Origin of the sequence: Embleya australiensis (genome assembly GCF_051903075.1) — a bacterium.
GTDB lineage: Bacteria > Actinomycetota > Actinomycetes > Streptomycetales > Streptomycetaceae > Embleya.
This window is the reverse complement of the sequence record NZ_CP182422.1, coordinates 4,654,827-5,116,199: the sequence shown is the minus strand read 5'-3', so window position 1 is coordinate 5,116,199 and position 461,373 is coordinate 4,654,827. Positions and strand designations below refer to the sequence as shown.

The 461,373-nt window shown below is 71.4% G+C and carries 396 protein-coding genes, 4 tRNA genes, 5 pseudogenes and 2 riboswitches (2 of these 407 running past the window's edge); of the genes and pseudogenes, 167 read left to right on the top strand and 238 right to left on the bottom strand.

The features are described 5' to 3' along the window. From ACMXN5_RS22270 to ACMXN5_RS22255, 4 genes and pseudogenes are all read right to left on the bottom strand, one after another. Nucleotides 1–1,518 (bottom strand): annotated as a pseudogene (locus tag ACMXN5_RS22270) (acetolactate synthase large subunit) (its annotated part extends 255 nt beyond the left edge of the window); the annotation flags it as partial. A 540-nt stretch (nt 1,519–2,058) separates the two neighbouring features. Beyond that, entirely contained in the window at nt 2,059–4,812 is a 2,754-nt protein-coding gene (locus ACMXN5_RS22265; RefSeq protein WP_439676679.1) for a putative bifunctional diguanylate cyclase/phosphodiesterase, read from the bottom strand. Nucleotides 4,813–5,396: 584 nt separating this feature from the next. Beyond that, nucleotides 5,397–6,965, bottom strand: coding sequence for a DUF2079 domain-containing protein (locus ACMXN5_RS22260; RefSeq protein WP_439676678.1), 1,569 nt, complete (start codon nt 6,963–6,965; stop codon nt 5,397–5,399). 89 nt (nt 6,966–7,054) lie between these two features. Then, the gene (locus tag ACMXN5_RS22255; protein ID WP_439676677.1) at nt 7,055–8,032 is read right to left on the bottom strand and encodes a 2-hydroxyacid dehydrogenase; all 978 of its coding nucleotides are present in this window, start codon (nt 8,030–8,032) and stop codon (nt 7,055–7,057) included. Nucleotides 8,033–8,126: 94 nt separating this feature from the next. Between ACMXN5_RS22255 and ACMXN5_RS22250 the strand changes: the two genes are divergently transcribed. Both ACMXN5_RS22250 and ACMXN5_RS22245 read left to right on the top strand, forming a co-directional pair. Then, nucleotides 8,127–9,287, top strand: coding sequence for a PQQ-dependent sugar dehydrogenase (locus ACMXN5_RS22250; protein ID WP_439676676.1), 1,161 nt, complete (start codon nt 8,127–8,129; stop codon nt 9,285–9,287). Between the two features lie 73 nt (nt 9,288–9,360). Beyond that, the gene (locus ACMXN5_RS22245; RefSeq protein ID WP_439676675.1) at nt 9,361–11,184 is read left to right on the top strand and encodes a hypothetical protein; all 1,824 of its coding nucleotides are present in this window, start codon (nt 9,361–9,363) and stop codon (nt 11,182–11,184) included. 2,364 nt (nt 11,185–13,548) lie between these two features. On the opposite strand, the gene ACMXN5_RS22240 is transcribed toward ACMXN5_RS22245, so the two are convergent. The 6 genes from ACMXN5_RS22240 to gatC all read right to left on the bottom strand — a co-directional run bounded on the left by ACMXN5_RS22240 (nt 13,549) and on the right by gatC (nt 20,828). Then, nucleotides 13,549–16,455 carry a helix-turn-helix transcriptional regulator gene (locus tag ACMXN5_RS22240; RefSeq protein ID WP_439676674.1) on the bottom strand — a complete coding sequence of 969 codons (2,907 nt, stop codon included), beginning with the start codon at nt 16,453–16,455 and terminating at the stop codon, nt 13,549–13,551. 159 nt (nt 16,456–16,614) lie between these two features. Then, entirely contained in the window at nt 16,615–16,839 is a 225-nt protein-coding gene (locus ACMXN5_RS22235) for a hypothetical protein (protein ID WP_126644110.1), read from the bottom strand. Nucleotides 16,840–17,257: 418 nt separating this feature from the next. After that, entirely contained in the window at nt 17,258–18,742 is a 1,485-nt protein-coding gene (gene gatB, locus ACMXN5_RS22230; protein ID WP_439678056.1) for an Asp-tRNA(Asn)/Glu-tRNA(Gln) amidotransferase subunit GatB, read from the bottom strand. A gap of 14 nt (nt 18,743–18,756) precedes the next feature. Beyond that, nucleotides 18,757–18,993, bottom strand: a complete 237-nt coding sequence (locus tag ACMXN5_RS22225; RefSeq protein ID WP_078975311.1) for a hypothetical protein — start codon at nt 18,991–18,993, stop codon at nt 18,757–18,759. 39 nt (nt 18,994–19,032) lie between these two features. Then, nucleotides 19,033–20,526: an Asp-tRNA(Asn)/Glu-tRNA(Gln) amidotransferase subunit GatA gene (gene gatA / locus ACMXN5_RS22220; protein ID WP_380037625.1), complete on the bottom strand. Its 1,494-nt coding sequence runs from the start codon at nt 20,524–20,526 to the stop codon at nt 19,033–19,035. A 5-nt stretch (nt 20,527–20,531) separates the two neighbouring features. After that, nucleotides 20,532–20,828, bottom strand: a complete 297-nt coding sequence (gatC, locus tag ACMXN5_RS22215) for an Asp-tRNA(Asn)/Glu-tRNA(Gln) amidotransferase subunit GatC (protein ID WP_078975313.1) — start codon at nt 20,826–20,828, stop codon at nt 20,532–20,534. A gap of 458 nt (nt 20,829–21,286) precedes the next feature. Here gatC and ACMXN5_RS22210 point away from each other — a divergent pair, with 458 nt between their 5' ends. Next, nucleotides 21,287–22,207, top strand: coding sequence for an alpha/beta fold hydrolase (locus tag ACMXN5_RS22210; protein WP_379995161.1), 921 nt, complete (start codon nt 21,287–21,289; stop codon nt 22,205–22,207). A gap of 580 nt (nt 22,208–22,787) precedes the next feature. On the opposite strand, the gene ACMXN5_RS22205 is transcribed toward ACMXN5_RS22210, so the two are convergent. Then, nucleotides 22,788–24,485, bottom strand: coding sequence for a penicillin-binding transpeptidase domain-containing protein (locus ACMXN5_RS22205; protein ID WP_439676673.1), 1,698 nt, complete (start codon nt 24,483–24,485; stop codon nt 22,788–22,790). Between the two features lie 112 nt (nt 24,486–24,597). Here ACMXN5_RS22205 and ACMXN5_RS22200 point away from each other — a divergent pair, with 112 nt between their 5' ends. After that, nucleotides 24,598–25,545, top strand: coding sequence for a LysR family transcriptional regulator (locus ACMXN5_RS22200; protein WP_439676672.1), 948 nt, complete (start codon nt 24,598–24,600; stop codon nt 25,543–25,545). Between the two features lie 74 nt (nt 25,546–25,619). Next, entirely contained in the window at nt 25,620–26,495 is an 876-nt protein-coding gene (locus tag ACMXN5_RS22195) for a serine hydrolase (protein WP_439678055.1), read from the top strand. 48 nt (nt 26,496–26,543) lie between these two features. Here ACMXN5_RS22195 and ACMXN5_RS22190 read toward each other — a convergent pair whose 3' ends face one another. After that, the gene (locus tag ACMXN5_RS22190; RefSeq protein ID WP_439676671.1) at nt 26,544–27,344 is read right to left on the bottom strand and encodes a phosphotransferase; all 801 of its coding nucleotides are present in this window, start codon (nt 27,342–27,344) and stop codon (nt 26,544–26,546) included. 148 nt (nt 27,345–27,492) lie between these two features. After that, entirely contained in the window at nt 27,493–27,720 is a 228-nt protein-coding gene (locus tag ACMXN5_RS22185) for a hypothetical protein (RefSeq protein ID WP_439676670.1), read from the bottom strand. Between the two features lie 129 nt (nt 27,721–27,849). Between ACMXN5_RS22185 and ACMXN5_RS22180 the strand changes: the two genes are divergently transcribed. From ACMXN5_RS22180 to ACMXN5_RS22165, 4 genes are all read left to right on the top strand, one after another. After that, the gene (locus tag ACMXN5_RS22180; RefSeq protein WP_439676669.1) at nt 27,850–28,665 is read left to right on the top strand and encodes a helix-turn-helix domain-containing protein; all 816 of its coding nucleotides are present in this window, start codon (nt 27,850–27,852) and stop codon (nt 28,663–28,665) included. A gap of 4 nt (nt 28,666–28,669) precedes the next feature. Then, nucleotides 28,670–28,864: a DUF397 domain-containing protein gene (locus ACMXN5_RS22175; RefSeq protein ID WP_439676668.1), complete on the top strand. Its 195-nt coding sequence runs from the start codon at nt 28,670–28,672 to the stop codon at nt 28,862–28,864. A 73-nt stretch (nt 28,865–28,937) separates the two neighbouring features. Continuing rightward, nucleotides 28,938–29,126 carry a DUF397 domain-containing protein gene (locus tag ACMXN5_RS22170; protein ID WP_439676667.1) on the top strand — a complete coding sequence of 63 codons (189 nt, stop codon included), beginning with the start codon at nt 28,938–28,940 and terminating at the stop codon, nt 29,124–29,126. A gap of 2,777 nt (nt 29,127–31,903) precedes the next feature. Beyond that, complete coding sequence (locus tag ACMXN5_RS22165) at nt 31,904–32,293, top strand: VOC family protein (RefSeq protein ID WP_439676666.1); 390 nt, start codon at nt 31,904–31,906, stop codon at nt 32,291–32,293. Between the two features lie 54 nt (nt 32,294–32,347). On the opposite strand, the gene ACMXN5_RS22160 is transcribed toward ACMXN5_RS22165, so the two are convergent. Further along, complete coding sequence (locus ACMXN5_RS22160; RefSeq protein ID WP_439676665.1) at nt 32,348–33,118, bottom strand: TetR/AcrR family transcriptional regulator; 771 nt, start codon at nt 33,116–33,118, stop codon at nt 32,348–32,350. A 132-nt stretch (nt 33,119–33,250) separates the two neighbouring features. On the opposite strand from ACMXN5_RS22160, the gene ACMXN5_RS22155 reads away from it, so the two are divergent. The 5 genes from ACMXN5_RS22155 (at nt 33,251) to ACMXN5_RS22135 (ending at nt 41,012) form a co-directional block, all read left to right on the top strand. Then, the gene (locus ACMXN5_RS22155; protein WP_439676664.1) at nt 33,251–33,853 is read left to right on the top strand and encodes an NADPH-dependent FMN reductase; all 603 of its coding nucleotides are present in this window, start codon (nt 33,251–33,253) and stop codon (nt 33,851–33,853) included. Nucleotides 33,854–33,915: 62 nt separating this feature from the next. After that, on the top strand, nt 33,916–35,424 hold the full coding sequence (locus ACMXN5_RS22150) for an MDR family MFS transporter (protein WP_439676663.1): 1,509 nt from the start codon (nt 33,916–33,918) through the stop codon (nt 35,422–35,424). A gap of 67 nt (nt 35,425–35,491) precedes the next feature. Then, nucleotides 35,492–36,502, top strand: a complete 1,011-nt coding sequence (locus ACMXN5_RS22145; RefSeq protein WP_439678054.1) for a methionine synthase — start codon at nt 35,492–35,494, stop codon at nt 36,500–36,502. A gap of 54 nt (nt 36,503–36,556) precedes the next feature. Further along, entirely contained in the window at nt 36,557–38,770 is a 2,214-nt protein-coding gene (gene ligA, locus ACMXN5_RS22140; RefSeq protein WP_439676662.1) for an NAD-dependent DNA ligase LigA, read from the top strand. 133 nt (nt 38,771–38,903) lie between these two features. Then, nucleotides 38,904–41,012: a putative bifunctional diguanylate cyclase/phosphodiesterase gene (locus tag ACMXN5_RS22135; RefSeq protein WP_439676661.1), complete on the top strand. Its 2,109-nt coding sequence runs from the start codon at nt 38,904–38,906 to the stop codon at nt 41,010–41,012. A 13-nt stretch (nt 41,013–41,025) separates the two neighbouring features. Here the strand turns inward: ACMXN5_RS22135 and ACMXN5_RS22130 are convergent, their stop codons facing one another. The 13 genes from ACMXN5_RS22130 to ACMXN5_RS22070 all read right to left on the bottom strand — a co-directional run bounded on the left by ACMXN5_RS22130 (nt 41,026) and on the right by ACMXN5_RS22070 (nt 54,242). Beyond that, on the bottom strand, nt 41,026–41,448 hold the full coding sequence (locus ACMXN5_RS22130; protein ID WP_439676660.1) for a VOC family protein: 423 nt from the start codon (nt 41,446–41,448) through the stop codon (nt 41,026–41,028). Nucleotides 41,449–41,779: 331 nt separating this feature from the next. After that, nucleotides 41,780–42,880, bottom strand: coding sequence for a tRNA 2-thiouridine(34) synthase MnmA (gene mnmA / locus ACMXN5_RS22125; protein ID WP_439676659.1), 1,101 nt, complete (start codon nt 42,878–42,880; stop codon nt 41,780–41,782). Nucleotides 42,881–42,958: 78 nt separating this feature from the next. Further along, nucleotides 42,959–44,146 (bottom strand): cysteine desulfurase family protein, encoded by a 1,188-nt coding sequence (locus ACMXN5_RS22120; RefSeq protein ID WP_395787941.1) that lies wholly within the window; start codon nt 44,144–44,146, stop codon nt 42,959–42,961. A gap of 13 nt (nt 44,147–44,159) precedes the next feature. Next, the gene (locus tag ACMXN5_RS22115; RefSeq protein ID WP_395787939.1) at nt 44,160–44,402 is read right to left on the bottom strand and encodes a hypothetical protein; all 243 of its coding nucleotides are present in this window, start codon (nt 44,400–44,402) and stop codon (nt 44,160–44,162) included. Nucleotides 44,403–44,464: 62 nt separating this feature from the next. After that, nucleotides 44,465–45,127, bottom strand: coding sequence for a trimeric intracellular cation channel family protein (locus tag ACMXN5_RS22110; RefSeq protein ID WP_439678053.1), 663 nt, complete (start codon nt 45,125–45,127; stop codon nt 44,465–44,467). Between the two features lie 48 nt (nt 45,128–45,175). After that, nucleotides 45,176–46,477: an ABC transporter ATP-binding protein gene (locus ACMXN5_RS22105; RefSeq protein ID WP_439676658.1), complete on the bottom strand. Its 1,302-nt coding sequence runs from the start codon at nt 46,475–46,477 to the stop codon at nt 45,176–45,178. Nucleotides 46,478–46,581: 104 nt separating this feature from the next. After that, nucleotides 46,582–47,682: an ABC transporter ATP-binding protein gene (locus ACMXN5_RS22100; protein WP_439676657.1), complete on the bottom strand. Its 1,101-nt coding sequence runs from the start codon at nt 47,680–47,682 to the stop codon at nt 46,582–46,584. After that, nucleotides 47,682–48,689: an ABC transporter permease gene (locus ACMXN5_RS22095; RefSeq protein ID WP_439676656.1), complete on the bottom strand. Its 1,008-nt coding sequence runs from the start codon at nt 48,687–48,689 to the stop codon at nt 47,682–47,684. Before ACMXN5_RS22095 ends, ACMXN5_RS22100 begins: the two co-directional genes overlap by 1 nt. A gap of 102 nt (nt 48,690–48,791) precedes the next feature. Beyond that, on the bottom strand, nt 48,792–50,558 hold the full coding sequence (locus tag ACMXN5_RS22090) for an ABC transporter substrate-binding protein (RefSeq protein WP_439676655.1): 1,767 nt from the start codon (nt 50,556–50,558) through the stop codon (nt 48,792–48,794). 37 nt (nt 50,559–50,595) lie between these two features. Continuing rightward, nucleotides 50,596–51,591: an ABC transporter permease gene (locus ACMXN5_RS22085; RefSeq protein ID WP_395787929.1), complete on the bottom strand. Its 996-nt coding sequence runs from the start codon at nt 51,589–51,591 to the stop codon at nt 50,596–50,598. A gap of 385 nt (nt 51,592–51,976) precedes the next feature. Continuing rightward, entirely contained in the window at nt 51,977–52,705 is a 729-nt protein-coding gene (locus ACMXN5_RS22080) for an enhanced serine sensitivity protein SseB C-terminal domain-containing protein (protein ID WP_439676654.1), read from the bottom strand. Nucleotides 52,706–52,763: 58 nt separating this feature from the next. Beyond that, nucleotides 52,764–53,480: an enhanced serine sensitivity protein SseB gene (locus tag ACMXN5_RS22075; protein ID WP_439676653.1), complete on the bottom strand. Its 717-nt coding sequence runs from the start codon at nt 53,478–53,480 to the stop codon at nt 52,764–52,766. A gap of 30 nt (nt 53,481–53,510) precedes the next feature. Further along, the gene (locus tag ACMXN5_RS22070; protein WP_439676652.1) at nt 53,511–54,242 is read right to left on the bottom strand and encodes an AAA family ATPase; all 732 of its coding nucleotides are present in this window, start codon (nt 54,240–54,242) and stop codon (nt 53,511–53,513) included. Between the two features lie 143 nt (nt 54,243–54,385). Continuing rightward, nucleotides 54,386–54,479, top strand: a riboswitch (glycine riboswitch). Further along, nucleotides 54,480–54,596, top strand: a riboswitch (glycine riboswitch). Nucleotides 54,597–54,809: 213 nt separating this feature from the next. Here ACMXN5_RS22070 and gcvT point away from each other — a divergent pair. The 3 genes from gcvT (at nt 54,810) to glyA (ACMXN5_RS22055) (ending at nt 57,670) form a co-directional block, all read left to right on the top strand. Then, on the top strand, nt 54,810–55,910 hold the full coding sequence (gcvT, locus tag ACMXN5_RS22065) for a glycine cleavage system aminomethyltransferase GcvT (RefSeq protein WP_395787923.1): 1,101 nt from the start codon (nt 54,810–54,812) through the stop codon (nt 55,908–55,910). A gap of 84 nt (nt 55,911–55,994) precedes the next feature. After that, entirely contained in the window at nt 55,995–56,369 is a 375-nt protein-coding gene (gene gcvH, locus ACMXN5_RS22060; protein WP_379995103.1) for a glycine cleavage system protein GcvH, read from the top strand. After that, nucleotides 56,366–57,670 carry a serine hydroxymethyltransferase gene (gene glyA / locus ACMXN5_RS22055; protein ID WP_379995101.1) on the top strand — a complete coding sequence of 435 codons (1,305 nt, stop codon included), beginning with the start codon at nt 56,366–56,368 and terminating at the stop codon, nt 57,668–57,670. Before gcvH ends, glyA (ACMXN5_RS22055) begins: the two co-directional genes overlap by 4 nt. 103 nt (nt 57,671–57,773) lie before the next feature. Here the strand turns inward: glyA (ACMXN5_RS22055) and ACMXN5_RS22050 are convergent, their stop codons facing one another. The 3 genes from ACMXN5_RS22050 to ACMXN5_RS22040 form a co-directional block, all read right to left on the bottom strand. Beyond that, nucleotides 57,774–58,547 carry an enoyl-CoA hydratase/isomerase family protein gene (locus ACMXN5_RS22050; RefSeq protein WP_439676651.1) on the bottom strand — a complete coding sequence of 258 codons (774 nt, stop codon included), beginning with the start codon at nt 58,545–58,547 and terminating at the stop codon, nt 57,774–57,776. Nucleotides 58,548–58,658: 111 nt separating this feature from the next. Then, nucleotides 58,659–59,930: a L,D-transpeptidase gene (locus ACMXN5_RS22045; protein ID WP_439676650.1), complete on the bottom strand. Its 1,272-nt coding sequence runs from the start codon at nt 59,928–59,930 to the stop codon at nt 58,659–58,661. Nucleotides 59,931–60,136: 206 nt separating this feature from the next. After that, the gene (locus ACMXN5_RS22040) at nt 60,137–60,589 is read right to left on the bottom strand and encodes an NAD(P)H-binding protein (RefSeq protein ID WP_439676649.1); all 453 of its coding nucleotides are present in this window, start codon (nt 60,587–60,589) and stop codon (nt 60,137–60,139) included. A gap of 446 nt (nt 60,590–61,035) precedes the next feature. Between ACMXN5_RS22040 and ACMXN5_RS22035 the strand changes: the two genes are divergently transcribed. From ACMXN5_RS22035 to ACMXN5_RS22025, 3 genes are all read left to right on the top strand, one after another. Continuing rightward, nucleotides 61,036–61,365, top strand: a complete 330-nt coding sequence (locus ACMXN5_RS22035; protein ID WP_380037676.1) for a hypothetical protein — start codon at nt 61,036–61,038, stop codon at nt 61,363–61,365. A 210-nt stretch (nt 61,366–61,575) separates the two neighbouring features. Continuing rightward, nucleotides 61,576–63,783 carry a glycogen debranching protein GlgX gene (gene glgX / locus ACMXN5_RS22030; protein ID WP_439678052.1) on the top strand — a complete coding sequence of 736 codons (2,208 nt, stop codon included), beginning with the start codon at nt 61,576–61,578 and terminating at the stop codon, nt 63,781–63,783. A gap of 130 nt (nt 63,784–63,913) precedes the next feature. After that, nucleotides 63,914–64,693 carry a tyrosine-protein phosphatase gene (locus ACMXN5_RS22025; RefSeq protein WP_439676648.1) on the top strand — a complete coding sequence of 260 codons (780 nt, stop codon included), beginning with the start codon at nt 63,914–63,916 and terminating at the stop codon, nt 64,691–64,693. A 42-nt stretch (nt 64,694–64,735) separates the two neighbouring features. On the opposite strand, the gene ACMXN5_RS22020 is transcribed toward ACMXN5_RS22025, so the two are convergent. The 4 genes from ACMXN5_RS22020 to ACMXN5_RS22005 form a co-directional block, all read right to left on the bottom strand. Continuing rightward, the gene (locus tag ACMXN5_RS22020; RefSeq protein WP_439676647.1) at nt 64,736–65,710 is read right to left on the bottom strand and encodes a hypothetical protein; all 975 of its coding nucleotides are present in this window, start codon (nt 65,708–65,710) and stop codon (nt 64,736–64,738) included. Nucleotides 65,711–65,913: 203 nt separating this feature from the next. Beyond that, entirely contained in the window at nt 65,914–66,510 is a 597-nt protein-coding gene (locus tag ACMXN5_RS22015; RefSeq protein WP_439676646.1) for a Uma2 family endonuclease, read from the bottom strand. A gap of 79 nt (nt 66,511–66,589) precedes the next feature. Continuing rightward, entirely contained in the window at nt 66,590–67,201 is a 612-nt protein-coding gene (locus ACMXN5_RS22010) for a hypothetical protein (RefSeq protein WP_439676645.1), read from the bottom strand. An 88-nt stretch (nt 67,202–67,289) separates the two neighbouring features. After that, nucleotides 67,290–67,691: a hypothetical protein gene (locus ACMXN5_RS22005; protein WP_395787905.1), complete on the bottom strand. Its 402-nt coding sequence runs from the start codon at nt 67,689–67,691 to the stop codon at nt 67,290–67,292. 150 nt (nt 67,692–67,841) lie between these two features. On the opposite strand from ACMXN5_RS22005, the pseudogene ACMXN5_RS22000 reads away from it, so the two are divergent. Further along, nucleotides 67,842–67,994 (top strand): annotated as a pseudogene (locus tag ACMXN5_RS22000) (enoyl-CoA hydratase/isomerase family protein); the annotation flags it as partial. Between the two features lie 178 nt (nt 67,995–68,172). On the opposite strand, the gene ACMXN5_RS21995 reads toward ACMXN5_RS22000, so the two are convergent. From ACMXN5_RS21995 to ACMXN5_RS21985, 3 genes are all read right to left on the bottom strand, one after another. After that, nucleotides 68,173–68,853, bottom strand: a complete 681-nt coding sequence (locus tag ACMXN5_RS21995) for a hypothetical protein (RefSeq protein WP_439676644.1) — start codon at nt 68,851–68,853, stop codon at nt 68,173–68,175. Between the two features lie 583 nt (nt 68,854–69,436). Next, nucleotides 69,437–70,117: a response regulator gene (locus ACMXN5_RS21990; RefSeq protein WP_439676643.1), complete on the bottom strand. Its 681-nt coding sequence runs from the start codon at nt 70,115–70,117 to the stop codon at nt 69,437–69,439. Beyond that, the gene (locus ACMXN5_RS21985; RefSeq protein ID WP_439676642.1) at nt 70,114–71,442 is read right to left on the bottom strand and encodes a sensor histidine kinase; all 1,329 of its coding nucleotides are present in this window, start codon (nt 71,440–71,442) and stop codon (nt 70,114–70,116) included. Before ACMXN5_RS21985 ends, ACMXN5_RS21990 begins: the two co-directional genes overlap by 4 nt. Before the next feature lie 349 nt (nt 71,443–71,791). Here ACMXN5_RS21985 and ACMXN5_RS21980 point away from each other — a divergent pair, with 349 nt between their 5' ends. Next, a complete protein-coding gene (locus ACMXN5_RS21980; RefSeq protein ID WP_439676641.1) occupies nt 71,792–74,098 on the top strand; it encodes an MMPL family transporter in 2,307 nt (768 codons plus the stop codon). Nucleotides 74,099–74,209: 111 nt separating this feature from the next. Here the strand turns inward: ACMXN5_RS21980 and ACMXN5_RS21975 are convergent, their stop codons facing one another. Together ACMXN5_RS21975 and glgP are read right to left on the bottom strand one after the other, a co-directional pair. Next, nucleotides 74,210–75,415, bottom strand: a complete 1,206-nt coding sequence (locus tag ACMXN5_RS21975; RefSeq protein WP_439676640.1) for a L,D-transpeptidase — start codon at nt 75,413–75,415, stop codon at nt 74,210–74,212. Nucleotides 75,416–75,697: 282 nt separating this feature from the next. After that, entirely contained in the window at nt 75,698–78,310 is a 2,613-nt protein-coding gene (gene glgP / locus ACMXN5_RS21970) for an alpha-glucan family phosphorylase (protein ID WP_439676639.1), read from the bottom strand. Between the two features lie 419 nt (nt 78,311–78,729). On the opposite strand from glgP, the gene ACMXN5_RS21965 reads away from it, so the two are divergent. From ACMXN5_RS21965 to ACMXN5_RS21920, 10 genes are all read left to right on the top strand, one after another. After that, nucleotides 78,730–80,991 carry an alpha-1,4-glucan--maltose-1-phosphate maltosyltransferase gene (locus ACMXN5_RS21965; RefSeq protein ID WP_439676638.1) on the top strand — a complete coding sequence of 754 codons (2,262 nt, stop codon included), beginning with the start codon at nt 78,730–78,732 and terminating at the stop codon, nt 80,989–80,991. Continuing rightward, nucleotides 80,988–82,682 carry a maltose alpha-D-glucosyltransferase gene (gene treS, locus ACMXN5_RS21960; protein WP_078975378.1) on the top strand — a complete coding sequence of 565 codons (1,695 nt, stop codon included), beginning with the start codon at nt 80,988–80,990 and terminating at the stop codon, nt 82,680–82,682. Before ACMXN5_RS21965 ends, treS begins: the two co-directional genes overlap by 4 nt. After that, entirely contained in the window at nt 82,679–84,130 is a 1,452-nt protein-coding gene (locus ACMXN5_RS21955) for a maltokinase N-terminal cap-like domain-containing protein (RefSeq protein WP_379995066.1), read from the top strand. Before treS ends, ACMXN5_RS21955 begins: the two co-directional genes overlap by 4 nt. Nucleotides 84,131–84,178: 48 nt before the next feature. Continuing rightward, nucleotides 84,179–86,455 (top strand): 1,4-alpha-glucan branching protein GlgB, encoded by a 2,277-nt coding sequence (glgB, locus tag ACMXN5_RS21950; protein WP_439676637.1) that lies wholly within the window; start codon nt 84,179–84,181, stop codon nt 86,453–86,455. A 222-nt stretch (nt 86,456–86,677) separates the two neighbouring features. Continuing rightward, complete coding sequence (locus ACMXN5_RS21945) at nt 86,678–87,004, top strand: WXG100 family type VII secretion target (protein ID WP_078975381.1); 327 nt, start codon at nt 86,678–86,680, stop codon at nt 87,002–87,004. Then, nucleotides 87,004–93,921 carry a toxin glutamine deamidase domain-containing protein gene (locus ACMXN5_RS21940; protein WP_439676636.1) on the top strand — a complete coding sequence of 2,306 codons (6,918 nt, stop codon included), beginning with the start codon at nt 87,004–87,006 and terminating at the stop codon, nt 93,919–93,921. Before ACMXN5_RS21945 ends, ACMXN5_RS21940 begins: the two co-directional genes overlap by 1 nt. Next, complete coding sequence (locus ACMXN5_RS21935; protein WP_439676635.1) at nt 93,918–94,424, top strand: SMI1/KNR4 family protein; 507 nt, start codon at nt 93,918–93,920, stop codon at nt 94,422–94,424. The genes ACMXN5_RS21940 and ACMXN5_RS21935 overlap by 4 nt, the downstream gene beginning before the upstream one ends. Next, nucleotides 94,421–95,431: an SMI1/KNR4 family protein gene (locus tag ACMXN5_RS21930; RefSeq protein ID WP_439676634.1), complete on the top strand. Its 1,011-nt coding sequence runs from the start codon at nt 94,421–94,423 to the stop codon at nt 95,429–95,431. The genes ACMXN5_RS21935 and ACMXN5_RS21930 overlap by 4 nt, the downstream gene beginning before the upstream one ends. Before the next feature lie 31 nt (nt 95,432–95,462). Beyond that, a complete protein-coding gene (locus ACMXN5_RS21925) occupies nt 95,463–95,885 on the top strand; it encodes a YwqJ-related putative deaminase (protein ID WP_395787878.1) in 423 nt (140 codons plus the stop codon). Beyond that, the gene (locus ACMXN5_RS21920; protein ID WP_439676633.1) at nt 95,882–96,625 is read left to right on the top strand and encodes an SUKH-3 domain-containing protein; all 744 of its coding nucleotides are present in this window, start codon (nt 95,882–95,884) and stop codon (nt 96,623–96,625) included. Before ACMXN5_RS21925 ends, ACMXN5_RS21920 begins: the two co-directional genes overlap by 4 nt. A 105-nt stretch (nt 96,626–96,730) precedes the next feature. On the opposite strand, the gene ACMXN5_RS21915 is transcribed toward ACMXN5_RS21920, so the two are convergent. The 3 genes from ACMXN5_RS21915 to ACMXN5_RS21905 form a co-directional block, all read right to left on the bottom strand. Continuing rightward, nucleotides 96,731–98,464, bottom strand: coding sequence for a DUF6114 domain-containing protein (locus ACMXN5_RS21915; protein ID WP_439676632.1), 1,734 nt, complete (start codon nt 98,462–98,464; stop codon nt 96,731–96,733). 76 nt (nt 98,465–98,540) lie between these two features. Further along, complete coding sequence (locus ACMXN5_RS21910; protein WP_380040347.1) at nt 98,541–99,164, bottom strand: DUF6230 family protein; 624 nt, start codon at nt 99,162–99,164, stop codon at nt 98,541–98,543. 528 nt (nt 99,165–99,692) lie between these two features. Continuing rightward, nucleotides 99,693–100,652 carry a tetratricopeptide repeat protein gene (locus ACMXN5_RS21905; protein ID WP_439676631.1) on the bottom strand — a complete coding sequence of 320 codons (960 nt, stop codon included), beginning with the start codon at nt 100,650–100,652 and terminating at the stop codon, nt 99,693–99,695. Between the two features lie 305 nt (nt 100,653–100,957). On the opposite strand from ACMXN5_RS21905, the gene ACMXN5_RS21900 reads away from it, so the two are divergent. Beyond that, nucleotides 100,958–101,599 (top strand): TetR/AcrR family transcriptional regulator, encoded by a 642-nt coding sequence (locus ACMXN5_RS21900; RefSeq protein WP_439676630.1) that lies wholly within the window; start codon nt 100,958–100,960, stop codon nt 101,597–101,599. Nucleotides 101,600–101,897: 298 nt separating this feature from the next. Here ACMXN5_RS21900 and ACMXN5_RS21895 read toward each other — a convergent pair whose 3' ends face one another. From ACMXN5_RS21895 to ACMXN5_RS21880, 4 genes are all read right to left on the bottom strand, one after another. After that, the gene (locus tag ACMXN5_RS21895; RefSeq protein WP_379995047.1) at nt 101,898–103,622 is read right to left on the bottom strand and encodes an acyl-CoA mutase large subunit family protein; all 1,725 of its coding nucleotides are present in this window, start codon (nt 103,620–103,622) and stop codon (nt 101,898–101,900) included. 146 nt (nt 103,623–103,768) lie between these two features. Continuing rightward, entirely contained in the window at nt 103,769–104,086 is a 318-nt protein-coding gene (locus ACMXN5_RS21890) for a DUF3817 domain-containing protein (RefSeq protein WP_379995045.1), read from the bottom strand. 50 nt (nt 104,087–104,136) lie between these two features. Next, nucleotides 104,137–104,463 (bottom strand): DUF3817 domain-containing protein, encoded by a 327-nt coding sequence (locus tag ACMXN5_RS21885; protein WP_078975393.1) that lies wholly within the window; start codon nt 104,461–104,463, stop codon nt 104,137–104,139. 67 nt (nt 104,464–104,530) lie between these two features. After that, entirely contained in the window at nt 104,531–105,136 is a 606-nt protein-coding gene (locus tag ACMXN5_RS21880) for a MarR family winged helix-turn-helix transcriptional regulator (RefSeq protein ID WP_439676629.1), read from the bottom strand. A 116-nt stretch (nt 105,137–105,252) separates the two neighbouring features. Here ACMXN5_RS21880 and ACMXN5_RS21875 point away from each other — a divergent pair, with 116 nt between their 5' ends. Continuing rightward, entirely contained in the window at nt 105,253–105,762 is a 510-nt protein-coding gene (locus ACMXN5_RS21875; protein WP_439676628.1) for a MarR family winged helix-turn-helix transcriptional regulator, read from the top strand. Nucleotides 105,763–106,241: 479 nt separating this feature from the next. On the opposite strand, the gene meaB (ACMXN5_RS21870) is transcribed toward ACMXN5_RS21875, so the two are convergent. Further along, complete coding sequence (meaB, locus tag ACMXN5_RS21870; RefSeq protein ID WP_395787862.1) at nt 106,242–107,192, bottom strand: methylmalonyl Co-A mutase-associated GTPase MeaB; 951 nt, start codon at nt 107,190–107,192, stop codon at nt 106,242–106,244. Nucleotides 107,193–107,332: 140 nt separating this feature from the next. After that, nucleotides 107,333–108,520: an acetyl-CoA C-acetyltransferase gene (locus ACMXN5_RS21865; RefSeq protein WP_078979219.1), complete on the bottom strand. Its 1,188-nt coding sequence runs from the start codon at nt 108,518–108,520 to the stop codon at nt 107,333–107,335. Between the two features lie 259 nt (nt 108,521–108,779). Here ACMXN5_RS21865 and mce point away from each other — a divergent pair, with 259 nt between their 5' ends. From mce to ACMXN5_RS21805, 12 genes are all read left to right on the top strand, one after another. After that, the gene (gene mce, locus ACMXN5_RS21860) at nt 108,780–109,217 is read left to right on the top strand and encodes a methylmalonyl-CoA epimerase (protein WP_379997255.1); all 438 of its coding nucleotides are present in this window, start codon (nt 108,780–108,782) and stop codon (nt 109,215–109,217) included. Nucleotides 109,218–109,565: 348 nt separating this feature from the next. Continuing rightward, a complete protein-coding gene (gene ccrA, locus ACMXN5_RS21855; protein ID WP_379995034.1) occupies nt 109,566–110,903 on the top strand; it encodes a crotonyl-CoA carboxylase/reductase in 1,338 nt (445 codons plus the stop codon). A gap of 138 nt (nt 110,904–111,041) precedes the next feature. Beyond that, nucleotides 111,042–115,799 (top strand): hypothetical protein, encoded by a 4,758-nt coding sequence (locus tag ACMXN5_RS21850; protein ID WP_439676627.1) that lies wholly within the window; start codon nt 111,042–111,044, stop codon nt 115,797–115,799. Between the two features lie 109 nt (nt 115,800–115,908). Next, on the top strand, nt 115,909–116,850 hold the full coding sequence (locus tag ACMXN5_RS21845; protein WP_020555437.1) for a cellulose-binding protein: 942 nt from the start codon (nt 115,909–115,911) through the stop codon (nt 116,848–116,850). Nucleotides 116,851–117,038: 188 nt separating this feature from the next. Then, the gene (locus ACMXN5_RS21840) at nt 117,039–118,571 is read left to right on the top strand and encodes an AI-2E family transporter (protein WP_439676626.1); all 1,533 of its coding nucleotides are present in this window, start codon (nt 117,039–117,041) and stop codon (nt 118,569–118,571) included. Nucleotides 118,572–118,749: 178 nt separating this feature from the next. Then, nucleotides 118,750–119,850 carry an ABC transporter ATP-binding protein gene (locus ACMXN5_RS21835; RefSeq protein ID WP_126637283.1) on the top strand — a complete coding sequence of 367 codons (1,101 nt, stop codon included), beginning with the start codon at nt 118,750–118,752 and terminating at the stop codon, nt 119,848–119,850. A gap of 3 nt (nt 119,851–119,853) precedes the next feature. Next, a complete protein-coding gene (locus ACMXN5_RS21830; RefSeq protein WP_439676625.1) occupies nt 119,854–120,819 on the top strand; it encodes an ABC transporter permease in 966 nt (321 codons plus the stop codon). 307 nt (nt 120,820–121,126) lie between these two features. Then, nucleotides 121,127–122,989, top strand: a complete 1,863-nt coding sequence (locus ACMXN5_RS21825; RefSeq protein WP_439676624.1) for an ATP-binding protein — start codon at nt 121,127–121,129, stop codon at nt 122,987–122,989. Beyond that, on the top strand, nt 122,986–123,441 hold the full coding sequence (locus tag ACMXN5_RS21820; RefSeq protein WP_078975402.1) for a roadblock/LC7 domain-containing protein: 456 nt from the start codon (nt 122,986–122,988) through the stop codon (nt 123,439–123,441). Before ACMXN5_RS21825 ends, ACMXN5_RS21820 begins: the two co-directional genes overlap by 4 nt. Continuing rightward, complete coding sequence (locus tag ACMXN5_RS21815; RefSeq protein WP_439676623.1) at nt 123,416–123,835, top strand: DUF742 domain-containing protein; 420 nt, start codon at nt 123,416–123,418, stop codon at nt 123,833–123,835. Before ACMXN5_RS21820 ends, ACMXN5_RS21815 begins: the two co-directional genes overlap by 26 nt. Before the next feature lie 46 nt (nt 123,836–123,881). Further along, a complete protein-coding gene (locus ACMXN5_RS21810) occupies nt 123,882–124,469 on the top strand; it encodes a GTP-binding protein (RefSeq protein WP_395788660.1) in 588 nt (195 codons plus the stop codon). Nucleotides 124,470–124,486: 17 nt separating this feature from the next. Beyond that, nucleotides 124,487–124,966 carry an SAM-dependent methyltransferase gene (locus ACMXN5_RS21805; RefSeq protein WP_439676622.1) on the top strand — a complete coding sequence of 160 codons (480 nt, stop codon included), beginning with the start codon at nt 124,487–124,489 and terminating at the stop codon, nt 124,964–124,966. 25 nt (nt 124,967–124,991) lie between these two features. On the opposite strand, the gene ACMXN5_RS21800 is transcribed toward ACMXN5_RS21805, so the two are convergent. The 3 genes and pseudogenes from ACMXN5_RS21800 to ACMXN5_RS21790 form a co-directional block, all read right to left on the bottom strand. After that, nucleotides 124,992–125,345 (bottom strand): hypothetical protein, encoded by a 354-nt coding sequence (locus ACMXN5_RS21800; RefSeq protein ID WP_439676621.1) that lies wholly within the window; start codon nt 125,343–125,345, stop codon nt 124,992–124,994. 331 nt (nt 125,346–125,676) lie between these two features. Continuing rightward, nucleotides 125,677–125,836 (bottom strand): annotated as a pseudogene (locus ACMXN5_RS21795) (TetR/AcrR family transcriptional regulator); the annotation flags it as partial. 4 nt (nt 125,837–125,840) lie between these two features. After that, a complete protein-coding gene (locus ACMXN5_RS21790; protein WP_439676620.1) occupies nt 125,841–126,920 on the bottom strand; it encodes a MerR family transcriptional regulator in 1,080 nt (359 codons plus the stop codon). Nucleotides 126,921–127,077: 157 nt separating this feature from the next. Between ACMXN5_RS21790 and ACMXN5_RS21785 the strand changes: the two genes are divergently transcribed. The 3 genes from ACMXN5_RS21785 to ACMXN5_RS21775 all read left to right on the top strand — a co-directional run bounded on the left by ACMXN5_RS21785 (nt 127,078) and on the right by ACMXN5_RS21775 (nt 129,777). Beyond that, nucleotides 127,078–127,512 (top strand): hypothetical protein, encoded by a 435-nt coding sequence (locus ACMXN5_RS21785; protein WP_439676619.1) that lies wholly within the window; start codon nt 127,078–127,080, stop codon nt 127,510–127,512. A gap of 2 nt (nt 127,513–127,514) precedes the next feature. Further along, the gene (locus tag ACMXN5_RS21780; RefSeq protein WP_439676618.1) at nt 127,515–129,197 is read left to right on the top strand and encodes an alpha/beta hydrolase; all 1,683 of its coding nucleotides are present in this window, start codon (nt 127,515–127,517) and stop codon (nt 129,195–129,197) included. A gap of 94 nt (nt 129,198–129,291) precedes the next feature. Continuing rightward, complete coding sequence (locus tag ACMXN5_RS21775; protein WP_439676617.1) at nt 129,292–129,777, top strand: hypothetical protein; 486 nt, start codon at nt 129,292–129,294, stop codon at nt 129,775–129,777. Nucleotides 129,778–129,812: 35 nt separating this feature from the next. Here the strand turns inward: ACMXN5_RS21775 and nucS are convergent, their stop codons facing one another. Further along, complete coding sequence (gene nucS / locus ACMXN5_RS21770) at nt 129,813–130,472, bottom strand: endonuclease NucS (protein WP_078975413.1); 660 nt, start codon at nt 130,470–130,472, stop codon at nt 129,813–129,815. Between the two features lie 382 nt (nt 130,473–130,854). On the opposite strand from nucS, the gene ACMXN5_RS21765 reads away from it, so the two are divergent. From ACMXN5_RS21765 to ACMXN5_RS21750, 4 genes are all read left to right on the top strand, one after another. Further along, nucleotides 130,855–131,247, top strand: coding sequence for an SCO5389 family protein (locus ACMXN5_RS21765; RefSeq protein ID WP_439676616.1), 393 nt, complete (start codon nt 130,855–130,857; stop codon nt 131,245–131,247). A 150-nt stretch (nt 131,248–131,397) separates the two neighbouring features. Further along, nucleotides 131,398–132,939 carry a long-chain-fatty-acid--CoA ligase gene (locus tag ACMXN5_RS21760; protein WP_439676615.1) on the top strand — a complete coding sequence of 514 codons (1,542 nt, stop codon included), beginning with the start codon at nt 131,398–131,400 and terminating at the stop codon, nt 132,937–132,939. Further along, the gene (locus tag ACMXN5_RS21755) at nt 132,936–133,685 is read left to right on the top strand and encodes an aldehyde dehydrogenase family protein (RefSeq protein WP_439676614.1); all 750 of its coding nucleotides are present in this window, start codon (nt 132,936–132,938) and stop codon (nt 133,683–133,685) included. Before ACMXN5_RS21760 ends, ACMXN5_RS21755 begins: the two co-directional genes overlap by 4 nt. Nucleotides 133,686–133,806: 121 nt before the next feature. Then, nucleotides 133,807–134,250, top strand: a complete 444-nt coding sequence (locus ACMXN5_RS21750; RefSeq protein WP_439676613.1) for a hypothetical protein — start codon at nt 133,807–133,809, stop codon at nt 134,248–134,250. Here the strand turns inward: ACMXN5_RS21750 and ACMXN5_RS21745 are convergent. Continuing rightward, nucleotides 134,234–134,533 carry a hypothetical protein gene (locus ACMXN5_RS21745; RefSeq protein ID WP_395787834.1) on the bottom strand — a complete coding sequence of 100 codons (300 nt, stop codon included), beginning with the start codon at nt 134,531–134,533 and terminating at the stop codon, nt 134,234–134,236. The two genes, ACMXN5_RS21750 and ACMXN5_RS21745, sit on opposite strands and share 17 nt — an antisense overlap. A 145-nt stretch (nt 134,534–134,678) precedes the next feature. After that, on the bottom strand, nt 134,679–136,454 hold the full coding sequence (locus tag ACMXN5_RS21740; RefSeq protein WP_439676612.1) for a 3-hydroxyacyl-CoA dehydrogenase family protein: 1,776 nt from the start codon (nt 136,452–136,454) through the stop codon (nt 134,679–134,681). Nucleotides 136,455–136,831: 377 nt separating this feature from the next. On the opposite strand from ACMXN5_RS21740, the gene ACMXN5_RS21735 reads away from it, so the two are divergent. Further along, entirely contained in the window at nt 136,832–137,851 is a 1,020-nt protein-coding gene (locus ACMXN5_RS21735) for an LLM class flavin-dependent oxidoreductase (RefSeq protein ID WP_439676611.1), read from the top strand. A gap of 42 nt (nt 137,852–137,893) precedes the next feature. Here the strand turns inward: ACMXN5_RS21735 and ACMXN5_RS21730 are convergent, their stop codons facing one another. Further along, complete coding sequence (locus ACMXN5_RS21730; RefSeq protein ID WP_439676610.1) at nt 137,894–140,320, bottom strand: hypothetical protein; 2,427 nt, start codon at nt 140,318–140,320, stop codon at nt 137,894–137,896. Nucleotides 140,321–140,851: 531 nt separating this feature from the next. Between ACMXN5_RS21730 and ACMXN5_RS21725 the strand changes: the two genes are divergently transcribed. Further along, nucleotides 140,852–143,839 (top strand): LamG-like jellyroll fold domain-containing protein, encoded by a 2,988-nt coding sequence (locus tag ACMXN5_RS21725; RefSeq protein ID WP_439676609.1) that lies wholly within the window; start codon nt 140,852–140,854, stop codon nt 143,837–143,839. 398 nt (nt 143,840–144,237) lie between these two features. Here the strand turns inward: ACMXN5_RS21725 and ACMXN5_RS21720 are convergent, their stop codons facing one another. The 4 genes from ACMXN5_RS21720 to murA form a co-directional block, all read right to left on the bottom strand. Next, the gene (locus tag ACMXN5_RS21720; protein WP_439678051.1) at nt 144,238–146,205 is read right to left on the bottom strand and encodes a protein meaA; all 1,968 of its coding nucleotides are present in this window, start codon (nt 146,203–146,205) and stop codon (nt 144,238–144,240) included. Between the two features lie 283 nt (nt 146,206–146,488). Then, a complete protein-coding gene (locus tag ACMXN5_RS21715; protein ID WP_380033784.1) occupies nt 146,489–146,794 on the bottom strand; it encodes an STAS domain-containing protein in 306 nt (101 codons plus the stop codon). Between the two features lie 159 nt (nt 146,795–146,953). Beyond that, the gene (locus ACMXN5_RS21710; RefSeq protein WP_078975422.1) at nt 146,954–147,802 is read right to left on the bottom strand and encodes a 3-hydroxyacyl-CoA dehydrogenase family protein; all 849 of its coding nucleotides are present in this window, start codon (nt 147,800–147,802) and stop codon (nt 146,954–146,956) included. Nucleotides 147,803–147,914: 112 nt separating this feature from the next. Then, nucleotides 147,915–149,195: a UDP-N-acetylglucosamine 1-carboxyvinyltransferase gene (gene murA, locus ACMXN5_RS21705; protein ID WP_439676608.1), complete on the bottom strand. Its 1,281-nt coding sequence runs from the start codon at nt 149,193–149,195 to the stop codon at nt 147,915–147,917. An 88-nt stretch (nt 149,196–149,283) separates the two neighbouring features. Between murA and ACMXN5_RS21700 the strand changes: the two genes are divergently transcribed. Further along, the gene (locus tag ACMXN5_RS21700) at nt 149,284–149,856 is read left to right on the top strand and encodes a cob(I)yrinic acid a,c-diamide adenosyltransferase (protein WP_078975424.1); all 573 of its coding nucleotides are present in this window, start codon (nt 149,284–149,286) and stop codon (nt 149,854–149,856) included. Nucleotides 149,857–149,886: 30 nt separating this feature from the next. On the opposite strand, the gene ACMXN5_RS21695 is transcribed toward ACMXN5_RS21700, so the two are convergent. From ACMXN5_RS21695 to ACMXN5_RS21575, 25 genes are all read right to left on the bottom strand, one after another. After that, complete coding sequence (locus ACMXN5_RS21695; protein ID WP_439676607.1) at nt 149,887–150,462, bottom strand: DUF2550 domain-containing protein; 576 nt, start codon at nt 150,460–150,462, stop codon at nt 149,887–149,889. Nucleotides 150,463–150,541: 79 nt separating this feature from the next. After that, a complete protein-coding gene (locus ACMXN5_RS21690) occupies nt 150,542–150,913 on the bottom strand; it encodes a F0F1 ATP synthase subunit epsilon (RefSeq protein ID WP_078975425.1) in 372 nt (123 codons plus the stop codon). A gap of 207 nt (nt 150,914–151,120) precedes the next feature. Next, nucleotides 151,121–152,569, bottom strand: a complete 1,449-nt coding sequence (atpD, locus tag ACMXN5_RS21685; RefSeq protein WP_379994985.1) for a F0F1 ATP synthase subunit beta — start codon at nt 152,567–152,569, stop codon at nt 151,121–151,123. Between the two features lie 5 nt (nt 152,570–152,574). Continuing rightward, on the bottom strand, nt 152,575–153,483 hold the full coding sequence (locus ACMXN5_RS21680; protein WP_078975427.1) for a F0F1 ATP synthase subunit gamma: 909 nt from the start codon (nt 153,481–153,483) through the stop codon (nt 152,575–152,577). A 20-nt stretch (nt 153,484–153,503) separates the two neighbouring features. Next, on the bottom strand, nt 153,504–155,147 hold the full coding sequence (gene atpA, locus ACMXN5_RS21675; protein WP_078975428.1) for a F0F1 ATP synthase subunit alpha: 1,644 nt from the start codon (nt 155,145–155,147) through the stop codon (nt 153,504–153,506). Between the two features lie 145 nt (nt 155,148–155,292). After that, a complete protein-coding gene (locus tag ACMXN5_RS21670) occupies nt 155,293–156,108 on the bottom strand; it encodes a F0F1 ATP synthase subunit delta (protein WP_078975429.1) in 816 nt (271 codons plus the stop codon). Then, the gene (locus tag ACMXN5_RS21665; protein ID WP_235618905.1) at nt 156,108–156,635 is read right to left on the bottom strand and encodes a F0F1 ATP synthase subunit B; all 528 of its coding nucleotides are present in this window, start codon (nt 156,633–156,635) and stop codon (nt 156,108–156,110) included. The genes ACMXN5_RS21670 and ACMXN5_RS21665 overlap by 1 nt, the downstream gene beginning before the upstream one ends. 62 nt (nt 156,636–156,697) lie before the next feature. Beyond that, nucleotides 156,698–156,931: an ATP synthase F0 subunit C gene (atpE, locus tag ACMXN5_RS21660; protein WP_201260819.1), complete on the bottom strand. Its 234-nt coding sequence runs from the start codon at nt 156,929–156,931 to the stop codon at nt 156,698–156,700. 76 nt (nt 156,932–157,007) lie between these two features. Beyond that, a complete protein-coding gene (gene atpB, locus ACMXN5_RS21655) occupies nt 157,008–157,823 on the bottom strand; it encodes a F0F1 ATP synthase subunit A (protein WP_439676606.1) in 816 nt (271 codons plus the stop codon). 87 nt (nt 157,824–157,910) lie between these two features. Next, nucleotides 157,911–158,093, bottom strand: a complete 183-nt coding sequence (locus tag ACMXN5_RS21650; RefSeq protein ID WP_078975432.1) for an AtpZ/AtpI family protein — start codon at nt 158,091–158,093, stop codon at nt 157,911–157,913. Nucleotides 158,094–158,211: 118 nt separating this feature from the next. Beyond that, a complete protein-coding gene (locus ACMXN5_RS21645; protein WP_379994976.1) occupies nt 158,212–158,577 on the bottom strand; it encodes a hypothetical protein in 366 nt (121 codons plus the stop codon). Between the two features lie 234 nt (nt 158,578–158,811). Continuing rightward, entirely contained in the window at nt 158,812–160,167 is a 1,356-nt protein-coding gene (locus ACMXN5_RS21640) for an MraY family glycosyltransferase (protein WP_439676605.1), read from the bottom strand. A 256-nt stretch (nt 160,168–160,423) separates the two neighbouring features. After that, nucleotides 160,424–161,707 (bottom strand): serine hydroxymethyltransferase, encoded by a 1,284-nt coding sequence (glyA, locus tag ACMXN5_RS21635; RefSeq protein ID WP_439676604.1) that lies wholly within the window; start codon nt 161,705–161,707, stop codon nt 160,424–160,426. Between the two features lie 138 nt (nt 161,708–161,845). Continuing rightward, on the bottom strand, nt 161,846–162,508 hold the full coding sequence (locus ACMXN5_RS21630) for an arsenate reductase/protein-tyrosine-phosphatase family protein (protein ID WP_379994970.1): 663 nt from the start codon (nt 162,506–162,508) through the stop codon (nt 161,846–161,848). Beyond that, entirely contained in the window at nt 162,505–163,152 is a 648-nt protein-coding gene (locus ACMXN5_RS21625; protein ID WP_078975437.1) for an L-threonylcarbamoyladenylate synthase, read from the bottom strand. Before ACMXN5_RS21625 ends, ACMXN5_RS21630 begins: the two co-directional genes overlap by 4 nt. Nucleotides 163,153–163,297: 145 nt before the next feature. After that, a complete protein-coding gene (gene prmC / locus ACMXN5_RS21620; protein WP_439676603.1) occupies nt 163,298–164,143 on the bottom strand; it encodes a peptide chain release factor N(5)-glutamine methyltransferase in 846 nt (281 codons plus the stop codon). A gap of 10 nt (nt 164,144–164,153) precedes the next feature. After that, nucleotides 164,154–165,221, bottom strand: a complete 1,068-nt coding sequence (gene prfA, locus ACMXN5_RS21615) for a peptide chain release factor 1 (RefSeq protein WP_078975439.1) — start codon at nt 165,219–165,221, stop codon at nt 164,154–164,156. A 180-nt stretch (nt 165,222–165,401) separates the two neighbouring features. Further along, the gene (gene rpmE, locus ACMXN5_RS21610; protein ID WP_078975440.1) at nt 165,402–165,626 is read right to left on the bottom strand and encodes a 50S ribosomal protein L31; all 225 of its coding nucleotides are present in this window, start codon (nt 165,624–165,626) and stop codon (nt 165,402–165,404) included. Between the two features lie 203 nt (nt 165,627–165,829). Further along, entirely contained in the window at nt 165,830–167,950 is a 2,121-nt protein-coding gene (rho, locus tag ACMXN5_RS21605; RefSeq protein ID WP_439676602.1) for a transcription termination factor Rho, read from the bottom strand. Between the two features lie 574 nt (nt 167,951–168,524). Further along, nucleotides 168,525–169,439: a homoserine kinase gene (gene thrB / locus ACMXN5_RS21600; RefSeq protein WP_380033763.1), complete on the bottom strand. Its 915-nt coding sequence runs from the start codon at nt 169,437–169,439 to the stop codon at nt 168,525–168,527. A 775-nt stretch (nt 169,440–170,214) separates the two neighbouring features. Continuing rightward, complete coding sequence (thrC, locus tag ACMXN5_RS21595) at nt 170,215–171,297, bottom strand: threonine synthase (protein WP_439676601.1); 1,083 nt, start codon at nt 171,295–171,297, stop codon at nt 170,215–170,217. A 6-nt stretch (nt 171,298–171,303) separates the two neighbouring features. Continuing rightward, complete coding sequence (locus ACMXN5_RS21590) at nt 171,304–172,596, bottom strand: homoserine dehydrogenase (RefSeq protein ID WP_439676600.1); 1,293 nt, start codon at nt 172,594–172,596, stop codon at nt 171,304–171,306. A 241-nt stretch (nt 172,597–172,837) separates the two neighbouring features. Beyond that, entirely contained in the window at nt 172,838–174,226 is a 1,389-nt protein-coding gene (gene lysA, locus ACMXN5_RS21585; protein WP_439676599.1) for a diaminopimelate decarboxylase, read from the bottom strand. Nucleotides 174,227–174,450: 224 nt separating this feature from the next. Further along, nucleotides 174,451–176,103, bottom strand: a complete 1,653-nt coding sequence (gene argS, locus ACMXN5_RS21580; RefSeq protein WP_379994955.1) for an arginine--tRNA ligase — start codon at nt 176,101–176,103, stop codon at nt 174,451–174,453. 52 nt (nt 176,104–176,155) lie between these two features. Then, nucleotides 176,156–176,554, bottom strand: coding sequence for a response regulator (locus ACMXN5_RS21575; RefSeq protein WP_379994952.1), 399 nt, complete (start codon nt 176,552–176,554; stop codon nt 176,156–176,158). 130 nt (nt 176,555–176,684) lie between these two features. Here ACMXN5_RS21575 and ACMXN5_RS21570 point away from each other — a divergent pair. After that, nucleotides 176,685–176,756: transfer RNA gene (locus tag ACMXN5_RS21570), tRNA-Arg, on the top strand. Nucleotides 176,757–176,966: 210 nt separating this feature from the next. Here ACMXN5_RS21570 and ACMXN5_RS21565 read toward each other — a convergent pair. From ACMXN5_RS21565 to ACMXN5_RS21525, 9 genes are all read right to left on the bottom strand, one after another. After that, the gene (locus ACMXN5_RS21565) at nt 176,967–177,101 is read right to left on the bottom strand and encodes a hypothetical protein (protein WP_439676598.1); all 135 of its coding nucleotides are present in this window, start codon (nt 177,099–177,101) and stop codon (nt 176,967–176,969) included. Between the two features lie 405 nt (nt 177,102–177,506). After that, complete coding sequence (locus ACMXN5_RS21560) at nt 177,507–177,941, bottom strand: MarR family winged helix-turn-helix transcriptional regulator (RefSeq protein WP_439676597.1); 435 nt, start codon at nt 177,939–177,941, stop codon at nt 177,507–177,509. Between the two features lie 967 nt (nt 177,942–178,908). After that, the gene (locus tag ACMXN5_RS21555) at nt 178,909–180,567 is read right to left on the bottom strand and encodes an amidohydrolase (protein ID WP_439676596.1); all 1,659 of its coding nucleotides are present in this window, start codon (nt 180,565–180,567) and stop codon (nt 178,909–178,911) included. 141 nt (nt 180,568–180,708) lie between these two features. Then, entirely contained in the window at nt 180,709–182,151 is a 1,443-nt protein-coding gene (locus tag ACMXN5_RS21550; RefSeq protein WP_439676595.1) for an amidase, read from the bottom strand. Between the two features lie 163 nt (nt 182,152–182,314). After that, nucleotides 182,315–183,163 carry an ABC transporter ATP-binding protein gene (locus tag ACMXN5_RS21545; protein ID WP_439676594.1) on the bottom strand — a complete coding sequence of 283 codons (849 nt, stop codon included), beginning with the start codon at nt 183,161–183,163 and terminating at the stop codon, nt 182,315–182,317. A 98-nt stretch (nt 183,164–183,261) separates the two neighbouring features. Continuing rightward, complete coding sequence (locus ACMXN5_RS21540) at nt 183,262–184,227, bottom strand: ABC transporter ATP-binding protein (protein WP_395787783.1); 966 nt, start codon at nt 184,225–184,227, stop codon at nt 183,262–183,264. Between the two features lie 7 nt (nt 184,228–184,234). Then, a complete protein-coding gene (locus ACMXN5_RS21535; RefSeq protein ID WP_439676593.1) occupies nt 184,235–185,122 on the bottom strand; it encodes an ABC transporter permease in 888 nt (295 codons plus the stop codon). Next, a complete protein-coding gene (locus ACMXN5_RS21530; RefSeq protein WP_439676592.1) occupies nt 185,119–186,069 on the bottom strand; it encodes an ABC transporter permease in 951 nt (316 codons plus the stop codon). The genes ACMXN5_RS21535 and ACMXN5_RS21530 overlap by 4 nt, the downstream gene beginning before the upstream one ends. Then, nucleotides 186,069–187,685, bottom strand: coding sequence for an ABC transporter substrate-binding protein (locus ACMXN5_RS21525; protein WP_439678050.1), 1,617 nt, complete (start codon nt 187,683–187,685; stop codon nt 186,069–186,071). Before ACMXN5_RS21525 ends, ACMXN5_RS21530 begins: the two co-directional genes overlap by 1 nt. A 167-nt stretch (nt 187,686–187,852) precedes the next feature. On the opposite strand from ACMXN5_RS21525, the gene ACMXN5_RS21520 reads away from it, so the two are divergent. From ACMXN5_RS21520 to recQ, 3 genes are all read left to right on the top strand, one after another. Continuing rightward, nucleotides 187,853–188,914 (top strand): LacI family DNA-binding transcriptional regulator, encoded by a 1,062-nt coding sequence (locus ACMXN5_RS21520; RefSeq protein WP_439676591.1) that lies wholly within the window; start codon nt 187,853–187,855, stop codon nt 188,912–188,914. 212 nt (nt 188,915–189,126) lie between these two features. Beyond that, nucleotides 189,127–190,632 (top strand): aldehyde dehydrogenase (NADP(+)), encoded by a 1,506-nt coding sequence (locus ACMXN5_RS21515; RefSeq protein WP_439676590.1) that lies wholly within the window; start codon nt 189,127–189,129, stop codon nt 190,630–190,632. Between the two features lie 76 nt (nt 190,633–190,708). After that, nucleotides 190,709–192,796: a DNA helicase RecQ gene (recQ, locus tag ACMXN5_RS21510; protein WP_439676589.1), complete on the top strand. Its 2,088-nt coding sequence runs from the start codon at nt 190,709–190,711 to the stop codon at nt 192,794–192,796. Between the two features lie 190 nt (nt 192,797–192,986). On the opposite strand, the gene ACMXN5_RS21505 is transcribed toward recQ, so the two are convergent. From ACMXN5_RS21505 to ACMXN5_RS21495, 3 genes are all read right to left on the bottom strand, one after another. After that, nucleotides 192,987–193,517, bottom strand: coding sequence for a F0F1 ATP synthase subunit B family protein (locus ACMXN5_RS21505; protein WP_126637333.1), 531 nt, complete (start codon nt 193,515–193,517; stop codon nt 192,987–192,989). Between the two features lie 124 nt (nt 193,518–193,641). Next, the gene (locus tag ACMXN5_RS21500; RefSeq protein ID WP_439676588.1) at nt 193,642–194,394 is read right to left on the bottom strand and encodes an anti-sigma factor; all 753 of its coding nucleotides are present in this window, start codon (nt 194,392–194,394) and stop codon (nt 193,642–193,644) included. After that, nucleotides 194,391–194,975: a sigma-70 family RNA polymerase sigma factor gene (locus ACMXN5_RS21495; protein ID WP_379994892.1), complete on the bottom strand. Its 585-nt coding sequence runs from the start codon at nt 194,973–194,975 to the stop codon at nt 194,391–194,393. The genes ACMXN5_RS21500 and ACMXN5_RS21495 overlap by 4 nt, the downstream gene beginning before the upstream one ends. Nucleotides 194,976–195,231: 256 nt before the next feature. Between ACMXN5_RS21495 and ACMXN5_RS21490 the strand changes: the two genes are divergently transcribed. Together ACMXN5_RS21490 and ACMXN5_RS21485 are read left to right on the top strand one after the other, a co-directional pair. Continuing rightward, nucleotides 195,232–196,824, top strand: coding sequence for a molybdopterin-dependent oxidoreductase (locus ACMXN5_RS21490; protein WP_439676587.1), 1,593 nt, complete (start codon nt 195,232–195,234; stop codon nt 196,822–196,824). Nucleotides 196,825–196,936: 112 nt separating this feature from the next. Continuing rightward, nucleotides 196,937–197,599 (top strand): fasciclin domain-containing protein, encoded by a 663-nt coding sequence (locus ACMXN5_RS21485; protein ID WP_439676586.1) that lies wholly within the window; start codon nt 196,937–196,939, stop codon nt 197,597–197,599. A gap of 253 nt (nt 197,600–197,852) precedes the next feature. Here ACMXN5_RS21485 and ACMXN5_RS21480 read toward each other — a convergent pair whose 3' ends face one another. Next, complete coding sequence (locus tag ACMXN5_RS21480; protein ID WP_395787763.1) at nt 197,853–198,551, bottom strand: hypothetical protein; 699 nt, start codon at nt 198,549–198,551, stop codon at nt 197,853–197,855. A gap of 116 nt (nt 198,552–198,667) precedes the next feature. Then, complete coding sequence (locus ACMXN5_RS21475) at nt 198,668–199,312, bottom strand: Crp/Fnr family transcriptional regulator (RefSeq protein WP_379994883.1); 645 nt, start codon at nt 199,310–199,312, stop codon at nt 198,668–198,670. A 307-nt stretch (nt 199,313–199,619) separates the two neighbouring features. On the opposite strand from ACMXN5_RS21475, the gene ACMXN5_RS21470 reads away from it, so the two are divergent. Beyond that, a complete protein-coding gene (locus tag ACMXN5_RS21470; RefSeq protein WP_439676585.1) occupies nt 199,620–200,258 on the top strand; it encodes a transcriptional regulator in 639 nt (212 codons plus the stop codon). Between the two features lie 19 nt (nt 200,259–200,277). On the opposite strand, the gene ACMXN5_RS21465 is transcribed toward ACMXN5_RS21470, so the two are convergent. Together ACMXN5_RS21465 and ACMXN5_RS21460 are read right to left on the bottom strand one after the other, a co-directional pair. After that, on the bottom strand, nt 200,278–201,525 hold the full coding sequence (locus tag ACMXN5_RS21465; RefSeq protein ID WP_439676584.1) for a CapA family protein: 1,248 nt from the start codon (nt 201,523–201,525) through the stop codon (nt 200,278–200,280). Between the two features lie 70 nt (nt 201,526–201,595). Continuing rightward, complete coding sequence (locus ACMXN5_RS21460) at nt 201,596–201,907, bottom strand: L-rhamnose mutarotase (protein ID WP_439676583.1); 312 nt, start codon at nt 201,905–201,907, stop codon at nt 201,596–201,598. 225 nt (nt 201,908–202,132) lie between these two features. On the opposite strand from ACMXN5_RS21460, the gene ACMXN5_RS21455 reads away from it, so the two are divergent. Beyond that, nucleotides 202,133–202,993, top strand: a complete 861-nt coding sequence (locus tag ACMXN5_RS21455) for a fumarylacetoacetate hydrolase family protein (RefSeq protein WP_439676582.1) — start codon at nt 202,133–202,135, stop codon at nt 202,991–202,993. Further along, the gene (locus tag ACMXN5_RS21450; RefSeq protein ID WP_439676581.1) at nt 202,990–203,844 is read left to right on the top strand and encodes an amidohydrolase family protein; all 855 of its coding nucleotides are present in this window, start codon (nt 202,990–202,992) and stop codon (nt 203,842–203,844) included. The genes ACMXN5_RS21455 and ACMXN5_RS21450 overlap by 4 nt, the downstream gene beginning before the upstream one ends. A gap of 116 nt (nt 203,845–203,960) precedes the next feature. Here the strand turns inward: ACMXN5_RS21450 and ACMXN5_RS21445 are convergent, their stop codons facing one another. From ACMXN5_RS21445 to ACMXN5_RS21420, 6 genes are all read right to left on the bottom strand, one after another. Further along, entirely contained in the window at nt 203,961–204,791 is an 831-nt protein-coding gene (locus ACMXN5_RS21445) for a sirohydrochlorin chelatase (RefSeq protein ID WP_439676580.1), read from the bottom strand. A 76-nt stretch (nt 204,792–204,867) separates the two neighbouring features. Then, complete coding sequence (locus ACMXN5_RS21440; protein WP_439676579.1) at nt 204,868–205,449, bottom strand: putative glycolipid-binding domain-containing protein; 582 nt, start codon at nt 205,447–205,449, stop codon at nt 204,868–204,870. Nucleotides 205,450–205,536: 87 nt separating this feature from the next. Further along, on the bottom strand, nt 205,537–207,291 hold the full coding sequence (locus tag ACMXN5_RS21435) for a hypothetical protein (RefSeq protein ID WP_439676578.1): 1,755 nt from the start codon (nt 207,289–207,291) through the stop codon (nt 205,537–205,539). 56 nt (nt 207,292–207,347) lie between these two features. Then, nucleotides 207,348–209,135 (bottom strand): hypothetical protein, encoded by a 1,788-nt coding sequence (locus ACMXN5_RS21430; protein WP_439676577.1) that lies wholly within the window; start codon nt 209,133–209,135, stop codon nt 207,348–207,350. A gap of 125 nt (nt 209,136–209,260) precedes the next feature. After that, a complete protein-coding gene (gene fmdA, locus ACMXN5_RS21425) occupies nt 209,261–210,523 on the bottom strand; it encodes a formamidase (protein ID WP_395787741.1) in 1,263 nt (420 codons plus the stop codon). Between the two features lie 45 nt (nt 210,524–210,568). After that, entirely contained in the window at nt 210,569–210,844 is a 276-nt protein-coding gene (locus ACMXN5_RS21420; protein ID WP_439676576.1) for an FmdB family zinc ribbon protein, read from the bottom strand. A 162-nt stretch (nt 210,845–211,006) separates the two neighbouring features. On the opposite strand from ACMXN5_RS21420, the gene ACMXN5_RS21415 reads away from it, so the two are divergent. The 4 genes from ACMXN5_RS21415 to ACMXN5_RS21400 all read left to right on the top strand — a co-directional run bounded on the left by ACMXN5_RS21415 (nt 211,007) and on the right by ACMXN5_RS21400 (nt 215,297). Beyond that, on the top strand, nt 211,007–211,750 hold the full coding sequence (locus ACMXN5_RS21415; protein ID WP_439676575.1) for an SDR family NAD(P)-dependent oxidoreductase: 744 nt from the start codon (nt 211,007–211,009) through the stop codon (nt 211,748–211,750). Then, on the top strand, nt 211,747–212,502 hold the full coding sequence (locus ACMXN5_RS21410; RefSeq protein WP_439676574.1) for an SDR family NAD(P)-dependent oxidoreductase: 756 nt from the start codon (nt 211,747–211,749) through the stop codon (nt 212,500–212,502). Before ACMXN5_RS21415 ends, ACMXN5_RS21410 begins: the two co-directional genes overlap by 4 nt. Nucleotides 212,503–212,658: 156 nt before the next feature. Beyond that, nucleotides 212,659–214,041, top strand: coding sequence for a hypothetical protein (locus tag ACMXN5_RS21405; RefSeq protein ID WP_439676573.1), 1,383 nt, complete (start codon nt 212,659–212,661; stop codon nt 214,039–214,041). Further along, nucleotides 214,038–215,297, top strand: coding sequence for an ABC transporter substrate-binding protein (locus ACMXN5_RS21400; RefSeq protein ID WP_439676572.1), 1,260 nt, complete (start codon nt 214,038–214,040; stop codon nt 215,295–215,297). The genes ACMXN5_RS21405 and ACMXN5_RS21400 overlap by 4 nt, the downstream gene beginning before the upstream one ends. Nucleotides 215,298–215,523: 226 nt before the next feature. Here the strand turns inward: ACMXN5_RS21400 and ACMXN5_RS21395 are convergent, their stop codons facing one another. The 3 genes from ACMXN5_RS21395 to ACMXN5_RS21385 form a co-directional block, all read right to left on the bottom strand. Beyond that, complete coding sequence (locus ACMXN5_RS21395; RefSeq protein WP_439676571.1) at nt 215,524–216,594, bottom strand: phosphotransferase family protein; 1,071 nt, start codon at nt 216,592–216,594, stop codon at nt 215,524–215,526. After that, nucleotides 216,591–217,883 (bottom strand): acyl-CoA dehydrogenase family protein, encoded by a 1,293-nt coding sequence (locus ACMXN5_RS21390; RefSeq protein WP_439676570.1) that lies wholly within the window; start codon nt 217,881–217,883, stop codon nt 216,591–216,593. Before ACMXN5_RS21390 ends, ACMXN5_RS21395 begins: the two co-directional genes overlap by 4 nt. Before the next feature lie 78 nt (nt 217,884–217,961). Continuing rightward, nucleotides 217,962–218,420 (bottom strand): MarR family winged helix-turn-helix transcriptional regulator, encoded by a 459-nt coding sequence (locus ACMXN5_RS21385; RefSeq protein WP_439676569.1) that lies wholly within the window; start codon nt 218,418–218,420, stop codon nt 217,962–217,964. A 115-nt stretch (nt 218,421–218,535) separates the two neighbouring features. Here ACMXN5_RS21385 and ACMXN5_RS21380 point away from each other — a divergent pair, with 115 nt between their 5' ends. Beyond that, nucleotides 218,536–219,102, top strand: coding sequence for a hypothetical protein (locus tag ACMXN5_RS21380; RefSeq protein ID WP_439676568.1), 567 nt, complete (start codon nt 218,536–218,538; stop codon nt 219,100–219,102). A gap of 9 nt (nt 219,103–219,111) precedes the next feature. On the opposite strand, the gene ACMXN5_RS21375 is transcribed toward ACMXN5_RS21380, so the two are convergent. The 9 genes from ACMXN5_RS21375 to ACMXN5_RS21335 form a co-directional block, all read right to left on the bottom strand. Continuing rightward, nucleotides 219,112–220,374 carry an ABC transporter substrate-binding protein gene (locus ACMXN5_RS21375; RefSeq protein WP_439676567.1) on the bottom strand — a complete coding sequence of 421 codons (1,263 nt, stop codon included), beginning with the start codon at nt 220,372–220,374 and terminating at the stop codon, nt 219,112–219,114. A gap of 4 nt (nt 220,375–220,378) precedes the next feature. Continuing rightward, a complete protein-coding gene (locus ACMXN5_RS21370; RefSeq protein WP_439678049.1) occupies nt 220,379–221,551 on the bottom strand; it encodes a branched-chain amino acid ABC transporter permease in 1,173 nt (390 codons plus the stop codon). A gap of 37 nt (nt 221,552–221,588) precedes the next feature. Further along, the gene (locus tag ACMXN5_RS21365; protein ID WP_439676566.1) at nt 221,589–222,479 is read right to left on the bottom strand and encodes a branched-chain amino acid ABC transporter permease; all 891 of its coding nucleotides are present in this window, start codon (nt 222,477–222,479) and stop codon (nt 221,589–221,591) included. Further along, a complete protein-coding gene (locus ACMXN5_RS21360; RefSeq protein ID WP_439676565.1) occupies nt 222,476–223,342 on the bottom strand; it encodes an ABC transporter ATP-binding protein in 867 nt (288 codons plus the stop codon). Before ACMXN5_RS21360 ends, ACMXN5_RS21365 begins: the two co-directional genes overlap by 4 nt. Next, nucleotides 223,339–224,148, bottom strand: coding sequence for an ABC transporter ATP-binding protein (locus tag ACMXN5_RS21355; RefSeq protein ID WP_439676564.1), 810 nt, complete (start codon nt 224,146–224,148; stop codon nt 223,339–223,341). Before ACMXN5_RS21355 ends, ACMXN5_RS21360 begins: the two co-directional genes overlap by 4 nt. Nucleotides 224,149–224,310: 162 nt before the next feature. Next, the gene (locus ACMXN5_RS21350) at nt 224,311–225,510 is read right to left on the bottom strand and encodes a PucR family transcriptional regulator (protein WP_439676563.1); all 1,200 of its coding nucleotides are present in this window, start codon (nt 225,508–225,510) and stop codon (nt 224,311–224,313) included. Between the two features lie 134 nt (nt 225,511–225,644). After that, entirely contained in the window at nt 225,645–226,463 is an 819-nt protein-coding gene (locus tag ACMXN5_RS21345) for an enoyl-CoA hydratase/isomerase family protein (RefSeq protein WP_439678048.1), read from the bottom strand. A gap of 63 nt (nt 226,464–226,526) precedes the next feature. Next, entirely contained in the window at nt 226,527–228,065 is a 1,539-nt protein-coding gene (locus ACMXN5_RS21340) for an MFS transporter (protein WP_439676562.1), read from the bottom strand. 265 nt (nt 228,066–228,330) lie between these two features. Further along, a complete protein-coding gene (locus ACMXN5_RS21335; RefSeq protein ID WP_439676561.1) occupies nt 228,331–229,224 on the bottom strand; it encodes a phosphatase PAP2 family protein in 894 nt (297 codons plus the stop codon). A gap of 315 nt (nt 229,225–229,539) precedes the next feature. On the opposite strand from ACMXN5_RS21335, the gene ACMXN5_RS21330 reads away from it, so the two are divergent. From ACMXN5_RS21330 to ACMXN5_RS21315, 4 genes are all read left to right on the top strand, one after another. After that, entirely contained in the window at nt 229,540–230,250 is a 711-nt protein-coding gene (locus ACMXN5_RS21330; RefSeq protein WP_078975482.1) for a response regulator transcription factor, read from the top strand. A 20-nt stretch (nt 230,251–230,270) separates the two neighbouring features. After that, nucleotides 230,271–231,308, top strand: coding sequence for a HAMP domain-containing sensor histidine kinase (locus ACMXN5_RS21325; protein WP_439676560.1), 1,038 nt, complete (start codon nt 230,271–230,273; stop codon nt 231,306–231,308). A 239-nt stretch (nt 231,309–231,547) separates the two neighbouring features. Then, nucleotides 231,548–235,366, top strand: a complete 3,819-nt coding sequence (locus ACMXN5_RS21320) for a multifunctional oxoglutarate decarboxylase/oxoglutarate dehydrogenase thiamine pyrophosphate-binding subunit/dihydrolipoyllysine-residue succinyltransferase subunit (protein WP_439676559.1) — start codon at nt 231,548–231,550, stop codon at nt 235,364–235,366. A gap of 111 nt (nt 235,367–235,477) precedes the next feature. Continuing rightward, a complete protein-coding gene (locus tag ACMXN5_RS21315) occupies nt 235,478–235,660 on the top strand; it encodes a DUF6104 family protein (protein WP_078979233.1) in 183 nt (60 codons plus the stop codon). 9 nt (nt 235,661–235,669) lie between these two features. Here the strand turns inward: ACMXN5_RS21315 and ACMXN5_RS21310 are convergent, their stop codons facing one another. Continuing rightward, entirely contained in the window at nt 235,670–236,557 is an 888-nt protein-coding gene (locus tag ACMXN5_RS21310) for a DUF4184 family protein (RefSeq protein WP_439676558.1), read from the bottom strand. A 203-nt stretch (nt 236,558–236,760) separates the two neighbouring features. Between ACMXN5_RS21310 and ACMXN5_RS21305 the strand changes: the two genes are divergently transcribed. Beyond that, entirely contained in the window at nt 236,761–237,627 is an 867-nt protein-coding gene (locus tag ACMXN5_RS21305) for a DUF4097 family beta strand repeat-containing protein (protein ID WP_395787707.1), read from the top strand. After that, nucleotides 237,624–238,511: a helix-turn-helix transcriptional regulator gene (locus ACMXN5_RS21300; protein ID WP_439676557.1), complete on the top strand. Its 888-nt coding sequence runs from the start codon at nt 237,624–237,626 to the stop codon at nt 238,509–238,511. Before ACMXN5_RS21305 ends, ACMXN5_RS21300 begins: the two co-directional genes overlap by 4 nt. A 546-nt stretch (nt 238,512–239,057) precedes the next feature. Here the strand turns inward: ACMXN5_RS21300 and ACMXN5_RS21295 are convergent. The 3 genes from ACMXN5_RS21295 to ACMXN5_RS21285 all read right to left on the bottom strand — a co-directional run bounded on the left by ACMXN5_RS21295 (nt 239,058) and on the right by ACMXN5_RS21285 (nt 243,014). Beyond that, nucleotides 239,058–240,656, bottom strand: coding sequence for an ABC transporter substrate-binding protein (locus ACMXN5_RS21295; protein ID WP_439676556.1), 1,599 nt, complete (start codon nt 240,654–240,656; stop codon nt 239,058–239,060). 86 nt (nt 240,657–240,742) lie between these two features. Continuing rightward, the gene (locus ACMXN5_RS21290; protein ID WP_395787693.1) at nt 240,743–241,705 is read right to left on the bottom strand and encodes a zinc-binding dehydrogenase; all 963 of its coding nucleotides are present in this window, start codon (nt 241,703–241,705) and stop codon (nt 240,743–240,745) included. A 145-nt stretch (nt 241,706–241,850) separates the two neighbouring features. After that, nucleotides 241,851–243,014, bottom strand: coding sequence for an NAD(P)-dependent malic enzyme (locus ACMXN5_RS21285; RefSeq protein WP_439678047.1), 1,164 nt, complete (start codon nt 243,012–243,014; stop codon nt 241,851–241,853). Nucleotides 243,015–243,390: 376 nt separating this feature from the next. On the opposite strand from ACMXN5_RS21285, the gene ACMXN5_RS21280 reads away from it, so the two are divergent. The 3 genes from ACMXN5_RS21280 (at nt 243,391) to ACMXN5_RS21270 (ending at nt 245,636) form a co-directional block, all read left to right on the top strand. After that, nucleotides 243,391–243,957 (top strand): CGNR zinc finger domain-containing protein, encoded by a 567-nt coding sequence (locus ACMXN5_RS21280; RefSeq protein WP_439676555.1) that lies wholly within the window; start codon nt 243,391–243,393, stop codon nt 243,955–243,957. Nucleotides 243,958–244,215: 258 nt separating this feature from the next. After that, nucleotides 244,216–244,659, top strand: coding sequence for an anti-sigma regulatory factor (locus ACMXN5_RS21275; protein ID WP_379994809.1), 444 nt, complete (start codon nt 244,216–244,218; stop codon nt 244,657–244,659). 92 nt (nt 244,660–244,751) lie between these two features. Continuing rightward, a complete protein-coding gene (locus ACMXN5_RS21270) occupies nt 244,752–245,636 on the top strand; it encodes an RNA polymerase sigma factor SigF (protein ID WP_078975490.1) in 885 nt (294 codons plus the stop codon). Between the two features lie 108 nt (nt 245,637–245,744). Here ACMXN5_RS21270 and ACMXN5_RS21265 read toward each other — a convergent pair whose 3' ends face one another. Then, entirely contained in the window at nt 245,745–246,179 is a 435-nt protein-coding gene (locus ACMXN5_RS21265; protein ID WP_379994807.1) for a hypothetical protein, read from the bottom strand. A 73-nt stretch (nt 246,180–246,252) separates the two neighbouring features. Here ACMXN5_RS21265 and ACMXN5_RS21260 point away from each other — a divergent pair, with 73 nt between their 5' ends. Together ACMXN5_RS21260 and ACMXN5_RS21255 are read left to right on the top strand one after the other, a co-directional pair. Continuing rightward, nucleotides 246,253–247,182, top strand: coding sequence for a diacylglycerol/lipid kinase family protein (locus ACMXN5_RS21260; protein WP_439676554.1), 930 nt, complete (start codon nt 246,253–246,255; stop codon nt 247,180–247,182). Between the two features lie 315 nt (nt 247,183–247,497). After that, nucleotides 247,498–247,752, top strand: coding sequence for a WhiB family transcriptional regulator (locus ACMXN5_RS21255; protein ID WP_020557388.1), 255 nt, complete (start codon nt 247,498–247,500; stop codon nt 247,750–247,752). A gap of 173 nt (nt 247,753–247,925) precedes the next feature. Here ACMXN5_RS21255 and ACMXN5_RS21250 read toward each other — a convergent pair whose 3' ends face one another. After that, complete coding sequence (locus ACMXN5_RS21250) at nt 247,926–249,404, bottom strand: histidine kinase N-terminal domain-containing protein (RefSeq protein WP_439676553.1); 1,479 nt, start codon at nt 249,402–249,404, stop codon at nt 247,926–247,928. A gap of 69 nt (nt 249,405–249,473) precedes the next feature. Between ACMXN5_RS21250 and ACMXN5_RS21245 the strand changes: the two genes are divergently transcribed. Both ACMXN5_RS21245 and nagA read left to right on the top strand, forming a co-directional pair. Continuing rightward, nucleotides 249,474–250,652 (top strand): 8-amino-7-oxononanoate synthase, encoded by a 1,179-nt coding sequence (locus tag ACMXN5_RS21245; RefSeq protein WP_439676552.1) that lies wholly within the window; start codon nt 249,474–249,476, stop codon nt 250,650–250,652. 179 nt (nt 250,653–250,831) lie between these two features. Then, nucleotides 250,832–251,965, top strand: coding sequence for an N-acetylglucosamine-6-phosphate deacetylase (gene nagA / locus ACMXN5_RS21240; RefSeq protein ID WP_395787685.1), 1,134 nt, complete (start codon nt 250,832–250,834; stop codon nt 251,963–251,965). Nucleotides 251,966–252,110: 145 nt separating this feature from the next. On the opposite strand, the gene ACMXN5_RS21235 is transcribed toward nagA, so the two are convergent. From ACMXN5_RS21235 to ACMXN5_RS21215, 5 genes are all read right to left on the bottom strand, one after another. Continuing rightward, a complete protein-coding gene (locus tag ACMXN5_RS21235) occupies nt 252,111–253,181 on the bottom strand; it encodes an SIS domain-containing protein (RefSeq protein WP_395788644.1) in 1,071 nt (356 codons plus the stop codon). A 205-nt stretch (nt 253,182–253,386) separates the two neighbouring features. Then, on the bottom strand, nt 253,387–254,853 hold the full coding sequence (locus ACMXN5_RS21230) for a glycoside hydrolase family 3 protein (protein WP_439676551.1): 1,467 nt from the start codon (nt 254,851–254,853) through the stop codon (nt 253,387–253,389). A 6-nt stretch (nt 254,854–254,859) separates the two neighbouring features. Beyond that, on the bottom strand, nt 254,860–255,693 hold the full coding sequence (locus ACMXN5_RS21225; protein WP_395787682.1) for a carbohydrate ABC transporter permease: 834 nt from the start codon (nt 255,691–255,693) through the stop codon (nt 254,860–254,862). Further along, a complete protein-coding gene (locus ACMXN5_RS21220; RefSeq protein ID WP_439676550.1) occupies nt 255,690–256,694 on the bottom strand; it encodes a carbohydrate ABC transporter permease in 1,005 nt (334 codons plus the stop codon). The genes ACMXN5_RS21225 and ACMXN5_RS21220 overlap by 4 nt, the downstream gene beginning before the upstream one ends. A gap of 220 nt (nt 256,695–256,914) precedes the next feature. Then, nucleotides 256,915–258,216, bottom strand: a complete 1,302-nt coding sequence (locus ACMXN5_RS21215) for an extracellular solute-binding protein (RefSeq protein WP_439676549.1) — start codon at nt 258,214–258,216, stop codon at nt 256,915–256,917. Nucleotides 258,217–258,583: 367 nt separating this feature from the next. On the opposite strand from ACMXN5_RS21215, the gene ACMXN5_RS21210 reads away from it, so the two are divergent. From ACMXN5_RS21210 to bsaP, 6 genes are all read left to right on the top strand, one after another. After that, nucleotides 258,584–259,327, top strand: a complete 744-nt coding sequence (locus tag ACMXN5_RS21210) for a GntR family transcriptional regulator (RefSeq protein WP_126637595.1) — start codon at nt 258,584–258,586, stop codon at nt 259,325–259,327. Nucleotides 259,328–259,585: 258 nt separating this feature from the next. Further along, nucleotides 259,586–260,311, top strand: a complete 726-nt coding sequence (gene bioD, locus ACMXN5_RS21205; RefSeq protein ID WP_395787676.1) for a dethiobiotin synthase — start codon at nt 259,586–259,588, stop codon at nt 260,309–260,311. 5 nt (nt 260,312–260,316) lie between these two features. Then, nucleotides 260,317–261,360, top strand: coding sequence for a biotin synthase BioB (gene bioB / locus ACMXN5_RS21200; RefSeq protein ID WP_380042695.1), 1,044 nt, complete (start codon nt 260,317–260,319; stop codon nt 261,358–261,360). A gap of 137 nt (nt 261,361–261,497) precedes the next feature. Further along, on the top strand, nt 261,498–263,189 hold the full coding sequence (locus ACMXN5_RS21195) for an acetolactate synthase (RefSeq protein WP_439676548.1): 1,692 nt from the start codon (nt 261,498–261,500) through the stop codon (nt 263,187–263,189). Nucleotides 263,190–263,212: 23 nt separating this feature from the next. Continuing rightward, nucleotides 263,213–263,776 carry a GNAT family N-acetyltransferase gene (locus tag ACMXN5_RS21190; RefSeq protein ID WP_439676547.1) on the top strand — a complete coding sequence of 188 codons (564 nt, stop codon included), beginning with the start codon at nt 263,213–263,215 and terminating at the stop codon, nt 263,774–263,776. 68 nt (nt 263,777–263,844) lie between these two features. Further along, a complete protein-coding gene (gene bsaP / locus ACMXN5_RS21185) occupies nt 263,845–264,039 on the top strand; it encodes a biotin synthase auxiliary protein BsaP (protein WP_439676546.1) in 195 nt (64 codons plus the stop codon). A 582-nt stretch (nt 264,040–264,621) separates the two neighbouring features. On the opposite strand, the gene ACMXN5_RS21180 is transcribed toward bsaP, so the two are convergent. From ACMXN5_RS21180 to ACMXN5_RS21155, 6 genes are all read right to left on the bottom strand, one after another. After that, nucleotides 264,622–265,977 (bottom strand): HD-GYP domain-containing protein, encoded by a 1,356-nt coding sequence (locus tag ACMXN5_RS21180; protein WP_439676545.1) that lies wholly within the window; start codon nt 265,975–265,977, stop codon nt 264,622–264,624. After that, complete coding sequence (locus tag ACMXN5_RS21175) at nt 265,974–267,377, bottom strand: HD-GYP domain-containing protein (protein ID WP_439676544.1); 1,404 nt, start codon at nt 267,375–267,377, stop codon at nt 265,974–265,976. The genes ACMXN5_RS21180 and ACMXN5_RS21175 overlap by 4 nt, the downstream gene beginning before the upstream one ends. A gap of 180 nt (nt 267,378–267,557) precedes the next feature. After that, nucleotides 267,558–267,875 (bottom strand): mycothiol system anti-sigma-R factor, encoded by a 318-nt coding sequence (gene rsrA, locus ACMXN5_RS21170; RefSeq protein WP_379994774.1) that lies wholly within the window; start codon nt 267,873–267,875, stop codon nt 267,558–267,560. Further along, nucleotides 267,872–268,597: a sigma-70 family RNA polymerase sigma factor gene (locus tag ACMXN5_RS21165; protein ID WP_235618548.1), complete on the bottom strand. Its 726-nt coding sequence runs from the start codon at nt 268,595–268,597 to the stop codon at nt 267,872–267,874. The genes rsrA and ACMXN5_RS21165 overlap by 4 nt, the downstream gene beginning before the upstream one ends. 58 nt (nt 268,598–268,655) lie before the next feature. Then, a complete protein-coding gene (locus ACMXN5_RS21160; RefSeq protein ID WP_439676543.1) occupies nt 268,656–269,294 on the bottom strand; it encodes an alpha/beta hydrolase family protein in 639 nt (212 codons plus the stop codon). A 43-nt stretch (nt 269,295–269,337) separates the two neighbouring features. Beyond that, nucleotides 269,338–270,108: an SOS response-associated peptidase gene (locus tag ACMXN5_RS21155; protein ID WP_395787663.1), complete on the bottom strand. Its 771-nt coding sequence runs from the start codon at nt 270,106–270,108 to the stop codon at nt 269,338–269,340. A 69-nt stretch (nt 270,109–270,177) separates the two neighbouring features. Between ACMXN5_RS21155 and aroA the strand changes: the two genes are divergently transcribed. Both aroA and rsgA read left to right on the top strand, forming a co-directional pair. Further along, complete coding sequence (aroA, locus tag ACMXN5_RS21150) at nt 270,178–271,455, top strand: 3-phosphoshikimate 1-carboxyvinyltransferase (RefSeq protein WP_439678046.1); 1,278 nt, start codon at nt 270,178–270,180, stop codon at nt 271,453–271,455. 13 nt (nt 271,456–271,468) lie between these two features. Next, nucleotides 271,469–272,524, top strand: coding sequence for a ribosome small subunit-dependent GTPase A (gene rsgA, locus ACMXN5_RS21145; RefSeq protein ID WP_395787661.1), 1,056 nt, complete (start codon nt 271,469–271,471; stop codon nt 272,522–272,524). A 25-nt stretch (nt 272,525–272,549) separates the two neighbouring features. On the opposite strand, the gene ACMXN5_RS21140 is transcribed toward rsgA, so the two are convergent. Beyond that, complete coding sequence (locus ACMXN5_RS21140; RefSeq protein WP_439676542.1) at nt 272,550–273,065, bottom strand: DUF2231 domain-containing protein; 516 nt, start codon at nt 273,063–273,065, stop codon at nt 272,550–272,552. Between the two features lie 267 nt (nt 273,066–273,332). Here ACMXN5_RS21140 and ACMXN5_RS21135 point away from each other — a divergent pair, with 267 nt between their 5' ends. Beyond that, entirely contained in the window at nt 273,333–274,109 is a 777-nt protein-coding gene (locus ACMXN5_RS21135; protein WP_439676541.1) for a DUF4097 family beta strand repeat-containing protein, read from the top strand. Between the two features lie 67 nt (nt 274,110–274,176). Here the strand turns inward: ACMXN5_RS21135 and ACMXN5_RS21130 are convergent, their stop codons facing one another. The 3 genes from ACMXN5_RS21130 to ACMXN5_RS21120 all read right to left on the bottom strand — a co-directional run bounded on the left by ACMXN5_RS21130 (nt 274,177) and on the right by ACMXN5_RS21120 (nt 276,063). Then, nucleotides 274,177–274,722 (bottom strand): DUF2087 domain-containing protein, encoded by a 546-nt coding sequence (locus ACMXN5_RS21130; protein WP_395787655.1) that lies wholly within the window; start codon nt 274,720–274,722, stop codon nt 274,177–274,179. Between the two features lie 73 nt (nt 274,723–274,795). Next, nucleotides 274,796–275,485 (bottom strand): HAD family hydrolase, encoded by a 690-nt coding sequence (locus tag ACMXN5_RS21125; RefSeq protein WP_395787653.1) that lies wholly within the window; start codon nt 275,483–275,485, stop codon nt 274,796–274,798. Between the two features lie 89 nt (nt 275,486–275,574). Continuing rightward, nucleotides 275,575–276,063 carry a hypothetical protein gene (locus tag ACMXN5_RS21120; RefSeq protein ID WP_439676540.1) on the bottom strand — a complete coding sequence of 163 codons (489 nt, stop codon included), beginning with the start codon at nt 276,061–276,063 and terminating at the stop codon, nt 275,575–275,577. A 192-nt stretch (nt 276,064–276,255) separates the two neighbouring features. Here ACMXN5_RS21120 and hisN point away from each other — a divergent pair, with 192 nt between their 5' ends. Further along, a complete protein-coding gene (gene hisN / locus ACMXN5_RS21115) occupies nt 276,256–277,053 on the top strand; it encodes a histidinol-phosphatase (protein ID WP_380042682.1) in 798 nt (265 codons plus the stop codon). Between the two features lie 160 nt (nt 277,054–277,213). Further along, nucleotides 277,214–277,615, top strand: a complete 402-nt coding sequence (locus ACMXN5_RS21110; protein WP_380042681.1) for a CBS domain-containing protein — start codon at nt 277,214–277,216, stop codon at nt 277,613–277,615. Between the two features lie 120 nt (nt 277,616–277,735). On the opposite strand, the gene ACMXN5_RS21105 is transcribed toward ACMXN5_RS21110, so the two are convergent. Continuing rightward, on the bottom strand, nt 277,736–279,199 hold the full coding sequence (locus ACMXN5_RS21105) for a catalase (protein ID WP_439676539.1): 1,464 nt from the start codon (nt 279,197–279,199) through the stop codon (nt 277,736–277,738). A gap of 118 nt (nt 279,200–279,317) precedes the next feature. Between ACMXN5_RS21105 and ACMXN5_RS21100 the strand changes: the two genes are divergently transcribed. After that, complete coding sequence (locus tag ACMXN5_RS21100) at nt 279,318–279,743, top strand: Fur family transcriptional regulator (protein ID WP_439676538.1); 426 nt, start codon at nt 279,318–279,320, stop codon at nt 279,741–279,743. 413 nt (nt 279,744–280,156) lie between these two features. Here the strand turns inward: ACMXN5_RS21100 and ACMXN5_RS21095 are convergent, their stop codons facing one another. After that, nucleotides 280,157–282,097, bottom strand: coding sequence for a tetratricopeptide repeat protein (locus ACMXN5_RS21095; protein ID WP_439676537.1), 1,941 nt, complete (start codon nt 282,095–282,097; stop codon nt 280,157–280,159). 144 nt (nt 282,098–282,241) lie between these two features. Then, nucleotides 282,242–282,318, bottom strand: a tRNA-Met gene (locus ACMXN5_RS21090). A gap of 366 nt (nt 282,319–282,684) precedes the next feature. On the opposite strand from ACMXN5_RS21090, the gene ACMXN5_RS21085 reads away from it, so the two are divergent. After that, nucleotides 282,685–282,900: a hypothetical protein gene (locus tag ACMXN5_RS21085; RefSeq protein WP_395787643.1), complete on the top strand. Its 216-nt coding sequence runs from the start codon at nt 282,685–282,687 to the stop codon at nt 282,898–282,900. Between the two features lie 155 nt (nt 282,901–283,055). Here the strand turns inward: ACMXN5_RS21085 and ACMXN5_RS21080 are convergent. Beyond that, nucleotides 283,056–283,129, bottom strand: a tRNA-Met gene (locus ACMXN5_RS21080). 111 nt (nt 283,130–283,240) lie between these two features. Next, nucleotides 283,241–286,357, bottom strand: a complete 3,117-nt coding sequence (locus ACMXN5_RS21075) for a UPF0182 family protein (protein ID WP_439676536.1) — start codon at nt 286,355–286,357, stop codon at nt 283,241–283,243. Nucleotides 286,358–286,510: 153 nt separating this feature from the next. Here ACMXN5_RS21075 and ACMXN5_RS21070 point away from each other — a divergent pair, with 153 nt between their 5' ends. Further along, on the top strand, nt 286,511–287,053 hold the full coding sequence (locus ACMXN5_RS21070) for a PPA1309 family protein (protein WP_439676535.1): 543 nt from the start codon (nt 286,511–286,513) through the stop codon (nt 287,051–287,053). A 22-nt stretch (nt 287,054–287,075) separates the two neighbouring features. On the opposite strand, the gene ACMXN5_RS21065 is transcribed toward ACMXN5_RS21070, so the two are convergent. From ACMXN5_RS21065 to ACMXN5_RS21045, 5 genes are all read right to left on the bottom strand, one after another. Further along, nucleotides 287,076–288,128, bottom strand: a complete 1,053-nt coding sequence (locus ACMXN5_RS21065) for a YlbL family protein (protein WP_439676534.1) — start codon at nt 288,126–288,128, stop codon at nt 287,076–287,078. Nucleotides 288,129–288,175: 47 nt separating this feature from the next. Further along, a complete protein-coding gene (locus tag ACMXN5_RS21060) occupies nt 288,176–288,412 on the bottom strand; it encodes a hypothetical protein (RefSeq protein WP_439676533.1) in 237 nt (78 codons plus the stop codon). A gap of 155 nt (nt 288,413–288,567) precedes the next feature. Further along, entirely contained in the window at nt 288,568–288,990 is a 423-nt protein-coding gene (locus tag ACMXN5_RS21055) for a molybdenum cofactor biosynthesis protein MoaE (RefSeq protein ID WP_439676532.1), read from the bottom strand. Between the two features lie 283 nt (nt 288,991–289,273). After that, on the bottom strand, nt 289,274–290,341 hold the full coding sequence (locus ACMXN5_RS21050) for an NAD-dependent epimerase/dehydratase family protein (RefSeq protein WP_126637598.1): 1,068 nt from the start codon (nt 290,339–290,341) through the stop codon (nt 289,274–289,276). A 220-nt stretch (nt 290,342–290,561) separates the two neighbouring features. Next, a complete protein-coding gene (locus ACMXN5_RS21045) occupies nt 290,562–290,726 on the bottom strand; it encodes a hypothetical protein (protein ID WP_439676531.1) in 165 nt (54 codons plus the stop codon). Nucleotides 290,727–290,751: 25 nt separating this feature from the next. Here ACMXN5_RS21045 and ACMXN5_RS21040 point away from each other — a divergent pair, with 25 nt between their 5' ends. Further along, nucleotides 290,752–292,197, top strand: a complete 1,446-nt coding sequence (locus tag ACMXN5_RS21040; RefSeq protein ID WP_439676530.1) for a zinc-dependent metalloprotease — start codon at nt 290,752–290,754, stop codon at nt 292,195–292,197. Then, a complete protein-coding gene (locus tag ACMXN5_RS21035) occupies nt 292,194–292,724 on the top strand; it encodes an NUDIX hydrolase (RefSeq protein WP_439676529.1) in 531 nt (176 codons plus the stop codon). The genes ACMXN5_RS21040 and ACMXN5_RS21035 overlap by 4 nt, the downstream gene beginning before the upstream one ends. Before the next feature lie 106 nt (nt 292,725–292,830). Here ACMXN5_RS21035 and ACMXN5_RS21030 read toward each other — a convergent pair whose 3' ends face one another. From ACMXN5_RS21030 to ACMXN5_RS21015, 4 genes and pseudogenes are all read right to left on the bottom strand, one after another. Beyond that, nucleotides 292,831–293,586 (bottom strand): AIM24 family protein, encoded by a 756-nt coding sequence (locus ACMXN5_RS21030; RefSeq protein ID WP_439676528.1) that lies wholly within the window; start codon nt 293,584–293,586, stop codon nt 292,831–292,833. 22 nt (nt 293,587–293,608) lie between these two features. Then, nucleotides 293,609–294,295: an AIM24 family protein gene (locus ACMXN5_RS21025; protein ID WP_379994729.1), complete on the bottom strand. Its 687-nt coding sequence runs from the start codon at nt 294,293–294,295 to the stop codon at nt 293,609–293,611. Between the two features lie 7 nt (nt 294,296–294,302). Continuing rightward, nucleotides 294,303–296,177 carry a TerD family protein gene (locus tag ACMXN5_RS21020; protein WP_439676527.1) on the bottom strand — a complete coding sequence of 625 codons (1,875 nt, stop codon included), beginning with the start codon at nt 296,175–296,177 and terminating at the stop codon, nt 294,303–294,305. Between the two features lie 431 nt (nt 296,178–296,608). Beyond that, nucleotides 296,609–297,121, bottom strand: a pseudogene (locus ACMXN5_RS21015) (M48 metallopeptidase family protein); the annotation flags it as partial. Between the two features lie 321 nt (nt 297,122–297,442). Between ACMXN5_RS21015 and ACMXN5_RS21010 the strand changes: the two are divergent. Then, the gene (locus tag ACMXN5_RS21010) at nt 297,443–298,549 is read left to right on the top strand and encodes a ThiF family adenylyltransferase (protein WP_395787625.1); all 1,107 of its coding nucleotides are present in this window, start codon (nt 297,443–297,445) and stop codon (nt 298,547–298,549) included. Then, a complete protein-coding gene (locus tag ACMXN5_RS21005) occupies nt 298,546–299,991 on the top strand; it encodes an ABC1 kinase family protein (protein WP_439676526.1) in 1,446 nt (481 codons plus the stop codon). The genes ACMXN5_RS21010 and ACMXN5_RS21005 overlap by 4 nt, the downstream gene beginning before the upstream one ends. A 102-nt stretch (nt 299,992–300,093) precedes the next feature. Here ACMXN5_RS21005 and ACMXN5_RS21000 read toward each other — a convergent pair whose 3' ends face one another. From ACMXN5_RS21000 to ACMXN5_RS20985, 4 genes are all read right to left on the bottom strand, one after another. After that, nucleotides 300,094–300,315 carry a hypothetical protein gene (locus ACMXN5_RS21000; protein ID WP_078975532.1) on the bottom strand — a complete coding sequence of 74 codons (222 nt, stop codon included), beginning with the start codon at nt 300,313–300,315 and terminating at the stop codon, nt 300,094–300,096. A gap of 59 nt (nt 300,316–300,374) precedes the next feature. Then, nucleotides 300,375–300,650 (bottom strand): WhiB family transcriptional regulator, encoded by a 276-nt coding sequence (locus tag ACMXN5_RS20995; protein ID WP_101897040.1) that lies wholly within the window; start codon nt 300,648–300,650, stop codon nt 300,375–300,377. Nucleotides 300,651–300,852: 202 nt separating this feature from the next. Then, complete coding sequence (locus ACMXN5_RS20990; protein ID WP_379994720.1) at nt 300,853–301,275, bottom strand: hypothetical protein; 423 nt, start codon at nt 301,273–301,275, stop codon at nt 300,853–300,855. Nucleotides 301,276–301,450: 175 nt separating this feature from the next. Continuing rightward, entirely contained in the window at nt 301,451–303,667 is a 2,217-nt protein-coding gene (locus ACMXN5_RS20985) for an ATP-dependent DNA helicase UvrD2 (protein WP_439676525.1), read from the bottom strand. 161 nt (nt 303,668–303,828) lie between these two features. Between ACMXN5_RS20985 and ACMXN5_RS20980 the strand changes: the two genes are divergently transcribed. Continuing rightward, entirely contained in the window at nt 303,829–304,098 is a 270-nt protein-coding gene (locus ACMXN5_RS20980) for a mycoredoxin (protein WP_078979247.1), read from the top strand. A 141-nt stretch (nt 304,099–304,239) separates the two neighbouring features. On the opposite strand, the gene nudC is transcribed toward ACMXN5_RS20980, so the two are convergent. Both nudC and ACMXN5_RS20970 read right to left on the bottom strand, forming a co-directional pair. Beyond that, nucleotides 304,240–305,160 carry an NAD(+) diphosphatase gene (gene nudC / locus ACMXN5_RS20975; protein ID WP_439676524.1) on the bottom strand — a complete coding sequence of 307 codons (921 nt, stop codon included), beginning with the start codon at nt 305,158–305,160 and terminating at the stop codon, nt 304,240–304,242. Further along, the gene (locus tag ACMXN5_RS20970) at nt 305,157–306,575 is read right to left on the bottom strand and encodes a dipeptidase (RefSeq protein WP_439676523.1); all 1,419 of its coding nucleotides are present in this window, start codon (nt 306,573–306,575) and stop codon (nt 305,157–305,159) included. The genes nudC and ACMXN5_RS20970 overlap by 4 nt, the downstream gene beginning before the upstream one ends. Before the next feature lie 96 nt (nt 306,576–306,671). Between ACMXN5_RS20970 and ACMXN5_RS20965 the strand changes: the two genes are divergently transcribed. Then, entirely contained in the window at nt 306,672–307,520 is an 849-nt protein-coding gene (locus ACMXN5_RS20965) for an endonuclease/exonuclease/phosphatase family protein (protein ID WP_439676522.1), read from the top strand. A 9-nt stretch (nt 307,521–307,529) separates the two neighbouring features. Here the strand turns inward: ACMXN5_RS20965 and ACMXN5_RS20960 are convergent, their stop codons facing one another. The 5 genes from ACMXN5_RS20960 to ACMXN5_RS20940 form a co-directional block, all read right to left on the bottom strand. Beyond that, entirely contained in the window at nt 307,530–308,690 is a 1,161-nt protein-coding gene (locus ACMXN5_RS20960) for a PP2C family protein-serine/threonine phosphatase (RefSeq protein WP_439676521.1), read from the bottom strand. 116 nt (nt 308,691–308,806) lie between these two features. Beyond that, nucleotides 308,807–312,295: a UvrD-helicase domain-containing protein gene (locus ACMXN5_RS20955; RefSeq protein WP_439676520.1), complete on the bottom strand. Its 3,489-nt coding sequence runs from the start codon at nt 312,293–312,295 to the stop codon at nt 308,807–308,809. Between the two features lie 69 nt (nt 312,296–312,364). After that, the gene (locus ACMXN5_RS20950; protein ID WP_439676519.1) at nt 312,365–313,081 is read right to left on the bottom strand and encodes a hypothetical protein; all 717 of its coding nucleotides are present in this window, start codon (nt 313,079–313,081) and stop codon (nt 312,365–312,367) included. Nucleotides 313,082–313,200: 119 nt separating this feature from the next. After that, the gene (locus tag ACMXN5_RS20945; RefSeq protein WP_439676518.1) at nt 313,201–316,446 is read right to left on the bottom strand and encodes an ATP-dependent helicase; all 3,246 of its coding nucleotides are present in this window, start codon (nt 316,444–316,446) and stop codon (nt 313,201–313,203) included. A 268-nt stretch (nt 316,447–316,714) separates the two neighbouring features. Beyond that, nucleotides 316,715–317,059, bottom strand: coding sequence for an MGMT family protein (locus ACMXN5_RS20940; protein ID WP_439676517.1), 345 nt, complete (start codon nt 317,057–317,059; stop codon nt 316,715–316,717). A gap of 232 nt (nt 317,060–317,291) precedes the next feature. Here ACMXN5_RS20940 and ACMXN5_RS20935 point away from each other — a divergent pair, with 232 nt between their 5' ends. Next, nucleotides 317,292–319,616, top strand: coding sequence for a lysylphosphatidylglycerol synthase transmembrane domain-containing protein (locus ACMXN5_RS20935; RefSeq protein ID WP_439676516.1), 2,325 nt, complete (start codon nt 317,292–317,294; stop codon nt 319,614–319,616). A 189-nt stretch (nt 319,617–319,805) separates the two neighbouring features. On the opposite strand, the gene moeZ is transcribed toward ACMXN5_RS20935, so the two are convergent. From moeZ to ACMXN5_RS20920, 3 genes are all read right to left on the bottom strand, one after another. Continuing rightward, nucleotides 319,806–320,987 carry an adenylyltransferase/sulfurtransferase MoeZ gene (moeZ, locus tag ACMXN5_RS20930; protein WP_379994695.1) on the bottom strand — a complete coding sequence of 394 codons (1,182 nt, stop codon included), beginning with the start codon at nt 320,985–320,987 and terminating at the stop codon, nt 319,806–319,808. A gap of 156 nt (nt 320,988–321,143) precedes the next feature. Continuing rightward, nucleotides 321,144–323,018: a DUF3152 domain-containing protein gene (locus tag ACMXN5_RS20925; protein ID WP_439676515.1), complete on the bottom strand. Its 1,875-nt coding sequence runs from the start codon at nt 323,016–323,018 to the stop codon at nt 321,144–321,146. A 10-nt stretch (nt 323,019–323,028) separates the two neighbouring features. Then, nucleotides 323,029–323,886 carry an alpha/beta fold hydrolase gene (locus tag ACMXN5_RS20920; protein ID WP_439678045.1) on the bottom strand — a complete coding sequence of 286 codons (858 nt, stop codon included), beginning with the start codon at nt 323,884–323,886 and terminating at the stop codon, nt 323,029–323,031. A gap of 340 nt (nt 323,887–324,226) precedes the next feature. On the opposite strand from ACMXN5_RS20920, the gene ACMXN5_RS20915 reads away from it, so the two are divergent. The 3 genes from ACMXN5_RS20915 to ACMXN5_RS20905 all read left to right on the top strand — a co-directional run bounded on the left by ACMXN5_RS20915 (nt 324,227) and on the right by ACMXN5_RS20905 (nt 325,735). Further along, the gene (locus ACMXN5_RS20915) at nt 324,227–324,472 is read left to right on the top strand and encodes a hypothetical protein (protein WP_439676514.1); all 246 of its coding nucleotides are present in this window, start codon (nt 324,227–324,229) and stop codon (nt 324,470–324,472) included. A 218-nt stretch (nt 324,473–324,690) separates the two neighbouring features. After that, the gene (locus tag ACMXN5_RS20910; protein WP_395787594.1) at nt 324,691–325,329 is read left to right on the top strand and encodes a TetR/AcrR family transcriptional regulator; all 639 of its coding nucleotides are present in this window, start codon (nt 324,691–324,693) and stop codon (nt 325,327–325,329) included. A 175-nt stretch (nt 325,330–325,504) separates the two neighbouring features. Further along, nucleotides 325,505–325,735 carry a DUF3107 domain-containing protein gene (locus ACMXN5_RS20905; RefSeq protein ID WP_439676513.1) on the top strand — a complete coding sequence of 77 codons (231 nt, stop codon included), beginning with the start codon at nt 325,505–325,507 and terminating at the stop codon, nt 325,733–325,735. A 95-nt stretch (nt 325,736–325,830) separates the two neighbouring features. On the opposite strand, the gene ACMXN5_RS20900 is transcribed toward ACMXN5_RS20905, so the two are convergent. Beyond that, on the bottom strand, nt 325,831–326,511 hold the full coding sequence (locus ACMXN5_RS20900) for a ferritin-like fold-containing protein (RefSeq protein ID WP_379994687.1): 681 nt from the start codon (nt 326,509–326,511) through the stop codon (nt 325,831–325,833). Between the two features lie 429 nt (nt 326,512–326,940). Here ACMXN5_RS20900 and ACMXN5_RS20895 point away from each other — a divergent pair, with 429 nt between their 5' ends. From ACMXN5_RS20895 to ACMXN5_RS20885, 3 genes are all read left to right on the top strand, one after another. Continuing rightward, nucleotides 326,941–328,554, top strand: a complete 1,614-nt coding sequence (locus tag ACMXN5_RS20895) for a DEAD/DEAH box helicase (protein WP_439676512.1) — start codon at nt 326,941–326,943, stop codon at nt 328,552–328,554. Nucleotides 328,555–328,678: 124 nt separating this feature from the next. Beyond that, nucleotides 328,679–329,572: an alpha/beta fold hydrolase gene (locus ACMXN5_RS20890; RefSeq protein ID WP_439676511.1), complete on the top strand. Its 894-nt coding sequence runs from the start codon at nt 328,679–328,681 to the stop codon at nt 329,570–329,572. 354 nt (nt 329,573–329,926) lie between these two features. Beyond that, nucleotides 329,927–330,502, top strand: a complete 576-nt coding sequence (locus ACMXN5_RS20885) for a class I SAM-dependent methyltransferase (RefSeq protein WP_439676510.1) — start codon at nt 329,927–329,929, stop codon at nt 330,500–330,502. 73 nt (nt 330,503–330,575) lie between these two features. On the opposite strand, the gene ACMXN5_RS20880 is transcribed toward ACMXN5_RS20885, so the two are convergent. From ACMXN5_RS20880 to ACMXN5_RS20870, 3 genes are all read right to left on the bottom strand, one after another. After that, nucleotides 330,576–331,004: a universal stress protein gene (locus ACMXN5_RS20880; RefSeq protein WP_379994679.1), complete on the bottom strand. Its 429-nt coding sequence runs from the start codon at nt 331,002–331,004 to the stop codon at nt 330,576–330,578. A gap of 23 nt (nt 331,005–331,027) precedes the next feature. Then, on the bottom strand, nt 331,028–332,221 hold the full coding sequence (locus ACMXN5_RS20875; RefSeq protein ID WP_439678044.1) for an MFS transporter: 1,194 nt from the start codon (nt 332,219–332,221) through the stop codon (nt 331,028–331,030). A 666-nt stretch (nt 332,222–332,887) separates the two neighbouring features. After that, entirely contained in the window at nt 332,888–333,769 is an 882-nt protein-coding gene (locus ACMXN5_RS20870; protein ID WP_395788634.1) for an NYN domain-containing protein, read from the bottom strand. A 527-nt stretch (nt 333,770–334,296) separates the two neighbouring features. Here ACMXN5_RS20870 and ACMXN5_RS20865 point away from each other — a divergent pair. Next, nucleotides 334,297–334,467, top strand: coding sequence for a hypothetical protein (locus ACMXN5_RS20865; protein WP_395787584.1), 171 nt, complete (start codon nt 334,297–334,299; stop codon nt 334,465–334,467). A gap of 90 nt (nt 334,468–334,557) precedes the next feature. On the opposite strand, the gene ACMXN5_RS20860 is transcribed toward ACMXN5_RS20865, so the two are convergent. The 5 genes from ACMXN5_RS20860 to ACMXN5_RS20840 form a co-directional block, all read right to left on the bottom strand. Continuing rightward, nucleotides 334,558–335,187: an MBL fold metallo-hydrolase gene (locus tag ACMXN5_RS20860; RefSeq protein ID WP_439678043.1), complete on the bottom strand. Its 630-nt coding sequence runs from the start codon at nt 335,185–335,187 to the stop codon at nt 334,558–334,560. After that, nucleotides 335,184–336,269: an S-(hydroxymethyl)mycothiol dehydrogenase gene (locus ACMXN5_RS20855; RefSeq protein ID WP_439676509.1), complete on the bottom strand. Its 1,086-nt coding sequence runs from the start codon at nt 336,267–336,269 to the stop codon at nt 335,184–335,186. The genes ACMXN5_RS20860 and ACMXN5_RS20855 overlap by 4 nt, the downstream gene beginning before the upstream one ends. Before the next feature lie 43 nt (nt 336,270–336,312). Then, complete coding sequence (locus ACMXN5_RS20850; protein ID WP_439676508.1) at nt 336,313–336,927, bottom strand: MarC family protein; 615 nt, start codon at nt 336,925–336,927, stop codon at nt 336,313–336,315. Then, nucleotides 336,924–337,772: a PHP domain-containing protein gene (locus ACMXN5_RS20845; RefSeq protein ID WP_439676507.1), complete on the bottom strand. Its 849-nt coding sequence runs from the start codon at nt 337,770–337,772 to the stop codon at nt 336,924–336,926. The genes ACMXN5_RS20850 and ACMXN5_RS20845 overlap by 4 nt, the downstream gene beginning before the upstream one ends. A 91-nt stretch (nt 337,773–337,863) precedes the next feature. Then, on the bottom strand, nt 337,864–338,499 hold the full coding sequence (locus ACMXN5_RS20840) for a DUF6758 family protein (RefSeq protein ID WP_439676506.1): 636 nt from the start codon (nt 338,497–338,499) through the stop codon (nt 337,864–337,866). A gap of 195 nt (nt 338,500–338,694) precedes the next feature. On the opposite strand from ACMXN5_RS20840, the gene ACMXN5_RS20835 reads away from it, so the two are divergent. Beyond that, on the top strand, nt 338,695–339,096 hold the full coding sequence (locus ACMXN5_RS20835; RefSeq protein ID WP_395787576.1) for an NUDIX hydrolase: 402 nt from the start codon (nt 338,695–338,697) through the stop codon (nt 339,094–339,096). Beyond that, the gene (locus tag ACMXN5_RS20830; protein ID WP_439676505.1) at nt 339,093–340,004 is read left to right on the top strand and encodes a ribokinase; all 912 of its coding nucleotides are present in this window, start codon (nt 339,093–339,095) and stop codon (nt 340,002–340,004) included. The genes ACMXN5_RS20835 and ACMXN5_RS20830 overlap by 4 nt, the downstream gene beginning before the upstream one ends. 97 nt (nt 340,005–340,101) lie before the next feature. Here ACMXN5_RS20830 and ACMXN5_RS20825 read toward each other — a convergent pair whose 3' ends face one another. Further along, a complete protein-coding gene (locus tag ACMXN5_RS20825) occupies nt 340,102–340,608 on the bottom strand; it encodes a MaoC family dehydratase (RefSeq protein ID WP_380037085.1) in 507 nt (168 codons plus the stop codon). A 320-nt stretch (nt 340,609–340,928) separates the two neighbouring features. On the opposite strand from ACMXN5_RS20825, the gene ACMXN5_RS20820 reads away from it, so the two are divergent. Genes ACMXN5_RS20820 through ACMXN5_RS20810 form a run of 3 tightly spaced genes read left to right on the top strand, consistent with a single transcriptional unit; the run spans nt 340,929 to nt 343,058 of the window. Next, nucleotides 340,929–341,237, top strand: coding sequence for a WXG100 family type VII secretion target (locus ACMXN5_RS20820; RefSeq protein WP_439676504.1), 309 nt, complete (start codon nt 340,929–340,931; stop codon nt 341,235–341,237). 13 nt (nt 341,238–341,250) lie between these two features. Then, nucleotides 341,251–342,849 (top strand): hypothetical protein, encoded by a 1,599-nt coding sequence (locus ACMXN5_RS20815; RefSeq protein WP_439676503.1) that lies wholly within the window; start codon nt 341,251–341,253, stop codon nt 342,847–342,849. After that, entirely contained in the window at nt 342,846–343,058 is a 213-nt protein-coding gene (locus tag ACMXN5_RS20810) for a hypothetical protein (protein WP_439676502.1), read from the top strand. Before ACMXN5_RS20815 ends, ACMXN5_RS20810 begins: the two co-directional genes overlap by 4 nt. 36 nt (nt 343,059–343,094) lie before the next feature. Here ACMXN5_RS20810 and ACMXN5_RS20805 read toward each other — a convergent pair whose 3' ends face one another. After that, nucleotides 343,095–343,703 carry a suppressor of fused domain protein gene (locus ACMXN5_RS20805; RefSeq protein ID WP_439676501.1) on the bottom strand — a complete coding sequence of 203 codons (609 nt, stop codon included), beginning with the start codon at nt 343,701–343,703 and terminating at the stop codon, nt 343,095–343,097. 490 nt (nt 343,704–344,193) lie between these two features. Here ACMXN5_RS20805 and corA point away from each other — a divergent pair, with 490 nt between their 5' ends. Further along, the gene (corA, locus tag ACMXN5_RS20800) at nt 344,194–345,270 is read left to right on the top strand and encodes a magnesium/cobalt transporter CorA (RefSeq protein ID WP_439676500.1); all 1,077 of its coding nucleotides are present in this window, start codon (nt 344,194–344,196) and stop codon (nt 345,268–345,270) included. 47 nt (nt 345,271–345,317) lie between these two features. Here corA and ACMXN5_RS20795 read toward each other — a convergent pair whose 3' ends face one another. After that, nucleotides 345,318–345,815 (bottom strand): general stress protein, encoded by a 498-nt coding sequence (locus ACMXN5_RS20795; RefSeq protein ID WP_439676499.1) that lies wholly within the window; start codon nt 345,813–345,815, stop codon nt 345,318–345,320. A gap of 233 nt (nt 345,816–346,048) precedes the next feature. Between ACMXN5_RS20795 and ACMXN5_RS20790 the strand changes: the two genes are divergently transcribed. Then, complete coding sequence (locus ACMXN5_RS20790) at nt 346,049–346,633, top strand: hypothetical protein (RefSeq protein WP_439676498.1); 585 nt, start codon at nt 346,049–346,051, stop codon at nt 346,631–346,633. A gap of 37 nt (nt 346,634–346,670) precedes the next feature. Here ACMXN5_RS20790 and ACMXN5_RS20785 read toward each other — a convergent pair whose 3' ends face one another. From ACMXN5_RS20785 to hutU, 6 genes are all read right to left on the bottom strand, one after another. Beyond that, the gene (locus ACMXN5_RS20785; protein WP_439676497.1) at nt 346,671–347,552 is read right to left on the bottom strand and encodes an alpha/beta fold hydrolase; all 882 of its coding nucleotides are present in this window, start codon (nt 347,550–347,552) and stop codon (nt 346,671–346,673) included. 306 nt (nt 347,553–347,858) lie between these two features. Next, nucleotides 347,859–349,055 (bottom strand): acyl-CoA dehydrogenase family protein, encoded by a 1,197-nt coding sequence (locus ACMXN5_RS20780; RefSeq protein WP_439676496.1) that lies wholly within the window; start codon nt 349,053–349,055, stop codon nt 347,859–347,861. Nucleotides 349,056–349,229: 174 nt separating this feature from the next. Further along, nucleotides 349,230–350,396 (bottom strand): imidazolonepropionase, encoded by a 1,167-nt coding sequence (hutI, locus tag ACMXN5_RS20775; protein ID WP_439676495.1) that lies wholly within the window; start codon nt 350,394–350,396, stop codon nt 349,230–349,232. A gap of 97 nt (nt 350,397–350,493) precedes the next feature. Beyond that, nucleotides 350,494–351,831 carry a formimidoylglutamate deiminase gene (locus ACMXN5_RS20770; RefSeq protein ID WP_439676494.1) on the bottom strand — a complete coding sequence of 446 codons (1,338 nt, stop codon included), beginning with the start codon at nt 351,829–351,831 and terminating at the stop codon, nt 350,494–350,496. Continuing rightward, nucleotides 351,828–353,015: an allantoate amidohydrolase gene (locus ACMXN5_RS20765; protein ID WP_395788631.1), complete on the bottom strand. Its 1,188-nt coding sequence runs from the start codon at nt 353,013–353,015 to the stop codon at nt 351,828–351,830. The genes ACMXN5_RS20770 and ACMXN5_RS20765 overlap by 4 nt, the downstream gene beginning before the upstream one ends. A gap of 17 nt (nt 353,016–353,032) precedes the next feature. Then, nucleotides 353,033–354,706, bottom strand: coding sequence for a urocanate hydratase (gene hutU, locus ACMXN5_RS20760; protein WP_380005087.1), 1,674 nt, complete (start codon nt 354,704–354,706; stop codon nt 353,033–353,035). Between the two features lie 244 nt (nt 354,707–354,950). Here hutU and ACMXN5_RS20755 point away from each other — a divergent pair, with 244 nt between their 5' ends. Beyond that, on the top strand, nt 354,951–355,271 hold the full coding sequence (locus tag ACMXN5_RS20755; protein ID WP_439676493.1) for a hypothetical protein: 321 nt from the start codon (nt 354,951–354,953) through the stop codon (nt 355,269–355,271). 28 nt (nt 355,272–355,299) lie between these two features. Here the strand turns inward: ACMXN5_RS20755 and ACMXN5_RS20750 are convergent, their stop codons facing one another. Continuing rightward, a complete protein-coding gene (locus tag ACMXN5_RS20750; protein ID WP_439676492.1) occupies nt 355,300–356,133 on the bottom strand; it encodes an ABC transporter permease in 834 nt (277 codons plus the stop codon). Next, on the bottom strand, nt 356,130–357,143 hold the full coding sequence (locus ACMXN5_RS20745; protein WP_439676491.1) for an ATP-binding cassette domain-containing protein: 1,014 nt from the start codon (nt 357,141–357,143) through the stop codon (nt 356,130–356,132). The genes ACMXN5_RS20750 and ACMXN5_RS20745 overlap by 4 nt, the downstream gene beginning before the upstream one ends. Before the next feature lie 65 nt (nt 357,144–357,208). On the opposite strand from ACMXN5_RS20745, the gene ACMXN5_RS20740 reads away from it, so the two are divergent. Continuing rightward, nucleotides 357,209–357,817: a TetR/AcrR family transcriptional regulator gene (locus ACMXN5_RS20740; RefSeq protein ID WP_439676490.1), complete on the top strand. Its 609-nt coding sequence runs from the start codon at nt 357,209–357,211 to the stop codon at nt 357,815–357,817. 471 nt (nt 357,818–358,288) lie between these two features. Here ACMXN5_RS20740 and ACMXN5_RS20735 read toward each other — a convergent pair whose 3' ends face one another. After that, the gene (locus ACMXN5_RS20735; RefSeq protein WP_439676489.1) at nt 358,289–358,804 is read right to left on the bottom strand and encodes an ATP-binding protein; all 516 of its coding nucleotides are present in this window, start codon (nt 358,802–358,804) and stop codon (nt 358,289–358,291) included. A 134-nt stretch (nt 358,805–358,938) separates the two neighbouring features. Between ACMXN5_RS20735 and ACMXN5_RS20730 the strand changes: the two genes are divergently transcribed. Together ACMXN5_RS20730 and ACMXN5_RS20725 are read left to right on the top strand one after the other, a co-directional pair. Continuing rightward, nucleotides 358,939–359,838: a helix-turn-helix domain-containing protein gene (locus tag ACMXN5_RS20730; RefSeq protein ID WP_380037061.1), complete on the top strand. Its 900-nt coding sequence runs from the start codon at nt 358,939–358,941 to the stop codon at nt 359,836–359,838. A gap of 17 nt (nt 359,839–359,855) precedes the next feature. Continuing rightward, entirely contained in the window at nt 359,856–360,044 is a 189-nt protein-coding gene (locus ACMXN5_RS20725; protein WP_439676488.1) for a DUF397 domain-containing protein, read from the top strand. 104 nt (nt 360,045–360,148) lie between these two features. Here the strand turns inward: ACMXN5_RS20725 and ACMXN5_RS20720 are convergent, their stop codons facing one another. Together ACMXN5_RS20720 and ACMXN5_RS20715 are read right to left on the bottom strand one after the other, a co-directional pair. Then, nucleotides 360,149–360,349 (bottom strand): acyl-CoA carboxylase subunit epsilon, encoded by a 201-nt coding sequence (locus ACMXN5_RS20720; protein WP_395787541.1) that lies wholly within the window; start codon nt 360,347–360,349, stop codon nt 360,149–360,151. 24 nt (nt 360,350–360,373) lie between these two features. Further along, on the bottom strand, nt 360,374–361,960 hold the full coding sequence (locus ACMXN5_RS20715; RefSeq protein ID WP_380005103.1) for an acyl-CoA carboxylase subunit beta: 1,587 nt from the start codon (nt 361,958–361,960) through the stop codon (nt 360,374–360,376). Nucleotides 361,961–362,063: 103 nt separating this feature from the next. Here ACMXN5_RS20715 and ACMXN5_RS20710 point away from each other — a divergent pair, with 103 nt between their 5' ends. After that, nucleotides 362,064–362,879 (top strand): biotin--[acetyl-CoA-carboxylase] ligase, encoded by an 816-nt coding sequence (locus ACMXN5_RS20710; protein WP_439676487.1) that lies wholly within the window; start codon nt 362,064–362,066, stop codon nt 362,877–362,879. 198 nt (nt 362,880–363,077) lie between these two features. Here ACMXN5_RS20710 and ACMXN5_RS20705 read toward each other — a convergent pair whose 3' ends face one another. Beyond that, nucleotides 363,078–363,818 (bottom strand): class I SAM-dependent DNA methyltransferase, encoded by a 741-nt coding sequence (locus ACMXN5_RS20705; RefSeq protein ID WP_439676486.1) that lies wholly within the window; start codon nt 363,816–363,818, stop codon nt 363,078–363,080. A gap of 120 nt (nt 363,819–363,938) precedes the next feature. On the opposite strand from ACMXN5_RS20705, the gene ACMXN5_RS20700 reads away from it, so the two are divergent. Continuing rightward, nucleotides 363,939–364,472, top strand: coding sequence for a PH domain-containing protein (locus tag ACMXN5_RS20700; protein ID WP_439676485.1), 534 nt, complete (start codon nt 363,939–363,941; stop codon nt 364,470–364,472). Between the two features lie 58 nt (nt 364,473–364,530). Then, a complete protein-coding gene (locus ACMXN5_RS20695) occupies nt 364,531–365,601 on the top strand; it encodes an adenylate/guanylate cyclase domain-containing protein (protein WP_380037043.1) in 1,071 nt (356 codons plus the stop codon). Between the two features lie 118 nt (nt 365,602–365,719). Here ACMXN5_RS20695 and ACMXN5_RS20690 read toward each other — a convergent pair whose 3' ends face one another. Continuing rightward, nucleotides 365,720–366,115 carry an SRPBCC family protein gene (locus ACMXN5_RS20690; RefSeq protein WP_395787533.1) on the bottom strand — a complete coding sequence of 132 codons (396 nt, stop codon included), beginning with the start codon at nt 366,113–366,115 and terminating at the stop codon, nt 365,720–365,722. Nucleotides 366,116–366,581: 466 nt separating this feature from the next. Between ACMXN5_RS20690 and ACMXN5_RS20685 the strand changes: the two genes are divergently transcribed. Next, on the top strand, nt 366,582–368,300 hold the full coding sequence (locus ACMXN5_RS20685) for a sensor domain-containing diguanylate cyclase (protein ID WP_439676484.1): 1,719 nt from the start codon (nt 366,582–366,584) through the stop codon (nt 368,298–368,300). 52 nt (nt 368,301–368,352) lie between these two features. Here ACMXN5_RS20685 and fdhD read toward each other — a convergent pair whose 3' ends face one another. Next, complete coding sequence (gene fdhD, locus ACMXN5_RS20680) at nt 368,353–369,201, bottom strand: formate dehydrogenase accessory sulfurtransferase FdhD (RefSeq protein WP_439676483.1); 849 nt, start codon at nt 369,199–369,201, stop codon at nt 368,353–368,355. Between the two features lie 142 nt (nt 369,202–369,343). On the opposite strand from fdhD, the gene hutH reads away from it, so the two are divergent. The 4 genes from hutH to ACMXN5_RS20660 all read left to right on the top strand — a co-directional run bounded on the left by hutH (nt 369,344) and on the right by ACMXN5_RS20660 (nt 372,824). After that, entirely contained in the window at nt 369,344–370,879 is a 1,536-nt protein-coding gene (gene hutH, locus ACMXN5_RS20675; protein ID WP_439678042.1) for a histidine ammonia-lyase, read from the top strand. Between the two features lie 146 nt (nt 370,880–371,025). Beyond that, nucleotides 371,026–371,886 carry a MurR/RpiR family transcriptional regulator gene (locus tag ACMXN5_RS20670; RefSeq protein WP_439676482.1) on the top strand — a complete coding sequence of 287 codons (861 nt, stop codon included), beginning with the start codon at nt 371,026–371,028 and terminating at the stop codon, nt 371,884–371,886. 114 nt (nt 371,887–372,000) lie between these two features. Then, on the top strand, nt 372,001–372,117 hold the full coding sequence (mmpB, locus tag ACMXN5_RS20665; protein WP_439676481.1) for a morphogenic membrane protein MmpB: 117 nt from the start codon (nt 372,001–372,003) through the stop codon (nt 372,115–372,117). A gap of 98 nt (nt 372,118–372,215) precedes the next feature. After that, nucleotides 372,216–372,824, top strand: coding sequence for a nucleoside triphosphate pyrophosphatase (locus ACMXN5_RS20660; RefSeq protein ID WP_395787525.1), 609 nt, complete (start codon nt 372,216–372,218; stop codon nt 372,822–372,824). A 247-nt stretch (nt 372,825–373,071) separates the two neighbouring features. Here the strand turns inward: ACMXN5_RS20660 and ACMXN5_RS20655 are convergent, their stop codons facing one another. Next, on the bottom strand, nt 373,072–374,850 hold the full coding sequence (locus tag ACMXN5_RS20655; RefSeq protein WP_439676480.1) for a hypothetical protein: 1,779 nt from the start codon (nt 374,848–374,850) through the stop codon (nt 373,072–373,074). Nucleotides 374,851–375,082: 232 nt separating this feature from the next. Between ACMXN5_RS20655 and ACMXN5_RS20650 the strand changes: the two genes are divergently transcribed. Continuing rightward, the gene (locus ACMXN5_RS20650) at nt 375,083–375,532 is read left to right on the top strand and encodes a hypothetical protein (protein WP_395787521.1); all 450 of its coding nucleotides are present in this window, start codon (nt 375,083–375,085) and stop codon (nt 375,530–375,532) included. 77 nt (nt 375,533–375,609) lie between these two features. Next, on the top strand, nt 375,610–376,446 hold the full coding sequence (locus ACMXN5_RS20645) for a helix-turn-helix domain-containing protein (RefSeq protein ID WP_439676479.1): 837 nt from the start codon (nt 375,610–375,612) through the stop codon (nt 376,444–376,446). A gap of 42 nt (nt 376,447–376,488) precedes the next feature. Here ACMXN5_RS20645 and ACMXN5_RS20640 read toward each other — a convergent pair whose 3' ends face one another. Beyond that, nucleotides 376,489–377,022: a GNAT family N-acetyltransferase gene (locus tag ACMXN5_RS20640; protein ID WP_380037024.1), complete on the bottom strand. Its 534-nt coding sequence runs from the start codon at nt 377,020–377,022 to the stop codon at nt 376,489–376,491. 223 nt (nt 377,023–377,245) lie between these two features. Here ACMXN5_RS20640 and ACMXN5_RS20635 point away from each other — a divergent pair, with 223 nt between their 5' ends. Both ACMXN5_RS20635 and ACMXN5_RS20630 read left to right on the top strand, forming a co-directional pair. Beyond that, nucleotides 377,246–377,458: a hypothetical protein gene (locus tag ACMXN5_RS20635; RefSeq protein WP_380005133.1), complete on the top strand. Its 213-nt coding sequence runs from the start codon at nt 377,246–377,248 to the stop codon at nt 377,456–377,458. 214 nt (nt 377,459–377,672) lie between these two features. Beyond that, complete coding sequence (locus tag ACMXN5_RS20630) at nt 377,673–379,439, top strand: acetyl/propionyl/methylcrotonyl-CoA carboxylase subunit alpha (RefSeq protein ID WP_439676478.1); 1,767 nt, start codon at nt 377,673–377,675, stop codon at nt 379,437–379,439. Between the two features lie 376 nt (nt 379,440–379,815). Here ACMXN5_RS20630 and ACMXN5_RS20625 read toward each other — a convergent pair whose 3' ends face one another. Then, nucleotides 379,816–380,634, bottom strand: a complete 819-nt coding sequence (locus ACMXN5_RS20625) for a DeoR/GlpR family DNA-binding transcription regulator (RefSeq protein WP_020552647.1) — start codon at nt 380,632–380,634, stop codon at nt 379,816–379,818. A gap of 544 nt (nt 380,635–381,178) precedes the next feature. Next, entirely contained in the window at nt 381,179–382,597 is a 1,419-nt protein-coding gene (locus tag ACMXN5_RS20620) for an NAD(P)H-quinone dehydrogenase (protein WP_126637467.1), read from the bottom strand. 36 nt (nt 382,598–382,633) lie between these two features. Between ACMXN5_RS20620 and ACMXN5_RS20615 the strand changes: the two genes are divergently transcribed. From ACMXN5_RS20615 to ACMXN5_RS20595, 5 genes are all read left to right on the top strand, one after another. Beyond that, nucleotides 382,634–383,074, top strand: a complete 441-nt coding sequence (locus ACMXN5_RS20615) for a gamma-glutamylcyclotransferase (RefSeq protein ID WP_126637468.1) — start codon at nt 382,634–382,636, stop codon at nt 383,072–383,074. Nucleotides 383,075–383,136: 62 nt separating this feature from the next. Further along, complete coding sequence (locus ACMXN5_RS20610; protein ID WP_439676477.1) at nt 383,137–383,541, top strand: hypothetical protein; 405 nt, start codon at nt 383,137–383,139, stop codon at nt 383,539–383,541. Between the two features lie 175 nt (nt 383,542–383,716). Beyond that, nucleotides 383,717–384,526, top strand: a complete 810-nt coding sequence (locus ACMXN5_RS20605; RefSeq protein WP_380005141.1) for a purine-nucleoside phosphorylase — start codon at nt 383,717–383,719, stop codon at nt 384,524–384,526. Nucleotides 384,527–384,596: 70 nt separating this feature from the next. Beyond that, nucleotides 384,597–386,291 carry a phospho-sugar mutase gene (locus tag ACMXN5_RS20600; protein WP_439676476.1) on the top strand — a complete coding sequence of 565 codons (1,695 nt, stop codon included), beginning with the start codon at nt 384,597–384,599 and terminating at the stop codon, nt 386,289–386,291. Nucleotides 386,292–386,517: 226 nt separating this feature from the next. Further along, nucleotides 386,518–386,853 carry a hypothetical protein gene (locus tag ACMXN5_RS20595; protein WP_439676475.1) on the top strand — a complete coding sequence of 112 codons (336 nt, stop codon included), beginning with the start codon at nt 386,518–386,520 and terminating at the stop codon, nt 386,851–386,853. Between the two features lie 29 nt (nt 386,854–386,882). Here ACMXN5_RS20595 and ACMXN5_RS20590 read toward each other — a convergent pair whose 3' ends face one another. Next, nucleotides 386,883–387,596 (bottom strand): nitroreductase family protein, encoded by a 714-nt coding sequence (locus ACMXN5_RS20590; protein ID WP_439676474.1) that lies wholly within the window; start codon nt 387,594–387,596, stop codon nt 386,883–386,885. Nucleotides 387,597–387,664: 68 nt separating this feature from the next. On the opposite strand from ACMXN5_RS20590, the gene ACMXN5_RS20585 reads away from it, so the two are divergent. Further along, nucleotides 387,665–388,063, top strand: a complete 399-nt coding sequence (locus ACMXN5_RS20585; protein WP_439676473.1) for a winged helix-turn-helix transcriptional regulator — start codon at nt 387,665–387,667, stop codon at nt 388,061–388,063. Between the two features lie 50 nt (nt 388,064–388,113). On the opposite strand, the gene ACMXN5_RS20580 is transcribed toward ACMXN5_RS20585, so the two are convergent. Beyond that, nucleotides 388,114–389,415, bottom strand: coding sequence for an MFS transporter (locus tag ACMXN5_RS20580; protein WP_439676472.1), 1,302 nt, complete (start codon nt 389,413–389,415; stop codon nt 388,114–388,116). Nucleotides 389,416–389,478: 63 nt separating this feature from the next. Between ACMXN5_RS20580 and ACMXN5_RS20575 the strand changes: the two genes are divergently transcribed. The 3 genes from ACMXN5_RS20575 to ACMXN5_RS20565 all read left to right on the top strand — a co-directional run bounded on the left by ACMXN5_RS20575 (nt 389,479) and on the right by ACMXN5_RS20565 (nt 392,319). Further along, nucleotides 389,479–390,426 (top strand): LysR family transcriptional regulator, encoded by a 948-nt coding sequence (locus ACMXN5_RS20575; protein WP_439676471.1) that lies wholly within the window; start codon nt 389,479–389,481, stop codon nt 390,424–390,426. A 160-nt stretch (nt 390,427–390,586) separates the two neighbouring features. Further along, nucleotides 390,587–391,720, top strand: a complete 1,134-nt coding sequence (locus tag ACMXN5_RS20570; RefSeq protein ID WP_439676470.1) for an adenosine deaminase — start codon at nt 390,587–390,589, stop codon at nt 391,718–391,720. Nucleotides 391,721–391,905: 185 nt separating this feature from the next. After that, nucleotides 391,906–392,319 (top strand): hypothetical protein, encoded by a 414-nt coding sequence (locus tag ACMXN5_RS20565; RefSeq protein ID WP_395787501.1) that lies wholly within the window; start codon nt 391,906–391,908, stop codon nt 392,317–392,319. A gap of 195 nt (nt 392,320–392,514) precedes the next feature. Here ACMXN5_RS20565 and ACMXN5_RS20560 read toward each other — a convergent pair whose 3' ends face one another. The 5 genes from ACMXN5_RS20560 to ACMXN5_RS20540 all read right to left on the bottom strand — a co-directional run bounded on the left by ACMXN5_RS20560 (nt 392,515) and on the right by ACMXN5_RS20540 (nt 397,001). After that, nucleotides 392,515–393,549, bottom strand: coding sequence for a trypsin-like serine peptidase (locus ACMXN5_RS20560; protein ID WP_439676469.1), 1,035 nt, complete (start codon nt 393,547–393,549; stop codon nt 392,515–392,517). A 133-nt stretch (nt 393,550–393,682) separates the two neighbouring features. After that, complete coding sequence (locus tag ACMXN5_RS20555) at nt 393,683–393,877, bottom strand: PspC domain-containing protein (RefSeq protein ID WP_380005164.1); 195 nt, start codon at nt 393,875–393,877, stop codon at nt 393,683–393,685. A gap of 99 nt (nt 393,878–393,976) precedes the next feature. Continuing rightward, nucleotides 393,977–394,657, bottom strand: coding sequence for a hypothetical protein (locus tag ACMXN5_RS20550; protein ID WP_439676468.1), 681 nt, complete (start codon nt 394,655–394,657; stop codon nt 393,977–393,979). Next, nucleotides 394,654–396,267 carry an ATP-binding protein gene (locus ACMXN5_RS20545; protein WP_395788625.1) on the bottom strand — a complete coding sequence of 538 codons (1,614 nt, stop codon included), beginning with the start codon at nt 396,265–396,267 and terminating at the stop codon, nt 394,654–394,656. Before ACMXN5_RS20545 ends, ACMXN5_RS20550 begins: the two co-directional genes overlap by 4 nt. 56 nt (nt 396,268–396,323) lie before the next feature. After that, nucleotides 396,324–397,001 (bottom strand): response regulator transcription factor, encoded by a 678-nt coding sequence (locus ACMXN5_RS20540; RefSeq protein ID WP_174861367.1) that lies wholly within the window; start codon nt 396,999–397,001, stop codon nt 396,324–396,326. A 166-nt stretch (nt 397,002–397,167) separates the two neighbouring features. Here ACMXN5_RS20540 and ACMXN5_RS20535 point away from each other — a divergent pair, with 166 nt between their 5' ends. The 5 genes from ACMXN5_RS20535 (at nt 397,168) to ACMXN5_RS20515 (ending at nt 400,613) form a co-directional block, all read left to right on the top strand. Next, on the top strand, nt 397,168–397,791 hold the full coding sequence (locus ACMXN5_RS20535; protein WP_126637481.1) for a SigE family RNA polymerase sigma factor: 624 nt from the start codon (nt 397,168–397,170) through the stop codon (nt 397,789–397,791). 361 nt (nt 397,792–398,152) lie between these two features. Next, a complete protein-coding gene (locus ACMXN5_RS20530; RefSeq protein ID WP_439676467.1) occupies nt 398,153–398,482 on the top strand; it encodes a hypothetical protein in 330 nt (109 codons plus the stop codon). Nucleotides 398,483–398,588: 106 nt separating this feature from the next. Further along, the gene (locus ACMXN5_RS20525; protein WP_439676466.1) at nt 398,589–399,281 is read left to right on the top strand and encodes a hypothetical protein; all 693 of its coding nucleotides are present in this window, start codon (nt 398,589–398,591) and stop codon (nt 399,279–399,281) included. Further along, the gene (locus tag ACMXN5_RS20520; protein WP_439676465.1) at nt 399,278–400,300 is read left to right on the top strand and encodes an endonuclease/exonuclease/phosphatase family protein; all 1,023 of its coding nucleotides are present in this window, start codon (nt 399,278–399,280) and stop codon (nt 400,298–400,300) included. The genes ACMXN5_RS20525 and ACMXN5_RS20520 overlap by 4 nt, the downstream gene beginning before the upstream one ends. A gap of 154 nt (nt 400,301–400,454) precedes the next feature. Continuing rightward, nucleotides 400,455–400,613: a hypothetical protein gene (locus ACMXN5_RS20515; RefSeq protein WP_439676464.1), complete on the top strand. Its 159-nt coding sequence runs from the start codon at nt 400,455–400,457 to the stop codon at nt 400,611–400,613. Nucleotides 400,614–400,782: 169 nt separating this feature from the next. Here the strand turns inward: ACMXN5_RS20515 and ACMXN5_RS20510 are convergent, their stop codons facing one another. The 3 genes from ACMXN5_RS20510 to deoC are packed head-to-tail and all read right to left on the bottom strand — an operon-like array spanning nt 400,783 to nt 404,070. Beyond that, nucleotides 400,783–401,661, bottom strand: coding sequence for an aldehyde dehydrogenase family protein (locus ACMXN5_RS20510; RefSeq protein ID WP_439676463.1), 879 nt, complete (start codon nt 401,659–401,661; stop codon nt 400,783–400,785). Next, entirely contained in the window at nt 401,654–403,090 is a 1,437-nt protein-coding gene (locus tag ACMXN5_RS20505) for an aldehyde dehydrogenase family protein (RefSeq protein WP_439676462.1), read from the bottom strand. Before ACMXN5_RS20505 ends, ACMXN5_RS20510 begins: the two co-directional genes overlap by 8 nt. 5 nt (nt 403,091–403,095) lie before the next feature. Continuing rightward, the gene (gene deoC / locus ACMXN5_RS20500; RefSeq protein ID WP_439678041.1) at nt 403,096–404,070 is read right to left on the bottom strand and encodes a deoxyribose-phosphate aldolase; all 975 of its coding nucleotides are present in this window, start codon (nt 404,068–404,070) and stop codon (nt 403,096–403,098) included. A 127-nt stretch (nt 404,071–404,197) separates the two neighbouring features. Between deoC and ACMXN5_RS20495 the strand changes: the two genes are divergently transcribed. After that, the gene (locus ACMXN5_RS20495; RefSeq protein WP_439676461.1) at nt 404,198–404,785 is read left to right on the top strand and encodes a PH domain-containing protein; all 588 of its coding nucleotides are present in this window, start codon (nt 404,198–404,200) and stop codon (nt 404,783–404,785) included. Nucleotides 404,786–404,908: 123 nt separating this feature from the next. On the opposite strand, the gene ACMXN5_RS20490 is transcribed toward ACMXN5_RS20495, so the two are convergent. The 10 genes from ACMXN5_RS20490 to ACMXN5_RS20445 all read right to left on the bottom strand — a co-directional run bounded on the left by ACMXN5_RS20490 (nt 404,909) and on the right by ACMXN5_RS20445 (nt 419,070). Beyond that, nucleotides 404,909–406,195: a thymidine phosphorylase gene (locus ACMXN5_RS20490; protein WP_439676460.1), complete on the bottom strand. Its 1,287-nt coding sequence runs from the start codon at nt 406,193–406,195 to the stop codon at nt 404,909–404,911. A gap of 57 nt (nt 406,196–406,252) precedes the next feature. Next, complete coding sequence (locus ACMXN5_RS20485) at nt 406,253–406,642, bottom strand: cytidine deaminase (protein ID WP_395787481.1); 390 nt, start codon at nt 406,640–406,642, stop codon at nt 406,253–406,255. 5 nt (nt 406,643–406,647) lie between these two features. Further along, nucleotides 406,648–407,964, bottom strand: coding sequence for an ABC transporter permease (locus ACMXN5_RS20480; RefSeq protein ID WP_395787479.1), 1,317 nt, complete (start codon nt 407,962–407,964; stop codon nt 406,648–406,650). Nucleotides 407,965–407,993: 29 nt separating this feature from the next. Then, complete coding sequence (locus tag ACMXN5_RS20475; protein ID WP_439676459.1) at nt 407,994–409,307, bottom strand: ABC transporter permease; 1,314 nt, start codon at nt 409,305–409,307, stop codon at nt 407,994–407,996. Continuing rightward, nucleotides 409,304–410,917, bottom strand: a complete 1,614-nt coding sequence (locus ACMXN5_RS20470) for an ABC transporter ATP-binding protein (protein ID WP_439676458.1) — start codon at nt 410,915–410,917, stop codon at nt 409,304–409,306. The genes ACMXN5_RS20475 and ACMXN5_RS20470 overlap by 4 nt, the downstream gene beginning before the upstream one ends. A 127-nt stretch (nt 410,918–411,044) precedes the next feature. Next, nucleotides 411,045–412,151 (bottom strand): BMP family protein, encoded by a 1,107-nt coding sequence (locus ACMXN5_RS20465; protein WP_395787473.1) that lies wholly within the window; start codon nt 412,149–412,151, stop codon nt 411,045–411,047. A gap of 410 nt (nt 412,152–412,561) precedes the next feature. Further along, the gene (locus tag ACMXN5_RS20460) at nt 412,562–413,767 is read right to left on the bottom strand and encodes an amidohydrolase (RefSeq protein ID WP_395787471.1); all 1,206 of its coding nucleotides are present in this window, start codon (nt 413,765–413,767) and stop codon (nt 412,562–412,564) included. A gap of 184 nt (nt 413,768–413,951) precedes the next feature. Further along, nucleotides 413,952–414,950 carry a methylmalonyl Co-A mutase-associated GTPase MeaB gene (gene meaB, locus ACMXN5_RS20455; RefSeq protein ID WP_395787469.1) on the bottom strand — a complete coding sequence of 333 codons (999 nt, stop codon included), beginning with the start codon at nt 414,948–414,950 and terminating at the stop codon, nt 413,952–413,954. Further along, complete coding sequence (gene scpA, locus ACMXN5_RS20450; protein ID WP_439676457.1) at nt 414,950–417,166, bottom strand: methylmalonyl-CoA mutase; 2,217 nt, start codon at nt 417,164–417,166, stop codon at nt 414,950–414,952. Before scpA ends, meaB (ACMXN5_RS20455) begins: the two co-directional genes overlap by 1 nt. After that, nucleotides 417,163–419,070 (bottom strand): methylmalonyl-CoA mutase family protein, encoded by a 1,908-nt coding sequence (locus ACMXN5_RS20445; protein WP_439676456.1) that lies wholly within the window; start codon nt 419,068–419,070, stop codon nt 417,163–417,165. Before ACMXN5_RS20445 ends, scpA begins: the two co-directional genes overlap by 4 nt. 394 nt (nt 419,071–419,464) lie before the next feature. Here ACMXN5_RS20445 and sdhC point away from each other — a divergent pair, with 394 nt between their 5' ends. Genes sdhC through ACMXN5_RS20425 form a run of 4 tightly spaced genes read left to right on the top strand, consistent with a single transcriptional unit; the run spans nt 419,465 to nt 422,869 of the window. Next, entirely contained in the window at nt 419,465–419,845 is a 381-nt protein-coding gene (gene sdhC, locus ACMXN5_RS20440) for a succinate dehydrogenase, cytochrome b556 subunit (RefSeq protein ID WP_078979260.1), read from the top strand. A 1-nt stretch (nt 419,846) separates the two neighbouring features. Continuing rightward, a complete protein-coding gene (locus ACMXN5_RS20435) occupies nt 419,847–420,293 on the top strand; it encodes a succinate dehydrogenase hydrophobic membrane anchor subunit (protein ID WP_126637499.1) in 447 nt (148 codons plus the stop codon). Nucleotides 420,294–420,332: 39 nt separating this feature from the next. Next, on the top strand, nt 420,333–422,090 hold the full coding sequence (gene sdhA, locus ACMXN5_RS20430; RefSeq protein WP_380005206.1) for a succinate dehydrogenase flavoprotein subunit: 1,758 nt from the start codon (nt 420,333–420,335) through the stop codon (nt 422,088–422,090). Next, on the top strand, nt 422,087–422,869 hold the full coding sequence (locus ACMXN5_RS20425; RefSeq protein WP_371863005.1) for a succinate dehydrogenase iron-sulfur subunit: 783 nt from the start codon (nt 422,087–422,089) through the stop codon (nt 422,867–422,869). The genes sdhA and ACMXN5_RS20425 overlap by 4 nt, the downstream gene beginning before the upstream one ends. A 72-nt stretch (nt 422,870–422,941) precedes the next feature. On the opposite strand, the gene ACMXN5_RS20420 is transcribed toward ACMXN5_RS20425, so the two are convergent. The 3 genes from ACMXN5_RS20420 to mfd all read right to left on the bottom strand — a co-directional run bounded on the left by ACMXN5_RS20420 (nt 422,942) and on the right by mfd (nt 428,496). Next, entirely contained in the window at nt 422,942–423,994 is a 1,053-nt protein-coding gene (locus ACMXN5_RS20420; protein WP_439676455.1) for a MazG family protein, read from the bottom strand. A 21-nt stretch (nt 423,995–424,015) separates the two neighbouring features. Then, a complete protein-coding gene (locus ACMXN5_RS20415) occupies nt 424,016–424,732 on the bottom strand; it encodes a SurA N-terminal domain-containing protein (RefSeq protein WP_439676454.1) in 717 nt (238 codons plus the stop codon). A gap of 206 nt (nt 424,733–424,938) precedes the next feature. Then, nucleotides 424,939–428,496, bottom strand: coding sequence for a transcription-repair coupling factor (mfd, locus tag ACMXN5_RS20410; protein WP_439676453.1), 3,558 nt, complete (start codon nt 428,494–428,496; stop codon nt 424,939–424,941). 266 nt (nt 428,497–428,762) lie between these two features. Between mfd and ACMXN5_RS20405 the strand changes: the two genes are divergently transcribed. The 3 genes from ACMXN5_RS20405 (at nt 428,763) to ACMXN5_RS20395 (ending at nt 432,367) form a co-directional block, all read left to right on the top strand. After that, nucleotides 428,763–430,229, top strand: coding sequence for an aldehyde dehydrogenase family protein (locus ACMXN5_RS20405; RefSeq protein ID WP_439676452.1), 1,467 nt, complete (start codon nt 428,763–428,765; stop codon nt 430,227–430,229). Between the two features lie 195 nt (nt 430,230–430,424). Then, a complete protein-coding gene (locus tag ACMXN5_RS20400) occupies nt 430,425–431,054 on the top strand; it encodes a hypothetical protein (protein ID WP_439676451.1) in 630 nt (209 codons plus the stop codon). 56 nt (nt 431,055–431,110) lie between these two features. After that, the gene (locus ACMXN5_RS20395; RefSeq protein ID WP_439676450.1) at nt 431,111–432,367 is read left to right on the top strand and encodes a nucleotide sugar dehydrogenase; all 1,257 of its coding nucleotides are present in this window, start codon (nt 431,111–431,113) and stop codon (nt 432,365–432,367) included. Nucleotides 432,368–432,490: 123 nt separating this feature from the next. On the opposite strand, the gene ACMXN5_RS20390 is transcribed toward ACMXN5_RS20395, so the two are convergent. The 7 genes from ACMXN5_RS20390 to ACMXN5_RS20360 form a co-directional block, all read right to left on the bottom strand. Further along, on the bottom strand, nt 432,491–432,646 hold the full coding sequence (locus ACMXN5_RS20390) for a hypothetical protein (RefSeq protein WP_380005224.1): 156 nt from the start codon (nt 432,644–432,646) through the stop codon (nt 432,491–432,493). A gap of 371 nt (nt 432,647–433,017) precedes the next feature. After that, complete coding sequence (locus tag ACMXN5_RS20385; protein ID WP_439676449.1) at nt 433,018–434,598, bottom strand: MBL fold metallo-hydrolase; 1,581 nt, start codon at nt 434,596–434,598, stop codon at nt 433,018–433,020. After that, a complete protein-coding gene (locus ACMXN5_RS20380) occupies nt 434,595–435,731 on the bottom strand; it encodes a DegT/DnrJ/EryC1/StrS family aminotransferase (protein WP_439676448.1) in 1,137 nt (378 codons plus the stop codon). Before ACMXN5_RS20380 ends, ACMXN5_RS20385 begins: the two co-directional genes overlap by 4 nt. Then, nucleotides 435,721–436,431, bottom strand: a complete 711-nt coding sequence (locus tag ACMXN5_RS20375; protein ID WP_439676447.1) for an acetyltransferase — start codon at nt 436,429–436,431, stop codon at nt 435,721–435,723. The genes ACMXN5_RS20380 and ACMXN5_RS20375 overlap by 11 nt, the downstream gene beginning before the upstream one ends. Further along, nucleotides 436,431–437,588: a DegT/DnrJ/EryC1/StrS family aminotransferase gene (locus ACMXN5_RS20370; protein ID WP_439676446.1), complete on the bottom strand. Its 1,158-nt coding sequence runs from the start codon at nt 437,586–437,588 to the stop codon at nt 436,431–436,433. The genes ACMXN5_RS20375 and ACMXN5_RS20370 overlap by 1 nt, the downstream gene beginning before the upstream one ends. A 102-nt stretch (nt 437,589–437,690) precedes the next feature. Then, nucleotides 437,691–438,659: an SDR family NAD(P)-dependent oxidoreductase gene (locus ACMXN5_RS20365; RefSeq protein ID WP_439676445.1), complete on the bottom strand. Its 969-nt coding sequence runs from the start codon at nt 438,657–438,659 to the stop codon at nt 437,691–437,693. Beyond that, on the bottom strand, nt 438,656–439,729 hold the full coding sequence (locus ACMXN5_RS20360) for a Gfo/Idh/MocA family protein (protein ID WP_439676444.1): 1,074 nt from the start codon (nt 439,727–439,729) through the stop codon (nt 438,656–438,658). The genes ACMXN5_RS20365 and ACMXN5_RS20360 overlap by 4 nt, the downstream gene beginning before the upstream one ends. 290 nt (nt 439,730–440,019) lie before the next feature. Between ACMXN5_RS20360 and ACMXN5_RS20355 the strand changes: the two genes are divergently transcribed. Continuing rightward, the gene (locus ACMXN5_RS20355) at nt 440,020–440,532 is read left to right on the top strand and encodes a YwqJ-related putative deaminase (RefSeq protein WP_439676443.1); all 513 of its coding nucleotides are present in this window, start codon (nt 440,020–440,022) and stop codon (nt 440,530–440,532) included. A 1-nt stretch (nt 440,533) separates the two neighbouring features. Next, on the top strand, nt 440,534–441,016 hold the full coding sequence (locus ACMXN5_RS20350) for an SUKH-3 domain-containing protein (protein WP_439676442.1): 483 nt from the start codon (nt 440,534–440,536) through the stop codon (nt 441,014–441,016). 75 nt (nt 441,017–441,091) lie between these two features. Here ACMXN5_RS20350 and pth read toward each other — a convergent pair whose 3' ends face one another. The 5 genes from pth to ACMXN5_RS20325 form a co-directional block, all read right to left on the bottom strand. After that, on the bottom strand, nt 441,092–441,688 hold the full coding sequence (gene pth, locus ACMXN5_RS20345; RefSeq protein WP_439676441.1) for an aminoacyl-tRNA hydrolase: 597 nt from the start codon (nt 441,686–441,688) through the stop codon (nt 441,092–441,094). A gap of 38 nt (nt 441,689–441,726) precedes the next feature. Further along, entirely contained in the window at nt 441,727–442,305 is a 579-nt protein-coding gene (locus tag ACMXN5_RS20340; RefSeq protein ID WP_439676440.1) for a 50S ribosomal protein L25/general stress protein Ctc, read from the bottom strand. 422 nt (nt 442,306–442,727) lie between these two features. Continuing rightward, the gene (locus ACMXN5_RS20335) at nt 442,728–443,705 is read right to left on the bottom strand and encodes a ribose-phosphate diphosphokinase (protein WP_380038889.1); all 978 of its coding nucleotides are present in this window, start codon (nt 443,703–443,705) and stop codon (nt 442,728–442,730) included. Continuing rightward, nucleotides 443,702–445,240 carry a bifunctional UDP-N-acetylglucosamine diphosphorylase/glucosamine-1-phosphate N-acetyltransferase GlmU gene (gene glmU, locus ACMXN5_RS20330; RefSeq protein ID WP_439676439.1) on the bottom strand — a complete coding sequence of 513 codons (1,539 nt, stop codon included), beginning with the start codon at nt 445,238–445,240 and terminating at the stop codon, nt 443,702–443,704. Before glmU ends, ACMXN5_RS20335 begins: the two co-directional genes overlap by 4 nt. A 173-nt stretch (nt 445,241–445,413) precedes the next feature. After that, nucleotides 445,414–445,486, bottom strand: a tRNA-Gln gene (locus tag ACMXN5_RS20325). A gap of 298 nt (nt 445,487–445,784) precedes the next feature. Between ACMXN5_RS20325 and ACMXN5_RS20320 the strand changes: the two genes are divergently transcribed. From ACMXN5_RS20320 to ACMXN5_RS20310, 3 genes are all read left to right on the top strand, one after another. Further along, entirely contained in the window at nt 445,785–446,762 is a 978-nt protein-coding gene (locus tag ACMXN5_RS20320) for an acyl-CoA desaturase (RefSeq protein ID WP_439676438.1), read from the top strand. Between the two features lie 55 nt (nt 446,763–446,817). Beyond that, entirely contained in the window at nt 446,818–447,420 is a 603-nt protein-coding gene (locus tag ACMXN5_RS20315) for a TetR/AcrR family transcriptional regulator (RefSeq protein ID WP_101897050.1), read from the top strand. Nucleotides 447,421–447,626: 206 nt separating this feature from the next. Further along, a complete protein-coding gene (locus ACMXN5_RS20310) occupies nt 447,627–449,063 on the top strand; it encodes an ATP-binding protein (protein ID WP_439676437.1) in 1,437 nt (478 codons plus the stop codon). Between the two features lie 73 nt (nt 449,064–449,136). On the opposite strand, the gene rocD is transcribed toward ACMXN5_RS20310, so the two are convergent. Further along, nucleotides 449,137–450,408 (bottom strand): ornithine--oxo-acid transaminase, encoded by a 1,272-nt coding sequence (gene rocD / locus ACMXN5_RS20305; RefSeq protein ID WP_439676436.1) that lies wholly within the window; start codon nt 450,406–450,408, stop codon nt 449,137–449,139. Nucleotides 450,409–450,585: 177 nt separating this feature from the next. Next, a complete protein-coding gene (locus tag ACMXN5_RS20300) occupies nt 450,586–451,500 on the bottom strand; it encodes a dimethylarginine dimethylaminohydrolase family protein (protein ID WP_439676435.1) in 915 nt (304 codons plus the stop codon). 337 nt (nt 451,501–451,837) lie between these two features. Between ACMXN5_RS20300 and trpS the strand changes: the two genes are divergently transcribed. The 3 genes from trpS to ACMXN5_RS20285 are packed head-to-tail and all read left to right on the top strand — an operon-like array spanning nt 451,838 to nt 454,514. Continuing rightward, nucleotides 451,838–452,866, top strand: coding sequence for a tryptophan--tRNA ligase (trpS, locus tag ACMXN5_RS20295; RefSeq protein ID WP_439676434.1), 1,029 nt, complete (start codon nt 451,838–451,840; stop codon nt 452,864–452,866). A gap of 10 nt (nt 452,867–452,876) precedes the next feature. Next, nucleotides 452,877–453,419 carry a 2'-5' RNA ligase family protein gene (locus tag ACMXN5_RS20290; RefSeq protein WP_395787418.1) on the top strand — a complete coding sequence of 181 codons (543 nt, stop codon included), beginning with the start codon at nt 452,877–452,879 and terminating at the stop codon, nt 453,417–453,419. Nucleotides 453,420–453,461: 42 nt separating this feature from the next. Further along, nucleotides 453,462–454,514 (top strand): YihY/virulence factor BrkB family protein, encoded by a 1,053-nt coding sequence (locus tag ACMXN5_RS20285; protein ID WP_439676433.1) that lies wholly within the window; start codon nt 453,462–453,464, stop codon nt 454,512–454,514. A 314-nt stretch (nt 454,515–454,828) separates the two neighbouring features. Here ACMXN5_RS20285 and ACMXN5_RS20280 read toward each other — a convergent pair whose 3' ends face one another. After that, complete coding sequence (locus ACMXN5_RS20280) at nt 454,829–456,037, bottom strand: D-alanyl-D-alanine carboxypeptidase family protein (protein ID WP_439676432.1); 1,209 nt, start codon at nt 456,035–456,037, stop codon at nt 454,829–454,831. Between the two features lie 107 nt (nt 456,038–456,144). Between ACMXN5_RS20280 and ACMXN5_RS20275 the strand changes: the two genes are divergently transcribed. Beyond that, nucleotides 456,145–456,378, top strand: coding sequence for an SCO4848 family membrane protein (locus ACMXN5_RS20275; protein ID WP_380038903.1), 234 nt, complete (start codon nt 456,145–456,147; stop codon nt 456,376–456,378). Then, nucleotides 456,375–457,667, top strand: coding sequence for a cytochrome P450 (locus ACMXN5_RS20270; protein ID WP_395787412.1), 1,293 nt, complete (start codon nt 456,375–456,377; stop codon nt 457,665–457,667). The genes ACMXN5_RS20275 and ACMXN5_RS20270 overlap by 4 nt, the downstream gene beginning before the upstream one ends. A gap of 651 nt (nt 457,668–458,318) precedes the next feature. Here the strand turns inward: ACMXN5_RS20270 and ACMXN5_RS20265 are convergent. Continuing rightward, the gene (locus ACMXN5_RS20265; protein ID WP_380005268.1) at nt 458,319–458,813 is read right to left on the bottom strand and encodes a MarR family winged helix-turn-helix transcriptional regulator; all 495 of its coding nucleotides are present in this window, start codon (nt 458,811–458,813) and stop codon (nt 458,319–458,321) included. A gap of 209 nt (nt 458,814–459,022) precedes the next feature. On the opposite strand from ACMXN5_RS20265, the gene ACMXN5_RS20260 reads away from it, so the two are divergent. Next, entirely contained in the window at nt 459,023–459,967 is a 945-nt protein-coding gene (locus ACMXN5_RS20260) for an ADP-ribosylglycohydrolase family protein (RefSeq protein WP_439676431.1), read from the top strand. Between the two features lie 161 nt (nt 459,968–460,128). Here ACMXN5_RS20260 and ACMXN5_RS20255 read toward each other — a convergent pair whose 3' ends face one another. Both ACMXN5_RS20255 and ACMXN5_RS20250 read right to left on the bottom strand, forming a co-directional pair. After that, nucleotides 460,129–460,434: a WD40 repeat domain-containing protein gene (locus ACMXN5_RS20255; protein ID WP_439676430.1), complete on the bottom strand. Its 306-nt coding sequence runs from the start codon at nt 460,432–460,434 to the stop codon at nt 460,129–460,131. A gap of 49 nt (nt 460,435–460,483) precedes the next feature. Beyond that, a pseudogene (locus ACMXN5_RS20250) lies at nt 460,484–461,373 on the bottom strand (nSTAND1 domain-containing NTPase); its annotated part runs 70 nt beyond the window's last position; the annotation flags it as partial.

The following is a 461,373-nucleotide window of genomic DNA, read 5'->3' as shown; positions in this document are numbered from 1 at the left end:
GTCGGTGTTGGAGTAGCGCTCGTTGTAGAAGAGCGTCTGCCACTGGCGGACCATGCCCAGGGTGCCGTTGTTGATGATGGCGACCTTGATCGGGATGTTGTTGACCGCGCAGGTGACCAGTTCCTGGTTGGTCATCTGGAAGCAGCCGTCGCCGTCGATCGCCCACACCGTGGTGTCCGGCATGCCGGCCTTGGCGCCCATCGCGGCGGGCACCGAGTAGCCCATGGTCCCGGCGCCGCCGGAGTTGAGCCAGGTGTACGGCTTCTCGTAGCGGATGAACTGCGAGGCCCACATCTGGTGTTGCCCGACGCCGGAGGCGAAGATCGTATCCGGACCGGAGATCGCGCCGAGGCGCTCGATCACCAGCTGCGGCGACAGCGAGCCGTCGGCCGGCAGGTCGTAGCCCAGCGGGTAGGTGTCGCGCCAGCGGTTCAGCGCGGTCCACCACTCCTGGTAGTCGCCGAACCGGCCGGCCTCGTGCTCGGCCTGGACCGCGACCACCAGATCGGCGATCACCTCGCGGGCGTCGCCGACGATCGGCACGTCGGCGGTGCGGTTCTTGGAGATCTCGGCGGGGTCGATGTCGGCGTGCACGATGGTGGCGTGCGGCGCGAAGGTGTCCAGCCGGCCGGTGACCCGGTCGTCGAAGCGGGCGCCCAGGGCGAAGATCAGGTCCGACTTCTGCAGCGCGGTGACGGCGGCGACGGTGCCGTGCATCCCGGGCATGCCCAGGTGTTGCGGGTGGCTGTCCGGGAACGCGCCGAGCGCCATCAGCGTGGTGACCACGGGCGCGCCGGTCAGCTCGGCGAGGATCTTCAGCTCGGCCGACGCGTGGGCCTTGAGCACGCCGCCGCCGACGTACAGGACCGGGCGCTTGGCCTCGCTGAGCAGCCGGGCGGCCTCGCGGATCTGCTTGGCGTGCGGCCGGGTGACCGGGCGGTAGCCGGGCAGTTCGGGGGTGCCGTTCCAGACGAATTCCGTGGTCGCCTGGAGGGCGTCCTTGGAGATGTCGACCAGGACCGGGCCGGGCCGGCCGGTGGAGGCGATGTGGAACGCCGCGGCGATCGTGGGCGCGATCTCGGCCGGGTCGGTGACCAGGAAGTTGTGCTTGGTGATCGGCATCGTGATGCCGCAGATGTCCGCCTCCTGGAAGGCGTCCGTACCGATCGCGGCGCTGGCCACCTGGCCGGTGATGGCGACGATCGGGACCGAGTCCATGTGCGCGTCGGCGATCGGGGTCACCAGGTTGGTCGCACCGGGGCCCGAAGTGGCCATGCACACCCCGACCTTGCCGGTGGCCTGGGCGTATCCCTCGGCGGCGTGGCCGGCACCCTGCTCGTGCCGGACCAGGACGTGGCGCACCTTCGTCGAGTCCATCATCGGATCGTAGGCGGGAAGAATCGCGCCCCCGGGGATGCCGAAGACCGTGTCCACCCCTGCGGCTTCCAGGGAGCGGATCAGCGCTTGGGCTCCTGTCACCTGATCGGTCATGCTGTCGTCTCTTCTCGATCTGAAGTCGGCATATCGAGTGGGGCGCGAGGCCCGGACCCGTCGGACTGCAACAAAAAACCCCCCGTGCCGTTAGGCAAGCGAGGGGGGCGCGCGAACCGACTCGGTGGTCAGTTCACGCGCTTCTCAAGTACGAGGATTCGGGTCTGCATGCCCGCGACTCTCCCTCTGCGCCGGTATACGTGTCAAGCCGAGCCCTTGCACGTCTCACTATTCGGGACGCGTTGTCCAGATTCGATCAAGCCCGCAGGCGAGCGGGGGGCCTGGGCGGTGGGACGCGGTCGGGGGCGGGACGGGACGGGCGGCGGGGGCGCGGAGCGGGCGGCGGCGTGGGGCGCGGCGTGCGCCGGCGTGGTGCGGCGTGCGGCGACGGGACGGGTGGGGCGACGGCCCGGCACGCGAGCGGCTGGAGGCGGGGGGTGGGGCGGCGGGCGAGTACGGGCGCGGGCCGCGCGGCGAGCGGTGGGACGGGCTGCGACGGGCGGATGAGAACGGGCGCCGGGCCGCGAGCAGTGAGGCAGGGCGCGGGGTGGTGGCGGGTGGGTGGGGTCAGGGTTGGGGGCGGGGGACTTGTAGGGGTAGGGGGGTGCGGGCTTCCGGGAGGGGCTCGGGTCTTGGGCCTCGGACGGCGCTGTTGCCCAGCGGGGTTTGGCCCAGGACTTCGAAGATGGCGTCGCCCGGGACCGCCGGGTGGAACCACGTGCCCTGGCCCTGCTGGCAGCCCATTTCGCGGAGTATGTCGACCTGCGCGTGGCTGTCGATGCCCGCCGCCACCAGGGTCAGCCCGGATTCCAGGCCGAGCCGCACGATCGTCGAGGTGAGCACGGTCAGATGCGGACACGTGCCGACCTCGGCCACGAACGAGCGGTCGATCTTGAGCGCGTCCACCGGCAGTCGGCGCAGGTAGGTCAGCGACGAGTGACCGGTGCCGAAGTCGTCCAGCGACAACCGCACGCCCAGCCGCCGCAACACCGCGATCCGGCCGAGCAACAACTCGTCGCCGTCGGGCAGGACGTTGTCGATGATCTCCAGGGTGAGCGCGGTGGCCGGCAGATCGGCCGCGTGCAACGTCTCCTCCAGCACCTCCAGGAAGCCCGGACCGGTCAACTGGCGGGCGGCGAGCCCGACCGTGACGCCGATCTCGTGGCCGCCCGCGCGCCAGGTCGCGGCGGCGAGCGCGCTCTCCTCGAGGAGGCGGCGGCCCACCGGTGACAACCGCCCGTCGACCCCCGCGGTCAGCCGCACGTGGTCGGCCCGGGCCGGCACCGCGCCGTCCTCGACCCGACACAGCGTCGCCTCGACGTCGCGGACACGCCCGGTGTCCAGGTCCACCACCGGCTGGTACGACACGGCCAGCCGTCCGTCGCGGTCCACCCGTCGGCGGCCCGCGGCCCGGGCCGCCCGGCGTTCGACGTCGGCGTCCATGTCCGGGGTGTAGACCTCGACGCGGCCCTTGCCGCCGTCCTTGGCCCGGTACATCGCGGCGTCGGCGTGCCGCATCAGGTCGGCCGGGGCGATCCCCGGCGCGGAGAAGGCGATCCCGATGCTGGCCGCGACCCGGACCTCGCCGTCGGCGATCCGGTACGGCGCGGACAGCGTGGACAACAACCGCTCGGCGATCTCGCGGATCGCGCGCGGACTGGGGTCGCCGACCAGGAGTGCGGCGAACTCGTCGCCGCCGAACCGGGCCACGGTGTCGCCGATCCGGACCGCGTGTTCCAGCCGGCGTGCGGCCTGGACGAGCAGTTCGTCCCCCGCGGTGTGCCCGTAGTTGTCGTTGACCGCCTTGAACCCGTCCAGGTCCACGAACAACACCGCGATGGTGGGGGTGACCCCGCGCCGCTGGGCCAGCGCGTGCTGGATCCGGTCCTCGAACAGGGCCCGGTTGGGCAGATCGGTGAGCCGGTCGTGGAAGGCGTCGTGTTCGAGCTGGGTCTGCAACTTGATCCGGTCGGTGACGTCGCGGCTGTTGAAGATCAGCCCGTCGCCGTAGCGATTGACCGCCGACTCGGTGTGCAGCCAGGTGCCGCCCGCCGAGCGGATCCGGCACTCCACCCGCACCATCGCCGGGTCCGCCTCGCCGGCCGGCAGCGTGCCGTCCAAGAACGCCCGCAACTCGCGCTGCACGCGGGCGCTCTCCTCCGGATGGATGAGCAGTTCGAGCCGGGTGCCGACCAGTTCCTCGGGCTCGAACCCGTACACCCGGCGCACCGCGTGGCTGACGTACTGGAGCACGCCGTCGCTCGCCGCGATCATGATCACATCGCTGGAGCCCTGGACCAGGGAGCGGAAGTGGCTCTCCTTGGCGGACAACTCCTGGGCCATGAAGACGTTGTCGACCAGCGTGATGCCCTGCCGCAGCACCAGCGTGACCAGTACGGTCGCGCCGACTCCGAGCACCACCTTGTCCGGCGCGTGGCCGGCCACCGCCCCGCCGAGCACACCGGCGGTACACACCGCGGCGGCGATGTACGGGGTGAGCGCGGACAACATCGAGATGGTCCGGTGCCGGGGCCGCTCGTGCGCCTCGACCCCCTGGCCCGTCCACGGCGCGATGGCGAGCAGCAGGCTGCCCGCGAACCAGCCCGCGTCGAGCAGGCCGCCGGAGCGATATCCGCTGTTCAGCCCGGGGGTGGTCCACAGCGCGTCGCTCATCACCGTGACCGCGAGCCCGACCAGGGCCAGATTCAGCGCCGCGCGATCTCCGGAACCCGCCCGAAAACGCAATCCGAGGACCATGCTGATCATCAGGATGTCGAGCACCGGATAGGCGAGCGTGAGCACGATCTTGATGATGTCCGAGCGGTCCCCGCTGGTACTGCGGGCCAGCGCCAGGCTCCACCCGAGGGTGAACAGCGAGCCGGCGATCAGCCAGCCGTCCAGGGCCATGCAGGTCCACGCGGCGATCCCGCGCGGGCGTTGCGCGACGAGCAGCAGGCCGACGATGGTGGGCGGCGCGAACAGCAGGAAGATCACGTCGGTCGGCCCCGGCGTGGGCACCGGGACGCCGAGCACGACCTCGTACCAGCCCCAGATGCCGTTGCCGAGCGAGACCATCGTGGCGGAGAACGCGAACAGCGCCCAGGACAACCGGGCCCGGCCGGCCTCGTGCACGGCCTTGAGCGCACACGAGACCGCCGCCACGGCCGCGGCGGCGGCCAGGCCGAAGTCGCCCATCGCAAGCGACAGTGTCGGATTGCCCCAGCCCTGGAGCGCACCGATCGCATACACGAGGCACAACGGCACGATCAGGTACTTCAACTGCCGCTGCGCAGGGGTGTCGGCCAAGGTCAGCAGCCGCACCGGGTCGTCGTGGCTCGGCCACTCCGGCAGTGGTCCCCCGGCATTCCGCACTCCCCTCTGCCCGAAGTCGCCGCCACGGCGCTTCACGGCACACCACCGGCCCTCATACCCCGGCCGTGAGGCGGGGCGGTCGGCGCCGGCGCGACGGGGGTGCGACACCCGACCGTGCGCGTCTCTCAACGCCCCACGACTCGGACGATACACCAACCCGTCACTGTGAGCTTGTCTTTCTCCACACAGAGTAACTAATGATGCCCAGCATGGGAGTCCCTTCCCGTGCATTTGTGACAAAGTCCCGACACTGGGCGGAAAGAGGGGCTCTGATCAGGGCAAACCTGGGAGTTTCAGGGAGCGCCCGAGGACCGTCACGGGCCCCGGGAGGGCATTCGGAGCCCTCCGGAGGGCATGGTGGGGCTCGATCGGGACCACCGATCGATGCCCGGCCCGGCGGCCGGCGGCGCGACGGGAGAACTCGGACGGCCGAGCGCGGAACCGGCGCGGACGGGCGCGGAGGGCTCGCGGGCGGAGCGGGACGGGGCTCGCGCAGGCTCGCCGGGTGGCCCCGGAGCCGACGCGGCCTCGCCTCAGTTGCGCTTGAGCAGCACCGCGCCCGGCTCCCGGGCCACCTCGGTGAACCCCTGTCCGATCAGGTAGGCGATCCAGTACCGGGCCCAGTCCTTGTTGTCGCCCCACACCTCGATCGCCGCATAGCCCGGACCGGGCAGGATCGTCGGGAAATCGGTCACCCGCGCACGTGCGGTCAACTGCGGCGAGAAGCTCATCGTCGCCGACACCGTGGCGTCGTCCGGGACCCGGTCGAGCACCTTGTGTGCGGAGTGCACCCGGTCCTGGACCATCCAGGTGCGCTTGTGCAGCAGGTCCATCAGCGGGAAGTCGCGCGCGAACGCCATCGACACCGCCAGCGGCACGATCGCCGCCTTGACCGCGTAGCGGCGCAGCCAGTCCACGTGCGACGCGCGCAGTTTCACCACGCCGTCCACGAACGCGGCGAACACGATGGGCATCAGGACCGCGCTGTAGTGGAAGTAGGTGCCCCAGTAGAACGTGTTGCTGGAGGTGAACCGCCACAGGATGGTGGGCGCGAGCATCGCCACCAGCGGCGAGCGCAGCGCGATGAACCCCGTGGGCAGCAGCAGCATGAACAGGGTCATCCACTTGACGCTGGGGAACACCATCGACTTGGGCAGTTCGATCACCAGATCGGTGAGCGGCACCTGGCTCAGCGAGGTGGACGGGTCGGCCGCGCCGGAGCGCTGGGACGAGTCGAGATTGCCCCAGAACGCGTAGGTGTCGTTGGGGTTGATCGCCGGCAGCAGGACGAAGATCGCCAGCGCGAACGCGGTGACGCCGATCAGCACGTGTACGAGGGCCAACTTCCAGCGGCGCAGCACGAGCAGCGGTACGGCCGCGGCGGCCAGGGTCAGTCCCAGGTCCTCCTTGACCAGGACCAGCGGCAACCACCAGGCCAGCGCCTGGACGTGCCGGCCGAGCAGGAACCGGTCGAGGCCGAAGGCGAGCAGCGGCACCGCGAACGCGATCTCGTGGAAGTCGAAGGAGATCGCCGACTGGATGCCCCAGGACAGCCCGTACGCGATGGCCACGCCGGCGGCGCCGAGGCCGCCGAACGCGCGCGCGGCGATCCGGGTGATCGGGACCACCGAGATCGCGACCAGGAACGCCTGGGCCACCAGCAGCGTGCCGGGGCCGGGGAAGATCCGGTAGATCGGGCCGAGCAGCGCCAGGATCGGGTGGAAGTGTTCGCCGAGCACGTTGAACCCGGGCGCGCGGATATCCGAAACCGGCGCCTCGAAGTGCGCGTAGGACCGGACCACCTGTTCGAACAGACCCAGGTCGTACGCGTGCGTCTCCATCCGGCGGTGGCGCAGCAGCGAGTGGGCCGTGTAGATCACGAAGAAGAGCGCGGCGAGCAGATACGGGAGGCCGCCGGGGCCGATCCGGTCCCGGGCGCGCTCGACCACGGTGCGCAGGCGGAGATCGTGTTCACTCGATCGGGGGGCGATGATCGCCCCCTCCGCGACCGCCGGGGCGGTTGGCGCATCGCCCGGCGCGGCCGGTCCCGATGCCTCGAACCGCTCGTGAACAGCGCCGTGCGCCATCCCCCTGTCGTCCATGTCTCTCCGTCCCGGTCGCGTGCGCGGGGCACACCGTATCGGTGCCGGCCCCACGCCCCAGCAGAGCGCGACCGGACGGTTTCGGTTGCTCAACGACGCACGATGTTGACCGGAGTCACCCCTTCGGACCAGCGTTCGAGCTGCCCACGGATCAATCGCAGGGCGCGTGGCAGGAAGGCGGACGAGCTGCCGCCGACGTGCGGGCTGATCAAGACGCCGGTGGCGAAGCGCAGCGGGTGGTCGGCGGGCAGCGGTTCGGGGTCCGTGACGTCCAGGGCGGCCCGGAGCCGCCCGCTCCGCACCTCGGCGAGCAGCGCCGCAGTGTCCACGACGGGGCCGCGCGCGACGTTGACCACCAGCGCGCCGTCGGGCAGTCGGGCCAGGAAGTCGGCGTCGACCAGGCCGCGGGTGTCCTCGGTGAGCGGGACGGTGAGGATGACCACGTCGGTGTGCGGCAGCAGGTCGGGCAGTTCGCTCATCGCCCGGACCGGTCCGTGTACTCCGTCGCGCGGGGTGCGCGCGACCCGGACCACGTCCACCTCGAAACCCTGGAGCCGGCGGTCGACGGCCTCGCCGATCGCGCCGTACCCGAGGATCAGCACCCGCTTGTCCGCCAGCGCGGGGTAGAACCCGGCGCGCCACTCCCCCGCGTCCTGGCCGCGGACGAAGCCCGGGATGTCGCGCAGTGCGGCGAGGGTCAGGGCGAGGGCGAGTTCGGCGGTGCTGGTCTCGTGGATGCCTCGGCCGTTGCACAGCAGCACGCCGGGTGGCAGGTACGGCAGCACGTGCTCGTAGCCGGCGGTGAGCGTCTGGATCATCCGGAGGCGGGGCATGTCCGCGATCCGCTCCAGCGTGTGCGGGGCGAAGGTGTAGGGCAGCACGTACAGCTCGACCTGGGCGGCGGTGTCGGGGATCGGGCCGTCGGCGCCGTCGTAGACGTCGATGCGGGAGCCGGTGCCGTCTGCGCCGCCCGCGCCGCCTTCGCCGCCTTCGCCGCTCAGCGCGGCGGGGATGGGGGCGAGTTGTTCGAGGCTGTAGGGGACCCAGATCCTGCCGTCGCTGACCATGGCAGGAACTGTAGATGTCGGGCGGCGATCCATCCGCCGGGGGGCGGGGGCGCATTAGGGTCGAGGAGTTCCGAGATGGTGGGTGGTGTTTGCGGTGCGCGGTAGGCGTCCGAGGGCCGGTTGGTCCTCCCTCGTGCTCGTCGTCGCGCTGGCGACCGGGCTCGCCTCGTGTGGGGGTGGCGGCGGGTCGGCCGATCACCAGGCCACGCCTGTGCGTTCGGCCACGCCCGGGGCCGGGACCGGGGCGCCGAACGTGCCGGCCGGGCCGACCGCGGCCAAGCCGCCCGAGCCGGTCGTCGCCGGGGAGTTGGCCCGGGACCTGAACACGCCGTGGGGTGTGGCGGTGCTGCCGGATCGGGACGCGCTGGTGTCCTCGCGCGACACCGGGACGATCACCCGGTTCGGGCCGGGCACGGTGCCGCCGGTGCCGGTCGGGACCGTGCCGGGCTTCGTGCATCGTGGGGAGGGGGGTCTGCTGGGGATCGCGGTGTCGCCGAAGTTCGCGACCGATCATTTCCTCTACGCGTACCTCACCACGGATCGGGACAACCGGATCGTCCGGATGACCTACGTGCCGGGGCAACCGCTGGGACAGCCCGAGGTGTTGCTCGACGGGATCCCGGCCGGCTCGAACCACAACGGCGGCCGGATCGCGTTCGGCCCGGACGGCATGTTGTACGCGGGCACGGGCGAGGCCGGGCACAAGGAGGCGGCGCAGGACAAGTCGTCGCTCGGCGGCAAGATCCTGCGGCTGACCCCCGACGGCAAGCCGGCGCCCGGCAACCCGTTCCCGAACTCGCCGGTGTGGAGCCTGGGACACCGCAACGTGCAGGGCCTCGCCTGGGACTCCACCGGGCGACTGTGGGCGAGCGAGTTCGGCCAGGACACCTGGGACGAGCTCAACCTGATCCGTTCCGGCGCCAACTACGGCTGGCCGGAGGTGGAGGGCGCGGGCGATCGGCCCGAGTACATGAACCCGGTCGCCCAGTGGGCCACCGACGACGCCTCGCCCAGCGGCATCGCGATCCTGGGCGACGTGGTCTACCTGGCCGGCCTCAAGGGCGAACGGTTGTGGCAGGCCCCGATTCTGGGCTCCACCGTGGGCGAGCCGAAGGCGTATTTCCAGGGCAAATACGGCCGGTTGCGCACGGTGGTCGCCGTGGGCGGCGAGTTGTGGTTGGTCACCAATATGACGGACGGCCGGGGCACGCCCCGGAAGGGCGACGACCGGATCCTGCGGCTGGTGCTGAGCTGAGGATCGGCCCGTGGGGCACCTCGGGTCGGCGTCCGAGGCGGGCGTTAGCGTGTGCGCCCGAGGGAGGACACACATGGACCGGGGCCTGGTGTTGGTGCTGCGCGAGCTTTCCGAAGCCGACGCGGCGGGAGTCTTCCCGCGCTTGGCGGGACTGCGCGGGATCGACGCGATGATGCCGAACGAGGTGTGTCTGTCGGACGCGCTGGTGGCCGAGATCGCCCGGATCGGCAGCGGCGCGGAGCTGGTACGGGCCGCCGCCAACCCACGCTTGACGGCGAGTCAGCTGTGCCGGCTGATCGAGGCGGGGGGCGAGGCGGTGGTGGCGGGGGTCTTTCCGCCGGACGTCGAGTCGCCGGGGGGCGGGGCGCCGGGGGGCGGGGCGTCGGCCGGTTCGGGCGGCGAGGGCTCCATGGGCGACGGTTCGGCGGACGTGCTCGATCGGGCGCGGGCGGAGCTGCGGCGGCCCGGCACATCCGCCGAGCGGGCCGTCGAGTTGTTGCGCGCCCATCCCGTCCTCGCGCACACCGCGCGCCAGGCCGGCAGCGTACGCCTGTTGCACTCGCCCGATGCGCCGGTGACCCGTACCGAGGCCCTGGACCAGGCCGGATCGGCCTTGCGGGCCGGGGTGTTGGCGCCGCGCGAGATCCTGCTCCGGATGCGGCCGGCCCGGGTCGCGGCCCAGGTGCTCGCGGTGGTCTCGCGCGAACACGCCTATGTCACCGGCGAGATGGCCGTGCACGAGCTGCTGCGGCCCGCGATCGTGGCGACCCTGGGCACGAGTTCGGCCGCGTGGGCACATCTGGCCCGGGCGCTCGGGCGGTTCACGGGCACGCTGCCCGAGTTGTTCGCCGAGTCGAAGGCACACACCGGCGAGGCCGCGATCCGGGTGCCGGCCGCCGTACGCCCCTCGGTGGGCTTCCTGCTTCGCCGCCTGAACGAGGACGAACTCACCTCCGTCATACCGCACTTGGACGATGCGACGGCCGTCGCGCTGCTCCCGGGCAACGTCCCGCCGCTGGCCCACGTCGCCGAGGCGGCGCTGCGGTGCGGCCACCCCGCGCTGTTGGCCGCGTTGGCCGAACACCAGCATGTGGGACGGCAGTACGCGAGCCGCCTTCGCGACCTCGGCGACGACGGCCTCGACCTGCTGCTGGTGAACAACGACTCGGGGGTCACCGCCGAGCTGCGCCGGGAGATCTACACCGGCCGGCGACCCGGGCGGCCCATCGCCCCGATGCACCCGGACCTGCGCATGCAGCTCATGGAGACTCCGGCCTACAGCGCCGAGTACGAGGCGATGGCCCGGTCCGGCGATCCGGCCGTGGTGGACTTCGCGCTGCCGCGCTGCGAGGCCCGCAAGCTGCGGCGCATCGACTGGATCGACGTGGTGCTGAATCTGTGGGAGCGCGCCGACCCCCTGGTCACGCGCGATGTCCTCACCCGCCACCACGACCTGTTCCCGGACCGGATCCGAACCACGGCCGAGGCGGCCCTGGCCGCCGAAGACCCCACGCCCCTGCGGGAGTTGCGCGCCAAGTGGGACCGAGGCCCACGCACCGAACCGCCCGTCCCGGAATACCGCCGCCCAGCGGGCGAGCGACTGCGGGACAGCCCCCTCGAACAGTGGCACTCCTGGCTCGTCACGGCGGCCTCGGACGGCGACGTCGACTGCGAGGAGATCGTCCAACACGCCCGCCCGGTCCGCTTCGCCCTCGAAGCCCTGGTCTCCGTGGACACCAACCACTGGTCCAAGGCAAACCCCCGCCCGGCACTCGCGCGACTCGCGAAACGAATCGGCCCCAACCCGGAGGCCTGGGTCGTCCTGGCCACCCTGACCCCCGACTTCGACGGCACCCTGACCGAACTCGCCGACGTCTGCGCGGCGGCGGCGGGTTAGCCCACAGCGCGCACCGAAGCCCCGTTGCCCGAAGGGGAACGGGGCTTCGCCCGTGCGCAGCCTTGCCGAGTGGGTCGAGTGCGTTCGGCGGGGGTTGCGCTTTGGGTTGCGGGTGGCTGGTGCGGGGCCGGTCAGAGTCGGTGGTGAGCCGCCGCCGGCGTGCGGGGCTCCGAGACGGAGGGGTTCCGAGACCGAGGGGTTCCGACGAGACGGGCGTGTTGGTCGGCGGAAAAGCGGCCTGCAGCGGCGGGCGGGGAGGGTGCTCGGGTTGAGTTCGCCGGGCGTGCGTTCTTGAGTGGGCCGGGCGTTTTCGGCGCACGTCGCGCTTTGGGTTGCGAGTGGCCCGTGCGGGGCCGGTCAGAGTCGGTGATGGGCCGCCGCCGGCGTGCGGGGCTTCGGGGCGGAGGGCTCCCGACGAGGCGTGAGCGTTGCTCACCGAAAACCGGCCGGCAGCAGCGGGCAGGAGGGCGCTCGGGTCGAGTCCGTGGAGGAGCCTTCCCGAGTGGGCCGGGCGCTTCCGGCGAGCGCTGCGCCTTGGGTTGCGGGTGGCCGGTCCGGGGCCGGTCAGAGTCGGTGATGGGCCGCAGCCGGCGTGCGGGGCTCCGAGAGTCGGGGCCCGACGAGACCACCCCGTTGCTCGGCGAAACCGGCCGGCAGTGGGGGAGCGGGTGAGGGATCGGGTCGAGTCCGCCGGGTGGCCTTCCCGAGGGGGCCGGGTGTTTCCGGCGCGAGCTGCGCTTGTGGTTGCGGGTGGCTGGTGCGGGGCCGGTCAGAGTCGGTGGTGGGCCGCCGCCGGCGTGCGGGGCTCCGAGACTTCGAGGTCCTGACGAGATGGGTGTGTTGGTGGGCGAAAAAGCGGCCTGCAGCGGCGAGCGGGGTGGGTGCTCGGGTTGGGTTCGCCGGGCGTGCGTTCTCGAGTGGGCCGGGTGTTTCCCGCGGGCGTTGCGCTTGTGGTTGCGGGTGGCTGGTGCGGGGCCGGTCAGAGTCGGGGGTGGGCCGCCGCCGGCGTGCGGGGCTCCGAGAGTCGGGGGCCCGACGAGACCACCCCGTTGCTTGGCGAAACCGGCCGGCAGTGAGGGAGCGGGAGGGCGGTTGGGTTGGGTTCGCCGGGGGCCTCTCGGGTGGGTCGGGGCGTTTCGGGGGTGTTTGGAGGGGGGTTGGGGTTCGGAACCGGATCGCGATGGGTGGTTGTGGGCTTCGAGGCTCGGTGACCTGCGGTTTTGCGGGGTCGAGGCGGAATGTCGGGCGACGGGTGCCGGTTTCGTGCGCTTCGACCCCTCAACGCCGGCGCGGAGACCGAAACTGCACACTCGGAGCCGGCTTCGAACGCTGCGGCCTTGCGGAGGTCGTCGAGGGGACCGGAAGTGCCCAGTGAGGGTCGAAACCGGATCCCGAGGCACCTCAAACGCTCCCCTTTTCGCGCTGACCTGCGGTTTTCTCTCACGCCGAGGTCACGGCGCCCCACGCCGTCCGGTTTTGTGAACCCTCGTCACCCACACGCCGACCGCACGCCGGAAACGCCCGGCCCACTCGGGAGGGCTCCTCGGCGGACTCGACCCGAGCGCCCTCCTGCCCGCCGCTGCCGGACGGTTTTCGCCGAGCGAGGCGCGGCGTCTCGTCGGGAGGCCCGGGTCTTGGAGCCCCGCGCGCCGGCGGCGGCCCACCACCGACTCTGACCGGCCCCGGACCGGCCACCCGCAACCCAAGGCGCAACGCCCGCCGGGAACGCCCGGCCCACTCGGGAAGGCTCCCCGGCCGGCTCGACCCGAGCACCCTCCCGCTCCTCGCTGCCGGCCGGCTTCGGTGAGCAACGCGCCCGTCTCGTCGAGGACTTCGGGTCTTGGAGCCCCGCACGCCGGCGGCGGCCCACCACCGACTCAGACCAGCCCCGCACCGGCCACCCGCAACCCAAGGCGCAACACGCGCCGGAAGCACCCGACCCACTCGGAAAGGTCGCCCAGGGAACCCGACCCGGCCAGCCTCCCGCCCCTGCTGCCGGCCGGTTTCGCCGACCGACGCGGCCGTCTCGTCGGGAGCCCTCCGCCCCGAAGCCCCGCACGCCGGCGGCGGCCCATCACCGACTCAGACCAGCCCCGCACCGGCCACCCGCAACCTAAGGCGCAACGCCCGCCGAAAACACCCGGCCCATTCGGGAACGCACGCCCGGCGAACCCGACCCGAGCACCCTCCCCGCCCGCCGCTGCAGGCCGGTTTTCGCCGACCGACACACCCGTCTCGCAGGAAGCCCCAAGTCTCGGAGCCCCGCACGCCGGCGGCGGGCCGAATGGCTCGCCGAGCCGGCCGATGTCACCGCTCGGCCCGTTTGTGGCTGGACCATCGCGGCACGGGCAGCAGGTGATCCCGCTAGCTGTCCACCAAGTGGAGCCGATGTGCCACCGCCGCTGCTTCGCCTCGGCCGGTGACCTGGAGTTTGGCCAGGATGTTCGAGACGTGGACGCTGGCGGTCTTGGCGCTGATGTACAGCTCCTCCGCGATCTGGCGGTTGCTGCGGCCGTCGGCGACCAGCCGCAGGACGTCGATCTCGCGTGGGGTCAGGGTCGGCAGCGTCGTGTCGGACTCGCCCTGGGTGGGCGGGCCGACCCGGGCTCGGCGGCTGAGCAGGTCTATGTGTTCGCGCAGCGTCTTGGCGCCGAGCCGGGCGGCCGTTTCGGCGGCTTCGGCCAGGCGGCGGGCGGCGGCGTCGCGGTTGCCGGTGGCGAGCAGGGTCTCGGCGTGGCGGAAGCGGACCCAGGCGGTGCGGTAGGGCTGTTCGGTCAGCTCCCAGGCGGCGGAGGCCAGGCCCCACAGTTCGGCGTCGTCGGTGCCGGCCGCCCGGGCCGACTCGGCCCCGACCAGCGCGGCGTAGGCCGCGTCGAGTGGGCAGTCGATCGCCAGCGACGCGGCCATCGCCGCGATCCGGTCGGCGATGTCCTGGCGGGTCTTGAGCTCCGATTCGCGGGGGCGCACGGTCGAGGTGCGGGCGTCGGCCTCGTTCGCGGCGGCGTCGGCGAGCAGGGGCCACATGTAGCGCTGGTGGCCGGGTGGGCAGCCGGCGGCCAGTGCCGCGACCAGCGCCTCGCGGGCCTCGTCCAGCCTGCCCTGCGCCTCGGCCACCCGGATCTCCGCGCGGGCCAGCGGGATCGCGTATTGCGCCTCGACGTAGCGCGAGCCGGCGGCCAGTCGGGACCGCCGCAGGTGCGCCTTGGCGCCCCGCACGTCGCCCCGCGCCAGGCACAGGCCGACGAGTTGCAGTTCGAGGTGGCGGGTGGTCTGCGGGCCCGGATCGAGATCGAGGGTCTTCTCCACCAGCGTCGCCAGATCGGCCCAGTCGCCGACCGACAGCAGCGACTCGGCCAGGTTGCCCAGCGCGAACGAGCCCGACGTGCGGGTGAGTCCGCGTTCGGCGGCCAGCTCCATCGCGCGTCGCGCGGCCACCGTGCTCTCCCGATGCCGGCCCAGGCCCTCCAGGAGCGAGGCCTTGTTGCTCAGAATGTGTACGAGGCTGTCCGGCTCACTGCTGCGGATCGCGGTCTCCTCGGCGAGGGCCAGCTGGGCCATGCCCTCCTCCACCCGACCGATCTGTACCAGGCCGCAGGCGAGCGTCTTGCGCGCCTCGGCCTCGATGTCGGGGCTGTCCACGAGCTGCGCGTGCTCCAGCGCGATCATCGCGTCGGCGACCACCTCCCCGCCCTCGCCGTCGAGCATCCGGTCCCGGGCGATGTGCGCCAGCACGCGGGCCTGTTCCTTCGACGGCGGCAGTCCGTCCAGGATCTCCTTGGCCCGGTTCAGCTCCGGCCGGCCCGACGAGCGGCACATCGTGCGCAGACCGCGGGCCTTCTCCCGCCACAGGAACGCGGCCAACTCGGGTTCGGCGACCGGGTCGACCAGTTCGATGGCGCGCTTGCAGAAGTGGATGGCCAACTCCCGCTCGCTGCCCAGCCGGGCCGCCGTGACCGCCTCGATGTAGATGTCGAGCAGCCGGCGACCGCTCAACCGCTCCGGATCGGGCACCTGCTCCCACAGCAGCAGGGCCCGCTCGAGCAGCCGGGTGCGCTCGTCGAAGGCATAGCGCTCACGGGCCGCCTCGGCCGCCGCGAGCACCGCCGGCAGCGCCTTGACCGCCTTGCCGGCGTGGAACCAGTACGTCGCGATGCGTCCGCGCAGTTCGTCGGCGCCGACCAGGTCGGGGCAGCGCTCCAGGGCCTCGGCGAAGGTCGCGTAGAGCCGGACCCGCTCGCCCGGCATCAGGTCCTCCCGGACGGCGGTGCGCACCAGCGCGTGCCGGAACTGGAACTCGTCGCCCGTCGGCACCAGGACGTGCGCGGACACCGCCGTGCGCAGCGCCTCCTCCAGCCGGTCGGGGTCGAGCCAGGAGACCTCGGTGAGCAGCCGGTGGCCGACCGTGACCCCGCCGATCGCGGCGAGCCGGATCACCTTCTGCGCGTCCTCGGACAACTCCTCGATCCGGATCAGCAGCAGGTCGCGCAACGTGTCGGAGATGCCCGTGAGCTGGCCGTCGCGGATGCTGCATGCCAGCTCTTCGACGAAGAAGGCGTTGCCCTCCGACTTCTGGAAGATCTGCCGGATCAGCCGGCGCGGCGGCTCCTCGCACAGGATGCCGCGCAGCTGGTCGCCGACCTGGGCCCGGGTGAGCCGGCTGAGGTCGATCCGGGCGACGTTGTGCACCCGGTCCAGCTCGGCCAGGAACGAGCGCAGCGGGTGGCGGCGGCCGACCGCGTCGGCGCGATATGTACCGATGATCAGGATGCGGCCGGTGCGCAGCAGGCGGAACAGGAAGCCGAGCAGTTCGCGCGTGGACGAGTCGGCCCAGTGCAGGTCCTCGATCGCGATGACCAGGGTGCGGTCGGTGCCGAGCCGCTCCAGCAGGCCGAGCATCAGTTCGAACAGGCGGACCCGGTCGAACTCGCCGTCGCGCGTGATGGTGCCCGGCGCCAAGTCGGGCAGCAGCCAGGCGAGGTCGCGCTCGCGGCCGGCGGCGGCCTCGGCCAGCTCGGGGCCCATCCGGCGCGAGAGGGTGCGCAGCGCCGCCGAGATCGGCGCGAATGGCAGGCTCTCCGCGCCCAGTTCCAGACAGCCGCCGACAGTGGTGACCGCGCCCTGCTCCTCGGCGCGCTGCAGGAACTCCTGGAGCAGCCGGGTCTTGCCCACGCCGGCCTCGCCGCCGACGAGCACCACGCCCGGCGTGCCCTCGTCGGCTTCGCGCAGGGCCGTGCCGAACCGCGCCATTTCCAGGGACCGGCCTACGAACACGGGAGAAACCGAAATACTCGCCACGATGCCGAGCATGTCACGTCCCTCCCCCTCGCAGCGGGGTATTTCACGCCCGGCGAAACCCGTTTGCGCAGGTCAGCCGCAGGGTTCCGCCGAGCGTGGCCGGCGTCACGTGCCTGCCTCGCGTCTCTCGCGCTTCTACCGCGCGAACAGGCGCAGATGGGATATCCGCCACCCCGATACGCCGCGATCGGAACTGAGACCGCCGGCACCGTGACCGCTTCGCCGCTCCTCGCGCCGGGCCGCCCGCGCGGCCTTGGCCGCCAACCGGCTCGTGCGCAGCGCCTCGCGGACCACGCGGTCGCGCTCGGCGGTGGCGCGCAGTTCGAGTTCGCGGGTGCGGAAGAGTTCGTATTCCAACATGGTGTTCGACCTCCGGGTCACCGAGCCGGTCCGTCCGGCTCGTGGTACGAGCTTCGCGTCCCAGGGGGGCCAGGGGCATCGGTCGGATGCCGCATCCGGGATCACTCGGCCCGCCCGATACCGATCTAAGGCGGCTCGGAAGAACCCGATAAGGGGGTCGAACAGACCTAGGGAGAACCCCGGTGGAACTTCAGGCACACCGAGGTACTTCCCAACCACGGACGGTGAAGAGCCGCTGAACGGAGGCCAAAGGGCGCCGAACACCGGCCCCTGACCGGGAATCGGGACGCCGAAGACCGGCGGACACCGACGCGAACAGCCTCGGGTCGGTCGGCGAAGGCCGGCCACGGACGCCGAAGAGCCCCCGACCGCACGCGGCGGTCGGGGGCTCTCGGCACCATCCGGGAAGGCGGCCCGGTCAGGACACGCCCAGGCGCTCCAGGATCAGCTCCCGCACGCGCGCCGCGTCGGCCTGCCCGCGCGTGGTCTTCATCACCGCGCCGACCAGCGCGCCCACCGCCTGCACCTTGCCGCCGCGGATCTTGTCGGCGATACCCGCGTTGGCCGCGATCGCCTCGTCCACGGCCGCGCCGAGCGCGGAGTCGTCCGAGACGACCTTGAGCCCGCGCGCCTCGACCACCGCGTCCGGCTCACCCTCGCCGGCCAGTACGCCGTCGATCACCTGGCGGGCCAGCTTGTCGTTCAACTCGCCGCCCTTGACCAGCGCCGCCACGCGGGCGACCTGGGTCGCGGTGATCGGCAGCGTGGCCACCTCGACGCCGCGCTCGTTGGCCCGCCGGGACAGCTCGCCCAGCCACCACTTGCGCGCCGCGTCCGCGTCGGCCCCGGCGTCGATCGTCGCCAGGATCACGTCGAGCACACCCGCGTTGACCATCGACTGCATCTCGAAGTCGTTGACGCCCCACTCGGCCTGGAGCCGGGCCCGGCGCAGCGACGGCAGTTCCGGCAGCGTGCCGCGCAGCTCCTCGACCCACTCGCGCGAGGGCGCGACGGGCACGAGGTCGGGCTCGGGGAAGTAGCGGTAGTCCTCCGCCTCCTCCTTGATCCGACCGGCGGTGGTGCTGCCGTCGTCCTCGTGGAAGTGCCGGGTCTCCTGGACGATGGTCCCGCCGTCGGAGAGCACCGTGGCGTGCCGCTGGATCTCGAAGCGGATGGCCCGCTCGACCGAGCGCAGCGAGTTGACGTTCTTGGTCTCGCTGCGCGTGCCGAACTTCTCCCGCCCCTTGGGCCGGAGCGACAGGTTCGCGTCGCAGCGCATCTGGCCGAGTTCCATCCGGGCCTCGGACACCCCGAGCGCGCGGATCAGCTCGCGGAGTTCAGCGACGTACGCCTTGGCGACCAGCGGGGCCAGCTCGCCCGCGCCCTCGATCGGCTTGGTGACGATCTCGATCAGCGGGATGCCGCACCGGTTGTAGTCGAGCAGCGAGTAGTCGGCGCCGTGGATGCGGCCGGTCGCGCCGCCCATGTGCAGCGACTTGCCGGTGTCCTCCTCCATGTGCGCGCGCTCGATCTCGACCCGCCAGGTCTTGCCCTCGACCTCGACGTCGAGGTAGCCGTCGAACGCGATCGGCTCGTCGTACTGCGAAGTCTGGAAGTTCTTCGGCATGTCCGGATAGAAGTAGTTCTTCCGGGCGAAGCGGCACCACTCGGCGATCGAGCAGTTGAGCGCGAGGCCGATCCGGATCGCCGACTCGACCGCGGTCGCGTTGACCACGGGCAGCGCGCCGGGCATGCCCAGACACGTCGGACAGACCTGGCTGTTGGGCGCGGCGCCGAACTCGGTCGAGCAGCCGCAGAACATCTTGGTCGCGGTGCCCAGTTCGACGTGGACCTCCAGGCCCATCACCGGGTCGTAGGTCTCCAGCGCGTCCTCGTAGGACATCAGGCTGGTGGTACTCACAGGGCGTCGGCCTCCGTCAGCTCGTCGTCGGTCTCGCGCATCGCCCGGATCAGCAGGGCGAAGCCGGTGACGACCGCGGCGGCGCTGATCACCGCGTCGGCCAGTTCGAGCTTGTCGTTCTTGCCGCGCGCCTCCTTGATCTGCTTGATCACGCCGAAGGCGCCGACGAGTTGCATGCCGACGCTGAAGACCTTGCCGATGTTGCTCTTGGGGGCTTTCTTCTTCTTGGCCATATCGACTCCTCGAAAAGTCGCCGGGAAAGTCGGGAAGGATCAGAGCGCGGGCGCGCGGTCGAGCAGCGGGGCACCCCAGCGGGAGAGGTAGCCGGCCTCGACGGCGGCGCCCACCTTGTACAGCCGATCGTCGGCCATCGCCGGCGCGATGATCTGCAGACCCACCGGCAGGCCGTCCTCGTCCGCCAGACCGCACGGCAGCGACATCGCGGCGTTGCCCGCGAGGTTGGACGGGATGGTGCACAGGTCCGCGAGGTACATCGCCATCGGGTCGTCCGCGCGCTCCCCGATCGGGAAGGCGGTGGTCGGCGTGGTCGGCGAGACCAGGACGTCGACCTGCGCGAACGCGGCCTCGAAGTCGCGCGTGATCAGCGTGCGGACCTTCTGCGCCTGGCCGTAGTACGCGTCGTAGTAGCCGGAGGACAGCGCGTACGTGCCGAGCATGATCCGGCGCTTGACCTCGGCGCCGAAGCCCGCCTCGCGGGTCAGCGACATGACCTCCTCGGCCGAGTGCTCGCCGTCGTCGCCGACCCGCAGGCCGTAGCGCATGGCGTCGAAGCGGGCCAGGTTGGAGGACGCCTCCGAGGGCGCGATCAGGTAGTAGGCCGGCATCGCGTACGTGAAGTTGGGGCAGGAGATCTCGACGATCTCCGCGCCCAGCTCGCGCAGCAGTTCGACGGCCTCGGCGAAGCGCGCCAGCACGCCCGCCTGGTAGCCCTCGCCGGCGAACTCCTTGACCACGCCGACGCGCATCCCGCGCACGCTCCCGGAGCGGGCGGCCTCGACCACGTTCGGCACCGGGGCGTCGATCGAGGTCGAGTCGAGCGGGTCGTGCCCGGCGATCGCCTCGTGCAGCAGCGCCGCGTCGAGCACGGTGCGCGCGCACGGGCCGCCCTGGTCGAGCGAGGAGGAGAAGGCGACGAGGCCGTAGCGGGAGACCCCGCCGTAGGTCGGCTTGACGCCGACCGTGCCGGTGAGCGCGGCGGGCTGGCGGATCGAGCCGCCGGTGTCGGTGCCGATCGCCAGCGGCGCCTGGAAGGAGGCGATGGCGGCGGCCGAACCGCCGCCGGAGCCGCCGGGCACCTTCGTGGTGTCCCACGGGTTGCCGGTCGGGCCGTAGGCGGAGTTCTCGGTCGAGGACCCCATGGCGAACTCGTCCATGTTGGTCTTGCCGAGGACGACCACGCCCGCGTCCTTGAGCCGGCGGGTCACGGTCGCGTCGTACGGCGGCCGCCAGCCCTCCAGCATCCTCGACCCGCAGGTGGTCGGCACGCCCTTGGTGGTGAACACGTCCTTGAGCGCGAGCGGTACGCCGGCCAGCGGGCCGAGGCGATCGCCGCGCGCGCGGGCGTCGTCGACGGCCTTGGCCGCGGCGAGCGCGCCGTCGGCGTCCACGTGCAGGTAGGCGTGCACCTTGGCGTCGACGGCCTCGATGCGGTCCAGGTGCGCCTGGGCGACCTCGACGGCGGTGACCTTGCCGTCGGCGATGGCGGAGGCGGTCTCGGCCGCGGTCCAGCGGATGGTCTCGGTCATGGCCGTCACTCCTCTCCCAGGATCCGGGGCACCCGGAAACGCTGCTCTTCGGCGGCCGGCGCACCGGACAGCGCCTCCTCGGGGGTGAGCCCGGGGCGGACGACGTCCGGCCGCATGACGTTGGTCAGCGGCAGCGGGTGCGAGGTCGGCGGGATGTCGTCGGCCGCGACCTCGGCGACGCGGGCCACCGCGCCGATGATGTCGTCGAGCTGGGCCGCGAGGTGGTCGAGCTCCTCGGCCCCGAGCTCGAGGCGCGACAGCCGGGCGAGGTGGGCGACCTCCTCGCGCGTGATGCCAGGCATGCAGGCGGGTTCCTTCGGTTTCGTCGGGTGTGGGGGCCAAGTCTATGGCGAAGCGGAAACGGATTCCGTGACGGCCGGACGGGCCGGCGGCGCGGTCCGGCGGCGGGGTGGTTCACGTGGAGCGCGGCCGGCTCCGAGTGGCTCGGCGGGTGCGCGACGGCCCGCTCGAAGCGGCTCGGCGGGTGCGCGAACGCGCGCCGAGGGCGCCGCGAGGGGCGTGGCGGGGGCGTGGCGACCCCGGGCAGGTGCGAATATTTCCGGCCGGATGGCACATCTCGTCGAACAACCCGGAAGTAACTTCACTCAAATGCCAACTTCCGTTACCGACTGGGTAAGAGAACCTTGCGAAGCCACTCTCCGGTCTGCGTCCCCCCGCGTCGATCGGCCCTTCGCACAACTCTTGGGCCCGGCGTCCGAGAGCGCGCTCGTCAAGGACTCGGGGCTTGGGAGGGGACACGATGGCCGCCATCGTGCTGGTACACGGGATCGCGCAGGAATACAGGTCGGCCCACACGCTCGAGGAGGAGTGGGTCCCACGACTGGCCCGGGGAGTGAAGGCCGCAGGTTTTCCCGAGGTCGCGGACCGTCTGTGGAAGTACCGCCACACCCGTCGCGGGATCGACGCGCGGATGGCGTTCTATGGTGATCTGCTCCGCCGGCACCCGTCGCAGAGCGAAATGATCGACGAGGACATCCAGCACGAGGTGACCGCGCGGATAGGCCGCGAATGGCTGGATCGTGCCGCGGTTCGCGGCTCGGTGCCGCCGGAACGGCAGCGCGCGGCACGGGAGATCGCCCGCCTGGAGGGCGGGCCCGGGGAGACGGGACGCACCGTCGTGCTCTCCCCGACGTGTGGACTCGCGGGGCTGCGCTGGTTCGCGGCCGACGGCCCGGGCTCGGCCGGCGGATTCGTGAACAAGGCGCTCACTCAGCTCACCCGCTACCTGACGGACGATCAGACCCGGAACCGGGTGCTGGATCGGGTCGGTGCCGAGATCGGTTTCGACACCAAGGTGGTGATCGGGCATTCGCTCGGGGCGGTGGTCGCGTACGAACTCGCGCACCGCTTGCGCAGACCGCTGCCGCTGCTGATCACGCTCGGGTCGCCGCTCGGCCCGGACACGGTGGTCGACTCGTGGGTGCGGCCGCAGCCGGCGCAGCCGCCGGCGTTCGTGGAGAACTGGGTGAACCTCGCCGACCGGGACGATCTCGTGGCGGCCGATCCCACGTTGGCGCGGATGTTCCCGGTGCCTATGGAGGGCGGGCCGGTGCTTCGGGGTGGGTACACCGGGGAGCATGGGGCGGAGCCGCACAAGGCGTGTTTCTACCTGCAGCGGCGGGAGATAGGGCGGTCTGTGGGGTTGGCCTTTGGGGTTTAGGTCTCCTTGGGCGGAGGGCTTGGTTGTCGCGGCGCGGGTGGGCTGCGGTCCGGCTGGTTTGGGGCGTGGCCGGGCTGCGGTCCGGCTGTTCGCGCGTGGCCGGCGTGCGGCGCGGCTGGTTGCGCGTGGCCGGGCTGCGGCGTGGCTGGTTGCGCGTGGCGGCCGGCCTGCGGCGCGGCTGGTTGCGCGTGGCGGCCGGCCTGCGGCGCGGCTGGTTGCGCGTGGCGGCCGGCCTGCGGCCCGCTTGTCCTCAAGCGCCGGACGGGCTACTTGGCCTCAAACGCCGGCCGGGCTGGATTTTGCTCGGTTGGCGTTTGAGGTTGGCGTTTGAGGTGGGCGCTTGAGGTCGGGTCTGAGGTGGGCGCTTGAGGTCGGGTCTGAGGTGGGCGCTTGAGGTCGGGCTTGGGGTGGGTGATTGAGGTTGGCGTTCGGGGGGCGGGTCCGGGAGTTGGGTCCGGTTCACGATCGCGGTCGGGGGTTGATTCGGCTCGCTGTGCGGTTCGGGGCGGCTATCGATGCTCGTGGGTCGGGAGTTCGGCTGCCTTCGCGGGCTGCGGCGGTGATCGGGGTCCCCGTCGGGTCAGGTCGTTGTCGACAGGATGTCGTGGACTATCGGGCCGGCCGAGCCGCTGCCAGTGATGCCGCCTTCGACCAGGCAGGCGATGGCGACGTTGCCTCGGTAGGCGACCAGCCAGCCGTTGTTGGGGCCGGACTCGGTCACCTCGGCGGTGCCGGTCTTGGCGCCGACGTCGCCGGGGAGGTCGGCCAGGACCTTGGCGGAGCCGTCGGTGACCGTGGCGCGCATCAGGCCGCGCAGGTCGGCGACCACCGACGCGGGCAGGTCACGGCCCTTCGCGGTGGGCCGTTGGCCCTTGATCACCACCGGCTGGCGGAACGTGCCGGACACCGCCGTCGCCGTCGCCGACGCCATGACCAGTGGGTTCGCCTGTACCGTGCCCTGGCCGAACATCGCCGCCGACTTGTCGGTCTCGTCCACCGGCAGCGGCACCCTGCCGTCGAACGAGGCGATCCCCGTCTTCCACTCCTGGCCGATCCCGAAATGGTCGTTCGCGAATCGGCTCAGCTCGTCGTTGCCGAGTTTGCCCCGCAGCGAGACGAACGCCGTGTTGCACGAGTGCTTGAAGTCCTCGCGGAACGTGGCACCGCGGATCTCCGACGTCTCCACGTTGTGGAACTGCTTGCCCACGGTCAGGTACTTCGGGCAGTCCACCACGTCGCTCGGCGTCACCGCGCCCTTGCTCAGCAGCGCCGCGGTGGTGATCACCTTCATCGTCGAGCCGGGTGCGTACCGGCCCATGAAGGCCCGATTCATGCCCGTGGTCGGCGCGTTCGCGAGCGCCAGCACCTCGCCCTTGTCGATGCTCACCGCGACCAGGCCGACCAGCCGCCCGTTCGCGTGCTTCGCCACCGCCGCGTCCGCCGCGCGCTGGAGCCTCGGGTCGATCGTGGTGGCCACCGGACCGCCGCCGGGGGTCGGCTTGGCCGCGCCGAACTCGGCCTCGGTCGACACGACTTCGCCGGTGGCCCGGTTGATCAGCTGTACCGATCCGCCACCGGCTCCGGCCCCGCCGCCGGCTGCGGCGAAGATCGGGGTCAGCGACGGGTGGTCGGCCGGGGACAGGACGCCGCCGTTGCGGTCCAGCACCTTCGCCGCCGGCGCGCCCGCCGCGCCCTTGGCCAGCCGGAACTTGGCCTCGGCGCCGAGCTTGGGGTGGACCAGGGCCGGCTGCCACTTCACAATCCAGCCCTTGTCGCCCTCGGCCAGCGTAAGCGTCGAGTCGTAGTTCCAGGCGCCGAGTCCGGCCACCGGCATCGCCGCGCCGAACGGCACCGTGACCGCGCCGGCCGCCGCCGTCCGGGCCGGGCCGGGAGTGAACGTGGGCTCGGTGATCTCCAGGCCGACGGTGAAGCTGCGCAGCGTGGTCTCGGCGGTCGGCGGATCGTCGGTCAGCCGCGCCGCCTCCGCCCAGCGGCCGGCGGCCCAGTGGTCGAGGAAGGTACGCGCGGCCCGGTCCGCCTCGCCGCTCGCCGTGCCCCGCGCCCCGGCCGGGCCGAGCCGGTCGTCGTCCCCGCCCGCGAGCCAGCGATCGGCGGCGGCCCAGCCGGTGCAGCCGAGGACCAGCGTGCCCGCCACCACGAGTGCCCAGGCGCGGCGGGGCCGCCCGGGGCGGCGCCTGGCTCGGGTCTGCGGTCCGGGTGATCCTGGCGACCCGGGGGATCCGGAGGATCCGGGTATCGCGTTCACTCCGTGCGTCATCTGCGTCCTCCCCGATCTGCGCGTGCCTCGACAGGAGAACAGGGATTCGACCGGGAGGTCCAAGAGTGTGATCGCACAGGGGCTGATAGCCCTACGGCTATCATTGCTGGTCATGGACCTCCTTCGGCATCTCCGGTACTTCCGGACCGTTGCCGAGGAAGGACACGTCGGCCGGGCCGCCGAGCGACTGCGGGTGGCCCAGCCGTCCCTGTCGCAGCGCATCCAGCGGCTCGAACGCGAACTGGGCGTACGCCTGTTCGATCGCAACAGCCGAGGGGTCGCGCTGACTCCGGCCGGCCGGGTCGTCCTGGCCGAGGCGGGCGCGTTGTTGGCCGCCGCCGATCGGCTCGGCGCGGCCGTGGCCGGGTTGCGCAGTGGGGCCACGGGCGCGATCCGGGCGGCCGTGCCGCCGGATCTGGGCGGCGCGGCCGTCGCGGCGATCCTGACCGGGTTCCGGGACCGCTCGCCGGGCGGCACGTTGGAGCTGCGCGAGCTGACCACCGCCGGGCAACTGCGCGAGTTGGCGGCCGGCACCCTCGACGTGGGCGTACTGCGTCACCCGTGCGCGGTGGCCGATCTGGAGCTGGGGCCGATGTCGTACCAGCCGCTCGGGGTGCTCCTGGCCGCCGGGAACCCGCTCGCGGGCTCGACCGAGATCGCGCTCGCCGACCTGACGGGGTGTGAGCTGGTGCTGTTCCCCCGGGAGTTCGCCCCGGCGCTGTACGACGAGACGCTGACCGCGTGCGCCCGGCACGGCTGTACGCCGGCGGCGGTGCACGACGTCCCGGCCGGCGACTTCGCCCGGGCGCTGGTGTTGTCCGGCGCGGCGGTGGCGCTGATGCCCGCGACCGCGCCCGAACCGGGCACGGTGTGGCGGCCGTTGGCCGGGACGCCGCTGGTGTGGCGTACCTCGACGGCCTGGCCGCGCGGCGCCGACGGGCCGGCCGTACGGGCGTTCACCGAGACCGCGCAGGACGCGCTGCGGCGCCACGCCGGGGTGCTCGCCGAACGTCCCGGCCGACCGCTCTTCCCGCGCCCCGCCTCGGAGTTCCCGCTGTGACCGATCCCCGCACCGCACCCGACGGCGACCCGGGCCCGGGCCGTCCGGGCCCCGGCAGCCCGCCGCCGCGCGTCCTGCGCGCCGTCCGTGGGCGCATCACCGCCGCCTTCGCCGACGCCGGCGTCACCGGTGCGCTGCACGCGGTCGACATCGACACGGGTCGCGAGGTCGAGGTGGGCGCGGACACGCTGTACAGCACCGCGAGTCTGCACAAACTGTGCCTGGTCACCACGCTGTTCCGGGAGGCGGCGGCGGGCCGGGTGGAGCTGACCCGGCGGCTCGAACTGCCCGCGGGCGCCGGGCGTTCGCCGGGCGGTACCGGTGTGGCCGCGATGCTGGATCCGGTCACGATGTCGCTGCGCGACCTGGCCTCGCTGACGGTGGCGGTGAGCGACAACGCGGCGGCCGACGCGCTGTGGGACGAGCTGGGCCTGGACACGGTGAACGCGACCATGGTCGAACTCGGCCTGACCCGGACGGTGGCGATCGAACCGCTGCGCGAGCTGTACGCGGGCATGCGGGAGGACGCCGGCCCGAACGGCCCGGCGGCGCTGGTCGACCCGGCCGTGGTGGCCCGACTGCGGGCCCTCGACCCGAACCGCTCGAACCGGGGCACGCCGCGCGACCTGACCCGGCTGCTCGCGGCGATCTGGCGGGACGAGGCGTGCGGGGGCGAATTCGGGACCGGGCTGCGCCGAGTGCTCGGCCTCCAGGCATGGTCGCACCGGCTGGCGTCCGGTTTCCCGTTCGACGACGTCCGGGTCTCCGGGAAGACCGGCACGCTGCCGACGATGCGACACGAGGCCGGCGTCGTCGAATACCCGGACGGCGGCCGCTACGCGATCACGGTCTGCACCCGCTCGGCCGACACGGCGGCGGCCTTGCCGGCCGCGGACGCGGTGATCGGGACGGTGGGGAGGTTGGCGGTGGATGCGCTGAGGGTGCGGTGAGGGTGGGGTGAGCGGGGGAGGTTCCGCCGGTGAGGGCGGCGTCGCCGGTCACTCGTCGAGCAGCGTCGCCCAGCGCGCGACGCCGGGGGCGGCGGCCTTGTCCCCCATGAGGTCGATCTCCTGCCGCTGCCGGGCCGCGACGAAGGCGCAGAGCGCGGCGCGACCGGCGTGCCGCCACACGGGGAAGCGACGCAGCCAGGCCCGAGCCGACTCGGGAGTGTGGCCAGGGAGGAGCAGTCGGTCGTAGAGCCCGGCGTACTCGGCCCATGCCGGCCCGATCGCCGCGTGACCCCAGTCGAGCAGGTACAGCCGGCGGCCGTAACCCGCGTACCTGATCAGCAGGTTCTCCGGATCCAGGTCCGTGTGCAGGAGCGCGTCGCCGGCCAGCAGGGAGCGCTCGTCGCCGGTGAGGTACTTCTCCCATCGTTCGGCGAGGGGCGGCAGTTCGACGCCGGGAGGCGGGTCGATGGTCTGTACGTCCTCCAACGTCTCGGCCAGCACGCCCAGTTCGCCGGAACCGGGCGAGAGGTCGAGATGCGCCCCGTCGACATACTCGAACACGAGCACGCGCCACCCGTCGACGGGGATCTCCCCGAGCAGCGTCGCCGCGAACCGCCCCACGATCGGCGACACCACCGCCTCCCGCCGCAACCCCTCCGCCGCGTCGGTGTCCCCGATCGGCGCACCCTTGGCGAACGCACGGCCGCCTTCCGCGGTGGCCAGCTTCGCCACGAACGGCGACGTGTAGCACGTGTCCGGACTCTCGGCCCCGACCACCGTCCCCACGACCGACTCGACGCCCCGCCGAACGGCGCCGGGCAGGTCGTCCCATACGTAATGCGTAGCCATGCACGTGCCTCTCGATTCGTTCACGGGATCGTGGGGATCACGAGGGTCGCGGGGCCCTCGACCGCGTAATCGGCGCCCGACTCCCAAGACTTGAGCCCCGACGCCGATTGGTGGGCGCCGCGCGAGGGACCCGGCTACGCCGGGAAGTTCACCGCATCGGGCAATCCGGCGAACACCGACACGGCGGATCCGGGGTGGGCCACGGATCCCGCGCCGAACGCTTGTGCCGCTCGCGCGGCACGACCACGCGCACTCCCTCCGGCCCGACCGTGTACACGGCGATCGTGATGCAGCTGCCCGGCGGCTCGGGGACGAACTCGGCGTCCGTGTCGATGAGATGCGATGGGGCGAGGGGCTTTCGCAGGGGATGGGTCATGCCGGGCCGCCTTTCGTTGACATACAAGCTCAATGCAGTTGTTTGTATGCCAAGCGTGACGAGGAGTGCCTATGATCGGCTGGGGCCGGGGTTGACTTCGTTCGCTTTCAACACGTTTCTGGGGGCACTGTGTCCGCCGCCACCGAACTGGACCCCTCGGCGTCCGTTCTGAAGTTCTACGCGACCGAACTGAGGCGCGAGCGCGAAAAGATCAAGATGACCCAACGCGAGATGGCCAAACGCGCCTGGATGGCCCCGTCGCTGCTCAACAAGATCGAGGCCGCGAAGCGCCTCCCCACCGAAGACCTGTCCAAGCTCGCCGACGAACTCTTCGAAACAGGCGACCGCTTCCAGCGGTTGTGGCCACTGGTGATCAGGTACGCGTACCCGACGTGGTTCAGGCCGTTCGTCGAACTCGAAGAGGCGGCGACGATCATCAGGTCGTTCCAGGTGCAGGTGGTCCCGGGATTGCTCCAGACGGAGCGGTACGCCCGCGCGATCCTGGCGGCCGGACGCCTGGACCTGAACGATCTGGACGAGCAGGTCACCGCCCGCTTGCAACGCCGCCGCATCTTCGAACGCCCGGACCCACCCGAGTTCCGTGCCGTACTGGACGAGAACGTATTGCGTCGTGTCTGGGGCGGCCGGGAGGTCATGCGTGAACAGCTCGAAAGACTGCTCGAGTTCGCCGATCAACCCCGCTTCGTGATTCAGGTACTCCCCTACGAATCAGGAGCACATGCCGGGGTGGATGGGCCGTTCGCAGCACTTACGCTGGACGAAGGACCAGACGTGGTCTACGTGGACGGATTTCTACAAGGGCAGATCCTGGCAACTCCGGCAGACGTTCGGGCAGCTCAGCGCGTCTACGATCTCCTGGTTGCCGAGGCCCTTTCGCCCACGCGGTCAATCGATCTGATCACCTCCGTTCTGAAGGATCTGTGAGCCCATGATCACAAACGCAACCACGCCCTCCGGTTGGCGCAAGAGCAGCCACAGCGGCAACAACGGCGGCGACTGTGTAGAGGTCGCAACCGCCGTCGACACCATCCCGGTCCGCGACAGCAAGGCCCCGGACCTCGGGCACCTCACCATCACCACCACCTCCTGGTCGACCATGCTGACCACCCTCCACACGACCTGACCAGCCGCCCAGCCTCCGCCGCCCCTCCCGGGACGGCGGAGCCCGGCCCGCCGACACAAGGACTCGTGATCCCATGCCACAGACCACGCCCTCCGGTTGGCGCAAGAGCAGCCACAGCAGCGACAACGGCGGCAACTGCATCGAGGTCGCAACCACCAACACCGCCGTCCCGATCCGCGACAGCGAGAACCGCAGCCTCGGCCACCTCACCGTCACCCAGGCGTCCTGGTCGGCCCTGGTGGCAGCCTTTCAGGCACCCTGACCCACCTTCCAGGCGCTTCGAGGGCCTGAACTTCTCGAAGAGACGTGGACGTTGCGTTGTCGGCGGACGCCACCAGCGGGCGGTCGAGTCGAGTCCGCCGGGTGGCCTTCCCGAGTGGTCTGGCGTTCCCGGCTGGCGTTGGGCTGCTGCTTCCGGGTGGCCGGTGCGGGGCTGGTCAGAGTCGGTGATGGGCCGCCGCCAGCGTGCGGGGCTCCGAGACCCTGAGCTCCCGACGAGACGAGCGCGTGGGTCGGCGAAATCCGGCCGGCAGCAGCGGGCAGGAGGAGGCTCGGGTCGAATCCCGGGGAGCGTTCCCGAGTGGGCCGGGCGCTTGCGGCGGGCGTTGCGCCTTTGGCTGCGTGGGCCGGTCCGGGACCGGTCAGAGTCGGGCGGTGAACCGCCGCCGGCGTGCGGGGCTCCAAGACCCGAGATTCCCGACGAGACGAGCGCCTTGCTCAGCGAAAACCGGCCGGCAGCAGCGGGCAGGAGAAGGCTCGGGTCGAGATCGCCGAGGAGCCTTCCCGAGTGGGCCGGGCACTTCCGGCACGCGTGGCGCCTTGGGTTGCGGGTGGCTGGTGCGGGGCCGGTCAGAGTCGGGCGGTGGGGCCGCCGCCAGCGTGCGGGGCTCCAAGACCAGAGGTTTCTGGCGAGACGGGCGCCTTGCTCGGCGAAAACCGGCCGGCAGCGGCGGGCAGGAGGGCGCTCGGGCTGAACCCGCCGGGGAACCTTCCCGAGTGGGTCGGGTGTTTTCGGTGTGCGGTCGGCGTGTGGGTGGCGAGGGTTTCACGGAACCGGACGCCGTGGGGTGCCGTGGCCTCGCCCTGAGAGAAAACCGCAGGTCAGCGGGCGAGAGGACCGTATGAGGTGCCTCGGGATCCGGTTTCGACCCCCATTGGGCACTTTGGCTTCCCTCGAAGGCCGCAGCGTCCGAAGCCGACTCCAACCAGGCACATTCTTTCTCCGCGCTCGCGTTGAGGGGGTCGGAGCGCATGAAACCGGCACTCGGCACCCGACTTTCCACCCCGACCCCACAAAACCGCAGGTCACAGACACCCGAAGCCCACAACCACCCACCGAAATCCGGTTTCGAACCCAAACCCCTCCTCCCAACACCACCGGAACACCCCAGCCCATCCCGCAAGGCTCCTCTGCGGACTCGACCCGACCACCCACCCGCTCCCCCGCTGCCGGCCGGTTTTCGCCGACCAACGCGCTTGTCTCGCCAGGAAACTCGGGTCTCGGAGCCCCGCACGCTGGCGGCGGCCCCACCGCCCGACTCTGACCAGCCCCGCACCTGCCACCCGCAACCCAAGGCGCTACGCACGCCCGAAGCACCCGACCCACTCAGGAAGACGCCCCGGCGGACTCGACCCGAGCGCCCTCCTGCCCGCTGCTGCCGGCCGGTTTTCGCCGAGCAACGCGCTCGTCTCGTCGGGAACTTCGGGTCTCGGAGCCCCGCACGCCGGCGGCGGCCCAACGCCGACTCTGACCGGCCCCGGACCGGCCCACGCAGCCAGAGGCGTGACGCGTGCTGGGAACGCCCGGCCCACTCGGGAAGGTTCGTCGGCGGACTCGACCCGAGCGCCCTCCTGCCCGCTGCTGCCGGCCGGTTTTCGCCGAGCAACGCGCTCGTCTCGTCGGGAACTTCGGGTCTCGGAGCCCCGCACGCCGGCGGCGGCCCAACGCCGACTCTGACAGGCCCCGGACCGGGCACCCGCAACCACAAGCGCAACGCCCGCCGAGAACACCCGACCCACCCGGAAAGGCCCCCCGGCGGTCTCGACCCGAGCCTCCTCCTGTCCGCCGCTGCCGGCCGGTTTTCGCCGACCAACGCGCTTGTCTCGCCAGGAAACTCGGGTCTCGCAGCCCCGCACGCTGGCGGCGGCCCCACCGCCCGACTCTGACCAGCCCCGCACCAGCCGCCCGCAACCCAAGGCACTACGCACGCCCGAAGCACCCGACCCACTCAGGAAGACGCCCCGGCGGACTCGACCCGAGCGCCCTCCTGCCCGCTGCTGCCGGCCGGTTTTCGCCGAGCAAGGCGCCCGTCTCGTCGGGAGGCCCGGGTCTCGGAGCCCCGCACGCCGGCGGCGGCCCAACGCCGACTCTGACCGGCCCCGCACCAGCCCCCGCAGCCACAAGCGCGATGCCCGCCGGGAACGCCCGACCCACTCGGAAAGGTCCCCCGGCGGACTCGACCCGAGCCCTCACCCGCTCCCCCGCTGCCAGCCGGTTTTCGCCGACCAACGCGCCCGTCTCGTCGGGAACCCCGGGGCTTGGAGCCCTGCACGCCGGCGGCGGCCCACCCACCGACTCTGACCGGCCCCGCACCAGCCACCCGCCACCACAAGCGCAACGCCCGCCGGAAGCACCCGACCCACTCGGGAAGGCTCTTCGGCGGACTCGACCCGAGCGCCCTCCTGCCCGCCGCCGCCGGCCGGTTTTCGCCGACCAACGCGCCCGTCTCGTCGGGACCTCGGGTCTCCGAGCCCCGCACGCCGGCGGCGGCCCACCACCGACACTGACCGGCCCCCGAGCGGCCACCCGGAACCAACCGCGCAACGCCTGCCGGGAGGGCAGCGGCCTGCCCGGAAGACTTCCGGGTCGCCCGAAGCTCCTCGGCTCCTCAGCCCCTCAGTTCCTCCACTCTTCAGCAGTCCTGCTCCCCCTGCCCGCTCATGCGACAGGGCCAACAGCTACGCTTGACGCAGCATCGCGTGTCGGTCGCCGGCTGGGCGAGACATGGAGGTGTCGGGAGTTGCCTTCGGAGGCATTCCTTGTCTGTCGATTTGAATCACACCATCGTCCACGCCCGGGACAACCGGGAGTCCGCCGAGTTCTTCGCGGATCTGTTGGGACTCGAAATCTCCGGCGAGTGGGGACCGTTCGTGGCGGTCGCGCTCGGCAACGGCGTCACGTTGGACTTCGCCGCCATTCCGCCGGACAAGATCACCCCGCAGCACTACGCCTTCCTGGTCTCCGAGGCGGAGTTCGATGCCGCCTACGCGAAGATCAAGGAACGCGGCATCGAGCATTACGCCGATCCGCACTGCCAACAGCCCGACGCGATCAACCACAACGACGGTGGCCGCGGCGTGTACTTCATCGACCCGGCGGGCCACTACATGGAGCTGATCACCGTCCCCTACGGCGGTTGGCCCACGTGACCACGACATCGGGCAGCGGGTCGACAGGGCCCTGATACGCGCCTCGGCGGTGGCTCAGAGGGCCAAGCGGGTGGCCAGGCCGTCGAGTAGGGCGTCGAGGCCGGTTTCGAAGCGCCACTGGTGGTCGTCCTTGCGTCGGGCGGTGGCCAGGTAGTCGCGGAAGGTCGGGTAGCGGCCGGTGTCGATGAGCCAGGTCATCTCCGGCGCCAGGGACGTGCGCAGGGCGTTGCCGTCGTCGGGGGCGCCCTGCGCCGCCATCAGGTGTCGCGTCGCGATCTCGGCGGCCGTGCGGCCGTGGACGTACGACCCGACCGCCTCGACGGCGGCCATCGCCTCGTCGGCGGACAACCCCACCGCCACCAGCGCGCGCAGGCCCCACTCGGCCACCGTGATCCGGTTCGGGGTCGGCGCCACCGCCGCCCGCGCCGAGGGCAGCCGTACCAACCACGGGTGGCGCAGTACCAGTTCGCGCGTGCCCACCGCCGGGCCCCGCAGCGTTTCGCGCCAGCCCGCGTCAGGGTTCGGCGCGACCAGTTCGCCGTACGCGCGGTCGACCATCAGCTCCAACAGGTCGTCCTTGCCAGACACATACCGATAGGCCGCCATCGGCGCGACGCCCAACTCGGTCGCCAGCCGCCGCATCGTCACCGCCTCGATGCCCTCCGCGTCGGCGATTCGGACGGCGACCTCCGCGATGCGATCCGGGGTCAGCACGGCCCGCACCGTCGGCGCCGGGGCCGCCAGCCGCTCCCACAGTGAGACGCGCGGCCCCTCGGCCTCCTCCCCCGCCGGTGGCGGGGTCGCCTTCTTTTTCTGGCCGGCCATGACGGCGGCTCCTCCCGGATACGAGCGCTCTGCCGCGTACAACGTATCAAGAGTGGACGACGTACACACAGCTGTGTACGTTGTATTTCTGTCGATACGACGTACACGAACCAGTCTGCTTCAGGGAGTCCCATGCCCACCCCCGCCGCCCCCCTTCGCCTCGTGATCCTGGTCGGCAGTACGCGCGAGGGGCGCTTCGCCCCGATCGTCGCCGAGTGGATCCGCGGTCACGCCGCCGCCCGCGACGACCTCCGCCTCGACGTCGACGTCGTCGACCTCGTCGAGACGCCGCTGCCCACCGTGTTTCCGGCGTTCGGGCAGCCGCCCGCGGCCGACTCCGTCGCGTTGCTCGCCGAGGTGTCCCCTCGGCTTGCCGCAGCCGACGCGTTCGTGATCGTCACGCCGGAGTACAACCACAGCTTTCCGGCCGCGTTGAAGAACGCCATCGACTGGCACGGCCCGGAGTGGCAGGCCAAGCCGGTCGGCTTCGTGTCCTACGGCGGACTCTCCGGTGGCCTGCGTGCGGTCGAGCAACTGCGGGTCGTGCTGGCCGAGTTGCACGCGGTCACCGTCCGGGACACGGTCAGCTTCCACGGGCACTGGGACAAGTTCGACGCCGACGGCGGCGCGATCGACCCGGCCGCGAACGACGCCGCCGACACCATGCTCGACCGCCTCGCCTGGTGGGCCCACGCCCTGCGCGACGCGAAAGCGGCCCACCCGTACGCGGCCTGACCCACCGTCACACCAGCCGACCCGCGCCGCACCCGCACCCGCACCACATCCCGGGGGTACCCATGCAATCCGACACCGCGCCGCCCGACAAGATCCCCCTCGCCGTCCTCGGCCCGATCCTCGGCATGTTCCTGGGCATGCTCGACGGCACCATCGTCGGCACCGCCCTGCCCACCATCGTCGGCGACCTCGGCGGCCTGGATCGGCTCTCCTGGGTGGTCACCGCCTACCTGCTCGCCGCCGCCGCGACCACACCCATCTGGGGCAAGCTCGGTGACCTGTACGGCCGCAAGGGCGCGTTCACGGCCGCCATCGGCATCTTCCTGGTCGGCTCGATGGCGTCCGGTCTGGCCCGGGACATGAACGAGCTGATCGTCTTCCGGGCCGTCCAGGGCCTGGGCGCCGGCGGCCTGATGGTCGGCGCTTTCGCCCTGATCGGCGTGCTCGTGCCGCCGCGCCGAAGTGGCCGCGTGCAGTCGCTCTTCGGCGCGATCATGCCGATCGCCATGGTCGGCGGGCCGCTGCTCGGCGGCTTCCTGACCGATCACCTGAATTGGCGCTGGGCGTTCTACGTCAACGTCCCGGTCGGCCTCCTGGCGCTCGCCGTCGTCGGGCTCGGCATCCGCATCGAGCATGTCCGGATCAAGGCCCGCATCGACATCGCCGGTGCCGCCCTGCTCACCACCGGGATCGTCGCGCTCACCCTGCTCGCGGGCTGGGCCGGCACCTCCCACGCCTGGACCTCGCCGCGGATCCTCGGCCTCGCCGCCCTCACCGTCGTCGCCCTCGCCTGCTTCGTCCCGGTCGAGCGGCGCGCGGCGGAGCCGATCATCCCGCCCCGGCTGTTCGCCGACCGCAACTTCACCCTCGCGCAGGTGCTGAGCTTCCTGGTCGGCGCGGTGATGATGGCCGCGATGAACTACCTCCCGCAATACATGCAGTTCGTCCGGGAGACCTCGCCGACCGCCGGCGGCCTGCTGCTCCTGCCGCTGATGTTCGGCATGCTCGGCGTACAGATCGCCACCGGGCGCCTGATCGGCCGCAACGGGCGCTACCGGGTGTACCCGATCCTGGGCGGCGGGGTGATGGTCGTCGGCGCGCTCGCCCTGCTCGGGCTGCGCGTGGACACCCCCACCGCCGTCGCCTCGGCGCTCACCGCGGTGGTCGGGATCGGCATCGGCTTCGTCATGCAGAGCACCATGCTGATCACCATGAACAGCGCCGACCGCCGCGACCTGGGCGCGGCGAGCGGTACCGCCACGCTGACCCGGACCATCGGCGGCTCGCTCGGCGTGGCGCTGCTCGGCTCGGTATACGCCCGCCACCTGAGCGGGGACACTCCCGCGGACCCGCGCGAGCTGCCCGCCGCCGCCCGGGACACCTTCCACGCCGCGGTCACCGGCGGCCTGCACGGCGTGGCGATCGGGCTCGCGATCCTGTCCGCGCTCGCGTTCGCGGTGTCCTGGCTGGTCCGCGAGGTCCCGCTGCGCGGCGCGCCCGACGAGCCGGCCGCGCCCGGATCGGCCGAGCCGGTCGCGGCGTCCGCCGGGGCCCGCGACGCGTCGAACTAAGCTTCCGGGCGTGGACACCCCAGAACGCACTTTTCCCTGGTCACCCGGCGCCACCGGGATCGGTTCGATGCCCGGGAGCAACATCCGCGAGACGGTCGAGATGACGCTCGAACTGCTGCCCGACCTGCCGCACCTGCCGGAACTGCCGGCGCGCGGACCGGGCGCGGATCTGACCGGGCGCTCGGCCGGGCTGCTGGTCGACCTGTACGCGGACGTACAGCCCTCCGGATGGCGTTTCGTGGACCGCCCGGGACGCGACCACCGTCGGGCCCGCTCGTATCTGAGCGAGGACCTGGACGCGCTGGAGGAGTTCACCCAGGGCTACACCGGCCCGCTCAAGGTCCAGGTCGCGGGCCCGTGGACGCTGGCCGCCACGATCGAACTCGGGCACGGCGACAAGGCGTTGGCCGACCCTGGCGCCTGCCGCGACCTGGCCGTCTCGCTCGGCGAGGGCATCCGGCTGCACCTGGCGGACGTGGCCCGTCGGATTCCCGGCGCGAACCTGCTGCTCCAGCTGGACGAGCCGGCGCTGCCGGGGGTGATCGCCGGCGAGGTGCCGACCGCGAGCGGGTTCGGCCGGTTGCGGGCGGTGGACAAGGCGGTGGTCCGGGACACGCTGCGGGACGTGATCGCGGCGGCCGGGACGCCGACCATCGTGCACTCCTGCGCGCCGGGCACCCCGATCACCCTGCTGCGCCAGGCCGGCGTGGTGGGCGTATCGCTGGACATGTCGCTCCTTGGCGAGGCCCAGGACGAGTCGATCGGCGAGGCGATCGAGGCGGGCCTGCGGCTGTTCGCCGGCGTGGTGCCGAGCCTGCCCGCCGAGCCGGCGTCCGCCGAGGCCACGCCCGGTGTGGGAGCGCGCCCACTGTCCGACCCGCCCGGTACCGTCAGGTCTGTCGGAACGTTGTGGAACAGACTCGGTTTTCCGCCGGAGTCCCTGGTCGAAGCCGTCGTGGTGACCCCCACGTGTGGCCTCGCCGGTGCCTCTCCGGCCTACGCCCGAGCGGCCCTGTCACACAGCGTGGCTGCCGGCCGGGTGCTTCGGGACGACCCCGAGAGCGCCATGCGGAGATAGCGCAACGCGACTTCGCGAACCTCATTCGAACTGGTGGCGCTGGAGGGCGACGACGTGGCTGGTGCGACGACCGGAGTGGACGAGATCCCGGCCGAGGTGCGCGAACGCGCCGCGACGCTCGCCCGTGAGCTGGAGGAGCACCGCTTCCGCTACTACGTGAAGGACGCGCCGGTCGTCAGCGACGGCGAGTTCGACGCGCTGATGCGGGAGCTGGAGGCGATCGAGGAGGAGTATCCGGCGCTGCGCACGCCGGACTCGCCGACCCAGAAGGTCGGCGGGACCTACTCGACCGACTTCGCCTCGGTCGACCACCTGGAGCGCCTGCTCAGCCTCGACAACGCGATGAACGAGGAAGAACTCGACGAGTGGGACGACCGCCTGGTCCGCGAGCTGGGCACGGGGACGTTCCACTACCTGTGCGAGTTGAAGATCGACGGGCTCGCGGTCAACCTCCTGTATGAGAACGGTCACCTGGTTCGGGCGTTGACGCGCGGAGACGGGCGCACCGGCGAGGACGTCACGCCGAACATCCGCACCATCGCCGAGATCCCGTCCCGGCTGCGTGACGACGGCGGGCACGACGTACCCGAGCTGGTGGAGATCCGGGGCGAGGTCTTCTTCCCGATCGAGAAGTTCGACGAACTGAACGAGCGCCTGGTGGCGGCCGGCGAGAAGCCGTTCGCCAACCCCCGCAACGCCGCCGCCGGATCGTTGCGGCAGAAGGACCCGCGCGTGACCGCGTCGCGTCCGCTGCACATGATCGTGCACGGCATCGGTGCCCGGCGGGGCTTCGAGATCGACTGCCAGTCGCACGCGTACGAGCGCCTGCACGCGTGGGGGCTGCCGACCGCGCGACACAACAAGGTGGTCGACACGATCGAGGAAGTGAAGGAGTTCGTCCGCTACTTCGGCGATCACCGCAACTCGGTCGAGCACGAAATCGACGGCATCGTGATCAAGGTCGACGAGATCCCGATCCAGGGCCGCCTCGGCGCCACGTCGAAGGCACCGCGCTGGGCAATCGCGTTCAAGTACCCGCCGCAGGAGGTCAACACAAAGCTGCTCGACATCGAGGTGGGCGTCGGGCGCACCGGGCGGGTGACGCCGTACGCGGTGATGGAGCCGGTCACCGTGGCGGGCTCCGTGGTAGCCCGGGCGACGCTGCACAACCAGCAGGTGGTCAAGGCCAAGGGCGTACTGATCGGCGACACGATCGTGCTGCGCAAGGCCGGTGACGTGATCCCGGAGATTCTGGGCCCGGTGGCCGATCTGCGCGACGGCAGCGAGCGCGAGTTCGTGATGCCCGCCACGTGCCCCGAGTGCGGGACCGAGCTGCGCGCGATGAAGGAGGGTGACATCGATCTGCGCTGCCCGAACGCGCGGTCGTGTCCGGCCCAGTTGCGTGAGCGGATCTTCTACCTCGCCGGCCGCAAGGCGTTCGACATCGAGGCGCTGGGCTACGAGACGGCGGCGGCGCTGACCCGGCCCGCCGCGGGTCCGTCGGTGTTGGCCACCGAGGCCGACCTGTTCGACCTGACCGCCGAGCAGCTGCGCGACGTCCAAATGTGGCGCAAGGTCAACCGCAAGGGCGCGGCCGAGGACGAGAAGGAACTCGTCCCCTACTTCTGGTCGAAGGCCATCTACGACAAGGAGGGCAACGTCAAGAAGCCCTCCGAGCCGAAGGCCAACACGCTCAAGCTGATCAAACAGCTGGAGAAGGCCAAGACCCAACCGCTGTGGCGTGTCCTCACCGCGCTGTGCATCCGCCACGTCAGCGACACCACCGCCCGCGCGATCACCACCGGCTTCCACGACCTCGACCGGCTCGCGGCGGCCTCCGAGGAGGAGATCGCGGCCGTGGACGGCGTCGGCCCGATCATCGCCAAGGCGGTCACCGAATGGTTCGCCGAGGACTGGCACCGCGAGATCATCGAGAAGTGGCGCGCCGCCGGTGTCCGGCTCGCCGAAGAGGGCGCCGACGAGGAGAAGGCCCCCGGCCCGCTTGACGGGATTGTGACGGTCGTCACCGGGACGCTCGCCGGCTACACCCGGGACAGCTCCAAGGAGGCCCTGGAGCAGCGCGGTGCCAAGGTGACGGGATCGGTCTCGAAGAAGACCGACTTCGTCGTCGTGGGCGACAATCCGGGCTCCAAATACGACAAGGCCGTGCAACTGGGTCTGCCGATCCTGGACGACGAGGGCTTCGCGGTTCTGCTCGCCGACGGCGCCGAAGCGGCCCGCGCGTGGGTGGCCGAGCGCGCCGGCTGATAACCCTCCCCAGTCGTGCCGGAACGACCTACCCTGGGCACGAGCTTGCCCCACCCGGGGGGCTCGGTGCCCCACAGGCGTACCCGTCCCGGCGCCCGGGATGCCGCCCGACGAGGCCGCAGGGAGCAGGCGCATGGGTCGGATCGGCAGGACGGACCTGTCGCGACTGGCACGACCGCGCGCGTTCTTCATCCATACCGGGATCGTCGCGCTGGCCGGTGTACTCGCGCTGGTCGTCCCGCCCACGACGCAGCTGATCGACGGTCGCAGTCCGGTCCCGTCGACCCCGGCCGTGTGGATCATGCTCGCCCTGGTGTCGATCGACGGGGTCTACACGGCGGTGACGCGCCGGGGGTTGTACATCCCCGGCGCGATGCCGTCGATCGCCATCACGTTCGGTCTGCTGCTCGTGCACGGGTGGCAGGTCGCCGCGTTGTGGCAGGCCGTTCCGGTCCTGGTGTCCGGGCTGCTCCGGGGTGATTCGTGGTGGCGGATCGGCTACACCATGGGCCATTACGTGCTGGGCTTCCTGGCCGCCGACGCGGTGCTCGGGGCGTTCGGGATGGATCCGGGGCCGGACTCCGCCCGGGCGCTGCACGTGGCCGACTTCCCCGTGGTCGCGCTGGCCGGTCTGGCGATGGCGGCCGTCTCGCAGACGTCGGGCTGGTTGACCAGGGCGAATTGGCGCGGGGTCAGTGTGCTCACGCTCGCCCGCGCGGAGATCCGGGCCCGCGCCGTCTCGCACGGCGCGCTGATCGGACTGTCCCCGCTGATCGCCGTGATCTGCGCCGAACAGCCTTGGCTGCTCCCGCTGTTCGTGGTCCCGCTGCACACCCTCTACCGCAGCACGATGGTCCGCTTCGACCGCGAGCAGGAGTCGCGGCACGACGCGCTCACCGGGCTGCCGAATCGGCGCCTGCTCCTGGAGCGCGGCGAGGAGGCGCTGGGGCGGGTCGGCGGTCGTGGTGGCCGGGTCGCGCTGCTGTTGCTCGACCTGCACCGGTTCCACGAGGTCAACGACACGCTGGGGCACGTCGCGGGCGATCGGCTGCTCCAGCAGGTCGGCGCACGACTGGCCACCCTGGTCCGCCCCGGAGATACCGTGGCCCGGCTCGGCGGGGACGAATTCGCGCTGTTGTTGCCGGGGTTGGACATGGGCGCCGACCGGCTCACCGCGCAGGAGGTGGTCCTCGGGCTGGCCCATCGCATCGTCGACCGGCTCGGTGAGCCGTTCGATCTGGACGAGTTGACCCTGGACGTGGAGGCCAGCGTCGGCGTGGCGATCTTCCCCGACCACGCCTCCGACGTGCTCGGATTGTTGCAATTCGCCGATGTGGCCATGTACTTGGCCAAACGCTCGCGCAGCGGGGTGGAACTGTACGACGACACGCGCGACGTGAACACGCGGGACAAGCTGCTGTTGCTCGGCGACCTGCGGCGGGCCTTGGACAACCACGAGGTCGAGCTGCATTATCAGCCGAAGATTCGGCTCGCGGACGGCCGGGTGGACGGCTGCGAGGCGCTGGTACGGTGGCGGCATCCGACCAGGGGGCAGGTCTCCCCCGAGGAGTTCGTGCTGCTCGCCGAGCAGACCGGCCTGATGCCCCGGCTCACCCGCTACGTGGTGGACGTCGCGCTCGACCAGGTCGCGCGCTGGCATGTGGAGGGCATCGACGTCACGGTCGCGGTGAACATCTCCGCGCGCGACATCCACGTGCCCTCGTTCGCCGACTCGGTGGCCGCCGGATTACGCGAACACGACGTCGCGGCGGGGGCGTTGCAACTGGAGATCACCGAGCGGGTACTGCTGGAGGAGCCGCAGCGCGCGGCCGAGTCGCTGGACGCGCTGCGCCGGTTGGGTGTGCGGTTGTCGCTCGACGACTTCGGGACCGGCTACTCCTCGCTCGTGCACCTCCGGCACATCCCGGTCAGCGAGATCAAGATCGACCGCTCGTTCGTGGCCCGGCTGACGATGAACGAGGAGGACGCGGCGATCGTCTGCTCGATCGTGCAGCTGGCCCACTCGTTGGGGCTGCGCGTGGTCGCCGAGGGCGTCGAGGACGAGGCGACCTACCAGCGCCTGCGCGAACTCGGCTGCGACGCGGCCCAGGGCTGGCTGATGTCCAAGGCACTGCCCCGCGACGAGGCCACGGCCTGGCTGCTCCGACACGGCGCGGGCGCCCACGCCACCCCGGCCGCCCCGACGGAGATCCACCACCACCGCCGCGCGGACGTGAGCTGACGCCGCTCCGCCCTCAGCCGCTCTCCGCCGCCTCGCGCTCGCGGAGCTCGACGGCGGCGCGGTCGGATCTGCTCGCCTCGACGCAGAATTCGTTCCCGGCCGGGTCGGCGCAGACGACCCACCCTCGGCCGTTGGGCTTGCGCATGTCGGCGACGACCGTCGCACCCAGGGCGAGTACGCGCTCCAGTTCCTCCTCGCGGGTGGTGTCCGGCTCCAGGTCGAGGTGGACCCGGTTCTTGCCGGCCTTGGCGTCCGGCACCCGCACGAACAACAACATCGGCCGGCCGTCGCCGGCGATCACGGCCGCCTCCGGGTCGCCCGGGAAGTCGTCGGGGCCGAGCGGGAGTTCGAGCACCCTGCTCCAGAAAAGGGCCAGGTCGTACGGCTCGTGCGGCGCTGCGCAGTCGATGGTGATGTGTCGGACGGTGGAACCCATGCGGTGTCTCCCGAGGTGCTGCGGCGGTGCGACAGGGCCCGTCATTGTCCACTTCCGGAGAAGGACCGACAACTTTCGGGCGCACATCAGCAACTTTCGCCGGTCGTGCGGCCTCGGCGCAGACCGGCATCGTGGTTGCTCCGGCGCGGATGTACCCCGTGATGCATTACGTCCGCGCCCGGTGCCCAGTGCCGTGCCCGGAGGGGGTTCACCGGTAACGGCCGGCTCGGCCTTCACCGCTGGGGTGGCGGCAACACCGAGCGGGCGCCGGCACGATCCCCGGGCCTCATCCCCCGGCCCGGGGATTCCTGCCGTCCCGCCGAGGCTGCGGCTACGCGGTGGCGTGGATCGTCGCCGAGCCGATCACGCGCGTCCCGGCGTACAGCACCACGGCCTGCCCCCGGGCGATGCCGCGGATCGGCTCCGCCAACCGCACCCGGACCTCCCCGTCGACCACCTCGGCGACCGCCGCCGTCTCCTCGCCGTGCGCCCGGACCTGGGCGGTGCAGTCCACCTCGCCCGCCGGGGCCGGACCGCACCACCGCGGCCGGATGCCGACCAGCCGGTCCACGTCCAGCGCCTCGACCGGGCCGACCGTGACCGTGTTGTTCACCGGCGAGATGTCCAGCACGTAGCGCGGCTTGCCGTCGGCCGCCGGGTGCCCGATGCGCAGGCCCTTGCGCTGGCCGATCGTGTACGCGTAGGCGCCGTCGTGCTCGCCGAGCTTGGTGCCGCTCGCGTCCACGATGTCGCCGCGCTCGGTGCCCAGATGCTTCGCGAGGAAGCCCTGGGTGTCCCCGTCGGCGATGAAGCAGATGTCGTGGCTGTCCGGCTTCTTCGCCACCGCAAGGTCGCGCCGCTCCGCCTCCAGCCGCACATCGCCCTTGGTGTCGCCGCCGAGCGGGAACATCGCGTGCGCGAGCTGGTCGGAGTCGAGCACGCCGAGCACGTACGACTGGTCCTTGCCCATGTCGACCGAGCGATGCAGCTCGCGCGAGCCGTCGGGGTGCTCCACGATGCGCGCGTAGTGCCCGGTGCACACCGCGTCGAAGCCGAGCCCGAGCGCCTTGTCCAACAGCGCGGCGAACTTGATCTTCTCGTTGCAGCGCAGACACGGGTTCGGGGTGCGCCCGGCCTTGTACTCGGCCACGAAGTCGTCCATGACGTCCTCGCGGAAGCGCTCGGCCATGTCCCACACGTAGAAGGGGATGCCGATCACATCGGCGGCCCGCCGCGCGTCCCGGGAGTCCTCGATCGTGCAGCAGCCCCGGGCACCCTCGCGCAGCGTCGCGGGTTTCGCCGACAGCGCGAGGTGGACACCGACCACGTCGTGTCCGGCCTCGACCGCTCGCGCGGCGGCAACGGCGGAGTCGACCCCGCCGGACATGGCGGCGAGCACCCGGAGGCGGCGGCCGTTGGCGGGAGGAAGCATGTGATCAGACATAGCGCCTCAAGAGTACGTGGTCACCCGGACGAGCCCCGAGCGGATTACCCCCCGGCCCCGGCGCCGCTACCGGCGCGCCGACACCGACCCCGCCGACCGGGCCCGGGTCACCACCGGCAGGATCGCCTCGCCCAGTTCGGCGACCTCCGCCTCCGTCGTGGTGTGCCCCAGGCTGAACCGCAGCGAGCCGCGCGCCCGGGCACTGTCCGCGCCCATCGCCAGCAGCACGTGGCTGGGCTGCGCGACGCCGGCCGAGCAGGCCGAGCCGGTCGAGCACTCGATCCCGCGCGCGTCCAGGAGCAGCAGCAGCGAGTCGCCCTCGCACCCGGGGAAGGAGAAGTGCGCGTTGCCCGGCAGCCGGTGGGCCGGGTCGAGCCGGCGGTCCCCGTTGAGCTGCGCGTCGGGCACCGCGGCCAGGATCCGGCGCACCAGTTCGTCCCGCAGCGCGCCCACCCGCCGTGCGTATTCGGCCTGTTCGCGCACCGACTCCTCGGCCGCGACGGCGAGTGCCGCGATCGAGGCGGTGTCCAGCGTGCCCGAGCGCACGTCGCGCTCCTGGCCGCCGCCGTGCAGCACCGGAATCGGGGTGATGCCGCGCCCGAGCACGAGCGCGCCGCAGTTGCCCGGGCCGCCGAGCTTGTGCCCGGTCACCGTCATGGCGTCCAGGCCGGTCGCGGAGAAGTCGACCGGGATCTGACCGACCGCCTGGACCGCGTCGGAGTGGAAGGGGATGCCGAACTCGTGCGCGATCTCGACCAGCTCGGCGATCGGCTCGACCGTGCCGACCTCGTTGTTGGCCCACATCACCGACACCAGCGCCACCGACGCCGGGTCGCGCTCGATCGCCGCGCGCAGCGTGTCGGGCTGCACCCGCCCGTCGGCGTCCACGTCCAGCCACTCGACCACCGCGCCCTCGGCCGACTCCAGCCACAGCACGGGATCGAGCACGGCGTGGTGCTCGACCGGGCTGACCAGTATCCGCCGCCGGGCCGGGTCGTCCGCGACCCGCGACCAGTAGATCCCCTTGATCGCGAGGTTGTCGGCCTCGGTTCCGCCCGCCGTGAAGACGATCTCGCTCGGCCGCGCGCCCAGCGCATGGGCCAGCGACTCGCGGGACTCCTCCACCGTGCGGCGCGCGCGTCGCCCGGAGGCGTGCAACGAGGACGGGTTCCCGAGTTGGGCAAGCTGTACGGTCATCGCCCGGATTGCCGAAAGGCGCATCGGGGTGGTCGCCGCGTGATCGAAGTAGGCCATCGCACTGCGAAGCTTAGTCGGGTACCCGCGGGCGCCGGCGGGGGCGGCCGTACACCCGTCCGTAGCGCGGCCCTCCGGGCAGGAATCGGTCGAGCCACAGGCGGGTGGAAAGCACCGACGCGGTCGCGTACGCCACGAGTCGCCGAAGCGGGCCCCTGCCCTTCGGATCGGGTTCGGTCGACCGGTGGTCGTAGGTCAACGGCTGCTGGATCTCCCACACATCCTGGTGCAACGCGTAGCGGGGCGTGTTGGGCACGGCCCACTCTTACGAGTGGCCGGGTTGGGCCCGGCGGCGCAGCCCGCGCCACACGCGCCGGGTCACTGCTCCTCGACGCTGGTGCCGGAGTTGCGGCGCCACGCGCGTGGCGCCCGCCACCCGCGCCGGAGCGCGAGTACACGAAGCAGGAAGGCGAAGGTGACCGCCGCGGTCGCGGTGACCGGGCCGAACAGGTCGAACTCGATCAGCGCGGCGGTGATGCCGGCGCCGAGCAGCGCGGGGAAGGTGTAGATCTCCTTGTCCCAGCGCAGCAGCGTGGGTACTTCCCGGGCCAGTACGTCGCGCAGCGCGCCGCCGCCGACGGCGGTGGTCACCCCGAGGGCGGCGGCCGGTATCGGATTGAGGCCGTACGCGTACGCCTTCGCGGTGCCGGTCACGCAGAACAGGCCGAGGCCGGCGGCGTCCAGCACGTCGATCGCCGACATGATCCGCTCGACCTGGGGATGCAGGAAGAAGACCAGTACGGCGGCGAGCAGCGGGGTGGTGAAGTAGCCGAGGTCGGTGAAGGCCGCGGGTGGGACCGCGCCGATGATCACGTCCCGTATCACCCCGCCGCCGAGGGCGGTGACCTCGGCGAGCAGGGTGATGCCGATGACGTCGAAGTTCTTCCGTACGGCCATCAGCGCGCCGGCCGCCGCGAAGACGAAGATACCGAGCAGGTCGAGGACCTGCTGAAGCTGATGGTGGAAGATCTCGGGCGGCACCTCGGGCGACATAACGGATGTTCTACACCGCCGGGCCCGACCCGATACTCATGGGGCGGGTGTGGGCGGAGTGTCCTCCCCGGTCGCCTCGCCGGGGGCCTTCGGGGAGGTCCCGGCGGAGTCCTCCGCGGGGGCGTCCGCCGCAGGCTCGGCAGGGGCCTTCGCGGCATCGTCCGCAGAGTTCTCTGCCGGCGCCTCGACGGCCGTCTCGGCAGGGCTCTCCGCAGCGGCCTCGGCGTCCTCCCCGGCGGCGACCGCAGGGGCCGCCTCGGCCGGTGCCGGCTTCACCAGCAGCACCGCCTCGCCCGCGCCGTCCTGCGTCGGCGTGTTCTCCGGGAAGTGGCAGGCCACCTGGTGCCGCGTGGTCAGCTCGGCCAGCGGCGGCTCCTGGGTCTTGCAGATGTCCTGCGCCTTCCAGCACCGGGTGTGGAAGCGGCACGCCGGCGGCGGGTCCATCGGGCTCGGTACGTCGCCCTTGAGCAGGATCCGGTCGCGGCTCTCGCGCCGGGCCGGGTCCGGCACGGGCACCGCCGACATCAGCGCCACCGTGTACGGGTGCTTCGGCGACGTGTACAGATCCTCGCGGTCGGCGATCTCGACGATCTTGCCGAGGTACATCACCGCCACCCGGTCGCTGGTGTGCCGCACCACCGACAGGTCGTGCGCGATGATCAGGTAGGTCAGCCCGAACTCGCTCTGCAGGTCGTCGAGCAGGTTGACCACCTGCGCCTGGATCGACACGTCGAGCGCGGAGACCGGCTCGTCGGCGACCACCAGCTTGGGCCGCAGCGCCAGCGCGCGGGCTATGCCGATGCGCTGCCGCTGGCCGCCGGAGAACTCGTGCGGGTAGCGGTTGTAGTGCTCGGGGCTGAGCCCGACCAGTTCCAACAACTCCTGGACGGCCTTCTTGATCCCGCCCTCGGGGGTGACCTTCTGCAACCGGAACGGCAACCCGACGATGGTGCCGACGGTGTGCCTCGGGTTCAGCGAGGACTGCGGGTCCTGGAAGATCATCTGGAAGTCGCGCCGCAGCGGCCGCAGTTGCCCTCGGGAGAGCTTGGTGAGGTCGCGCCCGCCGAACTCGATGGTGCCCTCGCTGGGCTCCAACAGGCGCATCACCATGCGTCCGGTGGTGGACTTGCCACAACCCGACTCGCCGACCAGGCCCAGCGTCTCGCCCTCGCGGATGTCGAAGTCGAGCCCGTCCACCGCCTTGACCGTGCCGGCCCGGCGCCGGGTCATCCCGGAGCGGATCGGAAAGTGTTTGCGCAGCCCGCGCACGCGCACCAGCACGTCTCCCGGCTCGCGTCGGGACGCGGCCTCCGGCTCGCCGGCCTGCGCAACGTTCACGTCGTCTCCCGCTCGGGCGCCCTCGGTCACTTCCGCGTTCCCGTTCCCGTTTCCATCCTGGTGACCAGTCACGTGCCCATCCGCTTTCCCGTTCGCCGTCCCGCTCACAGCCGCGGCCTGATGTCCTCGGTCCAGATCCGCTCGCGCTCCCCCGGATCGAGGTGGCACGCGGTGCGGTGGCCCGGTTCGATCTCGACCAGTCGCGGGACCTCGGTCTTCTCCCGCCCGTCGTTGCGGTCCGCGTACGGGCAGCGGGTACGGAACGCACAGCCCGAGGGCAGCGAGATCAGGCTCGGCGGGCTGCCCTTGATCGGCATCAGCCGTTCCTGGCGCGCCCGGTCGAGCCGGGTCAGCGAGCCCAACAGGCCCCAGGTGTACGGGTGTCGGGGCTGCTCGAACAGGGTGCGCGCGGGGCCGTGCTCGACCGCTCGACCGGCGTACATCACCAGGACGTCGTCGGCGAGTTCGGCGACCACGCCCAGGTCGTGCGTGATCATCACGACGGCGGAGTTGAACTCCGCCTGCAGGTCCCGGATCAGGTCCAGGATCTGGGCCTGGACGGTGACGTCCAGGGCGGTGGTCGGCTCGTCCGCGATCAACAGTTCCGGGTCGCAGCTGAGCGCCATGGCGATCATCGCGCGCTGGCGCATGCCGCCGGAGAACTGGTGCGGGTAGTCGTCCACCCGCCGGTCCGGGCGCGGGATGCCGACCCGTCCGAGCAGGTCGATCGCGTGTGCGCGGGCCTGCTTGGCGCTCACCTCGTTGTGCACCTGGTAGGCCTCGATGATCTGGTGGCCCACCGTGTAGAACGGGTGCATCGAGGACATCGGGTCCTGGAAGATCATCGCCATCCGGCGACCACGCATCAACCGGACCTCTTCGGCGGTGGAGCGCACCAACTCCTTGCCGTCCAGCCAGATTTCGCCGCCGATCCGGGCGCTGGTGCCGCCGTGCAGGCCCATCACGGCCAGCGAGGTCACGCTCTTCCCGGAGCCGGACTCGCCGACGATGCCGAGCGTTCGGCCGCGCTGGAGCGCGAAGTTCACCCCGTCGACGCTGCGCACCAGGCCGTCGTCGGTGGGGAAGTGCACGGTGAGTTCGCGTACTTCGAGGAAGTTGTCCGGCTCGGGCGGGGGCCCGGCCGGGGCGAGCTTGGGCAGTTCGGCCGCGGTGTCCCGCTTGCGGCGCGGTAGCAGTCGGGGCATCAGGTCCTCACCCGGGGATCGACGACCGCGTAGAGCAGGTCCACGACGAGGTTGGCCAGGATCACGAAGATGGCGGCGATCATCGTCACGCCGAGCACTTCGGGCAGATCCTGCTGTCCGATCGCCTCGACGGCGAACTTGCCGACGCCGTTGAGGGAATAGACCTGTTCGGTCAGGATCGCACCGCCGAGCAGCAATCCGACGTCCATGCCGAAGATGGTCAGGATCGGGGTGAGCGCGGCGCGCAGCCCGTGTTTGACGATGACCTCGCGTTCGCGCAGGCCCTTGGCCCGCGCGGTGCGGATGTAGTCCTCGCTCATCGTCTCGAGCATGCCCGCCCGGGTGAGCCGGGCGTACAACGCCGCGTACAGGAACGCCAGGGTCAACCAGGGCAACACCAGGTTCCAGGCCCAACTCGCCGGATTGTCCAGGAACGGCACATAGTGCACGCCCTTGAAGATCGGCCATTGATAACTGAACAACGCCAGGGCCACCAGGCCGGTGAAGAACGGTGGCAGCGAGACGCCCGCCAGCGCGAAGCCCATCGAGAACCGGTCCCACAGGCTGCCGCGTTTGAGCGCCGAGACCACCCCGATCGACACGCCGGCGATCAGCCAGATCACTGCGGCTCCCGCGGCCAGCGAGAGGGTGACCGGGATGCGGTCCTGTAGTCGTGGCCACACTTCCAGGTTGTTGCGGAAGGAGAAGCCCAGGCACGGCGGCGCGCAATGCACCTTGCGTACGCCGGTGTCGTAGTCCTTGCCGGCGACGATGCCCTTGACGAACCTTCCGTACTGGACGGGTACCGACTTGTCCAGGCCGAGGCTGTGCTTGACCTGTTCGATCGCGGCCGGGGTGGGCGACTTGCCGACGTAGCGCGCGGCGAGTTGGTCGCTTGTGGCGCCTCCCAGACGCGGAATCAGGAAGAAGATGGCGAAGACCGCCATGGTGACGATCAACAGGAGCACCACCGCTCCCGCCAGCCGCCTGAGCAGATAGAAAATCATGAGCCGGCGACCCGGTCCGGTGCGGGGAGCGGGATCACCGCTCCCCGCACCGGAACTGACGGGCCTTCACCTCTCCTTCGGGCTACTGACCTCGTCGCAGGCTTACTGGATACCGATGTTGAGGTAGTCGTACATCCCGGAGTACGCGGGCGTGACGACCAGGTTGGTCACGTTCGACGGGCGGTACAGCAGCGACTTGGTCCAGCCGAACGGGACGATCACCGCCGACTCCATCACCTTCTGGTCCAGCTGCTGCCAGATGGCCGCGCTCTGCGCCGGGTCGATGGTCCGGGTGGCCTGGTCGATCAGACCGTTGACCGCCGGGTCGTTCAGCTCGGACAGGTTCGTGCCACCGGCGGGCTTGATCGCCCGGCCGTCCACGATCTGCTGGAAGAAGCCGAACTGGGTGGGGAAGTCGGGGCCCCACTGCATGAACATGATGCCGACCTTGTTCTCCGCGACCCACTTCGGGACACCGGCGAACTGCGAGAAGTAGTCACCCGAGGGGTACTGCCGGATCTCGACCTTGACGCCGATCTTGGCGAGCGCGTTCTGCACCGACGTGGCGCCCGCGACCTCCTTGGGCCGGTTGGCGCGCGCGGTCAGCACGGTGCTGAAGCCGTCGGCCTTGCCGCACTGCTTCAGTTCGTCCTTGGCCTTGGCCACATCACCGGTGTGCTTGGCACCGTTGGGGTACATGTCGGTGACCTTGGAACCGGCCAGCGTCGGCGGCATCAGGTTGGTCGCGATGTCGGAGCCGACCTCGCCACCCTGCGCGCGCTGCAGTTGCGACTTGTTGACCGCGTACTGCACGGCGCGCCGGCAGTGCACGTTGTCGAACGGCGGGGTCTTGGAGCTGATCGCCAGGTAGGCCAGCGCGCCGGAGATCGCGTCGTCCGCGTTGTCCGCGAGCTTCTTGTCCGTGAGGATCTTGTTCTGCGCGGCAGCCTGGACGCCGGTGCCGACCACGTCCAACTGCGCCGTGCCGGCGAAGAGTCGGTTGTCGACGTCGTTCGCGTCCTGCTTCTCCAGCAGTTCGATCCGGTCCGGCAGCGCCTTGCGCAGCGGGTCGGTCGCCGGGTCCCAGTTCGGGTTGCGGATCAGGTTGACCGCCTTGCCGGGCTCGTACTGGCCGTCGACCATGTACGCGCCGGAGGCGAGGGGGTGCTTGACGTACTCCTTGCCGGTGTCCTTGGCGGGCGGGACCGGCGCGGTCTGCGGGAGCGCGGCGAGGTAGTTGAAGTCCGCGAACGGCTCCTTCATCTTGAAGATGATGGTGTAGTCGTCCGGCGTCTCGATCGCGCTCAGACCCAGCTTGTCCGGCGCGGAGTCCTTGTACGGACCCTTGTAGGTGCCGTCGGGGTCCAGGTATTGGGCGAAGTAGCCCGGGCCGTTGGGCAGGACCTCCTTGTCGAAGGTCCGCTCCACGGCGTACTTGACGTCCGACGCCTTGACCTCGACGCCGTCCTCGTACTTCACGCCCTTGCGCAGGTGGTACGTCCAGGTCTTGCCGCCGTCGTCGGTCTTGCCCACGTCGGTGGCCAGGTCCGGCGCGAACTCGTAGCTCGCGTTGCCCGGGGCGGGCTTGAAGGTGAGCAGCGGACGCGCCATCAGGCGGGAGAAGTTCCACGCCGAGGCGTAGTACATGTCGCCCGGGTCCAGCGAGTCGAACTTGTCCGAGCTGACCAGCTTGAGCGTGCCACCCTTCTTGGTGGACTGGTTGACCACTTCGGTGATCGCCTTGTTGCTCGGGCTGTACTTCTTCGAGCCGCCGCCACCACCGCCACACGCGGTGGCGGCCATCGCGGTGACAGCCACCATGCCGATCAGCGCTTGGGTCCTGCGCCTGCGAGTTACCGGGTGTTTCATCGCTGGTCGTGCCTCCTCGTGGGGACTTGCGGGATATTCAGCGGCTGCGCGGGTCGAGGGCGTCTCGAAGGCCGTCGCCGAGCAGGTTGAACGCGAGCACGGTGATGAAGATGGTGACTCCGGGGACGACCATGAACATCGGCGCGTCCTGGTACCGGGGGGTGGCCGCCGAGAGCATGCCACCCCACGAGGCGGTGGGTTCCTGTACGCCGACCCCCAGGTAGGAAAGGGCGGCCTCGAACAGGATGTTCGTCGGGATCAGCAGCGTGGAGTAGACCAGGATCGGACCCACCAGGTTCGGCAACAACTCCTTGAAGATGATGTGCCGGTCGGTGGCCCCGAGGCTGCGCGCCGCCTCGACGAACTCGCGTTCGCGCAGCGAGAGCGTCTGGCCGCGGACGATGCGAGCGATGTACGGCCAGCTGAAGAACCCGATCACGAAGATCAGCACGGTGATGCGGAGCGTGTCGCCGTGGAGGCCGAAGGCCTCGCCCTGGAGGCTGCTGCCGATGGCGATCGCGAACAGCAGCAGCGGGAAGGCCAGGAAGACGTCCATGGCGCGGCTGATCAGCCCGTCGATCCAGCCGCCGAAGTAGCCCGCCACGGTGCCCAGGACGACGCCGAGCACCACGGAGAGCAGGGTGGCGAGGAAGGCGACCAGCATGGAGACGCGGGCGCCGTAGCAGATGCGGGAGAAGATGTCCCGGCCGTTGACCGGCTCCAGACCCAGCGGGTGGTCCCAACTCGCGCCGCCGAAGCTGCCGTTGGGGATGTTCAGCACCGGGTCGAGCAGATCGTCGTGGTACTCGGTGGGTCCACCGCCGATCGCGTCGGTGATGAGCGGCGCGAAGATCGCGATGAGCACCATGAGGATGATCACCACACCACCGGCCATCGCGACCCTGTCGCGGCGGAATCGGGCCCACGCGATCTGACCGAGCGACCGACCCTCGATGCGTGCGCCGGCTGCCTCGGCGATCGCCTCGGGGTGCGCCTCTCGGGCCACACCGGTGGTCTCGATCGGTGCCGTCATGGATCGACCCTCCCCGCTCACGGATGCGACGGCGGCTCGGGATCGCCGCGTCCCGTCGCCATACCCGGCATTGCGATCCCGATGATCTTCGGGATCTGTCGTCCGGGTGAGACTCCTCCGTGACGCGGGTCACGAACAGGGGTGGAGGAATACCTTTACTGAACCGTGATTACGCAGACACGATTCACTGGTTGATCCGCGTAGATCGGTCACGAAATCACAACAAGGCAGCGGTTGATGACGTGACGTCAGTTTTTTGGGGGCATCACTGCCTGTTGCCCCGGCTCGCCACGTTCCGCCGATCTTCGCTCACTGCGCGTGGCGTGTGCCCGCGGCGGCCATGTGAATCACCGTGCGGGACGGGCGCCTTCGTCGAGCATGTCGATCACCCGCCGTGGCGGGCGGCCTCGTCGAGCATGTCGATGCCGATGAACGGCCGGGTGTGCTCGCGCATCCACGCGGCGATCGGGTCGAAGGGGTCGTCGAGCGCGACCGAGGAGAGCGTCAGACCGGGCGGCGCGGCGGCCGACGCGCGGGCCATCGCGTCGCGCATGCGCTGCATCGTGGCGGGCTGATTGTCCGTCAGGCGCAGCCCGATCACGAGGCGTTCGGGGCCGACGGTGGGGCGCACCCAGGCCCGGTGGGCGGCGCGCACCACCTGGGTCTGGAACAGCTGACCGCCGAGCAGGGAGTAGAACGCCGGGTCCCACAGGGTGGGTTCGCCGACCGCCAGGGGGCCGGCCATCAGTCGGTCCAGGCCGCCGACGATGCGGCGCAGGTCGAGGTAGGGCACGCCGACGCCACCGCCCTGGGCGTGCGGATTCAGCCACAGACCCCAGCGGTCGGTGTACAGCGAGGACGCGATCTCGGGGACCGGACAGATCTCGAACGAGCGGTCCCAGCCACTGAGACGCAGCTGTTCCTCGGACGTGAACGCCGGCGCGTAGCGCCATCCGGCCACGTCCATGTTCCCGTACTGCGCGTCCGGGCTGCCGGGTTGCCCCTGCCACAACAACATCCACACGGGCGCGCCGACGAGCGCTTGCAGCAACCGCTCGTAGGCGTCGTAGCGCCCGGGGGCCACCTGGCTCAACGCCTGCTCGACCTGGTTCACGACGTCCTCCCCGAACCCCATGTTTTTCGACACCGGTGCCGGCCGCGGCCGGACGGGCTCAGCGCTGGTCGGCCCGCAGATAGAACGGCTGCGTCCGCTCCAGCATCCAGTCCCCCACAGGATCCTGCGCCACGTCCAGAAGCACCACGTTGACCGGCCACGGGCACGCGGCGCGGCCGAGCGCACGCTCCAGGGCGCCGATCGCGGCCAGCCGGTCCTCCTCCTGCCACCGGTCCAGTTCGACGCCGACGAACAGGACCGGCGGATCGGACTCGACCTCGCCCAGGCCGCGCCGGGCGCTGAGCACCACGGGGACGTGGATGAACTCGGCGGCGGCGGCGATCAGGAAGTCCATCGGCTCCTGGTCGGGCTCGTACAACCGCACCCGTGCGCCGCGGCGGCCCGCGCCGGGCAGCCGGGCCAGCTCCAGCACACCCGGCGGCGGGATCGGGATGCCCACCTCGCCGCCCGGGTTGACCACGATGCCGATGTGCGGCGGCAGCCCTCGGGCGAACTCGCGCATCGGCGCCACGGTGCCCGCCATCGGCCCCGCGAGCCGGCGGAACTGCTCCTCCGAGGAGAACACGGGCACATACGGCCGACCGTCGATCTCGGCGGTGGGCAGGGTCAGTTCGGTGTCGGCGGCGCTGCCCCCCTCGGGCAGCGGCACCCACACGTCCGCCTCGGCGAGGGCCTCGAACAGGGCCTCGGCCCGGGACGGGTCGCGCATCGCCGCGACGAGCGCGCTCTCCACGGGATTGGCCGGGAACGGCATGGTGGTGCTCCTCTTGGTGTCCGGCGCAGTTTACGACTTGTCCGCATCCCGCCGTCGGGACTGTCCGGGTAGGGGGTCTGCGAAAACGATCCGGCGCAGCTGCCGCGCGGCCGGGCGGTCGAGCAGTACACACGAGGTGAAGCCGCCCGGGGCGGAGGCGAGGGCGGGTCCGGCGTCCAGCCACGGGGCGAGCCGGGCGAGCAGCGCGCGCCATTCCCGGTGGTGTCGGGCGAACACCGCGGTGGACACTCCGCGACCGCGCGCACGTTGGCCGGAAAGCGCCTGATGGGCCGTGACGTCAAGGAGCAGCGCGTGTGCCGGGATGCCGCGCCGCCGGGCCGCGCGCACCAGTACCCGGCGCAGGATCGGATTGCGGCCGCTGTCGTGCACCACCACCGCTCCGGGGCCGCGCAGCGCCCGGGCCACCTCGCCGTAGTGCGACAGCCGCACCAGCGGCCGGTAGGCCCGGTACGGCAGCCGCCCCACCCGCAGCGCCCAGCGGGCCCGGACCAGATCGGCGTCCAGGACCGCGACCGAGGGCCCGGCGGCGACCACCCGGGCCAGGAGCGTGCTCTTGCCCGCGCCCGGCAGGCCGGTCACCACGAGCACGCACGAGGCCGGATAGGACAGCACGTCCACCCGCCGGACCCCGTCCCGCTCCCCCTCCCGATGCCGCTCCTCCCGCAGGTCGTGCACGGACCGGGGGATCAACATGCCGCCCACCGCGGCGCCGGTATGCGCCCCCGCCGAATCCGTCTCCACGAATCCTCCCCTGATGTCCCGAACCCTCGTGCCCTGCGCATGGTGTCGCACCGAGGGCGCGAGCGGGCGCCGGCGCTCCCCCGGCACCGGCGGGGGATTGACGACACGCGCTAGCATGCCGGGCACAACCTCATAACGGCCGTCGACCCCACGCGGAAGAGTCCTCGCCATCGAGCGGGGCGCCGAAGGAGCAACTCCTCCCCGGAATCTCTCAGGCACCGATACCGCATGGGTCAGGCACTTCTGGAAAGCAGGCGCACCGTCGGTGCGGCTCACCCACGGTGCAAATCCCGGCCCGACGCGGCAGCGGCGGACGGGATGAAGCTCTCAGGTTCCGATGACAGAAGGGGAGGGCACCCCACTTTTCGACCGACTTTGGCCGAAAAGGGCTGAACGCCATGGCAGGGAGCCCCCTTTGTCCTCGAATTCGTTCTCGTACGGGCCGCAGCACCCGTCACCTTTCGTCGCACCTCGGGCCCGCGCCCGGGTCCGCGCCGTCCGGCATGCCCCGGACCGGTCCGCGCCCGCCGGGGGCTTCCGCCGGCGTCCCTTCGAAGGAGTCTTCGCATGACCACCGACCGCCGGACCCCGCTCGACGCCGTGCACGACGCGCTCGGGGCCACGATGACCGACTTCGCCGGGTGGCGGATGCCGCTGCGGTACGGAAGCGAGCGGGACGAGCACACCGCGGTGCGCACCACGGCCGGCCTGTTCGACCTCACCCATATGGGCGAGATCGAGGTCACCGGCCCGGAGGCCGCCCGCGCGCTCGACCACGCCCTGGTCGGTTTCGTCTCGAAGATCGGGATCGACCGCGCCCGGTACACGATGATCTGCACCGAGGAGGGCGGCATCGTCGACGACCTGATCGTGTACCGCCTCGGCGAAGAGCACTTCGTGGTGGTGGCCAACGCGTCCAACGCCGACGTGGTGGCGGGCAGCCTGAAGTACCGCGCGAGCGACTTCGACGCGACGGTGCGCGACGCGTCCGAGGAGTACACGCTGCTCGCCGTGCAGGGGCCCGCGTCGACGGAGATCGTCGGTTCGCTGACCGACGCCGACCTGCCCGCGCTCAAGTACTACGCGATCCTGCGCACCGAGGTCGCGGGCGTGCCCGTGCTGCTCGCCCGCACCGGCTACACCGGCGAGGACGGCTTCGAGCTGTTCGCCGCGCCCGGCGACGCGGTCGCGCTGTGGGACGCGCTGCTGGCCGCGGGCAAGCCGCACGGCTTGGTGCCGGCCGGCCTGTCCTGCCGGGACACGCTGCGCCTGGAGGCGGGCATGCCGCTGTACGGCCACGAGCTGACCCGGGACACCACGCCGTACGAGGCCAACCTGGGCCGGGTGGTCCGGCTGGACAAGCCCGAGGACTTCGTCGGCCGCGAGGCGCTGGCCGCGGCGGAGGCGGACGTGCGCCGCACGCTGGTCGGGCTGACCTCGCCGGGCAAGCGGGTCCCGCGCGCGGGCTACCCGGTGGTGGACGCGGACAGCGGCGAGCGGGTCGGCGAGGTCACCTCCGGCGCGCCGTCGCCGACGCTCGGCATGCCGATCGCGATGGCCTACGTGGCGGTGGAGCGGGCCGAACCGGGCACCCGGCTGGCGGTGGACATCCGCGGCAAGGCCGAGCCGGTCGAGGTGGTGGCGCTGCCGTTCTACAAGCGCGGCTGAGCCGAACCCTTCCCTATATCACCGGAAAACGTCCCAAATCATCCTGAGGGACGGACTTACCTCATTCGAATGGAGAATGGACCCGTGCACGCACCCCAGCACCTGCGCTACAGCAAGGAACACGAGTGGCTCGACGAGGCGGCCTCCCCCGCCGTCGTGGGCATCACCCAACACGCGGCCGAGGCGCTCGGCGACGTGGTGTTCGTTGAGCTTCCCGAGGTCGGCCGGGTGGTCGTCGCCGGTGAGCCGTGCGGCGAGCTGGAGTCCACGAAGTCGGTCAGCGACATGTACGCGCCGGTCTCCGGCGAGGTCGTCGAGATAAACGACGCCGTCGTCGAGGACCCGGCCCTGGTGAACTCCGACCCCTTCGGGGCGGGCTGGCTGTTCAAGGTGCGCATCGACGGCGAGGCCGAGGGCCTGCTGTCGGCCGACGAATACGCCGCGTTCTGCGGCGAATGATCGAGATCGACCCGATCGAGGAGCTGACAACCGTGACGATCCTGGACCGTCCCCTGGGCGAGGTGGACCCGCAGGTCGCCGCCGCCGTCGCCGACGAGCTGCACCGCCAGCAGAACACCCTGGAGATGATCGCCTCCGAGAACTTCGCCCCCGTGGCGGTGCTGGAGGCGCAGGGCTCCGTTCTCACCAACAAGTACGCCGAGGGCTACCCCGGCCGGCGCTACTACGGCGGCTGCGAGCACGTCGACGTGGTCGAGCAGCTCGCCATCGACCGGGTCAAGGAGCTGTTCGGCGCCGAGGCCGCCAACGTGCAGCCGCACTCGGGCGCGTCGGCCAACGCCGCCGCGATGTTCGCGCTGCTCTCCCCCGGCGACACGATCCTCGGCCTGGACCTGGCCCACGGCGGCCACCTCACCCACGGCATGCGGATCAACTTCTCCGGCAAGCTCTACAACGTGGTCGCCTACCACGTCGACGAAAAGACCCACCGCGTCGACATGGAGGAGGTCGAGCGGCTCGCCAAGGAGCACCGGCCGAAGCTGATCATCGCCGGCTGGTCGGCCTATCCCCGGCAGCTCGACTTCCCCGAGTTCCGCCGGATCGCCGACGAGGTCGGCGCCTTCCTGATGGTCGACATGGCGCACTTCGCCGGTCTGGTCGCCGCGGGCCTGCACCCCAGCCCCGTGCCGTACGCCGACGTGGTCACCACCACGACGCACAAGACCCTGGGCGGCCCGCGCGGCGGCGTGATCCTGTCCAAGGCGGAATACGCCAAGAAGATCAACTCGGCGGTCTTCCCGGGCCAGCAGGGCGGTCCCCTGGAGCACGTGATCGCGGGCAAGGCGGTGGCGTTCAAGGTCGCCGCCTCCGACGACTTCAAGGACCGCCAGAAGCGGACCCTGGAGGGCTCGGCCATCCTCGCCGAGCGGCTGACCCGCAAGGACGTCACCGACGTGGGCATCACCGTGCTCACCGGCGGCACCGACGTGCACCTGGTCCTGGTCGACCTGCGCGACTCGGAGCTGGACGGGCAGCAGGGCGAGGACCGCCTGCACTCGATCGGCATCACGGTCAACCGCAACGCGGTCCCGTTCGACCCGCGCCCGCCGATGGTCACCTCCGGCCTGCGGATCGGCACCCCGGCCCTGGCCACCCGCGGCTTCGGCAAGGCGGACTTCGAGGAGGTCGCCGACATCATCGCCGAGGCCCTGCTCCCCGACTTCGACGACACCCGCAAGGCCGCGCTCACCGCCCGGGTCACCACCCTGGCCGAAAAGCACCCGCTTTACCCGAACCTCTGATCCTGCGGATCGGGTTCGTCGACACGACGAAAACCGGGGCGCCGACTCGACACCTGCCGAGTCGGCGCCCCGTTTCGTCGCGGCCCCGCCGGGGTCGCCTCGGTCAGCGGCCGGAGAACTTGGGCTTTTCCTTGGCCACGAAGGCGCGCATGCCGGTGGTGCGGTCCTCGGTGGCGAACAGGGCGGTGAACTGGAGGCGTTCGATGTCCAGGCCCGTGTTCAGGTCGGTTTCGAGGCCGCGGTCGATGGACTCCTTCGCGGCGCGCAGGGCGTAGGCCGGGCCGTTGGCGAATTGCCCGGCCCACCTCACGGCCTCCGCGTAGACGTCCTCGGCCGGGACGACCCGGTCGACCAGGCCGATCGCGAGGGCCTCGTCGGCGGCGACGAAGCGGCCCGTGTAGATCAGGTCCTTGGCCTTGGACGGGCCGATCAGGCGGGGCAGGCGCTGGGTGCCGCCGGCGCCCGGGATGATGCCCAGCGTGATCTCGGGCTGGCCGAGCCTGGCGTTGTCGGCGCACACGCGCACGTCGGCGCACAGGGCCAACTCGCAACCGCCGCCGAGCGCGAAGCCGGTGATCGCGGCGACCACCGGTTTGGGGATCTCGGCGACGGCGGTGAACGCGGATTGCAGCGCGGCGCCCCGGTCGGCCATGTCCGTGTAGGTCATCTCGGCCATCTCCTTGATGTCCGCACCCGCCGCGAACACCTTCTCCCCGCCGTAGATCACCACGGCGCGCACGTCGGCCCGCTCACCCGCCTCCTGCGCCACCGCCCGCAGCTCCTCCTGGAGTTGCCGGTTCAGCGCGTTCATCGGCGGCCGGCTCAGCCGGATCGTGCCGACACCGTCGGCCACTTCCAGGTTCACGAATTCGCCCATGACGCTCTCCTCTGGTCAGCCCTGATGTGCCGATCCGACCATAGGCGTCGCCACCTCGGCGGGCGGTGAGCGGGGCCACGACATCCGCCGCGGCCCCGTCCGCCGGACGCCTCAGTGCGTGGGGGTCGTCGTGCCCTGCGTGGTGCCGGGCGTGCCGGTCGCGGTCCACTTGTCCCAGCTCAGGTTCCAGTCGGCGAAGCCGTTGTCGGCGTCGACCGTGCGCTCGTCGGAGCCGGAGATCTCGACCATGTCACCGGGGATCACCCGGTCGTACAGCCACTTGGCGTTCTCCTTGGTCATCGACACACACCCGTGGCTGGTGTTCTCGCTGCCGAAGACACTCGGGTCGGCCCAGTAGTTGCCGTGCACGAAGGTGCCCGAGGTGGTGACCCGCATCGCGAACGGCACGTCGTCGATGTCGTACTCGCTGCCCAGGCCCACCGTCTGCGAGTTCATCCGGGTCTTCTCGAACTTCTCGGTGATCGCCATCTTCCCGTTCCACGTGCTGTACTTCGGCGACTTGCCGGCCGTGATCGGGATGGTCTTGATCAACTGCTCGTTCTCGTAGACCTTCATGGTGTGCGCCTTCACGTCCACCATGGCGATCCGCTTGGTGGCGGCGACCTTGAAGCTGTAGCTCTTGAACTGGTTGGCGATCGCGCCGTTGCCCACGTCGACGCCGCGCAGGTTCAGGTTGACCTTCACATTCGTGCCGGGCGCCCAGTAGTCCCTGGGCCGGTAGTCCACCCGGGTGTTGTCGAACCAGTGCCAGGCGCCCTCCACCTTCGGCTCGACGTCGACCGACAGCGCCTTCTCCACCGCGGCCCGGTTCTTGACCGGGTAGTCGAAGGTCAGCGACACCGGGAAGCCGACTCCGACGGTGGCCCCGTCCTCGGGGCTGAAGCGCGCGGTGACCTTCTTGTCGCCGGAGAGCGTGTTGAACGTCGCCCGGGCCGTGGTCGGCGCGTTGTCGGCGTTGGTCGCGGTCGCGCTCACCGTGTACTTGCCGCCGAGGGTGAAGGCGACCTTGGGCTTCCAGGTCTTGCCGTCCGGGTCGAGCGTGCCGTCGACCGGCTCGTTCTGCGCGTTGACCACCTTGACCTCGCCGAGCTTCCCGCCGCCCACCACGATCGTGATCGGCGCCTGCGGGTCGATCGCGTTGGCACCGTCGGCCGGGGTGAGGGTGATCGACGCGGGATCCGCGCCCTTCTTCGAATCACCCTTGGTCGTGGTGCTGTTCGGGTCGCCGGGCTTCTTGCCGCCGTCGCCGCCGTCGTCCGAGCTACAGCCCGACACGAGCAGGAGCGCGCCGAGCAGCAGTGCGGGCACCACGCGCCATCGGGCCCGTGACCGCGTCGAGAGCGACTTCGATCCTGCTGACATGTACGGGCAGTCCCTTCATCCGGAGCCGGGTCGCGACCCGGCGGAGGCCGAAAGCCACATCCCACGTCTCATTCGACGAGCCGAACATCCGCCGCGGTTCCGCATTCCGGTCACGCGCGGGCAAATGAGGTGATCGGGGCGATCGTTGCCATCCTCGCGGACGACCGCGGGCCGCCTCGACCCGAAGCGCATCGCACCTCGATCCGTCATCCGGGCCGACGATCGGCCTCCACCAGGGTGCGAATCAGCGTCGGAGCCGCGAATCCGGGCCGATCCACGGCCTCGGCGGGAAACGGACGGACGATCAATTCGTACTCCCCGGGCGAAGAGGCGGTCGGAGGCTGTGGCAAGACCGTGACGATCCGCTGGACATCCGTACCCTCGACGGCCTCGAGAAACCATTCCCAGGTATCGGCGGGCGTCCCCCGCCCGTCGGGGCCACGATCGAGGTGCAGCACGGTGTGCGCGCCGGCGAGCACCGCGCCCAGTCGCAGCGGGTCGGACAGGTCGCTCACCGCGACCCGCACGCCCGCCGCGCGCAGCACACCGGCCGCGCCGCGATCGCGGACCGTGGCCCGTACCTCCCCACCGGACAGGGCGAGTTCGAGCGCGACGGCGCGACCCAGCGGCTGGTCGGCTCCGGTGACGACTACGGGCATGGCGGCAACCTTACTCAAACCCGACATTCGTGAAGCTCGGGTAAAGACGGGAGCGCACGTCTCGCCGCGCGGGCCCACGAATCGAGTTGAGGCACATTTCCGCGCTCCGCCGGTAGAGAACGCGCCGTCGGTCACGCGCTGTTCGTCGACAAATTAACCAAAATCGACAGAGTGGCCGAAACATTGCGCCGAATCGGCGGAAAATACCCCTCACCCGCAACCCTCCGTATCGGCGCTCGTTGGGGGTTCGGGGCTTCCATGTCACTCTCCCGAGGGAAGCCGGGCCGTACCGCTGGATTGTGCTCACCGTTTGCGACAGCTTGGTCACACGAAGTCGCCGTGGGGGTCGGATCGTTCGCCCCACACGACGGCCCGTGGCGTACCTGATGGCGCCTACCTGATGACACCCGGGCCCCGCCCGGATCCGCAATACACGGAGGATCCCCATGAACCGCAAGCTCGGCACCCTGGCCGTAGCTCCCCTCGCCGCCGGTCTGCTCTTCCTCGGTGCGGGCGCCGCGTGCGCCGACGGCGGCAACGGCACGCTCGGCGACAACGGCTCGAACGCGTCGACCACGACCTCCTCCACCACCAACAGCGGCAGCGGAAACGTCCTCGGCGGTGTCGACGGCAACTACAACGCCACCCAGCAGAGCGCGACCGGCGCGGGCGCCTCGAACCAGAACAACAACGCCGGGATCAAGGGCAACTCGGGCGTCGTGGTGATCAACCAGGGCAACGCCGACGTGCAGCACGCCTGGCACCCCTGGTTCTGAGTGGACCCGATCGGCTGCACCGACCCGGCCGATCGTCGCGCGCGGCGGCGGCATCCCTCGGGGGATGCCGCCGCCGCGGCGTGTACGTGTATGCGAGTGGGCCCGGCGGGAACATCCTGGTGACCGGGATGGGAGGCGGCCGTGACGCTCGAGTGGGAATCGACGGACCCCGAGGTCGACGCGCGCGGCGTGCTCGGCGAAGCGCGCGGCGTGCTCGGCGACGCGCTCGACGCCGTACACGGTGACGTGCGGTCGGGCAACGGCCGACTGCCGCCGCCGTGGCCCGGCCGCCGACTGCCGCTCGGCGCGCGCTTCGACGGTGGCGGCACCAACTTCGCGCTGTGGGCGGGTGACGCCGAGGCGGTCGAGCTGTGCCTGTTCGAGGACGGCCCCGACGGCACGTCGCGCGAGACCCGGCTGCCGCTGCGTGAGCAGACCTTTCGGGTGTGGCACGGCTATGTCCCCGGCGTGCGGCCCGGACAGCACTACGGCTATCGGGTACACGGGCGCTGGGAGCCCGAGCGCGGCGCGCGGTGGAATCCGGCCAAGCTGCTCCTGGATCCCTACGCCCGCGCCGTGGACGGCGAATTCCGGCTGGACGACGCGGTGTTCGGGCATGTGTACGGCGGACCCGACACCGTGCGCGACGATCGCGACTCGGCGGCGTTCGTGCCCAGGTCGGTGGTGGTGGCCGACGACGCCGACTGGTCGCACGACCGCCGGCCGAAGATCCCGTGGGCCGAGAGCGTGATCTACGAGCTGCACGTCAAGGGCTTCACCGCGCGCCACCCGCGCATCCCCGAGCACCTGCGCGGCACCTACGCGGGCCTGGCCCACCCGGCCGCGATCGACCACCTGGTCCGGCTCGGGGTCACCGCCGTCGAGTTGTTGCCGGTGCACCAGTTCGTCTCCGAGGAACACCTGTTGCGCGGCGGGCGGACCAACCACTGGGGCTACAACACGGTGGGGTTCTTCGCGCCGCACGCGGCGTACGCCTCGGCGGGCGGACGCGGCGGCCAGGTGCACGAGTTCCGGGACATGGTGCACGCGCTGCACGCGGCCGGGATCGAGGTGATCCTGGACGTGGTCTACAACCACACCGGCGAGGGCGGGCCGGGTGGGCCGACGTTGTGCTTTCGCGGGATCGACAACGGAGGCTACTACCGCCTGGCCGGCGGCGGCCGGCACTACACCGACTACACCGGGTGCGGGAACACGCTCAACGTGGTCCAGCCGCACGTGTTGCAGCTGATCACCGACTCGCTGCGCTACTGGGTGATCGAGATGGGCGTGGACGGCTTCCGGTTCGATCTGGCCGCCGCGCTCGCCCGGTCCATGCACGACGTGGACAAGCTGTCCTCGTTTTTGACGGTGATCGCGCAGGACCCGGTGTTGTCCCGGGTGAAGCTGATCGCCGAACCGTGGGACCTGGGCGCGGGCGGCTACCAGGTCGGCGCGTTCCCGCCGCTGTGGACCGAGTGGAACGACCAGTATCGGGACGCGGTGCGGGACTTCTGGCGCGGCGCCCGGCCGGACGTGCGGGGGCTGGCGTACCGGCTGTCCGGCTCCTCCGACCTGTACCAGCGCGACGGGCGCAACCCGTACGCCTCGATCAACTTCGTCACCGCGCACGACGGCTTCACGATGCGCGACCTGGTCACCTACGAGCGCAAGCGCAACGAGGCGAACGGCGAGGACAACCGGGACGGGACCGACAACAACCGGTCCTGGAACCACGGCTACGAGGGCGAGACGGCGGACCCGAACGTGGTGTCGCTGCGCAAGCGGCAGATCCGCAACCTGATGACCACGCTGCTGCTGTCCACCGGCGTGCCGATGATCACCTCCGGTGACGAGATGGGGCGCACCCAGGCGGGCAACAACAACGCCTACTGCCAGGACAACGAGCTGTCCTGGCTGGACTGGTCGGCCCTGGACTCGCCGGAGTGGCGGCCACTGGTCGAGCTGACCGCGCGGCTGATCCACCTGCGTCGCGCGCACCCGGTGCTGTGCCGCCGGGCGTTCTACTCGGGGCAGCCGGTCGCCCCGGACGGGCTGCGCGACCTGGCCTGGTTCACCCCCGGCGGTCGCGAGATGACCCGCCGGGACTGGTTCGCGCCGACCGCGACGCTGGGGATGTACCTGTCCGGTCTGGACATCGACCGGCGCGGCCCGCGCGGTGAGCGGATCGTGGACGACAGCTTCCTGTTCATCCTGCACGCGTCGTCGCAGCCGATGCGATTCATCCTGCCGGACGAGCCGTGGGCGCACTCGTACGAGGTGGTGCTCGACACCGCGCTGGAGGGGGATCCGATGGCCCGGTACAGCGAGCCGGTCGCGGGCGGCAGCGGACTGCGGCTCGCGGGGCGGTCGGCGATGTTGCTGCGGGTGGAGCACGCGGTGTGGGCGCCCACGTAGGGGCGGGCGAGGGAAGCCGTACGCTCGCGTAGGGTGGAGATACCGACGGTGTTGCGCACGCGTGTGGCGTCCCGCCGTCCGCCGGCCCGGCCCGGCCCGACATCCCCCTCGAAGCGAAGGACCGCGCACCATGACGTCCCCGACGCCGATCCTGGTCACCGCCCCGAATTTCCGTGACGCGGGCGGGCACGCCACCGCGACCGGTCGCAAGGTGCGCACGGGCCTCGTGTACCGCTCCGACGGCCTCGGCGAGGTGGACGCGACCGACGCCGCAACGCTGGTGCGGCTCGGGATCGGCCTGGTGATCGACCTGCGCTCGGCGACCGAGCGCGACCGCGAGCCGGACCGGGTGCCGGCCAGCGCCGAACTGCTGATCGCGGACGTGATGGGCCGGGAGAACGACGAGCTGTTCGGCGAGGTGTTCGCCGACCCGGACCGGGCTGGCGAACTGCTCGGCGGCACCGCCGGGCGCGAGCTGATGTGCGAGGTGTACCGGCGGTTCGTGACGAGCGAGGGTGCTCGGGTCGCGTACCGCTCGGTGTTCGCGCGGATGGCGAACGAGCCGGCGCCGACGGTGTTCCACTGCTCGCACGGCAAGGACCGGACCGGGTGGACGTCCGCCGTGCTGCTCACGCTGCTCGGGGTGCCCAGGGCGACCGTGGTCGAGGACTATCTGGCCAGTGCGGCGCACCTCGCGGAGAAGAACCGGGTGATTTTGGAGCACATCGCGGAGCGCGGCTTCGACCCCGCGCATCTGGCGCCGGTGTTCGACGTGCACGTGGAGTATCTGGACACGGCGTTCGCGGCGGCGGAGGAGCGGTACGGGTCGGTGGAGGGCTATGTGCGGGACGGCCTGGGGGTCTCCGACGCCGAGGTCGCGCGGTTGCGCGCGCGGCTGCTGACGGACTGAGCCGGGGCGGGTGGGTCCTGTGTGTCGGGTGGGCCCGGTGGGTCAGCCTCGGGGCGGGCCCCACGGCGGCGGCGGTTGGCGGTATTGGGGCTGCTGCCAGGCCGGGTGCTGATGCGGGTTGGCCTGCGGCGACGGGTACGGCGGGTACGGCGGGGCCGGTTGCCACGGGTTGGCCGGCTGCGGCGCCGCCCACGGGCCGGTCTGGTGCGGGAACCCCATCGGCGGCATCGGCGGCTCGGGGCGACGGGTCGGGTGCGGGCCGCCCCGGAAGGTCACGCCGTAGCGGCTGCGCACCCGGCGAATCTCCCACATCGACATCAGGGTGATCGTGATCGGGCCTCCGAGCGACCCGATCAGCCGTACCGCGGTCGGCAGCGCGCCCTTGCCGCCGTCGTCCCCGAGGTCGATCAGCGCGCCACACCACGAGAGCCAGGGTGCGATCACCGCGGGCAGCAGCGGGTGCCCGTCCACGGCGCGGAACAGGTGCTGCGGGATGGCGCGTACGGCGAGGAACCAGAAGCGCATCACCCACACGGACACGATCAGGCCGAGCGCGGTGAGCAGGAATGCCTGCACACTGGCGTTGGCGTTGACCTTGGTGGTGCCGTACGCGAACGAGCCCAGACCGCCGAGCGTGGCCACCGAGACGACCACGAACAGACCGAGCGAACGCAGCGGCAACATCAGGCTCTTGCGCGTCTCGGTCCGCATGTCGGGGCGGGTGAGCGCGATCATGATGCCCACCGCGATCGGGCAGGCGATGATCGCCACGAAGACGGAGGCGATGAAGCTCGCCATCCACCCCCGGGCGGCATCGTCGGTGCCCCCATAGGTGATCGCGATCCACACCAGCACGCCGAGCCCGAGCCAGGAGCGGATCGCCCGCACCCGCTCCAGCGTCACATCGCGCCCGATCAGCCGGTAGTCCGGCACGAAGTAGCGCTCGGCCACCCGTTTCGGCAGCGGAATCCAACCGAACACGAACATCGGCTTGCGCTCGATCCCCGAGTGCGTCACACGCAGGCCTTCCTCGACGACGCGCCCCCGTCAGGCGCCGACTCGCCCCGATGTTAGGGGGTCGCGCACCTCGAACCACCACATGCTGCCCGCAACGCCGCCGCGATCACCACGATGTCCCCCATCGAGCCGTCCGCCACGGCGACGATGAGATCGAAAAGCGCCTCCTCGTCGAGGGGTGCACGTCGATACCGCGGGGCGGGCTAATCGTTTTGCCGCGTCACTCGGCGCAGCCTGCGCAACTCGTCGGGCCGAACCGTCACCTCGAATGGCGCCGGTGGCATCGCCGCGTGCACTCCCTCGACTCGGGTCACGGAGCTGTACGCCCCGTCTCGAAGCTCGAACCCCTCCAGCACGGAATCGTTGGGCTCCAGCACCCAGTAGTACTCGATCCCCCACGACGCGTACTTCTTGAGCTTGTCGACGCTGTCTCGGCCTGCCTGTCCAGGCGAGACGATCTCGACCGCGAGCAGCACGTGCTCCGGGTCGAGCCAGATGTCGTCCTCGTCGGACTTCTCGCCGGCCCGGGCAGCGGCACCCTCGACCACTACGACGTCAGGTTGCGTGAAATCGTTGTCATGCCGCACGTTGATGTTCTCGTAGACGACGCAGTCCACACCGGCGTCCTCAGCGGCAGCCTCGAGCAACATGGCCAATCGCCGCGAGACCATCTGGTGCCGACGGGAGGGGGCGGGAGACATCATGAGTGCACCGTCCAGCAATTCGACACGCCATCCATCGGCATGGATCTCCAGAACGTCTTCGGGCGTCCACACGCGATCGAATGCGGGAAGGCTCACGGCACTCCTTCGATTGACCGGACTTGTCTGATTCTACGAGGTAGGCGCGCTCGCATCTCGTTTGGCCGATGATCCGCTGCTACTTCTTCGACCAGTCCTTTTGGGGGAGGTCGGCGCGGCCCTGGGGGGCTTCGGCGTTGGTGCGTAGGAGGAGGGCTGTGGGGGTGGTGTTCTTGGGGAGGTCGAACCACAGGTCTTCGACCAGGGTGTCGGAGGCGCCGAGGGTGAAATCGCGCAACTGGCGCTTGATCTCCATCGATTCGAGGTCCATGCCGAGTTGGGTGCCGTCCGAGAGGACCAGGCGCTGTTCCAGGTTGGCGACCTGCACGGTGGCCAGCGAGTTGTTGGCGATGGAGATCTTGACCCGGCACAGCCGGCCCTTGGCGAAGTGTTCGGCGTGTGTGCCGGTGATCCACTCGATGCCGCAGGTCAGCCCCTGCGCGGTGAACGTGGTCTGCCCGCTGAGCACGGGCGCCGCCTTTACCGGGATCTCCGTCTCGCGCATCATCATCTTCAGCGGCTTGTCCTTCTCCGGCCAGTACAGCGCCGCCGCCCCCGCCGCGACCCCCGCGCCGATCAACAACCCGAGTACGAACCCGATGGCGATCCACTGCCGGATCCGCCGCCGAGCCCCGAGATGGCCCGCCACCTCGCCCCGTAACTCGTCGATCCGCCGACCCACGGGAACCATTCGCCACCCCTGTCTCCGCAACCGAGGCACGCATCGTATGGGCGCGCTCCCACCGCTGACGAGAGCTTTACGAAGGGGCGCCCGGCCCTCAGTCGTGCTCGATCAGGGACGCCGCCGCGCGGGCGATGGCGGCGTCGAGCGGGCCCAGCGGAGTGGGCACGGCGTTCTCGCTCGGCGCGATGTACCAGACCAGCGGCCCGGATCCACCACGCGGCGGAGGAAAGGTCACCCAGGCCCCGAGACCGTGCCGACTCGGCCCGCGCTGATCTCGCAACCGCGTGCGATCCGGACCCGAGACCGGAACGAGGAAGCCCATCTTCGCGCAGCGCCGGTCGTAAATCACCGGCCCGACCCGAACTCCCGCCGCCCGCAGGTGCTTCACCACCTCGCGTCCCAGCCGCGCATCCACCTCGATCACGTCGAACGTCTGCCCGGCGGCCACCAGACGCGGAGCGTAGGGGTTGCCGCCGGGCTCGGCCGAGTCGTACATGGGGTGACACCTTCATCCATCGGATCGACGCCGCCCCCCGCACCCCCATCCCAACCCGCCACGCCCACCCGCGCCCCCCACACTCACGACTTGATGCCCTTCCGTCACCTGTTCGGCCCACCCGAACCGGCCCATCCACCCTGCGGCCGTCGTCGTGTCGACCGACCCGGCCCGGTGATCCACGGCGGGGAGAAGGTGTTCGCGGCGGGCGCGGACATCAAGGAGATGGCCGACATGACGTACACGGACATGGCCGACCGGGGCGCCGCGCCGCAATCCGCGTTCACCGCCGTCGCCGAGATCAATCGGATTTGGATGAACGCCTTCCGGACAAACCAGGCTCTCTGCGCATATGCGGAGGAACCAGAGCATTTGGGCTATTGATCAGAATGATCAAGATCCAGATAAGCACAAAAACCGGTACGCCGACTCCGATGCCAATCAGCGACCGCGCCCGCCTTTCTCCGATCGTCGAGGTTGATCAGCCGAACATCTTATGCCAGCCGTCCTTGAACGCATTCTTGAACGAAGGGGAGGAGACTGTCGCGAGTAGGTTCGCGTCGGAGACCGAGTCCCTGTAGGACGCGGTCTTTCGGCCGAGGGCGTCGTAGGTGTAGGCGAGTTTCTGGCCGCGGGCGTCGGTGGTGCCGATCACGCGGCCGACGAGGTCGTAGCGGGTGTCGGACGGGCCCTTGTCGGGGTCCTCGACGTGGGTTTTGCGGCCGAGGAAGTCGTAGGTGTACGTCCACGTGTTGCCGCCCGCGTCGGTGACGGTCTTCAGTTCCTCGCGCGGGGTGTAGGTGTAGGTGATCCTCGAGTAGTCGTCGCCGGTGGGGTTGCCGCCGTTGTACTCGCGCAGCTCGCCCGGCTTGCCGCGCGCGTCGGAGATCGACACGGTCGCGACACCGCCCGGCGGCGGGGTCACCCGCGTCTCGTCCGCGCCGGCGTAGGCAATCGACGTGCGCCACTGCTCGATGGTTTTGGACGCGAACACCTGGGCGGTGGTGCGGCCCATGCCGTCGTAGACGACCGCGTTCTGACCGGAGATCTCGTTGTCGTTGCCGACGAACACGGACGTGTCCGGACCCGATGTGCCGTCGAAATAGGGCTGGTTGGTCTTGACCGCGCGGCCGAGGCTGTCGTGGAAGGTGTCCGTGACCACGCGACCGGGGTCACCGGCGGCGGTCGTCGACTGGGTCTGCCGCTCCTGCGGGAAACGGTTCAGGATCCCGCTGCCCACCTCACCCCTGACGAAGCCCGGCGCGGAAACCGTCCTCGCCAACCTGACGATGTTGCAGAAACCGCTGGGCGTGGAAAACATCGACCCGGTCTATTGGACACTGTGGGTGGAACTGTGCTTCTACCTGATGTTCGCCGTCGTCGTCTGGCGTGGGGTCACCTACCGCCGGGTCGTCCTGTTCTGCGGTCTGTGGACCGTCGGCTCCGTCGTCGCGTACGGCATCCAGAACGACACGCTCACCATGCTCGTGAATCCCGTCTACTCGCCGTTCTTCATCGCGGGCATGGCCTACTACCTGATGTATCGATTCCGTCCGACCCCGCTGCTGTGGGGCATCGTCGGCATGTCCTGGGTTCTGAGCGCCCACTACGCCCTCACCAAGACTTCCGGCGCGATTCCGTGGAGCCAGTGGGAACCGCGCAGGGCGCGGATCCTGATCCTCCTCACCGGCATCTACGCCGTCGTGGCGATCGGCCCTAGCGGAACCATCGCCGTCGAACCGGGCCTACGTCGTCCGGCCCGCCTGGACCAGTCCCGATTCGTAGGCGAAGACGACTGCTTGGGCGCGGTCTCGGACGCCGAGTTTGGCGAACAGGCCGGTGGCGTGGTTTTTCACGGTCTGGACGCCGATGCTCATCGTCTGGGCGATTTCGGCGTTGTCCAGGCCCGCCGCGATCAGGCGTAGGACCTCCACCTCGCGAGGGGTCAGGTCGCGCAGGCCCGTCGCCGACGGTTGCGGGGCCGAGGGGGCCTTGACGAAGGACTCGATCAGGCGCGTGAGCAGCCGCGGCGCGACCGCGGCCTCGCCCAGGTGGACCGTGTGCACCGCCGCGATCAGGTCCTCGGGCAGTACGTCCTTGGGCAGGAAGCCGATGGCCCCGGCGCGCAGCGCGCCCACCACGTACTCGTCCATGTCGAACGTGCTCAGCGCGAGCACCCGGCACTCGGGCAGTTCCTCGGTCAACCGCGCGGTGGCCTGTACGCCGTCGAGCACCGGCATGCGGATGTCCATCAGGATCACGTTCGGACGCAGCCGATGCGCGGCCTCGATCGCCTGCGCGCCGTCGTCGACCTCGCCGATCACCTCGATACCGGGGTCGGAGCGCAGGATCAGCGCCAAGCCCCGACGCACAAGCGGCTGATCGTCCGCGAGCAGCACGGTGACCGGGGGTGCGTCCACGCTCATCGGTTCAAGTCCTCTCCTGGCTCCGCCGGCGGCAGGGGCACGAGTGCGGCCACCCGGAATCCGCCTTCGGGACGCCTGCCCGTCTCGAGCACACCACCATGCACGGCAACACGCTCGCGCATACCGAGAAGACCGTACCCGCCTCCCGCGACCGCGGCGCCCCCGCGGCCCGCGTCGCCGTCGTCGCAGACCTCCACCGCGACCAGGTCGGACCGGTATTCGAGCCTTACGAAGGCCCGCGCGTCACCCGCGTGCCGGCGCGCGTTGGTCAGCGCCTCCTGCACGATCCGGTACAGCGTGAGCCCGATCGCCAACGGCACCCGACGCGGCTCGCCCAGCGCCTCGAACTCGACGGGCAGCCCGGCCGCGCGCGACTCGGCGAGCAGCCGGTCGATCTCGCGGATCCCCGGCTGGGGTTCGGAGGGCGCGTCCTCGGCCGCGTCGGTGCTGCGCAGCACGCCGAGCAGTTGGCGCATCTCGCGCAGCGCGGTGCGGCCGGACGACTCCAGCGTGACCAGCGCCTCCCGGGCGGTGTCGGGATCGCGGTCGAGGGTGGCGCGCGCGCCGCCGGACATCAGGTACATGGTGGTGATGTGGTGCGCGACGATGTCGTGCAGCTCGCGCGCGATCCGCCGGCGCTCCTCGGTCACCGCCCGCTCCGCGAGCAGCCGCCGGTTCAGCGTCACCTGCTCGCGCCACCGGCGCAACCAGACGCCCACCGCGATCACCAGGGCGATGAACAGCGTGTCGCCGAACACCATCAGCGGGGTGGCCGAGTTCTCCTGCGTCGCGTGCGCCGCCTGACCCGCGAGCGCCGCGAGACCGGCCACACCGATGGCACGTGCGCCGCGATACCGGGCCACCGTGTACAGCGCGACCGCGATCGACAAGGAGAAGTTGTGCGCGTGCATCGTGACGACCGCGGACAACGCCACGTAGAGCGCGACCAGAACGCCGAGCACGGGCATCGGCCGGCGCTGGCGGAGGAACAGCGCACCGGCGCCGGCCGTGATCAGCAGCGCGCCGATCACGGAGGCGTGCGGCGCGGCCGTATGGCCGGCGCCGATGTACGAGGCGAGGTCGGCCGCCCCGCAGCCGAGCGCGATCAGCAGGTCGTTGCGGGTGCGCCGGCAGGCTTCGATCCGCCGACGGAGCAGCCCGACCAGCCCGGGGTACCGCCCCGGCCTCGGACCGGGACCCGAACCCGCGCCGGCCGACTCGACCGCCGACCCGATCCCCGGACCGGCCGGCGCCGGCTCCGCGGCCGGCGCCCCGATCGTGGTGATCGTCGCCGGCCCCGCCGCTGAGCGGTGCTCGGAGCCCATTCGCGGGCCTCCTTCGTGGTTGGTGCCGTTCGTTCGCCCGCGCCGCGGCCGGCGTCCCCCACCCCGCCCGCCCGGCACGTCCGCCCGGTCGTCCCATTCCATCGCCCGTGCCCGGTTTTCTGAACCTCATCGCAGATGATCCGCGCCCCGGACCCGAGTCCTGGTTCCGCGATCCGCCCGGACCGTGGTCCCGGTCCACTCCCCTTCCCCCGGTCGATGTCCGAGGGGGGTTTCGCATGATCAGCTTGAGGCATTCCGGAGTTCCGCATCGAACTCCCATGTTTCGATCCGACGGCGGAGAAGGAAAATGATCCGTAGAACAACCGCGTTCGCCACACGTCATCGATGGATGACGATTATCGTCTGGGCGATCGTCGGTATAGCCCTGACCGCCGTCGGCCAGCCGTTGATGAACAGCGTCACCGATTCGTCGACCGGCGACTTCCTGCCGAAGAAATACGATTCCGCGGCAGCGCTCCAGATCGCCGAGAAGAAGTTCGACGAAAAGCCCGACCCGAACGCGGTGACCGTGCTCGTGGCCCGCGCCGACGGTGCCAAGCTCGGCCCGCAGGACCAGAAGAAGATCGCCGACACGGCCACCGGCCTGTCCGCGAAGCGCATCAAGGCGGAGCCGGAGCAGTTCGCCAAGGACTTCTCCCAGACGCCGCGCTACACGGTCGGCGTGGTCGCGCCCGACGGGACGTTCCAACTGCTCACCCTGTCGCTGAGCGGCAATGCGACCGACACCGGTCTCCAGGACGTGTACCGGGACGCTCGTGATCTCGCGAAAACCGATTACCAGGCTGCCGGATTCCGGGTCGGATTCACCGGCGGTATCGCAAGCACGGTCGACAACATGGATGAGGAAAAGGACACCGAGGCACTCGTCGGCGCGTTGACGATGGGTCTCATCATCTTGCTGAACGTGGTGGTCTTCCGCAGCATTCTGGCCGCGATCCTGCCGCTGCTCGCGGTGGCGCTGATCGGCGGTGTAGCCACCGGCGCGGTCGCCGGCAGCGCGAAGCTCCTGGACATCAAGGTCGACCCGTCCGTGCCGTCCCTGATCACCGTCGTCCTGCTCGGCATCGTCGTCGACTACTTCCTGTTCCTGATGTTCCGCTTCCGTGAGGAGTTGCGGGCCAACCCGCAGATGGACAAGCGCGAGGCCGCCGCCAACACCGCCGGCCGGGTGGGCAACGCGATCACCTGCGCGGCGCTGACCATCGTGGCGGCGTTCGCCACCCTGGGCATCGCCAGCTTCGGTCAGTTCAAGGTGCTCGGCCCGGCCATCGCGGTCTCGGTGCTCGTCGCCCTGATCGGTAGCCTCACCCTGCTGCCCGCGCTGCTCGCGGTCACCGGTCGGGCGATGTTCTGGCCGGCCCGGGCCTGGAAGAAGGAGCGTCCGGCGGGCTTCGCCGCCCGACTGGGCGAGAACATCAGCGCGCGTCCGGTGCGCTACCTGCTCGGCAGCCTGGTCCTGCTCGGTGCGCTCGGCGCCGGCGCGGTCGGCGTGAAGATGAGCTACGACCAGCACGGTCAGCCCACCACCAACGCCACCAGGACCGCCGACGAGATCTCCCGCTCGCTGCCCGCGGGCGTGTCCGACCCGCACACCGTCTACGTACAGACCAAGGCCGGCGGCAAGCTCGATGAACGTTCGCTCACCGGACTGACCGGCGCGCTGGGCAAGGTCGAGGGTGTCGGCCAGGTCGCCAAGCCGGTGCTCAACCCGGACAAGTCGGCCGCCCGGATCGACGTGTTCCTGGCCGCCAAGGCCGACACCCAAAAGGCCCGTGACCTGATCACCGGCCCGGTCCGAGGCACCATCGCCAAGAACACGCCCGAGGGCAGCGAGGCGCACATCACCGGAACGGCGGCGATCTTCGCCGACGTGGCCACCGCGGTGAACAAGGACCTCAAGCTGGTCTTCCCGGTCGCCGCGATCCTGATCGCGCTGATCCTGTTCCTGCTGCTGCGCTCGCTGCTGGCGCCGCTGGTGCTGATGCTCGCGGTCGGGTTGGGCTTCGTGGCCACGCTCGGCGCCGGGACGCTGGTCTTCCAGCACATGCTCGACCGCCCCGGGGTGTCCTTCACCCTGCCGCTGGTGTTGTTCCTGTTCGTGGTCGCGCTGGGCACCGACTACAACATCCTGATGAGCGACCGGCTCCGGGAGGAGATGGAGAAGCCGGTCCCGGCCCGCAAGGCGGTGGCCGAGGCGGTCCGGCACACCGCGCCGGCGATTGCCACGGCCGGTCTGGTCCTGGCCGGCTCCTTCGCCAGCCTGGCGGCCAGCCCCGCGACCGCCGAGATCGGCTTCGCCACCGCGGTCGGCATCCTGCTCTCCTCGATGCTGCTCTCGATCGTGCTGGTGCCCTCGATCGCCGCGATCCTGGGCCGGGGCCTGTGGTGGCCGCGTCGGAGCAACAAAGGGCACGGGGACGGGGCGGGCGCGCCGACGGCGTACGGCCACCCGGACGCGGACCGCACGCTCGTGACCGAGCCGCAGATGGCCGGTGGCTACGGGCCCGCCCCGTACGCCGGACAGCAGCCCTACCCGGGGCAGCAGCCCTACTCGGGGCAGCCGTACCAGGCGCAACAGCCCCACCCCGGGCAGCCGTACGGGCAGCACCACCGCCCGGACCAGCCGCACGGCTGACCGAGCCGAGCGGAACACGACACGACCAGCAACCCCGAAGGGGGCGGCGCCGGGACACCGGCACCGCCCCCTTCGGGGTTGCGCGCTTCGCGAGTTCGGGCGATCGAACGATCAGTTCGCCGCCGTCCAGCCCGCCCAGTCCATCGCCCAGCCGCTCCAGCCGTTGTCGGGGTCGACCGTCTTCCTGGGCGAGTTGACCACCTCGACCACGTCCCCGATCAGCGACTCCTTGTAGAACCACGCCGCGTTCATGCTCGGGTCGCCGCCGCCCTTGACGTCCTGCAGGCTCACACAGCCGTGGCTGGTGTTCTCCTTGCCGAACGGCAGCGGGTCCGTACGCCAGTAGTTGCCGTGCACGTAGGTGCCGGTGTTGCTCAGCCGCATGCCGTGCGGGACGTCCTTGATGTCGTACACGCCCTTGGCCAGGCCGACCGTCTGGGAGTCCATGTGCACCGTGGGCTCCTTGGACATGATCGTCATCTTGCCGTTCCACGAGGGGTTCTCCGCGTCCCCCAGGCTGGCCGGCAGCTTCTTGAGCAGCGCGCCGTCGCGGGTGATCGCCAACGTGTGCGCGGTGTGGTCGGCGACGCTGGTCTGCGCGCGGCCGACGGTGAAGGTGACGTCCTTCTTCTGCTTGCCGTAGACGCCCGGGGAGGTCTGCTTCCCGTCCAGGTCCAGGTGCAGGGTCACCTTCGTGCCGGGCTTCCAGTACTTCTCCGGGCGGAAGTCCAGCCGCTGGTTGCCGAACCAGTGGCCCTTGACCTCGACGGCGGGCTCCGAGGTGACCTTGACCGACTGGTTCACCACCGCCTTGTCCGTGACCTTCTTGGTGAACTCCAGCGAGACGATCATGCCGACGCCGTACGTCTCGTTCGCGTCGATGTTGAACACGCCGTAGTTGGTGTTCGCCGGGGTGAGCGTGGTGAACGAGGACTGGAGCGCCGACACCAGCCCGGCGGCGTCGGTCGCGGTCGCGGACACCGCATACTTGGTGCCGGTCTGCAGAGCCGCCGCGGGCTGCCAACTCGCCCCGTCCGGCGAGATGGTGCCCTCGACCGGTTTGCCGCCCTCGGAGGAGGTCACGGTGACCTGGGTCAGCTTCCCGGCGCTCGCGCTCACCTTCAGCGCGCCGTCGGTGGCCACCTCCGTCGCGCCGTCCTTCGGCAGGATCGTGACCACCGCCTGGGACACCTTGGGAGCGCCGTCCGGGGCCTTGGTCTGCGCGATGGGCGCGACCTTGTCGTCCTTCGCGTCCTTCCCGTCCTTCTTCCCGCCGCCCCCGCCACACGCTCCCGCGCCCAGGAGCGCGACGCACACCGCGAGCGCCGGGAGGGCCCTGTGGATCCGCCGTCGCGAACGAGGTCTGTGTGCGCTCGAACCGGATGTGGCCCCTGCTGCCGTCGTCGACATGGATCTCCCTAAGTCGCTGCGCTACCGGAAGGGATGACCCTGTTGCCCACCCCCGCCGTTACGACCGGGGGGTATGAGTTCAATCACCACCCCGGAACGGAACCGCGGGCGCGGGCCGCCGCCGGCCGAAAAACGCCTCGGGCCCCGCCGTCCCGAAGGACGCCGGGGCCCGAGCCCGCGATCACCGCGTCAGCGCAGCGCGATGCCCTCCGCGAAGCCCTCGCTCTCCGGCGGGATCGCGATCAGGCCGAGTTCGGCGGGGCCGGCCAACAGCGGGTGGGTCGGCATGACCCGCACCGTGTAGCCGAACGGCCCGGTCCGGTCCAACGCGAGCGAACCCTCGTAGAACCAGCGGCCGTGCTCGTCCCGACGACCGGCCTTCAGCGGCGCGATCGTGCCGTCCACGATCCGGTCCGCGTCGTCGACCCGACCGTGCACGACCTGGACCTCCACGTCGGCGGGGGCGAGTTCGCCCAGCGAGACGAAGACCCGCAGGTTCAGCGTGTTGCCGACCTCGGGGGCGTCCCCTATCCCGCCCGACTCCACGTGATCGACCCGCACGCCCGGCCAGGACCGCCGCACGTGCGCCTTCCACTCGGCCAACTCCCGGGCGGCCGACCCGGTGATCGCCCGACCCGACAGCGCGGCCGGCGCGTACAGCACGTCGACGTAGTCCTTGACCATCCGGTCGGCCGGCACCTTCGGGCCGAGCGTGGCCAGCGTGTGTCGGACCATTTCCAGCCACCGGGTGGGCAGGCCCTCGGGGCCCCGGTCGTAGAACCTGGCCGCGACCGAGTTCTCGATCAGGTCGTAGAGCGCCGCCGCCTCCAAGTCGTCCCGACGATCCACGTCGGTGATCCCGTCGGCGGTCGGAATCGCCCACCCGTTCGAGCCGTCGTACCACTCGTCCCACCACCCGTCCAGGATGGACAGGTTCAGGCAACCGTTCAGCGCGGCCTTCATCCCGGAGGTGCCGCACGCCTCCAGCGGGCGCAACGGGTTGTTCAGCCACACGTCGCACCCGGGGTACAGGTGCTGCGCCATCGCGATGTCGTAGTCCGGCAGGAAGACGATCCGATGCCGGACGTCCTCGCCGTCGGCGAACCGCACCAGGTCCTGGATCAGCCGCTTGCCGCCCTCGTCGGCGGGGTGCGCCTTGCCGGCGATCACGATCTGCACCGGACGCTCCGGATGCAGCAACATCGAACGCAGCCGGTCCTGATCGCGCAGCATCAGGGTGAGCCGCTTGTAGGAGGGCACCCGGCGAGCGAACCCGATGGTCAGCACGTCGGGATCGAGCACCCCCTCGACCCAGCCCAATTCCGCCTCGCCGGCGCCGCGTTGCCGCCACGACGCGCGCAGCCGCAGCCGGGCCTCGGCGACCAGCTTCGCCCGCAGCGCGCGCCTCAACTCCCACAACGAGCCCGCCGACAGCCCATCGATCGCCGCCCACGCCGCCGGATCCTCGGCGAGTTCGACGCCCGCCTCGCGTGCGATCAGGTCGGTGACGTCGCCGTCCACCCACGTGGGCGCGTGTACGCCGTTGGTGATCGAGGTAATCGGTACCTCGGTGGTGTCGAAGCCCGGCCACAGGCCGTCGAACATGCCCCGACTGACCCGTCCGTGCAACTTGCTCACGCCGTTGGCCCGTTGGGCGAGCCGCAAGCCCATCACGGCCATGTTGAACACGCCCGGATCACCGTCCGGGTAGGTCTCCGCGCCGAGTGCGAGGACCCGATCCACCGGAACCCCCGGACACGCGAGGTCGCCGCCGAAATGCCGCTGGATCTGATCGCGACCGAACCGGTCGATGCCGGCCGGCACGGGCGTGTGCGTGGTGAACACCGTGCCCGCCCGGGCGGCTTCGAGGGCCGCGTCGAAGTCCAGCCCGTCGGTCCCGGTGAACTCGCGGATGCGCTCGATGCCCAGGAATCCGGCGTGGCCCTCGTTGGTGTGGAAGACCTCGGGCGCGGGATGGCCGGTGATCTCGCAAAAAGCCCGCAAAGCCCGCACCCCGCCGATGCCGAGCAGCATCTCCTGATGCAAGCGGTGTTCGCTCGTGCCGCCGTACAGCCGGTCGGTCACCTCGCGTTCGGCGGGCTCGTTCTCCTCGATGTCGGAGTCGAGCAGGAGCAGTGGCACCCGACCGACCTGGGCCTTCCAGATCCGCGCGTGCAACTCACCCGTCGGGAGTCCGATGACCACCCGTGCGGGTGCACCATCGGCACCCCGAAGGAGGGTCAGCGGCAACTCGTTGGGGTCGAGGAGGGGGTAACGCTCCTGCTGCCAACCGTCTCGGGACAACGACTGTCGGAAGTAGCCGTGGCGGTACATCAATCCGACCCCGACGATGGGCACACCCAGGTCGCTGGCGGCCTTGAGATGGTCGCCCGCGAGGATGCCCAAACCCCCGCTGTACTGCGGAAGTGCCGCCGTGATGCCGTACTCCGGCGAGAAGTACGCGATGGCCGCCGGCGGTGCGGCCAGGCTTCCGCCGGTATCCGAGAGGGTTTGATACCAGCGAGGTCCGGTCAGGTATTCGTGCAGGTCTTCGGCTGCGACCCGCAGGCGGGCAAGGAAGCGGCGGTCGTCGGCGAGCGCGCCGAGCTTGTCGTTCGGCACGGTGCCGAGGAGGCGGACCGGATCCCGGCCGACCGCCGCCCAGGTGTCCGGGTCGATCGACTCGAACAGGGCGCGGGTCTCCGCGTGCCAGGACCAGCGGAGGTTCATTGCCAGTTCACCCAGTGGCTCCAGCGGAGCGGGCAGAACCGTACGCACGGTGAATCTGCGGATTGCTCTCACGCTGCGACCCTAGCCGGAAGGCGGCAGAACTTGCGACAGTGGATGCAGTGCGCTTGCAAAGCCGGCAAGATCTTGCGGATGGGTCTGGGGGCGTTTTTACACCATATGGACCGTGCCCCGATCGACTTGACGATCGTTGAACAGCCGGGTCCTTCCGTCCCGCCGTACCGCGGACACACCAGACATCCGCCGTCCACGGTCGCGGGCCGGGCCCCACCCGGTCCCCGCCTGGTGGTCGCGTCACGAGCAATGGCCGCCGCGCAGCGGTGAGAGGTGGACCCGAGCGATCCCACCGGTCGCCGCCGGGTCGGTTCGTCGCCACTCCCGGGTCCGGCAATCGGGGTATCGAGTGGGTTTCCGTACGGGTGCATCGCGCGCGACGCGCACGGGACGCCCGTCCGTGGGTACAGGAGTTCGGCATGACCAGTTCGGCTGGGAAGGACCCCGGGGGCGCTCGCGCACCCCGGGCGGGGCAGGTCGCGGCCGACGAGGCCGCGGCACGGAAGACGACCGCCGGAGGGTCGCGGGCCACACGGGCCGCAGCCGCGCCGGCCGACACCACCGCGACGTCGACCGCCGCGAAGTCACCGGCGCGCGCCGGGAAATCCGGGCGGACCGCGGGCGCCGCGGGCGCCGCGGGCGCCGGGCGCAGCGGCGGGTCGACCAAGACGGCCAAGACGGCCGCGCCGCGGATCGGGCGGATCCCGATCATCGACGTCGAACCCGTGGTCGACGGCGGCACCCGCCCGGTGCGCGCGATCCCGGGCGAGACCTTCCGCGTCGGCGCCACGGTCTTTCGCGAAGGCCACGACGCGGTGGCCGCGGGCGTCGTGTTGCGCGACCCGCGCGGCCGGGCCGGCGCGCTCACCCCGATGATCCCGGGCACGCCCGGAACCGACCGGATGCACGCTACGGTCACTCCGACCGCCGAGGGGATGTGGTCCTACGCGGTCGAGGCGTGGGGCGATCCGATCGCAACCTGGCGGCACGCCGCCGGGATCAAGATCCCGGCGGGCCTGGAGGTGGGACTCGTCCTGGAGGAGGGCGCGCAACTCCTGGAGCGGGCCGCCGCCGGGGTGCCGAAAAAGGACGGCCGGCGGGCGGTCGTGCTGGCCGCGGTCGACGCGCTGCGGGACGAGACGCGCTCGCCCGCCGAGCGGCTGGCCGCGGCGCGCTCGGCCGAGTTGGACGAGGTGTTGGCCCGGCATCCGCTGCGCGAGCTGGTCACCTCATCGGCCCGCTATCCGCTGCGGGTCGAGCGCGAACGCGCGCTGTACGGCTCCTGGTACGAGTTCTTCCCCCGTTCCGAGGGCGCGGTGGTGGACCCCACCGGCGGCCGGCCCCCGCGCAGCGGCACCTTCCGCACCGCGATGGAACGGCTGACGCAGGTCGCGGCGATGGGCTTCGACGTGGTGTACCTGCCGCCGATCCACCCGATCGGCACCGCCTTCCGCAAGGGTCCCAACAACACCCTCGTGGCCGGCGAGCACGATCCCGGCTCGCCGTGGGCGATCGGCTCGCCCGAGGGCGGGCACGACGCGATCCACCCGGATCTGGGCACGATCGAGGACTTCGACGCGTTCGTGGCCCGGGCCCGCGAGTTGCGGATGGAGGTCGCCCTCGACTTCGCGCTCCAGGTCTCCCCCGACCACCCGTGGGTGGAGAAGCACCCCGAGTGGTTCCGGCACCGCGCCGACGGCACCATCGCCTTCGCGGAGAACCCGCCGAAGAAGTACCAGGACATCTACCCGATCGACTTCGACACCGACTTCGACGGTCTGGTCGAGGAGACGCTGCGGGTATTGCGGCACTGGATGGCGCACGGCGTACGGATCTTCCGGGTGGACAACCCGCACACCAAGCCGGTGATGTTCTGGGAGCAGGTGATCGCCACGATCAACGCGACCGATCCCGACGTGCTGTTCCTGGCCGAGGCGTTCACCCGGCCGGCGATGATGCGCACCCTGGCCAAGATCGGCTTCCAGCAGTCGTACACGTACTTCACCTGGCGCAACGGCAAGGACGAACTTCAGGAATACCTCACCGAGTTGACCACCGGCGAGGCGTCCGCCTACATGCGGCCGAACTTCTTCGTGAACACGCCCGACATCCTGCACGCGTATCTGCAGTACGGCGGTCCGGCCGCGTTCAAGGTCCGCGCCCTGCTCGCCGCCACGCTCTCCCCCACGTGGGGCGTCTACGCGGGTTTCGAGCTGTACGAGCACGTCGCCGTCAAGGCGGGCAGCGAGGAGTACCACGACTCGGAGAAGTATCAACTACGTCCGCGCGACTGGGCCCGCGCCGAACGCGAGGGGCGCTCGCTGGCGCCGTACATCACCACGCTCAACCGTGTGCGCCGCCGGCACCCGAGCCTGCAACGTCTACGAAACCTGACCTTCCATCACGTGGACGACGATGCGGTCATGGCCTTCTCCAAGCGCACCCGGGTGGGTGACGTCGACGACCTGGTCCTGGTCGTGGTGAACCTCGATCCGCACCACACCCACGAGGCGACGGTCCACCTGGACCTGCCCGCCCTCGGCCTGGACTGGCAGGACACCTTCGCGGTGCACGACGAGTTCACCGGAGCCGGTTACCGCTGGGGTCGGCACAACTACGTGCGTCTCGATCCCGCGCACGAGCCCGCGCATCTCTTCTCGGTCCGGAGGAACAGCCCGTGATCGTCAACGAACCCGTCCGCGACACCTTCGACGACACCCCGTCGCGGGATCGCGATCCCCTGTGGTTCAAGCGAGCCGTCTTCTACGAGGTCCTGGTCCGGTCCTTCCAGGACAGCAACGGGGACGGGGTCGGCGACCTCAAGGGACTGACCCAGAAGCTGGACTACCTCCAGTGGCTGGGCGTCGACTGCCTGTGGCTGCCGCCGTTCTTCGCCTCGCCGCTGCGCGACGGCGGCTACGACGTGGCCGACTACACCGCCGTGCTGCCCGAGTTCGGCGACCTCGCCGACTTCGTCGAGTTCGTCGACTCGGCGCACAAGCGCGGCATGCGGGTGGTGATCGACTTCGTGATGAACCACACGAGTGATCAGCACATGTGGTTCCAGGAGTCGCGGAACAACCCGGACGGGCCGTACGGCGATTACTACATGTGGGCCGACGACGACAAGGCCTACGGCGACGCGCGGATCATCTTCGTCGACACCGAGTCGTCCAACTGGACCTACGACCCGGTGCGCAAGCAGTACTTCTTCCACCGCTTCTTCGGCCACCAGCCGGATCTCAACTACGAGAACCCGCGCGTGCAGGAGGAGATGCTGGCCGGCCTGCGCTTCTGGCTGGACCTGGGCATCGACGGCTTCCGCCTCGACGCGGTGCCCTACCTGTTCGCGCAGGAGGGCACCAACTGCGAGAACCTGCCCGCCACCCACGAATTCCTCAAGCGGGTGCGCAAGGAGATCGACGACAAGTACCCGGACACCGTGCTCCTGGCCGAGGCCAACCAGTGGCCCGAGGACGTGGTGGACTACTTCGGCGACGGCGACGAGTGCCACATGGCGTTCCACTTCCCGGTGATGCCGCGCATCTTCATGGCGGTGCGCCGCGAGTCGCGCTATCCGGTCTCGGAGATCCTGGCCGGCACGCCGTCCATCCCGGACAACTGCCAGTGGGGCATCTTCCTCCGCAACCACGACGAGTTGACCCTCGAAATGGTCACGGACGAGGAACGCGACTACATGTACAAGGAGTACGCGAAGGACCCGCGCATGCGGGCCAACGTGGGCATCCGCCGCCGGCTCGCGCCGCTGCTCGACAACGACCGCAATCAGATCGAACTGTTCACGGCACTGCTGCTGTCACTGCCGGGCTCGCCCGTCCTGTACTACGGCGACGAGATCGGCATGGGGGACAACATCTGGCTCGGCGACCGCGACGGAGTGCGCACGCCGATGCAGTGGACGCCGGATCGCAACGCGGGCTTCTCCACGTGCGACCCGGGTCGGCTGTACCTGCCGAACATCATGGACCCGGTCTACGGCTACCAGGTCACCAACGTCGAGGCGCAGATGTCCAACGCCTCCTCGCTGCTGCACTGGACCCGCCGGATGATCGAGGTGCGCAAGCAGAACCCGGCCTTCGGGCTCGGTGTGTACAACGAGCTGACCTCGTCCAATCCCAGCGTGCTGGCGTTCCTCCGCGAATTCGAGGACGACATCGTGCTGTGTGTTCACAACTTCTCGCGCTTCGCCCAGCCGACCGAGCTGGATCTGCGGCAGTTCGAGACGTATGAACCGGTCGAGCTGCTCGGGGGGGTGACGTTTCCCGCGATCGGCGAGTTGCCGTATCTGCTCACCCTCGCGGGGCACGGTTTCTATTGGTTCCGCCTCACCCGTGGAGAAATGACGCTGTGACGGATTCCACCCGACCCCACGATCCGACTGCCTCCGCCGTGATCGCTCTGCTGCGCGACTGGCTGCCGCAGCAGAGATGGTTCGCCGGCAAAGGCCGGCCTCTTCGTGGGGTCGGCGTGGTCCACAGTCTCGAAGTGGTCTCCGGCGATCCCGCGCTGCACCACATGCTGCTGCGGGTCGACCACGGTGGCGCACCCGAGCACTACCAACTCCTCCTCGGCGTGCGCGCCGGTCTGCCGGACCGGCTCACGCACGCCCTGATCGGCCGATTGCCCAACGGCAGCAGCCTCTACGACGGCGTGCACGACGCGGAGCTGACCCGGTGGTTGCCGGAACGGTTCGTCGCGGCGGACACCGTCGGCCCGCTGGCCTTCCATCGCCCCGGCGCCCAAGCGCCCGATCCCGAGCACGTCGGCCTGGTGATCGGCGCCGAGCAGTCCAACACGTCGATCATCTTCGGCGACGACGTGATCCTGAAGTTGTTCCGCCGGGTGGTACCCGGGGTCAATCCGGACCTGGAGGTCTCGCTGGCCCTCGCCGGCGCGGGCTCGCGCCGGATCCCCGCGCCGATCGCCTGGTTCGACATGCCCTTCCCGGACGCGGACGGCGAGCCGACCACGCTGGGCATGCTCCAGGAGTACCTGCGCACCGGGACCGACGGCTGGGAGCTGGCCAAGACCTCGGTGCGCGACCTGTACGCGGGCCAGGAGGTACGCGGCGCGGGGCCGCACGCGCACGAGACCGGCGGCGACTTCGCCGGCGAGTCGTTCCGGTTGGGCGCGGCGACCGCCGAGGTACACGCCGACCTGGCCCGCTCGTTGCCCACCGCGGTGGCGGGCGAGCCGGAGCTGACCGCGATCGCCGACGACATGGAGCGCCGGTTGCACGCGGCGGCGGAGGCGGTGCCGGAGCTGGCCCCGTTCACCGATCGGTTGCGCGAGGCGTACCGGGACCTGCGCGCGCTGGGCCGCGACGGTCACCCCGTGCCGCTCCAGCGCATCCACGGCGACTTCCACCTCGGTCAGGTGATGCGTACCGCCACCCGGTGGGTGTTGCTCGACTTCGAGGGGGAGCCGGCCCGGCCGCTGCGCGAACGGCGCTCGTTGCACTCGCCGCTGCGCGACATCGCCGCGATGTTGCGCTCGTTCGACTACGCGGCCCGACACCTGCTGGCCGGCGGCGGCGGTTTCTGGGGGCGCGGGACGCCCGCGCCGCACCTGGTACGCCGTGCGGAGGAATGGGCCACCCGCAACCGGGAAGCCTTCTGTGCGGGGTACGCCGACGCGGGCTCGTTCGACCCGCACTCCGAACCCGTGCTGTTGCGGGCCTTCGAGACCGACAAGGCCGTCTACGAGGTCATGTACGAGTCGGGCAACCGCCCCTCGTGGTTGCCGGTGCCGATGTCGGCGATCCGGCGCCTGGCCGAACGTGCGCCGTTGCCGCACTGACGCATCGTCGATTCCCGTTCCGTACCAACGTCTCAGGAGGTCCCATCCGTGACGGCCCGTCAGGACAGCGCGTCAACCGAGGACGGCGGGGTCGCCGGCCGTCCTGCCAAGCGTTCGGCGGGGCGTGCCCGCCCCCGGCCGACCGGCCGACCCGGGGTGCCACCGTTGGCCGCCGAGGAGTTGCGCCGCCTGGTGGACGGCGGTCATCACGATCCGCACGGGCTGCTCGGCCCGCATCCGCACGTGCCCGGCGTGGACGGCGTGGTGGTGCGGGTGCTGCGGCCGTGGGCCCGTGAGGTGATCGTGGTCACCGGCGAGCACCGGGTGCCGCTCACGCACGAGGCGGAGGGCCTGTTCACCGGCCTGCTGCCCGGCAACGAGGTGCCCGACTATCGGCTGGAGATCCGCTACGACGGCACCGAACTGCACACCGACGACCCGTACCGCTTCCTGCCCACCCTGGGCGAGTTGGACATACACCTGATCGCCGAGGGCCGGCACGAGCGGTTGTGGGACGTGCTCGGCGCGCACGTGCGCTCCTACGAGACCGCCAACGGCCCGGTCACGGGCACCTCGTTCGCGGTCTGGGCGCCGAACGCGCGCGGGGTGCGGGTGGTCGGCGACTTCAACTACTGGGACGGCGTCGCGCACCCGATGCGCTCGCTGGGCTCCTCCGGGGTCTGGGAGCTGTTCGTGCCCGACGTCGGCGACGGCACCAAGTACAAGTACGAGATCCTGGGCCGGGACGGGGTCTCCCGGCAAAAGGCCGACCCGCTGGCCTTCGCCACCGAGCTGCCGCCGTCCACCGCGTCGGTCGTGCACACCCCGACCTACACGTGGTCGGACAAGGAGTGGTTGGAGAAGCGGGCCGAGACGGTCCACCACACCGCGCCGATGAGCGTGTACGAGATCCACCTGGGCTCGTGGCGGCCGGGTCTGAGCTACCTCCAACTGGCCGAGCAGTTGCCCGCGTACGTGGCCGAGATGGGCTTCACCCATGTGGAGCTGCTGCCGGTGGCGGAACACCCGTACGGCCCATCGTGGGGCTATCAGGTGTCGTCGTACTACGCGCCCACCTCCCGGTTCGGCAATCCCGACGAGTTCCGGCACCTCGTGGACGCGCTGCACCGGGCCGGGATCGGCGTCCTGGTGGACTGGGTACCGGCGCACTTCCCCAAGGACGCGTGGGCGCTGGCCCGGTTCGACGGGACCGCGCTGTACGAGCACCCGGATCCGCGCCGGGGCGAGCACCCCGACTGGGGCACCCTGGTCTTCGACTACGGCCGGCACGAGGTGCGCAACTTCCTCGTGGCCAACGCGGTCTACTGGTGCGAGGAGTTCCACATCGACGGGCTGCGGGTGGACGCGGTCGCCTCGATGCTCTACCTGGACTACTCGCGCGAGCACGGCGAGTGGGCGCCCAACCAGCACGGCGGCCGGGAGAATCTGGACGCGGTGGCCTTCCTCCAGGAGATGAACGCGACGCTGTACCGGCGGGTGCCCGGCGTGCTCACCATCGCCGAGGAGTCCACCGCGTGGGACGGGGTGACCCGCTCCACCGAAAGCGGCGGACTCGGCTTCGGGTTCAAGTGGAACATGGGCTGGATGCACGACTCGCTGGAGTACATCCAGAAGGAGCCGATCCACCGGCAGCACCACCACAACGAGATCACCTTCTCGCTGATGTACGCGTGGAGCGAGAACTACATCCTGCCGATCAGCCACGACGAGGTGGTGCACGGCAAACGCTCGATGGTGGACAAGATGCCGGGCGACCGCTGGCAGCAGATGGCCAACGTGCGCGCCTACCTGGCCTTCATGTGGGCCCACCCGGGCAAGCAGTTGTTGTTCATGGGCTCGGAATTCGGCCACGGCGCGGAGTGGTCCGAGGCGCGCGGTCTGGACTGGTGGCTGCTGGACCACGCCGAGCACCAGGGCATCCGGGAGTTGGTCCGCGACCTGAACTCGATCTATCGGGGACGACCGGCGCTGTGGACCCAGGACACCCGCCCGGAGGGCTTCTCCTGGATCGACGGCGGCGACGCGGCGTCCAATGTGTTGTCGTTCGTCCGGCACGGCGCGGCCGGCGAACAGCTGGTGTGCGTGTGCAACTTCTCCCCGGTGGTCCGGGAGGACTTCCGGGTCGGGCTGCCGCACGCGGGCCGGTGGCGTGAGGTGTTGAACACCGACGCGGCCGGCTACGGCGGGGCCAACGTCGGCAACCAGGGCGAGGTATGGGCCGAGGACGTGACGTGGCACGGGCGACCGGCCTCCGCGTCGATGACGCTGCCGCCCCTGGCCGCTGTGTGGTTTGTGCCCGAATAGGGGTTGATGTGGCTTCCGGGAGCCGACGTCGCAGGGGCGACGTCGGCTCCCGGTCTGCTCGCGGTCGGCTCCCGGAAGGCTCGCGGTCGGCTCGCAGAAACGTGACACTCCGGCGAACCGTGAATTAGTGTCTTGCCTTCATGCCCCCGGAAGACGTCCCTCCGGAACCTGCCGGGGTCGATGCGACAGCCAGAGAGACATGGAACACGGGGGTGTTCTCACATGACGGCGGACGCGGGTACGGGGTACAAGGCCCTTCCCTCGGACTTCAAGACGGCGGGCAAGGCTTTCACCGACGCGGGACGCCGCGTGGCCGAGATCCGAACGACGCTCAAGACGTCCATCGAGGGCCTGGGCGAGTGCTGGGGGGACGACGACCTCGGCAACGGCTTCGCCAAGTCGTACAAGCCCGCCCGGGACAAGGTGCTGGAAGCGCTCGAAGCACTCGCCAAGGGTCTCGGGGAGATCGGCAAGGGTCTCGACACGTCCGCCGGCAACTACCAGAAGACCGAGGACCACAACCGTGAGAGCTTCGGTGGCAAAGCCTGATGGCGGTCGAAGCGGGGGAGATAGTCGAGAAGGTCCTCGAACTGCTCGTCGGCGTCGACTGGCCGGAGGGCGACGAGGACAAGTGTGAGGCCCTGGGCAAGGCGTGGGAGCACGCCGCGAGCGAGCTCGGCAAGGTCGCGGGGGACCTCGCCGCGGCGGTGAACAAGCTCAACGCCGCCAACGAGGGCAAGGGCATGGAAGCCTTCCTTCGGATGTGGGACAAGCTGAGCAAGGGCGAGAAGGCGTTCTTCCCGGCCCTGGAGGCGGCGTCCAAGGCACTCGGCGGCGCCGCGGACGACACGAGTGACACGATCTACGCCACCAAGATCGAGTTCGTCACGATGGCCACCATCCAGGGCGCGGCGATCCTGGCCCAGATCGCGGCCGCGCCGATCACCCTCGGCATCACCGCCGGTACCGCGGCGGCATCGACCGCCGCGCTGCGGTTCTCGTTCATGCAGGTGCTGCGGCGGATGCTGGGCCGGATCGAGGCGTCGATGGTGCGCCGACTGCTCAAGAACGTCGCCCTCGAGGCACTGTCCGAGGTGCGCGACGACATCATCTCCCAGTTCATCCACATGACCTGGGGCTCGCAGGACGGCTACTCGATCAAGCAGACCGCGCTGGCCGCGGGCGGCGGCGCGGCGGGCGGGTTGGCCGCGATCGGCGTGAACGGGCTCGGCAAGAAGGTCTTCGGCGAGGGCGCCGAGTCCGGCATCAAGGGCGTCACCACGTCGCTGGCCTCCAACGTGAGCGCCGAGGTCGCGGGCACGGTGGCCACCGGCGGCCCGGTGAACTGGGAGACGTTCGCGAGCGGGGGGCTGGGCGGGGCAACCGACCACGCGGCGTCGAAGGCGGGCGATCGGGTCTCGAACGCGTTCAATGTCCCGAACATCGGCACGCCGAACCTGGGCGCGGGCGGGAACGTCGGCGGCAACAGAATCGATTCGACACTGAACCCGGATCGTGGGGGATCGGGGAACGGCGGGGGGAACGGGGGGAGTTCGGGCGGGTCGAACGGGTCCAACGGCTCCGGGGGGTCGCACAACTCCAATGGGTCGAACGGGTCCAACGGGTCCAACAGTGGATCCGGTGGGAATCAGAGTGGGGGTTCGCCGCACAGCAACTCCGGGAACCCGGGTGGGAATTCCGGGGGGCACTCGGGTGGCGACTCCGGGAACTCTGGAGGTAACTCCGGGAACTCCGGTGGCAATTCGGGGAGCACCGGGAACACCGGTGGCAACTCCGGCGGTGACCACAGGCCCACACACGCTCCGGTCGCGACCCAGAGTACGTCGACGGCCCCGCCTCCCACGGCGGATGCCTCGACGGCGCCTTCCGCGCCGGCGCCGGGCGCGCCGGCCCACAGCGGCGGGCCGGCGCAGAACACCACGACCTACGTGCAGGCTCCGCCGCCGGGCGGCGGTCAGCCGGGTGGCATGCCCGCGCCTGCCGGTGCGCCCGCCGGTGGCTCGCCGGCCGCGAGCGGTTCGCCGCACGGCGGTGGCGGGGTACAGACCGCCACCGCGGCGACCGGGGCTCCGGCCGCGACCGGGCCGTCCTCGGCCGGCTCGACGTCGAGTGGCGGGCCGTCGCCGTCCGGGCCGGGTTCTGCCACGACCAACGTGTCGGCGACGACTACGGCCGCGGCCACGGGTACGGCTGCCGCCGGGGCCGGGAACGCGCATCCCGGCGCGGGGTCGGCCACGACGGGCAACTCCGCCGCGGGCAACGGGAGTACGGCCGCGAACGGCACGGCGTCCGGCCCGACGGCGACCCGGCCTGCGGGCGCGACCACCAACTCTGGTGCCGGGCAAGGTACTTCACCGAACCACAACGCGCCGAGCAGCGGCTCGCCGGACACCACGAACCGCATTCCGGGTCAGCGCACGGAGGGCTCGGGCGCCCCCGACCGCCCGAACACATCCCCCGACACCACGCCGCACACCGACCACCGCCCGGACTCGGCCACCGACCCCACCCCGGACCGGACCACGGACCCGAAGCCGGACACCCGGCCGGACACCCACACCGAGCCCGGCCCGGACCCGACCACGGACGCACACCCGGACTCGGATGCCCGGCCGGACACGACCCCGGACACCCGGCCGGATCCGACGCCGGACACGAGCCCGGACACCCGGCCGGATCCGACCGGCGACGCCACGCCGGACTCTCGACCGGACCCGACGTCCGACACGACACCGGACGCCCAGCCGGACCCGACCGGCGACACCACGCCCGACACCCGGCCCGATCCGGGCAGCGATGTCACGCCGGATGGTCGGCCCGACGCGACGTCCGACGCGACTCCGGACACCCGGCCCGACCCGACCGGCGAACCGGTCCGGGACGGCTCGCCCGACCCGGACCGCGAGGCCGCGCCGGACACTCGGCCGGATGCCACGCCGGATCCGCAGCAGGGCACTGATCTCAGCGCCGACCCCTCGGCCGACGCACACACCGGCGACGCCTCGCCGCACCCGGCCCGGGACGCCTCGCCGACGCGGGACGGCTCGGACGGCGGCGTCGCCGTACTGCACCTGCCGCCCGTCGGCCCGCAGCGCGGCACTTCGATCAGCCCGGCTCCGGCCGGCCGGTTCGGCGATGCCCTCGACGGATTCGGCAACCGTGTCCGCAATCTCTTCGGCCGAGGCCCCGACGCCTCGCCGAACGTCGCCCCGGACACCGACCCGACCACCGACCCCGGGCCGAACCCCGGTCCGTTCCGGCCGAGTTCCGACTCGGGAACCACCTACGACTCGACGCCGTACGGCAATTCCCGCCCGGACTCCACCCGGCCGGACTCGCCGCAGAATCCGGCCGGTCCGCTGGCCGACCGCCCGCCGCTGAACGACGGCCGCCCGCTGTACGAGACCGGCGGCCTGATGCCGCCGAGCGCGCGCGACCGGTCGGCGCTCGTCGACGCCGTCCCGCGCACCTCCGACGGCGCTCCCGTGGTGCACCCGGATCCGCGCGTCGACGGCTGGCTCCCGCTGCAGAACGACGGCGGCATCGACGTGCCCGGTCGGGCCAACAACTGCATGGACGGCGTACTGGCCTTCGGCAACACCTGGTTCGGCCGTCCGGAGGTGGCCGCGCCGCGGATCCCCGGTGAGAACGGCGGCGAGACCAGGGCACCGGAGCGGGCCCAGCGCGAGATCGGCGGGAACTGGACGCCCCTGGGTCGACGTCCGGACGGCAGTACCGACATCGCCGGCGCGTACGGCGAGATCGAGGCGCGGCTGCGCGACGCGGGGCCGGGCGCGCTGACGTACATCGTCACCTCCAGGCCGACCGAACCGCGGATCCAACCGGACGGCACGATCGAGACCGGCCGGGTCTCGCACGCGTGGGCCGCGGTCAACGTGGACGGCGACGTCCTGTGGGTCGACCCGCAGTCGGGCGAGGTCATGCCCGAGCCGTACCCGGGTCAGAACCGCGTATGGGCGCTGCCGGTGGACGCGAACGCCCAGCCGATCGACATGTCGGTGCCCGCGACCACGCGCCCGGCCGACCCGACCCCGGACCCCACCGGACAGCCGAACCCGGCCCGCCCGGCCGCCGATTCGACCACGCCGACCACCCCCGACCACCACACCGACACTCCGGACACCACGCCGGAGCCGAGTGCGGACACGACACCGAAGTCGCCCCGCACGGAACCGAATCCGACCACGGACTCGACCCCCGACGCACAGCCGGACAGCACCCCGGACGCCCGACCGAAGCCGGAAACCGACACCGACTCGGACGTCATCCCGGACACCCACTCGGACACCCACCCGGACGCGGAGCCCGACACCGCGCCCGATCCTCGGCCCGACGCGAAGCCCGCCCCGACCTCCAAGGTCACCCCGGACTCCGACTCCCGTCAGAACACCACGCCGGACCCGTCCCCCGACCGGACGCCGGGTCGACACACCGAGACCGCCCCGTCCGGGGACGGCGCGCCCACCCCGGACGCGAACACCGATCCCACCCCGGAGCGGGACGCCACGCCGACCCCCGACCCCGCGGCCGAGCCCGACCCGGCATCCCACCCGACCCCGGACGCGACACCCGCCCCGGTCCGGGACGGCAGCGGCGACACCACCGTCGACGCGACCCCGCAGCCGGGCGGCCCGTTCACCACGACGCCGCCCGGCGCCCCCGTACGGCCCGATCACACCGGACCGTTCCGCAACACCCTCCAGAGCCTCGGCGACCGGATGCGCGGCCTCCTCGGCCAGGGCCCGGACATCGACACCGGCCCGAACCACCCCGGCCCGGCGGCTCCTCCGTTCCAGGGCGGCCCGTTCCACCAGAACCCCAACACGCCGTCCCCCTACAACGGGACGCCGTACGGCAACACCCCGGTGGCGAACAATCCGTACGCGCAACCGATGCCGCACCACGCGCCGCCGCCCACGCCCGGCGGTCCGATGGCCGGCCGCCCGCCGCTGTCCGCCGGGCGTCCGTTCAACCAGCCCGGCGGCCTGCTCCCGCCCACCTGGAGCGATGTAAGCGCGTTGAACAACGCGGTACCTCGCCACCCCGACGGCACACCCGTGGTGCACCCCGACCCGCGCCAGGGGCGCTGGTTCCGGCTGCAGAACGACGGCGGCCATCAGGTACCCGGCCGAGGCATCAACTGCCTGGACGGCGTACTGGCCTTCGGCAACACCTGGTTCGGCCGACCGGAGGTGTCCGCGGCCCGCATGCCGGGTGAGAACGGCGGCGAGACGTACGGCATGCGGCGCGCGGAGCAGGAGACCGGCGCGCCCTGGAACCGGCTCGACCTCAACCCGGACGGCTCGTCGAACCCGGGTGCCGCCTTCGCCCGGATCGACGCCGCCCTGCGGACGTCCGGACCCGGCTCGATCTCGTACATCGTCACCGAATGGCCCCCGCGCAACGAGGTCCAGCCGGACGGTTCGGTCCGGGTGGTGCGCAGTTCGCACGCCTGGGCCGCGATCAACGTGGGTGGCGACATCCTCTGGATCGACCCGCAGACGAACCAGATCATGAACCTGCCGCACCCGAACGCGATCACCGTCTCCGCGATCACGCTCGACCCGAACGCCCGACCGGTCCCCATGACGGCCCCGCCCGTCACCCAACCGGTCGCCCCACCTCCGCCGCCGCAGCCGCTGCCGCTGCCGCACAACCAGCAGCAGCCACCGGTGAACCCGTACACCCAGCACCAACCACCGCCGGTACAGCCCAACCCGTACATGCAGCCGCCTCCGGTGCCGCCCGCCCCGCACTTCCAGACGATGCAGCCGGGCCCGTACGCCCACCAGCAACAGCCGCTACCACCGGCCCCGTTCACCCACGAGCCGGTGGTCCAGCCCAACCCGTACACCCAGCAACAACAACCGGGCCCGTACAACCAGCCCGGCCCCCACACCCAACAGCCGGTGCACCCCAACCCGTACACCCAACAACCACCGGTACAACCCGCCCCGCCGCACAACCAACAACCGATCCAGCCCGGCCCGGTCCAGCCGACGCCCCCGCACACCCAGCAGCCCTTCCAAACGGGCCCCGTGCACCCCGCACCGCCGCACAACCAGCAGCCCTTCCAAACCGGCCCGGTCCACCCCGCGCCCCCGCACAACCAGCAACCCATCCAGTCCGGCCCCGTCCACCCCACGCCCCCGCACAACCAGCAGCCGTTCCACACCGGTCCCGTCGACCCCGGCAGCCACGGGCCCAATCCCAACCCCACCCCCGCTCCGACCCCGGCCACTCCCCCGCCGCCACCGCGGCACACCCAGGCCAATCCGCCCGGTCCGATCGACACCACGCCGCCCCTCGCGCCGCCGATGCAGGCCAATCCGCGCCCGCTCGGCGAGCCCGCGACCACGGCGAGTCCGACCGGCGATCGGCCCACCACGCACGACGGTCGGCGCGACGACATCGAGCGTGAGGTCGGCGACTTCATGGCAACCCGCCCGGCCGCGGAGAACTTCGACCCCAACGCCGCGCCCAGCCCCAACTCCCCTACCTCGCCCACCACTTCGCCGGCGCCGAACCCGAACCCGAACCCGCCGAAGCCGGACGACGTCCGAGGCGGCCAGTCGCCCTACGACCTCGGCGTCACGCGCGACCCGTCCTTCATGGCCGACCGCGCAAATCTGACCTGGGACACCCACCGCGGCGACGCCGAATTCGAGATGCCGCAGAGCGCCCGCTCGAACAACCCGCACCCGGACACCGGCGCACCGCCCCGCAACAACCTCAATCGGGCCACGATCCGCCGGATGTTCGACGCCTCCGGCATCGACGCGCTGGTCAACCACCCGAACCCGGACGAGCTGACCAGCGCCGAGCGCCAGGCCCGCGACGAGTTCGACCGCCTCCTGCGCGGCGCCGACGGACGACTGCTGACCGGCCCCGACCTGGCACAGCGCATGAACGACCTGGCACTGCGCGGCCGGGACATGACCGGCGCTCCCCGCTACCCGATCAACTCGGGATACGCGGGCCAGATCGTGCACTTCGCGAGCCCGACGCTGGACAACCACTTCCCCGACGGCGTCTACATCAACCTGCAGGGTTATCCGGACTTCACCACCTACGCGGTGCGCACCATCAATCTTCCGCACACCGTCGTCGCCCCGCCCAAGCGCAGCGATTTCCCGCCCGGCCCGGATGGCACCAAGAAATTCAAGGAAGCCCGCCAGGAAGCGAACGACGACCAGCGCAAGCTCGATATTCGCCAGGCCAACGCGGAATTCCGAAACGATCCGATGTGGGCCGGCGTCCGCCCGGGCCGCAGCGCTCCCGGATACGTCTGGCACCACGTCGAGGGCACACGCACCATGATGCTCATACCGTTCGCAGTACACTACGCGGTGAAACATCACGGTGGTATCGCCAGCGCCATGGCCCCCGATCCCGCGTCCGGCAACCCTGGAGTCCAGCCTTGACCGTCGAATTGACGCCGCGAGGAACCCTCTCGGAAGAAGCCCTGCGCGAACTCGAGGAAAAACTCGGGTTCGCCCTGCCGGCCGAATACCGTGCCTGGCTCGCCGCCACCAACGGTGCCGAGTTCCCGGTCGCCGCCCAGCTCATGCCGCGTGGCCTGGACCCGGAGGACGACCTCTACGGCCACCGCACCGGCGGCGATCCGCAGACCGAACTGCTCTACGCCCACGGCTATTGCCGCGACGTGCTCACCCTGGATTATCTGCCGGTCACCCGCCTCACCACCGGAATCGTGGCGATCAAGGTGACCGAACCCGAATGCGGCTCGCTCTGGTATTGGAGCGAGTCGACCCTCGACACCGACGAGGAATACACCCCCGAATACATCTCGACCCACCTGCTCCGCCGGGTGGCCGATACCTTCGCCCAATTCCTGGAGCTGTGGGAGATCGACCCGACCTCCCCGTTCCTGGATTCGGCAGATCCGGAACGGACCGCGCCATGACCGATATCGGTGCCGCGGCCGGCGACTCGCCGGCCGCCGAATTCGCGGGTTCGATCGTCGATTTCGGCCGCACCTCGCGCAGTCGGGTCTACCCCGACGGAGTCTTCGTCGACCTGTACGGATTCCCGGATTTCCTGCCGTACGCGCGGGTGGTGATCGAGGCCGCGCCGATCCCGCCGGGGCTCGGTGTCGACGAGGCCAGGGTCACCGACGTACTCGCGGCCAACCTCGCGGCGGCCGGCACCGGCGATCCGCTGTACCGGGACCTCGTGGAGACGGCGACCCCGCGCGGCTGGACCTGGCACCACGCGCCGCACGCGCGCCGGCTGTACCTGATCCCGGTGGACGTCAAGAACGCGATGCGCCACCACGGCGGGGTGGCCACGATGACGTCGGTCGACCGGGACCGCACCGGCCTGTGGAGCCCGGTCGAGCAGGCCCGGGTGCCGGTCACGCTGCACGTCGGCCGACCACTGACCGACGTCGACCTGACCCACCTGGAGGGCAAGTACCTCAAGTACCGACTCCCGGACGCCTACCGGGCGTTGCTGATCGACAACGGCGGCGGCCCGCCGGCCCGCCCGGCGGTGCACCCGCGCCACGGGTTCGTGGTCGACCAGCAGTTCTTCAACCTCTACGGCGCCTACGACCCGTACGACCTGCTGGACGTGGCGGCCCGGTTCACCGACCGGTTGACCGCCGACTTCCTGGCCGTCGCGTGGGTCCAGGGCGGCGCACTGGTGCTCAAGACCCAGGGGCAGGACGCCGGTTCGGTCTGGTACTGGGACAACGACGACCGCTACGCCCGACAGGGCGACACCCCGGAGGCGACCGTCGCGCTGCTGTCCCGGCTCGCCGACGACGTCGGCACGCTGCTGGCCGACGCGTTGGTCCAAGTGCCGGGCGAACTCGACGAGATCGCCCGCACCGCGGCCGCCGGCGGCCGCTACCGGCCGATCGTCGTCGACCACGCGGGCGCGGGTCTGCCCGCCGACCTGCGACCCTGACGCGGCATCACGAAGGGAACGGACGAGACCGATGTTCGACAATCAGCTGCCGCCCGGCGTCGGTGCGGCGTTGCAACGCCCCGGCCGGGAGCCGATGACGGCGGTGAGCGCGCACACCACGCTCGTGGACCTGCACCCGGCCGTGACCGCGCTCCTGGACCGGACCGAGCCCGCGATGCGCTCGGTGTTCCACGGGCGTTGCCCGGACGCGGCGTTGTTGTCCGAGGTCGCGGTCGAGGCGGAGGCGTCGTTGGCCGCCGAGGGTGTGCACGACCCCGACCACGACGCGGTGCTCGACCGGATGCGGCACCTGCTGCGCGGCGCGGCGCTGGCCGCGATCCTGCTGCGCGAGCCGAACGACCCCGCGCACGAGCGGCCGATCCCGCCGTGTTCGTCCTGCGCGCCCGCGCTGGCCGATCTGGGCGTGACGATCCTGGAGGTGCCCGCGTCATGAGCGATCGTTTTCCCGAGGCCGTGGCCCAGGCCCTGACGGCCACCGGCTGGCAGCCCGGCATCCACATCCCGGAAGAGGAACTGCTGCGCTGGTACCGGGCGTTGGGCACGGCCGGGATCGATGTCCCGCCGAGCGCGATCAAGGCCCTGTGGGAGTTCGGCGGGATGACGGTGCATCAGTACGGGCCCGGCACGGACATGTCGCGGATGCCGTTCCGGATCGACCCGCTGGTCGGGCTGTACGCGGGCGACGTGCTCGCGGCGTACGGCGCGGCGCTGGGCCGGCCGCTCACCCCGGTCGGCGAATACGACCTGGGGCGCGGCCGGTTGACGATGGATCCGCGCGGCGCGGTGTACCTGTGGTGGGGCGACCTGTGGCACGTGGCCGACACATTCGACGGCGCGCTGATCGCGCTGATCGAGGGCCGGCGGCCCACCCGCCTGAACCTGACGCCCGCCCGGGAGCCGCTGCCCCCGAAGCCGATCGACGAGCGCGAGGCCCGGGACAAGGCCCGACGGCACGTGGTCGGCGGCGGCCCGCATGCGCCGGTCGACTTCGTGATGAGCGAGTTCGAGTACGGCTGGCTGGTCCAGCCGATCTTCGCCGACCCCGACCCGATGGCCAACGTGGGCGCCGGCCAGTGGATCATCGACCGCCGCAACGGTCGGGTGACCCTGTGGCCGAGCCTGCCCCCCGAGAACATCCTGGCCCTGTTCCGCGAACGCCACGTGGACGTGTAGCGCCCGGCGGCAACCGGCCCCCACGCCGATGCGCCCCGGAACCGCGTGGGTTCCGGGGCGCATCGGTGGTTCGGTGCGTCGACCGCTCGTGTCGACTCGATCCGACTACTTCACGTTGACCTTGTTGAGGCCGTAGCCGGGGATGTGCAACTTCCCGCCCAGTTGGGCGTACATCGAACTCTCCACGTTCGTGAAGAAGACGATCGGCACGTTGATCGGCGGCGGGCTCTCGGGCGTGAAGGTGATCGGGATGATCCCGAAGATGTTGCCCTTGAGGTACTTCACGTACATCGTCGTCGGGATGTCCGCGTCCATCCAGGACTTGCTGCCCTCGTCGGACGAGATGACGACGTCCTTGCCGCCCTCCTCCTTCACCGTCATGGACATGTTCCAGATGTCGATGCCCTTGGACACCGTGAACTTGAGCGCGTTCTCCTCGACCCCGGTGAGCGTCCGGACCTTGACCACGCCCTCGTAGTTCAGCCCGGCCATGGCCAGCAGGCTGGACTTGAGGACCAGGGGGTCCACCGCGACCGGCGGGATCCCGTTGCCGCTCTTGGCGTTCACGGGACCCTGGACCGGACACGGGAAGGGCGACTTGCCGTCCTTCGGCGCGGCCGACGACGACGTGGCCGACGGCTTGGCCGACGTCGTCGTGGGCCTGGTCGAGGGTTTGCCCGACGCCGAAGCGGAGGGCGTCGACTTGGCCGCCGGCGGCGCGGCCGAGGCCGAGCCGCCCGAGGCCGCCAACGGCGCGGCGGGTGCGGCGGGTGCGGTGGGTGCCGTCGATGCCGGCGCGGACGGCTTGATCCCGGGCAGGCCGAGACCGGGCAACCCGGGCAGCGTCAACTCGGGCAGTTTCAGCTCCGGCAGCTTCAACTCGGGCAGCTTGAACGCCGGTTCCCCGCTTTCCGGTGCCTTGCCTTCCGGCGCCTTGGACGTGCCGGCCCTCGGGTCGGCCGCCGGGCTCTGCGCGGCGGTGGGTTGCCCCGCCGCGGACCGTGTCTGCGCCGCCTTGCCGGCGGGGGTCGAACCCGCCGACGGGGCGGCCGTGCTGCTCGGCGCCGCGCTCGACGTGCTCGGCGTGGCCGACGCCGAACCCGGCGACGTGGTGGGACTCGCCGAGGCGCACGGCCCGTCCGCGTACGGGTTCTCGGGCAGTGGGTCGCTGGGCGACGCACTCGCGATCCCGACCAGTCCGACCACGCCGGCCATCGCGGCCACGATCACGGCGAGCGTGACCCTGGGGGCGGCCGTTCCCGCCGCCTTGTCACCGGGCCGGTCGGTCTCCGACCCGGTCGACGCTTCCCCCGAGGCATCGGGGGCCTTTCCGTTCAACGCGTCGGCCAGGAAGCCGTCCTCGACGAGCGTGTCGTCGACGTCGGCGCGGCCGTCGTGTCCGTCCCCGGCGTCGTCACCACGGCGCTCGTCGTCCTCGTCGTCCGACTGCTCGTTGTACGTCCAGGAGGTCGCGAGCATGCCACCGACGAGGCCGAGCAACATGCCCACGCCGAAGCCGCCGAAGGTCGCCACGATGAAGGACACGAGCGATACGAGGATCACGAAGATCCCGAGGTAGACCCGCGCCGCCGGGGTCAACCAGAGCGCGATTCCACACATGATCAGGATGGCGCCGATGAACAGCGCCGAGACGCCGCCGAACTGCGTCAGCCTGACCGTGACGTCACCCGCGCTGACGGATGCGTACGGGGCCCACAGGATGGGTCCCGCAGCCAGGATGGTGAAGAGTCCGGCCCAGAACGGCCGGGCCGATCGCCACTCCCGAAACGCGCGCAGGCAGCGCACGACCGCATGGGGATGCCGCTGTTCTGCGGTCACTGTTCAACTCCCTGGAATGCCGCCTCGATACGACTGACCGGCTGTGGGCGACGAGGCGCCCACAGCCGACGGAACGTCAGAAGCACTCCTTGCTACCGCCGCCGACCTCCAGGTGGAGGTCCTTGAGGTAGAACCGGCCCGCCTGCACGAGCCAGGCCGACTGCTTGACGTCGGTGAACGTCGCCTTGTTGGCCTGCTGGCCGAACATCGTGGGGTGGCCGTTGCCGATGGTGGCCGGACCCTTGCCCCCCGAGCCCTTGGCCATGGTCGACGCGTCGACGCCGATGTCGATGTTCTCGAACACCGCGTCGCCGTCGAGGCCGTCCATCGAGAGGGTCATGTTGTCGGCCTCGGCCTTGGTGCCCTTGCCGCCGGCCTCGATCCGGAGCACGATGCCGAACGGCCCCTTGACCGACTGGCAGAGGTTGGTGATGTCGGCGTGGCCGATCGCGGCGGTCGCGACCGGCACGTCGGCGCCCTTGTTCCGCTTGAGGAAGTCCCCGAACTGGGAGAAGTCCGTCGCCTCCATCTTGTCGGCGCGGACCTTGAAGTTGCCGCCGCCCACGGTGATGTTCACCGGGACCACACCGTTCGCGACGCCCGCGAACATGCCCACGGTCATTGCCGCGACCGGCAGGAGCACGATGCCGAATCGCTTCCAGCGGGTCTTGCCGCTACCCGTCTGAACCTTCTTGTCCATGGTCCTCCTCGGGACAGAGTCCCCTCCTCATGCGGACCAGGGCCGCACGTGGCGGGGCATGGAGGGAGGGCCTGCCTGTCCCGGGAAGGACCGGCGCGGCCTGGATGGGGAGGTCCGCGTCCGCGCCACCGACCGGCTGCCGGGGCGAATGGGACACGGATCGAGCGGCCCGATCATCTTTCACGACCGGGTCGGCACACAAGAGGTTCGTTACCGGCGGGTAACGCGGTCCGTCGAACGCCGCTCGCCACCGGATCACAGCGCGGTATCGAGACGCATGTCCGTCGATCCGATTTTGTGGGATAAGTCCGTTAACGGATCACCCGGAGGTCACCAAAAGACACGCAGGGCGAGGGAAATGACCCATAGTCAAAGATGGGTAAAGACAACGCCCCGGCCGCTCTCGGAATCGAGAACGACCGGGGCTTCATCGACAAAGCGAGCGAGCGCGGCCGGCGGCCGGAACGGCGCCCGAAACGCCGCTCGGAGCGGTGTCCGACGCAACCGGACCGCGGTGCTGACGCAGACTCAGAAAAGCACGCCCGCAAGGGCCATGCGCGCCTTCGGCACCCGGGGGTCGTCGGCGCCGACGATCTCGAACAGCTCCAGCAGGTGCACCCGCGCCTTGTTCCGCTCGTCGCCCGAGGTCCGCCGCACGGTCTCCACGAGTCGGGCGAACGCCTCGTCGGCGCGGCCGTCCAGGATGTCCACGTCGGCGGCGAGGGTCTGTACGGCGACGTCGTCCGGGTGCTCGGCGGCGTCCGCCCGGGCCTTGTCCGCGTCCACACCCTGGGTGCGCAGCAGGAGTTCGGTATTGATCAGGCCGAGCTTGGCCTCGGCGTGCGCGGGGTGGTCGGAGAGCACGTTGCGGAACGCCTGGGCCGCGCCGTCCAGATCGCCGGCCTCCAGCGCCTCGTCGGCGGGCGCGAGCAGCGGGTCGCCGGGGGGCTCCTCCTCGGACTCGGCGTCGTCGGGGGCCTCGGCCGGTGCGCCGTCGACCACCACACCGGTCAGCCCGAAGCGCTCCTCGCCGAGTTGGACGAGCTGGTCGAGCACCTGGCGCGCCTGCTGCTCGGGCACCACGCCCTGGAACAGCGGGGCGAGCTGGCCGCCGAGCACCGCCATCACGGCGGGGATGCCCTGGATCCCGAACTCCTGGGCCAGGCGCGGGTTGGCGTCGACGTCGATCTTGGCGAGCACGAAGCGGCCGGCGTACTCCTCGGCCAACCGCTCCAGGAGCGGGCTCAGCTGCTTGCACGGCTGGCACCACTCGGCCCAGAAGTCGATCACGACGGGTGCCTGCTGGGAGAGCGCGAGCACATCGGTCTCGAAGGTGGCCTCGGTGACGTCGATGACGACCCGTTGGCCACCGGCCGCGGCGGCGGGCTTCCCGGCCGGGGCGGCCGCACGCTTGGCGGCATTGTCGGCGGCGGCCTTGACCGCCCCGAGATCGACTACTCCGCGCATGGACATGTTCCGTGGCTGCATGTAGACATCTTCCCCCGAGAGCAAGGCGAACGATGCACGGGGCGACCCACCGGCACACGCACGAGTTCCCGTCGCGCCCCGGTCCCCGCAGGATGCGGGCCCCGGGACGGACGACGACCCTTGACAGGTCGTCAGTCGCGATCGTGTGCTCGAATCCCCATCCAGGCACCGCGATTCGCTACGGCTCGTAGCGTAAGGGGAGCGCCGGGCGGAATGCGACCGTAGGATCCCCAATGGCGGATGTGAGTTGCGCCACCGGAGCGGATCGGGACCGGGAACCGTACCAGCCGGTAACATGACCGCCCGTGCACGACGAATCGGCGGAACCGGTGGAACGACGGGCGGTCGGCGCGCCCCCACAGCGCATCGGGCGCCCCCGCAGCACCACCGCGGACGACGCGATCCTGGCCGCGGCGCGCGCACTCCTCGCCGAGGGCGGCTGGGCGGGGCTGGCCATGGGCGACGTCGCCACGCGCGCGGGCGTGGCCAAGACCACGCTGTACCGCCGCTGGCACTCCAAGCACGACCTGGCCATCGCCGCCGTCGCGGAGATGCTGGACACGCTGCACCTGCCGGATCGGGGCCCGGATCTACGCGCGGACATCGAGGACGTGGTCCGCCGCTTCGCCGCACTCCTCGGCCGCCCCGAGATGCGCACGGCCCTGATGGGCCTGGTGGCCGACTCCACCAGCGACCCGGCCCTACGACGGCGCATCCGCGAGGAAATCGTCGACCCCCAAAAACGCCTGGTGGTCGAAGGCCGATCCCGAGCCAAAGCCAGAGGCGAAATCACCGCCCCGGGCGACATAGACGTAGACCTGATCTTCGACGTAATCGCCGGCACGGTGGTCCAACACATCCTGGTAAGCGCCGAACCCGCCTCCGACAACTGGGTCCAACGCTTCACCACATTCGTAGTAACCGGCCTACTCCCAGCCAACCCGTAAGCCCACCGCGCCCAAAAGCACCTCCAGCCCAAGCCCACCTCGACCGAAGCCCGGCTCAACTCCCCCAGGGGCCCACCCGGCCAACCCAAGCAAACCCAGCCCGGCCGGCGCTTGAGGCCACCTCGGCCAAAGGCCGGGTCGACTCCCCCAGGAGCCCACCCGGCCAACCCAAGCAAACCCAGCCCGGCCGGCGTTTGAGGCCACCTCGGCCAAAGGCCGGGTCGACTCCCCCAGGAGCCCACCCGGCCAACCCAAGCAAACCCAGCCCGGCCGGCGTTTGAGGCCACCCGGCTCGGGCTCAGAAGCGCGCGGGCTCCGTGTACGTGCCCCACTCCTCCCGAAGAACGTCACAGATCTCCCCGAGCGTCGCCTCCACCCGAGCCGCCGCCAACATCGGCGGCACCAGATTCCCCGACCCCCGCGCAACATCCCGCATCGCACCAAGCGCCGAGTCCACCGCAGCCTGATCCCGCGCGCCCCGCCGCTTCCCGAGCATCGCCACCTGGTCCCGCTCGACCTCGTGGCTGACCCGCATGATCTCCAGGTCCCCCGTCACCGACCCCTCGTGGCAGTTGACCCCGACGACCCGCTTGTCGCCCTTCTCCACCGCCCGCTGGTAGCGGAACGCCGACTCGGCGATCTCCCCGGTGAACCACCCGTCCTCGATGCCGCGCAGGATGCCCGACGTCATCGGCCCGATCGGGTGCGGCGAACTCTCGCCCAGCTCGCGGATCTTCGCGAACGTCGCCTCCGCCTCGGCCTCCAGCCGATCCGTCAATGCCTCCACGTACCACGACCCGCCCAGCGGGTCGGCCACCGCCGCGACGCCGGTCTCCTCCATCAGCACCTGCTGCGTGCGCAGCGCGATCTCCGCGGCCTGCGCACTCGGCAGCGCCAGCGTCTCGTCCAGCGCGTTCGTGTGCAGCGAGTTCGTCCCGCCGAGCACCGCCGCGAGCGCCTCGACCGCGGTGCGCACCACGTTGTTGTACGGCTGCTGCGCAGTCAGCGACACGCCCGCTGTCTGGGTGTGGAAGCGCAGCCACTGCGCCTTCGCGGTCTTCGCGCCATACACGTCGCGCATCCACCGCGCCCAGATCCGGCGCGCCGCGCGGAACTTGGCGATCTCCTCGAAGAAGTCCACGTGCGCGTCGAAGAAGAACGACAACCCGGGACCGAAGACGTCCACGTCCATCCCGCGCGACAGCCCGAGCTCCACGTAGCCGAACCCGTTGGCCAGCGTGTACGCCAGCTCCTGCGCGGCCGTCGCCCCCGCCTCGCGGATGTGGTACCCGGACACCGACAGCGGCTTGTACGCCGGGATCTTCTCGGCGCAGTACTCCATCAGGTCGCCGATCAACCGCAGGTGCGGCTCGGGCGCGAACAGCCACTCCTTCTGCGCGATGTATTCCTTGTAGATGTCGGTCTGCAGCGTGCCGTTGAGGGTGCCGATGTCCACGCCCTGCCGCTCCGCCGCGACCAGGTACATGCAGAACGCCGGCACCGCCGGCCCGGAGATGGTCATCGACGTGGTCACGTCGCCCAGCGGGATGTCGCGGAAGAGCACGTCCATGTCGGCCGCCGAGTCCACCGCGACGCCGCAGTGCCCGACCTCGCCGAGCGAGCGCTCGTCGTCGCTGTCCCGGCCCATCAGGGTCGGCATGTCGAAGGCGACGGAGAGCCCGCCGCCGCCGGCCGCCAGGATCATCCGGTAGCGCTCGTTGGTCTGTTCCGCGTTGCCGAAGCCGGCGAACTGCCGGATGGTCCACGCCCGGCCCCGGTAGCCGGTCGCGTACAGGCCGCGGGTGTACGGAAATTCGCCCGGCCAGCCGATCCGCTCGAAACCGGCGTAGGGCTGGTCCGCGGGCGGGCCGTAGACCGGCTCGACCTCGAGTTCGGAAAGCGTGGTGCGGCGCATGCCGTCGTTGCGGACCTTGTCGTAGCGGTCCTGCCAGCGCCGCCGACCCTCTTCGATGTCCTCGGTGTTCACGTGGCTCCCGTCCGATGCCGTCGTCGTAGGACCCATTCCCGCGCGGCACCGGAAAAATTACTAGGACGTCCTAGTAAATGTCCAAGCACCCCCGAAAATATGCCCACCTCCCGATAACGCCGAAGCCCCCGACGAGGTGTCGGGGGCTTCGTGGGCACGGCCGCGAGCGCGGCGGCGGCCGGTCAGGCGGTGGCCGGCGCCGCGGTCGGCTCGACCAGCTTGTGCTTCATCTTGTAGTCGAAGACGAACGGGCCGAACGGCGGGATCGCGGCGACGAACGCGAGCAGCGTGGTCTTGTTGTCCCACGAGAGCTTGGTGCGCGCGTCCATCATGGCCAGCAGGTACAGGATGAACAGGACCGCGTGCAGCAGGCCCAGCGGCATGACGAGGTTGATGTCCGAGATCCGGCTCAGCAGCGAGCCGAAGACGAGCAGGATCAGAAACGAACAACCCTCGGCGATCGAGATCACCTTGAAGCGGCCGGAGGCGGTGGAAAGCATGGGGGGATCCTCGGGGGAAGCGGGTACGGAACGGGCTGACTGCGAGCGGCTCAGGCGCCGGCGGCGGCGGTGGCGAGGCCGCGCTCGTGGACCGCCTCGACGGCCTTGCGCTCGGCGAAGAACGACGCGAGCGGAACGGTGCCGGCGAGCATCATCAGCAGCATGCGCTCGAACTTCCACTTCATCTTGCTGCTGAGGTCGAAGGTGACGACGAGGTAGATCATGTAGAACAGGCCGTGCGCCTGGCTGACGTAGAGCGTCGCCTTCTCGCCGGTGTCGAACCCGTACTTCAGGACCATGCACAGGCACAGGACCAGGAGCATGCACCCGGTGATCCAGGCCATCACTCGGTAGCGGGTCAATACGGCAGGCTTCACGGCAGCACCTTCGGTAACGGCGGGCTCGACGTCGTCGTCGACCGCTTTTCACAATGGCGCATGCAGCTTACGTCGCCGGCACCGGGGTCCCCGAATCCGCCCCCTCCCCCGCCGTGCCCCCGTCCCTCGCCTCGTTCTTCGCCTCGTCCTTCGCCTCCGCCTCCGGCTCGACCACGAAGTCGCCGGCGTCCACCCGCAACACCCGCAGCAGGTCGAACAGCTGGGCGCACTGCTCGGCGGTGTACGCGCCGAGCCCGAACTCGCGCGCGGTCAGGTCCCGGGTGGCCCGCTCGGTGACGTCGCGCCCCTTGTCCGTGATCACCGCGAGTACGCCGCGGCCGTCGCGCGGGTTCGGCCGACGGGCGACCAACTCGGCCTGCTCCAGGCGGTCGATCGTGTTGGTCACACTCGTCGGGTGCACCATCAGGCGCTCGCCGATCCGGGACAGCGGCAGCGAGCCGGTCCGGCTGAAGGTGAGCAGGACCAGGGCCTCGTAGCGGGCGAAGGTCAGGCCGTACGGCTTGAGCACCGCGTCGGCGCCGGCGAGCAGAATCTGCTGGGCACGCATGATCGAGGTGATGGCGACCATCGGCGGACACTCGCCCCAGTGCTCTCGCCAGTGCTCGTCGGCACGGGTGATCGGATCGAAGGGAAGGTTCAGTGGCTTCGGCACGGGCCGAGCGTAGTGGAGGTTACCGATCGGTCACGTGGCCGTCTCACAGCGTGCGGCGCGACGCGCGGCAACCAAAGGGTCATTCAAGTTTCAACTAACTCCGGTATTCTTGGTTCATGACCGATGTCGAGCCCAGATGGCTGAGCGATGAAGACCAGCACGTCTGGCGCCAGATCATCGCCGTGATCAACATGCTGCCGGCGCGGCTGGAGCGCGAACTCCAGCGCACGCACGGCCTGTCCCTGCACGACTACCAGATCCTGGTGCAGATCTCGGAGCACCCGCGGCAGGAGGTGCGGCTGAGCGATCTGGCCGAGGCGACCCAGCAGTCCAAGAGCCGGCTCTCGCACCAGATGACCCGGATGGAGAACGCGGGCCTGGTCGCGCGCCGCAACTGTCCGACGGACCGCCGCGGGGCCTACGCGGTGCTCACCGAGGAGGGCTGGGCCGCGCTCCGGGCCGCCGCGCCCACGCACGTCGAGAGCGTCCGCGAGCACCTGATGGACGTGATGACGCCGGCCCAAAAACAGATGGTCGGCGAAGCGTTCGGAGCGGTGGCCGCCCACCTGCGCCCCGCCGCCCGCGCCACGGTCTGCCCCTCCACAGAAGAATGCGGGACAGGCTGACGCCTGTGTCGACCCACCTCGTGCCGGCCGTCCTCAAACGCCGGACGGGCTGAGACATGTCGGCCCGGTTCGGCTCGCCGTCCTCAAACGCGGGACAGGCTGACGCCTGTCGACCCGGCTCGGATCGGCCGTCCTCAAACGCCGGACGGGCTGAGACATGTCGGCCCGGTCCGGCTCGCCGTCCTCAAACGCCGGACGGGCTGAATTGCTCGGCTCCCCTGCTTGAGCTGCGGTCACCGGATCGCAGCCTACGAGCCCGCCCAAACCAACCCCCAGCCCGTCCAAACCGCAGCCCACACGCCGGGCCAAAGCAACCCCAGCCCGTCCGGCGTCTGAGGACGGCAAGCCGACCCGCGCCCACCACGCGAAAAGCGAAACCGCAGCTCACGCACCAAACCAAGCCCCACCAAGCCCGTCCGGCGCTTGAGGACGGCGAGCCGAACCGGGCCCACCACGCGAAAAGCGAAGCCGCGAGGCCGCTAGGCGCCCAGGCCCGTGATCAGTTCGTCCGCGGCCGAGTACGGGTCCGTGGACCCGGACAGCACGTGGTCGGCCAACTCCTCCAACCGCCGCCCACCCCGCAGGTCGCCGATCCGCGCCCGCAGTGCGGTGACCGCGATCGCCTCCACCTCGTCCGCCACCCGCCGCCGACGCCGCAGCCGCAGTTCGCCGCCCGCCTCCATCCAGGCCCGATGCTTCTCCAGCGCCTCGACCACCTCGTCGACACCCTCCCCGCGCGAGGCCACGGTCTTGACGATCGGCGGACGCCAGTCCCCCGGCCCCCGCGCCTCGCCGAGCGAGAGCATGTGGCCGAGTTCACGCGCGGTCGTCGCCGCACCGTCCCGGTCCGCCTTGTTCACCACGTACAGGTCGCCGATCTCCAGGATCCCCGCCTTGGCCGCCTGAATCCCGTCGCCCATGCCCGGCGCCAACAGCACCACCGTGCTGTCCGCCATCGAGGCGATCTCCACCTCCGACTGGCCGACCCCCACCGTCTCCACGATCACCACATCGCACCCCGCCGCGTCCAGCACACGCAGCGCCTGCGGCGTGGACCAGGCCAGCCCGCCGAGGTGCCCGCGCGAGGCCATCGAGCGGATGTACACGCCCGGGTCGGTCGCATGGTCCTGCATTCGCACCCGGTCCCCGAGCAGCGCGCCGCCCGAGAACGGCGAGGACGGGTCCACCGCGAGCACGCCGACCCGCCGACCCAGCCGGCGATACGCGCTCACCAGCGCGGTCGTGGACGTCGACTTGCCCACCCCGGGCGAGCCGGTCAGCCCGATCACGTAGGCGTTGCCGGTCAGCGGCGCGAGCGCGGCCATCACCTCGCGCAGCCGCGGCGAGGCGTCCTCGACCATCGAGATCAGCCGGGCCACCGCCCGCGGCTTGCCCTCCCGGGCCTGGGCCACCAACGTCGCGACATCCATCCCCGACCTCATGCGCCACCGCTTCCCTGCTCGGATATGCCGAAACGACCCCGCAGTCGGCGAGGCGCCACACCGCAGTGCGCGTCCCGCGACTGCGAGATCGTTTCAGGTGGATCGATCACACGGAACCGTACGGTCGCTCAGGCGCCCGGAACGGTGAGGATCAGCGCGTCGCCCTGGCCACCGCCACCGCACAGCGCCGCCGCACCCGTGCCGCCGCCGCGGCGCTTGAGCTCCAGCGCCAGGTGCAGCACCACGCGGGCGCCGGACATGCCGATCGGGTGGCCGAGCGCGATCGCGCCACCGTTGACGTTGACCTTGTCCGTGCTCACCCCGAGGTCGCGCATCGACTGCACGGCCACCGCCGCGAACGCCTCGTTGATCTCGATCAGGTCGAGGTCGTCGACGGTCAGGCCCTGCTTGCCCAGCGCGTGCTTGATCGCGTTCGAGGGCTGCGACTGGAGCGAGTTGTCCGGGCCCGCCACGTTGCCGTGCGCGCCGATCTCGGCCAGCCACTCCAGGCCCAGTTCCTCGGCCTTGGCCTTGCTCATCACCACGACCGCGGCGGCGCCGTCGGAGATCTGCGAGGACGTACCCGCGGTGATCGTGCCATCCTTGCTGAACGCCGGACGCAGCTTGCCCAGCGACTCGGCGGTGGTGTCCGGGCGGATGCCCTCGTCGGCGGCGAACACGACCGGCTCGCCCCGGCGCTGCGGAATCTCCACCGGCACGATCTCGGCGTCGAAGATCCCGTTCTTCGCGGCGGCCGCGGCGCGCTGGTGGGACAGCGCGCCCACCGCGTCCTGCTCCTCGCGCGAGATGTCCAGCTTCGTGTTGTGGTGCTCGGTCGACTCGCCCATCGGGATGTTGTCGAACGCGTCGGTGAGGCCGTCGTAGGCCATCGCGTCGAGCATCTCGACCGCGCCGTACTTGAAGCCCTCGCGCGACTTGGGCAGCAGGTGCGGGGCGTTGGTCATCGACTCCATGCCGCCCGCGACCACGATGTCGAACTCGCCCGCGCGGATCAGCTGGTCGGCCAGCGCGATCGCGTCCAGGCCGGACAGACAGACCTTGTTGACGGTGAGCGAGGGCACGTTCATCGGAATGCCGGCCTTGACCGACGCCTGTCGGGCGGGCATCTGCCCGGCGCCCGCCTGGAGCACCTGGCCCATGATCACGTACTGGACCTGGTCCCCGGTGACGCCCGCGCGCTCGAGCGCGGACTTGATCGCGATGGCGCCGAGGTCGGTGCCGGAGAAGCCCTTGAGGGAGCCGAGCAGTCGACCCATGGGGGTACGGGCCCCGGCGACGATGACAGAACCGGCCATGAGGGTGGCCTCCACAACTTTATGGTCGGGGTGCCATCGCCAGGCGGGCCGGGCGACGTGCGGCATCCCCGCGACGGACGTGAAGTTGTTCCGGAACCTACCCGGAAGGGCGCCGACCGGTGCAGGGGGCCCCGATGTGACGGAACCCACCCTCACGCCCGGCACGAATCGGGTGTGCTCTCGCCCATAGTCTCGTGACGAAGGGTCGGGTATCTACTCGCAGGTAACCCGCATTTCTCGACGGCCTCGGGAGGCCATGGTGCTCACGCGTATCGATCACATCGGCATCGCCTGTCACAACCTCGACGAGACGGTGGACTTCTACACAACGACCTACGGATTCGAGGTGTTCCACACCGAGATCAACGAGGAGCAGGGCGTCCGCGAGGCGATGCTCAAGATCAACGAGACCTCGGACGGCGGCGCGTCCTACCTCCAGCTCCTGGAGCCGATCCGCGAGGACTCCGCGGTCGGCAAGTGGTTGGCCAAGAACGGCGAGGGTGTGCACCACATCGCGTTCGGCACCGCCGACGTGGACGGGGACGCGGCGGCGATCGGGGCCAAGGGCGTCCGGGTGCTGTACGACGAGCCCCGGCGTGGTTCGATGGGTTCGCGCATCACGTTCCTGCACCCCAAGGACTGTCACGGCGTGCTCACCGAACTGGTGACCTCGGCCGCGCCCGACACGGAGCACTGAGCCACCGGGCCCGGCGTCGACCACCGGGCCCGGGATTCGGCCCGCGACATCACGCGGCCACTCGTCACACAGCGCGCGACCGCGCGCGACCACCCGTGACAGCGCATGACCGCGCACGACAGCGCGCCGACCCGCGGCATCCCGCGGCGGCGCCCGACCGGCCGCGCCATCCCGCGGAGCCGGCGGCTCGTCAACAGACAGATCGTCAAAGCGGCGGCGCAGTTCCTGTGACTTCGCCCCTTGTCGCTTTTATGCCGAACGCCTAGCGTTACCAGCGAGTAAGTTCAGCGAAGCTCGGCAATCCCTCATGTTTCTCATGCTTCAACCGCCGACCCATGGAGGCCGACGATGAAGGAGATCCTCGACGCCATCCTCGCGGGGGACACCCCCAAGGAGGCGTACGCAGCGCTCCCGCTTCCCGACTCGTACCGCGCCGTCACCGTCCACAAGGACGAGGAGACGATGTTCGAGGGCGTGGAATCGCGGGACAAGGATCCGCGTCAGTCGCTGCACGTCGATGACGTGCCGCTGCCCGAACTCGGCCCCGGCGAAGCCCTCGTCGCCGTGATGGCCAGTGCGATCAACTACAACACCGTGTGGACCTCGCTCTTCGAGCCGGTCTCCACGTTCCGCTTCCTGGAGAAGTACGGCCGCGCGTCCGACCTGTCCAAGCGGCACGATCTGCCGTACCACGTGGTCGGCTCCGACCTCGCGGGCGTGGTCCTGCGCACCGGCGCGGGCGTCAACGCCTGGAAGCCCGGCGACGAGGTGGTCGCGCACTGCCTGTCCGTCGAGCTGGAGAGCCCCGACGGGCACGCCGACACCATGCTCGACCCCGAGCAGCGGATCTGGGGCTTCGAGACCAACTTCGGCGGCCTCGCCCAGATCGCCCTGGTCAAGAGCAACCAGCTGATGCCGAAGCCGGCGCACCTGTCGTGGGAAGAGGCCGCCTCGCCGGGCCTGGTCAACTCGACGGCGTACCGCCAGCTCGTCTCGCGCAACGGCGCGGGCATGAAGCAGGGCGACAACGTGCTGATCTGGGGCGCCTCCGGCGGCCTGGGCTCGTACGCGACGCAGTTCGCCCTGGCCGGCGGCGCGACGCCGATCTGCGTGGTGTCCTCCGAGGACAAGGCGCAGTTGTGCCGGGACATGGGCGCCGAGCTGGTGATCGACCGGCGGGCCGAGGACTTCCGCTTCTGGAAGGACGAGCACACCCAGGACACCCGCGAGTGGAACCGGTTCGGCAAGCGCATCCGCGAACTCACCGGCGGCGAGGACGTGGACATCGTCTTCGAGCACCCGGGCCGCGAGACGTTCGGCGCCTCGGTCTACGTCACCCGCAAGGGCGGCACCATCGTGACCTGCGCCTCGACGTCGGGCTACATGCACGAGTACGACAACCGCTACCTGTGGATGAGCCTGAAGCGGATCGTCGGCTCGCACTTCGCCAACTATCGGGAGGCCTGGGAGGCCAACCGGCTCGTGGCGAAGGGTAGGATTCACCCGACGTTGTCGCGCACCTACGCTCTGGAAGAGACGGGCCAGGCGGCCCGGGACGTCCACCGGAACCTGCACCAGGGCAAGGTGGGCGTACTGTGTCTCGCACCGGAGGAGGGCCTGGGGGTTCGGGACGTCGAGATGCGCGCGCGGCATATCGACGCCATCAACCGCTTTCGTAACGTCTGACGGCGGTCCCTGGATCTGAGACCATTCTCCCTGGTAGTCAATGCGGTACGGGCGGTTCCGGATGGTTTTCGGGGTCGTTTCGTCACCAACCGGTCGGAAACGGCCGATTTGCAGTACTGAAACGTACGCGGCCAGGGGATGGAGTGGGACCCCACAGTGCGGGGCTACGACCGCTACCAAGTCGACGAGCATCTCGAACAGCTCGACGACGAGATCAAGCGGCTGAAGAAGGAGCGCGACGACACCGTCGCCCACGCGGAGGACCTCGGCTATCAGGTCGAGGTTCTCCGCGCGAAGCTGCATGACCTTCGCCGCCAGCTCGCCACACCCCGATTCGACAGCATCGGCGGCCAGGCCGAGCAGATGTTGCGCAACGCGCAACTGCAGGCCGACCAGGTCCGTGCCGACGCCGAGCGCGAGTTGCAGGAGTCGCGCGCGACCACCCAGCGCCTGCTCCAGGAGGCCGCCGCCCGCTCGGCCCGGCTCGAGGCCGAGTGGCAGGCCGAGGTCATGGAGCGCCGCCGGCGCCTCGACGAGGAACTGGCCCAGGCGCGCCAGGCCACCGAGGCCCGGGTCAACGAGAACGTCGCGTGGGCCGAGCAGTTGCGCGCCCAGGCCGAGGAGCGCGCCCGCCAACTCCTGGACAACGCCCGCACCGAGGCCGAGCGGGTGGCTGCCGCCGCCCGCGAGCAGGCGGCCGGCACCAACGAGAGCACGCGCGCCGAGGTCGAGTCGCTGCTCTCGCGTGCGCAGAGCGACGCAGATCGGGTGGTCGCCGAGGCCAAGGCCCGGGCGAGCGCGGCCGTGGACCAGTCCGAGCAGTTGCGCACCGAGACCCGCACCCGCGCGGAGAGCCTGGTCGGCGACGCCCGGGTGGAGGCCGCCCGGATCATCGGCGAGGCCCGGGCCGAGGCCGAGCGGGTCACCGGTGAGGCCGGCGCCCGCGCCCAGGGCGCGTCCGAGAACACCGCGAAACTGCTCGAATCCGCCCAGTTCGAGATCGAGCGGCTGCGCGCCGAGGCGGCCGGCGAGGCGGACCGCCGCCAGGCGGAGGCCCAACGGCTGCTCCAGGGCGCCGAGGCCGAGGCGGGCGAGAAGCTCGGCAAGGCCGCGACCGACGCCGAGGCGCATCTGGCCAAGGCCCGCGCGGAGGCGGACAAGCTCACCGCCGAGGCCCGCGCCGCCGCCGAGCGGCTGCGCGCCGAGGCGATCGCCGAGGCGGACCGGCTGCGCGACGAGGCCCGCGCCGAGGCCGAGGCGCTGCGTACCGACACCCGCGCCGAGTTGGACACCGCCCGCGAGGAAACCCTGGCCCGGGTCGACGAGTTGGAGGCCGGGGCGCGCGCGGAGATCGAGCGCCGCCGGCAGGAGGTGGACCGACTGCGGGCCGAGGCACAGCAGTTGCTCACCAACGCCGAAGCCGGCGCGGCCGAGCGCCTGGAGACCGCCGCACGGGCCGCCGACGACCTGATGGCCAAGTCCCGGTCCGAGGCCGAGCGGGTACAGAGCGAGGCCCGCACCGAGGCCGACGAGTTGCGCGCCCGGGCCCAGGCCGACGCCGAGGCGGTCGAGACGCGCACCCGCGTGTCCAGTGACCGGCTGGCGCACGAGGCGCGCGAATACGCCGAGCAGGTGCGTGCCCAGGCTGCCGAGAGCGCGGAGGAGCTGCTCGAGGCGGCCCGCGCCGACTCCGGCAAGCTGCGCGAGAAGGCGGTCGCCGACACGCACCGCCTGCGCGAGATGACCAACCGCCAACAGGCGGAGGCCGCAGAGGAGTTGGAGCGCGCCCGGATCGAGGCGCAGACCCTGCGCAGCGAGGCCGCGGCCGCCGCCGAGCAGCTGCGCGAGGAATCCGCGGCGCAGGCGGCGGAGCGGGTCGAGGCGGCCCGCGCCGAGGCCGAGCGGGTGCGTACCGAGGCCGCCGAGAACGCCGGTCGTTCGCACGCCGAGGCCGAGGAAGTGGTGGCCAAGGCCCGGGCGGAGGCGCAGAAGGCCGGCGCCGACGCGAACCGCGCCGCCGAGGAGCTGATCCGCTCCGCCGAGCTGGCCGCGGCCGAGCTGCGCGACCAGGCCCAGGCCCGAGCCGAGGCGATGCGCGCCGAAGCGGAGCGGCAGGCCGCCGAGTTGCATGCCCGGAGCGAGGAACTGCGGTCCCGAGCCGAGCAGTCGGCCGCCGAGGCCGAGGCCGCGCTGGATCGGGCTCGGGCCGACGCCGAGGCCACGATGGAGCGCGCTCGCGCCGAGGCGGGCGCCCGTACCCAGTCGGCCGCGGTCAAGGCCGACGAACTGATCGGCAAGGCCCGGGAAGAGGCCGAGAAGGTCCGCACCGACTCGCGCCGCGAGGCCGACAAGGCCCTCACCGAGGCGCGGACCGAGGCGGAGAAGACCCTCGCCGACTCCCGCGAGGAGGCCGACCAGATGCGTTCGGCCGCGCGTCGCGACGCGTCCTCGATGCGCGAGGAGGCGGAGACCGAGACCCGCGCGCTGCGCGAGCGGACCGAGGCCGAGACCCGCGCGCTGCGTGAGCAGACGGAGACCGAGACCCGCGCGTTGCGCGAGGAGACCGAGCAGACCGCGCGGGCGCTGCGCGAGAGTTCGGAGAGCGCGGCGGCGGCCCTGCGCGAGGAGAGCACCGAGCAGGCCCGCGCCCGGCTGGCCGCGGCCGACACCGACGCGACCCGGATGCGCACCGAGGCGGAGGCCGCCGCCCAGGCGCTGCGCGAGAAGACCACCGAGACCGCCCGCTCGGTCCTGGAGCAGGCCGACGAGGAGGCCGAGCGCATGCGCACGGAGGCCGAGACGGCCGCCCGCACGCTGCGCGAGGAGACCACCGAGACCGCGCGTTCGGTGCTGGAACAGGCCGACGCCGAGGCCGAGCGCATGCGCACCGAGGCGGAGGCCGCCGCGCACACGCTGCGCACCGAGACCGCCGCGACCGTGCGCGCCGCGCTGGACAAGGCCGAGAAGGACGCCGCGCGGATGCGGGCCGAGGGCGAGGAGACCGCGCTCGGCATCCTGGAGCAGGCCGACGGCGAGGCCCGCGCGCTGCGCCAGGAGGCCACCGCCGCGCTGGCCGCGGCCAAGGCCGACGCCGACACGATGCGCACCCAGGGCGAGACCGACGCGGACCGGGCCCGGTCCGAGGCGCAGACCGCCGCCCGCGCGCTGTTGGAGCGCGCCGAGCGCGATGCCGAACAGGTGCGCGCCGACGCCGAGCAGGCGGCCGGGACGCTGCGCCGGGAGGCCGCCGAGGCGCTGGAGGCGGCGCGCAGCGAGGCGCAGCGCCTGCACACCGAGGCAACCGCGACGCTGGCCTCGGCGAACGCCGACGCGACCACGCTGCGCGAGGAGGCCGCCGCCGCGCTGGAGGCGGCGACCGCGGACGCGGAGCGTATGCGCGACGAGGCCGAGACGGCCGCGCTGAGTCGGCTGGAGCAGGCCGACACCGACGCCACGCGGCTGCGCGAGGAGGCCGAGGCCGAGGCGATCCGGCTGCGTACCCAGGGCGCCCAGGCGCTGGAGGAGGCGCGCGACGAGGCGGCCGAGTTGCGCGATCGCACCAAGGCGCGGGCCCGCGAGTTGCTGGAGAAGGCCGAGGCGCGGGGCACCGACCTGCTGGAGAGCGCCACCACCCAGGCCCGGCTGGCCAAGGAGGACGCGGCCCGCGCGGTCGCCGAGGCGCAGGCCGAGGCCGAGGCGGTACGCGCCGCGGTGGTGGGCATCGAGGACGCCGCCCGGGAGGAGTCGGACCGGCTCACCGCGCTCGCCGAACGCGACCTGGCCAAGGCCCGCGACGACGCGGAGACCACGCTGGTTCGGGCTCGTGCCGAGGCCGACGCCACGGTCACCGCCGCGCGCAAGCACGCCGACCGGATGAAGTCCGACTCCGACCGCGAGGCGGAGAAGACCCGTACGGCCGGCCGCGAGGCGGCGAACAAGGAGATGCGCGAGGCCGAGGAGGCCGCGGCGCAACTGCGCGAGCAGGCCCGCGCCGAGCTGGAGCGCGCCACGAACGACGCCGAGGAGCTGCTGGTTCGAGCCAAGGGCCGGGCCACCGAGATCGTCGGCACCGCCGAGCGCAAGGCCGAGAAGCGGCTCGCCGAGGCGACCGAGGCGGCGAACCTGCTGATCGCCGAGGCCGAGGCGGAGGACGAACGCCTGCGCGCCGAGGCGACCGCGGTGATAGAGAAGGCGCGCCAGGACTCCGACGCGATGATCGGCGAGACCCGGCGCGACACCACCGCCACGCGCGAGCGTTCCGACCGCGAGGCCGAGCAGGTCGTCGAACGTGCCCGCCGGCAGGCCGCGGAGGGTCTGAAGCAGGCGGGCAAGCGGGTCGACGACCTGGTGGCCGCCGCGGAGGAACAGGTGAGCGAGGCCCGCGTGGACGCCGAGAAGATGAAGGTGGCCGCGGCCGAGGAAGCCGAGCGGATTCGCGACAAGGCCGGTTCCGAGGCGGATAGGGTACGTATTGCCGCGGTGAAGAAGGCCGAGGCGCTGCTCTCGGAAGCGGAACAGCGGCTCGCCGACGCCCAGAAGGGCGCGGACGACCTGCGGGCGAAGGTGGCCGAACAGGTGGCCGCCGCCCAGCGGGAGGCGCAGGCGGTCCGTCGCAAGACCGCCGCGGACGCCGAGAAGGTTCTCGACGAGGCGCGGAAGGAGGCGGAGCGACTGCGCACCGAGGCGCGCAAGGAAGCCGACCGTCACCGCGCCGACGGACAGCGCAAACTCGACGAGTTGAACCGCAGACGCAAGGACATCACCGCCGAGATGTCGCGCGTGCAGGGCGTGTTGGACGCGCTCGCCGCGCCCGCGGGCCTCGGGGCCGGCAAGGGCAACTCCTCGTCGGGCAAGGGCCCCGCGGCGAAGGGCTCCGGTTCGTCGTCATCCGATTGAGCGATGCCGGCCGGTTCTTATCTCCCGGTCAGGTCGATGCTCCGCCCGATTCGTGCCAGGATTCCACCCGTCACCTCATTCACCGCACCCGTCATACGACAGGAACCCCATGAGCGACACTAACTCTCCGCACGGCTTCGACATCGTCCGTCGTGGGTACGAGCGTTCGCAGGTCGACGACCGCATCACGAAGCTCGTGTCGGACCGTGACAGCGCGCTCGCGAGGATCTCGGCGCTGGAGAAGCGGATCGAGGAACTGCACCTCGAAAGCCAGAACGCGCAGGCCCAACTCGCCGACGCCGAACCGTCCTACGCGGGCCTCGGCGCACGGGTGGAGAAGATCCTCCGCCTCGCCGAGGAAGAGGCCAAGGACCTGCGCGAGGAGGCCCGCCGCGCCGCCGATCAGCACCGCGAGTTGGCCGAGGCCGCCGCGCAGCAGGTCCGTTCCGACGCCGAGCAGTACGGCAAGGAGCGCAAGGCCAAGGCCGAGGACGAGGGTTCGCGGATCCTCGACAAGGCCAAGAGCGACGCCGCACAGCTGCGTGGCGAGGCGGCCAAGGACGCGTCGGCCAAGCGCGAGGAGGCCGAGGCCCTCTTCGAGGAGACCCGGGCCAAGGCCGCCCAGGCCGCCGCCGACTTCGAGACGAACCTGGCCAAGCGCCGCGAGCAGTCCGAGCGCGACCTGGCGGCCCGTCAGGCCAAGGCCGAGAAGCGGCTGTCCGAGGTCGAGCACCGGGCCGAACAGCTGCGCCTGGAGGCCGAGAAGCTGCGTACCGACGCCGAGCGCCGCTCGCGTCAGACGATCGAGACCGCGCAGCGCCAGGCCGACGACATCGTGGCCGACGCGCGGGCCAAGGCCGACCGGATCCGCTCGGAGTCCGAGCGCGAGCTGGCCGCGCTGACCCACCGCCGCGACAGCATCAACGCGCAGCTGACCAACGTGCGCGAGATGCTGGCCACGCTCACCGGCGCGGCCGTCGCCGCCGCGGGTGTCAGCATCGATGACGACGACGACAAGATGCCGGGTGTGCCGGCTCAGCAGAGCCGCTGACGCGCCTCGGCGGGGCATCGGCGACTGGTATTTCGGCCGGCTTCGGCGGCCGGGCGGCGGGCGGGTTCCATGGGGACCCGTCCGCCGCCCGGCCGCATTTTTCATGACGTGATCCCGGACGCGTCGGCGCGGGCACATCCGGATCCGGGCCGCCGACGGCCCGGCCAGGGGACGAGGAGTACGGGGCCATGGGCCGACTGGGCAACATCCGACCGCGCCGCAGACCGGGGAAGCCGACACCGGCCGGGGACGGGGACGGGGCATCCACGGGAGCACCTGCGACCGCGCCGAGCGCGGACGCGGGGCCCACCGGGGCGCCTTCGGCGGCGGACGCGGGCACGACCACCGCCGGACCGACCCCGGGCGGCACGCCCGCCGGGAGCACGGCGGAGGCGTCTCCGGGCGGTAGCGACAGCGGCGACACCACCGACGGGACGACCGACACGGCGGCGGCGCGGGCCTCCGTCGACGCGTCGGTCGGCGACCACGCCACCGGCAAGAGCACCGACGCGACCCCCGCCCGGGTGCCCGCCCAGGTCGCGACGGCCGAACCCGGCCCGGCGGCATCCCCGACCGCCCCGGACCCGGCCGCCGCCCCCGGCGTACCCTCCCCCGCCCCCGACGACGCCAAGGCCGCCACCCGGGTCCAGCCGTGGACCGGCGTCGGCTCACGGTTCGGCGAGCCGGGTCGCCCGCTGCGCCGGTCCTCGCCGTTCTACATCGGCTTCCTCGGCGGACTCGGCCTGATCACCGCGTGGTTCCTGGCCCAGGCCGTGATGGGTATCCAGCACGTCCTGATCATCATCCTGATCTCGTTCTTCCTGGCCGCGGGCCTGAACCCGTTCGTCGAACGCCTCGAAAAGCGCGGCATGCCCCGACGCTGGGCGGTGTGCACCGTCGCGTTCGGGTTCGTCCTCTTCGCCGCGGCCTTCGTCACCGCGATCGCCCAGCCGCTGGTCGAGCAGACGTCGAGCCTGATCAACTCGATCCCCGACAGCCTCACCGAGCTGCGGAACAACGAGAGATTCCGGCAGCTGGACGAGAAGTACGACCTGGTGAACCGGGCCAAGGACTGGGCCGCCAACGCCAACACGGCGGAGAACGTGGCGGGCGGTTTGTGGGGCTTCGGCAAGATGGTGCTGACCTCGGTGTTCGACACGCTCACCGTGATCGTCCTGACGCTGTACTTCCTGGGCGCGCTGCCCAGCATCAAGGAGCACCTGTACAACCTGTTCCCGAAGTCGCGCCGGGCCCGGGTGCGGCTGCTCGGCGACGAGATCCTGTCCGGGATCGGCGGCTACGTGAACGGCGCGCTGATCGTGGCCACCTGCGCGGGCCTGTCCTCGTTCATCTTCCTGATGATCCTGGGCAACGACTACGCGCTGCCGCTGGCCCTGGTGATCGCGATCACCGACCTGATCCCGATGATCGGCGCCACGGTGGGCGCGGCGGTGGTGTCGGTCGTGGTCTTCTTCGACTCCCCCGGCAAGGCGCTCACCTGCGTGATCTTCTTCCTGGCCTACCAGCAGTTCGAGAACTATCTGATCTATCCGCGTGTGATGAACCGCGCCGTGAACGTGCCGCCGGCGATCACCGTGATCGCGGCTCTGGTGGGCGGCGCGCTGCTCGGGGTGACCGGGGCGCTGCTCGCGATTCCGATCGCGGCGGCCGTCCTGCTCATTCTGCGCGAAGTGGTCACGCCTCGCCAGAATCAGGTCTGAGCTTGTCAATCGTCCTCTGGGATGACTTGCGGGACTTCCCTCGAACCCATGTCCCAACACGGGCCCGTCGTACGGCGGCCGTCGGCAGCGGGGGTTCGGGCCTAAGCTCGAAGCCCGGTCGGCTCGACAGTCGGTCCGGCACCATCCCCCCGAAGTCTTCCTGGGAGTGCGGCAACAGATGATCGAAGCAAGAGGGCTCACCAAACGCTACGGAAACAAGCTGGCGGTGGATCAGCTTTCCTTCCAGGTGCGTCCGGGCTCGGTGACCGGCTTCCTCGGCCCCAACGGGGCCGGCAAATCGACCACCATGCGGATGATCCTCGGGCTGGACACGCCGACCGGGGGCAACGTCACGGTCAACGGCCGCCCGTACGACCACGTCCAGGCCCCGTTGCGGGAGATGGGCGCACTGCTCGACGCCAAGGCGATGCACGGTGGCCGGACCGCGTACAACCACCTGCTGTGTCTCGCGCAGAGCAACGGCATCCCGAACCGTCGGGTCGACGAGGTGCTCGGGATGGTCGGCCTGACCCAGGTCGCCAAGAAGCGCGCGGGGGGCTTCTCGCTCGGCATGGGCCAGCGGCTCGGCATCGCCTCGGCGCTGCTCGGCGATCCCGGGATCCTGATGTTCGACGAGCCGGTCAACGGGCTCGACCCCGAGGGCATCCTGTGGATCCGCAACCTGATGAAGCAGTTGGCCTCGGAGGGTCGCACCGTCTTCGTCTCCAGTCACCTGATGAGCGAGATGGAGGTGACGGCGGACCACCTGATCGTGATCGGTCAGGGCCGGATGATCGCCGACACCTCGATGCGCGACTTCATCGAGACGAACTCCCAGTCGTTCACCGTGGTGCGCTCGCCGCAGGCGGAGAAGCTCAACGCGCTGCTCCAGGCCAAGGGCGCCACGGTCACGCCCGACCAGGCGGTGGCCGGCTCGTTCCGGGTGCACGAGTTGTCGCCCGTGGTGATCGGTGACCTCGCCGCCGAACACGGCATCGCGCTGCACGAGTTGTCGCCGCGCTTCGACTCGCTCGAAGAGGTCTACATGCGGATGACCCAGCACAGCGTGGAGTACCGCGCGGGCCTGCCGGGCGGTCCGCCGCCGGGCTGGGGTCCGCCCGGAGCGGCGCCGCCGCCCGGATACCCGCAGCAGGGCGGCCCGCAGTTCGCCGGTCCGCCGCCCGGGTACGCGCAGCAGGGCGCGCCCGGCGCCCCGTGGGGCGCGCCCGCCGGCGCCCCGTCCCCGTCCATGCCGCGATCCAACGGAAGCGAGGGCTGAGCGATGGCACAGAACACTCCGCCCCCGATGCCCCAGGGCCCGCCGCACCTACTCCCGCAGGGCCAACCGGCCCCGATGCACCAGCACATGCAGGCGCAGCAGGCGCCGGGTCAGCAGTTTCCCGGGCAGCAGATGCAGGCGCAGCAGCTGCCCGGTCAGCAGTTCCCGCCCGGGCAGCAGGCGGGTCATCCCCCGCACGTCGGCGGCAACATCGGCGGTGGCAACGCGGGCTTCGGCCGGGTGTTGCTCTCCGAGTGGACCAAGATCCGCACGGTGCGCTCCACGGTGTGGACCCTGATCGTGATGGTCGCGCTGATCCTGGGTCTGGGCATGCTGATCGCCGGGTTGGCCAACCCGAAGCCCGACGACGACTACGTCAGCATCTCGCTGATCGGCGTGATCGTCGCCCAGCTCGCCGCCGCGACGCTGGGCGTGTTGACCATCTCCGCCGAGTACACGACGGGCATGATCCGCACCACGCTGACCGCGTACCCGCGCCGCATCCAGGTGCTGGTCGCCAAGGGCGTGGTGTTCGCGGGCCTGATGTTCGTGGTCGGTCTGGTCACGATCGGGATCACCGCGGTGCTCGGCAAGGCGATGTTCACCTCCAGGATCGGCGACTCCACCGCCGACGTGGACCTTTTCCGCAGCGTCGTCGGCAGTTCGCTCTACCTGGCCGTGATCGGCCTGTTCGGGCTCGGGCTCGGGGTGCTGCTGCGGCACTCGGCGGGCGCGATCACCGCGCTGATGGGGGCCATCCTGCTGCCGATGATCATCGGGCCGTTCCTGCCGCACTCGGTGGGCTCGAAGGTCATGGAGTACTCGCCGATGTTCGCGCTGGGCAAGCTGATCGGCGGGGACGGCGACGACGGTGGTCCGGGCGCGTGGCCCTCGCTGTTGCTGATCGCGGCCTACGCGGCGATCGTGCTGATCGCCGGCGGGATCCGGCTGCGCTCGCGCGACGTGTGATCGGGTCGGTTGGGGCATTTGCCTGACCGATCGTCAAAAAAGTTGCTCCGTATACCGAAAAGGTCTCACCCGACATGTGTCGGGTGGGGCCTTTTCGGCCGTTTTCGGGCCGACTCGCGTAGCTTCGGAAACCACATCAAAAGAGGGTCCGACGATATGCTCACGTCTCATGTATGGGCAGGGGGATCCAGGAACACCCGACGCGGCGGACGCGGCACCCGTACGCGTTCCGGAACCCGTTCACCGGAGCCGGCGCTCGGCCGGCGGACCGGCCGCGGGGTTCGGTTCCGCGGCGGCCGTCTTCGCGTTGGCGGGGATCGCGACCGCCATCGTCCTGCTGGGGGACACCGACACACTGTGGGAGTCGGCCCTCGCGGGCACGCTGCTGACCGCCGCCGTCGCGCTGTCCTCGATCGCCGCGTGGTTGCGGCATCGCGTCGCCGAGCAGCGCATCGCCCGACTGCGTGAGTTGACCGTACGTCAGGCCGCGGAGAGCGCCCGCCTGGAGGCCGAACGCGCCCGGCTCGAGGCGGAGCACACCGAGCTGTTGCGCGGGCGGGCGGCGCTCGCCGACGAGGAAACGCTGATGCGCGGCCGGGTGCACGACGTGTTCGTCAACCTGTCGATGCGCACGCTGACCCTGGTCGAGCGCCAACTGGACCTGATCGAGAAGCTGGAACACGGCGAGGACGAACCCCAGCGCCTGCAGGACCTGTTCCGGCTCGACCACCTGGCCACCCGGATGCGCCGCAACAGCGAGAACCTGCTGGTCCTCGCGGACGCGGACGAACGGCGCGGCCGGCGACCGGCGATCCCGCTCCTGGACGTGGTCCGCGCCGGTGTCTCGGAGATCGAGCGCTACGAGCGGATCGACGTCGGCCACGTGCCGCGCGCCGACGTGCTCGGACGCGCCGCCGACGACGTGGGCCACCTGCTGGCCGAACTCCTGGAGAACGCCGCCGCCTACTCGGCGCCGGAGTCCCGGGTGGAGATCGGCGGCTGGACGCTGGAGAACGGCGAGGTCGTGTTGTCGGTGGACGACAACGGGATCGGCGTACCGGCGGACCGGCTCACCGAGTTGAACTCGCAGATCGAGCGGGACAGCACCGAGGAGGAGGCGGCCGGCGGCGCCGGCGGCCTGGGCGTGTTCGTGGTGGGCCGGCTGGCCCGACGGCACGGGATCAGGGTGCAGTTGCGGCCCCGCCCGCAGGGTGGCCTGAGCGCCGTCGTGGTGATCCCCGCCTCGACCTTCCACGGCCTGGGGCCCTCGCCCGCCGAGTTCTCCGCCGAGCGCGACCGCGAGCAGGAGCGCGAGCGGGACCGGATGGCCATCCCCGGCGTGACGCCGGGTGCTCGGGCCATCCCGCCCGGCGCGGCCCGGCTCGCGCTGCCCGCGACCGAGACGCCCGCGCCGGCCGGTGCCGCGCCGACTGCTGCCCCCGCCGCCGAACGTCCCCGGTCCGCGACCGCCGCGCCGCGTGGGCCGATCGTGCCCCGCGAGGACGCCGCGCCGCCGGTCAAGACGCCCAAGGGCCTGCCCAAACGCACCCCGGCGGCCAATCCGCCCGTCCCGGAGGCGCCGGCGGCGAAACTGGTCGCGCCGGGCGCGCTGTTCGAGGCGACCGGGTCGACGGCGCGCCCCGAGGCCGCGCCGCCCGCGCGTCGCGCGAACCCGGCGCCGGTGGCGAACGCGGCCGCGGCGCCGAGGACCGCCGCGGCGGAGGGCACGGCGGCGGGGACCCCGGCAGGCAAGGGCACGGCGGCGCGGAGTGCGACCGCGAAGAGCGTGGCGCCGAAGAGTGCGACGGCGAAGACCGCCGCCGCGACGCCGCCTGTCGCGCCGCGGCCGGCGATCGGCGGGGACGGCACGGGCCCCGCGGCCTCCGCGGTCGGTCGTACCCGGCGCGGTCTACCCAAGCGGCTGACGACGGGCGACGACAGCGGCGCGTTCGCGATCACATCCGCTGCGGACCCCGCCCGGGACACCGCAACGCTTTCGGCCGACGAACTGCGCCGACGGCTGACGGGCTTTCAGGAAGGTCTGGAGGCGGCCCGCCGGGAGGACGAACCGACCGGTCCGATCCGCTCGTCCGGGCCGATCGTGTCGACCGACGAAGAACCCACCTTCCCGCCGGACGTGCGGGAGGAGACAGGAGGTGGAGACCGGTGACCGGATCGAATGGCACCACGGCCCGCGATGTCGACTGGCTGGTGGCCGGGCTGGCCGGGGATGTCCCGGGGGTCCGCGAGGTGGTCCTGGTCTCCTCCGACGGCCTGATGCTGGCCAGCGCGCGCGGCCCGGAGGCGGCCGGCGCCGCCGGTGACGCCGAGGAGCAACTCGGCGCGATCGTCAGCGGCCTGGTGGCCCTGGCCGAGGGCACCTCGCGGGTGCTCGACATGGGCGCGGTCCGCCAGGAGATCGTCACGATGGCCGAGGGCTACGTCGTGGCGATGTCGATCAGCGACGGCTCCTGTCTGGGCGTGCACGCGGGCGGGTCCGCCGATCTGGGCGTGATCGCCTACCAGATGACCTCGTTCGTTCGGCGCGCCGGCCACGTCCTGACGCCGGCCCTGCGCGCACAGATGCACCAGGACCGTGGAGGTGGTCGCGTTGGCTCCTGACGGCGGTTATTCCGACTACGACGACGCAGGGGGTTTTCCGGCCCGTCCCGAACCAAGCGGTCGCACCTCGCGCGTGCGTCCCTACACGCTGACCCGCGGCCGGACCCGCTACGGCCACGTGCTGCTGGTCGAAACGCTCGTCACCACCCTGGACTGCCCGCAGGACGAGACCGGCGACATGCCCGAGGTGGCCCGCATCGTGCACCTGTGCCGCGGCGTGCGGTCGGTGGCGGAGGTGGCGGCGATCCTGCACATGCCGCTCGGTGTGGTCCGGGTGTTGATCAGCGACCTGGCCTCGCAGGGCCGGATCAGTGTGTACCAGGCCGAGCACGAGGCCGGCCGACCCGATCGTGCGCTGCTGGAGAGGGTGCTCGGTGGACTACGCAAGATTTGACCTCGGCGGTGTCGGCGGCCTCGGCGACGAGGTCCCGGCCATTCCGATGCCGGCCGCGGGCGCGTCCGGTCGGCGGATCGGCGAGGGGCCGCCGATCACCTCGACCAAGATCGTGGTCGCGGGCGGTTTCGGCGTCGGCAAGACCACGCTGGTGGCCGCCGTGTCGGAGATCCCGCCGCTGACCACCGAGTCGGTCATGACGGTGATGAGCGAGGACGTCGACGACCTGTCCGGCCTGCCGGAGAAGCGCACCACCACGGTCGCGATGGACTTCGGCCGGATCACCCTGGAAGCCGACCTGGTGCTCTACCTGTTCGGCACCCCGGGGCAGAACCGGTTCTGGTTCATGTGGGACGACCTGGTGCGCGGCGCGGTGGGCGCGATCGTCCTGGTGGACACCCGCCGGCTGGAGGACAGTTTCCCGGCGGTGGACTACTTCGAGCGTTCCGGGATCCCGTTCGTGGTCGCGGTCAACCTCTTCGACGGCGCGCCGCGCTATCCGGAGGAGGACCTGCGCGACGCGTTGTCGATCGGCCCGCGCACGCCGATGACCGAATGCGACGCGCGGGACCGGGAGAGCGCGGTGAACGCGCTGGCCGAGTTGGTCGTCCACGCCCTGGACCTGACCCCGTAACGGGAGGGAGCACACCCGTGGCACCGCTGCCCGACATCACCCTGCGTGCGATCGGGCGGGTGTCTGCCCCGCGCGTGGAACTCGTGGACGATCACTGGGGGAACGTATCCTCGGTGATCCGCCTGGACGGTGAACGCTTCGGCCCCGAGGCGCTGTTCGGCCTTGACGACTTCTCCCACCTGGAGGTGGTCTTCCACTTCCACCGGGTCCCGGACACCGCCGTCGAGACCGGCGCCCGCCGGCCGCGCGGCAATCCGGCCTGGCCGCTCGTCGGCATCTTCGCCCAGCGCGGCAAGAACCGCCCGAACCGCCTTGCCGTCTCCCGCTGTTCACTGGAGCGGGTGGACGGCCTGGACGTCCACGTGCGCGGCCTCGATGCGGTCGACGGCACGCCGGTGCTCGATCTCAAGCCCTATCTCGCCGAGTTCGGCCCGCGCGGCGAGCTTCGCCAGGCAACGTGGTCGAGCGAGTTGATGACCGACTACTACGCCGACTGAGCGCGGCGGTGTCGGGTCGTGGTGGTCAGGCGCGTCGGGTGGCCCACCGGTATCGGTTGGTGTGCCAGGGCCAGTTGGTGGTCACCCGCCCGTCGGCGCCCTTGTACCAGCTCGTACAGCCCGCCCCGAACGCGGTGCCCGCCACGCCGGCCGCGAGCGCCCGCCGGTCCGCTTCGTACTCGGCCGCGCCCACCTCGTGGACCCGCCCGTCGCGGATCCTGCGGACCACGTACGCCACCTGACTCTCGATCATGTAGATGATCGAGTTGTGGCCCAGGTTCGTCCCCGGCCCATACAGCAGGAACAGGTTGGGGAAACGCGGCACGGTCATTCCCAGTCGGGCCGCCGCCCCCTCCCGCCATACGTCGTGCAGCCGCACGCCGTCAGGCCGTTCATCCAGTCGGTGGTGAGCCGACGCAGTCGGCCCAACGCCGGGTCGGCAGCCACGAGTTGTGGGTCATCAGCGGCACGGCGCGCTCGACCGGCACGGCGAGCACGTACCAGTCCGCGTCGATCGTGCCGGTGCCGCCTCGGGGATCGGTGTAGCGGGCTCCGGTGATCCGGCCGCCCGCGAGGTCGAGCCCGGTGATCGTGTGGCCGAGCCGGAACTGCACGCCCAGTGCGGTCGGATGGGCGTACCCGGGGTCGATCCAGACCTCGTTGGTGGGCCCGGCCGGCACCCGGTCGGGGGCGCCGTCGGAGCCTCGGCACAGTTCGCCGATCTCGGGCACGGTCGACGACAGGTCGATCGCGGTGCGCATGACCGTGCCGTGCGCGTTCCACAGCTCGACCGTGCGCCGCACAGCCGACGCGACGGCCGGTCGCGGCTCGTCGTGCCGCGCGATGGCTAAGCGAGCGCTCCCACAGGTGCCCTTCAGGCGGAGCCATGCCGGTCGGGCCCGACCGGCATGGCCAGGGTGGTGAGATCACCGCGGTCGGCGGAGCGGATCGTGACGGGCTGGTCGGGTCCCCTCAGGTCGAGCATCACATCGGGGCCGATCGCGGTGCCGACGGCCGGGTAGAGGGTGGTCAGTTCGAACACGATGCGAAGGTCCCGCCCCGTCACGGCGGCCGGAATCGCGATATCCGGATGCCCGTCGCCGATCGACGGGACATCGATCCCGCGGCGGGTCACGTGCCACGTGATCCGCTCGCCGGGATGCTCCGCCAAGGCGCGCAGCAGTGCGTTCTTCCCGATCGTCAGGCGGGTGCCGGCCGCAGGCAGCGAGGCGAGCATCGACCGGTAATCCGGGAACTCCTCGGACAACAACCGGCAATGCCGGTCCTCACCGCCCGCCGGCCGTAGCCACATCCCATGCGCGGTCGCCTCGATCCGCACCAACGCGCTGCGCCGGACGGCCGCGGCGGCGGCTCGCAGATCGTCGCCCGCGACCGTCGCCGCCCACGGTGTGGTCGGCGCCTCGGCGGGCGCCAGGGTTCGTATCGAGAGGCGGTAGCGGTCGGTTGCGGTCAGAGTGATCGCCTCCCGGTTCGCCTCGACGCGCACGCCGCCGAGTACCGGCACGCCCGGCTCCCGTACGGTCGCGGTCAGGACTTGTTCGATCGCGTCGGCCAGTACCGGCCCCTTCAGGGCGGCGATCGGCACGCCGGTCGGCGCCCCCGCCAACGAGGACTTGACCACGGCGGCCTTCCGCCGCGCCGCCTCCGCATCCGCGAGCACCTTGGCGACATGCTCGTCGATCAGCCGCGACGCCTCCTCGGGTCCGGCATCGAGGACGGCGTCGACCTCGGCAAGCGGCATCGCGATCTCACGCAGTCGACGCAGCGCCGTGGCCCGCGCCACCTGGTCGGCGCTGTAGTAGCGATAGCCCGAGACGGGATCGACCTCGGCAGGGTGCAGCAACCCGGAGTCCGCATAGAACCGCAGCGCACTCGAGGTCAGACCACTGTGTCGGGCGAAGGCCCCGATCGGCATCAACTCGGTATCCGGCATCCCGACATCCTTGGGCTTCATCCGGCTCGAAGGTCAACACCGGTCGGGATCCGACGCCGGCCCGGCGATGCCGTCGAACGCTCGACCGACACACCTTCTGCTGAATTGTCAGATTTACCGGCAAATCCACACGGAAGGCGCGCGGGAGAATACCGGCATGCCCGAGCAGGAAATCGCCGACACAACCGTAAATCGAGCCCTGTCGCCGGAGTATTTTCGTACCGATCCGATGAGCGGCGCCCCGAAGAGCGGCATCATTCCGCCGGCGGAGCCCTCTCACGCCACCTTGGCGGCACCCTCGGATTCCTCCTTCCGGGTCAAAATCGAAGAGCTGGCCCCGGCCGCTGGCAGGGCGGTCTCGGTGGCCGTGGAACTGAGAAGTCTGGGCGCGGACATCAACCACGGCCCGCCGGCGGGAACACCGGGGTTCATGACCGGTTTCCAGCTGGGCGAGCTGAGCCGCGAGTGGGGCGGCGCGATCGCCCACCTCGCCGACCGGGCGCAGGCGGGGGCCGACAGGATCTACCGCACGCGAACGAAGTACGCGCAGACCGAGACGAACGTCGCCACCGACTTCACGGCGGGGTCGTAACCATGGTCGGCTTCACCGAGCTCAGGGCCGCGAACTTCGAGAGCTGGCGGGAATCCGCCCGCACCTGGAGGACCACCGCCGGCAAACTCGCCGAACTGGAGAACACATTCCGGACCGGGGTCAACGACGGTGTGGAAGCGGCCGGATGGAGGGGGCAGGCCGCCGGAACAGCCGACCGGGACCTCGAAGTGACGGTTCGACAAATCGCCGTCTCCGCAAGCCAGGCGCAGACCATCGGTATCGCGGCCGAACGTGCGGCATCCGAACTGCCCGCGATTCAGGCGATGTTCCGCGCGACCATCCAGGAGGCCGAGACCTCCGGTCTCCGGATCGCGGAAAACCCGGGCGGATACACCGTGTATGCCGTCCCGCCCGGAGCGGCCGGCAACCCCACTCCGGCGGACGCGGCACGGCAACAGAGCGCCATCGAAGGCTTCGTGGCCCGATTCGACACACTGTTGCGCCAGGCGAGCGAGGCCGACGCCAAATTCGCCGCGACACTGACCACGCTGATGCCGGCCGACGTCGCGGAAACCCGGCCGGACTCCTGGCAGAACAGCGTCGAGGACACTCGGCGCGTGGCCGGGCTCTACGGTGTGGGCCCGGTCCCGAACCTGGATCCCACGCAAACGGCGGCCTGGTGGCGCGGCCTGTCCGAGGAACAGCGAGCCCTGTACCTGGCCGCATATCCGCGCCGACTGGGCAGCATGGACGGCCTCCCGGCAGCCGTTCGCGACACGGCCAACCGCACCGCCCTGGACCAACGCCTGACCGAACTCGCCCCGGCACTGGCCGGCGGCAAATCCCCCGACCACGACAAACACGAGTGGGAAAACCTCACGAAGATCAAGAAGGTGTTGGTCGCCGGCTACGCTCGACCGCCGGGCAAGGAATTGATGCTGCTGAAGTTCGGGGACAAATTCCTCGACGGCCAGGTGATCATGTCCGTCGGCGATCCGGACAAGGAAAAGCACGTCGTTGTGCTGGTCCCCGGGACCGGCGCCACGGTGGCCGACAATCTCGCGGGCGGGATCACCCGGGCGGAGCGGATCCGGGACACCGCGGTGGGTTTGACGGACGGGAAAAGCGGTGTGGCGTCGATCTTCTGGCTCGACTACGACGCACCGGAGAAAGAGGGGATCGGCAGCATGGCCGGATGGGCGCGCTCCGAAGAAGGGGCCCCGCGACTGGACTCCTTCGTCGGTGGAGTCCGCGCCCAGGGCAACGATCATCACATCACGGTCATCGGCCACAGTTACGGAACCGCACTCGTCGGCGACGCGGCGAAGACCGGTGGACTGGCGGCCGACGACATCGTGGCCCTGGGCAGTCCCGGAATACACGTCAAACGCGCCGAGGACCTGAAAATCGACCCGGGCCACGTGTGGGCGGACCGCTCACCGGTAAAGCTCGACGAAGACCAGGCCGTCGTCGACCTGGGAAGCGCAAAACACGGCACCGACAAGGAGCCGAGCCTATTCGACATGGTCGCCGACGCCTTCATCGGCAGCGACGACCGGGTCGGCCCGACGGACGAGGCATTCGGCGGGAAGCTCCTGCAAGGCGATGCCGACGGCCACAGCGGATACTGGGATACCGGCGGCGAAAGCCTGCTCAACCAGGGCAAGATCGTGACGGGTATGTACAACGATCCGAATCCGCTGAACCGACCACACGTCAAGTAGGGCGCGCATCGTGATCGCACGCCGTCTGGCCGGCATATTCACGGCCTTGTCTGCGGTGTTGGTATTGAGTCCGGCTTCGGGGTGTGGAGATTCCGTGAACAGGCAGGAAGTCAAGGTCCCCGAAATGTCCGAGGATCAGGCCAGAGCCACCGCCGAGGAATACACGCGGCTGGTCATCGAGGGCATCAGAGCCCGCGCCGTCGATCGTGCGCCGTCGTTCAATGTGTCCCCGTGCGGAGAGGTGATGAGCGGGAAGGATTCGATCGAGAAGACCTTCACCGTACTGCGCATCCAAAACGTCACGGTGCCGGCACGGCAGCAGGAGACGGTATTCCGGCAGGCTCGCGCCACCATCGAAGGAATGGGATTCCGAGTACGAAAATTCGAGACGGCGACGACCGCCGGAAAAGGTGCGGGCAACGTGACGGCGATGAAGCCCGCGGATGGATTCTCGATCATTTTGCAATCGACGGCATCGGCGGAGGAAGTGATGATCATGGTTGCCGGCCCGTGCCTGGCCCGACCGACGGCATCGGCGGACGGCAGCCCTCAGGAGCCGCCCGCCGATCGAACCTCATAGGCGTGACGCGCCGGCGGGCAAGGCCCCGCCCGCCGTCAGAACAACTTCAGCTTGTCGTCCTCGGTGCCCCGCAGCGCGTTGTAGTCCAGCGTCACGCACGTGATGCCCCGGTCGACCGCCAGGACCCTCGCCTGGGGCTTGATCTCCTGGGCCGCGAAGACGCCCTTGACCGGGGCGATCAGCGTGTCCCGGTTGAGGAGTTCGAGGTAGCGGGTGAGTTGTTCGACGCCGTCGATCTCGCCCCGGCGTTTGATCTCCACCGCCACGGTGGTGCCGTCCGCGTCCCGGCACAGGATGTCCACCGGGCCGATCGGGGTGGGGTATTCGCGGCGGATCAGCGTCCAGCCCGCGCCGAGCGCGTCGAGGCGGTCGGCCAGCAGTTCCTGGAGGTGCGCCTCGACGCCGTCCTTGACCAGGCCGGGGTCGATACCCAGCTCGTGCGAGGTGTCGTGGAGGACTTCCTCGATCGTGATGATCAACTTCTCGCCGCCCTTGTTGATCACCGTCCACACGCCGTCCCCTTCCTTGAGGGTGCACGGCGGACTCATCCAGTTCAGCGGCTTGTACGCGCGGTCGTCGGCGTGAATGGACACGCTCCCGTCCGACTTGACCAGAATGAGCCGAGGGGCGGACGGCAGGTGGGCGGTGAGTCGCCCGACGTAGTCCACGGAGCAACGGGCGATGACGAGACGCATGCCCCGACGCTACCGCCTCCGAAGCCCCTCCCTCGGCCATCCCCCGGCCCCGGCCGCGACCCGTGTGACGCACCTCATCGTGCCGACCTTCGACCACGTCGAACACCACGCATGACCGCCGTCGCGGACACGGCACGACGATCGAACGGGGGAGTGGCCCGCCGGGCGCGTGCCCTCGCCCGAGCCGCGTTCACCTCCGGTTCGCTCTGGAGCAATGCGTAGGCGATGACCTACGGTGAGTCCGGAGACGGTGCGGGCCGGGCGGATGCGCGTTCGGGGCGTGCCGTGGGCTATGCACGTGTGCCACCAGCCACTGCCACGTACGAGACACGACCCGAACCGCCGGGCGAACTTGCGTACGTCCCGGCCGGAAGGAGCACCGATGTCGCTCGATGTGCCTCCGAAGCTGTTGGAGCAGGCCGAACAGGGTGAGGTCGACGAGGCGGAGTTCGTCGACTGCGTGCGTGACTCGCTGCCCTACGCCTGGAATCTCGTCGCCGCCCTGGCGACACAACTGCGGGTGGACGGCGGCCCGTTCGCGGACAACCAGGTGCCGCCCGCCACCGAGTCCGAGCGTGGGCAACTGTTGCGCGCCCTGGCCTCGGACGCGATCCGCGGCTCGATGGAACGGCACTTCGGGGTCAAACTCGCGTTCCAGAACTGCCACCGGGTCGCGGTCTTCCCGATCGAGGGCCTGGACGCGGACCGGTACGCGAAGTTCACCTCGATCCGCGGCCAGTTGCTCAACCAGTCACCGACCCTGCGCGACTGCTGATCCCGCATCGGCACCCTTCGGCGGCGCGGGCGGGCCCCATGGCTCGCCCGCGCCGCCGCATTCCCACCCGGCGCCCGAGCCCGCGAACCGGCCGCCGCCTCCACCGCGCCCCGTCGGCCACCCCTCCCCTCCCCCGCGAGGAGTCGTCCCATGGGAATCACCCTGCCGCTGCACCGCTGGGCCCAGCAGACCCCCGGCCGCGAAGCCGTCGTCGACGGCGCCGCGTCGACCACGTTCCGCGACCTCCGCGAGCGGGTGGCCAGGCTCGCGGGCGCGCTGCGCGGCCTCGGCGTCGGCCCCGACGACCGGGTCGCCGTCCTCGCCCTGAACTCCGCCCGCTACCTGGAGTGCCTGACCGCCGTCCCCTGGGCCGGCGGCGTGCTGAACCCGGTCAACATCCGCTGGAGCCCGGCCGAGATCGCCTTCTCCCTCGACGACTCGCGGACCGGCGTACTGATCGTCGACGACGCCTTCGCCGCCATGGTCCCCGCCCTACAGGCGGCCTCGTCGAGTCTGCGCGTGGTGGTGCACATGGGCGATCCGCCGGCCGATTCCGGCATGCACGGCTACGAGGACCTGATCGCCGCGACCGCCCCGATTCCCGACGCGCAGCGGGGCGGCGGCGATCTGGCGGGCGTCTTCTACACCGGCGGCACCACCGGCTTCCCCAAGGGCGTGATGCTCTCCCACGACAACCTGCTCGCCTCCGCCATGGGCGGCCTGGTCGCCACCGCCGCCTACCGGATCACCCCGAACGCCCGTGTGCTGCACGCCGCCCCGCTGTTCCACATCGCCGGGTTCGGGGTGTCGCTGATGACCTCGATCCTCGGCGTCCCCCAGGTGGTACTGCCGGTCTTCGACCCCGAACGGGCCGCCGCGATCATCGCGCGGGAGCGGATCACCGAGGTCTTCCTCGCGCCGACCATGCTCCGGATGACGCTGGACCACCCGAAGTTCGCCGACCACGACCTGTCCTCGCTGCGCATGTTGACCTACGGCGCCTCGCCGATCACCAGCGCGCTCCTGGAGCAGGTCCTGGCGGCGCTGCCGGGCGTCGCCCTGGTGCAGGCGTACGGTCAGACCGAACTGTCGCCGCTGGCGACCCTGTTGCTGCCCGAGGACCACCTGGCCGGCGACCCGGCGAAGTTGCGCTCGGCGGGCCGCCCCTGCCTGCACGCCGACGTACGCGTGGTCGGACCGGACGGGAACGAGCTGCCGCGCGGCGACATCGGCGAGATCGTCTCGCGCGGGAGCCACGTGATGACGGGCTACTGGAACCGGCCCGAGGAGACCGAACAGGCCCTGCGCGACGGCTGGATGCACACCGGCGACCTCGGCTTCATGGACGCCGACGGCTACCTCACCGTGGTTGACCGACTCAAGGACATGATCGTCACCGGCGCGGAGAACGTGTACAGCGCCGAGGTGGAGAATGCCATCAACACCCATCCGGACGTGGCCTGTTGCGCGGTGATCGGACTGCCCGACCCCCGGTGGGGCGAGCGGGTGCACGCCGTCGTGGTGCCGCACCCCGGCCACGAGCTGACCGCCGAGCGGCTCCGGGCCCACGTCAAGACGCTGATCGCCGGGTACAAGGCGCCCAGGAGCGTCGAGTTCGTCGACGCGCTGCCCCTGACGGCGGCCGGCAAGGTCCGCAAGTCCGTGCTGCGCGAGGGGACGAATCAGTGGTGAATCCGACCAATGTCGCGGACGCCGCCCAGGCCGCCCTGTGGGGTGCGCTGTCCAATGCCGGGCAGACCTGTGTGGGCATCGAGCGGGTCTTCGTCGAACGCTCGATCAAGACCGAGCTCCTGGCCGAACTCCGGGCGGGGATCGCCGACTTGGTGCCGGCCGGTGAGCCCGGCACGGCCTACGGGCCGATGACCATGCCCGCCCGGGTCGAGGTGGTGCGCCGGCACATCGACGAGGCGATCGCCGGCGGCGCGACGGCCGTGATCGGCGGGGTCGGCGCGATCCGGCCGCCCTACATCGACCCGGTCGTCCTGGTGGACGCGCCCGACGACAGCGGCGCGGCCCGCGAGGAGACGTTCGGGCCGTTGATCTCGGTCCGCACGGTGGCCGACGCCGACGAGGCGATCCGACTGGCCAACGGCGCGGGTTACGGCCTGGGCGCCTCGGTGTTCGCCCGGACCGGGCGGCTCGGCCTGGAGATCGCCCGCCGGCTGCGTACGGGCATGGTGTCGGTGGACGCGGTGATCGCGTTCGCGAGCATCCCCGCGCTCCCCTTCGGCGGGGTCGGCGAAAGCGGCTTCGGCCGGATGCACGGCCCGGACGGGCTCCGCGAGTTCGCCCGCCCCCAGGCGACCACCCGGCGCCTGTTCAAGGCCCCGATCGAACCCACCTCCTTCATCCGCACCCAGGGCACGCTGAAGCTGCTCGACCGCTACGTCACCCTCCGCTTCGGCCGCGGCGGCTGAAGCCCCGACCCCCGAACACCCGACCGACCCGACCCACCCGACCGACCCGCTCGGCCCGATCACCCCGACCTCTCGAACGCACTCTCGACAAACCCTCGCCCAACCGGCACGATCGCGCGTTATGACGTTCACCCGGGGGATCGTGACGTACGCGGCCATCGCGACCTTGTTCGCCGAAGCGGTGGCCGCGGTCCTCGGCTGCGGCGTGCTCGCGCCGATCCTGGTCCTGAAGACCCTGGACGACCGCGGCACCGACAACCGCGCGCTGGTCGGCTCGGTCGGCATCGGCTTCTTCGCGCTGCTCGGCCTGGTCGTCGCGATCTGGTCGGTCTGGGCCGCGCTCAACCTGCGCGACCGACTGCGTACCGGCGCCCGCTCCCGGGCCGGCCTTGTCGGCTCGGCCGGCCTGCACGTGGCCGTCTCCGCCGCCGCGCTGCTCGTGCCGCTCGTCCTCGCGGTGACCGTACCCGCGCTCGCCCTCCTGGGCGCCGCCACCGCCGCCACCCGACCGGCCCGGGGCACCCGGATGCCCGCCGTCGACGAGGCCGCTACCGCCGCCGGGTGATTCGCCGCTGCCCTCGGCTGTTCCAGCACGGCCGGTGCCAGTGCCGACGCTCCTCGACCCGCCCGTCGGCCGACCACGCCACCACGTGCGGCACACCCGGGGCGATCTCGTGGTCGCACCCCGGACACCGATAGGTCTTGGTCGCGGCCTGCCCGCTGATCGGGCGCACCAGCCACTCCCCGTCGGCCCCCGACTCGCGCTCCTCGAAACCGAGGCCGGGGTCGCGGGGCTCGCCCCGGTCGACGAACCGGGAGCGGCTGGTTGGCTTGTTACGACGCGGCACACAAAAAGGGTACGGGTGCACGCACCGCATGCGCCCGTACCCCTCTCGTACTACTTACCTCCGCCCGGCACGCCGCCCGGCGCGGTCCGGCGCGGTCCGACCGCCGGCTCGCCCGGCGACCGCCTACCGCTCGCCTACCGCTCGTCTACCGCTTCGCGTAGTCCCGGAAGCCCCGCCCGGTCTTGCGCCCGAGATAGCCCGCCGTGACCAGGTGTTCGAGCAGCGGCACCGGCGACCAGCCCGGCTCGCGGAACTCCGCGAACAGCACCTTCTGGATGGCCAGCGAGACGTCGAGCCCGACCACGTCGAGCAGTTCGAACGGGCCCATCGGATATCCCGCGCCCAGCTTGATCGCGGTGTCGATGTCGTCGGCGCCGGCGTAGTTGGCCTGGAGCATCCGCACCGCGTCGTTCAGGTACGGGAACAGCAGCGCGTTGACGATGAAGCCCGCCCGGTCCCCACAGTCCACCGCGTGCTTGCGGGTGCGTCGACACACCTCGTGGATGGTCGCCACCACGTCGTCGGAGGTGGCCACCGTCCGCACCACCTCGACCAGCTTCATCACCGGCGCCGGGTTGAAGAAGTGCATGCCGACCACGTCGGCGGGCCGCGAGGTGGCCACCGCGCAGTCGATCACGGGCAGCGAGGAGGTGGTGGTGGCCAGGATCGCGCCGGGCTTGCAGATCTCGTCGAAGTTCTCGAACAGGGCCTGCTTGACCGACAGTTCCTCGACCACCGCCTCCACCACGAGGTCGGCGAAGGCGAGATCGTCGAGCCGGGTGGTACCGGTCACCCGGGCCAGCGCCTCGGCCTTGGCCTCCTCGGTCAGCCGACCGCGCTGGATCTGCTTGTCCAGTGAGCGCACCAGCGCCCCGCGCACCCGCTCGACCTTGTCCTCGCCGCGCGCCACATAGACCACGTCGTAGCCGGACTTGGCGAACACCTCGACGATGCCCGTGGCCATCGTCCCGGTGCCGACCACGCCCACCGCGTGCACCTCGCGCGGGGTGCCGGCGACCGCCGCGGCCCCGCCCGGCTCGGCCACCACGACCGGCGATCCGGCCTGCTCGTAGGTGTAGAAGCCGCGACCGCTCTTACGCCCGAGCAGCCCCGCGGTGCGCATCTGCTTGAGGATCGGCGCGGGCGCGTGCAGGCGATCGCGCGACTGGCGGTACATCTGCTCCAGGATCTCGTACGCCGTATCGATGCCGACCAGGTCGAGCACCGCGAGCGGACCCATCGGCAGGCCGCAGCCGAAGCGCATGGCCGCGTCGATGTCCTCGCGCGTCGCGTACTTCTGCTCGTACATCGACGCCGCGTGGTTGAGGTAGGCGAACAACAAACCGTTGGCGATGAACCCGGCCCGGTCGCCGGCCACCACCGGCGACTTGCCGAGGCGTTCGGCGAGCGCGACCACGTCGGCGAGCACGTCGGGCTCGGTGACCACGGTGCGGACCACCTCGACCAGCTTCATCACCGGCGCCGGGTTGAAGAAGTGCAGCCCGACCACGCGCGAGGAGCGGGTGGTGGCCACCGACAACTCGGTGACCGACAGTGAGGAGGTGTTGGTGGCCAGGATCGTCTCCGGGCCGCAGATCTTGTCCAGCTCGGCGAAGAGCGCCTGCTTGTGCGCCAGCTGCTCGGGTATGGCCTCCAGGACCAGGTCGGCCGAGGCCACCGAGGTCAGGTCGGTGCCGAGGGTGACCCGCTCGAAGATGTCGTGCTGCTGCGCTTCCGTGAGCTTTCCGCGCGCGGCGGCGCGGGCGGTCGACTCGGCGATCCGGGCCCGGCCGCGCGCGACGGCCTCGGCGGAGACGTCCACGCCCACGACGGTCAGTCCGGCCCGGGCCAGGACCTCGACGATGCCGGCGCCCATGGTGCCCAGGCCGACCACGCCGACCGTGCTGATGTCACGGCTCATCTGCTGTGCTCCTCGCTGCTGAAATGGCGTCTCCCGACCGGGAGTACGCCTTGGTTACTGCGAAGTAGTACCGCGGGTTTCCAGGGAGTATCGCAGTCCCTGTCGAACAGGCACAGGCCGGTGGGATGTGCCGTTCGCCTCGATCCGTCCCGAACATGCGTTCGGACATTCGACCCCATGTTCGACGGATGACGTCGTGGGCGCCGATATCCGCCCGATCGGGTAAAAAAACCATCACGCGTGAAGGATTACCTACACGCGCCTTCACGCGTTGTGTTGTCGTGTGGGCGCCCTGTCCCCCACACCACCGCCCCCGCCGGCGACGTCCGGCGGGACCGGCCGGTCGGCAGCGGCCACGACACGACGAGGAGGACGCGATGAGGGTGGGCATCTTCCTGCTGGCGGCACAGTTCGACGCGGGCGACCACGGTGCGGTGCTCACCGCCGCCATGGACGCGGGAATCGCCGCGGAGGAGGCCGGATTCGACGAGGCGTGGATCGCCGAACACCATTTCGTGCCGTATGGGTTGTGCCCGTCGGCGGTCACCTTCGCGTCCATGCTACTGGGGCGTACCCATCGGATCGGGGTGGGTACGGCGATCAGCGTCCTGTCCAACCAGCATCCGGTGGCCCTGGGCGAGCAGACCGCGCTGCTCGACCAGCTGTCCGAGGGGCGCTTCACCCTCGGCGTGGGGCGCGGCGGGCCGTGGGTGGACCTGGAGGTCTTCGGCACCGGGCTGCGGCGGCACGACGAGGCGTTCGCGGAGTCGCTGGACCTGCTGATGCGCTGGCTGACCCACCAGCGGGTGGGCGCGGAGGGCGAGCACTTCTCCTTCCGGAAGGTGCCGGTGGTGCCCCGCCCGCGCACCTACCCGCACCCTCCGGTGATCGTCGCGTGCACCTCCCGGGAGACCGCGTCGCTCGCCGCCCGGCACGGGCTGCCGATGCTCCTGGGGATGCACGCGGACGACGCGGAGAAGGCGGCGATGGTCCGCACCTACGAGTGCGCGGCGTCCGCGTGCGGGCGGGACCCGAAGGCGGTCGAGCACGCCGCGGCGGCGGTCGCCTACGTCGCGGACACCCGGCGCGAGGCGGTCGAGGTACTGCGTCACGCGATGCCCAAGTGGCTGCGCCGGGGCCTGTCGGCGCACGTGACGGTGGACGGCCGGCAGCGGCACATGCGGGACCCGGACGAGTACACCGACTTCCTGTGTCGCATCCACCCGGTCGGCGCGCCGGCCGACTGCGTCCGCCGCCTCTCCCGCACCGCCGAGCGCACCGGCATCAACCGCTTCCTGCTGTTCGCCGAGGGCGCCGGAGTGGGCGCGAGCACCCTGGAGAACGTGGCCCGCCTCGGCAAGGAGGTACTCCCCGCCCTGCGCGAGGCGGCACACTGACCCGGGTCCGGACCCGCCCACCCCGGCCGGCGCGGGTGGTGGTCAGGCCCCGACCGGCACGTTCACGTCGCCGACGGGGGACTGCGGGGTCGTCGAGGTCGGCGACGGCGCGCGCGTGGTGGTGGGTGGAGCGCTCGTCGGGGCGGGACTCGTGCTCTGTGACGCCGAGTTGGCCGGAGTCGACGAGCGCGGCGCGGTGGCCGGGGCGCTCGTGTTCGGCGCCGTCGTCTCGCGGGCCGTCGTGGCGGCCGAGGACGTCGCCCCGCTTGCCCCCGGCTTGCGGCTGCCCGTCGGGGGCGGCGGTTTGTCCCGGTCCACCCTGGGGTCGGCCTCCGGCCCCCGGTTCGGCGTGTTCGGGTCGTACGTCGCCGAGCCCGTCGAACCCACCGGATTACGCTGATCGCCCCGGTCCGGCGAGTCCGAACCCATCGCGACCACCGCCGCCAGGGTGACCACCAGGACCACCGCCGCACCGGCCGTCATCAACACGCCGCGCCGACCGATGCCACCCCGCTCGGCCCCGGTCGCGCCTTCCTGGCCGACCGCCGCGACCGCCGTGCGATCGCCGCCGGCCAGCGCCAACACCCTCCGGTCAGCGGCCAGTCCGCGTTTGTCCGAGCCGACGTCGCGCATCCGGGTGGCGGCGACCGCCTCCTCGCGCGCGCCCTCCGGATCGCCCGTGCACAACGCCAGGACCGCCAACTCGTGGCGGAACCAGGCGTGTTCCACCGCCGCCGAGGCGCCCGCCTCGCGCGCCGAGGCCAAGCCCAGCTCCAGCACCTCGCCCCAGGTGTCCCACCGCGCCGAGGCACCGAACGCGGGCGCCGACGCCCGGGCCAGCGCCCGCGCCGAACCGGCCTTGCCCAGCCGCTCGGACTCGCGCAGGCAGGCCAGGATGGTGTCCGCCTCGCGGGCGATCTCGGCCGGGGTCACCGACGGGTGGGAGACCCACCAGGTGAAGTGCTGTATGGCCGCCACCGCCCACGAGGACGGCCCGCGCACGATCGAGGCGACCGCCTCGGCGGTGCCTCCGGTGAGCCGATACCGGCCGAACTCACAGGCGGCGAGCCCGGCTTCGACCAGCTCGTCGGCGGCGCCCACCGCGTCCACCGCACCGGTCAGGGCCGGCAGGTGTACCGGGTCCGGGAGTTCGCCGTCCAGCGCGGAGGCCAGCCGCAACACCTGCTGGGCCGACGCGGACACCAGCGGCACCAGGCGCGGTACGAACTGCCGGGGTTCGCCGGGCGAGGGCAACTCGGCGGAGCCGTCGGCCGCGCCGTCGTCGAGCAGCCCGTAACGGCCGCGCTCGCGCCGCGCAAGCAGCGCCCCCGCCTGGACGAACCGCCCCGGATGACCGCCCACCTGGAACCACAGGGCGGAGGCCCAGGACAGCTCCTCGTCGTCGAGTTCGCGCCCGGCGACCCGGCGCAGCAGATCGAAGGACGCCTCCTGCGGGAGGCCGCGCAGGGTGATCTCGTGCAGCGGCGAATCCCGGCGCGCGATCGGGTCGACCTGCTCGGGCCCGGCCACCAGGAAAGCGCATTCCGGAGCGATACGCAGAAGTTCGGCGATGTCCTCCTGGCCGATGTCCAGGTCGTCGATCACCACGAGGGCGGCCACGTCGGCGAGGATCCGGGCCAGTTGCACACGTGTCGGCCGGTAGGCGGGTCCGGCGAAGCACGCGTCGTGCAGTTGCTGGAGCAGATCGTCCAGGCCGCGCCGGCGCCCGTCGAGCAGGATCACCCCGTCCGGCGCCTGGGCGGGATCGAGCGCGGCGAGCCGGCGCAGCAGCGTCGTGCGCCCGCTGGAGGCGGGTCCGCCGATCCGGACCGACGTACCGCGTTGCAGCAGCCCGGTGAGTTCGGCGATCTCGACGCCGCGACCCAGCGGTTCGGGGCCGGTCGAGGGCACCGAACCGGGCAGCCTGGACGAGCGCGGCGGCCGGGCGCCGGCGGGCACCGGCGCGACGTCGGTGCCGTCCGCGCCGCCGAAGGTCAGGAGCAGGTCGCCCGCGTACAACCGGAGCACGCCCGGCCCGGGTTCGTCGGTGCCGGCCCGGCCGCTCGGGGCCGGGTCCGACCAGTCGTCGTCGATCCGGATCGGCTCGCCCCGCCCCGAAGGCGGTTCGCCCGAACCGTCCGTCCCGAACCCGGGGGCGCTCCCAGCCGACTTCGCGGCGTCGAAGCCCGCCATGCTCCCGCCGAACCCGCCCGCGCCGTCCGTCCCGAACCCGTCGGAGCCGTCCGTCCCGAACCCGCCCGAATCGTCCGCGTCCTGCCGAGGCGCCGACGCGGCTCGCCCCGGGCGCGGCCCGAACAACTCGTCCAGATAGGCGTCGTCACCCCAGGAGTCGCTCCACGGCTCGCCCCCGGAGACCTCCCGGTCGCCGGCCGTCGGCCGCGGCGGTTCGTCCCCGAGGTGCTGCTCCCCGTCCTCTTCCGGCCGTTGCCTGCCGCCGCCGCCGTTCATGCCACTCCCTGTGCTCCCCGTCGTGGTTCCTCGACGCACCGGTGCGACCTGGGACGAGTCCGGGCACCCGGGGGCGGAAACCGGTGATCAGTGTGCCGGGCGCGGCCGGCGCACCGATACCCGGCGCCGGGTTCGTGACAAGATCGTTGAGCACCGACGCGGCGCGCACCGAGGCGGCCGAGCATGGGCATCGTGTGTCCCCGTCGTACCACGTTCCACCTTGCCACCTCCCGCCGTCGAGCGGACCGTCTCCGGGTCGACCTTCGCTCCCTCTTCACAACAACAACGCGCGCGTCCGCAAGTGGTCACGGGGGCCGGCGCACGCGGGTGACCGGGGGCGGACGAGGTTGCCGAAAAGTCGGCCTACGCCCGGCGAGTCACCCTATGGTGCAGATGTGGCGCCACAACTGCCGGGCGCACAGGGGGAACAGGGGGACATATATGTCCGGTTCCATACACTCGCGACACGCGGGACGGCAGGTGCACCGGGGACGAACCCGGCTTGCGTGCGCCGTCGCGCTGTTCGCCTCCTTGGCACTGTCGATACCCTCGGCCGGCGCATCGCCGGCCGCGACCACGAGTACGAGTACGAGTACGAGTACGTCGAGCACATCCACGCGCCCACCCGGCCCCGAACTCTTCGGCTCCCCGACAACCGCGCGCGACGCGACGGCCCGAGCCGCCGCCGTACCGCCGAAGTTCGCCGACGAATCGGTACTGACCGGGCTGTCCCAGCCGATCGACGTGGCCTTCGCCAAGGACGGCCGGGTCTTCGTCGCCGAGAAGTCCGGCGTCGTCAAGGTGTACGACTCGATCACCGACACCACGCCCACGGTGTTCACCGATCTGCGGGCGCAGGTGCACAACTTCTGGGATCGCGGCCTGCTCGGCCTGGCCCTGGCCCCGAACTTCCCGACCGACCCGTCGGTGTACGTGATGTACGCACACGACGCGCGCCCCGGCGGCTCCGCGCCCTACTGGGGCACCGCCACCGGCGCCGACGACGGGTGTCCCGACCCGCCCGGCGCCCAGGCGAAGGGCTGTCTGATCACCGGCCGGATCAGCAGGCTGACCGCGACCGGGAACACCGCCGGTCCCGAGCAGGTGTTGGTCGAGGGCTGGTGCCAGCAGTTCCCGTCGCACTCGGTCGGCTCGCTCGCCTTCGGCCCGGACGGCTACCTCTACGCGTCTGCCGGGGACGGGGCCAGCTTCGACTGGGCGGACTACGGGCAGACCCCGGCGAGCGGCGCGATCCCGGGCAAGGAGCCGATACCGGCGAATCCGTGCGCCGACGGCACCGCGGCGGTGGGCACCGTACTGACCGCGCCGAACGCCGAGGGCGGCGCGCTGCGGGCCCAGGACTTCCGGACCCCGGGCGACCCGTTCGCGCTCAACGGCAGCATCATCCGGATCGACCCCGTCACCGGCGCGGGCGCGCCCGGCAACCCGCTCGCGGGCAACGCCGACGCCAACGCCCGCCGACTGGTGGCCGCCGGCCTGCGCAACCCGTTCCGGTTCGACTTCCGGCCGGGCACCAACGAGGTCTGGGTCGGCGACGTGGGATGGAGCACGTGGGAGGAGGTCGACCGGCTGACCCCGTCGAGCACGGCCGTGGCCAACTTCGGCTGGCCCTGCTACGAGGGCTCGGCCCGCCAGGGCGGCTACGAGGCGATCGGCCTGAACCTGTGCGCCGACCTGTACGCGGAGGGCGCGGGCGCGGTCAGGGCGCCCTACTACGCGTACCAGCACGGCGCGGTGGTGGCGCCGGGTGACGGCTGCCCGACCGGCAACGGCTCGGCGATCTCCGGGGTGACCTTCTACAGCGGGCAGCGCTACCCCGCCGCATACCGCAACGCGATGTTCTTCGCCGACCACAGTCGGCGGTGCGTCTGGAGCATGCGCGCGGGCGCCGACGGCCTCCCGGACCCGGCCACCCGCCAGGCGTTCGTCACCAACGCCAATCCGGTGCAGCTGACCACCGGCCCCGAGGGCGACGTGTACTACGTCGGCTTCGAGGACGGCGCGATCCACCGGATCCGCTACACCGGCAGCGCGCCCACCGCGGTCGCCTCGGCCACGCCGACCACCGGGAGCACCCCGCTGACCGTGGCCTTCACCGGATCGGCCTCCACCGACCCGGATCCGGGCGAGACTCTCACGTACGCCTGGGACCTCGACGGCGACGGCGCGTTCGACGACTCGACCGCGGCGAACCCGTCGTACACGTACACCGTGCCCGGCACCTATCGCGCCAGGTTGCGGGTGACCGACCCGGTCGGGCTGACCGGAGATTCGGCCCCGATCACCATCACCGCCGGCAACTCGCCGCCGGTACCGGTGATCGACTCCCCGGCGTCGACGCTGACCTGGAAGGTGGGCGACCCGATCGCCTTCACCGGGCACGCGACCGACCCCCAGGACGGCGCCATTCCCGGCAGCGGCCTGAACTGGCGCATCGTCATGCACCACTGCACCACGCCGACCAGCTGCCACGAGCACCAGATCACCGCACAGGACGGCGCCTCCGGCACCTTCACCGCGGTCGACCACGAGTATCCGTCCTGGCTGGAACTGCGGTTGACCGCAACCGACTCCGGCGGCCTGACCGGAACCACGAGCGTGCGCCTGGATCCGCGGACGGTGGACATCACCCTCGCCTCGAATCCGCCCGGCCTGACCCTGGGCCTGTTCTCGTCCCAGCGCCCGGCACCGTTCACCGGCACGGTGATCGTCGGCGGCACCTCGTCGATCGCGGCGCCGTCGCCGCAGACGCTGAACGGCAAACGCTACGAGTTCGCGTCCTGGTCCGACGGCGGCGCGGCGGCACACAACATCACCGCACCCGCGACCCCGCTCACCCTGACCGCCACGTTCCGCGAGGTCGACGGGCCGGTACCCGGGCTGATGGCGCAATACGGCTTCAACGCGTCGAGCGGCACGGTCCTGGTCGACGGCACCGGACAGGGCAACGACGGCACCGTTGCCGGCGCCACATGGGTACCCGGCCGCACCGGCAACGCCCTGTCCTTCAACGGCACTTCATCGATGGTCACGGTGCCGCACAGCGCCCGCCTGACCCTCACCACGGGCATGACCCTGGAGGCGTGGGTCAAACCCACCGCGATCACCGGCTGGCGCTCGATCCTCCTCAAGGAACGCGGGGGCGGCCTGTCCTACGCCCTGTACGCGAACGGCACCACCGCACCCAACACGTCCATCAACACCACAGGCACCAACAACGACACCTACGCGGACGGCACCGCACCACTGCCCACCAACACCTGGACCCACCTCACCGCCACGTACGACGGCACCACCCTGCGCCTCTACGTCAACGGAATCCAGGTCCGGGCGACCCCACACACCGGCCCGATCATCGACGAGGGCGGCGCCCTCAAAATCGGCGGAAACACCATCTGGGGCGAACACTTCGCAGGCCTGATCGACGACATCCGCATCTACAACCGAGCCCTGACCCCCACAGAAATCACCAAAGACATGACCACCCCGATCCCATAACCAAACCCCCAAGCGCCGGACGGACCATTCCCAGCCCGTCCGGCGCTTGAGGAAACAGAAAAACCCACCAACCCCACAAGGTCAGCCGCAAACCCGAGCCCAAACCAGCCCGTCCGGCGCTTGAGGACACAGGAAGCCCACCAACCTCACAAGGTCAGCCGCAAACCCGAGCCCAAACCAGCCCGTCCGGCGCTTGAGGACACGGGAAGCCCACCGACCTCACAAGGCCGGCCACAAGCCCGAGCCACCCATCCCAGCCCGTCCGGCGCTTGAGGACACAGGAAAACCCACCGACCTCACAAGCCCGGCCAAAAACCCGAGCCCACCCATCCCAGCCCGTCCGGCGTTTGAGGACGGCAAGCCGACCTCGGCCCACACCACGACCGAGCCCAACCCCCTCAGGCGGACAGCCCGTTCGCCTCCCGAATCACCGAAACAATCCGCCCCATGATCTCCGTGATCCCGAAGTCCTTCGGCGTAAACACGGCCGCCACCCCCTGCGCCAACAACGACGCCGCATCCGCGGCAGGAATGATCCCGCCCACCACCACCGGCACATCACCGATCCCCGCCCCGCGCATGCGCGAGAGCACGTCGGGGATCAACTCCAGATGCGACCCCGACAGGATGGACAGCCCCACACAGTGCACGTCCTCCTCCACCGCGGCCGCGACAATCTGCGCCGGCGTCAGCCGAATCCCCTGGTACACCACCTCGAACCCGACATCGCGCGCCCGAACCGCGATCTGCTCGGCCCCGTTCGAGTGCCCGTCCAGCCCCGGCTTCCCGACCAACAACCGCAGCCGCCCGCCCAGTTCCTCCCCGGTCCGGCGCACCGCCCCCCGCACCTCGCCGAGCCCGGCGCCGTCCTGCACACCGACCACCCCGGACACCCCGGTCGGCGCGCGATACTCGCCGAACTCCTCGCGCAGTGCCTGCGACCACTCCCCCGTGGTCACCCCGGCCCGTACACACGCCAGCGTGGCCGGCATCAGGTTCACCGCGTCGGCCGCCTTCCACGACCGGGCGTCCTCGCGCAGCCGCGCCATCGCCGCCTCCACCGCCTGCGGATCGCGGGCCGCCCGCCACGCCCGGACCTTCTCGATCGCCGAGCGCTCGGCGTCGGGGTCGGCGCTCATGATCGCCGCGTCCAGGTCCGCGGTGAGCGGGTTCTCCTCGGTGGTCTCGAACCGGTTCACCCCGACCACCACCTCCTCGCCCGCCTCGATCCGGGCCCGCCGGGCCGCGTGCGAGCCGACCAGCCGCGACTTCATGTAGCCCGACTCGATCGCCGCGACCGCGCCGCCCATCGCCTGCACCCGGTCGATCTCCTCGCGCGCGCCCGCCACCAGGTCCGCGACCTTGGCCTCGATCACATGCGAGCCGGTGAAGATGTCGCCGTACTCCAGCAGGTCCGACTCGTAGGCCAGCACCTGCTGGATCCGCAACGACCACTGCTGGTCCCACGGCCGGGGCAGGCCCAGCGCCTCGTTCCAGGCCGGCAGCTGTACCGCCCGGGCCCGGGCGTCCTTGGACAGCGTCACGGCCAACATCTCCAGCACTATGCGCTGGACGTTGTTCTCCGGCTGCGCCTCGGTCAGTCCGAGCGAGTTGACCTGTACGCCGTAGCGGAACCGGCGCTGCCGGGCGTCGCGCACGCCGTAGCGCTCCAGCGTGAGTTCGTCCCACAACTGCACGAACGCCCGCATCTTGCACATCTCCTCGACGAAGCGCACACCGGCGTTGACGAAGAAGGAGATGCGCTGGACCACGTCCCCCATACGCTCCTGCGGCACCTGCCCGGAGTCGCGGACCGCGTCCAGCACCGCGATCGCGGTGCACATCGCGTAGGCGATCTCCTGCACCGGCGTCGCGCCCGCCTCCTGGAGGTGGTAGCTGCAGATGTTGGTCGGGTTCCACTTGGGCAGGTGCGAGACGGTGTAGGCGACCGTGTCGGTGATCAGCTTCAGCGAGGGGCCGGGCGGGAACACATAGGTCCCGCGCGAGAGGTATTCCTTGATGATGTCGTTCTGCGTGGTGCCCGTCAGCTTGGCGACGTCGGCGCCCTGCTCCTCCGCGACCACCTGATACAGCGCGAGCAGCCACAACGCGGTCGCGTTGATCGTCATCGAGGTGTTCATGCCCTCGACGGGGATGCCGTCCAGGAGTTCGCGCATGTCGCCGATGTGCGAGATCGGTACGCCGACCTTGCCCACCTCGCCGCGGGAGAGTTCGTGGTCGGGGTCGTAGCCGGTCTGGGTGGGCAGGTCGAAGGCCACGGACAGACCGGTCTGCCCCTTGGCCAGGTTGCGGCGGTACAGCGCGTTGGACGCGGCGGCCGAGGAGTGACCGGCGTAGGTGCGCATGACCCAGGGGCGGTCGCGCTCGACCGGGGTCGGCTGCGAGGGCTGAGCTGAGGGCGTCTGGCTCGCCACGGAATACCTCCGGAGGTTCCGGGCCGACCGGATCTCGGCGACTACCGGCCTGGGCAACCCCGCTGGTCCGCTGTCACCGCGCCTGGTTCGGCCCTGCTTACCACGGAGTGTACTGACGGGTAACCGCTCCGGACAGGTGTGATCGGCCACAGCCCGCAAGTCGTTTCCCGGCCTGCCTGACAGTGTGTCGGTGCCGGTCGACGCACCGTCCCGATCAGGCGGCGGTGGGTTGGCGGAGGGTGAGGATGCGGTGCAATCGCGTCAACACCAGGACGCGGTGCACGTCGGGATTGACCCCGATCAGCACCAGTCGGCGCTCACGTCGGCCCGCACGTCGATGCGCGCCGACAATCAGACCCAGGCCGGTGGTATCCAGCGCGGGTACGTGGGTGAGGTTGAGAATCAGGTCGCCGTCACCGTGGTCCAGCGCGTCGTGCAGCGCCAAACGGACGTCGGCGGTGGACCGCACGTCGAGCACGCCTTCCAAGTGCAGCTCACGCGGGTCGCCCCAAACGCGCATCGTCTCCTCCTGGGGAGTCCGTCCGTTCGATGACGGTCCGACTCCCCAGCAGAACACCCAAAACCCGATAATCCTCACTCATCACAGCGGACTTCACTCGTACCGGTGACGATTGATCGGATGATGCGCCGATTGCGCACCACCCGTTGCACCACCCGCTCAGTAGGCGTAGAAGCCCTTGCCCGACTTCCGCCCCAGGTCGCCCGCGGCCACCATGCGGTTCAGCAGCTCCGGCGGCGCGAACTTCTCGTCCTTGGTCTCGGTGTAGATGTTGCTCGTCGCGTTGCGCATGATGTCCACGCCGGTGAGGTCCGCGGTGGCCAGCGGACCCATCGCGTGTCCGAACCCGAGCCGGCAGGCGATGTCGATGTCCTCGGCGGTGGCCACACCCGCCTCGTACAGCTTGACCGCCTCGACGGTGAGCGCGGTGATCAGCCGGGTGGTCACGAAGCCGGCCACGTCCCGGTTGACCACGATGCAGGTCTTGCCCATCTCCTCGGCGAGTTCCCGCGCGGCGGCCAGCGTCTCGTCCGAGGTCTTGAAGCCGCGGACCAGTTCGCACAGCTTCATCAGCGGCACCGGGGAGAAGAAGTGCATGCCGACCACCGCCTCCGGGCGGCCGGTGACCGCGGCGATCTCGGTGATCGGGATCGCCGAGGTGTTGGTCGCGAGCACCGCGTCGGCCTTGCAGATGCGGTCCAGTTCACGGAAGACGCCCTGCTTGATCTCGACCTTCTCGAACACCGCCTCGACCACGACGTCCGCGTCCGCCACCGCGTCCAGGTCGATGGTGGTGGTGATCCGGGCGAGCGCCGCCGAGGCGTCCTCGGCGGTCAGCGTGCCCTTGGCCGTGAACTTCTCGAACGAGGCCTCGATCCCGCTCAGGCCCCGGGCCAGCGCGGCGTCGGTGACATCGCGCAACACGACGGTGTGACCCGCCCGGGCGGCGACCTGGGCGATGCCCGATCCCATCAACCCGGCCCCGACGACGGCGATCTTCTTGGTCACTGCGCAACCTCTCCAGTACACGGTCCCGAGCCGGCGTCCGCGCACGAACGCCCTTCGCCCGGAGCGTAGCCGCAGCGGCCCCGGGATCCGCGCACCCCCACCTGACGACCCGTCAGAAACGCGAGGTACTCTCCGGCTCCGGCTCCCGGACGATCTTCGCGCCGAGCGACTGGAGTTGTACCTCCAGGCCCGTGTAACCGCGGTCGATGTGGTGCACCCCGCTCACCGTGGTATCCCCGTCGGCGACCAGACCGGCCAGCACCAGACCCGCGCCGGCGCGGATGTCGGCGGTCAACACCGGGGCGCCGGACAGCTGTTCCACCCCGCGCACGATCGCGTGGTGCCCGTCGGTACGGATCGACGCGCCGAGCCGGAGCAGTTCCTGGAGGAACACGAACCGTGCCTCGAAGAGGTTCTCGGTGATCATCGCCGAGCCCTCGGCGATCGAGTTCATCGCCGCGAAGAACGGCTGCATGTCGGTCGCGAACCCCGGGTACGGCAGCGTCACCACGTCCACCGCCTTCGGCCGCCGGTCCATCACCACCCGGAAGCCGTCCCGCACGTGCGAGACCTCGGCGCCGGCGAGGGTCAGCTTGTCGAGCGCGATCTCCAGATGCTCCGGATGCGCGTTGCGCACCGTCACATCGCCCAGCGTCATCGCCGCCGCGACCGCGAAGGTGCAGGCCACGATCCGGTCCGGGACGGTGCGGTGGCGTACCGGCTTGAGCCCGTCGACGCCCTCGATCTCCAGGGTGGACGAGCCCGCGCCCTCGATCCGCGCGCCCATCTCGGTGAGCATCGCGCAGATGTCCACGATCTCCGGCTCACGGGCCGCGTTGTCGATCACCGTGCGCCCCTCGGCCAGGACCGCGGCCATCAGGATGTTCTCGGTCGCGCCGACGCTGGGGAAGTCCAGCCAGACCGCGGTGCCCTTCAATCCCTTCGGCGCCTTGGCGATCAGCACGCCGTGCGAGTTCTCCACGGTCGCGCCGAGCTTGACCAGGCCCTCGATGTGCATGTCCAGACCGCGCGAGCCGATCGCGTCCCCACCCGGGTAGGCGACGTGCACCTCGCCGCAGCGCGCGAGCAGCGGCCCGAGCACGCAGATCGACGCCCGCATGCTGCGCACCAGGTCGTAATCCGCCTCGAAGCGCGGCGCGGCCGGCACGTCGATCCGCACCGTCCCGGTGGTCTCGCCCTCGACCTCGCACCCGAGGCGCCGCAACAACTCGCTCATGATCTCGACGTCGAGGATCCGGGGAGCCTCCTCGAGCACCGTGGTGCCCTCCGCGAGCAACGCGGCCGCCATCAATTTCAGCGCGCTGTTCTTCGCGCCCGTGATCCGCACCTCGCCGGCGAGCCGCTGACCACCTGTCACCCGGAACCTGTCCATCGGAGAATCGTACTGATTCCGGGACCCGCCCATGGACGGCACCAAGCCGGGACAAAGCCAGACGCAGGCGCGCCGTTAGGGTGCGTACATGGTCAACCTCACCCGGATCTACACCCGCACCGGCGACGACGGCACCACCGCCCTCGGCGACATGTCGCGCACGGCCAAGACCGACCCGCGGCTCGCGGCCTACGCCGACGTGGACGAGACGAACGCGGTGATCGGCGTCGCGCTCTCGCTCGGCAACCTCGACGAGGACGTCGTCACGCTGCTCACCCGCGTCCAGAACGACCTGTTCGACCTGGGCGCCGACCTGTCCACCCCGGTGGTCGAGGACCCGAAGTATCCGCCGCTGCGGGTCGAGCAGAGCTACATCGACGCCCTGGAGGCGGCCTGCGACGCGTACAACGAGAACCTGGAGAAGCTGCGCAGCTTCATCCTCAACGGAGGCACCCCGGGCGCGGCCCTGCTGCACCAGGCCCGCACCGTCGCCCGCCGTGCCGAGCGCACCACGTGGGCGGCCCTGGAGGTGCACGGCGACTCGATGAACCCGCTGACGGTGAAGTACCTCAACCGCCTGTCCGACCTGCTGTTCATTCTCGCCCGGCACGCCAACCGCGAAGTCGGCGACGTGCTGTGGGTACCGGGCGCCAACCGCTGAACCGACGGCGGATCGCGGCAGTGCGCGCCGCTAGGCGACGTTGACGCGTTGTCCCGGCGGTGCCGCTTCCAGCCAGGCCAGGAAGCCGGTCAACGCGTCGTCGCTCAGGGCCAGTTCGATCCGGTCGCCGGCGTGTTCGCAGACCAGGATCACCGCGCCGGCGAGCAGCGCCAACTCCTCTTGGCCGGCCGGCTCCCGCCGGCCGATCACATGGATGCCCGCGCGCTGCAACACCCGACGCGGGCGCGGCGCGTAGCTGAACACCCGGAACCACTCGATCCGGTCGCCGCTGTAGCGGGCGATCCCGAAGACCCAGCCCTTGCCGTGGTCCGGATCGGCCGACGGCGCGGCCGGATCGCCGTCCGCCGGTGCCTTCCCGACGCCCTCCGGGGACGACGACGCGGCGCCTCCCGGAGTCTGTCCGGGGGACGCCGCGGCGGTGGAACCGGCTGCGCCGGCCGGGGATACCGGTGGGCGCGTACGCAACGAACAGTCGAAGGTGCCGCCCGGTCGCTGGATGAGTCGACGACGCAACGCGAACGCCGCGACACCGACGACCAACACCACGACGACGGCCGACACCACGCTCAGCACGACGAGGACCATCCCGATCGACCTCCTCGTTCGCGCGTTGAGCAGTGGTCCCGGCCGTGTGTCGGTCCGGGCTCTGGTGCCGCTACCGGATCTAGCGCCGCTGGGCGGCGAGCAGACGCGTTTCCGCGCGCCGCTCGGCGCCCGCGTCCTTCGCCGCGCCGGCGCGCTCGAGCGCCCGCTCCGCGCGGGCGACATCGATCTCGTCGGCCAGCTCGGTGATCTCGGCGAGCAGCGAAAGGTTGTTGTCCGCGAACGAGATGAACCCGCCGTGGACCGCCGCGATGACGACCGAACCGTCGGCCTGACGGATCGTCACCGGGCCGGATTCGAGCACTCCGAGGACCGGCTGGTGACCGGCCTGGATGCCGATGTCACCGTCCGCGGTGCGTGCGATGACGATGGTGGCCTCGCCGGACCACACCTTGCGGTCGGCCGCGACCAGCTCGACGTGCAGCTCAGCCAACGTGGCTCCTCATGTCGGGTCGAAGACACGCGGGTCTTCGCCTCCGCCCTCGAGGGGCGGGTGGTGTCCAAGGATAGTGGCCCGGACGGGCCTGGCTCCAACCGGCTCGAACGCCGGCGGGTTTCCGGTACCCGCGCGCGGCGGGTACCGGGAACCGACACGAGGGGCGGACCCGTGCGGGACCGCCCCTCGTCGATCAGGCGATCGTCAGCCCTTGTTGAGCTCGGCGATCTTCTTCTCGAGGTCGTCCAGCCCACCGAGCATGAAGAACGCCTGCTCGGGAGCGTGGTCGTACTTGCCGTCGGCGATCGCGTTGAACGCCTCGATGGTCTCGGACAGCGGGACGTCCGATCCGTCGAGCCCGGTGAACTGCTTCGCCACGTGGGTGTTCTGCGACAGGAAGCGCTGGATGCGACGCGCGCGGTGCACGGTGAGCTTGTCCTCTTCGGACAGCTCGTCCATACCCAGAATCGCGATGATGTCCTGGAGGTCCTTGTACTTCTGCAGGATGCTCTTGACGCGCATCGCACAGTCGTAGTGGTCCTGCGCGACGTAGCGCGGGTCCAGGATCCGGGACGTCGAGTCCAGCGGGTCCACGGCCGGGTAGATGCCCAGCTCGGAGATCGGACGCGAGAGCACCGTCGTGGCGTCGAGGTGCGCGAACGTCGTGGCCGGGGCCGGGTCGGTCAGGTCGTCCGCGGGGACGTAGATCGCCTGCATCGAGGTGATCGAGTGACCGCGGGTCGAGGTGATGCGCTCCTGGAGGGTGCCCATCTCGTCGGCGAGCGTCGGCTGGTAACCCACCGCGGAGGGCATACGGCCGAGCAGCGTCGACACCTCGGAACCGGCCTGGGTGAACCGGAAGATGTTGTCGATGAAGAGCAGCACGTCCTGCTTCTGCACATCGCGGAAGTACTCCGCCATGGTCAGACCGGACAGCGCCACGCGCAGACGGGTGCCCGGGGGCTCGTCCATCTGGCCGAAGACGAGCGCCGTCTGCTCGAAGACGCCCGCTTCCTTCATTTCCTCGATCAGGTCGTTGCCCTCACGAGTGCGCTCGCCGACGCCGGCGAACACCGACACACCCTCGTGCAGACGGGCGACACGGACGATCATCTCCTGGATGAGCACCGTCTTGCCGACGCCCGCGCCACCGAACAGGCCGATCTTGCCACCCTTGACGTACGGGGTGAGCAGGTCGATGACCTTGATGCCGGTCTCGAACATCTCGGTCTTCGAGTCGAGCTGGTCGAAGGCCGGCGCCTGGCGGTGGATCGGCCAGCGCTCGGTGACCTCGAAGGTCGCCCGGTCCACGTCCAGGACCTCACCGAGGGCGTTGAACACGTGGCCCTTGGTGACGTCGCCCACGGGGACGGAGATCTGCGAGCCGGTGTCGGTGACGACCGCGCCGCGGACGAGGCCGTCGGTGGGCTGCATCGAGATCGCGCGCACGATGCCGTCGGCAAGGTGCTGCTCGACCTCGAGGGTGAGCGTGGTCTTGCCCTCCCCCTCGCCCTGGCCCTCGAGGTCCAGGTCGACGTGCAGCGCGTTGTACATATCCGGCATCGCGTCGACGGGGAACTCCACGTCGACGACCGGGCCGATGACGCGGGCGACGCGGCCCGTGGCAGCGGCCGTCTCAACAGTGGCAGTCATGATGTCTAATCACTCCCCGCGGTCGCGTCGGCCAAGGCGTTGGCGCCACCGACGATCTCGCTGATTTCCTGGGTGATCTCGGCCTGGCGGGCATTGTTCGCCAGTCGAGAGAGGGTCCGGATGAGGTCTTCGGCGTTCTCGGTCGCCGACTTCATCGCCCGCCGGCGGGCCGCGTGCTCGGAAGCGGCGGACTGCAGCAGGGCGTTGAAGATGCGACTTTCCACGTACCGCGGCAGCAGTGCGTCGAGAACACCCTCGGCCGAGGGCTCGAAGTCGTAGAGCGGGAAGGGACCGCCGGCCGGCGGCTCGTCCGTCTCCTCGACCGCCAACGGGAGCACCCGCACCGCGACCGGGTTCTGCGTGAGCATGGAGACGAACTCGGTGCTGACGAGGTGAATCTCGTCCACACCGCCCTCGTCGGTGGGCGTCACGAACGCGTCGATCAGCTCACCTGCCACCTTCTTGGCGTCGGAGTACTCGGGGCGGTCGGAGAATCCCTTCCACTGCCCGGCCAGGTCCACGTCGCGGAACTGGAAGAATCCGATGCCCTTGGCCCCGATCACGTAGCGGTCGACCGTCTTGCCCTCGTCCTCGAGCAGCTTGACCAGCTGCTCGGTGGCCTTGATGGCATTCGAGTTGTAGCCGCCCGCGAAACCGCGGTCACTGGTAACCAGCAGCACCGCGGCCCGGGTGGGCCGCTCCACCGAGGTGGTCAGCGGGTGCTGCGTGCTGGAGAAGGTGGCGACCGCGGAAACGGCGCGCGTCAGCTCGTCGGCGTACGGCTTGGAGGCCGCGACGCGCTGCTGCGCCTTCACGATCCGCGACGCCGCGATGAGCTCCTGGGCGCGCGTGATCTTCTTGGTCGCCGACACGGAACGGATCCGACGCCGGTAGACCCGAAGCTGGGCTCCCATTGGTCAGGGTTCTCCGTTCTTTACTCGGACTTGGCCACGTGACGGGTGATCTTCTCCTGGCCGACGTCTTCCTTCGTCAGACCGGCAGGCGCCACGTCCTGGATCAACGGCTCGCCGTCGAACTTGGTGAACGTCTGCTTGAAGGAGTCCACCGCGTCGGTGAGCGCCATCACAGTGTCGTCTTCCAGCTTGCCGGTCTCGACGATCCCGGTGAGCAGGCCCGCGTGCTTGTGCTGCAGGTACTCGTGCAGCTCCTTCTCGAAGCGACGGATGTCCTGCACCGGCACCTCGTCCAGCTTGCCGGTGGTACCGGCCCAGATCGAGACGACCTGGAGCTCGATCGCGAACGGCTCGAACTGACCCTGCTTGAGCAGTTCGACCATGCGCGCACCACGCTGGAGCGAAGCCTTGGAGGTGGCGTCCAGGTCGGAACCGAAGGACGCGAACGCCTCCAGCTCGCGGTACTGGGCCAGGTCGACGCGGAGTCGACCCGCGACGCTCTTCATCGCCTTGATCTGCGCCGAGCCACCGACTCGCGAGACCGAGATACCGACGTTGACCGCGGGGCGCACGCCCTGCAGGAACAGGTCGGACTCCAGGAAGCACTGGCCGTCGGTGATCGAGATGACGTTGGTCGGAATGTACGCCGACACGTCGTTGGCCTTGGTCTCGATGATCGGCAGACCCGTCATCGAGCCGCCGCCGAGGTCGTCCGAGAGCTTCGCGCAACGCTCGAGCAGACGCGAGTGCAGGTAGAAGACGTCACCGGGGTAGGCCTCGCGCCCCGGCGGACGACGAAGCAGCAGGGACACGGCGCGGTACGCCTCGGCCTGCTTCGACAGGTCGTCGAACACGATGAGAACGTGCTTGCCCTGGTACATCCAGTGCTGGCCGATGGCCGAACCGGTGTACGGGGCGAGGTACTTGAAGCCGGCCGGGTCGGAGGCCGGGGCGGCGACGATCGTGGTGTACTCCAGCGCGCCGGCCTCTTCGAGCGAGCGGCGCACGGACGCGATGGTCGTGCCCTTCTGGCCGATCGCGACGTAGATGCAGCGAACCTGCTTCTTCGGGTCGCCCGAGCGCCAGTTGTCGCGCTGGTTGATGATCGTGTCCAGGCACACCGCGGTCTTGCCGGTCTGCCGGTCGCCGATGATCAGCTGACGCTGGCCGCGGCCGATCGGGGTCATCGCGTCGATCGCCTTGATGCCGGTCTGCATCGGCTCGTGGACCGACTTGCGCATCATGACGCCGGGGGCCTGCAGTTCCAGGGCACGACGGCCCTCGGACTCGATCTCGCCCTGGCCGTCGATCGGCTGGCCCAGCGGGTCGACGACGCGACCCAGGTAGCCGTCACCGATCGGAACCGACAAAACCTCGCCCGTACGACGGACCTTCTGGCCCTCTTCGATACCGCTGAAGTCACCGAGGATGACGACACCGATCTCGCGGACGTCGAGGTTCTGCGCCAGACCGAGGGTGCCGTCCTCGAACTTGAGCAGCTCGTTCGTCATGACCGAGGGCAGGCCCTCGACCTTGGCGATGCCGTCGTACGCCTCGGTGACGGTACCGACCTCTTCGCGCGCGGCAGTCTCCGGCTCGTACGAGGCGACGAAGCGCTCCAGCGCGTCCCGGATCTCCTCCGGCCGGATCGTGAGCTCCGCCATCTGGTGTCCCTGCTCTCCTAGGTGGTGGGGTTAACGGTCCGCTGTCCGTCGCTTGTCGTACGGAACCGCGGTGCTGCTGTGGGGGTCGCCGGTCCGGTCCGGGGGTTTTCCCGGACGGTCGACGACACCCCTGTCGTCCGGTGTCTCAACCGGCGAGCCGTCGGCCCGCCTCTTCGAGACGTGTGGTCACGGTGCCGTCGATGACGTCGTCACCGATCTCCACGCGGACCCCGCCGATGACGTCGGCATCGATTTCCACGTTGAGGTGGATCTCGCGGCCGTACATCCGGCCCAGCGCCGCGGCCAGACGGGTGCGCTGCTCCTCGGTGAGGGGCAGGGCGACCGTGACCAACGCGACCATGCGACGCCGGCGATCGGCGGCGAGGCGCGCGTACGACTCGAGCCCGTGTTCAAGGTTACGGCTGCGCGGGTGTGCGACAAGCCTGGCGACCAGTCGCCGGGTGACGGGCTGGGCCCGACCCTCCAGCAGACCGGAGACCAGCTCCGCCTTGCGCTCGTTCGCCACGCCCGGGTCGGTCAGGGTCGAGCGCAGTTCGCGCTCGCCCGCCACGATCCGGCCGAAACGGAAGAGCTCGTCCTCCAGCTCGTCGAGCCTGCCGTCGCGCTCTGCGGCGATCAGCTCGGCGGACACCGAGAGTTCGGCGATCGTGTCGACCAGGTCGGTCGGCCGCGACCAGCGCGTACGCACGAGTCCGCCGAGCAGATCCGCCGCGGTTCCGGAGATCTGACCGGACAGAAGCTCTGCCAGGAAGGCCGCGCGGGCCTCCCCGGAGCGCGTCGAGTCGGTGAGGACCCGACGCAGCGACACCGTCTTGTCGAGCAGGATCACCACGGAGTGGAGTTCCTGGGCCAACGCGACCATGTCGGTACCGGTCGCGGTCGCGAGCGCGTCCAAGCGCTCACGAGCCGCGGCGAGGGATTCCCTGCTGGCGCCCTGCATCAGCGCACCTTCTCCGAGCTCGCTCCGGCGGAAGCCTTGACTTCCAGCTCCTCCAGGAAGCGGTCGACGACCCGACGCTGACGCGCCTCGTCCTCGAGCGACTCCCCGACGATGCGCGACGCGAGGGAGACGGCGAGCTTGCCGACGTCCTGACGCAGCGCGTTCTGGGCCTGGTTGCGGTCGGCCTCGATCTGGGTGTGGCCGGCGGTGACGATCTCGTCCTTGATCCGCTGGCCCTCGGCGCGCATCTCCGCGATGGCGACGGCACCCTGCTCGCGGGCGTCCTCGGTGAGGCGACCGGCCTCGCGACGGGCTTCGGCGAGCTGGGTGCGGTAGCGCTCCAACTCGGCCTGGGCCTCGGCCTGCGCCTCTTCGGCGCGCTTGAGACCGCCCTCGATGGCGTCCGTACGGTCCGCCAGCGTCTTCGCGATCTTGGGAAGGAGGACCTTCCACAGGAAACCGAAAACGATGAGGAACGCCACGCCACCGATGATGATCTCGTCGAGCGGCGGGAGAAGAGGGTTCATCTTCTCCTCGCTGTTGGCGAAGTCAATCACGGTGTGAGGACCTTCCGTCCGTAGCGGGTTGATCAGGTGCCGTAGACGAACGGCATGACGACGCCGATGAGGGCGAGCGCCTCGGCGAGGGCGAAGCCGAGCAGCATGTTCTGGCGAACCAGGCCGGCGGCCTCGGGCTGACGGGCCATCGCCTGGACACCGTTACCGAAGATGATGCCGATACCGATGCCGGGGCCGATCGCGGCGAGGCCGTAACCGATGGAACCGAGGCTGCCAGAAACGCCTTCGGCGGCGAGGTTCATCATGGGAACTGATCCTTTTTTCGAGGCCGATGGACGATCCACCGGACGACGGTCGAGGAGAGAAAGGTCTGCGGGTCTCTCAGTGCTCGGCTTCGAGCGACGTCGAGATGTAGGACGCCGCGAGCAGCGTGATGATGTACGCCTGCAGCGCCTGGATCATCAGCTCGAACGCGGTCAGCACGACGACCACGACGAACGAGGTGGCCGAGTAGAGCGCCCCGATGTGGAAGCCCAGGAGGTACCAGGCGCCGACGCTGAACGTCACGATCAGCATGTGTCCGGCGAACATGTTCGCGAACAGTCGGACCGCCATGGTGAACGGCCGGGTGATCAGACCCTGCAGCAGCTCGATCGGGGCGAGGAGGAAGTAGATCGCCTTCGGCAGACCGGGCGGGAACATCATGTTCTTGAAGTAACCGACGAAGCCCTGGTTCTTGATGCCGAGGACCAGGTAGGTCACCCACACGATGCCGACGATCGATGCCGGGAAGGCGATTCGCGAGGTCGCGGGGAACTGGGCGAACGGGATGATCGCCATCACGTTCATGACCCAGACGAAGAAGAAGATCGAGAACAGGAAGGGGACGTAGGGGTCACCCTTCTTGCCGATCGTTTCCCGCGAGATGTTGTCGCGAACGAACAGGTAGCCCAACTCGCCGACGTTCTGCGCGCCGCGCGGCACCATCTTGGGCTTGGCGAACGCGCTCCAGAAGAAGCCGATCACCAGCAGCATCGAGATGAGCGCGAGCAACATCGGCTTCGTGAAGTCGAAGGCCCCGATGGAGAAGATCGGCTTGAACTCGAAGACGTTCAGCCCGGGCGAGGGGAAGCCGCACCCGGAGAACAGGTGACATCCGCTCTCGCTGGCGAGCGTCTGGACGTCAGCAGTCACCACCGACTCCTTCGTCGTGAAGCATGTTTTCGGCTACCTCGATGTGTCGGCGTGGCGAGGGGCCACGGAGCGGCACGCAACAGGGCCCGGTCAGGAGGACCTGCCGTGGCGGACAAAGACCAGAACAAGGGCCAGAGCGATTCCGACGACCAGGCCGATCGGCAGGAACAGTGCGGAGTGGCCGGTCCACCGGTCGATCAGCCAGCCGATGCCGCCGTAGATGAGCATGCCGCTCAGCAGATAACCGACACTCGACCATGCGGCACCGTCCATCGCCCGATTCTCTCGGTCCGGTGGACGGGGGCCTCTCTCGCTCATGACGCCCCGGACATTAGCAGTACCGGCGGCGAGGCTGAACACCGCGCCGGCCCGGAAGGGCGCTGTGCGTATGTCATCGCTCTCCATCCGGTTCGACATAGGCGATCTTCAGCCGGGTGAAGACCCACACCTGCGAGGCGACCCAGACCAGCGTGGCCCCGAGGATGGTGAGCCCGAACACCTTCGTGTCGAACGCCTCGGTGTCCTTGAACAGGAACAGAACCAACCCCAGGAGCAGGATCTGCACGATGTAGGTGAACAACGCCATGTTCATCATCATCATGGGGTTGTCGCGCGAGATCCGACCGATCGCGACCTGGCCGATCACGAAGAAGGCCAGGACGACGACGGTGGCGAACACCGCGCCGAGAAGTCCTTTGCCACCGGCCGCGAGCAGAGCCGCAACTGCCGCGATCACTCCGGCGGCGGTCGTGGGCACGACCGAACCACGGAGAAGGCGGACGTCGTTGGCCTGCATGTCGGTGACTCCGGCATCAGTGGGGGGCAGGGGGCGGATCAGTCGTCCGAGCAGGGCTCGGAGCGACGCAACGCTCGGGATTGGCCGTGAAGGACCAGAACCCTCGTTGCTGGGGGTTCATCGGCCATTGATCCTGGTTCGTGAACGATATCACAAACTATTTGAGCAGAGCTTTACCCGTTCGTGTGTACAAGCTCACAGCCCTGCACCACCCTTTCGCGCCCCTCTCCCCGCAGGCAAATGCGCAGGTCGGGAGGGGTCCGTGGGATTTTCCGAGGACTCTGTTGCGGGTGTGGCGGTTGCCCCGTTCGGCCGTACGCCGTCTGATTCGCCGGGAACCATCGTGTCGGCCGGAACGTTCGCACCGCGCCTCCCGCGCCGGAGCCGCCGATAGCGCGGCGGAACCACGTTGTGCAGCTCCGTCGGCACGTGCGGCTTGAACCGCGGGAGCATCAGGAACACCAGGCCGATGGCGATCAGGCCCAGTCCCGCGTAGACGATCGGACGCCGTTCCGGCCGCACCGAGATGAGCACCGTGAACGACGCGATCAGCCCGGACCAGAAGTACATGATCAGCACCGCGCGACTGTGCGAGTGGCCGATCTCCAGGAGCCGGTGGTGCAGGTGCCCCTTGTCCGCCGCGAACGGCGAACGCCCGGCCCAGCCGCGCCGGCCGACCGCCATCACCAGGTCCATCAGCGGCACTATCAGCACCGCGAACGGCAACACCAGCGGAATGTAGACGGGCACCAGCTTGTGCGTGGTGAAGGCCATCGAACCGCCGTTTTGCGCGGTGATCGCCTCCGGGTCGATCCGCCCGGTGAGGGTGACCGCCGACGCGGCGAGCATCAGGCCGATCAGCATCGACCCCGAGTCCCCCATGAAGATGCGCGCCGGATGCAGATTGTGCGGCAGGAAGCCGACACACATGCCGATCAACAGCGCGCTGAACAGCGTCGGTGCCGCCGCCGACGAGACACCGTAACCGAACCACAATCGGTACGAATATCCGAAGAACGCGAGTGCGGCGATGCACACCATCCCGGCCGCGAGGCCGTCCAGGCCGTCCACGAAGTTCACCGCGTTGATCGTGATGACCACTATCCCGATGGTCAGCAGCGTGCCCTGGGTCGGCGTCAGGCTGACCGGGCCGTAGCCGGGGATCGGCAACCACAGGATCACGATGCCCTGCCAGACCATCACACCCGCGGCGAGCGCCTGGCCGAGCAGCTTGATGATCGCGTCGACGCCCCACTTGTCGTCGATCACCCCGAGCACCGAGATCAGCGCGCACCCGGACAGCAGCGCCTGCACGTCGGTCGCGGCGGTGAACACCTCGGAGAGCACCGGCAGATGCCGGGCCATCAGCAGGCCCGCGCACAATCCGCCGAACATCGCCAACCCGCCCAGGCGCGGCGTCGGCTCCTTGTGCACGTCGCGCGCGCGGATCTCGGGCATCGCCCCGGCGGCGATCGCGAAGCGGCGGACGGCGCCCGTCAGCAGGTAGGTCACCGAGGCGGCGACGAACAGCGTGAGCAGGTATTCGCGCAAGACTCAACCGTCCCCGGCTTCGGCACATCCCAGCGGCAGCACGGGCATCAGACTAGACGTGCCGCCGCTCACCGGGAGAATCGCCGAACCTGCACCGGCGAGGGACGATCGCACCAAGCTCGGTGGTGCCACCACCGGCCCGTCGCCCCACACGTAACCACAAACACCCTGATCCCAGCCACCCCGGAGGGCGATTGCGGCCCGTCGGTCGCATAGGTCTCGGCGGGCCCGCCGGCCCGAACACTCCCGCCGGCTCTCACCGCCCCGGGTAGGCCGGATGTGTGGCCACCAGCTCGCCGACCGCCGCCCGCACCTCGCCCAGGACCGCCGGGTCGTCCTCGCGCACCGCGCGGCCCAGGAGCAGGGCGATCTCCTTCATGTCCGTCTCGGTCATCCCCTGCGTGGTCACCGCGGCCGTCCCGACCCGGATCCCGGACGCGATCATCGGCTTGGCCGGGTCGAACGGGATCGCGTTCTTGTTCAGGGTGATCCCGGCCCGCTCGCAGCGGCGCTCCGCGTCCCGACCGCTCACCCCGATCCCCCGCAGGTCCAGCAGCGCCATGTGGGTGTCGGTACCGCCGGTGACCGGCCGCAACCCCTCGGCCTGCAAACCCTGCGCCAGGGCCTGCGCGTTGGCCACCACCCGGCGCGCGTAGGCGCGGTACGCCGGGGTGCCCGCCTCGCGCAGCGCGACCGCCTTCGCGGCCACCGCGTGCATGTGCGGGCCGCCCTGGCTGAACGGGAACACCGCGCGGTCGATCCGCTCGGCGAACTCCTCGCGGCACAGGATCAGCCCGCCGCGCGGCCCGCGCAGCACCTTGTGCGTGGTCGCGGTGACCACGTCGGCCCAGGGGACCGGCGAGGCCGTCGCGTCGCCCGCGACCAGTCCCGCGAAGTGTGCCGCGTCCACCATCAGGTAGGCGCCCACCTCGTCGGCGATGCGGCGGAAGGCGGCGAAGTCGACCAGGCGCGGATATCCGCTCGCACCGCACACGATCAGCCGGGGCCGATGCGCCCGGGCCAGGTCCCGGACCTGGTCGTAGTCGATCCGCTCGTCGCCCTCGCGGACCCCGTAGGCCACCGCGTGGAACCAACGACCGGAGAAGTTCACCCGCGAGCCGTGGGTCAGATGCCCGCCGTGCGGCAGCGACATGGCCAGGATCGTCTCGCCTGGGCTCAGCAGCGCCGCGTACACCGCCAGGTTCGCGGCGGTGCCCGAGTGCGGCTGCACGTTGGCGTGTTCCGCGCCGAACAGGGCCAGCGCCCGGTCCACCGCGAGCCGCTCGGCCCGGTCCGCCTCGGCGCAACCGCCGAAGTAGCGCCGCCCGGGATAACCCTCGGCGTACTTGTTGGCGAGCGTGCTGCCCAGCGCGGCGAGCACCGCCGGGGAGGTGAAATTCTCCCCGGCGATCAACTGGAGGCCGCCGCGCTGCCGGGCCAACTCGCCGAGCAACACCTCGGCGATCTCCGGATCCTCTCGCCGCAGCGCGAGGAAGTCCGGTCCCCAGAAGGGAGTTGACGGGGCGTCGGGAGTGCCCATGGCATCGCTCCTCAAGGCCGCAGGGACCTCTCCACGATAGGGCGGGGGTCCGGACACGGACAGGGCCTTCCGGGGGCGATTCCGCGCCGTTGTCGGGCCGTGCGCGCCAACGCTCCGGGGCCCGTGGGGGCGCGCCGGTCAGTGCGTGTGCGCGGGGTGCCCGGTGAGCGCGGTCAGGACCGGGTCCAGGGCCGAGCCGATGTCGGAGGCGCAGGCCCGGAACACGCTCAGCGGCGCGCCGTACGGATCGGCCACCTCGTCCCACTCCGGATCGGGCGCGGCCAACCGCCCGCGCAGCGCCGCGGCGGCCCGCACGAGCGAACGCCCGCGCTGGACCAGGTCGCGCTCGGGGTAGGGAGCCCGTTCCAGCACCGCGACCAGGCGGGTGAACTCCTTCAGCGTGAAGGTGCGCAGGCCCGACGCGTGCCCCATGGACACCACGTGCGCGCGGTGGTCCAGGGTCGCGGTAAGCACCAGGTCCGCCTCGGCGACATGCTCGTCGAGCAGCTCGCGCCCGTGGAAGTCGCCCGGGTCGGCGCCGTATTCGAGCAGCACCTCGGCCGCGTGCGGCTCCATCGGCGCGCCCTCGTGGCCCCAGGTCCCGGCGCTCTGCACGCTCAGCCGCACCGCGTCGTCCGCGGCGAGCCGGCGCTGCAGGCCGAGCCGCGCCAGCCGTTCGGCGATCGGGGAGCGGCAGATGCTCCCCGTGCACACGAACAGGATCCGGAACGAGTCGGCCGCGGAGCCGTAGGGCCCGTAGGTGTGCCCGAGGGGCCGGCCGACCGGAGGGGGCGCGGTCAATTCACGCCCTCCAGGTCGGGAACGACCTCACGCAACGTCTCCAACGACAGGGCACCCTCACGCAGCAGCCGGGGGCGGCCGGCGGTCAGATCGACGATCGAGGACGGCGCGGTGGAGGGGCAGCTGCCGCCGTCCAGGTACACCGACACCGAATCGCCGAGCTGCGCCTCGGCCTCGTCGACCGTGGTCGCCGCCGGGTTGCCGGACCGGTTCGCGCTGCTGACCGCCATCGGCCCGGTCTCGGTCAACAGCTCGATCGCCACCGGGTGCAGCGGCATGCGCACCGCGACCGTGCCGCGCGTATCGCCCAGATCCCACATCAGCGACGGCTGGTGGAAGGCCACGATGGTCAGCGCCCCCGGCCAGAACGCGTCGACCAGTTCCCACCCGACCTCGGGGAAGCCGGTGACCAGCCCGTGCAGCGTGTTGGGCGAGCCGACCAGGACGGGCGAGGGCATGTTGCGACCGCGGCCCTTGGCGTCCAGGAGCGCGTGCACCGCGTGCGGGGTGAAGGCGTCCGCGCCGATGCCGTACAGGGTGTCCGTCGGCAGCACGACCAGATCGCCGCGCTTGATCGACCCGGTCGCCTCCCGCAGCCCGAGCCCGCGGTCCATCGCGTCGGAGCAGTCGTAGCGTCGGCTCATCGGGCACTTACCTCCGGAAGCGGTACGGGCGGTACGGGCGAAGCGGGGGGTACGAGTGATGCGAGCAATACGGGTGATGCGGGTGGTGCCGGCGGTACGGGTGGTGCGGGCCGCGCGGATCCGGCCGCCGGGCGGGGCGCGCGGTTCACGCGCCTTCCTTGCGTGCGGTGGTGAAGCGGGGGCGGTTGGTCAGATCGCGGTGGTCGGCCGCGTCCACCCAGCCGGCCTCCTCGTTGAAGATCCACGGCACCGCGCCGCCCTGGGTGTCCGCGTGCTCGACCACCACGAGCCCCGCGGGCCGCAACAGGCGGTAGGCGGTCTTGGCCAGGACCCGAATGAAGTCGAGCCCGTCCGGCCCGGAGAACAGCGCCAGCTCCGGATCGTGGTCGCGCGCCTCGGGGGCCATCTCGTCCCGCTCCTCCAGCGGCACGTAGGGCGGATTGCTGATCACCAGATCGACCGTGCCGTCCAGCTGCGGCAGCGCCGAGAGCGCGTCGCCCCGGTGCAGGATCACCCGCGACCCGCTCGCGTTGCGTTCGGCGTAGGCGTAGGCGCCCGGGTCCAGCTCGACCGCGTGCACCACGGAGCGCGGCACCTCCTGCGCGACCGCGAGCGCGATCGCGCCGGAGCCGGTGCACAGGTCCACCACGAGCGGCTCGGCCACGTCCATCGCGCGCAGCGCGTCTATCGCCCACCCGACCACCACCTCGGTCTCCGGGCGGGGTACGAACACGCCCGGACCCACCTCGAGTTCGAGGTAGCGGAAGAAGGCGCGCCCGGTGATGTGCTGCAGCGGCTCGCGGGCCTCGCGGCGCGCGACGGCCTCCCAGAACCGCGCGTCGAAGTCCCCGTCGGCGACCGTGTGCAGGGCGCCACGCTTGACGCCGTGCACGTACGCCGCCAGTTCCTCGGCATCGAAGCGCGGAGAGGGAACGCCCGCGTCGGCCAGTCGCAGGGTGGCCTGGGCCACCTCGGCGAGCAGCAGATTCATCTCGTCTCCGTTATTGGTGGGCGAGCCGGGCGGCCATGTCGGCGTCCACACACGCCTGGATGACCGGATCGAGATCGCCGTCGAGCACCTGGTCCAGGTTGTACGCCTTGTAGCCCACGCGGTGGTCGGAAATCCGGTTTTCCGCGAAGTTGTACGTCCGGATGCGCTCGGAGCGGTCCACCGTGCGGACCTGGCTGCGGCGCACGTCGGAGGCTTCCTTGTCGGCCTCCTCCTGGGCCGCGGCGAGCATCCGCGCGCGCAGGATGCGCATGGCCGACTCCTTGTTCTGGAGCTGGCTCTTCTCGTTCTGGCAGGAGACCACGATGCCGGTGGGCAGGTGCGTGATGCGCACCGCGGAGTCGGTGGTGTTGACCGACTGGCCGCCGGGACCCGACGAGCGGTACACGTCGATGCGCAGGTCGTTGGCGTTGATCTCGACCTCGACGTCCTCCGCCTCGGGCAGGACCAGGACGCCCGCCGCGGAGGTGTGGATGCGGCCCTGCGACTCGGTGGCGGGGACCCGCTGTACGCGGTGCACGCCGCCCTCGAACTTCAGCCGGGCGTAGACGCCCTCGCCGGGCGCGGGGTTGCCCTTGGTCTTCACCGCGACCTGGACGTCCTTGTAGCCGCCGAGGTCGGACTCGTTGGACTCGAGGATCTCGGTCTTCCAGCCCGCGCGTTCGGCGTAGCGCAGGTACATCCGCAGCAGGTCGCCCGCGAACAGGGCGGATTCCTCGCCGCCCTCGCCCGCCTTGACCTCCAGGATCACGTCCTTGTCGTCGGCCGGGTCGCGCGGCACGAGCAGTCGGCGCAGCTTCTCCGCGCACTCCTCGCGGCGCTCCTCGGCCTCGGCCGCCTCGGCGGCGAAGTCCGGGTCCTCGGCGACCAGTTCGCGGGCCGCCTCGACGTCGTCGGCGGCGCTCGACCACTGCCGGTAGGCGTCCACGATCGGCCCCAGTTCGGCGTAGCGCCGCCCGAGGGTGCGGGCGCGCGTCTGGTCAGTGTGCACGGCCGGGTCGGCGAGTTGCCGCTCCAGGTCGGCGTGCTCGGCGAGCAGGTCGTCCATCGCCTCGAACACTGGGGGCTCCTCTGGTTGTGGCCGCGAACTCGGCGGGATCGGTGACGACGGGGCTACCGGAGCCGGACGGGCTTTCGGGACCGGCTTCCGGAGTACGGCTTCCGGAGACAAACGAACGGCGCCGGAGGGGCGGGGCGGACCTTGGACAAGGCCCACCGCTCCTCCGGCGCCGCAGGGTCGCTACTTCTTGCCGGCCACCGGCTGCGTACCGAAACGCTTCTCGAAGCGCGCCACCCGGCCGCCCGTGTCGAGGATCTTCTGCTTCCCCGTGTAGAACGGGTGACACTGCGAACAGACCTCGACGCGGATCTGGCCGCTCGTCGCGGTGCTGTGCGTGGTGAACGTCGAGCCACAGCCACAGGTGACGGTGGTTTCCACGTACTCGGGGTGGATGTCGGGCTTCACGGGAGTCTCCTTGAGGTTCGGGAGGGCGCCGGGTCGTACGCCCGAATGGGCATCACGTGAACCGGGGCCGACAGAGCAGTCTGCCAGGAGGGGGCGACCGGACCCAAATCAGGGTCTGTACCGCCCAACCACGATCGGGGTCGCGGCATTCCCTCCCGGCGGACGCGCTGCCATGTCTTGCGTACGACGACCAGTCGGATCGACTAGTCGTTCGGCATCGGCGTCGTCTTCTGGATCTGCATGAGGAACTCGCCGTTGCTCTTGGTCTTCTTCATCTTGTCCAGGAGCAGTTCGATCGCCTGCTGCTGGTCGAGCGCGTGCAGCACCCGGCGCAGCTTCCAGACCACCGCGAGTTCGTCCTGCGCCATCAGGATCTCTTCCTTGCGGGTGCTGGACGCGTCCACGTCCACCGCCGGGAAGATGCGCTTGTCGGCGAGCTTGCGGTCGAGCTTGAGCTCCATGTTGCCGGTGCCCTTGAACTCCTCGAAGATCACCTCGTCCATGCGCGAGCCGGTCTCGACGAGCGCGGTGGCGAGGATGGTCAGCGAGCCGCCGTTCTCGATGTTGCGCGCGGCGCCGAAGAACTTCTTCGGCGGGTACAGCGCGGTCGAGTCGACACCACCGGACAGGATGCGGCCGGAGGCGGGCGCCGCGAGGTTGTACGCGCGGCCCAGGCGGGTGATCGAGTCGAGCAGCACGACCACGTCGTGGCCCAGCTCGACCAGGCGCTTGGCCCGCTCGATGGCCAACTCGGCGACGATCGTGTGGTCCTCGGCGGGTCGGTCGAAGGTCGAGGAGATGACCTCGCCCTTCACCGACCGCTGCATGTCCGTGACCTCTTCGGGGCGCTCGTCCACGAGCACGACCATCAGGTGGCACTCGGGGTTGTTCACGGTGATCGCGTTGGCGATCGCCTGGAGCACCATCGTCTTGCCCGCCTTCGGCGGCGCGACGATCAGACCGCGCTGGCCCTTGCCGATCGGCGACACGAGGTCGATGATCCGCGTGGTCAGCGCGCTGGAGTCGGTCTCCAGGCGCAGCCGGTCCTGCGGGTACAGGGGGGTCAGCTTGTTGAAGTCGGCGCGCTGGCGGGCCTGTTCCGGCTCCATGCCGTTGACCGTGTCCAGCCGCACGAGGGCGTTGAACTTCTCCCGGCGCTCACCGTCGCGCGGCTGACGCACCGCGCCGACGATCGCGTCGCCCTTGCGCAGGCCGTTCTTGCGGACCTGGGCGAGCGAGACGTACACGTCGTTGGAGCCGGGCAGGTAGCCCGAGGTCCGCACGAAGGCGTAGTTGTCGAGGATGTCCAGGATGCCCGCGACGGGGACCAGGACGTCGTCGTCGGCCAGCACGGGCTCGTTGGTCTCGAAGCCCTCACGGCCGCCGCGACGACGGTTGCGGTCGCGGTAGCGGCCACGACGCCGACGGCCGCCGCCCTCGAAGTCGTCGTCGTCCAGCGGGCCGTTGTCCTGCTGCTGTTGTTGCTGCTGCTTGCCGCGCTCGCCGCGCTCGGCCCGGTCGCCGCGGTCGTTGCCGCGCTCGCCGCGCTCGTTGCCGCGGTCGCCACGCTCGCCGCGTTCCGCACGCTCACCGCGTTCCGCACGCTCACCGCGCTCGGTCCGCTCGCCGCGCTCGTTGTTGCGCTCGCCGCGGTCGCGCCGGTTCTGGCCGCGCTCGCGCCGCTCGCGGCGGCCCTCGCGCTCGCCGCCCTCGCGCTGCTCGCCCTGCTCCTCGGCGGGGCGCTCGGCGCGCTCGGTGCGCTCGGCCCGCTCGCCACGACGGCGCGTGCCGGTCTCGGCGACCTCGGCGGTCGGCTCGCCCTGCTCACGCCGTCCACGCCCGTTGGCGGGCGCCTCGGCGGCGGCCTGCTCCGGGATCTCGATCTGTGCGGCGGTCTCGACCGCCACCCGCGTGCGGGCGGCCCGGCGGGTCCGGGTGGGCGCCTCCGCGGCCGGCGCCTCGGCGGCGACGGCGGGGGCCTCGGCGGGCGCCGCGCCGTTGTCCGCCGCGGTGGCGGCGGCGGCCTTGGCCCTGGTCGCCCGGGCCGGCTTCGTGGCGGCAGCGGCGGCGGGAGCGGCGTCCGAACCACCCTGCTTCGCCTGGATGGCCTCGATCAGCTGGCTCTTGCGCATGCGGCCGGTGCCGCTGATGCCGAGACCGGTGGCGACCTGCTGCAGCTCCGCCAGCACCATGCCGTTGAGGCCGGTGCCCGTCGAGCGGCGGCGCCGCGTGGCGGGAGCGGGGGCGTCCGCGGTGGCAGCCGCGTCACCCGAGGCGGACGCGGCCTGCGGCGTTGCGTCCATGAGTTCGGTGGTGTCGCTCACGAAGGGTCCTTCCCTGGAGCGGGCGTCGGCCTTGAGGGGGCTCGGCGACCGGTTGTGCTGTCCGTCCCGCTTCCAGTGCGGTCCGGTGCGGTGGTCCGCCGGATGGCGGGAATCGTCGAAAATGTGCCCGGTACTGCGAGGATCGGGCTCATGTATGCCTGTGGGGGCTCGTATTCCTGTAGGGGCTCGATTTCCTGCGAAGGAACAGCCCTCGGGTCCCCGGGATGAGCTCGACGCGGCGCGGTGGTCCCGCCGGTCTGTATCGGGGAGCCACGTTCGTCACGAAGGACAGGCAGGAGGGGAAACTCCCAAAGGATCGTGGCCACAGAGCACCGAACGCGCCCAACCCTATGCGGGCGGGGGATCTGGTGCGGTGATGACGCTAACACTACCGGACCCAAGAGACATTCCCCCACCCCATCGCTCCCCCGGCGCAGCCCATTTTTCCTGCGGTAGTGCAGTGGAGTGAACGGATCCACCGCCGTCGCCGGCCCGCCGCCCGGCTGCGCCGAGTATGCCGTCGGTCCGGTTCCGACCTACCGGGCGTACTGCCAACGAACGGCGAGTACGCAGGTCACGCCAGTGGCATGACGCTTGCTCCGGCCCCGTCCACGTCCAATTGCCGAACCACCCAATCGGGCCCGGCAGTGCCGATCGCCTCGTCCACGCGGTCCGGTGTGACCAGGGCGAGTACGGTCGGCCCCGCGCCGGAGACGACCGCGGCCATCCCCTGTGCGCGCAGCTTGTCGATCAATTCGGCGCTCGCCGGCATCGCGGGCGCCCGGTACGTCTGGTGCAGTCGGTCCTCGGTCGCGGCGAAGAGCAGGTCGGGCCGCGAGGTGAGCGCGGTGACCAGCAGCGCGGCGCGCGCCGCGTTCGCCGAGGCGTCGCGATGGGTCACCTTGGCCGGCAGCAGACCGCGCGCGACCTCGGTGGACAGCGGGGTGGAAGGTACGAACACGACGGGAGATATACCCCGGTCGGGGCTCGATCGCACCGCCCGGGGGCCGTCCTCGTCGGTCCACGCGATGGTGAAGCCGCCGAGCAGACACGCCGCGACGTTGTCGGGGTGGCCTTCGAGTTCGGTGGCCAGGGCGAGCGCGGCCTCGTCGTCGAGCCGCTCGGCGCCGCCTATGGTCAGCGCCCGGGCGGCGATCACCCCGGCGCAGATGGCGGCGGCCGACGAGCCCAGGCCGCGGCCGTGCGGGATGCGGTTGGCGCAGACGACGTCCAGGCCGGGCGGACGGCCGCCCATCGCCTCGAACGCGGCGTGGGCCGCGCGAACGACCAGGTGGTTCTCGTCACGGGACAGGTCGTCGGCGCCCTCACCTGCGATGTCGATCGACAAGCCCTCGTCCGCGACCCGGATCGCGACGTCGTCGTACAGTCCGAGCGCGAGTCCGAACGCGTCGAACCCGGGACCCAGGTTGGCGCTCGTGGCCGGGATGCGAACCCGGACGGGGGCGGCACGGAATGCGGGGCCGGCCATACGCGTGGACACTCCTCCTCGTGGAGTTCCGGGCACCTTCGCGGGGCGGTCCGAACCGGTGACGCATTCGGGAAATCGCGGGTGCTGCGGAACGGCAGGAACAGACGCGAGACTCGGGCGGCATGCGCCGCGGAACGAGTGGAAGGTCGCGTCCGGTGATCAGCCTACCGAAGGTGCGTTCCCTCGCGGGACACCGTAACCACCGCGTCGTGGGATTGGTACCGGAAATGGGATCCAAAGGTCCGAGGGCGGTCGACGGTCGATCATGGGCCGACCTGATTCGATCTTGTCGCCGATCGTGCGCCGATCGGGTGTTCCTGCCGGCGGCGTGCCCGAACGGCCACGCCGGACGGCCGTCGTGCGGATCGGGTCGGGGCGCCGACCAGGCACTTCGGGCGGGTGCGCCGACGGAACGCCCGGGCGGGTGGCGGCATCGGGTACGCCCGCCGAATGGCTCGACGGGGCCGTGGTGGGGCTCGCCCGGGGGTGTCCCGCCCGGTCCCTCGACTTGTGAATTTTCCCGAGTCGCACGCTTGGTCGGCGGCTTTCCCGGCGGATATTCGGCGGGTGTGCGGCTTCGGAGGGAATTCGACTTCGGGAGTGTCGGCCGCGCGGGTATCGGCTTCGCGGGTGCGACTCGGCCTGTGTGGGCGTTACACGTATCCGTACCGAAGTCGGTGGTTGTCGCGCGTGTCGTCGGCGCGCGTGCGCGTCGGCCACCCGCTTTCGTGGGTGGCCGACGCGTCGTGGTCGCTGCGGGCGTGGTGCGGTGCGGTCAGCCCAGGCCGAGTTGCCCGGCCGCGGCGGCGGCGTCGATCGGGACGACGACCGGCTTGGGCGCGCCGGCGACGGCCCAGTCGGGGTCCTTGAGGCCGTTGCCGGTGACGGTGCAGACGATCCGCTGGCCCGGGTCGACCCGGCCCTGTTCGGCCGCCTGGAGCAATCCGGCCACACTCGCGGCGGACGCGGGCTCCACGAAGACGCCCTCCTGCGCGGCCAGGAGCCGGTACGCCGACAGGATCTGACGGTCGGTCACCGACTCGATGTGGCCGCCGGATTCGTCCCGCGCGGCGATCGCGAGGTCCCACGAGGCGGGGTTGCCGATCCGGATCGCGGTGGCGATCGTCTGCGGCGAGAGCACCGGCGCGCCCTTGACCAGCGGCGCCGAACCGGCCGCCTGGTAGCCCCACATGCGCGGGCGGCGGGCGGCGAGGCCGTCGGCGGCGTACTCGTTGTAGCCCTTCCAGTACGCGGTGATGTTGCCCGCGTTGCCGACCGGCAGCACGTGGATGTCGGGCGCGTCGCCGAGCATGTCCACGATCTCGAAGGCGGCGGTCTTTTGGCCCTCGATGCGCACCGGGTTGACCGAGTTCACCAGCGCGACCGGATACTTTTCGGCCAAATCGCGGGCGAGGGTCAGGCAGTCGTCGAAGTTGCCGTCGACCTGCAGGATGCGCGCACCGTGCACGAGGGCCTGGCCCATCTTGCCGAGCGCGATCTTGCCCTGCGGGACGAGTACGGCGCACACCATGCCGGCACGCACCGCATACGCCGCGGCGGAGGCCGAGGTGTTGCCGGTGGAGGCGCAGATGACCGCCTGGGCACCCGCCTCCTTGGCCTTGGAGATGGCCATCGTCATCCCGCGGTCCTTGAAGGACCCGGTCGGGTTGGCCCCCTCGACCTTGAGGTGAACATCACATCCGGTGCGCTCGGAGAGCACCTGGGCCGGGACCAGCGGCGTGCCACCCTCACGCAGAGTGACCACTGGTGTGCTCGCCGAGACCGGCAGTCGGTCGCGGTATTCCTCGATGACCCCGCGCCACTGCGTGGTGCGGACGCCTTCCTTGAGCGCGCTCACGGTCCTCTACTCCCCTTCGACCCGCATGATGCCTGCGATGTCACGGACGATGTCCATACCGCGCAGATCGGCGACGGTCGCCGCGAGCGCGGCGTCGGTGGCGGTATGGGTGACGATCACGAGTGTGGCATCCCCGTCCCGGCCCTGCTGACGCACCGTGTCGATGGACACGTCGTGCTGGGCGAAGACCGCGGCCACCTGGGCCAGGACACCGGCGCGGTCGGCCACGTCCAGGCTCAGGTGGTAGCGGGTGCGGGCGATGCCCACCGGCTGCGGGGTGAGCGCCGCGTAGGCCGATTCGCCGGGCCCGGTGGCGCCGGAGAGCTTGTTGCGGCAGACCGCGACCAGGTCGCCCAGGACCGCGCTGGCGGTCGGCGCGCCACCCGCGCCGGGGCCGTAGAACATCAACTGCCCGGCCGCCTCCGACTCGACGAAGACCGCGTTGTACGCCTCGCGCACCGAAGCGAGCGGGTGCGAGCGCGGGATCATCGCGGGGTGTACGCGAGCACTCACGCTCTGCCCGTCGGCGCCGCGCTCGCAGATCGCGAGCAGCTTCACCACGCAGTCCATCGCCTTGGCCGAGGCCACGTCGGCGGCGCTGACCTCGGTGATCCCCTCGCGGTACACATCGGCCGCGGTCACCCGGGTGTGGAACGCCAGGCCGGCCAGGATCGCGGCCTTGGCGGCGGCGTCGAAGCCCTCGATGTCGGCCGTCGGGTCGGCCTCGGCGTAGCCGAGCGCGGTGGCCTCGTCCAGCGCCTCGGCGAAGCCGGCGCCGGTGGTGTCCATCCGGTCCAGGATGAAGTTGGTGGTGCCGTTGACGATGCCGAGCACCCGCTCGACCTTGTCGCCGGCCAGCGACTCGCGCAGCGGGCGCAGGAGCGGGATGGCGCCGGCGACGGCGGCCTCGTAGTAGAGGTCCACGCCGTGTTTCGCGGCGGCGGCGTGCAGCGTCGAGCCGTCCTCGGCGAGCAGGGCCTTGTTGGCCGAGACCACCGAGGCGCCGTGCTCCATCGCGGACAGGATCAGCCCGCGGGCGGGCTCGATGCCGCCGATCACCTCGACCACCACGTCGATGTCGTCGCGTTTGACGAGTTCGACGGCGTCGGTGGTGATCAACGCGGGGTCGATGCCCGCGCGCTCGCGCCCGGCCCGGCGTACGGCCACGCCGGCGAGTTCGATGGGGGCCCCGATCCGGGCGGCGAGGTCGGTCGCGTGCGTCGTCATGATGCGGGCCACTTCGGAGCCGACCACACCACAACCGAGCAGCGCCACCTTCAGCGGCTGCGTACGCATCATCCGACCTCACTTCTCGAAGACAAAGGTTGTCCGAGTCTGCCGCCCCGGCGGGTTTCCGGCGACGGGCAGTGCCGACAAGTGTCGCTCGGATCAGGCCCCGAACCGGCTGCGGTCCAGGATCCGAGACGGGAATTCTTGCGGTTCGACTCGGTGTCGACGGGATTTTCTCCCGTGATTTTCTGCCGTGATGTTCTTCCGTGTGCGGGGCCGCCGAGCGGCGGCCCCGCACGAGGTGTCCCGCTCAGCCGACGTCGAGGGCCAGCAGGTCCGCTTCGGTCTCGCGGCGCACGATCACGCGCGCCTCGCCGTCTCGTACCGCGATCACCGGCGGGCGGGTCACGTGGTTGTAGTTGCTCGCCATCGACCGGCAGTAGGCGCCGGTGGCGGGCACCGCGATCAGGTCGCCGGGGGCCAGGTCGGCGGGCAGGTACGCGTCGCGCACGACGATGTCGCCGGACTCGCAGTGCCGGCCGACCACACGCGAGAGCATCGGCGCGGCATCGCTGGTCCGGGAGACGAGCGTCACGGTGTACTCGGCGTCGTAGAGCGCGGTGCGGATGTTGTCCGACATCCCGCCGTCGACGCTGACATAGGTGCGCAGGCCCTCCAGGGGCTTGATGGTGCCCACCTCGTACAGGGTGAACGTGCCCGGTCCGGCGATCGCCCGGCCGGGTTCGACCGAGAGCCGGGGCGCGGCCAGGCCGGCCGCCGCGCACTCGCGGCGCACGATGTCCAGGAGCGAGGCGGCGATGGTGGCGGGCTGCTGCGGGTCGTCGGCGGAGGTGTAGGCGATGCCGAGGCCGCCGCCGAGGTCGATCTCGGGCAGCTCGACCCCGTGCTCGTCGCGGACCGCGACCAGCAGGGCGACCACGCGGCGCGCGGCGACCTCGAAGCCGGCCGTGTCGAAGATCTGCGAGCCGATGTGCGAGTGCAGGCCGATCAGTTCGAGCGAGTCGAGCTTGCGGATCCGGCGCACCGCCTCGGCTGCCTGCCCGTCGGCGAGCGAGAAGCCGAACTTCTGGTCCTCGTGCGCGGTGGCGATGAACTCGTGGGTGTGCGCCTCGACCCCGACGGTGATCCGGACCAGCACCTTCTGCCGGACGCCGCGACGGTCGGCCAGGAAGGCGAGGCGGCTGATCTCCTCGAAGGAGTCGACCACGATCCGGCCGACGCCGGCCTCCAGGGCGCGGTCGAGTTCGTCGGTGGACTTGTTGTTGCCGTGGAAGGCGATCCGGGCCGGGTCCATGCCGGCGGACAGCGCGATGGCGAGTTCGCCGGCGGTGCACACGTCCAGGTTCAGGCCCTCCTCGGCGATCCAGCGCACGAGTGCGCGGCAGAGGAATGCCTTGCCGGCGTAGAACACGTCGGCGCCCTCGAACGCCTCGCGCCAGTCCCGGCAGCGGGCCCGGAAGTCGGCCTCGTCCAGGATGTAGGCGGGGGTGCCGAACTCGCGGGCCAGGTCGCGAACGTCCAGGCCGGCGACGGTGACCACGCCGTCGGCCCCGCGGGCGGCGGTGGTGGGCCAGATCTTCGGGTCGAGCAGGGCCAGGTCCTCCGGCGCGACGGGCGGTGCGCCGTCGGGCAGGACGTCCGCGTGGCGGGGACCGGCGGGGTGGGCGGAGCGGCTCATGTCGTGGTGCTCCCCTTGGAGTCAGGGCGTCGGTGGGTGTCGGGGGTGTCCGTCGGCGGGTGTCGGGGTGTCCGTCGGCGGGTGTCGGTGCGTGTCCGTCGGCGGGTGTCGGTGGGTGTCCGTCGCCGGCTGTTCGTCTGTGCGCCGGGGCGGATACGACCGAAGGCCGGGCAAGTACTTCCGCCCGGCCTTCGACCTGTCGCCTGTTGCGTTGTGACGAACCGTCACATGCGCTCGGGGGCGGACACCCCCAGGAGGGCGAGGCCGTTGGCCACCACGGTTTTCGCGGCTTCGGCCAGCCACATTCGGGCGTACGTCAGGTCGGTGACCGCTTCCTCGCCCTTCGGCAGGATCTGACAGTGGTCGTAGAAGCGGTGGTACGTGCCGGCCAACTGCTCGAGGTAGCGCGCGACGTGGTGCGGCTCGCGCATCTCGGCGGCCTTGGCGACCACGCGCGGGAACTCGCCGAGCATGCCGAGCAGGTCGGACTCCCACTCGGTGGAGAGCAGTTCCGGCTTGAACTCGCCCTTGACGATGCCGCGTTCGGCCGCCTTGCGCTCGACGGAGGACATCCGCGCGTGCGCGTACTGAACGTAGAACACCGGGTTCTCGTTCTTGTGCGACGTGAGGATGTCGATGTCGAGGGTGATGGTGGAGTCGGTGGACGAGCGGGCCAGCGAGTAGCGCGCGGCGTCGACGCCGATCCACTCCACGACGTCGTCGATGGTGATGATGTTGCCCGCGCGCTTGGACATCCGGACCTCTTCGCCGGCGCGCATCATCTTCACGAACTGGCCGACGATGACCTCGATGTTGTGCTCGGGGTCGTCGCCCGCGCAGGCCACGATCGCCTTGAGCCGCCCGACGTAGCCGTGGTGGTCGGCGCCGAGCATGTACACGGCGACCTCGTTGCCGCGGTCGCGCTTGTTCAGGTAGTACGCGGCGTCGGAGGCGAAGTAGGTCTTCTCGCCGTCGGACTTGATCAGGACGCGGTCCTTGTCGTCCCCGTAGTCCGTGGTGCGCAGCCAGATCGCGCCGTTGTCGTCGTAGACGTGGCCCTGCTCGCGCAGCCGCTCGATCGCCTTCTCCACCGCGCCGGACGCGTGCAGCGTGGTCTCGGAGAACCAGACGTCGAAGTGCGCGCCGAAGTTCTCCATGGAGCGCTGGATCTCGGCGACCATCAGCCGCAGTCCGGTGGCCCGGAAGATCTTCTCCTGGAGGGCCTCGTCCATGCCGAGCACGTCGGGGTGCTCGGCGAGGATGTCGGCGGCGATGTCGTTGATGTACGCGCCGACGTAGCCGTCCTCGGGCACGGGCCGCTTGTTCGCCGCCGCCATCAGCGACTTGCCGAACTTGTCGATCTGTACGCCGGCGTCGTTGATGTAGTACTCGGTCGTGACGTCGGCGCCGGACGCGCGCAGGATCCGCCCGAGCGAGTCGCCGACGGCGGCCCAGCGCACCCCGCCGATGTGGATCGGCCCGGTCGGGTTGGCGGACACGAATTCGAGGTTGATCTTCAGCCCGTCGAACGCGTTGTTGCTGCCGTAGTCGGCGCCGGCCTCGACGATGGCGCGGGCCAGCTCGCCCTGGGCGGCCGTGTCGACCGTGATGTTGAGGAAGCCGGGACCGGCCACGTCGACCTTCGCGATGCCGGGCACCTGCGCGATGCGCGCGGCCAACAGCTCGGCGATCTCCCGCGGCGCCCGCTTCGCCGGCTTCGCGAGCTGCAGCGCGATGTTCGTCGCATAGTCGCCGTGCTCGCGGTTCTTCGGCCGCTCCACCGTCGTGCTCTCGGGCACGGCAACGGCGAGCTCGCCCGCCTCGACGGCGGCACGAACCGCGGACAACACTGACTGCGAAAGCTCTGCGGGGGTCACGCGCACAAGGGTAGGCGACCCGCCGACCGACCCGCCCGGCGGGCGGGGTAGGTCATTCGGGTGACAGTTCCGGCGACAACGCCCGCACGAGGCGAATCAACTGCTCGGGATGAAACGGCTTGGTCAGATACCCGTCCACGCCCACCGCCCGGGCCCGGGAGAAATCCTCGTCCTGCGCACAGGCGCTGATCATCAGGATCTTCAACCCCTTGGTCCGCGGATCCGCCCGCAACCGCGCAGCCGTCCCGATCCCGTCCAGATGCGGCATGACCACATCGAGCGTCACCAGATCCGGCCGCACCTCGTGCACGAGCCGCAGACACTCCTCCCCATCGCGGGCGGTGCTCACCACGAACCCCTCCAGCCGCAGATTGACCGCGATCAGCTGCCGAATCACCTCGTCGTCATCCACGACAAGGACCCGCGCCGCCTCACCACCAATCCCGCCCACGCCAGTGAGGTTAGGCCCCCCACACCCGCGAGGGGGCCCGATCCGCACATCTCGTCCCCACCCCACCACCCCCCAACCCCAACCCCTTCGCAACCGCCCCCGAAGAACTGGTAATGTTCACGTCACCCGAGCCCCTGTAGCTCAGGGGATAGAGCAACGGCCTCCGGAGCCGTGTGCGCAGGTTCGAATCCTGCCAGGGGCACACCGTTTCACCAGCAGATATGGCCCCTCACTTGGGGCCATTACTGTTTGTAGGGTCTAGACCATGTGCGGCCGTAGGTCGCGATATGCAGCCCTGTGACGTGCGCCGTGGACTATTCGTGGACAGGCGTGCGGCCTATTCCCGCAGGTCAGACCCCGGAAAACGACGAAGGGCCCCGGGGAATCCCCAGGGCCCGCCATGATGCGTCGGTCAGCCTGCTTGGCGCAACAGCTCGTCCACCTTCGCGTTGTTGATCTCGTCCCGCCCGTCCAGGCACTTCACGTAGCGGCTCATCAGGACCTCCACCGAGTTGCCCGCCCGTCGGGCCACCTCCGCCGGGTCCATCCCCCGTTCAACCAGGATGACAACGCCGCGTGCCGCAGGGCGTATGGCGTCTCGGCCAACGGGGACTCCACCTGATGCGGGACGAACGCCAACCTGCGCGCCTCCTCCCAGGCTCGGGAGTAGGTGGAGGAGCTGATCACGTCTCCGCGCTCGGTGCCGAAGACCCGGCCGTCCTTCGCCGTACCGAAGATCTCCAGGTGTTCCCGGAGCAGCTTCACGAGGACAGGCGGGATCGGGACCTCCCGAGACTCCGCCTCCTTCTGGGAACGGTTGTTCAGGCCCCGGTCGTCGTGGACGTCGCCGGAGTCGGTCCAGCGCGGATATCTGCGACCACGAACCGGTTGCGGGCCGACGGGTCGACTGCCAGGCGGCGATGAGCGATCGGCTCGAACCATGGTCGACTGGCTATGCGTTGTTCCCGGTCGACAGGTGGCGTAGGGCTGCGAGGAGGGCTGGGCGGTCCGGGGTGGTGGCGAAGAAGGTGGTGTCGGCGGCTTCCACCGCCTCGATGGCTTCGGCGGCCAGGCGGGCGCCGGTGTCGGTGATGTGCAGCAGCTTGGCGCGGGTGTCGGTCGGGTCGGTGGCCCGGACCAGGAGGGACTTGGCTTCCAGGCGGCGGAGGACCTGGGAGGCGGTCTTGACGTCCATGCCCGCGTGGTTGGCGAGGGTGAGTTGGTTGGGGCGTACGTTCTGGCCTTCCAGCCACCACAGGCTTGCCAGCAGCACGAATTGAGGGTGGGTCAGGTCCAGCGGGCCGAGTGTGGCGGCCATTGTGCGCTGCCAGCGGAGGGTTGTGTGCCAGAGCAGGAAGCCCGGACTGTCGTCAGGGGCGAGCGGCATGGTGGGCCTCCGAGGGCGGCGGTGCAGTGCAGTGCAGTGCCGTGCGGTGGGGTGGGGTGCGGTGGGGTGGGGTGCGGTGGGGCGGGGGGTGTCGGGCAGGGGCGGAGGGATGGAGGGCGATTGGGGCCGAACGCCCAATGGTCGAAGCAGGCGTCCGGTCGTTCGGCGAGTCGGGCGGCCACCCGGCGAGCGCTGCCGCGCGGCGTCGTGCTGACGAGCGAGGCCACTGGGCGGTTCCTCCGCTGGCCGGCTGATCGGCGGGCGGGTGCGGCATGCAGTCGGCAGTCGGTAGTACACCCGTATGTCGGTCGGACGGCCCGGCGATCTACAAGCCCTGTCGATCGGACGAACCGCCGAATCGCTGACCATCCGACTCCCCGGGCAGACCCATCGACCGCCTGACCATGTGTGCCGTCCGGCCAACGGTCGATCAGCTCATCGACACCTCCGACCGACCGAACGATCGGACCACCGGCCGGACACCGCCCGGCCCGACCAAGCCCGCGACCTCCGAACGCGTGGCCTGTTGGGCGTTCGGGCGATCGACCAGATGATCGACTAGCCCGCCGACGGCACGCGTGGACCATCCAGGTGGACGGCTGTTCATCCAACTCACCACACCAGCCGACAGACCGAACAGCCCGTCGGGCCGTCGGGCCGACGGGCCGACGGGCCGACGGGCCGACGGGCCGTCGAGCCGTCGAGCCGTCGAGCCGTCGAGCCGTCGAGCCGTCGAGCCGTCGAGCCGTCGAGCCGTCGAGCCGTCGAGCCGTCGAGCCGTCGAGCCGTCGAGCCGTCGAGCCGTCGAGCCGTCGAGCCGTCGAGCCGTCGAGCCGTCGAGCCGTCGAGCCGTCGAGCCGTCGAGCCGTCGAGCCGTCGAGCCGTCGAGGGGGCAGATTATCTGCGCGGGGATAATCTTTACAAGGACTACCTGGCGGCCATGCCCTCTCGCGCACTCGACCCTGCCCTACAGGCCCTCTGCCGTGTACACCGCCTTGCCCTCCACGAAGGTGGCCAGTACCCGGGCGTCGGCGATTTCGGTTGGCGAGGCCGCGTATGGGTCGCGGTCGAGGACGACCAGGTCGGCGAGTTTGCCGGGCTCGATCGTGCCGGTGTCGTGGTCGCGGTGGTTCACGTACGCCGTGCCGATCGTGTAGGCCGCCAGGGCCGCCGTCAGGTCGATGCGCTGTTCGGGCAGGAAGATCGTGTCCGACGGCTCGGCGAAGGCGGGCAGCACTCGGTTGACCGCCGTGTGGATGCCCCACATCGGGTCGGGAGCGCTCACCGGCCAGTCGCTGCCGGCGGCGAGGGTCGCGCCGGAGCGGAGGAGGTCGCCGAAGGGGTATTGCCAGGCGGCTCGTTCGTCGCCCAGGAACGGGATGGTCAGCTCGTCCATCTGGGCCTCGTGGGCGGCCCACAGAGGCTGGAGGTTGGCGGACACGCCCAGTGCCGCGAAGCGCGGGATGTCGTCGGGGTGGACCACCTGGAGGTGCGCGATGTGGTGCCGCCGGTCGCCGGGGCCGTTGGTGGCGAGCGCCTGGGCAAAGCCGTTCAGGGCCTCGCGCGCCGCCCGGTCGCCGACCGCGTGTACGTGTACCTGGAACCCGTGCGCGTCGAGGAGCGTGACGTGTTCGCGCAGTTCGGCCGGGTCGACGAAGCTCAGGCCGCTGTTACCGGTGTGGCAGCCGCAACCGTCGAAGTACGGCTCGTTCAGCGCGGCGGTGAAGTTCTCCGCGACGCCGTCCTGCATGATCTTCACGCTCGTCGCGGTGAACCGGCCGACCGTCGAGGACGCGCGGAGCTCAAGCAGGCGTTCCAACTGCTCGGCGCCGCGGTCGCGTTCCCACCACAGCGCACCCACGACGCGCGCGGTCAGCTGCCCCGAGCGGGCCGCCGTCAGGTAGGCATCCAGCGGATCCAGGCCCGGATGCGCGGAGCCGACCATCGCGTCCTGCCACGACGTCACGCCGACCGAGTGCATCCGTGCCTGGCCGGCGAGCAGCGCGCGCAGGCCGTCCGCCGCGTCCAGACCCGGTACCAGGTCGCCGACCAGGGCGGCCGCGCCCTCGTGCAGGGTGCCCTGCGGCGTCCCGTCCGGCTCGCGCTCGATCCGCCCGTCGGCCGGATCCGGGGTGTGCCGGTCGAGCCCGGCGAGTTCGAGCGCGCGGGTGTTGACCCACGCGCCGTGGCCGTCGGCGTTGATCAGGAACGCCGGCCGATCCGGTACGAGCGCGTCCAACTGCCGCCGACTCGGCGTGCCGCCGGCGAACGCCTCCATGTTCCACCCGCCGCCGGTGATCCATTCCTCGTCGGGCCGATCGGTCGCGTACGCCCGGATCAGCGCGAACGTCGCGTCGGCGTCCCGGGCTTCGGAAAGGTCGCAGCGGATCAGCGTCATCCCCGCGAGGGCGGGGTGTACGTGCGCGTCCTGGAACCCGGGCACCAACGCCCGCCCCGCCAGGTCGATCACGTCGGTACGCGGCCCGATCAGGTCCCGCACGTCCGGATCATGGCCCACCGCCACGATCCGCCCATCCCGCACGGCCACCGCCGTGGCCCGGCGACGCACGGCATCGATCGTATGGACCGCACCACCTCGGAAAACGACATCGGCGAAGGCAGACATGTGGAACTCCCGGCGCTGTAACGGAGAAGGAGAGGATGGAGAGGAAGGACGGGAAGGAGGGGAGGGGAAGGAAGAAAGCTGAGAGGGCGACGGGGGCGAAGCGGGAGCAGACGATTCAGAGGACAAGACGCAGGCGCCCCCTCAACGCCCCGGCGTCCCCACCCCCGCGTAGTCCCACGGCCGAACCCGCTCCACCGCCGCCGCCACCCGGAACACCGTCGCGTCGTCGTAGAACCGCCCGACGATCTGCACCCCCGTCGGAACCCCGTTCGCCGCCCGCCCCGATGGCACGCTCAACACCGGGCACCGGCTCGCGATGTTGAACACCGTCGTGAGCGACGCCTCCAGGTAGTGCTCCAACTCGACGTCGTTGATCGTGACCTTGGTCGACGTGTAGTCGTCGTCCGCGAGGAACGCGGGAATGCCGGCCGTCGGGCACAGCAACACGTCGTATCGGTCCAGGAGTCCGCCGACCTCGGCCTGGATCGCCGCCTCGCGTTCCAGGCCCGAGAGCAGTCCGCGCCGGTCCGCCGCCGCGACCGTCTCCTCGGCGAACCTGAGAGTGTACGCGTTGAGTTGATCGCCGTAGTCGTTCGCGACCCCGGCCACCCACGAGCCGAAGATCGCGCCGAAGTGGATCATCGCGGTGTCCATCACGTCGCGTCGGCGGATGTCGACCGCCACCTCCTCGACGATCGCACCGGCCTCGCGCAACGCGTCCGCGACCGCTCGGGTGTTGGCCTCCACCTCGGGGTCGATCTGCCAGTCGCCCAGCCCGATCGACAACGCCACCCGCAGCCCCGCGACGTCCTCCGGCACGGTCGGCAGGGTCAGCTTGGGGCTGAGCGCGACGCCGTCGAGTGGATGCGGGCCCGCGATCACGTTCTGGAGCAGTACGCAGTCGGCGACCGTGCGGGTCATCGGGCCGTCGTGGCAGTACGTGTCGAGGTTGAACGGCGGCAGCGCCGGCACCCGCCCGTAGGGCGGCTTGTAGCCGACCGTGCCGGTGAACGAGGCGGGGATGCGAATCGAGCCGCCGATGTCCGAACCGGTCGCCAGCGTCGTACTCCCGGCCGCCAGCGCCGCGCCCGCGCCGCCCGAGGAACCGCCGGGCGAATAGGCCGGGTTCCACGGATTGCGGGTCACGCCCCACAACTTCGAGGCGGTGAACGCCGCGCAGCTGAACTCCGGGGTCGTGGTGCGCGCGTGCACGATGCCGCCGGCCGCCATCACCCGCTCGACCACGGGGTGGGTCGTCTCGGCGATCTCGGTCGCGAAGGGCAGCGAGCCCTCGGCGATGATCCGGCCGGCGATCGGCTGTTCCTCCTTGGTCGCCACCGCGAGCCCTTCCAACGGCCGTGGCGCGTCGCCCTTGCCGGCGTAGCGGGCCTCGGCCTCCCGCGCCGCGGACAGCGCTTCGTCGTACATCCGCTCGGCGAGGCAATTGACGACGGGCTCGACCGCCTCCGCACGCGCGATCACCGCGTTCATCAGTTCCACGGGCGACAGGGATCGGTCCCGGAAACGACGCAGGGCCTCGGTCGCGGGCAGATAGGCGAGTTCATCGACGGTGTGATCGGACATGGGAGGTCCTGGATCCTTTCGTTGTGTTTGCGTCGCGGCCGGCGCACGCGACAAGTTCGGGTTCGTCGAACGACAAGTGCGGGGGGTCGAACGACAAGTGCGGGGTCGTCGAACGACGAGTCCGGCTCCGGCGAACGACGAGTTCGGCTCCGTCGACCGGGGTTCAGTCCCCCGACGAGCCCTCCGCTTCCCGCTCCAACGCCCGCCGATCCGCCGCGATCCGCGCCGGATCCCACCCCACCCGCGGCACCGAATCGAGCAGCAGCCGCGTGTAGGCGTGCTGCGGATCCGTCAGCACATCGGCCGTCCGTCCCGCCTCCACCACCCGCCCGGCGCGCAGCACGACCACGTCCTCCGTGATGTGCCGTACGACCGCGAGGTCGTGGCTGACGAACAGGAAGCCGACTCCCGCGTCGCGCCGAATCCCGGCCAGGAGGTCGAGGATCTGCGCCTGGATGGACACGTCCAGCGCGGCGACCGCCTCGTCCAGGATCAGTACCTTCGGCTCCGCAGCCAACGCCCGCGCGATCGCCACCCGTTGGCGTTGTCCACCCGACAGCGCCTTCGGCAGCGCCCCCGCCTCGCGCTCGCCCAGCCCCACCTGGTCCAGCAACTCGTCGACGCGCGCGGACCGCTGATCCCGGGTCAGGTCGAAGTGCAGGCGCAGCACCTCGTCGATGCACTCGCGCACCACGATGCGCGGATCCAGGGACAGGTAGGGGTCCTGGAACACCATCTGCATCTCCCGGGCGCGGGCGAGGCGTTCGGCCCGATTGCGGGTACGCACCGCCCGCTCCCGACCCCCGATGCGGATGCTGCCCGAGTCGGGCGAGACGAGCCCCACGAGCATCCGCGCCGTCGTGGTCTTGCCGCATCCGGACTCGCCGACGATGCCGAGCGAGCCGCCGGGCGGGAGCGTGAACGACACGCCGTCCACGGCCCGATGCCCTCCGAACGCCTTGCACAGATCGGCGACTTCGAGCGTGCCTTCGACGGAACTCTCGGAGCCCATGGAACCCCCGGCACCCGTGGACTCCTTGGAGCCCCCCGAATCCCCGGCCCCCACGACTCCCCCGCCCTTGCCCCCGGCCTTCCGGGCCACCGAGCCGGTCACGTCACAATCCCCTCGTCGACCCGAAAACAAGCCGCGTACGCGTCGTCGGCCCGCACCAGCGCGGGCGGCTCGACCAGGCACTCCGGCCCCACCCGCGCACAGCGCGCCGCGAACGCGCACCCGGTCGGCGCCTCGGCCAGCGATACCGGGCGTCCCGGGATCGGCTTCGGCGGCCCGGCGTCCGGCTCCAGGCGCGGCGTGGACGCGAGCAGTCCGGCCGTGTACGGATGCCTCGGTCGCGCGAACAACCCCGCCGCGGTCTGCGTCTCCACGATCCGCCCCGCGTACATCACGTAGACCCGGTCGCACACCGCCGCGGCCAGCTCCAAGTCGTGCGTCACGAACAACATGCCGGTCCCGCGTTCGGCCTGAAGCCGGGTCAGGATCCCGATCACCTCGGCCTGCGTGGTCACGTCGAGCGCGGTGGTCGGCTCGTCCGCCAGCAACAACGACGGCTCCCCGGCCAGCGCCGCGGCGATCACCACCCGCTGGAGCATGCCGCCGGAGAAGTGGTGCGGATAGCGGCGCATCGCGCCCTCGGGGTCGCGAATGCCCACCGCTTCCAGCAGTTCGACCGCACGCCGCGCGGCGACCGCCGGAGCGGTCCCGGCCGCGCGCAGCCCCTCGGTGAGGAAGTCGCCGACCCGGCGCATCGGATTGACCGACGCCCTCGGGTCCTGGAAGACCATCGCCACCTCGCGCGCCCGCAGCGAACGCAACTCGGCGCGACGCAACCCCAGTACGTCGCGTCCGCCCACCCGCACCGCGCCGCTCACCGAGGCATGCTCCGGCAACAGCCCGAGCACCGAGCGGCACGCGACCGACTTGCCCGAGCCGGACTCGCCGACCAGGCCCACACTTTCGCCCTCGTCCACCCGCAGCGAGACGCCGTCCAGGATCGGCCGGGCGGCCCGTCCCTTGGGCAACCGCACGGTCAGCTCGTCGATTTCCAGAAATGCCATGGCCGGATCAGTGCTCCCGCTTCGCGACTCGGTCGGCGATGCCCTCGCCGACGATGCCGAACGCCACGACCGCGACGACGATGCACAGGCCCGGCGCGAACGACGGCAGCATGGCGTCCTGGAGCAGTGCGGCCTGACCCTCGTTGATCATCGATCCCCAGTCGGAGTCGGGTGGTTGCACGCCGAAGCCGAGGTAGGACAGCGCGGCCAGGTCCATCAGTGCGTAGCCGAAGTTGATCGCCGACTGGGCCAGCACGGTCGGGGTGATGTTGGGGATCAGGTGCCGCACGCAGATGGTCCATCCCGACCAGCCCTGGACGCGGTAGGACTCGATGTACGGCCGCGCCTTCTCCTGCGCGGCGATCGAGCGCACCAGGCGGCCGACGTACGGCGTGTACGCGACGCTCATCGCGATCACCGGCGCGGTCAGTCCGGACCCGAAGACGGCGACGAACAGGATGGCCACGAGCATGCCCGGGAACGCGAAGATCAGGTCCATCGAGCGGGACAACATCGCGTCGATCCACCCGCCGCGCCACGCGGCGGCGACGCCGAGCACGATGCCCAGGATCGTGGAGATGCCGACCACGAGCAGCGGGCCGAGCAGACCGGTGCGGGCGCCGTGGATGACGCGGGACAGGATGTCCCGGCCCGACTGGTCGGCGCCGAGCAGGTGATCGGACGACGAACCGGCGAGCGTGGCGGTCAGGTCCACGGCGTCGGGGTCGTACGGCGCGATCAGCGGCGCGAACACCGCGATCAGCACCAGCAGTACGAGGATCACGGCCGCGCCGGCGAACAGCGGGCCCTGCCGCAGCGCGCGCAGCGCCCCGAAGCCGGGCCGCCGGACCATCCCGCCGCCGCCGGCCTTGCGGTCGATGGGGATCGTACTCACGAGGCACCTCGCCCGGTCAGGGAAAGCCGCGGGTCCACCAGCGGCTGCAGCAGGTCCACCACGAGGTTGACCAGAACGAACGCGGCCACGGTCAGCAACGTGATGGCCTGTACCACCGGGAAGTCCTTGACGTTCACGGACGACACCAACAGCCCGCCGACGCCCGGTACGGAGAACGCGGTCTCCACGATCGACGTGGTCACCAACAGGCCCGCGATCATGGTGCCGACGACCGTGACGATCGGGCCGAGCGCGTTGCGCAGCACGTGTCGGCGCACCACGTCGGTCTCCGCGACGCCGCGGGCGCGGGCCACCTCGACGTGTTCCCGCGCGAGTTCGTCCAGCATCGAGGCCCGGGTCACCCGGGCCAGCAACCCGGACAGGGTGAACGCGAGCGCCACCGCGGGCAGGGTCAGGTGCTCGACGCGGCCCCCGAAGCCCTGGCCGCCACCGAAGGTGGGGAACCAGCCGAGCTTGACCGAGAAGAGCGAGACCAGCCCGATCGCGGCGACGAACGACGGTGTCGCGGTGGCCACTCCGGTGCCGATCAGCACGAACCTGTCCACGAATCCCGGGCGCAGCGCGGCCAGGATGCCCAGGAGCACGCCGGCGAGCACGATCAGCAGCGCCGCGTAGCCGATCAGGAACAACGTGGTGGGCAGCCGGGACGAGATCAACGCGCCGACGTCCTGCCGGAATTGCACCGAGCGGCCGAAGTCGCCGGTGCACACGTCGCCGAGCCACTGCGCGTACTGGGACAGGAACGGGTCGTCCAGGTGGTACTGGGCGCGCACGGCCGCCCTGGCCTCCGGCGTCGCCGGGTGGCCCTTGAGCAGGAAGGTCACCGGATCCCCGGGGGCAAGGTGGATCGCGCTGAAGACCAGGAACGAGGTCACCAGCAGCACCATCGCCAACCCGAGGAAACGGCCCAGGAAGTAACGCGCCATCAGCCCGCGGCCCCGACGGTCGCGGCCCACGGCCAGTAGAGCGCGGCGCTGCTGACCGTGGCGCCGGTGATCCGCTTGTTCATGTACAGGTTCGACGGCTGCTCGAAGAGCGGGATCGAGGCCAGGTCGCGCATCGCGATGTCCTGGAGCTTGCCGGTCAGGTCCGAGCGGGCGCCGGGGTCGGCGGTGGCCGCCGCCTGGTCGTAGAGCTTGTCGTACTCGGGGTTGGAGTAGTTGCCGTAGTTGGCGAACGCCCCGGTGACGAACGACTCGTAGAACTCCAGCGGATCGGGGGTGTTCGTGTATCCGTTGGTCACCACGAGGTCGATGCCCTTGCGTGCCTCGGGGTCGGTGAACAGCGCGGTGTAGGCGTCGGGGGTGACCGTCTTGAGCTCGATGTCCAGGCCGATCGACTTGCCGGCGGCCTGGATCGCCGTGGACGAGACGGAGATCTCGGGGGCGAGCACGCTGGTGGCCAGCACGATCTTCTTGTTCGCGCCGCCCGCCTCGGCGACCAGCTTCTTGGCCGCGGCGAGGTCCTGCTTGACCGGCGGCAGGGTCGCGTAATAACCCTGCGCCCGGTCGGGGGCCAGGCCCCAGGCGGTGATCGGGAGCAGGCTCTTGGCCTCGTTGGCGTAGCCGCTGGCCGCGGCCTTGATCAGGCCGGGCCGGTCGATCGCCATGGACAGCGCCTGACGCATCCTCAGGTCACCCATCGGGCCCTGCATGTTGGTGATGCCGAGCAGGTAGGCGCCGGTGCCGGGGCCGAAGTACATCTTGCCCTGGGGGGAGTTGAGCAGTCGGCCGTACGCGTTGGAGGGCACGGTGTAGCCGCCGTCGACCGAGCCGGACAGCAGCGCGTTCACCCGGGCGGCCGGGTCCTGGATGAAGACGAACTTGAACTGGTCGTTCTTCGCGATCAGCTTCGGATCCCAGTAGTTCGGGTTCTTCTTGAGCACGATCGAGTCGCCGGCGGTCCACTTGTCCAGCGCGTAGGGGCCGGTGCAGTTCACCCCGCCCTGCGGATTGCCGTAGTCCTTCCCGGCCTTGGCGATCGAGGCGGCGCTCTCCACCGTGCCGGGCGAGGCGGCGAGCAGCGAATTGAGCAGCGCGTCCGGCTTGTTCAGCTTGATGGTCACCTGGAGGGGGCCGGTGGCGTCGATCGAGGCGACGTTGCGGAACGCGGTACCCCAGGCGGAGGCGAGTTCGGGGTCCATGTGCCGCTTGAGGCTGGCCACCGCGTCGGCGGAGGTCATCGGCGTGCCGTCGTGGAAGGTGACCCCGGGCCGCAGTTCGTAGACCCAGGTGAGGGGGTCCGGGTTGGTGTACGAAGCGGCCAGTCCCGGCTCGATCTTCATGTCCGGCGTGGTGCGCAGGAACTGCTCGCAGACGTTGGCGAGCACGGTGTTGATCGGGAAGTCCCAGGCGTAGAGGTAGTCGAGGGTCTGCGGCTCGGCGTACAGCGACCAGGTGACCGAGGGGATGTTGCCCTTGGCCGCGGGGGTGTCCGGGCTGATCCGGAAGCCGCCGGCCGGCTTGGCCGAGTCGTTGGAACCACCGGAGCACCCGGCCACGGCGGCGGCCATGACGGCAACCGCCGCGACGGATCGGAGCATGCGCAAGGGAACCCACCTCTTCCAGGGGGTAGCGGGGACGCTGGGGTCGTCTGGAGTATTGATGCGGGAACGTTCCCGCACAAGGCTTTGCGGGAACGGTTTTCTGGAGGTCGCAGCGGGGTGGGAGGACGTGACGCAGCGCCGTCCGGCCGGCAGCATGTGGCGACATGACCACTTCACCGCGAAGCGGCGGCAATCGGCCTGCGCCCGTACCCCGGGTCCGCCTCGTCGATGTCGCCCGCGAGGCGGGGCTGTCCAAGACCACCGTCTCGGCCGCCCTGAACGGCACCGGCCGGCTGTCCGACGCGGTCCGCCTGCACGCGCAGGAGACCGCCCGCCGGCTCGGCTACCGCCCCAACGCCACCGCCCGGCTGCTGCGCGCGGGACACGCCAGGCTGATCGGTTACGCGGTACGCGAGTACGTGGACACTCCGTGGTCGTACATGGAGTCGCCCTACTTCGCCCAGCTCACCAGTGCCACCGCGCAGGCCGCGCTCGCCCATGGATACGCGCTGGTCCTGCTGCCCACCCAATCGGCCCGCGACGAATGGGCGGATCTGCCGCTCGACGCGGCCGTACTGGCCGATCCGCTCGCCGACGACCCGCTCGTGGCGGACTTCCTGGCGGCGCGCATCCCGGTCGTCTCGGACCGGCGCATCCAGGGCGAGCCGGGCGCACACTGGGTGGACATCGATCACGAGGTCGCGGTACGCGGCGTGCTCGACCACCTGGCGGCGGGCGGCGCGCGGCGGATCGGCGTGGTCGGCGCGGGGACCACCGCGCTGTTCTACGAATTGGCGCTGACGACGTATCACCAATGGTGCGCGGAACGCGGGTTCGCCCCGCTCGTGGAGCTGACCGACCGTCCGGGGAACCAGGCCACCCGCGCCGCGATCGACGCCATGCTGGCCCGATCCGACCGCCCCGACGCGCTGTTCGTACTCACCGAGGCCAGCCCGCCGCTGATCCTGGAGACGATCCGCGCCCGCGGCCTGAGCATCCCGGACGACCTGCTGATCGTCTGCGTCAGCGACGACCCGACGGCCGCCCAGACCGACCCACCGATCACCACCCTGAGCCTGCGCCCGGCCGAAATCGGCGCCGCCGGCGTCGAGTTGCTGATCAAGGCCCTGGAATCCGGCGACCGCTCCCCCACGGGCCGAACCATCGAAACCCGCCTGGAGGTACGCGGGACGTCACGCCGCGCCGACCCGCCGAGCCGAACGTAGCGGCGCGCCCGGGCGGCGCGAACCACGCAACTCGCGGCCCGCGGACCCGAATTACTCACGTCGGCGTGGTTCGATGGCTGTCGGCCGACGCATCCGCGTCCCGGCCGATCGCCCCGAACACCCGCGCCCGCTCGTCCCGAACACCCCCGAACCCGCCCGCTCGTCCCGAACACCCCCGAACCCGCCCGCTCGTCCCTTCCGGAGGAAATACCGTGATCGAGTCGACCCCGACCGTCCGTGCCGCCGTGCAGGGGTTCAGTCCGCGCACCGGGAAACCGGTGGGTGAGCCCATGCCGGTCAGTGGCGAGGCCGAGGTCGGCCGGGTCGTCGCGGCGGCTCGGGATGCGCTGCCCGAATGGGCCGCGCGGAGCGGGGCCGAGCGGGCGTCTGTGCTGGAGGCCGTCGCCGATGCGTTGGATGCGGCGCGGGACGAGTTGGTGGCCATCGCCGACGGGGAGACCGCGCTGGGTGTGGTCCGACTGGGCGGGGAGGTCGGGCGTACCTCGGGCCAACTGCGCATGTTCGCCGGACTGCTCCGGGCCGGCGCGCACGTGGGCGCGGTGCTCAGCCCGGCCGATCCGGCGCTCGGCCGGCCCGACGTGCGCCGCATGTTGCACCCGATCGGCGTGGTCGCGGTGTTCGCCGCGAGCAACTTCCCGTTCGCGTTCTCCGTGGTCGGCGGCGACACCGCGTCCGCGTGGGCGGCGGGGTGTCCGGTCGTGGTCAAGGTGCACGAGGCGCACCCGGCGACCTCGATCGCGGTGGCCCGGGTGGTCCGCGCCGCGCTGACCGCGGCCGGTGCCGCCGAGGACATGCTCGGCCTGGTCGTCGGCCCCGCCTCCGGCGCTCCGCTGGTCACCCACCCGGACATCGCGGCCGTCGGCTTCACCGGCTCGCTCGGGGGCGGCCGGGCCCTGTTCGACCTGGCCGCCGGCCGGCCCGACCCGATCCCGTTCTTCGGCGAACTCGGCAGCGTCAACCCGGTCGTGGTACTGCCCGGCGCGGCGGCCGAGCGGGCCGACGAATTGGCCCGGGGCTACCTCGGCTCGCTCACCCTGGGCACCGGCCAGTTCTGTACCAATCCCGGCCTGCTGTTCGTCCCCGAGACCGGCGGCCTCCCCGACGCCATCGCCGCGCACACCCGCACCGCGACCGGCGGCCCGATGTTGTCCGAGCGCATCCGGGACGCGTACGAGCGGGACACGGCGACGCACACCGGGCGCGAACTGGCCCGGGGTACCGCCGGCGAAGGCGCCTGGGCGGTCGCCCCCGTGGTCCGGCGCGCCGACCTCGCCGAGTTCGTCGCGCACGCCGCCGAGCTGACCGAGGAGACCTTCGGCCCGGCCGGCCTGGTCGTCACCTACCCCGACCCGGACGCCCTCCTCGCCGCCCTCGCCGTGCTCCCGGGCAGCCTCACCGGCTCGGTCCACGCCGTCGAGGCCGACCACCCGCTCGCCGCCCGGGTCGCCGCCGTCCTGCGCCCGCGCGTCGGCAGGCTCGTGCACAACGGCTGGCCCACGGGCGTCGCGGTGTGCTGGGCCATGCACCACGGCGGCCCCTGGCCCGCCACCACCGCCCCCGGCCACACCTCCGTCGGCGGCACCGCACTGCGGCGCTGGCTCGTCCCGACCGCCTACCAGGACTGGCCCGACGCCCTCCTGCCCCCGGAACTGCGCGACGCCAACCCGCTGGGCGTACCCCGCGAAATCCAGCCCTGACCCGTCGACGACCTCGACCCGACCACTTGTCCACAGACCGCCCTCGGCTGTCGCCGCAAGCTCTTAGACTGCTCGGATGACAGCGCTCGACGACGGTCCCCAGATCAGCGAAGCGCTGCAGGTTCTGCATCGCGTCTTCGGCTACGACTCCTTTCGCGGCAGCCAGCAGGAGATCATCGAGCATGTGATCGGCGGCGGCGACGCCCTCGTGCTCATGCCCACCGGTGGCGGCAAGTCGCTCTGCTACCAGATCCCCGCGCTGGTCCGCAAAGGCGTCGGGGTGGTGATCTCCCCGCTGATCGCGCTCATGCAGGACCAGGTCGACGCGCTGACCGCGCTCGGCGTGCGGGCCGGATTCCTCAACTCGACGCAGAACCCCGACGAGCGGCGCATGGTCGAGGCGGAGTTCCTGGCCGGCGAGCTGGACCTGCTCTACCTCGCGCCCGAGCGGCTGAAGGTCGACGCCACGCTGCGGCTCCTGGACCGGGGCGTCGTCTCGCTGTTCGCGATCGACGAGGCACACTGCGTGGCGCAGTGGGGCCACGACTTCCGGCCCGACTACCTCACCCTGTCCCAGTTGCACGAGCGCTGGCCCGACGTGCCGCGCGTGGCGCTCACCGCGACGGCGACCGAGGCCACCCACGCCGAGATCGCCTCCCGGCTGAACCTGCAGCAGGCCCGGCACTTCGTGGCCAGCTTCGACCGGCCCAACATCCAGTACCGGATCGCCCACAAGGACAAGCCCCAGAAGCAGCTGCTCGACCTGCTCCGGGCCGAACACGCGGGCGACGCGGGCATCGTCTACTGCCTGTCCCGGGCCTCGGTGGAGAAGACCGCCGCCTTCCTCGTCGACAACGGCATCGACGCGCTGCCGTACCACGCGGGCCTGGACTCGCGGGTGCGGGCCGCCAACCAGGCCCGCTTCCTGCGCGAGGACGGCATGGTGATGGTGGCGACCATCGCCTTCGGCATGGGTATCGACAAGCCCGACGTGCGTTTCGTCGCGCACCTGGACCTGCCGAAGTCGGTCGAGGGCTACTACCAGGAGACCGGCCGCGCGGGGCGCGACGGGCTGCCGTCCACCGCGTGGCTGGCCTACGGGCTGCAGGACGTCGTACAGCAGCGCAAGATGATCGAGGGCTCGGAGGGCGACGCGGCCCACCGCCGCCGACTCGGCACCCACCTGGACGCGATGTTGGCGCTGTGCGAGACGGTCGAGTGCCGCCGGGTGTGCCTGCTCGCCTACTTCGGCCAGCAGAGCACCGCTTGCGGCAACTGCGACACCTGCCTGTCCCCGCCCGCCGCGTGGGACGGCACGATCGCGGCGCAGAAGGTGTTGTCGACGGTGTGGCGGCTCAAGAACGAGCGGCGCGGGCAGAAGTTCGGCGCGGGCCAGATCGTCGACATCCTGCTCGGCGCGAAGACCGCCAAGGTGATCCAGTTCGACCACGACACGCTGCGCGTGTTCGGCATCGGTACCGAGCTGAGCCGGACCGAATGGATGAGCGTGGTGCGGCAGTTGCTCGCGATGAAGCTGCTCGCCGTGGAGCCGTCGTACAACGCCCTCGTGCTCACCGAGGGCAGCGACGAGGTGCTGGGCCGCAAGCGCGAGGTGATGTTGCGGCGGGAGCCCGAGCGGCCGGCGCGCGCGGCGAAGGCCGCGAAGGCGGCCAAGACCGGCAAGGGCAAGGCGGCGCCGGTCGAGATGCCGGCGGCGGCCGCGCCGATCTTCGAGGCGCTGCGGACGTGGCGCGGGGCGACCGCGAAGGAGCAGGGCGTCCCGGCCTACGTGATCTTCCACGACGCGACGCTGCGCGAGATCGCGACGGCCCTGCCGACCACGCTCGCCGAGTTGGGCACGATCAGCGGGATCGGCGAGAACAAGCTGGCCAAGTACGGGCAGCCGATCCTGGACACGCTGGCCGGCTCGGCCCCGACCGGCGCGGCCCCGGCGGCTGCGCCCACCGTGCCCGCACAACCGACGAAGCCGGCGCGGCCGGCGGCCGAGCTCACCCGCGAGCCCGTGCCCGAACTCATCCGCGAGCCCCTTCCGGACTACCAGCCGGACTATCAGGCCGACTACCCGCTCGACTACGAGCCGGACTTCGAGCCCACCCCGGAGTACGACCCGGACTTCGACCCGGATCCCGACTACCGGGGCTGACGAACCGGGCCGAGGGCCGGGCCGCGAGGATCACCCGTACCGAGCCGAGGGCCGGGCCGCAGGGACCACCGCGGCCCCCGGCCCGAATGCCTCGCCATCCGAAAAAACTCACACCACAGGCCCACCCCGAAACGAAACGACCGGCCCCGGGGAGTCCACCCCGGAACCGGTCGCCTCGAAAGCGTGTCGGTCAGCCCTTGTCCGCCGCGCCGCCTTCCGGCGTCTCGTCGAGCTCGGCCAGCTCCGCCATGAAGCGCTCGATCACGTCGCTGTCGGCCACCAGCGTGCCGACCGGCTCGCCGAGGACCTTGCTCGCCAGCTCGGTCGCGATCAGGCCCAGCTCCGCGTGCAGCGACGCGGTCGCGAGCGTGACGTCGCCGTTCAGCTTCTCGTGGCCGGTGGTCACCAGCTCCTCACGAATGCGCTGCCCCTCGGCGCGCGCCTCCGCGATCAGCCGGGCCCCCTCCTCGGCCGCCTGCTGCCGAACCAGCGCGGTCTCGCGCCGGGTCTCGGCCATCTGCGCCCGCAGCTCGGCCAGCGCGGCCTCGCTCTCGGCCTGGATGTCGGTCGCGCGGTCGAAGCCGCCTTCGAGCGCGTCGTGCCGTTCGGCGAGCGTCTTCCCGATCCGCGGCAGCAGGACCTTCGCGAAGACCGCGAAGACCAGCCCGAAAACGATGACTCCGAAGATCAGTTCGCCGACATCCGGCTTGAGAGGTCCCATGGTCCGAAATCCTCGAACACGACGGACCACAAATCAAGTCACGCCCACATCGCCGGTCACCCACCGTGACTCAGTGACTCCGATCCGCACCCCGAAAGGTCGCCCGAGCCGCCCGACTCACCGCTCACGACCGCCCCACCGGGAAGTCGATCAGCACGATCGGCGCCCCGGAGGGTTGCGCCGAGCCGCCCGCGGGCTCCACCGTCACCCCGACCCCCGACGCCCGGTCCAGCCCCGACGCCAACAGCGCCGTCCCCGGCCGGATCAGGCCGATCGACCGCATGCGGCCGTGGTCGTTGTACCACCCCTGGTACACCCGCGCGTCCGGCAGCGTCGGCAGCCCCGAGGTCAGCACCACGGTCCGGTCCAGCGCGGGCGAGGCGATCACCCGCACCGTTCCGCCGCCATCGACCGGCGCCGACCCCCCGACCGCGTCCGGCGCGGTGATCACGGCTTCGATCGCCGCGCCCCGCGCCCGCTGCTCGGCCACGGCCCGTTCGGCGTCGCGCGCGTCCCGGTACTGATCGATCGCCACCCCGCCCAGCGCGCCGATCGCCGCCAGGCAGGCCGCCAGTACCAAAACCGCCACCCGCCGGGTCCGGCGCGGCTCCACCGGGGTGGGCGAGGGCCGATCGGGCAGCTCCGGCGGCAGCTGACGCACGGTCGCGATCTCGTCCATCACCCGCCGCCTCAGCTCCGGGCTCGGCGTCTCGGCGACCGCGACGGCCAGTCGTGCCGAGGTCTCCCGGAACTCGCGCACCTCCCGCGCACACGCCGGACACTCGGCCAAGTGGCTCTCGAACTCCCGCCGTTCGTCCTCGTCGAGGGCGTGCAGGGCGTACGCGCCCGTCATCGTGTGCAGGTCGGCGGAGGTCATGCGCCCACTCCCAGGCAGTCGCGGAGGCGGATCAGACCGTCCCGCAGGCGGGTCTTGATCGTGCCCAGCGGTACGTCGAGCAGGCCGGCCACCTCACGGTGGGTACAGCCCCGGTAGTAGGCCAGGGTCACGGACTGGCGCTGCAACTCGGTGAGCGTGCGCAGGCAGCGCCGTACCTGCTCGCGTTCCAGCCGCGCCTCGACCTCCTCGATCACCTCGTCGTACTCCGGCGTGTGCTCGCGAAGCGCGGTGCGGTGCTCCCGATCGGTGGCCGCCTGGGCCGAGCGCACCCGGTCGACGGCGCGACGATGCGCCATCGTCAGGATCCAGGTCATCGCGCTGCCCCGATCGGGGCGAAAACGCGCGGCGCCGCGCCAGACGTCGAGCAGCACCTCCTGTGCCACCTCCTCCGACTGCGCGGGATCGCGGACCACCCGCCGGGCGACGCCGAGCACCGCGCCGATCACCGCGTCGTAGACGAACGAGAACGCTTCCTGGTCACCCTGCGCGACGAGGGCGAGCCGGTCCTCCAGCGTGGGCCCGCGCCCACCCGGCGCGGCGATGTGTACGACGGTCCTCACTCGGCCTCACCCCCCTGCCCGAGCCCGTCCCGGCGGCGGTGTCCGTGCCGATCGTCCATGTCCCACTCCCACTCGCGCCGACCCCGAGGCGGACACCCGCGCCGGGCATCCGGGACCCGCCCGGCCCCGGCCCCGTCACCGCACACGGCCATCCAAGCCACATTCGGCGCCGCGGACCGCCCGGATTGGTCCCCGCACCCGTCGATTTCCGGGCCGGGTCGCCACCCCGACCCGTTCGAGTGAACGACCAATCCGAATGGCCGACGGCGGCGAATGGCCCCACGTGAAGGCAAACGAAACCCGCCGATGGCTCCGGGCCGGAGCAGGCGCGCTCGGCGGACTGCTGTCCGCCGGCGTCGCGTTGGCCGTCGCCGAGTTCACGGCGGCGTTCGTTCGGCCCGAGGCGGGCCCCCTCCCGGCCGTCGGCGGAGCGGTGATCGACCGCACTCCGCCGGCGGTCAAGGACTGGGCCGTCCGCCACTTCGGCACCGACGACAAACTCGTCCTGCAGACGGGGATCCTGGTGGTCCTCGGCCTGATCGCGATGGGCCTGGGCGTCCTGTCACTGCGGCTGCGCCGCACGGCGATGGTCGGAGTGTTCGCGTTCGGCCTGGTCGGCGCATACGCGGCGGTACATCGCGCCGGCGCCGGCCTCGTCGACACGGCGCCCTCCCTGCTGGGCGGCGTGCTCGGCGCCGCCGCGCTGTGGTGGTCGACCGAGCCGGTGGTACGAGTGCGCGCGGAGGATCGCGCGCTCGACCGCCGGGCGTTCCTGATCACCGCCGGCGCACTGGCCCTCGGCTCGGCGGTGGCCGGTACCACCGGTCGGATCGTCACCAACGGCAGGCGGGCCTCGATCGCCGCCTTCCGCGACCGCATCCGGCTGCCCGCCGCGGCGGAGCCGGCCGCACCACTCCCGCCGGGCAGCGACCTGCGCCTGCCCGGACTGTCCGCCTTCACCACCCCCAACGCCGACTTCTACCGCGTGGACACCGCCCTGGTGGTCCCCCGCGTGGATGTGGAGAACTGGTCGTTGCGGATCCACGGCAAGGGTGTCCGCACCCCGCTGCGCTACTCCTACGACGACCTGTTGCGCCGCCCGCTGATCGAGCGCGACCTCACCCTGACATGTGTGTCGAACGAGGTCGGCGGGCCGTACACGGGCACCGCCCGCTGGCTCGGGGTACGCCTGGTCGACCTCTTGCGCGAGGCCGGCGTGCGTCCCCCGAGCCGGGGCGGGCCCGCCGATCAACTGGTCTCCCGGTCCATCGACGGGATGACCATCGGCACCCCGGTCGAGGTGGCCATGGACGGGCGCGACGCGCTGCTCGCAGTGGGCATGAACGGCGAACCGCTGCCGTTCGAACACGGCTATCCGGTCCGGATGGTGGTGCCCGGACTGTATGGCTACGTGTCCGCGTGCAAGTGGCTCGTCGACCTCGAACTGACCACGTTCGCCGGCTACGACGCCTACTGGGTCAAGCGCACCTGGGCCCGGGAGGCGCCGATCAAGACCCAGTCGCGGATCGATACGCCCAAGCCGTTCGCCCGCCTGCGGGTGGGCGTTCCGGTACCGATCGCCGGCGTCGCGTGGGCGCAGCACCGGGGCGTGGCCGGGGTCGAGGTGAGCGTGGACGGCGGGCCGTGGCAACCGGCCCGGTCGGCCGAGGTGCCCGGCCCCGACACCTGGCGGCAGTGGGTGTGGGAGTGGACGCCCACCCGGACCGGCTCGCAGCGGATCGAGGTCCGCGCGACCGACGCCACCGGCGCGGTGCAGACCGACAAGCGGGTCGGCACGGTGCCGGACGGTGCCACCGGACGACATTCGGTGGTGGTCACCGTCGCCTGATCACCCATCCCCCTCGCCGCCTGTCGGCTCCCCCGATCCCGTCACCCGTTCGATTCCGCGGCGTGTCCGTCGCGGATGCGATCCGCAGCAACTCGACCAAGGAAGTCACGCCATGACCGTCATCCGTCTCCCCCGCACCATCGCCACCGTCGCGTCCGTGGCCGCGCTCGCCCTCCCGCTGGCCGCCTGCGGCAGCGACGACAAGAAGGACGAATCCGCCTCGAAAACGGCGGCATCCGCACCGGCCGCGGCCTCCTCGACGGCGGCCGGCGCCCCCGGCACCACTACCTCGGCCGCCGCGCCCTTCGGCGCCGGATGTACCGCGGTCCCGGTCACCGGCGCGGGCAGCTTCACCGGCATGGCCCAGGACCCGGTCGCCACCGCCGCCTCGAACAACCCCGTGTTGTCCACGCTGGTGGCCGCGGTCAAGGCGGCCGGCCTGGTGGACACGCTCAACACCGCGCAGAACATCACGGTGTTCGCGCCGACCAATGACGCGTTCGCGAAGATCCCCAAGGACACCCTGGACAAGCTCCTCGCCGACAAGGACACGCTGACCAAGGTCCTGACCTACCACGTGGTGGGACAACGCCTGGCTCCCGCCCGGTTGGCCGGCGGCTCGTTCGAGACGCTGGAGAAGCAGCCGCTGAGCACCAAGGGTTCGGGTGACGCGTACACCGTCAACGACACCTCGAAGGTGGTCTGCGGCAACGTGTCGACCGCGAACGCGACCGTGTACATCGTGGACACCGTGTTGATGCCGCCGGCCTCCTGACCGGTCCACACGCCCGCCCCGGGGCGAGCCGGTGGACGGTCGGCCCCCGTGCGTGGGGGCGCGACCGTCCACGCGGGTGCCGTGCACTGCCGGGCCTCTCCCTCCCAGGCCCGGGGGTGCCGGCCGCCGCGCCGGTCGAAACCGCCCCCATCGGTCGGCCACATCGACCTCGCGCCCCGAGTCGTGTCCGCAAACCCCCGTCGGCTTCGTCGGGGGCTTGCGGACCCGACCCGGTTCGTCACCACCCACCACGTCACCCGGGCGAGCGAACCTCCCCGTCGAAGGTGAAGCCCCTGTCCAGCCCCCCGCGCCGGACAGTCGTCTTCTTCCCTCGCGGCGGATTCGCCGCCCGCTCGGTGTCCGTGGCGGGTGGGCGCTGATACCCGGGTACGTACACCCAGGCCGTCTCGTCGACCTCCTTGGCCCGCACGTGGACCTCCCCGTAGGCCGCGCTCTCCAGGCCGCCCCGCTCCGGGACGACCACCGCCTCGTGCCAGGGCTTGGAGACGATCAGCGCCAGACACGCACGCTCCGCGGCGGCCAACACGTCGCGCAGCGGGTCCGCGTTGACCAGCCGGCAGGCGGTGTTGATCGCGCTGCCCGACCAGCCCCGGGTGTCCTGCACCACGTCCCCCGCGTGCAGCGACACCCGCAACCGGATCCGTGCCTCGTCGCTCGCGTGCCGGTCGTGGTTGCGCAACCCGGCGTGCAGGCGATCGATGAACAGGTCGGTCAGATCCTCCTTCGGCACGTTCGCCGGGATCAGCAGGATCGCCCCGTCACCACGGTCCTCGACCACACACGCGTCCCAGGCGATGCCCGCCGATTCGAGGGCGGAGTGCAGCAGTTCGTACAGACGTCCCCGTACCCACTCCTGCGTCACGTCCGAGCGCCTGCCGAATCGCTCGACGTCGAGCACCAGGATCGACATGTATCGCGACTTGGCTCCCACGGAATCCCCCTATCGGGCCGTGCGCTCGCGCGCCCCGCTCGCCACTCCCTGCCTCCTGCCCCTCAAGGAGTACTCCGGCGCCGGCCGCTTGTACGCGTCAGATGACACACAACGCGTTATCCGTCGGCCCATTCCCGTAAAGCGGGTGGATCGGACACCACGATGCTGCCGCGCCGGGTCTGCACGAGGTCCGACTCGTGCAGCACGCGCAGCGCCCGGACCACCGATTCCCGGGAGATGCCGATCGCGTCCGCGAGTTCCTGCTGGGTGGTCCGGATCACACACGGACCCTCGGCCCGGCCCAACGTACGATCGGCCAGCGCCCGGGCCACCCGCCGCCCGGTGGCCAGCGCGCCGTACTCGACCCGCCAGCGGTCCGACTCGCGGATCCGCAACACCGTGCGGATCAACACCGCGTACACCAACGGGGCGTTCGTACTGAGCAGTTCGCGAAATCGGGTCAGCGGCACGAGCACCGCCACCACCGGACCGAGCGCGACCACCGTCGCCGAGCGGCCGCGCCCGTCGATACACGCGAGTTCGCCCACCAGCTCACCCGGCCCGCGTACCGCGATGGTCACCGCCGACCCGTCCGAGGTGGCCCGTTCGATCTTGACCTGGCCGTGTTCGATCAGCACCACGTGGCGCGGGTGATCGCCCTCCATGAACAGCGCGTCACCCCGGTCGTAGCCCAACCGGCGGCCCGATTCCCGCAGCACGTCCCGGAGTTCCTTGGGCAACGCCCTGTCTTCCTCCGCCACACCCGCTCCTCCGTCGCCCGTGCCGCCAGAGCTTAATCACGCGTGTCGGGGTTGGGCAGGCGTTCGGCGATCCCGCCGAACCGGCCCAACCGACCGTGCGTCGCCCCGCGCGCGGCCCATGATCCGCCCCGCCGACCGGTCACCCCTTCGATGGATTTCCGACGGTTTCCCGACGGGCTTTCGCGCTCGCCGCCACGATCGGGGAGTGAAACGGCCCGTTGCCGGGGAGGGATACGGCTCCCGCGCGAGGGCCGCGCCGAGGTCGCGTGAGCGTGAGCGCCGGGACCGACGAGTGGAACGGTGGACGATGGACGCACGAAAGCTCTATACCCAGGTCGTCCAGGACCTGACCGAAGGCGCCGCGAACCGGTTCGTGGACCGCGCCGAGGCCGGCCCGGTCGACATCGAGGCGTTGCGCCGGATCGCGGGCGAGGAGTACCGGATCATCTCCAGTGACGGGCGCTCCTTCGCCCTCCTGGCGGCCCGCTTCCCGGACGCCGCGCCGCTGTTCCTGGCGCTCGCGAGCGGCGAGGCACAGGCGCTGGAGTTGCTGACGCCGTACGCCGAGGCGGTCGGCATGGGCGGCGCCGAACTGCGCGGCTACCCGCCGGTGGCCGCCGCCCAGGGGTATCCGCATCACCTGGCCTGGTTGGCCCAGTTCGGCTCGCGGGCCGAGGTGGCGCTCGCCCTGTTGGTCAACTTCGGCTTCTGGGGCGGCTATTGCGGCCGCTTCGCGCAGGCGCTGCGCAGCCACCACGATCTGACCGAGGATCAGGTGGCCTTCTTCACCTTCTTCTCGGCACTGCCGCCGGGCTTCGAGGACGCGGCGCTGACCCTGTTGCAGACCGGCCTCGACGGGGGTGACGACCAGGAGGGCGCCAAGACCGCCGCCCGACTGATGCAGAGCTACGAACTGGCCTTCTGGGACGCCCTCCCGGCGTCGTAGCCGGCCCCCGCACGGGCCCTTACCGGTCCTCCACCAGCCCCGCCCCCGCCGCGCCCTCGGACAACACCGCGTCGACCACCGTCGACCGCGCCGTCTCCAGCAGCGCCCGCGTGGCGGCCGGCGTGCCCGGGTCGGCGAGTGCCCGGTTCACGTCCAGGATCCGAAACGGCGGGCCGGGGTGGGAGTACAGCGGCCGGAACCGCGCCTGGGTCACGCTCCACCGCCCCGCCGTGTCGCGCGTGAAGGTGAACATCCCGGCCGAGCTGTAGTTGCCGCGCGGCTTGTCCGGGAAGTTGGCCAGTTCGTCGCCCATGCCGTAGATCACCCAGGTGCCGTTGACCTTCTCATATGCCTGCGGCACGTGGTTGTGGGTGCCGACGATCAGGTCGACGTCCTTGACCCCGTTGTCCGTCGAGGCGGTCAACTCCCGGGACAGCGTGCGCTGTTGCTCGTCCGGCTCGCGCTGCCACTCGGTGCCCCAGTGCAGGCTGAGCAGGACCACCTCGGCGCCGGCCGCGCGGGCGGCCCGGGCCTGGGCGATGATCCGCTGCTTGTCGATCACGTTGACCGACCACGGTTTGCCGTCGGGCAGCGGGATCCCGTTGGTGTCGTAGGTCCAGGACAGATGGGCGACCTTGACCCCCTTGACCTCCAGGATGGTCGGCGCCGCCTCCTCCTCGGTGCGCGCGCTCCCGGCGTGCCGCACGCCCGCCGCGTCCAGTGTGTCCAGGGTGCGCCGAACCCCGGCGAAGCCGCCGTCCAGCGTGTGGTTGGACGCGGTCGAGCAGCCGTCGTAGCCGGTGTCCGCCAGCGTCGCGGCGATCTGCGGCGGCGCGGCGAAGATCGGATACCCGGTGAACGGCCCCTCGGGCGGCCCGTACGGGGTCTCCATGTGGCACAACGCGAGGTCGGAGCCCTGCACGAGCGGCCGGACGTCGGCGAAGATGCGATGGAAGTCGTACCCCGAACCGCCCGCGTCCTGCTGCGACTGGGCGATGATCGTCGGGTAGGCGAGTACGTCGCCCGTGGTGGTCAGGGTGAAGCTCATCGGTGCTTTCCCGGCCGGCCCGCTCCCCGGCACCCCGGATCCGGACGGCCCGCCCGCGGTCGCGCTCGGCGCCGCGATCGCATCCCGCCGCGCACTGCCCTCGGTGCGGTCCGCGTCCCAGACCAGGGTGATCAGCCCGGTGAGCAGGCCGACCACCACGAGCGCGACGCCGGCCCGGCGTCCGGTGCGTGCCGGGTCCCTCGTACGTGACGTATCCATGGCCCCGTGTTCCCCCCCATGCGCGACCGCAGCCGAAGAGCGACCGTTCGGCCGAACGCGCCGGGGACGCTCAGAGCCGCCACACCTCGGGGAGGCTCGCCTGCGCGCCCGTCGCCGAGTAGTCGTGGCCGACTTCGGTCAGCTCGGCCATCCGGGCCTGCCAGGCGACGTTGACCGGGAGTTCGGCCAGTTCGGTGAGCAGCCGAGAGTAGTCCTCGCAGTCGATCACATGGAACAGCTCCGAGCCGCTGCGCCAGATGCTCCACTCGCGCACTCCCGCCGCCCGGATCGCCGCGGTCAACTCCGCCGGCACCTCGCGGTGGGCCTGCTCGTACTCGTCCTCGTGTCCCGCCCGCAGTCGGGTGTGCAGTGCCACGCGCATGTCGGCGCCCTTCGGGTCCCGGATCGACGCCGGCGGCGGGTCGTGGTGCGGACGGTTTCCCTCCGACCCGACCCAACCTTGACATTGATCCGATCATTAAGTTTCAGTGGTCGAGTCAATCTTGCATATCGGCAGTATCAAGGCCAGGGTTCCGGAAAATCGAGTCCCATTGGTCCGATGACTGAGTCGCATGCAGACCTTTCCGTACCTCTGGAGTGACCTTCCGTGAAATTCCTGCGGGTCGGCGCCCCCGGCCTCGAACGTCCCGCCGTGCTCGGCCCGGACGGGGCGGTGCACGACCTGTCGTCGATCACCGCCGACCTCGACGGCGCGTTCCTCGCCGGTGACGGTATCGCCCGGGCCCGCGCGGCGCTCGCGGCCGGCGAACTGCCCCCGATCGCCGAACCGGGTCGGATCGGCGCGGCCCTGGCCCGCCCCGGGAAGGTGGTGTGCATCGGGCTGAACTATCTCGACCACGCGGAGGAGACCGGCGCCGAGGTGCCGGCCGAGCCGATCGTGTTCATGAAGGACCCCGGCACGGTGATCGGCCCCGACGACGAGGTCCTGATCCCCCGGGACAGCCACAAGACCGACTGGGAGGTGGAGCTCGCGGTGGTGATCGGCGCCCGAGCCCGCTACCTGGAGTCCGACGCCGAGGCCGCGGCCTGCATCGCGGGCTACACGATCAGCAACGACGTCTCCGAGCGCGAGTTCCAGTTGGAGCGCGGCGGGCAGTGGGACAAGGGCAAGTCCTGCGAGACGTTCAACCCGCTCGGCCCCTGGTTCGTCACCGCCGACGAGGTGGCCGACCCGCAGGTCCTGGATCTGCGGCTGTGGGTCGACGGGGTGCTGCGGCAGGACGGTTCGACGGCGAAGATGATCTTCGGCGTGCATCACCTGGTCCGCTACCTGAGCCGGTTCATGGTCCTGGAGCCCGGCGACGTGATCAACACCGGCACACCGGCCGGCGTCGCCCTCGGCCTGCCGGGCACGCCCTACCTGCGCGCCGGCAGCGTGGTCGAGGTGGAGATCACCGGACCGGGCGGCTCGCTCGGCCGGCAGCGGCAGCGGATCGGACAGGCGTGAGCGAGGCCGCGCGGCGGATCGACGCGCACCACCACCTGTGGGACACCGACGCCCACCCCGACGCGTACGGGTGGATGGACGGCCCGTGGGCCGACCCGCTGCGCGGCCGGTTCGGGCCGGACGAACTGGCCCGGGCGGCCGGCCCGGTCGACACGGTCGCGGTCCAGGCGCGCACCGACACCCAGGAGACCCTGGACCTGCTCGCGATCGCCGCCGATCCGGGTACGCCGGTGGTCGCCGTGGTCGGCTGGATCGACCTGACCGCCCCCGACCCGGCCGGGCGGGCGGCCGCGCTGCGGGCCGCGCCCGGTGGTGAACTGCTGGTCGGCGTGCGGCATTTCGTCCAGGACGAGGCGGATCCGCAGTGGTTGGCGCGCCCCGACGTGGCCCGCTCGCTGGAAGCGCTGGCCGCCGCCAGGCTGACCTACGATCTGCTGGTGCGCGAACCGCAGTTGCCCGCCGCGGTGCGGGTCGCGGAGCGGCATCCCGGGGTGTCCTTCGTGCTGGACCACCTGGGCAAACCCGCGATCGGCGCGGGCGCGTGGCAACCGTGGGCGGACACGATCGAGCGCCTGGCCGCGCTGCCGAACGTCGCGGTCAAGCTGTCCGGCCTGGTCACCGAGGCGCACTGGCGGGACTGGACGACGGCGCAGATCCTCCCGTACGCCCGACACGCACTGGCCTGCTTCGGCCCGGAACGCACCATGTTCGGCTCGGACTGGCCGGTGTGCACCCTGGCCGCGTCCTACGACACGGTGGTCTCGATCGCCGACCAGGCGTGCGCCGAGCTGTCCGACGCCGAGCGGGACCTGGTGTTGGGCGCGACCGCCCGCCGGGTGTACGGCCTCTGACGGCACTTCGGGCCGGTCGCTTTCGACGGCGCATGGCACGGGGGGAGCCATGCGCCGTCGGGTGCGACACGAGTGTCGCCCGCGACCAGGCCCTGTCCGGCGGATCTTGGCGGGGCCTAGCCGCAGGCCTCCAGATACTTGTGCAGGATCAGCTTGGCCACCGCGGTGTGCGCGCCGATCGGCTCGGCCGCGGTACAGCCGGCCTGTTCGGCGACCTCGGCGATCCGGCCCGCCTCCACGTCCGGTCCGAGTACGTGCGGCGCGAGCGCTATCGACGCCGCGCCCATCTCGCGCAGCCGCTCGGCCGCGGCCACCACCGTCTTGGGATCGCCCAGGTCGGCGGTCATCACCGGCAGCGCCAGCCGGGCCGCGAGGAGCACACCGGTCACCTCGGCGGCGGCCACCGCCTCGGGGCCCCCGTCGGTGACCAGCACGATGCCCTCGGCGGCGGTGGCCACACTGAACAGTCGGGCCCGGTCGGCCCGGGCCAGGCCGGCCTCGGACAGCCGCTCGTGCAGCACCTCGGCCAGCAGCGGGTGCGGGCCGAGCACGCCGCAGTGCCGGAACTCCCCCTCCGCGGCGGCGAGCGCCGCCTCGGTACGGGCCGTGGCCGCGGCGTTCGGGCCGAGCAGGAGCGGGACGACGACCGCCTCCGGGGCACCGTTGAGGACGGCGGCCAGATCGGTGCCGTCCTCCTCTATCACCACCGGTCGGAGGTCGAGACCGGGCAGATCGGCGCCGGCCAACAGCGCGACCTCGCCCACGAGGGCGAGCAGTTCGCCGTTCGCGGGTCCGGGCACGGCGAGAATCAACGGTTTGGCGGCCTCCGGGAGTTCATGGGAGTCGGGCCGACGGTGCCGTCCGCCCTGACGGGGTTGCGGCACCCGGGTGGGCAGACCTGGGGTGCGGGCGGGCAGCGGGGACGCTGCGTCCGAGGAGGAGCTCATGGGATCGGATTTTATGGAATCCGGCCAAAGCCTTCACAGCCGGACGCCAAGAGCAACAGGACTGTTACGGCCATGATCACCGGTACTGCGTGCGCTCGGCCCGGATTCGGGTGCCCAATTGCGGATAGTCCACGACCAATCCGTCGCGGTACACGGACAGATCACTGGCGAAGTCGCCCGATTCGTACCGTACCCGAGCCCCGTCGGGGGTCGTCTCCAGGTGCGTGTACGTCTGCGCGGACGGGTGCACCACCAACTCCGGCACGGCCACGAAGGCCATCAGGAACCGGTGCCTGCCCGGCCCCTCGTGCAACCCGTGGCGCCGGATCGGCATCGTGTTGGTCAGCGGGGACAGGCCCAGGTCGCAGTCCAGCGCGTCGGACAGGTCCGGGCGCGGGACGCCGTCCACCGTCCAACCCTCGGCCGTGCGCCGCAGGTCCAGTCGCCTGGTCTCGCCCGCACCCTGCGCAACCACGCGCAACCGGGTGGTCACGAACTCCTCCGCCGTCTCCAACTGGTAGGTGAGCCGATAGGACCGGGGCGACGTGCCCAGGGCCTCGCCCCGGGCGCTCAGCCGGGACGCGCCCAACTCGACCCACGAGGTCTCCTGCCCGCCGCTCTCGGTCACCTGCCACGTCAGTACGCGCTCATCCGTCACGTGTGCATCGGTACCCCGAATCGGCCGCCCGCACCAACGCTTTTCCCGGACCCGCACACGACTCGCACACCACCGACCCCCTCCCGTTCAGCCCGCCGCGGCGGCCGCGGTCGCCAACAACTCGGGCAGCGTCCCGGCGAACGAGGGAGCCAGTCGGGCCGCGACCACCCGGGCTTCGATGCCCTCGCCCAGGTATTCGCGGAGATACGCGGGCATGCGCTCCCGATGCTTGTCGACCAGCGACGCGTCGGCGCCGTACCGCTGGATGCGGTCGTAGACGTCCAGTGCCTTCCCGGCGGGCACCAGGCCGGAGAACACCTGCTCGGCCAGTCCCGGAATCTTCGCCAACTCGACGCGCAGCCGACGCGCCTCGTTCGTGTACACGTGGTCGTGCCCGGTCTTGGCACACCACCGGCCGCGGACCGGCCAGATCGCCCGCAGGACGGTGCCGTCCTCGGCGGCGGCGAGTATCTCCGCCGGGCAGCCGGGGAACGTGCTCAGCGTGCGCGCCCTCGCGCCGGCCAACGGCTCCTCGGCGTGCGCCGCCAGGAGCAGCGGCCACCCCGTTCGCGGATAGCCCGGGGCGCCGGCTCGAAAGCCCATCGGCTCCCCGAGCACCGCGTGCCGGGTGCGCTTGTCGAACGCCCGTCGACACTCCTCCCGCATCCGCGTCCGGCCCGCGTCCCCGTCCGCGCACATCGCCCGCAACTTCGCGGCCACACCCGGTCGCAGCGGCAGGTCGTCGATCAGCCGCTCCGCCTCCGCCGGCCCGTGCCGGTCCCACAGGCCCAGCAGCGCGCCGAGCAGCACACCGCGCTGCACCGGCGGCACGAACGGCTCGTGCTGCTTGTTCTCGTAGCGGTTGTAGAACAGCGGGCGCAGCGCCGCGATCCCGCCGCGCTGCCACGCCTCGACCGCCTTGGACACCACCACGCTCGAGTAGCGCACCCGCAACAGCGCGGCGCGCACCAGGGACGGGTCGCCGGACCACACCGCAGGGCGCCGGTAGCGCACGTTGTCCGAACCGATCACCCGCGCCACCGTGGTCGGATCCAGCGGGACCGTGCCCGCGGCGGCCATGATCAGGTTGCGCTCGCGGTCGCCCACCCGGGGGTTGGCGTAGACGACCGCGTTCAACCCGGGGTCGCCCAGCTCGATCAGCGCGTCGAACACCTCGGCGCGCGGGTATGCGGCGGCGGCCAGCGTCCGGCGCTGTCGGGCGGTCGCGCGGCGCACCGTCTCGGCGACCACCTCGACGGGCAACGCGGCGCCGAAGTGCACCAGGTCGAGCAGGGTACGCGGGCGTAGGTGCGGGATCAGCGCGACCAGGTGCTCGGGGCCGGCGCACAGCAGCAGTTGCCGCCACTCGACGGCGATCGCGGCCGGCGGCGCGGGAATCGCCTCGCGACCGCCCGACCGCGCGCCCGCCTCCTCGATGGTCTCGGCGACCGTGCCTCGCCCGTTCGGGAGCAGTGCGAGCAGCCGCGACCAGGCGCGCGGGTCGGCGCCCAGGTGCCGGTCCAACAGCGCGGTGACCTCGACCATCGGGCGCAGATAGGACAGCTCGTCGTGCGAGCCGCAGTGGCGCAGGAAGCGCAGTACCGCGACTGCCGGTCGCGCGTCGGCGAACACCTCGGCGGTGACCCGCTCGTGCGGGCTGCGCGCCGCGGCCTTCATCAGGTCCGCGCCGGAGCCGTGTCGGATCACCGAGCGGATCAGCGCGACCGGAAGGCCGCGCGTCTTGTTCAGGTGCGGGGCGTAGGTGCCGCGCACCCGGGCGAACACGTCGCCCTCGGCGTTGTCCAGCGCGGCCAGCAGCGCGAACGCGGCGGGGTATTCCATCTCGAAGGCCCTCTCGGGGTCGTGGCCCACCCGGCGACGGCCGGTGCCGGGCGTGGTCAGGTGCGGGCGGCGCCGGCCGCGGTGGTGACCAGTTCGGCCAGGCTGCCCTCGAAGTCCGGCAGCAGCCGCAGCGCGACCACGGCGAACGGCACGCGGTCCGCCGGGGCGACCCGATCCGCTATCAGGGCCCGGAAACGCTCCCGGAGTTCACGAGCGGCGCCCGCGTCGGGAGCGATCGCCTCGCAGCGGCCGAGGAGTTCGGCGGCGGCCGCCGCGCGCGGCCGGGTCAGCACCTCGGCGAGCGGCATCCGCCCCGTCGCCAACGCGGTCGCGGTGGTCTGCTCCTCGGGGGTGCGCCAGTGCACGCCGCGTGGATCGGTCCAGGTCACCGGCGTCGGCCAACAGCCGGGGCGCGGGCGGTACGGGGAGCGCGGCACGGCCTCGGCGGCGCGGCGCAGCTCGTTCGGGCACCCGTCCTGGTCGAGCAGCAGCGCCAGCGCCCGGTCGCCGAACGGGTTGCGCCGGTGCGACCGGCGGATCTCGGCCCAGTCCACGACGGGTGTCTCGATCATCGGCCAGCCGACCGCGGGCAGGTGGCCGCGCAGCCGCCGGGCGAGTCGACGGGTGCCGCCGGCGGCGGCGACCTCGGCCCGCAGTCGGTCGAGCGCGCCCGGTTCGGCGAGCAGTTCGCGGCAGCGGGCGGCCAGGGGTTCCGGCAGGCCCAGGTCGGCCACCAGGTCCAAGGCGGCGCGCGGTCCGGATCGTTCGGCCAGCCGAAGCAGGGTGATCAGCAGCACCAGGCGGTAGCGCGGGGCCCGAAACGGCTGCGCCTGCCGCCCGGTCGGCATCGGCACCACGTGGTGGGTGTACGGGCGCAGCCCCTCCACTCCGCGTTCCTGCCAGATCGCCAGGCACTCGGACAGGGGCAGGCCCAGCGCGCCGCGCCGCAGCAGCGCGGAGCGGACCAGGAGCGGGTCGCCGGACCACAGCGCGGGCAGCCGGATCGTGATCGCCCAGTCGCGGCACACCCGTTCCGCCACGGTCGGGTGCAGCGGGGTCGCCGAAGCCATGATCCGGGCCCGGATCGCCGGGCCGGTGCGCGGGTTGAGGTAGACCGCCGCGTTCAGCGCCGAATCGCCCAGCTCGATCAGCGTGCCGGCCACCTCGGGGCGGGCCCGCCTGGCCCGGGCCAGCGCGAGCCGCTGGGCCGGCGTCGCCCGGGCGATCAGCCCGGTCAGCACGGCCGGCGGCACCTCGGCGCCGAACCGCAGCAGGTCGCGCACGGTGTGCGGGCGCAGCGCGGGCAAAAGTTCGGCCAATACCTCCGCGGGCGCGAGCAGCAACAACTGGCGGAGATCGGCGCGCAGATCCGCCGGAACGCGCAGATCGGCCGCCTCCTCGCCGGGCCCCGCCGCCGCCTCGCCCGCCCCCGCCGCCTCGATGGCCGCGCCCAGGGAGGTCGTACAGGTCGGCAACGCGGCCAACAGTCGGCCCCAGGCCGCGGTCGAGTCGCCGAGATGACGCTCTATCAACTCGCCGAGCCCGCGCGTGACTTCGGTGTAGGCGCGGGGATTCTTCGGGGCCAGCGCCCGCAGCGCCCGCAGCGTCGGCAGGGCCGGTCCGGTGTACAACCCGGCGAGCGCGCCGCGCGGCAGCCCCAGGTTGCCGGCGATCGCGAACAGCGCGGCCTCGTCCGCCCGGCGCAGCGCGTCGCGTACCAGGGCCGGCGGCAGCGTCTCGGTCTCCCGGAGTGCCGCCGGCATCTCCTCCCGCATCCGTGCGAAGATCGATCCGTCGACATCGTTCAATTCGGCCAGCAGCGCGATGATGGCGGTCTTCGACACTCGTGCACCCTCCGTGGCGTCCTCACCAGGAAGCTACGGGGTCCGGCCGACAACCACTCGGCCGAGGTGCACCCCGGCGCCGAAGCGCGCGGAGTGCCCTCTCCCTCGGTTCGCCGACCCCCGGTTCAGTCGCTGGTCGTGGCGCACTGCCCCCGGTCCACGCGCACCGGTCCGGCCGCCGACGGGCGGATGTCGACGTCGAAGATCTCCGTCGGCAGATACAGCGTCGCGCAGGCGTTCGGGATGTCCACCACGCCGGAGAACCGGCCCTCGATCGGCGCCGCGCCCAGGATCAGATACGCCTGCTCGGGGGTGTAGCCGAACTTGGTCAGATAGGTGATCGCGTTCAGGCAGGCCCGCCGATACGCCAACGTCGAGTCCAGGTAGCGCTGTTCGCCGTCCTCGGTGACCGAGAACCCGGTGAAGGTCAGGTATTCGCTGTACTGCGGCGCCGACCGCCCGGGCATGAAGATCGGGTTGGTGGTCACCCCGTAGGTCTCCATGCCGCCCTTGATCACGTCCACGCGCAGGTCGATGAAGCCGCCCATCTCGATCGCGCCGCAGAAGGTGATCTCGCCGTCGCCCTGGCAGAAGTGCAGGTCGCCCACGGAGAGTTTGGCGCCGTCGACGAATACGGGATAGAAGATCCGGGATCCCGCGGTCAGGTTTTTGATGTCCTGGTTTCCGCCGTTCTCGCGCGGCGGCGCGGTGCGCGCGGCCTCCCGGGCGGCCTCGGCCGCGCGTGCGGCGTCCATCGAGCCGAGCACGGCGGCGATCGGCTCGGGCGGCAGCGCGAGCGGCGGCACCCGGTTCGGGTCGGTCGCGCGCAGCGCGCCCTCGCGGGCGTTCCACTCGGCGAGCAGTCGGGCCGAGGGGGCTGTGCCCATCAGGCCGGGGTGGATCATGCCCGTCAGTTCGACCCCGGGGACGTGCCGGGAGGTGGCGCGTTGCCCGTGGAAGTCCCAGACCGCCTTGTACGCGCCGGGGAAGTGGTCGGTGAGGAAGCCGCCGCCGTTCTCCTTCGCGAACAGGCCGGTGTAGCCCCAGCCCTGGCCGGCCACCGGGCCGGTCACCGCGAAGGTGTCGTCCTGCGGGCAGGCACCGACGTCGAGGATGTCCACGATCAGCAGGTCGCCCGGCCGCGCGCCCTCGACCCCGATCGGGCCGCTGAGCTGGTGCACCATGGTCAGGTCCGCGTCGCGCACGTCGTCGGCGCTGTCGTTGTTGCCGATCGTGCCGTCGAACCACTCGCGACACTCGATCCGGAACTCGGCGCCGGGCTTGACCACGGTCACCGGCGGCACGTCCGGGTGCCATCGGTTGTGGCCGAGCGTCTTCTGCTCCCGGAAGGGGCGGGACTGGTCGACACCGAACACGATCTCGGGCATGTGACTCCTCGAAGCCTCTTGGTGACGGCGGCCGGTGACGGTGTGTCAGGGCCGGGGCAGTCGGGCGTGTCGGGGGTCTCCCGGCGCGCGTACTCCGGGTCGGGGTGGTGGGCCCGAGGTCACGGTGGGGGCGTGGGCCGAGCGCTCCTCGGCGGCGGCGGCGCGCATCCGGACGCCGTTGCCGGCCAGTCGCGGTGCGGTCCATACCCGCCGACCGGGCGCCGCGCAGGCGGGACATCGTTCGCTCGGGCCGGCCTCGCCCAGCGGGCGGGTCAGCTCGAAGTCACCGCAGTCCGCGCATCGGTACACGTAGGTCGCCACGATCGCCTCCTCACCTGGTCACCGGGTCTGCCGGAAGCACAACACAGCGCCGGGCAAAAGGAAACGGACGACACGCGGATCGCACCTGACGCATGGTCAATTCGCCTGCTCCGTGGTTCCATCGCGCTGTCGATCACCAGTCGCCCCACCTTCGGAGGTCCCGTGGCGGAACAAGTCGCCCTCGTCGTGGGTGCGACCGGCCTCGGCGAGGCCGTCGCGCACCGGCTCGTGGCGGACGGCCGCGACCTGATCCTGTGCGACCGGGAGGAGGCGCGGGCATCGGATCGGCTCGCCGAGACCGCCGCCGCCACGGGGGCGTGCGTGGTCACCGCCCGGGTCTGCCTGGACACCCGGGACGTCTTCCGCGACGCCCTCCCCGACCTGCTGCGGCAGGCCGGCCATGACGCGGTCGACGCGCTCGTGTACACGCTGTTGCCCGACGACGCGTTCACTCCGCGCCCGCTCGCCGCGCTGACCGACGAGCAGTGGCGGCGGCTGGCCGAGGACCCGGTCCGGCACGGCCTGACGGTGCTCCAGGCCGCCCGCGAACTGCTCGCCCCGCGCCGGGGCCGCCTCGTCCTGGTGGTGCCCGCGATCGCCCTGGAAGGCGCCGCCGACCTGGTCCCGCTCGCCACCGCCGCCGAGACGCTGCGCGCGTTGGCCAAGTCGGCCGCGCGCCGCTGGGCGGCCGACGGGATCACCGTCAACCTCGTCACCCCGGACGTGTTCGCCTACGGCGCCGAGCACCTGCGCGGCACCGACGTGGACCGGGGCGAGGCGGTACTGCCCGGCCCGACCACGCCGGCCGACGTCGCGGACGCCGTGGCGCTGCTGCTCGACCCGGCGGCGGCCCGACTGACCGGCACCACCCTGATCGTCGACGGAGGAGCGCTGATGACGCCGTGACCGAACACGTGGCCCTGGTGACGGGTGCGGCGGCGGGCCTCGGCAGGGGCATCGCCCTGGCCCTGGCGGCGGCCGGCTCCACCGTCGTGGTGACCGCGCGCCGACTCGCGGCCGGTGCCGAGGTGGTCGACGAGATCGCCGCGCGCGGCGGCACCGCGTGGGCGACCACGTGCGACGTCGCCTCGGCGGAGTCGGTCCGGGCCGCGATCGAGGCGACCGCGGCCCGCTTCGGCCGGCTGGACGCGGTGGTGCACAACGCCACGTCGCGGCGCTCCAGCGAACCGGTGGACCTGGAGCACGCGGACCCGGCGCTGTGGCGCGAGCACGCCGACGTCTCGCTCACCGGCTCGTTCACCGTCGCCCGTGCCGCGTACCCGCATCTGCGCGCCACCGAGGGCGCGTTGTTGCTGCTGACCTCCCCGGCCGGGATGCGCGGCAGCGCGAACCTGTCCTTCTACGCGGGCGTCAAGGGCGCCCAGCGGGGCTTCGTCAAGGCGCTGGCCCGCGAGTGGGGTCCCACCGGTGTCCGGGTCAACGGGCTGGCGCCGCTGGCCGTGACACCCGCGCTTGCGGCCGCGTTCGAGGCGGATCCGACCATGGAGGGGCGGATCGCGGACAAGGTGCCGATGCGCCGGGTCGGCGATCCGGAGACCGACATCGGGGCGCCCGCGGTGTTCCTGTGCGGGCCCGCCTCCCGCTACGTCACCGGCCAGACCCTGATCGTCAACGGGGGCCGGGACACGTTCCTGTGAGCCGGGCCGGGCGATGATCTCCACCAAATCCCCTCAAGCAGCCCGTACTTAACACACGGCACCCTTTTCCGACAAGGGCCAACACCGTGTGGTAACCGGCCGATCACGCGTCTAACCTGACCGGGTTGCCGAGCGGAACGAGGGGGCGCCCGTTCCATGTCCAGCACCACAGCAGGCTCGATCGCACACCGTCCGTCGCGGGTCCGGCCCCGGCTGCCCGCCTCCACGCCGAGCCGATTGGTCGCGCTGGCAGTGCTGTTGGTGCTCGCGCTGATCCCGGTCTGCACGCTGTCCGTGCTGATAGCGGACCGCTCCCGGGCGACCACGGCGGAATTGCGCGACCGGCGCATCCCGGCGGCGCTGGCCCTCGACCAGGCCGCCGCCGCGCTGACCGAGGCCGACCGGGCGACGGCGACGAGCCTGGTGTCGGGCGCGTTCTCGTTGACCGGTCCGGGGCAGGACTACCAGGACGCGGTCAAGCGGGCGAACCAGCACCTCACCGTGGCCGCCGACCTGCACCGTGACGATCCGGGCGCCCGCGCGCGGTTGACCGGGGTCAACGCGCTGATGGTCGAGTACACGATCATGGTCGGCCTGGCCCAGACCGGGGGCGACGGGCCGCTGTCCCTGGCCAACGTGTTCTACGCGTCCGATCTGCGGCGGTCGATCGTCACCGGGCTCTACGACCAGCGTCGGGCCGACCTGGAGGACATCCGGGCGGCCCGCTCGACCTGGTGGGTCGGTACGTACGTGGCGGTGCCGTTCGGCGCGACCGCGTTCCTGGCCCTGCTGCTCCTGCTGTTCGCGCACAGGTACCTGCGCCGCCGCTTCCGCCGCCGCACCAGTCCCCCGCTGCTGCTCGGCGCCGCCGCGCTGGCCGCGCTGATCGCCTGGACCGTGCTGCACGCGCAGACCACCCACGACCGGCTGGCCGAGGCGGCCGGGCGCGGGCTCACCGGTCAGTCCGCGCTGTGGCAGGCGCGTACCGCGGTCCACGAGGTGGTCGGCAGCACCGCCCTGGACCTCGCCTCGGGCGGGGTGCCGCGCACGAGCGACGTCAAGGCCGGACTGACCCTGCGGGACCTGGCCGAGCCGCTGCCGTCGGTGGGCGACATCGACGCGGTGCGCACCGGCGCCGACCCCAGGTTCGGCGGCCTGATCGCCACCGCGCTGGCCCAGGACCGATCGGTGCCGCTGCGGGCGGCGGGCGCGCGGGCGCTGACCGCGCTCGGCACGCTGCGCCAGGCGGGCGAGCGGGCGCGGGCCGAGGCGCCGCGTGGGGGCACCCGGGACGGCGGTGCCGGGGCGGCCACGGTGACCGGCCGGTCCGAGGGGCTCATGTCGAGCGCGGCGGACGACGCCGAGGCGGCGTTGACCGACGCGCTGATCGCCGGCCGCCGGGAGGCCGACGCGGCGCTGGCCGAGGCGGCCGACGACGGCGGGCTGACCGTGGGCGGCCCGGTGGTGTGCGCGGCCGTGCTGGTCCTCGCCCTGACGGGGGTGCTGGTGCGCCGATTCGAATACGGGAGGCTTCGGTGATCACTGGCGGCGGGCCGCGAGCGGCCTTCGGCGTACTGCTCCTGATCGGGGCGGCGCTGACCCCGGTGGCGTGCACCACCGCGCCGCCGGCGCGCGTGGTGAACGTGCTGGGCACATGGGAGGACGCCGAGCAGCGGGCGTTCGAGGACGTGGTGGCGCCGTTCGAGCGGGAGACCGGGATCGACGTGCGCTACAAGGGAACCCGGGACGTGGCGGCGGTGGTGGCCGCTCGGGTGGAGGAGGGCGATCCGCCGGAGATCGCGGTGCTCAGTTCGCCGGGCGACCTGCTGCACTACGTCAAGACGAACAAACTCGCGCCGCTGGACGGGGTGCGCCCGCAATACGCGCCCGAGTGGCTGGCGCCGGGGCAGGTGAACGGCCGTCAGGTGGCGGTGGTGCTCAAGGCCGCGCTCAAGAGCACGATCTGGTACAACCGGGCCAAACTCGACTCGATCCACGAACCGGTGCCCACCACGTGGGAGCAACTGAAGGCCACCACGGCCAAGTTGCGGGCCGCGGGCACGACTCCGTGGTGCATGGGGCTGGCCTCCAGCAGCACGTCCGGCTGGCCCGGCACCGACTGGGTCGAGGATCTGGTGCTGGCCCGCTCCGGGCCGGACATCTACGACGCCTGGGTGCGCGGGCAACTGTCCTGGGAGGCGACGGAGATCAAGTCGGCCTGGCAGAGCTGGGGAGAGCTGGTGACCAATCAGGACAGCGTCCGGGGCGGGCCGATCAACGTCCTGCTGAGCGGGTTCGACAAGTCGGAGCAGGTGCTCGACGCCCGCGGCGGTTGTGTGTTCGACCACCAGGGCTCGTTCGTGGCCGGCACCTACGCGGCGCGCACCCCGCCGGGCGCGACCCGCGGCTACGACACGTTCGCCTTCCCCGGGTTCGACACACCGCCCTCGCGCGAGGTCGCGGGCGACGTCGCGGCGATGTTCCATCCGACCCCGGCGGCCCGAGAACTGCTCAACTACCTGACGGGTACCCGGGCGCAGGCGTTGTGGGTCGAGACGGGCACCGCCCTGTCCCCGGACCGCGACGTGCCGCCGGACGCCTATCGGGACGAGGTGACCAGGCGGCTCGGCACCGAGTTGGCCGGGGCGCGATCGATCCGCTTCGACGGATCGGACCTGATGCCCACCACGATGCGCAGCGCGTTCCAACGGGCGGTGTCGGCCTACGTATCGGATCCGTCGGCCCTGGACCGCATCCTCGACGACCTCGAACGGGTGCGGGCCACCGCGTACTGATCGGGTCGGAGATCGTTCGGTTCCGGGAGGGACGCGGCGGGCCCGCCCCGGCCGGGCCCGCCTCGTCTCGAAGTGTTCGCCACGCTCCCTGGCGAACACCTGCAATCTTGGCCCCTCGACCGGCTACTCATGCGTATCCGAGGCGAAGTTCTTGAGAATTTTACTTTTCTCCGCACAACCATCGAGGGATTTGCCCCGATTCTCGGGGTTCGTTCCAGGCAGAACCTCACTCCTCCAGCGTGTCCCGGGCAATGGCCGTCAAACCGGTCACGAGGGACCCGATGCGTTGCCGACGCTCACCCGACGGATCCGCCGCGCGACCGAGCGCACCCGCACACACGATCGCGAGCTTGATCACCGCGAAGGCTTCCCAGAACGGGATATGACGGATGTTCAGCTCATCCCGGGCGCCGCGGTCGGCGCCGTCGACAGCACGCTCGGCGGCCCCGCGCTCGGCGAGGTACGCGGCGAGCAACCCGTCCGCCGTGGGCAATCCCGGATGGGCGTCCGGCGCGTGCCCGCCCCGCCCGGCCGCCAACAACCGTCCCGCCGGCCCCCAGTAGGCGAGCAGTTGACCGACGTCCGCCGCCGCCGGGCCGAGCGCGGCCAGTTCCCAGTCGAGCACCGCGAGCACCCGCTCCGGGCGGGCCCGTTCGTACATCACGTTGGCCAGGTTGTAGTCGCCGTGCACGATCCGGTCCGGGCCCGCCTCCGGCACCCGGGCGGCCAGCGCGGCCAACACCTCGTCGACCGCCGGCACCGACCCCACGGCGGAGGCCGCCCATTGCCGCCGCCACCGCCGCAACTGGCGTACCGGATAGGGCGCGGGCCGGGCGTAGTCGCCGAGCCCCGCCGCCACCGGATCCACCGCGTGCAACCGGGCCAGGGTGCGCGCCAGTTCGCCGCCGACCGCCGCCGCCGTGTCCGCGGCCAACCCCCGCACCGACTCGGCCCGGCCGTACACCACCCCGTCCAGCCGCCCCATCAGGTAGAACGGCACCCCGATCACCGCCGGATCCGGACACAGCGCGACCATCGGCGCGACCGGGACCGCGCCGCCCGCGAGCGCCGCCTGGAACCGGTACTCCCGGTCCATGTCGTGCGCGGTGGGCAGCCCGCCGCGCCGAGGCGGCGTGCGCAACACCAGGTCGACACCGCCGCCCCGCACCCGGTAGGTGGGATTGGACGAGCCGCCCGCCAACGCCTGGACCCGGGGCTTTGTCCCCCGCACAAACAGCCCCCGCCCGGCCATCCAGTCGGCGAGCGCCCGCGCGTCCACCACCCCCGGCCCGCTCACGGCAGGTCCAGCAGCGTCGCGAAGCGCGCCTCGGCCGCCGCGCGACGGGTCGGGATGTGCTCACTCGGCCACCCCTCGACCGCCCGCCGGCCGCGCAGCGCGAGTTTGGCCACCTGCGCGACGTGCACCTCGTCCGCGCCGTCCGACAACCGGAAGTTGCGGGCCAGTCGGTACATCTCCTCCAGCGGCAGGTCGGCCGAGTAGCCCAGCGCGCCGTGCACCTGGATCGCCCGATCGACCACTTCGTGCAGGATCCGCGCGCCCCGATACTTGACCTCCGACACCGCCTGGCGGGCCGCCGCCGGCCCCTGGTGGTCCCAGATCCAGGCGGCTTCGAGGGTCATCAGCCGCAACGCCCGGATGTCGATCGCGGATTCGGTCACCATCGCCTGCACCAGTTGGTGCTCGGCCAGCGGCCGGCCGTGCGAACGCCGGGACAGGGCCCGCTCGCAGAGCATGTCGAAGGCCCGCCGGCACTGGCCGATCCAGCGCATCGTGTGCTGGATCCGACCGCCGTTCAGCCGCTTCTGGGCGAGTACGAACGCGTCCCCGGGCGCGCCGATCAGGTTCTCGTGCGGCACCCGGCAACCCTCGAAGAGCAGTTCCGCGTGACCGCCGAGGTGGTGGGTCGCGGCGCCGTCGTACGGGTGGTGCATGGTGGGCACGTCGCGCACCACGCGCATCCCGGGCGTCCCCCGCTCGACCACGAACATCGAGGCCCGCCGGTGGCGTTCGGCATCGGGGTCGGTGACCGCGAAGACCAGCACGAAGTCGGCCCGGCGCGCGTTCGAGGCGAACCACTTGTGCCCGTCGATCACCCAGTCCGCGCCGTCGCGCACCGCCCGGGTCCGGATCCCGGTCGGATCGGAGCCGGCCGTGTGCGGTTCGGTCAACGAGAACGAACTGGTCAGCCGGCCGTCCAGCAGCGGCCACAACCAGCGCTCCTTCTGCGCCTTCGACGCACCCACGGCGAGCAGTTCACCGTTGCCCGAGTCGGGCGCCTGATTGCCGAAGACGGCCGGCGCGGACGGCGTACGCCCCAGGATCTCGTGCATCAACGCGAGCCGGACCTGCCCGAACCCGCCGCCGCCCAGGGCCGGGTCCAGGTGTGCGGCCCACAGGCCCCGGTCCTTGACCGCCTGCTTGAGCGGGTCGGTGACGGCGCGCCAGTTGTCCGCGCTCATCCGGTGTTTCACCAGGTCGAGCGGCTCGATGTCGTCGACCACCATCCGCCGGATCCACGCCAGTTCGGCGGCGACCTCCGGATCGGTACTGAAATCCCATGCCATGACGGGACGTTAACTCTGTTAATTAACAGAGTCAATCATCTCGCGCGCGACGCCGACCACCCGCGCCGACCGCACCGCTCACTGCTCGTCCAGCGGCCCGCGCAGGTCGGCCACCAACCGCTGCATACGATCGGCCAGGTCGTTCAGCTCCTCCGCCGTCCACCCGGACAACTGCCGCGCCAACATCGCGTCGTTGGCGGCCACGAACAGCCGGTACGCCTCGCTCCCGCGCGCGGTCGCCTCAAGCAGCGCCACCCGACCGTCCTCGGGAGCGGTGACCCGGACCGTGTAGCCGCCTTCCTCCAGGATGCGGATCTGCCGACTCAACGCGGCCGGTTGGATGTCGGCCCGCTCCGCCAACTCCGTCGGCCGAATCGGCCCGAAGTCGATGATGCGATGCAACACTCCGATCGCGACCAGGCTCAACGGCACCCCGGACCGCTCCATGTGCAGCGCGTCCAGCCGCCGACTGCTCATCAGCCTGCGGACCGAGCTGATCGCCTCGTTGATCCTGCGTCGGCTCGCCTCGTCGGTCATGGCGTCAGCGTACGGGGACCGACGAGAGCCCCGACGGCGGCCCGCCGCCCACTCCTTCGAGCCAATCGGCCCCGTACCCCTGTCCCCACCGACGTTCGTCCCCAAGACTGATCTTGTGCATGCCGAGGTGGTCGTCGAAGGCCCGAAAAACGATTCCGCAGACCGCGCGTTCGCGCTCGCCACGCCCGAGGCCGGGGTCGTGGTGGCCGCCGCGTCGACCGAGCCGGTGGGCGGGTGCGGGCACGGCATGGGGTGGTTCCTGCGGCGGCTGGGGGTGCACCTGCTCGCCCGGCTGACCGATCGGCCGGAGCGCGGCATCGCCGACTGCCTGGCCGACACGATCGCCGAGACCGCCGCGCTGCACGGGGCCCGCTGCGACCTCGGGCACGAGGCCACCCCGGCTGCCACGGTGGTCGCCTGTCGGGTGCTGACGCACGAGTTGCAATACCTGGTGCTCGGCCCCGGCGTGGTCCACCTGCACCACGACCGGGGCCCGAGCAGCCGGATGACCGGCCCCGACGGCCCGTTGGCCGCCGCCCGGGCCCGCCCGGGCATCGCCGCCTACGCCGGCGTCGGCACCGCCCGCCTGTACAGCCTCAGCGGCGCCTCCCTGGCCGCCGACGGCACCGCCCGACCGCCGGCCGGGATCACCCTGACCTTCGGCCCCCCGGCCATCCGATAGGGCGGGCCGCTACCCCGCCGCCGGCAACTTGTACTCCCGCGCCGCCGGCACCTCGTACGCGTCCTTGGCCACCACCAGGTTGCCCGGCGCGGCCTTGCTCGGCTTGAGGATGTACGACTTGTAGGTGGCCGGCTTGGTCACGTCGGAGAAGTCCTCGGGCGTGCCGAGGCCGGTGTCCATCTGCTTCTGCTGCCGGTGCGCGGCGATGATCCCGGCGTGCGACAGGTCCTTCGCCGCGCACGCCGCCTTCAGATCCTCGCCGAAGATCTTCATCGCGTTGTACCCGGAGATCACCCCCTGGTCCAGGGTCCCGTCCGGATACTTCGCCTTGTAGTCGGCGGCGAGCTTCTTCACCGCCGGGATGTCCGCGCCGATCGCCGGCGCCGCGCTCACCACGTACAACAGTTGCTCCAGCGCCCCGGCCGCCGCGCTCGCCATCACCTGCGGGTGGAAGCCCGGCGCGCTGGTGAGCACCGGCACCCGCAGCCCGGCCACCGCGCCGAAGCCGACCAGGGTCGCGGTCTGCGTCGGCCCGGCGCTGATCAGGATCGCCTTGACGCCCGCGCCGCGCAGTGCGGCGATCTGCGCGGTGAGGTCGGTGTCGGTGGCCTTGATCTTCTGCTCGACGATCTGCACGCCGAGCTTGCCGCCCGCGAACTTCGCGCCCGCCAGCGCGTTTTCGCCGTACTCGCCCTCGAAGTAGACGTGCCCGACCCTGTCCCCGGACTTCAGCTGCGCCGCCTGGACCAGGAAGTCCATCCCGTTGATCATGTCGATGTCGTAGGTGGTGCCGACGATCTGGATCTCCGACCGGTTCAGCAGGGTCGCCGGCCAGGCCTGCGGGAAGGTCAGGATCCGGTCCTGTTTCAGGCTGTCCTGCAACGCGGTGACCACGGCCGAGCCGATCACCTGCGGAAAGCCCGCGACGCCGCCCTTGATCTCGGTGTAGGCGGCCACCGCCTTCTGCACGTCGTAGCCGTGGTCGCGCACGGTGATCGCCAACTTGCGTCCGCAGATCCCGCCCTGCGCGTTGATCTCGTCCACGTACAACTGCTGGGCGTTGACAATGCTCTTGCCCAACGGCGCGTAGGGACCGGACAGATCGGTCAGCGCGCCGAGCGTGATCGTCGTATCGGTGACCCCGGGGCCGGACTTGACCCCACCCGACTGCTTGTCCTTCTTGTCGTCGTCGCCCTTGGTGCTGCACGCCGTCGCCGCCAGCACGAGCGCCGCGAGCGCCGCCCCCACACGCACGCCGTTCCGAAGCCTCACGGTGCTACTCCTTGGAGCCGATACGGATGGAGCCCTGGGTACGTCCGAGTCGTCCGAGTCCTTCGCCGCGCCCGCCGGGGCCACCGCCCGCCCGACCGCGCAGCAGGCCGACCAGGCCGCCCGGGGCGAACAGCAGGACCAGCACGATCGCCGCGCCGTACAGGTAGCGCGCGGCTTCGCCCGGCCCCACCCCCGACTCCGGGCTGCCGGGCGCCACCACGAGCGGCAGCGTGTCCGCGTACTTGCTCAGCACCTGCGGCAACATCGTCACGAACGCCGCGCCCACCACGGCGCCGGTGACCGAACCGAGGCCGCCGATCACGATCATCGCGAGGTAGTCGATGGACAGCGCGAGGCCGAAGTAGTCCGGCACCACCCGGTTGAAGATCAGCGCGATCAGCGCGCCCGCGAGACCCGCGTACATCGACGACACCACGAACGCGGCGGAGCGGTACCGGGCCGGCGCGACCCCCATCACCGCGGCCGCGATCTCGCTGTCCCGGACCGCGCCCAACGCCCGTCCGGGCCGCCCGCGCAGCAGGTTGCGCGCGGTCAGCGCGGCGACCAGGACCAGGATCAGCGCGAAGTACCACAACCGTTCGAGCCGACCGAAGGGAATGCCGAGCACCTCCAGGCCGTCCGGCCGGCCGTCGGTGAGGGTGAGGTCGCCGACCCCCATCGAGGGCACCGAACGCCCGTTGAAGCCGCCGGTCACCGACGTCGCGTTGAGCATGACGTGGTGTCCGATGAACACCAGGGCCAGCGTGGCGACGCCGAGGTACATCCCGCGCAGCCGCCCGGAGATCGGGCCGAACAGGCCGCCGACCACACCGGTCAGCAGCACCGCGAGGACCAGCGCGAGCAGCGGTGGCAGACCCGCGCCGCTCAGGTGGTGCACCCCCACCCGACCCGAGTCGCCCGCGAGCCAGACGTAGCCGTAGGCACCGAAGGCCAGGAAGAAGGCATGCCCGAGGGAGAGTTGGCCGGTGGTGCCGGACAGCAGGTTGAGCCCGATCGCACCGATCGCGGCGGCCATCGCGAACAGGCCGGTCTGCAACCAGAACGCGGTCACATAGAACGGCAGCACCAGCAGCACTCCGACGACCACGACCACCGCGCCGGGCCCGAACCATCGGCGCGGCCCCGGGCGGGCCGCCGCGGCGTGTCGGGCCGGAATCGATTCTGCGGCCCGGCTCTCCGGCGCGGACAGGCGCTCAGACACGGGCACGCTCCTTCGAGCCGAGCAGGCCGGTCGGCCGCCAGATCAACACGAGCAACATCACGACATAGGGGGCGACATCGCCGAGGTTGGCGCCGAGCCAGCTCAGATCGCTCTGATAGCCCGCCGTCAGCGCCGAGGTCAGCCCCACCAGCAGGCTGCCGAGCAGGGCCCCGGCGGCCGAGTCCATGCCGCCCAGGATCGCCGCCGGGAACGCGGCGAGCGCGATCTGCCCGGTGGACCGGTCCAGGCCCGCGGACGGGAACGCGGCCAGGAACACCGCCGCGACCGCGGCCAGCGCGCCCGCCACACACCACGCGATCAACTGCACCCGCCCGAGCCGCACTCCCATCAGCGCCGCCGCCTCCCGGTCCTCGGCCGCCGCGCGCATCGACAACCCCCAGGCGGTAAGGCGGAACGCCGCGAAGAACGCGCCGATCAGCAGCACGGCCACCACGACGCAGGCGATCCGCGCGTCGGCGATGTGCACACCGCCCCAGTCCCGCACGCCCGCCTGCCACGGATCGCCCAGGCTCAGCACGTCGGAGCCGATCCGGCGGGTGAGTTCGGTGGTCAGCAGGATGTCCACGCCGATGGTCAGGATGGTCAGGGTGTGCACCTCGGTGCGGCCCAGGCCACGGATGAACAGCATCTCGACCAGGCCCGCCACCGCGGCCGTCACCGCCACCGCGACGAGCAGCGCGAGGGTGAAGCCGAGGCCGTCGTGCAGCTTGGCCACGGTGAACCCGCCGAGCAGCAGCAGCGACGCGTGCGCGAAGTTGATCACGCCCGACGCCTTGAAGATCACCACGAAGCCGAGCGCGATCAGCGCGTAGACCGATCCGAGCGCGAAGCCGTTGAGGACGATCTCGGCGAGTTTGGTCATCGGGACTCCTCGTGGCTCTCGCTCCGGCCGCCGTCGCCGCCCGGGTCGTGCTCGCCGCCCCCGCCACCGTCTTCGCCCTCGTCCCCCGCGCCGAGGTAGGCGCGGATCACCGCGGGGTCGCGCCGCACCTCGGCCGGTGTGCCGCTCGCGATCCGCCGGCCGAAGTCGAGCACGGTCACCGCATCGGCGATCCGCATCACCAGCCCCATGTCGTGCTCGACCAGCACGATCGAGATGCCGAGCGAGTCCCGGATCGAGGCGATCGTGTCCGAGGTCTGTGCCCGCTCCTCGGCGTTCATCCCGGCCACCGGTTCGTCGAGCAGCAACACCCTGGGTTCCATGCACAACGCGCGGGCCATCTCCACCCGCTTGCGCATGCCGTACGGCAACAGCGCGACGGAGCTGTCGAAGACCGCGCCCAGGTGCATGAACTCGGCGATCTCCCGGGCACGTTCGCGATGCCGGCGCTGCTCGCGGACCATCCTCGGCAGGCGCAGGGCGGTGGCCGCGAAGCCGGAGCGGGTCAGCACGTGCCGGCCGAGCATCAGGTTGTCCGCGACCGTGCCCCGGGTGAGCACGATGTTCTGGAACGTACGGGCGAGGCCGAGACCGGCGATCCGGTGCGGAGGCAGCCGGGTCAGGTCGTGCGCGCCGAGCCGCACGCTGCCGCGCTCGGCCCGGTACACCCCGGAAAGCACGTTGAAGCAGGTCGACTTGCCCGCGCCGTTCGGGCCGATGACCGCGTGGATCGTGCCCGGCGCGACGGTGAAGCCGACCGCGTCCAGCGCGAGCAGGCCGGCGAAGCGTACGGTCACCGCGCGCAGCGTCAGCTCGGGCACGTCCGGTGTCGCCGCGCCGCTCATCCGGTCCACCGTCCGAGCTCCCGGGGCGGAGCGGTCCGGACCGGTGCGGGTGCGCCCTCCGTCTCCACCGCCTCGCCCAGGTACAACCGGCGCACCTCGTCGGTGCGGGCGAGGTCGGCCGACGCACCGGCCAGCCGCACCTCGCCGACGTCGAGCACGTACGCCTTCTCGGCCAGGTCGAGGGCGATCGTCGCGTTCTGCTCGACCAGCAGCACGGCCGTGCCCCGGGCGGCGATCTCCCGGATCACCCCCGCGATCCGACCCACCATGCGCGGCGCGAGGCCGAGCGAGGGTTCGTCCAGGAGCAGCAGGCGCGGTGCGGCCATCAGCGCCCGGCCGATCGCCAACATCTGCTGCTCGCCGCCGGAGAGCAGGCCGGCGCGCTGCTCGCGCCGCTCGGCGAGGACCGGGAACAGGTCGAGCACCCGGTCGTGTTCGGCACGCATCCGCGCCGCCCGCCCGCGCCGGCCCAGCGTGCCCGCGCGCAGGTTCTCGGCCACCGTCAGGTTGGCGAACACCCGCCGCCCCTCCGGGACCTGCACCACCCCGGCGCGCACGATCGCGGCCGGGTCGCGGCCGCCGAGCCGGAAGCCGTCGTAGTGGATGGAGCCGCCGGCGATCGTGCCCCGATGCAGGGGCAGCGTGCCCGACACGGCCCGCAGGAGGGTGCTCTTGCCCGCCCCGTTCGCGCCGAGCACGGCCACCACGCCGCTGCCGGGCACGTCGAGGCAGACGCCGCGCAGGGCCCGGACGGACCGGCCGTAGACGACCTCCAGGCCCTCGACGAGGAGCGCTCCCGGTTCCACCGCACCCCTCCCCCGCTGTTGGAGTGACCGCGATCACAGCACGGGGGGTGCACGGAGTCCAGATCCGCCCGCGAGGTCGGGGCAGCCGACCAACGCGGCGGCGCACGCCTTGTGCAGCGGCACAGCCCGGACCGCGCGGCACACGGTGTCCCGGGCCCCTCCTCAGGCGCTCAGTCGATGCGCGTCCAGGGCCAACGCCAACTCCACCAGGTCGCGCGGCAGGCCCAGTTCGCGCCCGGTCAGCTGTTCCATCCGACGCAGCCGATTGAGCACGGTGTTGCGATGGCAGAACAACCGCCGGCCCGCGCGCACCGCCGAGCCGCCCGAGTCGAGCCAGGCACCGAACGTGCCGAGCAGCAGGTCCCGGTCCACCGCGTCCAGGGCCAGGATCGGCCCGAGCACCCGGGCCGCCAGATCCCGCGCCAGATCGGGCTGCGAGGCCACCAGGGCGGCGGGCAACCGCTCGTCCAGGCGCGCGCACTCACCGTCGGCGGTACACGTGCGCAGCGCGATCTCGGCGAGCCGCCGGGCCCGCCCCAACGCGGCCAACCCGTCCACGATCGGGCTGATCCCGGTCCGCGACCCGGCCACCGGGCCGAACGTTTCGGCAATCTCGTCCAACCCCGAGGTGCCGAGCAGGACCACCGCGAACTCCCCCTCCGCGCGCGCCCGCCAGACCACCCGCACCCCGTTCGGCGCGGCCCGCCGAGGCGCGTCGTGCACGCCGGTGCCGGGCAGCGGATGGCGCACCGCGACCACGGCGTAGCGGCCCCTCTCGGGCAGGTCCAACACCCCCGCCGCCGCGGCGAGGTCCGCCTCCGGCGCCCGGCCGTCCAGGAGCGTGTCCAACAGGGCGTGCACCCGCTCGTCGTGACGGTTGGTCAGCTCGCTCTGGACCCGCCGGTACTCGTCGGCGATCGCGCTCGCGTGCCGGTCGACGAAGTTCCACACGTCGGTGGCCACGTGTACCAACAGCCGTACCTCGTCCGGCTCCTGCTCCGCCGCGACCTCTACGAGCGTCTGCCACAACATCACCCCGCCGAGCCGGTAGGCGTGCAGCAGCGCCTCCAGCGGCACCCCCTGCTCGGCCCGCCGCCGGGCCAGGCGCCCCGACGCCCAGCGGCTGCCCTCCAGTTCGCGCGGCCAGACCGCGAGCGCGCCGACCGCGACCCGAAGCGCCTCGTGCGTGCTCTGCCACAACTCGTCCGGCGGCACCCCGCCCGCCACATAGGCGGGTTCGAGCTCCTGCAACTCCGCCACGAGCCGATCGGTCAGCTCCGGCAACCGTCCCGGCAGGGCCCGTGCCGCCCGCCGCAGCAGCGCGCTGTGTTTCGGCCCGTCGGACCCCTCCGCATCGACCATGGAACCCCACCCCACAAGGTCAAAGGACGCCGTCCGGGGCAACAGTGGCAGATCGAAACGCCCGACAGGCAGGGGACGAACGGGCCGCCGCCGAGCTGTGATGTGCCGGAGACGGAGGGCGGGCCCCCCGCGCCTCAGCCCTTCCAGGCGAAGCGCGGCGCGCGGCGCTCGGTGAAGGCCGCCAACCCCTCGCGGACGTCGGCCGAGCCGCGCGACTCCCGCTCCCACCGCTCGCGCCAGGCCTCGACCGGGTCGCCGTCGGCCCCCGGATCCGCGCCCGGGACACCGGAAAGGTCCATCGCCAACAGGTCCTTGGCGGCGCGTACCGTCAGCTGCGAGCGCGAGGCGATCGTGCGGGCGAGGTCGTACACACTCTTGTGCGCCTCCTCCGGCCCGAACACCCCGTCCACCAGACCCACCCGCAGCGCGTGCGCCGCGTCGATCAACTCGGCGGAGAACAACAGGTACTTGGCCGTGGACACGCCCACAAGGCGGGCCAGCCGCGCGGTAGACCCCGCGTCGTAGACGATGCCGAGCTTGGCGGGCGTCACCCCGAACCGGGCCGTGGTGTCCGCGAAGCGCAGGTCGCAGGCGGCGGCGAGCTGGCATCCGCCGCCCACGCACGGGCCCTGGACGAAGGCGATCGTCGGCTTCCCGAAGCCGGCCAGCGCCCGCTCCGCGGCCGAGTTCAGCGCGTGGTAGGCGTCCGCCGCCTCGGCCGTGGCGTAGTGCCCGCGCAGCTCGCGGATGTCGGCGCCCGCCGAGAACACCCCGCCGCTGCCGGTCAGCACCAGCACGCTCACCTCGGGGTCGGCGTCGAGCGCGGCCAGGGTGCCCGGCAGCGCCGCCCACATCGCCGCGGTCAGCGCCCCGCGCGCGTGCGGGCGATCGATCCGCAGCGTGGCGATCGGGCCCTCCGCCTCGACCACGAGCCCGTCGACCCCGGTGTCCATGGTGCCCATCCCGCCGCCTCTCCCGCGCCGACCCGCGCCGCCGACCCACGTCGCGAGGCCACGCTACGGTGCCGGCCGGCCCCGCCCCGGCACGCCCCCCGGTACCCGCTCGTGCCCCGGATCCAGCGGCGGCCCCGCCATGTCGCAGCCGACCCGCACACACGGCGCGGCGCGCCCACCCGGGACGTCCGGCTCGGTCGCGGCCAGCGCCCCGCTCGGCACGGTGAACCAGGCCACCGCCGAGCCGACCACAAGCAGCGCCGCGCAGATCCACAACGCGCGGCCGAAGCCGGTGTCCACCACATCCGGGTCCCGGTAGCCGTCACCGGACAACCCGACCAGCGCCGGCAGACCGGCCACCGCGAGCAGTCCCGCCGCCCGGGCCGCCGCGTTGTTGACCCCGCTCGCGATGCCCGCCCGAGCGACGTCGACCGAGGCCAACACGGTCGCGGTCAGCGGCGCGACCAGGATCGCCAGGCCCAGACCGAACACCACCACCCCGGGCAGCACGTCGGTGGCATAGGACGAGTGCGGACCGACCCGCAGCAGCGTCAGCAGTCCGCCCGCGCACACCAGCGGCCCCACGGACAACTGCCACCGCGGCCCGATCCGCCGGGCCAGATCGCCCGACCGGGCGGACAGGAACAGCATCACCACGGTGACCGGCAACAGCGCCAGACCGGCCTCCTGCGCCGAATAGCCCGCCACCGTCTGCAATTCGAGCACCAGGAGCAGCATGAACGCGCCCAGCGCGCCGTAGACGAACAACGTCACCACGTTGACCGAGGTGAACAGCCGGATCCGGAAGATGTCCAGCGGCAGCATGGGCTCGCGCGAGCGCTTCTCCACCAGGACGAACGCCACACCCGCCACCACCCCGGCCGCGGCCGCGAGCACCGCCGAGGTCGGGTTGGTCTGCACCTCCACCAGGGCCCACGTCACCCCCGCCAGGGCCAGCGCGGCGAGCGCCGCGCCGCTCACGTCGAACCGGCCGCGCGGTTGCGGATCGAAGGTCTCCGGGACGGTGCGCAGCGCCACCACGATGGTCACCACCGCCAACGGCAGATTGATCAGGAAAACCCATCGCCAACTGACCGCGTCCACCAGCCAGCCGCCCAGAAACGGCCCGATCGCGCTCGCCACGCCGCCGAGCCCCGACCAGGTGCCCACCGCCCGGGCCCGGTCGTCGGCGTGGAACGTGGCCTGGATGATCGCCAGCGAGCCGGGGGTCAGCAGCGCGCCGCCGATGCCCTGGAGCGCGCGGGCGGCGATCAGCGTCTCGACGTTCGGCGCGATCCCGCACAGCAGCGAGGCCAGCGCGAACCAGGCCACCCCGATCACGAACACGCGACGCCGCCCGTAGCGATCGCCCAGCGCGCCGCCGAGCAGGATCAGCCCGGCCAGGGTGAGCGTGTACGCGTTGACCGTCCACTGCAGCGCCGCGAGCGAGGCGTCGAAGGAGCGTCCGATGCTCGGCAGCGCCACGTTGACGACGGTCGAGTCGAGCATCGCCATGCCGGAGCCGAGCACGGTGGCGAGCAACACCCATCGACCGGCGGGAGTCTTGGCGCGGATGCCCCCGGAGGGGAGGGAGACGGACACCCGAGCATCATGCCCCTCGACGCTCCGCCGAAAGCCGCCGCACCCGGGTCCTGCGCCGAACGGCCGATCGACCCCGCCCTTGAACCGGGAGCGGTACGAGCTAGGTCCTGTCCGGCGAATCCTGGTGGATCAGGCCGCGTCGTCCGGTGCCGTGCATCGGCGTGCCGGAGAAGCAGCCGCATAGTGGTTCCATTCGGCTGTTTCTCCGGTGTGGCGAGGCGCGGTGCCGGGCGGCGCGGCCCCGCCAAGATCCGCCGGACAGGGCCTAGCGGGCTATCCGCGGCGCCGGGATCGCGCGCGGCGTTCTTTCGCGCCGCGGTTCACGATCCGGCCCGGGCAGTACGGCCATCGCGAAGATCATCAGCAGCACCGCGACCACGGCGTCCATCCAGTAGTGGTTCGCGGTCACCACGACCACGAGCAGCGTGATCGCCGGATGCAGCCACATCGCCCAGCTCGCGATCTTGCGACCGGTCCCGGCCGCGCGCCAGACCGAGGCCACCCCGAGCGCGACCACCACCGCCCAGCCCACGTGCAGCGACGGCATCGCGGCGAACTGGTTGGCGATCTTGGCGCCGGCACCGGCGTACGGCGAGTCGCCCGCGTCCATCCCCGTGTCGGTGAAGCCCGGCATCTTCCGCGGCGGCGCCAGCGGCACCAGGATGTGGATGATCAGCGCGGCGCCGGTCATCATCGCCAGGATGTTGCGCACCCACTTGTAGTGCTCGCGATGGCGGATCCACAACCACAGCAGGAACCCGACGGTCGCCGGGAAGTGCACGTAGGCGTAGTACTTGTTGCAGAACGTGATGGCCGCGTGCGACTGCATGAACCAGTGCTGGATCGACGCCTCGTCGGGCAGTCGCAGGTCCTGCTGCATGGTCAGCAGCTGCTTCGCGTTCGAGAAGGCGGTGGACGTCTCGCCCGAGGCCAGCCCGCGACCGAGCTTGTACACCCCGAACAGCAGCGCGACCAGCAGCAGCTCGCGGGCCGCGTCCTTGATCGTGCGCATCCGGCGGGCCTTGGCCGCGGCCGCCTCGTCCAAAACCGTCGTCGCCCCGCCGGCCTTCGCCACCGACCCCGCCTGCGTGGTCGGCGGCGACTGCTCGCGCCCCTCGACCTCGTGGGAGGGATCCTCCGTGACGTTGCCCTTCACCACGTCCCCCAAGCTGTCGGTTGAGCCGTCGGTCGGCCGATTCGATCGGATCCGTCACCACCCGGGTCGTGGACCACTCCCCGGATCCGCGCGGCGGATCGAGGGGTGCGTTGTCCGGCGGCAACGCTTCAGCCAGGGTAGACGGATCAGGTTAGACCGATCCTCCCCCTGAAGTACCAATCGGGGCCGGCTCGCGGGGGGTACCTCGGTACCTTGTCCCGGCCCCTTCTCCTCTGGACGTCGTAGGGGGTCTCCCCGGTTCGGGCGAGCCCGGCCAACTCGCGCACACCGCCCGCCGACGGTACGTAGGCTGCGGGTATGACCGACGCGACGGGGGAAAAGCGGCTCGTACTCGTGGTCGAGGACGAGCCCATGATCGCCGACGCGGTGGCCGCCCGGCTCCGGGCGGAGGGGTTCGGCGCGATCACCGCGCCCGACGGTCCCTCGGCGCTGACCACGGCCGCCGGCACCCGTCCCGATCTGGTCGTGCTCGACGTGATGTTGCCCGGCCTCGACGGCCTGGAGGTGTGTCGCCGGCTCCAGGCGCTGCACCCGGGGCTGCCGGTGCTCATGCTGACCGCGCGTGACGACGAGACCGATCTGCTCGTCGGCCTGGCGGTGGGCGCCGACGACTACATGACCAAACCGTTCTCGATGCGCGAGCTGGTGGCCCGGGTGCACGTGCTGCTGCGCCGGCTGGAGCGGGCCGAGGCCGCGGCCCGGGCGGTCTCCCCCGAGGCCGCGCTCCAGTTGGGCGTGCTGCGGATCGACCGCACCCAGCGCCGGGTCCGGCTCGGCGTCGACGAGGTGCACCTGACCCCGACCGAGTTCGACCTGCTGGTCTGCCTCGCCTCACGACCGCGGGCGGTGCTCTCGCGCGAGCAGTTGTTGGCCGAGGTGTGGGACTGGGTGGACGCGTCCGGGACGCGCACAGTGGACAGCCATGTGAAGGCGTTGCGCCGTAAACTCGGCGCCGAGTGGATCCGCACCGTCCACGGTGTGGGCTACGCGCTGGAGGCACCGTCCTGAACACCGCCGACCTCCGCCCCGTGCGGTCGCGCCGCCTGCGGCTCGGCCGCGGCAACCTGCGGCCGCTGGATCGATTGCGCTCGATCAAGGCCAAGCTGGGCGTGCTGGTGATCGCGTCCGTCTTCGTCTCGACGCTGCTGATCATCCTGGGGCTGCGGGCCGAGGTGCGGTTTCGGTACATGCTCGTGTTCACCTCGCTGGCCTGCCTGGCGGTCACCCTCGTGCTCGCGCACGGGATGACCTCGCCGCTGCGCGAAATGACCGCCGCCGCGCAGGCGATGGCGCGCGGCGACTACTCGCGCCGGGTACGCGCCACCTCGCGCGACGAGGTGGGCCGGCTCGCCGGCGCGTTCAACCACATGGCGGCCGACCTGGAGGCGGTGGACCGACACCGCCGCGAGCTGGTCGCCAACGTCTCGCACGAGTTGCGCACGCCCATCTCCGCCCTGCACGCGGTGCTGGAGAACCTCGTGGACGGCGTGCAGAAACCCGATCCCGACACGCTGGGCCTCGCGCTCACCCAGACCGCGCGATTGGGCCGACTCGTGTCACAACTTCTCGACCTTTCCCGACTGGATTCGGGGGCGGTCCCGCTCCAGGCGCGCGAATTCGCCGTACGGCCCTTCCTGGTCGCGCTCACCCAGGAGACCGGGGCGCTGGGCGGCGACGTTCGCTTCGAGGTCGACGTCCAGCCGGCGGAGCTGACCGCACGGGCCGACCCCGAGCGGCTGCATCAGGTTGTTACCAATCTGGTGGCCAACGCCTGCCGGCACAGCCCGTTCGGTGGCACGGTGAGTCTGCACGCACGACGCGACGACGGCATCGGCAGCCTGCGCCTGGAGGTCCTGGACGAGGGTCCGGGAATTCCGTCCGCCGAGCGCGGCCGGGTGTTCGAACGGTTCACCCGCGGCGGCGGAAGTTCGTCCACCGACGGGGGAACCGGACTCGGGCTGGCGATCGCCCGCTGGGCCGTGGATCTGCATGGGGGTGATATTTCCGTAGCCGAATCGAGCCATGGGTGCCGAATCCGAGTGCTCCTGCCCGGTGACCCGACGTAATCGGGTGATCGGCCACTAACTGCACGGGACGATCCCGACATGACGTTCCGTGACCACCAATACGGCGGGAAGCAACAAACGCGACTAAACAGTCAACCGTTTGTGATCTACGCGACGCGGAGGCCGAGGGGCCTGCGCGACACCGGTCAAAGGGCGTAGCCTTGTTTCCCGCTGTCCACCACCCCAGGAAGCGGAAGAGGGCGGTTGCCGCCGTGTCGTCACAGTCCCCTAGCAACCCGATGGCCAGCTTCGGCCCCAACGAGTGGCTCGTCGACGAGATTTACCAGCAATATTTGCAAGATCCCAACTCGGTGGATCGTGCTTGGTGGGACTTCTTCGCCGATTACAAGCCCAGCGAGCCGTCGACGTCGTCGACGTCCGCCGGTCAAGCCACCGTGGCAAGCCCGAGCGGCCCCACACCAGTGAGCGGTACCACGAACAACTCTGGAAGCATCCCCGCGCCGAGCACGGCGCAACCCGCGGTGTCGGCGGCGATTTCGTCGACCGCGACGGGGACGACGACTCCGGCCCCGGCCCCGAGCCACCCGATGATGACGACCGGTGTACAGGACGCGGCGCCTTCGCCGACTCCGATCCCGGCCGGCACTCCGGCCCAGCCCGCGCCCGCGAAGGCCGCCCCCGCGGCGCCGGCCAAGCCGCCGGTCGCCAAGGCGCCCGCCGCGCCGAAGCAGCCCACCGCGTCCCCCGAGGCCGTCCAGCTCAAGGGCCCGGCGGCACGTGTCGCGATCAACATGGACTCGTCGCTCACTATTCCGACCGCGACCAGCGTGCGGGCCGTACCGGCCAAGCTACTGATCGACAACCGGATCGTGATCAACAACCACCTCAAGCGTGCTCGCGGTGGCAAGGTCTCGTTCACCCACCTCATCGGCTACGCGCTGGTCCAGGCGGCGAAGTCGATGCCGTCGATGAACCACGCGTACGAAGAGCGTGACGGCAAGCCCTTCCTGGTCAAGCCGGCCCACGTCAACCTCGGTCTCGCGATCGACCTGACGAAGGCCAACGGTGACCGCCAGCTCGTGGTGGCGGCCATCAAGAAGGCCGACGAGATGGACTTCTTCGCCTTCTGGCAGGCGTACGAGGACATCGTCCGGCGGGCCCGGTCGAACAAGCTCACGGTGGACGACTTCGCCGGAGTGACGATCTCGCTGACCAACCCGGGCGGCATCGGCACCGTGCACTCGGTGCCGCGCCTGATGCCCGGTCAGGGCACGATCGTCGGCGTGGGCGCGATGGACTACCCGGCGGAGTTCGCGGGGGCGTCCGCGGACACCCTCTCCCGCCTCGCGGTCAGCAAGACACTCACGCTGACCAGCACCTACGACCACCGCATCATCCAGGGCGCCCAGTCGGGCGAGTTCCTGCGTCGGATGAACCAGCTGCTGCTCGGCGAGGACTGCTTCTTCGAGGAGATCTTCCGTTCGCTGCGCATCCCGTACGAACCCGTGCGCTGGGTGCAGGACATCTCCGCGACACACGAGGACGACGTCAACAAGACGGCACGTGTGCAGGAGCTGATCCACTCCTACCGGGTCCGCGGCCACCTGATGGCCGACACCGACCCGCTGGAGTACAAGCAGCGCCGGCACCCGGACCTCGACGTGGTCGAGCACGGGCTGACGTTGTGGGACTTGGAGCGCGAGTTCGCGGTCGGCGGCTTCGCGGGGCAGTCGCTGATGACGCTGCGCGACGTGCTGGGCGTGCTGCGGGACACCTACTGCCGCACCGTCGGCATCGAATACATGCACATCCAGGACCCGGACCAGCGCCGCTGGATCCAGGAGCGGGTGGAGGTGCCGCACGCCAAGCCGGACCGCGAGGACCAGCTGCGCATCCTGCGCCGGCTGAACGCGGCGGAGGCGTTCGAGACCTTCCTGGCCACCAAGTACGTCGGCCAGAAGCGCTTCTCCCTGGAGGGCGGCGAGACCACCATCCCGCTGCTCGACGCGATCATCTCGGCGGCGGCCGAGGACGGCCTGGACGAGGTCGCGATCGGCATGGCGCACCGCGGCCGGCTGAACGTGCTGACCAACATCGTCGGCAAGTCCTACGCGCAGGTCTTCCGCGAGTTCGAGGGCAACATCGACCCCAAGTCGATGCACGGCTCGGGCGACGTGAAGTACCACCTCGGCGCCGAGGGCACGTTCTCCTCCGAGGACGGCGCCCAGGTCAAGGTCTCCCTGGTGGCGAACCCCTCGCACCTGGAGGCGGTCGACCCGGTCCTGGAGGGCGTCGTGCGCGCCAAGCAGGACATCATCGACATGGAGGGCGCCGACTTCCCGGTCCTGCCGCTCCTGCTGCACGGCGACGCCGCGTTCGCGGGTCAGGGCGTGGTCGCCGAGACGCTCAACATGTCGCAGCTGCGGGGCTACCGCACCGGCGGCACGATCCACGTGGTAATCAACAACCAGGTCGGCTTCACCGCCTCCCCGGCCGCGTCCCGCTCGTCCATCTACGCGACCGACGTCGCGCGGATGATCGAGGCGCCGATCTTCCACGTCAACGGTGACGACCCCGAGCAGTGCGTGCGGATCGCGCAGCTCGCGTTCGAGTACCGACAGACGTTCCACAAGGACGTGGTGATCGACCTCATCTGCTACCGGCGCCGGGGTCACAACGAGGCCGACAACCCGTCGTTCACCCAGCCGCTGATGTACGACCTGATCGACAAGAAGCGTTCGGTGCGCAAGCTCTACACCGAGGCCCTGATCGGTCGTGGCGACATCACGGTGGAGGAGGCCGAGCAGGCGCTCAAGGACTACCAGGACCAGCTGGAGAAGGTCTTCTCCGAGGTCCGGCAGGCCACCGCGCCGCAGGCCCCGCAGGTGGCCCCGGCCGCCCCGGCGGCCGACATCGCCTTCCCGCGGATCGACCCGACCGGCATCGCGCACGAGACGGTCAAGCGGATCGTCGAGTCGCAGGTCTCGCTGCCCGAGGACTTCGCCGTACACCCGCGCCTGCAGCCGCAGTTGCAGCGTCGGGCGGCGATGGTCGAGGACGGCACGATCGACTGGGCGATGGGCGAGACGCTGGCGTTCGGTTCGCTCCTGATGGAGGGTCGCCCGGTGCGCCTCGCCGGTCAGGACAGCCGGCGCGGCACCTTCGGCCAGCGGCACTCGGTCCTGGTGGACCGCACCTCGGGCGCCGAGTACACCCCGCTCGCGCACCTGTCCGAGGACCAGGCCAAGTTCACCGTGTACGACTCGCTGCTCAGCGAGTTCGCCGCGATGGGCTTCGAGTACGGCTACTCGCTGGCCCGGCCGCAGTCGCTGGTGTTGTGGGAGGCGCAGTTCGGCGACTTCGCCAACGGCGCGCAGTCGATCATGGACGAGTTCATCTCCTCCGCCGAGCAGAAGTGGCACCAGCACTCCGGTGTGGTCCTGCTGCTTCCGCACGGCTACGAGGGCCAGGGCCCGGACCACTCGTCCGCGCGCATCGAGCGCTACCTGCAGATGTGCGCGCAGAACAACATGACGGTGGCCGCGCCGACCCTGCCGAGCAACTACTTCCACCTGTTGCGCTGGCAGGCGCTCAACCCGCACCACAAGCCGCTCGTGGTGTTCACCCCGAAGTCGATGCTGCGCCTGAAGGCCGCCGCGTCGAAGATCGAGGAGTTCACCACCGGGCAGTTCCGGCCGGTGATCGGGGACACCACGGTGGACCCGGCCAAGGTCAAGCGCGTGGTCATGTCCTCCGGCAAGTTCCACTACGACCTGGCTGCGGGCCGGGCCAAGGCGGGCCGCGACGACGTCGCGCTGGTCCGCGTGGAGCGGCTCTACCCGCTGCCGGTGGCCGAGCTGAAGGCGGAGCTGGAGCGCTACGGCCTCGACCGCTACGGCAAGGACCTGGAGCTGGTCTGGGCCCAGGAGGAGCCGACCAACCAGGGCGCGTGGCCGTTCATCGCGCTCAACCTGGTCGAGTACGGCCTCCCGGCGCCGCGGCGGATCGCGCGTCCGTCGTCCTCGTCGCCGGCGGTCGGTTCGGCCAAGCGGCACGAGGCCGAGCAGCAGGGTCTGGTCGAGGAAGCGATGAGCTGATCCACGGCTCGTAGGTCGATTCACCGGCTCCGCCCCGGCGCACGTACGATGCGCGCCGGGGCGGAGCCGCGTTCGGCGGTGGATCCCGCACACATATCGGAGTCGGAGAGCATGTACTTCACGGACCGTGGCATCGAGGAGCTGGAGAAGCGGCGCGGCGAGGAGGAGGTGTCCCTGGCCTGGCTCGCCGAGCAGCTGCGCACGTTCGTGGACCTCAATCCCGAGTTCGAGACGCCCGTCGAGCGGTTGGCGACCTGGCTGGCGCGGCTGGACGACGAGGACGACGACGAGTAGCGGGCTCGGTCAGGTCCCGGTGTCGGCGCGGCGCGGCGCGCGGGTGTGCCACGCGGCCCAGCCGAGGGCGTAGAGCACCAGTCCGACGGCGAGGCCGCGGCCGAATCCGGTCGCGGCGTCGAAGCCGAGCACCTCGAAGGCCGGTACCCGCCCGTCGGGGAACGGCAGCAGCGCCCTGGCCGCCCCGATCGCACCGACCAGCACCAGGGCGCCCAGCACCGCCCAGCGCCCCGCCACGGGCATGCGGGGGCCCGTGACGGGGCGTTGCGGCAGGCGGCCGATCCAGCGCCACGTCCACACCGAGCAGGCGACGAGCCCGACCACCGTGCTGATGTGCTGGAGCAGCACGTAGCCCGGCCGCAGGCCCAGGAACTCCCGGCGCAGCTCGGGCAGTACGTGTGCCACCCCCGGGTCGTCGTGGTGCGTCCAGGCGTCCCAGGCCAGGTGTGAGAGCCCGCCCAGCACGGCGGAGACCACGAACCACGCGCACACCCCGAGCATTTCCCGCAGGAACGGCCGTCGGGCCCGTGCGGCGACGTACCACCGGCCCGGCACGCGCGGGCGCAGCGGCTCCTCCAGGGCCGCCCGGATCCGGTCCGGAAGCAGTACGAGCAGTGGCCGCGCAAGCAGGTGGAACGCAAGCACGAGCAGCGCGGTGAGCACGATGTTCAGGCCCAGCACCCCGGGCCACACCTCGTGGGTGGCCCGGCGGTCGGCACGCATCGGCAGGAAGTCCAGGTTCACGAACAGGATCACGTCCGGGGCCATCGCGCCGAAGGCGAGCGCCGAGGCGATCAGCGGGCCGTGTCGACCCGCCCCGGCGCCGACCGTGGTGCCGGTGCGGGTCGCCCCCTGCAGCGGCAACACCGCGGCGATGTGGCTGAGCGTGAATGGCATGCGTGGCGCCCCCGGGATGCGATGCGGGCCCGCCGCGCGGGCCGCGCGGCGGGGCAAGGTCCGTCGGCATCGAAGAACGCCGAAAGCAGACCGGATGGTTCCCTTGACCTGTGGGACACGCGATATATCGTGAGTAGCAGAGCTTCGCGATATATCGCGTCCGGCACATCGCGTCCGGCACACCGACCCCAAGGGGAGGGTCCATGTCCCGATGGATGATCGAGGGACCGCAAGACCTCACACTCGACACCGTGCGGGTGCTGCGAGTGCGCACCATCGGCGGGCTGGTCGACGTCGTGGGCACCGACGGCCCACCGCGCCTGGAGGTGCACGCCGTCGAGGGTCCGCCGCTGCAGGTGACCCACGACGAGGTGAGCGGCGAACTCGTCGTCTCCTACCCGGACCTGACGGCCAAGCACCTGATGGACCGGTTCCAGAACGCCGGCAAACGCTCCGACCTGCGCGCGTTCGTGACCGAGGGGCGCGCGCTCGGTCGGCGGCACGCCGAGGTCTCGCTGGCCGTGCCGTGGGACTGCACGGTCGAGATCGGCGTGGTGTCCGCGCACGCGACCGTGTCCGGGATGCACGGCACCACCACGGTGCGCAGCATCGGCGGCGACGTGACCCTGGTCGGGCTGACCGGCACGGTCGACGCGAACACGATCTCCGGATCGGTCGACGCCGAATCGCTGGCCGGCGACCTCGGGGTGGTGACGGTGGCCGGCTCGCTCACCGTGATCGAGGGCACCGGCGGCCGGGTGCGGGCCAACTCGGTCTCCGGGTCGATGACCCTGGACCTGGACGAGGTCGGCCGCAGCCACGTGCAACTGACCACGGTATCCGGCGAGTTGACCGTGCGCCTGCCGCACCGCGGCGACATGCGCGTGGACGTGCGGACCGCGGCCGGCTCCGTCGACTCGGTCTTCGACGAGCTGACCACGAGCGCCAAATTCGGCGCGAGCCACGTGACGGGCAAGCTCGGCGAGGGCTCGGGCCGGTTGCGGATCAACTCGGTATCGGGCGACGTGACGCTGCTGCGCCGCGCGCCGGAGGGAAAGGTGAGCGCATGAACCCCGTCTTCGGCCACGGCCGGCTACGGCTCTACCTGCTGAAGCTGCTCGACGAGAGCCCCCGTCACGGCTACGAGGTCATCCGCCTGCTCCACGACCGCTTCCTGGGCCTCTACTCGCCCTCCGCGGGCACCGTCTACCCGCGCCTGGCCAAGCTGGAGCAGGAGGGCCTGGTCGAGCACGACGTCGAGGGCGGCCGGAAGGTCTACCGGATCACTGACGCCGGCCGCGCCGATCTGGCGGCCCGCCAGGAGGAGTTGACCCAGTTGGAGGCGCAGATCCGCGAGTCGGTCTACGAGCGGGCCCGGGAGATCCGGGACGAGGTGCGCACGTCGGCGCAAAACCTGCGGGAGGAACTGGGCCGCGCGGCCCGCGAGGTCCGCAAGTCCCCGCGCCCCGCCGTCGAACCGGAGGCGGCGGCCGAGGACCCGGACACCGACGACTGGTCCGACTCCCACAGGGCCGGCCGCCGCTCCTGGGAACCGATGTTCTCCCAGCGCATGGCCGACCTCGCCGAGGGCCTGGCCCACAACCTGGTCGACCTGGCCGCCAAACCCGGCCTGTTCGACCTGGAACGCGAACTCCGCCGCCGTTTCGGCGCCGATCCGGAACCCACCTCCGCCCGAGCCCGAGCCACCGACGCCTGGTCCAAGGAAACCGACCGCCCGACCCGCGACCCGGAGGGCGGCCTCGACCTGGAGGCCATCATCGACTCCATCCGCACAGAGGTATCCCCCTGGGCCCACCGAGCCGGCGTAACCCAGGACCAACTGACCGAAGCCCGCACCATCATCAAGACGGCGATCAAGGACCTGAAAAAGGTCTTCGATCCCCCACACCCCTCCGACAAGCCACAAAAAGACCCCGAAGCCCCCATCGAGTAGACGACCCGGGGCCGCACCACACACGCACACCCACGGGCCGAGCCACGCACGCGCCGCACGCGTCGGTCGCGTGGACAGCCAGGGCGGGGGTTCGGGGCGGGCGGGGCCGGGGCGGGGCGGGCCGGCGAGGCCGTGAGGTGGGCGCGGTGGGGCTGCGGGGCGCTGGGGTGGCTTGGTGCACCGGAGCAAGGCCGGGATCGCGATGTGAGCGAGGCGGGGCGGCGGAGTCGTGTCGGCGGCGTTGCTGCTTGTCGGGCGCTTCGCGCCGGCTCGCGAGGGGCCGCTTTTCTCTCTCCCCCGCTTCGCTCCTCCGAGAAAAAAGCGGCCCCTCGCTCGGGGTCGGGTGTCCCTCCGCTTCGCTCCGGGCCACCCGACCCAAAACTCGCGGCTCCGCCGCTCTCCGCGCTTCGCGCGTCGATCACGCGGGCGGACCGGGTCGGGGGCGCTGACGCGCCGACCGGGTCGGCCGGCGAGTCGGGTTGCCGGGGAAAGGCCGTGTGCGACGGTGGCCGGCTCGGGGGTGGGCCGCGTGGTGCGTCAGGCCCCCTACCCCCGCCGATGCAGCCGCGCCAGCGACAACCGCCCCGCCGCCAACACGCGCGTGTTCACCGACTCGACCCGCCCCGTCCGCCCCACCACGACCTTCGGATACACCGGGGGAAGCACCACCGCGTCCCGCGCGACGATCTCGCCCGCCACCCGCGTGAGCCGCGCCCGCCGCGCGTTGTCCGGCGTCGCCGCCGCCTCCTCGACCAGCCGATCCAGCTCCGGGTTCACATACCCCGTGCTCTCGCCCCCGGTCGACACCGCCGGCGCCAACGCCGCGAAGCCCGTGCGCCCCACCGCGTACCCCGACCCGCGCCGATCCACCAGCGCCGCGTCGAAGTCACCGACCCGCCGCCGCGCCGCCCACGTCGCCGCGTCCACCCGCTCGACCACGACGGTGAACCCGACCCGGTTCCACCCCTCGGCCAACACCCGCGCCACGTCCGGCAGTTCCCCGGCCTCCTCGACCACCGCCAGCAGCGTGAACCGCACGCCGTCCCGCGGCAACGGCACCGGCGCCTCGCCCAACATCGCGGTGACCCGCTCCGGCTCCACCGTCGGCCCCGCCGTCGCGCTCGGACTCGGCTTCGGCGACGCGGTCGGGCTGACCCCCCGCCCGTACGGGGTGTACTCCGGGTCCCACCCCTCGTTGCCCGGACCCAGCGGCCCCTGCCCGATCACCGCGTCGCCCCGGTACACGTCCCGCAGCACCCGGGTGCGATCCATCCCGAACCCCAGCGCCCGCCGCACCGCGACGTCGTCGAACGGCGGCCGGCGCAGGTTCGGCAGCACCACCAGGTCGGCCGGCCCGCTCGCGGTCTGCACGTACGTGTCGTCCGCCTTGCGCAACCGCCGCGCCTGATCGGGCGTCGGGTGCGGGTACACCGCGAGCCGGTGCGCCTTCAGATCGGCCACCGGATCGGCCGAGGCGCGGAACTCCCACGCGTCCGCCGGCGCGGCCTTGTCCCGATACCCCGCATCCCGGCGCAACACGACCGCACCGCCGTCCGCGCTCGCCAGCCGGAACGGCCCGGTGCCCACCAGCGCCCGAGGATCCCCCAGGCTCGCCTGATGCGGGATCGGCAGACAGGCCAGGAACGCCCGCAGCGCCCCGAACGCACGCGGCAGCTCGATCCGCACCGTCCGCGCGTCCGGCGCCTCGATCGCCCCGAACCGCCCCGCCAGCCACGGCGCCCAGTCCCCCGCCGTCGCCGGATCGTTCACCCGACGCAGACACGCCGCCACATGCTCGGCGGTGAACGGATCCCCGTTGTGGAAGCGCACATCCGCCCGCAGCCGCACGGTCCAGCTCAGCCCGTCCGGCGCGATCAGCGGATCGGCCGCGGCCAGCACCGGCCCGATCGTGGTGTCGTCTCGGTAGGTGTACAGCGCCTCGACCACCGGGTCGGAGATCCACCGGGTCGCCTCGGCCGTCGAGTGCACCGGATTGAGCACGTCGGGCAGCCGCGGCAGGCCCACCACGAGCGTGCCCCCCGACCGCGACTCGCGCCCGCCGCAGCCGGCGAGCAGGCCCGCGGACACCGCGACCACCCCCGTACCGGCCCCCAGGGCAAGCACACGGCGACGGGACAACGGCATCCGAAGGTCCTTCCGAAACAACCCAAGCAACCAACTACCGGCTACCGGCTACCGGCTACCGGCAACCAACAGCCGAATCAACCGAATCAAACAGCGAAAACGATCTTCCCGAACAACTCACCCTCCGCCAACCGCCGAAACCCCTCCACCGCCTCGCGCAACGGCAGCACCGAGTCGATCACCGGCCGCACCCCACCATGCGCGCACAGCCGAAGCAGCCCCGCGAGTTCGTCCTTGTCGCCCATCGTCGAACCGACCACGCGCAGTTCGTTGAAGAAGATCCGGGTCAACTCTGCGGCCGGCGGCCGATCGCCCGAGGTGGCGCCGGAGATCACGATCGTGCCGCCCGGCTTCAGGCTCTTGATCGAGTGCGACCAGGTGGCCGCGCCGACCGTCTCCATCACCGCGTCCACCCGCTCGGGCAACCGCGCGCCCGAGGCGAACGCCGCGTCCGCGCCCAGCTCCACCGCCCGCGCGCCCTTGGCCTCGTCCCGACTGGTCACCCACACGCGGTACCCGGCCGCCTTCCCGAGCACCACCAGCGCGGTGGCCACCCCGCCGCCGGCGCCCTGGACCAGGATCGTGCCGCCCGGCCGCACTCCCGAGTTGGTGAACAACATCCGATACGCCGTCAGCCACGCCGTCGGCAGGCAGCACGCCTGCTCGAAGCTCAGTTCGGCCGGCTTGGGCAGCAGGTTCCAGCGCGGTACGGCGACCTTCTCGGCGAAGGTGCCGTCGTAGCGCTCGGTCAGGATCGATCGGGGCTCGTCGGTCCCGAGCCCGCCGATCACCGAGTGCACGACGACCTCGTTGCCGTCCTCGTCGATCCCGGCCGCGTCACAGCCCAGGATCATCGGCAACTGCTTCTCGGTGATGCCCACACCCTTGAGGGACCACAGGTCGTGGTGGTTCAGCGAGGCGGCCTTGACCGTGACGGTCGTCCATCCCGGCGGCAGTGCCCCGTCCGCGCCGGGCTCGGGTCGTTCCCCGAGCCGGAGACCGGACAGCGGGTCCTGGGCATCGATGCGCACGGCACTCACGGCAAACATGCAGGCACCCTACTGACGCCGGCGACGAGCCGAGGGGCCCACCCGCCCGGGTGGGCCCCTCGGCTCTCGGCAGCCGTGGCCGCGCGTCGATCGTCGAACGGTCGGCGAGGAGCCGTCGGACGATCACCGATCCACGGACCGCGGCTCAGATGCGCGCCACACCGTCCCGGCGCGCGGCCTCCGCCACCGCCTTGGTCACCGCCGGCGCGACCCGCTCGTCGAACGGCGACGGAATCACCCGGTCGGGCGCCAGCTCGTCGGCGACGACCGCGGCCAGCGCCTCGGCGGCGGCCACCTTCATCCCCTCGGTGATCCGCTTGGCGCGCACCGACAGGGCGCCGGCGAACACACCCGGGAAGGCCAGCACGTTGTTGATCTGGTTCGGGTAGTCGCTGCGCCCGGTGGCGACCACGGCCGCGTACTTGTGCGCGACGTCCGGGTCGATCTCCGGGTTCGGGTTGGCCATCGCGAAGATGATCGCCTCGGGCGCCATCGTCGCCACGACCTCCTCGGGCACCTTGCCCGCGGAGACCCCGAGGAAGACGTCGGCGCCCTTCATCGCGACCTCGATGCCGCCGCGCAGCCCGGCCTTGTTGGTCAGTTCGGCGATCATCCGCTTGATCGGCGTCAGGTCGTCGCGTCCCTCGTGCACGATGCCCCGGCTGTCCACCACGCACAGGTCGCCGATGCCCGCCTCGATCAGGATCTTGGCGATCGCGATGCCCGCCGCGCCCGCGCCCGAGATGACCGCGCGCAGGTCGCCGAGGCCGCGCCCGGTCACCGTGGCCGCGTTGCGCAGCGCGGCCAGCGCGACGATCGCGGTGCCGTGCTGGTCGTCGTGGAAGACCGGGATGGACACCCGCTCCTGGAGCCGGCGCTCGACCTCGAAGCAGCGCGGGGCGCTGATGTCCTCCAGGTTGATCCCGCCGAACGAGGGCGCGAGCCGGGCGATGGTGTCCACCAGCTCGTCCACGTCGGTGCAGTCGAGCGCGATCGGCACCGCGTCGACGCCGCCGAACTGCTTGAACAGGATCGCCTTGCCCTCCATCACCGGCAGGGAGGCGGCCGGACCGATGTCGCCCAGGCCGAGCACGGCGGTGCCGTCGGTGACGACCGCGACCGTGTTGGACACCCATGTGTAGTCGTGGACCAGCTCCGGGTTCTCCGCGATGGCCGTGCAGACACGTGCCACACCGGGCGTGTAGGCCAGGGACAGGTCGTCGCGGTTGCGCACCGGGACGGTCGAGCGAACTTCCATTTTCCCGCCCCGGTGCAGGGCGAAGACCGGATCGAGTTCGTCCGTCGCCATGCTGTCCGTCGGGATGATCTCCGCTGCCACAGTGACCCCTCTTATCGACTTCATCGACATTGCTCAGTGGAAGTGCAGCTCTCGGAGCGCGAGCGCCGGCTGCTTACCTCAGCGGCATCGGCGCTTCGTGCAGCGCACATGATCCGGCTGAGGGTACGGGGGTCACCCGTGACGCCGATTTTGGCACACCCCCCGAACGGGGGTACGCCGGGGCGATGAACCGATTACCACCTTTTTGTGATGGACCGTCAGACCCTGGTGCACCCGGCCCAGACGCTAGTGCCACGGGCGGTACGCTGACAGTAACCGCCGCCACATCCGTCAGGTCGTTCCGGGCGAATCGCGCGCCGATCGTCCGCGCGAGGAAGGGCAGCCGTTGGACCTCTCCGCGTATGCCGAGCACGCGGTCCGCCTGGTCAACACCGAACAGCCGGCCCGCGGCGAGGATCTGCTGCGCACCCCCGACGACGTGCCCGCGCTGATCGCACCCGTTCGGCGGATCCCGTCCCGGGTGACCGACGGTGACGTGGCCCGGCTGCGCTCGGTCCGCACCCGCCTGCGCGCGGTCTTCACCGCCGCCGCGGCCGGACGCGAGGCGGACGCGGTGGCGACGCTGAACGGACTGCTCGCCGAATTCCCCGTCCATCCGCGTCTGACCGGCCACGACGCCAGTCCGTGGCATCTACACCTGGCGGGCGACGCGGTCGGTGCGGCCGAGGGCTTCGCCGCCATCGCCGGCATGGGCTTGGCCGTGCAGTTGACTACGCACGGTATCGACCGACTTGGCGTCTGCCAGGCCCTCCCGTGCCGGAACGTGTTCCTGGACCTGTCCGCAAATCGCTCCCGCCGGCACTGTTCGGACCGGTGTACCTCGCGCGCCAACGTGGCCCTGTACCGGGCCAGACGCCGGGCCCGGGAGCCGCAGCCCGACCGACATACCTGACATTTGCGGGTTGGCGCGCGGTCGACTGTGGGACATGTACATGGACGGCTTGATCTCCCGGTGCGAAATTACCGAAGTCGGGTACACTACGTACTCGTCAAATCACATATCGTGACGTACCGTCGGGTGGACGGCTCCCCGGTCGTTCCCGCCCACGTTCGCGCATCGATGACGACAGTTGTCGGCCGGCGCGGTAGCGTCGCTGGGGTTCCCCGACATCGGTGGTGACCGCCTCCGGCGGCCACCCACAGCAGCACCTTGGAGGTGAGGGTGTCCCAGCGATCCGCACACACCGCGGACGAAGCCGGCACCGGGCAGCGTGACTTCGTCGAGGTCCGACTGCCTGCCGAAGGTGCCTATCTCTCCGTCCTGCGCACCGCCACGGCGGGCCTCGCGGCCCGCCTCGACTTCACCCTGGACGAGATCGAGGATCTGCGCATCGCGGTGGACGAGGCGTGCGCGATGTTGCTCGATCAGGCGGTGGCCGGCGGGATCCTCTCCTGCGTGTTCAACCTGGTGGGAGACGCGTTGCACGTGACCGTGTCCGCGCCGACCACCGACGGTCGAACACCCGCGCGCGACACGTTCGCCTGGACCGTCCTGTCGGCGCTGGCCGGCGAGGTGGACGCCACCGTGAGCGACGACAAGGTGGTCGCCATCAGCCTGCACAAGAAGCGCGGTGGCGGGCCGGAGCAGACGTGAGCAGTGGTGTTGAAGGCGCGGCCAACGAACCGCAGCCGAGCGCGGCCTCACCCGACGAGGCCGCCGGGCGCGGCCGAGGGGAGGGTGAGGGCATGGTGAGCGACGCGAGTATGACGATGGACGGTGGCGTCGAGGCGACGGGGTCGGCGCAGCCTGCCGGAGCCGCCGGGCCCACGGGTCCCGCGGTGCCGAATCGGCGGCGGGCCGGTTCCGAACGCCACGCCCACGACCGCGAGGTCGCGCGGGGGCTGTTCGCGCGGTTGGCGGAGCTGGAATCGGATCCGCCGGCCCGGGCCGCGGTGCGCGATCGGCTGGTGGAGATGCATCTGCCGCTGGTCGAGCACCTCGCCCGCCGGTTCCGCAATCGCGGCGAGCCGCTCGACGACCTGATCCAGGTGGCCACCATCGGCCTGATCAAGTCCGTGGACCGGTTCGACTCGGATCGTGGGGTCGAGTTCTCGACCTACGCGACGCCGACCATCGTCGGCGAGATCAAGCGGCACTTCCGGGACAAGGGCTGGGCGGTGCGGGTGCCGCGCCGACTCCAGGAGCTGCGGCTCGCGCTGACCTCGGCCACCGCCGAGTTGTCCCAGCGCAACGGCAGGTCCCCCACGGTCGCCGAACTCGCCGTGCAGTTGGGGATCTCCGAGGAGGAGGTGCTCGAAGGCCTCGAATCGGCCAACGCCTACAGCACCCTGTCGCTGGACGTGCCGGACACCGACGACGATTCACCGGCCGTCGCCGACACGTTGGGCGCCGAGGACGACGCGCTGGAGGGGGTCGAGTATCGCGAGTCGCTCAAGCCGCTCCTGGAGCAGTTGCCGCCGCGGGAGAAGAAGATCCTGCTGCTTCGCTTCTTCGGCAACATGACCCAGTCCCAGATCGCGCAGGAGGTCGGCATCTCCCAGATGCACGTCTCGCGGCTGTTGGCGCGCACGCTCGCGCAGTTGCGCGAGCGCCTGCTGGTCGAGGAGTAGCACCGAAGCGGCACCGGTACGCCGGGTGCGCGCGGGTGTGGAAGTGCGGCGGCCCCGGACCGATGTCGGTCCGGGGCCGCCCGCTTCGCCGAGCCGGTGTCCGCGCGCTCAGGCCCGCCGGGCCTGGTGCCGCGTTTCGAGGGCCTTGTACATCCCGGGGGTGGCGAGCGTGCCGATGGTGGCCGCGCCCACGATCATCGTCAGGATCCCGATCGCCATCTGATCCGCCTTGATCAGATACCAACCCATGCCGACCACGATCAGATTGGCGGTGATCGCCGGCGATCGGCTCCAGCGCCGGCCGCGCACCATGCCGACGAAGGCGGCGACTATCCCGGCGGCGAGGATCAGCAGGTAGATGCCGATCGCCACGCCCTCCGACGAGTTGGTCGGATGGCCGAACTCGCTGCGGAAGGTCAGGTAGAGGGCGTAGCCGAGGAGCGCGAACGCCTCGACGCCGACCACCGCGGTACAGATGCGCCAGGTGAGCGGGAGGGCCCCGGCGGGGTCCGGCTGGTCCTGGGCGGAAGGGCTCTCGGTCACCCCAAGACTGTAACCTCGGGCCGGTGTGCTCCGGGCCGGGGGCGTCCTACCCGCCGGTAGATACCCTGTCGTCATGCGTGCCCTTCTCGTCGTGAACCCCAAGGCCACGACCACCAGTGAGCGGACCCGCGACGTGCTGGCACACGCGCTCGGCGGCGACCTCAAGCTCGACGTGGTGAGCACCGAGCACCGCGGCCATGCCGCGGAGCTGGCCCGACAGGCGGCCGACGACGGCATCGACCTGGTGATCGCGCTCGGCGGCGACGGCACGGTCAACGAGGTGGCCAACGGACTCCTGGCGGCGGGGCCGGCCCCCTCGCTGCCGGCGGTGGCGGTGGTCCCGGGCGGCAGTACCAACGTCTTCGCCCGCTCGCTCGGACTGCCCAACGACCCGGTCGAGGCGACCGGCCTGCTGCTCGACGCGCTGCGCGCGGGTCGTAGTCGGGAGATCGGCCTGGGCCTGGCCGACGAGCGCTGGTTCCTGTTCTGCGCCGGGCTCGGCTTCGACGCCGATGTGGTCGGACGGGTGGAGCACCGCCGGGCCGGCGGCCGGCGGGCCACCCCCGGGTTGTACGTACGCTCCGCGATGCACCACTTCCTCGGCGGTCGGGACGCCCGCAGGCACGGGCCGCTCACGCTGGAGGTCCCGGGCATGGACCCGATCGGGGGAATCTGCCTCGGCATAGTCCAGAACACGGTCCCGTGGACGTTTTTGCGCAATCGGCCGCTGAATCCCTGTCCGCAAGCGTCATATGACACCGGATTGGACCTCTTCGCGCTCACCCGGATGACAACACTGCCCACATTGCGCCATCTGGCCCAGATGCTGGGCTCCACGGGTAATGCTCCACACGGACGTCACGTCGTGTCCCTGCACGACTGCGATGCGTTCACTCTTCGGGCTGAAGAACCTGTTTCCCTTCAGGTCGATGGGGACCATCTGGGAGAACATCGGAGTGTGACCTTCAGGGGGGTTCCCCGTGCACTGCGTGTGATTGTGTGAGTGGAAGGGCCTTTTGGCCTTTCACTCGAACGCGAATACCCCGTTCACCCCTTCGATGTAGTGGTGTGACCTAGTCGACACCGATGATTTAAAAAATCCTGGCCCAAGGGGGTTGTATCGGCGGCCGAGGTTTGTAAGGCTCTACGAGGCGGCAGGGACGTGGCCGAAAGGTCATCTTCACCGCCCGAATCCACTGCCAAACCTGGGGACCGACTCCGTCGGCCCCATGCTTGTCGGGGGGTTCGTGAAAGCGTTCACATTCACAAGCCACAGCGGGGCCGGAAGCCCTTGCTGACCCACGAGGAGTTGGACCGCATGGACTGGCGCCACGTTGCTGCCTGCCGTGACGAAGACCCGGAGCTGTTCTTCCCGATCGGCAACACCGGTCCCGCTCTGCTTCAGATCGAGGAGGCGAAGGCGGTCTGCCGCCGTTGCCCCGTGATGGAGCAGTGCCTGGGCTGGGCTCTCGAGTCCGGTCAGGACGCGGGTGTGTGGGGCGGTCTGAGCGAGGACGAGCGTCGCGCTCTCAAGCGCCGCGCCGCCCGCAACCGCGCTCGCGCCTCCGCCTGATCACCACGACGGGCTGAACTCTCCGGAGACTTGGATCGCCGGAAAACAAAAGAGCTTTACCGCAGTTGCCCCGCCGGGGTCCGATCGGACCGAGGCGGGGCAACTGCTTTTTCTCGTGTGGGTGTTCGTCGCGTACGCGGGATCCGAACCGATCCGGAATTCGGCGGCGGCGCTCAGCGGCGCCGGCGCAGTTGTACGTCCAGCCTGACGATCGTGCCGCCGGCCGGATTCGGCACCATGTCGAAACGGCCCGCGAGTTCGCTGCCCACGAGGGTGCGCACGATCTGCAGACCGAGGTTGCCGGACGTCTGCGGATCGAAGTCGTCGGGCAGGCCGATCCCGTCGTCGGTGACGGTGATCAGCAGTCGTTCCGCCCACCGCTCCGCGTGCACCTCCAGGGTGTTGACCCGATCCGCGTACGCCGGGTCCTCGAACGCGTGCTCCAGGGCGTTTTGCAGCAGCTCGGTCAACACCATCGCCAGCGGCGTGGCGGTCTCCGCGATCAGTTCGCCGAAGTTGCCGTGCCGGGCGGTGCGCACCCGCAACGAGGACGCGGCGACCTCGGTGACCATGGACAACACCCGGTCGGCGATCTCGTCGAAGTCCACCCGCTCGTCCAGCGTCTGGGACAACGTCTCGTGCACGATCGCGATCGAGCCGACCCGGCGCACCGCCTCCTCGAGCGCGGCGCGGGCCTGCGGCGCGTCCATCCGGCGAGCCTGGAGGCGCAGCAGCGCGGCCACCGTCTGGAGATTGTTCTTCACCCGGTGGTGGATCTCCCGGATGGTCGCGTCCTTGGTGATCAGCTCACGTTCGCGACGGCGCAATTCGGTCACGTCGCGCAGCAGCATGATCGCGCCGATCCGCTGACCGCGCGGCTTGAGCGGGATCGCCCGCAGCTGCACCACCGCGGCCGGCGTCTCGACCTCGGTCTCGCGCGGAGCCCAACCGCTGGCGACGGCGGAGATCGCCTCGTCGACCGGTCCCTCGTGCGGGGCCAGTTCGGCGGTGATCCGGCCGAGGTGGCAGCCGACCAGGTCGGTGCTCAGGCCGAGGCGGTGGTAGGCGGAGAGCGCGTTGGGGCTGGCGTACTGCACGATGCCGTCGGCGTCGAGCCGGATCAGGCCGTCGCCCACACGCGGCGAGGCGTCCATGTCGAGCAGTTCGCCCGCATGCGGAAACGTCCCTGCGGCGATCATCTGCGCTAGGTCCGCGGCGCTTTGCAGATAGGTCAGTTCCAGCCGGCTGGGGGTGCGCGCGGTGAGCAGGTTGGTGTTGCGCGCGATCACCCCGATCACCCGCCCCTCGCGGGAGACGGGGATCGCCTCGACCCGCACGGGCACGTCGTCGCGCCACTCCGGGTCGCCCTCGCGCACGATGCGTCCCTCGTCGAGGGCGGCGTCCAGCATCGGCCGCCGGCCGCGCGGGACGAAGTCGCCGACCAGGTCGTCCTGGTGCGAGGTGGCGCCGGTGTTCGGCCGCATCTGCGCCACCGCCACGTACTGCTCGTCGTCGGTGGGCACCCACAGCACCAGGTCGGCGAAGGACAGATCCGCGAGCAGCTGCCACTCGGACACCAGCAGGTGCAGCCACTCCAGGTCGGCGGCGGACAGTGCGCCGTGGCGGCGGACGAGATCGTTCATGGAGGGCACACGCGCAGCGTACTTTCCACCCGGCCTGGGATCCTGGCCGCCCCACTCCGCCGCACCCGTGAGGTATGGATGTCCACCGAATCGCCCACGCCCGGCCGGCCCCTCCCCGGCGGCGGTCATCCGCTCGACTGGCTGGACCTGCGGGAGAAGGAACGGGAGGAGGCGGGGCTGCGGCGCCGGCTGCGCCCGCGTGAGGCGACGGTCGACGGGCTGGATCTGGCCGGAAACGACTACCTGGGGCTGACCCGCGACGCACGGGTGATCGAGGCGGGCGTACGCGCGCTGCGCACCTGGGGCGGCGGGTCGACCGGGTCGCGCCTGGTGACCGGGTCCACGACGCTGCACGCCGCGTTGGAGGCGGAGCTGGCCGAGCACATGGGGGCCGAGGCGGCGCTGGTGTTCTCCTCCGGCTACCTGGCCAACCTCGGGGTGATCTGCGGCCTGATCGGCAAGGGCGGACTGGTCGTCTCGGACGCGATCAACCACGCCTCGATCGTGGACGCGTGCCGGCTGTCCCGGGCCCGGGTGGCGATCACCCCGCACTGCGACGTCGAGGCGGTGGCCCGGGTGCTGGCGGAACGGGCCGAGGAACGGGCCCTGGTGGTCGTGGACGCGGTTTTCTCGGTCGACGGGGACATCGCCCCGCTCGCGGAGCTCGCGGCCGTCACACGGCGATATGGCGCCGTCCTGCTCGTGGACGAGGCGCACGGGCTCGGCGTGGTCGGCGCGGGCGGTCGGGGCGCGGTGCACGCGGCCGGGCTCGCGGGGGCCGACGACGTGGTGCTGACCGCGACGTTGTCCAAGGCGCTGGGCGCGCAGGGCGGCGCGGTGCTGGGTCCGCGCCGGGTGGTCGAGCACCTGGTCGACGCGGCCCGGTCGTTCATCTTCGACACCGGGCTGGCCCCGGCGAGCGTCGCGGCGGCCCTGGAGGCGCTGCGGATCCTGCGCGCGGAGCCGGATCTGGCCGCGCGGGTACGGGCGAACGCGCGCGCGCTCGCGGCCGGCGCCCGGGAGGCGGGGCTGCGCGCGACCGAACCCGAGGGCGCGGTGACGTCGGTGCTCGTCGGCGAGGCGCAGCTCGCGTTCGACACCGCCATGCGCTGCGCGCAGGCCGGGGTCCGGGTCGGCTGCTTCCGTCCGCCGTCGGTGCCCGACGGCATCTCCCGACTGCGTCTCGCGGCCCGCGCGGACCTGACGCCGGCCGATCTGGAGCGGGCCCTGACGGCACTGCGATACGCCACTTCGTGACCCGATAACCACCGGTATACGTGTCATGTCCCTCGACATTGGTCTAGACAACTGGGATTGGTCTGAACCAAAATGGGCGGCGGCCTCCCGGCCCGCACCGGGAGGCCGCCGAACGTTCGGCCGCGTAGCGGTCCCGCAGGGAAGGAAGGGCACGCGTGGCCGGCATAGGGGCACCTCGCGTGCTTGTGGACGGGAAGCTCGTGGGCCCGGCCGAGGTGGGGGTCGAGCAGGGCCGGATCACCGGCGTCACCGAGGGACCCGGCCGCCCCGACACACTCCGGCTGCCGCACGGCGTGCTCACGCCCGGCCTGATCGACGTGCAGCTCAACGGCGCGTTCGGACACGACTTCGTGGCCGCGGACGCGACCGCCTGGCGTGAGGTCGCCGCCCGGCTCCCGTCGACCGGGGTCACCGCCTTCTGCCCGACCTTCATCACCGGCGACCTGGACACCCTCACCGCGGCCCTCGTGCGGGCCGCGGAGTTGCGCGCCAAGCTCGCCACGGAGCCCATCGCGCGCGACCTTGGCGTGCACCTGGAGGGGCCGTTCCTGTCCCCCGCCCGGGTCGGCACCCACCCGCCGGAGTACCTGCGCGAGCCCACTCCCGAACTGATCGACCGGCTGCTCCTGGACGACGCCGTCCGCGAGGCGCTGACGCTGGTCACCCTGGCCCCCGAACTTCCCGGTGCGCTCGAGGCCATTCGACGCATCGTCGCCGCGGGGATCCGAGTCTCGGCCGGACACACGGACGCGACCGCCGCCGAGATGTCCGCCGCCGCGGACGCGGGCGCGACCATGGTCACCCACCTGTTCAACGCCCAGCGCGGCCTGGGCCACCGCGAACCGGGTGTGGTCGGCGCGGCGCTGAGCGACCCGCGCCTGACCCCCGGCCTGATCGCCGACCTGCACCACGTGGTGGGCCCGGTCTGCTCGCTGGTCCTGCGCGTGGCGGGCGAGCGCACCGCGCTGGTCACCGACGCGATGGCGGCCGCGGGCATGCCGCCCGGCCGCTACCGGCTCGGCGACGTGGACGTGACCCTGGTCGAGGGCGACGTGCCGCGCAACCCCGACGGCACCATCGCCGGCTCGGCGCTGACCCTGGACCTGGCCGTGCGCAACCTGATCGGCCTGGGCAACCCGCCGGCGCGGGTGCTCACCTCCGCGACCCGGGTCCCGGCCGACGCCCTGGGCCGCACCGACCTCGGCCGCATCGCCCCCGGCGCCACGGCCGACCTGGTCTGGTGGAGCGACGAGTGGACGATCCTCAAGACCTGGATCGGCGGAGTGGTCGCCTACGAGGCCACCACCGCCTGACCACCCCCACCCCGCGACGTGCGGAAGCCCCCGACCCGGTCCGGGTCGGGGGCTTCCGCACGTTCGGGCCGCGCTTTCCGGCCCCGGGCGCGGCCCGCGACGCGCCCTCGCCGAGCGCGTCCCGGGCCGCCCCCGGTCGTCGACGTCAGCGCGTCTCGGTCACCTTCGCCAGCGCCCGAGGGGCGTCCGGGTCGAGGCCGCGGGCCATGGTGACCTCGTACGCCAGCAGTTGCAGCGGAATGATCTCCAGGATCGGCTGCACCTCCTCGGCCACACCCTCCGGCAACACGAAGCCCGCCGAGGCCCGACCGACCTGGTCCGCGTTGCCGATCACCATCAGGTCCGCACCGCGCCCGCGCAGCCGCTCCAGGACCGGCTGGAGGGCGTCGCCGCCCTTGCCGTCCGGCACCACCGCGATCACCGGGCTGACGTTGTCGACCATGGCCAGCGGCCCGTGCAGCAGGTCCGCCCCGGAGAACGGCTGGGCCGGGATGTAGCTGGTCTCCATGATCTTCAGCGCGGCCTCGCGCGCCGTCGGGTAGCCGTAGCCGCGCGAGGTGATCACCAGGCGCTGCGCGAAGCGGTAGCGCTGCGCCAGCTCGGCGACCTCCTCGCGGCGGTCCAGCACGTCCTGCGCCAGCGCCGGCAGCTGGTCGGCCGGCGAGGTGTCGCCGCCGCGCAGGCCCTCGACGAACAGGTACAGCGCGAGCAGTTCCGCGGTGTACGTCTTGGTCGCGGGCAGCGCCTTCTCCGGGCCGGCCAGCACGTCGATGTGGAACTCGGAGACCGCGGCCAGCGCCGAGTCGGCGTTGTTGGTCACCGCGAGGGTGATCGCGCCGGCCTTGCGCGCCGCCTCGGTGGAGGCCACCAGGTCGGGCGAGCCGCCCGATTGGGAGACGGTGATCACCAGGCAGTCGGTCAGGTCCGGCTCCGCGCCGTACGCCGTGGTCGTGGACATGGAGGTGAGCCCGGCGGGCTTGCCGAGCAGCACCTCGATCAGGTACTTCGCGTACAACGCGGCGTTGTCGCTGGTGCCCCGCGCGGTCAGCAGCACGAACCGCGGGTTGCGCGCGGCGATCTCGGCCGCGACGGCGCGGATCGAGGGCGCGCCCTCGGCCAGGATCCGGCGCAGCACGGCAGGCTGCTCCGCCATCTCGGCGGACATGATGGTGCCCCGGTTCGGTGCCAGGACGTCACGGTCGTCGGTGGCGGACATGGTGCGGCCTTCCGTTGATTCCACGTGCTGATTCGGTTTCCACATACGGATGCGGAGGTCGGGCGGATCCGCGGGCCGGGGCCCGGGAACGCCCGCCTCCCCAGTGTCCGGTTTCCCGGTGTCGGGCGGGTTCACGGAGGCCGGACGCTCGGTGTCGAACGGATACCGGGCGTTCGGCCCCCCTAGGGTGTGTCCGGGGATGCCATCAGGCGAGCCGACGGCCGGTCAGGATCTCGGCGGCGGCGATCCCGCACACGGTGGCGGCGCCGTGCGTGGCGAGATGGGCGGCGCCCGGAGTGGCAGCTCCGGGGATGCCCATCTCGACCACGACGGCGTCCGGCCGCGCGGCGAGCAGGCCCGCCACGATCTCGGTCGCCCAGACGTGGTGCTCCAGGTTGCGCACCACGAGCACCAGGGGACGGTCCGCCCCCGCGCGCAGCACCTCGTCGATCAGCCGCGGCTCGGCGGCCCGGGCCCGGGTCACCGTGGTCCCGGGCAGCGCCTCGGCCAGCACCGGCGCCAGGCCCCACGGGGTCTGCTCGCCGACCGCGATGTTGGCGGTGGGCGACAGCTCCACCACGTGTGCGGGCCGGTCGATCGGGGTCACCGTACCGGTCACCCGGACCGCACGGCGGGCCGCGTCGAGCCCGAGCGCGTAGTCGACCGGCTCGGCCGCGCCGACCTTGGCCCACGCGGCCAGCGCGTGCACCCGCCCGGCCGCGTCGACCAGCCGCTCCTCCGCGAGCCGGCCCTCGCGCACCGCGTCCACCAGCGCGTCGCGCAGGTGCAGCACGGTGTCCTCGTCGCACAGCCCGCCGCCCACGCACACCGCGTCGACACCGGCCGCGATCGCGCGGACGGTGCCGTCGGCTATGCCGTAGGTGTCGGCGATCGCACCCATCTCGATGGCGTCGGTGACGATCAGGCCGGTGTAGCCCAGTTCCTCGCGCAGCAACCCGGTCATGATCTTCCGGGACAACGTCGCGGGCAGTTCGGTGTCGTACGCGGGCAGCAGGATGTGCGCGCTCATGATCGCCTTGGTGCCGGCCGCGATGCTCGCGTGGAACGGCACCAGCTCCCGGGCGGCCAGCGTCTCGCGCGAGACGTCCACCAGCGGCATGCCGTGGTGCGAGTCGATCGCGGTGTCGCCGTGCCCGGGGAAGTGTTTGACGCACGCGGCCACGCCGGCCGCCTGGAGCCCGGTGACGTACGCGGCGGTGTGCCGCGCGACCAGGTCGGGCTCGGCGCCGAAGGCCCGCACGCCGATGATCGGGTTGTCCGGGTTGGAGTTGACGTCGGCCGACGGGGCCCAGTTGAGATTGACGCCGCACGCGGCCAGCTCGCGCCCGAGCCCTCGCGCGACCGCCTCGGTGGTCGCGGTGTCGTCCACCACGCCCAGCGCCAGGTTGCCCGGCCAGCGGCTGCCGGTGTTCACGTGTATCCGGGTGACGTCGCCGCCCTCCTCGTCGATCGCGACGATGAGGTCGGGGTTCTCCCGGCGCAGCTCCTCGGTCAGGGCGGTGACCTGTTCGGGGGTCGCGACGTTGCGACCGAACAGGCCCACCGAGCCCAGCCCGCCGGCGATCCGGTGGCGCAGCCATCCGGGCGCGGTCAGGCCGTCGAAACCGGGCTGCAGGACGGCGAGCGCCAGGCGCTCGAGACGTTCGGACATGGTTGATCAGCCCTTTACCGCGCCGGAGGTGAGCCCGCCGGTGACCTTGCCCTGCAAGACCAGGAAGATCGCAAGCACCGGAAGCATGAAGAGGGTGGAGGCGGCCATGATGGCGCCCCAGTCGATGGTGAGCCCGTTGCTGAAGGAGTTGAGCCAGGTCGGCAGCGTGCGCTGCTCCGGCTTGTTCAGCAGCAGCGCGTTGGCGAACGCGAACTCGTTCCACGCGGTGATGAAGCCGAACAGCGAGGTGGAGAGCAGGCCCGGGGCCAGCAGCGGGAAGACGACCTTGCGGAACGCGGTGAAGCGCGAACAGCCGTCCACCCGGGCGGCCTCCTCCAGCTCCACCGGGATGCCCCCGAGGAAGCCGCGCAGGGTCACGATCGAGAACGGCAGCGTCATCACGAAGTAGATCGCGGTGAGCATCGGCAGCGAGTCGAGCAGGTCGTTGTCGCGCGCGATCAGGTACATCGGGATCATCAGCGCCTCCCACGGCGCCATCTGCGCGATGAACACCATGAGGATGAAGGGCGCCCGGCCCTTCCAGTGCATACGCGCCACCGCGAACGCGGCGAAGCACGCCACGACCAGCGCCAGGAGCACGCCGCAGCCCGCGACCAGCAGGCTGTTGCGCCAGTAGTCCCAGAAGTGCGGCGTGTTGACCGCCGTGTCGAAGTTGTGGAACGAGATCGAACTCGGCAGGAACTTCGGCGTCGACGACTGGATGTCCTTGGCCGGCTTGAACGCGGTGAGGATCATCCAGTAGACGGGGAAGATCGACACGGCGAAGACCAGCAGCGCCGCGATGTTGAGCGGAATCCGCTTCAGGGTGCGCGCCTTCACTTGTCGGCCTCCCGCTCCTGCTTGAACATCTGACGGAAGTAGAAGACGAGCATCACCACGAGGATGAGCACGGTGATCGTGGAGATCGCGCCGGCCATGTCGAACAACTTGAGCGACATGCCCTGCTGGTACGCGTACACGGGCAGCGTGCGGACGTCGTTGATCGGCCCGTTCTCGCCCGCGATCGCCCAGATCTGGGCGAACGACTTGAAGATCCAGATCACTTCCAGCGACGTCACCAGCGCGAAGATCGGGCGCAGGATCGGGAAGGTGATCGAGCTGAAGATGCGCACCGGACCGGCGCCGTCGAGTCGGGCCGACTCGTAGACGTCGGTCGACACGGTGGTCAGCCCGGCGTAGAGGGTCAGCGTCGCGAAGGGAATCGACTGCCACACGATGAGCAGGGTGACCACGGTCAGGGTGGAGGTTCCGTGCGCGAACCAGGTGTAGCCCTCGTAGTCGAAGCCGAGCTTGACCAGCGCCCAGTTGACCACGCCGTTGTCGGAGCGGAAGAGCCACTTGAAGATCGTGGTGGCCGCGATCACCGGGGTCGCCCACGCGGCGACCAGGCCGATCAGCACCACGATGCGCATGGCCTTGCCGAGCTTCATCAGCATCAGCGCGCACAGCGTGGAGATCACCATGATCGCCACGACGTTGATCGCGGTGAAATAGAAGGTCCGCCGGGTGACCTCCCAGAACTCGTCGTCCTTGACGACGGCCTGGTAGTTCTCCCAACCGACGTAGTCGGCCGACCGCGAGATCAGCTGCTTGAAGCGGTAATGCTGGAACGACAACATGACGTTCCGGACCACCGGATAGAACAGCAGGAAGGCGATCCCGAGAATCGCGGGCGCGACAAGAAGGTATGGGGTGACCGACTTGACGATCCCCGACGGCTTGCGTGGGGGCTTCGATGCGCGTCTGGCACCCGATGGTGCCTGCTTGCGCGGGGGCTGCGTAGGTGTCGCGACCACCGCGTCTGCCTTGGAGGCTGACACAGCTGCCTTCCCGTGGTTCGGTGTCGGGGGTCTCCGGCCCGTCCGGCCCGGTGGCAGGACGTGGCGAGAGCGCGGAGCCGGCGACGGGGGACCGCCGGCGGGCCGCGCCGGGTGGGCCGGGCCGGTCCCGCCGCGGAGGAGTACCCCGCGGCGGGAGCCGACCGTTCGGCCGAACTGTTCATCACCCGATCCGCTCAGCGGTCCGGGCGGGTGGTGCGGGTCAGTTCTTGGTGTTCAGCGTCTTCTCGATCGACGCGTTGGCTTCCTTGCCGGCCGCGGCCGCGTCGCCACCGGTCATCACCTTGGTGAGGTACGCCTTGATCGGGTTGTTCTCCTCGACGGAGGCCCAGTTCGGCGAGTTGGGGGTGGCGAAGCCGTTCTTCGCGCCCTCCATCATCGCCGCGCCGCCCGGGTCGGCGGTGACCGCACTGGCGAGCGTGGTCTTGTTCGGGAGCTGCTTGGTCGCCTGCGCGAGCTTGGTCTGCCACTCGTCGCTGTTGATCAGCTTGATGACGTCGTAGGCCAGGTCCTGGTTCTTCGACGCCTCGGGGACCATCAGGTCGGAACCACCGGTGAGGGTGGCACCGGCCTTGCTCGCGTCCTTGCCCGGGATCGGGAAGAAGCCGAACTTGTCCTTCAGGGCCGGGTTCGACTTGATGATCGTCTCGGCCTCGCCCGGAACGGCGATGAACTGGGCGATCTTGCCGCCGTCGGCCGCGAGGACCTCGGGCTGGGTCTTCTCGTCGCCGTCCTTGGCGGCCTTGCCGAGCGCCTGGAGCTGCTTGTAGAAGCCGGCGGCGGCCACGGCCGGGGCGCCGTCGAGGTTGGCCTTCCACGCGCTGCCGGACTTGGTCGCGATGTCCGCGCCCTCGTCCTTGAGCAGACCCGAGTAGAAGTACCAGTTCTGACCGGGCAGGTAGATGCCCTGCTGGTCGCCGGTGTTGAGGCGGGTGGTGACGTCGAGCCACTCGGCGCGGGTCTTCGGCGGTGTGGTGATGCCGGCCTTCGCGAAGAGGTCCTTGTTGTAGATCACGACACGGTTGGCGGCGTAGAACGGGATGCCGTAGGTCTTGCCGTCGACCTTGCCCGGGTCGGACAGGCCGGTCAGCCAGTCCTTGCCACCGAGCTCGTTGACCTTGGAGCTGAGGTCCTTCAGACCGCCCGAGGCGCCGTACTGGGCGATCTGGGTGTTGCCCGCCTCGACGACGTCGGGGGCGTCGTTGCTGGCGAGGGCGCCGGTGATCTTCTGACCGATACCGTTCCACTGCTGGATCTGCACGTCCAGCTTGGCGCCCGGGTGGTCCGCCTCGAACTTGGTCTTCAGCGCGGCGATGTAGTCGTCGGGGGCGGAGCCCTTCATCAGCCAGACGCGAACGGTCTTGCCGTTGCCCGCGGCCGGCGCGCTCGCGCCCGGTGCCTTGGTTTCCTTCTTGTTGTCATCGCTGCTGCTGTCGGACCCACAGGCGGCAACACCGGTCAGCGCCGCCGCGACACCGGCCGCGACGAGAAGACGACGCTTCACTACATCCTCCTCAGGATGTCGGGCACCGCAGTTCGGTATGAAGTCGTCGATATTCGCCCGTCGGATCCGTGAGGTGCGCGGACCGACCGAGTCCCCCACTGGGGAGGGGACTCGAAATGGGAAAACACCGACGCCCCAGGGACGAGGGTTGCGCGGTGACCATCAATGGTTTAGACCATTTCGGAGGTTGGCATAGACCAATTGGGGTGTCAAGGTTCCGTAGACGGCGAAGGCACGCCGTTATCGGACCGACATCCGCGCTCCTGGTCCTGGGGGGATCGGTGGTCGTGCCACGATGGGGACCGAACGTGTCAGGAGGGCACCGGTGACGGCGGAACACGTGATCACGACCACGGCGGACAGTGCGATGGCGGGAGGCGACGCCGGCCTCGAGCCGAGCGCTCGCGTGCCCAAGTACTACCGCCTCAAGCGCCATCTTCAGGAGCTGACCAACACCCAGCCACCGGGCACGCCCGTGCCACCCGAGCGCACCCTCGCGGCGCAGTTCGACATCTCCCGCACCACCGTGCGCCAGGCGCTTCAGGAGCTGGTCATCGAGGGGCGCCTGGAGCGCGCCCAGGGCCGGGGCACCTTCGTCGCCAAGCCCAAGGTGGCGCAGAGCCTCCAGCTGACGTCGTACACCGAGGACATGCAGGCCCAGGGCCTGGAACCGACCTCGCGGCTGATCGAGATCGGCTACATCACCTGCGACGACCACCTCGCGGAGCGGCTCGCCATCCGACCCGGCAACCGCGTGCTGCGCATCGAGCGCCTGCGGCTGGCCAACTCCGAGCCGATGGCCATCGAGACCACGCACCTGTCCACCAAGCGCTTCCCCGGGTTGCGCAAGCACCTGGCCAAGCACAACTCGCTGTATCGGGCCCTGTCGGCCGGTTTCGACGTCCATCTCGCCGAGGCCGAGGAGACCATCGAAACCGCGATGGCCACCCCGCGCGAGGCCGGACTGCTCGGTACCGACGTGGGCCTGCCGCTGCTGCTGCTGTCCCGGCACAGCTTCGACACCGACGGCGAACCGGTCGAATGGGTGCGATCCGTCTACCGCGGCGACCGGTACAAGTTCGTCGCCCGCCTGCGCCGCCCCCAGGAATGAGCCGGTGAGCGCGCCGGCGGTCCCTTCGAACACATGCGATCGGCCGGACGGCCCGGGCCCACCCGGACCGTCCGGCCGATCGCCGGAGGATTGCCGTTCACTCCCACAGCCCCGTGCAAAGGGCCGCTCGTCCGGTGTCGTGCGCGGCCCCGCCGGACCACGCACCCACCACTTCGATCATGCCTCGCCGGCGCGCCTCGCGGCCGGCGCCAAAGGTCCACGAACGGCGGGCCCAAGGTCCCCCTACCCTGGACCGTCATGAGCGTTCTCGTGGTGACCGGCACCGACACCGGGGTGGGCAAGACGATCGTCACGGCGGCCGTCGCCGCCATCGCCGCGGTGCGCGGCGGCTCCGTCGCGGTGGTCAAGCCCTCGCAGACGGGCGTGGCGCCCGACGAGCCGGGCGACCTCGCCGACGTGCGGCGCCTGGCCGGGGTGACCGACCTGCACGAATACTCCCGCTACCCCGACCCGCTCTCCCCCGCCGCCGCCTCCCGGGTCTCCGGTCTGCCGCCGGTGGACCTGTACGGGGTCGCCGACCGGGTCCGCGCGCTGGCCAAGGAGACCGACCTCGTGGTGGTCGAGGGCGCGGGCGGCCTGCTCGTGCGCTTCGACGACGACGGCACCACGATCGCCGACCTCGCGCACGAGCTCAGGGCGGGCGTGCTCGTGGTAGCCCGCCCCGACCTCGGCACCCTCAACCACACCGCGCTCACCCTGGAATCGTTGGCCCATCGGGGAGTCGACCTGGTCGGCGTGGTGATCGGCGCCTGGCCGAACGAGCCCGACCTGGCGATGCGCTGCAACGTCCGGGATCTGGAGACGCTGGCCGCCCGGCCACTGGCCGGCGTACTGCCCGCCGGTGCCGGTTCGCTGCACCCGGCCGACTTCCTGCTCACGGCCCGCGCGAGTCTGGCCCCCGCCCTGGGGGGTACCTTCGACCCGGCCGCGTTCCGCGCCGCACAGGATCCGACCGCAAGGTGAGCCACATGACGGAATCCCTCGACACCGCCCTCGACGACCGTACGCAGACCGGGACCGACGACATCCTGGCCGTGGCCCGACACCAGGTGCTGGAGCAGGGTCGCGGCCTGAGCGCCGAACAGGTGCTGGCCGTGCTGACCCTGCCCGACGACCGGCTGGAGGAACTGCTCCAGCTCGCGCACGAGGTTCGGGTCCGGCACTGCGGGCCCGAGGTCGAGGTCGAGGGCATCGTCTCGGTCAAGACCGGCGGCTGCCCCGAGGACTGCCACTTCTGCTCGCAGTCCGGCCTGTTCCCCTCCCCCGTGCGGGCCGCCTGGCTCGACATCCCCTCCCTCGTGGAGGCGGCGAAGGAGACCGCAGCGACCGGCGCCACCGAGTTCTGCATCGTGGCCGCGGTGCGCGGCCCCGACGCACGCCTGATGAAGCAGATGCGCGAGGGCGTCGCGGCGATCCGCGAGGTCGTCGACATCAACATCGCCGCCTCCCTCGGCATGCTCACCCAGGAGCAGGTCGACGAGCTGGCCGACATGGGCATCCACCGCTACAACCACAACCTGGAGACGGCGAAGTCGTACTTCACCAACGTGGTCACCACCCACACGTGGGAGGAGCGCTGGGACACCCTGCGGATGGTGCGCGCGGCGGGCATGGAGGTGTGCTGCGGCGGCATCGTCGGCATGGGCGAGTCGGTCGAGCAGCGCGCCGAGTTCGCCGGCCAGCTGGCCGAGCTGGAGCCGGACGAGGTGCCGCTGAACTTCCTCAACCCGCGCCCGGGCACCCCGTTCGCCGACCAGAAGGTGCTGGAGCCGCGCGAGGCGCTGCGGATCATCGGCGCCTTCCGGCTCGCCCTGCCCCGGACCATCCTGCGCTACGCGGGCGGGCGCGAGATCGCGCTCGGCGACCTCGGCACGCGCGACGGCCTGCTCGGCGGGATCAACGCGGTGATCGTCGGCAACTACCTCACCACCCTGGGCCGCACCGCCGACGCCGACCTGGCCCTGCTCGACGAACTGAGCATGCCGGTCAAGGCGCTCAACCAGACCCTGTAGCCACCTCGCCCGCCCGCGGCCCCCACCCCGACCCGGGGGCCGCCGGCGCCGGCCCCTCTACTGCCCGTCGGGCGCGCGCGGATAGGTTTCCCCCCGGCACACGAGGGTGGCGGCGTCTACGGCGACGGAGGCCGGGCATGCGCGCACGACGAGGGGCCGGGGGCCGGGTACCCGCGAGCGGGACGGTCGAGGGGCACGGCGGGGCGCTCGCGGTCGCCGCCGCCCGGGCACACGGGATCGACACCATGTTCACCCTGTCGGGAGGCCATGTCTTCCCGCTCTACGACGGCGCCGTCGGCGCGGAGCCGGCGCTGCGGGTGATCGACGTACGGCACGAGCAGACCGCCGTGTTCGCCGCCGAGGCGACCGCCAAGCTCACCCGCCGACCGGGCCTGGCCGTGCTCACCGCGGGCCCCGGCGTCACCAACGGGATCAGCGCGGTGGCCACCGCCTGGTTCAACGGCTCGCCGATGCTGGTCCTGGGCGGCAGGGCGCCGGCGTTCCGCTGGGGCTCGGGCGCGCTCCAGGAACTCGACCACCCCCCGCTGCTCGCGTCGATCACGAAACGCGCGGCCACCGTGCACGACACCGACCGGATCGCCACCGAGGTGGACGCCGCGCTGGTCCTGGCGAACAGCCCGCACCGCGGCCCGGTCTTCCTGGACGTACCGATGGACGTGCTCTACGACCGGGCCGAGGTGACGCTGCCGGCCGCCGCGCGGCCCGCGCCCGTACTGCCCGACCCGGACCTGGTCGCGGTGATCGCCGACCTGCTGGTGCGCGCCGCCCGCCCGGTCCTGGTGCTCGGCCAGGACGTGTGGATCGGCGGCGCCGAGCACGCCGCCCGCCGGGCCGCCGAAACGATCGGCCTGCCGGTAGTGGCCAACGGCATGGGCCGGGGCGTATTGCCGGCCGGCCACCCGCTGCTCGCCGGTCGGGCCCGGGTCGGCGCGCTCGGCGGCGCCGACCTGGTCCTGGTGGCGGGTGCGCCGCTGGACTTCCGGCTGTCCTACGGCGGCTTCGGCGGGCAGGGCGGCGGGCCGCCCGCCCGGGTGGTGCACCTGGCCGACGCGCCGCCCGAGGCGACCGCGCACGGGCACTGCGCGGTACGCGCCTGCGGCGACCTGAGCGCCCTGTTCGACGCGCTCACCGCGGCGTGGGAGCGGGTCGGGCGGGTCGGCATGTACCGCGACTGGGCCGCCCACGTGCGCGCCGCGGCCCGTACCGCCGCACAGTCCGACGCGCCGCTGCTCGCCGGCGCCGGCCGACCGATCCATCCCGCGCGCGTGCACGGCGAACTGCTGCGCCTGCTCGACGAGGACGCGGTGGTGATCGGCGACGGCGGCGACTTCGTGTCCTACGCGGGCAAGTACATCGAGCCCGCCCGCCCTGGCGGCTGGCTGGACGCGGGCCCCTACGGCTGCCTGGGCACCGGCCTGGGCTACGCGCTCGGCGCCCGGCTGGCCCGGCCCTCGGCGCAGGTGGTGCTGCTGCTCGGGGACGGCGCGGCGGGCTTTTCCCTGATGGACGTGGACACCCTGGTCCGGCATCGGCTGCCGGTGGTGCTGATCGTCGGCAACAACGGGTGCTGGGCCCTGGAGAAGCACCCGATGCGGATGCTCTACGGCCACCACGTGGCCGCCGATCTGGCGCCGAGCACCCGCTACGACGACGTGGTGCGGGCGCTGGGCGGCGCGGGCGAGACGGTCGCCCGGCCCGAGCAGATCGCCCCCGCGCTGCGCCGCGCGTTCGCCTCCGGGGTGCCCTATCTGGTGAACGTGCTCACCGATCCGGAGGCGGTCTACCCACGCTCGACCATGGGCGTGTGATTCGCGGCGTAAACTGGACGGCTATGAATCCCCCTGGCTCCGCCGCCGCGGCCCGACCCCACGACCATCACCCCGCGCCGACCGGCGTCCGCATCCGCCAGGCCCGTCCGGAGGAGTACGAGGCGGTCGGCGAGGTGACCATCGCCGGCTACGCGGGACTGGTCGCCTCCGACCAGGACTACGTCAACGACCTGCGCAAGGCCGCGCACCGCGCGGAGAACTCCGAACTGCTCGTGGCCGTGGACGAGCACACCGGCGAGATCCTGGGCACCGTCGCGTTCGTCCTGCCCGGCAGCGCCTACGCGGAGGTCTCCCGCGAGGGCGAGGGCGAGTTCCGGATGCTCGCGGTCGCCCCGTCCGCGCGCGGGCGCGGCATCGGCGAGGCGCTCGTCGAGGCGTGCCTGGAGCGCGCTCGCAAGTACCACTTCACCGCCGTGGCGATCTCCACCGTGTGGGACATGCGCGCCGCGCACCGGCTCTACGGCCGCATGGGCTTCCACCGCGCGCCCGAGCGGGACTGGTGGCCGGCGCCCGAGGTGGAGCTGATCTGCTACCTCAAGGACCTGCGCGAGACCCCGCAGGGCTGACCGCGGCCGGCCGTCGCGGCCGGGGGTGTCCGGTCGGGCCGCCGGGACCAGGGCCGTAATCTACGGCCGTGACCACCATTGCAGCCTTCTGCGACCACTGCGGCGAGCAGCTTGCCGGCGCCGCGCACGACGACTGTGTGCGGCGCCGCGAACTCGAGCCGCCGCGCTACTGCGGCCAGTGCCAGCGGCGGATGACCGTACAGGTGACCCCGCGCGGTTGGACCGCCAAGTGCGTCGAACACGGAGTGCTCACCGCGATCTGACCAACACTCGTCACGACCCGACGCACGTCCGCCCCGATCCGACGGTGCGCACGTCGCCCCGCCCGGCACCCACCGCAGCCCGACCGGGACTCGCCCGGTCCCACCGTTGACCACCTCGGCCCGACGGGTGCACCTCGCTCCGCCCGACGCCCATCGCGACCCGGCCGGGCCTCGTCTCGGCCCGACGCCTGTCCGGCCAGATCCGGCGGTGCGCGCCTCGATCCGGCCGGCGCCCACCGCAGCCCGACCGGGACTCGCCCGGTCCCACCGTTGACCACCTCGGTCCGACGGGTGCACCTCGATCCGCCCGACGCCCATCGCGGCCCGACCGGGACTCGCCCGGTCCCACCGGTGTCCACCTCGGTCCGGCGGGTGCACCTCGATCCGGCCGGCGCCCATCGCGGTCCGACCGGCAGCCGCCTCGGTCCGACCGGTGTCCGGCCCGATCCGGCGGGTGCACCTCGATCCGACCGACGCGCATCGCGGTTCGGCCGGGGCTCGTCTCGGTCCGGCCGGGGGCCATCGCGGCTCGGCTTGCGCACTCGGCCGGAGGCCCCGGCACTCGGCCGGAGGCCCCGGCGCTCAGCCGGCCCGTTCGAGCACCTGCGCCAGTGCCTCGACCACCCGCGGGTCGTAGGCCCCGGCCGCCTCCGCGCGCAGCCGGGCGAACACCTCGCGCCGCGCGCCGAGGTCGTCGGCGGACGCGAGCAGGTCGTCGTAGGCGTTGGCCACCCTGATGATCCGACTGGCCAGGGGCGGCGGCGGTGCCGCGCTCTCGTCGCGGTACGGATCGGCCTGCGCGGCCACGATGGTCGCCACCCGGTCCAGGACGCCGCTCTCCCGGATCACCTCCGCGCCCAGCCGGGCGATCCGACGCTGTTCGGCGACGGGCAGGTCGAGCGTGGTGCCGCCGGGCACCGGGTCGGCCAGCGCCAGCTGCCCGATGTCGTGCATCCGCGCCGCGTAGGCCAGTTCGCGCAGTTCCACCTCGCCCAGCCCCAGATCCACCCCGACCGCGTGGGCCAACTCGCCCACCCGGGCCGCGTGTCCGGGCGAGCCGCACCCCGCCGCCTCGGGCAGCCGGGACAGCGCCTCGACGGTCTGCCGGTGCACCTGCCCGATCGCGGCGCAGCGCCGGAAGGACAGCAACACCAGCAGCGACGGCACGCAGAACACCGGCACCGCCCACAGCCCCAGCGCGCCGGTGGACAGCGCGATCAGCATCCCGGTGGCGCCCACGGCGGTGCCGATCCCGGCCGGCCCGCCCGACACCCGACCGCCGTCCCCGCCGTCCGCCCCGATCCGCCCGCGGATGCCCGGGCCCGCGCCGAGCGCCCGCAGTTCGGCCAGCAGCGCGGGACAGAACGGACCGCCCACCCGGACCATGGCCACCACCACCGCGTCGCACAGCACGGTCAGCAGCACCACCAAGACCAGGAACGTGCCGTACGCCCAGCCGTGCGCCATCACCGGATCGAGCCCGCCCGCCGCGTACAGCGGCCGGAACAGCGTCGCGGCGAACGCCGCCGCGAGCAGGCGCCGGGCCACGTACGCGGGATCCGGCGCCCGCCCGCGCGCCACGTGCGGCAGGGTGCCCGCGAGCAGCGCGACGCCGACCACCGCGACCACCTGGAGCACGCCGTGCCGGGACACCGTGCCGTGCACGTCCGGCAGCAGGGCGTAGGCCAGCGCGCCGGCCGCGCCCAGTGGAGCGCTCTCCCGGCTGCCGGGCAGCGTCACCCGGGCCGCCTCGCCGACCGCGATCACCAGGCCGAACACCAGCGCGTACCAGGGCTGCACCACGCCCCGGGCCGCGGTGCCGGCCACCGCGGCCACCGCCGCGAGCGCGCCAAGCCCGAGCACGAGGGTGCGGGTATGCGCCCGCGACCGCGCGGCCGGACCGCCCGGCGCGCGCCGGACCCGGGTCACCGCGATCACGATCCGCCACCGACCCGCTCGCGCGCCACCGAATGGGTGTCCGAGACCCCGTCCCGGCAGGCGTCGGAGGAGGTGTCCGCCGAGGGGATCCCCGGCCGGCCCTCCGCACGCGGTTTCCCGCGCGGCGCGGGCACCCGGTCCCGCACCTCCCCCTCCGGCCAACCGTGTCGGTCCAGCGCCTCGGCCAACGCCTCGACCATCCGCGGGTCGAACTGGGTCCCGCTGCATCGGCGCAGCTCGGCCATCGCCGCCTCGGCGCCGCGCGCGGGCCGATACGACCGGGTCGAGGTCATCGAGTCGAACGCGTCCGCGACCGCGATCACCCGCGCGAACTCGGGGATCTCGGCGCCGGCCAGACCCGCCGGGTAGCCGCGTCCGTCCATCCGTTCGTGGTGGTGCAGGATGCCCGCGCGCGCCTCGCCGAGGAAGGTCAGGTCGGCCACCATCGCGGCACCGGTCACCGGGTGCCGCTGCATCTCGCGCACCTCGTCGGGGTCCAGCCGCCCCGGCTTGGTCAACACCCGGGTGGACACCCCCAGTTTGCCGACGTCGTGCAGGATCCCCGCGTAGCGCAGGCAGCGCACCCGGTCCTCGCGCATGCCGAGCCGGCGGCCGATCAACACCGAGGCGCGGGCCACCCGTTCACTGTGGCCGCGGGTGTAGCCGTCCTTGATCTCCACCGCCCGCACCAGGGTGCGCACCGTCGCCTCGTGCGCCGCCCGCTCGCAGGCCTGCTGCACGTAGGCCCAGAAGGCCACATACAGCGGGAGCAGCACCAACACGGCGGCGAACACGCCCAGTCGCTGCTGCCACAACACCGCCATCATCAGCGCTATCGGCACCGAGCCCAGTCGCCAGCCGGCCGAGCGCACGAACACCTCGCGCAGCACCTGCGGTCGCACGGCGCCCTCGGCCACACCGACCGCGACGGTGTCGAACAGTCCGCTCACCAGGTAGAGCGCCACCCCCGCCGCGGCCGGCGGCACCAGGCCCTCGGGCAGCTCGGCGGCGGACGGATACCGTGATCCGTCCAGGAGTTCGTACACTCGGGCGGCCACCGCGACGGCGAGCACCAGGTGGGCGGCGTGCGCCAGACGGGTGACCATGGTCGCGGTGCGCGACCGCGCGATCAGTACGCCGGGCACCACGACGGCCGCGGCGGGCCCGGCGGGCAGCAGCAGCACCCCCGCGCACACCAGCGGGAAGAGCACCCCGTCGGGGGCGCCGCACAGACCGCCGAGGCGGGCGCGGGCGACGGCTCCGAAGACGACGAACAACACCGCCAGCGCGCCCAGTCGATCGGGTTCGGCGCCGGTCCACGGAAGCAGGACGAGCGCGGACACGGACCCGCCCACCACGATCCCGACGTGGATTCGGGCGCTCGGCGGCAGCGTGCGCATGCGACTCCTCGACTGGTCGCTCGGACCACCGAGAATAGGCCGCCCCGGGAACGACGGAGGGGCGCATGCCCGGTTTGTCCCGACCATGCGCCCCATTTTTAGCCCGATGGAGTCAGTGGATCCGCGCGCCTCGACAGCCCGTTCGAGTCGGCGATCCGGTGCCTCCGGAGTCCGCTCGGATCAACGACCCGGTCGCTCCATCTCGATCGAGGACTCCTCGACCGAGACCCGCTGGGCGTCCACTTCGACGCGCACCAGCTTGATCCGCTCCAACACCTTGTTGCGCAGCTCCGAGGGAACCTCGTCGCGGCCGCAGCAGCGGTGCACCAACTCCTTCACCTGCTGCTCGAGGCCGTACTTGTCCAGGCACGGCGAGCACTCGTCGAGGTGGGTGCGGATGCTGGTGCAGTCCGCGTCGGCCAACTCGTTGTCGATGTACTCGTACAGGTGCCCGAGGATCTCGGAGCAGTCCACCTCGTGGTGGTCACCGCAGCTCATGAGTCCGAGCCTTTCCGGTCGGTGCCTGCGGGGACGAGGCCGCGCTCGCGGGCGTAGTCGGCCAGCAGATCGCGAAGCTGGCGACGCCCGCGGTGCAGGCGCGACATCACGGTCCCGATGGGAGTACCCATGATGTCCGCGATCTCCTTGTACGCGAAACCCTCGACGTCGGCGAGGTACACCGCGATCCGGAACTCCTCGGGAATGGCCTGGAGGGCCGTCTTCACGTCGGAGTCGGGCAGGTGATCGAGTGCCTGCGCCTCGGCCGAGCGCAGTCCGGTGGACATGTGCGACTCGGCGCGGTGCAGCTGCCAGTCCTCGATTTCCTCCGCATGCGATTCCAGCGGCTGCCGCTGCTTCTTACGGTAGGAGTTGATGAAGGTGTTGGTCAGGATGCGATACAGCCAGGCCTTGAGGTTGGTGCCCTCTTTGAACTGGTGGAACGACGCGTACGCCTTCGCGAACGTCTCCTGGACCAGGTCCTCGGCATCGGCCGGGTTGCGGGTCATCCGCAGCGCCGCCGAGTACAACTGATCGAGGAACGGCAGGGCGTCCCGCTCGAACCGCGCGTCTTGCTGCTCCAAGGTCTCCGTTACGAGACCCACCTCCTTCAGGCCAGGAGTCGACGATATCGCCCGAGGCTGATCGGTGCCCGCACCCCACTCGGGCCAGGCGAGAAACGGTGCCTCGTTTCGGACAACCGAACCGGCGGCCTTGAGCATGGGAGCGACCTCCACTCGTCGACGCTTGACAGTGGTGGGAACACGTCGCCGCAGCGGATCATTCCCGGGTGCTCGGCACCGTCAACCAATCGCCCACACCGGCCGTGATCAGCGCCAACGCCGCTTCCTGAGTGATCTCGACGCGCTTCGGTACGGCGAATCCGTGGTCCGCGAACGGCACGGGGAGCACGGTCGGACCGTCCTTCGGAAACTCGTTCGGCGCACCGAACGTGTCCCGTTCGCCCTGCACCACCAGGGTGGGTACGCCCGCCCCGAGCAGTTCAGCCAAGCGCGAACGCTCCGGTCGACCGGGCGGGTGCAGCGGGAAGGCGAGCGCCACCACGCCGGCCACCCCGGTCTCCGCCGCGGTGCGGCAGGCCACCCGGGCGCCGGCACTGCGGCCGGCCCCGAACACGGGCAGCGCCTCGGCGGTGTTGCGCCGGGCGATCTCCTCCAGCACCGGAAGCCAGCCCGCGTCCAACGTCTTGGGCGCCGGCGCGAGCCGGCGGCCGGCGACCCGCCACGGCTGCTCGACCAGGGCCACGTGCACCCCGCGCGCGGGCAGCGCGGCGGCCAGCGCCGCCAGGTCGCGCGCCTCGATCCCGCCGCCCGCGCCGTGGCTCGCCACGAACCAGGCACGCGCCGCGACGGTCGCCCGGTGCAGCGCCACCCGCGCGGTGCCGGGCGGCGTGGCCACCTCGAACACCTCGGGCACGGCGACCGCGGCGGGTCCCGCCGGTTCAGAAGAGCGTCGCGTCAACGGTGACCTCGTCCGGGGGAATCGCGTCGAGCAGGTGGGGCGCGTTGTTGCGCACGTTGTTCACGTCCGTGGAGACCGGGTGCGCCGTCATGAACCCGGCGGGCGGCGGCACGAGCAGCCCGCGTATCTCCTCCGGCTCGGTCCAGGCCGGGTCCAGCCACCCGTCCCACTTGTCCCGGGTCAGCACCAGCGGCATCCGCGGGTGGATCCGGGCCAGCTCGGGCTCGGCGTCCAGGGTCAGGATCGTGCACGTCCACAACCACGCGAGCGGGTCGTCCTCGGCCCGCCCACGATCGCGCCACCACTCGTACAACCCGGCGAAGGCGACCTCGCTGCCGTCGGCCGCGTGGATCCAGTACGGCTGCTTGCGCGAGCCGCCCTTGGGGCCGTCGGGCGCGGTCTCCGGGGTGTGCCACTCGAAGTAGCCGTCGGCCGGCAGCAGGCACCGCCGCGCGGCGAACGCCTTCCGATACGCCGGCTTCTCGTGCACCGTCTCGGAGCGGGCGTTGATCATCTTGGCGCCCATGCCGGGGTCCTTGGCCCAGGACGGCACCAGGCCCCACTTGACCGACCGCAGTTGCCGGGTGGGCGCGCCACCGGACTCCACCGGGCGCTCCAGGACCGCGTACACCTGCTTGGTCGGGGCGATGTTCCAGTCCGGCGGAAGCTCGTCCGCGGGATCGAAACGATCGACCTCGAACATCTCGACGAGGTCGTCGGGGCTCTTGCTGGACGCATAACGGCCACACATGGCGTCCAGAGTGCCACGTACCGAAACGAAATCGGGGGTGGGGCGGCAACGCACTAGGCTTGGTTCGTGATGTCTGCGCTGTGGTCCGCCCCTGTTGCCTCCGCTCCCGTGACCGCCACCGTCGAGGTGCCCGGGTCCAAGTCGGTGACCAACCGCGCCCTCGTGCTGGCCGCGCTGGCCGGTGGGCCGGGGTATGTGCGTCGTCCGCTGCGCAGCCGAGACACGCTGCTGATGGCGGCCGGGCTGCGCGCGCTCGGCGTGGTGATCGAGGACCGCGGCGACGACTGGTACGTACTGCCGGGGCGGCTGGCCGGCCCGGCAGTGGTGGACTGCGGCAACGCCGGCACGGTGATGCGCTTCCTGCCGCCGGTGGCCGCGCTCGCCGCGGGGCCGGTGCGCTTCGACGGCGACCCGCGCTCCTACGAGCGCCCGCTCGACGGGGTGATCAACGCACTGCGCGACCTGGGCACCCGGATCGACGACGAGGGCGAGGCCCGGCTGCCGATGACGGTGCTGGGCGGCGGCGGGGTCGAGGGCGGCGTGGTGCACATCGACGCGTCCTCCTCGTCCCAGTTCGTCAGCGCGCTGCTGCTGTCCGGGCCGCGCTTCAACCTCGGCGTCGAGGTCCGGCACACCGGCACCTCGGTGCCCTCGATGACGCACATCGCGATGACCGTGGACATGCTGCGCGCGGCCGGCGCGCGGGTCGACGACGGCGAGCCGAACGTGTGGCGGGTCGCCCCCGGCGCGCTGCTCGGCCGCGACATGGTGGTCGAGCCGGACCTGTCCAACGCCGGCCCGTTCCTGGCCGCCGCGCTGGTCACCGGCGGTTCGGTGACCGTGCGCGACTGGCCCGAGCACACCACGCAGCCCGGCGACCGGCTGCGCTCGATCTTCACCGCGATGGGCGGCTCGTGCCGGCGCACCCCGGCGGGGCTGACCCTGACCGGCGGCGGCGCGGTGCACGGCATCGAGGCCGACCTGCACGACGTCGGCGAGCTGACCCCCGTGATCGCGGCGGTGGCGGCGCTGGCCGACGGCCCCAGCCGGCTGACCGGCGTGGCCCACCTGCGGCTGCACGAGACCGACCGGCTGGCCGCGCTGGTCAAGGAGATCAACGACCTCGGCGGCGACGTGAACGAGATCGACGACGGCCTGGAGATCCGGCCGCGCGCGCTACACGGCGGGGTGTTCCACACCTACGACGACCATCGGCTGGCCACCGCCGCGGCGGTGCTCGGCCTGCTCGTCCCCGGGGTGGAGGTGGAGAACGTGGCCACCACCGCGAAGACCCTGCCCGACTTCACCGGCATGTGGACGCGCATGCTCGGCGCGCGCCGCGGCTGAGGGGTCGGGGACGATGGCGGGACTCGGCTCCAACCGACGCAGGGACCTCGACGAGGACGACATCCGGATCCGTCCGGGCAAGCACGGCTCACGCCCGCGCACCCGGACCCGACCCAAGCACGAAGACGCCCGCGAGGGCCGGGTGCTGACCGTCGACCGGGGCCGCTACACCTGCCTCCTGGAGGACGAGGACGCGCCCGACCGCTCGATCACCGCGATGAAGGCCCGCGAACTGGGCCGCAAGGGCGTCGTGGTCGGCGACCGGGTCGCCATCGTCGGCGACCTCAGCGGCGGGGAGGGCTCGCTGGCCCGGATCGTCCGGGTCGAGGAGCGCCGCAGCACGCTGCGCCGCACCGCCGACGACGACGACCCGTACGAGCGGATCATCGTGGCCAACGCCGACCAGCTCGCGATCGTCACCGCGCTGGCCGACCCCGAGCCGCGCCCGCGCCTGATCGACCGCTGTCTGGTCGCCGCCTACGACGCGGGCCTGGAACCGCTGCTGGTGCTGACCAAGGCCGATCTCGCCTCCCCCGACCCGCTGTTGGAGATGTACGGCGCCCTCGGCGTGGAGCACGTGGTCACCAAGAGCGAGTCCGCGTGGGACCTGGACCCGATCCGGGCCCGGCTGGCCGGCAAGGTCACCGTCTTCGTCGGGCACAGCGGCGTCGGAAAGACCACCCTGGTCAACGAGTTGGTGCCGGACCACCGGCGCGCCACCGGTCACGTCAACGAGGTGACCGGGCGCGGACGGCACACCACCACCTCGGCGCTGAGCCTGCGGCTGCCCCCGTTCGCGGGCGACACGAGCGCTCCGGGCGCCGACCGGGGCTGGGTGGTCGACACCCCCGGCGTGCGCTCGTTCGGCCTCAACCACGTCGACCTCGGGCGGGTGATCAACGCCTTCCCCGACCTCGCGGCCGGCACCGAGGGCTGCCCGCGCGCGTGTTCGCACGACGAGCCCGACTGCGGGCTCGACGCGTGGGTCGAGGCCGGGCACGCGGACCCGGCCCGGCTCTACTCGCTGCGCCGGCTGCTGCGCACCCGCGAACGCGACGAGGGCGACTGACCCTCGCCGGCCCGGACCCGCGCGATCAGCGCAGCGGACCGCTGCTGTTCTTCACCGTGTCGTGCCACACCGCCTTGGAACCCGACTCGCCCACCCGCACCACCTGCACCACCGCGAGCACTGCGGCGGCGGCGGTCAGCACGGCCACGATCGGCACCACGATCGGCGGTATCGTCCGCGGCCGGAAGGTGGCGGCGGCCCGGTGCCGGGCGACCAGGAGCAGCACCAGCGTGACGCCGAGCAGGCCGAGGGTGTACCAGAGCATGTCCGAGCCCCGGTCCACGTGCGTCTGCACGGCGGCGGCGCGTTGGCCGTCGGAGAGCCGGTCGAGCCGGGCGAGCAGCTTCTCGCCGCTCTCCTTGGCCACGAAGCAGGTCAGCGCGGCGACCGCGTCCAGCCCGACCACCCACCAGCCGACGCGCAGCAACCAGGGCCGCCGGACCGCCACGAGCACGCTCGCGACCGCCGCCGCCGGCACGATGACCACCGCCAAGTGCACGACCAGGACGTGAACGGGCAGGCCGGAGACGGTGTCGAACATGAAGCGGTTCTCCTGAACGGTCGGGGATCGCGGGGAAATCGCGGGGCGGGTGGGGGCACTCGGGGGAAGGTATCGACCCTCGCACAGATCAACGGTTCCCAGACTGCCCGGGTTCAGCCGCCGTCGAACACCCGCCCGGCCGGGCCGGTCACCGACCGCGCAGGGGGGACAGCCCTACCCCGGGTTCGGGTGACCGCCGGATGCCGGCCCCGGGACGCTCGCTCATACAGTTTGGGCAGCTTCGGATCACCTGTCGGGGAGAGTGTCATGAAAAGGCCGCTTCGGACGTCTTTGATCTTCTTCGGTGGGCTGTTCGCCATCGGAGGGATCCTGATGGCCGCGTGGACCGGGCTCACGTTGCTCTCCAGCCACGACGTCCGCGACCACCGCGACTTCACGTTGTCCACCGGTGATCTGATCATCGACACCGACGACGCCGGAGTCACCATCGAAGCGGGCGCGGCCGGGACGATCAGCGTGGACAGCAAGATCACGCACAGCGTCAACGGCGCGGAACCGTCCTGGAGCCTGATCGGCAACCGCCTCAAACTGCGGTTGAACTGCCCGACCTTCATCAACGTGGAGTGCGACGGGTCCTACCGGATCAAGGTTCCGCTCGACATCCCGCTGGAGGTGTCCTCGGACAGCGGCGCGATCAGCGCCAGCGGACTGCGCCAGAACATGAAGTTCAGCACGGACAACGGTCACATCGACGTGTCCGACAGCACCGGGAACCTGCAACTGTCCACCGACAACGGGGGCGTGACCACGTCGCGGGTGCGCGCCGACACGGTCATCGTCGACACCGACAACGGCGGGGTACGGCTGCGCCTGGACACCGCGCCGGCGAAGGTGAAGGTGACCACCGACAACGGCGGCGTGCGGGTCACCGTGCCCGGCGACGAGAACACGTACCGGGTGAGCGCCAAGTCCGGCAACGGCGGCATCGACAACGAACTCGGCGACGATCCCCGGGCGACCCGCTCGATCGACATCCGCACCGACAACGGCGGCATCACCGTCGACCGCGCTCCGGCGCACTGAGTCGCGGGTCGCGGATGTCCGACGGGGGGACGTCCGCGACCCGCCCCGGCCCCGGCCGGACGGCGGATCAGACCACGAACGATCCGCCCGTGCGCCAGTACACCCCGCCCTCGCGGCCCAGAAAGCCCTCGTCCACGAGGTGTCTGCGCAGCGCGGCGTGGTCGTCCATGAAGCGGCGCAGGGTCTCCACGATCTCCGCCTCCTCGTAGCGCACGCCGGGTTCGAAGCTGCCGGCGACGTGGTCGAGCACGACCAGGCGCTTGGCCCGCTGTACGGGCAACTGCCGGACCCGGCCACGCGCGAGGTAGGTCCGCAACACGGCCGCCTCGGCGGGGCCCCGGTCGGCGAACGCGTCGTCGGGCTCCTCGCCGATCCCCGCCGCCGCCTGGGCCAGCGCCTCGGGACACGCGTGCCACCCGTCACCGGCCCGCGCGGCCAGACCCACCGATTCGAACCGGGCCAGCACCTTGATCGTGTCCCGCAGAGGCAGGCCGGCCCGATCGGCGATGTCGGAGCTGAGACGAGCCTCCAGGACCAGTGCGGCGAACACCTTCAATCGGGCGTCGTCGGCGAGGAGACGGAGCAGTTCCGCAGGTTCGTCGGCCGGACCCATGTCCCCAGGGTAGGACGTGGCGCCCCGGCCGGGACGGCTTGACCGAACAGGATCACCCGGATGCGTGCGGGACTCAGTCGCCGCGTACGCCCAGCTCGTCGATGTGCGCCAGCATGTCGGCGGGCTCGTCGTAGACCCGGAAGGCGTGCGCGCGCTCCAGCTCGTCGGCACCGTAGCCGCCGGAGAGCAGGCCCACGCCGAGCGAGCCGGCGCGGCGGGCGGCGAGCAGGTCCCAGATGCTGTCCCCGACCACCACGCACTGGGCGGGGTCGACGCCGAGCTTGGCGGCGCCGGCCAGGAACAGGTCGGGGTCGGGCTTGGCCCGCGCGACCTCGTCGCGGGTGACCATCGGCAGGTCCGCGGGCGCGCCGAGCTTGGCCAGCATCGGCTCGGCCCCGGCCCGGCGGCCGCTGGTGGCGATGGTCCACGGGATGCCCACCTCGGTGAGGTGGCGCAGCAGTTCGGGGGCGCCGGGCAGCGGCTCCACGAACGGCACCCGGGCGGCATAGTGGCGCCCGTGCGCGTCGGTCAGCGCCTCGACCTGTTCGGGCGACAGGTCGATCCCCGTCTCGCGCTGGATGCCCCGGACGAACAGGCCGCCACTCATCCCGATCTTGCGGTGGATCCGCCACATGGCCAGGTCGATGCCGGCCTCGCGGAGCGCTTCCTGCCACGACATGACGTGGTGGTAGACGCTGTCGACGAGGGTCCCGTCGAGGTCGAAGACGAAAGCCGGCGGACGGGAGCGCACAAGATCGGTCATGCCGGAAATCTAGCCCGTGGCCGGCCGCCGAGGCCGTCCGCGCCGCATCCCGGGCACCCGGCGCGCCGTGCGGTGCCGGGCGCGCCGGGTCACTTGCGAGTGCCCTGCCCGGTCACGGACGTGCTCGGCACCGGCGGCGGGGTGCCCGGCTTGGCCGGTATCGCGGGCGCGGTCCTGGTCTGGGTGGGGATGGCCGCCGCGGGCGCGGGCGGGGTGCCGAGCCGGCTGCGCAGCCGCTGGCGGCGTCGACCGAGCGATCGGGTCGCGGCCGGACTGGCCCGCCGCACCTCCTCGGGCAGCGCGAACCACACCTCCACCACGGCCAGCGCCTGCGGGCGCTCACCGGCCCGCTCCAGCAGATCGGCCGCGCGCTCGTAGGTCCAGGCGGTGCGCATCTCGGCGCCGACGCCGTGCAACAGCGTGGCCAGCTCGCGCAGTTCCTCGCGGTCGAAACGATCCGCGAGCGCGGTGCCCTCCAGCGTCCACCCGTCCAGACTTCGACGCGGTTGGACCAGCCCCGGTCCCGGTACGGGCTCCCTGCCGTGTGTTGCCCTGCGCCCGACCCCGAACAGTGCCATCGCGGTCCCGCACCCCCTCCGCCGTCGACTCGTACCCGTAACACGCGCCCGACCGATGAACGGTTGTCGACTGTCGCCGTTCGCGCTTCCTTTCTGCATAACGAGCGTACGAGGCCACGGCGACGGCGCGTAAGTGTGTCCGTGGGCGCGGGACGCGCGGACCCGCCGACGCTCGCCGGTACTGTTCGTGTCATGCCCGGCTATGACGACGACCTGCGCTTCGCCCACGTCCTCGCGGACGCCGCCGACGCGACCACCATGGACCGCTTCAAGGCGCTCGACCTGCGGGTCGAGACGAAGCCGGACATGACTCCGGTGAGCGACGCGGACAAGGCCGCCGAGGAGATCATCCGGCACCAACTCGGTCGCGGCCGCCCGCGCGACGCGGTGCTCGGCGAGGAGTTCGGCTCGTCCGGACACGGTCCCAGGCGCTGGGTGATCGACCCGATCGACGGCACCAAGAACTTCGTCCGGGGCGTCCCGGTGTGGGCCACCCTGATCGCGCTGATGGACGGCGACGAGTCGGTCATGGGCGTGGTCTCCGCGCCGGCCCTGGGCCGGCGCTGGTGGGCCGCCAAGGGCGCGGGCGCGTGGACCGGGCGCAGCCTGTCCCAGGCGTCCCGCTGCCGGGTGTCGCAGGTGGCGGCGATCGAGGACGCGTCGTTCGCGTACTCCAGCATGGGCGGCTGGGAGGACCGGGGCCGCATGGACGACTTCCTGGACCTGACCCGGGCCTGCTGGCGGACCCGCGCCTACGGCGACTTCTGGTCGTACATGCTGGTCGCCGAGGGTGCGGTGGACATGTGCGCGGAGCCCGAGGTCAACCTGTGGGACCTCGCGCCGCTGGCGGCGATCGTCGAGGAGGCAGGTGGCCGGTTCACCTCGCTCGACGGCTCCCCCGGCCCGGCGGGCGGCACCGCCGCCGCGTCCAACGGCCTGCTGCACGACGAACTGCTTGCCCGGTTGGGCGATCCGCACGAGGGATTCTGAGCGCGCGGATCGCGCTACTCCCTTCGAGTGACTTGCCCGCTATACCTTCCGTTGACCTTCCCGGGCATGTGACCATGTGAAAACAAGGCTTGTGAACTTGTGAATTCTTTCTCGAGCGCTCACCCGCCCTGTACCCACACCCCGACGGAGGTGGTGTCACATGTTCGTCCGCGACGGCATGAGCACGATCGTGTTGACCATCGGCCCGGCCCACACCCTGCGCGCCGCCGCGCGCCTGATGTCCGCCCGCCAGATCGGCGCGGCGGTGGTGATCGACCCCGAGACGTCCGGCCTGGGCATCCTGACCGAGCGCGACATCCTGATGTCGATCGGCGCCGGCCAGAATCCCGACACCGAGTTCGCCGGTGACCACCTCACCTCGAACGTCGTCTTCGCGACCCCCTCCTGGTCGCTGGCCGACGCGGCGGCGGCGATGACGCGCGGCGGTTTCCGGCATCTGATCGTGCTCGACGACGGCGAGGTGCTGGGGATCATCTCGGTCCGCGACATCGTCCGCTGCCAGATCCACGAGGCACAGCGCACCGAGGAATTGGTGGGTTGACCCCGGCGGGCGCCCGTCGCGCGCCCGCGTCCCGCCCCCGGTCCGGGCGTGTGAAACGCCGCCCGGTACCGACTCGTGGTCCGGGTACCGGGCGGCGCGCTCATCGGGGGTGGATCGCCGTCAGGCGCGCAACTCCTTCACGGCCGCCGCGATCCGGTCCCCGTAATCCCGGTCGGCGGCCCGGAAGTGGCCCACGACCCGGTCGATGATGTCGTCCCGGGAGACCTTGGCCAGGAAGCCGGCGAGGTTGGCCACCAGGCGGGCCTGCTCGTCCGCCGTCATCAACCGGTACAGGTCGCCGGCCTGCACGTAGTCGTCGTCCTGCGCGTGCAGCGGGGCCGGGTGGGTGCCGGTGGCGCCGGACACCTCGGTCGACGCCCACAGCGGGGCGCCGCTCTCGTACGGGCCGCCGAAGCTGTTCGGCTCGTAGTTCTTGGCCCGACCGCCCGGGTTGGTCGCCATGTATCCGTCCCGCCCGTGGTTGTGGGCGGTCGCGGCGTGCGGCGCGTTGACCGGGAGCTGGGTGTGGTTGACGCCGAGGCGGTAGCGGTGCGCGTCGGCGTAGGCGAACAACCGTCCCTGGAGCATCTTGTCCGGGCTCGGTCCGATCCCGGGCACGAAGTTGGCCGGGTTGAACGCGGCCTGCTCGACCTCGGCGAACACGTTGTCGGGGTTGCGGTCGAGGGTCAGTCGGCCGACCTCGATCAGCGGATAGTCGGCGTGCGACCACACCTTGGTCAGGTCGAACGGGTTGAACCGGTAGGTCGCGGCCTCGGCCACCGGCATGATCTGCACCTTCAGCGTCCACGACGGGCTCACCCCGGCGTCGATCGCGTTCACCAGGTCCCGCTGGTGCGAGTCGGGGTCGGCCCCGGCCAGTTCGGCGGCGGCCTCGGCGGTCAGGTTCCGGATGCCCTGGTCGGTCTTGAAGTGGTACTTGACCCAGAACGCCTCGCCCTCGGCGTTGACCCACTGGTAGGTGTGCGAGCCGAAGCCGTCCATGTGCCGGTAGGACGCGGGGATGCCGCGGTCCCCGAACAGCCAGGTGACCTGATGGATGGCCTCCGGCGAGTGCGACCAGAAGTCCCAGACGTTGTCCGCCTCCTGGCTGCCGGTGTACGGGTCGCGCTTTTGCGTGTGGATGAAGTCCGGGAACTTCAGCGGGTCCTTGATGAAGAAGATCGGCGTGTTGTTGCCGACGAGGTCGTAATTGCCCTCCTCGGTATAGAACTTCACCGCGAACCCGCGCGGATCGCGCACCGCGTCGGCGGCGCCGAGGTTGCCGGCCACGGTCGAGAAGCGGGCGAACACCTCGGTACGGCGGCCGGGTTCGGCGAGGAAGTGCGCCTTGGTGAACCGGGACACGTCCGCCGTCACCTCGAACCGGCCGTACGCGCCGGACCCGCGTGCGTGCACCACCCGCTCCGGGATGCGCTCGCGGTTGAACCGGGCCAACTTCTCCAGCAGGTACTGGTCCTGGATCAGCAGCGGCCCGCCGGGGCCCGCGGTCTGGCTGTTCTGGTTGTCGGCCACCGGAGCGCCGGATTCGGTGGTGAGGGCGTGCGGCTGCGGCTGCTGCGACATGGTTCGTGACTCCCCTGGTGTTGCTGCTGTCGTCCGGCCCCCAACCTAGAGCCAGTTTTAGACTTTGTCCAGAACAACATTTAGACCAGATCTAACCCAAGACCTGTACCATTCACATATGAGCAACCTCCCGGAACGACTACGTGAGCGGGGTTGGCGCCTGACCGCACAGCGCCGGGTGGTGGCCGAGGTTCTCACCGGCGACCACGTCCACCTGACCGCCGACGAGGTACACACACGCGCGGCGCGGCAACTCCCGGAGCTCAGCAGGGCAACCGTCTACAACGTCCTCAACGACCTCGTGGCCATGGGCGAGATCCGCGAGGTAACCACCGATGCCCGAGCCAAGCGCTACGACCCCAACGCCCACCGGCCACACCACCACCTGATCTGCACCGAATGCGGCACCATCCGAGACGTACACCCACCATCCACCCCGGCACCCACCCCTCCGGAGGCCGCCCACCTCGGCTTCACGATCACCAAGACCGAAATCACCTTCCACGGCCAATGCCCAACCTGCACACAGCCACCCAGCACCTGAGAACACACCAAACGCCAACCTGCCCACCCAGGACGCCCCAACCCAGCCCGTCCGGCACCTGAGAACACACCAAACGCCAACCTGCCCACCCAGGCACCCCAACCCAGCCCGTCCGGCACCTGAGAACACACCAAACGCCAACCCACCCACCCAGGCACCCCAACCCAGCCCGTCCGGCACCTGAGAACACACCAAACGCCAACCCACCCACCCAGGCACCCCAACCCAGTCCGCCCGACGCCTGAGGACACACGAAACAGCCACCTGCCCACTCAGGCGCCCCAACCCAGCCCGTCCGGCGCTTGAGGACACACGAAGCAGCCACCTGCCCACTCAGGTGCGCCAACCCAGCCCGTCCGGCGCTTGAGGACAACACGGCCCCGGGCCGCATCGGCGAACCGGGCCGCCAACGGTCAACTCGCCAACGATTCCGCCCGCAACGCGTCCAGCAGCCGCTGCGCCTTCGCCGCGACCTCCGCAGGACCATGCGCCACCGCCGGCCCACACCAGTGCTCCGCATCGGCCAGATCCCCGCGCCGCAACGCCAGCACCACCAGCCGCAACGCCGCCCGCCCGTGCCCACCCCGCGCGGCCACCGTCAACCACGGCTCCGCGCCGTCGGAATCCCCGTGCCGCAGATGCAGCAGCGCCAGGTTCCACGCCCCCGACACACTGCCCGCCTCGGCCGCGACCTTGAACCGCCGCGCCGCCGGCTTGTCCTCACCCCGCCGCGCACACAGCACCCCGCACCGCAGCGCCGCCGTCACGTGCCCCGCGTCCGCCGCCACCGCGTACCAGCGCTCCGCCTGCTCCACCGCCCCCGCGTCCGCGAGCATCGCCCCGAGCCGGAACGCCGCCGTGGGCCGCTCCGCCCGCGCCGCCGTCTCGTACGCGCGCGCCGCCCCCTCGGCATCCCCCCGCCGCTCCAGCAACAGCCCCATCTGCAAAGCCGCGTCCGGGTGCCCGGCGGCCGCGGCGCGGCTCCAGCACACCTCGGCGGCGTCGTCGTGACCACCACGCGCGTGCAGGATGCCCAGGTTGTACGAACCGTCCACGCTGCCCGCCTCGGCGGCCCGCGCGAACCATATCCGCGCCTCCTCGTCGTCCCCGCGCTCGAGCAACATCCCGGCCAGCGCGTTGGCCGCGTCCCCGTGTCCCGCGTAGGCGGCCATCCGGAACCACCGCTCCGCGCCCGGCGCGTCCTCGTGCTCCGCGTGCAACAGCCCCAGATTGAAGGCCCCGTTGCACTCGCCCGCCGCCGCCGCCCGCTCGTACCACCGCGCGGCCTCGCTCGAACTCCCCCTGGACGCGAACCACGCGCCCAGCGCATTGGCCGCCGTGCCGTCGCCGGCTTCCGCCGCGACCTGCCACCATCGCACCGCGCCCTCGACGTCCCCGGCGTCCTGCAGCAGGAACCCGAGCGCCCGCGCCCCCTCGGCGTCACCCTCCTCGGCCGCCAGCCGATACCACCCGATCGCCTCGGCGGCATCCCCCGCCCGCTCCAGCGAGGTCGCGAGCCGTACCGCCGCCCGCACGTGCCCACACGAGGCCGCGCGCAGGAACCACGTGGACGCCGCGCGTTCGTCGTCCCGCTCCTGCCCCATCCGCCCGAGCCGGTAGGCCGCCTCCGGATGCCCCGCCTCGGCCGCGCGCCGATACCACCGCTCCGCCCCGGGGCGCCCGGTCGACTCGAAGAACTCGCCCAGCGTGAGCGCGGCCCGCACATGCCCCGACTCGGCCGCGTTGCGCAGCCAGTAGACGCCCTGCCCGGACAGGTCGTGATACGCGCCCACGTCGGCGCCCGCGCCCGCGCTCGCCCGCGCCGCGTCGGCCTGGTCCAGCAGCAGCGCGCCGAGCGAGTAGGCGGCGATCCGACTGCCCGCCTCGGCCGCCCGGTGCCACCACAACGACGCTGCGTCGTCCCGCCCCTGACGGTGCATCAGCACGCCGAGGTTGGTCGCCGCACCGCGATGCCCCGCCTCGGCGGCACGACGCAGCAACTCGGCCGCCTCGTCCGCCCCTTCCTCCTCGTCGCGTTCGAGCAACATCAGGGCGAGGCTGTTGGCGGCGGAGGGGCTGCGCGCGGCCCGCTCGCGGTAACGCCGTTCGAGTTCGGCCGATTCGTGCCGATCCAGCGCCTCGTGGCCCTCGACGCTGCCCCCGGGCCCACGCCGGCGCGGCCGGAACGGCACCAGGACCGCGTATTCGTCGGGATGCGCCGGAGACGTCGCGGCCGCCGCCCGCCCCCGGTCCAGGACCACCGTGTCGGGGCCCTCGGGCACGGTTTCGAAGACGTCGGGCTCCGGCGGTGGGTGCTCCCCCCGCCGTCCGCGATGTCCCTTCCACGCCCCCATGTGTCCATCGTGGCATCTCGGGCCACATCCATGCAGTCGCGATTCGGCAACAGCCGGCCCCACCCGGCGACGAATCGTCGGCGAACACCCGGTGTCCGAGGGCATGCACGAAGGGCCCGGCCGCAATGGCCGGGCCCTTCGATGTGGTAGCGGGGACAGGATTTGAACCTGCGACCTCTGGGTTATGAGCCCAGCGAGCTACCGAGCTGCTCCACCCCGCGTCGGTGAACACAACCTTACGGCAGCCCCGACCGGGCAGGCAAATCCCTTCCCCGCCGACTCCGAGCCGCCCGCCCCCACGCGTGGCACGCGTCACTCGTGAGTGTCGCGGCCGAATTCAGACCATGGAGTGAACCCGACTCACCCCGCCACGACTCCGAATCACTTCCCCTTTGGTCCCAATTACCCCTGGTTGCCCGGGAGTTCGATTGCGCCACAACCGGATTGTCGGCCATCGCCGGACACGATCCGGTCTCGGCTCGGGGCTGGAAGCCGTCACGGCGCGCCTCCGATGGGGTACGGTCTGCGTCGTGGTCATATCAGGATTGGACCATCCGAGCATGCCGCGCCGAGTCCCGGTTCCGCCGATGGACGCAGGCCGAACCGGCATGGGCGAGCGCCTCGACCGGCACCTCGCCCTGATCGGCCGTGCCTCCGTCCAGGAGACGGCGAACAGCGCCGAATCGGCCGCCATAATCCAGAGCCTGGTCCCGCGTGCCGAACAGCGCGGCACACACCGTCTGGCGCGCGTCACCCTGATGGCACCGCTGCGCGCCAAGCGCCGCCGCCAGATCGCGCTCTAGACCGCCACGCCCTCAGGCTCTAGACCGCCACGCCCTCAGCTCGTGCGCCACCCCCGGCTCCCCGAGCCGGGGCACCAAGCACAAACCATCAAGCAAAAACGCACAACGCGAGAGACCCGGTTCCTGAGAACCGGGCCTCTCGCGTTTTCACCGAGTAGCGGGGACAGGATTTGAACCTGCGACCTCTGGGTTATGAGCCCAGCGAGCTACCGAACTGCTCCACCCCGCGATGCGTTGTTCCTTGAGCTTACGTGACCCGGAGCCGCACACCAAATCGATAACACGACGGGCCCGCCCCCCCGAAGGAGACGGGCCCGTCGCGGCGGTCACCCCACCATGATCACGGCTTGGGCGGAGCCGAACTCCCCGGCGTCCCGTTCGCCGGCGGGGTTCCGTTCGCCGGTGGTGTCCCGTTCGCCGGTGGTGTCCCGTTCGCCGGTGGCGTTCCATTCGCCGGCGGCGTCGACGCGGTACCCGCGGGCGGGTTCTTCGCCGCCTGCTCGGCCGCCAGGGCCCGGTCCACGGCCGCCTGAAGGCGCTTCTGCGCCTCGCCGTACTTGGCGAAGTCACCCGCCTTCAGCGCCGCGTCGGCATCCTTGAGAGCCTGGTTGGCCTCGTCCAGCGCCTGCTTGACCGTCGGGTTCTGCGCCGGCGGTGTCGGGGTCCCCGTGCCGGGCGGCGTGGTACCGGTGTTCGGCGGCGTCCCTGTGTTCGGCGGCGTCCCCGTGGTCGGCGGAGCGGGTGTCGCCTCGCCGTTGAACACCGCCGCCAACGCCTCCGGCAGCGTGTTCTGCAGCGCGATCTTCCCGCCGAACGACACCAGCACCTTCTGCAGCACCGGATACGACCCGGCCGCGTTGGCCTGGAGGTACACCGGTTCCACGTAGAGGATGCCGCCGCCGACCGGAAGGCTCAGCAGGTTGCCGAAGACGACCTTCGAGTTGCCGATCTGGAAGACGTTCAACAGCCCGATCACGGACGAGTCGGACTTGAACTGACTCTGCATCAGGTCCGGCCCGTTGATCGCCGTGGCCGAGGGCAGCGTGAGCAGTCTGACCTTGCCGTAGTCCGGCCCCGGTTCCGAGTTGACGGCCATGAACGCCGCGAGGTTCTGCCGTTCCCTCGGCACGAACGTGGTCGTCAACTGGAACGACTGGTTCTTCGCCTGCTGGGCCTGGCCGTCGCCGGGGGCCGGGGGCAACTTCATGGACAGGTAGTACGGCGGCTGGTCGGCGCCGCCGACCCCGGTGCCCGTGGGGTCCTTGGGGACCTTCCAGAAGTCGGAGCCGTTGAAGAACGTCCGCGGGTCCGTCACGTGGTACCGGGTCAGCAGATCGCGCTGCACCTTGAACAGGTCCTGCGGGTAGCGCAGGTGCTCCATCAGAGTGGGCGGAATCGTGGTCTTCTTCTTGACCGTGTTCGGGAAGGCCTTCATCCAGGTCTTGAGGACCGGATCCTTCTCGTCCCACTGGTAGAGCTTGACCGAGCCGTCGTAGGCGTCGACGGTCGCCTTCACCGAATTGCGGATGTAGTTGACGTTGCCGGTGTTGCCGACCGCGCCCCGAGCCCGGTCCTCGGCGTTGAGCGAGTCGGCGGTGGCGGTGCCGAGCGTGGTGCGGGTCGCGTACGGATAGCCGTTGCTGGTCGTGTACGCGTCGACGATCCACTGCACCTTGCCGTCTATCACGGCCGGATACGGGTCACCGTCGATGGTCAGCCACGGGGCGACCGCTTCGACCCGCTCCTTGGGGGTGCGGTTGTACAGGATCCGGGAATCCTTGTTGATCGAGTCGGAGAGCAGGATGTTGCCCTCCTGGAACTTCGTCGCGTACAGCAGCTTGTTGAACATGCCGCCGATCGGGACGCCGCCCTTGCCCTGATACGTATAGGTCTGCTGACCCGTCGGGCTGTTGTCGAGCGGATAGTCCACCTCGGTCGCCGCGGCCTTCCTGGGGGCCCCGACGATGGAGTACTCGGTCGTCTGCTCGCCGAAGTAGATGCGCGGCTCGTACGGACCGATCGGACTCGGGCTCGACTTTTCCTGGGCGTCGGTCCGGATGTCCTTCTCGATGAAGACCGGCTTGCCCTCGGGGTCGCGAGCGGTGCCCTCGGCCGCGACCACGCCGTACCCGTGGGTGTACTTGGTGTGGTCGTTGACCCAGTTGTGGCTCTGGTTGCCCTTCGGGTTCAGCTCGCGCAGGGCGATGACCGTGTCCTGCATCTTGCCGCCGATCATGTAGCGATCGACGTCGAGAGTCGCCGGGAAGGCGTAGTACTGCCGCAGCTGCTGGAGCACGTTGAACGTCGGCGAGACGATGTTCGGGTCGAGCAGCCGGATGCTGGCCGTGGCCGAGGCCTCGTCCTTGAGTTCCGGTCGGGCGTCGACGTTGCCCGCATACGCCTCGGGCTTGACGTCGTCGATGCCGTACGCGTCCCGCGTCGCCGCGATGTTGCGCTCGATGTACTTGGCTTCCTTGGCCTGCTGGTTCGGCTTGACCTGGAACCGCTCGACGATCGCCGGGTACAGCCCGCCGATGAGCACCGCGGAGAGCACCATCAGGCCGAAGCCGATGATCGGCAGCGCCCACGTGCGGCGGAACACGTTGACGAAGAACAGCGTGGCGCAGATCAGCGCGACGATGAACAGGATCGTCTTCGCCGGCAATACCGCGTGCGCGTCGGTGTACCGCAGGCCGGTGAATTGCGAGGCCTGCTTGAAATCACCGGACGAGACCGCCAGCGAATAGCGGTCCAGCCAGTACGCGACGGCCTTGAACAACACGAAAAGGCCGAGCAGCAGCGAAAGATGCGCCTGTGCGGCGGGGGTGGCCCGCGACCCCGGGCTCTGCACCCGAAGTCCGCCGTAGAGGTAGTGCGTGATCACCGCGAGGACGAAGCCGACGACGACCGCGACGAACGCGAAATTGACCAGGAATCGATAGAACGGCAGATCGAACGCGTAGAACGAGACGTCCTTGTGGAACTGCGGATCCTTGGCGCCGAACGAGACGCCGTTCACGAACTGGAGCCACGTCTTCCACTGCCCCGACGCCGAGGTTCCGGCGATGATGCCGATGATCACCGACAGCGCGATCAGCAGCCAGCTACGGAACGGCGTGATGGCCGAGCGGTAGCGGTCGAGGCTCTGCTGTTCGAGCGACATCCCGCGGAACGCGGGACGCAGCCGATAGGCGACGTAGATGTTGGCGCCGACGGCCGCGGCCATGAGCAGACCGAACACCAGGAACAACCCGATGCGCGTCCACAGCTTGGTCGTGAATACGTTTCCGTAGCCGACCGACTTGTACCAGAGCCAATCCGTCCAGAAATTCGCGAACAGCACCCACGCGACAACGATCACCACGAGGATGGCCAGCGTCAGGAGCAGTGTTCTGGACCTGCGGGACGGGGCTCCCAATCTGATCCGACGGCCACCTGAGCCGCCTCGTTCGGGCATCTGAAAAACCAAGGGTGCGCACCTCGATCATTACCTGGACGCGCCCGGTCGGCGCTCGATGGGTCAACTTACCGAGACAGGACGTGGTTCCCCACAGACACGGCCGATACAGGCTCGTGATCCGTCGCGGGGCGGAGACGGGAAGATGGGGTCATGACCGTTGCACTCACCCAGGCCCTCGTCGAGATCGAACGCCACGTGGCGGGGTACGGCTGGGACCAGCAGCCCCGCCTGTACGCGCTCGTGGACACCGGGGAACTGGCCCGTACCGAACCCGATCTCGCCGCACAGCTCGGCCTGTCCGCCGACCGTGACGCGCCCATCGACACCCTTACGCCGATCGAGCAGGAGGAGATCCCGGAGCACGTCGCGATCGACGAGTTCCTGGCGAGCATCGCCTGGCCGGACGCCGTGCTCGGCTGCGCGCTCGTGGTCGAGCGGCTGATGTTGCCGCCGTCCGCCGAGGCGAACATGCCCACCGTCGGCAGCGACGAGGAGATCCACGACTGGGTGGCGGCGCACCCGGAGCGCCAGGAGGTGCGACTCGCGGTCGGCGTGCTGCGCGACGGCGCGCGCGAGTCGGCGGTGCGACTGCGGGCCAAGGACGACGATTCCGAGGTGCTCTCCGGCGCGGACCTGGTCCCCGGCCTGGCCGAGGCGCTGCTGGCCACGTTCGGCGACACCGACGAGGAGTAGGGGCCGAGCGGGTCCGCACCGGTCACGCATGACATTCCGTCAAAGTGCCCTGACCGGTGCGGATCGTCGCCAGCGCCTTGAGCGCGTCGTCCAGCGTCTCCACCTGGACGAGGGTCAGACCGCCCGGCCGGGTCTGCGCGGCGGCGGCGCAGTTGGCCTTGGGGGTGAGGAAGTACTTGGCGCCCTGGCGGCGGGCCCCGATGGTCTTCATCTGGATGCCGCCGATCGCGCCGACCTTGCCCGCGTCGTCGATGGTGCCGGTGCCGGCCACGAACTTGCCGCCGGTCAGGTCGCCGGGGCTGAGCTTGTCGACGATGCCGAGCGCGAACATCATCCCGGCGCTGGGGCCGCCGACGTCCTCCAGGTGGATCTCCACCTTGAACGGGAACTTCGGCAGGATGCCCGGGGTGATGCCGACCAGCGCGCGGCCGTCGTCCTCGGCCCTGCCGGTGACCACCTGCACGTCGCGCCTGGTGCCGCGGGCGTCGGCCGGGTCCACGGTGAGCGTGACCGATTCGCCGGCCTTGTGCTTGGTGATCGCCGCGGCGACGTCCTCGGTCTTGGTGATCGGCGTGCCGTCCACGGCCAGGATGATGTCGCCGGCGTGCAGCTTGCCGAGCGCGGGCGCGTCCTTGGCCACGGTCGAGACGATCACCTGCTTCTCGATCGGGATGTTCAGGGCGGCGAACGCGGCCACCTTGGCGTGCTCCTGCGAGGAGCTGAACTCCTCGGCGTTCTCCCGCTCGACCTCGGCCGCCGACTTGTCGTCGGGGTACAGCGACTTCTTCAGCACCACGTCCGCGTCGCCCTTGACCCAGCCGGCCAGCGCGTCGAGCAGCGGCATGTCGTAGGACTTGTTGGTCACCGACACGGTGGTCATGTTCAGGTGCCCGCTCGTGGGGTACGTCTCGTGGCCGGAGATCTCGATGACCGGCTTGCCGCCCTCGTCGCCGAGCGTGTTGTACGTGGGCCCGGGGCTCAACTCGGCGTAGGGCACCGGCGCGAACAGCACGGCGCAGGCCAGGGCCAGGAGCAGCAGCCCGGAGACGACCAGGGTGGCGGTGCGGCGCGACATGCGCCCGACCCTACGGCACCCGGATTCCCGCGGTGCGGGCCGGGCCGTCACGGGTTGTCGTGGGCCGTTCCCGGGAGCGTCGGGTCGGGCGCCTCGACGGTGGGGTCGTGCACGACCGGGGTGGCCGTGTGCACCCGGTCCAGCGCCGCGCTCCACTCCTCGAAGGCGGACATCGAGTCCCGCATGCTCGGCGTACGCCATGCCCGACACGTCCACCCGGCCCAGCTCACGGCGATCACGAGCGCGACGCCCGGGATGGCCCACCACCATGCGACAGCCGCCATGACGTACTCCATCGACACGAGAGGGAGGGTGACGACTTAAATCATATGTATGTGGTGGTGATGGTGCATTTCCGCTGCTCCGAGGCGTCCGGGGCGCCTGGTAACGGATGGGGTGAACGGGGTGAATGGGGCGTCGGAGCGGGTGCGCGCGGTGCTCAGCAGGCGCCGACCCAATCCGCGTCGCCGTCCGTGAAGTGCTGGAGCTTCCAGATCGGCACCTCGTGCTTGAGGTCGTCGATCAGGCGGCGGCACGCGGCGAACGCCTCCGCGCGGTGCGGGCAGGCGACCGCGACCACGACCGCCAGGTCGCCGATCTCCAGCCGGCCGACCCGGTGTACCGCCGCCATCGCCAGCACCGGCTGGTCGGCGGCGATCTTCTCCATCACCCGGCGCAGCTCGGCCGCGGCCGACGGGTGGGCGGAGTATTCGAGCGCGGTGACCGTGCGCCCGCCGTCGGCGTCACGGACCGTACCGACGAACAGGTCGATGCCACCGGCGGCGGGGTCGCCGACCGCGGCGAAAACCTCGTCGACGGACAACGGCGTGTCGCGGATCTCGGCGATGCGGATGACGTCCATACCGGGCAGTATCGCGCGCCGCGCCGCGGACCCGGACACCCCGGTCCCCCGACGACGCGGGCGACCCCGCGCCGGAACGGGCCGAAACCCGGTCGCCACGGGGCCGCGCGGCCAGGGCCTGGGTCCTGTCCGGCGGATCTTGGTGGATCAGGCCGCGTCGTCCGGTGCCGTGCATCGGCGTGCCGGAGAAGCAGCCGCATAGTGGTTCCATTCGGCTGTTTCTCCGGTGCGGCGAGGCGCGGTGCCGGGCGGCGCGGCCCCGCCAAGATCCGCCGGACAGGGCCTAGAACCCCCGGCGCCGGCGGCGCACCTTGCGCACGATCGCGGCCGTGCCCACCAGGGCCACGGTGGCACCGGCCGCGCCGAGCGTGGTGGCGTCCTTGCGGCCGAGCCGGCGGGCCACCAGCGCGTGCCGCCCGGCGACGTCCTCCAGGAGCGCGGCGAACGCCGCCTCGTTGGTCCACGCCGGCCGCCAGCCCGCGGCCCGCAGCCGTTCCGCGGAGACCACCCAGCCGTGCATCGTGTAGGCGAGGTCGCCCGCGGGGGCGGGCGTGATGCCGAGGCGGTGCAGCCGCTCGGCGGTGCCCAGGGCGAGCGAGGCGGGCAGCTCCATCCGGCGCATGCCGGACAACTCCTCGATCTCCTCCTGCTCCAGCCACCCCTCCGAGCCGACCGTGACCACACCCTCGACCCGGCCGAGCGCGGCGAATTCCAGCGCCGAGGCCAGGTCGTCCAGGTGGCAGAACTGCCAGCGGGGCTGCCCGCCGGAGACCACGAGCAGGCGCGGCGCCTCGAAGTGCCGGGTCATCACGCTGTCCGCCTCGGGGCCGCCGACCAGCGTCGCCGGCCGCACCACGGTGACCTTGACGTGCGGATGGGCGCGCGGGGTGCGCTCGGCGAGTTCCTCGATCTCCAGCAGATCGCCGACCAGCGAGGCGTCGGCCGTGGCGCGCAGCGGCGCGTCCTCGGCGAGCGGTACGTCGTTGTCCGGCAGCGCGCCGTAGACCATCGCCGAGGTGCACAACACCACGCGCGGCACCCGGGCCGCGGCGGCGGCGGTCAGCACGGTCTGGGTGCCGCGCACGTTGCGCGCGCCCCGGGACCTGGGCTCGGAGTCGAGCGACATGTCGAGCGCGAGGTGCACCACCACGTCCACGCCCTCCAGCCGACCGGCCAGCGCGGGGTCGCGGACGTCCATGATCCGCCACTGCGCGCCGGGGATCTCGCCGCGCCGCTCGTCGATCGCGATCAGACGTTTGACCTGGTCGTTCGCGGCCAGAAGCGAGGCGACGCGATGACCGAGCCCGGCGGCGGCGCCGGTGACCGCGACGACCGGGCGCACCCGGGGCACACTGGTGGCCGAGGGCTGGTCCTCGGGCCGGCCCGAGGACTGGGGATCGCTCTCCGGAGCGGTCTGCGCGGCATCGGTTCCGGTGCCTTCGCTCGTGCTCTCCCGCCCGCTCCGCCCAGAGCGAACGCGTGGGGGCTGGGAACTCACTGGCGGTCTCCCGTGGTTAGTTTGGTACGAGCGGTTCGTCAAGAAAGGTACGCGCGACTGCTTGCCTTTCCTGTCAGTGTCCGCGATCCATCCTGCCGGAGGTGTTGTTGTGATCTTCACGCCAGGCGCGTTTCGGCGCCTGCGCGGTGTCGCCTCCGGCCGGGGCGGCGGGCGGCTCGAACGAGACGAGGTAGCCGTGAGTCGGCATCGAATGGTCGGGCCCGAGGGCGCCGCGCACATGGAAAACGTAGAGGGGCCCCACCATGGCTGACTTCCCGTTCGGCTTCGGCAAGCCCTCGGGCGACGACGATCCCAACCGCCCCGGCGGCGGGTCCGGCGGTTCGAATCCGAACGACCCCTTCGGGTTGGGTGCTGCCGGCGGTGACCCGAACAACCCGTTCGGCGCGCTTTTCGGACAGATGAATCAGGCCGATCTCGGCGCGGCCTTCCAGCAGCTGGGCAAGCTGCTCTCCTACGAGGGCGGCCCGGTCAACTGGGACCTGGCCCGCGACATCGCCCGGCAGACCGTGGCGCAGCAGGGCGACGCGTCGATCGGCGCGGTGGAGCGCTCGGGCGTCGAGGAGGCGGTGCGGCTCGCCGAGCTGTGGCTGGACGAGGCCACCTCGCTGCCGTCCGGTGTGAGCACCACCGCGGCTTGGAGCCGTTCCGAGTGGATCGAGGCGACGCTGCCCCAGTGGCGCGCGCTGGTCGAGCCGCTCGCGACCCGGGTGGTCGCGGCCATGGGCGAGATGATGCCCGACGAGATGCAGAGCATGGCCGGGCCGCTGCTCGGCATGATGCGCGGCATGGGCGGCGCGATGTTCGGCGCTCAGGTGGGCCAGGCGCTCGGCGCGCTGGCCGGCGAGGTGGTCGGCTCGACCGACGTCGGGCTGCCGATCGGTCCGGCGGGCAAGGCGGCGCTGCTGCCGGCCAACCTGACCGCGTTCGGCGAGGGCCTGTCCCTGCCCCAGGAGGAGGTGCGGCTCTACCTGGCCCTGCGCGAGGCCGCGCACCAGCGCCTGTTCGTGCACGTGCCGTGGTTGCGGCAACACCTGTTCGGCGCCGTCGAGGCGTACGCGCGGGGCATCAAGGTGGACATGAGCCGCCTGGAGGAGGCCGCGGGTCGGATCGACCCGAGCAACCCCGAGGCGCTGCAGGAGGCGTTCTCGCAGGGGCTGTTCGAGCCCGAGGAGACGCCGGAGCAAAAGACCGCGCTGTCCAGGCTGGAGACGGCCCTCGCACTGGTGGAGGGCTGGGTCGACGCGGTCGTGCACAGCGCGGCGGCGCCGCGGCTGCCCTCGGCGGGCGCGCTGCGCGAGACGCTGCGTCGGCGCCGGGCCACGGGCGGTCCGGCCGAGCAGACCTTCGCCACGCTGGTGGGCCTGGAGTTGCGCCCGCGCCGGCTGCGCGACGCGGCCCGGTTGTGGGCCTCGCTGGCCGACGCGCGCGGCGTGGACGGGCGCGACGCGGTGTGGCAGCACCCCGACCTGCTGCCGACCGCGGCCGACCTGGACGACCCCGACGGCTTCGTGCACCACGCCGAGCTGGACCTGTCCGGTCTCGACGCCGAGTTGGACGCGGACCTGGACTCGCTGGAGTCGAAGGGCGAGGCGAAGGGCGAGCCGAAGGCCGACGACGCCGAGCCCGAGGCGAACGGCGACGACGACAAGCCGAAGGGCACCGACGGCGACAAGGGGCCCGCCGCGTGAGCCTTCGGGTCGCGACGGCCGACGCGTTGTCCGCGTGGCACGCGCCCGACGATCGTGCCGACGGGCTGCGCCGGGCCTACCTGGAGCATCTGGCCAGGTACGAGGACGGCATGCTCAAGGCCTGCCGCGCCGGGCACGTGACGGCGAGTGCGCTGATCGTGGATCCGGCCGGCGGTCGGGTGCTGCTGACCATGCACGCGAAGATCCTCCGGTGGTTGCAGACCGGCGGGCACTGCGAGCCGGGTGACCGCACACCGGCCGAGGCGGCGCTGCGCGAGGCGCATGAGGAGTCCGGGATCGCCGGTCTGACCCTGCTCGCCGACGGCGCGCCGGTCTACCTCGACCGGCACGACACGCCGTGCGCGGTGCACCTGGACGTGCAGTACGCGGCGCTGGCCCCGCCCGGCGCGACCGAGGTGATCAGCGAGGAGTCGCTGGACCTGCGCTGGTTCGCGTTCGACGCGCTGCCGGCGGACACGGACGACTCGGTCCGCGCGCTGGTGAACCGGGCCCGCGCCCTGGTCTGAGGCCCGCGCTCCGAGCAGCGGCCGCGAGGAAACCGAAGGGGCGCCCGACCGGTGATCGGTCGGGCGCCCCTTCGGCGTCGCTGCTGCCGGCTTCCCGGCCCGGGTGCTATTGGCCCCAGGTGTTGCCGCGGACCCCGCCGTCCTGGCCCAGGCCGCGGTTGGCGAGGTAGCCGCCGGGCTGGATGAACTCGACCGGCGGGAGCAGTTCGCTGGGCTGGACCACCACGTAGCCCTCGCCCATGAAGGCCATGTTCCAGCCCTCGCCGGTGCCCCGGCGGCGGCGGTAGATCCGGGCCGAGTTGGTCTGCGCCTGCATGCTGATCTGCAACCGGGAGCTCCACGCGATCACCGCGTCGGCGTCCGCGAACACCTCGGCGCCGTGGGTGACCCGCATGATCAGCGGCTTGCCCGAGGTCATCAGCGCGATCTTGCCGTTGCCGCTGATGTCGAGGTTGTACGACCCGGCGCCGGCGACCGACTGGGCGCTCTCGATCGCGACCACGTTCCAGCTCAGCGTGCTGTCCAGGGCCAGTACGTACTGCCCGTCCACGCTCAGTCCCTCGAAGTCGAGGTCGAGCACGTGGATCGACTGGGCCATGTTGGCCAGCCACATGGTGCCGGTGCCCTGCGCGCGCATCAGCTGGAGCTGTTCGCCCGTGGCCGCGGCGGCCTGCTGTTCGGCGCCGCTGCGCAGGTTTCCGTCGAAGTCGATCGCGCCCTGGTAGGCCACCATCGAGCCGACCCGGGCCAGGCAGTGGTCCGGGTGCCCGTTGCCGAGCTGGACCTTGAGCATGTGCTCGTTCTGCAAGCTGTACCGCTCGGGGTTGTGTACCGGCGCGTGGCCGAAAAGCGAGCTCTGCACGGTGTTCCTCCTTGGCTCGCGGTCAGCCGCGCACGTGGAAACGGTCGGTGGCGTCCTCGGCCGGTTGCACGACGACGAAGCCGTTGCCCTTGAAGGACACCTGCATCGCCTCGCCGGAACCGCGCCCGACGATGCCGCCGAGGCGCATCGAGCGTTTGGTGCCGACCTTGAGGCTGGTGCTCCACGCGACCAGCGCGTCGGGGTCGACGTAGGTCTCGCGCTCGGCCGGGTTGAGCACCACCGGGGTGCCGCGCGTGGTGATCGCCACCCAGCCCTGACCGGACAGCTCCATGTTGAACAGGCCGTTGCCGCTGAACTTCGCGGTGACCCCGCTCACCATCTTGATCCGGTGTTCCAGGTTCTCGTCGAACGCGAGGATGTTGCTCGCGTTGACCGACAGGCCCTCACCCGGATTGAGCTGCATGATGGCCACGTCGGCGCCGTAGTCGGCGAAGTAGATGTCGCCCTGTCCGGTGCACCGCATCAACTGCATACGCTCGCCGGTGATCCCACCGGTCACCCGGCGCTGCATGCCCTGGCCGTACCCCTCGAAGGTGATGTAGCCCTCGTAGGCGATCATCGAGCCCTGCTTGGCCAGCACACCGGGTGCGCCGGGCTGGATGTTGGCCCGGCAGATCTTGTGGCCGTGCGCGCTCATCCGCGCCTGGGGGGCGGTCTGCCCGTACGCGGCGATCAGTTGCTGATCCATGTTCCCCTCACACCTCGTAGGGCTGGACGACGATGAAGTTGTTGGCCTGCGGCGGGCAGCGGAACTGCAGGTTGACCGTCTCGCCGCTGTGCCCGGGGAACGCGGTACGGCGCAGCCGCATCTGGGTCGTGGTGGAGACCTGCATCTGGGTACCGGTCCAGGCCACGATCGCGTTGCTGTCCGCGAAGGTCGGCCCCTGTACCGGCAGCACCAGCGGGATGCCCCTGGTCTTGATCACCACCGTGCCCTGACCGGTGAAGGTCTGCGCGAACAGCGCGCCGCCGGGGATGCCCACGCCCTCGACGCGGGCCGGCTCCAGGGTCAGCCCCTCGTCGAACGCGAGCACGTTGGCCACGTTGACGAACAGCTTGTTGCCCTGGAGTTCGACCATGTGCAGGTGCGCAGCGTCCTCGGCGAGGAACACCTCGCCGTTGCCCTCGCAGCGCATCAGTTCGAGCGACTGGCCGGTCTGCCGGTTGTCGAACCGGTTGCGCAGGCTCTGCCCCTGGAACTTGAACTTCACATCGCCCTGGTAGGCCACCATGACGCCCTGGCGGGCGATCACCTTGCCGCCGGAGACGTCGACGCGGACCATCTTGGGGTTCTGCTGGCTCCAGCGACCGCCGGCGGGCACCTCGCGGTACTGGTCGATGCCGTACTGGAAGGCGGGCTCGGGCGTCGCGACGCCGACACCCTGCATGCCGGGACCGGGGGGCATCCCCGGACCGGGGGGCATGCCCTGGCCGGGCGGCGGCCCGCCCGGGCCGCCGGGGACCGGCATCTGGAGCGTGGGCTGCATCGGGCCGGGCTGACCCTGGCCGGGGTAGCCGCCGGGTCCGGGCGGGCCGGGCGGCGGGTAGCCCCCGGGGCCGGGCGGCGGCGGGTAACCACCGGGCTGACCCGTGCCGGGGGGCGCGGGCGGCGCCATGTGCCCCTGGTGCGGTGTCTGGTTCGGGTTCGGGTAGCCGCCGGGGCCGGGCGGGGGCGGGTAGCCTCCCGGCGCGCCGTGCGGCGGCGTGCCCGGGCCCTGCTGGTACTGCGGCGGGCCGGGCGGTGGCGGGTAGCCGCCGGGGGCGCCGTGCGGCGGGGTGCCGCCGTACTGGGGCGGGCCGTCGTGCCCGGGCGGACCGGGCGGCGGACCGCCGTGCGGCATCGCGCCGACCGGCTGGGGCGCGCCGGGCGGCGGCCCGAAGTTCGGCGTGGGCGCGGGCGGGGGCGGCGGCGGGCCACCACCGGGCGGGCCGAAGGACGGCGGCGACTGGTGCTGCTGCGGCGGCACGCCGGCGCCGGGCGGGGCGAATCCGGGTGCGCCGCCGGGCGGCACCGGCGCGGGCGCGGACGCCTGCTCCGGCTCGTCCTCGGCGACCTCGCCGCCGAAGTTCTCCAGGAGCGCGCGCAGTCCGCCGTCGAAGCCCTGGCCGACGGCGGAGATCCGCCAGACGTCCTTCTTGTAGATGTCGGCGATCATCACCGCGCGCTCGGTGCTGAACTCGCGCCCGGTGAACGAGTAGCGCGCGACCTCCTGGCCGCCCGCCACGATCCGCAGATAGCCGGACCCGACCTGGGACATCACCCCGTCGCCGTCGATCGTCGCGGTGAACGCGAGCTTGTTGACGTGCGGCGGGACCCGATCGAGGGTCACCCGGAAGGACTCGGTGTCGCCGGCCTGCGCGCCGAGGAGTTGGATCGACTCCTCGGGCGACTTGGGCTGGTTGAAGAAGACGAAGTACCGATCGTCGGACAACCGCTCGCCCGCGTCCAACCCGAAGCACGCGATGTCGAACGTCAGCCCGGGGGCGTCCAACCGCACCCCGACATACAGATCGGTCCCCGCGGTCAGGTCGGACAGCTTCGACTTCTGTCCCTTCCTGAACTCGACCACTGTGTGGCTCCCTTCCCCGCTTTTCCGCCGCCGGCGGTGCGGGCGCCCACCACCTGGGTCCCCGCCGCGCTCGGCACGCTACAACATCGGCTCCGCCCCGGTCGGGGTACGGCTGCGCGCCGGGCGGGCCGCTCGTGCCCCCCGGCGGGCGTGTTTCCGCGACCGCTCCGTCCGCGTACGCGCCTCACGCTATACGCCCGAATCCGGCGCCGCGACGACTGTGCCGACCCGGATCCCGGTCAGCCGCGAGGCTTGCGGGCCGCCCGATCGCGCGTTGTCCCCGCCCGGGTACCGTCCGCAGCGGCGGTGCCCTTGCGGGCGCCGCGCGCACCGGCCGCAGGGGTGCGTCCCCGGGTCGACGCCGGCTGTTCGGCCCCGGTGCGCGGCGGCTCGGCGGCGGCCGGATCGGTGTCGGCCTCGTCGCTCATCGCCAGCCCGCTCGCGGCCGCGACGCCCTCCAGATATCCCCGCGCGCGTTCGGTGCGCGGATATGCGGCGAGCAGCGTCCAAAAACGCGGTCCGTGTCCGGGCACCAGCAAATGCGCCAACTCGTGCAGCAATACATAGTCGACGACATAGGTCGGCATGCCGCGCAGGCGGGTGGAGAGCCGGATGGTGCCGTCGACCGGTGTGCACGAACCCCAGCGGGTGTTCTGGTTGGCCACCCAGCGAACGCTCGCGGGCTCGGCCCGACCGCCGAGATAGCGGGCGGACAACTCCCGGGCGCGCACGGCCAGGTCCTCGTCACTGGGCCGTCGGCGGCGCTCCTGGGCGGCCAGGCGCTCCAGCATCACGCCGACCCAGCGTTTCTCCTCGGTCTGCGTCATGCGGCCGGGCAGCAGGACCACGGTTCGGTCCCCGTCCCGGTACGCCGATACGGTTCGTTTCCGTCGGGCGCTGCGACGCACCTCGACGGCACCCTGGTACGGGGCTCCGGACAGCATGTCGTGTCCGGCCCCGGGATCCGCGACCACAACCAGGACGTTAACCGACGGCACCGACAGGGCGCGCCCGCTTCGGGCCGGCGGGGGGTATTCCGCATCGCTTTTCGCGGGCATATTCGCGGGTATAAGCACTATTCGCGCAATAGCTCCCATTCCATTGTTCTGTGCCTAATATTTCCAAATAGCATATTCATACGCGGGCTGTGGACAACGAAATACCCGGGCCGGTCGCCGCCGGGCACGCTGGGGCCGGTCGAGGCCGGTGTGTCGGGCCTCGGTCGTCGCCGTCCGTCCGCGCGTACCGTCCCCTCGGAGGCCGCCATGCGTCCGCTGCTCAAGCCCGCCCTGCGTCGGCTCTGGCGCGATCGACAGACCCTGCAACTGGGCCTGGACCCGGCTCGGGCGGTGCTGCTGGGCGGGCTCGATCCGGTCACCACCCGCTTCGTGGAACACCTGGACGGCACCCGGGACCTGGCCCGGACCTACGAACTCGCCGATCGGGTCGGCCTGCCCCGCGCCCGGGCCGCGGCGGTGCTCGACCTGCTCGCCAGGGAGGACGTGCTCGAGGACGCGTCCGGGCGGCCCACCCCGGTGCCGGCGCTGCCGCACGAGCGGGCCCGGCTCGGCCCGGACCTGACCTCGCTGGCCCTGGTGCACGGCAGCGGCGGCGCGGGCCTGGCCGCACTGGACCGGCGCTCACGGGCGGTGGTGGCGGTGCACGGCGCCGGTCGGGTGGGCGCGGCGGTGGCCGGGCTGCTCGCCGCCGCCGGCGTCGGGCACGTGGTGCCCGCGGATCGCCGACCGGTGCGGGCGGGCGACGCGGGGCCGGTGGCCTACGGCTGGGACGCGGAGCGGCCACGCCGGGAGACCACCGTGCGGGCCGCGCTGCGCCGGTTGGCCCCGGGGGTGCGCTGCGCGCTGCCCGCCGGGCGGGGCACGCCCGATGTCGCGGTGCTGGTCCCGGAGGGCCGTCCGGATCCGGCCCCCGGAGCCCGGCTGATCCGACAGCGGGTGCCGCACCTGTACGCCGACATCCGCGAGACCACGGGGGTGGTCGGGCCGTTCGTCCTGGTCGGCCGCTCGGCCTGCGGTCGGTGTCTGGACCTGGCCCGCAGCGACCGGGATCCGGGCTGGCCGCGCCTGCTCGCCCAACTCGCGGCCGCGCCCGGTCCGGGCGAGCCGCCGTGCGACGTGGTGCTGGCCACCGAGGTCGCCGCCCGGGCCGCGCTCCAGGTGCTCACCTTCCTCGACGGCGGGCTGCCCACCACCGTGGACGGGACGGTGGAGATCGAGCTGCCCGACGGGCTGACCCGGCGCCGGAGCTGGGCGCCGCACGCGCGCTGCGACTGCGGCGCCACCCGCCCGGCGCAAGACGTGGGCCCCATCACACATGCCGCGCCGCCGAGTCGGACACAATGGGTCGCGTGAGCGATCTTCCGCGCAGGGCCGTCACCCGCACCGCAAAGCTCGCGTCCCTCCCGCTGGGGGTGGCCGGCCGGGCGACACTGGGCCTGGGCAGGCGCATCGGCGGCAGACCGGCCGAGATCGTCGCGGCGGAGCTGCAGGCGCGCACCGCGCAACAACTCTTCAAGGTGCTCGGGGAGTTGAAGGGCGGCGCGATGAAACTCGGGCAGGCCCTGTCGGTGTTCGAGGCGGCGCTGCCCGAGGAGGTGGCCGGGCCCTACCGCTCGGCCCTGACCAAACTTCAGGACGCGGCGCCACCGATGCCCGCGCGCACCGTGCACAAGGCACTCGCGGACAACCTCGGCGACGACTGGCGCACGTTGTTCGAGGAGTTCTCCGAGACGCCCGCGGCCGCCGCCTCGATCGGCCAGGTGCACCGGGCCGTGTGGCACGACGGCCGCACGGTCGCGGTCAAGATCCAATACCCCGGGGCCGGCGACGCGCTGATCTCCGACCTCAACCAGCTCGGCCACGTGGCCCGCTTCGCCGGCGCGCTGATCCCGGGCATCGACGTCAAGCCGCTGATCGCCGAACTCAAGGCCCGGGTGGCCGAGGAGCTCGACTACCAGCTGGAGGCGGAGGCGCAGACCGCGCACGCCGTGGAGTTCGACGGCGACCCCGACATCTTCGTGCCGCACGTGGTGCACCAGACCGAACGGGTGCTGATCACCGAGTGGATGGACGGCACACCGCTGTCCAAGGTGATCGACAAGGGCACCCGGGAGGAGCGCGACCGAGCCGGGCACATGCTCACCCGCTTCCTGTTCTCCGGTCCGGCCCGCACCGGCATGCTGCACGCCGACTCGCACCCGGGCAACTTCCGGCTGCTGGCCGACGGGCGCCTGGGCGTGTTGGACTTCGGCACGGTCAACCGGTTGCCCGAGGGGCTGCCCGAGCCGATCGGCCGGGCCTTCCGCCTCGCGCTCGACGGCGACGCGGACAGCGTCATGCAGGTGTTGCGCACCGAGGGCTTCGTCAAGCCGTCGATCAAGCTGGACGCCGGCGAGGTGCTGGACTACCTGCTGCCGTTCCTGGAGCCGGCCGAGGTCGAGGAGTTCACCTTCACCCGGGCGTGGATGCGCGAACAGGGCGCGCGGATCGGCGACCCGCGCAATCCCGCCTCCGCGCTGGCCCGCCAGCTCAACCTGCCGCCGAGCTATCTGCTGATCCACCGGGTCACGCTGAGCACCATCGGCGTGCTGTGTCAGCTGGGCGCCACCGCCCCCTTCCGCGAGGAACTGGCCACCTGGCTGCCCGGCTTCGAAGACGACTACGAGGCCGAGGAGTTCGACTTCTCCCTCGAGGCGATCGAGGAGTTCGAGGACATCGAGGAGATCGAGGACGACCCGGCCGACCCACCGGCCCCGAAGAACGCGCCGGGCGACGCGGACACCGCCGGTCGTTAGGCACCGTCCGGCCGGTCGGCCCCGGCGCCGATCCGCGAACGCCGAAGGGCGGGCGCCCCCTTGGTGGGGTGCCCGCCCTTCGGCGTTCGCGGATCGGCTCGACTACATGACCGCGATGGCCAGCGCCCGGCGCGCCCGCATGGAGGCGACCTCGGCCCGACGACGCATCCTGCGCGCCATCCGGACGTGGTACGCCCTACGTTGGAGCTCCGCCTCGCGGAGCTCCTGATCCATCCGAGCCCTCGCCAGGGCTTCGTTGATCAGATGCAACTCCCGGCTCCTGTCCATGGGAAGAACTGCGTTCGTGTCGTGAATGTGCTTCATGGGTTCCTGCGCGTACGCGCGATCTCTGGTCCTGGTGCGTCGGGGTCCCGCCGGGGGGGTCACGCGGCGACCTCCGTCTTGCGCGGACGGCCACGGGGACGCTTGCGGGCGACGACGACGCCCTGCACGAAGAGCTCGCCACCCCACACGCCCCAGGGCTCGCGGCGCTCGAGCGCGCCCTGCAGGCACATCTCGCGCACCGGGCACTCGCGGCACAGGGCCTTCGCGTACTCGACGTCCTCCGGGGACTCGGCGAAGAAGACCTCGGGGTCGTAGGAACGGCAGGGGATCGTGGACTCGAGCTGCTCGACGTCCTCGAAACCGGTGAGGGTCATCAGGTCTACCTCCGATGTCGCTGTGGCTGTACTGCCGGGTGCGGGGGGTTTGCCGTGGGGCACGTGGTGCTCCTGTGATTCGTGGGACTCGCGTCCCCGGTGGTCGCTACTCGGTTTTTGCTGACAGCCGACAAAAGACAAGGGCCGCGGATCCCGGTGTTCGGGATTCCGCGGCCCTGGAGGGTGCCGACCTGACGTCTCGTCAGGTCCTGTTCCTCCAGGACGGATACCCGTTGTTCCCGGCAAAGCCGGCCATGGTCATGCCACTGGCCCGCTGCGATTCCTGCTTCTGCGCCTGCTCGCAAGCCGCCGCGCTCGACGGTCGCTCGTCGCGACGCGCCTTCGCTGCCTGCTCGCCTTGCCACGGACCCTCGGCGCTGTCCGCCAGACCGACGAGACCTGAGGCGCCCGCTGCTGCGGACACACCACTGCCGTTGCCGCGCAGTCGCGCGGAGGCGGTGATCAGGGCATCGGTCCCGGCATAGGACGTCACCACGGGGAGCCCGGCCAGGCCGGACGTGGACACGGAGAGATCGGCATGCGACAGCTTGGCGGAGCCCACCGACACCACGACCGGAGTGACGGCGAACGCCTGACGCTGGGCTTTCAGGTTCCTGGTAATCACGACGTTCACCTCCTTCCGAGAGGGTTTCGGGGCAACACCGCAGGGGTGCTTCCAGGTTTCATGGACGAGCACGGTCGAACGTTCCGACCGTGCTCGTGAGCGTAGATGCGGTTTGGAGCAAGGCGCAAACGATTTATTGCATGGCCCTCGTCACTCGAGGGAAACCCCTCGCATCTCACCCCGCGTCGGGGGCATCCTCGATGGCCGACTCGTGGTCCTGTTCGACCTCCGGAATGTGCCCATAGTCGTCCGGATCGGGCTCGATCGCCAGGTCGTGGCCGGCGCACAGCGCGAGCACGTCGTCACCGAATCGCTCCAGCTTGGTCCGGCTCACCCCCGGAATCGCGGCGAGTTGGCGCTCGTTGAGCGGACGGGTCTCGGCGATCGCGGTGAGCGTCGCGTCGGTGAAGACCACGAAGGCGGGCTGGCTGTGCTCGTCGGCCCGGCGCAGTCGCCACTCGCGCAGTCGGCCGAGCAGGAACTCGTCCACGTCCGACGGGCAGTCCAGGCAGCGACCGATCTTGCGCTCGGCGGCGTCCTGGAGTGCCCGCGCGCACACCCGGCAGCGCACCGGGCCGACCTTGCGCCGGGGCCGGGCCGCACCGCCCGGGCTCGCCCCGGTGCCGGGCGAGCGGTACGCGTCGGGCCGCGCCGAGCCGAGGCCGCGCCCGCCGTCGGGGCCGCGCAGCCCGTCCAGGAACCGCGACGCCGCACGCCCGCGCCCGCCCGGGGTGCGCGCCAGCGACCAGGACAGGGTCAACCGCTCACGCGCCCGGGTCACCCCGACGTAGAGCAGCCGGCGCTCCTCCTCGATCTTGTCCGGGGTGTCGGCGTAGGAGATCGGCATCATGCCCTCGTTGAGGCCGACCAGGAACACCGCGTCCCACTCCAGCCCCTTGGCCGCGTGCAGCGACGCGAGGGTCACGCCCTCCACCGTCGGCGCGTGCTGGGCGCTCGCCCGCTCGGCCAGCTCGACGGTGAAGTCGCGCAGCGACGCCTGCGGCCGCTTGACCGCGAACTCCTCGGCCAGCCGGACCAGCGCGGCCACCGACTCCCACGTCTCCCGGGCCTGGCCGGATCCCGCGGGCGGCTCCGCGCTCCAGCCGGTGCCGCCGAGCACCGCGCGCACCTCGGCGGCCAACGGCCCGGCCTCCGCGTCGGTGCCGCCGGAGATCGCGTGCGCGCGCAGGAAGCCCATCGCCTGCCGGATCTCGGGCCGCTCGAAGAACCGTTCGGCGCCCTTGAGCAGGTAGGCCACCGACTGGTCGGCGAGCGCCTGCTCGTAGGACTCGGACTGCGCGTTGGTGCGGAACAACACGGCGATCTCGGCGGGCCGCACCCCGTCGTCGATCAGCGCGCGGATGCGCTTGGCGGTGCTCTCCGCCTCGGCCTGTTCGTCGGCGTGCTCGACGAAGTCGGGCTCCGGGCCGGTGCCGCGCTGCGAGATCAGCTGCAACCGGTGCTTGGCCGCCTCGCCGCCGGCGCGCGCGAGCAGCCGGTTCGCCAGGCCCACCACCTGCGGGGTCGAGCGATAGTCGCGGACCAGCTCGACCAGCTTCGCGTCGGGATGGCGGCGGCGGAATCCGAGCAGGTAGGCGGGTGTGGCGCCGGTGAACGAGTAGATGGTCTGGCTCGCGTCGCCGACCACGCACAGGCTGCGGGCCCCGGTCGACCACAGGTCGAGCAGGCGCTGCTGGAGCGGGTTGACGTCCTGGTACTCGTCCACGGTGAAGTGCCGGTATTGCGCCTGTACCGCCTCGCGCACCTCGGGCCGCTCGTCGAGCAGTCCGATGGTGAGCAACAGCACGTCCTCGAAGTCCATCCGGCCCTTGCCGGACTTGATCTTCTCGTAGGCCGCGTAGACGTGCGCGATCTCGGCGGCGGCGCGCGGCGGCTTGCGGCCCGCCGCGAGCACCGCGCCCGGGTAGTCGTCGGGCGCGGTCTGGGTGGCCTTGGCCCACTCGATCTCGCCGGTGATGTCGCGCAGCTCGGCCCGATCGGCGCGCAGCCGGCAGTGCGCCACCGCGTCGCGGACCAGCATGATCTTGGTCTCGACCAGCTGCGGCGGCGGCCCGCCGAACACTTTCGGCCAGAAGTAGGACAGCTGGCGCAGCGCCGCCGAGTGGAACGTACGCGCCTGTACGCCCGGGACGCCCAGGTCGCGCAGCCGGCCGCGCAGCTCCCCCGCGGCCCGCGCGGTGAAGGTGACCGCCAGGGTCTGGCCCGGCTGCATCGCGCCGGAGAGCACGCCGTAGGCGATCCGGTGGGTGATCGCCCGGGTCTTGCCGGTGCCCGCGCCCGCGAGCACGCACACCGCGCCGTCGACGGCCTCGGCCACCCGCCGCTGCTCGGGATCGAGCGCGTCGAGGACGTCGTCGGGGGAAGCGATCATCGGCACATCCTCTCAGGCATCGCGCCGCACCGAGGCCGGTTGTGCACAGCGGCCCCGATGTCCACAGGTCGGCAGACCCGGTGGAATCAAACCGAGGGGGCGCACGTTTGGCTTGGGGACAGCCGTTCCCGGACCGGGCGAACACAAAGGAGCGCATGACGATGTCGGCCCCCGTGACGATGTACAGCACGACCTGGTGTGGCTACTGCCGCCGGCTGAAGAGCCAGATGGAACGCGAGGGCATCGCCTACACCGAGGTGAACATCGAGCAGGACCCCGCGGCCGCCGACTTCGTGATGAGCGTCAACGGCGGCAACCAGACCGTGCCGACGCTGGTCATCCTGCCCGCCGACGGCGGCGCGCCGCTGTGGACCGCGACCAACCCGAGCCTGGCCCAGGTCAAGGCCGCCGTGTCGGAACTGGCCGCCTGAGCACACCCCCCTAGCGCGTGTCTTCAGACCCCCGTCGTGGAGCCCGACGGGGGTCTGAAGACACGCGCTAGCACGGTCTCCCCGGCCGGGTCGGCGACGAGGACTCGTCGCCGACCCGGCAGGAGCGTGTTCACCCCGCGCTCACCAGTGGTTGTCGTCGTCCAGCGGGCCGCCGTACCACTTCTCGATCAGGTACCGGGCGATGGACAACGACCCGGGCATCAGTACCTCGCCCGTGTCGATCGCCTCCTTGAACTCGGCGCGGTCGAACCAGCGGGCCTCGGCGATCTCCTCGCCGTCCACGTGCACCCTGTCGTCCACCGCGTAGGCCATGAAGCCCAGCATCAGGCTGGAGGGGAACGGCCACGGCTGGCTCGCCACGTAGGTGGTGGCCGACGTCACCACGCCGACCTCCTCGTGCAGTTCGCGCGCCACCGCCTGCTCCAGCGACTCGCCGGGCTCGACGAAGCCCGCGAAGGTGGACCAGCGCCGCTCGGGCCACTGCGGTTGGCGGCCGAGCAGGCAGCGGTCGTCCCGGTCGAGCACGAGCATGATCACCGCCGGATCGGTGCGCGGGTAATGCTCGGTGCCACAGGCCGGGCAGCGCCGCACGTGCCCGGCCGCGGCCGACTCGGTCGGCTGCCCGCAGCGGGCGCAGAAGCGGTGCGTGCGATGCCAGTGGTGCAGCCCGGTGGCGTGCACGAGCAGCCCCGCGTCCCGGTCGTCGAGCAGCGTGCCCAACTCGCGCAGACCGCCCTCGTGTCCGTCCTCGGCGGGCTCCGGCAACTTCTCGACGTCCACCGCGAAGTACGCCACGCCGGCCTCGTCGAGGCCGAGCAACCGCCGCTCGCCCACCGGCGCGCTCGCCGCGTCGACCAGGAGCAGGCGGGGTTCGCCCGCCTCGCCCGACCAGCGCGCCCGGCCCTGCGCCAAAACCAGTACGCGCGTGTCGGGCCGCGCCCACGCCGCGTCCAGCCACGCCTGGTCCAGGCGGTGTTCGGACGCCCGGTCGAGCGCGGATCGGGCCAGTGCCTGCCCGGCGACGGGCTTGGGGCGGATCAACGCTCGTCCCTCCCCGCCGCGGCGTCGCGCCGACTCGCGGCCAGCTCTTCCCACAGATACGCGGCGGCCTCCGCGCCCTTGAGCAGCAGCGGCTTCTCCACCTTCTCGTCGATCGAGTGCCAGCCGTCGTCGGGCAGCGAGACGCCCAGGAAGACCACCGGCGCGCGCAGCACGTCCTGAAGATCCGCCTCCGGCCCGGAGCCGCCCTCGCGGGTGTACAGGATCTCGGTGTCGAACGCGCGGCCCATCGCCCGCACCACCGCCCGCAGCGCGGGGTGGTCGAGCGGGGTCAGGCAGGGCCGGACGCCGGTACCGAAGTCCAGCTCGCAGCGGATCCCGGCGGGCACCCGCTCGCTCACCCACGCGCGCACGACCCGCTCGATCTCGTCCGGGTCCTGCCGGTCCACCAGCCGGAAGGACACCTTCGCGTGCGCCGAGGTGGGCACGATGGTCTTGCGACCGGGGCCGATGTAGCCGCCCCAGATTCCGTTGACCTCGGCCGTCGGGCGCGCCCACACCCGCTCCAGGGTGCTGTAGCCGGCCTCGCCGGCCGCCGCGCCGGACTTGGCGTTGCCCAGCCACACGCTCTCGTCGAACGGCAGCTTGGCGAACGACTCCCGCTCGTACTCGGTGAGTTCGCCGACCCCGGAGTAGAAGCCGGGGATGGTGACGTGCCCGTCCTCGTCGTGCAGCGCGGCGATCAGCCGGGCCAGCGCGGTCGCCGGGTTGGGCACCGCGCCGCCGAAGGAGCCGGAGTGGATGTCCGCGCTCGGGCCGTGGAAGTCGATCTGCACCTCGGCGAGGCCGCGCATCCCGGTGCAGGTGCTGGGGGTGTCCGCGCCCCACATCCCGGTGTCGGAGACCACCACGACGTCGCAGGCGAGCCGGTCGCGACGCTCGCGCAGCAGCGCCGCCAGGTGCGGCGAGCCGGATTCCTCCTCGCCCTCCACGATCAGCTTCAGATTCACCGCGGGGGTGGTACGCCCGGTCGCCGCCAGGTGCGCGCGCACCCCGAGCAGGTGGAACAGGACCTGCCCCTTGTCGTCCGCGGCGCCGCGCGCGTACAGCCGGTCGCCGACGTCGGTCGGCTCGAACGGCGGCGTGCTCCATCCGTCGGCGAGCGCCGCAGGCTGCACGTCGTGGTGTCCGTACACGAGCACCGTCGGCGCGTCCGGGTCGGCCGATGGCCACTCGGCGAACACCGCCGGCAGCCCGGGCGTCTCCCACACCTCGACGGTGGGGAAGCCGGTGTCGAGCAGCGCGCCGCCCAGCCACCACGCGCTGCGGTCGACGTCGGCCGCGGCCGCGGGGTCGCCGGAGATCGAGGGGATGGCCAGCCAGGTGCGCAGATCGGCGAGGAATTCGTCGGCGTGGGCGCCTATGTATTCGACGACGCCGCGGTCGGTGATGCTCATGGATTCGACCATATGCCCGACCCCCGCGCAGGCGGGACGCGGCCGTCTCCGGGCGGAAAGCACACGGCAGGGCGGCGGGCGGGTTACCGTCGGCCGATGACCACGTTGCGTGTCGCGACCTTCAATCTCCTGCACGGCATGGACCTCGCCGACGGCGCGTCGGACCCGGACCGGCTGCGCGCCGCGCTGGCCGATCTGGACGCCGACATCGTGGCCCTGCAGGAGGTGGACCGGCACCAGGAGCGCTCCGGCGGCGCCGACCAGGCGGCGATCGCGGCCGAGGCGCTCGGCATGTCCCAGTGGCGCTTCCTGGCCTCGGTGCACGGCGTCCCGGCGCCGGTGTCGGGGTGGACGGAGGAGCCGCCGGTGCCGGGCGAGCGCAGGGTCTACGCGGCGGACGAGCGGGGCGAGGGCGGCCCCGGATACGGCATCGCGCTGCTGTCCCGGCTGCCGGTTTCGCGCTGGCGGGTCCGGCGTTTCCCGGCCGCGCCGCTGAGCCTGCCGCTGCGGGTGCAGGGCCGGCCCGGCCTGACCCGGGTGCCGGACGAGCCCCGGGGCGTGCTCGCGGCGGTGGTCGAGGGCCCGCACGGGCCGTTCACGGTGCTCGCGGCGCATCTGTCCTTCGTACCCGGCTGGAACATCTCCCAGCTCGCCCGGATCCGCCGCTCCACCGCCGACCTGCCCGGTCCGCAACTGCTGCTCGGCGACTTCAACCTGCCCGGCCGGATCCCGCAGGCGGTGGTCGGCCGGCGCGGACGCGGCGCGGGCGCGGTGCGCTGGCGCTCGCTGGCCCGGGTGCCCACCTACCCCTCGTACCACCCGAGGGTCCAGTTCGACCACGTGCTCGGACACGGCATCGGCCCCGAGGCGGTGCGCCGCACCGAGGCGGTCCGCCTCGGCGTCTCCGACCACTGCGCCCTGGTGGTCGAGTTGAAGGTGGGCTGAGCCCGGGCGTCAGGCGCTGAGCCGGGCCCCGCGCAGTTCCTCGTGGCGAACCACCACCGGGGTGTACTCCAGGAGCACCATCGCCGCGTCGTCCTGGAGCGGTCGGCCCACGTGTCGCTGCACGTCGGCCTCCAGCCGGTCGAGGGTGTCCTCCACGCCGGGCAGCGAATCCGGCGCCCGATCGGGCAGCGGGTAGAACTCGCCGGCCGGGTTGCGCGCCTCGATGATGCCGTCGGTGTACAGCAGCAGTCGGTCCCGCGGCAGCAGCGGCACCCGCAACACCGGCAGGTCGAGCCGGCGCAGGTCCATGATGCCCAGCGGCGGGGTCGGGGTCGGCGGGTCCAGCGCCTCCGCCCGCGCCGCGCGCAACAGCAGCGGCGCGGGGTGGCCGCAGTTGAGGATGTCCACGCACGCGGGCTCCGGCGGGAAGCCGAGCAGGATCAGCGTGACGAACTCCTCGTCGTTCTCGCCGAGTCGCCGCTCCAGGCTGGCCGAGAGCCGGCGGGCCACGCCGGGCAGGTCCGGCTCCTCGTAGGCCGCCTCGCGGAACGCGCTGAGCACGGCGGCGGCGGTGCGCACCGCGCCGAGGCCCTTGCCCCGCACGTCGCCGATCGCCACGCGGATGCCGAACGGCGTGGGCACCACCTCGTACAGGTCGCCGCCGATCCGCGCCTCGGCCGCCGCCGCGCGGTAGCGCACGCCGACGGTGAGCGGGCCCACCGTGCCGGGCACCTGGGGCAGCAGCACCTCCTGGGCCGCCTCGGCCACGCTGCGCACCTCCTCGATGGTGCGCTCCTGGCGCATGCGCACGTGTACGCCCAGCCACGCGGTGGTGGTCACCAGCGCGACCGAGACCAGCGTGACGTACGGTTCGCCGCCGCCCCGGCCCTGGCCGAGCGCGGCCAGCGCCACCGAGACCACGGCCGCGACACCGCCGGTGATCAGCGGGCCGCGCGGCGCCGTCTGGGTGAGCCCGGACAGCGCCGGCGCCACCGCGAGCAGCGGACCCACGTGCACGTTCTCCGGGGTCGCGGCGGCGAGCACGACGACCGCGAGGATCACCAGGAAGGGCAGCAGGCGCAGGATCAGGTCGATCACCGGCAGCAGCGGTCGATCACCCGCAACGCCGACGAGCCGCAGTGCCCGCCTCGTCTGTGCTGTTCCGCGCACCGGTGCCGTTTCCCGTCCCGTTCGAAGTTCGCCGTCGTGTCGATCCTCATAAACCATACGAGTGTCGGAATCCGGCCGCATCGGCCCATCCTCACCGTTGCCGGGTTTCCTCCGGATCAACGCGCCGGATCGTCGCCCGGTTCATCGGCTTCCAGGAACAACTGTTCCAATTCGTCCCGGCCGGGCAGCCCTCTGGGCCGGACGAGTTCCCCGGAGCGCACGTAGAGGAAGGCCGCCGATACCTTCTCCAGCGGCACGTCGGCGTATTCGGCCCAGGCCAGCCGGTAGACGGCGAGCTGGAGCGGGTCCGCGTCGTGGACCCGGTTGGTCTTCCAGTCGACCACCTCGAACCCGTCCCCCTCGCGGTAGACCGCGTCGATCCGGCCGCGCACGATCCGGCCGCCGAGGAACAGCTGGAAGGGCGCCTCGACCCGGTGCGGGGCGCGCCGACCGTAGGGCGTGCGCAGGAACGCCTCCTGGAGCGCGAGCAGATCGGCCTCGTCGGTGATCTCCTCGTCGGCCGCGCCCGGCAGGTCGTCGGGTTCGAGCAGCGGGCGCTCGCCGAACAGCGACTCGACCCAGGCGTGGAAGCGGGTACCGCGCCGGGCCGCCGGGGCGGGCGGGCGCGGCATCGGCCGGGCCAGCTCGCGCGCGAGCCCGTCGGGGTCGTTGGACAGGCGCAACATCTGGGACGCGGTCAACGTCGCGGGCAGCGGCACCTCGCGCACCCCGGACCGGCCGCGGCGCAGTTCCTCGGCCAGCCGGACCAGGTCCCGGTCCCACGACTCGATCAGGGCCAGCTCGTCCGGGGTCGGCCCCGGGTGGAACCCGGGCGCCGGGCCCTCCACGGCGGGGTGCCCGGCACGCACCTCGTCCACGTGCTCGGCGGCGTCGTCGTGATCGGGCGAGGGCAGCGAGGAACCGGGGCCGGCCTCGGGCTCGGGTTCCGGCTCGGAGCCCGGGTCGACCGGCGGCGGGGGCTCCTCCTCCGGCGGCGGCGCGTCCTGCTCCGGGTCGTCCGGGACATACGCCTCGTAGGCCTCGACGGGCACCTGCTCGTCGTACCCCCGGACCGGCCCGAATTCCGGCTCCACCGACGGATGCTCCGCCGCGTGGTCGACCCGGCGCGACGCCTCGCGCCGGGCCAGCTCCGCGAGTACGGCGTCGGCCGCCCGGCGGCGCTCGATCAGCGCGGTCGCATCCAGCGGCAGCGGCCAGGCGTGCTCGACGACGTCGGCCAGGTGGGGATTGGCCGACTCGGCGGGCTCGGGCGTCCACACCTCGACCGTGCCGTTGCCCGCCAGGCAGTGGTCGCGCAGTCGGGTGAGGAAGTCGGACGGCCCGCGCGGCTTCTTCTGGGTGGGGCCCCACCAGTGTCCGGACCCGATCAGGAGTTGTTTGGGCCGGGTGAAGGTGACGTAGCCCAGCCGCAGCTCCTCGGTCTCCTGGTGCTCGCGCATCGCCGCGTCGAACGCCTTGAAGCCCTTGGGGGTCAGGTCGGGCAACACCGCGAGCGCGGCGGCGTCGCCGCGCAGCGGGTGCGGCAGGGCCCGGCCGTTGGTGATCCACTTGGCCTGCGTGCGCACGCTCGGGAAGACGCCGTCGATCAGTCCGGGGACGGCGACCACCTCCCACTCCAGGCCCTTGGACTTGTGCGCGGTCAGCACCTTCACCGAGTCGCCGGCCGTGGGCAGGCTGCCGTCCAGGCCCTTGTCGTGCTCGGCGGCGGTGCGCAGGAACGCCAGGAACGCGGTCAGCGAGGGATCGCCGTCCAGGTCGGCGAAACCCGCCGCGACGTCCAGGAACGTGTGCAGCGTCTCCCTGCGGCGCGCGGCCAGCGCGCCCGGCGAGGCGGACAGCTCGACCTCCAGGCCGGTGCCCGCGAGTACCCGGTGCAACAGGTCCATCAGCGGCTCGCCCAGGTGCCGGCGCAGATCGCGGATCTCGGTGGCCACCCGGGCGAACCGGCGGCGGGCCTCGGCGGAGAACGGGTACTGCTCGCCGGGGTCGGCGAGCGCGTCGGAGAGCGAGACCACCTCGGTCGGGTCGATCCCGGCCACCGCCTCCTCCAGGCGGGCGTCGGCGTCGTCGGCGCCCGCCCGCTCGACCCGGACCAGTTCCGCGGCCCGGCGGCCGAGCAGGGCCAGGTCGCGCGGCCCGATCCGCCAGCGCGGCCCGGCGAGCAGTCGCACCAGCGCGGAGTTGGCCGTCGGGTCGTCCAGCACCTCGCAGGTCGCCACCAGGTCGGCCACCTCGGGCAGGTGCAGCAGCCCGGACAGCCCGACCACCTCGACCGGGATGTCGCGCCGCACCAGGGCGGCGTGGATGTCCGCGAAGTCGGCGGCGGTGCGGGCGAGCACCGCGACGTCCCCGGCGGTGATCGGGGCACCGTTCCGGTCCGGGACGGTGCCGATCGCGGTGCCGATCCGGTCCGCGAGCCAGTCGATCTCCTCGGCGTGGGTGGGCAGCAGCGCGGCGACCGTCCAGCCCTCGTGCTCGGCGCCGGGCCCCGCGCGCAGCGCCTCCACTCCGCTGTCGGGGGTGCGCAGCGGCGCCGACAGATCGTTGGCGAAGCTCAGGATCCGGCCGCCGCTGCGCCGGTTCTCGGAGAGCGAGTAGCGGGCGGCGGGGCTGCCGTCGCGGTGCGGGAAGTGCACCGGGAACTCGTGGATGTTGGCCACCGACGCGCCGCGCCAGCCGTAGATGGCCTGGCACGGGTCGCCGACCGCGGTGACCGGGTGGCCGAGCCCGAACAGGCCCTGGAGCAGCACACGTTGGGCCACCGAGGTGTCCTGGTACTCGTCCAGGAGCACCACCCGGTAGGTGTCGCGCAGGATCTCGCCGACCTCGGACCGCTCGCCGGCGATCCGGGCCGCGTAGGCGATCTGGTCGCCGAAGTCGAGCAGGTCGCGCCCGCTCTTGGCGCGCGCGTACGCCTCGACCAGTCGGCCCAGGTCGAGCCGGTTGCGGGCCGCGTCGGCGGCCTTGCGGGCGGCGGCGGAGGGTTTGGCGGCGGCCTCCGCCTCGGCCACGAAGGCCCGGTCCCACTCCCGCAGCTCCTCGACCGACACCAGGTGCTCGGCCAGTTCGCCGCCCAGGTGCAGCACGGCGGCCACCACGTCGGGCAGCCGGCCGGTGAGCGTGGGGAAGGGGCCGCGGGCGGTGCGCGCGGCCCGGGCGGCGAGCTGGAAGCGGGTGGCGTCGGCGAGCAGCCGGGCCGAGGGCTCCAGGCCGATCCGCAGGCCGTGCTCCTGGAGGAGGCGGCCGGCGAAGGCGTGATATGTGGACACGGTCGGCTCGCCGGCGTCCTCGTCGGCCGGGATCTCGCCGCCGCGCAGTTGCCCGATCGCCTTGCGCACCCGCTGGGCCAGCTCGCCGGCGGCCTTGTTGGTGAAGGTGAGGCCGAGCACCTGGTCGGGCCGGACCTGTCCGGTGCCCACCAGCCACACCACGCGGGCGGTCATCACCGTGGTCTTGCCCGACCCGGCCCCGGCCACGATCACGCCCGGCGCGAGCGGCGCGAGCACCGCGTCCAGCTGCTCCGGGGTGAACGGGATCCCGAGCAGCCGACACAGGTCGTCCGGGTCGGTCAGTACGGCGTGCACCGAGGAAGACTAGCCCCGCACGGCGACACGGACGGTCGCGGTGCGGGGCCGGTGCCTCGGGTGCGCCGGTCAGGCGTCCTTGAACTGCCCCTTCAGGTCTTCCTTGGTGAACGACTCGGCGGGAGCGGTGGGCTCGCACTTCTGCTTGCCCTTGGTGAACTTCGCCGTGGCGTTGTTCTTGCCCTCCGACTTGACCATGAACGGGTAGGGCTTGCCCTTCTCCTGGACGTAGAGGGTGGTGGTCTCGCCCTCGTCGTCCTTCTTGCTGAGCGGGATCACCTTCACGCCGTCGATCTTGACCGGCTCACCCTTGGTCACCCCGTCGGTGGAGCCGTCGAAGAAGTCGGTCATGGACGAGACGCCGTCGTCCTCCTCGTCGACCGGGGACTTCAGGTACTTGCCGGCCATCTTCGACACGACCTCGTCGAGCACGCGCTCCGGCACGAACTCGCCCATCATCATCTTCCAGAAGGGCGCCTCGGCCTTCATGTACTGGTCCTTGCCGATGAAGATCACCTCGACACGGTTGCCGTCGATCGTCATCGTGCCCTGCATGTCCGCACCGCTGCGGATGCACAGGTCCATCTCCATCTTCGTTTCCTCGTCCTGCCCGCTGCCGACCATCTTGAAGTCGGGGACCGACTTCAGCAGTCGCTGCGCCTCGTCGGCCAACGCCTTGGCGTCGGTGCCCGCGTTCGACTTCTGCTCCGAGCCGCCGCAGGCGGTCAGGCCGACGAGGGCGAGGGCGACGACGGGGACGATCGCGGCCATGCGTGAAGTGCGCACGAAACTCCTTGATGCGGGACCGGAACCCGGGAGCGGGGTTCCTGCGCACGAGTATGGCGATGGCAAAATCCGCACGTCCCACCACCCCCGCCCGGTATCGCCGGGCACCGGCGATCCGGCTACTCGACCGTCATCCGACCTTCCGGACGGGCACTGCAACAGCGACGGAAATCGCACCGGTCGCAGTGCGATCCCGCGGTCGGGGTGAACCGTTCGCCGATGATCCGACCGGCCACGTCGGCGAGCAGGCCGCCCACCCACGTACCCCCGTCCGGGTCGGGCAGCGGCGGGTCCTGGGCGAGCACCACCGGCTGCCCGGTCTCGCCCTTGTCCGCCGAACGCAACTGGATCAGCTCGGCGCCGCCGGAGCCGGGCCGGCCGTCGGCGAAGCCGGGCAGGTCGTCGAGCGCCCCGTTGGCGACCGCCACCTGGTACACCGCGAGCTGTGGATGCCCCTCGACCTCGGTCCGGGTCGGCGGCCTGCGACCGGTCTTGAAGTCCACCACGTACGCGAGCCCGTCCTCGCCGCGCTCGACCCGGTCCATCGAGCCCCGGACCACCACCCGGTACTCCCCCGCGGTCAGCTCGACCTCGAAGCCGTGCTCGGTGGCCGCGACGGTGCGGTGCCGCTCGTTGGTGTGCCACGACAGGAACCGCTCCAGGGCGGTGCGGGCCTCGTCCTTCTGCTGCTCGGACTGCCACGGCGCGTCGAACGCCAACGCGTCCCACACCCGGTCGAGCCGGTCCATCAGCACCGGCAGCTCCGCCGCGGTGGCACCCGTACCCACCTCGTCGGCGAGCGCGTGCACCACGTTGCCGAAGCCCAGCGCCGCCGAGCGCGGCGAGTCGGCGTGCACCTCACTGCCCAGGAACCAGCTCAGCGCACAGTCGCGCACCTTGGCCACCGAACTGCCGGACAGCCGCACCGGGTCCGCCGGGTCCCGGATCGGCACTCCCGGGTCGGTCGGCGCCACCAGGCCCCACCACCGGTCCGGGTGCGCGGCCGGCACCAGCGCGTGGCCCTCGTCGTCACGCAGATCCGCGAGCGCGGCCAACCGGCGCGCGGCGGCCCGGCGCAGCACGGCCGGCGCCAGCGGATCCACCGCCGCCGAGCGCAACTCGGCCACCAGCGCGGAGGTGGACAGCGGCCGCCGGGGCCGCTCCTTGACCTCCACCGGCGGCACACCCAGCTCCTCCAGGAACCGCGAGGGCTGATCGCCGTCGTCGTAGCTGGAGTCGACCGCGGTCACCACCAGCCGCTCCTGCGCCCGGGTGACCGCGACGTAGAACAACCGCCGCTCCTCGGCGAGCAGCGCGCCGGGCGAGAGCGGCTCGGCCAGCCCGTCCGAGCCGATCCGGTCGGCTTCGAGCAGCGAGCCCCGTCGGCGCAGGTCCGGCCACAGGCCCTCCTGCACCCCGTGCACCACCACCAGGCGCCACTGCAGGCCCTTGGCCCGGTGCGCCGTCAGCAGCCGCACCGCCTCGCCGCGCAGCGCGCTGTCGTCGAGGCGGTCGCCGGCGATCTCCTGGGCCTTCAACTCGGCCAGGAAGTTCAGCGCCCCCCGGTGGCCGGCCCGCTCCTCGGCCTTGGCCGCCACCTCGAACAGGGCCACCACCGCGTCCAGATCGCGGTCCGCGTTGCGCCCGGCGGTACCGCCGCGCAACACCGCGCGCTCCAGCCGGCCCGGCCACGGGGTGCCCTGCCACAACTCCCACAGCGCGTCCTCGGTGGTCCCGCCGCCCGCCAGCACCTCGCGCGCCTTGCGGATCAGCAGACCGAGCCGCAGCGCGCCGCCGCCGACCCGCTGCTCTATCCCCACCAGTTGCTCGGGCGAGGCCAGCGCGTCCCGGATCAGCTCGGCCGACGGCCGGGTGCCGGTCACCGTCGCGGCCGACGCGGCGCGCTCCTCGGCCCGCAACGCCCGCCCGAGCAGGCGCAGATCGCCCGCGTCGAGCCCGCCCAGCGGCGACTGCAACAACCCGCGCGCGGTCTCCGCGTCCAGCACGGTCGGGTCCGCCGCCACGTGCAGCGCGGTCAGCAGCGGCGCCACCGCCTGCTCGGCCGCGATCGGCAACTCGTCGCCGGCGATCTCGAGCGGCACCCCGGCGGCCGACAACGCCCGGCGCAGGCCCGGGATCGAGCGGGCGCCGGAGCGTACGAGCACGGCCATCCGCCCCCACGGCACGCCGTCCTCCAGGTGCGCGCGGCGCAGGATGTCGGCGGTGTTGTCCAACTCGGCGCCGGGTGTGGGATACGTGTACACCTCGACCCGGCTCGGGTCCTCGGCCCCCGACACCGACGGGATCAGCTCGCGGTGCGCGCGTACCCGATCGGCCGGCAGCCGGCTCAGCGCCATGCGCTGGGTGACCACGCGCGAGGCGGCGAGCAGGCCGGCCGGTGCCCGGCGCGAGGTGCGCAGCACCACGATGTCGGCGGGCTCGCCGTCGGCGCGCGGGAAGCGGTGCGGGAAGTCGAGGATGCCGTTCACGTCGGCGCCGCGGAACGCGTAGATGGACTGGTCCGGGTCGCCCACCGCGATCAGGTCCCGCCCGTCCCCGGCGAGCGCGGCCAACAGACGCACCTGTGCCGGATCGGTGTCCTGGTACTCGTCGACGAACACCGCCTTGTAGCGCCCGCGCAAAATCGCGGCGGTCTCCGGCTGCTCGGCCAGCAACACCGCGCGGTGCACGAGTTCGGCGTAGTCCACCACGCCCTGCGCGTCGATCACGTCCAGGTATTCGGCCAGGAAGTCGGCCGCGGCCCGCCAGTCCCGCCGCCCGGTGTCCTCGGCGAACCGGGCCAGCGCGTCCGGGTCGAGCCCTATCTCGCGGCTGCGTGCGATCACCGCGCGCACCTCGTCGGCGAAGCCGCGGGTGCCCACCGCCGCGCGCAGTTCGGTGGGCCAGGTCAGGCTGCCCTCCTCGACCCCGCCCGCGAGCAGTTCGCGCACGAACACGTCCTGCTCGGGGCCGGTGAGCAGGCGCAGCGGATAGCTGAACAACTCGGCCGGCTGGTGCTCGCGCACCAGGGCGTAGCAGAACGAGTGGAACGTGGTCGCGGTCGGCACCGTCGCGGTGCGTGCGCCGGCCGCGCGCAGTCGGGCGGTCAGCCGGTCGCGCAGTTCCCCCGCCGCCTTGCGGCCGAAGGTCAGGACCAGGATCTCCTCGGGCCTGATCCCGCGCGCGACCCGCTCGGCGACCGCCTCCACGAGCACGGTGGTCTTGCCGGTGCCGGGACCGGCGAGCACGAGCAGCGGGCCGCCCCGGTGCTCGATCACCGCCCGCTGGTAGGCGTCGGGGATCACGGGCGCGGGCGGGGCCACGGGAGTACGCCGCAGCCGGTACGCCGGGGTCGGGGTGGTCATCTGGCCGGGGGTGCCTTCGGGTCGCCGTCGAATCCTGCTGCTGCTCGGGCCGGGCCGGCCGCGTCACACGGGCCGTGCCGGGCGGCGCGCCGGGGCGAGCGTCGCCGGGCGCGGCACCGGGTCGCGACCTCGGAGAGGGTGGCCGCGCCCCGGTCGGCAGGGCGCGGCCGTTGCCCATCAGATCACATCCGGCTCTCCCGCCCGGGGAGCACACCCGCATCGCGGGTGCCCCGAGCACCGGCACGGCGCCCCGGTTCGTCCCCGATCGTCAGGGAATCGGGGGAAGTTCCGGCTCCTGCGGCACGTCCTCGGGGTCCGGCGTCCAGCGCGCCAGGGTCATGTCCACCCGCTCGCCGCCGGAGCGCAGCGGGGTGCCCTCGGCCCGGTAGTGCTTCGGCGCGCGCACCGCGTGACTCGGCGGCAGCGAGCCGTCCGCCCGCACCACCCGCCACCAGGGCACCCCGCCGCCGTACAGCGCCATCACCCGGCCGACCTGCCGGGGACCGCCGTCCTGAAGGGCCTCGGCGATGTCCCCGTACGCCATCACCCGCCCGGCGGGAATGCGCTCGACCAGGTCGAGCACCCGCTCGGCGAAGGGGTTAGGGTCACTCATCCGCACATGGTGACAGAGTCGTCGGACACCCGGTCCGGCAGCCGCCGATCCCCTTTCGGCCGCACTTCGGCGCGGCCGGGCGCGACCCGGGGCACGGGTCGTGGCACCATCGACGCGGCGGTGACGGGTGATACGAGACCATGACGAGACATTCGCGAGGGGTGCCCCCGGGAACGGGCGCGCCCTCGTCGTCGAGCCCTCGCAACCCCTGCGGGTACACCGTTCGTCCGATTTGATCCGAGTCCTGCTCGGCGTGCTCGCCCTGGGCGTGGTCTTCTTCCTGGCCAGTATCGCCCGCCAGACCACCTCCGGCCTGGAATCGGACATCGTGCGCGGCGCGCAGAACAGCACGCCGCACCTGCTGCTCAACCTGTCCGGTGGGGTTTTCGCCGTCGCGGTGCTCGTGGTGCCGGTGGCCTACGGCATCGAACGCCTGATCAGCCGGGACGGGTTGCGGGTCGCCGACGGGGTGATCGCCGCCGCGGCCACCTACCTGGCCTCGCTCGGCCTGGACTGGTGGATCACCGGCCCGGGCCCCGAGGCGCTGCGCGACGCGCTCACCCGCCCGCTGCCGCTGCCGCAGACCGGCTGGACCGATCCGGTGCACGGCTATCTCGCGCCGATCGTCGCCTACGTCACCGCGGTCGGCCTGGTGCGCCGACCGCGCTGGCAACTCGTGGTGTGGACGCTGCTGCTGCTGAACGCGGCGACGGTGCTGGTCGGCGGCTACACCACCCCCGTCGCGCTGCTCACCAGCGTGCTGTTCGGGCGCACCATCGCCTACGCCACGCTGTACGCGGTCGGCCTGCCCAACACCCGCCCGCCGGCCGAGTCGGTGGTCGCCGCGCTGCGCCGGTTCGGCCTGGTCGCGCTGTCGTGCGTACGCACCGACGACGGCCCCGAGGAGACCCGCCGCTACGCGGTCCGGTTGGCCGACGACCGCCTGCTCGACGTGACCGTGCTCGACCGCGACCAGCAGGCGTCCGGCGCGATCTACCGGTTCTACCGGCGGCTGGTGTTGCGCGGGGTCACCCAGCGCCGCACTGTGCTGTCCACCCGGCGCGCGCTCGAACAGGAGTCGCTGATGGCGTACGCGTGCGCCGACGCCGGCGTGCGCGCGCCGCGCCTGGTGGCCACCACCGAGGTGGGCCCGGACGCCGCGCTGTTGGCCTACGCGCACGTGCCGGGCCGTACCCTGGACACGCTCGACGACGAGGAGATCACCGACGAACTCCTGGCCCGGGTGTGGCAACTGCTCGGCCTGCTCCAGGCGCACCGGCTCACCCATCGCCGGCTGGTCGCGGAGAGCGTCCTGGTGGACGGCTCCGGCGAGCCGTGGCTGGTGGACCTGCGGGCCGGCGAGATCGCGTCGAGCGACCTGGCGCTGCGCATCGACACCGCGCAACTGCTCACCACGGTGGCGCTGCGGGTGGGCGAGGAGCGCGCCGTACACACCGCCGCCGAGGTGCTGGGCGCGGACACCGTCGCCGCGTGCCTGCCGCTGCTGCAAAAGGTCGCGCTCAGCCGCAGCACCCGCTCGGTGCTGCGCAAGGACAAGAACCTGCTCTCCAGGATCCGCGAACAGATCCTGGAACTGCGCCCCCAGGCCGAGGTCGAGCCGGTGCGTCTGGAGCGGGTGCGCGCGCGCACCCTGGTCTCCGTGGTGGCGAGCGCGTTCGCGGGCTACTTCCTGCTCTCCCAGCTCAGCCACGTCGATCTGGGCGAGATCTTCGCGAGCGCCAACTGGGGCTGGGCGGCGATCGGCCTGCTGGCCGCCTCGCTCAGCTACGTGTGCGCCGCGCTGATGTTGCTGGGCTACGTACCGGAGCGGTTGTCGCTGTATCGCACCACGATGGTGCAGCTCGCCGGCTCGTTCGTGAAGCTGGTCGCCCCGCCGGCGGTCAGCGGCGTCGCGCTGAACACCCGGTATCTGCAAAAGGCCGGGATTCCGCCCACCCTGGCCGCGGCCAGCGTCGGTGTCTCCCAACTGGGCGGACTGGTCTTCCACGTCGGCCTGTTGGCCTTCTTCGGCTACATCGCCGGCACCGCCGAGACGCCGTCCTTCGCGCCGTCCGGCGCGGTGATCGCGGGCCTGCTGGTCGTGGCCCTGGTGACCCTGCTGGTGATGGCCGTACCGCCGCTGCGGCGCTGGATCGTCAAGCAGTTGCGCCAGTTGTTCTCCGGGATCGTGCCGAGGCTGCTCGACGTGCTGCAGACGCCGACCAAGCTGGCGGCGGGCCTGGGCGGCACGGTGTTGCTGACGCTGACCTTCATCCTGTGTCTGGACGCCAGCGTGCGGGCCTTCGGCGGCTCGGCCAACTTCGCCGCGATCGCGGTGGTCTTCCTGGCCGGCAACGCGATCGGCTCGGCCGCGCCCACGCCGGGCGGCATCGGCGCGGTGGAGGCGGCCCTGATCGCGGGCCTGACCAGCACCGCACGCCTGCCGTTCGAAACCGCGACGGCCGCAGTCCTGCTCTACCGCTTCCTGACCTTCTGGCTCCCGGTCCTCCCCGGCTGGCTCGCCTTCACCCACCTACAACGCAAACAGGCGATCTGAACCCCCGGCACCCGAAAACGCCGAACGGGCCAAAATTCAGCCCGTCCGGCGTTTGAGGACACCCGAAACAGCAGGACCCTCGAAACAGCAGGCACCCCACCAAGCCGAGCCACTCCAGCCCGTCCGGCGTTTGAGGACACCCCCCGGCCGGAGGCCGGGCAAACGCCACGGCCGTCCGGCCCCGAGGACCTAGTACACCGGCTTCTCCGGCTCGATCTGGTTGACCCAACCGATCACACCGCCACCGAGGTGCACGGAGTCCTTGAAGCCCGCGGCGTGCAGCACGGCCAGCACCTCGGCCGACCGCACGCCCGTCTTGCAGTTGAGCACGATCCGCTTGTCCTGCGGCATGTCCTCCAGGGCCCGGCCCATCAGGAACTCGTTCTTCGGGACCAGCCGCGACCCCGGGATCTGCACGATCTCGTACTCGCCCGGCTCCCGCACGTCGATCAGGTCGATGTTCTCGCCCGCGTCGAGCCATTCCTTGAGCTGCCGGGGCGTGATCGTGGACCCGAGCGCGGCCTCCTGGGCCTCCTCGGAGACCACGCCGCAGAACGCCTCGTAGTCGATCAGCTCGGTGACGGTCGGGTTCTTGCCGCAGACCGCGCACTCGGGGTCCTTGCGGACCTTGACGGTGCGGTAGGTCATCTCCAGCGCGTCGTAGATCATCAGCCGGCCGACCAGCGGCTCGCCGATGCCCTGGAGCAGCTTGATCGCCTCGTTGACCTGGATCGACCCGATCGACGCGCACAACACGCCGAGCACGCCGCCCTCGGCGCACGAGGGGACCATCCCGGGCGGCGGCGGCTCCGGGTACAGGCAGCGGTAGCACGGCCCGTGCTCGGACCAGAACACGCTCGCCTGACCGTCGAAGCGGTAGATCGAGCCCCACACGTACGGCTTGTTCAGCAGCACGCAGGCGTCGTTGACCAGGTAGCGGGTGGCGAAGTTGTCCGTGCCGTCGACGATCAGGTCGTACTGCGCGAAGATCTCCATCACGTTGTCGGCCTCGAGCCGCTCCTCGTGCAGGACGACCTCGGTGTACGGGTTGATCTCCTTGACCGAGTCGCGCGCGGACTCGGCCTTCGAGCGGCCGATGTCGCTCTGCCCGTGGATGATCTGGCGCTGGAGGTTGGACTCGTCGACGGTGTCGAACTCGACGATGCCGAGCGTGCCGACACCCGCCGCGGCGAGGTACATCAACGCCGGCGACCCCAGGCCACCGGCGCCCACACAGAGCACCTTGGCGTTCTTCAGCCGCTTCTGCCCGGCCATCCCGACGTCGGGGATGATCAGGTGGCGCGAGTAACGACGGACCTCGTCGACGGTCAGCTCGGCGGCCGGCTCGACCAGAGGTGGTAGCTGCGACACGGAAACTCCGATGGTCGGACTGTCTAATCTCGGCTCTTTTCCTACCGCAACAGTGTCACGCTCGTCCCGATTCCCGGGCACCGGGTCCGGTCCGTGAGATGCGCGTGCGGCAGTGCCGCCGAGCACCCGCGAGGGCGCCCGGCGGACCGGATCCGACTACCTGGTGAGCTTGCCCGACGGGTACGGCCACGGGTTGGCCTCGCAGGTCTCACCCTTCATCGCGCCCTCGCTCGCGACCCGGGTCTTGGTCTGCTGCATCATCACCGGCGCCAGGCCGGCCCCGATGCCGCCCGCGCCGCACGCCTTCTCGTGGTTGTGTCCGAGCCGGTGGCCGACCTCGTGGTTGATCAGCATCTGCCGATAGCCGACGATGTCGTCGCCGTAGGCGGTCGAACCCTGGGCCCAGCGCCAGGCGTTGATCATCACCCACCGGGTGCCGTACGCGTCGCAGGAGACGTTGTCCTCGCTGGTGTCGCCGACCAGGGGGCTGCACGTCTTGTGCACCGTCCCCGGGCTGGCCAGCCGCACCACGAAGTCCGCCTGCGGCGAGTTGTCGGTGCGCTCGAAGGTCAGCCCGCCGCTCGCCCAACTGCGCTTGTCGTTCAGCGTCCTCTGCACCGTGGTGGCGAACAGTTCGCCGTCGAGTTGCAGGCCCTGCTCGATCTCCACCGCGTAGGTGTACTTGCGCCCCGGGCCGGGGGCGGCCTCCTTGCCGGGCACGGTGTCGAACTTGTTGCCCAGTCCCAGCTTCGGGTCCAGCGGAAAGCGCAGGGTGAGCTGGTCGGTGGTGGTCGGCGACTGGGGCGTGGGCAGCGGCAGCGCGGAGGCGCTGCCGGGGGCGACCGGGTCCCGCTCCGAACCCCGCGAGGCGGCCTGGTCGGTGGGCCGGTGGCCCGCGCCCGGCGCGGCCTGGTCGTCGCCGGACGCCTGGGTCGAGGTGCCCTCGTCGGGCATCTGCAGCACGACCGCGCCGGCGAGCACCGCGCCGGTCACCACCACGCCGCCCGCCGCGACCAGCGTGCGCCGTCCCTTGCGCGGCGCGGGCCGGTTCGCCTTGCGGGTCTGCGCGCGACCTCGCGGCGGGGCGTTGCCGGTGTCCGGTTCGAAGCCGTGCTCCGGCTCGGGTTCGACGTGCGGGGGCTGCGGGTCGGCGAAGTCGTCGCCCGGCTCGGTCGCGAACGAGAGTTGTTCCAGGTCGAGTTCGGGTCCCGAGCCGACCCACGACTCGGCCTCCATCGCGTACTGCCCCACTCCGGGCGGATCGACCTGCGCGGGCTCCGCGGGCAGGTCGTAGAGCGCGTCGACCGGCGGATCCTCGACCGGCGCTACGACCGGGTACGCGCCCGAGGTGTCGTAGCCGTAGCCGACGAAGCTCTGCGGCTCGAACGTGGTGGTGTCGTAGGTCGGCGCGGCGGGCGCCTCGACCGCGGCGTGCATCCCGCTCTGGTAGGCGTCCGCGGCGTACAGGTCGTTGGCGTAGCCCACAGCCGCGTAGCCGCCCGTGGCGTAGCCGTCGCCGCCGAAGGACCCGGTGTCGAACGTGCCCGTGTCGAACGCGGGCGCGCCGAACGTGTCGGTGCCGTACCCGCCGGCCGCGAAACCCTGCGCGGGGTAGCCGCCGGTCCGCGGCTGCGCGTCGTAGGGCTCCAGCGGGTCGTCCCAGTGCGCGGGCGCGCCGGGCATCGTCCCGGCCGCCACCCAGGTGCCGGAGTCGACCGCCGGTGCGGGGTGCTCCCAGCCGTGCTGCACGGCCTCGTAGCCGTAGGACCCGGTGTGCTGCCCGTCGGTGGGATATCCGCCGTAGCCCTGATCCACGGGGTACCCGTGGTAGCCGGTGTCCTGCTCGGCGTACCCGGAGGCATACGACGTGTCGGTCGGGCCGGCGGCCCAACCGCCGCCGTATCCGCCCTCGTGGACCTGTCCGTAGTCGCCCTGCTGCGGCACCGCCGCGTAGCCGCCGGAGAGTCCGTCGTCCGGCAGCTCCTCGCCGCCGTACTGCACGCTCGTCTGCACGCCCGAATGACGTCCCATGTGTCTGCGTTCACCCCACCACGTTCGACGGCGAGAGGGCCCCGTCGAGTAGTTCGCGGAAACCCCGGGCCACCACGCGGGGGTGTTCGAGCATGGCCACGTGCCCGGAGTCGGGCACCACGAGCAATCGGGCGTCGGGGAAGGTCTCGGTGGCCCGCTTGGCCATCCGCGGGTCGACCAGTCGGTCCCGACGACCGTAGACGAGCAGTGTCGACGCCCGCACCTCGGCCGCCTGCCGCCACAGCGCCCGGCTGCCGCGCTCCAGGTAGGCCCCGATCACCGATCGGGTCGAGTGCGAGAACGCGTCCATCATGTACGGGAGTTCGAGCCGGCGCCGATACTCGGCCGCGGCGTCGGCGAAGGCCTTCTCGCCGACCGCGCCCGGGTTGCCGTACATCATCGCGATCGACATCCGGGTGCGTTCCTCGGGTGTCATGTTCCGACTGATCCGCAACAGCGCGCGGCCCACGCCGGGCACCCCGAGCAGCGCCGTGGGCACCACCGACGGGCGCACCCGCAGGTCCGGCAGCGCGGGCGAGATCAGGGTCAGCGTGCGGACCAGGTCCGGTCGCCGGGCGGCGAGCCGGGTGGCCACCGCCCCGCCCATCGAGTTGCCGAACAGATGTACCGGGCCCTTGCGCAGCGACAGGATCACGCCCTCGACCGCACGACAGTGCGCGGAGATCGAGTAGTCGCCGTTGCGCGGCGGCGCGGAGTATCCGAATCCGGGGAGGTCGACCAGCTCCACGGAAAGATCCGACCGCAGTTCGGCGGCGAGTTCCGTCCAGTTCAGCGACGAACCGCCGAGCCCGTGGATCATCATCGCGGGCGGCAGGTCGGCGTCGCCGAGCGCGTCGCGGCGCACCACGACCTCGCTACCGCTCCCGACCTCGACCGTTCGCGCAGGCCAGGGCGTCGGGTCGGCGTCGCTTGCGGGGCTCAGGGTCGTCACGGTGGGCAATATTACGAGATGATCACTGGGACGGAAGGGGTGATGCCCCGACCGTCTTCGCTCGACAGGGTGGTCTCGGTGCCTTTGCCCGGTTTCATGACGTCACTCTAAACGCTTCCCACATCACGTTTCGACATCGATCCCTGAAGTGCGGCAGCGTTTTCGAGGCGGATCATGGACATGCGGGGTCTGCGCAGACTCACGGAGACATGCGGGAACACCGAATACCGGCGGACCGCACGGGCAGGGAGGCCGTATGTACGGAATCGACGATACCCCCGAGTTCCAGGACGTCACGCTCGGTGACGCCAACGTATCCGATGAAACGGTCGACGACCCCGAGATCCCGGTACCCGACGCGGTGGAGCAGCAGACCTCCGTGGCGGTGGACGACGGGGACGAGGAGCCCGTGTGGGAGTCGGTGCCCGACGGGGTGGATCCCGCGGACGCCACCGAACAGCGCCGCGGGGTCGGGCACGCGGAGGACGAGGACTACCGCTGACCGCCCCGATCACCCTGCCGACCGGGGCTCGCGCGGGCGGTCCGCGCACCTCACGCGCCCCCTTGCGAGGGGTGTCGAAGGCGCGGGATCCTGTTTCGTTGCGCCACGAAACTTACGCCCTGGGTTACCCGAAAGTAGGATGACGTGGTGGAAAGACCCGCCGGATCACCGAACCATCCGGTGTCCGCGACACGTTGAGCGACACCTTGAGGAGCCCCGTGACAGCCATCCAGGATGCGGACCCCCGTCCTCGCGGCACCCGGCTGCCCCGGCTCGCGCGCAGAACGCAACTCCTCGGCGCCGCCCAGGAAGTTTTCGTCAAGCAGGGCTACCACGCCGCCGCGATGGACGACATCGCCGAATGCGCCGGCGTCAGCAAGCCCGTGTTGTACCAGCACTTCCCCGGCAAGCTGGAGCTGTATCTGGCGTTGCTCGACCAGCACTGCGAGGCGCTGTTCGCGGCGGTTCAGCGGGCGCTGGAGTCGACGCACGACAACAAACTGCGGGTCGCCGCCACGGTCGACGCCTATTTCGCCTTCGTCGACGACGACGGCGGCGCGTTCCGGTTGGTCTTCGAGTCGGACCTGACCAACGAGAGCGCCGTGCGCGAGCGGGTGGAGCGGGTCAGCGAGATGTGCGCCGACGCGGTGAGCAAGATCATCGCCGAGGACACCGGGCTCGGTCAGGAGGAGTCGATGCTCCTGGCGATCGGGCTGACCGGCATGGCGCAGGTCACCGCGCGCTACTGGATCGCGCGCGGCGCGACCATCCCGCGCGACGCCGCGTCGCAGCTGGTGTCGTCGCTGTCCTGGCGCGGCATCTCCCGTTTCCCGCGCAAGGACGACCCGGCGCACTGAGCGGGCGGACCTGCGGATACGGGCGCCGGGCGATCTTGTTCCCGTGCGGCGTTCGCGTTGGGCGTACCCGTCATGGCGTTCGGTGACCCCGGCTCTCGACTAGCCTGCTGGGGAGGGTACGGCCCGCGAGTCTCGCGGCGCCGATCTCCAGAATTTCAAGGCCGGAGGGACAGCCGTGGAGATCAAGATCGGCGTACAGCACGCCGCGCGGGAACTGGTGCTGGAGAGCACGGACAACCCGGAGGACGTCGAGCGAGCCATCGCCGAGGCGCTGTCGGGCGAGTCCGCACTGCTGTCCCTGACGGACGAGAAGGGCCGCCGCGTGGTCGTGCCGGCCAAGCACCTGGCCTATGTCGAGATCGGCGAATCCTCGGCCCGCAAGGTCGGCTTCGGCGCCAACGCCTGAGCAAGGGTGCCGCACGCGGCACCGCACGAGCCCGGGGGTGGGCGATCCGAGCGCGGATCGCCCACCCCCGGGCTTTGTCCTGACCGGCGCCCGAATCAGGAGGCCAGGCCCAGGGCGGCCATGCGCCGCTGGTGCGCCTCGGTGATCCGGTTGAACATCCGGCCGATCTCGGCCAGGTCGAAGCCGGGGCCGGCCCCGCCGCCGATCAGCATCGTGGACAACACGTCCCGCTCCGCGGCGACCCGCTGGGCCTGGCTGAGCGCCTCGCCCATCAGCCGCCGCCCCCACAGCGCGAGCCGGCCCGCCACCTTGGGGTCGCGCTCGATCGCCGAGCGCACCGCGTCCACCACGAACGCCGAGTGCCCGGTGTCCCGCTGCACCTCGACGATCAGATCCCGGCTGACCTCGTCCAGGTGCGCGGCGACCTCACGATAGAAGTCGGCCGCGATCCCGTCCCCCACGTACGCCTTGACCAGGCCCTCCAGCCAGTCGGCGGGGGCGGTGTGCACGTGGAACTCGTCCAGCGGCGCGATGAAGGGGTCCATCGCCCGCGCCGGGTCCGCGCCGAGCGCGGCGATGCGATCACGCAGCAGGGTGAAGTGCTGGAACTCGGCGACCGCCATCGCGGCCAGCGCGGCCTTGTCCTCCACGGTGGGGGCCATCTTGGCGTCCTCGGCCAGCCGCTCGAAGGCGGTGATCTCGCCGTACGCGAGCACGCCGAGCAGCTCGATCACGGCCGCCCGCATCTCCCCCGTCGGCTCCGTACCCTCGCTCATGCCCACCCCTTCGCTCGTGGTCCCCCGGGCCGTGCGGCCCGATGTGCACAAGTACGCAGCGTAGTGAGCGCACCGCGGTCACGTGGGCGCCAGGTCCGGGCGGAGTCGCCCATCTCCGGACAAGCAGTAATGAGCATCACCCCACCGGCCGCACGTCGCCGGGTACAGTGGTAGTGAACGCGGATGCCCGGTCGGAGGACGACTGGCTCCGACCGACCCGCTCGGGTGGCCGCCCGAAGGCGAGAGGTCCCGTGCCGCGCCCCGCTTTTTCGATGGGCGCCTCGGTCTCGACCCGCTTTCGGTACTGACGGCCCCCACCACACAGAAGAGGCTGGACCCCTGACAACTTTTCGCGAACTCGGAGTACTTTCGGAGACGGCCGAGGCGCTGGAAGCGCTCGGCATCGTCGAGGCTTTCCCCGTCCAGGAGATGACCCTTCCCGTCGCGCTCTCGGGCAATGACGTGATCGGCCAGGCCAAGACCGGGACCGGCAAGACCCTCGGTTTCGGCATCCCGCTGCTGCAGCGCATCGTGGTGGCGGCTGACATCGAAGCGGGCCGCGCGCCCGCCGGCACGGTTGCCGGCCGCACCCCGCAGGCCCTGGTCGTGGTCCCCACGCGCGAGCTGTGCGTGCAGGTGACCAACGACCTCCAGGCCGCGGGCAAGCTGCGCAACGTGCGGGTGCTCGCCGTGTACGGCGGCCGGGCGTACGAGCCGCAGATCGACACCCTCAAGAAGGGCGTCGACGTGGTCGTCGGCACCCCCGGTCGACTGCTCGACCTGGTCGGACAGGGGCACGTGAACCTGTCCGAGGTCAAGATGCTGGTCCTGGACGAGGCCGACGAGATGCTCGACCTGGGCTTTTTGCCCGACGTCGAGAAGATCGTCGAGCGGCTGCCCGCCCGCCGCCAGACGATGTTGTTCTCGGCCACCATGCCGGGTCAGATCATCACCCTGGCGCGCCGCTACATGAGCCGCCCCACGCACATCCGCGCCTCGGAGCCGGACGACGCGGGCGCCACCGTCAAGTCGGTCCAGCAGCGCGTCTACCGCGCGCACGGCCTGGACAAGCCCGAGCTGATGGCCCGGGTCCTGCAGGCCAACGGGCGCGGCCTGGTCATGGTGTTCTGCCGGACCAAGCGCACCGCGGCCGACCTGGCCCAGGGCCTGGCCGAGCGGGGCTTCGCCTCCGCCGCCGTGCACGGCGACCTCGGCCAAGGCGCGCGCGAGCAGGCGCTGCGCGCGTTCCGCAACGGCAAGGTGGACGTGCTCGTGGCCACCGACGTCGCGGCACGCGGGATCGATGTCGAGGGTGTCACCCACGTGGTGAACTACCAGTGCCCCGACGACGAGAAGACCTACCTGCACCGCATCGGTCGCACCGGCCGCGCGGGTGCCTCGGGCACCGCGGTGACGCTGGTGGACTGGGAGGACATCCCGCGCTGGAGCCTGATCAACAAGGCGCTGGACCTGGGCTTCGCCGACCCGGTGGAGACCTACTCCACCTCTCCGCACCTGTTCACCGACCTGGACATCCCCACCACCGTGGGCAGCGTGCTGCCGCGCGCCGACCGCACCCGTGCGGGGCTGGGCGCGGAGGATGTCGAGGACCTGGGCGAGACCGGCAAGAACAGCCGGGGCGGGTCGGGCCGCAAGGGCGGCGCGGGCGGGCGGAGCCGGAGCGGTCCGGCCGCGTCCGGGCCCTCCACCGCCGGGCCGGCCGAGGCCGACGCCGAGTCGAGTGAGCCCAGCCGCCGTCGGGCGCCCGGGTCGCGCCGGCGGCGTCGGGTCAACGGTGCGGAGGCCGGGGATGCCGTGGCCACGGCCGTGGCGACCGGCGCGGCGCCGAGCGTGGCCGCCGAGTCGACCGGCGCGCCGGTCGCGGCCTTCGTCGAGCCGACCGCGGTGATCGTCCCGGCCCCCGCCGACGGTGGGGCGGACGCGGACGGTGACGGCGAGCGGGCGCCTCGGCGTCGCCGCCGGCGCACCCGGCGTCGTCCCGAGGGCGCCGAGGCGGGCGCGGTCGCGACCGACGAGGGCTGATTCGACGAGAGGTGAGCGGCCCCGGCCGCTCGTACGACGGCCTCCGGTGTGGAGTGTGGACGATCACGTCCGCGCTTCGCGGCGGGGGCCGTCGTCGTACCTGCGGGTAAGTAGGCTCGACGGCGTGAGTACGCCACGCTTTCTGACCTTGCCCGGGACCGTCCGCTCCCGTCGCCTGGCGACCGGGCGCGGACGATTCGCCGTCCTGGAGTCCACCCCGCCGGCCGCCGGACCGAGGCCGGGCACCGCCGTGCTCGTGCCCGGGTTCACCGGCAGCAAGGAGGACTTCATCGCGCTCGGCGAACCGCTGGCCCGGCGCGGCTTCCACACGGTGGCCGTGGACCAGCGCGGACAGTACGAGACCGAAGGCCCGGACGACCCGGCGGCGTACACCCGCGACGCGCTGGTCGACGACGTGCTCGCGATCGCGGACGCGGTGGCCCCGGGCGAGCCGATCCACCTGGTGGGGCACTCCTACGGCGGCCTGGTGTGCCGGTCGGTGGCGCTGCGCGCGCCGGAGCGGCTGGCCTCGCTGACCCTGATGAGCACCGGCCCGGCGGCGATCTGCCCGCCCGAGATCGAGCGGCTGCTGCTGCTGGAGGACGTGCTGCCGGTGCTCACCCGCCAGGAGGTGTGGGAGGCGATGCAGGCGGTCGAACTGGAGGCCGGCCTGCTCCCGCCCACCGATCCGGCGATCGCCGCGTTCCTGCACGCCCGCTGGCTGGGCACCGTCCCGACGGGCCTGCTGGCCATGGCCGAACAACTGCGCTCGGAGCCCGACCTGGTCGCCGACCTCGCCGCGGTCGTCGCGACCGGCCTGCCCGCGCTGGTGATCTCGGGCGTCGAGGACTACGCCTGGCCGGTGCCCTGGCAGGCCGAGATGGCCGAGCGCCTGGGTGTACCGCACGTGGCGATCCCGGGCACCCACCACTCCCCGAACGTGGAGGCCCCGGACACCACCGCGGCGGCGCTGGCGGACTTCTGGACGGACGTGGCGGCGTACGCGGATCGGGCCTGATCCGGAGCCCTCGGCCCTCGGCTCGCCGGCGGGCCGAGGGCTCCGATCGACCGATGTCCGCGAGTGGTTGGGCGGCATGGTCACCGGCGGGTTCGTCGAGTAGACCCCGGAATCCGCCACGTACCGGCTGCCGCCGGAGCACGCGGCCTCGCTGACCCGGGCCGCCGGGCCGGGGAACTTCGCGGGCTTCACCCAGTACCTGGCGCTGATGGGTGAGGTCGAGGAGTAGGTCGTCACGGCGTTTCGTCGAGGTGGCGGAGTGCCGTACTCGGCCTATCCGTGCTTCCAGGCGCTCCAGGCCGAGGAGTCGGGCCGGGGCTGGGACGCGGCCCTGGTGCGGGTGTGGTGCCGCTGGTGGACGGTCTCGGCGAGCGGCCGGCGGCGGGGATCGACGTACTGGATGTGGGGACCGGGCAGGGGCACGCGGTCAACGTGCCGGCCGAGGCGTTCCCGCGCAGCCGCTTCCGCGGCGTGGACATCTCCGTCGAGGGCATCGCCGCGGCCCGCCGTGAGGCGGAGCGAATGGGGCTGTCCAACGCGGAGTTCGTGGTGGTCGACGCGGCCGAACCGCTCGGCTTGTACGACCTGATCACCGCGTTCGACGTGATCCACGACCTGGCCCGGCCGACCCGCACGCCGGCCGCGATCGCCGAGGCGCTGCGTCCGGACGGGGTGTTCCCGATGGGCGAGATCGCCGCGTCCAGCAGGCTGGTGGAAAACCTCGAACACCCGTTGGGGCCGGCGTTGTACACCTTCTCCGTCTTCTACTGCATGACCGTCTCGCTGGCCGAGGGCGGCGAGGGCCTGGGCACGGTCTGGGGCGAGCAGGCGGCCCGGGCCAAGCCGGCCGAGGCGGGCTTCACCGACGTGCGGGCCCGCTCCCTGGAGGGCGACTTGCTGAACGTGTACTTCGTGGCCCGCAAGGGTTGAGCCCGGGAGTCGAGCCGGGAAGAGTCGAGCCCGGACGCCGACCTTCGGCATCCGGGCCCTGTGGGGCGTGCGATCAGGGAATCAGCAGCACCGGGCAGACGGAGCGGTGCGCGACGGTGTCGCTGACGCTGCCGAGGAAGAGACTGGCCACGCCGCCGTGTCGACGGGCGCCCAGGATCAGCAGGTCGGCGCCGAAGGCGCGGGCCTGGTCGAGGACCGCGTTCGGCACGTCGCCGCGCACGGTTTCCTCGGTCCAGCCCTCGACGTTGGTGACGCCGGCCGCCTTGAGCGTGTCGACGGCGCCGGTGACCACCTTGACCGCGGCGTCGGCGGTCTCGTCCTCGACCACGCCGCCGACTCCGCCGCCGTCCACCACGTCCAGGGTCTGCACGTGCAGGACGCGGACGGCCGCGCCGATCGCGCCGGCCAGTCGGGCGGTGTGCGCCAGGACGTCGTCGGCCTCGGGGGTGGAGTCGACGGCGACCAGAATGCGCTCGTACATGTCGTGCACTTCCTTCTATCGGTTCAGGCGGTGGCCGGAACGGGCCGGGGGGCGTTCAGCGATGCCGCGTCGGCGGCGGTGTCGGTGTCGCGGTGGTCGACCCCTGCGAGCATCCGGCGGGCGCCGAACAGCACGGCGGCGGCGACCACACAGGCCCCGCCGGCGACCAGGAACGGCACGTGCACGTTGAAGTGCTCCTCCAACTTGGGCGCCAGGAACGGCGCCGCCGCGGCGGCGAACCAGCGGACGAAGTTGTATCCCGCGCTCGCCACGGGTCGCGGCGAGTCCGAGACTTCGAGCGCCAATTCGGTGAACACCGTGTTGTTTATACCGATGAAGGCGCCTGAAACGATGACACCGGTCACAACGACCGAGGTCGAGCCGTACGCGAGCACCACCAGGTCCGCGGCGAACAGCAGCAGACTCGCGGCGGCCACGTTCGCCGAGCCGAACCTGGCCTGGAGTCGCGGGGCGACCAGGACCGAGCAGACGGCGAGCAGGACACCCCACGCGAAGAACACCGCGCCGCTGCGGTACGGGCTCATGTTCAGCACGAACGGGGTGAACGCGAGCACCGTGAAGAAGCCGTAGTTGTAGAAGAAGGCACCGGCGGCGGTGGTCGCCAGCCCCTTGTGTCCGAGTGCCTTGAGCGGATCGAGCAGACCGATCTTGCGCGCGGGCCGGGGTTGTTCCTTCAGCAGCCCGACGATCAGCGCGAAGCCGATCGCCATCAGCGCGGCGGTGCCGTAGAACGGGTAGCGCCAACTGGCGTCGCCGAGCACCGCGCCCAGCAGCGGGCCGCAGGCCATGCCGAGCCCGAGCGCCGATTCGTAGAGCAGGATCGCCGCGGCCGAACCACCGCTCGCCGCACCGACGATGACGGCGAGGGACGTGGACACGAACAGCGCGTTGCCCAGCCCCCAGCCGGCCCGGAAGCCGACCAGCTCGCCGACCGAGTCCGAGGTGCCGGCGAGGCCGGCGAAGATGACCACGAGGGCGAGGCCGAGCAGGAGTGTGCGTCGCCCGCCGATCCGGCTGGAGACGAATCCGGTCACCAACATGGCCACGGCGGTGATCAGGAAGTAGCTGGTGAACAGCAGCGAGACCTGGCTCGGCGAGGCGTCCAGCCCTTTGGCGATCGAGGGCAGGATCGGATCGACCAGCCCGATCCCCATGAACGCCACGACGGCGGCGAACGCGGTGGCCCACACGGACATGGGCTGTTTGAGGATTCCGGGCTTCGGGGTGGTGTGGTCGGCCTGGGCTTCGCCCCGGGTCGGCGCGCCTTCGGGATGGGACCGCATCCGAGACCTCCGAACAGTGTTTGTTAGCTCAGCTAATAAATGTACCATACACCAATCTTGCCGACGAGGCGGGGCATGCAGCCGCCGGCGGCGGAGTGCCGGGCGCCGGGCGCGGCGGGGCGGCAGGGCGCCGCGCCAGGCGCCGGGTGCGGGGGCGGCCAGGGCGGCGGAGGGCCGGGCCAGGCGCCGGGCGCGGGGGGAGGCGGCGGGCGACGGGAGGCGGCGGGCTGCGGGGGGCGGGCCAGGTGCGGCGGGGTGGCGGGGGGCGGGACTAGGCGCCGGGTGCGGGGGCGGCCGAGGCGGCGGGGGGCCAGGTCGGATGCCGGGCGCGGGGCGCGGGCGGCGACCGGGGCGGAGGGGGCCGGGGTGGACGCCGGGCGCGGGGCGCGGGCGGCGACCAGGGCGGAGGGAGCCGGGTTGGACGCCGGGCGCGGGCGGCGACCGGGGCAGAGGGGGCCGGGTTGGACGCCGGGCGCGGGGGGCCGGGCCAGGTACGGCGGGGGGCCGGGCTAGGGGCCGGGTGCGGGGGCGGCGGGGGCGGTCGGCCGGAGGCGCGCTTCGCAGGGGGGCGGGTCGGGTTCAGGACTCTGCGGGCTCCGTGCCGGAGAGGCCGAATTCGTGGTTCAGGCGGTCCCAGAAGCCGTTGCGCAGGGCACGACGCAGGTCCTCGTGGGGGCGCAGCGAGTATTGGAGGACACTCTCGGCGTCCACGAGCAGACCCCGGTCGATGGCCTGCGGCAACATCGGACCGGGCATCAGGTCGGCCAGGTTCTCCCGGCCGCGCACCACCAGCCAGCGCTCGGCGATCTCCTGGCCGATCCGCCACGCCTGTTCGGCGGTCGGCGGACCGCCGGGTTGCACGGTCAGCACGCCGGCGTGCGTCGGCGGCAACATCACCGGCGTCACGCACGTCTCGCAGAATTCGCGGTGCAACATTCGGGTGACGTCCGCCTCCCACACCAGCGGGTCGGCCTGGTTGGTGCCGTACGCGGGTTCGACGCCCCACAGGTGCACCCGTACGCCGTAGGACTGGGCGGCCTCGACCGCCGAGACCAGGTCCTCGTCGCCACTGATTACCACCGCGTCGTCGATCGCGTGGTTGCGGGCCAACGATTCGAGGTCGCTGCGGATCAGCGAGTCGACGCCCTTTTGCTGGTTGTGCGCGTTGAGATTGCCCAGTCGTACCTTCACGTCGGGGAGTTCGGCGATCTGTCGCTGCTCCACGGTGTGCACCCGCTCGCGCGCGCCGTCGTACCAGTACACCCGCAGCAGCCGGCCCTCCGGGAACACCCGGCGAGCCTCGTCGATCAGGCCGGTGATCAACTGCTCCGCATCCACCCGGAAGGCCCGGCGTTCGGCCGAGCCGGCGACGAGCAGGCCCATCGCCGCGTACACGTAGCCGACGTCGACGAACAGCGCGTGCGTCCCGAAGTGCAGCGGCGGCGAAACCGATCGCACCAAGACGGCCGGTCGGGTGAACGGGTCGGTCAACTCCGCCAGTGCTCCGGGGGCGCCCTCGAAGCCCGCGACCGGGTGGTCCTCCAGCGGACCGCCGTGCTCGGCGCCGAGGTCCTCGCCGGATTCGTGCACGACGGCGCCGAAGGCGGCCGTGGCACCCGTCCGGACGTCGTCCTCTCCCGGATCGTGCAAAGTCTCGTCCTCCCGTGGCGGCCGGGTGCCCGGCGCCTGGATGCGTGTCGATGTGTTCAGACCGCATTGTCCTATGCCGGCCGCCGTCGCGTCCTCGCTTGCCTCACGCGCGATGTCGCGTCATGCGTCACGTGTAAGCCATCGGATGTCAGGAAAGGAACATTTCAGTCATGGGAATGCTATCGGTGTGACCGCTGTTGTTCAGTGCGGTGCCGGTTGTGACCCCTGTCGGGTCTTACCCGATCCTCACGGATCCCGGCACCCATCCTTGTGAGCGGGGCTGTCGGCATGACCGTGTCGCCCCGCGCTACTTCGGACCGGAGGGAAGGGAGACGCACATGCGTTACCGAATCACCAACCTCAGCCGAGCCCAGGAATCGACCGGGTCCAACCCGGCCAACTGCGCCGTCGTCGACATCGACACCGTACAGGCGGCCCTGAAACGGGCCGAGGCCTACGGCGAGCGCCTGTACATCCGCCCCGTGAAGACGGCGGCGGACGTGGGTTGATTTTCGACTGAGGCTGAACCGAGGGCGCTCCCCCGTGCGGGGAGCGCCCTCGTCGTATCCGGATGCGATCGGGTCGGGGTGCGGGCCGGCTCAGTGGCCCCGGGTCACCCACGCGTCGTAGTCCGTCGCCTCCGCGCCGATCGTCGTCTCGTCGCCGTGGCCGGTGAGCACGCGCGTGCCCTCGGGCAGGCCGAGCAGGCGCCCCTTGATCGACTCCAGGATCACCGGGAACGACGAGAACGAGCGCCCCGTGGCACCGGGGCCGCCCTTGAACAGCGTGTCGCCGGAGAACAGCGCGGCCAGGTCCGGGGCGTACAGGCAGACCGCGCCCGGTGCGTGGCCCGGAGTGTGCAGGACCCGTAGGTCCAGGCCCGCGACGGTGATCACCTCGCCGTCGGTCAGGTCGACGTCCGGCGCACGGTCGGGATACACCGCGTCCCACAACATGCGGTCGCTCGGGTGCAGATGGATCGGCGCGCCGGTGCGTTCGGCCAACTCGGCGGCGGCGTTGATGTGATCGTTGTGGCCGTGGGTGAGCACGATGCCGGTCACCGTACGATCGCCCACGCCCGCCGCGATGGCCGCCGCGTCGTGTGCGGCGTCGATCACCACCACCTCGCGGTCGTCGCCGACGATCCACACGTTGTTGTCCACGTCGAAGTCCTGGCCGTCGAGCGAGAACACGCCCGAGGTGACCACGGGGTCGATGCCGGCCATCAGAGGATCACCACCGAGCGCAGCACGTCGCCGTGGTGCATCTTCTCGAACGCGGCCTCGACGTCGGCCAGGGTGATCCGCTCGCTGACGAACGCGTCGAGGTCGAAACGACCCTGGCGGTACAGGTCGATCAGCATCGGGAAGTCGCGCGAGGGCAGGCAGTCGCCGTACCAGGACGACTTGAGCGCGCCGCCGCGGCCGAACACGTCGAGCAGGGGCAGTTCGAGCGTCATGTCCGGGGTGGGCACGCCGACCAGGACCACGGTGCCGGCCAGGTCGCGGGCGTAGAACGCCTGCTTGTAGGTCTCCGGGCGGCCGACCGCGTCGATCACCACGTCGGCGCCGAAGCCGCCCGTGAGTTCGCGGATCGCCTCGACCGGGTCGCCCGACGTCGAGTTCACCGTGTGCGTGGCGCCGGCCCGGCGGGCCCACTCCAGTTTGCGGTCGTCGAGGTCGACGGCGATGATCCGCGCCGCGCCCGCGAGCCGGGCACCGGCGATGGCCGCGTCGCCGACCCCGCCGCAGCCGATCACCGCGACCGTGTCGCCGCGGCCGACGTTGCCGGTGTTCACCGCCGCGCCCAGGCCCGCCATCACGCCGCAGCCGAGCAGGCCGGCCGCGGCGGGGTCCGCCTCGGGGTCGACCTTGGTGCACTGTCCGGCGGCGACCAGGGTCAGTTCGGCGAACGCGCCGATCCCGAGCGCGGGGCTCAGCTCGGTACCGTCCTCCAGGGTCATCTTCTGCGTGGCGTTGTGCGTGGCGAAGCAGTACTGCGGACGGCCGCGCCGACACGCGCGGCAATTACCGCACACCGCACGCCAGTTCAGGATCACGAAGTCGCCGACGGCCACCTCCGTGACGCCCTCGCCGACCGACTCGACGATGCCGGCGGCCTCGTGGCCGAGCAGGTACGGGTAGTCGTCACCGATGCCGCCCTCGCGATAGTGCAGGTCCGTGTGGCACACGCCGCACGCCTGCACCTTCACCCGCGCCTCGCCCGGACCCGGGTCCGGCACCACGATGGTCTCGATCGAGACCGGTGCGCCCTTGGCGCGTGCGACGACGCCGCGTACCGACTTGCTCATGTCCTCCGCCTCTCCCCAACCACCGGCTGCTGCCTTTCGCACCCTATGGCTTCGCCTCGATGAAACCCCGGACCCCGTCCGCGCACAGCTGTACCGCGATCGCCGAGAGCAGCAGGCCCGAGAGCCGGGTCACCAGGACCACGCCGCTCTCCTTGATGATCTTGATGATGCCGAGCGAGAAGCGCATGGTCAGCCACAACACCACGTGGATCGCCACGATCGCGATCCACACTCCGAGGTACTGACCGGCGCCGTGCGCCTTCTGCACGCTGACGATCGCGGCCACGATCGCACCGGGGCCGGCCAGGAGGGGTGTGCCGAGGGGCACCAAAGCGACGTTGACGTCCTTGTTCTCGGTCGGCTCCTCGGCCTTGCCGGTGAGCAACGACAGTGCCACCAGCAGCAGGAGCAGACCTCCGGACACCTTGAGCGCCGGGATCGACACGTGCAGATAGTCGAGGATCTTCTGGCCGAACAGCCCGAAGACGGAGATCACGCAGAACGCGACGGTGGCCGCCTGCCAGGCCATGCGCTTGCGCACGGCCTGCGGTCGGCCACCGGTGAAGCTCAGGTACAGCGGGATGATGCCCGGCGGGTCCATGATCACGAAGAGGGTGACGAAGGACGAGCCGAAGAGAGTGACGTCGAACCAGTTCATGGGGTGAGGGGTCTTGCTCCTGTTGCCAGTTCCGCGATCGCCCCGTACGACTCTGGATCTGTAGTGATTTCTCCGAGATTGATCGTTTTGCGGGTGCCATGGTAGTCACTCGAACCGGTGGTGATCAGCCGCAGCTCGCCCGCGAGACCGCGCAGGTGCACCCGCATCGTGTCGTCGTGGTCCATGTGGTCCACCTCGATCCCGGCCAGACCCGCCTCGGCCAGCTCGGCGATCGTGGCGTCGGAGACGGTGCGCCCGCGCGTGACCGCGCCCGGGTGGGCGAACACCGCGGCCCCGCCCGCGCCGTTGATCAGCCGTACCGCGTCGGCGGCTTCGATCTCGTACTTGCCCACGAACGCCCGTCCGCCGTCCTTGAGCCACTCGGGGGTGAACGCGGCGGACACGTCCGCGACCACGCCCGCCTCGACCAGGGCGGTGGCCACGTGCGGCCGGCCCACCGCGCCGCCGCCCGCGATCTCCCGCACCCGCTCCCAGGTGATCGGCGCGCCCAGCTCGCGGCAGCGCGCCACCATCGCCTCGGCCCGGCGGACCCGGTCGGTGCGGACCAGCTCGCGCGCCCGGGCGAACTCCGGCTCGGCGGGGTCGAACAGGTAGCCCAGCATGTGCAGACTGATCCCGCCCTCGGCCACACAGGAGATCTCCGCGCCGCGCACCAGGGTCAGCCCGTCGGGCAGCGCCTCGGCCGCCTCCGCCCAACCCGAGGTGGTGTCGTGGTCGGTGAGCGCGACCACGTCGAGGCCGGCCGCCCGCGCCTTGCGGACCAGGTCGGCGGGCGCGTCGGTGCCGTCGGAAGCGGTGCTGTGGGTGTGCAGGTCGATACGCACGCGGACCTCGTCTGCGGGAGGGTCGATGGACGCTCCCGACCCTAGCCGGCGGGACCGGGCCCGTACCGCCCCGGGCCGGGTCCCCCGCGGGTCAGCGGTCGAGCAGTTGCGGGGACAGCGCCCCGCACGGCAACAGCTGCAACTCGGCCCCGGCGTCGCGCAGATCGGTGAGCACGACGTCGTCGTAGACCAGATGCCCCGCCTTGCCCGGCCACAGGATCGCCCACAACCACAGGCCCATCGCCTCGCCCGCGTACACCGCGCGGTCGGCCGGCGCGTCGGTCACGCACCACAGCGGGGTCGGCCGACCGGCCGCCATCACCTTCGCGGGCGCGGACTGGACGAAGTCGCCGCCCGGATCGTGACCGGGCAACCCGGCGTAGCGGGCGCCGAGTCCGACCCCCAGCTCCTCGGCCACGAGCACCAGTTCGCCGCGTCCGCCCAGCGGCGCGGGACCGGTACAGGCGACCGCGACCGCCCGCGAGCCGCCGCGATCGTCACCCGCGTGGGCAACGCCCGTGTAGAGCCAGCCGACCGGCAGCGGCCAGGGCAACCAGACCGGCACCCGGGAGCGGCGCACCACCGCGTCCAACGCCTCGACACTGGGCGGCACGACGGGTTGCAGCGGAGGCACGGCGCCATGGATCTCGCATTCCCACGTCTCCGAGAACAGACCCGGAGCGCGGACCCGGCCGCCGCAGCGGGGGCAGCTCGGCTCGCCCTTCATAGGACAAGACGGTCCACTGCCCGAGGCTTCGCGTCAAGGACGATCACTCCTTCGGTGCGTCCGGACCGCCGACCGGCGTACGACCGCGCACAGCACGCCGGATGAGCGCGCCCGCACGCCCCCCGCGCTGCTCGACACCGAATCCCGGCGGCGCGGCCCGTCGGGATCCGTTGGACGGGGGCTAGGCTCGGAGGCATGCGGCTCATTTCCTGCGTCGGTGCGATCGTCCTGGACTCGGAGGGACGGGTGCTCCTGGTGCGACGCGCGAAAATGCCCGGCGAGGGCCGGTGGTCGCTGCCCGGCGGGCGGGTCGAGGAGGGTGAGACCGACGCGGTCGCGCTGGCCCGGGAGATGGTCGAGGAGACCGGGCTCGAGGTGACCGTGGGACCGCTGGTCGGCTCGGTGTTGCGACCGGCGCCCGACGGCGGCACCTACGAGATCCGCGACTACGCCTGTACTCCCCACGGCGGCACCCTGCGCGCGGGCGACGACGCCGACGCGGTGCGCTGGATCGCCGCCGGCGAACTGGGCCGACTCGACCTGGTCGACGGCCTCCTCGACGCCCTGCGCGAGTGGAACGTCCCGGGGGTGGCATGAGCGGCCCCGCACGCCTGCTGGTGGTCGGCTCGATCAACGCCGACCTGGTGGTCCGGGTGCCGGCGCACCCCTGCCCGGGCGAGACGGTCCTCGGCGGCGACCTGGCGGTGCACCCCGGCGGCAAGGGCGCCAATCAGGCGGTGGCGGCGGCGCGGCTGGGCGCCGACGTGGCGCTGGCCGGCCGGGTGGGCGACGACGACCACGGCCGCATGCTGCTCGCGACGCTGCGCCGGGAGGGCGTGCGTACCGAGGCGATGCGCACCTCGCCCGGCGCCTCGGGCGTCGCGCTGATCACGGTCGACGACGCGGGCGAGAACGCCATCACCGTGGCTCCCGGAGCCAACGCCCGCTTCGGGCCGACGGATGTGGCCGACCTGGTCCCGGCGATCGAGGCCGCCGCGGTGGTCTCTCTGCAATTGGAGATCCCCCTCGACACGGTCCGGGCGGTGATCGAACGCTGCGCGGCGGCGCACACCCGGGTGGTGCTGAACCCGTCGCCGGCCGTGTCGAGGCACGTGCTGACCTCCGGGGCGCTGCTCGGGGCCTGCGACCCGCTGGTCCTCAACGAGCACGAGGCGGCCACGATCGCGGGCGAGGGCAACGCCCGCGACGCGCTGAAGGTGTTGCGGGCACTCGACCCGAGCCCACGTTCGATCGTCCTGACCCTGGGCCCCGCCGGCGCGCTGATCACCGAGGCCGGCGCGGAGCCGCTGCACATCCCCGCGCCGGCGGTGACCGCCGTCGACACCACGGGCGCGGGCGACGCCTTCACCGGCGCCCTGGCCTGGCGCCTGGCCGCCGGCGACGACCTGCCCACCGCGACCCGGTACGCGGTCCGCACAGGCGCGGCCGCGGTCCGCCGCGCGGGCGCCCAGTCCTCCTACCCGACACCCGACGAACTGCCGTGAAACGACCGTCCGTCCCTTCGCGTCGACCGGGCGGGTCGCGCGCTCCCCGCAACGACCCGCCCGCACTCGATCCCGCGGGTTCCCGCTCGGCCCTCGATCAGCCCTCGATCAACTCGGGTCGCCCGGGCTGCTCGCCGCCACGCTTCACCCCGTAGCTCTCCTTGGGCACCATGACCTTGCGCTTGAACACGCACACGAGCGTGCCGTCCTGCTTGTAGCCCTTGGTCTCCACGTAGACGACGCCCCGGTCGTCCTTGGACTTCGACTCCCACTTGTCCAGCACGAGGGTCTGCCCGTAGAGGGTGTCCCCGTGGAACGTGGGTGCCACGTGTCGCAGGGACTCGATCTCCAGGTTGGCGATCGCCTTGCCCGAGACGTCCGGCACCGACATGCCGAGCAGCAGTGAGTAGATGTAGTTGCCCACCACCACGTTCCGACCGAAATCGGTGGTCTTCTCGGCGTAGTTGACATCCATGTGCAGTGGGTGGTGGTTCATGGTGAGCAGACAGAACAGGTGGTCGTCGTACTCGGTCACGGTCTTCCCGGGCCAGTGCTTGTAGATCGCACCGACCTCGAACTCCTCGTAGTAGCGGCCGAACTGCATCTCGGTCCCCTCTCACCTGGTAACACATCGAACAGGACGCGTCACGTCGAACGCTCGTCGAACCCGATTCGGGTACCCGCCCCTGGGAGGTCGGGTGGCGACGGATCGACGGGCACGTCGACGGATGCGTTCGAGAATAGGGAGCCGACCACGCCACGCAGTAGGGGGCGCCCGGTGACGTGGGTCATGGACAAGCCCTGTGAACCCGGTCACCCGGTCGCGAACAGTCCTGCGACGGTCGGTGCCGCCGGGCTACCGTGAGAGGTCATCGTGTGTGCGCGTGCACACACCGTGATCATGGTCCGGCGGCGGGGGCTCGCATGGCGACGAAGGATTTCCGGGTCGATCCGGAGCAGATCAGGGGAACGATTCCGGCGTTCACCACTCAGGCGGAGCGACTGCGCGTCGCCGCCGAGACATTCAAGCGAGAACTCGCCGAACTGGGCGCCCCATGGGGCGACGACGACAACGGGCGAAAGTTCGGCACGCCCTTCCTCGAGAGCCAGGTCGCCATCATCAAGAGCGCGGACATCCTGGCCCAGGGCATGGCGAGCATCGGTCCGACGCTCGCGGCTCTGGCGGACAACGTCGTACGCACGGATCAGGCCAATGCCGAGAAGCTGAGCTGAGCGGGGCACCGCCATGGGCTGGGGGATCATCGAGGATGCCGTCGACGCGGTCGGCGACGGTTTGGACAAGGCGGAAGACGTCGTCGAGGCGGGTGTCGACAAGGTCGGCGACGCGGTCGACTTCGTGGTCGATCTCGCCGAGGCCACGCTCGACGAGTGCATGAGCGTGCTCAAGGGCCTGGTCAGTCTCGGCGATGACGCGGTCGAGCAGGTCGTCCGCTACCTGGGACTCCCCTGGCCCGCGGCGGATGAGGACAAACTGCGCCGGATGGCGGCGGCGTACGACCGCATGGCGGCGTCCCTCGACGGGGTCGCGTCGGGCGCCGCCCCGGCCGCACGGGCGGTCATCGCCGGCAACAAGGGTCTTCCGATCGACAACTTCGCCTCCTTCTGGAACCGGTACGAGGGCGGCCCCGGTGCGTGGCTGCCCGGCATGGCCGGATCGTGTCGCCAACAGGCCGACTCGTTACGCAAGTTGGCCGACGCCGTCGAGAAGCAGAAGACGGTGCTCAAGGCCGAGATCCTGGCGGTGGCCGCGACCATCCTGGTCGGTGTCGGGCTGCTGTTCGTCCCCGGCGTCAATGTGATCTCGGGCGCCGCGATCACGGCGGCCACCAACATCGCGCGCGGCGCCGCGATGGCCGCCGGGCTCGCCATCAGCGAGAGCGTACTGGCCATCATCGGTTCGATCGCCGGCTCCGCGGTCGTCGGCGCGGTCCTGTCGGTGACGCTGGACCTCGCCGTCGCGCAGCCCGTGAAGATCGCCCTCGGCGCACAGGACGGCATCACCCTCGATCACCTCGCCTCGACGGCGGCCTACGGCGCGGGCGGCGGAGCCTTCGCCGCCGGCTTCTCGTCCGGCGCCGCCCAGTTGCCCAAACTGGCCCTGCCGGCGCGACTCACCCCATTGGCCGGCAGGATCCCCACCGCTCTGGAGAGCCTCCCGGGGCAGACCCTCCTCGGGGCCGGTGGGGCCGCCACACTCGACCTTGCCACGGGCAACGACGTCAGCCTGCTCAACGTGATCGCGGGTGGGGCGGGCGGGGCGGGCAGTCGCATGGCCGCCGGGGGGCGCCCGGGTATCGGCGACGTCCTCGCCGGGGATCCGGGCGCACCCGTCGTACCTACCGAGCCGGGGGGTCCGGCGACGAGTCGACCCCTCCAGGTCTCGAACAGCGCGCGCGGAAGCGACCCGCTGACACCCGAACAGATCGCCGAGGCGCGGGAGATCGCCATCTCCATGGGGATGCCCGAGGAGGGCATCGTCTACAGCGACAACATGAACACCGCGTGGTCGGCCATGTTCGGCCAGGAGCGCCTGTACATCGGCACCGACGTCCTTCCGGGCACCCAGGACCATCCGAACTCGCAGATCTCGCTGCGCGGAGCCATCGCCCACGAGGTCGTCGGCCATCGCGAGGCCGAGTTGGCCGGGCGGGCGCAGACCGACGAGTACCTCGAAGAGGCGCAGGCCAGTCTGCGAGCGGCCGAACTGGCCCCGGGGCTCACTCCCGAGGAGCGGGCGATGCTCAGGGCGGATGCGATGATCCGGCTGCAGCACGCGGGTGTCGACCCGAAGGACTTCGAACCGTGGATGGGTGGTGGCTCGTGAGTGAATCGGCCGAGAACCGAGAGCGTGATCGTGACACGTTGGAGGCGATCATGCTGGGGATGGCTCGCGGAGAGCTGCCCGAGTTGACGTGTCGGGTGTGCGGGACCCCGATCCGGTATTCGCAGATCCTCCGCGACGAACACCGGGTGGTCAGCCTGCGGACGACCTGTTCGTGTGGGCATTCCAGCGGCGTGATCCGGGGCATCTGAGGTCGGCGGACGCGAGGTTCGGCCGGGCTCGGCGGCTCAGGTCAGCGGCACCGCGCGGCGGTTGGGGTCGCGGAGGTCGGTGGCGTGGTGGAGCCATTTCTCCTGGAGGGCCTCCGCGCCCTGGGCGCGTTTCCAGGCGGCCTCCGCGGGGGTCATCGGGAGCAGGGGGAAGAAGCGGACCGGGTCGGCGGGAGGCGGCAGCGGCAGGTCGGCGACCAGACCGCCGGGTTCGGCGACCAGAACCGCGTGGAACGCGCCGCCCTCCCACAGCGGGCCGCCCAGGTCGAGCGACGCGCCGGGGGCGATCACCAGGCCCTCCACCTGCGGGGTCGCACCAAGCACGGCCAGCGGGCGCAGCACCGAGTCGTGGCCGCCGCGCACCGAGAGCACCAGTTCCGCCCGCGGGCCCGCGACCGGATCGGCGAGCGCCGCCGCCGGATCGGCCATCGGCGCCCGGGACATGCCCACCGTGGCGTACCGGACCACACCCTCCGTGTCTGGACCGAAGCGCAACACCTCGATGCGATCGGCCCCCACGAAGGTGACCCCGGCACGGCCGGTCGGCTCGCCGAAGGCCGCCGTCAGATGCGCCTCGACCTGCGGAGTGGGGTCGATCGGCTCGGGTCCCGGCGTGAAGTCGAACATGCCCGCATGCTAATTCGCCGTCAGGAGCCGCACGCGCCAAGGCCGTCGCGGCCGTGGCGAGGTCACTCTGGTGTACTCTGCATAGTCGGCCCGCAGGACGTACGACGTGCTCGCGCGCCATCGGATGACGGATGCGTCCTCGCCCGACCCGCCCGGTCGGCGCCCGAGGACTTCCCCCAGCGGGGACCGGCCGTGGGAGGTGATCGTGGTGCATACCAGCACACCGTGCAGTACCGGCGGCTCACCCGATCTTCCCCGATCCAGTCGCACGCCCCGCCCTTTCTGAGGGTTTCCGAGACCTTCCCCGGATTCCGACCGCCCGCTCGTGGCGGCCCGGTTCCCGTTCTCCGAATGTCCTCCGTGACGGGGCGTCAGGATCTTTTGCCGTTCTTTCGGTGATTCGTTCCGCTTGCACGTGTCGACACTCCCCTCGGCCTGCCCGCCGCGGTGGTTCGGCGTCGGCGTGTGCCGGTCATCCCAGGAGCCCGTCATGTCGATGATCCGCGACCTCCGCGCCGCAGTCCGCCCGCACCGCCGCACCCCGCTGCCGTCGAACACGCCCGCGGCGACCGGGAACTGCGTGGTGGACTGTGCCGTGTATCGCGACGGCCATCGCCTGGACGGCTACGCGAACCCCGACTCGGCGATCCACGAGGTGCGCCGGGGCGGCGGCTTCGTCTGGATCGGCCTGCACGAGCCCAGCGCGCTCGAACTGTCCGGTATCGCCGAGCGGTTCGGCCTGCACCCGCTCGCCGTGGAGGACGCCGTCCACGCGCACCAGCGGCCCAAGCTGGAGCGCTACGACGACACCCTGTTCGCGGTGTTCAAGACGGTCACCTACGTCGAGCACGAACAGCTCTCCGCGACCAGCGAGATCGTCGAGACCGGCGAGATCATGGTCTTCCTCGGCAACGACTTCGTGGTCACCGTGCGACACGGCCGGCACGGCGCGCTCGGCGATCTGCGCTGTCGCCTGGAGAACGGCGCCGAACTGCTCGCCGCTGGGCCCTCGGCGGTGCTGCACGCGGTCGCCGACCGGGTGGTGGACACCTACCTCGACGTCGCCCAGCTCATCCAGGACGACATCGACCAGGTCGAGAACGACGTGTTCGGCGGCGGTGGCGCGGGCGACGCGGGCCGGATCTACCAGCTCAAGCGCGAACTGCTCGAACTCAAGCGCGCGGTCGCCCCCCTCGCCCGCCCGCTGCACGCGCTCGCCGAGCGGCCGATGCGCCAAGTGCACCCCGACATCCGCGAATACTTCCGCGACGTCGAGGACCACCTGTCCCGGGTCGGCGAACAGGTGGCGTCGTTCGACGAGTTGCTGACCTCGATCCTGCAGGCCAACCTCGCGCAGGTGACGGTCGCGCAGAACGAGGACATGCGCAAGATCTCGGCCTGGGTGGCGATCTTCGCCGTGCCGACGATGCTCGCCGGGGTGTACGGGATGAACTTCGAGCACATGCCCGAGCTGAAGTGGCGGTACGGCTACCCGATGACGTTGTCGGTGATCGTGGTCGTGTGCACGCTGATGCACCGGGGCTTCCGCCGCAACGGCTGGTTGTAGCGGGCGCGGCGGGCCTCGGGGCGGGTCGGCCCCGGGGCGCCGACCGCCTACAACTCCAGTCGGCCCACCAGGTTGCGCGCCCGCTCGGCCAGGTCGGGCCGCACCACCACGTCGTAGCGCGAGGCCACGATCTGGCTGGTGGACACGAAGTCCCGGCGTCCGCCCAGCGCCTTGTACCCCAGCCAGCCGAACAGGGCGCCCGCGGCGATGCCCCAGACCAGACCCATCAGCACCAGCCAGAGCCACCCGTGCGCGCGAACGGCGAAGATGCCCAGGAACAGCCCGATCATCAGCCCGAACCACGCACCGCTCGCCGCGCCGGACGCCGCCGCCTTGCCGGCGGTGAGCCGACCCAGCACGTTCTCGACCATGCGCAGATCGGCACCGACGATCGCGGTGTTCTCCACCGGGAACTCGTGGTCCGACAGGTAGTCGACCGCTCGCTGGGCGCCCGCGTAGTTCGTGTAGGACGCGATGACCTGGCCGGTGTTCGCCAGGTCGGGCCCGGGCGCACCCGCGCCGGGAGGAACATTCTGACCGAACATGCTGCCGCCTCGCCTGAATGCCGGCCGAATCCCGGCCCGTATGGTCGTTCGACCGGGAGCCTGTACCCGACAGGATCCGTGACAACACGTGACCAATGGGCCGAATGCTCCGTATCCCGGCCGGCCCAACGGACGGCCCGAGCGCGACGTCGGCACGGTTACGATCAAGCCGCCGTCGGATCGGCGTCCGTTGCCTGCGGGTAGCGCGTGGGCCTTGCGAGACCGGAGATGTCATGGCAGCGGAGCGGCACCACGGGCCCCCCTGGGAGGTGGTCTTCGAGCTGCGCAAGGGCTGGAACCCGGAGACCGTCCTGTTCTGCGCATTCGTTGCGGTCCTGGGCGGCATCGGGTTCCTCGTGCCCGGCTGGGGCGTGTCCATCTTTTTGTGGGTGATGGCCGGCACCGGAATGCTCGCGGGAGCCAGTGCGATACGCGGCAACTGGTTCTTTCGAGCCGGTGCCGAGGGGCCTGTGCTCCGCTCCACGACATGCCGCGGTGACCGTCTGGTTCAGCTCCCGTGGGACCAGGTCCGGGCGATAGTCGTCTGGAAGCTGCACCACAGCCGGTGGATCGGCGTCATCCCCCGACCCGGCGTGTCGTTGCCGGGAGACGACTCCCCGGCGTGGCTGCGTGGCATGGCGCGTATGGGGGCGGGGGACGCGGCCCGGATGTGCACCCCGGCGCACGGAGTCCGAATCGATCTTCCCCGACTGGCCAAACTGCTCGGCGAGTTCGCCCCGCATGTCGCCCTCGTCGACCAGAGCGGTCGGCGGACGGTGGTGCATCGCCAGGGCTTCGACGAAGACCCGCTCGGGTAGGCGAACAAGATCCGGCGCCGGAGACCGTAACCGGCGCCTACCCCGCCACGACCTCGCGCACCGCGTTCCCCACCGCGTCCGGACGGTCCAGCATCATGAAGTGGGCGGAGTCGTCCAGTACCTCGCAGCGGCCCTGCGGGGACAGGTTCGCCAGGGTGCGCAGGGCCCGTACCCAGCGGGCCCGGGCGGCCAGGCTCTCGTAGCCGCCCGCGGCGGCCAGCACCCGCAGCGGGACGTCCGGCAGCGGTGCGACCCGGCGCAGGTCGGCGAGTTCGGCGGCCACGTCGAAGTAGGTGGCGTTCTCGGTGAGCGCCGCCGCGAAGAACCGCCCCGAGCCGTACGACCCGCGCACCCAGCGCGCGTCCGCCACATCCCGGTGCCGGCGGGACTGGGTGAACAGGATCGACCGTCGCGCCGCGGGCCCGATCGCCCGACTCACGCCGGTGGCCCGCATCGCGCCGCCCAGCGCCCTGGCCGCCCGGATCCGGGCCTGCCGGGCGGGCCGTGGTCGCGGCTTCTCCTCGTTGCTCGGGTCGACCAGGACCAGGCCCGCCGTGCGCTCGGGGTACATCCGGGCGAAGCCCTCGACGTGGAACGCGCCGAGCGAATGGGCGAGCAGGACGTACGGGCCGGGCAGCGCGAGCGCGTCGGCCAGCGCGGCGATGCGGTCCGCCTCGTGGGCCAGCGTGGGCGGCCGCGGGTCGGGCTGCGAGTAGCCCAGGCCGGGGCGGTCGAAGCGCACCACCGTGCAGTCGCCGCTGAGCAGCGGCACCACCGGATCCCAGTCGAACCACGCGCCGCCGAGCCCGCTGGTGGCGATCACCACGGGCCCGGCGCCCTCACGGACCACGTGCAGCGCGGTCCCGTCGATCCGGACGAACTCCCCGGGCGGTACCGGTACCGGGTGTCTCGCGACCATGGTGGGCTCCCCGTCACTCGAGGTTACGCGTGTCGCCATCATCGGTCGCGGTTTCCGCCCGGACGCGCAGCGACGCGACCACTACGCCGACCGAGCCGAGACCGGACCCGGTTGGCCGTCGGCCCCCGGGCGCAACGACGCCACGTTCCGATCGTTGGACCGGTCGCGTCGCGCGTCGCGCCCCGCCGACGGGGATGGTTCCGAGTTCGAGATCGAACGGCCGTATCGGGACGCGTCGGCCCCGCGCTCGTGGGGATGTGTGGCTCCCGTTCCGAGATCCGGGGTGGGAGCCACGCCCCGGGGCTCTCAGCCCTTGAGCTTGTAGTCCTCCAGCAGCCGCCGGCCGATGATCATCTTCTGGATCTCGGCCGTGCCCTCGCCGATCAACAACATCGGCGCCTCGCGGTAGAGGCGTTCGATCTCGAATTCGCGCGAGAACCCGTACCCGCCGTGGATCCGGAACGCGTCCTCGACGACCTCCTTGCAGTATTCGGAGGCCAGGTACTTGGCCATCCCCGCTTCGAGGTCGTTGCGCTCGCCCGCGTCCTTCTTGCGCGCCGCGTTGACCATCATCGCGTGCGCGGCCTCGACCTTGGTGGCCATCTCGGCGAGCTTGAACTGGATCGCCTGGTGCCCGGTCAGCGGCTTGCCGAAGGTCTCCCGCTGCTGCGCGTAGCGGATGCCCAGCTCGAACGCGCGCTGCGCGACCCCGCAGCCGCGCGCGGCCACGTTCACCCGGCCCACCTCGACGCCGTCCATCATCTGGTAGAAGCCCTTGCCGGGCACCCCGCCCAGAATGCGATCGGCCGGCACCCGACAGTTGTCGAGCACCATCTCCGTGGTGTCGACGCCCTTGTAGCCCATCTTGTCGATCTTGCCGGGGATGGTCAGGCCCGGGCGCGTCTCGCCGAAGCCGGACTCCTTGTCGATCAGGAACGTGGTCATGTTCCGGTAGACCGAGTCCTCGCCGAGGTCGGTCTTGGTCAGCACCGCGACCAGGTTGGCGCTGCCGCCGTTGGTGAGCCACATCTTCTGACCGTTGAGCACGTAGAACTCGCCGTCCGGCACCGCCTTGGTGCGGATCGCCGACACGTCCGACCCGCAGTGCGGCTCCGACATCGAGAACGCGCCGCGGATCTCGCCCTCGGCCATCTTCGGCAGGTAGTACGCCTTCTGCTCTTCGGTGCCGTGCTGCTTGATCATGTACGCGACGATGAAGTGCGTGTTGATGATGCCGGACACGCTCATCCAGCCGCGCGCGATCTCCTCGACCACCAGCGCGTAGGTCAGCAGCGACTCGCCGAGGCCGCCGTACTCCTCCGGGATCATCAGGCCGAACAGGCCCATGGCCTTCATGCCCTCGACGATCTCCGCCGGGTATTCGTCCCGGTGCTCCAGTTCGGTCGCGACCGGGATGATCTCCTTGTCCACGAACGTGCGGACGGTGGCGAGGATCTCCCGTTGGACTTCGGTGAGTCCGTCGGTCTGTGCGAGGCGGCCCATGGGCGGCGCTCCTTCCGTCTGCGCATGTCCGGGCCCCACACCCTCGGGGTCCCGGCCACGCTTCTGGCTTAGAGAGTTACCGGGGAGTATCCACGAGCGCGCCGGGTCGCGACAGAGGGGGTCCGTAACGCGGGCACCCCGATTTCGAACGATCTGTCGGCTGCCCTACCCCGCTCAGACCGGCACGCCCGCCCGCCACACCGCGCGCACCAGCGGTACGCCGGGCCGGTAGGCGAGGTGGACGTGTGAGGGCGCGTCCAGCTCGACCACGTCGGCGCGCGCCCCCGGCCGCAGCACGCCCACGTCCGTACGGCGCAGCGCGCGCGCACCGCCGGCGGTCGCCGCGTACAGCGCCTCGTCGGGCGTCATGCCCATGTCGCGCACCGCGAGCGCGATGCAGAACGGCATCGACGTGGTGAAGCTGGAGCCGGGGTTGCAGTCGGTGGACAGCGCCACCTCTACACCGGCGGCGAGCAGCCGGCGGGCGTCGGGGTAGACCGCGCGAGTGGAGAATTCCGCGCCGGGGAGCAACGTGGCCACCGTGTCGCCGACCGCGAGCGCGTCCACGTCGGCGTCGTCGAGGTGGGTGCAGTGGTCGGCCGAGGCCGCGCCCAGCTCGACGGCCAGTCGTACGCCGGGCCCGTGCCCGAGCTGATTGGCGTGCACGCGCGGGATCAGGCCCTTCGCCTTGCCGGCGGTCAGGATGGCCCGCGCCTGGTCGCCGTCGAACGCGCCGCGCTCGCAGAAGACGTCCACCCAGCGGGCGTGCGGCGCGCAGGCGTCCAGCATCGGGCCGGTGACCAGGTCGACGTAGCCGGCCGGGTCCTCGGCGTATTCCGGCGCGACGATGTGCGCGCCGAGGTAGGTGGTCTCGGCGGTGAACGCCGACGCGATCCGCAGCGCGCGTTCCTCGTCGGCGACGGTGAGGCCGTAGCCGGACTTGATCTCGATCGTGGTGGTGCCCTGTCGCGCCGCCTCGCCGACCAGCCGGCCGGCGTTCGCGGCCAGCTGCTGCTCGCTCGCGGCCCGGGTCGCGGCCACCGTGGTACGGATCCCGCCGGCCCGGTACGCCTGGCCGGACATCCGCGCGTCGAACTCGGCGGTGCGGTCCCCGGCGAAGACCAGGTGCGAGTGCGAGTCGACGAAGCCGGGCTGGACCGCGCGGCCCTCGGCGTCGTACCGGGTGTCCGCGTCCGGGGCGCTCGCGGCGGCCCCCACCCACACGATGCGGTCGCCGTCGAGCACGAGGGCCGCGTCCCGGAGCAGGCCGAGGGGGCCGGCGTCGAGGTCGGGGTCGTTGGTGACCAGCGAGCCGATGTTGGTGATCAGGGTGGTGGCCACGCGCGAGTGGTCCCTTCGGTCCGGGGTGGCGGCCGTTCGCGGCGGAGCGGCCGGGTTGCGAGGGAGACGGCCGCTCCGCCAGGGGAGCGGCCGTGGATCAGCGGAACAGATCGTGAATCGCCGTGGTCAGCGCCTGCGGAACAGCCTCCACGAGCTGGTGCACGCCGTCGCGGACGACCACCCGGCCGTCGACCAGCACGTGGGTGACATCGCCCGCGGCGGCGGCGAACACGGCCGCCTCGCCCGCCAGTCGGGGCATGGTGCCGGCCAGCCGCACCGAGTCCAGACCGATCGTGGTGAGGTCGGCCAGGGCGCCCGGCTCGATCCGGCCCGCGTCCGGCCACCCGAGGGCCCGGTGGCCGACGGTCGTGGCGTACGCCAGCAGCGCGGCCGAGGTGAAGTGGCCGCGGCGCCCGGTGCGCAGGCGTTCGTCGAGTTCGACCGCGCGGGCCTCCTCGAACAGGTCGATCACCGCCTGGCTGTCGCTGCCCAGGGACAGCGGCACCCCGGCCCGGACCAGGTCGCCGGCCGGGCCGATGCCGTCGGCGAGGTCGCGCTCGGTGGTGGGGCAGAAGCAGACCCCCGCCCCGGACCGGGCCAGTGCGGCGATGTCGGCGTCGGTGAGGTGGGTGGCGTGTACCGCCGTCGCGTTCGGGCTCCAGAACCCGTGCGCGTCGAGCAGCCCGGTGGGGGTCAGCCCGTAGTGCGCGACGCACGCCGCGTTCTCGGCGGGCTGCTCGGACAGGTGCACGTGTACCGGCACACCCTCGGTCCGCGCCGCCCAGCCGGCGTAGTCGTCCTCCTTGGCGAACGCCCGCACCGAGTGGATGGCCGCCCCGATCCGGGTGTTGGCGTCGCCGCGCAGCGCGCTCCAGCGCTCGTACCAGCCGTCGGAGCCGCCGTCGCCGAAGCGGCGCTGCACGCCCGCCAACGGCTGGTGGCCGTCGGCGGTCAGGCCGCCGTGCAGGTAGCAGGTGTCGAGCAGGGTGAGCCGCACGCCGGCCTGCCGGGCCGCCTCGATCAGCGCGTGACCCATCGCGTTCGGGTCGTCGTACGGCGTGCCGTCCGGGCCGTGGTGCAGGTAGTGGAACTCGCCCACGGAGGTGATCCCGGCCAGCGCCATCTCGGCGTACACCGCCCGCGCGAGCGCGAGGTAGGTGTCCGGGTCGAGCCGGCCGGCCGCCTTGTACATCTGGTCGCGCCAGGTCCAGAAGGTGCCGGTGCCGGACTGGGTGCGCCCGCGCAGCGCCCGGTGAAAGGCGTGCGAGTGGGCGTTGGCCAGGCCCGGCAGGGTCAGTCCGGGCAACACCGAGGCGCCCGCCGGCACCGGGCGGTCGGGGGTGACCGAGGTGATGCGGCCGTCGGCGATCGAGAGCACCACGTCGCGCTCGATCCCGGTGCGGGTCCACACCAGTTCACACCAGTATTCGCTCACACCGCGTCCTCGCTCGTCAGGTCCGTCACCACGTCGGCCAGCGCCGCCACACCCGCGAGGCAGTCCACCATCTCCGCGCTCTCCGCCGGCGAGTGCGACACGCCGGTGGGGTTGCGGACGAACACCATCGCGGTGGGCACGTGTGCGGACAGGATGCCCGCGTCGTGGCCGGCGCCGGTGGGCAGGATCGGCGCGCCGCCGAGCCGCTTGGCGATGCGGTCGCGCAGCGGTGCGGCGAACTCGACGATCGGCGTGTACGACTCGCGGGCGACCTGGACGCAGACCGCATCGCGCTCGCCGCGCTCGGTGGCGGTGCGGATGATCTCGCCGACCACCTCGTCCAGGGTCTGCTCGTCGGCGGCGCGCGCGTCGAGCCAGCCGTGCACCTCGGACGCGATCGCGTTGGCCGCGCCGGGGCGCGCGTCGACCTTGCCGAAGGTGGCCAGGGCACCGGCGAGATGGGCCTTCTTGCGGGCCGCGAGCACGGTGTTGGCGTAGGTGAGCATCGGGTCGCGCCGGTCCTCCAGGCGGGTGGTGCCCGCGTGGTTGGCCTCGCCCCGGAAGTCGAAGCGCCAGCGCCCGTGCGGCCAGATCGCCGAGGCGACGCCCACCGCGCGGTCCCGGTGCACCAGGTCGCGGCCCTGCTCCACGTGCAGTTCGACGAACGCGGCGATGCGGCCGAGCCGTTCGGGGTCCGGCCCGATCGCGGCCGGGTCGAATCCGGCGCGCTCCATCGCGTCGCCGAGGAACACCCCGTCGGCGTCCTTCAGCGCCCGCGCCTGCTCCGGCGTCAGTACCCCGGCGGACAACCGGGATCCGACGCAGGCGACGTTGAACCGGGCGCCCTCCTCGTCGCCGAAGTTGACGATGCCCAGCGGGCGGGTCGGCTCCTCGCCGCGCTCGCGCAGCAGGTCGAGCGCGGCGAAGGAGGAGACCACGCCCAGCGGTCCGTCGTAGGCGCCGCCGTCGGGCACCGAGTCGAGGTGGCTGCCGATCACGACCGCGTCGGGGCCGGTCGCGGTCCACGCCCACTGGTTGCCGTTGCGGTCCTCCTCGTACAGCAGTCCCCGGCTCTCGGCCTGCTCGCGAAACCACGCGCGACACTCGGCGTCGGCCCCGGTCCACGCGAAGCGGCGATAGCCGCCGGACGCGGCGCGACCCACCGGGAGCAGGTCGCGCCACATCGCCTCGAAGCCGGTGCTCACGCGTCGCCTTCCCGCATCGGCACCCGCACACCGCGCTCGTCCGCGACCTCGCCGGCCAGGTCGTAGCCCGCGTCGACGTGGCGGATCACGCCCATGCCGGGGTCGTTGGTGAGCACGCGGCGGATCTTCTCGCCGGCCAGCGGCGTGCCGTCGGCGACGGTTACCTGGCCCGCGTGGATCGAGCGGCCGATGCCGACCCCGCCGCCGTGGTGGATGGACACCCACGAGGCGCCGGAGGCCACGTTGACCATCGCGTTGAGCAGCGGCCAGTCGGCGATCGCGTCGGAGCCGTCGAGCATGCCCTCGGTCTCGCGGTACGGGCTGGCCACCGAGCCGCAGTCGAGGTGGTCGCGGCCGATCACGATCGGCGCGGCCAACTCGCCGGAGGCGACCATGTCGTTGAACCGCTCGCCGGCCCGGTCCCGCTCGCCGTAGCCGAGCCAGCAGATCCGCGCGGGCAGCCCCTGGAAGTGCACCTTCTCCTGGGCCAGCTTGATCCAGCGGGCCAGCGACTCGTTCTCCGGGAACAGGTCGAGCACGGCCTTGTCGGTCTTGGCGATGTCGCGCGCGTCGCCGGAGAGCGCGGCCCAGCGGAACGGGCCCTTGCCCTCGCAGAACAGCGGCCGGATGTACGCCGGGACGAAGCCCGGGAAGTCGAACGCCCGCGTGTAGCCCGCGAGTTGCGCCTCCCCACGGATCGAGTTGCCGTAGTCGAAGACCTCGGCGCCCTTGTCTTGGAAGCCGACCATGGCCTCGACGTGCCTGGCCATCGACTCGCGCGCGCGGTCGGTGAATTCGGCGGGCTTGGTCCGCGCGTATTCGGCCATGTCCTCGAACGCGACGCCGACCGGCAGGTAGGCGAGCGGGTCGTGGGCCGAGGTCTGGTCGGTGACGATGTCGATCGGGGCGTCCATCGCGAGCAGCTGCGGGACCAGTTCGGCGGCGTTGCCGAGCAGGCCGATGGACAGCGGCCGGCGGGCGTCGCGCGCCTCGACGGCGAGTTGCAGTGCGGCGTCCAGCGTCTCGACCCGGGTGTCGCAGTAGCCGTGTTCGATGCGCCGGTCGATGCGCGAGGGGTCGCAGTCGATACAGATGACCACGCCGCCGTTCATGGTGACGGCCAGCGGTTGCGCGCCACCCATGCCGCCGAGCCCGGCGGTGAGGGTGATGGTGCCCTCCAGGCTGCCGCCGAAGCGCTTGGCGGCGACCGCGGCGAAGGTCTCGTAGGTGCCCTGGAGGATGCCCTGGGTGCCGATGTAGATCCACGAACCGGCGGTCATCTGGCCGTACATGGTCAGCCCGGCCGACTCCAGCCGGCGGAACTCCTCCCAGTTGGCCCAGTCGGGCACCAGGTTGGAGTTGGCGATCAGCACGCGCGGCGCCCACTCGTGGGTCTGCATCACGCCGACCGGACGGCCCGACTGCACGAGCAGCGTCTCGTCCTGCTTCAGCGTGGTCAACGTGCGGGTGATCGCCTCGAAGGAGCGCCAGTCGCGGGCGGCCTTGCCGGTGCCGCCGTACACGACCAGCTTGTCCGGGTGCTCGGCGACCTCGGGGTCGAGGTTGTTGAGCAGCATCCGCAGGGCGCCCTCCTGCTGCCAGCCCCGGGTGGTGAGCGTGCTGCCGCGCGGTGCGCGCACCTCGCGCGGTCCTGCGGTGTGGTCCGACATGGCGGCGCCCCTTCTGCTTCGGCGTGCATCGGTCCGTGTGCGGAACCGGATGCGGATCCGGATGGGAATCTGTATGGAAACATTCAGTCGCTTTCGAAGTGAATCTATCTGTTCCATGAGGTGGCGCCAAGAGAGCCGGCCGAGTGAACCGCACGCGGACCGCGACAGCGGGGGATTTGACCCATCCGGTGCCATTCCCGACGCCCGGTGATCGGCCGGGACCGGCGCCGGGTAGCCGGACCGCATGGATCTGCAGGAGGTGCTGTGGGCGATCACCGCCCTGGGTGCGTTCGTGGCGTTCGCGGGCCTGGTGATGCTGCTGGGCGGGCGCGGGCGGGAGCCGGGCGTGGTGGCCCTGATGGTGATGACGGGCGCGCTGCTGTGCACCGGCGGGTTCCTGCTCAGCATTCCGCGCTATCGGGACACCGCGCTGATCGCGGGCGGCTCGGCGGTGGTGGGCGTCCTGGCCATGCTCGCGGCGATCACGCTGATGCCCGCGCACCGGGGGGCGGGTGACGGGCCGCGCGGGGTGATGTCGGAGAAGGACCCCGGGCGACGCGGTTGAAGAGGGTGTTGTTTCCTCTCGGTCCCGCTCAGCCCTGCCTGCCGTAGAGGCGGAGCGTGATCGGGGCGCATACGAGGGCGATGCCGGCGGTCGTGGCGAGGGACCAGACGACCGCGCCGCCGGCGGCGCCGGTGTCGTTCATCAGGTCCCGGGACGCGGTCGCCAGCAGGCTGAGCGGGTTGACGTCGACGAAGGCCCGGAGCCAGCCGGGCATGGTGTCGGGCCGGACGAAGATGTTGCCGGCGAACGAGAGCGGGATCAGTACGGCGTTGGCGATGCTCAGGACGACGGCCGGGTCGCGGACGACCAGGGCGACCGCGGCCCAGAGCAGGGACAGCGCGAGTCCGAACACGATCACCAGGGCCACCGCGGCGAGCACCCCCGCCGCGCCGCCGGCGGGGCGGTAGCCCATGGCCAGGCCGAGGCCCACCACGATGGCGGAGGCGAACAGGTAGCGGGCGGCGTCGCTGAGCAGGCCGCCGAGGATGAACGCGCCGCGCCACACGGGCAGGCCGCGGAAGCGGTCGAAGGCCCCGCTGCGCACGTCCTGCGCGAGCCGGGCCCCGCCGTACATCGTGACGATCGCGATGCTCATGCCGAGTACGCCGGGCAGGAGGGTCGTGAGGTAGTCGCCGGTCGATCCGCCGAGCGCGCCGCCGAACAGGTAGGTGAACAGCACGGTGAACAGGATCGGGATGGCGGCGGAGTCCACGAGCTGTTTGGGGTCGTGCCTGATCTTGAGCATGGCGCGCCGGCCGAAGGCGGCCGAGGCGGCGAGGGCCCCGGCGTGGTGACGGACCCGCCCGGCGGCGAGCAGGGCGTCGATCGGGTCGGCGTGCGCCGCGGCGGTCGGGGTCGTCATGCGTGCGACTCCTCGTGGTCGGCGCCGGCGGGAGCGGTCCGCCGGCCGGTCAAGGCGAGAAATGCCTCGTCGAGGCTGGGCCGGCCCAGGGAGAACTCGGCGATGCCCACCCCGGCGTCGGCCAACCGGGTCATCGTGTTCCCGACCAGTCGGCCGACGTCCGCCGAATCGGATCCGCCGGCGAGCGCCACGGACAGGGCGAGCGGGTCGTCGGCGAGCCGGACCGAGCCCGGAACGCCGGCGAGGATCCGGAGCGCCTGCGGGCGGTGCCCGCCGTCGAGCAGTCGCAGGTGCAGCGTGCCCGCGCCGACGCGGGACTTGAGCTGGGCGCCGGTGCCCTCGGCCACGATCCGGCCGTCGTCGATGACCGCGATGCGCTCGGCGAGCCGGTCGGCCTCCTCCAGGTACTGGGTGGTCAGCAGCACGGTGGTGCCCGCCGCGGCGATCCGGCGGACCAGCTCCCACACCCCGTTGCGGCTGCGCGGGTCGAGGCCGGTGGTCGGCTCGTCGAGGAAGAGCACGTCGGGGGTCGTGATCAGGCCGGCGCCGATGTCGAGCCGGCGGCGCATACCTCCCGAGTAGCCGCTCACCGGGCGGCCGGCCGCGCGGGTGAGGTCGAACGCGGCGAGCAGGTCGTCGGCGCGCCGTGCGGCGGCGGCCCGGGTCAGGCCGTGCAGTCGGCCCAGGATCAGCAGGTTCTCGTAGCCGGTCAGATCCTCGTCGAGGGAGGCGTACTGGCCGGTCACCGCCACCCGGGCGCGGATCGTGTCCGCCTCGGTCGATACGTCGTGGCCGAGCACGCGGGCGGTGCCGCCGTCCGGCCGGGTCAGCGTGGCCAGGATGCGGATCGTGGTGGTCTTGCCCGCCCCGTTGGGGCCGACGAACCCGAACACCTGTCCGCGCCCGATGGTGAGGTCGATGCCGTCCAGCGCCCGATTGCCGCCGAAGACCTTGACCAGACCGCGTGCCTCGATCGCCGGGTGATCGCCACCCGAGCTTTTCTTTGACATGACGTAAGAGTTGAGCCAACTCTTGCAGCTTGTCAAGGTTATGGCGGGAGCCATAGATTCCGGGCATGGTCGACCCGCCCGCCCCTGCTCCGCCGCCGGCCCGCCGCCGCCGCGCCGACGCCCGACGCAGCATCGGCGCCATCCTCGACGCGGCCCGGGTGGTGCTCGGCGAACGGCCCGACGCGAGCATGGAGGACATCGCCGGCGCGGCGGGCGTCACGCGCCAGACGGTCTACGCGCACTTCCCGTCCCGCGACGCACTGGTGGCCGGCCTGGTCGAGTCCGCGGCCGCCGAATACGCCGGCCTGCTCGACGAGGCGGACCTCGACACGGCCCCACCGGTGGAAGCGCTGACCCGATTCCTCGACGCCGGCTGGCACTTCCTGGACCGCTACCCCCTGCTCGTCAACGCCGGCGCGCCCCGAATCCCCCGCCCGGTCGACGACCCCCACGACTTCGCCCCACCACGCCTGGAGCGTCTCCTCCGACGCGGCCAAAAATCGGGCGACTTCGCCCCGACCCCGCCGGCGTCCTGGCTCGCCACCACCATCTTCGCCCTGCAACACGCAGCAGTGGCCGAAACCACCACCGGCCGCCTCACCAGAGCGGAGGCAGAAACCCTGTGCCTACAAAGCACCCTCCGCCTGTGCGGCGCCAATCCGGATCACCACTGATACCAGCCGATTTCACGGGCAGCGCCACCGTGCCCACGCAACGCCCGCGATGGTCCAACCGCATCAACCGCCGTACCGCCTCAAGCAGTTCCACGTCGAGATCGAGTGCCACCAGGTGACCGACCGGACACAGGTAGGGCGACTGTCCGGCCGCGTGCGGCTGCACGACGGCGACCCGCTCCGACGCCGGAGGGAGCGCCACGACAGTGCCGTCCGGAAGATCCGCGTGGCCATCGACGTGCCGGACCCGCGAACCCATACGGATCGTCGCCCCTCCACCGCCTCGGGCCGCCGGACTCCGCATCGGCGCCCCTTCGTCGCTCATGCGATCGCGCCCGGAGTCCCGAACGCCCTCCTCCGCGTCCGAGCCGAGGCGACCGAGCAACCCGGCGCGGCACGAATCAAGTACGCGATGAAGCTCGCGGTAGCGCACGCGCACGTCCCACCACTCGCCCAGCGCGACGCACGGCTTCATCGGGCCCCCTCGTCGCCCGCCGCCGGGATCGTGCACCACGTACACGAGCCATCGCGCCCCCAGGCACCGGTCAGCGCCTGGACGATCATCAGCCCACGACCGTCTTCCGCGTCCTCGTCGAAGGGCCGGATGTCGGGCCGCCCGTCGGCGTGGTCGTCGACCTCGATGCGAATCGCGCCGGACTCGTCGCACGCGAGCATGAAGGTGACCGTGTCCGACTCCGCGTGCTCGATCGCGTTCGTGACGAGTGCGCTGACCACCACGCCGGCCATGTGGATGGCGTCGGAGTCCCGGTGACCGCAATGGCGAAGCTGCGAGCGGGTAAACCGGCGCATCTGCTCCACTCGCCGAGGATGCGGCTCGAACTCCACCTCAATGTGGCCGCGTTCGATGCGCCCTTCGGCTGTTGCGGGCAAGGCCGCGACGATGTGCGGCGGTTCCGTCGATAGCTGGTGCCGAAGCATGACCAGACGCCTCCAAAGGGGCACATGCGGGCACCGCCGAGCAGGCATGAAGATCTCCTGCGCCCGTCGCCGTCCGCATGGTAGTGATCACTACACGTAGTGCTGGTTGCATTAGAGTCGCGACTGCAACTTCTATTTGCAACACGCATCAGTCGAACACAGGCAAAATTTGGCGTGCTCGGATGTACGTGCGCTTCACTGATGCGCCGACCAGGGAGGGACAACGGATGCCCACAACACCGATGTTGGCTCGGCGGAGGCTCGGCAACGAACTCCGCACGTTGCGAGACCTGCGACGACTCACGGTCGAGGAGGTGGGGGCGCAACTCGGGTGGCACAAGTCCAAGGTGTCGCGGATCGAGAACGCACAGTCGGGCATCACGCGACGCGACCTGTACAAACTGATGGAGCTATATGAGGTCGACTCGGACGGCCGGGAAAAGTGCGAGGCGCTGGTCGCGGACGGGCGGGAACGCTCGTGGTGGGCAATCGCGCCGTACGCCGACGTCCTCAACAACGACTACCAGGAACAGATCGGGCTCGAAGCGGAGGCCGCCGCAATCTGCGAGTACCAACCCCTGCTCATTCCAGGTCTGTTGCAGACGGCCGACTACTCCCGGGCGGTTATCGGCAGCGGGCCGTTCGTTCAGGACGAGGAGGACATCGAAACCCTGGTCGATGTGCGTCAACGACGGCAGCGCGTGCTGCTCACCGAGGACGATCCCGTGGAGTACGCGGGTGTGATCACCATGGCCGCGCTCATGTATGAGACCGGCGGAAGGCGGACGCTTCGCGCCCAACTCGCGCACCTGCTCGACGTGGCCCGGCGGTCCAACGTCACCGTGCAGGTGATTCCCTACGACGCGCCGGCACCGACGACCGCTGGTCTCACGCTTCTGCACTTTCGCGAGACCGAGGATCCGACCGTTGCATTCGTGGACACTGTCACCGTGAGCCATCAGCGGGATAATGCCCGTGAGATCAGGCGCTACGTGCGGTTCTTCGACTACCTGCGCAACAACGCTCTCGACAGCACGAAAACCCAAGCGATCATCAAGAAGCGACTGGAAGACCTCAAGTGACTCAGCTTCCCCCCGTCGTGCAGCAAGCATCCGAGTACGGTCGGCTGACCTGGTTCAAGAGCATTCGCAGCGGTCAGCAGAACGGCTGCGTCTCGGTGGCCCACACGAACTCCCAGACCGCTGTTCGGGACAGCAAGAACCCGACGGGACCGGCGTTCGCCGTCCGATCCACCGCCTGGATGTCGTTCGTCTCCGCGGTTCGCTGACCTTCGGGACGGCGAAAGCCCCTCTCGTGGAGGGGCTTTCGCTTCTTACCGACGGTCGACCGCCTGTGCGCCCTCGGCGGCGCGCGATCCGGACGCGCGGTCGGTCAGGACGGCCAGGCGCTTGCCTGCCAGGCGCCCGGGCCCGGCCGCAGCGGTCGGCGCACCAGGCGCGCCGGGTCGTTCCACTGCGACCGGGCCGCCGGAGCCGGCGCGGGTGCGCCGCCGCCGCTCGCCTTGGCCGCCACGACGGTGACGATCACCGCCAACTCCTCCGGGGTGGGTTCACCCCGCACCACCTTGATCATGGGGACCTCCGGGTCCTGGCCGGGCTAGAGCGGGATGTTGCCGTGCTTCTTCGGCGGCAGCGTCTCGCGCTTGCCGCGCAGCGCCCGCAGCGCCTTGACCACGTGGGCCCGGGTGGACGACGGGCGGATGACCGCGTCCACGTAGCCGCGCTCGGCGGCCACGTACGGGTTGCACAGCGTGTCCTCGTACTCCTGGATCAGCCGCGCGCGGGTCGCCTCGGGGTCGTCCGAGGCGGCGATCGTGCGCCGGTGCAGGATGTTGGCCGCGCCCTGCGCGCCCATCACCGCGATCTGCGCGGTCGGCCAGGCCAGGTTGACGTCGGCGCCCAGGTGCTTGGAGCCCATCACGTCGTACGCGCCGCCGTACGCCTTGCGGGTGATGATCGTGACCAGCGGCACGGTGGCCTCGGCGTAGGCGTAGATCAGCTTCGCGCCGCGGCGGATGATGCCGTTCCACTCCTGGTCGGTGCCCGGCAGGAAGCCCGGGACGTCGACGAAGGTGAGCACCGGGATGTTGAACGCGTCGCAGGTGCGCACGAACCGGGCGGCCTTCTCCGACGCGTCGATGTCGAGCGTGCCGGCGAACTGCATCGGCTGGTTGGCCACGATGCCCACGGAGCGGCCCTCGACCCGGCCGAAGCCGACCACGATGTTGGGCGCGAACAGCGGCTGGACCTCCAGGAAGTCCGCGTCGTCCAGGACGTGCTCGATCACCGTGTGGATGTCGTACGGCTGGTTCGCCGAGTCCGGGATCAGCGTGTCGAGGTCACGGTCGTAGTCCGTGGTCTCGAGGTCGGCCTCCTCGTCGAAGGACGGGGCCGGCTCCAGGTTGTTGCTCGGCAGGTAGGACAGCAGGCCCTTGACGTAGTCGAGCGCGTCCTTCTCGTCGGCGCCCATGTAGTGCGCGTTGCCCGACTTGCTGTTGTGCGTGCGCGCGCCGCCCAGGTCCTCCATCGTGACGTCCTCGCCGGTGACCGTCTTGATGACGTCGGGGCCGGTGATGAACATCTGCGAGGTCTGGTCGACCATCACCACGAAGTCGGTGAGCGCGGGGGAGTACACGTGGCCGCCCGCGGCGGCGCCCATGATCAGCGAGATCTGCGGGATCACCCCGGAGGCGATCACGTTGCGCCGGAAGATCTCGCCGTACAGGCCGAGCGAGACCACACCCTCCTGGATGCGCGCGCCGCCGCCCTCGTTGATGCCCACCAGCGGGACGCCGGTCTTGATCGCGAGGTCCTGGACCTTGACGATCTTCTCGCCGTACACCTCGCCGAGGCTGCCGCCGAAGACGGTGACGTCCTGGGAGAACACGCACACCTGGCGGCCGTCGACGGTGCCGGAGCCGGTCACCACGCCGTCGCCGTAGGGGCGGTTGGCCTCCAGGCCGAAGTTGGTGGAGCGGTGCCGCGCGAACTCGTCGAGCTCGACGAAGGAGCCCTCGTCGAGCAGGTATTCGATCCGCTCGCGGGCGGTCATCTTGCCCTTGGCGTGCTGCTTCTCGACCGCTCGGGCGCTTCCCGCGTGCACCGCCTCGTCGATCCGGCGCTCGAGATCGGCCAGCTTTCCGGCGGTGGTGTGGATGTCGGGATCGCCCTGTACTGGGTCCATCGTGCTGACTCCTGTCACGTCGAACGGCGGCGATCGGTAGCGTAGCCGCGCCACGCCGGCGACCATCACCGCCCTGCCCCGCAGTGCCTTCTAGGGTGATCGAATGGACTCTCCTTACAAGGATCTCGACCGCCCTCCGCTGCGTGAGGCGGCCCTGCGTCGGGCGCTTTTGGTACCGGGCGGCCTGTGGCGCGAGCTGGACGTGCTGCCCGAGACCGGCTCGACCAACGCCGACCTGGCCAACCGGGCCGACGAGGCCGAGGGGCTGGTACTGGTCGCCGAATCGCAGGTGGCGGGCCGGGGTCGGCTGGACCGGCGGTGGACCGCGCCGCCGCGCTCGGGCCTGGCGGTGTCGATGACGCTGGCGCCGAACGAGGTCCCGGTCGCGCGCTGGGGCTGGCTCCCGCTGCTGGCCGGGGTGGCCGCGGCGTCGGCGGTGTCCCGGGTGGCCGGGGTCGACGTGCGGCTGAAGTGGCCGAACGATCTGCTGGTGGGCGAGCGCAAGCTGGCCGGGATCCTGGCCGAGCGGGCCGGGTCGAGTGTGGTCCTGGGCATCGGGCTGAACGTTTCGCTGCACGAGGAGGAGTTGCCGGTACCGACCGCGACCTCGCTGCTCCTGGCCGGCGCCGAGAGCACCGACCGGGACCCGATCCTGCGGGCGCTGCTGCGCGAGGTGGAGGAGTGGTACACCCGGTGGCGACTGGCGGAGGGCGATGCGCGTGCGTGTGGGTTGGCGGCCGCGTACACCGACGCGTGCGCCACCATCGGGCGGCGGGTCCGGGTCGAGTTGCCGGCGAAGCCGACGCTGGAGGGGCCGGCGACGGGGATCGACGACGAGGGTCGGCTTTTGGTCACCGGGCCGGAGGGGCAGGTGGCGGTGGGCGCGGGGGACGTGGTGCACGTTCGGCCTGCGGCGTGAGGGTTTTGCTCCCACCCGCCCACCCGTTGCGTCATGCGGGAAAGGCCGCGGATCTACTGCCGGGGGCGAGCCCCGCGTGGCCTCGCGGCCGAGTGCTCCGGGTGCCGCGCGGCTCTGGTCTCGGTGTCCGGCGGTGTCGGGACTTCCGAAGGAAGGCGCACGACGGGCACGGCTTGCGGCGGCGGCCGGGGAGCGGGCTCAGGTCGGTTTGCGCCATACGGAGATGTGCTTGGTGGAGTCCTGGGTGAAGGGGGCTCCGTGCCAGTCGGCGACGCGGCGCTCCAGGGTGAGGCCGGCGATTCGGGCCATCAGGTCGAGTTCAGCCGGCCAGGCGTATCGGTGCGTGGAATGGCCTCGGCGGTAGCGGCCGTCGTCGCCGTCGCGGGTGAAGTGGTGTGAGACGAGGATCTGCTCGACCAGGTTGAAGGTGTCGAAGCCGAGGTGCCGCTCGGAGACGTCGAACGGCACCGCGACCTGGCCGGGCGGCAGGAAGCGCAGCGGGGGTATGCCCAGCTCGATGACGAATCGGCCGCCGGGCCGCAGGTGACGCGCGGCGTTGCGGAAACACTCGACCTGCTCGTCCTGGGTGAGCAGGTTCGTGATGGTGTTGTAGACGAGGTAGACCAGGGTGAACTCGCCGGGGACGACGGTGCCGGCCATGTCCCCGATGACCACCGGGAGCGTGTCCTCGTCGATCTTGCGCCGCAGGACCGCCGCCATGTGCTCGGACAGTTCGATGCCCACCACCGGGACGCCGCGTTCCCGCAGCGGGACGCCCACGCGCCCGGTTCCGATGGCGAACTCCAGGGCCGGGCCGGCTCCGGCGAGTTCGGCGAGGAAGGCGAGGGTCGGTTCGAGAACGGCGGCCGAGGCCGGCTCGGCCTCCTCGGCGTCGTAGCGCTCGGCGGTCGCCCGGCTCCACAGCTCACTGCTCGTCACGGACGGCCACTGTGCCGAGCGCCGAGCGGGCTGTCGACGCATTTATGGCGGCGAACGGCATGCCTCCGCCTCTCCCGCCCGGGAGAACCGCACAATCGTGGGTGACCCCCAGGAGGCCCGGTGTTCACAACCACAGCCGAGGTCGACGACGACATCCTCTTCGTCGTGCGCCCGCACTGGATGCACCTCGTCCGTCCCGCGCTGGCCCTGTTCGGCACGGTCGCCGTCACCGGCTTCCTCGCCGCGCTCACGCCCCCGACCTCGGCGGCTGGCTGGGTCCAGCCCGCCGTGCTCCTGGCCGGACTGGCGGTCCTGGTCCGCTGGAGCGTCGCGCCGTGGCTGGCCTGGCTGGGCACCATGTACTCGGTCGCCGCCGACCGACTGACCGTGCGCACCGGCGCGCTGACCCGGGAGATCCGGGTGGTGCCGTTCGCGCGGGTGGCCGACGTGCTGATCGAGCACGAGTCGTTCGTGGACCGCATGCTCGGCGCCGGCACCATCGCCCTGGTGCCCGTCGACGACGACCGGGAACGCCTGGAACTGCCCGGTCTGCCGCACGTGGTGCGCCTGCAGAGCGAGCTGCTCGTCCTCGTCGAGCGGGCCGCCGCCGGGCGGAAGAAGCACGTGGGACAGCCCGACCCCGAACCTTTGTGACCCCCGACACGTAGTGTGGCTCCGACGAGACCATCCTTCGCACACCCGGTGGAGCCACATGCCCGAGGAACGGACCCGCGTGGAGCCCGGCGCGGGCGCCGGGGCCGACGCGGTCGATCAACCCGCCCTGCCCGACCTGTCCGACATCGAGGCGGTCAACAACACGATCGCCGACGTCGAGCAGGTCGTCCTGGGCGCGCCCCGGCGCTACACCTCCGGTCAGGTCGCCGACCTGGTCGGAGTGCCCCTCGACGAGGCCCGCCGATTGTGGCGCGGCCTGGGCTTCGCCGACTTCGGCCCGGCCCGCGCGTTCACCGACGCCGACGTCGCGGCCCTCAAGCACCTGCGCGAGCTGACCGAGTCGGGGCTGCTGCCGGCCACCGTCGCGGCGCAGTTCGTTCGCTCCGTGGGCCAGACCATGGCCCGGTTCGCCGAATGGCAGACCGAGGCGTGGGTGGAATACATCGGCAACGAGCTGACCGGCAGCCGTTCCGAGCAGGTGGTCACCACCGCCGGCGACGTGATGCTCGAACTCGAACCGCTGGTCATCTACGCCTGGCGCCGGCACCTGGCCGCGGCCAGTTCGCGGGCCATGCAGGGGCTCACCGACCAGCAGACGGTGGGCCAGTCGCTCGCCGTCGGGTTCGCCGACCTGGTCGGCTTCACCCGGTTGTCGCGCAACCTGGAGGAGGCCGAGTTGGGCCGCCTCGTCCAGACCTTCGAGGACACCGCCGTCGACGTGATCGCCGAGCAGGGCGGGCGCCTGGTCAAGACGCTGGGCGACGAGGTGTTGTTCGTGACCTTCTCGCCGGACTCGGCGGTGGAACTGGGGCTGCGGCTGGTCGAGGCGATGGCCGAGGAGGAGATCCTGCCCGCGCTGCGGGTGGGCATCGCGTACGGCCACGTGTTGTCCCGGATGGGCGACGTGTTCGGGACCACGGTGAACCTGGCCAGCCGACTGACCGCGCTCAGCCCCAAGGACGCGGTGGTGGTCGACCGGGAGCTGGCCGCGGCGCTCGAAGGGGACACCCGCTACGAGCTGCATCCGATGTGGCGGCGTCCGGTCCGCGGTCTGGGGCTGGTCGAACCCTGGACGGTGTGCCGCCCGGGCACGCCGATACCGCAGTGACTCCCATGCCGCAGTGAGTCCCGCAGCGCAGTGAGTCCCGTATCGCGGTGACTCCGGACCCGCTCGACCCGCTCGACCCGCTCGACCCGCCCGGCGTGCGCGCCGGCGGCTCGGCGGGTCAGCCGAACGCCTCGCGCAGCGATCGCAGCCCGGGGCGCAGCACCGCGTGTTCGAGTTCGCGCAGCAGGGGAAGCTGTTCGGCGGGTGTGCTCTCGAACCGGACCGACCACACGACCAGGCACATCGTGCCGCCGGCGATCGATTCGAGCGCGAGCCGGCCGGACAGCGGCAGGCCGTCGAGCGTGCGATAGCGGTAGGAGTGCCCCGCCGCGTCGTGCTCGACCAGTCGTTCGCGGACGGTCGTACCGTCGGGTGTACGCAGCCGCCGCTCGTCCCCGGAGTGCTCCTCGACCGGCCACGGATGCCATGCGGACGGGTCCTCGAAGTCTCCTACCGCCTCCCAGATCCGGGCGGCCGGTACGTCGATCGCGGCGATGACGGAAAGCGTGGGCACGCGTGGCTCCTTCGGACTGTGCCCGCGACCGTACCCTTTCGGCCGAGATCGCGGGAGTCTTCCACGTTCTCTTCACAACCCGGCGCCCTCGCGCGCCGTGGTTTGCCACAGCCCGGACACGGCCCGGACACGGGGCGTTGCGGAGCCGGGCCACAGGAGTAATGTGCGCAGGACGCGAAGCCGGGGTATACAAGCGCTTCGCTCGGACCGGCGCGAGCCCGGCTCGCGCGCGGGCGCTCGGCGGACGCACGGGAGCTGTCTGGGGCCCAATCAGGAACGCACGCGAACAGCGACCCGTCGAGGTGACGGCATGACGCGGGTGCACGTTGCCGTCAATCGGGCAATATATGACATATCCTCTGGTCTCGGTACCGGCGGATTGGGGGTGAGAACCGTAGCTTCGCGACCCGATTCGAGCACTCCCGGAACCGACGGTTCGGGCGGCCCTGCCGACGACCTGCCCGGTATGCCCGGCGACACGTGTCCGGAACCCGCCGCCCTGGTCGAGGGACCCGACGCCGCCCGTCGACTGCACGCGATCATCCACCTGGCCAAGACGCTCGCCACGACCCACCACTTCTCCGAGGTGGTCCGCGTCTCGGCGGCCCAGGCACGCCTGGCGATGGGCGCCGCGCACGCCTCCATCTCGGTCTGGGAGCGGGACAGCGGCCAACTGCGGGTGCTGGTCAACGACGGCGAGCTGGCGGAGGGCGAGGAGCCGCTGCCGGCCGCGGAGACGTATCCGGTCACCGACTTCCCCGACATCATCGAGTCGGAGGGTTGGCCCACCACGTGGTCGCGGTGCGTGGACGACCCGGAGCACACGCGCGACCCCGAGCGGGTCGCGGCGATGTTGCGCCGGGGGCGGCACGACTGCATGGTCGCGCCGATCATGGTCGAGGGCCGGGTGTGGGGCGAGCTGTATCTGGCCCGGCGGGCCGACCAGCCGCGCTTCGAGCCGGTGGACGCCGAGTTCGCGGGTGTGCTGGCCGCGCAGATCTCGGCCGGCCTGGCCCAGGCGGAACACTTCGAGCGGATCGAGAAGCTGGCCTTCACCGACCCGCTGACCGGTCTGGCCAACCGTCGCGCGATCGACGCCCGGCTGGACGAGGCGATGGCCCGGCACTACCGGGACGGCCTGGTGGTCAGCCTGATCGTCTGCGACGTCAACGGCCTCAAGCGGCTCAACGACGAACGCGGGCACGACGTCGGCGACCGCCTCCTGGAGCGCTTCGCCGACCAACTCTCCGCGTGCGGCGCGATGTTGCCGGGGGCGACCGCCGCCCGGCTCGGCGGCGACGAGTTCTGCGTACTGGTCGAGGGCTACCCGCCCGACGACGTGGTCGCGGTCGCCGAGGAACTGTGCCGCCGGGCGCTGCGCATGCACAACGGCGAGGGCGTGGCCTGCGGCGTCGCCTCCACCGGCGACCCGGTGGGCCCGGTGACCAGCGCGGACCGGCTCTTTCGACTCGCCGACGCGGCGCAGTACCGGGCCAAGGGCTCGCGCTCGACCCGCCCGGTGGTCGCCGGGCGCGGCCAACAGCCCGACCTGACCCTGTCCCTGGCCCGCGAGGCGCAGGACGAGGCGGAGGCCGAGGGCCCCGGCGGCCCGCACCGTGACCGCCGCCGGTTCCGCGGCGCGCTGCACAACGCCGAGCCGGGCCGGCTGCTGGCCGCGGTGCTCGCAGTCCTGGACGAGCGCGAACCGAAGAGCGTGCACCGGGCGGACACGCTGGGCCGCCTGGAGATCGTCGCGGACACCTTCGCCCGGATGCTGGACGGGGTGGCGTGGTGGGTGTCGTACCTGCCGCCCGGCGGTCGGGTGTTGCGCACGGTGCGCTATTCGATCCACCGGCTGACCGGTGTGCAGAGCGAGTCCGGGTCGCGCTACGACGCGGTGACCGCCGAATACGACCTGGCGCACTATCCGGCCACCGCCGACGCGGTCCAGGGCGGCGGCTTCGTCGCCGAACTCGGCGATCCGGGCACCGACCCGGCCGAGGAGGACCTGCTCCTGGTCGGCGGCTACAAGGCGATGGTCGCGGCCGGCGGGAGCAATGCGGCGGGCGGCTGGCTGGTGGAGATCTACGCCGACGACCTGAGCCTGAGTGTGACCGGGCTCGCCCCGGTGCTGCGCGCGCTGGTCGCGGTGGCGCTGACCGGGGGCGCGTCGCTGCCGGACTGACGCCGGGGCGGACCGGGGCGCTCGCGAGCGCTCGGGAGTGGTCCGGGAGTGCTCAGGCGGTCGTGGCGGGCTCGGACACCGTGATCCGATCCGGGAGGCTGTACACATTCGCCGAACGCCCGCGCAGGAAGCCGACCAGGGTCACCCCGGCGTCCGCGGCCAGGTCCACCGCCAGACCGGACGGCGCGGACACCGCGGCCATCACCGGCACCCCCGCCATCGCGGCCTTTTGGGTCAGCTCGAACGAGGCCCGCCCGCTGACCATCAACACATGCCCGGCCAGCGGCAGCCGCCCCTCGCGCAGCGCCCACCCCACCACCTTGTCCACCGCGTTGTGCCGGCCCACGTCCTCGCGCACGCACACCATCTCGCCGGCGGCGGTGAACAGCCCCGCCGCGTGCAGGCCGCCGGTACTGGCGAACACCTTCTGCGCCGCGCGCAGCCGATCGGGCAGCGTGTACAGCACCTCCGCGTCCACCCGCACCTCGTCCGCGCGCACGTCGAAGCGCGACATCCGGCGCAGCCCCTCGATGCCGGTGCTGCCGCAGATCCCGCACGCGCTCGACGTCCACACCCCGCGCATCAGGCCCGGATCCGGGGCCGGCACGTGCGGCGCGAGCACCGCGTCCACCACGTTGTACGTGTTGCGGCCCTCGTCGTCGGTGCCCGCGCAGTAGCGCATCGCGGTTAGGTCCTCGGCGGCGCCGACCACCCCCTCGGCCGCCAAGAACCCGGCGACCAGGTCGAAGTCGTCGCCGGGGGTGCGCATCGTCACCGTGACGGTGCGCCCGCCGAGCCGGATGTCGAGCGGCTCCTCGGCGACGAGCGTGTCGATCCGCGGTACGGGGGGCGCGTCGCCGCCCAGCCGTACGACCTTGTGGCGAGAGGTGACCCGACCCACGACACTGCCTTTCCCTGGTGCGTTCCCGACGGTGTTTCCTTCAGGCACGGTAGCCGCCCCTGGTGTTGTCGCGATCCATGCACATAATGTTCGAGTGAATAACGATCTGCACAGCGCTCCCGAAGCAGCTCCCGCCACCGTCCTGATCGGCGAGGCCGGGATGTCCCCGAGGGACGTCCTCGCGGTCGCCCGCGCCGGCGTGCGCGTCGAACTCGCCGAAAGCGCGATCAAGGCGATGACCGGCTCCCGGGCCGTCGTCGAAGGACTCGCCGCGCGCACCGAACCCGTCTACGGGGTGTCCACCGGCTTCGGCGCGCTCGCCGTCCGGCACATCAGCCCCGAACTGCGTACGCGCCTGCAGCACTCGCTGGTCCGCTCGCACGCCGCCGGGATGGGCCCGCGCGTCGAGGACGAGGTGGTCCGCGCGCTGATGCTGCTCCGGCTGAAGACGCTGTGCTCGGGTCGTACGGGCGTGCGGCCGGTCGTCGCGCGCACCATGGCCGCGCTGCTGAACGCCCGCATCACGCCGGTGGTCCGCGAATTCGGCTCGCTCGGGTGCAGCGGAGACCTGGCGCCGCTCGCGCACTGCGCCCTCGTCCTCACCGGCGAGGGCGAGGCGGCCGGCCCCGACGGCGAGGTGCGTCCCGCCGCCGAACTGCTCGCCGCCGCCGGAATCGAGCCGATCGAGCTCAAGGAGAAGGAGGGTCTGGCGCTGATCAACGGCACCGACGGCATGCTCGGCATGTTGTTGATGGCCGGCGCCGACCTCGCCCGACTGTTCACCACCGCCGACATCACCGCCGCGATGACGATGGAGGCGCTGCTCGGCACCTCGCGCGTGCTCGACCCGGCGCTGCACGCCATCCGCCCGCATCCGGGCCAGGCGGCCAGCGCGGCCAACATGCTGCGGGTGCTCCAGGGCTCGGCGCTGACCGGGCACCACCAGGACGCCGCGCCGCGCGTGCAGGACGCCTACTCGGTGCGCTGCGCCCCGCAGGTGGCCGGCGCGGGCCGGGACACCCTGGCCCACGCGCTGCTCGTGGCCGACCGCGAACTGGCCGCCGCCGTGGACAACCCGGTGATCCTGGAGGACGGCCGGATCGAGTCCAACGGCAACTTCCACGGCGCCCCCGTCGGTTACGTGCTCGACTTCCTCGCCGTCGCGGTCGCCGACCTCGGCTCGATCGCCGAGCGCCGCACCGACCGGCTGCTCGACCCGTCCCGCTCGCACGGCCTGCCCGCGTTCCTCGCCGACGACCCGGGCGTCGACTCCGGCCTGATGATCGCGCAGTACACCCAGGCCGCGCTGGTCTCCGAGTGCAAGCGCCTGGCGGTGCCCGCCTCCGCCGACTCCATCCCCAGCTCGGCGATGCAGGAGGACCACGTCTCGATGGGCTGGAGCGCGGCCCGCAAGCTGCGCCGCGCGATCGACAACCTGAACCGTGTCCTGGCGATCGAGCTGACCACCGCCGCCCGGGCGCTGGACATGCGGGTGGCCGCCGGGGCCGGTTCGCCCGCGCCCGCGACCGCCGCGGTGGTGGCCGCACTGCGCGCGAGCGGCGGTGGGGGAGTGGGCCCGGACCGCTTCCTGGCACCGGACCTGGAGGCCGCCGACGCCTTCGTCCGCGCCGGCGGTGTGATCGAGGCCGCCCGCTCGGTGGCCGGCGAACTGAACTGATTCCCTGTCAGATCAGGCAGGATGACCTGATACCGCGGCCGGGACCCACGCAGGTCCCCGGCCGCGGCATCGGCGCGGACCGCGATCGGCCCGCGCCGGCCCGGGTCCGCGGCGGCACCCGGGCGACGTGCGAACAGCGAGGAGACATGCCGGTGGCCGACGACGACGCGAGCCCTTCCGCCCGCCTGCTCGCCCTGTTCGAGCGCCACCGGCTCACCCCCACCCAGCGCCGGATCGCGCACTGCCTGGTCCGGCACGCGGGCGAGGCGGTGTTCCTCTCCAGCGTCGAGGTGGCCCAACTCGCCGGGGTCAGCCAGCCCTCGGTGACCCGGTTCGCGGTCGCGCTCGGCTTCGACGGATACCCGGCGCTGCGCCGGCACCTGCGCGAGCTGGGCCTGCCGACCACGCCCGAGTCGGCCTCCGAGGTGGACCGCAACGAGTACGTCGGCGCCGTGCACGCCGAGATCGCCAACCTGGCCCGGCTCGCGGATCAACTCGCCGACCCGGGCCCGATCGCGCGCGCGGCCGAACTGCTCGCGCCCTCGCGTCCGTTGGTGGTGCTCGGGCTGCGTACCGGGATGGCGCCCGCGCGCGGCTTCGGCTACTTCGCCGCCAAGGTGCTGCCCGAGGTCCGGGTCCTGGACGAGGGCGGCTCGCTGCTCGTGGACCGGCTCGACCAGGCCCGCGCGGCGGGCGCCACGGGCCTGCTGTGCTTCGCGCTGCCGCGCTACCCGAGGGAGTTGGGCGAGGGCCTGCGGGTCGCGCGCGACCTCGGCCTGAGCATCGTGACGGTCACCGACAGCCCGTTCGCCCCGGCGGCGGCCCTGTCCGACGCGGTCCTGATCGCGGGCGTCGGCTCGCAACTGGTCTTCGACTCGTACGGCGCCCCGATCCTGATGGGCCAAATCCTCCTGCAGGCCATGTGCGACATCGAACCCACCCGAACCCAGTCCAGACTGGAGGACTTCGAACGCCAAGCCGGCGAACGCGGCCTGTTCGCAACGTGAGCGGCGCAACGCGTACGCGTTGTGCCATTCGCGACGTGCAGGCGGACAATCGCACGACCCGACTTGAGTACTCGTACTCAGGATCGGACCGGGGCGACGCCCCACGATGGACGAATGCGTAACCGTGACGAGTTCTCCGAGGAAACCCGGCGCGCCGTGGCCCAGCTGCGGCGCGCCTTGTGGATCCTGCCCGTGGTGCTGATCCTCGGCCTGGCCCTGCTCGCACGGTGAGTCGGGTGGCGGCGGGCACCGCCCGATCTGCGTCCCCGCCCGACACCTGCCGCCCGATACCTGCCATCCGCCGCTTCGGCGCCCGGTACGTTGGCGCCATGACCGACCGCTCCCCCTCCCGCTCCCTCGTGCTCGCCTCGGCCTCCCCCGCGCGCCTGAAGCTGCTGCGCGACGCCGGGCTCGACCCCAAGGTCGTGGTCAGCGGCGTCGACGAGGACGCCCTCGACGCCGACTCCCCGCGCGAACTCGCGCTCCTGCTCGCCGAGGCCAAGGCCGACGCGGTCGCCGCCGGGCTGACCGGCGACGAACTGGTCGTCGGCTGCGACTCGGTGCTCGAACTCGACGGCAAGGCGCTGGGCAAGCCCGCCGACGCGGCCGAGGCGCTGGTGCGCTGGCGGTCCATGCGCGGACGCGCGGGTGTGCTGCTCACCGGGCACTGCGTGATCGACCGCCGCACCGGCCTGCGGGTGTCCGAGGTGGCGGCCACCACGGTGCGCTTCGGCACCCCCTCCGACGCGGAGGTGGCCGCCTACATCGCGACCGGCGAGCCGCTGCACGTCGCCGGCGCGTTCACCCTCGACGGTTACGCGTCGCCGTTCGTGGACGGCATCGACGGCGACCCGGGCAACGTGATCGGCCTCTCGCTGCCGCTGCTGCGCCGCCTCCTGAACGACGTGGGCGTACGAATCGTCGACCTCTGGAGCTGACGCCCGACGGACACCGGGACGACCCACCCGACGGCCTCCGCACGCGGACAACCGTCCGGGGCGACCCGACTGGCGGGCACCGCATCGGGAACCATCCGCCAAGCCGGCCACCGCACCGGGCCGACCGCCGGAGCCGGCCCACCCGACGGACGCCGCGTGTGCCCGACCGCCGGAGCCGGCCCGCCTCCGGGCACCCGCACGCGGACGACCGCCCGGGCCGACCCGGCGGCCCCCGGCCCCGCCTTCGTCAGGCGTCCGGCCCCTCGGTTCGGTTCAGGTCGCGGCGGACCGGGCCCGGGCCCAGGTTCGGCAGGCCCGGCGACCGCGGGTGGTGCGGGCTGTCGGCGCCGGGCTGCTGCGGGAGATACCCGTCGGCGCCCGACTGCGGTGCCGGCCCGGCCGGTGGGCCATAGCCGCCCTGCTGCTGCGCCGCGTGCGGTTGGCCATAGCCGCCCGGCTGTTGCGGCAGATACGGCTGCGGGGCCGATTCGGCATAGGCGTTCGGCGCCCACGGGCCGCCGCCGCCCACCGGCGCGCCCACCGGGCCGGGCCCGGGACCGGGACCGCGCGGCGGAGGCGGCGCGGGGGTGCCGCGCATCCCGGCGAACATCGCGAGCGGCAGCGCGATCGCGGCGAGCACCAGGAGCGGCAGCGGTACCCCGCCCGGCTTCTTCGTCAGCCACTCCACCCAGCCGTAGTCCGCCGACGCGGCCTGGAGGTCCGGCCACACCGGCCCGCACGCGGCGCCGAGCCCGAACGCCGCGATCGCCGCCTCCGGCCGCAGGCCGCCGATCACCACACCGATCGCCGCCGCACCCGCACAGCGCACTGCCAGCTGGTGTCCCGACCCGGCCGCCGGGCCGATGAACTCGGCGAGCACGAGGGCAAGCGCCGCGAGGCCGATCGCGTACGCCCCGAACAACCGCGCCGCCACCGCCCCCACGACGCCGGCGACCACGAGGCCGAGCAGCCACGGCACGTATTCGCCCGGTCCGTCCAGGCCCAGGCCCGGATTGGCCTGCGTGCGGTCCCACGCGAACAACGCGGCCGGGAAGGCGGCAAGACCGACCGCCATCGCGAGCAGCGCGCCCGCCACCGAGCGCACACCGTCCACCCGATAGGTCAGCACCGCCGCGACCAGGCAGCCGGCCAGTGCGACCACCGGCCACAGCCCGAGCACCCTGGGCTTGTCGTCACCCATCACCACGGTCGCCGTGGCCACCCCGACCCCGACCAGGCCGAGCAGGAACACCCCGCCCTGGGCCCCGCCCTCGGACTCCTGCCAGCCCCGCCCCGGCGGCACCAGGACCCGGCCGGTGGGCAGCAGGATCAGCAACCAGGCGAACGCGGCGAGCGGCAACCAGGTCTGCAGACCGGCCCCCGACTCCCACATCGGCTCCAGCACGTCGCGCCCGCCGAGCACGAACAGCAGCGGCACCGCCGCCGCGAGGGTCCCCGCGAACGCGGCGTTCAGCGGCGCCTGATGGCGCGGGACCGCGAGGTGGATCCACAACACCACCCCGACCAGCACCTGGACCGCGAAGCCGAACCGCAGCAGATACACGAAGCCCAGCCAGCGCGCCTGCGAACCGTCGTAGTGGGCCGCGATCGGGTCGAGCGCGGTGGTCAGCGCGGCGCCGGCCAGGCCGATCGTCAACACGCCGCCGACCGCGCCCCGGCGGTGGGTGAACACACTGTCGGTGAGCCCGATCCCGCCGATCACCAGCGGTACGGCCCACGGCAACAACACCGCGACCAGATCCCACACCGACCACGACCCGCCACCGGCGTCCATCGGCGTCGGCGCCGCCCCATAGGCGGCCGGATCCGCGGCGGGCGCGGCCGGCGTCGCCGGATCCAGCCCCGCCCGGAGCAGCACCAGCGCGCCAGCGGTGGCGAGCACCACGAGCAGCGCGCCCGGCACCCACTCCAGCGACAGTCGACCCACCGGTTCCGGGCGCCGCGCGCGGCCCTCCGCGAATCCGGCGCCGGCCTCGTAGGCCTTGCGTACCACCCCGCCGGCCATGGCCGTCTCCCCCTGGTTGTGTGGGTGCAGCTTAGGGAAGAAGCGACCCCGCCCGCTCCCGAAGCGGACACCCCGAACCCCGCTTTTCGAATCCGCCGGAAATCCCTCGGACCACCCGCCCCACGACCCGCGCCGCGCCCGTCGACCCCCGGCCATTACCTCCGAGGGAATCGACCGCCCTCCCCGCGCCCGGCACAGTCGTCGGTGTCGGCAAACGACCCTGGAGGACCCGATGAGCACCCAGTCCCTGAACCCCACGTTCGCGACCGGCGGGCCCGGCGACCGTGTCCGCGGTGACACCGACCTGTTGCGGCTCGCGCTGCGGCTCGACGCGATCGCCACCGGCGCGGTCGGACTCGCCGCGCTGGCCGGCTGCGCCTTCGTCGACGGCGCCCTCGGTCTGCCCACCGCGTTCCTGGCCGGCCTCGGCGCCTTCCTGGTCCTGTACGCGGTGGGCGTCTGGCGGATCGGCGGCTCCGACACGCCGCATCGCACCGCCGTACGTGCGGTGATCGGCCTCAACCTGGTGTGGTTCGCGGACAGCGTGGCGATGGCGATCGCCGGCTGGTTGGACCCGACCACCCTCGGCACCACGCTGATCGTGGTTCAGGCCGTCGCCGTCCTGGGCTTCGCCGACCTGCAGATCCTCGGCCTGCGCAAGGCCCGCACGTCGCTCCGGTGAGGGAGCTGCGCGGGGCCGGCGGACCGAACCGGACGCGTCGCGCCGAGCTCGCGGCCCACCGCGTACGGTCGGGTCCCATGAGTTCGGGATCCACGACCGTCGCCGGCGATCGCTCCGCCGGCCCCGCCGCCCGGCGTACCGGCGGCGAGCTGATCCGGCACTGGCGCAGGCACCGGCGGCTGAGCCAGTTGGAACTGTCCGTGGAGGTGGCGGTGTCCACCCGACACCTGAGCTTCATCGAGACCGGTCGCGCGGTACCCAGCCGGGACATGGTGCTGCGGCTGGCCGAGTATCTGGACGTGCCGCTGCGCGAGCGCAACCGCATGCTGCTGGCCGCGGGGCACGCGCCGGAGTACCACGAGAGCCGCTTGGACGCGCCGGAGTCGGACCCGATGCCGGCGGTGCTGCGGCAGATCCTGGCCGGGCACGGCCCGTACCCGGCGGTGATCGTGGATCGGGCGTGGAACATCGTCGACGCGACGCCGAGCATCGCGATGTTCGTCGAGGGTGTCGCCCCCGAACTGCTCACCGAACCGCTGAACGCCTACCGGATCAGCCTGCACCCGCAGGGGCTGGCACCGCGGATCGTCAACCTCCCCCAGTGGCGCGCGCACCTGCTGCACCGACTGCGACGCCAGGTCGCGATCACCGGCGATCCGCTGACCCGGGAGTTGTACGACGAGGTGAGCGGCTATCCCGGCGGCCAGGGCGACGAGCCGCCGCCCGGCGCCGGTCCGGGCGCGCCGGCCATCACGATGGGCATCCGGCACGGCGGGGAGGTGTTGTCCTTCGTCAGCACGGTGGCCACGTTCGGCACCGCGGTGGACATCACCGTCGCGGAGTTGTCGATCGAGTCGTTCTATCCGGCGGACAAGCACACCGGCCGGCTCCTGCGCGAGTGGTTCGGCGACTGACGCGGGCTCGCCGGACTCGGCCGGATCCGCGCGGCGCGCGCCTCACGGGCGGAGCCGACAACCCCAGACGTCGGCGGGAGGAGTCTGCGGATCCGGTCGCCACTCGCCGAGCATCGACCAGTCCCAGGAGCGGAACGCGGCCAGGGCGGCGTAATTGTCCCGCGGCACCCGGACCGCGGCGAAGCCGGCGTCGGTGCCGGCGAGCAACCTCTCCCGCATCCGCCCGGCCAGGCCCTGTCGGCGGTGCTGCGGGACGACCATCAGGTCGACGATCACGAACACCTTCCCGGCCGCGGCCGATTCCGCGACGTCCACGGGCAGTTCGCCGTGCAACCCGGTCCACCAGCCGCTCGCCGCGCGCGGCGGGAACCCGTATGCGCAACCGGCCGCGTCGCCTCCGCCGTTCGCGACGACCATCTCGAAGCCGGGTTGTTGGATGTGGTCGGCGAAACGCCGCAGGAATTCGGGGCGGCCCGACGGATCCCCGCCATAGGTCTTGACGTATGTATCCGCGACGGTTTCCCGTTGCTGATCGGCCTGCCAACGGGTCAGCCGGCGCAAGAACACCTCTGCCACCACAACCTCCCGTCCAGGCATCGGATGCCTCGGACCTTCACATCGTGGCAGCCCGCCCCGCTCGGGGGAAACACCGTGCGGCAAAACCCGCTCGTCCGGGTCCGTCGCACATCCCCGGCCCGCGACCGGGTAGTCCGCCCCTTTTCCCTGGTTCCCCCGTTTCGCCCGCCCCGAGCCGGCCGGGCTCGTAGCCTGCGCACGAGGGACGGCGAGGAGAGGGCGGATGAGCCGAGACGTACGAGAACCGGGCAACGCGTGGGACATGTGTGCCGAGGGTCACGACGACCACGAATGGGTGTACCAGTACGGCCCGGACGGGCCGGCCGGCAATCCGTGGGCCAAGGCGTGCAAGCACTGCGGAAAAATGGCGGGGGCAAACGTACCCGAAAGCGGACTCCTCGGGAGATCCACGGGCGGCGACTGTCTGGGCGGCTGACCCACCCGACCCCTAAACTGAAACACGTTCCAGATACACCCGGGCACGAGCACCGACCCGGTCCGGAGTACGTTGACCCCACCGGCAACGTGGCCGGCAGCTCCATCGCAGGCCATGCAGCCGGCGGGTTGCCGTACCCATGAGGACGTGGGGCGGCGGATCGTGCCCGCCCCCGAATCCCTAGACTCTCCGCAGTTGAGGAGGGAGCCAGATCGTGCGCAAGGTACTCATCGCCAACCGTGGGGAAATCGCGGTCCGCGTCGCCCGAGCATGCCGGGATGCCGGTATCGCCAGTGTGGCCGTCTATGCCGAGCCGGACCGGGATGCTCTGCACGTGCGGGTGGCCGACGAGGCCCACGCGCTCGGCGGGAACACTCCGGCCGAGAGCTACCTGGACATGGCCAAGGTGTTGGGGGCCGCCCGGGACTCCGGCGCGGACGCCATCCACCCCGGGTACGGATTCCTGTCGGAGAACGCGGAATTCGCCCAGGCCGTGCTGGACGCGGGCCTGACCTGGATCGGGCCGCCGCCGCAGGCGATCCGCGATCTCGGCGACAAGGTGGCCGCCCGGCACATCGCCCAGCGGGCCGGCGCGCCCCTGGTCGCCGGCACCCCGGATCCGGTCTCCGGCTCCGCGGAGGTCGTCGAGTTCGCGAAGGCCAACGGCCTGCCGATCGCCATCAAGGCCGCGTTCGGCGGTGGCGGGCGCGGGCTGAAGGTGGCCCGCACCCTCGAAGAGGTCCCGGAGCTGTACGACTCGGCGGTGCGCGAGGCGGTGGCCGCGTTCGGCCGCGGCGAGTGCTTCGTCGAGCGCTACCTGGACCAGCCGCGGCACGTCGAGACGCAGTGTCTGGCCGACACCCACGGCAACGTCGTGGTCGTGTCCACCCGCGACTGCTCGCTTCAGCGCCGGCACCAGAAGCTGGTCGAGGAGGCGCCCGCGCCGTTCCTGACCGACGAGCAGAACGCCGAGCTGTACCGCGCGTCCAAGGCCATCCTCAAGGAGGCCGGCTACGTCGGCGCCGGGACCTGCGAGTTCCTGGTCGGCAAGGACGGCACGATCTCCTTCCTGGAGGTCAACACCCGGCTCCAGGTCGAGCACCCGGTCACCGAGGAGGTCACCGGCATCGACCTGGTCCGCGAGATGTTCCGGATCGCCGACGGCGAGGAGCTGGGCTACGACGACCCGCCGATGCGCGGGCACTCGTTCGAGTTCCGGATCAACGGCGAGGACCCGGGTCGCGGCTTCCTGCCCGCCCCCGGCGAGGTCACCACGTGGCTGCCGCCGTCCGGTCCGGGCGTGCGGCTGGACTCGGGTGTCGAGCAGGGTTCGGTGATCGGCCCCGCGTGGGACTCGCTCCTGGCCAAGCTGATCGTCACCGGTCGCGACCGCAAGCAGGCACTCCAGCGGGCCAAGCGCGCGTTGGACGAATTCGTCGTCGACGGCATGGCGACCGCGCTCACCTTCCACCGCGAGGTGGTGGTGGACCCGGCGTTCGCGCCCGAGCTGGGCGGCTCGACCGAGCCGTTCACGGTACATACCCGGTGGATCGAGACCGGCTTCGAGAACACCATCGCCCCGTTCGGCGGCGGCGCGGGCGCGGCCGAGGAGGCCGCCGAGCGCGAGACCGTGGTCGTCGAGGTCAACGGTCGACGGTTCGAGGTCACCCTCCCGGCGGGTCTGGGCGCGTCCGGCGCGGCCCCGGCCGCGGCGAAGAAGGCGCCCAAGCGCGGCGGCGCCAAGAAGGCCGGCGCCGCGGCGAGCGGCGACGCGCTGGCCAGCCCGATGCAGGGCACCATCGTCAAGGTCGCGGTGGAGGAGGGTCAGCAGGTCGCCGAGGGCGAGCTGATCGTCGTCCTGGAGGCCATGAAGATGGAGCAGCCGCTCAACGCGCACCGCGCGGGCACGGTCAAGGGCCTGGTCGCGGAGGTCGGCGCGACGGTCACCTCCGGCGCGGTGCTCTGCGAGATCAAGGACTGAACCGGATCACGGACTGAACCGAATCAAGGTCTGAGCCGGGTCAGGGACCGAGCCGGATCGGGAACCGAACCGGATCGGCGGGTGAGCCGGATCGAGCACCGACCCCGGTCGGACCCGAGCCGCATCGCGTCCGAGCCCGGGTCGAGCGGGACCGAACACCGAGCATCATCGAACACCCGTCGGGATCCCATTCCGATCCCGCGCATCGCGATCGCCCCCGTGTCGAAACCCTCGGCGCGGGGGCGATCGCGTCCGTGGGGTGATCGGGCCGTCGGCCCGCGTGCTGCGCGCCGTACCGCCGGCGTCGCGGGCTCGGCCCGCGGTGTGCTGCCCGGGGGGCGCCGGGCGAGGCGGCACGTGGTCTTCGATCGCTCGCTCACTGGTCGGGCATCACCCCCGGGACGCGCATGTCGCGCATCCGCTCCCCGTTGAACTCCGCGCGGGCGCCGGGAACGGCCCGTTGCGGAAGGGGGGCGATGTGCACCTGCGCGCCCAGCTCGGCCAGCGCCTCGCTCTCCGGACCGGGGGCGTCCTCGTCGGTGACGAGGTGCGTGATCCGCTCCGGGGCCACCGTCTGGAACATGGTGTCCACACCGATCTTGGTGTGGTCAACCATGACGACGACCTCGTGCGCGGCCTGGATCAGGGCCCGGTCCACGCTCGCGGACAACATGTTGGGGGTGGACAGGCCACGCTCGGCGGTGAGCCCGTTGCCGGACACGAACGCGCGACGCACGCGCAGACCCGCGAGGGCCTGCTCGGCACCGCTGCCGACCAGCGCGTAGGACGACCCGCGCAGCGTGCCGCCGGTCATCACGACCTCGACCCGATTGGCGTGGGCGAGTACCTGCGCGACCAGGAGGGAGTTGGTGACCACGGTCAGCCCGGGGATCCGGGCCAGCCTGCGGGCGAGCTCCTGCGTGGTGGTGCCGGCGCCCACGACGATCGCGTCCCCCTCGTCGACGAGGGAGACCGCGAGGTCGGCCATGGCCGCCTTCTCCGCCGCCGCGAGGTGGGTCTTCTGCGAATAGCTCGGCTCGCGGGACAGCCCACCGGGCAGTACCGCTCCACCGTGCCGACGGTCGAGGAGCCCTTCGGCTTCCAGGGCCCGCACGTCCCGCCGAACCGTCACCTCGGACGTCTGGACCACCCGGGCGAGTTCCCGTAGGGACACCGCTCCGTTGGCCCGCACCATTTCAAGAATCAGTTGACGACGCTCTGCTGCGAACACGTGACGAAGGTAACGCGAACGACCGGCTCTTATCAGCCGGTTGCGACTCTTACCCGAACTTGTTCATCGAAGTGATAAGAGTGCTTCGGTTTCCGGGCGCAGCGAAGCCACAGCGTTCGGGAGGGCCAACCATAACGCTGTTCACCGGGCGTCGGATAGCGCTGATGTACAGAGATTTTGCTGCTCCATACAGATTTTGACGGCGCGTCAGCCGGACTCGACGCATGGCGAACACACCGCGAGGCGGCGATCACACCCGGTCCGATTCGAGTATGCGCGGCGATCACGGCGCACATCGGATGTTCGAGAAAAGCCACCCGTAAGTGGAGTACACGGGAGCGTGGAATCCGAATTCCGCGCGCCCCCCGTGCGCCGGAGGCCGCGCCCCCGAGTTACCGATCTTGAACTCGGGGGCCACCCGAGGTGTACCGCGCCGATAGTGATCGGCCCGACCTCTCGGGGCGGTTCGACAGATTGTGCGGGTTTCGCGGATTCGGCGCAGACCGGGTCAGGAGCGCTCGCGCCGGTGCAATTGCCGGGCGGCCTCGGCGATCGAACCCGAAAGCGACGGGTAGACGGTGAATGCGCTGGCGATCTGGTCGACGGTCAGATGCAGGTCCACCGCGAGCGCGACGGTGTGGATCAACTCGCTCGCGCGCGGCGCCACGATCACGCCGCCGACCACGATGCCGGTACCGGGGCGGCAGAACAGCTTCACGAAGCCGTCGTGGATGCCCTGCATCTTCGCGCGCGGGTTGCGCGACAGCGGCAGCTTCACCCCGCGCGCGTCCATCTCGCCCGCGTCGATCGCGGCCTGGGTGTAGCCGACCGTGGCGATCTCGGGGTCGGTGAACACGTTCGAGGACACGGCCTTGAGGTTCAGGGGGGCCACCGCGTCGCCCAGCATGTGGTACATCGCGATCCGACCCTGCATCGCGGCCACCGAGGCGAGCGCGAACACACCGGTGCAGTCGCCCGCCGAGTAGACGCCGTTGGCCGTGGTCCGCGAAACCCGGTCGACCCGCACGTGTCCGGTGTCCTTGAGGAAGACGCCGGCCTCCTCCAGACCGATACCCGCGGTGTTCGGGATCGCGCCGACCGCGACCAGGCAGTGGCTGCCCTCGATGATCTGCCCGTCGGTCAGGGTGACGATGACGCTGTCCCCGTCCCGCTTGACGCTCTCCGCGCGCGAGCGGGACATCACCCGCATGCCGCGCCGGCGGAACACGCCCTCCAGCACCTCGGCCGCGTCCGGGTCCTCGCCCGGGAGCACCCGGTCGCGGCTGGAGACGAGCGTCACCTTGGAGCCCAGCGCCTGGTACGCGCCGGCGAACTCGGCGCCGGTGACGCCGGAGCCGACCACGATCAGCTCGCGCGGCAGCTCCGACAGGCCGTACATCTGCTTCCAGTTCAGGATCCGCTCGCCGTCCGGCTCGGCGCCCGGGATCTCGCGCGGGTGGGCGCCGGTGGCGATCAGGATCGCGTCCGCCTCCAGCGTGCGCTCGCCGCCGTCGGCCAGGTCGGCCACCACGCGGCGCGGCCCGTCGAGGCGGGCGGTGCCGCGCAGCACCCGCACGCCGGCGCGCGTGACGCCCTGCGCGATGTCGTTCGACTGCGCCTTGGCCAGCTGCAACACCCGCCGGTTGACCACGCCCAGGTCCACGCCCACGATCGGGCGATCCAGCGTGCCGGGGGTGCCGTCGTCGACGTAGATGCCGAGCTCGTGATGCGAGTCGGCGAAGTTCGTCATGACCTCGGCCGTGGCGATCAGAGTCTTGGACGGGACACAGTCCGTCAGTACCGCCGCACCACCCACGCCTTCCCGCTCTACCACCGTCACCTCGGCTCCGAGCTGTGCCGCGACCAAAGCCGCCTCGTATCCGCCGGGTCCTCCGCCTACGATCACAATCCGAGTCACGGGTGTCATTCTCTCCCATGACCGCGCGTCGCGTAGGCTGCGGCCATGCCCCTCTACGCCGCGTACGCAAGCAACCTCGACGCGCGGCAGATGGCCCGGCGTGCCCCGCACTCACCTCTGCGCCACACCGGTTGGCTGCCCGGCTGGCGGCTGACCTTCGGCGGCGAGCAGTTGGGGTGGGACGGATCGCTGGCCACGGTCGTCGAGGACGAGATGTCCCAGGTGTTCGTCGCGCTCTACGACCTGGCCGAGATGGACGAGCCCGACCTCGACCGCTGGGAGGGCATGCCGCTCGGCCTGTACCGCAAGGTCCGGGTCCGGGTGGAGTCGTTGTTCGGCGAACAACTCGCCTGGCTCTACGTGCTCAACGACTACGAGGGCGGCCTGCCCTCGGCGCGCTACCTCGGCATGGTCGCCGAGTCCGCGGAGTCGGCCGGCGCCCCCGACGACTATGTCAAGGAACTCCGCAACCGCCCCTGCTCGTAGCCTGCGGCGCGGCCCTGTCGAGCCTGCGCATCGGTCCGAGCCCTCGGCAGCGGGTCGTCTCCGTGCTGCTCGGCGTAGGCGCGGTGGCGGTCGTCGCCTCGGCCTTCGCCGTCCGGCCCGCGTGGGGCATCGCGACCGTGGTCGCGCTCTATTACTGTGTCCGGCTGCTTCTGCGCGGACTGGGCCGGGTCACCGTGGACGCGTACGGCGTGGACGTGCGCCGCGTCGGCGTCGCGCAATACACGTGGCGCGAGATCACGGCCGTGCGCGAAGAGCGCTGCCGCGGTTCGCGCGAGGTGCGACTGCTCCTGATCGACGGGCGTGCCGTGCGCCTGCCCGCCCCCCGGACCGGTCGCATCCTGCACGATCCGGACTTCGACGCGAAGGCGGCGTCGATCAAGGCGGCCTGGACCGCCGCGCTGGGGCTGCCCGCGGCCGAGCCGCGTGCGGTCTCCGATCGGGACTGAAACACCGCGCACGATCCGGGCCGCCGAGCCCTCCGCGTACCGCGTCGCCCGAACGAACATATCGTCTCGTATCCGTACGAATCCTCCCCCGCTGTCATTGCGGTCGTATCACAGTCTTCTACGCGCATAGACCCCGGCGGCGCCGTTCACAGGTGCAGCATTTACGCTCATCGATGTGAACGTATTGGATAGCCACGACCCGTACACGGCCGCCGCCGAGGCCGCCGAAAGCCTGCAGCGGATCACTGGTGCCGCGACGCACGACATCGCGCTCGTCATGGGCTCTGGCTGGGTGCCCGCCGCCGACATGCTCGGTGACCCGGAACACGAGTTCCCGGTCACCGCGCTGCCCGGCTTCCCGCCGCCCGCCGTCGAGGGCCACGCCGGCACGGTCCGCTCGCTGGTCATCGGCGACCGCCGCGCGCTGGTGTTCCTCGGCCGCACCCACCTCTACGAGGGCCGGGGCGTCGCCTCGGTCGCCCACGGCGTGCGCACCGCGGTCGCCGCCGGCTGCAAGGCCGTCGTCCTGACCAACGGCTGCGGCGGCCTGCGCCCGTCGTTCGTGCCCGGTCAGCCCGTACTGATCAGCGACCACATCAACCTCACCGCCGCGTCGCCCATCGTGGGCGCCAACTTCGTCGATCTGACGGACCTCTACTCGCCGCGGCTACGCGCGTTGTGTCGCGAGGTCGAGCCCGACCTCGAAGAGGGCGTGTACGTGCAGTTCCCCGGCCCGCACTACGAGACCCCGGCCGAGATCGGCATGGTCCGGGCGATCGGCGGGCACCTCGTCGGCATGTCCACCACGATCGAGGCGATCGCCGCGCGCGAGGCCGGCGCCGAGGTCCTGGGCATCTCCCTGGTCACCAACCTGGCCGCCGGCATGACCGGCGAACCGCTCAACCACGAAGAGGTCCTGGCCGCCGGACGCGCGTCCGCCGAGCGTATGGGCCGCCTGCTCACCCAGGTCCTGCCGCGCATCTGAGCGTGTGGGTCCGCCGGCCCGTGTGGACCCTTCCCGATCCCCTCCCGATCCCTTCCGCACCGAGGAGTCCGTGTTGAGCGACGTCATCGAGATCGCGCGCGCCTGGCTGGCCGAGGACCCGGACCCGGACACCCGGGCCGAGCTCGAAGCGTTGCTCGATTCGGACGACCGGGAGGCTCTCGCCGACCGCTTCGCCGGCCTGCTCCAGTTCGGCACCGCCGGGCTGCGCGGGGAATTGGGCGCCGGGCCCAACCGGATGAACCGTGCCGTGGTCATCCGCGCGGCGGCCGGCCTGGCCGGCTACCTCAAGAGCGTGTACGTCACCGACACCGCCGCGCCCGCCGCGACCCGCAACGCGGTGGTGATCGGGTTCGACGCACGGCACAAGTCCGACGTGTTCGCCCGGGACACCGCCGCCGTCATGGAGGCCGCCGGGCTGCACGCGCTGGTGTTGCCCCGGCCGCTGCCCACCCCGGTGCTCGCCTACGCGATCCGGCACCTGGGCTGCGTGGCCGGCGTGATGGTCACCGCGAGCCACAATCCGCCGCGCGACAACGGCTACAAGGTCTACCTCGGCGACGGGTCGCAGATCGTGCCGCCCGCCGACGCGGAGATCGCCGCGCACATCACCGCGGTGCGCTCGCTGGCCGACGTACCGCTCGCCGAGGACGGGTGGGAGACCCTGAGCGAGGCGGTGATCGACTCCTACCTCGACCGCGCGGTGTCCGTGGTCGACCCGGCCGGGCCGCGCGACGTGCGGATCGTGCACACCGCGATGCACGGCGTGGGCACCACCGTGATGCTCGGCGCGTTCGACCGCGCGGGCTTCGCCGACATCCGACCGGTGCCCGAACAGGCGGACCCGGACCCGGACTTCCCGACCGTGGCGTTCCCCAACCCGGAGGAGCCCGGGGCGATGGACCTGGCGTTTCGCACCGCGCTCGCCGAGGACGCCGACCTGGTGATCGCCAACGACCCGGACGCCGACCGGTGCGCGGTGGCGGTCCCGGACCCGGCCGCGACGAGCGGCTGGCGGATGTTGCGCGGCGACGAGGTCGGCGCGCTGCTCGGCGCCGAGGTGGCCCGCCGGGGAACCGACGGCGTGCTGGCGACCACCATCGTGTCCTCCTCGCTGCTCGGCGCGATCGCCCGGGACAACGGCATCGTGTACACCGAGACGCTCACCGGCTTCAAGTGGCTGGCGCGGGTGCCGAACCTGGCGTTCGCGTACGAGGAGGCGCTGGGCTACTGCGTCGACCCGGCCGGGGTGTGCGACAAGGACGGCGTCACCGCCGCGCTGATGCTGGCCGAACTCGCGGCCGGCGCCAAGCGGGACGGCCGCACGCTGCCCGCGCTGCTGGACGAGATCGCCACCCGATACGGCCTGTACGCGAGCGACCAGTATTCGGTGCGGGTGGACCGCCTCGACCTGATCGCCGACGCGATGCGACGCCTGCGTACCGAGCCGCCGCACACGCTCGGCGGCCTCGCCGTGGCCGGCGTCGACGACCTGCTGAACCCGCCGGCCGCCGACCTGCCGCCGACCGACGGCCTGCGCTACACGCTGGCCGGGGACGGCGCGGACCTGCTCGCGGGTCGGGTGGTGGTCCGCCCGTCCGGAACCGAGCCCAAGCTCAAGGCGTATCTCGAGGTCGTGGTCGACCCGAAGCGGATCGCCACGATCGGCGTGGCTGCCGCCCGTGCGGCGGCGGACGCGGCGTTCGCGGCGCTGAAGCGGGATCTGGCCACGACGCTGGGCATCTGAGCACGGACGTTTGATCGAACCCCCGGCCGAACGGGCCGGTGGACATGCGTGGGGCGGGGCGGCCGATCGGCTGCCCCGCCCCACGCATGTCCACCCCGCCCCGGACCCGCCCGGGGTCGGGTAGTACTTGCGTACGGGTTTGCTCTGGCCCTCGGGACGGATGTGCGCAAGGGGTCCGCCGGCGGATGGTGGGTACGTCGGCAGAACCCATTCCCGAGAGGTCGTCATGAGCACCCCGTTCCGCTTTTCCGCACCCGGCACGCACCGTCCGCGGCAGGTCTTGCGGTGGGCGATGGCCGGGCGGTCGATCCCCGCGCTGACGAGTTTCGTGGGCGGCGTACTCCTGCTGCCGGTGCTTGTCGCGGGCCTGGCCTACGCGTTCGGCTCGGACGCCGCGAGCGCTCTCATGCACACCCTCACCCCGGACACCGGTGTCGGCGGCGGCCCGGATCTCGGCGGCTCGTGGTCCGCTCCGATCGCGGGCGCGGCCCTGCTCGCGGTCGGTGGCCTGCTCGTGCTGTACGGCACCGGCCGGCTGGTCCGGCGGCGCCGCGACCGCTGACCCGGTGAGCGGGCCGCCACGGCATCCGGTCACCGGGTGCCGTAGCGGCCCCGAAAGACGTTGCGCTCGATCGGGCGGCGCCCCGGGTGGCGCCGCTCCTCGGTCGGGTAGCCGACCGCGACGACCAGCGCGATGGCCAGGTCGTCGCGGTCACCGACGCCGATCGCCCGCTTGACCGAGTCCTCGTCCCAGCCGTTCATCGGCGAGGTGGCCAGGCCCAGTTCGGTCGCGGCGAGCAGGACGTAGGTGGCGGCGATCATCGCGTCCTTGACGGCGTACTCGCGCAACATCCCGCGCGCGGCCAGACCCTGCTGGAACCTCTCGGACTCGGCCGCGAACATCGCCACGAACTCGTCGTTCCACGCCCCGTTGCGGTGCGCCTGCTCGTAGACGTCGGCGCGGTCCTCGCGCCAGGCCTGCGGCTCGGCGACGAACACGAGCAGAACCGGGGCCTCGTGCGCCTGCGGTTGGCCGCCGGTGGCCGCGATCAGACCCGCACGCGCGTCGGCGTCGTCGGACACCACCACGATCGAGCGGTCCTGGAGGTTCCAACTCGTCGGCGCCTCGACGGCCAGTTCGAGCAGGGTGTCGAGGAGGTGGGCCGGGACCGGCTCGGGGCGGTAGTGCCGAATGGTGCGGCGGGCGCGGATGGCCTCGGCGACCGAGATCGCGGGGCTCGGCGCGGAAGTGTGCACGGCGTTGTCATTGCCGTCGACCCGGTCGTTGATGGTGTAAGTGCTCATGGACACGATTTTGGGTGCGCCACTCTCCAATGGGAAGCAGGCACTAATTAGTGCGCTACTCTCCGGTCATGGTGACCATCGTCGAATCGGTCGGCCTTCCCGCCGACGTCTACAGCGCCAAGTGCGCCACACGTCAGGTCCTGGACCACATCGCCGGCAAGTGGACGGTGCTGATCGTGGACATCCTGCGCGACGGACCCATGCGCTACACGGAGTTGAGCCGCCGGATCGAGGGGGTGTCGCAGAAGATGCTCACCCAGACCCTGCGCAGCCTGGAGACGGACGGCTTCGTCCTGCGCACGGTGACCCCGACCATCCCGCCCCGGGTGGACTACGCGTTGACCGACCTCGGCCGCAGCCTGGGCGAGCCGATCCGCGCGCTGCGCGAGTGGACCGAGACGCACATCAACGAGATCGAGCGGGCCAGGGTCGCGGTCGCCGAGCGCAAGGCGGCCCAGGGCTACTGAATCACCGCGTCACCGGGTCGCCGGGTCGCCGGGGGGCGCCGCACGTCGGCTCAGGCCGTCGAGCGCGCGTGGGCGTGGGGCCGGCGCACCCGTGCCGGGGCCGGGCTCGGGGTCTTCGCCGGCCGGCCGCTCAGCCCCGTCGCCACCACGCCCGCGGCGGCCATCAGCACCAGCACGAGCAGTACCGCGCCGGCCCAGCCCTGCCCGTGGAAGGCGACCCCGCCGACCGGCCCGCCCACGCTCGCGCCGAGGTAGTAGGCCGCCAGGTAGAGCGCGGACGCCTGCGCGCGGCCCTCGCGGGCGCGCAGCCCGACCGCCGAACTGGCCGCCGAGTGGCCCGCGAAGAAGCCCGCCGTGAGCACGATGAGCCCGACCACGACCAGGGCCAGGTTGTCCGGCAGGGTCAGCAGCGCCCCCGTCGCGGTGATCGCCGCCGCCGTCCACAGCGTGACCCGGTGCCCGAGCCGACCGACCAGCCGACCCGACGCGGCCGAACTGAACGTACCCGCCAGGTAGATCACGAAGATCGCGCCGACCACCGTCTGCGGCAGTGCGAACGGCTCGGCGAGGAGCCGGTATCCGAGGTAGTTGTAGACCGTGCCGAAGGCGGCCATGAAGATCATGCCGAGCAGGTACAACCGGCGCAGCACCGGATCCGCGAGGTGCGACCGCAACACGCCGGTGAGCCGAGCCGCGGACATCGTCGACGGGGTGAAGTTGCGCGACGCCGGCAGCAGCACCCGGAAGGCGATCGCCGAGCCGAGCGCCAACAGGCCCACCGCCACCAGCGCGACCCGCCAACCGCCCAGGTCCGAGGCCAGGCCGGTGACCAACCGGCCGCCCATGCCGCCGATGCTGTTGCCCGCCACGTACAACCCCATGGCCGCGCCGAGCGAGGGCCGGTCGACTTCCTCCGCGAGGTAGGCCATCGCGGTCGCGGGCAGCCCCGCAAGCGCCACGCCCTGCACCGCGCGCAGCACGACCAGGGTGGCGAAGTCCGGGGCGAACGCGGCCAGTACGCCCAGCAGCGCGGCGGCGAACACCGAGACGGTCATCACCCGCGAGCGGCCCCACCGCTCGGAGACCATGCTAACCGGGATCACCGCGAGCGCGAGCGCACCGGTGGTCACCGAGACCGACAGGCTCGCCGTGGCCGGGTCCAGGTCGAAGCGGGCCGACAGCTCCGGCAGCAGCGTCTGCGTCGCGTACAACATCGCGAAGGTGGAGAAGCCTGCGGCGAACAGCGCCAGGTTGACCCGGCGATACCCGCGCGAGCCGCGCGCGTGCCGGGTGGGTTCGGAGGTCGGAGCGGGGGTTGGGGCTGGGTCCGAAGCGGTGTTCGAGGCAGGCATGTCCATGAAACTAGACCGCGCGGTTTCATGCGTCCAATGCATGTTTCGGCGAGAATCCATGCTGTGACGTATGACAGCAGGTCGGCAGAGCTTTCCGAGGTCGTCGCGGCCATCGCGCCGCTCCTGACCCAGTTCGCCGCGGTCGCGCGGGAGGAGCACATCACCCGGGCGGCGGCCGGGCTGGGCATCCCGCAGCCCACCCTCAGCCGCACGATGGCCCGGCTGGAGGCCGACGTGGGTGTGCCGCTGCTGGCCCGGACCGGGCGCGGCGTGGCACTCACCCGGCAGGGCCACACCCTGCTCGGATACGTGGAGCAGGCACTGGCCCTGCTCGAACGCGGCCTCGACGAGGTGATCGAGGACGCGGGCGAGGCGCGCGGCAAGGTCGCCTTCGGATTCCTGCACACGATGGGGCCGGAGGCGGTGCCCGAACTGCTGCGCGCGTTCCGGGTGGACCACCCCGGCATCCGTTTCCAACTGGTCCAGGCATCGGCGTCGGTGATGCTGGAGCGGATGCGGGCGGGCGAACTGGACCTGTGCCTGACCGCGCCGCTGCCCGACGCGTCCGACCTGGCCGTGCGCGCGCTGGACGATCAGCGGCTCTACCTGGTGGTGCCGGCCGACCACCGGCTCGCCGGCCGGCGGCGGGTGCGGTTGGCCGAGGCGGCCGAGGACGTGTTCGTCTGCATGGAACCGGGCTACGGGCTGCGCCGGATCACCGACGCGCTGTTCGCCGAGGCGGGCTTCGTCCCCAAGGTCGCGTTCGAGGGCGAGGAGACGGACACCCTGCGCGGTCTGGTCGCGGCGGGGCTCGGCGTCGCCCTGCTGCCCGCGCCCGACACCCCGCGTCCGGGCACGGTGGATCTGACCGTCACCGCGCCGCGCGCCTTCCGCACCATCGGGCTTGCCTGGATGCCGAGCCGTCCGGAGACCGCGCCGGTACGGCTGTTCCGCGAATTCGTGCTCGGCCGCCGGGGTCGGCTGCTGCATCCGGATCCGGCCAACGGCTGAGTCTGGAGCGGGAGTTCGCGCGCCGCGAGCAGCCCCTGCGCAGGCCGTTTCGGGGGTGGATCGTGCTCGCGGGCGCCGATCGGGCATCCCTCGCGCGCCCATGGCCGAATCTTCACGCGGCCGTCACATGATCTACGCGCGTAGGCAGTAAAGTCCTTTCATGTCCAGCAGTCACCCGAACACGCCCGCTGTCTCGCCCACGGTCGAACAGGTCCGGCGCGCCCCCAAAGTCCTGCTCCACGACCACCTAGACGGTGGGCTGCGTCCCGCCACGATCATCGAACTCGCGGCGGCCGTCGGTTACGACCGCCTGCCCACCACCGACCCCGACGCGCTCGGCACCTGGTTCCGCGAGGCGGCCGACTCCGGTTCGCTGGAGCGCTACCTGGAGACCTTCGACCACACCGTCGCGGTGATGCAGACCCGCGAGGGCCTGTTCCGGGTCGCCGCCGAGTGTGCCGAGGACCTGGCCGCCGACGGCGTGGTCTACGCCGAGGTCCGTTACGCCCCCGAGCAGCACCTGGAAGCGGGTCTGACCCTGGACCAGGTCGTCGAGGCGGTCGACGAGGGTTTCCGCGAGGGCGAGCGCCGCGCAGCGGCGGCCGGCAACCGGATCAGGGTCGGCGCGCTGCTCACCGCGATGCGGCACGCGGCCCGCTCGCTGGAGATCGCCGAACTCGCCAACCGGCACCGCGACCTGGGCGTGGTCGGCTTCGACATCGCCGGGGCCGAGGCGGGCTTCCCGCCTACGCGCCACCTGGACGCGTTCGAATACCTCAAGCGCGAGAACAACCACTTCACCATCCATGCCGGCGAGGCGTTCGGCCTGCCGTCGATCTGGCAGGCGCTCCAGTGGTGCGGCGCGGACCGACTCGGCCACGGCGTGCGGATCATCGACGACATCACGGTCAAGGACGACGGCAGCGTCGAGTTGGGCCGGCTCGCGGCGTACGTGCGCGACAAGCGCATCCCGCTGGAGATGTGCCCGACCTCGAACCTGCAGACCGGCGCCGCCTCCTCGTACGCGGAACACCCGATCGGTCTACTGCGCCGGTTGTATTTCCGCGTCACGATCAACACCGACAACAGGCTGATGAGCGGCACGTCGATGACCCGGGAGTTCGAGCACCTGGTCGAGGCGTTCGGCTACGGCCTGGACGACCTGCAATGGTTCACCGTCAATGCGATGAAGAGCGCGTTCCTGCCCTTCGACGAACGCCTCGCCATGATCAACGAGGTGATCAAGCCGGGCTATGCCGCACTCAAGTCGGAATGGCTGTTCGGCCGGAGCTGACCCCTCCGGGCGCGCCCGCCCGACCCGCCTCGCGGGCGCGCCCGGCCCCGCCGCCTCGGGACGAACGGCTCGGCGCGCCGCGAAGGGGGCGTTTTGCGCATTCCACATCCGGTTCGCTACCTTGCGGACTCACTTCGTTACGGGGTGTATCCCGCCCCGCCCGAATCGAGAAACCGAGGATGCACATGCGATCGGTAACGCGTAAGGCGGCCATCACGGCCGGGCTCGGCGCGGCAATCGCCGCGGGCGCGGCGGGTTCCGCGAGCGCCATGCCCGTGACCGACCTGGTCGACGAGCTGGCCCCGGCCGCCTCCACCGCGCAGGCGGCCCTGCCGGACGCCGCCGCGCCGTTCCCGCTGACCCAGGTCACCGACAAGCTTCCCGTCGGCCAGGCGTTCACCCCGGGCCACGCCCCCCTCGACGGCCTGGCGACCGGCGTGGCGCACGGCATGGCCCGCGACATGGAGCAGAACATGGGCAACGCGGCGGCGCAGAGCGGCCCGGCCAAGGGCGGCCTGGGCTCGCCGCTCAACGCCCTGCCCACCGACAAGCTGACCGGCGCGGGCGGCACGTCGCCGCTGTCGAGCCTGCCGCTGTAGGTCCTCGCACCGGGTTCCGCCTTCGCCGCCGAGCCGGGTCGTCGCCGGGGAACCCGTTCGATCCAGCCGTCGCACGAGCCGTGTCCATCGCGTATCGATCCTGCGCGAGGACACGGCTTCGTCACACCCGGAGAACATCGAGGGGCAGCGAGTGCGCCGAGAGCGGCCCGCCCCCGCCGCGCCTCGCCGCCGCCGCTACAGCGAGTCGTACATGTCCTTCGCCACGTCGCCCAGATAGGGCCCGGTCATGGTGCGCGACCCGGGGGTGGTCACCCCGAGCGAGACATTGCTGACCAGCCGCAACTGCCCGTCCACCTCGGTGAACCAGCCGCCGCCGGAGGACCCGCCGGTCATCGTGCAGCCCATCCACAACATGTCCGGCTGCGGCCAGCCGTCCTCGCGGAAGTCCGTGGTGGGCGACGAGCACGTGTAGAGCGCGGTGCCGTCGTAGGGGGTGTCACCCGGATAGCCGAACGACTGCACGCGAAGATGCCGGGGGGCGTTCCAGTACACGTCCGCCCCGGGCCCCACCGCGTCCTCCAGGGTCCTGCCGCCGCGCGAGTCGACGATGAAGGCGCCGTAGTCGTACGGCGACGCGCTCGCGTCCTTGCCGTTCGGATCCGCGTTCTGCGCCCAGTGGTTGCTCACCGTGGTGCGCCGCGCCGGCCACCGCCCGTACGGTTCGCGCTCGGCCTGGGTGCGGCCCGCGCCGTTGTACCCGGGGACGAAGGTGACCCGGTCGTAGAAGTCCCCGTTGCGCCCGCCGTGCAGGCAGTGCGCCGCCGTCCACACCATGTTGCCGCTCGGGTGGTGCACCACGGTGCCGCTGCACTCGGCGACGCCCTCGGGCATCCGGAAGAAGATCTTGCCGCGTATCGCCACCTCGGGCCGGGTGTACGGCGAGGCCACCCGGCGTGCCTCGATGGTCGGCGGTTGCCGGTAGTCCGCGGCGGGGCGCTGCTGGTCCTGGTCGGGCAGTTCCGGTGCGGGCCGGCCCGGGGTGATCTCCGCGCCGCGCGGCTTGGCCTCGTCCTGCCGGTCCTGGTCCCAGAAGCCCCGCGTGTCCTCGACGTCGCTGTCGCTGTAGTGCCTGGAGTTCATCGCCTGCGTGCGCCCGGCCTTGACCGCCAGGGTGCCGCTCAGCACCAGGCCCACCAGCGTGACCAGCACGCCGGCGAACACCGACACGGTGACGATGAGGTTCTTGTTGTGTGTTGTACCCGGTTGCATGTCCCCGCCCCCCGACCGAGCGCCCGGCCCGGAGCCTCTCGGTCCCATCGGACCGCTCGATCGACCTGCCCGACCATCCGTTGATCGGATGATAGGCGCCGGCACGACCGGGGCGGGCGGCGTCCCGGCGGGCTCAGTCCTCGGGCAGCAGGATCCACAGCGCGATGTAGAGCAGGAACTGCGGGCCCGGCAGCAGGCAGGACAGCAGGAATGCCACCCGCACGGTGGTGGGCGACCAGCCCCAGCGGCGGGCGATGCCGGCACAGACGCCGGCGATCCGGCGGCCGTGGCGCGGGCGACTGAGCCGGGGGGCGGTGATGGTGCTCATGACGCTCCTCCTCGATCCGACGGCGTCGTAGGGAACGTCGTCGTCCTTCGAAGGTAGGCCGGTTCCGGCCCGGGCACATCCGCCGCAGGACCCGGCCGGTCATCCGCCCTGGGGAGTAAGGGTCTTCCCGGAGGGGCGGGACGCCTGCGGCCAGTCCTTCTCGAACGCCGACGGCGGGCCGGTGGGTTGGGTGCCGGTGGTCGGGGTCGCGGTGCTCTTGCGGCTGATGTCGAGATAGCTCTCGCACCGGTACTGCTCGGGCGCGGTGCGTCGGCCCGCGAGCAGCACCGTGTTGCCCCCGGACGCGCTCTGCAGTGTGCAGACCACCTGGCCCAGCGCGATGGTGGCCAGCGCGGCCAGCGGCGCGTCCAGCCGGAACAGGGTCGGCGGATCGCCCTCGCGCCGATCCGCCGCGACCAGGCCGCCGGCCGGCAGCGCGGTGGTGTACCCGTTCAGCGCCTCGGCGTCGTTCGGGCCCAGGTGCAGCTCCTCCAGGAGCTGGTTGAGCTGATCGGTGCGCGGCCGGTCCGGGACCGCCTCGCTCGGTCGCAGCTGGAGCCGGCCGGCCCTGGGCAGGGCCTGGAGCCGGTTGTCCTTCACCAGATACACGATGTGCCGCTCCGAGCCGGGCAGCTGGCTCTGTACGGACGGCGCGGTCCGGTTGGCCGGCTTCCCGGCGCCGACCGGCCCCTCGGTCGGTCGGATCCCGCAGGAGGTGAGCGCGGCGAGCACGCCGGTGGTCGCGAGGATCGCGATCGGAAGCCGCCGCCTGGGTCTCAACGCACGCCTCCTCGCTCGTCCCTGCCACCGGACGAGACATCACCGAGATCCGCGTCGGCCCGATCGGCCCGAGCGGTACGACCGCTGTTTTCGGCGTCCTCGGCTTCGAGGTCGGCATGCACCCCGTCGTCCTCGACGCCCTCGTCCGGGTCGATTATCTCTTCGAGCTGGGGCGGCACCAGCGGCAGGCGCAGTGTGAACTTCGCCCCACCGCCGGGCATGTTCGACGCGAACGCGGTCCCGCCGTGGATGCGCGCGTTCTCCATCACGATGGACAGGCCCAGACCGCTGCCCTCGGAGCGGGCCCGCGAGCTGTCCGCCTTGTAGAAGCGGTCGAACACGTGCGGCAGTACGTCCTCGGGGATGCCGGGACCGGTGTCGGAGACGTCGATCACCAGGTCCTGCTCGATCGGCGAGTCGATCAGGCCGGGCAGCGCGAGGCGCGGCTCGCGGTGGATCTCCACGGTCACCGGGGAGCCGCCGTGGCGCAGCGCGTTGCCGACCAGGTTGGAGACCATCACATCCAGCCGGCGCGGGTCCACCCGGGCCAGGATGCCGCGTGGGGCCCGCAGGTCCACCGCGTCCATCCAGGCCCGCGCGTCCAGGCACGCGGTGACCAGGTCGGTGATGTCCACCTCGTCGGCCACCAGGGCGGCGGTGCCCGCGTCGAAGCGGGAGACCTCCATCAGGTCCTCGACCAGCGTGGCGAGGCGTTCGATTTCGGCGACCACCAGGCGCGCGGCCGGCGCGCCCTGCTCACCGAGGCTGTCCGCCTCCTCTTCGAGCAGTTCGCTGACCGCGGTCATCGCCGCGAGCGGGGTGCGCAGTTCGTGGGACACGTCGGCGACGAAGCGGCGCGAGGAGGACTCCAGGGCGCGCAGTTCGGCGACGCTGCGCTCCAGCTTCTCCGCGGCGTCGTTGAAGGTCCGGGACAGGTCGGCGAGTTCGTCCGAGCCGCGCACGTCGAGCCGGGTGTCCAGGCGCCCCGCGCCCAACTCCCGTGCGGCGAAGCCGAGTCGGCGCACCGGACGCAGGATGTGCCGGGCGGCGAACAGCGCCACCACCGCCGCCGCGCCGAGCGCGAGCAGGGTGCCGACGATCAGGTAGCGGGCCAGCGAGTTGAGGTCGGCCTGTTCGTCCTTGAGCGACTTGAACATGTAGCCGGTGGGGCCGTTGGGCACCACCCGGGTGCCGCCGACCAGGTACGGCTGTCCGTCGATGTCGATCCGCTGGAAGTACATGTGGAAGCCGCCGTTGTTGTCGGCGGTCTGCACGATGCGCTGGAGCTTGGCGGGCACCCGCTCCAGCGGGAAGCGGGAAGGGTTGGAGGCGACCGGGCGACCGTCGGCGCCGACCAGGACCACCGAGTAGCCGAAGCTGCTCTCCCGCATCTGGTCCACGGCGGGACCCAGGTCGGCCTGGTCCGGGTTCTCCCGCAGTCCGGCCGAGACCCGGCCGAGGTTGTCCCGGAACTCGGTCAGTACCGAGTCCTGCGCGCGCTCCAGCACGGCGGTGCGGGTCAGCCAGTAGGCGATGCCGGAGGCGGCCACCGCCGCGATCAGCGCGACCAGTGCGAACGCGACGAGCACCCGAAATCGCAACGAACGCAGCTTCAGGGTCGGGGCGACCCGTCGGACGAACCTGCGGACGAGGGGCGGACGGGCCGTCACTGGGGCGGATCGAGGCGGTAACCGACGCCCCGGACAGTGCGGATGAGCGTCGGCGCGGACGGGGTCTGCTCCACCTTGGCGCGCAGCCGCTGCACGCACGCGTCGACCAGGCGCGAGTCACCGAGGTAGTCGTGCTCCCACACCAGGCGAAGCAGCTGCTGGCGGGACAGTGCCTGACCCGGGCGCCGACTCAGCTCGACCAGCAGGCGCAGCTCGGTCGGGGTGAGCTGAAGCTCCTCGCCGGCCTTGGTCACCGTCATCGCGTTGCGATCGACCACCAGGTCGCCGAACACCGACGCGTCGGACACCTCGCGTTCGCCGCGGCGCAGCACCGCGCGGATCCGGGCGTCCAGCACCCGCGGCTGCACCGGCTTGACCACGTAGTCGTCGGCGCCGGACTCCAGGCCGACCACCACGTCGATGTCGTCGTTGCGCGCGGTCAACAGGATGATCGGCAGCGAATCGGTGCGGCGGATCCGCCGGCACACCTCGAACCCGTCGATGCCCGGGAGCATCACGTCGAGCACGATCAGGTCGGGACGCTGCTCGCGCCACCGCTCCAGACCGGCCTCACCGGTGGCCGCGGTGACCACGCGATGGCCCTGGCGCCCCAGGGCGAGTTCGAGTCCGGTGCGTACGGACTCGTCATCCTCGATAAGCAGCAGGTAGGGCACGCAGGCCATTGTGTCTGACGTCACGGCTGGGAAGAACACGGGGAGCCCCCTTCCGGTTCGCCGCCCGAGGTCGCTGTTGCATACCTGTGACAGCTCGCCGACCTGACGATGAAGCCCGCCCAGCAGGCTGTACATCGTGAACGAGCGCCGAGCCGGGGGAGAAGTCATGCAGACCAGGACGCAGTCGCAGGTCATCCGCAAGGACAACCGTCGTACCGTCGTCGCCCTCGCCCCGCTGCCCGGGAACGCGCGTAGCGCCGCGTGCACGGAGAGTGTCGACGACGAATTCACGGCGTACGTCAGGGAGCGCCGGTCGGCGCTGTTCGCCACCGCGTACCACCTCACCGGTGACCGCAACGAGGCCGAGGACCTGTTGCAGAGCGCGCTGATGAGCACGTACCAGGCGTGGGGTCGAATCCAGGACAAGGCCGCGCTCGGCGGCTACCTGCGGCGGACGATGACCAACCTGCACATATCCGCCTGGCGGCGGCGCCGGATCAACGAGTACCCCTCGGAGGAGCTGCCCGAGCGTCCGGACGGCTCCGACTCGATGGGCGACACCGAGCTGCGCGCCGTGTTGTGGCGGGCGCTGGCCAAGCTGCCCGAGCCGCAGCGCACGATGCTGGTGCTGCGCTACTACGAGGGCCGGACCGACCCCGAGGTGGCCGAGGTGCTGGGATGCAGCGTCGGCACGGTCAAGTCGAGCATCTGGCGCGCGCTGCGCCGGCTGCGCGAGGACGACGCGCTGAGCTTCGGCGCGGACGAGGCCTTCGCCGAGCTGGTCGCCTGAGCGCACCGCGCTTCGCTCTTCTCGACCTTCGCGCCCGACCGGGTGTCGTCGTTCGCTCGCCCGCGGTTTACCCGGTTTACCGGTCCCGCGCCGCTCTTCCACTGTGCAGTTGTTCCGCGTCCGTGCGGTTGTCCGTGTCGTCGTCCACATGGCCGGCGACTTCGTCGATCCCGTTCGCTCCCCCGGTCGTGTCGGTCTCATCGGCAGGGACGGCGGATGGGGCTGTGACGGTTCCGTCGAATTTCCGTCGGGTTCGATGCGGATTCGGGACATCGGTGCGCGGGGCGCCGAATTGCGTTCGGCGTAGTCGAGTGGCTACGTTGCGTGGTCAATCCCCCAGTCGACCGGGAAGGGCCACTTCATGTCCTCCGTTCTCCGCACGATCGCCGCGACCTCTCTCGGCGCCGCCGCCGCGTTCGGCCTCGCCGGGAGCGCCACGGCCTCGCCCCTCGCGCCCGAGGCGATGTCCCGGCCCGACGTGGCCGCGACCGGCACCGGTGCCGCCGCCGCGACCGAGGCGGTGCTCGGCGTCGTGCAGCGCGCGCAACTCAATCCGATGAACGGCGGCGGTCTGAACCCGCTGTCCAACAGCGTCGGCACCGACGTCGGCGACACGCCGGTCGGCACCGACATGGTCACCGGCGACCTGGCCCGGGGCATGACCGTGCAGCAGGCCCTCGACAAGCTCTGAGTCGTGCGAGGCGCACGCCGGTGCGCCGCGCACGGGGCGCTCTCCCGCCGCAGCGCCGGCTCCCGTCTACCCTGAGCCGCGAACGTGGCCACGGGGAGGCATTCGGATGCGGCAGGAAACGGATCGTCTGCGGGAGCCGGCGGCATGGACGCTGGTCGGTTTTCTGGCACTGCGCTTGGCGGTCGACGCGCTGCGCGTCCTGTTCGGCGTCGGATCGGGCGTGGACGGTTTTCGGGCGCGCGCCTACGGCGGCCAGTCGACGCTGCTCGACGCCCTCACTCCGGTGCTGCTCGCCGCCGCGGTGCTCCTGGTGACCCATGCCGGGCGGCCCACGCCGCGGGCCCGGGTGATCACCCGGACGGCGCTCGGGGTGCTCGCCGTACAGGGCGTCGTGGGGCTCACCGCGGCCCTGGGCGCGCTCGCCTACGACGGCGGCGGCTTCGCCCGCATCCCGGCCGGAGCGCGGGTGGAACAGAGCGCGCTGAACGTGGGCGTGCTGGTGTTGTTCGCGCTGTGCGCCTACTTCCTGATCGTGGTGCTCGGCGCGCCGAGCCCGCCGACGGTCACCCGCGGCCGCTCGCTGCCGCCCCAGGAGTGGCCCTCGTACGCACGTGACACGACCGCCGCGGGGCAGCCGGTCGTGACCCACCCGGCGTCGACCGGGCAGTATCCGGCGACCGGGGCGCACACCGCCGCCACGACCGCCGTCGACGCCGACTCGACCGGCGGGGTGGGCGTGGTGCCGCCCCGACCGACGACCCCGCCGCCCGCGCAGGCTCCCGGGCGGACCGAAGCGTGACCGCCGAGGTCGAGGAGGAACCGGCGGAGGGTATTCCGGCGCCGCCTCGACTGTGGCGGCTGCGCCGCCGGTTGCGCACCCTCGGACGGTGCGTGATCGGCCTGCTCTTCGCCGGTGCCGTGCTGGTGACCGGTGCCCGGCTGCTCGTCTTCGACGCGATGTGGCCGGTCGCGATCATGACGGTGTTCGCCCCCTACGCGGCGGCGGCCTCGGTGGTCGTGCTGCTCGGGGCGGCGGTGTTGCGGATGCGGATCACCCTGCTCGTCGCGCTGGGCCTGGTGGTCGTCCACACCCTGTGGATGTTGCCGCGCCTGACCCCGGCCGGCGCGCCCGTTCCGGGTGGTACCCGGGTGCGGGTGATGACCGCCAATGCCTATTTCGGCACCGCCGACGCGGCGCGGATCACGGCACTGGTGGTGCGCGAGCGGGTGGACGTACTGGCCGTGCAGGAGTTGACCCCCGAGTTGGCGGCGGGTCTGGACCGGGCCGGGTTGACGCGGGAGCTGCCGTACAGCGCCGGTCACGGCGAGCCGGGGGCGAGTGGGCTGGCAATCTACGCACGCCGGCCGCTGACCGACGCGCGGCTGTTGCCGGAGCGGACCACGATGCCGATGCCCGGCGCCACCGTGGAGATCGACGGACACCGGATCCGGCTCCAGGGTGTGCACACCATCCCGCCGATGCGCGGGCAGGCCGGGAAGTGGGCACACGACATGGATGCGCTGCGCCGCGAGGCGGAGCACCGCACACTGCCGACGGTCTTCCTGGGCGACTTCAACGCGACGCTCGACAACGCCTCGTTCCGCGCGCTGACCGACCCCGGGCTGCGGGACGCGCACGAGGAGCGTGGGCGGGGGTTGACCCGCACCTGGCCGATGGCCCACTTCCACGGGCTGCCGCCGCTGTTCGGGATCGACCACGTGTTGGTGACGGGCGGCATCGACGTGGTGTCGGTGTCCGAACACCGGGTGCCACGCACCGATCACGCAGCGGTGATCGCCGAGTTGGCGCTGCGCTGAGCCGCGCCCGGCGTTCGTCAAGATCCCGTCAGGAACGCCCCCACCTGCGTCGATGCCGCGTCAAGAGGGCCGGGCGGACGACTTCGGGGGCCTAGCGTCGGGTGTCGAGGGCACCGTGCTCGACGTGCCCCACGCACCTTCGAGGATTGATCACATGTCCGCTCTGCTCGCCCTCTTCGCCGTCGTCGTGATCGCCCGCGTCCTGGGCACGTGGAAGTTGTCCGGGTTGTTCGCCCGGCGTCCGGCCGGTTCGGCCGGCCCGGCGGCGGGCGGCGGCAGCGGCACCCGCGCCGACAGTGTGCTCGCCGCCTGAGGCCCGATGGCCGATCCGCACCGACCCGGAAACGACCGGTGGGCCTGTCCCCCACGTGGGTGACAGGCCCACTGCCGCACACACCTCCGGACCCGGGCCGCAGGTGCGGAACCCGCCGCCCGCGAGCCCGCCGACGCGGGACCCGCAGGCCCGCGTCGGCGGGCTGGGGTCAGTGTCCGGTCGGGTGCCAGACCGTGCGGATTTCGGTGAACGCCAGCATGCGCGCGGTGCCCGGGTCCGCTGTCCAGTCCGGCTCCTTGGCACCGGGGCGCAGCACCCGCTTGAGGTTGTCCGCCGCCGCGATCTCCAGGTCGCGCGCCGACGCGACGCCCGCGTCCGGCGCGACACCGGTCAGGTCGATCGCGTTGACGTCCTGGTGGGACGCGAGCGTCGGGGCGATCTCCGCCGGGTGCCCGGTGAGGATGTTGACCACCCCGCCCGGCAGGTCGGAGACCGCCAGGACCTCGGCGAAGGATAGCGCGGGCAACGCCGAGGCACCGGCCGCGAGCACGACGGCGGTGTTGCCGGTGGCGATCACGGGCGCGACCGCGCTGGTCAGGCCGAGCAGCGAGGAGCGCTGCGAGGCGATCACCGCGACCACGCCGGTGGGCTCGGGCGTCGACCAGTTGGCGAACGGCCCGGCGACCGGGTTGGCGCCACCCGCGACCTGGGCGAGCTTGTCGGTCCACCCGGCGTACCAGACCCAGCGGTCCACGGCCGCGTCCACGGCCGCGAGCGCCTTCGTCCGGTTGACGCCCTCGGCGGCGGCGACCTCGGTCGCGAACTGCTCGCGCCGACCCTCCAGCATCTCGGCGATCCGGTACAGGATCTGGCCCCGGTTGTACGCGGTGGCGCCCGACCAGCCCGGGAACGCCTTGCGCGCCGCGACCACCGCGTCACGGGCGTCCTTGCGGCTGCCGCGCGGGGCGTTGGCCAGGGTCCGGCCCTTGCTGTCGGTCACCGCGTACACCCGCCCGCTCTCGGACCGGGGGAACTTGCCCCCGACGTACAGCTTGTAGGTCTTCAACACCTCAAGGCGCTCAGACATCGAGGTAGGCCTCCAGCCCGTGGCGGCCACCCTCGCGGCCGAAGCCCGACTCCTTGTACCCGCCGAACGGCGAGGCCGGGTCGAACTTGTTGAACGTGTTGGTCCACACGACGCCCGCCCGCAGCCGCTGCGCGGTCCACAGGGCCTTGGCGCCCTTCTCCGTCCACACCCCGGCGGACAGGCCGTACGCGGTGTTGTTGGCCTTCTCCACGGCCTCGGCGGGGGTGCGGAAGGTCTGTACGGTCAGGACTGGGCCGAAGATCTCGTCCCGGGCGATCCGGTGCGCCTGGGTGACGCCGGTGAACACCGTCGGCGGGAACCAGAAGCCCTTGCCCGGCAGCTCGCCGGCCAGGGACCAGCGCTCGGCGCCCTCGGCCTCGCCCGCCGCGACCAGATCCTGGATCCGGGAGAGCTGCGCGGCCGAGTTGATCGCGCCGACGTCGGTGTTCTTGTCCAGCGGGTCGCCCACGCGCAGCGTCTTGATCCGCCGGGTCAGGCTCGCGAGCAGTTCGTCGGCCACCGACTCCTGCACGAGCAGTCGGGAGCCGGCGCAGCAGACCTGGCCGCCGTTGAAGAAGATGCCCTCGATGATGCCGTCGACGGCGGAGTCGATCGCCGCGTCGTCGTAGACGATGTTCGCGGCCTTGCCGCCCAGCTCCAGGGTGACCCGCTTGCGAGTGCCCGCGATGGTGCGGGCGATCTCCTTGCCCACGGCGGTCGAGCCCGTGAACGCGACCTTGTCCACGTCGGGGTGGGCGATCAGCGCGCGCCCGGTCTCGCCGGCGCCGGTGACGATGTTCACCACGCCGTTCGGCAGCCCGGCCTCGACGCAGATCTCGGCGAAGCGCAGCGCGGTCAGCGGGGTGGTCTCCGCTGGCTTGAGCACCACGGTGTTGCCGCCCGCGAGGGCCGGCGCCACCTTCCAGGCCAGCATCAGCAGCGGGAAGTTCCACGGGATGACCTGACCGGCCACACCGATCGGCTTCGGGTCGGGCCCCAGGCCCGCGTGCGCGAGCTTGTCCGCCCAGCCCGCGTAGTGGAAGAAGTGCGCCGCGACCAGCGGGATGTCCACGTCGCGCGACTCGCGGATCGGCTTGCCGTTGTCGATCGACTCCAGCACGGCCAGCTCGCGGGCGTGCTCCTGGATCAGCCGGGCGATCCGGAACAGGTACTTGGCGCGCTGCGCGCCGGGCAGCGCCGACCACGACTTGAACGCCTTGCGCGCGGCCTTGACCGCGCGGTCCACGTCCGCCTCGCCGCCGACCGCGATCTCGGCCAGCACCTCCTCGGTGGCCGGGTTCACCGTCTTGAGCCGGCCGCCGTCCGCCGCCTCGACGAAGGTGCCGTCGATGAACAGCCCGTACGCCGGGGCGATGTCGACGATCGCGCGCGACTCGGGCGCGGGCGCGTACTCGAATGGGTTGCCCATGGCTGTCAGTCCACCGTCACGTAGTCGGGGCCGGAGTAGCGGCCCGTGGCCAGCTTCTGGCGCTGCATCAGGAGGTCGTTGAGCAGGCTGGAGGCACCGAGCCGGAACCAGTCGGGGTCCAGCCAGTCGGAGCCGACCGTCTCGTTGACCAGGACGAGATACTTCATCGCGTCCTTGGTGGTGCGGATCCCGCCGGCGGGCTTGACGCCCACCTGGCGACCGGTCGCCTCGCGGAAGTCGCGGACCGCCTGGAGCATCACCAGCGTCACCGGCAGTGTCGCGTTGACCGCGACCTTGCCCGTGGACGTCTTGATGAAATCGGCGCCCGCGAGCATCGCCAGCCACGACGCGCGGCGAACGTTGTCGTACGTCGACAGTTCACCGGTCTCCAGAATCACCTTGAGGTGGGCACTCCCGCCGCCCGCGGCCTCATCGCGCGCGCAGGCGGCCTTGACCGCGACGATCTCGTCGAAGACGTCGCGGTAGCGGCCGGCCAGGAACGCGCCGCGGTCGATGACCATGTCGATCTCGTCCGCGCCGGCGGCGACCGCGTAGGCCACGTCGGCGAGCTTGACGTCGAGCGAGGCGCGCCCGGACGGGAACGCGGTGGCGACGGCGGCGACGTGTACGCCGGAATCACCGAGCGCGGCCTTGGCCTCGGCGACCAGGTCGCCGTAGACGCAGATCGCGGCGGGTCGGGGGGCGTCGGGGGCGCCCGGGTCCGGATGCAGCGCCTTGGCGCACAGGGACCGGACCTTGCCCGGGGTGTCGGCACCTTCCAATGTGGTCAGGTCGATCATGCGGATGGCGAGGTCGATCGCGGCGACCTTCGCATCCGTCTTGATCGAGCGGGTGGCGAGCATCGCTGCCCGCGCTTCGGTTCCGACCCTGTCGACGCCGGGAAGCCCGTGCAGGAAGCGTCGAAGGGCCGCTTCGGACGAGGTGACCTCGGCCGGGTCGGCGAGAATTGCAGACGGCATGCTCACAAGACGAGCATATCTACTCGCGTAGCGTCCGGGCCGGCGGTCCGGTCGAGGCAAAGTTGCCGAGGCGGTCGATCCCCGGGCATCGACACCCGCGCGCCGTCGTGCGGCACAATCACCGGTCATGAGCAGCGACGAGGACATCACCACGTACCGCTCCCGACCGGCGATGGCCGTCGGGGTGCTTCTGATCGCCGTCGGGCTGTGGATGGTGATCGACACGTTGATCCGCGGCGACGGGGACACCAAGTGGCTCGCGATCGCCGTCGTGGTCTTCTTCGCGATCCTGGTGGTCGCGCTCACGCTGCGCTCGGCGGTGCTGGTCGGGCCGGAGCGGTTGGTGATCCGCAACCCCTTCCGGACCATCGTGGTGCCGTGGGGCGCGGTGGAGCGGGTGCGCGCCGAATACTCGATCGAGGTGCGCGCGGACGACAGGTCGTTCTACATCTGGGCGATCCCGGTCTCGCTGCGCGAACGCAAGCGCGCGCTGCGGCAGCAGGGCCGCGCCGCCGCCGAGGACCCGTACGGCCGCGGCGGCGTGCACGACCTGCCCCAGCTCTCGCACGCCGACCAGGTGGTGGACGACCTGCGCGGGATGAGCGAGCAGTTCGCCAAGGCGTCCACCGGCCCGGTGCAGGTGCGCTGGTCGCCGGAGATCCTGGGCGGCCTGGCCGTCTCGGGCGTCGCCTCGGTGCTGCTGGGCCTGCTGTAGGGCGGGTTTTCCCGCCTCCGCGGAGCGCCACGGCGCACGCACCGGTCGATCCCGCAACGCACGCGAGCGGCCCTCGGCTCCGGATCGGGAGTCGAGGGCCGCTCGCGTGTGCGTACCGAGGCGTCAGGCCGTCGGGCCGATCCGGTCGATCAGGATCGGGGTCGGCTCGAACGTGGTGCCCGCCGGGGCGATCGTGACCGCGTCGGACAGGATCTCGCTCGCGTACTCGAAGCGCTCCGGGGTGTCGGTGTGCAGGGTCAGCAGGGGCTGACCGGCGACCACCGTGTCGCCCGGCTTGGCGTGCAGCTCGACGCCCGCGCCCGCCTGGACCTGCTCCTCCTTGCGGGCCCGACCCGCGCCCAGGCGCCAGGCCGACACGCCGACCGCGTAGGCGTCGAGCCGGGTCAGCACGCCGGACGAGGCGGCGGTGACCACCTGCGTCTCGCGCGCCGTCGGCAGCTTGGCGTCCGGGTCGCCGCCCTGGGCCCGGATCATCCGCCGCCACACGTCCATCGCCGAGCCGTCGCGCAGCGCGTCGGCCGGGTCGATCCGGGTCTGCCCGGCCGCCGCCAGCATCTCCCGGGCCAGCGCCACGGTCAGCTCGACCACGTCCGCCGGACCGCCGCCGGCCAGCACCTCGACCGACTCGCGGACTTCGAGGGCGTTGCCCGCGGTCAGGCCGAGCGGGGTGGACATGTCGGTCAGCAGCGCGACCGTCTTGACCCCGTGGTCCACGCCCAGCCGGACCATGGTGCGGGCCAGTTCGCGCGCGTTGTCCAGGTCCTTCATGAACGCGCCCGAGCCGACCTTGACGTCGAGCACCAGCGCGCCGGTGCCCTCGGCGATCTTCTTGCTCATGATCGAGCTGGCGATCAGCGGGATCGCCTCGACCGTGCCGGTCACGTCGCGCAGCGCGTACAGCTTCTTGTCGGCCGGCGCCAGTCCGTCGCCCGCCGCGCAGATCACCGCGCCGACGTCCTCCAGCACCCGCAACATCGCGTCGTTGGACAGCGCCGCCCGCCACCCGGGGATGGCCTCCAGCTTGTCCAGCGTGCCGCCGGTGTGGCCGAGGCCACGACCGGACAGCTGCGGCACCGCGACGCCGCACGCGGCGACCAGCGGGGCCAGCGGCAGGGTGATCTTGTCGCCCACCCCGCCGGTGGAGTGCTTGTCGGCGGTGGGCCGGGACAGCGTCGAGAAGTCCATCCGCTCGCCCGAGGCGATCATCGCGTCGGTCCAGCGGTTGATCTCGGTCGCGTTCATCCCGTTGAGCAGGATGGCCATCGCCAGCGCCGACATCTGCTCGTCCGCGACCTCGCCGCGGGTGTACGCATCGACCACCCAGTCGATCTGAGCCGCCGTCAGTTCACCGCGGTCCCGCTTCGTTCGGATGACCGAAATCGCGTCCATGCCGTCCATTTCCTCTCGGCCGCCGAGGCGGCCCGTTCGACTCACGAACACACGGTGTTACGCGAGGTCCTCGGGCCCGAAGGCATCCGGCAGGATCTCCCGCAACGGCCGTATCCCGTGCTTGGTTTCCAGCAACATCCCGGGGCCGCCGTGCTCCCACAGCAGTTGCCGGCAGCGCCCACAGGGCATCAGTACCGCACCCTCGCCGTCCACGCAGCAAAACGCCACGAGCCGGCCGCCCCCGCTCGCGTGCAGCGCGGACACCAGACCGCACTCCGCGCACAGCGTCAGGCCGTACGACGCGTTCTCCACGTTGCACCCGGACACGATCCGGCCGTCGTCCACCAGGGCCGAGGCGCCGACCGGATACTTCGAGTACGGCGCGTAGGCACCGCGCATCGCCGCCGTCGCCGCGTTGCGCAGCGCCGGCCAATCGATCTCCGACATGCCCGTCAGCCCTTCGTGTAGGGCTTGTTGGCCGCCGCCGGGGCGCGCACCTTGCCGACCAGACCGGCCACCGCGAAGATCGTCACCACGTACGGCATCATCTGCAGGAACTGGCTCGGGATCGACGTGTTCAGCGGCTGCAACGAGGTCGCGAGCGCGCTGGTGAAGCCGAACAGCAGCGCCGCGGCCACCGCGCCCAGCGGACGCCAGCGCCCGAAGATGACCGCCGCGAGCGCGATGTACCCCGCGCCGGAGGTCATGTCCTTCGAGAAGGTGCCCACCGTGCCGATGGTCAGGAACGCGCCGCCGACGCCGGCGATCGCGCCCGCCATGATCACGTTGCGGTAGCGGGTCGCGTTGACCTTGATGCCGACCGTGTCCGCCGCCGTCGGGTGCTCGCCCACCGCGCGGGCGCGCAGCCCCCAGCGGGTGTGGAACAGGCCCAGGTGCACAATCACGATCAGCGCGTACATCAGGTACACGATCACGTTCACGTCGAACAGGACCGGGCCGATCACCGGGATGTCGGCGAAGCCCGGGATCCGGATGTTCTCGAACACGCCCGGGTTGTTGTACTGCTCGGGGTCCTTCTGCAGCAGCTGTGTGTAGAGGAAGCCGGTGATGCCGGTGACCAGCAGGTTGATCACCACACCGAGGACGACCTGCTCGACCAGGTAGCGCACCGCGAAGACCGCGAGCAGCCCGCCGATCAGCGCGCCCGCGATCGCGCCCGCGGCCAGCCCGGCCCACAACGACCCGGTCACCGAGCCGGTCAGCGCGGCGGCGAACGCGCCGAACAGGAACTGACCGTCGATGGCGATGTTGACCACACCGGAGCGCTCGCCGATCACGCCCGCGAGCGCGCCGAGCACCAGCGGCACCGCGGCCAGCAGGGTGTTCTGCAGGGCGCCCGCGAAGGACATCTGCTTGCCCGCGACCGCCCACACCAGGAACGCGATCACGAACGCGATCAGGAACAGCGCGACGCTCAGCCGGGTGGCCAGCCGCGAGCGGTCGAAGGCGATCCGCAACCCGCCCGCGATCATGCACACCACGGACATCGCGATCGCCACGCCGCGCGCGGGCAGCGACAGGTCGCCCACGTGGGTGGTGTCGCGGTTGGGCACGGTCATCCCGAAGACCGCGTCCTCACCGCCCGAGGTGCCGAAGCCGAACGCCCACAGCGCGTACAGCCCGACCAGGACGAAACCGATGCCCGTGATCAGGGCCTTCTTGCGGGCCGCGGCCCGCACCACGTCGGCGGCCTCCCCGGTGGGGTTCACCGGGGCCTCCACGTCGGGGGCGATCACGGTGTCCGCCACCTGTGTGCCTCCTTCAGGATTCCGCTCGGTCATGCCTGGACCCCCACGGTCTCCTTGGCGGCCAGCGGCCCGCCCTCGGCGCCCTTACGGGCACCGCGCAGCCGGAAGATCGAGCGCACCAGCGGCGGCGCCGCGACGAACAGCACGATCACGGCCTGGATGACGATGACGATGTCGACGGACACGTTCGCGGACGCCTGCATGACCGAACCACCCGCGCGCAGCGCGCCGAACAGCAGCGCGGCCAGCACCGTGCCCAGCGGCTTGGTCCGACCGAGCAGGGCCACGGTGATCGCGTCGAAGCCGATGCCGGCGTCGATGCTCGGGGTCAGCGTGTGTGCCGGGTTGGTCGAGCTCATCACCTGCGAGACACCGGCGAGACCGGCCATCGCACCGGCGATCACCATCGCCAGGATCTGCGCCCGGGCCACGCTCATCCCCGCCGTACGGGCCGCGTCCGGGTTGGAACCCACCGCGCGCAGCTCGAAGCCGAGCGTGGAGCGGTTGAGCAGCCACCAGTAGATCCCGGCCGCGAGCAGCGCCAGGATGATGCCGAAGTGGATCCGCAGGTTGTCGCCGAACAGGTTCGGCAGCACCGCGTTGTCGTGCGCGTCCTTGCCGATCGGCTGCGACTGCCCGCCGCGCCGGAAGGTGTCGGTGGTCAGCAGCCAGCCGAGCATCAGCACCGCGATGTGGTTGAGCATGATCGTGACGATCACCTCGTGCGCGCCGAAGCGGGCCTTGAGGACACCGGCGATGCCCGCGTACAGACCGCCGCCGATGACGCCGGCGAGGATCACGAACACCAGGTGGATCACCGGCGGCAGGTCGACGACGAACCCTATCCATGACGCGAACACCGCGCCGGCGATGATCTGCCCCTGCGCACCGATGTTGAACAGCCCGGTGCGGAACGCGATCGAGACCGCGAGACCGCCGAAGATCAGCGGCGTGGCCTGGGTGATCGTCTCGGAGATCGGCCGGAAGTTGTCCTCGATCGAGCCGTCGGCGAACAGGTCCGGGTTCATGATCGAACCCTTGAACATCGCGCTGTAGGCGTCGGAGACCAGGGTCCACGAGGCGGAGAGCGCGTCGCCGGGGGCGGCGGTGAAGTACTTGTACTGGTCGAGCACGTCCTGGTCCGCGAGGATCATCAGGACGCCACCGACCACCAGGGCGAGCAGGATGGCCAGGAAGGTCACCACGGCCGAGTTGCCGGTGATGATCGCGTCGAGCATCGCTCGGCCCAAAGACGTCTTGGGCGGCGCGGTCGCGCTCGCCCCGGCCGCCGCGGGCTTCGCCTCGCTCGGCTCGCCGGGCGTGCTCTTGTTGTCCTCGGTCACGCTGGGTCCTCCTCCCCCGGGGTTGCGTCGCTCTCGTTCGTCTTCGTCTCGACCGGCCCGGCCGGGGCCGTGTCGGCGCGGGTCGCTCCGGCGCCGTCGGTGTGCTCCGCGCCGGGCAGCACGCCGGCCATCAGCAGGCCCAGGTCGCCGCGCGAGGTGGTCGGCGAGACGATGTCCACGATCCGGCCGCGGTACATCACCGCGATCCGGTCGGCCAGCGCGACCACCTCGTCCAACTCGGTGGACACGATGATCACCGGGGTGCCCACGTCGCGCTCGGCCACGATCCGCTTGTGGATGAACTCCATCGCCCCCACGTCCACCCCTCGGGTGGGCTGCGAGGCGATGAACAGCCGCAGCGGGCGCGAGAGTTCGCGCGCGACCACGACCTTTTGCTGGTTGCCGCCGGACAACGTGCCGGCCGGCGAGTCGATGGTCTGGGTGCGGATGTCGAACTCCTCGACCCGCTTGCGCGCGTTGTCACGCACCGCGCCGGGCACGATCGACCCGCGCCTGCCGAACGGCGCCTGGGTGACCATGTCCAGGACCAGGTTCTCGGCCACTGTGAAGTCGCTCACGATGCCGTCGTGCTGCCGGTCCTCGGGGACGAAGCCGACCCCGGAGCCGAGGATCTGCCGAGGGCTCATGCCCGCCAGGTCCTTGCCGTCCAGGCTGATCGACCCGGCCGCGGGGGCGCGCAGCCCCAGGATCGCCTGGGTCAGCTCGCTCTGGCCGTTGCCGTCCACGCCCGCGATGCCCAGGATCTCGCCCTCGCGCAGGTGCAGGTCGACCCGGTCCACCACGGCCTGGCCGTTGGCGTCGAGCACGGTCAGGTCGTTGATCTCCAGGCGCACCGGGCCCGGCTCGGCCTCGGCCTTGTCGACCACCAGCTCGACCGGCCGGCCGACCATCAGCGACGCGAGTTCCTTCTCCGAGGAGGCCGGGTCGGCGGTGCCGACGACCTTGCCGCGACGGATCACGGTGATCCGGTCGGCGACGGCCTTGACCTCCTTGAGCTTGTGCGTGATGAACACGATGGAGTGGCCGGACTCGCGCAGCGCGCGCATCACCCGGAACAACTCCTCGGTCTCCTGGGGGGTGAGCACCGCGGTGGGCTCGTCCAGGATCAGCACCTTGGCGTCGCGCACCAGGGCCTTGAGGATCTCCACCCGCTGTTGCAGACCGACGGGAAGATCCTCGACCAGCATGTCCGGGTCGACCTTGAGGCCGTACTCGTCGACGAGGTCGAGCACCTTCTTGCGGGCCCGACGGCGGTCCAGCCAGCCCATCGGCGTGGTTTCCTCGTGGCCGAGCATGACGTTCTCGGCGACGGTGAAGACCGGGACCAGCATGAAGTGTTGGTGGACCATGCCGATGCCCGCGTCGATCGCGTCACCGGCGGTGCGGAACTTGCGGGGGGTCCCGTCGACGACGATCTCGCCCTCGGTGGGCTCGTAGAGCCCGTAGAGCACGTTCATCAGGGTCGACTTGCCGGCACCGTTCTCACCGAGAAGGCAGTGGATCTCCCCCGGCTCGACGGTCAGGTCGATGTGGTCGTTGGCGACCAGCGACCCGAACCGTTTCGTGATTCCGCGCAGTTCGAGCTTCAACGCGGAGACCTCCTCGGCTACGCCCCCCGCGAGGGGCCACTACGGGTTCGACCCGGGTCCCCTCGGGGCCCGGGCGGTACGGACACGGGCGCCGCGGAATCGCTTCCGCGGCGCCCGATCGCTTAAGTCAGCTCTTCGGCTGGTTCTTCGAGGTGATCTTGATCTTGCCGCTGACGATGTCGCCCTTGACCGCGGTCAGCTCGGACTTCAGGTCGGCGGGGACCTTCGCGTCGAAGTCGTGGAACGGGGCGAGGCCGACGCCGTTGTTGGCGAGGGTGCCGATGGTGGCCTTGGTGGTGAACTGGTTGTTCGCCGCGGCCTTGACCGCGTTGAACACCTGGGACTTGATGTCCTTGGTCACCGTGGACAGGAACACCGACTTGTACTGCGGGGCGCTCTCATAGCCGTCCTGGTCGACCCAGATGACGCTCGCCTTGCCACCGCTCTTCTGCACCGCGGAGGCCGCACCGAGACCGGTCTGGCCGGCGACCGGCATGATCACGTCGGCGCCCTGGGCGATGAAGTCGTTGGCGATGCGCTCACCGTCGGCCGGCGAGTCGAACTTGCCCGCGAGCGAGCCGTCGCCCTTGACGTCGTCCCAGCCGATGACCTGGACGTTCTTGCCCTTGGCCTGGTTGTAGTACTTCACGCCCTGGACGTAGCCGTCCATGAACACCGTCACCGGCGGGATCGGCAGCGCGCCGAAGGTGGCGACCTTGCCGGACTTCGAGTAGCCCGCGGCGAGGTAGCCGCCGAGGAAGCCGGCCTCGGCCGTGTTGAACTCCAGGCCCTGGACGTTCGGCTCGATGCTGGACGAGTCGACGATCGCGAACTTCTGGTCCTTGTGCGTGGACGCGGCGGCCTTGGTCGCGTCGGCCATCAGGCCGCCGACCGCGACGATCAGCCCGCACTTGTCGTTCACGAGGCTGTTGAGGTTCGGCACGTAGTCGTTCTCGGTCTTCGAGGTGATGTACTTCACCTCGACGCCCAGCTCCTGCTTGGCCTGCTGCAGGCCCGCCCACGACGACGCGTTGAACGAACGGTCGTCGATGCCGCCGGTGTCCGTCACCATGCATGCCTTGAAGTCGATCTTCGCCGCCTGCGTCCCACCGGGGGTGGCGCTGGTGCCCGAGTTCGACTTCTTGTCGTCGGGCTTGCTACCGCACGCGGCGGTGGCGGTGAGGGCGAGAGTGACGCCGACCGCAGCCGCGGTCACCTTGGATACCCGGCGCACGGGTGTCTCCTTCCGATGAGCGCCCCTTCGGGCGCTGCTCCCAGATGCAGACTCTGACGCGCTTGGATCCCTGGTAAACGCGCGTAGACCTGCTAACCGTCGGAGAGCATACCTAGTAAAAGAATATGAGCGACAAAAACCGTGAATCGCCACCGCAACACGCCCCGTTAGCCCGGCCGGGTTGACGAGGCCGAGACGGGTCGGCGCGGAACCGGGCAGTCCGCGACATGACAAGACGTGACAGGACGGAAAAGACCCGGTGCCGCACGACGTCGAACGGCACCGGGTCGGAACATTACAGACTCACGAACGCGACAGGAACGGGGACCGGAGTCGCGATGGTTAACAGTTCCGCATACGTCCGTTCCGGACCCGGCCGGCCGCGCGGGCTTCGCCGGGTCCGGTCGGGGTCAGCGGAAGGGGCGCAGCGCGAGCCCCGTGAAGAGCTCGACACCGATCCCGATCGCCCGCTCGTCGACGTCGAACTGCCCCTGGTGCAAGTCGTATACGGGCTCTCCGACCGGTCGCACGCCGAGCCGGGTCAGCTCGCCGGGAACCCGTTCGAGGAACCACGAGAAGTCCTCGCCGCCGAGGCTCTGCTCGGTGCCCTCGACCGCGCTCGCGCCCAGCACACCGGTGGCGATGGTGCGCATCGAGGCGACCGCATCGGGGTCGTTGACCACCGGCGGCACGCCGCGGTGGTGCTCCAGCTCCCACTTCGCGCCGTAGGTCGAGGCGATCACGTCCACCAGCTCGTGCATCAGATCCGGGGCCTGGCGCCATGCCTCCAGGTCCAGGCAGCGCAGGGTGCCCTCCAGCTCGCCGTGCTGCGGGATCACGTTCGGCGCGGAGCCGGACTCGATCCGCCCCCACACCAGGCTCGCGCCCGAGCGCGGGTCGATCCGGCGCGAGAACGCCGAGGGCAGCTCCGCGGCGAGCTTGGCGAGCGCGGTGACCAGGTCGGTGGTGCGGTGCGGGCGGGCGGTGTGACCACCGGCACCCGTGAGCGTGATCACCACCCGGTCGCAGGCCGAGGTGATCGCCCCGGAGCGCAGCCCGACCCGGCCGACCTCCACCTTGGGGTCGCAGTGGATCGCGTGGATCTCCGAGACGCCGGCCAGCCCGCCGGCCTTGATCACGTCGAGCGCGCCGCCCGGCAGCTTCTCCTCGGCCGGCTGGAAGATCAGCCGGACCGGGCGCTGCAGCAGTCCCTCGCGGGCGAACTCGGCCAGCACCAGCGCGGTGCCGAGCACGATCGAGGTGTGCACGTCGTGTCCGCAGGCATGCGCACGACCGGGCACGGTCGAGCGGTACGGCACGTCCTTGACGTCGTCAACCGGCAGCGCGTCGATGTCGCCGCGGAACGCGATCAGACCCTCGTCGGTGCGACCGCCGGGTGAGGCACGCTCGGGTCTGATGTCGCACACCAGGCCCGTCCCGGGCAGCAGTCGCGGGCGCAGACCCGCGCGCACCAACCGTTCCCGGACGAGCCCGGTGGTACGGAACTCCTCCCGACCCAGCTCTGGGTGCATGTGCAGATCGCGCCGAAACGCGATCAGCTCGTCGGCGAAAGCCGCGGCCTTGCCGGCGGCCTGGGCGTGGAGGGAGTCGCTCACCCACGCAAGGGTACGTTGCATCGGTCTTCGCGACGTGGTAGAGAGCGAATTACCCCCGTTCGGGTGAGAAAAAAGCCTCCCGCCGGCGCATGCGCTACGGCCGGTAGGGGTATGACTTAGCGCTCGTTCCCACATTGGAAGACTTCTGCCCACTCGCGCCGCTATAAACCAAGCGCCCGATTGCTCAGGACTCCCCTTGCCGCCCATGGAACGCGTCCAGGATGCGAGACGCGGCAAGGGTCGCGGTGAGATGGCCGGCCCGGACGTCGCGTTCGAGGTCGGGCACGATAGCCCGTACCGAGGGGTGCTCGCGCAGCTCGGCGAGGAGCGCGTCGTGCACCGTCGCCCAGGTCCAGTCGACCTGCTGGCGGCGGCGCAATTCGGCCAACTCGCCGGTGGCCTCCAGGGTTCGCCGATGTTTGAGGACGGTGTCCCAGACCTCGTCCAGCCCCTCCCCGGACAACCCGGAACAGGTCAGCACCGGCGTCGTCCACGACTCCCCGGCCCGGCGCATCAGCCGCAGCGCGCCGGCGAGTTCGCGGGCGGCCCGGCGGGCGGCGAGGGCGTAGTCGCCGTCGGCCTTGTTCACCGCGACCACGTCGGCCAACTCCAGCACGCCCTTCTTGATGCCCTGGAGCTGATCGCCGGTGCGGGCCAGGGTCAGGAACAGGAAGCAGTCGACCATGTTCGCCACGGTCGTCTCGGACTGACCCACGCCGACCGTCTCGACCAGGACCACGTCGTAGCCGGCCGCCTCCATCAGCACGATCGACTCGCGGGTGGCCCGGGCCACCCCGCCGAGCGTGCCGGCGGTCGGCGAGGGCCGTACGAACGCGTGGTCGTCCACCGCGAGCCGGCCCATCCGGGTCTTGTCGCCCAGGATGCTGCCGCCGTGCCGGGAGGAGGACGGGTCGACGGCGAGCACCGCGACCCGATGGCCCGCGCCGGTCAGCCGGGTGCCCAGCGTCTCGATGAACGTGGACTTGCCCACGCCCGGCACGCCGGTGATGCCCACCCGGTGGGCACCGCCGGCGTGCGGCAGCAACTTGACCAGCAACTCCTGCGCCAGGTCGCGGTGGTCGGGCCGGGTGGACTCGACCAGCGTGACCGCCCGGGCCAGGATCGTGCGATTGCCCGCGAGCACGCCCTCGGCGTACGCGCCGACGTCGATCACCCGTGCCATCAGTCGACCGGCAGCTCGTGGTCCAACTGCTTGTACAGGCCCCGAAGCAGGTCCACCGCGGCGTCGGCGATCACCGTGCCGGGCGGGAAGACGGCGGTGGCGCCCATGTCGAGCAGCGGCTGTACGTCGGCGGGCGGGATCACCCCGCCGACCACGACCATGACCTCCTCGGCGTCCAGCGCGGCCAGCTCCCGGCGCAGGGCCGGCACCAGGGTGAGGTGACCGGCCGCGAGCGAGGACACGCCGACCACGTGCACGTCCGCCTCGACCGCCTGTCGGGCCACCTCGCCCGGCGTCTGGAACAGCGCGCCCACGTCCACGTCGAAGCCGAGGTCGGCGAACGCGGTGGCGATCACCTTCTGTCCCCGGTCGTGCCCGTCCTGGCCCATCTTGGCCACCAGGATGCGCGGCCGGCGGCCCTCCAGCTCCTCGAAGCGGGCGACCAGCCCGCGGGCGGTCTCCACGTTGGCCGACATGCCCACCTCTTCCCGGTAGACCCCGGTCAGCGTGCGGATCTGCGCCTGGTGCCGGCCGTACGCCGACTCCAGCGCGTCGGAGATCTCGCCGACGGTGGCCTTGGCCCGGGCCGCGTCCACCGCGAGCGCGAGCAGGTTGTGTTCGAGATCACGCGGCCGGGTGCCCTCGACGTCCGCCTGCGCGGCGCCGGAGAGCGCGGCCAGCGCCCGGCGCACCGCGTCGTCGTCGCGCTCCTCGCGCAGTCGGCGCAACTTCTCCAGCTGGCCCTCGCGCACCGCGTTGTTGTCGATCTTGAGCACGTCGATCGCCTCGTCGCTGGCGACCAGGTACTTGTTGACGCCGATCACCGACTGCCGGCCCGAGTCGATCCGGGCCTGGGTTCGCGCCGCCGCCTCCTCGATCCGCAGCTTGGGCAGGCCCTCGGCGATCGCCGACGCCATGCCGCCCGCCCGCTCGGCCTCGGCGATGTGCTCCCGGGCGCGTACCGCGAGGTCGTGGGTGAGGCGTTCGATGTAGGCCGAGCCGCCCCACGGGTCGATCACGTCGCACGTGCCCGACTCCTGCTGGAGCAGCAGCTGGGTGTTGCGCGCGATCCGGGCGGAGAAGTCGGTCGGCAGCGCCAGCGCCTCGTCCAGCGCGTTGGTGTGCAACGACTGGGTGTGGCCCTGGGTCGAGGCCATCGCCTCCAGGCAGGTGCGCACCACGTTGTTGAACACGTCCTGGGCGGTCAGCGACCAGCCCGAGGTCTGCGAGTGGGTGCGCAGCGAGAAGGACTTGGGGTTCTTCGCGCCGAACGACTTGACGATGTCGGCCCACAGCAGGCGCGCCGCGCGCAGCTTGGCGACCTCCATGAAGAAGTTCATCCCGATCGCCCAGAAGAACGACAGGCGCGGCGCGAACGCGTCGATGTCCAGGCCCGCCTCGACGCCCGCCCGCAGGTACTCGATGCCGTCCGCGAGCGTGTAGGCCAGCTCCAGGTCGGCCGTGGCCCCGGCCTCCTGGATGTGGTAGCCGGAGATGGAGATCGAGTTGAACTTCGGCATCTTCTGCGAGGTGTACGCGAAGATGTCGGAGATGATCGACATCGAGGGCTTGGGCGGATAGATGTAGGTGTTGCGGACCATGAACTCCTTGAGGACGTCGTTTTGGATCGTCCCCGTGAGCTGTTCCGGTGCCACCCCCTGCTCCTCCGCCGCGACGATGTAGAGCGCGAGCACGGGCAGCACCGCGCCGTTCATCGTCATCGACACCGACATCCGGTCCAGCGGGATGCCGTCGAAGAGTTGGCGCATGTCGTAGATCGAGTCGATCGCCACGCCCGCCATGCCGACGTCGCCGGTCACGCGCGGGTGGTCCGAGTCGTAGCCCCGGTGGGTGGCCAGGTCGAACGCGATCGACAGGCCCTTCTGGCCCGCCGCGAGGTTGCGCCGGTAGAAGGCGTTGGACTCCTCGGCGGTGGAGAAGCCCGCGTACTGGCGGATCGTCCACGGCTGGTTGACGTACATCGTCGGGTACGGCCCGCGCAGGAACGGCGTGATGCCCGGGTAGGTGCCCAGGAAGTCGAGCCCTTCCAGGTCCTCGTCGGTGTACAGCGCCTTGAGCGGGATGCCCTCGGGGGTGTCGTGGGTCAGCGCGTCGGCGTCCTTGCCGGTCTCCTCGCGCACCGCCTCGCGCCACGCGTCGAGGTCGCCGGACGCGGGCGCGTCGAGCTCGACCTGGGTGAAGTCGGGAATGCTCATTTCGCCCCCTCCGGGGTCGGCGAGAGGTTGTCGTACGTGGTGTGCAGCACGTCGAGCGCGTCGCATCCGCTGTACACGTACCCGTCCACGGCGGCGCCGTGCGCCTTTTGCCCCGCGAGCAGGATCCGGCCCGCTCCGGCGGCGCGCAGCGCGGCGGCGACCGGGGCCGCGAGCGTGGCGTAGAGCTTCTCCGAGGAGGTCAGCACCACGGTCGCCGGGCGGCCCGCGTCGATCCAGCGCGCGACGATCGCCTCGGCGGCGCTCTCGTCACTCTCGGTGGTACCCGCCTCCACGGTGGCGATGCCGCCCGCCGCGAACAGGTTGGCGGCGAAGCCGGCCCGCGCGGTGTACTGCGCGAGCGGTCCCAGGGTGGCGAGGAAGACGGTCGGGCGGGCGCCGCCGGCGGCGAACAGTTCGTCCGAGCGGTCGCGCAGCGCCTCGTACGCCTCGGCGTAGCGCACCCGGGGCAGTCCGGCGGCGGAGACCGGGATCTCGGGCGCGGGTTCGCGCACGACGGGGGCCTCGGTCAGGTTCGGGAATTCGCTGACCCCGGTGATCGGGTCGGTCCGGGTCGCGATCGCCCGGTCCCGCTCGGCGCGCACCTCGGCGAGGCGCTCGGCGAGCCATCCCGAGTCGAGCGCCGCGACGATGCCGCCCTGGCGCTCGATCTCCTGGAAGAACGCCCATCCGACCCGGGCGAGGTCGTCGGTGAGTTGTTCGACGAACCACGAGCCGCCCGCCGGGTCGATCACCTGTGCCAGGTGCGACTCCTCCAGGAGCAGTGCCTGGGTGTTGCGGGCGATGCGCCGGGAGAACGCGTCGGGCAGCCCGATCGCGGCGTCGAAGGAGCGCACGGTGACCGCGTCGGCGCCGCCGACGCCGGCCGCGAAGGAGGCGACCGTGGTGCGCAGCATGTTGACCCACGGGTCGCGCCGGGTGGTCATCGCCCACGAGGTCAGCGCGTGCTGACGCTGGGCGCCGGCCGCGGGCGACGCGCCGGACGCCTGGGCCACCCGGGCCCAGAGCCGGCGTGCGGCGCGCAGCTTGGCGATGGTGGGGAACTGTTCGGCGGTGGCGGCGAAGCGGAACTCGATCAGCCCGAGGGCGGTGTCCACGTCGAGTCCGGCGGCGGTGAGCGCGCGCAGGTAGGCGACGCCGGCGGCGGTGGCCGCGCCGAGTTCCTGCCCGTCCGAGCCGCCCGCCTCGTGATACGGCTGTCCGTCGGCGACGATCGCCTGGATCCCGGCGAACTCCGCGTGGGCGCGCGCCGCAAGCCGCGCGGCGGCGGGCAGGTCGGCGCCCGAACCGGTGCGCGCGTGCGAGGAGATCGGGTCGGCGCCGAGGTTGCCGCGCAGTTCGGCGGGCGCCACGCCGCTCGCCCGGAACACCGCGAGCAGGGCGTCGGCGGCCGGAACGAAGTCGGCGCCGGTGGCCAGGGCCACCGGCGCCAGGTCGAGCAGCACGCCGTCGAGCGCGCGGGCCAGGTCGCCCGGGGCCAGCGCGTCGGCGCCGACGTACAGGAAGACGGAGGTGACCCCGTTCTCCAGGTCCGCGAGCACGCTCTCGTTGGCCCGCGCCGGATCGGTGTCCGCGTGCGCCTGGCGTACGTCCCAACCGTCGGCCGCGTGACCGGCCGCGCGCGAGCCCCGGACGAACGGGCTCAGGCCGGGCAGGCCCGGCCGCGCCGCGGCCTCGGTGTAGAGCGGGGACAGCGTGACGCCGTCGTAGGTGGTGGTCGCGAGCAGGTCTTCGGGGCGCTCGGGCGCGTCGTTCTCGCCCAGCACCTTCGATTTGCGGAGCACGCCGGCCACGAGGCGCTGCCATTGGTCCCGCGTGGGTTGCGGGAACTGGCCAGCGAAGGTGGATCCGGTAGACGTGCCGCCATCGACAGTAGCCTCCGTCATGCGTCGCATCGTAGGGACCGACGCGGCGGATGAATACGCACGACTGATGTGATGTCAGCCCTACCGGCGGGTCACCTCACCGACCTGCGTGTTCGCGCTTGCGGTGATCTTTCGTCCGGGCGTGGCCCGCTTTCCCCCATACGGGTGCTGACGGGGCGTCAGGAAATGGTGACCCGCTACGCACGGGTCACCCGGATGGTTCCACTCCACCATGCGGAATGGATCACATCGCGCGCCCTGCAACAAGAGGGCCCCCGATCGGTGGCTACCATGGCCGGGGCCGGGCGACCGATACCCGGCCGGGCCGACCGACAACCAGAGGGTCCGACACCGACGCGGACACCCTCCCAGCCGGCCGTGTCCCCTCATGTACCGCACCCGGAGGGTAGTTTCCGTGCCGGCTGGAACGCTCTACCGCGGCCGGGAAGGCATGTGGTCCTGGGTGGCTCATCGAGTCACCGGCGTCCTCATCTTCTTCTTCCTGTTCGCGCACGTCCTCGACACCGCACTCGTTCGCGTATCCCCCGAGGCGTACGACGAGACGATCGACATCTACAAGAACCCGTTCGTCAACCTGCTCGAATACGGGCTCGTCGCGGCCATCCTGTTCCACGCGCTCAATGGTCTGCGGATCATCGCGGTGGACTTCTGGGAGAAGGGCCCGCGCTACCAGAAGCAGATGCTCTGGACGGTGGTCGGCGTCTGGGTCGTGTTGATGGCCGGCAGTGCCTACCCGATCCTGCAGCACTCGATCAAGACCATCTTCGGGAGCTGAAGTGTCCGCCACCATCGAAAACGCACCCAAGATCCACGGCGGCGGACCGTCGATCGAGTCGCCGCGCAGCAAGCGTTCGCCGCGTTCGACCAAGACCAACTTCGAGCTGTACGGCTGGCTGTTCATGCGGCTGTCCGGCGTGCTCCTGGTCGTCCTGGTCCTGGGCCACCTGCTCATCCAGCTCGTCCTGGACGGTGGCGTGTCCAAGATCGGCTTCGCGTTCGTCGCGGGCCGCTGGGCGTCGCCGTTCTGGCAGTCGTGGGACCTCATCATGCTGTGGCTCGCCGAGCTGCACGGTGTCAACGGTCTGCGCACGATCATCAACGACTACGCGGAGCGGGATCAGACCCGGTTCTGGCTCAAGGCGCTGCTGTACACGTCCGCGCTGATCGTGCTTTTCCTGGGGACGCTGGTGATCTTCACCTTCGACCCCAACATCGGCAACTGACCGCGGCCGATCCCAGCACCCGAGGACTGAACGAGCATCATGCAGACCCACAAGTACGACACCGTCATCGTCGGCGCGGGCGGCGCCGGCATGCGCGCGGCCCTGGAGTCGAGCAAGCGCAGCCGTACCGCCGTGCTGACCAAGCTGTACCCCACGCGTTCGCACACCGGCGCCGCGCAGGGTGGCATGTGTGCCGCCCTCGCCAACGTCGAGGAGGACAACTGGGAGTGGCACACGTTCGACACGGTCAAGGGTGGTGACTACCTCACCGACCAGGACGCCGCGGAGATCATGTGCAAGGAGGCGATCGACGCCGTCCTGGACCTGGAGAAGATGGGCCTCCCCTTCTCCCGGACCCCCGAGGGCCGGATCGACCAGCGCCGCTTCGGCGGGCACACCCGCGACCACGGCAAGGCGGCCGTGCGCCGCTCCTGCTACGCGGCGGACCGCACCGGCCACATGATCCTCCAGACGCTGTTCCAGAACTGCGTCAAGCAGGACGTCGAGTTCTACAACGAGTTCTACGTCCTGGACCTGCTCCTGGCCGAGGACGAGGCGGGCAACAAGTCCACCTCGGGCGTGGTCGCGTACGAGCTGGCCACCGGCGAGATCCACGTCTTCCAGGCCAAGTCGGTGATCTTCGCGACCGGCGGCTTCGGCAAGGTCTTCAAGACCACCTCGAACGCGCACACCCTCACCGGCGACGGCATGGGCATCGCGTGGCGTCGCGGACTGCCGCTGGAGGACATGGAGTTCTACCAGTTCCACCCGACCGGTCTCGCGGGCCTGGGCATCCTGCTCACCGAGGGCGCCCGCGGCGAGGGCGGCATCCTGCGCAACGCCGACGGCGAGCGCTTCATGGAGCGCTACGCGCCGACCATCAAGGACCTCGCGCCGCGCGACATCGTCGCGCGCTCGATGGTCCTGGAGGTGCTGGAGGGTCGCGGCGCCGGTCCGAACAAGGACTACGTCTACCTCGACCTGACCCACCTGCCGGCGGAGCAGATCGAGGAGAAGCTGCCGGACATCACCGAGTTCGCGCGCACCTACCTGGGCGTCGAGCCGACCACCGAGCTGGTCCCGGTGTACCCGACCGCGCACTACGCGATGGGCGGCATCCCGACCAACGTCGAGGCCGAGGTGTTGTCGGACAACACCACGGTGGTCCCGGGTCTGTACGCGGCCGGCGAGGTCGCCTGCGTGTCCGTGCACGGCTCGAACCGGCTCGGCACCAACTCGCTGCTCGACATCAACGTGTTCGGCCGGCGTGCGGGCATCGCCGCCGCCGAGTACGCGAGCACGCACGACTTCGTCGAGCTGCCCGAGGCCCCCGAGGCCACGGTCGTCGAGCTGATCGAGCGGCTGCGCGACAGCTCGGGCACCGAGCGGGTCGGCCAGATCCGCGCCGAGATGCAGGAGACGATGGACGCCAACGCCGGCGTCTACCGCACCGAGGAGACGCTGAAGCAGGCGCTCTCCGACATCAAGGGCCTGCAGAAGCGCTACCTCGACGTCTCCATCCAGGACAAGGGCAAGCGGTACAACACCGACCTGCTCGAGGCGATCGAGCTGGGCTTTCTGCTCGACCTCGCCGAGGTCCTGGTCGTCGGCGCGCAGAACCGCAAGGAGTCGCGCGGCGGCCACGCCCGCGAGGACTTCCAGGCGCGCGACGACGAGAACTACATGAAGCACACGATGGCGTACCGCGAGGTCGACGCGAAGGGCGAGCACTCGATCCGCCTGGGCTACAAGCCGGTCGTGGTCACCCGCTACCAGCCGATGGAGCGTAAGTACTGATGACTGCCGTAGTGGAAGAGACCGCGCCCGGCACCGGGCACGGCAGCACGGCCGCCGAGCGCGACCACACGCCGATCGTGATCACGCTGCGGATCCGCCGGTTCAACCCGGAGACCGACGCGGAGCCGTACTGGCAGGACTTCAAGGTCGAGGCCGACCCGACCGAGCGCATCCTGACCGCCATGATGAAGATCAAGGCGGAGCAGGACGGCTCGCTCACCTTCCGCCGCTCCTGCGCGCACGGCATCTGCGGCTCGGACGCGATGCGGATCAACGGGCGCAACCGGCTGGCCTGCAAGACCCTGGTCAAGGACCTGGACATGGCCAAGCCGATCACGGTCGAGGCGATCAAGGGTCTGAAGCTGGAGAAGGACCTCGTCGTCGACATGGATCCGTTCATGCAGGCGTACAAGGACGTGATGCCGTTCCTGATCACGTCGGGCAACGAGCCGACGCGCGAGCGGCTGCAGTCGCCCGAGGACCGCGAGCGGTTCGACGACACCACCAAGTGCATCCTGTGTGCGGCGTGCACCACGTCGTGCCCGGTGTTCTGGAGCGACGGGCAGTACTTCGGCCCGGCGGCGATCGTCAACGCGCACCGGTTCATCTTCGACTCGCGGGACGAGGGCGCCGAGGAGCGCCTGGAGATCCTGAACGAGAAGGAGGGCGTGTGGCGCTGCCGCACGACCTTCAACTGCACCGAGGCGTGCCCGCGTGGCATCGAGGTCACCAAGGCGATCCAGGAGGTCAAGCGCGCGCTGATCTTCCGCCGCGTGTGATCGATCCGCACCGACGAGGGCCCGGAACCGTGCTTCGGTTCCGGGCCCTTGGGCGTTCGTGGTCGGCGCGCGTCAGCCCGCTTCGGCCGCGCGGACGCGCTCGCCGTGGCGCAGGGTCGCGGCGCGCAGCGCGGTCTCGGCGTCGACGCCCCGACGGGCGGCCAGTTCGGTGACGGCCAGCAGCAGGTCGCCGATCGCCTCGGGGCCGGCGTAGTCGTCGGCGTCGATGGCCGTGGGGAGCGTGGGGGTGGGTACGGTCAGGCCCGCCTTGCCGGTGCGGGACAGGAACTTCGCCGCCAGCGCCAGGGCCGGCTGGCTCATCGCGATGCCGTCGAGGGCCGAGGCGCGATGCGACTTCTCCGCGGCCTTGAGCGCGTCCCAGTTGGCCTCGACCGCCTCCGGGGTGTCGGCCTCCACGTCGGCGAACACATGCGGGTGGCGGCTGATCAGCTTGTCCACGATGCCGCCGGCCACGTCGTCGATGCCGAACGGGTCGGCCTCGTCCTCCTGGGCGACCCGGGCGTGGAAGAACACCTGCATCAGCACGTCGCCCAGTTCCTCGCGCAGGTGCTCCCGATCCCCCGAGTCGATCGCGTCGACCAGCTCGTAGGTCTCCTCGACCAGGTAGCGGGCCAGCGACTCGTGGGTCTGCTTCGCGTCCCACGGGCAGCCGCCGGGCGAGCGCAGCCGGTCCATCACCGCGACCAGGTCGAGCAGGCGCGCGCCCGGCAGGTCCCAGGCGCCGGGCAGCAGTTCGATCTCCGGGACCGGTTCGCCGCCCTCGTCGCCCGCCGCGACCCGGGCCAGGGCCGGGCCCAGGCCGGGGTCGTCGTCGGTCGCCGCGAGCCAGACGACCAGGCCCGTGCGGGCGCGGTCGAGCAGGTGGCGGGCGAGCGCGAGCGGGCCCGCGTCGAGGTCGGCGATGTCGACCTCGACGCCCGCCTCGCGCAGATACGGCAGCTGGGGGTGGTCGGCGTCGGCGGTCAGCACGCACCCGGTCGGCGTGCCGGCCGCCTCGCGCAGCGTGCGCCACGCGGGCCAGCTCAGCAGGCCGGGGGCGACCCGGTGGGTGCCGGCGAGCAGGACGAGGCGGGCGGGCGGCGCGGCGGTAGGCGAGTCACTCACCCGGCCAGCCTACGGTCCGGCTCAGGTGCCGCTCGCCGCCCCGGGCGGGGCGTCCGCGGAACCGGCCGCCGGCTGGGTGCCCGGGGCCAGCCACGAGTAGGTCGCGGCGGTGGTGGTCAGCTTCGCCGAGTCCCAGGTGCCGTACCTCGGGTTCACCTTGATCTTCATCGAGGCCGCCACGTCGCCCAGGTAGGCGTCCAGCTGCGCCTGGCCGTCGGCGGTGCCCAGGTCGATCCCGCGCACCCGGGCGATCTCCCCCTTCAGCGCCTCGGTCCGGACGAAGTCGTCCACCTCGGCGGGCAGCACGCCGATCCGCACCAGGCGGGCCTCCAGGTTCTGCGGGCCGCCGAGCCGGGCCTCCAGCGTGCGGCGGGCCTGGAGCACCTGGGTCGCGTTCAGGGCGACGTGGTTGCGCCCGGCCGCCTCGGCGATCACCCGACGCGAGATCAGTTGGACCAACTCGGCCTGGTTGGCCTCCAGTTGGGCGCTGGTGCCGTTGAGCGGCAGGTTCTGCCGGGAGAACGCCTGCTCCAGCTTGTCCACCTTGGCGTTGAGGGTCGAGATCTCGATGCGCTCCCCGCCGACCATGGCGGCCGCGCCCGCCTTGGATTCCGAGCAGCCGGAAAGCGCGAAGCCGGTGACCAGCACCAACCCCACCGCGGCCACCCGGGCCCGGGACGCGGCCCGCCGCCGGCGGTGCGCGGAATCGACAGGGACGGAACGCGACGTGCGACTCACACGAACTCCCGATGCTCGATGGCGCTGTACGGCGGTACGACTGTCGGCCACGGCGAACTGCGACCCATGACCAACGATCAAAGATACGGGTGGGCACGCCCGAAGTCCGCACATTCGCCAAGATCATCCGCGGCGGGCGACAACCCGTCACGGCTCCCGGACCGGCGCCGACGCGCCGGTCCGGGAGCCGCGGAGCCGGCTCGGGCCTACTTCTTCGCCGCCGCGATCGGCTCCAGCAGGATCGCGTCCACCAGATCCCGCGCCCACGTCAACAGCGCCCCGTCACGCAGCGGTTGCCCGCCGATCCGGGCGGTCATCGGCTTGGGCACCAGGATCTGCTGGGTCGCCGCCTTGACCAGCGTCTTCGGGTACAGCCGCTGAAGCCGCAACTGCTGAGACTCGCGCAGTTCGACGGGGCCGAACCGGACGAAGTTGCCCTGGAGCGTGACGTCGGCGATCCCGGCGGTGCGTACGTGCGCCCGGAACCGGGCCACCTCCAGCAGGTTCTCCACCGGCTGCGGCAACGGCCCGTAGCGGTCCACCAGTTCGGCCCGCACCGCGTCGATGTCCGCCTCGCAGGTGATCGCCGCGATCCGCCGGTACGCCTCCAGGCGCAGCCGCTCGCCGGGCACGTAGTCGTGCGGGACGTGCGCGTCGATGGGCAGCTCGACCCGGATCTCCGGGACCTCCTCCGCGCCCTCGCCGCCCGCCGCGAGTTCCTTGTACTGGTTGACCGCCTCGCCCACCATGCGCACGTACAGGTCGAACCCGACGCCGGCGATGTGCCCGGACTGTTCGCCGCCGAGCAGGTTGCCCGCGCCGCGGATCTCCAGGTCCTTCATCGCCACGAACATGCCCGCACCCATCTCGGTGTGCTGGGCGATGGTGGCGAGGCGCTCGTGCGCGGTCTCGGTCAGCGGCTTCTCCGGCGGGTACAGGAAGTACGCGTACGCCCGCTCGCGGCCCCGGCCCACCCGGCCGCGCAACTGGTGCAGCTGGGACAGCCCGAAGTTGTCGGCCCGCTCCACGATCAGCGTGTTGGCGTTGGAGATGTCGATGCCGGACTCGACGATCGTGGTGCAGACCAGGACGTCGAACTCCTTCTCCCAGAAGTCCACCACCACCTTCTCCAGCGCGTTCTCGTGCATCTGCCCGTGGGCGATGGCCACCCGGGCCTCGGGCACCAGTTCGCGGATCCGGCTCGCCGCGCGGTCGATCGACTCGACCCGGTTGTGGATGTAGAAGACCTGCCCCTCGCGCAGCAGTTCGCGCCGGATCGCGGCGCCCATCTGCTTCTCCTCGTACGGCCCGACGAAGGTGAGCACCGGGTGCCGCTCCTCGGGCGGCGTGGTGATCGTGGACATCTCCCGGATACCGGTGACCGCCATCTCCAGGGTGCGCGGGATCGGGGTCGCGGACATGGTCAGCACGTCGACGTTGGCGCGCAGCTTCTTCAACTGCTCCTTGTGCTCGACGCCGAAGCGCTGCTCCTCGTCGACGATGACCAGGCCCAGGTCCTTGAACCTCGTCTCGGCCGAGAACAGCCGGTGGGTGCCGATCACGATGTCGATCGAGCCCTCGCGCAGGCCCTCCAGGACCGCCTTGGCCTCGGTCTCGGTCTGGAACCGGGACAGCGACTTCACCACCACCGGGAACTGCGCGTAGCGCTCGGAGAAGGTGGAGAAGTGTTGCTGGACGAGCAGCGTGGTGGGCACCAGGACGGCCACCTGCTTGCCGTCCTGGACCGCCTTGAACGCCGCGCGCACCGCGATCTCGGTCTTGCCGTAGCCGACGTCGCCGCAGATCAGCCGGTCCATCGGGATCGGCTTCTCCATGTCGCCCTTGACCTCCTCGATCGAGGAGAGCTGGTCGGGCGTCTCGACGTAGGGGAAGGCGTCCTCCAACTCGCGCTGCCACGGGGTGTCCGGGCCGAAGGCGTGTCCGGGCGCGGCCATCCGGGCCGAGTAGAGCTTGATCAGGTCGCCCGCGATCTCCTTGATCGCCTTCTTCGCCTTGGCCTTGGTCTTGGCCCAGTCGGCGCCGCCGAGGCGGTGCAGCGACGGGCTCTCGCCGCCGACGTACTTGGTGACCTGCTCCAGCTGGTCGGTGGGCACGAACAGGCGGTCGCCCGGTTGGCCGCGCTTGGCGGGGGCGTACTCCAGGACCAGGTACTCGCGCTGCGCGCCCTGCACCGTGCGCTGGACCATCTCCACGTAGCGCCCCACGCCGTGCGACTCGTGCACCACGAAGTCGCCGGCCTTGAGCTGGAGCGGGTCGACCATGTTGCGCCGTCGGCTGGGCAGCCGGCGCATGTCCTTGGTCGAGGTGCGCTGGCCGGAGACGTCCTCCTCGGTCAGCACCAGGGTGCGCAGTGACTCGGAGGCGAAGCCGTGTCCGATGCAGCCGGTGGTCACGTGCGCCACGCCGGTCTCCGGCACCTCGGCGAGGTCCGCGTCGAGCCGGGCCGGCACCCCCTCGCCGGACAACGTCTCGACGAAGCGCGCGGCCGGTCCGTGGCCCTCGGTGACCAGTACCACGCGCCAGTCGTCGGCGAGTCGGCCCTTGATCTCGGCCAGCACCCGCTGCGCGTCGCCGCGGTAGGCCTCGACCTCGACCGCGCCGATCTCGGTACCGGAGTCGTCGGCGTCGGCGCCGAACGGGCTGAGCGACCACCACGGCACACCGATCCCGGCGGCGTGCTCGCGCACGTCGGCCAGGCTCCACAGGGACGCGGCGCCCAGGTCGATCGGGCTCTCCCCGCCGCCCGCCGCCGCGGCCCAGGACGCGTCCAGGAACTCGCGGCTGGTGGCCACCAGGTCGGCGGAGCGGGTGCGGACCCGCTCGGGGTCGCAGACCAGCACGTGACTGCCCGCGGGCAGCACGTCGAGCAGCAATTCCATGTCGTCCACCAGCGCGGGGGCCAGCGACTCCATGCCCTCCACCGCGATGCCCTCGGCGATCTTGCCGAGCATCTCGACCAGCCCCGGATGCTCCACCAAAAGCTCGCGGGCCCGCTCGCGCACCTCGTCGGTGAGCAGCAGCTCGCGGCAGGGCGGTGCCCACAGGCCGTGTTCGGCGGTCTCCAGGGAGCGCTGGTCGGCGACCTTGAACCAGCGGATCTCCTCGACCTGGTCGCCCCAGAACTCGACCCGGAGCGGGTGCTCCTCGGTCGGCGGGAACACGTCGAGGATGCCGCCGCGCACGGCGAACTCGCCGCGCTTCTCCACCAGGTCGACGCGTGCGTAGGCGGCCGCGGCCAAGCGCTCGACCACGGTGTCGAGGTCGATCTCCTGCCCGGCCACCAGGGCCACCGGCTCCAGCTCGCCCAGGCCCTTGACCTGCGGCTGGAGCACGCTGCGGATCGGCGCGACGACGACCTTGAGGGTGCCGGTGCCGGCGTCGGCGCGCTCGCCCGAGGTCGGGTGGGCGAGCCGGCGCAACACCGCGAGCCGGCGGCCGACGGTGTCCGAGCGCGGGGACAGCCGCTCGTGCGGCAGCGTCTCCCACGAGGGGTATTCCACGACGGAGTCCTCGGGCAGCAGCGACCCCAGGGCCGCGACGAGATCCTCGCACTCGCGGGTGGTGGCGGTGACCGCGAGTACGGGTCGATCCGCGCGGGCGGCGACGGCGGCCACCACGAAGGGGCGCAGCGCCGGTGGTCCGACGAGGTCGAGGGCGGTACCGCGGCCCTCGGACGCGGCCCGCACCGCCTCGGCGACGGCGGGGTCCTGGACGACGATGTCTAGCAGACCGGTCAGGCTCATGGGCCGGTTGGATCCTCCGCAACGCGAACGGCCCCGACCTTGGAAAAGGACCGGGGTTCCCCGACAACCCTACGCCCGAAGGGGTCGGTGCCGCCCGCGATGACAACGTGTGACTGTGACCAGTACCGCCCACCCCTCCCCCTTGGCAATGTGACTGATAGGGGGTCCAATGGCCTCCGAACAGGAATCTGACGGGTCGTCGGATTTCCGGCGGGCGGCCGTCGGGGGTCCGGGCAGCGGCTGGACCAGGGGAGACGACGGACACGATGAGCAGCGCGCAGCAGAAGCTCTACATCGGCGGCGAGTGGGTCGAGCCGGAGCGCGGTCACTACGAGGTGATCAACCCGGCCACCGAGGAGGTCGTGGGTCTGGCGCCCGAGGCGTCGGTGGAGCAGGCGAACGCGGCGACCGCGGCGGCGGCCGAGGCGTTCGGCACCTGGTCGCGGACCACCCCCGAGGAGCGCTCCCGGATCCTGGACCGGGCCGCGGACCTGTTCCTGAAGATGGGCGGCGAGGTGGTCCCGCTGGCCTCCGCCGAAACCGGCGCCACGCTCTCGGTCGCGGGCATGATGCAGCTGGGTACCACATACTCCCGGTTCAAGCGCTACGCCAAGGGCGCGCTGGAGCCGACCGAGTTCCCGCTCGCCCCGCAGCCCACCCCCGAGACCGCGCTGAGCCGGGCGGGCATCTTCGGCGCCGTGGAGGTGCGCCAGCCGGTCGGCGTGGTCACCTGCATCACCTCGTACAACAACCCGCTGGCGAACACCGCGGGCAAGGTCGCGCCGGCGCTGGCGATGGGCAACACGGTCGTGGTCAAGCCCGCGCCGCAGGACCCGCTGGCGGTGTACCGGATGGCCGAGGCGCTGGCCGAGGCCGGGCTGCCCGCGGGTGTGCTGAACGTGGTCACCGGCTCGGGGGTGGACGTGTCCGAGGCGACGGTGGCCTCGCCGCACGTGGACATGATCAGCTTCACCGGCTCGACCGCGATCGGCGCGCGGATCGCCGAGGTGGCCGGCCGTACCTTCAAGCGTCAGCTGATGGAGCTGGGCGGCAAGGGCGCGTGCATCGTGCTCGACGACGCCGACCTGGACGCGGCGGTGCACGGCATCGGCACGGTGTGGAGCTTCTACGCGGGCCAGATCTGCACCGCGCCGACCCGGGTGATCGCCCAGCGCGGCATCTACGACCGGCTCGTGGAGCGGCTCGCGGAGCACGCGAACGGGCTGAAGGTGGGCAGCCCGCTGGATCCCGCGACGCAGGTCACCCCGGTCATCTCCGCGGTGCAGCGCGGCCGGGTGGAGGCGCTGATCGCCAAGGGTCGCGAGGAGGGCGCCCGCCTGGTGGTCGGCGGTGAGCGGCCGGACTTCGCGAAGGGCTTCTACGTGGCGCCGACGCTGTTCGCGGACGCGACCAACGCGATGACCATCGCGCGCGAGGAGTTCTTCGGCCCGGTGGTCACGGTGATCCCGTTCGACGGGGACGAGGAGGAGGCGATCCGGATCGCCAACGACTCGGACTACGGCCTGATCTCGTACGTCTTCGCCGGGGACACCACCCGCGCCTACGGCATCGCCCGCCGGCTGCGCTCCGGCGGCGTCGGGGTGAACACCGTCGGGCGCAACATGGAGGCCCCGTTCGGCGGCTTCAAGCAGTCGGGCGTCGGCCGCGACGGCGGCTCGTACGGCCTGGCCGCCTACAGCGAGATCCAGAGCATCGTCTGGCCCAGCGCCTGACCGGCGCGACACGGACCGCGAGCGGCCCCGGGATCCTTCCCCGGGGCCGCTCGCCCGTTTCCGGCGGCCCCTTCGTGTTCGGGTCCGGGACGTCTCGGGTTCGTCGGTTTCCCGCGTGGGGGTGAGGTCGTGGCCATAACCTGAGGGGCGGTTCGCGGCGCTCGGTCGCGGGCCCGTCAGGGGGGATCTCTCGCAATGTCGCAACCGCAACGTCTGGTCCGGGCCTGGTCGGTGCGCGCGGGGGCCGCGCGTACCCAGGTGGAAGCCGGGGTGCGGGCGCGACGATGGTTGTGGTTCCGCGAGGCGTTCCCGGACATCGAGCGGTTGCGCGTGGTGGACCTGGGCGGCTCCACCGAGTTCTGGTGGCACGCCCCGGTACGGCCCGCGCACGTGCGGGTGATCACGACGGCCGAGCGGGCCGCCGAACCGGCCCCGTGGCTGACCGTCGAGGCCGGCGATCCGCTGGCCTGGAACGGCGGTTGCGACCTGGTGGTGAGCGACGGCCTGCTGGAGCGGCTGGCCGCGCCGACCGACCGGGCCCGGCTCGCCGACGTCGTGCACGCCTCGGCCGAGCGCTACTGGCTGCGCACCGCCGCCCGCGAGCACCCGCTCGATCCGCAGACCTCGCTGCCCGCCGTGCACCTGCTGCCCGGTCGGGTCCGCACCCGGATCGACGGCTCCGCGCCGAGGGTGTTCCCGGCCCGGCGCGCGGAGTTGGCCTCGCGCTTTCCCGGATCGGTGGTCCGCGGCGAGCGGGTGGCCGGGCTCGTGTCGTCCTGGGTGGTGGCCAAGCCGCGTGCCGATCACGTGCCGGGCCGCCCCTGACGTTGCATCACCAGCCGCTCGGGGGTGGGCGGTTGCGCGAGGAGGGGGATTCTCGGATGCGTGTTGTCATCGCCGGTCAGGGATATGTGGGACTGCCGCTGGCGGTTCGGGCCGCGCAGGTGGGCCACGAGGTGGTCGGCTACGACGTCGACCGGGAGCGGGTCAAGCGGCTGGCGGCGGGTGAGTCCTACGTCGAGGACATCGCCGCCGCCGAGGTGCGCGCGATCCTGGACGCGGGCCGCTACCGCGCCACGAGCGAGCCGAGGGATCTGGGCGGCTACGACATCGCGGTGATCACCGTGCCCACGCCGCTGCGCGAGGGTGTACCGGACCTGAGCTACATCGAGGAGTGCGCCCGCACGCTCGCGCGGTACCTGCGTCCGGGTGCGTGCGTGGTGCTCGAATCGACCACCTACCCGGGCACCACGGAGGAGTTGGTCGGCCCGATCCTGGAGGAGGGCTCGGGGCTGACCGCGGGCCGCGACTTCCACCTGGGCTACAGCCCGGAGCGGATCGACCCGGGCAATCCGACCTGGAACCTGGTCAACACCCCGAAGGTGGTCTCGGGGGTGGACGCCGCCTCGCTCGCGGTGGTGGAGGGCTTCTACGGCTCGCTGGTCGAGCGGGTGGTGCCGGTGTCCTCGCCCAAGGAGGCCGAACTGGTCAAGCTGATCGAGAACACCTTCCGGCACGTGAACATCGCGCTCGTCAACGAGGTCGCGATGTTCGCCCACGACTTGGGCATCGACGTGTGGGAGGCGATCGACGCCTGCTCCACCAAGCCGTTCGGGTTCCTGCGCTTCACGCCGGGTCCCGGGGTCGGCGGGCACTGCCTGCCGATCGACCCGTCGTACCTGTCCTGGCGGGTGCAGCGCGCGCTGGGACAGAGCTTTCGTTTCGTGGAGTTGGCCAACGACGTCAACAACCACATGCCCGACTACGTGATCCGCCGACTCACCGCCGCGTTCAACGCCCGGCGGCGCTCGGTCAACGGCTCGCACGTGTTGTTGGTGGGGCTCGCGTACAAGAAGAACACCGGCGACGCCCGGGAGTCGCCGTCGACGCACGTGGCCCGGCTGCTGCTGAACCTGGGTGCCGAGGTCACCGCCGCGGATCCGCACGTGGAGCAGTCCCAGGTGGTGGACGCGCGGTTGCGGCGGGTGGAGTTGACGCCGGAGACGGTCGCCGCGGCCGACGCGGTCGTCCTGCTCGTCGACCACGACGACGTGGACCTGGAGTTGTTGCGCACCGCCGACTACGTGCTCGACTGCCGTCGGGTGCTCGGCGCGGGGCCCAACATCGAGGTGCTGTAGCGGTGTTGCAGGCGGTGTCGTAGGCCCTCGCGGCCGGCGCGCGGTGATCGGGGGTGTCGACCACCGCGCGCCGTTTCGGCCCGTCCCGGGCCCCTGCGGCCCGTTCCCGTCGGTCCCTGCCCCCTACTTGTATTCGATGATCTTCGTCTTGTGCCCGGTGGCCTTGGTGTGCGCCTTGGCCGCCACCTGTGCCGCGTCCTTCGACCGGTACCGCTGGCGAGCGCCGTCCGACTTCGACGGACAACCGCCTTCTTGGCAGAGCCATCCCCAGGTACTCATGGACAACCTCCAGACATCACAGGCGCCACTCCCGTCCCGACCGAGGACGCGAATGACTCGGACGGCCACACCGCAGCACCTGCGGCCGCCGTGCGACCGACACTCGACACGTCATGACACGCTCGTGACGGAACCCGGACGTTCCGGAGAAAAACGTTTTCCTTTTGAATGCTTACCGCTTCGCTATCGACATGCAAAGGATGCAATACCGCGATCAATGATCTTTTCTGACTATTGCGACGAAAGAGTGGTGCGAGATAGCTCGCCGGGGTGACGGCGTGCAAGAAGCGGCGGTCGATTGCCGATAAGCGCGACACGTTATGTCAACCGGATCGCCTCGAACGCGTGTCTTCGGCCCCCGGCGGCGAATGTCACGGATTCGGGGCGTTCGGACCGGCACGATCGACGGCGGCGAGCGGGCCGGACGCGGCGGCCGGGCCGACGCGCAGCGGCACCGTCCCGCCCGAGACGCACTCCCCGGTGTCCAGCCGCCACTTCCAGTGGTGTCGGGGGCACTCCAGCACACCCGCCTCGATGTCCGCGTGCGACAGGTCCTCGCCGGCGTGCGGACAAAAGCGCTGCATCCGCACCCCGCACCGCTCGATCGACTCGCCGTGCGCGGCCGATTCGCGTTCCCGGACCATCTGCATGGTCTGCGCGGGGTGTTCGCCGTAGCGCAGCAGGCTCATCAGGGTCAGGTCGAAGACGTCGGGATCACGGGCCAGGCCGAGCCGCATGGACAGCAGCGCCTCCTCCCAGCCCACCTCGCCGTCCACGATCGCGCGCAGCACCCGCTGCGGCACCTCGATCGTGTAGGCCGGGTCGACCGGCTCGTCCTCGAACACGATGTCGCCCGCGATCCGGCCCAGCCGCACCGACCACGAACCGCCGTCCGAGGTCAGCCGCACGTCCTTGCGCCACGCGCCGAGGAAACGCCTGTTCCAGCTCTGCAACCGGGCGAAATAGGCGTCCAGTTCGGCCGGGGTCACCGGCTCGAAGGGCGGCTCGGCATATGCCCGCCACTCCTGCTCGCGGCGGTCCCGATAGGCGCTCAGATAGGCGTCGGTGCGCCAGTGCGCCACCGGGCCGGTCGGCGCCGCGAGGTCGTCGCCCGGCGCCGCCTCGATCACCCGCACCCTCGGGCAGGCCGCCGCGAAGTCGGCCGCGAACGCCTCCCACAGCGGGAAGATGGTCTCGTCACGGTCGTTGTACCGGGCCAGCTCCGGGTCCAGGAACACCGGCGGGCCGGCCGAGGGCAGATAGGACCGCGCGCCGGTCAGCCGGACCTTGCGCACCAGCGTGTCGAACAGGTCCGAGCGCACCTCCGCGGTCTTCTTGCGCTGCACCTCCTCGGGGTACGCGTAGGCGTTCGGATACCACATCGCACCGGAGAACTGCGCGGACAACAGGTCGATCCCGTCCGGGAGTTCGCCGAGCGGGGTGTTGCAGTCGTTGAGGTCGAGGAAGCGGTATCCGTCGAGGTCGACGAGCAGCCCGCTGTCCTCCTTGTGGCTGGTGTCGAGGAACATCGTCAGGGTCAGCCCGGGCACGGGCGTGAACGACTCGCGGTGGCCGAGCACCACCTGCTTCACGAACCCGAGCGCGGTCATCCGCCGGACCAGCGACTTGGACCGGTAGCGGGGCAGCACCACGGTGACGCCCCGGTCCAGCCGATCGAGCAGCCGCTCGTCGAAGTGGTCCTCGTGCAGGTGCGAGAGGTAGAGGAGGTCGGGTCGTCCGGCGACCACCTCCGGCAGCAGTTCGCGGTTGTCCGGGAAGGGGAACCACGAGCCGAGGAACGCGGGATGGAACCACGGGTCGATCAGCAGCGAGACCCCGGCGTGCGCGACCACGAAGCCCGCGTGGCCGAGATAGCGAATCGCGCCGGGCGCCGGCGGATCGGGCCTCGGGGCGACCGGCCGCGCCCGGCGGTGCTCGGACCCGGGCGTCACAGCCGGCTCAGCGCTCCCGCGAGCACCTCCGCGACACGCTCCTGCTGCCCGGCGGTCAGCTGCGGGTACAGCGGCAGCGAGAGCAGTTCCTCGGCGGCCCGCTCGGCGACCGGGAAGTCGCCCCGGGCATGGCCGAGTTCGGCGAACGCGGGTTGCAGGTGCACGGGCACCGGATAGTGCACGCCGGCGCCGACGCCCGCCTCGTTCAGCAGCGCGAGCACCTTGTCCCGCTCGGGCACCCGGACCGCGTACAGGTGCCACACGTGCTCGTTCCCTGGCGCGGTCCGGGGCAGCCGTACGCCCTCGATGCCGGCCAAAAGCGTGTCGTAGCGCGCCGCCGCCGCCCGCCGGCGCACGTTCCAGTCGGCGAGCCGGCGCAACTTCGCGCGCAGCACCACGGCCTGGATGGTGTCCAGGCGCGAGTTGAACCCGAGCCGGGTGTGCACGTACTTGCGCGAGGAGCCGTGATCGCGCAACTCGCGCAGTATTCGGGCGTGTTCCTCGTTGCCGGTGCACACCGCGCCGCCGTCGCCGTACGCGCCCAGGTTCTTGCCCGGGTAGAAGCTGGTGGCCGCGATCGCGTCCGGACCCCACGCGCCGGGGGCCAGGCCGTCCTGGGTGGCGCCCTGGCACTGCGCGGCGTCCTCGACCAGGAGCACCCCGCGCGCCTCGGCCAGCGCCCGCAGCGCGCCCATCGGGGCCAGTTGCCCGTTCAGGTGCACCGGCAGCAGGGCCCGGGGGCCCGACGAGTCGCCCAGCGCCTCGGCGGCCCGCTGCGGGTCGAGCAGGAGGTGGTCCTCGTCCACGTCGGCCAACACCGGCCGCGCGCCCGCCCGGACCACCGCCTCCGCGGTCGCCACGAACGTGTTGGCGGGCAGCACCACACCCTCGCCCGCGCCGACCCCCAGCACCCGCAGCGCCAGTTCCACCGCGTCGGTGCCGTTGGCCACGCCCACGCAGTGCGCGGCGCCGGTGAACGCGGCGAACTCGGCCTCGAACTCCGCCACATCGGGCCCGCCCACGAACGCGCAGGTGTCCAGGACCCGGGCGATGCCGGCCGCCACCTCGGTCGCCACCTCGGCGTGCGCGGCGGCCAGATCCACCAGCGGGATCCGGTTCGGCTCAGCACTCATGCGTGTCTCCCCCACCTCGTCGCTCCGATTCGGCGAGGTCCGGCGCCGCGCGCAGTCGGCGCGCCGGCACCCCCGCCCACACCTCGGCCGGCGGCACGTCCCGCGTCACGACCGAGCCCATCCCCACCAGCGATCGGGCGCCGATCACCCGGTGCTCGCGCACCAGCGCACCGGCCCCCAGGTACGCCTCCCGGCCCACCGAGACCCCGCCCGCCAGCCGCACTCCCGCGGCCAGCGTGGCGAACTCGCCCACGTCGTCGTCGTGGGTCAACACCACCTGGGGCATGGTGTGCGCGTGTGCGCCGACCCGGACCCCGGTGGTCAACACCGTCTGCGCCATCAGCACCACGCCGGGGCCGACCTCGCAGGTCCGCGGGACCACCGTGCTCACGTGCACCAGGGTCGCCCAGCGGTCGGCCGGCAGGGCGAGCCGGGCCACCACCCGCGACCGGCTCCACCAGTGCGCCGGGCTGCCGGTGCACACCACCACCAGGGCGTCGGGCCACTTGTGCACCACGTCGGCCCCGCCGAGCACCGGCACGCCGTCCACCTCGGTGTCCTGCCGGGCCGGGTCGTCGTCCAGGAAGCCGAGCAGCCGCCACCCCGAACTTCCGCGCGGAGCGCGGAAATCCGGCAGCGCGGCGGCAACCTCCCGGGCGAACCCCCCGGCGCCGACGAGGAGCAGATCGCGAAAGGACACTAGACCGCCGCCCGCACGCCCGCCGCCGCCCGCACCGCGGCGACCACCCGGTCCTGCTGCGCCTCGGTCAGCTCGTGGAACAGCGGCAGGATCAGCGAGTCGCGGGTCAGCCGCTCGGTGACGGGCAGCGGTACGTGCTCGACGTCGGCGTAGGCGGGCTCCAGGTGCGCTGCCATGATCCCGCGCCGGGCAGAGATGCCGGCCCGGGCCAGCTCGCCGAGCAGTTCGTCGCGCGACATCGGGAAGTCCTCGGGCAGCAGCACCCAGAACGCCTGGAAGTTGGTCAGCCCGTACGCGGGATCCGCGGCCGTCTCCAGGCCCGGCACATCGGCCAGCGCCTGCCGGTACCGGGCCGCCAACTCCCGCCGCCGCTCGACCATCGCGGCGAGCCTGCCGAGCTGCACCAGGCCGATCGCCGCCTGCACGTCGGTCATCCGGTAGTTGAAGCCCAGTTCGTCGTAGCTCTCCACCACCGGCGCCCCGCCCGCCCGGTCCGCCGCGTCCCGATCGGCCGCGCTCACGCTCATCCCGTGCTCGCGCAGCCGGCGCAACCGGGGCGCATGGCCGGCGCGTGCCAGCGTGAGCATGCCGCCCTCGCCCGTGGTCAGCAGCTTGCGCGGATGGAACGAGAAGGTCGCGGACATCGCCCCCGCGCCGACCGGCCGGCCCTTGTAGGTCGAACCCGCGGCGCAGGCCGCGTCCTCCACCACCACGATGCCCCGGCGGTCGACCAGGGCCCGCACCGCGTCCAGGTCGGCCGGGATACCGCCCTGGTCGACCAGGATCACCGCCCGCGTGGCCGAGGTCAGCACCGGCTCGATCGTCTCCGGCGTCAGGTTGCCGGTGGCCCGCTCGACGTCGGCGAACACCGGGCGCGCGCCCACGTAGCGCACCGCGTTGGCGGTGGCCACGAAGGACAACGACGGCACCACCACCTCGTCGCCCGGCCCCACTCCGGCGTTGATCAGCGCCAGGTGCAGCGCGGTGGTGCACGAGGACAGCGCGATCGCCTCCGGCACCCCCAGCCGGTCCGCGAAGGCCCGTTCGAAGGCTGCCACCCGCGGCCCCTGGGCCACCCACCCGGAGCGCACCGCGTCGGCCGCCGCGGCCGCCTCCTCGTCGCCCATCCAGGGCCGCATCACCGGAATTCGTTCCATGCCCATCGTGTCCTCCCCCAGCCCCGTCAGCGCCGAACCCTTGACCCAGCTCCGCGTCCCCACGCCCGAGCCGCACCGAACTCCCCCGGTGCGCCCATCGGTTCAGACCGCGCCCCGCCACCACGCCACCAGTCGGCGCAGCCCCTCGTCGATGTCCACCTCGGCGGTGAAGCCCAACTCCCGTGCGGCCTTGGTGGTATCGGCCAGCCGCCGGGTCACCCCGCCACTGGCCCGGGCCGGCCCGTACTCGACGCCCAGGTGCTCGGCGCCCATCACCACCAGCAGCCGCTCGGCCAGCGAGCCGAGCGAAGTCTCGCTCCCGGACGCGATGTTGAACACCTCACCGCTCGCGTCCGCCCGCGCGGCCAGGAGATTGGCGCGCGCGATGTCGTCGGTGTAGACGAAGTCCATGGTCTGCAGGCCGTCGCCGAGGATCAACGGGGGTTCCCCCTTGCCGATCCGCTCCATCCAGCGGATCAACACCTCTGTGTACAGGCCGTGTACGTCCATCCGGGGGCCGTAGACGTTGAAGTAGCGCAGCGCCACGTAGTCCAGGCCGTACATCGCCCGGAAGCTGCGCAGCAGGCCCTCGTTGAACAGCTTGGCCGCGCCGTAGAGCGTGTCGTTGTCGTACGGGTGGTGCTTCTCGGTGGTCGGGAAGTGCTCGGCCAGCCCGTACACCGACGCGGAGGAGGACGTGACCACCTTGCGCACGTCGGCCGCGACCGCCGCCTCCATCACGTCGTAGGTGCCGTCCACCAGCACTTCGAGGGCGAGCCGGGGCTCCTCGACACACTGCGTGATCCGGATCGCGGCGAGGTGGAACAGCACGTCGACACCCGGCGTCAGCCGGGCCAGCAGCGCCCGGTCGCGGATGTCGCCGTCCACCAGCTCGACCCGCTCGTCGGCCAACGCCCGGGCCAGGTTGCCCCGGTGACCCCGGGTCAGGTTGTCGAGCACGACCACCTTCGCCGCGCCCTCGTCGAGCAGGCGGTCCACGATGGTGGATCCGATGGTCCCGGCCCCGCCGGTGACCAGGCAGTGCGATCCGGCTATCTCGACACTCGTCACGATGGTTCCCCCAGGGCGACGGTGACGCCGCCCAGTTCCAGGCTGCGCGAGGCGGCCTCCAGCAGTTCCAGTACCCGCAGCCCCGCCCGCCCGTCGGTCAGCGCGGGTCGGGACCCGCCGATCGCCTCGGCGAACTCGGCCATCACCGCGCGCAGCGCCTCGCGTTCGGGCAGCGCCGGCAACACCACGTCGCCCATCCGGTAGGAGATCAGCTTCTCCCGGCGGGCGTCGTGGTCGAGCGCGGTGTCCTCGATCCGGTCGACCCCCTTGTCGTGCACCTGGAGCCGGGCCGCCGGGTTGGTGTCGTCCCACACCAGCGTGCGCCGCGAGCCGCCGATGATGGTGGTGCGGACCTTGGTCGGCGAGAGCCAGTTGACGTGCACGTGCGCGATGGCGCCGTTGCTCAGCCGCAGCACGAGGTAGGCCAGACAGGCCCGGCCGGTGCCCAGCGGGTCCGCGCCGTGCGCGGACACCGACACCGGACGCACCCCCGGCGGCAGGATGAAGTCGAGGATGGACAGGTCGTGCGGCGCGAGGTCCCACAACACGTCCACGTCGGGCTGGACCAGGCCGAGGTTGATCCGCACCGAGTCGAAGAAGCGGATGTCGCCCAACTCGCCGCCGTGGATCAGCTCGCGGATGTGCCGGACCACCGGCATGTAGCAGAACGTGTGATCGCACATCAGGATCAGCCCGGTGCGCTCGGCCAGTTCGACCAGCTTGACCGCCTCGGCGTACGCGGCCGTGATCGGCTTCTCGACCAGGACGTGTTTGCCCGCCTCGAGCGCCGCCGCGACCAGTTCGAAGTGCGTCGCGGCCGGCGTCGCGATGGCGACGGCCTGTACGGCCGGGTCCGCGAGCACGTCTCGATACGACGTGCTCACCCGGACCGTGCTGTACTCGCCCAGGACCGCTGTGGCCCGTGCCTCGTCGAGGTCACACAGCCACTCCACGCGCAGCGCCGGCGTAGCCTGCGCGTTGCGGATCAGATTGGGCCCCCAGTAGCCGGCCCCGATGACGGCCAGCCCGATGGGCCGACCGGATCCGGACCCAGACCCGGAATTCGACATGACGGAACGTCAACTCCCCTGCACCCCCCGGCCGCACGAGCCCAGCCGCCGCACGGCACCCCCACCCGAACGAAGCTAGCGCCCGATCCGGCCCGCCGCCGGTCAACCGGGAAATCCGCAGGGGTCGGACCGGCCTGCGAAGATCCTTGGCGGAGTCCCGGTTGCACGTGACGCCGAGGCGTTTGGCACGCTGTTGCACGCACAGTCACCGATCCGGGCGCCGGCACGATCCCAGCATCGACACAAGCGGCCACCCGGCAAGCAGCACATGAACGAGAAGGGAACGCCACGTGGCCGCGGGTACCCCGACGACGACACTGGCGAAGGAACGTACGGCGGAAGTGGATCCGGCGATCGAACCGGCCCCCGAGACACCGGACCGGGGCACACCGCGGGGGACGCGCGAGAGCATCCTCCCGGCCGTGGCGGCCGCGCTGATCATCGGCAAGCGGATCAGCACCCGGGCGGGCGCCAAGGGCGACACCGTGCCGAACCCGCATCCGCTGGTCCGGGACTTCCTGCTGGCGCTGCCGCCCGAATCGCGCGAGCGCTGGCGGGGCCGCTGCCCCGAGGTCGAACTGGTCTCCGAGCACCTCTTCGAGGCCGAGGCGGCGCGCAGCAAACGGGCGGCCCGGCGGCCGTTCACCGTGCAGGAGGCGCGCCGCTCGCTCAAGGGGGCCAAGCTGACGCTGCGCCGGATCCGCGAGGACGGCGACCCGCAGCACGACACCTACCAGCCGCCGTGCCGATCCTGCGCGCCGATGCTCGAGCACTTCGGCGTCACACCGACGGAAAGCGGCTGACGTGTCCCGGTTCTCCTCCGACGTGGTGCACGAACTCAAGCGGGCCGGCTGGACGGTGGGCCGACGCCGGCTGACCCAGGCCGAGACGTGGGCCCGGCAGATCAGCGACCACGAGTCGCCCGACGGGCACCGGCACAGCGTGTTCCCGGCGGCGCTGGTGGCCTGGGCCGAGTTCGGCACCCTGCACTTCGCGATCGGCGGCGCGGGCAAGGACGTCCTGCGCCGACCGTTCACCATCGACCCCACCCGGGGGCTGCACCTGCCCCGCACGCTGACCGACGTGGGCCGCGCGCTCGGCACCCCGCTGGCGCCGCTCGGCGACGAGGACGGCGGCAGCGCCTACCTGGCCATCGACCCGGTCGGTCGGGTGTTCGGGCTCGATCACACCGGCGAGTGGTTCATCGGCTCGTCGATGGACGCCGCGATCAGCACGCTGGTCCTGGGGCACGCCCCGGTACGCATCCGCGACGACGGGCGCTGGTAGCCGCGGCCGGCGGGCGTACGCATGCGAAAGGGCGGTGCCCCGCGGGGGGCGCCGCCCTTCGTCGTCGTGGCTCGCTCAGGTGTTGAACCAGTTCTGCGCCCGCTCCAGTCCCTCGCGGACCAGCGCCTCGCACGCGTCGGCCGCCCGGTCCACCTCGAACGCCAACTCCTTGCGCTCGGTGGCGGAGAAGTCCTTGAGCACGAACGCCGCGACGTCCATCCGGCCCGGGGGTCGCCCGATGCCGAACCGCACCCGCAGGTAGTCGGGCCCGAGCGACTTGGTGATCGACTTCAGGCCGTTGTGCCCGTTGTCGCCACCGCCGCGCTTGAGCCGCAACACGCCGTAGTCGACGTCCAGCTCGTCGTGCACCGCGACGATGTTCGCGACCGGGATCTTGTAGAAGTCGCGCAGCGCGGTCACCGGACCGCCGGACAGGTTCATGAACGACATCGGCTTGGCCAGCACCACCCGGTGCGGGCCGATCCGGGTCTCCACCACCTGGGCGCGCGACTTGTGCGCCTTGAATTTCGACCGATCCCGCTCGGCGAGCAGATCGACCACCATGAATCCGACGTTGTGGCGATTCCCGGCGTATTCGGGGCCGGGATTGCCGAGGCCCACGACCAGCCAGGGACTGTCGTCCGTGGTGGCGTGGGCCTGCGACTCACTCATGATGCCGTTGTCCCCGCGTTCGTTGCGCGTGTGTCGACTCAGGCCTCTTCGGCCGCGGTCTCCTCGGCGGTCGGCTCGGGCGCCGACGGGGTGAGGATGTGCAGGATGACGGCCTCGGGGTCGCCCGCGAGCGCGGTGCCCTTCGGCAGCTTGATGTCCTTGGCGTGCACCGAGGCGCCCGGCTCCAGGCCGGTCACGTCGATCTCGATGGTGCCGGGGAGCGCGGTGGCGTCGGCCTCGACGGGGAGCGCCGGGACGACGGTCTCCAGCAGGCCGCCCGGGGCGATCTCGCCGACGGTGCTGACCGGAACCTCGACCGTGACCGTCTCGCCCTTCTGGACGATCAGGAGGTCGACGTGCTCGAGGTGCCGCTTGATCGGGTGCCGCTGGATGTCCTTGGGCAGGGCGAGCTGCGCCTTGCCGTCGATGTCCAGCGAGAACAGCACGTTGGGGGTCTTGAGCGCGAGCATGAGCTCGTGGCCCGGAAGCGCAAGGTGGAGCGGAGCGGAGCCGTGACCGTAGAGGACGGCCGGCACCTTACCCGCGCGACGGGCGCGACGGGCGGCACCCTTGCCGAACTCGGAACGCGGCTCGGCGACGATACGGACCTCGGACACGACGGGTACTCCTCGAACGACGCGATGGCGGATGGCGGGGCGGGGTCCCCATGATGCGGATCGACTGCGGACGGTGATCGCCGGAGCCGGTTCGTAGGTGCCCGAGTGGCACCGGGTCCCCTGCAAAAGCCTTGGAGGAGTACACGACACACAACTACCGCGTCGATCACGGAGCAAGTAGCGCGCATCCCTCGCCGGGCAACCCCGTTAGCCTACCCGCTCTTCTCGGTCGACCCGAAATCGGGTCGCGACAAGCACCACTCGAACGAGTGATGGCGCGCCCCCCGGTCGGGGCACAATACCGCGAAGAGCGAGCGGGCACACATACGCCGCCCGGCCGAACGGACGGGCGGCGTACGCGAGTTGGAACAGTCGAGGCTCGGCGTCCCGCTAAGGTGCCGAATGTCGACAAGGGCTTCGGATCAGCTGTGGCCCTCGAACAGGCTCGTGACCGAACCGTCCTCGAAGACCTCGCGGATCGCGCGGCCCACCATCGGGGCGATCGACAGGACGGTCAGCTTGTCGAACCGACGCTCCTCCTCGATCGGCAGCGAGTTGGTCACGATGACCTCGCTGATCCGCGAGTTCTTCAGCCGGTCCACGGCCGGGCCCGAGAGCACCGCGTGGGTGGCGGCCACGATCACGTCGGCCGCGCCGTTCTCGTACAGCGCGTCGGCGGCGGCGCAGATCGTGCCACCGGTGTCGATCATGTCGTCGACCAGCACACAGGTACGGCCGGCGACGTCACCGACCACCTCGTGCACGGTGACCTCGTTGGCGATGTTCGGGTCGCGGCGCTTGTGGATGATCGCCAGCGGGGCGCCGAGGCGGTCCGTCCACTGGTCGGCCACCCGGACCCGGCCGGCGTCGGGGGAGACCACGGTCAGCCGCTCGCGGTCCACCCGCTTGCCCACGTGGTCGGCCAGCAGCGGCAGCGCGAACAGGTGGTCCACCGGGCCGTCGAAGAAGCCCTGGATCTGCGAGGTGTGCAGGTCCACGGCCATCAGTCGGTCGGCGCCCGCGGTCTTGAACAGGTCCGCCATCAGCCGCGCCGAGATCGGCTCGCGACCGCGGTGCTTCTTGTCCTGACGGGCGTAGCCGTAGAACGGGACGATGACCGTGATGCGCTTGGCGGAGGCCCGCTTGAGCGCGTCGATCATGATCAGCTGTTCCATGATCCACGTGTTGATCGGAGCCGTGTGGCTCTGGATCACGAACGCGTCGGCACCTCGTACGGAGTCCTCGAACCGTACGTAGATCTCCCCGTTGGCGAACTCGAAGGCCTTGGTGGGAACGAGATCCGCACCGAGCTCCGAGGCCACCTCCTTCGCAAGTTCGGGGTGGGCCCTGCCCGTGAAGAGCATGAGCTTGCGCTCAGGCGTCACCTTGATCCCGCTCACAGCACCGTCTCCTTGCCATTCGCCTCGGCAGAACCGTCGTTCGGCCCGGCCGTTGTGTGCACGTCACCCGCGTCGCCCTGGCTCGACGCGAGCGCGCGTTCGGCGGCCTGCGCCGAGGCCGTACCCGCGCGTTTGCGTGCGACCCACCCGTCGATGTTGCGTTGGCGCCCCCGCGCCACCGCCATCACACCGGGTGGGACATCTTCGGTGATCGCCGATCCGGCGGCCGTGTAGGCACCGTCGCCGATCTCGATCGGGGCGACCAGCATGGTGTCGCTGCCCACGCGGACGTGGTCGCCGACCACCGTGTGGTGCTTGTTCACGCCGTCGTAGTTCACGAAGATCGTGGCCGCGCCGATGTTGGTGCCCACCCCGATGGTCGCATCCCCGACATAGGTCAGATGCGGCACCTTCGATCCCTCGCCGACCACGGCGTTCTTCATCTCCACGAAGCCGCCGGCCTTGGCGTTGGCGGCGAGGCGGGTACCGGTCCGCAGGTAGGTGTACGGGCCCACGGTCGCCTCGGGGCCGATCTCGGCCCCCTCGCTCGTGGTGTTGTACACGTGTGCCCTCGGGCCGACGACCGTGTCGCGCAGCGTGCAGTTGGGCCCCACCACGGCCTCGGCGGCGATGCTGGTGACGCCGTGCAGCTGGGTGTTGGGGTGCACGACGGCGTCCGGCTCGAACGTCACGTCGACGTCGATCCAGGTGGTCGCGGGGTCGATCACGGTGACCCCGGCGCGCATCACGGCCTCGATCAGGCGGTCGTTGAACACCCGCCGCGCCTGGGCGAGCTGGACCCGGTCGTTGACGCCCAGGATCTCCCGGTGGTCCACGGCGGCCGCGGCGCCCACCCGGTGTCCGGCCTCGCGCAGCACGTGCAGCGTGTCGGTGAGGTATTCCTCGCCCTGGCTGTTGTGCGGGGTGATCTGGCCCAACGCCTCGCGCAGCAGCTTGCCGTCGAACGCGTACACGCCGGAGTTGATCTCGGCGATCGCGCGCTGCGCGGCGGTGGCGTCCTTGTGCTCGACGATCGCGGTGACGGCACCGCGCCCGTCGGGGGTGTTCTCCCGGACGATCCGGCCGTAGCCGGTCGGGTCGGGCACCACCGCGGAGAGCACGGTGACGGCGTTGCCCTCGCTCTCGTGGGTGGCGACCAGGGCGGCCAGGCTGTCCGAGGTCAGCAGCGGGGTGTCCCCACAGGTGACCAGGACCACTCCGTCGGGTTCGCGGCTGCTCGCGGCGAGCCCGTCCAGGGCGACGCGCACGGCGTGGCCGGTGCCGTTCTGTTCCTCCTGGACGACCACCTTGGCGGCCGGGTCCAGTACGGAGAGGTAGCCGGCGACCTGGTCGCGGCCGTGGCCGACGACGACGATCAGGTCTTCGGGATCCAGTCGTCGCGCGGCCTCGACCACGTGCCCGACCATGGCCCGACCGGCCAGGGCGTGCAGGACCTTCGGGGTGGTCTTGGAGCGCATGCGGGTGCCCTCACCCGCAGCGAGTACGACGACGGCAGCCGGGCGGATGGGGCTCACAGAGCAAGGCTCCTCGGCATCGCTGGCGGGGGGATGCCCGACGACTCCGAAGGCCGACTTCGGAGATACGAAACGACGGCACGACGAAGCCGAGCCGAACAAACCGGGCCCTATGAGGATAGCGCCGTCGGCGGAAGCCTCCACGCGCCGATGCGGCCTGCACGACCGAAGGGCTCCGCTACCAGGATTTGAACCTGGACCAAGGGGACCAAAACCCCGTGTGCTGCCGAGTTACACCATAGCGGAATGAATCGGGCATTCCGCCTGAGCAGCGGGTTCATCCCGTTTTCACGGCACCCACTATGCCGGCCCCCCGGCATCCCGTGCGCGAATAACCCCCCGGAAACCGGGCCCAAGATCGCCGAAGCGCCGTCGGCATGCTCGCGGCACACCTGGAAAACGTTCTCCTCGGAGTGCGCGGAGCAAGAACTGGAAGGCGTACAGACCCCTCGCTTTCCGCTCATGACCTGCCATACTGACGGAACTTACGGCTCCGTAGGTTACGTCGCCGTAGCGTTGCTGCCCCCGATCCGAGGGAATCCCTATGACCCTTTCCTCCTCCGGTTCCACCGGCGCCGGCGTGCTCGAAGCCGAACGGAAGTCCGCCGACTCCGCCACCCGCGGCACGCTCGGTGGCGAGCGCAAGCACGCCGCCGAACAGATCGCGCTGGCGCTCTTCATCGGCGTCCCGTTCCTCGCTCTGGTGGCAGCCGTGCCGGTCGCCTGGGGATGGGGGCTGTCCTGGCGCGACGTGGTGCTCGCGGTGGTGATGTACGCCATCACCGGCCACGGGATCACCATCGGGTTCCACCGCTACTTCACCCACGGGTCGTTCAAGGCCAAGCGCCCGGTCCGGATCGCGCTGGCGATCGCGGGCAACATGGCGGTACAGGGGCCGCTGGTGCGCTGGGTGGCCGACCACCGCAAGCACCACAGGTTCTCCGACAAGGAGGGCGACCCGCACTCGCCGTGGCGCTACGGCACCGGCGTCGGCGCGCTGTCCAAGGGCCTGTGGTGGGCGCACATGGGGTGGCTGTTCGACGTCGAGCAGACCTCGCAGGAAAAGTACGCGCCCGACCTGCTCAACGACCGCGACATGACGCGCGTCTCCCGCCAGTTCCCGCTGTGGGTGGCCGTCTCGCTGGGCGCTCCCGCGCTGGTCGGCGGGCTGTGGGCGTGGTCGTGGCAGGGCGCGGTGACCGCGTTCTTCTGGGCCGGCCTGGTCCGCGTCGCACTGCTCCACCACGTGACGTGGTCGATCAACTCGATCTGCCACGCGGCGGGCGAGCGTCCGTTCAAGTCGCGCGACCGTTCCGGCAACGTGTGGTGGCTGGCCATCCCGTCGATGGGCGAGTCCTGGCACAACCTGCACCACGCCGACCAGACCAGCGCCCGGCACGGGGTGCTGCGCGGACAGCTCGACAGCAGCGCTCGCACGATCCGCTGGATGGAGAAGCTGGGCTGGGTCTGGGACGTGCGTTGGCCGGACCGGGAACGGGTCGCCGCACGGCGCGCGGCATGATGGGCCAGTGACCGAGACCAGCAGGCGGAGTGCACCGCGCGGCGGTCGTGTGCGCATGACCGGAAAAGAGCGCCGGGAGCAGTTGATCGACATCGGTCGAACGCTGTTCGCGGAGCGTGGCTACGACGCGACGAGTGTCGAGGAGATCGCACACAAGGCCGGTGTGTCGAAGCCGGTGGTCTACGAACACTTCGGCGGCAAGGAAGGGCTGTACGCGGTCGTCGTGGACCGCGAGACGAGCGCGCTGCTCGACGGGGTGACCGGCGCACTGACCGGCGGCCACCCCCGGGAGCTGCTGGAGCAGGCCGCCTTCGCGCTCCTCGACTACATCGACCAGAACACCGACGGCTTCCGCATCCTGGTCCGGGACTCGCCGGTGGCCCAGTCGACGGGCACCTTCGCCTCGCTGATCAGCGACATCGCCTCGCAGGTCGAGGACGTGCTCGGCCTGGAGTTCAAGTCGCGCGGCTACGACCCGAAGCTGGCCCCGATGTACGCCCAGATGCTGGTCGGAATGGTCGCCCTGACCGGCCAGTGGTGGCTCGACGTCCGCCGCCCCAAGAAGGCCGACGTCGCGGCCCACCTGGTCAACCTGGCCTGGAACGGCCTGTCCGGCATCGAACCGAAGCCGAGACTGGTCGGCCGCCGCAGCTCGTGACCACGAGCATCGCCAACCACGAACGCCGTGAGGGGCCACCCCGGAAGGGTGGCCCCTCACGGCGTTCGTGTCGCGCTGGCGGATGTGGACTTCCACCAGAGATACTATCGCCAGAGATAGTATCTCTGGCGATAGTATCTACACCGACACCATTTCGGACTCGGTGTCATCGGTGCCGCACGCCCCAGGGACGGACACTTCCACTCATGCACCGCTTCATCGGCAGGGACCGGGAACTGCGCACGCTGCGGAATACGCTGGACGAGGTGCGCGGCGCGGTCGGCGCGCCCCGACCCGGGCAGTGCGTTCTGATGCGCGGAAGGCGTCGGGTCGGGAAGTCGACCCTGGTCGAGGAGTTCCTCCGGCGAGCGGAGGTACCCCACCTTTTCTTCACCGCCGGCGGCGGACCCACCGAGGAGGAACTGGCGGAGTGGTCGGACGCGGTGGCCGAGTCCTCGCTGCCGGATCGCTCGCTGTTCGCCGAAGAGGCACCGAACCGCTGGAGTGCGGCCTTTCGCCTGCTGGCCGAGATCCTGCCGGACGACGCCCCCAGCGTGGTGGTGATCGACGAGGTGCCCTACTTGATGGAGCGCGTCGACGCCTTCGAGGGCATGCTCCAGCGCGCCTGGGATCGCCTCTTGAGCGCCAAGCCGGTGCTGTTGCTGCTGGTCGGTTCGGACCTGTCGATGATGGCTTCGTTGAACGCCTACGACCGCCCGTTCCATCAGCGTGGGCGCGAGATGGTGATCGGCCCGCTGACCCCGGCCGATCTGGCCGAGATGCTGGACCTGGAGCCGGCCGACGCCTTCGACGCCGCGTTGATCACCGGAGGCCTGCCGCTCATCTGCCGGGAATGGCGGCCGGGGACCTCGATGTGGCGGTTCCTCGCGGCGGCTCTGGAGAATCCGATCTCGGCGTTGCTGGTCTCGGCCGAGCGTTCGCTCGCCGCCGAGTTCCCGCCGCAGGCAACGGGCCGGGAGGTACTGCGGGCCATCGGAGCGGGCGAGCGCACCTTCACCAACATCGCGCGCGCCGCCGGAGGCATCTCCCACAGCACCCTCGCGCGGGCGACCGACCTGCTGATCGACAAAGGGGTCGTGGCGGCCGAGTTGCCCATCTCGCCGCACCCCTCAAAGGAGCGCCGCTACCGCGTGGCGGACCCATACCTGCGTTTCTGGCTGGCATTCCTGGCCCCCCACATGGCGGAGATCGAACGCATGCGCGGGGATCTCACCGTGGACCGGATCCGCCGGCAGTGGACGGCGTGGCGGGGACGTGCCGTCGAGCCGCTGATCCGGGAATCCCTCGCCCGGATTCTGCCCGCCGCCGGCCTACCGGCCGCGCCTGCCGTCGGCGCCTACTGGACCCGCAGCAACGACGTCGAGATCGACCTGGTGGGCGCCGACCGGGAGCCCGTGGCCAAGAAGCTGCTGTTCCTGGGTTCGATCAAGTGGCTGGAGACGTCCCCCTTCGACGCCCACGACCTGGCCGCGCTGCACAAACACCGAGCCGCGCTCACCGACGAGCCGATCCCGCTTGTCGCCGTCTCCCGAAGCGGCGTCGCATGCTCCGGTCTGCGGGCCACATTCGGCCCGGAGGAACTGCTCGGCGCGTGGAGCGGCAATCGGCCGTCCGGATCGTAAGCCGATCACGACGAGGAGTTCGTGACGGCCGCGGAGTGTCGGGGACTCCGCGGCCGTCGGGGCGGGGTGGGGGTCAGCCCAATACCGCGCGGAGTTGGTCGAGGGACCATTCCAGGTCGTCCTTGGAGATGACCAGGGGTGGGGCGATGCGGATCGTTTGGCCGTGGGTGTCCTTGACCAGGACGCCGCGGTCCATCAGGGCCTGGGAGACGTCGCGCGCGGTGCCGCGTGCCGGGTCGATGTCGACGCCCGCCCACAGGCCGCGGCCGCGGACCGTGGTCACGGAGTGGCCCACCAGCGCGGCGAGTTCGCGGTGCAGGTGGTCGCCGAGGTCGGCGGAGCGCTGCTGGAACTCGCCGGAGCGCAGGATCTCCAGGACCTCCAGGCCCACCGCGCAGGCCAGCGGGTTGCCGCCGAACGTGGAGCCGTGCTCGCCGGGGGCGAACACACCGAGCACCGCGCGGGACGACACCACGGCCGAGATCGGCAGGATGCCGCCGCCGAGCGCCTTGCCCAGGATGTACATGTCGGGCACCACACCCTCGTGCTCGCACGCGAACGTACGGCCCGTGCGGCCGAGCCCGGACTGGATCTCGTCGGCGATGAACAACACGTCGCGCTCGGCCGTGACCCGGCGCACCTCGGCCAGGTAGCCGGGCGGCGGGACCAGCACACCGGCCTCGCCCTGGATCGGCTCGATCAGCACCGCCACCGTGTCGTCGGTGATCGCCGCGCGCAGCGCCGCCGCGTCGCCGTAGGGCACGACGTCGAAGCCCGGGGTGTACGGGCCGAAGTGTCGGCGTGCCTCCTCGTCGGTGGAGAAGCTGACGATCGTGGTGGTGCGGCCGTGGAAGTTGCCCGCCGCCACGATGATCCTGGCCCGCCCGTCCGGCACGCCCTTGACCTCGTAGCCCCACTTGCGCGCGGTCTTGACCGCGGTCTCCACCGCCTCCGCGCCGGTGTTCATCACCAGGACCATCTCCATGCCCGCCAACTCCGCGAGTTGCTCGCAGAACGGCGCGAAGCGGTCGTTGTGGAACGCCCGGCTGGTCAGCGTGACCCGGTCCAACTGCCGCTTGGCGGCGTCGATCAGGCGCGCGTTGCCGTGTCCGAAGTTGAGCGCGGAATACCCGGCCAGCATGTCCAGGTAGCGCCGGCCCTCGACGTCGGTCATCCAGGCCCCGTGCGCCTCGGCGACCACGATCGGCAGCGGGTGGTAGTTGTGCGCGCTGTAGTCCTCGGCCAACGCGATCAGTCGAGTGCTCTCGGCGCCGGGGCCGCCCGGGCGACCGGCCCCGGACTTGTGCTCGGGGGAGGAGGGGACGGGGGTGTGCTGCGTGCTCATGACGTCCTTTCGCAACGGTGGAGAGCCGTGGGAATCGCTACGAGAGTGGAGAACGGCGATACCGGGAGATACCGGGAGGAGGTTCGGTACGAAGGCGGGAAAATCGCGCAAGCAACGACAAGACGGAGGAAAGTCACCCGAGTGGGTACGGACGGGATACCCCGCGGGGGCGGCGGATCAACGGGCGGCGCGCAGTTCCAGGACGCAACCGCGCACGCTCGCGCCGTGGACCGCGAATGCGGACATGTCCAGCTCGATCGTACGGAATCCCCGCTCCGCCAACCGGGCTGCGAGGGCCGGTGTCGTGTCGCCCATCACCACGCTGCGCCCGTCGGAGACCGCGTCGAGGCCGAGCGCCGCCGCGTCCGCCGCGTCCACCTCGATCCGCTCCGGGAACACCCGGGTCAGCCGGCGCAGCGCGGTCGGGGTGAACGCCCCCGGGTAGTAGGCCGCGGTGTGCTCGCCCAGCACGGTCAGCGCCGAGCCGAGTCGGGGAAAGCGCGGGTCGGCCAACTCCAGCGGGACCACGGGCAACCCGAAGAACGCCTGCGCCTCGGCATGCGCGGCCGCCTCTGTCAGCGGCCCCACCGCGGCCAGCAGCCGGGGGCCGACCGGGATCAGGTCGCTCTCGCCCTCGTGGGCGAACACCGGCTCCAGCGAGGCGCGGAAGCCGTGCCGGGCGAACCACTCCAGATACGCCGGCGTCTCGGCCGACCGGGCCGCCGTCCGCGGCCTCGCGCCGAGCACCCGCCGGCCCACCACGGTCGCCGCCCGCGAGGCGAAGACCATGTCGGGCAGCCCGGGGCGACCCGGCACCAGGCTCACCCGATGCCCGAGCCCGATCAACACCGCGCGCAGCCGCTCCCACTGACCCATCGCGGTCGTGGTGCGCGCCGTGAACCCGGTCGCCGGCGGCGTCTCGTCCAGGAACACCGGCGGACACATCACGTAGTGCCGCAGTTCGGCCGCCCGCGGGGCGACGAAGCCGCGTCGCCGCTGTCGGGCCACCCGCGCCCGCTCGGCTCCGGGCGATATGCGCTCCGACCGCAGGTCGGAACGGCCCGATCGACCGCAGCGCGAGGTGAGGCGCACGCGATATCCCCTTCTCGCGGACGGCGGCGGCAGGCGCGCGCCCGGGATTTCCGCGGCCCACGCCCGTCCGACCCTGCCGATGGTGATGCCGTGCAGTCGGCGGCAGGCCGGGGGCCGCACCCGATCGTCACCGTGGATAGGCGGTCGGCGACCCTCTGTGTCGGCCCTGGACAGCCTAGGTCGCCGGCACCGGGGGCGTAAAGGCGGCTGCGTTGTCCCATACCGCACGATCGTTGCGCATTCCCCCGGGCGCTCACCCGCTTTGTTGTGCGCCCCGCGCGGACGTCGCGTGGCTCCCCTGACCGGAACCACGTCACGCGCCTGAGAGAATGGCGGCATGGCCTCGACGCGTCCCCGTGTTCTGTCCGGAATCCAGCCGACCGCGGATTCGTTCCACCTGGGTAACTACCTGGGCGCGATCCGGCAGTGGGTGCCGTTCCAGGACAGCCACGATGCCTTCTACATGGTGGTCGACCTGCACGCGATCACCGTCGCGCAGGATCCGAAGCAGTTGCGCGAGCGCACCCGGATCTCCGCCGCGGAGCTGCTCGCGGCCGGTCTGGACGCGGACCGCTGCACCCTGTTCGTGCAGAGCCACGTCCCCGAGCACGCACAGCTCGCGTGGGTGATGAACTGCATGACCGGCTTCGGCGAGGCCGCGCGGATGACCCAGTTCAAGGACAAGTCGGCCAAGCAGGGCACCGACCGCACCACCGTCGGCCTGTTCACCTACCCGGTGCTCCAGGTCGCCGACATCCTGCTCTACCAGGCCGACGCGGTCCCCGTCGGCGAGGACCAGCGCCAGCACGTGGAGCTGACCCGCGACATCGCGCAGCGGTTCAACTCGACGTTCGGCGAGACGTTCACCGTCCCCAAGCCGTTCATCGTCAAGGAGACGGCCAAGATCGTCGACCTCCAGGACCCGACGATCAAGATGAGCAAGTCCGCCTCGACGCCCAAGGGCATCGTCAACCTGCTCGACGACCCCAGGGCGAGCGCGAAGAAGATCCGCAGCGCGGTCACCGACACCGGCACCGAGGTGCGCTTCGACGAGACGGAGAAGCCGGGGGTGTCCAATCTGCTCACCATCCACTCGGCGCTCTCCGGCACCTCGATCGCCGCGCTGGAGGAGCGCTTCGCGGGTCGCGGCTACGGCGATCTGAAGAAGGAGGTGGCCGAGGTGCTGGTCGATTTCGTCACCCCGTTCCAGGAGCGGGTGCGCGGCTACCTCGACGACCCGGCGGAGTTGGACGCCGTGCTCGCCCGGGGCGCCGACAAGGCCCGCGAGGTGGCGTCGCGGACGCTCGCCGAGACCTACGACCGTGTCGGCTTCCTGCCGCCGGTCACCGGCCGGTCGGGAGGCTGAGGCGCAGCACATGGCCAAGCGCACCATCGGAGTGTCGATCGCGATTCCCGAGCCCTACGGCAGCGAGTTGCAGGCTCGCCGCGCCGGGTTCGGGGATCCGCTCGCGAACGCCATCCCGACCCACGTGACCCTCCTGCCGCCGACCGAGGTGGCCGACGAGGCGATGGCCGAGATCGAGGAGCACCTGCGCGCGGTCGCCGCCGGCGAGGCCCCGTTCGACATACACCTGCGCAGCACCGGTACGTTCCGACCGACCTCGCCGGTGGTGTTCGTCCAGGTCGCGCGCGGCATCCCGGAGTGCGAGCGGATCGAGGCCGCGGTGCGATCCGGGCCGCTGGAGCGCGAGTTGCACTTCCCGTACCACCCGCATGTGACCGTCGCGCATCACCTGCCCGATCACATGCTCGACCTGGCGTTCGCGGAACTCGTCGACTACGACGCGGTCTTCCCGATCTGGGGCTTCAGCCTGTACGAGCACGGCGCGGACGGGGTGTGGCGCCCGCAACGTGACTTCGCGTTCGGCCAATCGTTGCCAGGTCCGCTGCCCGTGTGAAGCCGTCCCGGCCGCACGGGACGGCACAGGGTGGAGTCGCGTGTGGGCAGGGCGTCGGGCGGGCAGCAGTCCTCCGTGGCGATCAAGGAGCGGCTGGCGAGGATCCCGGTCATCGGCCCCACCTGGCGGGCCTATTCGCGCTACGGCGATCGACAGGGCAATCGACTCGCCGCCGCGGTGACCTACTACGGGTTCCTGTCGCTGTTCCCGTTGATCACGCTCGCGGCGGCGGTGGTGGCCGCGGCACTCGACCCCTCCCAGGTCCGCCGGATGCAGAACAAGATCTCCGAGCAGATCCCCGGTATCGCCGACAAGTTGGACCTGGACGCGCTGGTGCGCAACGCGGGCACGGTCGGGGTGATCGGCGGCGCGCTGCTCCTGGTGTCCGGAACGGGGTGGGTGGACGCGACACGCTCCTCCATCCGGGCGATCTGGGACGTGGAGGAGGAGCCGGGCAACGTCGTCGTGCGCAAGTTCGCCGACGTCGGCGTACTGATCGGCCTGGGGCTCGCGTTGGCGTTGTCGGTCGGCGCGTCCACGTTCGCGACGGTGGTGATCCGGCACGTCTCCGACTCGATCGGGCTCGAACACCAGCCGGTCGGCCGGGTCCTGCTGCAGATCGCCGCGTTCGCGGTCGCGGTCGGCGCGAGCGTGGTGCTGTTCCTGTACCTGCTCGTGGGGATGCCGCGGCTGACCATGCACCGCTCGGTCGCGATCAAGGGCGCGTTGATCGGGGCGGTCGGCTTCGAGTTGCTGAAGCTGTTGGTGTCCTCGTACATCGCGGGGGTCGCGGGCAAGAGCGCGTACGGCGCGTTCGGTGTCCCGGTGGCACTGCTGCTGTGGATCTACTTCGTGATCCGCCTGCTTCTGTTCTGCGCGGCCTGGACGGCCAACGCCCAGGAGGCCGCGGAAGCCGCGGACAACGTCGAGGCAGCCGCCGAAAAAGCCGCCGCGGAACCCCCCTTGGACCTGTCCCAGTACAAACCCAAGCCCAACCACCCCATCCGCACCTACGCCTTGGCGGTAGCCGGCACAGCCACCCTGGGCATCCTCCTGGAACGCTTCACCCGAAACCACCCACCAACCAACACCTGACCCCACCCGCAGCACGTCGGCGAAGCCAACCACCGCAACCGACCCGGCGCTTGAGGCCACCGGTAAAAGCCAAGCGTCATCCCGAAGCCAACCACCACAGCCCGGCCGGCGTTTGAGGCCATCGGTAAAAGCCAAGCGTCATCGCGAAACCAACCAACCCAGCCCGGCCGGCGCTTGAGGCCACCCGCAAACCGCAGCACACCGCCAAAGCCAACCACCACAGCCCGGCCGGCGTTTGAGGCCATCGGTAAAAGCCAAGCGTCATCGCGAAACCAACCAACCCAGCCCGGCCGGCGCTTGAGGCCGCCCCACCCCTACGGCAGGATTTCGTCCTCGAACCGCACGCCCGAACCCCCCTCGCGCCGCCGAAGGGCGAACAGCACGCCGCCGCCCACCACAAGCGCCGCCGGCACCCCGAGCCCCGCCCACAACACCCAGTCGAACCCGTCGTCGTCCGAGGCGGCCGACGCCTTCGCGGTCTTGGCGTCGCCCGGCTTCCCGTCGGCCGCCTTCGTGCTCTTGTCCTTCTTGTCCCCCGGCGCCGCCAACGGCTCCACCAGCATGCCGACCGGCTTGGCCTGGGCCATCGCCGCGAAGCCCCAGTCGAGCAGCTTCCCGGTGTCCTCGTACGTCTTGCCCTTGCCCTCGACGTGCATGATGCTCACGAGCAGCGTGTGCCCATCACGCTGCGCGCCGCCGACGAAGGTGTTCCCGGCGTTCGTGGTGTAGCCGTTCTTCACACCGAGCATGCCCGGATACTGGCCCAGCATCGTATTGGTGTTCTGGATCTGGAACTTGGCCCCCGCGACCCCGGGAAAGTCGGCGACCTTGGTGCTCGCGTACGAGCGGAAGTCGTTGTTCTTGAGCCCTTCGCGAGCGAACAGCGCGAGGTCGTACGCGCTGGAGACCTGCCCCGGCGCGTCGTAGCCGTCCGGCGAGACCACATTGGTGTCGCCGGCCTGAAGCTGCTTGGCCCGCTCGTTCATCTGCCGCACGGTGGTGTCCACGCCACCGTTCATCGCGCACAGCACATGCACCGCGTCGTTGCCCGAGCGCAGGAACACCCCGCGCCACAGGTCCTCGACCTTGTAGGTCTCGTTCTCCTTTATCCCGACCAGGCTGCTGCCCTCGCCGAGATTGCGCAGTTCGGCCGCCGCCACCTGGTGGGTGGTGTTGCGGTCGATCTTGGGCAGCACCGTGTCCGCGAACAGCATCTTCAGCGTGCTGGCCGGCGGCAACTTCCAGTGCGGGTTCTTCGCCGCCAGGATCTTGCCGGTCTCCGCGTCGGCGACCACCCACGAGTAGCCCTCGACGGCAGGCGGCGGCGGGCTCCCGGGCGGCAGGTCGCTCTGTACACCCGGTTGGGCCAAGCGCGCGCCACCCACATCCGACATCGACGCGGGGGGCTGCGGCTCCGGCGTACCCGGGGCGGCCTGCGCCATCGAGGCGGAACCCAACACGAAAGCGATCGCCCCCGCGCACGCGACAGCCGGCTTGCGAGAAGCCCGGAACCAGTAAGACATGCGATGAGCGTACTGGCGGCCCCCGGCTGTGGTTCGGCGACCGGGCCGCCGCATACTGAACCGGGACAAATTTGCTGAACTTTTGACCGGGAAACGGGTGCTTCACGTTGAGGATCGGCCGCGGTACATCCGCCTGTCTGGTGTTGTTCGGCGTCTGGAGCTGGATCCTGTGGCCGAACTTCCTCAGGAACATCTGGGCCGACGACCGCTCCTGGAACGACGGCGCGACCGCGTTCTTCCTGATCCACCTGGCACTGACGATCGTCTCGTTCGCGGCGGGCAACGCGATCGGTTGGCTCGGGATCAAGGGGCTGCGCGCGACGCGGACGTCGCGGACGTGACCGACGACCCCGCGGGCTGCCCCGCGCATCCGGTGCCGGCCGGGCCCGAGTTGTTCACCCGGGAGTTCATCGCCGATCCGTATCCGGCGTACGCGCATCTGCGCGAGTACGCGCCGGTCCATCGCACCACGCTGCCCAGCGGGGTCGAGGCGTGGTTGGTCACCCGATACGCCGACGCCCGGCAGGCGCTCGCCGACCAGCGGTTGAGCAAGGATCCGCGGCGGTCGGAGGCGGCCTGGAAGCAGGGCAAGGTCGGCGTGCCCGGCGAGCAGCGCTCGGGGGTGGGCGCGCATCTGCTCAACCTCGACCCGCCGGACCACACCCGGCTGCGCCGCCTGGTGTCCAAGGCGTTCACGCCGCGCCGCGCGGAGGAGTTCCGCCCGCGCGTACAGGCCCTGACGGACCGGCTGCTCGACGACTTCGCCCGGACCGGCGAGGCCGACCTGATCCACGACTTCGCGTTTCCGCTGCCGATCTACGCGATCTGCGACCTGCTCGGTGTGCCGGAGGAGGATCAGGCGGACTTCCGCACCTGGGCCGGGATGATGATCCGGCACGGTTCGGGGCCGCGCGGCGGGGTGGCCCGGGCGGTGCGGCACATGCGTACGTATCTCGCCGAGTTGATCCACCGCAAACGCGCGACGCTCACCGACGCGGACGACGACCTGATCTCGGGGCTGATCCGGGCGAGCGACCACGGCGAACACCTGACCGAGGACGAGGCCGCGGCGATGGCCTTCATCCTGCTGTTCGCCGGCTTCGAGACCACGGTCAACCTGATCGGCAACGGGCTGCTGACGCTGCTCACGCACGACCGGGAAAGGCTCGCGCTCCGGGCCGACCCCGAACTGCTCGCGCCCACAGTCGAGGAACTGCTGCGGTACGACGGCCCGGTCGAGGTGGCCACGTGGCGGTTCAGCACCACCGAGGTGGAGATCGGCGGGACCCGGATCCCGGCGGGCGAGCCGGTGCTCGTGGTGCTCGCGGCGGCCGACCGCGACCCGCTCCGGTTCCCCGCGCCCGACCTGCTCGATCCGGCCCGCGCGGACAACCAGCACCTGGCCTTCGGGCACGGCATCCACTACTGCATCGGCGCGCCGCTGGCCCGGCTCGAGGGCCAGATCGCGATCGGCACGCTGCTGCGCCGGCTACCCGATGTGCGGCTCGCGCTGCCGGCGGACGAACTGCGGTGGCGCGGCGGGCTGATCATGCGTGGCCTGCAGCGGCTCCCGGTGACGTTCACCCCGGAGGCGGACGGCCGCGCGGCGGGTGGGCCGGAGGGCGGCTGAGCCGAAGTGCGCTCGACCGGAAGGCGGTTCGCCTCCGGGCGATCGGGACGGGCACGGGGCGGCGGGGTGGCGGATCGTCATCCGTCACCCCGCCGCCCCGCCTGTCCCCGAGCGCCCTTCTCCCCGAATCGCCCCCGACCCCCGGTCTTCCCACCCCTGGTCCCCGCCCTGGTCCCGCCCCCGGTCCCACCCGGCCCCATTTCGGTCCCACCCCCGGGTTTCCCCCACCCGTCCCCCACCGTCGAGTCCCCCTGCGCGCGTTCCCCCGCCTCACATCCCGGTGCTCACCACCCCCACGCCCCCGGCGTTCCACCCCTCGGATCACCGTCACTCGTCCGCTCCGGCGTTACTTCCCCAAGACGCCTTCGCGGATCCGGACGATGCTCCTCGCCCCCAGCCCCCCGCGTCCCGGGCTAGTCGTGCCCGGTCAGTGCCGCGAGGTCGGCGGGCGTGGGCCGACGGCGCCGCGTACTGCGAACCGGGTGGATGGTGGAGGTCATGCCCTGCTCCTGTTCCCCGAGGCGAACCCTTGCGGTCTCGCTCCCAACAGGGACTTGTCTACAGGGCGTCGTTCCCGACACACAACGGGTGCTTGACACATTTGATCACTTAGAGTGAATCCCGACCATGAAATGGTCAAAGAGGTTTGTTTCAGGCGTGGTTGTCGAACGGCGCGACGATCGAACGCAACAAACCGGCCAGCGCCGCCTGCTGATCGACCGTCAGGCCGGCCAGGATGGCCCGTTCGTGTTCCAGCAACTCGGCCATCGCCGCGTCGACCCGATCCCGGCCGTCGTCGGTCAGCCGGACCAGCACCCCGCGCCGGTCGTCGGGGTCGGGCAGGCGCAACACCAGGCCCTTGGCCGCGAGGCGGTCGATACGATTCGTCATCGTCCCGGAAGTGACCAGCGTCTGGGTGAGCAACTGGCCGGGCGAGAGCTGATACGGCGCGCCGTCGCGGCGCAGCGCGGAGAGCACGTCGAATTCCCACGGTTCGAGGTCGCGTGCGGAGAAGGCGGTACGCCGGGCGCGGTCGAGGTGCCGCGCCAGTCGGGTCACCCGGCTCAGTACTTCGAGGGGTTCGACGTCGAGGTCGGGGCGCTCCCGCTTCCATGCCGCGACAAGCCGGTCGACCTCGTCTTTCATGAGGTCATTCTAGCGAATCGTTCGATGCCGAGCCTCTTGATGTCGAGATAAGAATCAGCAATATCCGCCATGTTCCGAGAGGATGCGGCCACCTTATGGCCGTACCGCACCAAGAAGGGCCGAAACCCGCGCGTCGAGACGGCGAAGTCGGCGTCCCAGCAGGGTAATCCCTTGGTCTGCCACCCGAGCCGGCCGGCAGGGTGGGGCGCATGGATCGCACTCGACGCGTCGCCAACGCGGCGCGCTCCCTGCACGGATCGGCCCTCGGCGACGCCTTCGGCGAGCAGTGGTTCGGCTACCGGGAGCCCGAGCTCACCGAGCGGCTGACCGGCCGCATCACCCCGCAGGCCCGCCTCTGGTACTGGACCGACGACACCGCGATGGCGCTCTCGCTGCTGCGCATCCTGCACCTGTGCGACGTGGTGGACCAGGACGCGCTCGCGGCGCACTTCGCCGCGTCGTACGAGGCCGATCCGTATCGCGGCTACGGCCCGTCGATGCACGGCGTGCTGCGCGCGATCCACGAGGGCGAGCCGTGGCGGGAGGTGACGCGCCGCCAATTCGACGGCCAGGGCTCGTGGGGCAACGGCGCGGCGATGCGGGTCGCGCCGCTGGGGGCGTGGTTCGCCGACGACGGGCTCGCGGTGGTGGCGGCCGAGGCGGAGCGGTCCGCCGAGACCACGCACGCGCATCCGGAGGCGGTGGCGGGAGCGGTCGCGGTGGCGATCGCCGCGGCGTTGGCGACTCGGGGGCGGGACGAGGCGGCTCCGGATCCGGTGGAGTTCCTGGTCGAGGTGGCCGGACACACGCCGGAGAGCGACGTGGCGGCGGGCCTGCGGGCGGCCTCCCGGCTGCCCGCCCACTCCTCGGTCCGGCATGCGACGGGCGTACTGGGCAACGGCTCGCGGATCAGCGCCCCCGACACGGTCCCCTTCGCCCTGTGGACCGCCGCCCACCACTTGGACTCCCTCCCGGAGGCCCTGTGGCACACCGCGACCGGCATGGGCGACGTCGACACCACCTGCGCGATCACCGCGGGCGTCGTCGCCTCCCGCACCGCCCTGGCCGACATCCCGGAATTCTGGCTCACCGCCCGCGAACCGATCCCGACCTGGGTCGACACCGGCGGAACGGCGACGCCAACCCGCTCCTGACCGCGCTTTACCGCCGCACCGGTGATCGTGGTCACCCTGGGCGCCGGACTCGCCGACACGGCCGGCCCGCGCACCGCACCCGCGAAGACCGACGCGAACTCCGCCACGGCCCTGAACGAATGCGGCGTGCGAGCGCAGGACGGCCGGTTGTGGTGTGGCAACTACGGCGAGTCCCCGGGCCGGCGCGGGTCGCCGACGCCCCACATGCGGGCCGTGCCGTCCACCCCGGAGGTGGCCGGGGTGCGTCCGTCGGGGGCGAACACCACGGCGGAGACACCGCCCACGTGTCCGGTCGGCGTCGCGGGCGGGCGCGGGCGGACGAGATCGCCCACGTCCCAGAGTCGGGCGGTTCCGTCGAAGCCGGCCGTGGCCGGCACCCGCCCGTCCGGAGCGAACGCGACCGCGTCGATCCCGTCGCCGTGCCCGACGACGTCGCCCAGGCGGCGCGGATGGCGGGGGTCGGCCACGTCCCACAGGTGCCAACGGGCGCGGCCGGGTCGGCTCGGACACGTCCCACAGCCGGGTGGTGAAGTCCCAGCCGGCCTCGTCCGCGCACAGCGTGAACGCCTCCTCGAACTGGTCGATCACCAGTACCAGTCGGATGTCGGGCCGGCGCGCCATCCAGGCGTCGAGCGCCCGGCCGAGCGCACCGGGCTCCTCGGCCAGTCGCGCGGCGACCACGTCCGGGTCGACGTCGGGGTCGAGGTGCGCGTCCGGCAATCCGGGCGTCGCGTAGGCGAGTTCGACCAGGGGGTGTGCGCCGGGGGTGAGTCGGCACGGCTGCCGGACCTCGTCCAGGCCGGCCGGTATCCCGGCGCGGACGAGCGAGGACTCGCCGCTGCCGGACGCCTCGAACACGGCGAGCCGCCGGGGCCCGCCCTCGGCTTCGAGGCACGCGATCGCCCGCGCGATCGGCTCGGCGCGGCCGAAGAGGGTCTCCGCGTCCTGCTCGCGATAGGCGGCCAACCCCGGGTAGGGGCACGGGGGTTCGTCCGCGACCGGGGCCGCCCGGGTCGACGCGGTGGCGGCCTGCCGGCGCTCCTCCCAGCCCACGACGTCGCCGCCGCAGGCCGCACGTAGGCGAGCGTCACCGCCAACATGGGCAGCCGGTCCCCCTTCGCCGCCTCCGCCAGGGTGCTCGCCGCGTAGTGCGCCCTGCGGGCCGGCACACGATAGGTCGGCGTGCCGGCCGTGTGCCGCGACTCCCGCAGTTCCCGGGCCAGTCGCGCAATGGGACCGGTGTCCGGGTCGACCGGCCGTTGCGGTCTGCCGGCGCACGGTGCGGGTCGCTCGATGTCGGGATCGCTCATCGCCTCGGCGCTCTCGTACGCCTCGGACCACGCGTCGATCGGGCCCGCGCGATCGCGACCCCCGCCAGGTCCGCCTCGCCCCCGACACGGTCGCCC

Coding starts and splice junctions, on each gene's coding strand:
- ACMXN5_RS20865 (WP_395787584.1), top strand. CDS start 334,297: ATGCGTTACCGAATCACCAACCTCAGCCGAGCCCAGGAATCGACCGGG.
- ACMXN5_RS20490 (WP_439676460.1), bottom strand. CDS start 406,195: ATGGACGCGATTTCGGTCATCCGAACGAAGCGGGACCGCGGTGAACTG.
- ACMXN5_RS21735 (WP_439676611.1), top strand. CDS start 136,832: ATGAGGGTGGGCATCTTCCTGCTGGCGGCACAGTTCGACGCGGGCGAC.
- ACMXN5_RS21895 (WP_379995047.1), bottom strand. CDS start 103,622: ATGGGTCCTACGACGACGGCATCGGACGGGAGCCACGTGAACACCGAG.
- ACMXN5_RS21210 (WP_126637595.1), top strand. CDS start 258,584: ATGGCGGGAGGCGACGCCGGCCTCGAGCCGAGCGCTCGCGTGCCCAAG.
- ACMXN5_RS21665 (WP_235618905.1), bottom strand. CDS start 156,635: ATGAACCCTCTTCTCCCGCCGCTCGACGAGATCATCATCGGTGGCGTG.
- bioD (WP_395787676.1), top strand. CDS start 259,586: ATGAGCGTTCTCGTGGTGACCGGCACCGACACCGGGGTGGGCAAGACG.
- ccrA (WP_379995034.1), top strand. CDS start 109,566: ATGAAGGAGATCCTCGACGCCATCCTCGCGGGGGACACCCCCAAGGAG.
- ACMXN5_RS21730 (WP_439676610.1), bottom strand. CDS start 140,320: ATGAACGGCGGCGGCGGCAGGCAACGGCCGGAAGAGGACGGGGAGCAG.
- ACMXN5_RS20265 (WP_380005268.1), bottom strand. CDS start 458,813: ATGAAAGACGAGGTCGACCGGCTTGTCGCGGCATGGAAGCGGGAGCGC.
- ACMXN5_RS21165 (WP_235618548.1), bottom strand. CDS start 268,597: ATGCTCAAGGCCGCCGGTTCGGTTGTCCGAAACGAGGCACCGTTTCTC.
- ACMXN5_RS21945 (WP_078975381.1), top strand. CDS start 86,678: ATGACGGCGGACGCGGGTACGGGGTACAAGGCCCTTCCCTCGGACTTC.
- glyA (WP_439676604.1), bottom strand. CDS start 161,707: ATGGGCACTCCCGACGCCCCGTCAACTCCCTTCTGGGGACCGGACTTC.
- ACMXN5_RS22075 (WP_439676653.1), bottom strand. CDS start 53,480: ATGCCGTTCCCGGCCAATCCCGTGGAGAGCGCGCTCGTCGCGGCGATG.
- ACMXN5_RS20790 (WP_439676498.1), top strand. CDS start 346,049: ATGGCAGCGGAGCGGCACCACGGGCCCCCCTGGGAGGTGGTCTTCGAG.
- atpE (WP_201260819.1), bottom strand. CDS start 156,931: ATGATGAACCTCGCCGCCGAAGGCGTTTCTGGCAGCCTCGGTTCCATC.
- ACMXN5_RS22245 (WP_439676675.1), top strand. CDS start 9,361: ATGGACCGGGGCCTGGTGTTGGTGCTGCGCGAGCTTTCCGAAGCCGAC.
- ACMXN5_RS20720 (WP_395787541.1), bottom strand. CDS start 360,349: ATGATCAAGGTGGTGCGGGGTGAACCCACCCCGGAGGAGTTGGCGGTG.
- deoC (WP_439678041.1), bottom strand. CDS start 404,070: ATGCCGTCTGCAATTCTCGCCGACCCGGCCGAGGTCACCTCGTCCGAA.
- ACMXN5_RS20750 (WP_439676492.1), bottom strand. CDS start 356,133: ATGACGACCCCGACCGCCGCGGCGCACGCCGACCCGATCGACGCCCTG.
- ACMXN5_RS21285 (WP_439678047.1), bottom strand. CDS start 243,014: ATGGCGACGGACGAACTCGATCCGGTCTTCGCCCTGCACCGGGGCGGG.
- ACMXN5_RS21965 (WP_439676638.1), top strand. CDS start 78,730: ATGACCAGTTCGGCTGGGAAGGACCCCGGGGGCGCTCGCGCACCCCGG.
- nucS (WP_078975413.1), bottom strand. CDS start 130,472: ATGCGTCTCGTCATCGCCCGTTGCTCCGTGGACTACGTCGGGCGACTC.
- ACMXN5_RS20645 (WP_439676479.1), top strand. CDS start 375,610: ATGAGTTCGGGATCCACGACCGTCGCCGGCGATCGCTCCGCCGGCCCC.
- ACMXN5_RS20850 (WP_439676508.1), bottom strand. CDS start 336,927: ATGAACTGGTTCGACGTCACTCTCTTCGGCTCGTCCTTCGTCACCCTC.
- ACMXN5_RS22150 (WP_439676663.1), top strand. CDS start 33,916: ATGCAATCCGACACCGCGCCGCCCGACAAGATCCCCCTCGCCGTCCTC.
- ACMXN5_RS20310 (WP_439676437.1), top strand. CDS start 447,627: ATGCACCGCTTCATCGGCAGGGACCGGGAACTGCGCACGCTGCGGAAT.
- ACMXN5_RS20780 (WP_439676496.1), bottom strand. CDS start 349,055: ATGGGCCGCCTCGCACAGACCGACGGACTCACCGAAGTCCAACGGGAG.
- ACMXN5_RS21385 (WP_439676569.1), bottom strand. CDS start 218,420: ATGACCGACGAGGCGAGCCGACGCAGGATCAACGAGGCGATCAGCTCG.
- ACMXN5_RS22090 (WP_439676655.1), bottom strand. CDS start 50,558: ATGAAACACCCGGTAACTCGCAGGCGCAGGACCCAAGCGCTGATCGGC.
- ACMXN5_RS21110 (WP_380042681.1), top strand. CDS start 277,214: ATGTTCGTCCGCGACGGCATGAGCACGATCGTGTTGACCATCGGCCCG.
- murA (WP_439676608.1), bottom strand. CDS start 149,195: ATGGACAGGTTCCGGGTGACAGGTGGTCAGCGGCTCGCCGGCGAGGTG.
- ACMXN5_RS20260 (WP_439676431.1), top strand. CDS start 459,023: ATGGATCGCACTCGACGCGTCGCCAACGCGGCGCGCTCCCTGCACGGA.
- ACMXN5_RS21260 (WP_439676554.1), top strand. CDS start 246,253: ATGCGTGCCCTTCTCGTCGTGAACCCCAAGGCCACGACCACCAGTGAG.
- ACMXN5_RS20875 (WP_439678044.1), bottom strand. CDS start 332,221: ATGTCCGTGTGGGCCACCGCGTTCGCCGCCGTCGTGGCGTTCATGGGG.
- ACMXN5_RS20570 (WP_439676470.1), top strand. CDS start 390,587: ATGTCCAGCAGTCACCCGAACACGCCCGCTGTCTCGCCCACGGTCGAA.
- ACMXN5_RS20855 (WP_439676509.1), bottom strand. CDS start 336,269: ATGAGCAAGTCGGTACGCGGCGTCGTCGCACGCGCCAAGGGCGCACCG.
- ACMXN5_RS21290 (WP_395787693.1), bottom strand. CDS start 241,705: ATGTTTGCCGTGAGTGCCGTGCGCATCGATGCCCAGGACCCGCTGTCC.
- hisN (WP_380042682.1), top strand. CDS start 276,256: ATGCCCGGCTATGACGACGACCTGCGCTTCGCCCACGTCCTCGCGGAC.
- ACMXN5_RS22005 (WP_395787905.1), bottom strand. CDS start 67,691: ATGTACGACTCGGCCGAGCCCGGCGGCAACCCCTACGCTCCGCGTCTG.
- ACMXN5_RS21550 (WP_439676595.1), bottom strand. CDS start 182,151: ATGTCCGATCACACCGTCGATGAACTCGCCTATCTGCCCGCGACCGAG.
- mmpB (WP_439676481.1), top strand. CDS start 372,001: ATGCGTAACCGTGACGAGTTCTCCGAGGAAACCCGGCGCGCCGTGGCC.
- ACMXN5_RS21940 (WP_439676636.1), top strand. CDS start 87,004: ATGGCGGTCGAAGCGGGGGAGATAGTCGAGAAGGTCCTCGAACTGCTC.
- ACMXN5_RS20370 (WP_439676446.1), bottom strand. CDS start 437,588: ATGGAACGAATTCCGGTGATGCGGCCCTGGATGGGCGACGAGGAGGCG.
- ACMXN5_RS21850 (WP_439676627.1), top strand. CDS start 111,042: ATGGAGTGGGACCCCACAGTGCGGGGCTACGACCGCTACCAAGTCGAC.
- ACMXN5_RS20735 (WP_439676489.1), bottom strand. CDS start 358,804: ATGCCTGCTCGGCGGTGCCCGCATGTGCCCCTTTGGAGGCGTCTGGTC.
- ACMXN5_RS20965 (WP_439676522.1), top strand. CDS start 306,672: ATGACCACGTTGCGTGTCGCGACCTTCAATCTCCTGCACGGCATGGAC.
- ACMXN5_RS21910 (WP_380040347.1), bottom strand. CDS start 99,164: ATGGACAAGAAGGTTCAGACGGGTAGCGGCAAGACCCGCTGGAAGCGA.
- ACMXN5_RS21555 (WP_439676596.1), bottom strand. CDS start 180,567: ATGTCTGCCTTCGCCGATGTCGTTTTCCGAGGTGGTGCGGTCCATACG.
- ACMXN5_RS21460 (WP_439676583.1), bottom strand. CDS start 201,907: ATGCGCGTGGCACTGCACACCCGACTGCGGGCGGGACACGAGGACGAG.
- ACMXN5_RS20360 (WP_439676444.1), bottom strand. CDS start 439,729: ATGTCGAATTCCGGGTCTGGGTCCGGATCCGGTCGGCCCATCGGGCTG.
- ACMXN5_RS20970 (WP_439676523.1), bottom strand. CDS start 306,575: ATGAGCATCACCGACCGCGGCGTCGTCGAATACATAGGCGCCCACGCC.
- ACMXN5_RS22175 (WP_439676668.1), top strand. CDS start 28,670: ATGATCACAAACGCAACCACGCCCTCCGGTTGGCGCAAGAGCAGCCAC.
- ACMXN5_RS21055 (WP_439676532.1), bottom strand. CDS start 288,990: ATGGACGTCATCCGCATCGCCGAGATCCGCGACACGCCGTTGTCCGTC.
- ACMXN5_RS21830 (WP_439676625.1), top strand. CDS start 119,854: ATGGCACAGAACACTCCGCCCCCGATGCCCCAGGGCCCGCCGCACCTA.
- ACMXN5_RS22205 (WP_439676673.1), bottom strand. CDS start 24,485: ATGACGCACGGAGTGAACGCGATACCCGGATCCTCCGGATCCCCCGGG.
- gatB (WP_439678056.1), bottom strand. CDS start 18,742: ATGTCCTACGAGGACGCGCTGGAGACCTACGACCCGGTGATGGGCCTG.
- ACMXN5_RS21760 (WP_439676615.1), top strand. CDS start 131,398: ATGGGAATCACCCTGCCGCTGCACCGCTGGGCCCAGCAGACCCCCGGC.
- ACMXN5_RS20590 (WP_439676474.1), bottom strand. CDS start 387,596: ATGAGCACTTACACCATCAACGACCGGGTCGACGGCAATGACAACGCC.
- glyA (WP_379995101.1), top strand. CDS start 56,366: ATGATCGAGATCGACCCGATCGAGGAGCTGACAACCGTGACGATCCTG.
- ACMXN5_RS20730 (WP_380037061.1), top strand. CDS start 358,939: ATGTACGTGCGCTTCACTGATGCGCCGACCAGGGAGGGACAACGGATG.
- ACMXN5_RS21790 (WP_439676620.1), bottom strand. CDS start 126,920: ATGCCGGATACCGAGTTGATGCCGATCGGGGCCTTCGCCCGACACAGT.
- ACMXN5_RS21875 (WP_439676628.1), top strand. CDS start 105,253: ATGACCGATGTCGAGCCCAGATGGCTGAGCGATGAAGACCAGCACGTC.
- ACMXN5_RS21310 (WP_439676558.1), bottom strand. CDS start 236,557: ATGCCATTCACGCTCAGCCACATCGCCGCGGTGTTGCCGCTGCAGGGG.
- ACMXN5_RS21980 (WP_439676641.1), top strand. CDS start 71,792: ATGACGATTATCGTCTGGGCGATCGTCGGTATAGCCCTGACCGCCGTC.
- ACMXN5_RS21390 (WP_439676570.1), bottom strand. CDS start 217,883: ATGGCATGGGATTTCAGTACCGATCCGGAGGTCGCCGCCGAACTGGCG.
- ACMXN5_RS21445 (WP_439676580.1), bottom strand. CDS start 204,791: ATGAGCTCCTCCTCGGACGCAGCGTCCCCGCTGCCCGCCCGCACCCCA.
- ACMXN5_RS20650 (WP_395787521.1), top strand. CDS start 375,083: ATGAGCACCCAGTCCCTGAACCCCACGTTCGCGACCGGCGGGCCCGGC.
- ACMXN5_RS22095 (WP_439676656.1), bottom strand. CDS start 48,689: ATGATTTTCTATCTGCTCAGGCGGCTGGCGGGAGCGGTGGTGCTCCTG.
- ACMXN5_RS20695 (WP_380037043.1), top strand. CDS start 364,531: ATGCCCGAGGAACGGACCCGCGTGGAGCCCGGCGCGGGCGCCGGGGCC.
- ACMXN5_RS21670 (WP_078975429.1), bottom strand. CDS start 156,108: ATGCAGGGCGCCAGCAGGGAATCCCTCGCCGCGGCTCGTGAGCGCTTG.
- ACMXN5_RS21300 (WP_439676557.1), top strand. CDS start 237,624: ATGAACCCCGTCTTCGGCCACGGCCGGCTACGGCTCTACCTGCTGAAG.
- ACMXN5_RS22085 (WP_395787929.1), bottom strand. CDS start 51,591: ATGACGGCACCGATCGAGACCACCGGTGTGGCCCGAGAGGCGCACCCC.
- ACMXN5_RS20505 (WP_439676462.1), bottom strand. CDS start 403,090: ATGGGCAACCCATTCGAGTACGCGCCCGCGCCCGAGTCGCGCGCGATC.
- ACMXN5_RS21530 (WP_439676592.1), bottom strand. CDS start 186,069: ATGGCGCGTTACTTCCTGGGCCGTTTCCTCGGGTTGGCGATGGTGCTG.
- ACMXN5_RS20495 (WP_439676461.1), top strand. CDS start 404,198: ATGAGCAGCGACGAGGACATCACCACGTACCGCTCCCGACCGGCGATG.
- ACMXN5_RS20635 (WP_380005133.1), top strand. CDS start 377,246: ATGAGCCGAGACGTACGAGAACCGGGCAACGCGTGGGACATGTGTGCC.
- ACMXN5_RS20710 (WP_439676487.1), top strand. CDS start 362,064: ATGGACTCTCCTTACAAGGATCTCGACCGCCCTCCGCTGCGTGAGGCG.
- hutU (WP_380005087.1), bottom strand. CDS start 354,706: ATGTCGGACCACACCGCAGGACCGCGCGAGGTGCGCGCACCGCGCGGC.
- scpA (WP_439676457.1), bottom strand. CDS start 417,166: ATGAGCATTCCCGACTTCACCCAGGTCGAGCTCGACGCGCCCGCGTCC.
- ACMXN5_RS21070 (WP_439676535.1), top strand. CDS start 286,511: ATGACCGTTGCACTCACCCAGGCCCTCGTCGAGATCGAACGCCACGTG.
- ACMXN5_RS21360 (WP_439676565.1), bottom strand. CDS start 223,342: ATGAGCGGCGCGGCGACACCGGACGTGCCCGAGCTGACGCTGCGCGCG.
- ACMXN5_RS20400 (WP_439676451.1), top strand. CDS start 430,425: ATGTCGCAACCGCAACGTCTGGTCCGGGCCTGGTCGGTGCGCGCGGGG.
- ACMXN5_RS20595 (WP_439676475.1), top strand. CDS start 386,518: ATGAGCACCCCGTTCCGCTTTTCCGCACCCGGCACGCACCGTCCGCGG.
- ACMXN5_RS21405 (WP_439676573.1), top strand. CDS start 212,659: ATGTCCAGCACCACAGCAGGCTCGATCGCACACCGTCCGTCGCGGGTC.
- ACMXN5_RS20585 (WP_439676473.1), top strand. CDS start 387,665: ATGGTGACCATCGTCGAATCGGTCGGCCTTCCCGCCGACGTCTACAGC.
- ACMXN5_RS21320 (WP_439676559.1), top strand. CDS start 231,548: ATGGCCAGCTTCGGCCCCAACGAGTGGCTCGTCGACGAGATTTACCAG.
- ACMXN5_RS21155 (WP_395787663.1), bottom strand. CDS start 270,108: ATGTGTGGCCGTTATGCGTCCAGCAAGAGCCCCGACGACCTCGTCGAG.
- ACMXN5_RS20820 (WP_439676504.1), top strand. CDS start 340,929: ATGGCGACGAAGGATTTCCGGGTCGATCCGGAGCAGATCAGGGGAACG.
- ACMXN5_RS21305 (WP_395787707.1), top strand. CDS start 236,761: ATGTCCCGATGGATGATCGAGGGACCGCAAGACCTCACACTCGACACC.
- corA (WP_439676500.1), top strand. CDS start 344,194: ATGTCGATGATCCGCGACCTCCGCGCCGCAGTCCGCCCGCACCGCCGC.
- ACMXN5_RS20535 (WP_126637481.1), top strand. CDS start 397,168: ATGCAGACCAGGACGCAGTCGCAGGTCATCCGCAAGGACAACCGTCGT.
- ACMXN5_RS20900 (WP_379994687.1), bottom strand. CDS start 326,511: ATGAGCGAGGGTACGGAGCCGACGGGGGAGATGCGGGCGGCCGTGATC.
- ACMXN5_RS22050 (WP_439676651.1), bottom strand. CDS start 58,547: ATGGGCGAATTCGTGAACCTGGAAGTGGCCGACGGTGTCGGCACGATC.
- rsrA (WP_379994774.1), bottom strand. CDS start 267,875: ATGAGCTGCGGTGACCACCACGAGGTGGACTGCTCCGAGATCCTCGGG.
- ACMXN5_RS20745 (WP_439676491.1), bottom strand. CDS start 357,143: ATGTCAAAGAAAAGCTCGGGTGGCGATCACCCGGCGATCGAGGCACGC.
- ACMXN5_RS21565 (WP_439676598.1), bottom strand. CDS start 177,101: ATGGACCCGGCGGAGGTGGCCCGACGGGCGGGCAACTCGGTGGAGGTC.
- ACMXN5_RS20795 (WP_439676499.1), bottom strand. CDS start 345,815: ATGTTCGGTCAGAATGTTCCTCCCGGCGCGGGTGCGCCCGGGCCCGAC.
- fmdA (WP_395787741.1), bottom strand. CDS start 210,523: ATGCCCGAGATCGTGTTCGGTGTCGACCAGTCCCGCCCCTTCCGGGAG.
- ACMXN5_RS21125 (WP_395787653.1), bottom strand. CDS start 275,485: ATGACCGATCTTGTGCGCTCCCGTCCGCCGGCTTTCGTCTTCGACCTC.
- ACMXN5_RS21230 (WP_439676551.1), bottom strand. CDS start 254,853: ATGTCCGAACGTCTCGAGCGCCTGGCGCTCGCCGTCCTGCAGCCCGGT.
- ACMXN5_RS21435 (WP_439676578.1), bottom strand. CDS start 207,291: ATGGAATACCCCGCCGCGTTCGCGCTGCTGGCCGCGCTGGACAACGCC.
- ACMXN5_RS20530 (WP_439676467.1), top strand. CDS start 398,153: ATGTCCTCCGTTCTCCGCACGATCGCCGCGACCTCTCTCGGCGCCGCC.
- prmC (WP_439676603.1), bottom strand. CDS start 164,143: ATGAATCTGCTGCTCGCCGAGGTGGCCCAGGCCACCCTGCGACTGGCC.
- ACMXN5_RS21120 (WP_439676540.1), bottom strand. CDS start 276,063: ATGGCACTGTTCGGGGTCGGGCGCAGGGCAACACACGGCAGGGAGCCC.
- ACMXN5_RS20620 (WP_126637467.1), bottom strand. CDS start 382,597: ATGACACCCGTGACTCGGATTGTGATCGTAGGCGGAGGACCCGGCGGA.
- ACMXN5_RS21365 (WP_439676566.1), bottom strand. CDS start 222,479: ATGACCAAACTCGCCGAGATCGTCCTCAACGGCTTCGCGCTCGGATCG.
- lysA (WP_439676599.1), bottom strand. CDS start 174,226: ATGAGCCGCTCCGCCCACCCCGCCGGTCCCCGCCACGCGGACGTCCTG.
- ACMXN5_RS22035 (WP_380037676.1), top strand. CDS start 61,036: ATGAACCGCAAGCTCGGCACCCTGGCCGTAGCTCCCCTCGCCGCCGGT.
- ACMXN5_RS21925 (WP_395787878.1), top strand. CDS start 95,463: ATGTTCGACAATCAGCTGCCGCCCGGCGTCGGTGCGGCGTTGCAACGC.
- ACMXN5_RS21000 (WP_078975532.1), bottom strand. CDS start 300,315: ATGAAGCACATTCACGACACGAACGCAGTTCTTCCCATGGACAGGAGC.
- ACMXN5_RS21525 (WP_439678050.1), bottom strand. CDS start 187,685: ATGCTCCGATCCGTCGCGGCGGTTGCCGTCATGGCCGCCGCCGTGGCC.
- ACMXN5_RS21490 (WP_439676587.1), top strand. CDS start 195,232: ATGGCCGACGGCGGCGAATGGCCCCACGTGAAGGCAAACGAAACCCGC.
- ACMXN5_RS20715 (WP_380005103.1), bottom strand. CDS start 361,960: ATGGACCCAGTACAGGGCGATCCCGACATCCACACCACCGCCGGAAAG.
- mnmA (WP_439676659.1), bottom strand. CDS start 42,880: ATGCTTCCTCCCGCCAACGGCCGCCGCCTCCGGGTGCTCGCCGCCATG.
- ACMXN5_RS21470 (WP_439676585.1), top strand. CDS start 199,620: ATGGACGCACGAAAGCTCTATACCCAGGTCGTCCAGGACCTGACCGAA.
- ACMXN5_RS21700 (WP_078975424.1), top strand. CDS start 149,284: ATGGTCAACCTCACCCGGATCTACACCCGCACCGGCGACGACGGCACC.
- ACMXN5_RS21520 (WP_439676591.1), top strand. CDS start 187,853: ATGACCACTTCACCGCGAAGCGGCGGCAATCGGCCTGCGCCCGTACCC.
- ACMXN5_RS20980 (WP_078979247.1), top strand. CDS start 303,829: ATGTCGGCCCCCGTGACGATGTACAGCACGACCTGGTGTGGCTACTGC.
- ACMXN5_RS20985 (WP_439676525.1), bottom strand. CDS start 303,667: ATGATCGCTTCCCCCGACGACGTCCTCGACGCGCTCGATCCCGAGCAG.
- ACMXN5_RS21315 (WP_078979233.1), top strand. CDS start 235,478: ATGTACTTCACGGACCGTGGCATCGAGGAGCTGGAGAAGCGGCGCGGC.
- ACMXN5_RS20395 (WP_439676450.1), top strand. CDS start 431,111: ATGCGTGTTGTCATCGCCGGTCAGGGATATGTGGGACTGCCGCTGGCG.
- trpS (WP_439676434.1), top strand. CDS start 451,838: ATGGCCTCGACGCGTCCCCGTGTTCTGTCCGGAATCCAGCCGACCGCG.
- ACMXN5_RS22040 (WP_439676649.1), bottom strand. CDS start 60,589: ATGCCCGTAGTCGTCACCGGAGCCGACCAGCCGCTGGGTCGCGCCGTC.
- ACMXN5_RS21785 (WP_439676619.1), top strand. CDS start 127,078: ATGCCCGAGCAGGAAATCGCCGACACAACCGTAAATCGAGCCCTGTCG.
- ACMXN5_RS20655 (WP_439676480.1), bottom strand. CDS start 374,850: ATGGCCGGCGGGGTGGTACGCAAGGCCTACGAGGCCGGCGCCGGATTC.
- mfd (WP_439676453.1), bottom strand. CDS start 428,496: ATGAGCCTGACCGGTCTGCTAGACATCGTCGTCCAGGACCCCGCCGTC.
- ACMXN5_RS22100 (WP_439676657.1), bottom strand. CDS start 47,682: ATGCCCCGACTGCTACCGCGCCGCAAGCGGGACACCGCGGCCGAACTG.
- ACMXN5_RS21140 (WP_439676542.1), bottom strand. CDS start 273,065: ATGTTCGACACCGTCTCCGGCCTGCCCGTTCACGTCCTGGTCGTGCAC.
- ACMXN5_RS20685 (WP_439676484.1), top strand. CDS start 366,582: ATGCCCGGCGACACGTGTCCGGAACCCGCCGCCCTGGTCGAGGGACCC.
- ACMXN5_RS21680 (WP_078975427.1), bottom strand. CDS start 153,483: ATGGGAGCCCAGCTTCGGGTCTACCGGCGTCGGATCCGTTCCGTGTCG.
- ACMXN5_RS21485 (WP_439676586.1), top strand. CDS start 196,937: ATGACCGTCATCCGTCTCCCCCGCACCATCGCCACCGTCGCGTCCGTG.
- ACMXN5_RS21840 (WP_439676626.1), top strand. CDS start 117,039: ATGGGCCGACTGGGCAACATCCGACCGCGCCGCAGACCGGGGAAGCCG.
- ACMXN5_RS20580 (WP_439676472.1), bottom strand. CDS start 389,415: ATGCCTGCCTCGAACACCGCTTCGGACCCAGCCCCAACCCCCGCTCCG.
- ACMXN5_RS22160 (WP_439676665.1), bottom strand. CDS start 33,118: ATGGCCGGCCAGAAAAAGAAGGCGACCCCGCCACCGGCGGGGGAGGAG.
- ACMXN5_RS20380 (WP_439676448.1), bottom strand. CDS start 435,731: ATGAGTGCTGAGCCGAACCGGATCCCGCTGGTGGATCTGGCCGCCGCG.
- ACMXN5_RS21040 (WP_439676530.1), top strand. CDS start 290,752: ATGGCTGACTTCCCGTTCGGCTTCGGCAAGCCCTCGGGCGACGACGAT.
- ACMXN5_RS21590 (WP_439676600.1), bottom strand. CDS start 172,596: ATGATGCGTACGCAGCCGCTGAAGGTGGCGCTGCTCGGTTGTGGTGTG.
- ACMXN5_RS22260 (WP_439676678.1), bottom strand. CDS start 6,965: ATGGACGACAGGGGGATGGCGCACGGCGCTGTTCACGAGCGGTTCGAG.
- ACMXN5_RS21085 (WP_395787643.1), top strand. CDS start 282,685: ATGGACGCAGGCCGAACCGGCATGGGCGAGCGCCTCGACCGGCACCTC.
- ACMXN5_RS21245 (WP_439676552.1), top strand. CDS start 249,474: ATGTCCACCGAATCGCCCACGCCCGGCCGGCCCCTCCCCGGCGGCGGT.
- gcvT (WP_395787923.1), top strand. CDS start 54,810: ATGACCACCGACCGCCGGACCCCGCTCGACGCCGTGCACGACGCGCTC.
- ACMXN5_RS22190 (WP_439676671.1), bottom strand. CDS start 27,344: ATGGCTACGCATTACGTATGGGACGACCTGCCCGGCGCCGTTCGGCGG.
- ACMXN5_RS20785 (WP_439676497.1), bottom strand. CDS start 347,552: ATGGTCGCGAGACACCCGGTACCGGTACCGCCCGGGGAGTTCGTCCGG.
- ACMXN5_RS21105 (WP_439676539.1), bottom strand. CDS start 279,199: ATGTCGCAGCAGCCGCAGCCGCACGCCCTCACCACCGAATCCGGCGCT.
- ACMXN5_RS21765 (WP_439676616.1), top strand. CDS start 130,855: ATGTCGCTCGATGTGCCTCCGAAGCTGTTGGAGCAGGCCGAACAGGGT.
- ACMXN5_RS20815 (WP_439676503.1), top strand. CDS start 341,251: ATGGGCTGGGGGATCATCGAGGATGCCGTCGACGCGGTCGGCGACGGT.
- ACMXN5_RS21350 (WP_439676563.1), bottom strand. CDS start 225,510: ATGGTCGATGCGGAGGGGTCCGACGGGCCGAAACACAGCGCGCTGCTG.
- ACMXN5_RS21890 (WP_379995045.1), bottom strand. CDS start 104,086: ATGCTTTCCACCGCCTCCGGCCGCTTCAAGGTGATCTCGATCGCCGAG.
- ACMXN5_RS21835 (WP_126637283.1), top strand. CDS start 118,750: ATGATCGAAGCAAGAGGGCTCACCAAACGCTACGGAAACAAGCTGGCG.
- ACMXN5_RS21695 (WP_439676607.1), bottom strand. CDS start 150,462: ATGGTCCTCGTCGTGCTGAGCGTGGTGTCGGCCGTCGTCGTGGTGTTG.
- ACMXN5_RS21750 (WP_439676613.1), top strand. CDS start 133,807: ATGACGTTCACCCGGGGGATCGTGACGTACGCGGCCATCGCGACCTTG.
- ACMXN5_RS21560 (WP_439676597.1), bottom strand. CDS start 177,941: ATGCCGCTCGCCCCTGACGACAGTCCGGGCTTCCTGCTCTGGCACACA.
- ACMXN5_RS22130 (WP_439676660.1), bottom strand. CDS start 41,448: ATGGGTTCCACCGTCCGACACATCACCATCGACTGCGCAGCGCCGCAC.
- ACMXN5_RS20940 (WP_439676517.1), bottom strand. CDS start 317,059: ATGAGTGACCCTAACCCCTTCGCCGAGCGGGTGCTCGACCTGGTCGAG.
- ACMXN5_RS20765 (WP_395788631.1), bottom strand. CDS start 353,015: ATGTGGCGCGACCTGCTCCCGGTGGGTCGCGCCGCGTCCGGCGGCTAT.
- ACMXN5_RS20755 (WP_439676493.1), top strand. CDS start 354,951: ATGGATCTGCAGGAGGTGCTGTGGGCGATCACCGCCCTGGGTGCGTTC.
- ACMXN5_RS22200 (WP_439676672.1), top strand. CDS start 24,598: ATGGACCTCCTTCGGCATCTCCGGTACTTCCGGACCGTTGCCGAGGAA.
- ACMXN5_RS21100 (WP_439676538.1), top strand. CDS start 279,318: ATGAGCAACCTCCCGGAACGACTACGTGAGCGGGGTTGGCGCCTGACC.
- ACMXN5_RS21865 (WP_078979219.1), bottom strand. CDS start 108,520: ATGGCCGGTTCTGTCATCGTCGCCGGGGCCCGTACCCCCATGGGTCGA.
- ACMXN5_RS21345 (WP_439678048.1), bottom strand. CDS start 226,463: ATGGACACCGGGGTCGACGGGCTCGTGGTCGAGGCGGAGGGCCCGATC.
- ACMXN5_RS21135 (WP_439676541.1), top strand. CDS start 273,333: ATGAAAAGGCCGCTTCGGACGTCTTTGATCTTCTTCGGTGGGCTGTTC.
- ACMXN5_RS21930 (WP_439676634.1), top strand. CDS start 94,421: ATGACCGATATCGGTGCCGCGGCCGGCGACTCGCCGGCCGCCGAATTC.
- ACMXN5_RS22185 (WP_439676670.1), bottom strand. CDS start 27,720: ATGACCCATCCCCTGCGAAAGCCCCTCGCCCCATCGCATCTCATCGAC.
- meaB (WP_395787862.1), bottom strand. CDS start 107,192: ATGGATGTCGCGACGTTGGTGGCCCAGGCCCGGGAGGGCAAGCCGCGG.
- ACMXN5_RS20995 (WP_101897040.1), bottom strand. CDS start 300,650: ATGACCCTCACCGGTTTCGAGGACGTCGAGCAGCTCGAGTCCACGATC.
- ACMXN5_RS21920 (WP_439676633.1), top strand. CDS start 95,882: ATGAGCGATCGTTTTCCCGAGGCCGTGGCCCAGGCCCTGACGGCCACC.
- ACMXN5_RS21075 (WP_439676536.1), bottom strand. CDS start 286,357: ATGCCCGAACGAGGCGGCTCAGGTGGCCGTCGGATCAGATTGGGAGCC.
- gatC (WP_078975313.1), bottom strand. CDS start 20,828: ATGCCTGGCATCACGCGCGAGGAGGTCGCCCACCTCGCCCGGCTGTCG.
- ACMXN5_RS21780 (WP_439676618.1), top strand. CDS start 127,515: ATGGTCGGCTTCACCGAGCTCAGGGCCGCGAACTTCGAGAGCTGGCGG.
- ACMXN5_RS20915 (WP_439676514.1), top strand. CDS start 324,227: ATGTACGGAATCGACGATACCCCCGAGTTCCAGGACGTCACGCTCGGT.
- ACMXN5_RS21330 (WP_078975482.1), top strand. CDS start 229,540: ATGACCGACGCGACGGGGGAAAAGCGGCTCGTACTCGTGGTCGAGGAC.
- ACMXN5_RS20565 (WP_395787501.1), top strand. CDS start 391,906: ATGCGATCGGTAACGCGTAAGGCGGCCATCACGGCCGGGCTCGGCGCG.
- rsgA (WP_395787661.1), top strand. CDS start 271,469: ATGGCGGGACTCGGCTCCAACCGACGCAGGGACCTCGACGAGGACGAC.
- ACMXN5_RS21465 (WP_439676584.1), bottom strand. CDS start 201,525: ATGGATACGTCACGTACGAGGGACCCGGCACGCACCGGACGCCGGGCC.
- ACMXN5_RS22145 (WP_439678054.1), top strand. CDS start 35,492: ATGCCCGGGAGCAACATCCGCGAGACGGTCGAGATGACGCTCGAACTG.
- ACMXN5_RS20660 (WP_395787525.1), top strand. CDS start 372,216: ATGACCGACCGCTCCCCCTCCCGCTCCCTCGTGCTCGCCTCGGCCTCC.
- ACMXN5_RS21270 (WP_078975490.1), top strand. CDS start 244,752: ATGGTGAGCGACGCGAGTATGACGATGGACGGTGGCGTCGAGGCGACG.
- ACMXN5_RS20895 (WP_439676512.1), top strand. CDS start 326,941: ATGACCCTTCCCGTCGCGCTCTCGGGCAATGACGTGATCGGCCAGGCC.
- ACMXN5_RS21175 (WP_439676544.1), bottom strand. CDS start 267,377: ATGCGCACGCTGCCGCCGAGCGCCCGAATCCACGTCGGGATCGTGGTG.
- ACMXN5_RS20510 (WP_439676463.1), bottom strand. CDS start 401,661: ATGTCTGAGCGCCTTGAGGTGTTGAAGACCTACAAGCTGTACGTCGGG.
- ACMXN5_RS20835 (WP_395787576.1), top strand. CDS start 338,695: ATGCGGCTCATTTCCTGCGTCGGTGCGATCGTCCTGGACTCGGAGGGA.
- rocD (WP_439676436.1), bottom strand. CDS start 450,408: ATGAGCACGCAGCACACCCCCGTCCCCTCCTCCCCCGAGCACAAGTCC.
- atpA (WP_078975428.1), bottom strand. CDS start 155,147: ATGGCGGAGCTCACGATCCGGCCGGAGGAGATCCGGGACGCGCTGGAG.
- ACMXN5_RS22225 (WP_078975311.1), bottom strand. CDS start 18,993: ATGGCCAAGAAGAAGAAAGCCCCCAAGAGCAACATCGGCAAGGTCTTC.
- ACMXN5_RS20945 (WP_439676518.1), bottom strand. CDS start 316,446: ATGACCACCCCGACCCCGGCGTACCGGCTGCGGCGTACTCCCGTGGCC.
- ACMXN5_RS20925 (WP_439676515.1), bottom strand. CDS start 323,018: ATGGGACGTCATTCGGGCGTGCAGACGAGCGTGCAGTACGGCGGCGAG.
- ACMXN5_RS21025 (WP_379994729.1), bottom strand. CDS start 294,295: ATGGATCAGCAACTGATCGCCGCGTACGGGCAGACCGCCCCCCAGGCG.
- ACMXN5_RS20840 (WP_439676506.1), bottom strand. CDS start 338,499: ATGAAGGGCGAGCCGAGCTGCCCCCGCTGCGGCGGCCGGGTCCGCGCT.
- sdhA (WP_380005206.1), top strand. CDS start 420,333: ATGCAGACCCACAAGTACGACACCGTCATCGTCGGCGCGGGCGGCGCC.
- ACMXN5_RS20615 (WP_126637468.1), top strand. CDS start 382,634: ATGCCCCTCTACGCCGCGTACGCAAGCAACCTCGACGCGCGGCAGATG.
- ACMXN5_RS22010 (WP_439676645.1), bottom strand. CDS start 67,201: ATGGTTCCCGTGGGTCGGCGGATCGACGAGTTACGGGGCGAGGTGGCG.
- ACMXN5_RS20805 (WP_439676501.1), bottom strand. CDS start 343,703: ATGTTCGACTTCACGCCGGGACCCGAGCCGATCGACCCCACTCCGCAG.
- ACMXN5_RS20445 (WP_439676456.1), bottom strand. CDS start 419,070: ATGACGGAGGCTACTGTCGATGGCGGCACGTCTACCGGATCCACCTTC.
- ACMXN5_RS20315 (WP_101897050.1), top strand. CDS start 446,818: ATGACCGGAAAAGAGCGCCGGGAGCAGTTGATCGACATCGGTCGAACG.
- ACMXN5_RS22120 (WP_395787941.1), bottom strand. CDS start 44,146: ATGGCCTACTTCGATCACGCGGCGACCACCCCGATGCGCCTTTCGGCA.
- ACMXN5_RS20560 (WP_439676469.1), bottom strand. CDS start 393,549: ATGCAACCGGGTACAACACACAACAAGAACCTCATCGTCACCGTGTCG.
- gatA (WP_380037625.1), bottom strand. CDS start 20,526: ATGACCGAGACCATCCGCTGGACCGCGGCCGAGACCGCCTCCGCCATC.
- ACMXN5_RS22025 (WP_439676648.1), top strand. CDS start 63,914: ATGACGTCCCCGACGCCGATCCTGGTCACCGCCCCGAATTTCCGTGAC.
- ACMXN5_RS20515 (WP_439676464.1), top strand. CDS start 400,455: ATGTCCGCTCTGCTCGCCCTCTTCGCCGTCGTCGTGATCGCCCGCGTC.
- thrB (WP_380033763.1), bottom strand. CDS start 169,439: ATGGCCGGCCCCGCATTCCGTGCCGCCCCCGTCCGGGTTCGCATCCCG.
- ACMXN5_RS21990 (WP_439676643.1), bottom strand. CDS start 70,117: ATGAGCGTGGACGCACCCCCGGTCACCGTGCTGCTCGCGGACGATCAG.
- ACMXN5_RS20405 (WP_439676452.1), top strand. CDS start 428,763: ATGAGCAGCGCGCAGCAGAAGCTCTACATCGGCGGCGAGTGGGTCGAG.
- bioB (WP_380042695.1), top strand. CDS start 260,317: ATGACGGAATCCCTCGACACCGCCCTCGACGACCGTACGCAGACCGGG.
- recQ (WP_439676589.1), top strand. CDS start 190,709: ATGACAGCGCTCGACGACGGTCCCCAGATCAGCGAAGCGCTGCAGGTT.
- ACMXN5_RS21985 (WP_439676642.1), bottom strand. CDS start 71,442: ATGGGCTCCGAGCACCGCTCAGCGGCGGGGCCGGCGACGATCACCACG.
- ACMXN5_RS20880 (WP_379994679.1), bottom strand. CDS start 331,004: ATGTACGAGCGCATTCTGGTCGCCGTCGACTCCACCCCCGAGGCCGAC.
- ACMXN5_RS22155 (WP_439676664.1), top strand. CDS start 33,251: ATGCCCACCCCCGCCGCCCCCCTTCGCCTCGTGATCCTGGTCGGCAGT.
- ACMXN5_RS22135 (WP_439676661.1), top strand. CDS start 38,904: ATGGGTCGGATCGGCAGGACGGACCTGTCGCGACTGGCACGACCGCGC.
- pth (WP_439676441.1), bottom strand. CDS start 441,688: ATGAGTGAGTCGCAGGCCCACGCCACCACGGACGACAGTCCCTGGCTG.
- ACMXN5_RS21195 (WP_439676548.1), top strand. CDS start 261,498: ATGCGCGCACGACGAGGGGCCGGGGGCCGGGTACCCGCGAGCGGGACG.
- ACMXN5_RS21060 (WP_439676533.1), bottom strand. CDS start 288,412: ATGGCGGCTGTCGCATGGTGGTGGGCCATCCCGGGCGTCGCGCTCGTG.
- ACMXN5_RS21715 (WP_380033784.1), bottom strand. CDS start 146,794: ATGCGCGTTTGGGGCGACCCGCGTGAGCTGCACTTGGAAGGCGTGCTC.
- ACMXN5_RS20825 (WP_380037085.1), bottom strand. CDS start 340,608: ATGCAGTTCGGCCGCTACTACGAGGAGTTCGAGGTCGGTGCGATCTAC.
- atpD (WP_379994985.1), bottom strand. CDS start 152,569: ATGACTGCCACTGTTGAGACGGCCGCTGCCACGGGCCGCGTCGCCCGC.
- ACMXN5_RS21545 (WP_439676594.1), bottom strand. CDS start 183,163: ATGGGCTCCGAGAGTTCCGTCGAAGGCACGCTCGAAGTCGCCGATCTG.
- ACMXN5_RS21190 (WP_439676547.1), top strand. CDS start 263,213: ATGAATCCCCCTGGCTCCGCCGCCGCGGCCCGACCCCACGACCATCAC.
- ACMXN5_RS20485 (WP_395787481.1), bottom strand. CDS start 406,642: ATGTCGGAGATCGATTGGCCGGCGCTGCGCAACGCGGCGACGGCGGCG.
- ACMXN5_RS21130 (WP_395787655.1), bottom strand. CDS start 274,722: ATGGGTCCGGCCGACGAACCTGCGGAACTGCTCCGTCTCCTCGCCGAC.
- ACMXN5_RS20625 (WP_020552647.1), bottom strand. CDS start 380,634: ATGGTGCGGGCCAACGGAGCGGTGTCCCTACGGGAACTCGCCCGGGTG.
- ACMXN5_RS22210 (WP_379995161.1), top strand. CDS start 21,287: ATGGCCGCCATCGTGCTGGTACACGGGATCGCGCAGGAATACAGGTCG.
- ACMXN5_RS21010 (WP_395787625.1), top strand. CDS start 297,443: ATGCGTCCGCTGCTCAAGCCCGCCCTGCGTCGGCTCTGGCGCGATCGA.
- ACMXN5_RS20280 (WP_439676432.1), bottom strand. CDS start 456,037: ATGTCTTACTGGTTCCGGGCTTCTCGCAAGCCGGCTGTCGCGTGCGCG.
- ACMXN5_RS20525 (WP_439676466.1), top strand. CDS start 398,589: ATGCGGCAGGAAACGGATCGTCTGCGGGAGCCGGCGGCATGGACGCTG.
- ACMXN5_RS21295 (WP_439676556.1), bottom strand. CDS start 240,656: ATGCCGTTGTCCCGTCGCCGTGTGCTTGCCCTGGGGGCCGGTACGGGG.
- ACMXN5_RS20320 (WP_439676438.1), top strand. CDS start 445,785: ATGACCCTTTCCTCCTCCGGTTCCACCGGCGCCGGCGTGCTCGAAGCC.
- ACMXN5_RS22045 (WP_439676650.1), bottom strand. CDS start 59,930: ATGTCAGCAGGATCGAAGTCGCTCTCGACGCGGTCACGGGCCCGATGG.
- ACMXN5_RS22235 (WP_126644110.1), bottom strand. CDS start 16,839: ATGTTGGAATACGAACTCTTCCGCACCCGCGAACTCGAACTGCGCGCC.
- ACMXN5_RS21810 (WP_395788660.1), top strand. CDS start 123,882: ATGCCGGCCGCGGGCGCGTCCGGTCGGCGGATCGGCGAGGGGCCGCCG.
- ACMXN5_RS21235 (WP_395788644.1), bottom strand. CDS start 253,181: ATGTCCGCCACCGACGACCGTGACGTCCTGGCACCGAACCGGGGCACC.
- ACMXN5_RS21505 (WP_126637333.1), bottom strand. CDS start 193,517: ATGGGACCTCTCAAGCCGGATGTCGGCGAACTGATCTTCGGAGTCATC.
- ACMXN5_RS20555 (WP_380005164.1), bottom strand. CDS start 393,877: ATGAGCACCATCACCGCCCCCCGGCTCAGTCGCCCGCGCCACGGCCGC.
- ACMXN5_RS20290 (WP_395787418.1), top strand. CDS start 452,877: ATGGCCAAGCGCACCATCGGAGTGTCGATCGCGATTCCCGAGCCCTAC.
- ACMXN5_RS21740 (WP_439676612.1), bottom strand. CDS start 136,454: ATGAGCCGTGACATCAGCACGGTCGGCGTGGTCGGCCTGGGCACCATG.
- ACMXN5_RS22255 (WP_439676677.1), bottom strand. CDS start 8,032: ATGGTCAGCGACGGCAGGATCTGGGTCCCCTACAGCCTCGAACAACTC.
- ACMXN5_RS21500 (WP_439676588.1), bottom strand. CDS start 194,394: ATGACCTCCGCCGACCTGCACACGATGACGGGCGCGTACGCCCTGCAC.
- ACMXN5_RS21905 (WP_439676631.1), bottom strand. CDS start 100,652: ATGCAGCCACGGAACATGTCCATGCGCGGAGTAGTCGATCTCGGGGCG.
- ACMXN5_RS22170 (WP_439676667.1), top strand. CDS start 28,938: ATGCCACAGACCACGCCCTCCGGTTGGCGCAAGAGCAGCCACAGCAGC.
- ACMXN5_RS21095 (WP_439676537.1), bottom strand. CDS start 282,097: ATGGGGGCGTGGAAGGGACATCGCGGACGGCGGGGGGAGCACCCACCG.
- ACMXN5_RS21625 (WP_078975437.1), bottom strand. CDS start 163,152: ATGAGCCGACGCTACGACTGCTCCGACGCGATGGACCGCGGGCTCGGG.
- ACMXN5_RS20830 (WP_439676505.1), top strand. CDS start 339,093: ATGAGCGGCCCCGCACGCCTGCTGGTGGTCGGCTCGATCAACGCCGAC.
- ACMXN5_RS21720 (WP_439678051.1), bottom strand. CDS start 146,205: ATGCGCACCTACGCCGGTCACTCCTCGGCCGCCGCGTCCAACGCGCTG.
- ACMXN5_RS21065 (WP_439676534.1), bottom strand. CDS start 288,128: ATGTCGCGCCGCACCGCCACCCTGGTCGTCTCCGGGCTGCTGCTCCTG.
- ACMXN5_RS21540 (WP_395787783.1), bottom strand. CDS start 184,227: ATGGCATTTCTGGAAATCGACGAGCTGACCGTGCGGTTGCCCAAGGGA.
- ACMXN5_RS21255 (WP_020557388.1), top strand. CDS start 247,498: ATGGACTGGCGCCACGTTGCTGCCTGCCGTGACGAAGACCCGGAGCTG.
- meaB (WP_395787469.1), bottom strand. CDS start 414,950: ATGGCACGGGTGATCGACGTCGGCGCGTACGCCGAGGGCGTGCTCGCG.
- ACMXN5_RS20670 (WP_439676482.1), top strand. CDS start 371,026: ATGCCGGTGGCCGACGACGACGCGAGCCCTTCCGCCCGCCTGCTCGCC.
- aroA (WP_439678046.1), top strand. CDS start 270,178: ATGTCTGCGCTGTGGTCCGCCCCTGTTGCCTCCGCTCCCGTGACCGCC.
- ACMXN5_RS20740 (WP_439676490.1), top strand. CDS start 357,209: ATGGTCGACCCGCCCGCCCCTGCTCCGCCGCCGGCCCGCCGCCGCCGC.
- ACMXN5_RS21650 (WP_078975432.1), bottom strand. CDS start 158,093: ATGGACGGTGCCGCATGGTCGAGTGTCGGTTATCTGCTGAGCGGCATG.
- ACMXN5_RS20390 (WP_380005224.1), bottom strand. CDS start 432,646: ATGAGTACCTGGGGATGGCTCTGCCAAGAAGGCGGTTGTCCGTCGAAG.
- ACMXN5_RS21845 (WP_020555437.1), top strand. CDS start 115,909: ATGAGCGACACTAACTCTCCGCACGGCTTCGACATCGTCCGTCGTGGG.